The sequence below is a fragment of the Salegentibacter sp. Hel_I_6 genome, assembly GCF_000745315.1.
Classification (GTDB): Bacteria; Bacteroidota; Bacteroidia; order Flavobacteriales; family Flavobacteriaceae; genus Salegentibacter.
On sequence record NZ_JQNQ01000001.1, the window covers coordinates 2,537,000 to 2,998,372 of the forward strand.

At 36.5% G+C, this 461,373-nt stretch carries 395 protein-coding genes, 3 tRNA genes, 1 other RNA gene and 1 CRISPR repeat array (1 of these 400 running past the window's edge); of the genes, 238 read left to right on the top strand and 161 right to left on the bottom strand.

Features of this window, described 5'->3' with window-relative positions; genetic code table 11:
- The first annotated feature begins 190 nt into the window (after positions 1 to 190).
- From trxA to FG27_RS11185, 6 genes are all read left to right on the top strand, one after another.
- Positions 191 to 508 carry a thioredoxin gene (gene trxA, locus FG27_RS11160; protein ID WP_037319056.1) on the top strand — a complete coding sequence of 106 codons (318 nt, stop codon included), beginning with the start codon at positions 191 to 193 and terminating at the stop codon, positions 506 to 508.
- A gap of 103 nt (positions 509 to 611) precedes the next feature.
- Entirely contained in the window at positions 612 to 1,544 is a 933-nt protein-coding gene (locus tag FG27_RS11165; RefSeq protein WP_037319057.1) for a DUF58 domain-containing protein, read from the top strand.
- An 87-nt stretch (positions 1,545 to 1,631) separates the two neighbouring features.
- Positions 1,632 to 1,705 (top strand) — tRNA-Asp (locus FG27_RS11170).
- Positions 1,706 to 1,991: 286 nt separating this feature from the next.
- The gene (locus FG27_RS11175) at positions 1,992 to 2,744 is read left to right on the top strand and encodes a LytTR family DNA-binding domain-containing protein (RefSeq protein ID WP_037319058.1); all 753 of its coding nucleotides are present in this window, start codon (positions 1,992 to 1,994) and stop codon (positions 2,742 to 2,744) included.
- Positions 2,722 to 5,706, top strand: a complete 2,985-nt coding sequence (locus tag FG27_RS11180; RefSeq protein WP_037319060.1) for a histidine kinase — start codon at positions 2,722 to 2,724, stop codon at positions 5,704 to 5,706. Before FG27_RS11175 ends, FG27_RS11180 begins: the two co-directional genes overlap by 23 nt.
- Positions 5,707 to 5,948: 242 nt before the next feature.
- Positions 5,949 to 6,668 (top strand): class I SAM-dependent methyltransferase, encoded by a 720-nt coding sequence (locus FG27_RS11185; protein ID WP_037319062.1) that lies wholly within the window; start codon positions 5,949 to 5,951, stop codon positions 6,666 to 6,668.
- A gap of 184 nt (positions 6,669 to 6,852) precedes the next feature.
- Here the strand turns inward: FG27_RS11185 and FG27_RS11190 are convergent, their stop codons facing one another.
- The 3 genes from FG27_RS11190 to FG27_RS11200 form a co-directional block, all read right to left on the bottom strand.
- Positions 6,853 to 7,470, bottom strand: coding sequence for a class I SAM-dependent methyltransferase (locus FG27_RS11190; RefSeq protein WP_369794116.1), 618 nt, complete (start codon positions 7,468 to 7,470; stop codon positions 6,853 to 6,855).
- Positions 7,471 to 7,638: 168 nt separating this feature from the next.
- Entirely contained in the window at positions 7,639 to 8,307 is a 669-nt protein-coding gene (locus FG27_RS11195; protein ID WP_037319067.1) for a response regulator transcription factor, read from the bottom strand.
- A complete protein-coding gene (locus FG27_RS11200; RefSeq protein WP_037319069.1) occupies positions 8,300 to 11,341 on the bottom strand; it encodes a sensor histidine kinase in 3,042 nt (1,013 codons plus the stop codon). The genes FG27_RS11195 and FG27_RS11200 overlap by 8 nt, the downstream gene beginning before the upstream one ends.
- Before the next feature lie 1,081 nt (positions 11,342 to 12,422).
- On the opposite strand from FG27_RS11200, the gene FG27_RS11205 reads away from it, so the two are divergent.
- From FG27_RS11205 to FG27_RS11225, 5 genes are read left to right on the top strand one after another with little or no spacing between them, the layout of a single operon-like run.
- Positions 12,423 to 12,848 (top strand): DoxX family membrane protein, encoded by a 426-nt coding sequence (locus tag FG27_RS11205; RefSeq protein ID WP_037322185.1) that lies wholly within the window; start codon positions 12,423 to 12,425, stop codon positions 12,846 to 12,848.
- Between the two features lie 5 nt (positions 12,849 to 12,853).
- The gene (locus FG27_RS11210) at positions 12,854 to 13,309 is read left to right on the top strand and encodes a MarR family winged helix-turn-helix transcriptional regulator (RefSeq protein WP_037322186.1); all 456 of its coding nucleotides are present in this window, start codon (positions 12,854 to 12,856) and stop codon (positions 13,307 to 13,309) included.
- A 48-nt stretch (positions 13,310 to 13,357) separates the two neighbouring features.
- Positions 13,358 to 14,341 carry an NADP-dependent oxidoreductase gene (locus tag FG27_RS11215; protein ID WP_037319072.1) on the top strand — a complete coding sequence of 328 codons (984 nt, stop codon included), beginning with the start codon at positions 13,358 to 13,360 and terminating at the stop codon, positions 14,339 to 14,341.
- A gap of 53 nt (positions 14,342 to 14,394) precedes the next feature.
- On the top strand, positions 14,395 to 15,024 hold the full coding sequence (locus tag FG27_RS11220) for an SDR family oxidoreductase (RefSeq protein ID WP_037322188.1): 630 nt from the start codon (positions 14,395 to 14,397) through the stop codon (positions 15,022 to 15,024).
- Positions 15,025 to 15,062: 38 nt separating this feature from the next.
- On the top strand, positions 15,063 to 15,740 hold the full coding sequence (locus FG27_RS11225; RefSeq protein ID WP_037322190.1) for a type 1 glutamine amidotransferase domain-containing protein: 678 nt from the start codon (positions 15,063 to 15,065) through the stop codon (positions 15,738 to 15,740).
- An 85-nt stretch (positions 15,741 to 15,825) separates the two neighbouring features.
- Here FG27_RS11225 and FG27_RS11230 read toward each other — a convergent pair whose 3' ends face one another.
- The 5 genes from FG27_RS11230 to galK form a co-directional block, all read right to left on the bottom strand.
- Positions 15,826 to 16,989: a hypothetical protein gene (locus tag FG27_RS11230; RefSeq protein ID WP_231563310.1), complete on the bottom strand. Its 1,164-nt coding sequence runs from the start codon at positions 16,987 to 16,989 to the stop codon at positions 15,826 to 15,828.
- On the bottom strand, positions 16,949 to 17,284 hold the full coding sequence (locus tag FG27_RS19395; protein WP_037319079.1) for a hypothetical protein: 336 nt from the start codon (positions 17,282 to 17,284) through the stop codon (positions 16,949 to 16,951). The genes FG27_RS11230 and FG27_RS19395 overlap by 41 nt, the downstream gene beginning before the upstream one ends.
- Positions 17,285 to 17,356: 72 nt before the next feature.
- A complete protein-coding gene (locus tag FG27_RS11240) occupies positions 17,357 to 17,896 on the bottom strand; it encodes a helix-turn-helix transcriptional regulator (RefSeq protein ID WP_156101224.1) in 540 nt (179 codons plus the stop codon).
- 136 nt (positions 17,897 to 18,032) lie between these two features.
- Positions 18,033 to 19,073, bottom strand: coding sequence for a UDP-glucose--hexose-1-phosphate uridylyltransferase (locus tag FG27_RS11245; RefSeq protein ID WP_037319084.1), 1,041 nt, complete (start codon positions 19,071 to 19,073; stop codon positions 18,033 to 18,035).
- A 59-nt stretch (positions 19,074 to 19,132) separates the two neighbouring features.
- Positions 19,133 to 20,296 (bottom strand): galactokinase, encoded by a 1,164-nt coding sequence (gene galK / locus FG27_RS11250; RefSeq protein ID WP_051935959.1) that lies wholly within the window; start codon positions 20,294 to 20,296, stop codon positions 19,133 to 19,135.
- 181 nt (positions 20,297 to 20,477) lie between these two features.
- Here galK and FG27_RS11255 point away from each other — a divergent pair, with 181 nt between their 5' ends.
- From FG27_RS11255 to FG27_RS11305, 11 genes are all read left to right on the top strand, one after another.
- A complete protein-coding gene (locus FG27_RS11255) occupies positions 20,478 to 23,204 on the top strand; it encodes a substrate-binding domain-containing protein (protein WP_037322194.1) in 2,727 nt (908 codons plus the stop codon).
- A 242-nt stretch (positions 23,205 to 23,446) separates the two neighbouring features.
- Positions 23,447 to 24,784 (top strand): sugar porter family MFS transporter, encoded by a 1,338-nt coding sequence (locus FG27_RS11260; RefSeq protein ID WP_037319085.1) that lies wholly within the window; start codon positions 23,447 to 23,449, stop codon positions 24,782 to 24,784.
- A gap of 14 nt (positions 24,785 to 24,798) precedes the next feature.
- A complete protein-coding gene (locus tag FG27_RS11265) occupies positions 24,799 to 26,391 on the top strand; it encodes a glycoside hydrolase family 32 protein (protein WP_037319087.1) in 1,593 nt (530 codons plus the stop codon).
- Positions 26,392 to 26,466: 75 nt separating this feature from the next.
- Positions 26,467 to 28,653 carry a GH32 C-terminal domain-containing protein gene (locus FG27_RS11270; protein WP_197051685.1) on the top strand — a complete coding sequence of 729 codons (2,187 nt, stop codon included), beginning with the start codon at positions 26,467 to 26,469 and terminating at the stop codon, positions 28,651 to 28,653.
- Between the two features lie 24 nt (positions 28,654 to 28,677).
- Entirely contained in the window at positions 28,678 to 31,722 is a 3,045-nt protein-coding gene (locus FG27_RS11275) for a TonB-dependent receptor (RefSeq protein WP_037319092.1), read from the top strand.
- Positions 31,723 to 31,732: 10 nt separating this feature from the next.
- Complete coding sequence (locus FG27_RS11280; protein ID WP_156101225.1) at positions 31,733 to 33,445, top strand: RagB/SusD family nutrient uptake outer membrane protein; 1,713 nt, start codon at positions 31,733 to 31,735, stop codon at positions 33,443 to 33,445.
- A 30-nt stretch (positions 33,446 to 33,475) separates the two neighbouring features.
- The gene (locus FG27_RS11285) at positions 33,476 to 35,302 is read left to right on the top strand and encodes a DUF4960 domain-containing protein (RefSeq protein ID WP_037319094.1); all 1,827 of its coding nucleotides are present in this window, start codon (positions 33,476 to 33,478) and stop codon (positions 35,300 to 35,302) included.
- A gap of 12 nt (positions 35,303 to 35,314) precedes the next feature.
- Positions 35,315 to 36,472 (top strand): DUF4960 domain-containing protein, encoded by a 1,158-nt coding sequence (locus FG27_RS11290; RefSeq protein ID WP_037319097.1) that lies wholly within the window; start codon positions 35,315 to 35,317, stop codon positions 36,470 to 36,472.
- A gap of 118 nt (positions 36,473 to 36,590) precedes the next feature.
- Complete coding sequence (locus FG27_RS11295; RefSeq protein WP_037322199.1) at positions 36,591 to 37,481, top strand: carbohydrate kinase; 891 nt, start codon at positions 36,591 to 36,593, stop codon at positions 37,479 to 37,481.
- An 86-nt stretch (positions 37,482 to 37,567) separates the two neighbouring features.
- A complete protein-coding gene (locus FG27_RS11300) occupies positions 37,568 to 38,446 on the top strand; it encodes a bile acid:sodium symporter family protein (protein WP_037319100.1) in 879 nt (292 codons plus the stop codon).
- Between the two features lie 424 nt (positions 38,447 to 38,870).
- The gene (locus FG27_RS11305) at positions 38,871 to 39,491 is read left to right on the top strand and encodes a DUF4403 family protein (protein WP_037319103.1); all 621 of its coding nucleotides are present in this window, start codon (positions 38,871 to 38,873) and stop codon (positions 39,489 to 39,491) included.
- Here the strand turns inward: FG27_RS11305 and murF are convergent.
- Positions 39,488 to 40,780: a UDP-N-acetylmuramoyl-tripeptide--D-alanyl-D-alanine ligase gene (gene murF / locus FG27_RS11310; RefSeq protein ID WP_037319106.1), complete on the bottom strand. Its 1,293-nt coding sequence runs from the start codon at positions 40,778 to 40,780 to the stop codon at positions 39,488 to 39,490. The two genes, FG27_RS11305 and murF, sit on opposite strands and share 4 nt — an antisense overlap.
- A gap of 113 nt (positions 40,781 to 40,893) precedes the next feature.
- The gene (gene gldJ / locus FG27_RS11315) at positions 40,894 to 42,582 is read right to left on the bottom strand and encodes a gliding motility lipoprotein GldJ (RefSeq protein WP_037322200.1); all 1,689 of its coding nucleotides are present in this window, start codon (positions 42,580 to 42,582) and stop codon (positions 40,894 to 40,896) included.
- Between the two features lie 431 nt (positions 42,583 to 43,013).
- Between gldJ and porV the strand changes: the two genes are divergently transcribed.
- The 9 genes from porV to FG27_RS11360 all read left to right on the top strand — a co-directional run bounded on the left by porV (position 43,014) and on the right by FG27_RS11360 (position 52,486).
- The gene (gene porV, locus FG27_RS11320) at positions 43,014 to 44,168 is read left to right on the top strand and encodes a type IX secretion system outer membrane channel protein PorV (protein ID WP_037319109.1); all 1,155 of its coding nucleotides are present in this window, start codon (positions 43,014 to 43,016) and stop codon (positions 44,166 to 44,168) included.
- A gap of 78 nt (positions 44,169 to 44,246) precedes the next feature.
- A complete protein-coding gene (gene cdd / locus FG27_RS11325) occupies positions 44,247 to 44,729 on the top strand; it encodes a cytidine deaminase (protein WP_037319112.1) in 483 nt (160 codons plus the stop codon).
- A gap of 108 nt (positions 44,730 to 44,837) precedes the next feature.
- Entirely contained in the window at positions 44,838 to 45,839 is a 1,002-nt protein-coding gene (gene pdhA, locus FG27_RS11330; RefSeq protein WP_037319114.1) for a pyruvate dehydrogenase (acetyl-transferring) E1 component subunit alpha, read from the top strand.
- 3 nt (positions 45,840 to 45,842) lie between these two features.
- Positions 45,843 to 47,534, top strand: coding sequence for a pyruvate dehydrogenase complex dihydrolipoamide acetyltransferase (locus FG27_RS11335; RefSeq protein ID WP_037319116.1), 1,692 nt, complete (start codon positions 45,843 to 45,845; stop codon positions 47,532 to 47,534).
- 68 nt (positions 47,535 to 47,602) lie between these two features.
- A complete protein-coding gene (locus tag FG27_RS11340) occupies positions 47,603 to 48,595 on the top strand; it encodes a M20/M25/M40 family metallo-hydrolase (RefSeq protein ID WP_037319118.1) in 993 nt (330 codons plus the stop codon).
- A gap of 67 nt (positions 48,596 to 48,662) precedes the next feature.
- Entirely contained in the window at positions 48,663 to 49,343 is a 681-nt protein-coding gene (locus FG27_RS11345; protein WP_037319119.1) for an SDR family oxidoreductase, read from the top strand.
- A 3-nt stretch (positions 49,344 to 49,346) separates the two neighbouring features.
- Positions 49,347 to 49,946 carry a SprT-like domain-containing protein gene (locus FG27_RS11350; protein ID WP_037319121.1) on the top strand — a complete coding sequence of 200 codons (600 nt, stop codon included), beginning with the start codon at positions 49,347 to 49,349 and terminating at the stop codon, positions 49,944 to 49,946.
- A gap of 9 nt (positions 49,947 to 49,955) precedes the next feature.
- The gene (locus FG27_RS11355) at positions 49,956 to 51,038 is read left to right on the top strand and encodes a mannose-1-phosphate guanylyltransferase (RefSeq protein ID WP_037319124.1); all 1,083 of its coding nucleotides are present in this window, start codon (positions 49,956 to 49,958) and stop codon (positions 51,036 to 51,038) included.
- Between the two features lie 5 nt (positions 51,039 to 51,043).
- Positions 51,044 to 52,486: a DUF389 domain-containing protein gene (locus FG27_RS11360; protein ID WP_037319126.1), complete on the top strand. Its 1,443-nt coding sequence runs from the start codon at positions 51,044 to 51,046 to the stop codon at positions 52,484 to 52,486.
- Here FG27_RS11360 and FG27_RS11365 read toward each other — a convergent pair.
- Together FG27_RS11365 and FG27_RS11370 are read right to left on the bottom strand one after the other, a co-directional pair.
- Complete coding sequence (locus tag FG27_RS11365; protein WP_037319128.1) at positions 52,483 to 53,250, bottom strand: ABC transporter ATP-binding protein; 768 nt, start codon at positions 53,248 to 53,250, stop codon at positions 52,483 to 52,485. The genes FG27_RS11360 and FG27_RS11365 overlap by 4 nt on opposite strands.
- Complete coding sequence (locus tag FG27_RS11370) at positions 53,250 to 53,987, bottom strand: ABC transporter permease (protein WP_037319130.1); 738 nt, start codon at positions 53,985 to 53,987, stop codon at positions 53,250 to 53,252. The genes FG27_RS11365 and FG27_RS11370 overlap by 1 nt, the downstream gene beginning before the upstream one ends.
- Before the next feature lie 118 nt (positions 53,988 to 54,105).
- Here FG27_RS11370 and pafA point away from each other — a divergent pair, with 118 nt between their 5' ends.
- Positions 54,106 to 55,752: an alkaline phosphatase PafA gene (gene pafA, locus FG27_RS11375; protein ID WP_037319133.1), complete on the top strand. Its 1,647-nt coding sequence runs from the start codon at positions 54,106 to 54,108 to the stop codon at positions 55,750 to 55,752.
- On the opposite strand, the gene FG27_RS11380 is transcribed toward pafA, so the two are convergent.
- The 4 genes from FG27_RS11380 to gcvP all read right to left on the bottom strand — a co-directional run bounded on the left by FG27_RS11380 (position 55,744) and on the right by gcvP (position 61,230).
- Positions 55,744 to 56,592, bottom strand: a complete 849-nt coding sequence (locus FG27_RS11380; protein ID WP_037319136.1) for a glycosyltransferase family 2 protein — start codon at positions 56,590 to 56,592, stop codon at positions 55,744 to 55,746. The genes pafA and FG27_RS11380 overlap by 9 nt on opposite strands.
- Positions 56,593 to 56,633: 41 nt before the next feature.
- Complete coding sequence (locus FG27_RS11385; protein ID WP_037319139.1) at positions 56,634 to 57,155, bottom strand: methyltransferase; 522 nt, start codon at positions 57,153 to 57,155, stop codon at positions 56,634 to 56,636.
- A gap of 1 nt (position 57,156) precedes the next feature.
- Positions 57,157 to 58,215: a 3-oxoacyl-ACP synthase III family protein gene (locus FG27_RS11390; RefSeq protein WP_037319142.1), complete on the bottom strand. Its 1,059-nt coding sequence runs from the start codon at positions 58,213 to 58,215 to the stop codon at positions 57,157 to 57,159.
- 168 nt (positions 58,216 to 58,383) lie between these two features.
- Complete coding sequence (gcvP, locus tag FG27_RS11395; protein ID WP_037319144.1) at positions 58,384 to 61,230, bottom strand: aminomethyl-transferring glycine dehydrogenase; 2,847 nt, start codon at positions 61,228 to 61,230, stop codon at positions 58,384 to 58,386.
- A 130-nt stretch (positions 61,231 to 61,360) separates the two neighbouring features.
- Here gcvP and FG27_RS11400 point away from each other — a divergent pair, with 130 nt between their 5' ends.
- Positions 61,361 to 62,179, top strand: a complete 819-nt coding sequence (locus FG27_RS11400; RefSeq protein ID WP_037319147.1) for a membrane protein — start codon at positions 61,361 to 61,363, stop codon at positions 62,177 to 62,179.
- A gap of 250 nt (positions 62,180 to 62,429) precedes the next feature.
- Here FG27_RS11400 and FG27_RS11410 read toward each other — a convergent pair whose 3' ends face one another.
- From FG27_RS11410 to FG27_RS11425, 4 genes are all read right to left on the bottom strand, one after another.
- On the bottom strand, positions 62,430 to 62,981 hold the full coding sequence (locus FG27_RS11410) for a sigma-70 family RNA polymerase sigma factor (RefSeq protein ID WP_037319151.1): 552 nt from the start codon (positions 62,979 to 62,981) through the stop codon (positions 62,430 to 62,432).
- A gap of 232 nt (positions 62,982 to 63,213) precedes the next feature.
- Complete coding sequence (locus tag FG27_RS11415; protein ID WP_037319153.1) at positions 63,214 to 65,247, bottom strand: M3 family metallopeptidase; 2,034 nt, start codon at positions 65,245 to 65,247, stop codon at positions 63,214 to 63,216.
- Positions 65,248 to 65,518: 271 nt separating this feature from the next.
- On the bottom strand, positions 65,519 to 66,004 hold the full coding sequence (purE, locus tag FG27_RS11420; protein ID WP_037319155.1) for a 5-(carboxyamino)imidazole ribonucleotide mutase: 486 nt from the start codon (positions 66,002 to 66,004) through the stop codon (positions 65,519 to 65,521).
- Positions 66,005 to 66,036: 32 nt separating this feature from the next.
- Complete coding sequence (locus FG27_RS11425) at positions 66,037 to 67,194, bottom strand: 5-(carboxyamino)imidazole ribonucleotide synthase (RefSeq protein WP_081912617.1); 1,158 nt, start codon at positions 67,192 to 67,194, stop codon at positions 66,037 to 66,039.
- Positions 67,195 to 67,312: 118 nt separating this feature from the next.
- On the opposite strand from FG27_RS11425, the gene FG27_RS18975 reads away from it, so the two are divergent.
- From FG27_RS18975 to FG27_RS11440, 3 genes are all read left to right on the top strand, one after another.
- Positions 67,313 to 68,422 carry an adenylate kinase gene (locus tag FG27_RS18975; protein WP_081912618.1) on the top strand — a complete coding sequence of 370 codons (1,110 nt, stop codon included), beginning with the start codon at positions 67,313 to 67,315 and terminating at the stop codon, positions 68,420 to 68,422.
- Positions 68,423 to 68,494: 72 nt separating this feature from the next.
- Positions 68,495 to 69,502: a GTPase ObgE gene (obgE, locus tag FG27_RS11435; protein ID WP_037319158.1), complete on the top strand. Its 1,008-nt coding sequence runs from the start codon at positions 68,495 to 68,497 to the stop codon at positions 69,500 to 69,502.
- Positions 69,503 to 69,641: 139 nt separating this feature from the next.
- A complete protein-coding gene (locus tag FG27_RS11440) occupies positions 69,642 to 70,163 on the top strand; it encodes a DUF4136 domain-containing protein (protein ID WP_037319160.1) in 522 nt (173 codons plus the stop codon).
- Between the two features lie 295 nt (positions 70,164 to 70,458).
- Here FG27_RS11440 and FG27_RS11445 read toward each other — a convergent pair whose 3' ends face one another.
- Genes FG27_RS11445 through FG27_RS11455 form a run of 3 tightly spaced genes read right to left on the bottom strand, consistent with a single transcriptional unit; the run spans position 70,459 to position 78,665 of the window.
- Positions 70,459 to 72,120, bottom strand: a complete 1,662-nt coding sequence (locus tag FG27_RS11445; protein ID WP_051935825.1) for an OmpA family protein — start codon at positions 72,118 to 72,120, stop codon at positions 70,459 to 70,461.
- A 12-nt stretch (positions 72,121 to 72,132) separates the two neighbouring features.
- On the bottom strand, positions 72,133 to 73,074 hold the full coding sequence (locus FG27_RS11450; RefSeq protein ID WP_037319163.1) for a type IX secretion system membrane protein PorP/SprF: 942 nt from the start codon (positions 73,072 to 73,074) through the stop codon (positions 72,133 to 72,135).
- A 26-nt stretch (positions 73,075 to 73,100) separates the two neighbouring features.
- Positions 73,101 to 78,665, bottom strand: coding sequence for a gliding motility-associated C-terminal domain-containing protein (locus FG27_RS11455; protein WP_037319165.1), 5,565 nt, complete (start codon positions 78,663 to 78,665; stop codon positions 73,101 to 73,103).
- 206 nt (positions 78,666 to 78,871) lie between these two features.
- Between FG27_RS11455 and FG27_RS11460 the strand changes: the two genes are divergently transcribed.
- The 8 genes from FG27_RS11460 to FG27_RS11495 all read left to right on the top strand — a co-directional run bounded on the left by FG27_RS11460 (position 78,872) and on the right by FG27_RS11495 (position 86,932).
- Positions 78,872 to 79,750: a lipopolysaccharide assembly protein LapB gene (locus FG27_RS11460; protein WP_037319168.1), complete on the top strand. Its 879-nt coding sequence runs from the start codon at positions 78,872 to 78,874 to the stop codon at positions 79,748 to 79,750.
- A 91-nt stretch (positions 79,751 to 79,841) separates the two neighbouring features.
- Positions 79,842 to 81,194, top strand: coding sequence for a UDP-N-acetylmuramate--L-alanine ligase (gene murC / locus FG27_RS11465; protein ID WP_037319171.1), 1,353 nt, complete (start codon positions 79,842 to 79,844; stop codon positions 81,192 to 81,194).
- Between the two features lie 65 nt (positions 81,195 to 81,259).
- Entirely contained in the window at positions 81,260 to 81,961 is a 702-nt protein-coding gene (gene radC, locus FG27_RS11470; protein ID WP_037319174.1) for a DNA repair protein RadC, read from the top strand.
- Positions 81,962 to 81,970: 9 nt separating this feature from the next.
- Entirely contained in the window at positions 81,971 to 83,260 is a 1,290-nt protein-coding gene (locus FG27_RS11475) for a polysaccharide deacetylase family protein (protein WP_037319176.1), read from the top strand.
- Positions 83,247 to 83,936: a YjjG family noncanonical pyrimidine nucleotidase gene (locus tag FG27_RS11480; RefSeq protein WP_037319177.1), complete on the top strand. Its 690-nt coding sequence runs from the start codon at positions 83,247 to 83,249 to the stop codon at positions 83,934 to 83,936. Before FG27_RS11475 ends, FG27_RS11480 begins: the two co-directional genes overlap by 14 nt.
- 47 nt (positions 83,937 to 83,983) lie before the next feature.
- A complete protein-coding gene (locus FG27_RS11485; protein WP_037319179.1) occupies positions 83,984 to 84,538 on the top strand; it encodes a hypothetical protein in 555 nt (184 codons plus the stop codon).
- 2 nt (positions 84,539 to 84,540) lie between these two features.
- Positions 84,541 to 85,944, top strand: a complete 1,404-nt coding sequence (locus FG27_RS11490; RefSeq protein ID WP_051935826.1) for a DUF5723 family protein — start codon at positions 84,541 to 84,543, stop codon at positions 85,942 to 85,944.
- A gap of 121 nt (positions 85,945 to 86,065) precedes the next feature.
- Positions 86,066 to 86,932 carry a hypothetical protein gene (locus FG27_RS11495; RefSeq protein WP_051935827.1) on the top strand — a complete coding sequence of 289 codons (867 nt, stop codon included), beginning with the start codon at positions 86,066 to 86,068 and terminating at the stop codon, positions 86,930 to 86,932.
- Here FG27_RS11495 and FG27_RS11500 read toward each other — a convergent pair.
- Positions 86,929 to 88,203: a replication-associated recombination protein A gene (locus FG27_RS11500; protein ID WP_037319181.1), complete on the bottom strand. Its 1,275-nt coding sequence runs from the start codon at positions 88,201 to 88,203 to the stop codon at positions 86,929 to 86,931. The genes FG27_RS11495 and FG27_RS11500 overlap by 4 nt on opposite strands.
- A gap of 85 nt (positions 88,204 to 88,288) precedes the next feature.
- On the opposite strand from FG27_RS11500, the gene FG27_RS11505 reads away from it, so the two are divergent.
- Entirely contained in the window at positions 88,289 to 89,041 is a 753-nt protein-coding gene (locus FG27_RS11505; RefSeq protein ID WP_037319184.1) for a rhomboid family intramembrane serine protease, read from the top strand.
- A gap of 40 nt (positions 89,042 to 89,081) precedes the next feature.
- On the opposite strand, the gene rlmB is transcribed toward FG27_RS11505, so the two are convergent.
- The 6 genes from rlmB to FG27_RS11540 all read right to left on the bottom strand — a co-directional run bounded on the left by rlmB (position 89,082) and on the right by FG27_RS11540 (position 100,401).
- Entirely contained in the window at positions 89,082 to 89,822 is a 741-nt protein-coding gene (gene rlmB / locus FG27_RS11510) for a 23S rRNA (guanosine(2251)-2'-O)-methyltransferase RlmB (protein WP_037319186.1), read from the bottom strand.
- A gap of 97 nt (positions 89,823 to 89,919) precedes the next feature.
- The gene (locus FG27_RS18685; RefSeq protein ID WP_051935828.1) at positions 89,920 to 90,843 is read right to left on the bottom strand and encodes a hypothetical protein; all 924 of its coding nucleotides are present in this window, start codon (positions 90,841 to 90,843) and stop codon (positions 89,920 to 89,922) included.
- A gap of 35 nt (positions 90,844 to 90,878) precedes the next feature.
- Positions 90,879 to 92,306, bottom strand: coding sequence for a SusD/RagB family nutrient-binding outer membrane lipoprotein (locus FG27_RS11525; RefSeq protein WP_037319191.1), 1,428 nt, complete (start codon positions 92,304 to 92,306; stop codon positions 90,879 to 90,881).
- Between the two features lie 11 nt (positions 92,307 to 92,317).
- On the bottom strand, positions 92,318 to 95,539 hold the full coding sequence (locus FG27_RS11530; protein ID WP_037319194.1) for a SusC/RagA family TonB-linked outer membrane protein: 3,222 nt from the start codon (positions 95,537 to 95,539) through the stop codon (positions 92,318 to 92,320).
- Between the two features lie 306 nt (positions 95,540 to 95,845).
- Positions 95,846 to 97,222 carry a SusD/RagB family nutrient-binding outer membrane lipoprotein gene (locus tag FG27_RS11535; protein ID WP_037319197.1) on the bottom strand — a complete coding sequence of 459 codons (1,377 nt, stop codon included), beginning with the start codon at positions 97,220 to 97,222 and terminating at the stop codon, positions 95,846 to 95,848.
- 11 nt (positions 97,223 to 97,233) lie between these two features.
- Positions 97,234 to 100,401, bottom strand: coding sequence for a SusC/RagA family TonB-linked outer membrane protein (locus FG27_RS11540; protein WP_231563311.1), 3,168 nt, complete (start codon positions 100,399 to 100,401; stop codon positions 97,234 to 97,236).
- Positions 100,402 to 100,800: 399 nt separating this feature from the next.
- Here FG27_RS11540 and rpsL point away from each other — a divergent pair, with 399 nt between their 5' ends.
- The 40 genes from rpsL to ctlX all read left to right on the top strand — a co-directional run bounded on the left by rpsL (position 100,801) and on the right by ctlX (position 126,123).
- The gene (rpsL, locus tag FG27_RS11545) at positions 100,801 to 101,175 is read left to right on the top strand and encodes a 30S ribosomal protein S12 (RefSeq protein ID WP_037319203.1); all 375 of its coding nucleotides are present in this window, start codon (positions 100,801 to 100,803) and stop codon (positions 101,173 to 101,175) included.
- Positions 101,176 to 101,198: 23 nt separating this feature from the next.
- Positions 101,199 to 101,675, top strand: a complete 477-nt coding sequence (gene rpsG, locus FG27_RS11550) for a 30S ribosomal protein S7 (protein ID WP_037319205.1) — start codon at positions 101,199 to 101,201, stop codon at positions 101,673 to 101,675.
- Between the two features lie 6 nt (positions 101,676 to 101,681).
- The gene (gene fusA / locus FG27_RS11555) at positions 101,682 to 103,790 is read left to right on the top strand and encodes an elongation factor G (protein ID WP_037319208.1); all 2,109 of its coding nucleotides are present in this window, start codon (positions 101,682 to 101,684) and stop codon (positions 103,788 to 103,790) included.
- A 10-nt stretch (positions 103,791 to 103,800) separates the two neighbouring features.
- Entirely contained in the window at positions 103,801 to 104,106 is a 306-nt protein-coding gene (gene rpsJ, locus FG27_RS11560) for a 30S ribosomal protein S10 (RefSeq protein ID WP_037319211.1), read from the top strand.
- Between the two features lie 175 nt (positions 104,107 to 104,281).
- Positions 104,282 to 104,893 carry a 50S ribosomal protein L3 gene (gene rplC / locus FG27_RS11565; RefSeq protein ID WP_037319213.1) on the top strand — a complete coding sequence of 204 codons (612 nt, stop codon included), beginning with the start codon at positions 104,282 to 104,284 and terminating at the stop codon, positions 104,891 to 104,893.
- On the top strand, positions 104,893 to 105,522 hold the full coding sequence (rplD, locus tag FG27_RS11570; protein ID WP_037319215.1) for a 50S ribosomal protein L4: 630 nt from the start codon (positions 104,893 to 104,895) through the stop codon (positions 105,520 to 105,522). The genes rplC and rplD overlap by 1 nt, the downstream gene beginning before the upstream one ends.
- Before the next feature lie 5 nt (positions 105,523 to 105,527).
- Complete coding sequence (gene rplW / locus FG27_RS11575; protein WP_037319219.1) at positions 105,528 to 105,818, top strand: 50S ribosomal protein L23; 291 nt, start codon at positions 105,528 to 105,530, stop codon at positions 105,816 to 105,818.
- Between the two features lie 9 nt (positions 105,819 to 105,827).
- Entirely contained in the window at positions 105,828 to 106,655 is an 828-nt protein-coding gene (rplB, locus tag FG27_RS11580; protein ID WP_037319221.1) for a 50S ribosomal protein L2, read from the top strand.
- Positions 106,656 to 106,661: 6 nt separating this feature from the next.
- Positions 106,662 to 106,940 (top strand): 30S ribosomal protein S19, encoded by a 279-nt coding sequence (gene rpsS / locus FG27_RS11585; RefSeq protein WP_037319223.1) that lies wholly within the window; start codon positions 106,662 to 106,664, stop codon positions 106,938 to 106,940.
- An 8-nt stretch (positions 106,941 to 106,948) separates the two neighbouring features.
- Positions 106,949 to 107,356, top strand: coding sequence for a 50S ribosomal protein L22 (rplV, locus tag FG27_RS11590; protein ID WP_037319226.1), 408 nt, complete (start codon positions 106,949 to 106,951; stop codon positions 107,354 to 107,356).
- A gap of 7 nt (positions 107,357 to 107,363) precedes the next feature.
- On the top strand, positions 107,364 to 108,083 hold the full coding sequence (gene rpsC, locus FG27_RS11595; protein ID WP_037319228.1) for a 30S ribosomal protein S3: 720 nt from the start codon (positions 107,364 to 107,366) through the stop codon (positions 108,081 to 108,083).
- A 19-nt stretch (positions 108,084 to 108,102) separates the two neighbouring features.
- Positions 108,103 to 108,522 (top strand): 50S ribosomal protein L16, encoded by a 420-nt coding sequence (gene rplP, locus FG27_RS11600; RefSeq protein WP_037319231.1) that lies wholly within the window; start codon positions 108,103 to 108,105, stop codon positions 108,520 to 108,522.
- A gap of 12 nt (positions 108,523 to 108,534) precedes the next feature.
- On the top strand, positions 108,535 to 108,726 hold the full coding sequence (gene rpmC, locus FG27_RS11605) for a 50S ribosomal protein L29 (RefSeq protein ID WP_037319233.1): 192 nt from the start codon (positions 108,535 to 108,537) through the stop codon (positions 108,724 to 108,726).
- Between the two features lie 18 nt (positions 108,727 to 108,744).
- Positions 108,745 to 109,002, top strand: a complete 258-nt coding sequence (gene rpsQ, locus FG27_RS11610; RefSeq protein WP_037319236.1) for a 30S ribosomal protein S17 — start codon at positions 108,745 to 108,747, stop codon at positions 109,000 to 109,002.
- Complete coding sequence (rplN, locus tag FG27_RS11615) at positions 109,002 to 109,370, top strand: 50S ribosomal protein L14 (protein WP_037319239.1); 369 nt, start codon at positions 109,002 to 109,004, stop codon at positions 109,368 to 109,370. The genes rpsQ and rplN overlap by 1 nt, the downstream gene beginning before the upstream one ends.
- A gap of 12 nt (positions 109,371 to 109,382) precedes the next feature.
- Positions 109,383 to 109,694 (top strand): 50S ribosomal protein L24, encoded by a 312-nt coding sequence (gene rplX / locus FG27_RS11620; protein ID WP_037319242.1) that lies wholly within the window; start codon positions 109,383 to 109,385, stop codon positions 109,692 to 109,694.
- A 2-nt stretch (positions 109,695 to 109,696) separates the two neighbouring features.
- A complete protein-coding gene (rplE, locus tag FG27_RS11625) occupies positions 109,697 to 110,248 on the top strand; it encodes a 50S ribosomal protein L5 (RefSeq protein ID WP_037319245.1) in 552 nt (183 codons plus the stop codon).
- A 2-nt stretch (positions 110,249 to 110,250) separates the two neighbouring features.
- Positions 110,251 to 110,520, top strand: a complete 270-nt coding sequence (gene rpsN / locus FG27_RS11630) for a 30S ribosomal protein S14 (protein WP_037319248.1) — start codon at positions 110,251 to 110,253, stop codon at positions 110,518 to 110,520.
- Positions 110,521 to 110,586: 66 nt separating this feature from the next.
- On the top strand, positions 110,587 to 110,988 hold the full coding sequence (rpsH, locus tag FG27_RS11635) for a 30S ribosomal protein S8 (protein ID WP_037319250.1): 402 nt from the start codon (positions 110,587 to 110,589) through the stop codon (positions 110,986 to 110,988).
- Positions 110,989 to 111,007: 19 nt separating this feature from the next.
- On the top strand, positions 111,008 to 111,550 hold the full coding sequence (gene rplF, locus FG27_RS11640) for a 50S ribosomal protein L6 (RefSeq protein ID WP_037319252.1): 543 nt from the start codon (positions 111,008 to 111,010) through the stop codon (positions 111,548 to 111,550).
- 12 nt (positions 111,551 to 111,562) lie between these two features.
- A complete protein-coding gene (rplR, locus tag FG27_RS11645) occupies positions 111,563 to 111,916 on the top strand; it encodes a 50S ribosomal protein L18 (protein ID WP_037319254.1) in 354 nt (117 codons plus the stop codon).
- A 6-nt stretch (positions 111,917 to 111,922) separates the two neighbouring features.
- A complete protein-coding gene (rpsE, locus tag FG27_RS11650; protein WP_037319256.1) occupies positions 111,923 to 112,447 on the top strand; it encodes a 30S ribosomal protein S5 in 525 nt (174 codons plus the stop codon).
- Between the two features lie 13 nt (positions 112,448 to 112,460).
- On the top strand, positions 112,461 to 112,643 hold the full coding sequence (gene rpmD / locus FG27_RS11655; protein WP_037319259.1) for a 50S ribosomal protein L30: 183 nt from the start codon (positions 112,461 to 112,463) through the stop codon (positions 112,641 to 112,643).
- A 9-nt stretch (positions 112,644 to 112,652) separates the two neighbouring features.
- Complete coding sequence (gene rplO / locus FG27_RS11660; protein ID WP_037319260.1) at positions 112,653 to 113,105, top strand: 50S ribosomal protein L15; 453 nt, start codon at positions 112,653 to 112,655, stop codon at positions 113,103 to 113,105.
- Positions 113,106 to 113,116: 11 nt separating this feature from the next.
- Positions 113,117 to 114,454 carry a preprotein translocase subunit SecY gene (secY, locus tag FG27_RS11665; protein ID WP_037319263.1) on the top strand — a complete coding sequence of 446 codons (1,338 nt, stop codon included), beginning with the start codon at positions 113,117 to 113,119 and terminating at the stop codon, positions 114,452 to 114,454.
- Between the two features lie 2 nt (positions 114,455 to 114,456).
- On the top strand, positions 114,457 to 114,672 hold the full coding sequence (gene infA, locus FG27_RS11670) for a translation initiation factor IF-1 (protein ID WP_013073244.1): 216 nt from the start codon (positions 114,457 to 114,459) through the stop codon (positions 114,670 to 114,672).
- Positions 114,673 to 114,791: 119 nt separating this feature from the next.
- A complete protein-coding gene (gene ykgO / locus FG27_RS18980) occupies positions 114,792 to 114,908 on the top strand; it encodes a type B 50S ribosomal protein L36 (RefSeq protein ID WP_013305171.1) in 117 nt (38 codons plus the stop codon).
- A 2-nt stretch (positions 114,909 to 114,910) separates the two neighbouring features.
- Complete coding sequence (rpsM, locus tag FG27_RS11675) at positions 114,911 to 115,285, top strand: 30S ribosomal protein S13 (RefSeq protein WP_037319267.1); 375 nt, start codon at positions 114,911 to 114,913, stop codon at positions 115,283 to 115,285.
- A gap of 8 nt (positions 115,286 to 115,293) precedes the next feature.
- A complete protein-coding gene (gene rpsK, locus FG27_RS11680; protein ID WP_037319270.1) occupies positions 115,294 to 115,680 on the top strand; it encodes a 30S ribosomal protein S11 in 387 nt (128 codons plus the stop codon).
- A gap of 88 nt (positions 115,681 to 115,768) precedes the next feature.
- The gene (gene rpsD, locus FG27_RS11685; protein ID WP_037319273.1) at positions 115,769 to 116,374 is read left to right on the top strand and encodes a 30S ribosomal protein S4; all 606 of its coding nucleotides are present in this window, start codon (positions 115,769 to 115,771) and stop codon (positions 116,372 to 116,374) included.
- A gap of 20 nt (positions 116,375 to 116,394) precedes the next feature.
- Complete coding sequence (locus tag FG27_RS11690) at positions 116,395 to 117,387, top strand: DNA-directed RNA polymerase subunit alpha (RefSeq protein WP_037319276.1); 993 nt, start codon at positions 116,395 to 116,397, stop codon at positions 117,385 to 117,387.
- Between the two features lie 69 nt (positions 117,388 to 117,456).
- Positions 117,457 to 117,966: a 50S ribosomal protein L17 gene (gene rplQ / locus FG27_RS11695; RefSeq protein WP_037319278.1), complete on the top strand. Its 510-nt coding sequence runs from the start codon at positions 117,457 to 117,459 to the stop codon at positions 117,964 to 117,966.
- Between the two features lie 203 nt (positions 117,967 to 118,169).
- The gene (carA, locus tag FG27_RS11700; RefSeq protein WP_037319280.1) at positions 118,170 to 119,282 is read left to right on the top strand and encodes a glutamine-hydrolyzing carbamoyl-phosphate synthase small subunit; all 1,113 of its coding nucleotides are present in this window, start codon (positions 118,170 to 118,172) and stop codon (positions 119,280 to 119,282) included.
- Between the two features lie 122 nt (positions 119,283 to 119,404).
- Entirely contained in the window at positions 119,405 to 119,953 is a 549-nt protein-coding gene (locus FG27_RS11705; RefSeq protein WP_037319281.1) for a hypothetical protein, read from the top strand.
- A gap of 33 nt (positions 119,954 to 119,986) precedes the next feature.
- Complete coding sequence (locus FG27_RS11710; RefSeq protein ID WP_051935829.1) at positions 119,987 to 120,523, top strand: DUF3575 domain-containing protein; 537 nt, start codon at positions 119,987 to 119,989, stop codon at positions 120,521 to 120,523.
- Positions 120,505 to 121,188 carry a hypothetical protein gene (locus FG27_RS11715; protein WP_037319283.1) on the top strand — a complete coding sequence of 228 codons (684 nt, stop codon included), beginning with the start codon at positions 120,505 to 120,507 and terminating at the stop codon, positions 121,186 to 121,188. Before FG27_RS11710 ends, FG27_RS11715 begins: the two co-directional genes overlap by 19 nt.
- A 242-nt stretch (positions 121,189 to 121,430) precedes the next feature.
- Positions 121,431 to 122,717: a phosphopyruvate hydratase gene (eno, locus tag FG27_RS11720; RefSeq protein WP_037319286.1), complete on the top strand. Its 1,287-nt coding sequence runs from the start codon at positions 121,431 to 121,433 to the stop codon at positions 122,715 to 122,717.
- Between the two features lie 199 nt (positions 122,718 to 122,916).
- Entirely contained in the window at positions 122,917 to 124,197 is a 1,281-nt protein-coding gene (locus FG27_RS11725) for a citrate synthase (RefSeq protein WP_037319288.1), read from the top strand.
- Positions 124,198 to 124,280: 83 nt separating this feature from the next.
- The gene (locus FG27_RS11730) at positions 124,281 to 125,192 is read left to right on the top strand and encodes a dimethylarginine dimethylaminohydrolase family protein (protein WP_037319290.1); all 912 of its coding nucleotides are present in this window, start codon (positions 124,281 to 124,283) and stop codon (positions 125,190 to 125,192) included.
- Between the two features lie 4 nt (positions 125,193 to 125,196).
- Positions 125,197 to 126,123, top strand: coding sequence for a citrulline utilization hydrolase CtlX (ctlX, locus tag FG27_RS11735; RefSeq protein ID WP_037319292.1), 927 nt, complete (start codon positions 125,197 to 125,199; stop codon positions 126,121 to 126,123).
- Between the two features lie 121 nt (positions 126,124 to 126,244).
- Here the strand turns inward: ctlX and FG27_RS11740 are convergent, their stop codons facing one another.
- Positions 126,245 to 127,735, bottom strand: coding sequence for a BCCT family transporter (locus tag FG27_RS11740; protein WP_037319294.1), 1,491 nt, complete (start codon positions 127,733 to 127,735; stop codon positions 126,245 to 126,247).
- 68 nt (positions 127,736 to 127,803) lie between these two features.
- Entirely contained in the window at positions 127,804 to 129,249 is a 1,446-nt protein-coding gene (locus FG27_RS11745; protein ID WP_037319297.1) for an SDR family oxidoreductase, read from the bottom strand.
- Between the two features lie 69 nt (positions 129,250 to 129,318).
- Here FG27_RS11745 and FG27_RS11750 point away from each other — a divergent pair, with 69 nt between their 5' ends.
- A complete protein-coding gene (locus tag FG27_RS11750) occupies positions 129,319 to 129,522 on the top strand; it encodes a hypothetical protein (protein ID WP_037319299.1) in 204 nt (67 codons plus the stop codon).
- Between the two features lie 6 nt (positions 129,523 to 129,528).
- Here the strand turns inward: FG27_RS11750 and FG27_RS11755 are convergent, their stop codons facing one another.
- Complete coding sequence (locus FG27_RS11755) at positions 129,529 to 129,954, bottom strand: hypothetical protein (RefSeq protein ID WP_037322217.1); 426 nt, start codon at positions 129,952 to 129,954, stop codon at positions 129,529 to 129,531.
- Between the two features lie 179 nt (positions 129,955 to 130,133).
- On the opposite strand from FG27_RS11755, the gene argS reads away from it, so the two are divergent.
- The 4 genes from argS (at position 130,134) to FG27_RS11775 (ending at position 134,826) form a co-directional block, all read left to right on the top strand.
- Positions 130,134 to 131,912, top strand: a complete 1,779-nt coding sequence (argS, locus tag FG27_RS11760) for an arginine--tRNA ligase (RefSeq protein ID WP_037319302.1) — start codon at positions 130,134 to 130,136, stop codon at positions 131,910 to 131,912.
- Between the two features lie 242 nt (positions 131,913 to 132,154).
- Entirely contained in the window at positions 132,155 to 133,483 is a 1,329-nt protein-coding gene (ffh, locus tag FG27_RS11765; protein ID WP_037319305.1) for a signal recognition particle protein, read from the top strand.
- Positions 133,484 to 133,516: 33 nt separating this feature from the next.
- The gene (locus FG27_RS11770; protein WP_037319308.1) at positions 133,517 to 133,891 is read left to right on the top strand and encodes a four helix bundle protein; all 375 of its coding nucleotides are present in this window, start codon (positions 133,517 to 133,519) and stop codon (positions 133,889 to 133,891) included.
- Between the two features lie 26 nt (positions 133,892 to 133,917).
- Positions 133,918 to 134,826, top strand: a complete 909-nt coding sequence (locus FG27_RS11775) for a bifunctional 5,10-methylenetetrahydrofolate dehydrogenase/5,10-methenyltetrahydrofolate cyclohydrolase (protein WP_037319310.1) — start codon at positions 133,918 to 133,920, stop codon at positions 134,824 to 134,826.
- 96 nt (positions 134,827 to 134,922) lie between these two features.
- On the opposite strand, the gene FG27_RS11780 is transcribed toward FG27_RS11775, so the two are convergent.
- From FG27_RS11780 to rluF, 4 genes are all read right to left on the bottom strand, one after another.
- Positions 134,923 to 135,324 carry a YkvA family protein gene (locus tag FG27_RS11780; RefSeq protein ID WP_369794117.1) on the bottom strand — a complete coding sequence of 134 codons (402 nt, stop codon included), beginning with the start codon at positions 135,322 to 135,324 and terminating at the stop codon, positions 134,923 to 134,925.
- 30 nt (positions 135,325 to 135,354) lie between these two features.
- Positions 135,355 to 136,374 carry an AI-2E family transporter gene (locus FG27_RS11785; protein WP_037319312.1) on the bottom strand — a complete coding sequence of 340 codons (1,020 nt, stop codon included), beginning with the start codon at positions 136,372 to 136,374 and terminating at the stop codon, positions 135,355 to 135,357.
- Positions 136,375 to 136,392: 18 nt separating this feature from the next.
- On the bottom strand, positions 136,393 to 136,815 hold the full coding sequence (locus FG27_RS11790) for a VOC family protein (RefSeq protein ID WP_037319314.1): 423 nt from the start codon (positions 136,813 to 136,815) through the stop codon (positions 136,393 to 136,395).
- Between the two features lie 86 nt (positions 136,816 to 136,901).
- Positions 136,902 to 137,717: a 23S rRNA pseudouridine(2604) synthase RluF gene (gene rluF, locus FG27_RS11795; RefSeq protein ID WP_037319318.1), complete on the bottom strand. Its 816-nt coding sequence runs from the start codon at positions 137,715 to 137,717 to the stop codon at positions 136,902 to 136,904.
- 134 nt (positions 137,718 to 137,851) lie between these two features.
- Between rluF and FG27_RS11800 the strand changes: the two genes are divergently transcribed.
- The 4 genes from FG27_RS11800 to dnaG all read left to right on the top strand — a co-directional run bounded on the left by FG27_RS11800 (position 137,852) and on the right by dnaG (position 142,439).
- Entirely contained in the window at positions 137,852 to 138,412 is a 561-nt protein-coding gene (locus tag FG27_RS11800) for an RNA polymerase sigma factor (protein WP_037319321.1), read from the top strand.
- Positions 138,399 to 139,166, top strand: coding sequence for a hypothetical protein (locus FG27_RS11805; protein WP_037319323.1), 768 nt, complete (start codon positions 138,399 to 138,401; stop codon positions 139,164 to 139,166). Before FG27_RS11800 ends, FG27_RS11805 begins: the two co-directional genes overlap by 14 nt.
- A 56-nt stretch (positions 139,167 to 139,222) precedes the next feature.
- Entirely contained in the window at positions 139,223 to 140,275 is a 1,053-nt protein-coding gene (locus FG27_RS11810; protein ID WP_037319325.1) for a hypothetical protein, read from the top strand.
- A 199-nt stretch (positions 140,276 to 140,474) separates the two neighbouring features.
- Positions 140,475 to 142,439: a DNA primase gene (gene dnaG, locus FG27_RS11815; protein ID WP_037319328.1), complete on the top strand. Its 1,965-nt coding sequence runs from the start codon at positions 140,475 to 140,477 to the stop codon at positions 142,437 to 142,439.
- On the opposite strand, the gene FG27_RS11820 is transcribed toward dnaG, so the two are convergent.
- Positions 142,432 to 143,070: a response regulator transcription factor gene (locus FG27_RS11820; RefSeq protein WP_037319331.1), complete on the bottom strand. Its 639-nt coding sequence runs from the start codon at positions 143,068 to 143,070 to the stop codon at positions 142,432 to 142,434. The two genes, dnaG and FG27_RS11820, sit on opposite strands and share 8 nt — an antisense overlap.
- 113 nt (positions 143,071 to 143,183) lie before the next feature.
- Complete coding sequence (gene nadE / locus FG27_RS11825; RefSeq protein WP_037319334.1) at positions 143,184 to 143,975, bottom strand: NAD(+) synthase; 792 nt, start codon at positions 143,973 to 143,975, stop codon at positions 143,184 to 143,186.
- Positions 143,976 to 144,080: 105 nt separating this feature from the next.
- Between nadE and gldB the strand changes: the two genes are divergently transcribed.
- The 3 genes from gldB (at position 144,081) to FG27_RS11840 (ending at position 145,821) form a co-directional block, all read left to right on the top strand.
- Positions 144,081 to 145,040: a gliding motility lipoprotein GldB gene (gldB, locus tag FG27_RS11830; RefSeq protein ID WP_037322222.1), complete on the top strand. Its 960-nt coding sequence runs from the start codon at positions 144,081 to 144,083 to the stop codon at positions 145,038 to 145,040.
- Positions 145,040 to 145,378 carry a gliding motility protein GldC gene (gene gldC, locus FG27_RS11835; RefSeq protein ID WP_037319336.1) on the top strand — a complete coding sequence of 113 codons (339 nt, stop codon included), beginning with the start codon at positions 145,040 to 145,042 and terminating at the stop codon, positions 145,376 to 145,378. The genes gldB and gldC overlap by 1 nt, the downstream gene beginning before the upstream one ends.
- Before the next feature lie 77 nt (positions 145,379 to 145,455).
- Complete coding sequence (locus FG27_RS11840) at positions 145,456 to 145,821, top strand: hypothetical protein (RefSeq protein WP_037319338.1); 366 nt, start codon at positions 145,456 to 145,458, stop codon at positions 145,819 to 145,821.
- On the opposite strand, the gene yihA is transcribed toward FG27_RS11840, so the two are convergent.
- The gene (gene yihA / locus FG27_RS11845) at positions 145,818 to 146,435 is read right to left on the bottom strand and encodes a ribosome biogenesis GTP-binding protein YihA/YsxC (protein WP_037319340.1); all 618 of its coding nucleotides are present in this window, start codon (positions 146,433 to 146,435) and stop codon (positions 145,818 to 145,820) included. The two genes, FG27_RS11840 and yihA, sit on opposite strands and share 4 nt — an antisense overlap.
- 66 nt (positions 146,436 to 146,501) lie before the next feature.
- Positions 146,502 to 147,269, bottom strand: coding sequence for an alpha/beta fold hydrolase (locus FG27_RS11850; protein WP_037319342.1), 768 nt, complete (start codon positions 147,267 to 147,269; stop codon positions 146,502 to 146,504).
- Between the two features lie 280 nt (positions 147,270 to 147,549).
- Between FG27_RS11850 and mraZ the strand changes: the two genes are divergently transcribed.
- The 13 genes from mraZ to ftsZ all read left to right on the top strand — a co-directional run bounded on the left by mraZ (position 147,550) and on the right by ftsZ (position 163,401).
- Entirely contained in the window at positions 147,550 to 148,017 is a 468-nt protein-coding gene (gene mraZ / locus FG27_RS11855) for a division/cell wall cluster transcriptional repressor MraZ (protein ID WP_037319344.1), read from the top strand.
- Positions 148,004 to 148,900: a 16S rRNA (cytosine(1402)-N(4))-methyltransferase RsmH gene (gene rsmH / locus FG27_RS11860; protein ID WP_037319346.1), complete on the top strand. Its 897-nt coding sequence runs from the start codon at positions 148,004 to 148,006 to the stop codon at positions 148,898 to 148,900. Before mraZ ends, rsmH begins: the two co-directional genes overlap by 14 nt.
- Positions 148,901 to 148,914: 14 nt before the next feature.
- Positions 148,915 to 149,232, top strand: coding sequence for an FtsL-like putative cell division protein (locus tag FG27_RS11865; protein ID WP_037319349.1), 318 nt, complete (start codon positions 148,915 to 148,917; stop codon positions 149,230 to 149,232).
- Positions 149,233 to 151,218, top strand: coding sequence for a penicillin-binding protein (locus FG27_RS11870; protein WP_037319351.1), 1,986 nt, complete (start codon positions 149,233 to 149,235; stop codon positions 151,216 to 151,218).
- A gap of 1 nt (position 151,219) precedes the next feature.
- The gene (locus FG27_RS11875; RefSeq protein WP_037319354.1) at positions 151,220 to 152,686 is read left to right on the top strand and encodes a UDP-N-acetylmuramoyl-L-alanyl-D-glutamate--2,6-diaminopimelate ligase; all 1,467 of its coding nucleotides are present in this window, start codon (positions 151,220 to 151,222) and stop codon (positions 152,684 to 152,686) included.
- 37 nt (positions 152,687 to 152,723) lie between these two features.
- Positions 152,724 to 153,962 carry a phospho-N-acetylmuramoyl-pentapeptide-transferase gene (mraY, locus tag FG27_RS11880; RefSeq protein WP_037319357.1) on the top strand — a complete coding sequence of 413 codons (1,239 nt, stop codon included), beginning with the start codon at positions 152,724 to 152,726 and terminating at the stop codon, positions 153,960 to 153,962.
- A gap of 6 nt (positions 153,963 to 153,968) precedes the next feature.
- Positions 153,969 to 155,336, top strand: coding sequence for a UDP-N-acetylmuramoyl-L-alanine--D-glutamate ligase (gene murD / locus FG27_RS11885; protein ID WP_051935831.1), 1,368 nt, complete (start codon positions 153,969 to 153,971; stop codon positions 155,334 to 155,336).
- A 133-nt stretch (positions 155,337 to 155,469) separates the two neighbouring features.
- A complete protein-coding gene (locus FG27_RS11890) occupies positions 155,470 to 156,678 on the top strand; it encodes an FtsW/RodA/SpoVE family cell cycle protein (RefSeq protein WP_037319359.1) in 1,209 nt (402 codons plus the stop codon).
- 80 nt (positions 156,679 to 156,758) lie between these two features.
- On the top strand, positions 156,759 to 157,850 hold the full coding sequence (gene murG, locus FG27_RS11895; RefSeq protein WP_037319361.1) for an undecaprenyldiphospho-muramoylpentapeptide beta-N-acetylglucosaminyltransferase: 1,092 nt from the start codon (positions 156,759 to 156,761) through the stop codon (positions 157,848 to 157,850).
- A gap of 55 nt (positions 157,851 to 157,905) precedes the next feature.
- The gene (gene murC / locus FG27_RS11900) at positions 157,906 to 159,261 is read left to right on the top strand and encodes a UDP-N-acetylmuramate--L-alanine ligase (RefSeq protein WP_037319363.1); all 1,356 of its coding nucleotides are present in this window, start codon (positions 157,906 to 157,908) and stop codon (positions 159,259 to 159,261) included.
- The gene (locus tag FG27_RS11905) at positions 159,251 to 159,967 is read left to right on the top strand and encodes a cell division protein FtsQ/DivIB (protein ID WP_037319366.1); all 717 of its coding nucleotides are present in this window, start codon (positions 159,251 to 159,253) and stop codon (positions 159,965 to 159,967) included. The genes murC (FG27_RS11900) and FG27_RS11905 overlap by 11 nt, the downstream gene beginning before the upstream one ends.
- Positions 159,968 to 159,970: 3 nt before the next feature.
- Positions 159,971 to 161,338, top strand: coding sequence for a cell division protein FtsA (gene ftsA / locus FG27_RS11910; RefSeq protein ID WP_037319368.1), 1,368 nt, complete (start codon positions 159,971 to 159,973; stop codon positions 161,336 to 161,338).
- Positions 161,339 to 161,364: 26 nt separating this feature from the next.
- Positions 161,365 to 163,401 (top strand): cell division protein FtsZ, encoded by a 2,037-nt coding sequence (gene ftsZ, locus FG27_RS11915; RefSeq protein WP_037319370.1) that lies wholly within the window; start codon positions 161,365 to 161,367, stop codon positions 163,399 to 163,401.
- An 85-nt stretch (positions 163,402 to 163,486) separates the two neighbouring features.
- On the opposite strand, the gene FG27_RS11920 is transcribed toward ftsZ, so the two are convergent.
- From FG27_RS11920 to dacB, 6 genes are all read right to left on the bottom strand, one after another.
- On the bottom strand, positions 163,487 to 163,687 hold the full coding sequence (locus FG27_RS11920; RefSeq protein ID WP_037319372.1) for a hypothetical protein: 201 nt from the start codon (positions 163,685 to 163,687) through the stop codon (positions 163,487 to 163,489).
- A 90-nt stretch (positions 163,688 to 163,777) separates the two neighbouring features.
- The gene (locus FG27_RS11925) at positions 163,778 to 164,386 is read right to left on the bottom strand and encodes an inorganic diphosphatase (RefSeq protein WP_231563312.1); all 609 of its coding nucleotides are present in this window, start codon (positions 164,384 to 164,386) and stop codon (positions 163,778 to 163,780) included.
- A gap of 5 nt (positions 164,387 to 164,391) precedes the next feature.
- Positions 164,392 to 164,949 carry a hypothetical protein gene (locus tag FG27_RS11930; RefSeq protein ID WP_037319377.1) on the bottom strand — a complete coding sequence of 186 codons (558 nt, stop codon included), beginning with the start codon at positions 164,947 to 164,949 and terminating at the stop codon, positions 164,392 to 164,394.
- 25 nt (positions 164,950 to 164,974) lie between these two features.
- A complete protein-coding gene (locus FG27_RS11935) occupies positions 164,975 to 166,504 on the bottom strand; it encodes a helicase HerA-like domain-containing protein (protein WP_037319379.1) in 1,530 nt (509 codons plus the stop codon).
- Between the two features lie 76 nt (positions 166,505 to 166,580).
- Positions 166,581 to 167,633, bottom strand: coding sequence for an LD-carboxypeptidase (locus tag FG27_RS11940; RefSeq protein ID WP_037319382.1), 1,053 nt, complete (start codon positions 167,631 to 167,633; stop codon positions 166,581 to 166,583).
- A gap of 25 nt (positions 167,634 to 167,658) precedes the next feature.
- On the bottom strand, positions 167,659 to 168,978 hold the full coding sequence (dacB, locus tag FG27_RS11945) for a D-alanyl-D-alanine carboxypeptidase/D-alanyl-D-alanine-endopeptidase (RefSeq protein WP_231563313.1): 1,320 nt from the start codon (positions 168,976 to 168,978) through the stop codon (positions 167,659 to 167,661).
- Positions 168,979 to 169,146: 168 nt separating this feature from the next.
- On the opposite strand from dacB, the gene FG27_RS11950 reads away from it, so the two are divergent.
- The 4 genes from FG27_RS11950 (at position 169,147) to FG27_RS11965 (ending at position 175,941) form a co-directional block, all read left to right on the top strand.
- The gene (locus FG27_RS11950) at positions 169,147 to 172,239 is read left to right on the top strand and encodes a SusC/RagA family TonB-linked outer membrane protein (RefSeq protein ID WP_037322228.1); all 3,093 of its coding nucleotides are present in this window, start codon (positions 169,147 to 169,149) and stop codon (positions 172,237 to 172,239) included.
- Between the two features lie 12 nt (positions 172,240 to 172,251).
- Positions 172,252 to 173,667, top strand: a complete 1,416-nt coding sequence (locus FG27_RS11955) for a SusD/RagB family nutrient-binding outer membrane lipoprotein (protein ID WP_037319385.1) — start codon at positions 172,252 to 172,254, stop codon at positions 173,665 to 173,667.
- 87 nt (positions 173,668 to 173,754) lie between these two features.
- Positions 173,755 to 175,251 carry a M14 metallopeptidase family protein gene (locus tag FG27_RS11960; protein ID WP_231563314.1) on the top strand — a complete coding sequence of 499 codons (1,497 nt, stop codon included), beginning with the start codon at positions 173,755 to 173,757 and terminating at the stop codon, positions 175,249 to 175,251.
- A gap of 57 nt (positions 175,252 to 175,308) precedes the next feature.
- The gene (locus FG27_RS11965) at positions 175,309 to 175,941 is read left to right on the top strand and encodes a 7-carboxy-7-deazaguanine synthase QueE (protein ID WP_037319388.1); all 633 of its coding nucleotides are present in this window, start codon (positions 175,309 to 175,311) and stop codon (positions 175,939 to 175,941) included.
- A 56-nt stretch (positions 175,942 to 175,997) separates the two neighbouring features.
- Here FG27_RS11965 and FG27_RS11970 read toward each other — a convergent pair whose 3' ends face one another.
- Positions 175,998 to 176,570 (bottom strand): DUF2911 domain-containing protein, encoded by a 573-nt coding sequence (locus FG27_RS11970; protein WP_037319391.1) that lies wholly within the window; start codon positions 176,568 to 176,570, stop codon positions 175,998 to 176,000.
- Between the two features lie 246 nt (positions 176,571 to 176,816).
- Here FG27_RS11970 and asnB point away from each other — a divergent pair, with 246 nt between their 5' ends.
- The 8 genes from asnB (at position 176,817) to FG27_RS12010 (ending at position 187,731) form a co-directional block, all read left to right on the top strand.
- Positions 176,817 to 178,436: an asparagine synthase B gene (gene asnB / locus FG27_RS11975; RefSeq protein WP_037319393.1), complete on the top strand. Its 1,620-nt coding sequence runs from the start codon at positions 176,817 to 176,819 to the stop codon at positions 178,434 to 178,436.
- Positions 178,437 to 178,618: 182 nt separating this feature from the next.
- A complete protein-coding gene (gene gyrB, locus FG27_RS11980; RefSeq protein ID WP_037319395.1) occupies positions 178,619 to 180,559 on the top strand; it encodes a DNA topoisomerase (ATP-hydrolyzing) subunit B in 1,941 nt (646 codons plus the stop codon).
- Positions 180,560 to 180,691: 132 nt separating this feature from the next.
- A complete protein-coding gene (locus FG27_RS11985; protein ID WP_051935833.1) occupies positions 180,692 to 181,684 on the top strand; it encodes a DUF6588 family protein in 993 nt (330 codons plus the stop codon).
- Between the two features lie 91 nt (positions 181,685 to 181,775).
- Positions 181,776 to 182,702, top strand: a complete 927-nt coding sequence (gene mdh, locus FG27_RS11990; protein ID WP_037319398.1) for a malate dehydrogenase — start codon at positions 181,776 to 181,778, stop codon at positions 182,700 to 182,702.
- A 166-nt stretch (positions 182,703 to 182,868) separates the two neighbouring features.
- Positions 182,869 to 185,874 carry a protein translocase subunit SecDF gene (gene secDF / locus FG27_RS11995; protein WP_037319400.1) on the top strand — a complete coding sequence of 1,002 codons (3,006 nt, stop codon included), beginning with the start codon at positions 182,869 to 182,871 and terminating at the stop codon, positions 185,872 to 185,874.
- Positions 185,875 to 186,065: 191 nt separating this feature from the next.
- On the top strand, positions 186,066 to 186,926 hold the full coding sequence (locus FG27_RS12000) for a hypothetical protein (protein WP_037319402.1): 861 nt from the start codon (positions 186,066 to 186,068) through the stop codon (positions 186,924 to 186,926).
- Between the two features lie 288 nt (positions 186,927 to 187,214).
- On the top strand, positions 187,215 to 187,454 hold the full coding sequence (locus FG27_RS12005; RefSeq protein ID WP_037319404.1) for a type II toxin-antitoxin system ParD family antitoxin: 240 nt from the start codon (positions 187,215 to 187,217) through the stop codon (positions 187,452 to 187,454).
- Complete coding sequence (locus tag FG27_RS12010) at positions 187,447 to 187,731, top strand: type II toxin-antitoxin system RelE/ParE family toxin (protein ID WP_037319405.1); 285 nt, start codon at positions 187,447 to 187,449, stop codon at positions 187,729 to 187,731. Before FG27_RS12005 ends, FG27_RS12010 begins: the two co-directional genes overlap by 8 nt.
- Positions 187,732 to 187,831: 100 nt before the next feature.
- On the opposite strand, the gene FG27_RS12015 is transcribed toward FG27_RS12010, so the two are convergent.
- Genes FG27_RS12015 through folE form a run of 5 tightly spaced genes read right to left on the bottom strand, consistent with a single transcriptional unit; the run spans position 187,832 to position 191,658 of the window.
- The gene (locus FG27_RS12015; protein WP_037319406.1) at positions 187,832 to 188,326 is read right to left on the bottom strand and encodes a DUF192 domain-containing protein; all 495 of its coding nucleotides are present in this window, start codon (positions 188,324 to 188,326) and stop codon (positions 187,832 to 187,834) included.
- Entirely contained in the window at positions 188,323 to 189,144 is an 822-nt protein-coding gene (lgt, locus tag FG27_RS12020) for a prolipoprotein diacylglyceryl transferase (protein ID WP_037319407.1), read from the bottom strand. The genes FG27_RS12015 and lgt overlap by 4 nt, the downstream gene beginning before the upstream one ends.
- Positions 189,145 to 189,194: 50 nt before the next feature.
- Positions 189,195 to 189,440 (bottom strand): membrane protein insertion efficiency factor YidD, encoded by a 246-nt coding sequence (gene yidD, locus FG27_RS12025; protein WP_037319408.1) that lies wholly within the window; start codon positions 189,438 to 189,440, stop codon positions 189,195 to 189,197.
- 17 nt (positions 189,441 to 189,457) lie between these two features.
- Positions 189,458 to 190,942, bottom strand: coding sequence for a cysteine--tRNA ligase (gene cysS / locus FG27_RS12030; RefSeq protein WP_037319409.1), 1,485 nt, complete (start codon positions 190,940 to 190,942; stop codon positions 189,458 to 189,460).
- A 38-nt stretch (positions 190,943 to 190,980) separates the two neighbouring features.
- Positions 190,981 to 191,658: a GTP cyclohydrolase I FolE gene (gene folE / locus FG27_RS12035; RefSeq protein WP_037319410.1), complete on the bottom strand. Its 678-nt coding sequence runs from the start codon at positions 191,656 to 191,658 to the stop codon at positions 190,981 to 190,983.
- Between the two features lie 131 nt (positions 191,659 to 191,789).
- Between folE and FG27_RS12040 the strand changes: the two genes are divergently transcribed.
- Positions 191,790 to 193,634 carry a T9SS type B sorting domain-containing protein gene (locus FG27_RS12040; RefSeq protein ID WP_051935834.1) on the top strand — a complete coding sequence of 615 codons (1,845 nt, stop codon included), beginning with the start codon at positions 191,790 to 191,792 and terminating at the stop codon, positions 193,632 to 193,634.
- A 77-nt stretch (positions 193,635 to 193,711) separates the two neighbouring features.
- Here FG27_RS12040 and FG27_RS12045 read toward each other — a convergent pair whose 3' ends face one another.
- On the bottom strand, positions 193,712 to 195,226 hold the full coding sequence (locus FG27_RS12045) for a GH3 auxin-responsive promoter family protein (RefSeq protein ID WP_037319412.1): 1,515 nt from the start codon (positions 195,224 to 195,226) through the stop codon (positions 193,712 to 193,714).
- Between the two features lie 109 nt (positions 195,227 to 195,335).
- Between FG27_RS12045 and FG27_RS12050 the strand changes: the two genes are divergently transcribed.
- Entirely contained in the window at positions 195,336 to 196,130 is a 795-nt protein-coding gene (locus FG27_RS12050; RefSeq protein WP_037322233.1) for a DUF2797 domain-containing protein, read from the top strand.
- A gap of 366 nt (positions 196,131 to 196,496) precedes the next feature.
- On the opposite strand, the gene FG27_RS12055 is transcribed toward FG27_RS12050, so the two are convergent.
- Positions 196,497 to 199,175 carry an AsmA-like C-terminal region-containing protein gene (locus FG27_RS12055; protein ID WP_037319414.1) on the bottom strand — a complete coding sequence of 893 codons (2,679 nt, stop codon included), beginning with the start codon at positions 199,173 to 199,175 and terminating at the stop codon, positions 196,497 to 196,499.
- A 143-nt stretch (positions 199,176 to 199,318) separates the two neighbouring features.
- Positions 199,319 to 200,017, bottom strand: coding sequence for a queuosine precursor transporter (locus FG27_RS12060; protein ID WP_037319416.1), 699 nt, complete (start codon positions 200,015 to 200,017; stop codon positions 199,319 to 199,321).
- 106 nt (positions 200,018 to 200,123) lie between these two features.
- On the opposite strand from FG27_RS12060, the gene folK reads away from it, so the two are divergent.
- Positions 200,124 to 201,251, top strand: coding sequence for a 2-amino-4-hydroxy-6-hydroxymethyldihydropteridine diphosphokinase (folK, locus tag FG27_RS12065; RefSeq protein ID WP_037322235.1), 1,128 nt, complete (start codon positions 200,124 to 200,126; stop codon positions 201,249 to 201,251).
- A 12-nt stretch (positions 201,252 to 201,263) separates the two neighbouring features.
- Here folK and FG27_RS12070 read toward each other — a convergent pair whose 3' ends face one another.
- Positions 201,264 to 201,830, bottom strand: a complete 567-nt coding sequence (locus FG27_RS12070) for an RNA methyltransferase (RefSeq protein WP_037319418.1) — start codon at positions 201,828 to 201,830, stop codon at positions 201,264 to 201,266.
- A gap of 165 nt (positions 201,831 to 201,995) precedes the next feature.
- Here FG27_RS12070 and FG27_RS12075 point away from each other — a divergent pair, with 165 nt between their 5' ends.
- The 10 genes from FG27_RS12075 (at position 201,996) to FG27_RS12120 (ending at position 213,939) form a co-directional block, all read left to right on the top strand.
- Positions 201,996 to 205,256 carry a S41 family peptidase gene (locus tag FG27_RS12075; protein ID WP_037319420.1) on the top strand — a complete coding sequence of 1,087 codons (3,261 nt, stop codon included), beginning with the start codon at positions 201,996 to 201,998 and terminating at the stop codon, positions 205,254 to 205,256.
- A gap of 77 nt (positions 205,257 to 205,333) precedes the next feature.
- A complete protein-coding gene (locus tag FG27_RS12080; RefSeq protein ID WP_037319423.1) occupies positions 205,334 to 206,728 on the top strand; it encodes an amidohydrolase family protein in 1,395 nt (464 codons plus the stop codon).
- 56 nt (positions 206,729 to 206,784) lie between these two features.
- Positions 206,785 to 208,617 (top strand): ABC transporter ATP-binding protein, encoded by a 1,833-nt coding sequence (locus FG27_RS12085; protein WP_037319425.1) that lies wholly within the window; start codon positions 206,785 to 206,787, stop codon positions 208,615 to 208,617.
- A 32-nt stretch (positions 208,618 to 208,649) separates the two neighbouring features.
- Entirely contained in the window at positions 208,650 to 209,075 is a 426-nt protein-coding gene (locus FG27_RS12090; RefSeq protein WP_037319429.1) for a hypothetical protein, read from the top strand.
- Positions 209,076 to 209,157: 82 nt separating this feature from the next.
- Positions 209,158 to 211,749, top strand: coding sequence for a DNA mismatch repair protein MutS (mutS, locus tag FG27_RS12095; RefSeq protein WP_081912660.1), 2,592 nt, complete (start codon positions 209,158 to 209,160; stop codon positions 211,747 to 211,749).
- A gap of 237 nt (positions 211,750 to 211,986) precedes the next feature.
- Positions 211,987 to 212,059 (top strand) — tRNA-Gly (locus FG27_RS12100).
- Positions 212,060 to 212,077: 18 nt separating this feature from the next.
- Positions 212,078 to 212,162, top strand: a tRNA-Leu gene (locus tag FG27_RS12105).
- Positions 212,163 to 212,348: 186 nt separating this feature from the next.
- Positions 212,349 to 212,777: a lipocalin family protein gene (locus FG27_RS12110; RefSeq protein ID WP_037319435.1), complete on the top strand. Its 429-nt coding sequence runs from the start codon at positions 212,349 to 212,351 to the stop codon at positions 212,775 to 212,777.
- Between the two features lies 1 nt (position 212,778).
- Positions 212,779 to 213,150 carry a lipocalin family protein gene (locus FG27_RS12115; RefSeq protein WP_037319437.1) on the top strand — a complete coding sequence of 124 codons (372 nt, stop codon included), beginning with the start codon at positions 212,779 to 212,781 and terminating at the stop codon, positions 213,148 to 213,150.
- 216 nt (positions 213,151 to 213,366) lie between these two features.
- Entirely contained in the window at positions 213,367 to 213,939 is a 573-nt protein-coding gene (locus tag FG27_RS12120; protein ID WP_037319439.1) for a hypothetical protein, read from the top strand.
- Between the two features lie 169 nt (positions 213,940 to 214,108).
- Here the strand turns inward: FG27_RS12120 and FG27_RS12125 are convergent, their stop codons facing one another.
- From FG27_RS12125 to FG27_RS12170, 11 genes are all read right to left on the bottom strand, one after another.
- Complete coding sequence (locus tag FG27_RS12125) at positions 214,109 to 215,551, bottom strand: hypothetical protein (protein WP_037319442.1); 1,443 nt, start codon at positions 215,549 to 215,551, stop codon at positions 214,109 to 214,111.
- Positions 215,552 to 215,599: 48 nt separating this feature from the next.
- Positions 215,600 to 216,001 carry a hypothetical protein gene (locus FG27_RS12130; protein ID WP_037319446.1) on the bottom strand — a complete coding sequence of 134 codons (402 nt, stop codon included), beginning with the start codon at positions 215,999 to 216,001 and terminating at the stop codon, positions 215,600 to 215,602.
- 32 nt (positions 216,002 to 216,033) lie between these two features.
- A complete protein-coding gene (locus FG27_RS12135) occupies positions 216,034 to 220,656 on the bottom strand; it encodes a hypothetical protein (protein ID WP_037319449.1) in 4,623 nt (1,540 codons plus the stop codon).
- Positions 220,657 to 220,684: 28 nt separating this feature from the next.
- Positions 220,685 to 221,083, bottom strand: a complete 399-nt coding sequence (locus tag FG27_RS12140) for a hypothetical protein (protein WP_037319452.1) — start codon at positions 221,081 to 221,083, stop codon at positions 220,685 to 220,687.
- Positions 221,084 to 221,089: 6 nt separating this feature from the next.
- Positions 221,090 to 221,368 (bottom strand): helix-turn-helix domain-containing protein, encoded by a 279-nt coding sequence (locus FG27_RS12145; RefSeq protein WP_037319454.1) that lies wholly within the window; start codon positions 221,366 to 221,368, stop codon positions 221,090 to 221,092.
- Positions 221,369 to 221,449: 81 nt separating this feature from the next.
- Positions 221,450 to 222,325: a hypothetical protein gene (locus tag FG27_RS12150; protein WP_156101227.1), complete on the bottom strand. Its 876-nt coding sequence runs from the start codon at positions 222,323 to 222,325 to the stop codon at positions 221,450 to 221,452.
- Between the two features lie 8 nt (positions 222,326 to 222,333).
- Complete coding sequence (locus FG27_RS12155) at positions 222,334 to 222,654, bottom strand: hypothetical protein (protein ID WP_037319458.1); 321 nt, start codon at positions 222,652 to 222,654, stop codon at positions 222,334 to 222,336.
- Positions 222,655 to 222,671: 17 nt separating this feature from the next.
- The gene (locus FG27_RS12160) at positions 222,672 to 223,985 is read right to left on the bottom strand and encodes a tyrosine-type recombinase/integrase (RefSeq protein ID WP_037319461.1); all 1,314 of its coding nucleotides are present in this window, start codon (positions 223,983 to 223,985) and stop codon (positions 222,672 to 222,674) included.
- Positions 223,986 to 224,578: 593 nt separating this feature from the next.
- Complete coding sequence (locus FG27_RS19530; protein ID WP_255351501.1) at positions 224,579 to 224,701, bottom strand: hypothetical protein; 123 nt, start codon at positions 224,699 to 224,701, stop codon at positions 224,579 to 224,581.
- Between the two features lie 2 nt (positions 224,702 to 224,703).
- On the bottom strand, positions 224,704 to 225,828 hold the full coding sequence (locus FG27_RS12165) for an IS91 family transposase (protein ID WP_037319464.1): 1,125 nt from the start codon (positions 225,826 to 225,828) through the stop codon (positions 224,704 to 224,706).
- A 45-nt stretch (positions 225,829 to 225,873) separates the two neighbouring features.
- Complete coding sequence (locus tag FG27_RS12170) at positions 225,874 to 226,587, bottom strand: tyrosine-type recombinase/integrase (RefSeq protein ID WP_369794118.1); 714 nt, start codon at positions 226,585 to 226,587, stop codon at positions 225,874 to 225,876.
- Positions 226,588 to 227,029: 442 nt separating this feature from the next.
- On the opposite strand from FG27_RS12170, the gene FG27_RS12175 reads away from it, so the two are divergent.
- On the top strand, positions 227,030 to 227,500 hold the full coding sequence (locus tag FG27_RS12175) for a hypothetical protein (RefSeq protein WP_037322237.1): 471 nt from the start codon (positions 227,030 to 227,032) through the stop codon (positions 227,498 to 227,500).
- Positions 227,501 to 227,606: 106 nt separating this feature from the next.
- Positions 227,607 to 230,460: direct repeats of the CRISPR family, unit length 46 nt; unit sequence GTTGTGAATTGCTTTCAGAATTGTATTTTTAATCAGGATTCACAGG.
- A gap of 108 nt (positions 230,461 to 230,568) precedes the next feature.
- Here the strand turns inward: FG27_RS12175 and cas2 are convergent.
- From cas2 to FG27_RS12240, 13 genes are all read right to left on the bottom strand, one after another.
- Positions 230,569 to 230,913 carry a CRISPR-associated endonuclease Cas2 gene (gene cas2, locus FG27_RS12180; RefSeq protein WP_037319466.1) on the bottom strand — a complete coding sequence of 115 codons (345 nt, stop codon included), beginning with the start codon at positions 230,911 to 230,913 and terminating at the stop codon, positions 230,569 to 230,571.
- A gap of 43 nt (positions 230,914 to 230,956) precedes the next feature.
- Entirely contained in the window at positions 230,957 to 231,853 is an 897-nt protein-coding gene (gene cas1 / locus FG27_RS12185; RefSeq protein WP_037319469.1) for a type II CRISPR-associated endonuclease Cas1, read from the bottom strand.
- On the bottom strand, positions 231,850 to 236,217 hold the full coding sequence (gene cas9 / locus FG27_RS12190; RefSeq protein WP_037319472.1) for a type II CRISPR RNA-guided endonuclease Cas9: 4,368 nt from the start codon (positions 236,215 to 236,217) through the stop codon (positions 231,850 to 231,852). Before cas9 ends, cas1 begins: the two co-directional genes overlap by 4 nt.
- A gap of 260 nt (positions 236,218 to 236,477) precedes the next feature.
- Complete coding sequence (locus FG27_RS12195) at positions 236,478 to 237,740, bottom strand: type II toxin-antitoxin system HipA family toxin (RefSeq protein WP_037319474.1); 1,263 nt, start codon at positions 237,738 to 237,740, stop codon at positions 236,478 to 236,480.
- Positions 237,741 to 237,746: 6 nt separating this feature from the next.
- Complete coding sequence (locus tag FG27_RS12200; protein WP_037319476.1) at positions 237,747 to 238,010, bottom strand: helix-turn-helix domain-containing protein; 264 nt, start codon at positions 238,008 to 238,010, stop codon at positions 237,747 to 237,749.
- Between the two features lie 244 nt (positions 238,011 to 238,254).
- Positions 238,255 to 238,608 (bottom strand): BfmA/BtgA family mobilization protein, encoded by a 354-nt coding sequence (locus FG27_RS12205; RefSeq protein ID WP_037319478.1) that lies wholly within the window; start codon positions 238,606 to 238,608, stop codon positions 238,255 to 238,257.
- A 522-nt stretch (positions 238,609 to 239,130) separates the two neighbouring features.
- The gene (locus FG27_RS18690; protein ID WP_051935835.1) at positions 239,131 to 239,796 is read right to left on the bottom strand and encodes an ATP-binding protein; all 666 of its coding nucleotides are present in this window, start codon (positions 239,794 to 239,796) and stop codon (positions 239,131 to 239,133) included.
- Positions 239,789 to 240,595, bottom strand: coding sequence for a hypothetical protein (locus tag FG27_RS12215; RefSeq protein ID WP_037319483.1), 807 nt, complete (start codon positions 240,593 to 240,595; stop codon positions 239,789 to 239,791). Before FG27_RS12215 ends, FG27_RS18690 begins: the two co-directional genes overlap by 8 nt.
- 36 nt (positions 240,596 to 240,631) lie before the next feature.
- A complete protein-coding gene (locus FG27_RS12220; RefSeq protein ID WP_037319485.1) occupies positions 240,632 to 240,919 on the bottom strand; it encodes a helix-turn-helix domain-containing protein in 288 nt (95 codons plus the stop codon).
- 103 nt (positions 240,920 to 241,022) lie between these two features.
- Positions 241,023 to 241,886 (bottom strand): RteC domain-containing protein, encoded by an 864-nt coding sequence (locus FG27_RS12225; RefSeq protein ID WP_037319487.1) that lies wholly within the window; start codon positions 241,884 to 241,886, stop codon positions 241,023 to 241,025.
- Positions 241,887 to 241,931: 45 nt separating this feature from the next.
- Positions 241,932 to 243,272, bottom strand: coding sequence for a phage integrase SAM-like domain-containing protein (locus FG27_RS12230; RefSeq protein ID WP_051935836.1), 1,341 nt, complete (start codon positions 243,270 to 243,272; stop codon positions 241,932 to 241,934).
- Between the two features lie 359 nt (positions 243,273 to 243,631).
- Complete coding sequence (locus FG27_RS12235; protein WP_037319488.1) at positions 243,632 to 246,880, bottom strand: VCBS repeat-containing protein; 3,249 nt, start codon at positions 246,878 to 246,880, stop codon at positions 243,632 to 243,634.
- 160 nt (positions 246,881 to 247,040) lie between these two features.
- Complete coding sequence (locus tag FG27_RS12240; RefSeq protein WP_037319490.1) at positions 247,041 to 248,810, bottom strand: mechanosensitive ion channel family protein; 1,770 nt, start codon at positions 248,808 to 248,810, stop codon at positions 247,041 to 247,043.
- Between the two features lie 200 nt (positions 248,811 to 249,010).
- Here FG27_RS12240 and FG27_RS12245 point away from each other — a divergent pair, with 200 nt between their 5' ends.
- The 3 genes from FG27_RS12245 to FG27_RS12255 all read left to right on the top strand — a co-directional run bounded on the left by FG27_RS12245 (position 249,011) and on the right by FG27_RS12255 (position 253,193).
- Positions 249,011 to 249,679, top strand: a complete 669-nt coding sequence (locus FG27_RS12245; RefSeq protein WP_037319493.1) for an FAD-binding oxidoreductase — start codon at positions 249,011 to 249,013, stop codon at positions 249,677 to 249,679.
- A gap of 110 nt (positions 249,680 to 249,789) precedes the next feature.
- Positions 249,790 to 250,551 carry a sterol desaturase family protein gene (locus FG27_RS12250; RefSeq protein WP_037319495.1) on the top strand — a complete coding sequence of 254 codons (762 nt, stop codon included), beginning with the start codon at positions 249,790 to 249,792 and terminating at the stop codon, positions 250,549 to 250,551.
- Between the two features lie 188 nt (positions 250,552 to 250,739).
- Positions 250,740 to 253,193 (top strand): zinc-dependent metalloprotease, encoded by a 2,454-nt coding sequence (locus FG27_RS12255; protein WP_037319498.1) that lies wholly within the window; start codon positions 250,740 to 250,742, stop codon positions 253,191 to 253,193.
- Positions 253,194 to 253,293: 100 nt separating this feature from the next.
- Here the strand turns inward: FG27_RS12255 and FG27_RS12260 are convergent, their stop codons facing one another.
- Complete coding sequence (locus FG27_RS12260) at positions 253,294 to 253,692, bottom strand: hypothetical protein (RefSeq protein ID WP_037319501.1); 399 nt, start codon at positions 253,690 to 253,692, stop codon at positions 253,294 to 253,296.
- Positions 253,693 to 253,869: 177 nt separating this feature from the next.
- On the opposite strand from FG27_RS12260, the gene FG27_RS12265 reads away from it, so the two are divergent.
- Positions 253,870 to 254,346 (top strand): response regulator, encoded by a 477-nt coding sequence (locus FG27_RS12265; protein WP_037319504.1) that lies wholly within the window; start codon positions 253,870 to 253,872, stop codon positions 254,344 to 254,346.
- Positions 254,347 to 254,431: 85 nt separating this feature from the next.
- Here FG27_RS12265 and FG27_RS12270 read toward each other — a convergent pair whose 3' ends face one another.
- Positions 254,432 to 255,109 carry a M15 family metallopeptidase gene (locus FG27_RS12270; RefSeq protein ID WP_037319507.1) on the bottom strand — a complete coding sequence of 226 codons (678 nt, stop codon included), beginning with the start codon at positions 255,107 to 255,109 and terminating at the stop codon, positions 254,432 to 254,434.
- Positions 255,110 to 255,221: 112 nt separating this feature from the next.
- On the opposite strand from FG27_RS12270, the gene FG27_RS12275 reads away from it, so the two are divergent.
- The 4 genes from FG27_RS12275 (at position 255,222) to FG27_RS12290 (ending at position 260,059) form a co-directional block, all read left to right on the top strand.
- Positions 255,222 to 255,968 (top strand): SDR family NAD(P)-dependent oxidoreductase, encoded by a 747-nt coding sequence (locus FG27_RS12275; protein ID WP_037319509.1) that lies wholly within the window; start codon positions 255,222 to 255,224, stop codon positions 255,966 to 255,968.
- A 196-nt stretch (positions 255,969 to 256,164) separates the two neighbouring features.
- A complete protein-coding gene (locus FG27_RS18695; RefSeq protein WP_051935837.1) occupies positions 256,165 to 258,822 on the top strand; it encodes a PAS domain S-box protein in 2,658 nt (885 codons plus the stop codon).
- Between the two features lie 9 nt (positions 258,823 to 258,831).
- Positions 258,832 to 259,206, top strand: coding sequence for a PleD family two-component system response regulator (locus FG27_RS12285; protein WP_037319511.1), 375 nt, complete (start codon positions 258,832 to 258,834; stop codon positions 259,204 to 259,206).
- A 79-nt stretch (positions 259,207 to 259,285) separates the two neighbouring features.
- Positions 259,286 to 260,059: a LexA family transcriptional regulator gene (locus FG27_RS12290; protein WP_037319514.1), complete on the top strand. Its 774-nt coding sequence runs from the start codon at positions 259,286 to 259,288 to the stop codon at positions 260,057 to 260,059.
- A gap of 67 nt (positions 260,060 to 260,126) precedes the next feature.
- Here the strand turns inward: FG27_RS12290 and FG27_RS19270 are convergent, their stop codons facing one another.
- The 4 genes from FG27_RS19270 to FG27_RS12305 form a co-directional block, all read right to left on the bottom strand.
- Positions 260,127 to 260,288 carry a Vmc-like lipoprotein signal peptide domain-containing protein gene (locus tag FG27_RS19270; RefSeq protein ID WP_197051686.1) on the bottom strand — a complete coding sequence of 54 codons (162 nt, stop codon included), beginning with the start codon at positions 260,286 to 260,288 and terminating at the stop codon, positions 260,127 to 260,129.
- A gap of 27 nt (positions 260,289 to 260,315) precedes the next feature.
- Positions 260,316 to 260,594 (bottom strand): hypothetical protein, encoded by a 279-nt coding sequence (locus tag FG27_RS12295; RefSeq protein ID WP_037319516.1) that lies wholly within the window; start codon positions 260,592 to 260,594, stop codon positions 260,316 to 260,318.
- Between the two features lie 131 nt (positions 260,595 to 260,725).
- Complete coding sequence (locus tag FG27_RS12300) at positions 260,726 to 260,962, bottom strand: hypothetical protein (RefSeq protein ID WP_037319518.1); 237 nt, start codon at positions 260,960 to 260,962, stop codon at positions 260,726 to 260,728.
- 76 nt (positions 260,963 to 261,038) lie between these two features.
- Positions 261,039 to 262,289: a 3-deoxy-D-manno-octulosonic acid transferase gene (locus tag FG27_RS12305; protein WP_037319519.1), complete on the bottom strand. Its 1,251-nt coding sequence runs from the start codon at positions 262,287 to 262,289 to the stop codon at positions 261,039 to 261,041.
- A gap of 184 nt (positions 262,290 to 262,473) precedes the next feature.
- Between FG27_RS12305 and FG27_RS12310 the strand changes: the two genes are divergently transcribed.
- Both FG27_RS12310 and FG27_RS12315 read left to right on the top strand, forming a co-directional pair.
- Positions 262,474 to 263,607 (top strand): DegT/DnrJ/EryC1/StrS aminotransferase family protein, encoded by a 1,134-nt coding sequence (locus FG27_RS12310; protein ID WP_037319521.1) that lies wholly within the window; start codon positions 262,474 to 262,476, stop codon positions 263,605 to 263,607.
- A 9-nt stretch (positions 263,608 to 263,616) separates the two neighbouring features.
- The gene (locus tag FG27_RS12315; RefSeq protein ID WP_037319524.1) at positions 263,617 to 264,897 is read left to right on the top strand and encodes an amidohydrolase family protein; all 1,281 of its coding nucleotides are present in this window, start codon (positions 263,617 to 263,619) and stop codon (positions 264,895 to 264,897) included.
- Between the two features lie 75 nt (positions 264,898 to 264,972).
- On the opposite strand, the gene FG27_RS12320 is transcribed toward FG27_RS12315, so the two are convergent.
- Complete coding sequence (locus FG27_RS12320; RefSeq protein WP_037319528.1) at positions 264,973 to 267,432, bottom strand: prolyl oligopeptidase family serine peptidase; 2,460 nt, start codon at positions 267,430 to 267,432, stop codon at positions 264,973 to 264,975.
- A 137-nt stretch (positions 267,433 to 267,569) separates the two neighbouring features.
- On the opposite strand from FG27_RS12320, the gene FG27_RS12325 reads away from it, so the two are divergent.
- Positions 267,570 to 268,580, top strand: a complete 1,011-nt coding sequence (locus FG27_RS12325) for a 3-oxoacyl-ACP synthase III family protein (RefSeq protein WP_037319531.1) — start codon at positions 267,570 to 267,572, stop codon at positions 268,578 to 268,580.
- Between the two features lie 78 nt (positions 268,581 to 268,658).
- On the opposite strand, the gene FG27_RS12330 is transcribed toward FG27_RS12325, so the two are convergent.
- The 3 genes from FG27_RS12330 to FG27_RS12340 all read right to left on the bottom strand — a co-directional run bounded on the left by FG27_RS12330 (position 268,659) and on the right by FG27_RS12340 (position 269,912).
- Positions 268,659 to 268,850 (bottom strand): hypothetical protein, encoded by a 192-nt coding sequence (locus tag FG27_RS12330; protein WP_037319534.1) that lies wholly within the window; start codon positions 268,848 to 268,850, stop codon positions 268,659 to 268,661.
- Positions 268,843 to 269,088, bottom strand: coding sequence for a putative signal transducing protein (locus FG27_RS12335; protein WP_037319537.1), 246 nt, complete (start codon positions 269,086 to 269,088; stop codon positions 268,843 to 268,845). Before FG27_RS12335 ends, FG27_RS12330 begins: the two co-directional genes overlap by 8 nt.
- A gap of 77 nt (positions 269,089 to 269,165) precedes the next feature.
- Positions 269,166 to 269,912 carry a hypothetical protein gene (locus FG27_RS12340; protein ID WP_051935838.1) on the bottom strand — a complete coding sequence of 249 codons (747 nt, stop codon included), beginning with the start codon at positions 269,910 to 269,912 and terminating at the stop codon, positions 269,166 to 269,168.
- 228 nt (positions 269,913 to 270,140) lie between these two features.
- On the opposite strand from FG27_RS12340, the gene FG27_RS12345 reads away from it, so the two are divergent.
- Positions 270,141 to 270,695: a fasciclin domain-containing protein gene (locus FG27_RS12345; RefSeq protein ID WP_037319540.1), complete on the top strand. Its 555-nt coding sequence runs from the start codon at positions 270,141 to 270,143 to the stop codon at positions 270,693 to 270,695.
- Positions 270,696 to 270,824: 129 nt separating this feature from the next.
- Positions 270,825 to 271,412: a DUF4136 domain-containing protein gene (locus FG27_RS12350; protein WP_037319542.1), complete on the top strand. Its 588-nt coding sequence runs from the start codon at positions 270,825 to 270,827 to the stop codon at positions 271,410 to 271,412.
- A 164-nt stretch (positions 271,413 to 271,576) separates the two neighbouring features.
- Here the strand turns inward: FG27_RS12350 and pheT are convergent, their stop codons facing one another.
- From pheT to recG, 3 genes are all read right to left on the bottom strand, one after another.
- Positions 271,577 to 274,003, bottom strand: coding sequence for a phenylalanine--tRNA ligase subunit beta (gene pheT, locus FG27_RS12355; protein WP_037319544.1), 2,427 nt, complete (start codon positions 274,001 to 274,003; stop codon positions 271,577 to 271,579).
- A 251-nt stretch (positions 274,004 to 274,254) separates the two neighbouring features.
- On the bottom strand, positions 274,255 to 275,169 hold the full coding sequence (locus tag FG27_RS12360) for a M48 family metallopeptidase (protein WP_037319546.1): 915 nt from the start codon (positions 275,167 to 275,169) through the stop codon (positions 274,255 to 274,257).
- 237 nt (positions 275,170 to 275,406) lie between these two features.
- Positions 275,407 to 277,506, bottom strand: coding sequence for an ATP-dependent DNA helicase RecG (recG, locus tag FG27_RS12365; RefSeq protein ID WP_037319549.1), 2,100 nt, complete (start codon positions 277,504 to 277,506; stop codon positions 275,407 to 275,409).
- Positions 277,507 to 277,625: 119 nt separating this feature from the next.
- Between recG and FG27_RS12370 the strand changes: the two genes are divergently transcribed.
- From FG27_RS12370 to FG27_RS12380, 3 genes are read left to right on the top strand one after another with little or no spacing between them, the layout of a single operon-like run.
- Entirely contained in the window at positions 277,626 to 279,740 is a 2,115-nt protein-coding gene (locus tag FG27_RS12370) for a M1 family metallopeptidase (RefSeq protein ID WP_037319551.1), read from the top strand.
- 3 nt (positions 279,741 to 279,743) lie between these two features.
- Positions 279,744 to 280,646, top strand: a complete 903-nt coding sequence (locus FG27_RS12375) for a patatin family protein (RefSeq protein ID WP_037319553.1) — start codon at positions 279,744 to 279,746, stop codon at positions 280,644 to 280,646.
- On the top strand, positions 280,646 to 281,569 hold the full coding sequence (locus FG27_RS12380) for a patatin family protein (RefSeq protein ID WP_037319556.1): 924 nt from the start codon (positions 280,646 to 280,648) through the stop codon (positions 281,567 to 281,569). Before FG27_RS12375 ends, FG27_RS12380 begins: the two co-directional genes overlap by 1 nt.
- On the opposite strand, the gene FG27_RS12385 is transcribed toward FG27_RS12380, so the two are convergent.
- From FG27_RS12385 to FG27_RS12395, 3 genes are read right to left on the bottom strand one after another with little or no spacing between them, the layout of a single operon-like run.
- Entirely contained in the window at positions 281,566 to 282,087 is a 522-nt protein-coding gene (locus FG27_RS12385; RefSeq protein ID WP_037319558.1) for a hypothetical protein, read from the bottom strand. The genes FG27_RS12380 and FG27_RS12385 overlap by 4 nt on opposite strands.
- Complete coding sequence (locus FG27_RS12390) at positions 282,084 to 283,706, bottom strand: FMN-binding glutamate synthase family protein (protein ID WP_037319562.1); 1,623 nt, start codon at positions 283,704 to 283,706, stop codon at positions 282,084 to 282,086. The genes FG27_RS12385 and FG27_RS12390 overlap by 4 nt, the downstream gene beginning before the upstream one ends.
- A 2-nt stretch (positions 283,707 to 283,708) precedes the next feature.
- Positions 283,709 to 284,989 carry an amidohydrolase gene (locus FG27_RS12395; RefSeq protein ID WP_037319565.1) on the bottom strand — a complete coding sequence of 427 codons (1,281 nt, stop codon included), beginning with the start codon at positions 284,987 to 284,989 and terminating at the stop codon, positions 283,709 to 283,711.
- A 164-nt stretch (positions 284,990 to 285,153) separates the two neighbouring features.
- Between FG27_RS12395 and FG27_RS12400 the strand changes: the two genes are divergently transcribed.
- The 4 genes from FG27_RS12400 (at position 285,154) to FG27_RS12415 (ending at position 289,379) form a co-directional block, all read left to right on the top strand.
- Complete coding sequence (locus FG27_RS12400) at positions 285,154 to 287,475, top strand: ATP-dependent helicase (protein WP_037319567.1); 2,322 nt, start codon at positions 285,154 to 285,156, stop codon at positions 287,473 to 287,475.
- A gap of 68 nt (positions 287,476 to 287,543) precedes the next feature.
- Positions 287,544 to 287,756: a DUF2945 domain-containing protein gene (locus FG27_RS12405; protein ID WP_037319569.1), complete on the top strand. Its 213-nt coding sequence runs from the start codon at positions 287,544 to 287,546 to the stop codon at positions 287,754 to 287,756.
- Positions 287,757 to 287,821: 65 nt separating this feature from the next.
- The gene (locus tag FG27_RS12410) at positions 287,822 to 288,442 is read left to right on the top strand and encodes an L-threonylcarbamoyladenylate synthase (protein WP_037319570.1); all 621 of its coding nucleotides are present in this window, start codon (positions 287,822 to 287,824) and stop codon (positions 288,440 to 288,442) included.
- Between the two features lie 100 nt (positions 288,443 to 288,542).
- A complete protein-coding gene (locus tag FG27_RS12415) occupies positions 288,543 to 289,379 on the top strand; it encodes an alpha/beta fold hydrolase (RefSeq protein WP_037319573.1) in 837 nt (278 codons plus the stop codon).
- 77 nt (positions 289,380 to 289,456) lie between these two features.
- Here FG27_RS12415 and FG27_RS12420 read toward each other — a convergent pair whose 3' ends face one another.
- From FG27_RS12420 to FG27_RS12430, 3 genes are all read right to left on the bottom strand, one after another.
- Positions 289,457 to 290,290: an OmpA family protein gene (locus FG27_RS12420; RefSeq protein ID WP_037319575.1), complete on the bottom strand. Its 834-nt coding sequence runs from the start codon at positions 290,288 to 290,290 to the stop codon at positions 289,457 to 289,459.
- 91 nt (positions 290,291 to 290,381) lie between these two features.
- Positions 290,382 to 291,377, bottom strand: coding sequence for a glycosyltransferase family 2 protein (locus FG27_RS12425; protein WP_037319577.1), 996 nt, complete (start codon positions 291,375 to 291,377; stop codon positions 290,382 to 290,384).
- Positions 291,374 to 291,838, bottom strand: a complete 465-nt coding sequence (locus FG27_RS12430) for a type I restriction enzyme HsdR N-terminal domain-containing protein (RefSeq protein ID WP_037319581.1) — start codon at positions 291,836 to 291,838, stop codon at positions 291,374 to 291,376. Before FG27_RS12430 ends, FG27_RS12425 begins: the two co-directional genes overlap by 4 nt.
- Positions 291,839 to 291,920: 82 nt before the next feature.
- Here FG27_RS12430 and holA point away from each other — a divergent pair, with 82 nt between their 5' ends.
- From holA to FG27_RS12465, 7 genes are all read left to right on the top strand, one after another.
- Positions 291,921 to 292,925, top strand: a complete 1,005-nt coding sequence (gene holA, locus FG27_RS12435) for a DNA polymerase III subunit delta (RefSeq protein ID WP_037319584.1) — start codon at positions 291,921 to 291,923, stop codon at positions 292,923 to 292,925.
- 1 nt (position 292,926) lies between these two features.
- Positions 292,927 to 293,829, top strand: coding sequence for a 1,4-dihydroxy-2-naphthoate octaprenyltransferase (gene menA, locus FG27_RS12440; RefSeq protein ID WP_037319585.1), 903 nt, complete (start codon positions 292,927 to 292,929; stop codon positions 293,827 to 293,829).
- Positions 293,830 to 293,913: 84 nt separating this feature from the next.
- A complete protein-coding gene (locus FG27_RS12445; RefSeq protein WP_037319589.1) occupies positions 293,914 to 294,594 on the top strand; it encodes a metal-dependent hydrolase in 681 nt (226 codons plus the stop codon).
- Between the two features lie 26 nt (positions 294,595 to 294,620).
- Positions 294,621 to 295,655, top strand: coding sequence for an o-succinylbenzoate synthase (locus FG27_RS12450; protein WP_037319591.1), 1,035 nt, complete (start codon positions 294,621 to 294,623; stop codon positions 295,653 to 295,655).
- 3 nt (positions 295,656 to 295,658) lie between these two features.
- On the top strand, positions 295,659 to 296,600 hold the full coding sequence (locus FG27_RS12455; RefSeq protein ID WP_037319592.1) for a CPBP family intramembrane glutamic endopeptidase: 942 nt from the start codon (positions 295,659 to 295,661) through the stop codon (positions 296,598 to 296,600).
- Positions 296,601 to 296,661: 61 nt separating this feature from the next.
- Positions 296,662 to 297,759 (top strand): AMP-binding protein, encoded by a 1,098-nt coding sequence (locus tag FG27_RS12460; RefSeq protein ID WP_037319594.1) that lies wholly within the window; start codon positions 296,662 to 296,664, stop codon positions 297,757 to 297,759.
- A gap of 11 nt (positions 297,760 to 297,770) precedes the next feature.
- A complete protein-coding gene (locus FG27_RS12465; RefSeq protein WP_051935839.1) occupies positions 297,771 to 299,123 on the top strand; it encodes a M24 family metallopeptidase in 1,353 nt (450 codons plus the stop codon).
- Positions 299,124 to 299,180: 57 nt separating this feature from the next.
- Here the strand turns inward: FG27_RS12465 and FG27_RS12470 are convergent, their stop codons facing one another.
- From FG27_RS12470 to FG27_RS12485, 4 genes are all read right to left on the bottom strand, one after another.
- Positions 299,181 to 299,603 carry a DoxX family protein gene (locus tag FG27_RS12470; protein ID WP_037319595.1) on the bottom strand — a complete coding sequence of 141 codons (423 nt, stop codon included), beginning with the start codon at positions 299,601 to 299,603 and terminating at the stop codon, positions 299,181 to 299,183.
- 238 nt (positions 299,604 to 299,841) lie between these two features.
- Positions 299,842 to 301,479 (bottom strand): M1 family metallopeptidase, encoded by a 1,638-nt coding sequence (locus FG27_RS12475; RefSeq protein WP_037319598.1) that lies wholly within the window; start codon positions 301,477 to 301,479, stop codon positions 299,842 to 299,844.
- Positions 301,480 to 301,499: 20 nt separating this feature from the next.
- The gene (locus tag FG27_RS12480) at positions 301,500 to 302,381 is read right to left on the bottom strand and encodes a hypothetical protein (RefSeq protein ID WP_037319599.1); all 882 of its coding nucleotides are present in this window, start codon (positions 302,379 to 302,381) and stop codon (positions 301,500 to 301,502) included.
- On the bottom strand, positions 302,378 to 304,021 hold the full coding sequence (locus FG27_RS12485) for an acyl-CoA carboxylase subunit beta (RefSeq protein ID WP_037319601.1): 1,644 nt from the start codon (positions 304,019 to 304,021) through the stop codon (positions 302,378 to 302,380). Before FG27_RS12485 ends, FG27_RS12480 begins: the two co-directional genes overlap by 4 nt.
- Positions 304,022 to 304,241: 220 nt before the next feature.
- Here FG27_RS12485 and FG27_RS12490 point away from each other — a divergent pair, with 220 nt between their 5' ends.
- The 9 genes from FG27_RS12490 (at position 304,242) to FG27_RS12530 (ending at position 313,124) form a co-directional block, all read left to right on the top strand.
- Positions 304,242 to 304,964 (top strand): SAM-dependent methyltransferase, encoded by a 723-nt coding sequence (locus tag FG27_RS12490; protein ID WP_051935840.1) that lies wholly within the window; start codon positions 304,242 to 304,244, stop codon positions 304,962 to 304,964.
- Positions 304,965 to 305,128: 164 nt separating this feature from the next.
- Positions 305,129 to 305,614 (top strand): hypothetical protein, encoded by a 486-nt coding sequence (locus FG27_RS12495; RefSeq protein ID WP_156101228.1) that lies wholly within the window; start codon positions 305,129 to 305,131, stop codon positions 305,612 to 305,614.
- On the top strand, positions 305,595 to 306,713 hold the full coding sequence (locus FG27_RS12500; RefSeq protein WP_037319605.1) for a hypothetical protein: 1,119 nt from the start codon (positions 305,595 to 305,597) through the stop codon (positions 306,711 to 306,713). The genes FG27_RS12495 and FG27_RS12500 overlap by 20 nt, the downstream gene beginning before the upstream one ends.
- Complete coding sequence (locus FG27_RS12505) at positions 306,710 to 307,963, top strand: glycosyltransferase family 4 protein (protein WP_037319608.1); 1,254 nt, start codon at positions 306,710 to 306,712, stop codon at positions 307,961 to 307,963. The genes FG27_RS12500 and FG27_RS12505 overlap by 4 nt, the downstream gene beginning before the upstream one ends.
- A gap of 5 nt (positions 307,964 to 307,968) precedes the next feature.
- On the top strand, positions 307,969 to 308,988 hold the full coding sequence (locus tag FG27_RS12510) for a Gfo/Idh/MocA family protein (RefSeq protein ID WP_037319609.1): 1,020 nt from the start codon (positions 307,969 to 307,971) through the stop codon (positions 308,986 to 308,988).
- On the top strand, positions 308,985 to 310,016 hold the full coding sequence (locus FG27_RS12515) for a GNAT family N-acetyltransferase (RefSeq protein WP_037319610.1): 1,032 nt from the start codon (positions 308,985 to 308,987) through the stop codon (positions 310,014 to 310,016). The genes FG27_RS12510 and FG27_RS12515 overlap by 4 nt, the downstream gene beginning before the upstream one ends.
- Positions 310,013 to 310,870, top strand: coding sequence for a formyltransferase family protein (locus tag FG27_RS12520; protein ID WP_037319612.1), 858 nt, complete (start codon positions 310,013 to 310,015; stop codon positions 310,868 to 310,870). The genes FG27_RS12515 and FG27_RS12520 overlap by 4 nt, the downstream gene beginning before the upstream one ends.
- Positions 310,870 to 311,973 (top strand): DegT/DnrJ/EryC1/StrS aminotransferase family protein, encoded by a 1,104-nt coding sequence (locus FG27_RS12525; protein ID WP_037319614.1) that lies wholly within the window; start codon positions 310,870 to 310,872, stop codon positions 311,971 to 311,973. The genes FG27_RS12520 and FG27_RS12525 overlap by 1 nt, the downstream gene beginning before the upstream one ends.
- Positions 311,970 to 313,124: a glycosyltransferase gene (locus FG27_RS12530; protein WP_037319617.1), complete on the top strand. Its 1,155-nt coding sequence runs from the start codon at positions 311,970 to 311,972 to the stop codon at positions 313,122 to 313,124. The genes FG27_RS12525 and FG27_RS12530 overlap by 4 nt, the downstream gene beginning before the upstream one ends.
- Positions 313,125 to 313,137: 13 nt before the next feature.
- Here the strand turns inward: FG27_RS12530 and FG27_RS12535 are convergent, their stop codons facing one another.
- Genes FG27_RS12535 through FG27_RS12560 form a run of 6 tightly spaced genes read right to left on the bottom strand, consistent with a single transcriptional unit; the run spans position 313,138 to position 318,172 of the window.
- Positions 313,138 to 314,073 (bottom strand): glycosyltransferase, encoded by a 936-nt coding sequence (locus tag FG27_RS12535; protein ID WP_051935841.1) that lies wholly within the window; start codon positions 314,071 to 314,073, stop codon positions 313,138 to 313,140.
- On the bottom strand, positions 314,070 to 314,744 hold the full coding sequence (locus FG27_RS18700) for a hypothetical protein (protein ID WP_051935842.1): 675 nt from the start codon (positions 314,742 to 314,744) through the stop codon (positions 314,070 to 314,072). The genes FG27_RS12535 and FG27_RS18700 overlap by 4 nt, the downstream gene beginning before the upstream one ends.
- Positions 314,744 to 315,679 (bottom strand): hypothetical protein, encoded by a 936-nt coding sequence (locus FG27_RS12545; RefSeq protein ID WP_037319619.1) that lies wholly within the window; start codon positions 315,677 to 315,679, stop codon positions 314,744 to 314,746. Before FG27_RS12545 ends, FG27_RS18700 begins: the two co-directional genes overlap by 1 nt.
- A complete protein-coding gene (locus FG27_RS12550) occupies positions 315,679 to 316,371 on the bottom strand; it encodes an acetyltransferase (RefSeq protein ID WP_037319622.1) in 693 nt (230 codons plus the stop codon). Before FG27_RS12550 ends, FG27_RS12545 begins: the two co-directional genes overlap by 1 nt.
- Positions 316,368 to 317,072 (bottom strand): WbqC family protein, encoded by a 705-nt coding sequence (locus FG27_RS12555; RefSeq protein ID WP_037319624.1) that lies wholly within the window; start codon positions 317,070 to 317,072, stop codon positions 316,368 to 316,370. Before FG27_RS12555 ends, FG27_RS12550 begins: the two co-directional genes overlap by 4 nt.
- On the bottom strand, positions 317,069 to 318,172 hold the full coding sequence (locus FG27_RS12560; RefSeq protein WP_081912619.1) for a DegT/DnrJ/EryC1/StrS aminotransferase family protein: 1,104 nt from the start codon (positions 318,170 to 318,172) through the stop codon (positions 317,069 to 317,071). The genes FG27_RS12555 and FG27_RS12560 overlap by 4 nt, the downstream gene beginning before the upstream one ends.
- Before the next feature lie 145 nt (positions 318,173 to 318,317).
- Between FG27_RS12560 and FG27_RS19275 the strand changes: the two genes are divergently transcribed.
- The 3 genes from FG27_RS19275 to ettA all read left to right on the top strand — a co-directional run bounded on the left by FG27_RS19275 (position 318,318) and on the right by ettA (position 320,749).
- Positions 318,318 to 318,497 carry a CAL67264 family membrane protein gene (locus FG27_RS19275; RefSeq protein WP_070053359.1) on the top strand — a complete coding sequence of 60 codons (180 nt, stop codon included), beginning with the start codon at positions 318,318 to 318,320 and terminating at the stop codon, positions 318,495 to 318,497.
- Between the two features lie 20 nt (positions 318,498 to 318,517).
- On the top strand, positions 318,518 to 318,991 hold the full coding sequence (locus FG27_RS12570; protein ID WP_037319628.1) for a DinB family protein: 474 nt from the start codon (positions 318,518 to 318,520) through the stop codon (positions 318,989 to 318,991).
- 66 nt (positions 318,992 to 319,057) lie between these two features.
- Positions 319,058 to 320,749 (top strand): energy-dependent translational throttle protein EttA, encoded by a 1,692-nt coding sequence (ettA, locus tag FG27_RS12575; protein ID WP_037319630.1) that lies wholly within the window; start codon positions 319,058 to 319,060, stop codon positions 320,747 to 320,749.
- Between the two features lie 148 nt (positions 320,750 to 320,897).
- On the opposite strand, the gene FG27_RS12580 is transcribed toward ettA, so the two are convergent.
- Together FG27_RS12580 and FG27_RS12585 are read right to left on the bottom strand one after the other, a co-directional pair.
- Positions 320,898 to 321,155: a DUF1456 family protein gene (locus FG27_RS12580; protein WP_037319632.1), complete on the bottom strand. Its 258-nt coding sequence runs from the start codon at positions 321,153 to 321,155 to the stop codon at positions 320,898 to 320,900.
- Positions 321,156 to 321,283: 128 nt separating this feature from the next.
- On the bottom strand, positions 321,284 to 322,573 hold the full coding sequence (locus FG27_RS12585; protein WP_037319635.1) for a DUF2254 domain-containing protein: 1,290 nt from the start codon (positions 322,571 to 322,573) through the stop codon (positions 321,284 to 321,286).
- A 183-nt stretch (positions 322,574 to 322,756) separates the two neighbouring features.
- On the opposite strand from FG27_RS12585, the gene FG27_RS12590 reads away from it, so the two are divergent.
- The 22 genes from FG27_RS12590 to FG27_RS18705 all read left to right on the top strand — a co-directional run bounded on the left by FG27_RS12590 (position 322,757) and on the right by FG27_RS18705 (position 356,333).
- A complete protein-coding gene (locus tag FG27_RS12590; protein WP_037319638.1) occupies positions 322,757 to 323,200 on the top strand; it encodes an Hsp20/alpha crystallin family protein in 444 nt (147 codons plus the stop codon).
- Positions 323,201 to 323,404: 204 nt separating this feature from the next.
- Positions 323,405 to 324,097, top strand: a complete 693-nt coding sequence (locus FG27_RS12595; protein ID WP_037319640.1) for an outer membrane beta-barrel protein — start codon at positions 323,405 to 323,407, stop codon at positions 324,095 to 324,097.
- Between the two features lie 138 nt (positions 324,098 to 324,235).
- Entirely contained in the window at positions 324,236 to 324,919 is a 684-nt protein-coding gene (locus FG27_RS12600) for an MCP four helix bundle domain-containing protein (protein WP_037319642.1), read from the top strand.
- A 568-nt stretch (positions 324,920 to 325,487) separates the two neighbouring features.
- Positions 325,488 to 326,600 (top strand): GDP-mannose 4,6-dehydratase, encoded by a 1,113-nt coding sequence (gene gmd / locus FG27_RS12605; RefSeq protein WP_037319644.1) that lies wholly within the window; start codon positions 325,488 to 325,490, stop codon positions 326,598 to 326,600.
- A 24-nt stretch (positions 326,601 to 326,624) separates the two neighbouring features.
- Positions 326,625 to 327,788 (top strand): GDP-L-fucose synthase, encoded by a 1,164-nt coding sequence (locus FG27_RS12610; protein ID WP_037319647.1) that lies wholly within the window; start codon positions 326,625 to 326,627, stop codon positions 327,786 to 327,788.
- 225 nt (positions 327,789 to 328,013) lie between these two features.
- Positions 328,014 to 329,186, top strand: coding sequence for a hypothetical protein (locus FG27_RS12615; RefSeq protein WP_156101229.1), 1,173 nt, complete (start codon positions 328,014 to 328,016; stop codon positions 329,184 to 329,186).
- A complete protein-coding gene (locus FG27_RS12620; protein ID WP_051935844.1) occupies positions 329,155 to 330,057 on the top strand; it encodes a polysaccharide pyruvyl transferase family protein in 903 nt (300 codons plus the stop codon). Before FG27_RS12615 ends, FG27_RS12620 begins: the two co-directional genes overlap by 32 nt.
- 55 nt (positions 330,058 to 330,112) lie before the next feature.
- Entirely contained in the window at positions 330,113 to 330,991 is an 879-nt protein-coding gene (locus FG27_RS12625; RefSeq protein WP_051935845.1) for a glycosyltransferase family 2 protein, read from the top strand.
- A gap of 80 nt (positions 330,992 to 331,071) precedes the next feature.
- The gene (locus FG27_RS12630) at positions 331,072 to 332,040 is read left to right on the top strand and encodes an exostosin family protein (protein WP_037319652.1); all 969 of its coding nucleotides are present in this window, start codon (positions 331,072 to 331,074) and stop codon (positions 332,038 to 332,040) included.
- The gene (locus FG27_RS12635) at positions 332,037 to 333,197 is read left to right on the top strand and encodes a glycosyltransferase family 1 protein (protein WP_037319654.1); all 1,161 of its coding nucleotides are present in this window, start codon (positions 332,037 to 332,039) and stop codon (positions 333,195 to 333,197) included. Before FG27_RS12630 ends, FG27_RS12635 begins: the two co-directional genes overlap by 4 nt.
- Before the next feature lie 4 nt (positions 333,198 to 333,201).
- Complete coding sequence (locus tag FG27_RS12640; RefSeq protein ID WP_037319656.1) at positions 333,202 to 334,227, top strand: glycosyltransferase; 1,026 nt, start codon at positions 333,202 to 333,204, stop codon at positions 334,225 to 334,227.
- 91 nt (positions 334,228 to 334,318) lie between these two features.
- Entirely contained in the window at positions 334,319 to 335,575 is a 1,257-nt protein-coding gene (locus FG27_RS12645) for a glycosyltransferase family 4 protein (RefSeq protein ID WP_037319659.1), read from the top strand.
- 17 nt (positions 335,576 to 335,592) lie between these two features.
- Positions 335,593 to 336,918, top strand: a complete 1,326-nt coding sequence (locus FG27_RS12650) for a hypothetical protein (RefSeq protein ID WP_051935846.1) — start codon at positions 335,593 to 335,595, stop codon at positions 336,916 to 336,918.
- A 17-nt stretch (positions 336,919 to 336,935) separates the two neighbouring features.
- Complete coding sequence (locus FG27_RS12655; RefSeq protein ID WP_051935847.1) at positions 336,936 to 338,132, top strand: glycosyltransferase; 1,197 nt, start codon at positions 336,936 to 336,938, stop codon at positions 338,130 to 338,132.
- The gene (locus FG27_RS12660) at positions 338,107 to 339,348 is read left to right on the top strand and encodes a glycosyltransferase (protein WP_037319662.1); all 1,242 of its coding nucleotides are present in this window, start codon (positions 338,107 to 338,109) and stop codon (positions 339,346 to 339,348) included. Before FG27_RS12655 ends, FG27_RS12660 begins: the two co-directional genes overlap by 26 nt.
- 10 nt (positions 339,349 to 339,358) lie before the next feature.
- Entirely contained in the window at positions 339,359 to 339,952 is a 594-nt protein-coding gene (locus tag FG27_RS12665; protein WP_037322260.1) for a WcaF family extracellular polysaccharide biosynthesis acetyltransferase, read from the top strand.
- 31 nt (positions 339,953 to 339,983) lie between these two features.
- On the top strand, positions 339,984 to 340,967 hold the full coding sequence (locus FG27_RS12670) for a UDP-glucuronic acid decarboxylase family protein (RefSeq protein ID WP_051935848.1): 984 nt from the start codon (positions 339,984 to 339,986) through the stop codon (positions 340,965 to 340,967).
- A 501-nt stretch (positions 340,968 to 341,468) separates the two neighbouring features.
- Positions 341,469 to 342,242 (top strand): glycosyltransferase family 2 protein, encoded by a 774-nt coding sequence (locus tag FG27_RS12675; RefSeq protein ID WP_231563315.1) that lies wholly within the window; start codon positions 341,469 to 341,471, stop codon positions 342,240 to 342,242.
- 45 nt (positions 342,243 to 342,287) lie between these two features.
- The gene (locus tag FG27_RS12680; protein WP_231563316.1) at positions 342,288 to 343,640 is read left to right on the top strand and encodes an exopolysaccharide biosynthesis polyprenyl glycosylphosphotransferase; all 1,353 of its coding nucleotides are present in this window, start codon (positions 342,288 to 342,290) and stop codon (positions 343,638 to 343,640) included.
- 43 nt (positions 343,641 to 343,683) lie between these two features.
- A complete protein-coding gene (locus FG27_RS12685) occupies positions 343,684 to 344,463 on the top strand; it encodes a polysaccharide biosynthesis/export family protein (protein WP_037319668.1) in 780 nt (259 codons plus the stop codon).
- Between the two features lie 8 nt (positions 344,464 to 344,471).
- Positions 344,472 to 346,841, top strand: a complete 2,370-nt coding sequence (locus FG27_RS12690) for a polysaccharide biosynthesis tyrosine autokinase (protein ID WP_037319669.1) — start codon at positions 344,472 to 344,474, stop codon at positions 346,839 to 346,841.
- A 174-nt stretch (positions 346,842 to 347,015) separates the two neighbouring features.
- Complete coding sequence (locus FG27_RS18705; RefSeq protein ID WP_051935849.1) at positions 347,016 to 356,333, top strand: malectin domain-containing carbohydrate-binding protein; 9,318 nt, start codon at positions 347,016 to 347,018, stop codon at positions 356,331 to 356,333.
- A gap of 146 nt (positions 356,334 to 356,479) precedes the next feature.
- Here FG27_RS18705 and katG (FG27_RS12705) read toward each other — a convergent pair whose 3' ends face one another.
- On the bottom strand, positions 356,480 to 358,738 hold the full coding sequence (gene katG, locus FG27_RS12705) for a catalase/peroxidase HPI (RefSeq protein ID WP_037319672.1): 2,259 nt from the start codon (positions 358,736 to 358,738) through the stop codon (positions 356,480 to 356,482).
- 242 nt (positions 358,739 to 358,980) lie between these two features.
- On the opposite strand from katG (FG27_RS12705), the gene FG27_RS12710 reads away from it, so the two are divergent.
- The 5 genes from FG27_RS12710 (at position 358,981) to FG27_RS12730 (ending at position 365,706) form a co-directional block, all read left to right on the top strand.
- Complete coding sequence (locus FG27_RS12710) at positions 358,981 to 359,640, top strand: PIG-L deacetylase family protein (RefSeq protein ID WP_037319675.1); 660 nt, start codon at positions 358,981 to 358,983, stop codon at positions 359,638 to 359,640.
- Between the two features lie 7 nt (positions 359,641 to 359,647).
- A complete protein-coding gene (locus FG27_RS12715; protein ID WP_037319677.1) occupies positions 359,648 to 360,790 on the top strand; it encodes a glycosyltransferase family 4 protein in 1,143 nt (380 codons plus the stop codon).
- 8 nt (positions 360,791 to 360,798) lie between these two features.
- Positions 360,799 to 361,992, top strand: coding sequence for a glycoside hydrolase 100 family protein (locus FG27_RS12720; RefSeq protein ID WP_231563317.1), 1,194 nt, complete (start codon positions 360,799 to 360,801; stop codon positions 361,990 to 361,992).
- 412 nt (positions 361,993 to 362,404) lie between these two features.
- Complete coding sequence (locus FG27_RS12725) at positions 362,405 to 364,684, top strand: glycosyltransferase family 4 protein (RefSeq protein ID WP_051935850.1); 2,280 nt, start codon at positions 362,405 to 362,407, stop codon at positions 364,682 to 364,684.
- A complete protein-coding gene (locus FG27_RS12730) occupies positions 364,684 to 365,706 on the top strand; it encodes a glycosyltransferase family 4 protein (RefSeq protein ID WP_037319681.1) in 1,023 nt (340 codons plus the stop codon). The genes FG27_RS12725 and FG27_RS12730 overlap by 1 nt, the downstream gene beginning before the upstream one ends.
- Positions 365,707 to 365,713: 7 nt before the next feature.
- Here the strand turns inward: FG27_RS12730 and FG27_RS12735 are convergent, their stop codons facing one another.
- The 4 genes from FG27_RS12735 to FG27_RS19140 form a co-directional block, all read right to left on the bottom strand.
- Positions 365,714 to 367,177, bottom strand: a complete 1,464-nt coding sequence (locus FG27_RS12735) for a glycoside hydrolase family 130 protein (RefSeq protein WP_037319684.1) — start codon at positions 367,175 to 367,177, stop codon at positions 365,714 to 365,716.
- A 217-nt stretch (positions 367,178 to 367,394) separates the two neighbouring features.
- Positions 367,395 to 367,844, bottom strand: coding sequence for a pyridoxamine 5'-phosphate oxidase family protein (locus FG27_RS12740; protein ID WP_037319687.1), 450 nt, complete (start codon positions 367,842 to 367,844; stop codon positions 367,395 to 367,397).
- Positions 367,845 to 367,973: 129 nt separating this feature from the next.
- Entirely contained in the window at positions 367,974 to 369,158 is a 1,185-nt protein-coding gene (locus FG27_RS12745) for a PepSY domain-containing protein (RefSeq protein WP_037319689.1), read from the bottom strand.
- Positions 369,159 to 369,384: 226 nt separating this feature from the next.
- Positions 369,385 to 369,558 carry a Lacal_2735 family protein gene (locus tag FG27_RS19140; protein ID WP_037319691.1) on the bottom strand — a complete coding sequence of 58 codons (174 nt, stop codon included), beginning with the start codon at positions 369,556 to 369,558 and terminating at the stop codon, positions 369,385 to 369,387.
- Between the two features lie 197 nt (positions 369,559 to 369,755).
- Between FG27_RS19140 and FG27_RS12755 the strand changes: the two genes are divergently transcribed.
- Positions 369,756 to 371,717, top strand: a complete 1,962-nt coding sequence (locus FG27_RS12755; protein ID WP_231563318.1) for a histidine kinase dimerization/phosphoacceptor domain -containing protein — start codon at positions 369,756 to 369,758, stop codon at positions 371,715 to 371,717.
- Between the two features lie 167 nt (positions 371,718 to 371,884).
- On the opposite strand, the gene FG27_RS19400 is transcribed toward FG27_RS12755, so the two are convergent.
- The 7 genes from FG27_RS19400 to FG27_RS12790 all read right to left on the bottom strand — a co-directional run bounded on the left by FG27_RS19400 (position 371,885) and on the right by FG27_RS12790 (position 377,306).
- Complete coding sequence (locus tag FG27_RS19400; RefSeq protein WP_231563319.1) at positions 371,885 to 372,742, bottom strand: nuclear transport factor 2 family protein; 858 nt, start codon at positions 372,740 to 372,742, stop codon at positions 371,885 to 371,887.
- Positions 372,743 to 372,771: 29 nt separating this feature from the next.
- The gene (locus FG27_RS12765) at positions 372,772 to 373,716 is read right to left on the bottom strand and encodes an NAD-dependent epimerase/dehydratase family protein (RefSeq protein ID WP_369794119.1); all 945 of its coding nucleotides are present in this window, start codon (positions 373,714 to 373,716) and stop codon (positions 372,772 to 372,774) included.
- 32 nt (positions 373,717 to 373,748) lie between these two features.
- On the bottom strand, positions 373,749 to 374,267 hold the full coding sequence (locus FG27_RS12770; RefSeq protein WP_037319697.1) for a nuclear transport factor 2 family protein: 519 nt from the start codon (positions 374,265 to 374,267) through the stop codon (positions 373,749 to 373,751).
- A gap of 15 nt (positions 374,268 to 374,282) precedes the next feature.
- Positions 374,283 to 374,693: a hypothetical protein gene (locus FG27_RS12775; RefSeq protein WP_156101230.1), complete on the bottom strand. Its 411-nt coding sequence runs from the start codon at positions 374,691 to 374,693 to the stop codon at positions 374,283 to 374,285.
- A 14-nt stretch (positions 374,694 to 374,707) separates the two neighbouring features.
- On the bottom strand, positions 374,708 to 375,472 hold the full coding sequence (locus tag FG27_RS12780) for a hypothetical protein (RefSeq protein ID WP_037319701.1): 765 nt from the start codon (positions 375,470 to 375,472) through the stop codon (positions 374,708 to 374,710).
- Positions 375,473 to 375,592: 120 nt separating this feature from the next.
- A complete protein-coding gene (locus FG27_RS12785) occupies positions 375,593 to 376,339 on the bottom strand; it encodes a LytTR family DNA-binding domain-containing protein (protein ID WP_037319704.1) in 747 nt (248 codons plus the stop codon).
- A gap of 208 nt (positions 376,340 to 376,547) precedes the next feature.
- Positions 376,548 to 377,306, bottom strand: a complete 759-nt coding sequence (locus FG27_RS12790; protein ID WP_081912620.1) for an MATE family efflux transporter — start codon at positions 377,304 to 377,306, stop codon at positions 376,548 to 376,550.
- Positions 377,307 to 377,630: 324 nt separating this feature from the next.
- Between FG27_RS12790 and katG (FG27_RS12795) the strand changes: the two genes are divergently transcribed.
- Entirely contained in the window at positions 377,631 to 379,928 is a 2,298-nt protein-coding gene (gene katG / locus FG27_RS12795; protein ID WP_037319707.1) for a catalase/peroxidase HPI, read from the top strand.
- 825 nt (positions 379,929 to 380,753) lie between these two features.
- On the opposite strand, the gene FG27_RS12800 is transcribed toward katG (FG27_RS12795), so the two are convergent.
- Positions 380,754 to 381,419: a response regulator transcription factor gene (locus FG27_RS12800; protein WP_037319709.1), complete on the bottom strand. Its 666-nt coding sequence runs from the start codon at positions 381,417 to 381,419 to the stop codon at positions 380,754 to 380,756.
- A gap of 9 nt (positions 381,420 to 381,428) precedes the next feature.
- The gene (locus tag FG27_RS12805; RefSeq protein ID WP_231563320.1) at positions 381,429 to 383,282 is read right to left on the bottom strand and encodes a sensor histidine kinase; all 1,854 of its coding nucleotides are present in this window, start codon (positions 383,280 to 383,282) and stop codon (positions 381,429 to 381,431) included.
- A gap of 402 nt (positions 383,283 to 383,684) precedes the next feature.
- On the opposite strand from FG27_RS12805, the gene FG27_RS12810 reads away from it, so the two are divergent.
- The 3 genes from FG27_RS12810 to FG27_RS12820 all read left to right on the top strand — a co-directional run bounded on the left by FG27_RS12810 (position 383,685) and on the right by FG27_RS12820 (position 385,296).
- Positions 383,685 to 384,020: a cyclic-phosphate processing receiver domain-containing protein gene (locus tag FG27_RS12810; RefSeq protein WP_037319715.1), complete on the top strand. Its 336-nt coding sequence runs from the start codon at positions 383,685 to 383,687 to the stop codon at positions 384,018 to 384,020.
- A 151-nt stretch (positions 384,021 to 384,171) separates the two neighbouring features.
- A complete protein-coding gene (locus FG27_RS12815) occupies positions 384,172 to 384,816 on the top strand; it encodes an EcsC family protein (RefSeq protein WP_051935851.1) in 645 nt (214 codons plus the stop codon).
- 39 nt (positions 384,817 to 384,855) lie between these two features.
- A complete protein-coding gene (locus tag FG27_RS12820; protein WP_037319717.1) occupies positions 384,856 to 385,296 on the top strand; it encodes a hypothetical protein in 441 nt (146 codons plus the stop codon).
- A gap of 8 nt (positions 385,297 to 385,304) precedes the next feature.
- Here the strand turns inward: FG27_RS12820 and FG27_RS12825 are convergent, their stop codons facing one another.
- The 17 genes from FG27_RS12825 to FG27_RS12905 all read right to left on the bottom strand — a co-directional run bounded on the left by FG27_RS12825 (position 385,305) and on the right by FG27_RS12905 (position 407,562).
- Entirely contained in the window at positions 385,305 to 387,161 is a 1,857-nt protein-coding gene (locus FG27_RS12825) for a DUF2779 domain-containing protein (protein ID WP_231563321.1), read from the bottom strand.
- Between the two features lie 147 nt (positions 387,162 to 387,308).
- Positions 387,309 to 388,046: an IS21-like element helper ATPase IstB gene (istB, locus tag FG27_RS12830; RefSeq protein WP_037322278.1), complete on the bottom strand. Its 738-nt coding sequence runs from the start codon at positions 388,044 to 388,046 to the stop codon at positions 387,309 to 387,311.
- A 23-nt stretch (positions 388,047 to 388,069) separates the two neighbouring features.
- Positions 388,070 to 389,623, bottom strand: a complete 1,554-nt coding sequence (gene istA, locus FG27_RS12835; RefSeq protein ID WP_037319719.1) for an IS21 family transposase — start codon at positions 389,621 to 389,623, stop codon at positions 388,070 to 388,072.
- Between the two features lie 231 nt (positions 389,624 to 389,854).
- Positions 389,855 to 390,565 carry a hypothetical protein gene (locus FG27_RS12840; RefSeq protein WP_037319722.1) on the bottom strand — a complete coding sequence of 237 codons (711 nt, stop codon included), beginning with the start codon at positions 390,563 to 390,565 and terminating at the stop codon, positions 389,855 to 389,857.
- Positions 390,566 to 390,940: 375 nt separating this feature from the next.
- Positions 390,941 to 392,254, bottom strand: a complete 1,314-nt coding sequence (locus FG27_RS12845; protein ID WP_051935852.1) for a hypothetical protein — start codon at positions 392,252 to 392,254, stop codon at positions 390,941 to 390,943.
- Positions 392,251 to 394,617, bottom strand: a complete 2,367-nt coding sequence (locus FG27_RS12850) for an AAA family ATPase (protein ID WP_051935853.1) — start codon at positions 394,615 to 394,617, stop codon at positions 392,251 to 392,253. Before FG27_RS12850 ends, FG27_RS12845 begins: the two co-directional genes overlap by 4 nt.
- A 173-nt stretch (positions 394,618 to 394,790) precedes the next feature.
- Complete coding sequence (locus tag FG27_RS12855; RefSeq protein WP_156101232.1) at positions 394,791 to 395,366, bottom strand: hypothetical protein; 576 nt, start codon at positions 395,364 to 395,366, stop codon at positions 394,791 to 394,793.
- Positions 395,367 to 395,386: 20 nt separating this feature from the next.
- Positions 395,387 to 396,130: a hypothetical protein gene (locus FG27_RS12860; protein ID WP_037319728.1), complete on the bottom strand. Its 744-nt coding sequence runs from the start codon at positions 396,128 to 396,130 to the stop codon at positions 395,387 to 395,389.
- Between the two features lie 16 nt (positions 396,131 to 396,146).
- On the bottom strand, positions 396,147 to 397,043 hold the full coding sequence (locus tag FG27_RS18710) for a phospholipase D family protein (protein ID WP_197051687.1): 897 nt from the start codon (positions 397,041 to 397,043) through the stop codon (positions 396,147 to 396,149).
- 202 nt (positions 397,044 to 397,245) lie between these two features.
- Positions 397,246 to 398,307, bottom strand: a complete 1,062-nt coding sequence (locus tag FG27_RS12870) for an HNH endonuclease (protein ID WP_231563322.1) — start codon at positions 398,305 to 398,307, stop codon at positions 397,246 to 397,248.
- Positions 398,308 to 398,363: 56 nt separating this feature from the next.
- Complete coding sequence (locus tag FG27_RS12875; RefSeq protein ID WP_037319732.1) at positions 398,364 to 400,100, bottom strand: restriction system-associated AAA family ATPase; 1,737 nt, start codon at positions 400,098 to 400,100, stop codon at positions 398,364 to 398,366.
- Entirely contained in the window at positions 400,081 to 401,601 is a 1,521-nt protein-coding gene (locus FG27_RS12880; protein WP_037319735.1) for a restriction endonuclease subunit S, read from the bottom strand. The genes FG27_RS12875 and FG27_RS12880 overlap by 20 nt, the downstream gene beginning before the upstream one ends.
- Positions 401,601 to 403,256 carry a type I restriction-modification system subunit M gene (locus FG27_RS12885; RefSeq protein WP_037319737.1) on the bottom strand — a complete coding sequence of 552 codons (1,656 nt, stop codon included), beginning with the start codon at positions 403,254 to 403,256 and terminating at the stop codon, positions 401,601 to 401,603. The genes FG27_RS12880 and FG27_RS12885 overlap by 1 nt, the downstream gene beginning before the upstream one ends.
- The gene (locus FG27_RS12890) at positions 403,256 to 406,051 is read right to left on the bottom strand and encodes a DEAD/DEAH box helicase family protein (RefSeq protein WP_037319739.1); all 2,796 of its coding nucleotides are present in this window, start codon (positions 406,049 to 406,051) and stop codon (positions 403,256 to 403,258) included. The genes FG27_RS12885 and FG27_RS12890 overlap by 1 nt, the downstream gene beginning before the upstream one ends.
- Before the next feature lie 222 nt (positions 406,052 to 406,273).
- Positions 406,274 to 406,936: a hypothetical protein gene (locus FG27_RS12895; RefSeq protein ID WP_037319742.1), complete on the bottom strand. Its 663-nt coding sequence runs from the start codon at positions 406,934 to 406,936 to the stop codon at positions 406,274 to 406,276.
- A 92-nt stretch (positions 406,937 to 407,028) separates the two neighbouring features.
- The gene (locus tag FG27_RS12900; RefSeq protein WP_037319745.1) at positions 407,029 to 407,319 is read right to left on the bottom strand and encodes a hypothetical protein; all 291 of its coding nucleotides are present in this window, start codon (positions 407,317 to 407,319) and stop codon (positions 407,029 to 407,031) included.
- A gap of 27 nt (positions 407,320 to 407,346) precedes the next feature.
- The gene (locus FG27_RS12905; RefSeq protein WP_037319748.1) at positions 407,347 to 407,562 is read right to left on the bottom strand and encodes a hypothetical protein; all 216 of its coding nucleotides are present in this window, start codon (positions 407,560 to 407,562) and stop codon (positions 407,347 to 407,349) included.
- A 518-nt stretch (positions 407,563 to 408,080) separates the two neighbouring features.
- On the opposite strand from FG27_RS12905, the gene FG27_RS12910 reads away from it, so the two are divergent.
- Genes FG27_RS12910 through FG27_RS12920 form a run of 3 tightly spaced genes read left to right on the top strand, consistent with a single transcriptional unit; the run spans position 408,081 to position 409,708 of the window.
- Positions 408,081 to 408,359 (top strand): helix-turn-helix domain-containing protein, encoded by a 279-nt coding sequence (locus tag FG27_RS12910; protein ID WP_037319751.1) that lies wholly within the window; start codon positions 408,081 to 408,083, stop codon positions 408,357 to 408,359.
- Between the two features lies 1 nt (position 408,360).
- Positions 408,361 to 409,068: a hypothetical protein gene (locus tag FG27_RS12915; protein ID WP_037319754.1), complete on the top strand. Its 708-nt coding sequence runs from the start codon at positions 408,361 to 408,363 to the stop codon at positions 409,066 to 409,068.
- Entirely contained in the window at positions 409,052 to 409,708 is a 657-nt protein-coding gene (locus tag FG27_RS12920; protein WP_037319756.1) for an ATPase, read from the top strand. The genes FG27_RS12915 and FG27_RS12920 overlap by 17 nt, the downstream gene beginning before the upstream one ends.
- 401 nt (positions 409,709 to 410,109) lie before the next feature.
- Here FG27_RS12920 and FG27_RS18715 read toward each other — a convergent pair whose 3' ends face one another.
- Positions 410,110 to 410,466, bottom strand: a complete 357-nt coding sequence (locus FG27_RS18715; protein WP_051935855.1) for a BfmA/BtgA family mobilization protein — start codon at positions 410,464 to 410,466, stop codon at positions 410,110 to 410,112.
- Between the two features lie 1,308 nt (positions 410,467 to 411,774).
- Between FG27_RS18715 and FG27_RS12935 the strand changes: the two genes are divergently transcribed.
- The 4 genes from FG27_RS12935 to FG27_RS12950 all read left to right on the top strand — a co-directional run bounded on the left by FG27_RS12935 (position 411,775) and on the right by FG27_RS12950 (position 415,115).
- Positions 411,775 to 412,071: a type II toxin-antitoxin system HigB family toxin gene (locus FG27_RS12935; protein ID WP_037319760.1), complete on the top strand. Its 297-nt coding sequence runs from the start codon at positions 411,775 to 411,777 to the stop codon at positions 412,069 to 412,071.
- Positions 412,072 to 412,082: 11 nt separating this feature from the next.
- Positions 412,083 to 412,451 carry a type II toxin-antitoxin system HigA family antitoxin gene (locus FG27_RS12940; RefSeq protein ID WP_037319764.1) on the top strand — a complete coding sequence of 123 codons (369 nt, stop codon included), beginning with the start codon at positions 412,083 to 412,085 and terminating at the stop codon, positions 412,449 to 412,451.
- 119 nt (positions 412,452 to 412,570) lie between these two features.
- Positions 412,571 to 414,610: a hypothetical protein gene (locus FG27_RS12945; protein ID WP_156101233.1), complete on the top strand. Its 2,040-nt coding sequence runs from the start codon at positions 412,571 to 412,573 to the stop codon at positions 414,608 to 414,610.
- Positions 414,611 to 414,773: 163 nt separating this feature from the next.
- Positions 414,774 to 415,115 carry a hypothetical protein gene (locus tag FG27_RS12950; RefSeq protein WP_037319768.1) on the top strand — a complete coding sequence of 114 codons (342 nt, stop codon included), beginning with the start codon at positions 414,774 to 414,776 and terminating at the stop codon, positions 415,113 to 415,115.
- A 51-nt stretch (positions 415,116 to 415,166) separates the two neighbouring features.
- Here FG27_RS12950 and FG27_RS12955 read toward each other — a convergent pair whose 3' ends face one another.
- Both FG27_RS12955 and ssrA read right to left on the bottom strand, forming a co-directional pair.
- Positions 415,167 to 416,429, bottom strand: a complete 1,263-nt coding sequence (locus FG27_RS12955) for a site-specific integrase (RefSeq protein ID WP_037319770.1) — start codon at positions 416,427 to 416,429, stop codon at positions 415,167 to 415,169.
- Between the two features lie 257 nt (positions 416,430 to 416,686).
- Positions 416,687 to 417,089, bottom strand: a transfer-messenger RNA (tmRNA) gene (gene ssrA / locus FG27_RS18985).
- Between the two features lie 109 nt (positions 417,090 to 417,198).
- Here ssrA and FG27_RS12960 point away from each other — a divergent pair.
- Positions 417,199 to 418,416 (top strand): NAD(P)-dependent oxidoreductase, encoded by a 1,218-nt coding sequence (locus tag FG27_RS12960; protein ID WP_037319773.1) that lies wholly within the window; start codon positions 417,199 to 417,201, stop codon positions 418,414 to 418,416.
- Here FG27_RS12960 and FG27_RS12965 read toward each other — a convergent pair.
- Positions 418,386 to 419,165: an oxygenase MpaB family protein gene (locus FG27_RS12965; protein ID WP_037319775.1), complete on the bottom strand. Its 780-nt coding sequence runs from the start codon at positions 419,163 to 419,165 to the stop codon at positions 418,386 to 418,388. The genes FG27_RS12960 and FG27_RS12965 overlap by 31 nt on opposite strands.
- A 255-nt stretch (positions 419,166 to 419,420) precedes the next feature.
- Here FG27_RS12965 and FG27_RS12975 point away from each other — a divergent pair, with 255 nt between their 5' ends.
- The gene (locus FG27_RS12975) at positions 419,421 to 420,416 is read left to right on the top strand and encodes an endonuclease/exonuclease/phosphatase family protein (RefSeq protein ID WP_369794120.1); all 996 of its coding nucleotides are present in this window, start codon (positions 419,421 to 419,423) and stop codon (positions 420,414 to 420,416) included.
- A gap of 126 nt (positions 420,417 to 420,542) precedes the next feature.
- Here FG27_RS12975 and FG27_RS12980 read toward each other — a convergent pair whose 3' ends face one another.
- The 5 genes from FG27_RS12980 to kdsA all read right to left on the bottom strand — a co-directional run bounded on the left by FG27_RS12980 (position 420,543) and on the right by kdsA (position 426,484).
- Entirely contained in the window at positions 420,543 to 421,400 is an 858-nt protein-coding gene (locus tag FG27_RS12980) for a universal stress protein (protein ID WP_037319778.1), read from the bottom strand.
- Positions 421,401 to 421,412: 12 nt separating this feature from the next.
- Positions 421,413 to 423,038 carry a BCCT family transporter gene (locus FG27_RS12985; RefSeq protein WP_037319781.1) on the bottom strand — a complete coding sequence of 542 codons (1,626 nt, stop codon included), beginning with the start codon at positions 423,036 to 423,038 and terminating at the stop codon, positions 421,413 to 421,415.
- 23 nt (positions 423,039 to 423,061) lie between these two features.
- Positions 423,062 to 424,216 carry a hypothetical protein gene (locus FG27_RS12990; RefSeq protein ID WP_231563323.1) on the bottom strand — a complete coding sequence of 385 codons (1,155 nt, stop codon included), beginning with the start codon at positions 424,214 to 424,216 and terminating at the stop codon, positions 423,062 to 423,064.
- A gap of 225 nt (positions 424,217 to 424,441) precedes the next feature.
- A complete protein-coding gene (locus FG27_RS12995) occupies positions 424,442 to 425,584 on the bottom strand; it encodes a hypothetical protein (RefSeq protein ID WP_037319783.1) in 1,143 nt (380 codons plus the stop codon).
- 81 nt (positions 425,585 to 425,665) lie between these two features.
- Positions 425,666 to 426,484, bottom strand: coding sequence for a 3-deoxy-8-phosphooctulonate synthase (gene kdsA, locus FG27_RS13000; RefSeq protein ID WP_037319785.1), 819 nt, complete (start codon positions 426,482 to 426,484; stop codon positions 425,666 to 425,668).
- Positions 426,485 to 426,765: 281 nt separating this feature from the next.
- Between kdsA and FG27_RS13005 the strand changes: the two genes are divergently transcribed.
- The 10 genes from FG27_RS13005 to FG27_RS13050 all read left to right on the top strand — a co-directional run bounded on the left by FG27_RS13005 (position 426,766) and on the right by FG27_RS13050 (position 437,502).
- Complete coding sequence (locus FG27_RS13005) at positions 426,766 to 429,567, top strand: TonB-dependent receptor (RefSeq protein WP_037319786.1); 2,802 nt, start codon at positions 426,766 to 426,768, stop codon at positions 429,565 to 429,567.
- Between the two features lie 34 nt (positions 429,568 to 429,601).
- Entirely contained in the window at positions 429,602 to 431,038 is a 1,437-nt protein-coding gene (locus FG27_RS13010) for a hypothetical protein (protein WP_051935856.1), read from the top strand.
- A 47-nt stretch (positions 431,039 to 431,085) separates the two neighbouring features.
- Complete coding sequence (locus FG27_RS13015) at positions 431,086 to 432,063, top strand: hypothetical protein (protein WP_051935857.1); 978 nt, start codon at positions 431,086 to 431,088, stop codon at positions 432,061 to 432,063.
- Positions 432,064 to 432,073: 10 nt separating this feature from the next.
- On the top strand, positions 432,074 to 432,979 hold the full coding sequence (locus FG27_RS13020; RefSeq protein WP_037319787.1) for a leucine-rich repeat domain-containing protein: 906 nt from the start codon (positions 432,074 to 432,076) through the stop codon (positions 432,977 to 432,979).
- Positions 432,980 to 433,002: 23 nt separating this feature from the next.
- A complete protein-coding gene (locus FG27_RS13025; RefSeq protein ID WP_369794140.1) occupies positions 433,003 to 433,524 on the top strand; it encodes a leucine-rich repeat domain-containing protein in 522 nt (173 codons plus the stop codon).
- Positions 433,525 to 433,581: 57 nt separating this feature from the next.
- On the top strand, positions 433,582 to 434,277 hold the full coding sequence (locus tag FG27_RS13030) for an inorganic diphosphatase (protein ID WP_081912621.1): 696 nt from the start codon (positions 433,582 to 433,584) through the stop codon (positions 434,275 to 434,277).
- Positions 434,278 to 434,434: 157 nt separating this feature from the next.
- Positions 434,435 to 434,920, top strand: a complete 486-nt coding sequence (locus FG27_RS13035) for a DinB family protein (protein WP_037319791.1) — start codon at positions 434,435 to 434,437, stop codon at positions 434,918 to 434,920.
- Between the two features lie 38 nt (positions 434,921 to 434,958).
- Positions 434,959 to 435,156 carry a hypothetical protein gene (locus FG27_RS13040; RefSeq protein WP_037319794.1) on the top strand — a complete coding sequence of 66 codons (198 nt, stop codon included), beginning with the start codon at positions 434,959 to 434,961 and terminating at the stop codon, positions 435,154 to 435,156.
- A 143-nt stretch (positions 435,157 to 435,299) separates the two neighbouring features.
- Entirely contained in the window at positions 435,300 to 437,099 is a 1,800-nt protein-coding gene (gene typA, locus FG27_RS13045) for a translational GTPase TypA (protein ID WP_037319796.1), read from the top strand.
- Between the two features lie 142 nt (positions 437,100 to 437,241).
- Positions 437,242 to 437,502, top strand: coding sequence for a YgjV family protein (locus tag FG27_RS13050; protein WP_051935858.1), 261 nt, complete (start codon positions 437,242 to 437,244; stop codon positions 437,500 to 437,502).
- Here FG27_RS13050 and FG27_RS13055 read toward each other — a convergent pair.
- The gene (locus FG27_RS13055; protein WP_037319798.1) at positions 437,499 to 438,182 is read right to left on the bottom strand and encodes a cell division ATP-binding protein FtsE; all 684 of its coding nucleotides are present in this window, start codon (positions 438,180 to 438,182) and stop codon (positions 437,499 to 437,501) included. The two genes, FG27_RS13050 and FG27_RS13055, sit on opposite strands and share 4 nt — an antisense overlap.
- A 161-nt stretch (positions 438,183 to 438,343) precedes the next feature.
- Here FG27_RS13055 and FG27_RS13060 point away from each other — a divergent pair, with 161 nt between their 5' ends.
- The 5 genes from FG27_RS13060 (at position 438,344) to FG27_RS13080 (ending at position 447,202) form a co-directional block, all read left to right on the top strand.
- A complete protein-coding gene (locus tag FG27_RS13060; RefSeq protein ID WP_037319800.1) occupies positions 438,344 to 441,361 on the top strand; it encodes a tetratricopeptide repeat protein in 3,018 nt (1,005 codons plus the stop codon).
- A 40-nt stretch (positions 441,362 to 441,401) separates the two neighbouring features.
- A complete protein-coding gene (locus tag FG27_RS13065; protein WP_231563324.1) occupies positions 441,402 to 443,120 on the top strand; it encodes a TonB-dependent receptor in 1,719 nt (572 codons plus the stop codon).
- Positions 443,121 to 443,383: 263 nt separating this feature from the next.
- Positions 443,384 to 444,514 carry a hypothetical protein gene (locus tag FG27_RS13070; RefSeq protein WP_037319805.1) on the top strand — a complete coding sequence of 377 codons (1,131 nt, stop codon included), beginning with the start codon at positions 443,384 to 443,386 and terminating at the stop codon, positions 444,512 to 444,514.
- A gap of 76 nt (positions 444,515 to 444,590) precedes the next feature.
- Entirely contained in the window at positions 444,591 to 446,219 is a 1,629-nt protein-coding gene (locus FG27_RS13075; RefSeq protein WP_037319807.1) for an amidohydrolase, read from the top strand.
- A gap of 50 nt (positions 446,220 to 446,269) precedes the next feature.
- Positions 446,270 to 447,202 carry a peptidylprolyl isomerase gene (locus FG27_RS13080; RefSeq protein ID WP_037319809.1) on the top strand — a complete coding sequence of 311 codons (933 nt, stop codon included), beginning with the start codon at positions 446,270 to 446,272 and terminating at the stop codon, positions 447,200 to 447,202.
- A gap of 221 nt (positions 447,203 to 447,423) precedes the next feature.
- Here the strand turns inward: FG27_RS13080 and FG27_RS13085 are convergent, their stop codons facing one another.
- On the bottom strand, positions 447,424 to 448,065 hold the full coding sequence (locus FG27_RS13085; protein WP_037319811.1) for a peroxiredoxin: 642 nt from the start codon (positions 448,063 to 448,065) through the stop codon (positions 447,424 to 447,426).
- A gap of 141 nt (positions 448,066 to 448,206) precedes the next feature.
- On the bottom strand, positions 448,207 to 448,776 hold the full coding sequence (locus FG27_RS13090) for a thioredoxin family protein (RefSeq protein WP_037319813.1): 570 nt from the start codon (positions 448,774 to 448,776) through the stop codon (positions 448,207 to 448,209).
- A gap of 172 nt (positions 448,777 to 448,948) precedes the next feature.
- On the opposite strand from FG27_RS13090, the gene FG27_RS13095 reads away from it, so the two are divergent.
- The gene (locus tag FG27_RS13095; protein ID WP_037319815.1) at positions 448,949 to 449,284 is read left to right on the top strand and encodes a tRNA-binding protein; all 336 of its coding nucleotides are present in this window, start codon (positions 448,949 to 448,951) and stop codon (positions 449,282 to 449,284) included.
- 3 nt (positions 449,285 to 449,287) lie between these two features.
- On the opposite strand, the gene FG27_RS13100 is transcribed toward FG27_RS13095, so the two are convergent.
- The 4 genes from FG27_RS13100 to FG27_RS13115 form a co-directional block, all read right to left on the bottom strand.
- Entirely contained in the window at positions 449,288 to 449,692 is a 405-nt protein-coding gene (locus FG27_RS13100; protein ID WP_037319817.1) for a hypothetical protein, read from the bottom strand.
- A 69-nt stretch (positions 449,693 to 449,761) separates the two neighbouring features.
- The gene (locus tag FG27_RS13105) at positions 449,762 to 452,278 is read right to left on the bottom strand and encodes a M14 family metallopeptidase (RefSeq protein ID WP_037319820.1); all 2,517 of its coding nucleotides are present in this window, start codon (positions 452,276 to 452,278) and stop codon (positions 449,762 to 449,764) included.
- Positions 452,279 to 452,455: 177 nt separating this feature from the next.
- Complete coding sequence (locus FG27_RS13110) at positions 452,456 to 452,836, bottom strand: PUR family DNA/RNA-binding protein (RefSeq protein ID WP_037319823.1); 381 nt, start codon at positions 452,834 to 452,836, stop codon at positions 452,456 to 452,458.
- 74 nt (positions 452,837 to 452,910) lie between these two features.
- On the bottom strand, positions 452,911 to 454,668 hold the full coding sequence (locus FG27_RS13115) for an ABC transporter ATP-binding protein (RefSeq protein ID WP_037319827.1): 1,758 nt from the start codon (positions 454,666 to 454,668) through the stop codon (positions 452,911 to 452,913).
- A 137-nt stretch (positions 454,669 to 454,805) separates the two neighbouring features.
- On the opposite strand from FG27_RS13115, the gene FG27_RS13120 reads away from it, so the two are divergent.
- The 4 genes from FG27_RS13120 (at position 454,806) to yajC (ending at position 457,779) form a co-directional block, all read left to right on the top strand.
- Positions 454,806 to 455,909 carry a Glu/Leu/Phe/Val dehydrogenase gene (locus FG27_RS13120; protein ID WP_037319829.1) on the top strand — a complete coding sequence of 368 codons (1,104 nt, stop codon included), beginning with the start codon at positions 454,806 to 454,808 and terminating at the stop codon, positions 455,907 to 455,909.
- Between the two features lie 82 nt (positions 455,910 to 455,991).
- The gene (gene nusB, locus FG27_RS13125) at positions 455,992 to 456,936 is read left to right on the top strand and encodes a transcription antitermination factor NusB (protein ID WP_037319831.1); all 945 of its coding nucleotides are present in this window, start codon (positions 455,992 to 455,994) and stop codon (positions 456,934 to 456,936) included.
- A 48-nt stretch (positions 456,937 to 456,984) separates the two neighbouring features.
- On the top strand, positions 456,985 to 457,449 hold the full coding sequence (locus FG27_RS13130; protein ID WP_037319833.1) for a DUF1573 domain-containing protein: 465 nt from the start codon (positions 456,985 to 456,987) through the stop codon (positions 457,447 to 457,449).
- A 3-nt stretch (positions 457,450 to 457,452) separates the two neighbouring features.
- Complete coding sequence (yajC, locus tag FG27_RS13135) at positions 457,453 to 457,779, top strand: preprotein translocase subunit YajC (RefSeq protein ID WP_037319835.1); 327 nt, start codon at positions 457,453 to 457,455, stop codon at positions 457,777 to 457,779.
- Positions 457,780 to 457,927: 148 nt separating this feature from the next.
- Here yajC and FG27_RS13140 read toward each other — a convergent pair whose 3' ends face one another.
- Both FG27_RS13140 and pepT read right to left on the bottom strand, forming a co-directional pair.
- A complete protein-coding gene (locus FG27_RS13140; protein ID WP_037319837.1) occupies positions 457,928 to 458,521 on the bottom strand; it encodes a YdeI family protein in 594 nt (197 codons plus the stop codon).
- A gap of 24 nt (positions 458,522 to 458,545) precedes the next feature.
- Positions 458,546 to 459,787 carry a peptidase T gene (gene pepT, locus FG27_RS13145; RefSeq protein ID WP_037319839.1) on the bottom strand — a complete coding sequence of 414 codons (1,242 nt, stop codon included), beginning with the start codon at positions 459,785 to 459,787 and terminating at the stop codon, positions 458,546 to 458,548.
- Positions 459,788 to 459,896: 109 nt separating this feature from the next.
- On the opposite strand from pepT, the gene FG27_RS13150 reads away from it, so the two are divergent.
- Positions 459,897 to 460,928, top strand: coding sequence for a quinone-dependent dihydroorotate dehydrogenase (locus FG27_RS13150; protein WP_037319842.1), 1,032 nt, complete (start codon positions 459,897 to 459,899; stop codon positions 460,926 to 460,928).
- Between the two features lie 22 nt (positions 460,929 to 460,950).
- A protein-coding gene (locus tag FG27_RS13155; RefSeq protein ID WP_037319843.1) for a LysE family translocator crosses the window boundary here: on the top strand, positions 460,951 to 461,373 show its 5' portion. It continues 192 nt past the right edge of the window; the window shows 423 of its 615 coding nt (coding positions 1–423); the start codon lies at positions 460,951 to 460,953; the stop codon falls past the right edge of the window.

Sequence of the window (461,373 nt, forward strand, 5' to 3'; positions counted from 1 at the left end):
TTTTTCCGGTTAGGGATTGAAGCCAGCTACCGTGTAGCGCTGAAAGCCCGACCCCGCGCTACGAGCGTGGGGAAACCGCCAAATAAACGACCTGAATAAGCGTATAATCAAATACAATATCGCTTGTGTAAGGAAAGCAAAAATATTTGACTAATTTTACACTTTAAGTATAATAGAAAAACAGACAATTATGGCTATTGAAATAACTGATGCAAATTTTGAAGAGCAGGTGCTAAAAAGCGACAAGCCTGTAATGGTAGATTTTTGGGCTGCATGGTGCGGACCTTGTAGAATGGTAGGACCAATTATTGACGAAATTAGTACTGAATATGACGGGAAAGCCGTGGTAGGAAAACTAGATGTTGATGCTAACCAGGAATTTGCTGCCAAGTATGGGGTGAGAAATATCCCAACTGTACTTATTTTTCAAAATGGAGAAGTAGTAGGCCGCCAGGTAGGCGTTGCGCCAAAAAATACTTACGCTGAAGCTTTAGACGAATTGCTATAAATTTAGCATTTATATAATTATCAAAAACCCGGTCTTGTACCGGGTTTTTTATTTGACTGCTATTGCAATGCGGTAACTCGCGCTTTTCTTATATTAGTGGAGTATGAATTTAAAAGAAGAAATATATAGTTCGGCTGCGGGGTTTACCCAGTTAGAACTTTTGGCGAGACAGGTTGTAGAAGGTTATATTTCGGGAATTCATAAGAGTCCGTTTCACGGGTTTTCTGCAGAATTTGCCGAACATAAGATTTACAATAACGGCGAAAGTACCAAGCATATAGATTGGAAACTTTTTGCTAAAACCGATAAGCTCTACACAAAACGCTACGAAGAGGAAACGAATTTACGTTGCCATTTTATTATGGATAATTCGGCTTCGATGCATTATCCTGAAGTGAAGAAATTTTCGGTAAACTCTCTTAATAAGATTGGTTTTTCGGTATTATCCATAGCCAGTATCATGCAGATTTTAAAGCGCCAACGCGATGCAGTGGGGCTTAGCATATATAGCGATGAATTTGAGTTCTACGCGCCTGAAAAAGGCAGCGATCGGCATCAGCATATGTTACTGGATGCATTAAATAAAAGCCTGGGGAAGAAAACAACTCATAAAGCAACTAAAACTTACACTTTTCTGCATCAAATTGCCGAAAAGTTAAAAAGACGTTCCCTGGTGTTTTTGTTTACCGATATGTTTCAGGCCGATACCGAAGAAGCAGCGCTTTTTGAAGCTTTACGGCATTTAAAATACAATCGGCACGAAGTTGTTTTGTTTCACGTAATGGATAAAAAGCGGGAATTCGATTTTGACTTTGAAAATATCCCGAAACGATTTACCGATGTGGAAACCGGGGCTGAAATAGATCTTTATTCTGAAAATATTCGAGAAAGTTACCAAAAGGCGGTTCAAAAATATGTGGCTGACCTGAAATTGGAATGCGCTAAATATAAGATTAATTATGTGGAAGCCGATATTAATAAAAACTTCGATAAAATTTTGACGACCTATTTTATTGAAAGACAAAAGTTTGCCTGAAGCAAAGAAAAAAAGCTGAAAAAAACTTTAAAAAAAGGTTTGTGTAATTATAAAACAGGTGTATATTTGCACTCGCAATAACGCAACGGTCTGGTAGTTCAGTTGGTTAGAATACCTGCCTGTCACGCAGGGGGTCGCGAGTTCGAGTCTCGTCCAGACCGCTTTTAAAGCACCAAAATATCCTAAAAAGCCTCAAAATCAATGATTTAGAGGCTTTTTTTATTCCCCAATATATCAAAATATCACAAAAAATGGAGGATCAAGCCTAATTGTTAATAATAGATTTTTAGAAATCTGCGACTTTTCTTAATCTAGTGACCTCAAAAAATAACTCTATATGGGGCTCATATAAAAGATGATTATAACTGGTTAAATAACTTATATAATTGTTCTTTGTCGTCTAATTCAGCTTCTAAACAACTCACAATTTAATTGTAATTTTGGTTTATGATAAAAGCAGTAATTATTGATGATGAAATAAATGCTCAGGATTTATTAGAGAAAACCCTGTTGAGGTATTTCCCGAATAAATTCAATATTGCTGAAAAATGCAACTCGGTAGATTCAGGGGTGAAGGCTATCGAGAAATTCGAACCTGACCTGGTATTTTTAGATATTCAAATGCCAGGAAAAAATGGTTTTGAACTCTTTAAGTATTTTGAGGTTATAAATTTTGAAGTGATCTTTACCACAGCCTACAACCAATTTGCCATTGAGGCAATTAAGCGAAGTGCCCTGGATTATTTATTAAAACCAATTAATCACGTGGAACTTTCCAAGGCTATAAAAAAGTTTGAAAAGAAAAATGAAGGGAATTCCGCCCAAAAAAAATTGTCTTTACTACTAGAGAACTTAAATGTAAATGACCAGAACGTAAGTAAAATTGCTTTTCCCACTATTGAAGGGTTTGAATTAATACATGCCAATCAAATACTATATTGCAAGGCAGAAAGTAATTATTGCGGCATCAAAAAAATTGACGGTTCTACAAAAACAGCTTCAAAAACATTAAAGTTTGTAGAAGAAATACTTCCTGTTCACTCTTTCAAAAGAATTCATAAAAGCTACGTTATTAACTTAAATTACGTGGTTAGATATCATAAAGCGAATAAGGAAGTTGAACTAACCAATGGAGAGAAACTACCTGTTTCCTTTCGAAAAGAAGAAGAGTTTATAAATGCCATTCTACAAAATCACTAGACTATTTCTCTTAGCATTCCTTTGGTTTAATTTCGCTTTTGCTCAAAATTATCCTACTAAAAATTATACTGCAATAAATCAATTGCCCAATAATTCAGTCAGGTCCGTATTGGTCGACAGCAAAAATAGACTGTGGGTTGGTACTGAAAACGGGGTAGTGAAAAAAGAGAATGGCGAGTTTCAATATTTCTTTGAAGAGGATGGTTTGGCTCAAAATAGCTGTTGGGCCATTGCTGAAGATGAAAGTAAAAGCCTATGGTTTGGTAGCTACGGGGAAGGGATTAGTATTTATGATGGCTTTGAATTTAAAATTATTTCAGAGAGAGATGGATTAGTTCATAACCAAATCACTAAACTCTTTTCTTCAGGAAACGATATGTACGTGGGCACCAGTAATGGCGTTTCGATAATCGATATAAATACCTTTGAAATAAATGCTTTAAATACTCCTCCCGGGCGAGAGCTTTTCAGGGTTCAGGATTTCTTAGAATATGAAAACCAAATTTACGTAGTCACTTACAGATCAGGAATCTTTAAAATTTTAAATAAGGATGATCAAACAGAATTGGTTAAAGTAAATGATCATAAATTCATCTATTCAGTTTTAGTGAATAATGATAGTATTTACAGCAGTAACAATGGTTTTTTTACTAAAAGCCCGATAAGCGATTATTTAACGGAAAGCGATTCTGTTCCCTTAGAAAAACACGGAGCTTCTATTATTTGGGACTACGCTAAAACCAGGGATCATAAAATTTTTGCTGCTGCCTGGGGTATATACGATACCAACGGGGGAATATATGAATTGGTAGATGATAAAATGGTTTCCAGGGCTGCTGAATTCAAATTGCCGAGCAAAGAAGTAATCTCCCTGGCCTATGATCCAAAATTTGAAAAACTATATGTCGGTACCAAAGATGCAGGATTATTCGAAATCGCTTTAAATCCGCAGATCAAATTTCACGAAGTTCCGGGTAAGAATATTCTTGGATTTGCGAAAACTGAAAACACTTCCGCAGTTTTACAAAATGATGCTATTGTTATAAAAAGTGGCGACGAGGAAAAGAGAATTACTTTACCGCAACTTAAAAATTGGCAGGAGGCCTATGTATTAAATACTAAAATGCCCTTGCCAGAACACAAGGACGATTTTTATGAACTGGATCATTCTACAAAAGCTGAAGAAATTAGTTTTTACGATATAAAAGCAAACCAAAATACTTATTGGATAAATACCAATATAGGAGTGTTTGCTATAAAAGATTCCGGAAAATTGAATAGGTATTTACCATTGCATTCAGAGGAGATTAATTTTACGAAAACGGGAAATCTTATAGAAACCAATCCTTACGGTGGGGTTAGAGTGTATAGTGACCTGGACCTTTTTAATTATACCCATTTTCCAAAGGAAAATTCCCAAACCCCTACTATGGTGGTAAGTAGTTTGCAGCGGGGAAATAAAACTTATTTTCTGTCTGTTTTTTCCGGGCTTTATACCTGTGAGAACAATGAATTTAAATCCTATCTCGATAATGGAGTCTGGAGCGAAAAAAAATTAAAGCATATCACAGTATTAGGAAAAGATCTCGCTATTTCAAATGAATTTGGGGATGTGTTTATTATTAAAGATGATGAATCATTTAGAATAGAAAATAAGATACCCCGGGCCAAAATACAGGGGAATTCTATTTCTTTTTTAGAGAATTACAAGGAAACTTTAATCATTGGAACCGAAAAGGGATTAACGCTTTATAAAAACGGGCGTTTTATATTTTTAGATGAGGAACAGGGCCTGGAGCAAGCTTTATTAAGCGCTGAAGTAACTCAAAGCAGCATATCTATAGGAAGTAAAAATGGTTACTACGATGTAGACCTTAATGCCGTTTTGGATACAAATACTTTGGTAGATCAAATAGAACTCAAAGAGGTTTTTATCAATAACAAAAAATTTGCTTTAGGCTCTTATAACGTGCAGGACAATCTAAAATTGGCGTATAACCAAAATACCATATTGCTAAATTTCAGCACGAATGCACATCCTTATCCGAATAAATTAAAATATCAATACCGATTAAATGAAGATGACCCCTGGAGTATTATATCTTCCAAACCTGAAATATTCCTAGCCTCTCTACCCACAGAAAATTATAATATAGATGTAAAAGTATCAGACGAAAGTACCGGTTTGAGTTATACTCAGCCCTTGCTTAACTTGACAGTGCTTCCACCATTTTGGAAAACCTGGTGGTTTATTAGTCTTATTGTAGGCCTTGGAATTTTGGGAATTTACAGTATTTATAGATTTCAAATTAAGCAGCATCAGAAATTTGAAGCACAAAAAAGATTGATCAAAAAGCGTTTTGAAGAAACTAAAATGGAAGCTTTATTGGCGCAAATGAATCCACATTTTATCTTTAATGCGATGAATTCCATCCAATACTATATTATGGACAGTGATATAGACAAAGCCACGGTATTTTTGGGTGATTTTTCAAAATTGATCAGGCTAAACCTGGACCATTGTACCAAACCCACTATTTTATTGATTGAAGAAATAGAATATCTACAGTCCTATATCCGGGTGGAAAATACACGATTCAATAATAAGATCAAGGTGGAATTTGAAATAGATCCTTCAATCGATCCTTACGAAATAGAAATTCCCACAATGTTATTACAAACCTTTGTAGAGAATGTATTCGTACACGCTTTTCCGCCTGATGTAACCAATCCCACTTTAAAAGTTTCTTTTAAGTTGCTTTCTGAAGATATTCTGCAATGCAAAATCGAAGACAACGGGATAGGTTTCTCGAACAACTCAACGAATAAACTGCACGAATCCAAAGGAGTTTCCCTGGTAAAGGAGCGATTAGCATTGCTGGGTTACGATATTAAAGAAGCAGTTAAGATAAATTCGATTAAAAATAAAGGCACTTCCGTTACTCTTAAACTAAAGGTCTAACGATAACTTTAAGATTCCATACGTTTACTAAACAAACATTCTTTGCTTTAACATAATATTTAGTTTTACAACAAATTGGAGCAAGTGTCAGCTACACCTTAATTGGTATTGCTTTCAAGAAAATATTATGAGTAGGGTCGTTTTATTTTCTGAAGCTACTGTAGAGGTCACTTCTCTAATCTTTTCTAAACACTCCTCCTAAGTACAGATTTCCTTAACTTTATGGTATTCAAATAAATATCATGAAAAATTATACTTCCGCTATTTTAATTACAATGTTGTCCTTATGCTTCCTTCAATGTAAGGGACAAACCAATAATACCAATTCAAATTATACCTTTCAGGGAGGTAGTCTTGATGGCATCGGGAAATTTTATAAAGGCCGGGAGATCTCCCATGTGATGGGGTACCAGGGAATAAATTGGCTGGAACGCCCCGAGCGGGAACAAGAAGAAAATACCAGCAAACTTATTCAAAATATGAAAATTGAGTCCGGCGATACTATCGCCGATATAGGCGCCGGCTCTGGATACCACGTGTTCAAAATGGCACCAAAGGCAGGACAGGGATTGATCTTTGCTGTAGATATTCAGTCTGAAATGTTGCAAGCCATTCGGGATCGAAAAAAGAAAGAAGATATTAACCAAATTAAAGTAGTAAAAGGAACAGAAAAATCGGTGAACCTTCCGGAAAATTCGGTAGATAAGATATTGATGGTAGACGTATACCACGAATTCAGCTTCCCGGTAGAAATGCTCACTTCAATGCATAAAGCTTTGCGGGCCGACGGAAAGATATTCCTAATTGAATACCGCGGCGAAGATGCTTCTATCCCTATTAAAAAACTTCATAAAATGACAGAAGCCCAGGCCGTAAAGGAATTCAAAGCAAACGGGTTCTTACTTGAAGAAAATATCGATAATCTACCCTGGCAGCACTGTATGGTCTTCATAAAAGAATAAAGTTTACTTAAGACCACCTTCTGTGGGGTAAAGCACATTAACACTAATAGATTACGATATTGGAAAAGCCGGCTAAATAATTTCCGAATTAATTAAAGGTACTACAGTAATTCTAAAGCTATAGTAGAAGTTACAGCGCTAATCTTTTTAATGAGATCTAAAATTACTAGATAGCAAAGATTGGTTAATTTACTTTGTAAAGTGTGGTTACTACAACTCCTTTAAATCCCGGCGACTTAATAGATAGTAATTGTTTTTCTTCTTTTACCTTAAAGTTAAACGGTGACGCTAAAAGGTTTACACCACTTTGTTTTTTTAATCTGATTCCCTGTCCAGAGATAATATCTTTATTGGGTTCAAAATTTCCTTCCGGTAAATGCTCGGTTAGGATAACATATTTATAATTATATAACTTTTCTATTACACATTTTATTTCCGTATTCGATAAATGTTGCAAAACCTGCCTTAAAATCACGCAATCTCCCAGGGGCAAATTTTCTTTTGCGATATCTAAAGAATGGAATTCTAAATTTTCTGTTTTAAATGTTTTCTTGTTATGCGCTATAAGCTCTGGAACTATGTCTACGGCAATATATTTTTGGGAGTGCTCCACCAATTCCTTACCAATATTAAAATCGCCGCACCCCAGATCACAAACCACCGGTGGCGTTTCAAATTCTTTTAAAAAACTGGATACTAAAGCTATGTAGGAGTTTACTAAATCAGGATGATGGGAGCCTAAACCAGAGTAATATTCATATTTATCACCACCCCACAGGTTGTGTTCATATATCTGAGCCATAGTATCTTTAGTTGGCCAGGGCTTTTTTACTTTTCTATTTTTTGTCATTTAAATAATAAATCAAAATGTTACCGGATCTTAGATAAGGTATAATGAGTATGCCCCTAGAAAGCAAAATCCTGCTCCGAATTCTGGGGAAAATCCCCGTTTATTTAAGAAGAAAAAAGATCAGGAAATCTCTTCTAATATTTCCTTAGCATAGGTTTTTGATATTGGGATGCTGCTGTTATTTATAATAATTTCTTTAGTATTAAAAGCAGTAACACAATTTTTATTTATAACAAATGAACGGTGTACTTGTATAAATGATGAAGAATTCATTTGTTCTAAAAAGTCTTTGATGCTGGAACGAATTAATTTTTCAGAATCTTTTAGATGAAGTATTAAATACTGATCTTCCTTTTTTGCAAATAAAATTTGCTCTTCAGAAAGGATTATTTTTCGGTTTTTGTCCCTTACAATAATTTGCGCCTTGTTATTTATTTTACTTACTGCCAATTCCACAGCAATATATAAATCCTTATTGTTAAAGGGTTTTACTAAATAGCTGGTTGGTTTTGTAGCAATTGCCTTTTTAATAGTCTCTTCATCATTAAAGGCAGTAAGATAAATGATAGGTATATCTAATTGATTTCCTAACCAAACCCCTGTTTTTAAACCTTCTACTCTTATGTCTAAAATGGCAATATCTGGTTTTAGTTGGTGGATCTCTATTAGCGCAGTTTCTGCGTTGGTTGCCATCCCGCAAATTTTAAAATCTAAATCTTCTAGGGTCTGTTTTAAAAGCTCCTGGGTTATAATTTCGTCTTCTAAAATATAGATTTTTATGCTACTCATTTGTTGAAAAAAGTAAGGTTAATTTAAAATTAGTGGTGTTTTCAATCTTTAAATCTCCTTTTAATTGCTTGTTCATCATTTCTATAATTTTCATACCCATAGACTCTTTTTGATTCGCTTGCTTTTTAAAACTACCATTGTCAAAATATTCAAATACATACTTTTTATCTCGCTTTTTAAAATGTATAAAAATTTCTGGGTTTTCGGTATCGGGAAAAGCGTGTTTGTTGGAATTATTTATTAATTCATTTAGTAAAAGTGAAAATGGAGTAGCCTGCTTGATGCTTAAAAGGGAAGTATCTATGTCTAGATGATATTTTACATTTTTTGGAAAAAGCTTTTGATAATAGGCTACACTATTTTCTATATTTTCTTTAATAGAAATGAAATCCTGATTACTTGTATTATACAACAGGTTATGAATACCGGCGATAGATTCGATCCTGCTTTGGCTATCCTGTAATTTTGTTTTTAGTTCCTTATTAGTACTTTTTGCCATTTGCAATCCCAGTAATCCAGAAACAATTTGTAGGTTATTTTTAATCCTATGATGGATTTCCAACATCATAGTATGTTTAGTTTTTGCATCGTTTAAAGCAATTTCATTTTTTGCAAATAAGTCCTGTTTTATTTTATACTGATAAAACAAATACAGAATAGTGAGCGAAACAGAAAGAAAGAGTAATAGAGCAAACCACCATGTTTTATAAAAAACTTCTTCAGAAATTATCTTAAGAGCAATTCTTTCTCCTAATTTTTGTTTAGAAATATTGTAAGCTTCAACTTGTAAGATATAAGTTCCTGCTGCCAGATTTGCAAACAGCAGTTCCCTTCCAGAAAAGGTGGTAAACCATTGTAAATCACTTTCGGAATTCAATAAGCGAAACCGGTACTTGATATCCTGAGGGTTTGTTTGCCCTAAAACAGATATTGTTGCCGAAAACCTTCTATATTCTGAAGGCAATACAATCTCGCTGGTGTTGTTTAGAAAGTCAGGGGAGGTATTAATTTTCCAGCGATCGTTCTCTGAATTAAAAAATGAAATTGAGGTAAATTGAGGCTGAATTCTGAGATCTTTTTCAACCAATCCATCAGGCTTAAAATAGCTTAGACCTCTAAAATTCCCCATAAAAATACTGCCATCCTGCTCATCTTTATAAGTGCTGAATCTATTGCCTTTAAGCTCATAAACTCCATCTTTGTTAGTATATCTAATTATTTGTTTAGAAGACGGTTCTAAAGAAACAATTCCCGCATACGTATTTAACCATAAAGTACCAGTATTGTCTGCAACCATACCAACTATGGAAGCATTTAATTCATCTTCGTAAAACAGATTTAATTTTTTAGTTGCTGTATCAAACGTATAAATTTCACCAAATTTTGTAGAAACCAGAATACCGTAATCTTCCAGGTAGTTTATAGATAGCAAATGATCTGTTTCCACATTTTCAAATTCGTAGGTTTCAAAAGTGCCATTTTCGTATTCAAAAATCCCCTGGGAAGAAGTTGCATAGAGTTTTGCGCCATCTGTAGTAAATTCTTTTACTTGTATAGCATCTGTATTTAAAATTTTCGAATAGCTATTTTCTTTAATGCTGTATTTATAAATGCCACCTCCTGTATTTGCCGTAAACAAAGTGTCTTTTAGTTTTATAATTTCTTCGCCTTGTATTTTTATCGTTTGATCCTGAATCACCTTATAATTTGAATCCAGGGTGTATAGACTGTCAGAATCTGCAATTATAAGATTGTTGTCTTTTCCATCGAAAATATCCCTGGAGTAATTAATATTTAGTTCGTTAGTATCTGATAGAATTTTAATTCGTTCCTCTGTATTTTCTTTTACGTCTATCTTGTAAAATCCCTCTGTATCTGTTGCTACGATATACTTGTTTTCTTTCAGTTTTTTAATTGACCGGACGCTTTTTCCTTTTAAATAAGTTTTGATTTTACTTTTTATAAAAGAATAGGATTCTAAGGTGTTTCCGTGGAGAACCACCAGGTCTTTCCCAAAATCGTTGTATGTAATCTTTGAAAAATTCTTTACCTCAATGCTATGGAGTAACTCCTTCTTAAATTTCTTTAAACCATAAAGCTCAATGGCCGTATAATCACTATAAACCTCAGTTGAAAAAGCATAGTTAAAATCTGGTGTAAATTCCATTGCTTTCTTTTTACTAAGAAAGTCATTGGTATTAGGTTCTTCTACGAATTTTTTAATGTTACTATTGAATTTAAAAGCATTCTTATTGTTATCCACATAGGTATAAAAATCGTCATTTACTTTAAAAGGTGTATGGATGACCTGCGGAAAAAAATTAATCCCGTTACTAGCTTTAAAATCACTTTCGCTTATTTCTTTTGTGAATTTTCCCGCTTTATTCAAAAAAACTCCCTCTTTTTCAGTTTGTAACTTAATCAGTGTAAAGTCATCCATTGTGATTGCATCAGCCAAAAGCGGTTTAGCAACCGATCTTTCAAAGGGTATAGAATCAATAAATCTTACAGTTAATTCATCAAGGCTAGCACTATAAAATTTATCGTTTGAAGTGAGTACAATATGGGTTAAATCTCCCGCAGCGTAGGCTTTAGAAATTAAAAATTTTTCGTTTAAGTCGTTATACTCTTTAACAGCTTTAATTTCTAAAGTTTGTGTGTTGATGTAAAATAATTCAGCGCCTGCTGCCTGGTAATATAATTTTAGATAAAGCCCGTTGGCCTTATGTTTAAAGAAATGCCCTTCTCTAATTTTCTTATTTGAGGTATCAGGTAATTGTAGCGTAAAAAATTGAGCCCCATCAAAACGCTGTATTATAATTTCTTGCTCTCCTAAAATATATTCGTTAGAAAGTTTGTTTTCACCTAAAATCCATAGCCAACCGGTTGTATCATATATAGAATGATAAGGGGTGGAGATTAAATAACCATCTCTAAATGAAAAGCTGTTTTTACTAATTAATTGAGAACTTTCTTCCTGGCACCAAAGTGATATTGAATAAAGTAAAATGAATAAAGGAATTAATTTTTTCAATTTATGGTTTAAAACATATTAGACAATCAAATGTAGAAAAGGAGTACAGGTTTTTGCGCAAAAAAAATAATTATTTGGAAATAAATTATTCACTACAAAAAACGGTTTTTATAATGGGTTACTTAATATTTTCCAGTTGTAAGGTCTATTTAAACTGAACAAAATCAAAGCCTGAACCCTTTATTCATATTAAAACAACCGTTCACGACAAAAAAGTGGTAATTCACGACAATTTTTTTTAACCCACCTTCTTCTTTTCTACTTTTGAGTGAACAGCTTTATTATTTAATTATAAAGAAGCATTGATAAGACAATTATCACCTAAGATATTTGACAGGTTGCCCGGGTTATTTAGAACATTTCCTGGGGTATGTTTGAAGATTTTTACAATGAGGTGTTGTGAACAGAACTTCAAATTTATTTAAGGGTATAGAGAAGATATTTTTTGATTATGGGTAAATCTTGATGGCATGGGGCGAACTAACGAATTACCGAATTCTCTCACGTGGAGAGAGAAAGCTCTTCTAGAGGAGCAAGTAAATATGATTAATTATAATAACCACGAAAAATCGCTAAATGATAATTTTAGTAGTAGAGTGAACAATAGAGAAGAATAGATTTTTATAGGATATAGTTTGGGGATTAATTCGATAATAAATATTGTTTAAGTATTTTTATTTGGGGATAAAAATACATAGGTGTTAGACATATAATATGTTATCGGATTAATTTTAAAACCTTTCAGTTCGCTGGAAGGTTTTTTTATGTTCTAAAAGTTTTAATTATGGTTGTTGTGAGAGGGCGGGTTTTTACTTAATCTAATAATTACAAAGTCTCATCCTAACTACAGGGATCATTTCCTGGAAAATGCTTTGATATTTGCGCTACTGAATTCCTGCATACGTAAGTATCGACTTTTTTTGCTTATTCTTAAGGGGAATATTCTTCCGAAGTTATCTTTGAAGTTAGCGACCTCTATTGCTAAAAAGTTAATACTATCCTAATCAGGACGGTTATATTTCTATAATTACATACTTTTGTATCGTGCGCGATTTAATTTTGCACGATGCAAATTAAAGTTATGAAAAGAGCAGTCGAAACCACATTAACACAAAAAATCTTTAGAGTTCTACTAGCCCTGTTTATGATTTATGCAGGCTTTAGCCATTTAACCTTTAATAGGATTGAATTCCAGGCTCAGGTGCCAGACTGGGTTCCGTTAAGCAAAGATCTAGTTGTGATCTTATCTGGGATAGTTGAAATGGCACTAGGTCTGGCTTTGCTATTCTGGAAAAAGCAACGTGCTGTAACTGGTTGGGCATTAGCAATTTTCTTTGTACTGATTTTTCCAGGTAATGTAGCCCAGTATTTAGATGGAAAAGATGCTTTTGGAGCTTTAGATTCCGATAGGGCAAGATTAATACGACTTTTCTTTCAGCCGGTTCTTATAGCCTGGGCCCTCTGGTCTTCTGGCGCGTGGAAAGCGTGGAGAAATTCCAAAAAATAATTACTATGGATGATCAACAATTAAAATTGAACAATCAGATCTGCTTTCCAATTTATTCGGTTTCCAGATTAATAACGAAAGCTTATAAACCCTTTCTGGAAGAAATGGGTTTAACTTATCCTCAGTACCTGGTATTATTGGTACTCTGGGAAAATGATAAATTATCGATCAATCAAATTGGCGAAAAATTATTGCTAAACACCAATACCCTTTCTCCGCTTATTAAACGAATGGAGAAAATGGAGCTGCTGCAGCGTAAACGCTCTGATAAAGATGAGAGAAGTGTATTAATTCAGCTTACAGAAAAAGGAAAAGAATTAAAAAATACGGCGATCCCAATTCCTGAAAAGCTTCTAAATACTCTATTGACAGAAGATGTAACGCTAACAGAAATAATGCTTTTGAAAGATACGCTGAATAAATGGTCGGATATTCTTTCAGAAAAGCAGAGTAATAAATAGTAACTTACTGATAAATAAATTATTAAAATATAAAACCATAGAATAGATATGAAATCACTTCAGATAAAAAAATACGGAGAAATTAAAGATAGTTTATCCATCAATGAAATCGAAAAACCCTCGGTAAAATCAAACCAAATTTTAGTGGAGGTTAAGGCTGCTTCGCTAAACCCTATCGATTATAAAATGGCTCAGGGACATCTAAAAGAATTGCTGACTTTAGACTTACCGGTTACCATAGGTTTTGATGTTAGTGGTGTGGTTGTGGAAAAAGGAGCTGATGTTAGTGATTTTAAAATTGGTGACGAAATATATTCCAGGGTGCCACAGGAAGAAATGGGTACCGTAGCAGAATTTGTTGCGATTAGTGCCGATAAGGTGGCTAAAAAACCGGAAAATATATCTTTTGAAGAAGCTTCAGGATTACCATTAACGGGAATAACCGCGATCCAGGCTTTAGAAAAAGCAGGTATAAAAGAAGACGACAGAATTCTTATTCACGCCGGCTCGGGTGGTGTAGGTAGTTTCGCTATTCAATATGCCAAGGCAAAAGGAGCTATCGTTTATACAACTACCAGTAGCAAAAATGTTGATTGGGTAAAAGCCCTGGGAGCTGACCGGGTGATCGATTACAAAGAAGAAGATTACAAAGAAGTTGCGAATAACCTAGATATAGTTTTTGACACTTTAGGAGATGATTATACGTTTGACGCCTTCGAAATTGTTAAAGAAGGCGGAGTTGTAACTTCAATCGTAGGCCCGCCGGACGAAGAATCGGCCAAAATTATGGGGATTAAAGATTATAAGTTGCCTGAAGAATTATCAAAACTGGCTAAAGAGAAATCGGTAGCTTATAAACACACCTGGATGCAGCCAAATGCTGCTCAGTTGAAGGGTATTAAAACAATGGTAGAAGAGGGAGATATCAAGCCAACAGTAGACCTTATTTACGATTTCAAAGATGGCATTGATGCTTATGAATACCTAGCGACCGGAAGAGCAGAAGGGAAAGTAATTATTAGCTTATCCTAATATTCTTAGAATTCGTCAATAGATTATAAATATTATATAAAATGAAAATAACTATGAAAAAGAAAAATGTATTAGTTGCCGGCGCGAACGGTACCACAGGAAGAATTATTATTGATTTATTAAAAAAATCAGATAAATATCAGCCAATCGCAATGGTTAGAAAGCAGGAACAAAAAGAGCATTTTGAAAACGAAAATGTAACAGCCGTCCTGGGAGATTTAGAGAAAGATTTAAATGAAACTGTAAAAGGTGCCGATAAAGTAATTTTTGCTGCCGGATCCGGTGGAAAGAAAGTGGTTGAAGTAGATCAGGAAGGAGCAAAAAGATTCACCGATGCGGCTAAGAATGCAGGAGTTGAAAAATTCGTAATGCTTAGCTCTATAGGCGCAGACAATCCTAGTATTGGCGGAGAGCTTGAAGATTATCTAAAAGCAAAAGTGAATGCTGACGATTATCTGCAAAAAAGCGGTTTAGCCTATACAATTGTTAGACCTGGCGCACTTACAGATGAGGATGCCTCAGGTAAAATTCAACTAAAGGAAAAGTTAGAAAAACAAGAAAGTATTTCCAGAGCAAATGTTGCTCACACGCTAGTTGAAGTTCTGGACGATGATGTAAAGCAAAATCAGGTTTTTGAAATTCTTGACGGCGAGACTCCAATTGAAAAAGCAGTACGTAGTTAAGAAATTTCAAATCCTAAATGAATAAAAAAATAAAAGATATGAAAGTACTATTTGTATTAACATCTCACGATAAATTGGGAGATACAGGAGAAAAAACAGGATTTTGGATTGAAGAGTTTGCAGCGCCATATTACAACTTAGTGGACAAGGGAGTACATATAACAGTAGCAACACCCAAAGGAGGGAAAGCTCCTATTGATCCTAACAGTGAAGGATATGATGCTCAAACCGAAGATACAAAGCGTTATTATAAAGATGCTGAAACTCAAAAAGTGATCGAAAACACCATAAAGTTAGATACAATTAAAGCCGAAGAATTTGACGCTGTATTCTATCCTGGCGGTCACGGTCCCCTTTGGGATCTTGCAGAAGATAAAACTTCTATTGCTTTAATAGAAGCTTTTAATAAGCAGAAAAAACCAATAGGTTTGGTATGTCACGCACCTGCAGCTCTTAAAAATGTAAAAAATGAAAACGGTGAACCCTTAGTAAAAGGGAAAAAAGTAACCGGCTTCACCAATACTGAAGAAGAAGCTGTACAGTTAACCGAAGTTGTTCCATTTTTAGTGGAAGATATGCTGAAAGAAAACGGAGGCATTTATTCCAAATCTGGAGACTGGGAAGTTCACGTGCTTGAAGATGGGAATTTAATTACAGGACAAAATCCTGCATCTTCCAATAAGGCATCTGAAAAATTATATGAGATGCTTAAGTAATAAAAGCGAACCAAATTTAAAGCCTGTAATCCTAAAAATTACAGGCTTTTTTTATAAAATAATTTTAGGTTCTAATTGGGGATTTCTAGAATTCTGTTTCGATAATAATTTCTTTATATTCTTTCTTCAATTCGAGGATGTTTACCGGCTTATTTAAAAGATGTTTATCAAAAAACTGAATTACCAATGCATTGGTAGTTTTATAAGCCTGGAACGGATCAATATTTCCTGCCTCGTTTACTGCCGAAAAATTAACCATAAGCGGAATATCCATAAAATTTGAATGACCGGTATTTTGAATTGTAATGTTATAGAAATCAGCTTTGCTTTTATTTCTAAAAGCGTGTTTGTTGAAATTTGGTTGCTCTGCCGGCCACTCAGAAGAAATATATACAAAAGGTTTGTCTAAAGTGCTTTCTACCATAGAGCCCCACTGGGTACCGTCTATATTAATTGCAGCTTTAACCCGTTCATCTTCAATTAAAACCTGTCCTGCAGCGGCTCCTCCATGGGAATGACCGAAAACGCCAATATTTGAATTTAGAATATGATTATTCAGGAATGAAAATTCATTTTCTAAATGATCTATTACCGAAGAAATATCTTTACTCCATCTTTTAATACCTTCCGCTGCAATATAATCCTGCAATAAGTTTTCTACGGCCTTAAATTCTTCTTCAGCATTTTCTGCCTGATTAAATTCCTGGGTTGCATTCCAGGCCATCTCAGCCATTTGCTGGTTATTATTTAAACTATCATAGGTGGTATTATATAGCTTTATTTCATCATTTGGAAATAGCGACCCTGTACTTTCATACGTATGATTTATATTTAAAACAATATAACCCTGGCTTACAATTTCTTCAATAAGCGCATAATAGCCATAAGCCTTGGAATTATAGCCGTGCGAAAAAATCAATACCGGGAATTTTCCTTTAGCGATTGCGGGGGTTTTATAGGTATTGGTTTTAATAAGGTCTAAATAATTCATAGTCCAGCCGGGGAGGCCATATTTAGCTGCAAAACCAAGCCTGTTTCCTTTATCCAGGTATTTTTCTAAATCTTCATTTTCAATCTGGGCCGGGTACCAGGCTTTAATCATTAATTCCCTTTTATCTCCTTCTTCTATAGTTATAGTTTCTGGACGATCAGTTTTTAGGTAGATATCTTTTGATCCTATATTCAGGTTTCCGGTTGGGGTGGGCAATTTAAAGACAGGTAATACGATAGGTAATAACCAACCTGGCATCAAAATAATTCCGAAGCTGATTATAATAAAAGTCCTTTTTAAGAAACTCCATTTTCTCCATTCCGATTGTTTTAGAAGAAGAAATATTAAAATAAACGTCAATAGGTACCCCGGAGTCATTTGCCATCTGGCTCCTTCCAATACCAAGTGCAGAAGTAGAATAATTCCTAAGAGTATTGCAAAAGTTTTCTTCTTTGGGATTTTTAGTTTTAGTAAAACTAAAATGGGGAAAACACTTACAATTAATAGCAAAATAATTTCGAAAAGTCTCATCGGTTATGTTTTCAGCAAACATAGCAGAGAGTTCTTATAAGTTCACTTAAATGACAGTGGACAAATAATGGACAGTATTTTAATATGCTGAAATTTAAGCGTTTAAAATAAAGAGGTCTAAATCATCTTTAGCCGTTAAACCTATCTTTTTCCGTAATCTATAACGTGCTTTATTCACGCTTTCCGGGGTAATATTTAAGATTATACCGACTTCTTTTGCGCTCAAATTCATTCTTAACAATGCGCATAGCTTTATTTCATTAGCTGTAATATTTGGAATTTTCTCCTGAAGTGAGTTGGTGAAATTCGGGTATATTTTTTCAAAATCTGAAAAGAAAGTAAGCGTTTCCAATTCTTGCCGGTTACTTCTCAATATTTCTCGCAGAGAAACCTTTAAATCTGATTTTAACCGTTGGTTATTGATTTCCAATTGAGTCTTCCCGCGGTTTGAAATTTTCTTTTCTAATTCTTCATATCGATTGGTTTTTCTATCAAATTTAAATTGAAGACGTTTCATTTGTTTTTTCCTAAGGATAAAAGGAATTGCTATGAAACCCACTATGAATAAGCCCAATCCGCTAATAAACAAGATGCTGAAAACAAACCAAGTATCGGGATCAACTCTAAATTCCATTAATAATTTTAAATGTAGATTTTTGCTATTGAATAAGCCGGAAGCAATATTCACTAAAATGTAGCAAAGCAATCAAGTTCAATTTAAATATATAGAAATTAAAATAATTCCCGCTTTCAATTATTTATAGATGGAGTTACCTTTTCAAATAATGAACCTTAGAAAGTTCCTTCAAATTATCTGCAGCCTGTTCTGCGGTGATGTCTCGCTGTGGGCCGGCAAACATTTCGTAACCTACCATAAATTTCTTCACCGTTGCCGATCTTAAAAGCGGAGGATAAAAACTCATATGAAAATGCCATTCCGGGTAATCTTCGCCATCGGTAGGAATTTGATGAATTCCGGAAGAATAGGGGAAAGAGGTTTCAAAGAGGTTATCGTATTTTATGGTTAGTTTTTTAATAATCTCAGCAAAGCATTTTTCTTCTTCAGCATTTAATTGCCCAATATGTTGATAGTGCTTTTTGGGAACGATCATCGCCTCATAAGGCCAAACCGCCCAATAAGGAATGAGGGCCACAAAATGTTCGTTTTCTGCTAAAATGCGTTCATTTAATTCCAATTCCTGCTTTAAATAATCGCCTAATAAACTGCTTTTATTTTTCTCCCAATAGTCCTTAAAATGAGCTGATTTCTTTAGAATTTCTGTAGGAATAGATTTTTGCGACCAAATTTGTCCATGTGGATGCGGATTGCTACAACCCATCATCGCGCCCTTATTTTCAAAGATTTGAACGTAATTTATATTTTCCTTGCTACCCAGTTCTTGATGTTCCTTTTTCCAAAGTCCTATAACTTTAGTGATATCTTCTATTTCCATTAATGGAAGGGTTAGCGAATGATCTGGCGAAAAACAAACAACTTTACAAATTCCCGTTTCACTTTCAGCTTTTAGAAGTCCGTTTTTAAAATCTTCAGTCCGGCCATCGGGCAATAGCGCCGGGAAATCATTTTCAAAAGAATGCACACCTTTATAATCTGGATTGGTTTCACCGCCCATTCTAGAATTTCCGGGACATAAATAACAGGAAGGATCGTAAGTTTCTTTTTTCTCCTGGCTATTTTTTTCAGTCTTTCCCTGCCAGGGTCTTTTTGTTCGGTGTGGCGAAACTAAGATCCATTCCCCGGTTAGAATATTATATCTTCTATGTGGCTGTTTGTTCAATTCGGTATTCATAATATTTCTTTTAGCTTGATAAATTCCTGCGAAGCAAACTTACAAGGCATTAATAAAATTTAATTTCGAATAATTTGAGTTCCTTCATCAGGATCCACAGTTATTGAGCTTAGTTTAATATCGAATTTTTCCCGATAAGCATTTTTTACCTCTTCAAAATAGGTGTCAATTTTATCGGCTTCCATTAGATTAATAGTACAACCACCAAAACCACCGCCCATCATTCGGGAGCCGTAGATAAAAGTTTTGTTTTCAGAAAAATCTACAAGAAAATCCAGTTCAGGACAACTTACTTCATATTGATCCTGCAAACCTCTGTGTGAAGCATACATTAATTTGCCTAGTGTTTTTAGGTCTCCGCTTCGTAGCGCTTTTTCGGTTTCCTGAACACGATTGTTTTCTTCTAAAACATACCGGCAGCGCTTTAAGCTAATTGCGTCAATTTCATTCTCGAATTCTTTTAGCATTTCAAAAGTTACCTGCCTTAGCGATCTTACTTCAGCATATTTTTGTTGAATAATAGCTACCGCATCTTCACATTCCCGCCTTCTGGTATTATATTCACTATCAGCCAGGTTATGAGAAACATTGGTGTTTAAGAGTAATAATTTACAATTCTGAAGTTCAGCAGGAACAAATGCTGCTTCCAAAGTATCGCAATCCAGTTTTATAAAATGATCTTTTTTGCTCATCACTGAAGCAAATTGATCCATAATTCCGCAGTTATTGCCTACAAAATTATTCTCTGCCCGCTGTGAAAGTTTTATGATTTCCATTTGCGACAGGTTTAAACCGAATAAGGCATTTAAACCCCCGGCAAAACCACATTCCAGCGCTGCCGAAGAGCTAATCCCGGCGCCAATAGGTAGTTCACTTCTTATAATACAGTCAAAACCACTAAGTTTCTTGCCGTATTTCTGAATTTCATCCAGCACACCCAATAAATAGTTCTCCCAGGAGTTTTTACTTTTTGAAATATTATTCAGGTCAAATTCAGTATAAACTTCAAAGGTTTCGCTATAAATTCGGATTAAATTATTGTTTTGATTCTTTCTGAATTTGAAATAAATTTTCTTGTCTATAGCCGATGGCATGACAAAACCCCGGTTATAATCGGTATGTTCGCCAATAAGATTGATTCTTCCGGGAGAGGCAACTTTCACTTCAGCCTTAAAATCTTTAAAATCGTCTGGGATACTGCTATTATTTTCTACGGGTTTCAAATGCAATTTCTTTTTAAAGGTTTTCAAATATAATAAATGTAAACATTACGTTCATAACCTTTCAAATGAAATATTCAAAAGCAGCTAGCCTGATTTTTATTTATCCAAATGCATTCTCTATCTTTCCTTATTGATTTATTCAAAAGCTACAGAACAAATCAATTTATTCAATCTTTTGTTTATGAAGTACCTAGGTTTAATATTGCTATTTGGAAGCTTTTTGCTTTTTGGTTCCTGTACCGATACCCCGGAGCAAAATGATTTCAAAATTGGTTTCTCCCAGGCAATGACCACCGATAACTGGCGTAAAGAAATGAACCGGGCAATGAATGTGGAAACTTCCATGCATCCCGGACTTAAGCTTGAGATCAAGGACGCTCAAAATGATGTTTCCAGGCAGATTACGCAAATAGAAGAATTTATTGAAAAAGGGGTAGATGTTTTAATTGTTTCTCCCATACAATCTGTTCCTATTACGCCGGTAATTGAAAAAGCTATGAATGCGGGTATTCCCACTATAGTTATAGATCGAAAAATTGAAGGCAGTAATTACACGGCCTACGTAGGCGCAAATAATATTGAAATTGGTAAAAATGCAGCTAATTATATTAGCTCCACTTCAGAATCTAATGAAGCGCTAAAAATAATTGAAATAACAGGTTTGCAAACTTCTTCTCCCGCTTTTGAACGCAGCCAGGGTTTTCGTGAAGTATTGGCAACTAAGGATAATATTGATGTTATAGCCACCATAGCCGGAGATTGGGAAAAAACCTCAGTAAATAGTAATCTTAAATCTATTTTAGATTCACTAGGCAGTCCCGACTTTATTTTTGCGCATAACGACCGTATGGCATTGGGTGCCTGGGAAGTAGTGAGAAGTAAAAACCTTGAAGATAGTATTCAAATTATTGGTGTTGACGGTCTTTTTGGGCCAAGTGGCGGTATACAACTTGTAAAAGAAAATATCCTATCTGCCACCGTGCTTTACCCAACCGGTGGGGCAGAGGCCATTAAACTTGCCACCCAATTATTAGACGGAGATCATATAGATAAAAACAATATTCTGAATACGGTAGTTATTGATAAGGTGAATGTAGATATCATGCAAAACCAGTTCAATAAAATGAACCAGCAGCAGAATGATATTGAAAAACAACAAGCCGCTATAGAAGAGCAGTTAGTGACATATAATTCACAGACCAATCTTTTAAAAATCATGGTCGGGCTTATTGTTTTGTTACTACTGCTCGGTTTTTGGGCAGTTTACCTGGTTTTTAAACTGAAAAGACGCAAGCGTAGACTGGAACTAAATAATAAAAAGATAATTACCCAGCGAAACCAAATTGAAAAGTTTGCGGAACAGTTAAAAGTTTCCAATGAAGTTAAGATCAATTTTTTTACCGCCTTGTCTCACGAATTTAAAACTCCGCTCACATTAATTACCAGCGCAATAGAAAGCTTAGCTCAAAATCCGCATAAACAGCTTAAGGATTTTGCTTATGAAACCAGCCTTATTAGCAAAAACTCAGGTAGATTATTGCGACTTATTAATGAGCTTTTGGATTTTAGAAAATTGGAAAGTGGAAGTTTTAGGTTGAAACCTCTAAAAACCAATTTGTATGAATTTATAGAAAATATTTATGAAGATTTTAAAACCGAAGCGATAAGAAAATCTATTGACCTCCATCTGGAAGCGGAAGATAAAAATTTGCTGGTTTATATGGACAGGGATATGATGGATAAGGTGTTTTTTAATATGCTTTCTAATGCTTTTAAGTTTACACCAAAAAACGGACAAATTAATATTAGCATAGAAGAAACCGGTGAGGATAAAGTTGAGGTGCGTTTTAAAGATTCTGGAATAGGGATCCCGAAGGAAGATTTTAAGAAGATATTTGATCCTTTTAGACAGGCCGGGAATAATACCAAGCCCAGTTCAGGCCTGGGGCTTTATATTACCAGGCAATTTATTGAACTTCATAAGGGGGGTATTTCGGTTTCTTCCCACCAGGGAGCGGAGTTTAAAATTGAATTGCTGAAGGGTAAAGATCATCTTTCTGAGTATGAATTTTCAGAGAATACGGCAGAAATTCAGCGGGAAGAATCAGTAAAAATGTTAGACAATAATTTTATTCCTGAAAAACTTCCGCAGTCTCTGGATGAAAATGCCGAGACTATTTTGATTATTGAAGACAATACAGATCTTTCTTATCTTTTGAAGAAGAAATTACTGGGAGATTATAAGGTAGAACTTTCAGACGGTACAGATGCTATAGAAAAAGCACTGGAAATAATTCCCGATGTTATTATTTGTGATATCAACCTTCCCGAAAAAAGTGGTTTTGAAATCTGTAAAGAACTTAAAACCGATTTACGAACCTCTCATATTCCCACTTTAATCCTCACGGCTTTAAGTGATGAAGAGTCCTGTATTAAAGCGCTAAAAGCTGGCGCCGATTCTTATATTACCAAGCCTTTTAATTTTGAAATTTTAAAAGAGTCTTTACGAACTGCCTTATTTAATCGGGAGAAGTTACGCTATTATTATACCAATAAGATAGATCAGGTGAAAGACAATAAGTTTGAAGATTCAGAACAAAATTTCCTGAAAGAACTTAATTTACTTATTGAAAAGAATTTAAAGCAAACCGGGTTCAATGTGGAAGATCTGGCGCAACAATTAGGAATTTCCAGGGTACAACTTTACCGTAAAGTTAAAGCGATTATGGGTATAAGTATTAGCGATTATATCAATTCCCAGAGACTAAATAAGGCTAAAAGCCTTTTACAGGAAACCGACCTGAATATCTCTGAAATTGCCTATGAAGTTGGTTATGCATCTCCTGGCTATTTTTCTACTTCTTTTAAGAATAAATATGGCGCTACTCCAAAACAGTTTCGAAGTTAGAGTAACTACACTAAAACGATTTCGAATCTCATCTTTATTCAGGTAACATAATTCAACTTTTTGTATCATATCTTGAACTATAACGGTTTCGTAAATTTAGGCTAAATGCTCTAAAAGCCTATTTATCAGTTGTTTTTAGATATATTTTAATTTAATTAACAATTTTATAATCATTTTAAGGATTCCTAAAATAGGATAGGGAATTTTAAACATAGCTTAGTTTCTCACTTAGAAATTACGATATGAGTAAAATTTTCGCGTGGTCAATTAGTGCTGCATTAGCAGGTTTCCTTTTCGGATTCGATACCGTGGTTATTTCCGGAGCCGATAAACAACTTCAGGAATTATGGGGAACCTCAGATGCTTTTCATGGATCTGTAGTTATGGCTATGGCACTTTGGGGAACTGTAGTAGGCGCTATTTTTGGAGGAATTCCCACCAATAAATTCGGAAGAAAAAATACCTTGATAATAATAGGTGTTCTTTACCTTCTTTCGGCACTAGGTTCAGCCTTTGCTAACGATCCCATCACCTTTGCTATTTTCCGGTTTTTGGGAGGCCTTGGTGTAGGTGCATCAACTATTGCGGCTCCAACCTATGTTTCAGAAATTGCACCTCCTAAAGATAGGGGTAGATTGGTTTCCCTTTACCAGTTCAATATTGTCTTAGGAATTTTAATCGCTTATCTGTCAAACTATTTACTTCGCGATACCGGGGCGCAACCCTGGCGTTGGATGGTTGGAGTAGAAGCTATTCCCGCATTTATCTATATTATTTTTGTGGTATTTATTCCGCGAAGTCCAAGATGGTTGATTTCTAAATCCAGAAACGATGAAGCGGCTAAAATACTTCAGGACATTAATCCGGAAGCCAATTTGGAAGAACGAATGCTGGAAATTAAAAAGCAGTCTGAAAGCCAGATTACTGGTGATAATATCTTCATGAAAAAATATCGTTTTCCGCTTATTCTCGCATTTTTAGTAGCATTTTTTAATCAACTTTCAGGAATCAATGCCTTTTTATACTATGCCCCCAGGATTTTTGAATCTGCTGGTTTAGAAGCGAATACTGCGCTTTTGAGTAGTATTGGGATTGGAGTGGTGAACCTGCTTTTTACACTTTTAGGAGTTTTCCTAATTGATAAAGTAGGAAGAAAAAAACTGATGTTTGTTGGGTCAATAGGTTATATCATCTCTTTATCCCTGGTAGCCGCAGCATTCTTCCTGAATTGGGGCGGACTTTGGGTTCCTATATTCCTTTTCTTATTTATTGCGGCACACGCTATTGGGCAGGGCGCGGTAATTTGGGTATTTATTTCAGAGATTTTCCCGAACCATTTAAGAGCTTCAGGGCAGGCATTTGGTTCTTCAACACATTGGGTCTTAGCGGCAATTGTTCCATCCTTAGTGCCTGTACTTTTTACTACTATCGGCCCGGGTTACGTATTTGCGTTTTTCGCCTTTATGATGGTACTACAACTATTCTTCGTGATTTTTATGATGCCCGAAACAAAAGGCAAAACCCTGGAGGAGCTTAGTGAAGAATTATCTCCCGGAAAACAAAAAGAAGCATTTCAATAATAAAACAAGAAATAATGAAAAATAAATTAATAATCCTTTCCAGCTGCTTTCTGAGCTTAATGCTAATGTTTTCCTGTAAAGAGAATAATAAAGAATCTGATGAGGAAACACTAGAAGTTACTGCACAAAGTGACACCGATTTTCGACCGGCTTTTCATTTTACCCCAGAAGAAAACTGGATGAATGATCCTAACGGAATGTTCTTTTTGAACGGAACTTACCATTTATTCTTTCAATATTATCCTGAAGGAAATACCTGGGGTCCTATGCATTGGGGACATGCTACCAGCAAGGATATGATTAAATGGGAAGAACAGCCTATTGCTCTTGAACCCGATGAGCAAGGATATATTTTCTCAGGAAGTGCGGTTGTAGATACTGAAAATACTTCTGGTTTTGGCGATGGTGAAACGCCACCGGTAATTGCCATGTTTACTTATCACGATCCTAAAGGTGAAGAAGAAGGGCGTGAAGATTACCAAACCCAGGCAATTGCTTATAGTCTGGATGAAGGTAAAACCTTTACAAAATATGAAGGGAACCCTGTTATTGAAAACCCGGGAATTCGTGACTTTAGAGATCCAAAAATAACTCGAGATAACGTTCACGATCAATGGATCATGGTACTTTCTGCCGATGATCAAACTATGTTTTATACTTCTCAAAATTTAAAAGATTGGGAATTAGCTTCTGAATTCGGCCGTGGGATAGGTGCTCACGGCGGGGTTTGGGAATGTCCCGATTTTATTCAGATGAAAGTTGAAGATTCTGACGAGAAAAAATGGGTGCTAATCCAGAGTTTGAATCCAGGAGGATATAATGGAGGCTCCGGAACCCAATATTTTGTGGGTGATTTTGATGGAAAGACTTTCACCTTAGACGAATCTATGCAGGATTTGGATGAAGATCACCCTTACTGGTTAGATTTTGGAAAAGATAATTATGCCGGTGTAACCTGGGCCAATATTCCTGAGGAAGATGGAAGGCATTTGTTTATTGGCTGGATGTCTAACTGGCAATATGCAAACGAAGTTCCTACAGAAACCTGGAGAAGTGCGATGACTATTGCCAGGGAACTAAAACTTACCAAAACCGAAGATACTTACCGTGTAATTTCTTCCCCTGTTTCAGAACTGGAAGATTATAAGGGAGAAGAATTTACCAAAAATAATATTGAAGTTGAAGGGGAAACGCAAATAGTGGCTTCCGAAGAAATTGACCTGGCTAATGCTGTGCTTTCTTTTGAGATCGAAAATTTAAAGCAGCAGGAATATCACTTTAGTCTTTCAAATGATGGAGGCGATATTTTGAAATTTGGCTACGATCATAAAGCGGAGGAATTTTATATAGACAGAAGCAATTCCGGCCTTACCGATTTCAATGAGAATTTTGGAGATAAAGTATCTAAAGCACCCCGACTGTCAAAAACTTCAAATCTAAAAGTAAAGGCGATTATAGATAATATGTCTATAGAATTATTCTTTGACAATGGAGAGACGGTGATGACTGAAATTTTCTTTCCAGAGCAACCATTGAGTACGTTTAGTGCTGAAGGGAAAAATTTTAGTATTAATAATCTAAAAATTAATCAGGTAAAACTCAACTAGACAGTAAAATCTAATAAGAGAAGTGTAGTTTCAAATAGAACCAGCTTTAAAGTAATAATTAATACCATGAAAAAAATGATGTTTCTTTTAAAAGTAATTTTAGCAGGCAGCTTATTTACATCTTGCTACGATGATGATGTAGTTTTTATAGATGAGGTTGACAGCCTTAGTATAGATAAAATACTGGAGTTTAATTTTGATGAAGACTCGGGTAGTACCATTTCAGAATCCTCGAGTGGTAATACTTTTGAAATTCAGGGTAAGGCGGTAAATCGTATGCCAGGTGTTTCTGGGAATGCGCTTTTCTTTGATGGTCTTAGCAACGAAATTGATGGAGAGGTCTCCAGTTCTGTATTACCGGGGGGTGATGTAACTGTCTCATTATGGGCATCACCAAGATCTTATCCCGTTGGTACAGCGGCTATGTTGGCAATGACTACCGAAGGTTCAGAGACAGGTGTAATGGTTGGTCTTAATACTTACGGACAGGTAGTTGTTCAGTATTTTATTGATGGTTCTTTTGCAGAAACAATAAGTACACAGAGTATACCCAGAAATCGTTGGAGTCATATCATTGTAGGGATTAGTCCTGCATCCCAATCTATAGATATTTATTTAAATGAGCAATCTATAGCATCTAATACCGTGCCCTCAGGTTCTATTACCTGGCCTTCTGGTTCTACACCTTTCAGTATAGGGAAAAACACTATGGGAGAAAGCCTGGGACAATTTGATATTGATTTTTACTCTGGAGCACTTGATGAAATTACGGTTTACTCTGGTCACGCCACTCCTGCCGTTGCTGAATTTATCGGAGATCAATATGGTACTCCAGGAGGGGTAGAATACAATTTAGGTATTGATTATTCAGGAGATAATAACCGACCTATTTATCACCCTATTCCAGATTATGGATGGGCCAATGAATCTTATGGCTTGATAGGTCTTGATGGTACTTACCATATGTTTTATCAGAAGAATGAAGTTTTTCTTGGAATAGCTCAGCAAAACTGGGGTCATTTTACTAGTACTGATTTAGTTGACTGGGAAGAGCAGGAAGCAGTTCTTTGGCCAACTCAGGGTTGGGATCAGGCTGGAATATGGTCTGGTGACGCCATTATTTTAGAGGATGGTACACCTGCTGTAATTTATACAGGAGTTGATGGCTCTAAAGCCGCAATGGGTTCAGCTTTTTCTTCAGATAATTACCAAACATTAGATAAAAACCCGAATAATCCTTTAATAGCAGCGGCTCCTGCAGAGGTAGATTTAGATTTTCGTGATCCGTATGTTTTCTTCAAAGACGGTCTTTACCATATGATTATTGGTAGTGGTATCGCTGCCGAAGGAGGAAATGTGGTGTATTATACCAGTGAAGATTTTGAAGATTGGAATTATGAGGGAATTTTATTCCAGGGAGATATCAACCAGGGGCAGGGTGAGTTCTGGGAAATGCCCGTATTACACGAATTTCCTGATGGAAGATTTATCCTGCTTGTTCAAAAAACGCCCGATAATACATCTCCTGCTATAACTTTTTACTGGACAGGTAGCTTTGAAAATGGAGAATTTATCCCCGAATTTGAAACGCCTAAAAATCTTGAAGTAGTAAATGGCTTCCTTTCTCCTGCAGTAACCCTGGAAGATAATGGAAGAACTACAGCAATTGGGATTATTCCTGATGAGGTAACTCCTGAATTTCAGCAACAACAGGGCTATGCTAATTTATTTAGTATGCCACAGGTTTGGACCTTAAGCGAAGATGGAACTATCATAATAAATGCGCACCCCAATATAAATGACTATCGTGGAACACAAACCTCATTTGGAACTATAAGTCTCGAGCCAGGTGCTGAAAATAACCTGGATTTTAACGGAAGGCATTTTGAAATGCAGACTTCAATAAATACAGGTAACGCAAATAGATTCGGGTTTATCCTGGGTGAATCAGAAACCAGTGGTGAGAAATATAAAGTTTATTACGACTTTAATTCCCAGGAGTGGGTGGTAGATGCTTCAGATTCTTCAACCTCAGACCTGGTAAGAAGAGATGTGCGAAGAGGCGCATTTAATCTTAGCCCTGGAGCAACAGTAGATATAAGAGTATTCGTAGATGGATCTGTACTGGAAGTTTTTATAGATGGAGAATCCCATTTTACCGGGAGGTTCTTTCCTGAGAGTGCCGATGCCGATGGTGTAGACCTTTTTGTAGAAGGAGGTTCAGCATCTGCCGAGGTTACTATTTATGAAATCGAGAATTAATATAAATCAACCAAGAAACCAAATATGAAAAATTTTATAGTGATATCACTCTTTTTATGGTCTCTATGTTCCTTTGCGCAGCAAAAAACACTCACCGGTACTATTACCGATGAGGCTGGAATGCCTATTCCGGGAGCAAGTGTACTTATTAAAGACACCAATAGGGGCGCTATGAGTGATTTTGATGGTAATTTTCAGCTGGAAGCCAGCCAGGGAGAAGTATTAGAGATTTCTTTTATGGGTTATCTAACAAAAGAGGTTACGGTAGGCGATAGAGCTAATTACAATATCGTACTGGAAGAGGATGTTTCTCAACTAGACGAAGTCCTGGTTACAGGTTATACCAGTGAAAGGAAGTCAGACATCGCAGGAGCAATTACAGTAGTAGATATTTCTGAAATGTCTCAGGAGTTTAGTCCTAATATCCTTACCTCTTTACAGGGTAGGGTGCCAGGAATCCAAATTAATTCTGGCGGTACACCGGGTGGTAACGATTCCCAGATTCTTATTCGTGGTCTAACTACGGTAAATTCTGGTTCAAGTCCACTATGGGTTATCGATGGTGTCCAAACTTTTAACCCTTCTTCACTTAACCCAGATGAAATTGAGAGCATTCAAGTCTTAAAAGATGGAGCTTCAGCAGCTTTATATGGTACATCTGCAGCTAACGGAGTAATCGTAGTGACCACTAAAAAAGGAAAAGAAGGTACTTCTGAATTCACGATTAAGTCTGAAACTACCTTGAACATGCTAAGAGATGATATAGATATTTTAAATGCAAGACAATGGGCAGATACCTATTATCGTGCAAGACGAAATGATGGGATTTCAGGAAATTTTAATATGTTAAATGATAATGGTAGTGGTTTTGACATTCCAGAGTTTTTAGATCCAGAGCAACTTATACGCTCATCAGACACAGACTGGGTTGATGCTATAATAGATAATTCAATCTCTTATAATACCGATCTAAATTATCGTTATGGAGATGAAAACATGACGCTTTTTACCGGTTTAAATTATACTAAAGATAATGGTATACAGAAACACACTTATTATGACAGATTAAATGCGAGATTAAACTCCACTTTTAATCTTTGGGACGACCGAATTACCGTAGGGGAGAATTTTCTCTATTCCAATTATAATGAAGTGCAGGCTAATGAATTTGAAAATGCCATCCTGCAAAATCCATTGATCCCAGTTTTTACCGAAACTGGAACCTATACGGCACCTGTTATTCAGGATAAAGCAAATTCGGTTGCCAACTTGTGGTCTAACCGAAAGAATGAACAAAGGAATAACCGGCTTTTAGGAAATGTGTTTGCGAATATTGAAATTATAGAAGGTTTAAACTTTAATACTTCATTGAATTTTGATTATGTGCGTTACAATTTCGATACGCGCACACAGCCCTTTGTTCAAATGAATCAAATTCCCAGTGTTTTTAGTAATATAGACGTAGATAAGGTAGAAAATGATTTTTTCAAAACCATTTTCACAAACTTATTGTCTTACGAGTTTGAACTTGATAAACACCGATTTAATGTTCTGGGAGGATTGGAATTTACCCGTCAGAATGAAGATTTTCTAACCGAGAGAATTAGAGGGGTAGATATTACAAACTATCCCAACTATATCGTGAGAACTGATGCTGAATTTCAAACTATTGAGAATACGGTAGAATATCGAAAACAATCTCAATTTGGTTCTTTAAAGTATATTTTTGATGACCGCTACATTGTTTCCGGTAGTATTCGCCGTGATGGTTCTTCCAGGTTTGGATCCAATAATAGATTTGGGATTTTTCCCGCAGCTTCTGTAGCCTGGAATATGGTAAACGAAGATTTTCTGATAGATTCAGAAACTATTTCAAATCTTAAATTACGCGCTTCCTGGGGTGTAAATGGGAATGATATCATTGGGAATTTTCTCTATCTAAGTTCTTTCCTGGATAATACTGTGGGCAACGTTATTGAATTTTCAGATTATAATATTAGCGGTAGCGGATTTGGCACCCAGAGGGGAATTCTACAATCCAGACAGGCAAATCCAGATATTAAATGGGAAGAAACCACGCAGTATAATGCAGGGTTTGATCTTGGTTTTCTACGAAATAGATTAACACTAACCGCCGATTTCTTTGATAAGAGTACCAATAATCTAATCCTGCAGCCTATTTCACAGGCTATTACAGGAGAATCAGACCCACCCACAATCAATGCGGGTGAAGTTTCAAATATTGGATTTGAGGCAGTAGTAAGTTACCAAAACGATTCTAGAAATGAATTTAAATATGGTGTAGATGTAAATGTATCGCATTATAAAAATAATGTAGAGTCTCTGGATACTGATAATAACTTCCTGCTTAATAGTGGAGTTGCAATTACCCAGGAAGGCTCTCCAATTGCATCGTTTTACGGTTTAGTTGCTGATGGACTTTTTAGAACTCCAGAGGAAGTTGCAGTGCACGCCGCTCAACCAGGGAAAGATCTGGGTAGAATTAGATACCGCGACCTTAACAACGACGGGGTAATTGATAATAATGATAGAACTATAATTGGGAACCCTCATCCAGATTTTATTTATGGTATTAGTTTGAATGCAGCTTATAAAGGTTTTGATCTAAGTGCATTTTTTGACGGTAAACACGGTCATGATTTATACAATACCCAAAGAAATCTTGGAGATTTTTCTTATTTCAGTTTCAATTTTGGACGTAACACGCTAGATGACTGGAATTCAGAGAATGCGAATTCTAATATTCCTGCTTTGAGTACCAACAATTCTAACAACGAGCTTCAACCTTCAAGTTATTTTGTTGAAGATGGCTCATATTTCAGGTTAAAGAATATCACAGTAGGTTATACTTTACCAGATGATTTTATTGACCAGATGGATTTAAATAATCTAAGATTCTATTTATCGGGTCAAAACCTATTTGATATTACATCATTCACAGGCTTTGATTATGAAGTTGGCGGTTTGAGTGCCGGTGGGATTGGAATTGCAGGTTATGGAATTCCCCATATCAAATCAGTAACCTTTGGAGTATCAACAAATTTTTAAAAAGCATCTTATGAAAACCATTTTAAACAAATCACTTCTCATTTTTTCCTTTTTAGGTATACTGTTGAATTTTGGATGTGTAACAGAAGATGATCTCTTTGTTCAGGAACAAAATACAATCTCAGAAGAGAATCTTGAACCTGAAGCCCTGGTGATTGCTGCCTACAGCGCTTTAGATTATAGGTATAACACTGGAGACTTTAGAGATCTATATCCTTTTGATCACGCACCCTCTAACTGGCCAACCTCAGATATTCGCTCTGGCGATGCCTATAAAGGCGGCGGTGGAACCGGAGATAATCCCGGGGGAGGTATGCATCAACTCGAAACCCATAACCTTTTTCCTTCAAGCGAAAATGTTTATAACCTTTGGAGGGCCATATACTTTGGTGTAAAAAGAGTAGATACAGCACTTCGTTTTCTAACTGCTATAGAAGACGGTGAATTTGATGAACGTGAGACGCGTATTGGAGAATTATATGTTCTAAGAGCTCATTTCTATTTTGAAGCAATGAAGAATTTTGGTTCTATTGTGTGGTATGATGAAAATACCCCGGTAACTGAATTAAAATCTATCTCAAATACATTTGATGAGGAATTTATATGGGGAAAAATAGAAGAAGACCTTAACAGGGCCATAGACATTTTACCTAATAGCCAGGAAGATCTGGGTAGAGCAAATGCTATGGTGGCCAGAGCTTATTTAGCTAAGGCACATTTGTTCCAGGAAGATTGGCAGGAAGTGATTTCCAATACTAATATGGTAATCAATTCTGGACAATATAGATTGGTGGAAGATATCGAACGATTATACTCTGAGCCCGGCTATGGAAATGATGAAAATATCTTTGCTATTCAATTTTCTATTGAAGATGGATCGCAATACGGGAACCTTAATTTTGGAGACTTAATAAATTCACCAGATAGCCCTAGTGATAACCCAAACCATCCTTATCTAAATGGAGACGATTTTCATAAACCTTCTCAAAATTTAGCTAATGCTTTTAAGGTGAATTCTAATGGTTTGCCAATGTTCAATACTTTTAATTCTGCAAGTCTTAATGAAGATGATTTTGTAGATCCAAGGCTTGATCACACTATTGGAAGACCGGGAATAACCTGGAAAGATTGGACTGCAATGCCTCAACAACCAGACTGGAGCAGGGATCCAGGAACTTATGGCTTTTTGGTAAGAAAAAAGAATATGATTTACCCAACTTCAGATGGTATGGCATCCAATCCAAATGGTTTTCCCTGGGCTTTAGGGAACCTTGATTTTCCGCTTATAAAATATTCAGATTTATTATTGTGGAAAGCAGAAGCTTCTATAGAGTTAGGAAATATTGCTGATGGTATGGAGATAATTAACCAAATTCGTCTTCGTGCAAAAAATACTTCTTATGTACCAGATTTCGAAAATCCTTCACAAGATGCAGCTAATTATCTTATAGAAACTTATCCTACTTCTATTTCTGAAGATCAGGCTATTCAAGCACTAAGATTTGAACGACGACTGGAACTTGCTAATGAAGGACATAGGTTCTTTGATCTGGTTAGATGGGGAATTGCCGATAGTTACATTGGTGAATATATAGCTGGTGAACAAGCCAGAAGACCTTATTTATCAGGTGCTAGCTTAGAACCGCACGAATATTATCTTCCTATTCCGCAAATTGAAATAGATGCCAGTGGTGGTGTTTATACACAAAGAACAGGCTATTAATAACTACAACTAAAACTTAAAATAGATCCAATGAATTCATTTAAAAAACTAACGAAAATTGCAATTGGTTTTGTGTTTCTTTTACCCCTTGTAATATTGTATTCCTGTAGTGATGATGATAATTTCGCCGATGTAGTGCCAGATTTTTCAGAAGCTATAATCAGGTCTTTTGAGGTAGATGGGGAATTTGCAGAAATTAACCATACTACGGCAAGCATATCCATGACACTTCCTGCCGGGACAGATCTTAGCTCAATACAAGTAGATCTAGTAACGCCCGAAGGCACTAGTGTGAGTCCTGAATCTGGAAGTACCGTAGATTTTTCAGACGGTCCTGTTATTTTTACTACACAGGCTCAAAATGGAGCAAACCGGGAATATACTGCAATGCTCGCAGCTTATGGAGATCCTAAGATTCTTGAATTTTCAATAGGAGAGAATTCGGGTGATGTAGATCATGCAAATAATACAATAACTATAGATATTGGAAGTCAGGATGGAGATATAACCAACCTTACTCCAAATTTTATAATACCGGAGGGAACAAGTGTTGATATAGCATCTGGAGTATCTAGAGATTTCAGTAGACCGGTGGTTTATACAGTGCTTTCTAATGATGGTTTTACTGCAAATGAGTACACAGTTAATGTAAATCAAATTGAAGCACCTAAAATTACTTCTTTTGCTATTGGAGAGTCAGAGGCAGTAATTGATAATGAAGAAAATACTATATATCTGGCCTTATCTGCCGGAACAGATATTACAGGTCTTAGTCCTGAAATCCAAGTTCCTGAAGGTCAAAGCCTGTCTCCTGAATCTGGTGAAGAATTTGATTTTACAGAACCGGTAGAATATACCGTTACCAATTCTGAAGGGATCACTAAAACCTATACAGTAACTATTGAAGCTCAGGATGTAGATCCAATATTTTACGCATTCCTTGGAGAGCAGGAAGACATAGCTTCTTTGATTGATGACGATGCCAAAGCGGCTGCTACCTGGATGCAGAATACTTATGGAGAAGATTTTAAGTATATTTCTTTTGCAGAGATAACAGCTCAAAACATGGCAGAGATTAAGGTAGCGATGCTTTATTACCTGACTCCTGCTGAAGATGTTGGTTACAGCGCTACACCTAATAATGTCTCAACTTTGTTGCCATCGGGATTAAGAAGTGGAGCTACCAGGGCACAGGTTTTAAAAAATTGGGTAAAAGCAGGTGGCGATATGCTAATTGCTGGAGATGCCACTCCATTTATTTTCTCACTAGATAGAGTGCCTGCAGATTTTTCAGCGCCAAGGGAACCTGGGAATTATGTATATTCTGAATTTGGCTGTGCCGAGTCTTCGGGATGCGTAGATGGAGGAAAACCGGCTGATGATATTTGGGGACTTGGAATGCGACCAGAGAATAATTCTGAAGATCGCAGAAACCATCCAGTTTTTGATGGATTAAGCTTTCAAAATGATGAATTTCTTGCGCTTCAAAATTCAGCGACAAGAGAAGTACGTTTAATTTGGTGGCAACATTTTGATGGCATATTAGAGCCAAGTTGTTGTGGGCAGGATGCTGCATTAAATTTTGAGCAAACCATGGCCGCAACTAAATTTGGAACCCTTGCCACTGTTGGAGATGCCTTTGGTTATGGCGCTATTCTTTGGAATAGAACAGATCAAGGTAACCACGTTAGATTTGAGAATCAAATCGCAACCGATTTTAAAGGTTCAATTTTCAGTATAGAGAATACTATTGTAGGTTACGAATGGGATTCTAATGGAACAACCAACGACTACCAGTCAAATATTGAAGATTTTACAAAGAATATTCTTGCCTACTTATATAATCTGGAAGATTAAAAAACGAAACTTATGTTATATAAATTTAAATGTTTTATTTTCTGCTTTCTTTCCATTGCAGCGTTTTTTGGATGTGAGGAAAGAGAAAATTATGATAAGGATCTAAACCCTGTTCTAACTACCATTTCCTCTCTAGAGGGGAATGGTACCCGGGCAAATATTGATCATTTGAGAGGAACCATAAACCTGGTGCTTCCCCCAAGAACTGATATTACCAATGTGGAATTGGTAATAGATGCTCCGGAAGGGGTAGAAGTAAGCCCCTCAAGCGGCACCACCTTAGATTTATCAGATCGTGTAGATGTATCGGCTATTTTCGCAAATTCTGTTCGAAATTACCAGTTAATTACACGTGTTTTGCCTAGTAAAATCGCATTCTTAGGGGAAGCTGCAACTTTTGAAGAGCTTATAGAAACTGCAGATGATGACGTGGCGGAAGCGGCCCGGTGGGTACAGGAAACTTACGCGGAAGATTTTGAATATCTTAATGCAGAAGATGTTACTTATGAACAGCTTCAGGAAATAAACGTTGTTGTATTTTATTATGACCAGGTAGGAAGTTCTGATTTACCTGAAATTTTTACCGAAGGTAGACCAAAATCAGCCTTTATTCAATACTTAGTAGAAGGAGGAAAGATGTTACTTGGAGGGATGGCCACTAGCTTTGCAGAAACCGTAGGTAGAGATCAAAGTGGTTTGTTAACCATACAAAGTAATGGGGAGGCATTTGATTCTCCCGATACCTGGGCTATAGATGGTGGTGTTAATTTTATGAACTCCAAAAAATCTCATCCCATTTATACTTTTAATGAAGGTTTGGTAGAGGAAGATGAAAATGGCTATTTTCCTATTATAGATGCAGGATTAAGAGAAGACCATAATAACCTTTGGGATGCCTCTTCTTTATTGGGTCCGGGAAACCAACAGGGCCAGTTTGGAGAATTTGAACGTCTTTACAATGGTGTTGTGCTTGCTGTTTGGAGTGGCGTAGCTGATGAATGTTGCCCCGGCATTATTGAATTCGAACCCATGACACCATATAGCGGAACCATTATCGCGATTGGAGTTGGAGGTATAGAATGGAATATGAACGATGGCCGTACAAATGCTTATAGAGGAAACGTTGAAGGAATTTATAAAAATGCTATTGATTACCTGGGAACTCTATAAATATTTTAGTTTTTAAATTAGTAGGTGTAGGTTAGTTAAGTAAAACATGGGGGCAACCTCATGTTTTACTATTTTAATTAAGTTAGCGATAGATAAAGTAATTTTAAATTTTCAATTGATGAGAAAAGACCCAACAGCCGTTTGCTTCGGCGAAATATTATACGATGTTTTTCCGGAGAGTGAAAGAATTGGAGGTGCACCGCTTAATGTTGCTTCAAGACTTTCGGGATTAGGAATTTCAACAGAAATGATTAGCAAGGTAGGGGATGATGAAAAAGGAGAGAAGCTAATTTCTTATCTCAAATCCAAAAATATTAAAACTGAAAATATAGCTAAGGATACTAATCATGCTACCGGGGTGGTAAATGTAACTTTATCTGCAGGTGGTTCTGCTACTTATGAGATTGCACATCCGGTGGCCTGGGATAAGATTGAAATTTCAGAAGCGATGAAAACTGCCGTAAAGAAAGCTGATGCTTTTATCTTCGGGAGTTTAATTTGTCGCGATGAGGTAAGCCGAAGCACTCTTTTAAAGTTGCTGCCTGAAGCAAAATACCGGATTTTCGATATAAATTTGCGTCCGCCGTATTATGAAAAGGAAGTTTTAATTAATCTTATGAATCAGGCAGATTTTATAAAATTCAATGACGACGAATTATTTGAAATAGGGGAAATGCTTGGTTCTCCCTATAATTCTTTAGAACAAAACCTTGAATATCTTTCAGAAAAAACAAATACCGCAACTATTTGTGTAACCAAGGGGCGTCATGGTGCCGTTCTACTAAAAGAAGGGAAACATTATTATAATAGTGGTTTTAAAGTTAAAGTAAAAGATACCGTAGGTGCCGGAGATTCATTTTTGGCCAGTTTAATCGCCGGGTTATTGAAGAAGGAAGATGCCCAAAGCAGTCTGGATTTTGCTTGCGCAGTAGGAGCTTTAGTAGCTGGAAGGGAAGGCGCTAATCCCGAAATTTCAACCCAGAAAATCAATAAATTTATATTTCCATAATAAAAGTGGAAAGTACTTTTTCTGCAATTTCCTGGCAGTTTTTCTTTTTGTAAAAAATCTTATCTTGGATTTTTTTTAGAAATAATATGCAGCAATTTGCCAATATTTTTATGCCTTTCTCTATTGCCCTAATTATGTTTGGGATTGGGATAGAGTTATGTTTTAACGACTTTAGAAGGGTTTTTACTAATCCCAGGGCTATAATAACTGGATTGGCATGTCAGTTATTTTTATTACCACTTATCGCCTTTCTATTGATATTTTTCTGGCCAATAGATCCCGTATACAAAATTGGAATCATGCTTCTTGCTTCCTGTCCCGGGGGTACGGCTTCTAACCTTGTTGCTAAAATGCTAAAAGGAAGGGTAGCGCTTTCAGTATCGCTAACAGCTTTTAATAGTTTTATTGTCCTCTTTAGTATTCCGCTAATTGTTCAGTTTAGCTTTATAGTTTTTGGCCAAAATGGAGAATCAATAAGCTTGAGTTTTGGAGAAACAATGAGCGATGTATTATTCACCGTTATTCTACCGGTAATTGCAGGAATATTATTAAACGAATATTGGGGTCATAAATTTGGTAAAAAGCTGCACAAAGCCTTGCGCTTTATATTGCCTGGTATTATGTTACTCGCCTTTATTGTTGTTATTTTTTTTGATGAATCTCAACAAGACATTCAATACCTGAAACATTTGAATCTTTTAGTACCATTAATTATTTTAAACTTTACCACAATAGCTGTGGGATATTTTGTGGCTAATCGTAGTAAACTGAAGCATAGCTCGGCTTATACCATTGCAATTGAAATGGGTTTGCAAAATAGTGTACTCGCTTTATTTATTGCTAATCAGGTTTTAGATGATAAAGATATTAGCCTGGTAGCCATTCTATACGGTAGTTTTTCCCTTATTACAACATTTTTGGGAGGATGGATCTTGAAAAAATACTTTGGAAGAAAAAAGGTATAATAAAAATGCCGGTACCTTGAAAATCAAATTGACCCTACTCAACTTAATCTTCTGCACCGGCATTATTAATTGCCAAATTAAATAAGTATAAATACAGATCTATTTTCACTTATCTGAAGCTAATTTAATGCTTTTGTTACGCTAAGTTTTACGGTTTTCCGTAATCGAAAACTTACTTTTTTGAATTCCAGTAGGTTAGTATTTTAAATTATTCAAAAAATTATTAGTTACTTTAATACTTATCCTATGAATAGTCGGGAAGTTTCTGTTTTGCCTTTCAATTGCATTTTGTCATCCATCTTCGTTAAAAAGAATTTCTAATATTGATCATTTTTGCTTTTCAATTTATTTAACTGCGTTTTCAGAAATTTTCAAAAGAAATAACTTAAGTTGTTATAAAACTAACCAACTGATAATTTCAATTATGAATGAACTTTTAGATGAAGATAATATTAAACTCAATTTACCGGTTAAAATTAGTTATCGGGTTCTTGAAGGTGTGCTTCAGAAAAAAATAGTAGGGGAACAGATTGGCATGGAAGACTCGAGGGGTACGGTAAAGAATTATGCCGAGGTCCTTGGTGCCAATCTTGGCAAAAGCCAAAAACCAAACTTCGATCTCACCCTCAATTTAAAATTAAGAACACTTACTACACTGTTTAAGAATAAAGAAGTTACTTTATTAATACATATAGCGATAGGTTTTGATGAGGTGAACCAGGTGCTTGATGTGAAGGAATATGATTTGGAAGGGCAGAGTAAAAGTTGGCTTATGGATAATTCTTTGGAAACCATCGCAAATTCTTTAATCTATAATAAGATTAAGAAGAAAATGAAACTGGATCTTAAACCGCATATTGAGGAGCAGTTAAGCAATGTTAATCAAAAGCTTGGTGATGAGATGGAAACGGCACCTGGGGTGTTTCTTTCAGGAAATGTAAATATTCTAAAAGTAGCTGAGATTATTCCCGGTGATTCCTTGCTGCTAATTCTTTTAGAAATTAGCGCCTATGGATTTTTAGATGTTAAGGAAATTAAGTTCTAGACAAAAACTTCTAATATATTTTCCAGTGCCATTGCCCGTGAACCTTTAATTAGAATGCTGGAATTTTGAATTTCAGCCAGTTTCAAATGTTTTTTGATGTTTTCAGTATTCTCAAACTTGATGATATTTGGTCTTGAGGTGGTGGTTTTTTTGAATTTTTTACCTACCAGGTAGATCTCAGAAATGTTAGTGTTTTCAAGGAAATTCACAATTACCTGGTGCTCAGTTTCTGAAGCAGCTCCCAATTCTCCCATATCACCTACAATTGCAATTTTGGTTGTATTAGTCTTTAAATTTTCAAAATAACCCAGGGCTGCCATCATACTTGTAGGATTAGCATTATAGGCATCTAAATAGATTTTATTGGAATTTTTGCCTTCAACTATTTGTGAGCGATTGTTAGAAGACTTATAATTTTCTATGGCGTTTTTTATATCCTCAAATGGAACTTTAAAATACAAACCTATACACAGCGCAGCAGCCATGTTTTTAGCATTGTATGTGCCGTTTAACTGACTTGTGAATCTTGTATCATTAAAGATCAATTCTGCGGAATCTACGTTCTCAGGATAAGTTAGCTTTACCTGGGCTTTTCTATTGCTTCCAAAGGTGAAAGTGTGATTATAATTAACTTCCAATCTTTGAACTTCATCATCCAGGTTTAGAAAAATTAGTTTCTTATTTTCTTTTAAATGCCGGTATAATTCGGTTTTTGCCTGAATTACTCCTTCTAAACTTCCAAAACCTTCCAGGTGAGCCTTTCCGAAATTAGTTATAAAGCCATAATCTGGCATAGCTATATTAGATAAAAATTCAATTTCACCAGGGTGGTTTGCGCCCATTTCAATTAATCCCAATTCAGTTTCCTCATCCATAGCTAATAAGCTTAGTGGTACTCCAATATGGTTGTTGAGGTTGCCCTGGGTTGCAGTTACCTGGTATTTTTTAGAGAGTACATTATAAATTAGTTCCTTGGTAGTGGTTTTTCCATTACTACCGGTAATTCCTATAATTGGGATTCCAAGAAATTTTCTATGGAATTTGGCCAATTTCTGAAGTGCTTCTAAGGTATCGTTTACTACAATATATTCCTTATCATTTAATGCGAAAGCTTTATCGTCTACTATAGCGCAAATAGCTCCATTCGCAATAGCCTGGGAAGCAAACTCGTTTCCATTAAAATTTTTTCCCTTTAAAGCGAAGAATACGCTTCCCGGTTTAATGTTTCGAGTATCTGTAGAGATTCCTGAACTAACTAGAAATCTTTGGTGAATAATTGCTGTTGTCATATTAGGCTTTTTGTAGGCTTTAGTAAAGTTGTTATAGCGCTTCTAAAATAAAGCTATAAAAAAAGCCCTAAATGAATAGGGCTTTTATCATAATTTTTAGAAGATTAGAATTTCTAATTTCTAGCTTTCTTATTATTATCTAAAGATTTAGATCCAACTCTAGACATTGCATTTCTAAATCCAATATAGTCTGTTGCCATATCTTGTGGGAAATATCTACGCTGCGCAGGGTCTAACCAGTATGCGCGATCTCTCCAGGAACCACCTTTATAAACTCTAACTTCATCGCTAATAAGCGTAGTTCTATCTTCAGAGTCATAGCCTCGTTGAGCAACTCCGGTACTGTCCTGGGTAGCTGCAACATTGTAAGTTGGGGAGTTGTACATGCGTTGCCCATCTTCATCAGCATCCTGAAATGCCTGATAATAGCGAGAAGAGCTCTTGTCTCCATCTCTATAATTACGTTGATCGCTATCTGTATAGTTAGTTCTCATGTAAGTATCTTCCTCAGTCACCGGTATTTGTGCTATATCTCCAGGATAAGCTCTGGCAACTAATCTTCCAGTAGCCAAAGTATCAAATTCAATTTCATCAACTCCAACTACTTTTACCGATCCGTCTTCGTTAATAGCATTTTTTGTATAAACATTACCTCTGTAATAGTTGAAGTCGTTAAATTCATCATCAACTATAGGACGATATACGTCGGCCACCCATTCTGAAACATTTCCGGCCATATCATAAAGGCCAAAATCGTTTGGTTCGTAAGATTTAACTTCTGCAGTAATATCGGCGCCATCATCACTCCAACCTGCAATCCCACCGTAATCTCCGGCACCTTGTTTAAAGTTGGCTAACTGGTCTCCCTGTCTTTTTACATCTCCAGAGCGGGTATATTGCCCATCCCAAGGATATTTTTTTCTTCCTCTATATACATTGTAATCTCTAATTCCTACTAAAGAAGATGCTGCATATTCCCATTCAGCTTCCGTTGGTAAACGATATTCTGGTAGTAAAACTCCATCTTTACGTTGCACATAAGTTTGCCCGCCAAGAGCATTTCCTTCTGCATCGGTATTTTGATTGCTAATCCTATCCTGAGTTTCGTCACCTCCCTGGCTAATTTCAGTATTACCTCCATAGGCCTGACTTGGAGCATTTAGATAGGTTTCGGTATTAAAAGTAGTACCAGCCTGCACATCTGTATATCTAGCACCTTCTTTTGTATAACCACCTTCTTCTAAAAGAAGCTCGTTTACTCTGTCTGTTCTCCATTTACTAAATTCCACAGCCTGTATCCAGCTCACACCAACTACTGGATAATTTCCATAAGCAGGGTGACGTAAATAATTATTTACCATAGTTTCGTTGTAACCAAGACGGTTTCTCCAAACAAGAGTATCTGGCACGGCACCATTATAAATATTTCTAAAATTTTCCTGCGTTGGAGGGAAAACTTTCTTTAACCAATCAAGGTATTCCATATACATCATATTGGTTACCTCGGTTTCGTCCATATAGAAAGACTGAACATGCTGCTGAGTAGGCGTATTGTTCCAGTCATGCATAACATCGTCCTGCACCTGTCCCATAGTAAAAGTTCCGCCTTCTACAAAAACAAGTCCTGGTCCGGTTTCCTGTTCTTTATAATCTGTGTTGTATTGAAATCCACCTTCGTCTGAATTAATGTCCCAACCAGTTGCCCTGGAGTTCTTGTCGTAGTTCTGGGAATTATTACAGCTTAGTAAACCAACGCCAAAAACGAGGGTTAAAAAGGCTCTAAAAGCAATATTGATTCTCATATTCATCATCTCTTTTGGTAGAAATATTAGGCTTTGCAATATAGTAATTAACGCTAAAAGTACAAGTTTATTTTATGTTCTGTCAAAGCTACTAGTTTACCTTAAAACCCTGATCACCTTAGGGCTTAGGATAAGGAAGGCTCTTTTGAAACTCTTATTTACTGTTTGTGCTCACTTCTGGTTAGCCAATAAAGCAGCAAAATTAAATGTTTTTTATTTAATTGTAGGTTGCTAAGCTTAAAAAAGTATTGAAAATACGAAACATACAATATTTTAGCCTTTCTGGAGTTGTAATAAATCTACTCTTATTAAATTTATTTTATTTTAAAAAACTGGAAAGGAGTTTCTAACAGTTCTTTATATGAAATTAAACTTAAGGTTTTTTCTTAACAAGATTATTAGTATATATTTGTTAATCATTAACTAATATGATGAAAAAAATTACAATATTTTTTCTTGGGCTTGCTTTGGTCTCTCAACTTAAAGTGAATGCCCAGGAGGAAAGGGATAGAGTTATTACTACTGCTGTTCCTTTTTTACTAGTAGCTGCCGATGCCAGAGCGGCTGGGATGGGTGACCAGGGAGTTGCAACTTCTCCAGACGCTTTTTCCCAACAATGGAACCCTGCAAAATACGCTTTCGCTACTAGTGAGCACGGCATAGGAGTCTCTTATACACCTTATTTAAGTGATATTGTAAATGATATTTTCCTTGGAAATATAAATTACTACCAACGCATTGATGATAGAAGTGCATTTGCATCCAGTTTAAGATATTTCAGTTTAGGCAGTATACAGCGAAGAGATAGTTTTGAGCAGGAGCCTTTGTTGGTTAATCCCAATGAGTTAACCTTTGATCTATCCTATTCATTGCAATTAAGCGATAATATAGCAATGGCTGTTGCCGGGCGTTATTTGCGTTCAGATCTTGGTTTGCAAGATGAAGAAGATTTGGGGGCGGCCAATAGTTTTGGTGTTGATATCGCAGCATTCTATAGGAGCAACCAAATGGTTTTTTCAGGTTTTGACGGAGTATGGAAAGCGGGGGCTAATATTTCCAATATTGGGCCTAAGATGAAATATGATGATGCTGGACAGGAAAATTTTATACCAACTAATTTAAAAGTAGGTACAGGTTTCGATTTTATATTTGATATAGAAAATCGGTTAGGAGCATATGTTGAATTTAATAAACTTCTGGTTCCAACGCCAAGAGATTTTAATGATGATGGCGTTATAGATTCTGAAGATGATGCTGAATATAATGATATAGGTGCCATTGAAGGAATTTTCACTTCCTGGGGCGATGCGCCAGGTGGTTTGGCAGAAGAACTAAGGGAAGTTACCTGGGCTCTTGGAGCAGAATATTTGTACCGTAATGCTTTTGCTTTTCGTGCAGGTTATTTTAGTGAGAGTTTAACTAAAGGCTCAAGAAGGTTTGCTTCTTTTGGAGCAGGCTTTAAATATGAACAGGTGAACATAGATATATCTTATTTATTTTCTACCTCGCCGGTTCCGAGTCCATTAGAGGGAACTTTGCGCTTTGGACTTACTTTTAACTTTGGAGATCAATACCCAACTTACTAAATAGCATTATTATATCAGTTTATTAATAATTGGTTGCTTTAAAGGTTTCCATTATCTTTCCGCTTCAATAATTTTTATATGAAACCATTAAAAGTCACCTCCAACTTTGAGGTATATGATTCTATAGAAGAACTTCCTCAGGATATTCAGACCTTGATGCGTAAAGCGATAAGTACTCGTGATGATGCTTATGCTCCCTATTCTCAATTTAAAGTTGGCGCCGCGCTAGCTTTAGACAATAATGAAATTGTAATAGGAAGCAACCAGGAAAATGCATCTTATCCCTCTGGATTGTGTGCAGAACGTACTGCAATTTATTACGCCGGTGCCGCCTATCCTGAAGCTAAAATTCAAAATATCGCGATTTCCGCAAAATCCATGAAACATAAAGTTGAGGCTGCTGTACCGCCATGTGGCGCTTGTAGACAGGCTTTGGTGGAATATGAGGTGAAGCAGGAAGCTAATATTGCGGTGTATTTTATGGGGGAGAGTGGCCAGGTAATGAAGGCGAATTCTATAAAAGATTTATTACCTTTAATTTTTGATAATTCAGTCTTATAACGTTTTCGTTATTTTTGCTTGAAAACTGTTTTCCATTCTTATTGAAAATAGTATTTTTGTTATCCGCCTGGCAAAACCTATCTGTCTGGCCTAAAATTAATAAGTTAAATGAAGAAAGTAACAAAAGCCACGTATTTAAAGTGGTACGAGGATATGCTGTTTTGGCGTAAATTTGAAGATAAACTTGCGCAAGTTTACATTCAGCAGAAAGTGAGAGGTTTTTTGCATTTGTATAATGGGCAGGAAGCTATTTTGGCGGGAGCCCTTCATGTAATGGACCTGGAGAAGGATAAAATGATCACCGCTTATCGTAACCACGTGCAGCCAATTGGTTTAGGAGTAGATCCTAAGCGTGTTATGGCAGAACTTTACGGGAAAGCAACGGGAACTTCACAGGGACTTGGTGGCTCTATGCATATTTTTTCTAAAGAACATAACTTTTATGGAGGTCACGGGATTGTAGGAGGACAAATTCCTCTTGGTGCCGGCCTTGCATTTGCAGACAAGTACTTTAAAAGAGATGCGGTAACCCTTACCTTTCTTGGAGATGGTGCTGCTAGACAGGGATCGCTGCATGAAACCTTAAATATGGCCGTAAAATGGAATTTACCGGTTGTATTTTGTGTGGAAAATAACGGTTACGCGATGGGAACATCTGTGGCCAGAACCTCTAAAGGGACAGATATCTGGAAACTTGGTAATGGTTACGAAATGCCTTGTGGACCTGTAGATGCTATGGATCCTACCAAAGTTGCAGAAGCTTTAGACGAAGCGATTAAAAGAGCAAGAAAAGGTGACGGTCCTACATTTTTAGAAATGAAAACTTACCGTTACAGAGGTCACTCCATGAGTGATGCTCAGAAATATAGAACAAAAGATGAAGTTGCAGAATATCAGGAATTAGATCCAATCACTAAGGTGTTGAATATAATTAAGGATAAGAAGTACGCTTCAGAAGATGAAATAAAAGAGATCAACAAACGCGTTAAGGATAAAGTATCTGAATGTGAGAAATTTGCTGAAGAGTCAGATTTCCCTGAAAAGAACGTAATGTATGATGTTGTTTACGAACAGGAAGATTATCCGTTTTTAGCACATAAACCTCAATAAATTATGGCAGAAGTAATCAATATGCCGCGTTTGAGCGACACCATGGAAGAAGGTGTTGTAGCGAAGTGGCTAAAACAAAAAGGTGATAAAGTAGAAGAAGGAGATATCCTTGCTGAAATAGAAACCGATAAAGCTACGATGGAGTTTGAATCTTTCTACGATGGAACACTATTGCATATTGGTATCGAGGAGGGGGAAACCGCACCGGTAGATACTTTGCTTGCCATTATTGGAGAAGAGGGCGAAGATATTTCTGAATTGATCAAAGGCGGTGGAGATGCCGACGATGATGAAAAAGACGAAAAAAAGGATAAAAAAGAAGAGGAGTCAGATTCTGATAAAGACGAAGACGATACCGATGGTGAAGACGAAGCTGATAGCGATGGAGACGGTGAAGATGGAATCCCTGAAGGGGTAGAGATCATTACCATGCCTCGCCTAAGTGATACTATGGAAGAAGGTACCGTGGCATCCTGGCTTAAAAAGGAAGGTGATAAAGTAGAAGAAGGAGATATTCTTGCCGAGATCGAAACCGATAAGGCAACTATGGAATTCGAATCTTTCTACGAAGGGACTTTGCTTAAAATTGGTCTTGAAGAAGGTGAAACTGCCAAGGTAGATAGCCTTTTAGCAATTATTGGTCCTGAAGGAACTGATGTTTCTAATGTTTCAGTAGACGGGAAATCAAAAAAGAAATCTTCTGAAAAATCTGATAAGAAAGACGATAAAAAGGAGGATAAGTCTGAAGAAAAAGAAGAAAGTAAATCTTCAGAAGATAAATCTTCTAAAACTACAAAAGACGGCGGAAGAATTTTTGCCTCGCCACTTGCCAAGAAAATGGCAGAAGATAAAGGTATAGATCTATCAGATGTTGAAGGTAGCGGCGGCAATGGTCGTATCGTGAAAAAAGATATCGAAGATTATAAGCCTTCAGAAAAACCAGCTGAAGCAAAATCGGCCGGAAAAGAAGAAGCTGCTTCGGCTGCGCCACAACCTTATGTGCCTGCAGGAGAAGAAAGTTTTGAAGAGATTAAAAACTCTCAAATGCGTAAAACCATTGCGAAAAGACTTGGGGAATCTAAGTTTAACGCACCGCATTACTACCTAACTATAGAAGTTGATATGAGTAATGCAATGGCTTCACGAAAGCAAATTAATGAAATGCCAGACGTTAAAGTTTCTTTTAACGATATGGTGATTAAAGCAAGTGCAATGGCGCTTCGTAAGCACCCACAAGTAAATAGCCAATGGACAGGTGAGAGCATGAAAATTGCCAAACACATTCATATGGGAGTCGCTGTGGCGGTAGAAGAAGGTCTTGTAGTTCCTGTTTTAAAATTTGCCGATCAAATGTCTATGACCCAAATTGGGAATAATGTAAAAGACGTTGCCGGTAAAGCCAGAAACAAGAAATTGCAGCCAAAAGATATGGAAGGTAGTACTTTTACTGTATCTAACCTTGGAATGTTTGGTATTGTTGAGTTTACAAGTATCATTAATCAACCAAACTCCGCAATTCTTTCTGTAGGAACTATTGTTGAAAAACCAGTAGTGAAGAATGGAGAGATTGTAGTAGGGAATACTATGAAATTGACTCTTGCCTGCGACCATAGAACGGTAGACGGTGCTACCGGAGCTGCATTCTTAAAAACTTTAAAAACCTACATGGAGAATCCGGTAACGATGTTAGCGTAAATCCATACAAATAGAATATCTAATTATTAAATCCCGCACTCTTGCGGGATTTTTTTATCTTTAGCAGTATGAGAAAAATCAATTATATTTTTACCCTGTTAGCCGCTTTTTTCCTTATTTCCTCCTGCGGAAATTCACAAGCGGTTCAAGCCACACAAGAAGTACAAACCACTTTAAACGCCAATGTTAAGCACGCTGAAGTTGAAGATTTACTCTATTATTTATCTTCAGACGAATTAAAGGGAAGAGAAACCGGTACCGAAGGAATTGAATTGGCAGCCCAAAGAATAGAGAACATTTTTAAAGAAAATGGTATTCAGGAATATTTTGAAACCTATAGGCATAATTTTGAAATTGATGGTGTAGAAGGTTTTAATGTAGTTGGAATGCTGGAGGGGAATGATCCTAAGCTTAAAGATGAATTTATTATTCTTGGTGCCCATTATGATCATATTGGTATTCAAGAGCCGGTAGATGGTGATTCTATCGCCAATGGTGCTAACGATAATGCTGCGGGAACTGTAGCGGTGGTAGAATTGGCGAAAAAATTTGCTGAGATAGATGATAACAAGCGAAGCATAATGTTTGTATTATTTTCTGCGGAAGAAATGGGTCTCGTAGGAGCAAGAGAAATAGCACAACAACTCAAAGAAGATAAGCTTGATCTTTACACGCTGTTCAATTTTGAAATGATTGGTGTGCCTATGAATGATAAAGATTATATAGGTTATCTCACCGGTTACGAAAATTCTAATTTTGCTGAAAAATTCAATGAATATTCAGGGGAGAAAGTACTGGGATTTCTACCACAGGCTAAAGAATACAATTTGTTTAAGCGAAGTGATAATTACCCGTTTTTCGAAGAATTTAATGTGCCGGCGCAAACAATTTCGACCTTCGATTTTACCAATTACGATTATTACCACCACGTAGCCGATGAAGCCGAAAAACTTGATGTGGCGCATATGACCAATGTTATAGAGAGCGTTATTCCTGGAATACTAAAAATGGCAAATACCGCAGAAAAAGAAATAAAACTAAATCAGCAGGATTCCAAATAATAGTAATAAAGTTGAAATAGGAGTCCGTTAGAAATTTACTTAATTGAGATCAAAAGACTATTAAAAAATGAAACATATTGTCATTACAGGAACCAGCCGTGGAATTGGCTTTGAGATGGTTAAAATTTTTGCCGAAAAAGGACATAAAGTACTGGCGCTTTCCCGAAATGATAAACCGGTTTCTGAACTTAATTTGGAGCATGTAACTACTTTTTCCTGTGATATATCAAAGCCTGAAGATCTTGAAAAAGTTTCAGCATTTATAGATTCGAAATGGCAACAGGTAGATGTTTTAATAAACAATGCCGGTGCACTTATCAATAAACCTTTTGAAGAAATTTCAGCAGAAGAATTTCAGAAGATCTACAGCACCAATATTTTTGCGGTAATTGGTCTTACTCAAAAGTTACTGCCTTATATGGAAAAAAGCTCACACGTTGTAAATATTAGTACCATGGGTGGTGTACAGGGAAGTGTGAAATTTCCCGGGCTTTCAGCTTATAGTTCGAGCAAAGCAGCGGTAATTACTTTAACTGAACTTTTAGCAGAAGAATATAAAGAAAATGGGCCTTCATTTAATGTGCTGGCTCTTGGAGCTGTACAAACCGAAATGTTAGAAGAAGCATTTCCTGGCCTGGAAGTTCCACTTTCGGCAAAGGATATGGCTGAATATATTGCGAATTTTAGTCTAACCGGGCATAAATTTTATAATGGTAAATTACTTCAGGTTTCTAACAGTACGCCTTAGCCAATGAGAGAAATCCTTGAAAGATATATTCCTGAAAGAGCAGTTCCTCCCGTTTTCGAAATGATTAAGAACAATAATGTTCATTTAAAAATCGTAAACGAGCGTAAAACGAGGCACGGCGATTATCGCAGAATGCCGAACGGGGCTCAGCAAATCACGGTTAATGCAAATTTGAATAAATATCGTTTTTTGATAACCCTGGTTCATGAGATTGCTCATTTACTTGCTTTTGAAAAATTTGGAAGGCAAATTAAACCGCACGGGCAGGAATGGAAGTTTACTTTTAGGGAGTTAATGTTGCCTTTTATAAGACCTGAAATTTTCCCATCGGGATTGCTTCCGGTAATTGCGCAGCATTTTAGAAACCCGAAAGCCAGTAGCGATACCGATGCGAAATTATCGGTAGCTTTAAAAAGTTTTGATCCTGAAAACGATAAAAATTATATTTTTGAAATTCCGTTTGGAGGAATTTTCAGAATCTATAATGGGAAAACGTTTAAAAAAGGGGAGAGAAGAATAAAACGCTACGAATGTCTGGAAGTAGACACAGGTAAAATTTATTTGTTTCAGCCCAATGCAGAAGTAGAGTTGCTTAAAAATTAATTCCTTTTTATGAAGAACAAAAATCATTATGCGATCTTAATGGCCGGCGGAATAGGTTCCAGATTTTGGCCTGTAAGCACCACCAAAGATCCCAAGCAATTTCAGGATATTTTAGGGGTGGGTTCAACCCTTATTCAAACAACTTTTCATCGCTTGGCCAAAATAATGCCAACAGAGAATATTATAATTCTTACGCATAAAGATTATAAAGAAAGTGTAAAAGAACAAATTCCGCAGGTTAAAGACGCGCAAATTGTATTGGAGCCCGAGATGCGAAATACTGCTCCCAGTATTTTGTTGGGAGCTCTAAAAATCATCAAGAAAAATAAAGAGGCGTTAATACTTGTGGCGCCAAGTGATCATTGGATCCAGGGGAATGTTGAATTTCAGCAAAATATAGAAGAAGCTTTTACTATTGTTTCTAGTGAAGATAAATTGATTACGCTTGGTATTGAACCAAATTTCCCTAATACCGGTTACGGATATATTCAATATAAAAAGGAAGTAACTGAAGAAGCTAAGCCTGTGCTAAAATTTACCGAGAAGCCATCTTTTAAAAAAGCGGAATCTTTTCTTGAGCAGGGTAATTATCTCTGGAATGCAGGTATTTTTATTTGGAGTGCCAAATTCATCCTGGAAAGCTTTAAAGAGTATCATCCGGAAACCTTTAGGCTTTTTGAAAGAGGTAAAGATTTTTATAATACCGATAAGGAGCAGGAGTTTTTAGACGAGAATTATCATAAGGCACAAAACGTTTCAATTGATTATGCTATTATGGAAAAGTCTGATAGCGTGTATGTGATTCCGGCAAACTTTAAGTGGAATGATCTTGGTACCTGGAAATCTATAGAAGATGAATTGCCGCAAGATGAGTATGATAATACAATGGTAAACGGGCGTTTGCTGCCTTTGAACTCTACAGGAAATATTATAAATACTCAAAATAGTAAGTTAGTGGTCCTAGATGGTCTTAAAGACTTTATAGTAGTGGAAAGCGATAAAGTACTTTTAATTGCACCCAAGAAAAAAATACAGGAGATAAAGTTACTTCGTGAGAAGACGATAGAAAAGTTTGGAGAAGATTTAGGTTAAACTATATGGAGAATAATCAAGAACCTGAAAACAAGCAAACTCTCGATTCGGCAGGGAGATCTGAAGATTTGGGGGCGAGCGCAAAAGGAATTTGGGAAAATATAAAAGCTTTGATCAAAGAGCTTTTGGAGATTCGTCATGACACCGATAGGGAATCTACTATAGAGGCGGTAAAGAAAGATATTTCTTTTAAAGGGCACAATGCCTGGATTCTTATATTTTCCATTTTTGTGGCTTCTATTGGCCTTAACGTGAGCAGTACAGCAGTTGTTATTGGAGCGATGCTTATCTCTCCATTAATGGGTCCAATAGTGGGTGTAGGTATGTCTGTAGCTATAAACGATGTACTTACTTTAAGAAAATCATTTGTTAATCTTGGCCTTATGGTGGGCTTAAGTGTGTTGACCGCTTATATTTATTTTCTTATCTCTCCGGTTAAAGAAGAAACTCCGGAACTTATAGCGCGAACCTATCCCACAATCCTCGATGTGCTAGTTGCTATTTTTGGTGGTTTAGCTCTGATAGTTGCAAAGACTAAAAAGGGAACTATCGCAAGTGTGATCCTTGGGGTAGCAATTGCTACAGCCCTTATGCCACCGCTTTGTACCGTGGGTTATGGATTAGCCATAGGAAACTGGTCTTATGCTGGAGGTGCTTTGTATCTTTTTTCAATTAATGCAGTATTTATAGCACTATCTACTTTTGTAGTTACCAAGGTGCTCGGGTTTCCTCTGGTGAAATATGTAAACAGTAAAAAACGTAGAAGAACTGCCCAAATAGCTTCTACTATTGCAGTAATTGTGATGATTCCCAGTGTGATTTTATTTGTGTTCTTACTTCAGGAGCAGTTATTTGAATCTAAAGCTAAAGAGTTTATTTCAAATGTGATGCGATATGAGGGTACTGAAACTATAAAGTCCTCTTATGATTATAATGAAAAAAGCATTGAAGTTTATTTAATAGGAAACCGCGTGCCGCAGGCTACAATTTCTACCTGGCAGAAGCAATTAGGGGATATTGAGGCTTTAAAGGAGACTGAATTAATTATTCACCAGGGAGCTAATCCTACTGGGGATATAGATCAATTATCTTCCCAGGTTAGAAGTGGTATTTTGGAAGATCTTTATATGAGGAATCAACAACTTATTGAAGATAAGGATGAAAAAATAGCGATTTTAGAAAATGAAATTTCTAAATATCGGGGAGATGGTTTTTCGTTTGGAGATCTAAGTCAGGAAGCGAAAATAAACTATGATGGGATAGATGAGTTAGGCTATTCGAACTTAATAAAAACTAATTTTACAACAACCGATACTATTCCAACGTTTACAGTAGGCTGGAAAGAGAATTTAAATGCAGGGCAAATTTCAGAACAAAAACATCGTTTTGAGAAGTGGTTAAAAGTTCGGTTAAAATTGGATACTCTACAGGTGAGATCGGTGAACTAAAGTCCTTTTTGTTGGGCTTCCCTAACCTTTTGGAATAGGTTTGAAGAATAAACAAAGTCGGTAACAGTTTTATCTTCAGTTTTAAAGATTTGCGATTTATCTCCTTTCCAGGCTAAAACGCCATCTTTTAAAAACGCGATTTTTTCCCCAATTTCTAGAACCGAATTCATATCGTGGGTAATAATAATAGTGGTTATATCATATTCATGGGTAATTTCCTGAATAAGATTATCTATAACTGTAGCCGTTTTTGGATCCAGGCCAGAGTTGGGTTCATCACAAAATAAATATTTAGGACGGTTTACGATTGCTCGTGCAATGGAAACTCTTTTTTGCATCCCACCGCTAATTTCTGAAGGTAGTTTTTTCTCAGAGCCTTCCAGATTTACTCGTTTTAAAACTTCTTTTACTCGTTCTAGGTTTTCTTTCTTCTTTTTTCTGTGAGTAAACATTCTTAAAGGAAACATAACGTTCTCTTCCACCGTCATAGAATCAAATAGCGCCCCACCCTGGAATACCATTCCTATTTGTTTACTTAAGTCTTTTTTTTCATCTTCAGTAAATTCAGAATACGGTTTACCATCGTATTTGATAGTGCCTTTTTCAGGAGTAAATAATCCTAGCATGCATTTTAAAAGGACACTTTTTCCAGAACCAGATCCTCCAATAATGAGGTTGGTTTTACCCTTAGCGAATTCAAAATCGATACCTTTTAAGATTTCCTCTCCATCAAATCCTTTATGTAAATTCTTTACTTCTATCATTAACTTAATAATAATTGGGTTACTGCGTAATTTGTAATAATAATTACCACACTGGTCCATACAAAAGATGTGGTACTGGCTTCTCCCACCTCTAAAGCCCCACCCTTCATATAATAACCGTGATAAGCGGGAACGGTAGCCAGGATAAAGGCAAATAAAAATGTTTTTATAAATGCATAAACAAGATGGAATGGAATAAAGTCTTCCTGAAGGCCCTGTACAAACTGATCTGGTGGAACAAAACCTCCTAATACTGCCGCCGTGTATGCTCCAAAAACGCCGAGGAACATAGCAATAGCAATTACAAACGGATAAAATAGCATGGCAACAATCTTGGGGAAGATAAGATAGTTCAGAGAATTTATCCCCATTACTTCTAAGGCATCAATTTGTTCGGTTACATTCATAGAACCAATACTGGATGTGATATAAGAGCCTACTTTACCCGCCATGATAATGGAGATAAAGGTAGGTGCAAATTCCAGAATTATAGATTGCCTCGCTGCATAAGCGATAAGTGTTTTGGGTATTAATGGGTTATTTAAGTTTAAGGCGGTTTGTAAAGCTACAACAGCACCAATAAAGAAAGATAAGAAAGCCACAATTCCCATTGAGCCAATTATGAGGTCATCTAATTCTTTAATGATTAAACCTTTCAAAACCGATGTTTTTGTCATTCGGTGGAAAGTTCCTTTTAGCATTAAAAAATATTCCCCAATGGAGTGTAGATAGTTCATTAAGCAATTTTTGTAAAGCTAAAATACTAAAAAATTACTCCAAAGTATTTAACGTAGAATTAATCTTTAGCATCATAAGTTTAGTATTTTTGAAGCTCTTCAATAAAAAAAATACAAGATGAAGCGATTTACATTTTTATTAGTGGCATTTATATTTTCTTTCCAAAGTTTTGCGCAGGAAAAAACTGAAGATAATCCAAAACTTGTGGTAGGAATTGTGGTAGATCAAATGCGCTACGACTATCTTACTCGTTTTTGGGATAGATTTGGGGAAGACGGCTTTAAAAAATTGGTAAATGAAGGTTATAATTTTAAAAATAATCATTTTAATTACGTGCCTACCTATACCGGCCCTGGTCATGCTTCGGTTTATACAGGGACGAGCCCAATGAACCACGGTATTATAGGAAATGGGTGGTATGATAAATTTATACACGAATCTGTTTACTGTGCAGGAGACGATTCAGTAACCTCGGTAGGAACACAAAGTGACGCAGGGAAAATGTCTCCACACCGAATGAAATCAACAAGTTTTGCCGATGAAAATAGATTGCATACACAAATGCGCGGTAAAACTATAGGCGTGGCTTTAAAAGATAGGGGTTCTATACTTCCCGCTGGTCATACTGCAAATGCAGCTTATTGGTTCCATGGAGCTGATGAAGGCAATTGGATCTCCAGTTCATTCTATATGGACGATTTACCACAATGGGTAAAAGATTTTAATGCTTCAGATAGAGTAGAAGCATATTTAAAGCCCTGGAATACTCTTTACGACATTGAGACTTATAAGGAGAGTGGTAGTGATAGAAATGAATTTGAAGGGGGTTATAGAGGTCAGGAAACGGCTACATTTCCATACGATCTAACCAAATTAGGAGATACCGATAATAAATATGAAATACTTAAGGCATCAGCTTACGGTAACGATATCACTACAGATTTTGCACTTGCTGCTATTGATGCCGAGGAGTTGGGCCAGGACGATGATACCGATGTACTTACTCTAAGCTATTCAAGTCCCGATTATATCGGTCATAATTTTGGAGTGAATTCCAAGGAAATTCAGGATACTTATTTAAGATTAGATCAAAATATCGCTCAATTGCTACAACATTTAGATGAGAAGGTAGGTGAAGGAAATTATACAATTTTCTTAACTGCAGATCATGGTGGGGTAGATGTGCCGGCCTATCTTGAATCTGTAAAGATTCCAGCAGGTTATTTTGATTCTAATGAATTTACAGAGCGTGTAAAAGAATTCGCTGAAGAAGAATTTGAAGAAAAAGAGCTAATTGAAAGTGTTTATAATAGTCAAATATTTTTTAACTATAAGGTAATGGAAGAAGCCGAAATTAGTTCTTCAGAGTTACAATCTAAATTGGCACATTATATTCTTCAATTAGATCAAATAGACAAAGTATACACAAGAGACCAGCTTAGTGGTGGAAGTTTTACCACCGGGGCAGGAGCAGCCATTCAAAATGGATACAATCAGAAAAGAAGTGGAGATGTAGTATATGTTTTAGATCCCGCAACTATTGTATATTCAAAAACCGGATCTACTCACGGTAGCGGATTGATGTACGATACCCATGCTCCTTTAATTTTCTACGGAAACGGAGTGAAGAAAGGCAGCACAACCCAAAGAACAGAAATTGTAGATATCGCACCAACAGTTTCAGCTATTTTAGGTATTTCTTTTCCAAATGCAACCACAGGGAAACCATTATTTATGATGTTGGATCCTGAAGAATCAGAATAATTTTTCCTGCATTTTCTTCCAACGTAAATTTCTTATAAAACGGCCTTCATCTTTATTCACAAGATAAGGTCGTTTTTCATTTTTAGCCCTTAGAAAACCTACAATACAATCCCAAAAAACACTAATATCTCTTTTGTTGAACGCGAGTTTAGCTGAGGCGATCACAGTAATAGTAAAACCATAGCGTAGCCTGTAAAATGCTGCTCCCTGCTTATATTTTGAAGTTTTGCTGTAATTGTTGCCGGTAGGTTTTAGATGTTTTACCCTAAGTCTATCATCGGTTTTTATTTCCCAGCCGTGGTATTGTGCAAGAAGTTCGTCTACGGTGTCCCAGCCCATTGCGCGTTTTAGGCCGCCAATGTCTTTAAAACAGGCTTTTCGGTATGCTTTTAGTGCTCCACGAATATGATCTTTTCCGGTTAGCCTTTCCAATATCCATTCATGATTTTTCTGAATTTCACAAAATCCGCCGACCATACCGATTTTGTCGTTTTCCTTAAAATGAAGCTTAATTTTCTCTAAATAATCCTTCGGAAAAATTAGATCGGCATCAAACTTACAAATGATATCAAAATCGTCGTCAAGTGTTTTAAAACCTAAATTAAAAGCGTTTACAACTTTGCTGCCGGGTAAATGAACTCCTTCGGAAGTGTTCTTTACAAGTGAAATTTCAGGATGTTTTTTAGCAAATTCTGAGACTATCTCCGGGGTGCTATCACTAGAGCCATCATCTATTACTACAATTTTATCAGCCGGGAAGCTTTGATTTAGTAATGATTGAAGCGTTTCGCCAATAAATTCAGCTTCATTATATGCCGGAATAATAATATAGGTCTTCAAGTGGCGAAATTTAAAGGTTCTGCAATTCAAAAATTCTAAGCTTAAATCCTTTCGGCATAAACTGCATAATATCTGGGTGTAAAATACCTCAAAACAGGTCTAATTCCCAGTTTATTCACCGGATTCGTCCATTTTTTTCTATTGATGATTTTCCACCCCGCTTTTTCCAAAAGCCAATCGAATTGCCAATCTTCAAATTCGTGGTAATGCCGGTCACGTCTATCGGTCTTACTTCTGTAGGCACTGGAAAACCAGAGTCTAAGAGGCACTGTAGCCACTAATTTTTTAGCTTTAATATTTGATAAAACATTAAAAGGAGAAACCAGGTGCTCAAAAATTTCGAATGCCGTTACCACATTATAATCGGTATTTTCTACGGCTTTTGTGTTTAGGTCTAGATCTTCCCCTTGGGTATTTTGCACCCTGTAATTATGTTTTTCCATAATTTCCGAAAAGGGATTTTTTACTCCCAAATCTAGGATTTTGGCAGGCGCCGGTACATTGGATTCTAAAAATTCTAAAGTTTCTTTATAACGTTTGTTAGGAAAAGTGTTTTCGTACATCTTAATATTGGTAAACAATCGCATTCACATTCATCCCGGCCCCAACGCTGGCGAACATGATTACATCTCCTTTCTCAAGATGCTGATCGGCAATTTTATTTCTTACCACAAGATCGTAAAGAGTGGGTACTGTAGCCACACTGCTATTTCCTAATTCCTGGATGGTCATTGGCATTACCCTGTCTGGCACTTCCTCTTTATGAAGTTTGTAAAAGCGTTTTATAATCGCTTCGTCCATCTTCTCGTTGGCCTGGTGAATAAAGATCTTTTTGAGGTCTTTTATATCCTTTCCGCTATTTTCCAGGCAGATTTTCATCGCCCCGGGAACGTGCATTAGGGCAAATTCATAGATCTTGCGTCCGTTCATTTTAATATAGCGTAAATCGTCTGGAGCTTCAGTCCGGTTAGATTTTCCAAAATAAATATAATTGGCTTCATTAAAAGCATAAGTACCAGATTCGTGAGCGAGAATTCCCCCTTCTTCTTCTGTTTCTTCTAAAACCACGGCACCGGCGCCATCAGAAAAAATCATAGAATCACGGTCGTGTTTATCTACCACTCGAGATAAAGCTTCAGCTCCAATTACCAAACATTTTTTTGCCATTCCAGCTTTAATAAATGCCTGTGCCTGTATCATACCTTCAATCCAGCCGGGACATCCAAAAAGCACATCATAACCCACACATTTTGGGTTTTTAATGCGTAAATGATATTTAACTCTGGTGGCTATACTTGGTACAGTATCGCTCTGAATACTTTCGTGTTTAACATCTCCATAATTGTGAGCTACAATAATATAATCTAAAGTTTCAGGATCTGTTCCTGCATCTTCCAAAGCTTTTTGGGCAGCAATTACAGCCATATCTGAAGTATTTAAATTTTCCTCCAAATAGCGCCTTTCTTCAATTCCTGTAATAGCTTTAAACTTAGCAATTGTTGTCTTATTATCCTGCGGAAAACCTGTTCCGTCAAGATTGTAGAATTCATGATTGTCAAAGTCAGCATTTGCGGTTATAACTTTGGGGATATAACTACCTGTGCCGGTAATTTTAATATTCATCTGACTTTTAAATTAAGATTAAACTCCGAATGTACTAATTACAAATATAGTGAGCTTTAAACAAAATGGAAAAATAAACTGAAAGGTGACGAAAGTCACAAAATGAAAGATGCCTGAAAATAGTGTCGGAATTATTTCCGAATAAAACTTTCAGGCATCTTTAAAAACTTATGCATCCATATACTCCTCAATAGGAGGGCAGGTGCACATTAGGTTTCTGTCTCCAAATGCTTCGTCTACACGTCTTACGCTTGGCCAGAATTTGTTTTCTGATACATAATTTAACGGGTAAGCTGCTTTTTCTCTTGTGTAAGAGAATTTCCATTCATCTGAAGTTAGCATGGTAATAGTATGCGGTGCATTTTTAAGCACGTTATCTTCTTCGCTATCCAGTTCTTCAATTTCCTGTCTAATGGAAATTAATGCATCACAGAATCTATCCAGTTCAGCTTTGCTTTCACTTTCGGTAGGTTCTATCATCATGGTTCCAGCCACAGGGAAAGAAACAGTAGGGGCATGGAAGCCGTAATCTATCAATCGCTTGGCGATATCTACCACTTCAATTCCATTTTCTTTAAATGGACGACAATCTAAGATCATCTCGTGAGCGGCGCGGCCACGTTCTCCAGAATATAATGTTTTATAATGCTCGTTTAAACGCTCTTTTATGTAATTGGCGTTAAGAATTGCATATTCCGTTGCTTTTTGAAGTCCTTTGCTGCCCAACATGGTTATGTATCCATAAGAAATAAGGCAAACCAAAGAAGAACCCCATGGTGCTGAAGAAATTGCGCCAATAGCATTTTCTCCGCCAGTTTTTATTACCGGGTTTCCTGGTAAAAATGGTTTTAATTGTTCTGCAACACAAATTGGTCCAACTCCAGGACCACCGCCTCCATGAGGAATTGCAAAGGTTTTATGTAGGTTTAAGTGACAAACATCGGCGCCAATTACTCCAGGGTTAGTTAAACCAACCTGGGCATTCATATTTGCACCATCCATATAAACCTGCCCACCATTATTGTGAATAATTTGCGTGATTTCTTTAATAGCCGATTCAAAAACCCCGTGGGTAGATGGATAGGTTACCATTAATGCGGCAAGGTTATCTTTATGTTTTATCGCTTTTTCGCGAAGATCGTCTACATCTATATTTCCGTTTTCTGAAGCTTTAGTTACCACAACTTTCATTCCCGCCATTACTGCGGAAGCTGGGTTAGTACCGTGAGCCGAAGAAGGAATTAAACATATATTTCTATGACCTTCCCCTTTAGATTCGTGGTAAGCTCTAATAGTCATTAAGCCGGCATATTCCCCCTGCGCACCAGAATTTGGCTGAAGCGAAGTTGCAGAAAATCCAGTGATCTCGGTTAATTGATCTTCCAGTCTTTTTAATACGATCTGGTAACCTTCTGCCTGTTCTACCGGTACAAATGGGTGAATATTTCCCCATTGCGGATTGCTTAATGGAAGCATTTCTGAAGCTGCGTTTAATTTCATGGTACAGCTTCCAAGCGAAATCATAGACTGGTTCAAAGAAAGATCTTTGCGTTCCAGTTTCTTGATATAACGCATCAATTCAGTTTCTGAATGGTAAAGGTTGAATACTTTATGCGTTAAAAATTCGGTTTTTCTCTGTAATGCTGAAGGAATTGCAGATTCCTCTTTTAAGCTTTCAATTTCATTAGATTTTTCACCTGAAACTGCAGCGAAAACTTTCAAAATATTATTGATGTCTTCCTGGGTTGTAGTTTCATTTAAAGAAATACAAACCGTTTCGGCATCAGGATAATAGAAATTGATTTCGTTCTTTTCGGCTTCAGCTTTAATTTTTTGAGCATCAGCTTTAACCTGAAGCGTATCAAAGTAAGCTGAATTAAGCTGCTTCACACCCATTTTCTCAAGTTCTTCAGCTAAAGTAACTGTAGAAAAATGAACGGTATTAGCAATATATTTTAGACCATCGGGTCCGTGGTAAACTGCATACATTCCCGCCATCACAGCCAGTAAAACCTGCGCGGTACAAATGTTAGAAGTAGCGCGGTCACGTTTAATATGCTGCTCGCGGGTTTGGAGCGCCATTCTTAGAGCGTGGTTCCCGTCAAGATCTTTGGTTACCCCAATAATTCTTCCGGGAAGATTTCTTTTATATTCTTCTTTAGTAGCAAAATAAGCAGCGTGAGGCCCACCATAACCTAATGGAATTCCAAAACGCTGAGTGGTTCCCACAACTACATCTACACCAAGTTCTCCCGGTGCCTGTAGTTTAACTAAACTCAAAATATCGGCAGCAACAGCTACTTTTATATCAGCATCTTTACATTTTGATACAAAATCGGCATAGTCAAAAACCTGTCCGAATTTCCCTGGATATTGTACTAAAGCTCCAAAGAATTTATCATTAAAATCAAATTCTTCATGATTACCAACCACTAGCTCGATGCCCATAAAATCGGCACGAGTTTTAATAAGATCTATGGTTTGTGGTAACGCCTGTTCAGAAACAAAGAATTTATTTACTTCATCTTTCTTTTGCTTACGATCGCGAACAGCAAATAAAAGTCCCATAGCTTCTGCCGCTGCAGTAGATTCATCTAAAAGCGAGGCATTGGCAATTTCCATTCCGGTAAGATCGCTTACCATAGTTTGAAAATTTAATAAAGCTTCCAGTCTTCCCTGGGCAATTTCTGCCTGGTAAGGCGTATAAGCTGTATACCAACCCGGATTTTCCAAAATATTTCGTTGTATCACCGCTGGTAATATTCCCTGGTGGTAACCAAGACCTATATAAGTCTTAAAAACCTTGTTTTTTGCAGCTAGTTTACCAATATGCTCGGCATATTGATTTTCGCTAAGTGCAGCAGGTAAATTTAGGGGTGATTTTAAACGAATATCGTCGGGGATGGTTTCGTATATTAACTGTTCTAACGAATCTACACCAATGGTGTCCAACATTGCCTGGAGATTGCTTTCTCTGGGGCCAATATGGCGTAGGGCAAAAGAATCTGTTCTCATTAAAATAAAGTTGTGTTTTGTGCTGCAAAAGTACATATTTTAAACGTAAATTTTTAGTGATTAGACATATACACTTGTTAAGATTTATAACGTCAGTTTTGGTTGCAGGAAGAATGATTAATTTAGCAGGATGCAGCGTTTTAAAAATATATTGGATTTCTATATAAATAGCAGTCTGCACGTGGCTTTGGCCGTGGTTTCATTAAGCTTAATAAGCTTCCTGGAATTCAATATTGAAATTGATAAAAACCTGCTGTTTTTTATTTTCTTCGGAAGCATTACCGGCTATAATTTTGTGAAGTATGCCGGCATCGCTAAACTGCATCACGCCAGCCTTGCCCGAAACCTAAAACTTATACAGATTTTCTCCTTTTTTTGCTTCGTGGCTTTGCTGTATTTTGCTTTTCAGCAGGAATTAAAAATACTTTTAGCTTCTGCTATTTTGGGCGTTTTTACTTTACTGTATGCTATTCCTCTAGGTAAAAACAGGCAAAATCTTAGAAATATTGGTGGGATTAAAATTTTTATTATTGCCGTGGTTTGGGCCGGAGTGACTGTTATTTTACCCTTGATGGATCAGGTTAATTTAAAGGAAATCGGTCTCACTTTTTTTCAGCGTTTTTTCTTTGTGATCGCTATAACGCTTCCGTTTGAGATAAGGGATTTAAAGTTTGATTCTGGGAATTTAAATACAATTCCGCAGCAAATTGGAATAACGAATACTAAAAAAATCGGTTATATATTATTAGGGATTATACTATTCCTGGAATTACTGAAATCTTATTTTTCTGTAACCAACGTAATTGCTTTAAGTCTTACCTTATTGGTTTCAGCGTATTTTATTAAAGCAGCACGGATAGATCAGGGAGGATATTATTCAGCCTTTTGGGTAGAGGGAATTCCGGTCTTCTGGTTGTTAAGTTGGGTGGTGATTAATGCTTCTTTTTAGTCATTTCTTGTTCCATCTTTATTTTCCAGGCCTTTTTTTCTTCTTCCGTACAGGTTTTAAGCTTAGATTTTTTTATTAAATGGGTGAGCTTAGTGTTTTTGGAAGTGTACCTGCGGCAGGGTTTGCATAAAAGCAAGTGCATTAACATTGAGATTTTTTCGCGTGTTCCAGCCTCCTTATATTGGCTTTTGTCGCAGCAATTTTCTGCTTTTGAACAGTCAAAAATGAAAAATTTTCTTTTCGGCATAACTTAGAACCAGTTTTTTTCAAGGCATGCGGCCAATGCGGTGCGCGCCCTGTGAATGATTACCCAAAGGTTAGACGGACTAATATTAAATTCTTTACATACAGCCTCAGTATCAGCCTCGTCAATGGTTTTCATCTTAAAGATGGCGGCGTGTTTTTCGTTTATTTGATCGAGACATTCTAAAATAGCCATTCCCAACTCGGTGTTTTCCATCTCATCCTCGGCAGTACGATCAAAAGCATCGGCTACCTGTTCCTCCATCCAATCGCCATTATTTTCAGAATCTGAATAATTAATGCGAACTTCAGCCTGACCTTTTATAGAGTTTATCTTTCGGTAATAATCTATGATTTTTCGCTTCAAAATAGAAATAAGCCATGTGCGCTCTGTAGCCCTTCCTTCAAAATTATCTTTAGAATTGAGGCCTGCTAGAAAAGTTTCAGAAATTAAATCGTTTGCCACCTCGCGATCGTTAACCCTAACAATAGCGTAATTAAATAGGTAATCGGAATATTTATCCACCCATTTTGTAGGATCGAGTTTATGAGTTGGCATAGGCTTACTTCAAGGTCAAATCAAAATTAACAAAAGTTATTGACATTATAAGTTATAGATCTTATAAGGTTTTTAAGGCTGAAATTGGATAAAAAAAGAAAAGGTTGTCTGAAATAATCGTCATCCTGAATTTATTTCAGGATCTAAAATATTATTAATTAAAACATGTTAGAAGCTAAAACAAGTTCAGCTTAACAACACGAAGGTTTATCAGACAACCTTCTTATTAATTTTACTTCTCAATTAATCCGGCGCGTTTTAATAAGGCATCGGGTTTTGGTTCTTTTCCGCGGAACTTCTTATAAAGCGTCATCGGGTGATCTGTACCGCCTTGCGAAAGAATATTTGTCTTGAATTTATTCGCAACTTCCCTGCTAAAGATTCCGTTTTGCTGAAAATACTCAAAGGTATCGGCATCTAATACTTCTGCCCATTTATAGGAATAATAACCTGCAGAATATCCGCCCTGGAAAATATGTGAGAACGCCGTGCTCATACAGTTTTCAGCAACATTTGGGAATAATTTTGTACGCTCGAAAGCTTTGTCTTCGTTTGTCTTAACATCTTTAATTGTTGAAGGATCTACTCCGTGCCAGCTGAGGTCTAACATTCCGAAGCTCAACTGTCTTACCGTGGCCATTCCTTCCTGAAAATTAGCCGATTCTTTAATTTTCTGAACCAATTCCATAGGAATTATTTCGCCGGTTTCGTAATGTTTGGCAAATAACTGAAGCGCTTCCTTCTCATAACACCAGTTTTCTAATAACTGACTTGGAAGTTCTACAAAATCCCAATAGACATTCGCACCCGATAAACTTGGATATTCAGTATCACCCAACATCCCGTGAAGCGCGTGACCAAATTCGTGGAATAGCGTGGTAACCTCGTTAAAAGTTAATAATGAAGGTTGTTTTTTAGAAGGTTTGGTAAAGTTGCAAACAATAGAAATATGCGGGCGTTCTTCCTCGCCATTTTTCTTGTATTGCGATTTGTAACCCGTCATCCAGGCGCCATCTCTTTTTCCCGGTCTTGGGTGGAAATCGGCATAAAACAGGGCCATTTCTTTATTATTCTCGTCAAGTACCTGATAGGTTTTTACATCTTCATGATATTTATCTACATCAAAAACTTCTTTAAAACTAAGGCCGTAAAGTTTTTGAGCTACCGTGAAAACTCCGTCTATTACATTCTCAAGTTTGAAATATGGCTTTAGTTTTTCGTCATCGAGATTGAATAATTTCTGCTTTAATTTTTCGCTGTAAAAAGCGGCATCCCATTTTTGTAACTGGTCAATTCCATCCAGATCTTTTGCGAAATTTTCTAACTCTTTAAATTCGCGCTCGGCAGCAGGTTTTGCTTTTTCAAGAATTTCGTCTAAAAAGCTGTTTACTTTTTCCGGGGTTTCAGCCATACGCTCTTCCAATACGAAATGTGCGTGTGTTTTATAACCTAAAAGTTGAGCGCGCTGGTATCTTAACTTAGCAATTTGCAGCACATTTTCCTGGTTGTCTAATTCGTCGCCGTGAAATCCTTTAGATCCAAAAGCAAGTGCCATTTTCTTGCGCAGTTCCCTGTTTTCAGCATATTTCATAAAAGGAAGGTAGCTGGGGTATTCAAGGGTAAAGATCCAGCCTTCTTTTTCTTTGGAAGCTGCTACTTGTGCAGCTTCTTCTTTAAAACTTTCCGGTAGGCCTTTTAGATCATTTTCATCGGTAAGATGTAATTCGAATTTGTTGGTTTCGGCAAGTACATTTTGGCCAAAATCAAGGCTTAATTTTGAAAGTTTTTTATCTATATCCCTAAGTTCGTTTTGCTTTTCGATAGGGAGGTTGGCTCCGTTTCGCGAGAATGCCTTGTATTTTCGGTCTAAAAGCGTTTTTTGCTCGGTATTCAGGTCAAGCTGATCTTTCTTATTGTAAACAGATTTCACTTTTTCAAAAAGTGCTTTATTCAGAATAATATCATTTCTGAATTCTGATAAAAGCGGGGAAACTTCCTGGGCAATTTGCTGAATTTCCTCATTGGTTTCCGCAGAATTAAGATTGAAAAATATACTGGTTACTCTATCTAATTTTTCTCCTGAAAATTCTAAAGTTTCAATGGTATTTGGGAAAGTAGCTTCGTCGGCATTTGATGCAATCGCATTGATTTCTTCCCTCGCCATTTCAATGGCCTTTATTATAGCTGGTTTAAAATGCTCGTTCTCAATTTTGGAAAATGGAGCGTGATCAAATTCTTGTAATAGTGGATTATTTTGAGTAGTCATTATATCTTCTTTGTTTTAATGGTCTAATTTATTTATTAATCACGGGCTAACCGAGAGGACAGATGTACTTAACCTAAATTTGACGTTTTTAATAACTTTTTTTAACACAAAACAGTATTTTTCTTTAAAAAAATGTATATTCGACGCTTAAATTATTGTAGTAGCTTTAAAGTTTTTCTGGTTTAAATATTTAGAATGGTTAATAAATAATTTTTTACAGATTTAGGTAAGTTTACTACAAAGAAAGCCACGTCGCAAGACGTGGCTTTTGTTATTTTTTCACCTTTTTGGCGCCTTCAATCACTTTCTCTTTTAGTCCTTCTTTATAGACTAATATCTTATCTAAAGTACATTTATCTGAGGTTCCTATAATTTGAGCGGCAAGGATTCCTGCGTTTTTTGCTCCATTTAATGCTACCGTGGCAACCGGAACTCCGCCGGGCATTTGTAAAATTGATAAAACCGAATCCCAACCATCTATAGAGTTGCTGGATTTTACCGGCACACCAATTACTGGAAGCGGGGAAAGCGATGCAATCATTCCCGGCAGGTGAGCTGCGCCTCCGGCACCGGCTATAATTACTTTAATCCCACGCTCGTGTGCGGTTTTTCCGTATTCAAATAATTTTTCCGGGGTGCGATGAGCAGAAACGATATCTACTTCTACTTCCAGGTCAAAACCTTCCAGGATGTCTATTGCATCCTGCATTACCGGTAAATCGCTGGTGCTTCCCATTATTACTGCTACTTTGCTCATAATTTTATGTTCAAAAAACTTCGAAAAGTTTATTATTTAGAAATAACTTTAATTGAATTCTTAACCTCTTCGGCTATTTTTCTTGCTTCAGCCAGGTCTTTGTTGACAATGGTTACGTGACCCATTTTTCTAAAAGGGCGCGTGATTTTCTTGCCATAAATATGAGGAGTAACGCCCGGCATCTTCATTATTTTTTCAATATTCTCATAAACCACTTCCCCTTCGTGTGCTGCATCGCCCACTAAATTTACCATAATTCCGCCCACTTTACTATCGGTTATTCCTAGCGGAAGATCTAGAATAGCGCGAATATGTTGTTCAAACTGGTTAGTGTAACTTGCTTCAATACTGTAATGCCCACTGTTGTGAGGTCTTGGTGCAACTTCGTTTACCAGGATTTCATCATTTTCTGTCTGAAACATTTCTACCGCCAGTAAGCCTACATGTTCAAATGCTTCGGAAACCTTAACCGCCAGTTCCCTGGCTTTTTGTGCTACGGAATCTTCAATTCTTGCAGGGCAGATCACATATTCTACCTGGTTTGCCGTAGGATGAAATTCCATTTCTACCACGGGATAGGTTTTTACTTCCCCTGAAGCCGATCTTGCAACGATCACGGCCAGTTCATTTTTAAAGGGAACAAGGTTTTCCGCAATACACTCGGCATTTGGAAGATCGTTTAATGCTTCTTGATTTTTTATCACAGAAACGCCTTTGCCGTCATAACCTCCGGTGGTGCTTTTCCAAACAAATGGAAAACTAATTTTTCTGTTTTCAAGTGCAGAAATTAATTCTTTTTTACTTGAAAAAACTTCAAAATCAGCCGTTGGGATTTGATGTTTTTTATAGAAATTCTTTTGAATTCCTTTATTCTGTATTTTCTCTAAAGTTTCAGCCGAGGGATAGGTTTTAATGCCTTCCCGGGCTAATTGCTTTAAGGCTTCAATATTTACGCCTTCAATTTCAAAAGTGAGGACGTCAACTTTTCTTCCGAAGTTAACTACGGTATCAAAATCCATAAGATCACCGGTTTCAAAGTAATCACAAGCAATTTTACAGGGTGCTTCAGGATTTGGCTCCAAAACATTAGTTTGAATATCGTATTTACGAGTTTCGTAGAGCATCATTTTGCCTAACTGCCCGCCGCCTAGAATTCCTAATTTAAAGTTTGAAGAAAAATAATTGATCATACCGTAAAAGTTTCAGCAAAAATAAATTTTTAGGTCAAGTTGTGCTATTATTCTTATGGAAATCTGGCAGTTTGGGTTGTTAAGAATCCTTATCTTTGCTCTTTAAAATTTTTCAGATTTGATAAAACTACACGATTTAGAGTTTGAGCCTTATATTTCAGAAAAAGAGATCAATGCCGCTATAGAAAAAGTGGCCGATAAGTTGAATGAAGATTATAGCGATGCTAATCCTATATTTTTAGGAGTGCTTAACGGTTCCTTTATGTTTGCGAGTGAAGTCATAAAGAGATTTAATGCAGATTGCGAAGTTAGTTTTGTGAAACTAGGTTCTTACGAGGGTACCAAAACAACCGGAAATGTAAAAACGCTCCTGGGGTTAAATCAATCTTTAAAAGACCGGCATGTAATTTTACTGGAAGATATTGTGGATACCGGTAATACTTTAGAAGAAATAAACAAAATTCTTCTAAAAGAAGAAGTGGCCAACTATGAAGTGGCAACCTTATTTTACAAACCTGAAGCTTATAAAAAAGAGTTCAATATTAAATATAAGGGAATTGAAATCCCTAATAAATTTATTGTAGGTTATGGTCTTGACTATGATGGTTTAGGGCGCAACTTAACGCAAATCTATAAACGTAAAGAAAACATGACAAATTTGGTTTTGTTCGGCCCTCCCGGCGCCGGCAAAGGAACTCAGGCAGACATCTTAAAAGAAAAATATCAACTTATACATATTTCTACCGGAGATGTTTTTAGGTTTAATATTAAGAATGAAACCGAATTAGGGCTGCACGCCAAATCTTTTATGGATAAAGGCCAGTTAGTTCCCGATGAAGTAACGATAAAAATGTTGAATGCCGAAGTTGATAAAAATGAAGGCGCTAACGGATTTATTTTTGATGGTTTCCCTAGAACTGCAGCCCAGGCTGATGCTTTAGCTGAATTGCTAAAGTTGAAGAATACCGAAGTGACCGCAATGATCGCTTTAGAAGTGGATGATGAGGTTCTAGTTAATAGGCTATTGGAAAGAGGAAAAACTTCTGGAAGAAAAGATGATGCAGATGAATCTGTGATAAGAAATAGGATTAAGGTTTACTATGATGAAACTGCGATCCTGAAAGAATACTATAAGAAACAAGACAAATATTACGGTGTGGACGGGGTTGGTTCTATAGAGGAAATCACCCAACGCCTAAGTGCTGTAATTGATAAGCTACAGGCTTAATATCTCATTGAGATTTATTACAATTTAAACCTGCTGGGTTTTCCAGAGGTTTCTGAATTAATTTTTAAGAATATGACTGAAGGTAATTTTGTTGACTATGTAAAGATTCATGTGGCTTCCGGAAAGGGAGGAAGTGGATCTTCACATTTACACCGTGAAAAGTATATCGCAAAGGGCGGTCCCGATGGTGGTGATGGTGGTCGTGGTGGCCATGTAATTGTAAAAGGTAACAAAAACCTCTGGACACTTTATCATTTAAAATTTAAAAGGCACATACGAGCCGAACACGGTAGTAACGGAAGCAAACAGCGTAGCACGGGAGCAGAGGGTTCTGATGAATTTATTGAAGTGCCTTTGGGAACCGTAATTCGCGACACCGAAACTCAAAAAGTTATTCACGAAATTACCGAAGACGGAAAGGAATATCTCGTTGCTGAAGGAGGAATGGGAGGTCGTGGAAACTGGCATTTTAAAAGTTCTACAAATCAGACGCCAAGATATTCTCAACCGGGAATTGATGGGGCAGAAGTAGATATCACCCTGGAATTAAAAGTTCTGGCAGACGTTGGATTGGTTGGTTTCCCTAATGCCGGAAAATCTACTTTATTGTCGGTAATTACGGCTGCAAAACCTAAGATTGCTGATTATGAGTTTACTACTTTAAAACCTAATTTGGGAATTGTAGAGTATCGTGATTTTAAAACCTTTGTAGTTGCTGATATTCCGGGAATTATTGAAGGTGCTGCCGAAGGTAGAGGAATTGGACATCGCTTTTTAAGACATATAGAGCGAAACTCAACGCTTTTATTTTTAATTCCTGCTGATGCTCCCAATATTTCAGAACAATACGAAATTCTCCTAGACGAATTAAGACGATATAATCCTGAAATGCTAGATAAAGACAGACTTATTGCTATTTCTAAAAGCGATATGTTAGATGCTGAATTAAAGTTGGAAATGAAACATGAATTAGATAAAAATTTAGGAGCTCCATATATTTTTATTTCTTCTGTAGCGCAACAGGGGCTAACCGAACTTAAAGATAGGTTGTGGGAAATGCTAAATAAAGAAACTTCTTAAATTATAGGTTTTAAACGCTTAGAGAGATCTTGGATTTGTGTTAATCTTTAGATTTCCTGAATGGTTTTTGATTAAATTTATGCAGCGTTGATGTATTTCAACGCTGTATTTTTTTGTAAAAAAGTGAAAATTAGATCTTATGAAGTTTATAAAACTATTTATTGTTTGTGTAATAATAGCCTCTTGTAACACCCCAAAAGCAGTGTATGATTATGATGATACTGTCAACTTCAATCAATATAATACTTACGAATTTTTTCCCGATTTTCAATCGGGACTTTCGCAGTTAGATGAAACCCGACTTATAGCCAGTTTAAAAAATGGTATGGAAAGTAAAGGCTTTTCGATTTCAAAAGAACCTGATATTTATGTAAATGCTTACTCCAGGGAGTTTATGGATCAAAACCGTAGTAGTATAGGTGTTGGTATTGGCGGAGGAGGCCGCGGTGGTGGAGTAGGTGTTTCGGGGGGTATTCCTATAGAGAACAATTCAGTGATTCTTGAAGTGACTGTAGATTTTATTAATGCAGAAGAGGATTCTTTAATTTGGCAGGCTGTTGTTGAGACTAAGTTTAATCCTAATGCATCTCCTGAAGAGCGCAGGGCTATGTTTGATAAGATGATTCAGAAAGCCTTAGAAGGTTATCCACCCAGTAAGTAAATCTTTCTCTTTAAATTCAGAATTATATTCTTATATATTGTTTGATGATTATTTCAGAGTCAAAAAAGTGCTTAAGATATGTCAAAGTGAATTATTTTCTAAACTCAAATTTCCTCTAAAATTTTGATTAAAGTGAGTGTGATTAGAGTGAAAAGACTATTAGAACTTTTCGGATTCTAAATTATTAATAATTACGACTTTCTTCTTAGTTGAATATTAGCAATAAAAAAGCCCCGGAAATTTCCGGGGCTTTTCACATTTTGGTTGGTTAGTTAGTAGCTAACCTATGGAAGAGTTATTCTTGTTCTTCCATTTCTTCAGAATCCGTAGTGTCTTCATCATTCATAATGGTGAATTCACTACGTCTGTTCTTAGCATATTGGGCTGAAGAACAACCTGTAGGTTGTGTACAATCATTAAGTGGCATGCTTTCTCCATATCCTTTAGAAGTTAACCTGCTGCGGTCTATACCGTTTTCAACAAGATACTCTAAAGTAGAAGCTGCACGTCTATCAGAAAGTCCTAAATTATATTGATCTGAACCTCTTGCATCAGCGTGAGAACCGATTTCAATCTTAAGTTCAGGATACTTGTTCATGATGTTTACCACTTTATCAAGAGTAGGTTTAGACTCATCTTTAATAGTAGCTTTATCAAAGTCGAAGTAGATATTACCAACATCTCTTAGCTGTTGTCTACCTGTTTCAAGGTTTGTTTCTCTATCATCGTAATCAACTACAGGAGGAACATAATCTTCTCTTGTGAATACATAAAGATTATCTGAACCTCTTCTGTTAGAAGCAAGGTATCCTTTTTCATTCTCTTCATCAATAACGAAAGCGAAATCATCGTGACCACTATTAACAGTGTTACCAAGATTTTGAGCTTCAGCGAAATCTCCTTCAGATCTATAAACATCAAGATTACCAAATCCCTGGTGACCATCTGATGAGAAGTAAAGTACTCCTTCTTCGCTAATGAAAGGAAATTGCTCCCGGTGTGGAGTATTCACTCCGGCACCAAGATTTTGTGGTTCACCATAAGTACCGTCTTCATTTACATCTACAACATAGATATCAAAAGACCCCTCAGATCCAGGCATATCGCTGGCAAAATAAAGTTTGCTTCCATCTGCACTTAAGCTAGGGTGTTCTGTTGAATATTCATCACTTGTAAAAGGAAGTGCTTCGATATTGTCCCATTCACCATCTACCATTTCTGCACGGAAGATTTTAATATGAGCAACACGAATTCCTTCATCATTCTTTACTCTGTTTTCACTGTTACGGTCAAAGAACATTACCTGGCCATCCTGGCTAAAAGTAGCCGAACTTTCGTGCTCATCGGTATTTATTTTATCTGAAAATAGAACGATATCACTAAGTTCGCCTTCATCAGATATTTCAGCAGTGTAAAGATCTAAAGTTGGCTTTTTGTTCCAGGGATAAACCGGACGTTCCTGATTTCTAGTTGAAGCGAAAACAATACGGTCTTCATAAAAAGCGATACCAAAATCAGCTGAAGCGCTGTTGTTCATAATTTGCTCGGTTGTATAAACGTGAGGAGCAACTGTATCTAATTCACGTGCAAAATCCTCGAAGTTTACTTCTTCTCCGGTGAAAGCACTCATATATTTATCAGCATCATCCTGATCTCCGGTAGCGCGTAAAGAATGTGCAAATCGAAACTGATATTCGGGAGCTGCATTTTCTTCGTGTCTAAGGAAAAGTGTGCGGTAAACTTCCGCAGCACTTTCCATTTGATTAGTGTAGAAATAAGCATCTCCAAGGTTTTGTAAAACCTGTTGATTTTTATCTACAACTTTTTCATAAGCTTCTGCAGCGTCCATGTATGCCCTTTGAGCAAACAGTTTATCTGCTTTCTTTATTTCAGCACTTTGCCCAAAAGCGGCAAGGCCTATAAAAAGAATAAAAAGTGTACTATATAAATTTTTCATGTTTTTCGGTTTTTAGAAGAATCTAGGTGATTTGTCATATCCTTTAGTAAGGCCAAACAGGTCAAGATCAAATAACAACATGATTTCGTGAGTTCCACCTAAATTGTAGTTAGCGAAATCTGATGTGAAATGGTCATAAGCGTAGCCTACTCGTAATGCTGGAGTGATTTTAAAGTTTACCAAACCTGTAATGGTTTCGTTAAACCTATAACCAACTCCGGCCTCAAGCCTTTCGTATAACAAAACGTTGGCAGTAACGTCTACTGCTAACGGAGCACCTTGAACCCCTCTAGCCATAAAGGCGGGCTTCAATTTAAGATCTGGGTTAAGTTGAAAGACATATCCACCGGTTAAATAGTAGTGAATTGCTTCTTCTCCTAAAGCTGCGATCTCCTGTTCGTTCTCAATGTATTTTGAAGTAAACACGTTAGGAGCAGAAGCACCTAAGTAGTAGTTATCTCCAAACCAAAAAGCACCAAGTCCAAATACCGGGAAAACTTCGTTTACGTTTTCCAAAGCAGGATCTCCCGGTTGATTTACTCGCAATCCTGAAAGGCTTGCATCAAAAGTGGTAAGACCACCTTTAAGACCGAAAGAGATTTTACTGTTTTCTCCAGCAGGAAGTACATAGGCGAAATCTGCAGTGATATTGTTTTCTTTTACAATTCCACCAATTTCGTCATGAACTACAGTTAAACCAAGTTCTACCCTTTCACTTACTGGAGTATGGGCAAAGAAGTTGGCGGTGCTTGGAGCACCGTCAACATTTTGCCATTGAGATCTATAAATACCCCCCAGGTTTAGCATACCAGGATCGTCGGTAGCATAGGCCGGGTTAATAACACTCATATTATACATATACTGAGTGAACAGCGGGTCTTGCTGAGCCATACCCTTTACTGAGAAAAGGATAACGACTGCGAATATTAAATATTTTGTGATTGTTTTTTTCATTTCTTTCTAATGTTTATCCTTTTATATTATCTGTTCAAGTATACTTTACCCTGACGTGGCTCTGTGCTTCCGTCGTTAAAGTCTACCACATAGAAATATACACCTACAGGTAGTACATCGTCTCCCAGACTACCAGATTGGTTTGAAGTTCCATCCCAGGTAGGAGTAGAGGCATTACCTTTATACACTGTATTACCCCATCTGTTAAACACAGTAATGTTGTAGTTTGGATATTCTCTTTCAATATTTTCAATTACTAACCTGTCGTTTCTACCGTCTCCGTTTGGCGTAATCGCTTCCGGGAATAGTAGTGCACATTCTTCAAGAGTAACTGTAACAGCTAATCTTTCTGAACTTTCACAACCGTTATCTGAAATAAGTGTTGCGTAGTAAGTAGTTCCATCAGATAGCATTGCGTTGTTGCTTAATGGATCCATACTTTCTGCCGAGTTATACCAGGTAACTTCACCGCTTTCATTAATTTCAGCAGTAAGGTCAGAAATTGTTGGATTGTCAAATTCACATAGTTCATAATCTGAACTAATCGTTGGAGCAGGAGAATCTACAATATTTACCATAATCATAGCAGCTTCAGATTCACATCCTTCGTCTGATGATTGAGTTACATAGTATTCACCATTTACTAATAGATCTTCGTCGCTAACCATCATGGTTAAAGCAGCATCAGAATACCAGATTAAATTAGTTCCATCAGCTTCAAGACGAGCTGCAGTTTCACCATCTATTGCACAGAATGCAACAGCTTCACCAGTGGTTGGAGCTTCTGGAGCTTCACCAAGAGTGATCGTGATTGTAACAGTGTCATCTCCTCCACATTCATCATCTTCTCCGGCAGTAACAGTATAAATAACCTCATAGGTCCCAGCTTCGAAAGCTGAAGGATCCATGATTCCATCAGTAATAACATCACCATCTAAAGTGAACTCACCATCCATATCTGCATCTGCAGAAATCAATGAGAAAAGATCCTGAAGATCGTCGTTACTACAAACAGTTACATTCATATCTTCTCCAGCGTTAGCACCTTGAAGAACTTCGATAGTGAAAGTAGTAGTGTCTTCTCCTTCTACACAAGCAGTGGTTGAATCTACGATATAGGTTAATTCATAAGCTCCACCTTCCATCATCGAAGGATTAAAAGTACCATCTTCATAGCCTTCAAAATATCCATTTTCATTTGCATCATCTGAAAGAAGAGAAAATAGGTCTATACTTTCTTCTGTAGAACAAATGCTTAGATCTTCAATTTCTCCAGCATTAGCCTCTTCTGTGGCTACTACGTTTACAGAAAGCTCTGCTGAGTCTGAACATTCACCATCACCAAGTGTGTAAATTGTGGTAAAGGTGTTTATTGGATTTTCCTGAAAAGAAGCTCTTATCTCTTCAATAGAAGGTTCAAAAGTTCCTTCAGAAGAGAAGTTTCCTTGCAGTAAATTGCGGAAATAATTCCTTATATCTGCTACTGTTGGATCTTCTACTATTTCATTTATACAAACTTCAACACTTCTATCATCACCTACATTAAAACCTTGAGATAATGCGATTTCAAAAGTAGTTGAATCCTCTCCTTCTACACAGTCTACACTTTCGTTAACAGTATAAGTAATTGTGTAAGATCCAGCTTCAAAATCTGAAGGACTAAAAATCCCATTTTCAATTAACTCACCATCAACTGTGAATAAGCCACCTTGAGTTCCCGTAACTTCATTATTAAGATTTACATCTTCATCTGTGGTACAGAAAGTATAGTTATCAAATTCTCCAGCATCTGCTACTTCTACTTCGTTTATTGTAATTGAGATTTCTGAGCTATCTTCACAGTTTTCGTTAGAAACAGTGTATGTAGTAACAAAGGGTTCTGTGAACTCTCCAGCGTTATAGTAGGCGAAAAGTTCTTCTATGCTCGAATCAAATTCCCCGCTCAAGTCTACATCATCCTGCTGACTTTCAAGTAAATCAATTAAAAAGTTTTGAGCTTCTTCAGGATTTGCAAGAAGAGATTCGATTTCGGTTTCGCAATATGCTAGTGTTAAATCATTTCCTGCATTAGGACCTTCAAAAACAGTAATTATAAATGAAGTAGAATCTTCACCTTCTACACAGTCAGTCTCTTCATTAATTGTGTAAGTAATTTCATATTCTCCTTCTTCCATCATTGTAGGATTAAAAATTCCTCCTTCAATAACTTCACCGTCTATTGTAAAGAAGCCACCTTCAACGCCGCCAGTTTGTCCTAGTGATAATTGTACTTCATCATCTGTAGTACATAGTTCAAGATCGCTAAAATCTCCAGCATCAGCTTGCTGCGCAGGAGTGATCTCTACCATTAACATTACTGATAGTATTCCACAATCACCAGTATCTACAGTATATTCTGTTTCGAATATACCAAGACCATTTTGGTCTTCAAATTGTGTCAAAATTTCGGCTGGAGTTGGATTAAAACTTCCTCCTGCCTCAAGACTAGTATTGTTAGAAACAAGGTTTGTAAAGAATGTTCTAATTTGAGCCTCCGTTGGGTTTTCGGCAACTTCATCTTCGCATATTGTAATAGAGACAGGGTTTAACTCCTCTAAATCTTCAGATACGATAATATCGAAGCTTGTAGAGTCAGAAGTTCCTTCTAATACGCAATCAGCAGAATCATCTACGGTATAAGTGATGGTGTAAGTTCCTGCGCCTATTGATGGATCAAAATTACCATCTTCATTAAGAACTCCTTCCTCTGCGGAAAATGTTCCACTGGTGTTCGCGCTGCTATCTAAAATTGAGTCATCTAGAACTATTATTCCAGTATTAAAACAGTCTAAATTGATGTCATCAATTTCACCTGCTTCAGCTGGCTGCAATTGTTGAACTACCGTAGTAATAGCTACAGTAGCATCTCCACAGTCTTCGGTGGAAACAGTGTAGTTTGTTTCAAAAGTTCCAATTCCATCTGCCGCAATATATTGCTGACGAATTTCCGCCGGAGTAGGATTAAATGTGCCGTTTAAAGCCAAATCAGTAATCTGAGCTATTTGAGCTAATAAAAATTCTCTTATTTCACCAGCTGATGGGTTGTCATCCACTTCATCTTCACATAAAGTAACAACTATAGGATCAAATTCTTCAACTTCGGTTTCAACGTTTATAACGAAGCTTGTTTCATCAGAAGTATTTTCTATAACGCAATCTGCAGAATCATCTACAGTATAAGTAATAGTGTAAGGTCCAGCTGCAAGTCCACTTGCATCAAATTGATTGTTCTCAACACCCACTCCTGAAAACTCACCACCTGTATTGGCTTCTGGGTTTAAGTTTGTGAGGGTAGTGAGGTCAATTGTTTGTTCATCATTGCAGAAAATAGTAATATCCTCAAACTCTCCGGCCTCGGCTTCGCGATCATTCTCTATAGTTAAAGATATTTCTATAGCAGACTGGCAATCGTCATCTCCATAAGTGTATGTAGTGCTGAAGGTTTCTTCACCCGCTGGATTGTCTAAATATGTTGAAATATCTCCAATTAATGTTGACAACCCGGGTGTGAATTCCCCGTCAGAAGGAATATCGCCTTCCTGTTCCTCTAATAGATCGTTAAATAAAGCGATAGCTTCTAGAGGATTTTGAATTAATTCGGTAGCATCCGAAACGCATAAAGTTCTAGCAACTTCACTAGTGGACGATGCTTCAACGATAATATCAAAAGTTGTAGAATCACTAGTTCCTGGTTCCACACAGAATGCGGAATCATCTACAGCGTAGGTGATAGTATAAGTGCCTGGGCCAACTTCTGATGGGTTGAATTGGTTGTTTTCTACTCCTTCTCCAGAGAATGTTCCTCCTAAATTGGCATCTTCATTATTGTTTGTAAGAGTAGTAAGGTCGATAAGTTGTTCGTCATTACATTCAACTAATTGGTCGTCAAAATCTCCCGCATTCGCCGGTTGAAGTTCTTGCACTTCGGTAGTGATTACTATACTGGCTTCACCGCATTCCTGTGTTTGAACCGTATAAGTAGTTTCAAAAGTTCCAATTCCGTTTGCAGCTAAATATTGTTGGCGGATCTCAGAAGATGTTGGTTCGAAAGTTCCATTTAATCGTAGATTTGTTCTCTGAGCAACCTGGGCTAAGAAAAATTCTCTTATTTGCCCTGCCGAAGGATTATCATTCACTTCATCTTCACAGAGAGTAACTGAAATAGGATCAAATTGCTGTATTTCTCCGGTAAGAGTTATTGTAAACTGAGTTGATTCTTCGCCTGCTATACATCCTGTAGATTCGTCTACAGTATAAGTAATAGTATATTCACCAGGGGATTGGGATGTATTGAACTGATTGTTTTCAACTCCTTCACCAGAAAAGGTTCCACCTTCAATAAAGGTATCATCATTATTTTCTAATTGAGTGAGATCGAATAAGGTTGCTGAGGCACACCCTAAAGTTAAATCGTCATAACTACCGGCATTGGCTTCTTCTGTGTCCGCTACTACTACTGATGCTGTTATTGCTTCACATTCATCATCAATTGTATACGTTGTCTCAAAAGTGCCGATGGGGTCATTTTCGTACTGAGCGACCAATTCTTCTGGGGTAGGATCAAAAGTCCCAGGTCCAGGGTTGCCAATTAAGGTTAAGAAAAAGCCTCTAAAATCATTAGCATCTGGATTATCCATTATTTCGTCAACACAAACTTCTGCACTAACCGTGCTCAAAAGCGGCTCCCCTAAAGTCACCGTTACCGCAACTCTATCTTCAGCAGGAGTCTCACATGGAGGAAGCGGGCTTCCTCTTTCATTAACTACCTGGCCTGCATAGTATGTTTGGCCGTCAATTAGTTGTGTAGAGGGTGCCAATGGAGAATTTCCATTTTGAGAACGGTACCATCTAATGGCTTGGGTGTTATCATATGTTCCTTCTGCTTCTAAATCCGCAACTGTCGAATCTTCACAAAAAGTTTGTGCTGTTTCAGCTTCAGGAGCTTCAATTTGATTGGGATTAAACCCAACTGAAACTCTTTGTGATGGACAGGTATTGCTGCCCGGATCTTGAGAACCATCAGGTACTTGGGCAACAAAGTAACTGTTTCCAGATACCAATGGCCCTGTTAATGGTGTGGTAGACTCCTCACTGTCATAAACTTCTATTGAGTAATCATCTAAAGCAACAAAAATATTCGCTAAATTTTCAGCGGAATAGTTAGCTGGTGTACAGGTAGTAAATTCAAAACCTGCTACAATACTATTAGTAATAGTATTTTGAGGTCGTTGTTGACTATTAACTGTAACTTCAATAGCAATACGCTCACATTGTCCAGATTCTCCACCTACAAAATAGGTTTCTCCATCCGCAAGAAGTTCATCTTGCGGGATGGCTTGAGTATCATTTGCGTTATCATCTGTCTGGTAAACCGGGAAACCATCGGTATCTAGTTCGCTAACAGTTTGTGTAAAACAAAAAGTTTGTGAAGCAGGAAAATCTCCTGCTTCAGGGCAGTCTTCTTGCCCAAATGAGGGCAGAGTTCCAATTAACAATACAAAGGCGAAAAGGAACCAATTCGTTCCCTTCCTCCCAAAAGTAAAATTTTGCATAGGCTAGGTGTTAAAATTCAATTATTAGTATTAGGTTTAAAAAATTTTAGCAGCACAAATATTAAAATAATTTTTAACATTGTGAGTTAAACTATGTACTACTTTAACAAAATTTATCATTTGATGTTTATAACCTCACATTTTGTTAAACGATACTTGGAGCTTTAGTACGATAATCGCAATAAATTTATGAAAAAATTAGTAGGATGAAGAATAAATTATTAATAATTACAATATTAGCTCTTATAGGAGTAACGCCGGTTACGGCTCAATCTTCTCTTAAAATTGGAGAAGAATATCTTAAAAAAAACCAAATAAGTCAGGCTAAAAGGTTTTTTCAAGAGCATCCAGAGAATATAAAGGCTATAGAATACCTCGGCGATATTGCCAGTTTTGAGAAAAAATGGGATTTGGCCATTAAACATTATGAAAAATTGGTGGAAAACCAGCCTAACTCTTCCGCATATAACTTCAAGCTTGGTGGTGCTATGGGTATGAAAGCTATAGAGATCTCTAAGTTTAGAGCTGCGTTAATGTTAGGTGATATTAAATCATATCTCAATAAAGCAGCTGAGCTGGATAAAAATCATGCAGAAGTCCGTCGTGCGTTAGTTGAGCTTTATATGCAATTACCATCTATAGTTGGAGGTAGTAAAGATGTGGCCCAGCAATATGTAAAAGAGCTCGAATCTATAAATAAAGTAGATGCCTATTTAGCCAAGGCATATATTTCTAAAGTAGAAGAGGATGAAGAGGCGACAAAAATAGCGGTGAAAAATGCAGTAAGTGAAGCAATTAGCGATAAGAGTTTAATTGAGCGCAATTACCAAAATTATGAGCTTGGCGAAAGGGCTGCAGCATTTGGTATCATGCCAGATTCTGCTATTTATTTTCTTGAAAACTATGTAGAAAATTACAACTATAAAGATCTAAAATCCCCTGCCTGGGCACATTTTCATATTGCTAAAATTCAGGCTTCTCGAGATAATAAAGATAAAGCTCTGGTTCACGTAAATAAGGCTCTCGCTAATAAATTCGATTTTCCCGAAGCAGAAAAGCTGAAACAACAAATATTAGAGATGTAAGCGAAGGGCTTTTTCCCTATTGCTTACTTATATTTGCAGCCAGAAAAAGAGTAGGAAATTGCCAGGTTAATGGCAGATCAAATTGAATTTCATGAAACTTCATTTTATAGCAATAGGTGGCAGCGCTATGCATAGCCTTGCCCTGGCACTTCATTACAAAGGAAATAAGATTACCGGAAGCGACGACGCAATTTATGAGCCTTCCAAATCGGCTTTGGAAAAAGAGGGTTTGTTGCCTGAAAATTTCGGCTGGTTTCCCGAAAAGCTAACAAAAGATCTGGACGCGGTGGTGCTGGGAATGCACGCAAAAAAAGACAATCCTGAACTAAAAAAAGCTGAGGAGTTAGGATTAAAAATATATTCTTATCCTGAGTTCCTTTTTGAACTTTCCAAAGAAAAAACCCGTGTAGTAATTGGTGGGTCTCACGGTAAAACTACGATTACGGCTATGATAATTCACGTAATGCATTATCACGGAAAAGAAATAGATTATATGCTTGGCGCCCCGGTTAGAGGAATTGAGAAAACCATTAATTTAAGTGATGAAAATGATTTTATGCTAATTGAAGGAGATGAATATCCTGCTTCAGCTATAGATCTTCGCCCTAAATTTCATTTATATCAACCTAATATTGCTTTGCTTAGTGGGATAGCCTGGGACCATATTAATGTTTTTCCAACTTTTGAAAATTATGTAGAGCAGTTTCAGCTTTTTATAAATTCAATAGTAAAAGGAGGGATCCTTGTTTATAATGAAGAAGATGAAACTTTAAAAAAACTTGCTGAAAATACTGAAAATCAAATTAGGAAACACCCTTATACTACCCCAGAATATCACATTGATGATGGAGAAACCATTTTAGAAACTTCAGAAGGTGATATGCCTTTGGAAATTTTTGGAAAGCATAATATGAATAATCTCGCCGGTGCAAAATGGATTTGCCAGCATATGGGAATTGACGAAGACGATTTCTATGAAGCGATGACGGAGTTTGAAGGTGCGAGCAGAAGGTTAGAGAAGATTTTTGAGGGAAATAACGGGATAATTTTCAAAGATTTTGCGCACAGCCCTTCTAAAGTTAAAGCCAGCACCCAGGCTGTTAAGGAACAATATCCTGATAAAAAATTAGTAGCTTGTTTAGAATTACATACTTTTAGTAGCTTAAATTCCGAATTTATTGAGCAATATAAAGATACGTTAGTAAAAGCTGATGAAGCTATTGTTTTTTATTCTCCTGAGGCAATTGCACAAAAACAAATGCAAGCTATTTCTCCTGAAGACATAAAAACGGCTTTTAATAAAACCGACCTGGAGGTAATTTCTGAAACTACCGCTTTACAAGCTATTCTAAAATCAAAAGATCTTAATAATTCTGTTTTGCTTTTAATGACAAGTGGGACTTTTGGTCATTTAGATATGGAGGAATTAAAAGCTCTTTATTAATCTAAAAGCTTCATTTTGAGTAGTTTTTATAAAGATAAAGAATCATTTTTTATCTTTATAAAACTATGGGGCATGAAAATCAAATTGGTTTTGGTATTAAATCCTGGGCAGAAGACGACAGGCCCAGGGAAAAGTTACTTCAAAAAGGGAAAGTTAGTCTAAGTGATGCTGAACTTATCGCTATATTAATCGGGTCGGGAAGTCGCAATGAATCAGCGGTACAATTAAGTAAACGCATTTTGGCTTCCACCGGAAATCAACTTAGCGATCTCGGCAAGCTTTCAGTAAAAAAACTTTGTGAATTTAAAGGCATAGGCCCTGCTAAAGCAGTGAGTATTGTAGCTGCTATGGAACTTGGTCGCAGGCGAAGAGCAGAAGAAGCACTTGAGAAAAAGAAAATAACTTCCAGTGCTTCGGTTTTTGAGTTGATGCAACCTATAATTGGTGAGCTATATCACGAAGAGTTCTGGATTATCTATCTTAATAATTCAAATAAAGTTATAGAACAATTACAACTAAGTAAAGGCGGAATTACCGGTACTTTGGTAGATGTGCGTATTACTTTGAGGAAAGCGCTGGAAGTTGGCGCCACTTCTATAATTTTGGCTCATAACCATCCCTCAGGAACCTTAAAGCCCAGTGAAGCCGATAAACAGCTAACCCAAAAGCTTAAAACCGCCGCGCAAAGTTTAGATATAAAGGTGTTAGACCATCTTATTGTTACCGAAAAATCATACTTTAGCTTTGCAGATGAAGGCGTACTCTAAATTGTTTAAATGCTATTAATTTATACCCAGAAAATCACCCCGCGAATAGTTTATACTTTTAAACATATTTGCACTAATATTCTGGGAATTTCCATAAAATTCACTACTAAAATAGAAGAGTTTATTGCCCACGAGGGAATGAAGCTTTCTTATGGAAAGCAAGCCCTTGGGAACGAATTATTCGTGCAAAAAGTTGGTCTTTTGCTCGAGCAGGGCTTAAGCGAGGTAGAAATAAAAGTGCAGCCCTGGGGCGATAATTACTGCTTTTTTCCTGTTTCAGAAAATAGCGCTTTGCCCTTTGATATTTTTGCCGCTTCTTTCTTTTTATTAAGTAGGTATGAGGAATATTTGCCTCATGTAAAGGATAATTCGGGTAGATTTCCGGCTTCAGAAAGTGTGGGATACCAGGAGGGGTTTTTACAATCTCCAGTGGTAGATATTTGGGCTTATAAATTTAAAGAAATTTTGCTTGAGAGATTTCCCGATATCACGATCGCTAATAGAGAATTTCATACCCGGGCAATTATTGCCGTAGAACATGTTTTTAATTTCCAGAATAAAGGATTTTTAAGAAGTTTGGCAGGGATGCATCTGGATTTAATAAAACTTCAGTTCAATAAAGTCATAGACCGTATTCAGGTACTTTTAAGGATAAAAAAAGACCCGTTAAACATTTTTGAGGAGCTAATTGCTTTTATAAAAGAGTATAAAGTCTCTTTACTCTTTATGTTTCAAATAAGCGATTTTTCAATTTATGATCGTAATATTAACTACAATCGAAACCCATACCGATCCATTATTAAATATGTAGGTGATTATGCAAAAGTTGGCCTAATTCCCGGGTATTTTGCTTATGAAGATTTCAAAACCCTGCGTAAAGAAAAGCTTCGTATGGAGAATACGGTTCACACACCGCTGGAAAGGGTGATTAATGTAAAATACAATTTAAACATTCCGGAATTTTATACTTTTTTAACCGAACTTGAAATTCCCCAGGATTATTCTATGGGATATCCTGAAACTGCCGGTTTTAGAGCTGGCACCTGCAGCCCCTTTTTATTTTATGATATCAATACTGAATCTACTCTTGCCCTAAAAATACACCCTTATATTTTTAATTCAAATATTGTAGAAAGTAATGATTTTGCCCAAATAACGAGTGATGTGGGCAAAATGTTGAGCGAAGTGAAAAAAGTAGGAGGTAGCTTTAAGGCTATTTTCAAGAATCAGGATTTTTCACAATATTCCAACCATCAGTCTTATAACACATTATTAAAACAGATTTATGAAATTAGATAATATCAATCATATTTTTTTTGATCTAGATCATACGCTTTGGGATTTCGATAAAAACTCAGCTTTAGCTTTTGAAAAGGTTTTTAAATTCAGAAATATTCCTTTGGAAGTGAATAGTTTTCTAGAGGTATATATGCCAGTAAATTTTAAATACTGGGAACGTTATAGCAATGATAAAGTATCTAAAGAAGCGCTTCGCTACGGGAGGTTAAAAGATAGTTTTGATATTTTAAAATTTGAAGCCGATAAAGACCTGATAGATAATATTGCTATAGACTATATAGAATACCTTCCCGATCATAATCACCTTTTAGAGGGTAGTAAAGAGGTGCTGGAATACCTGCATAAAACTTATGAGTTGCATATTATTACCAATGGTTTTGAAGAAGTACAGCATAAAAAACTTAAAAATTCAGGAATAAGTAAGTATTTTACTACAATCACTACTTCTGAGGAAGCCGGTGTAAAAAAGCCGCATAAACAAATCTTTGAAATTGCGCTTAAGAAATCTTCGGCTACCCCTCAAAACAGTATTATGATTGGGGATAATTTTAAAGCTGACTGCACAGGTGCAGAAAATTGTGGTATAAAACCTATCTTTTTCGATTACTACGGAAACAAGGAAAACATCGATATAATACATATTAAAACGTTAAATGAACTGAAGGTTTATTTGTAGTGATAATCTTTTGTTAAATTCGTTGGCGCAAACTTAGCTAACGAATAATGAAATTTTTATATTTTTACCTAAAAAACTTCCTCAAAGCAACCGCTTTGAGTTTTTTGCTTGTTGGCTGTGCTAAAGATATAGACCTGAATCAGCGTGAGGACATTACCCTGGGTCCCGATATTCAAATAGATCTTCTTATTTATAATATAAACCAAACCCAATTTGTAGATACAATAACGGGAGCTCTTAAAACACGAATTAGTGATACGGTGCGGTTAGAATTTTTGGATGATGATTATATACAAAATGATCTTTCTTCTGTAGAATTCTATTTTAGACATATCAATACTTTTCCCCGTGAAATTGAAAGTGAAATAAGGTTTCTTTCTGAAACCAATAGCGAACAATTTTCAATAAATTATACCATAAAACCTGGAGCATCTGCTAATCCAGTAATGACAGATCAATATGAATTAATTGAAGAAGATCGAATAAATTTAGTGCGTAGAAGTATTAAAATGGTGGTAGAATTAGAGGTGCCACCTGGTTCAGAAACTTTTAAAGGAGAATTGGATTTCGCTTCAAAAGGTCTTTTTTCATTTGATTTTTAGAGATGTGGAAACTTATTTATTTTTTTCTAATTTATTCCTGTGTGCTTTCCGCGCAAAATAAACCGCTGCTCTTTAATGTAGACGATCTTCCTCAAACCTTAATGAGCAATCCCGGGGCTCAAATAAATTTTACCGGCCATATTGGTATTCCGCTTTTTTCACAAATTCACTTATCAGCAGGTTCAACCGGCGCCGATCTCTTCGATATTTTTGCTGATGATGGTACAAATATTAATGCTCGCGTTCAGGAAACTATGCGAAGTTTGGATTCTAGAGATTATTTTTCGGTAAACCAGCAATTAGAAATTATTTCTATGGGCTGGAAGTTAGATAGAAAGAATTACCTCTCTGCCGGGATTTACCAGGAAATGGACTTATTTTCATATTTCCCCAAAGATCCGGCAATACTAGCCAATGAAGGAAATAATAATTATCTGAACGAACCATTTTATTTTGATGATGTTTCATTTACCGGTGAAATTATGACGGTTTATCATTTGGGCATTAATCATAAGTTCAGCAGGCGACTTACGGTAGGAGCTAGGGCTAAGTTTTATTCCAGCATCTTTAATGCTGAAAGTACAGGAAATACTGGCAGGTTTACAACTTACACCACGCCAGATGGAAGAAATGTCTACAATCACGAAGTTGTAGATATGGATGTGTTAATTAATACAGCTGGTTTTGCGCCGCTCAAAGAAGAGGAAGGTATGACCGTAGATCAGGCATCTGCCGAATTACTAAGTAGATCTTTTTTTGGAGGAAATGCTGGTTTTGGTCTAGATTTGGGACTTTCCTACATTCTAGACGAACAATTTATACTTTCCGGGTCTGTGCAGGATCTTGGGGCGGTTTTTCAACGCAAAGAGGTAGAGAATTATAGATATTTTGGCGCTTATGAAACCAGCGGCCTGGAACCTCTTTTTCCGGAACTGGATGCTAATGATGAGGCACTACCTTATTGGGATGATTTTGAAGACGAAGTAGACAGAAATTTAAGAGATGAAACTACTAATGAGTCTTATACCACCTGGCGCCCAATAAAAGTCAACTTTGCCATGGAATACGGTTTTGGACCTGCATTTTTACCATGTCATTATTTAACTGCTAAAAAAGTTAGGTATATGAGTTTATTGGGAATGCAACTTAGTGGAGTGAAGAGACCAAAGGGCTTTGTTTATACGTTTACTACTTATTATGACCGGAAAATTAACGAAAATCAACGTTTTAAAGTTTCTTATTCTTTAGATGATTATTCTTTAACTAATATTGGCTTGATGTATACCAGAACTTTTAATAAATTTAATGTTTATCTGGCTGCCAATAATTTGTTGGCTTTTCCTAATTTGGCAAAAGCTCATAGTGCTTCGCTGCAATTAGGAATGCAACTTATTTTCAATAATTAGAGTTTAAAAATGAAACCAGAATCATCCTGATATCTATAATCCGTTTCTCTAAATTATTTTCAGATTGGGACACTAAAGGCGTGGCATTTGGATTTTCAATAGTGCTTAAATTTAAAAATACATGAAAAAAACAGCTTTTATACTTTTAATGATTCTTGGAACGTTTAATATTTCTGCACAGGAATTAAATCAATATAAATATGTGATTGTACCTGAAGAATTTGAACTTTCTAAGGAAGTAAATCAATTTCAGTTAAACGCACTTACTAAATTTCTTTTTGAAAAATTCGGTTTTGAAGCAATTATGAAGCGTGATGAAAAACCGCTTGATCTTCAGGAAAATTATTGTCTTGGACTTAGTGCTAAAGTAAAAGATAATTCAGGGTTGTTTGTGACCAAACTCGTGGTTCAACTGGAAGATTGTCGTGGCAATATTGTTTTTGAAACCAAAGAGGGGAGAAGTAGGGAGAAAGATTATAAAAAAGCACATCACGAAGCATTACGTGATGCTTTTAGCGATATTGAAGATTTAAATTATCAGTATGATCCTGCTGAAGTTTCCACATTAAGTACTACCAATAATAAGTCAAAAACGGAAGAAGTTGAGCAAGCTGAAATTGCAGAAGCTGTACCGGCGACAGAGCAACGAGAAACTTCAAATGAAGCAAAAACACCAACATCTGCTCCGCCAGAGTTAGTGGTTGAAAATCCTATGATAAGTAGTGCTTCAGCAAAAGAACTAAGTTTCGAAAAAGATGCTAAGTCTTATTTTCTTGAAAAATCAGAAACAGGCTATTCTTTTTTTCAGAAAGGTTCAGAAGAACCCTTCGCGGTTTTAGCAAAGTCTGGAGATGAAAATAGTTTTATTTATAAAAGCCTTACTCGCCAGGGTGTAGCTTATTTCGAGGAGAATGGTAATTTAGTCGTAGAATATCTAAATTCAGAAAACAAATCGGTTAAGCAAGTTTATAAAGCTTCTTCTAATTAATAATTATACTTGGATTTCCATCTTTTTTTCAGGAATTCCCTTTGCGCATTTTCCCGGGGATTATTTCCTGGATCATAGAATTTAGTGCTTTTTAATTCTTCGGGTAAAAATTCTGCTTCCACAAAATTATTTTCGTGGTTGTGAGCATATTTATAGTCTTTTCCGTATCCAATATCTTTCATTAGTTTGGTGGGTGCATTTCTAATAGAGAGAGGCACCGAGAGATTTCCTGTTTTCTTTACTGTGCTTTGTGCATGGTTTATCGCCATGTATGCCGCATTGCTTTTTGGGGAAGTTGCCAGGTAGGTGACACACTGGCTCAATACTATTCTAGCTTCGGGGAAACCAATAGTGGTAACTGCCTGAAAAGTATTGTTTGCAATTACCAAAGCGGTTGGATTGGCGTTTCCAATATCTTCGCTGGCTAAAATTAATAACCGTCGGGCAATAAATTTCACATCTTCACCACCTTCAATCATCCTCGCAAGCCAGTAAACAGCAGCGTTTGGATCGCTGCCACGAATAGATTTAATAAATGCCGAAATAATATCATAATGTTGCTCCCCGGCTTTATCATATAATACGGTATTCTGCTGAACACGTTCAAAAACTAGCTCATTGGTTATTTCAATATTTCCTTCAGAAGAAGTTACTAAAAGTTCAAAAATATTCAGCAGTTTTCGCGCATCGCCACCACTTAGCCTAAGAAGGGCTTCGGTTTCTTTTAATTTTATATTTTTTGAAGCGATGATTTTATCTTCGCGCATTGCTCTCTCCAAAAGTGCAACCAGTTCTTCCTTGCTGAAGGGTTTAAGAATATAAACCTGGCAACGGGAAAGCAAAGCCGAAATTACTTCGAAACTTGGATTTTCAGTAGTTGCGCCAATTAAAGTAACCCAGCCTTTTTCTACAGCACCTAAAAGTGAATCTTGCTGTGATTTGCTAAACCTATGAATTTCATCTATAAATAGAATAGGATTTTTAGTAGTGAATAAACCATCACTCTTTTTAGCCTTTTCTATAACTTCACGTACATCTTTTACGCCACTGCTAATAGCGCTAAGCGTAAAAAATGGTCTATCTGAGGTACTGGCGATAATATTGGCCAGGGTAGTTTTACCAACACCTGGTGGCCCCCAGAATATAATGGAAGGAATAATTCCCTGTTTAATTTGTTGCCGCAAGGCTCCCTTAGGACCAATTAAATGCTGCTGACTTAAATAGTCCTCTAAAGTTTGTGGTCGTAATCGTTCTGCTAATGGTTTACTCATCTGACAAAATTAGTAATTTGAATAACACTTTGTCATCTATTAACAAATGGATTCTTTTTTGTAATATTAATAGAAACTAATTCTTTTGAAACAGGCTAATCCATTTGTGTTTACTACTGGTGTTTTGGGGTATCCCATTCTCTTTGTGCTGCTTATTTGGATAGTTTTCTGGTTTGAGATTCGCTTCGGAATTAGTTTTAATGAATTTGGGGTGCGCCCCAGAGATGTTAAAGGTTTACGTGGTATTCTATTTTCGCCTTTTATTCATGGTGACCTTAAGCATTTATTTAACAATACGATTCCGCTTTTTGTACTTTCCATGTCACTTTTTTATTTCTATAGGAAAATAAGTTGGCAGGTGCTACTCATTGGTCTTTTGCTTACCGGGGTTCTCACCTGGAGCATCGGAAGACCCGCAAATCATATTGGAGCTAGTGGGATTATCTATATGCTGGCTGCTTTTCTTTTTTTTAAAGGAATTTTTTCAAAATACTATCGCTTAGTAGCGCTTTCTTTAATCGTGGTTTTTTTATATGGAGGGATGCTATGGTACGTCACACCTGTAAATCCCGAAATTTCCTGGGAGGGCCACCTTTCAGGTTTGGTATCGGGTTTTTTACTCTCTTTAATTTATAGGAAGAATATAGCTAAAAGTCCTAAATACGAATGGGAGAAACCTGATTATAATGTAGAAGAAGATTTGTTTATGAAGCATTTTGATGAAAACGGAAATTTCATAGAAAGGCGTTTTGAGATTGAAGAAGATGAAGAAGAACCTGAAGATACTTCTGGAATAACTTATCGCTATTTCTATAAAAAATCAGAGGATAAAACTTAATAAATTGGTTTCCCAAATTTCAATAAGGTAAACGCTCCAATTAGGATATTTGACGTTGTCTAATTGCTTCGTATAAAAATACTCCACAGGCTACCGATACATTTAACGATTCAATTTTGCCAAACATAGGAAGCTTAGCTTTTTTGTCTACACTTTTCAAAATTGAATTTGAAACTCCTTTAGCTTCGTTACCCATAACAATCGCTGAAGGCTGTTTAAAATCTACATCATAAACAGTATCATCTGTTTTTTCTGTAGCGGCTACTATTTGTACTCCTGAAGATTGTAGATAGAAAACCGCATCTTTTATATGATTCACTTTTACAATTGGCAAGTTGAAAACTCCGCCGGCAGAGGTTTTAACGGTATCAGCATTTAGTGGTGCGCCTCCTTTTTCCGGAATTATTATCGCATCTAAACCGGTACATTCTGCAGTTCTTATAATCGCACCAAAATTACGAACATCGGTAATCTGGTCTAACAGAAGGAAAAGGGGAGTAGTTTTTTTTGTAAGAATTCTTTCTATAGTTTCTTCCAGATTTCCAAATTTAATTGGTGAAATGGTGGCTACCACACCCTGATGATTCCCCTTAGAAAGCTTATAAAGCTTTTCTTCGGGAACAAAAGAGATATTATAACTTCCTTTTTGAATAAGATGGTTCAATTCCTGATATAAAGGTCCTGAGAGTCCTTTTTGTATATATACCTTATCAATACTCTTTCCACCCTGGATAGCTTCAATAACCGCTCTAATTCCAAAAATACGTGTAGTTTCTTCCATATTACAAAGGTATGCTTTGTGATTAAATTTGTATAAAGTTAATGCATAAAAAAAGCCACCCAGTTAGGGTGGCTTTTTAAATATTTAAGAATGAAATTTATTCTTCCTCGTCAGAATCATCTCCGTCAGAATCATCTCCGTCAGAATCATCTCCGTCAGAATCATCTCCTTCAGAATCATCTCCTTCAGAATCATCTCCTTCAGAATCATCTCCTTCAGAATCATCTCCTTCGGAATCATCTCCTTCAGAATCATCTCCTTCAGAATCGTCTCCTTCTTCTTCAGACTCTTCTTCTTCTTCTTCTTCTTCTTCTTCCTGGAATTCAAGTACCTCTATTTCACCTTCAGCACCTTCAGTTAATTCACCTCTGGTAGCTGCAAATTGATAGAAAATAACATCTCCCACTTCAAGATCAAGTCCACTGTAATCAAAATCACTCATGCTTACAGAGCCTTCATCCGTAGGAAGATCCAAATCTTCAATCATCATATATTCAGCCTCTTCGCCATTTTTCACCCATAGGTTAACTTCATCTATAGGGGCAGAAGTAGTACTAACAGTATATTCTAATTCAACATCGTCTAGCATATTGATAGCAGCTTCTTCCGGGTTGTCATCACCAAGTTCTACAGCTTCAACAACACTTATGGTCGCTGGTTCTTCAGAAATTTCACCATTAGAAAGGTTAGAACGTACTTTTACTGAAAAAGTAGAGTCTACTGCGAAAGCTCCTAGATCGGCTGCGTTAAAAGTTGCCATATCGCCAGAAATATCAGCAGTTGTTAATGTGCTGCCATTCTCGATTATTTCTACTGATTCTATAGTAACACCTTCCGCTGTAAATAATTCGATGTTCAAGTCCTGATCAAAATCAAAGACAGTTAAGCTGCGGGTTTGTAAGTAGGCATAACCACCAACTTCGCGATTTTCATCTCTATATCCATTATCATCTGGTTCGCAGGATGATAATCCAACTACTGCAATTAGGCAGAAGCTTATATATTTAAAAATATTTTTCATTTTATTCTTTTTAAAGTTCTTGTTCAAATTACCAATTACTCAACGTCCCAGAAAATGTTAGTTCCCTGTTCGTCTCCTCCAATAGCATCTGAAGCAGCACTCCAGTTAGCTTCGTTTAGGTTTTGCTCGTTAATTGGGTAAGTGTAACGTACCGGTACATCATTTCCTGTACTCGCAGGTAGATTGAATTCCGGAGCGTCAAACCTTCTCCATACATTCCATCCCTGGAAAGGATTGTCATACATCGCTAACCAGAACTGAGTTGCCAATTGGTCTTCTGAACCATCGTAGGCTACATCACCATCTGATAGGTAATCTTCAATTTCTCCTTCAGCAACATTCCAGTATTCCATAGAAGCAGTAATGGCAGCCTCATAATGCTCTTCGGCAGAACCGCCTACAGCGAATCCGTTTTGAGCAGCATCGGCAAGTAAGAATCTTACCTCGGCATAGTCCATTAAGATTCCAGGATTGGTAGGATCCCTAAATGGATCTCCAACATGTGTGAAATTTTGGAACGAATTACTTGCTCCATAAACTCCACCTACATAGGTGTCTTCACCTAAGTTAGTATCAAGGTAAGCTGATCTTCTTGGATCATCAAGCTCATTTAATACATCTACTACAGTGTTAGCTGAAACGTAATCTGAACGTCCACTCTGTACTAGGTCTTCCCATAATGGGTTGGTATTTGGTGGTGCAGACTGGAAAGGTAATAAAGCATTGTCGGCATTGCTTTCAAAAACTCCGTTAGAATATGCTTCTTCAGCATTTGTTTGGGCTAATGATGGGTTTACATCAGAAACTTGCATAGCCAATCTTAATTGTAGAGAGTTTGCAAATTTTTCCCATTTCCCCATATCTCCGTTATAAAGAAGATCTGTTGCGCCTGCAAAACCCTGTCCTGCACTTAGGTTAGCACTAGCAGTGCTTATTCTTGAGATTAAATCATTGTAAATAGTTTCAGCGTCATCATAGGCTGGAGAAATATTATCCGCACCTCCTAATGCTTCAGTATAAGGAATATCACCAAAAGTATCTACAAGAACCTGCCAGGTGTAAATTTCTAAAACTTCAATTTGAGCAATTCTTGTTGTTTTTTCTGCATCGCTAAGAAGGGCTTCTTCCTGAACCTTCTCCTTGGCATCCATAAGGTTGAAAATGCTCCATCTGTATAACCTATTCCAGTGATTTTGTGGGATGTTTCTATTGTTTATATTGTAGTTTGGCTCATCTAAATAAGTTGTAGTTGTCCAGTACTGCGATATAAATCTAAAAATGTTAATGTTAACGTTAGGACTTGCCATTTGTCTGGCCAAATCTTTAGTTGCACTGGTAAACAAGAAGTCTGCAGCTACGTCCGTCGGATTCTTAGGATCTCTATTGAGATCTTCATATTGCTCATCAGTTTGGCAAGACCAAAGCGTTGCTAGAGCAATAAAAGTTAATATATATTTTTTCATTTTAATATTTATTAAAAGTTAAGTTTAAGGCTTGCACCTATTTCTCTAAACATTGGATAAGCACCAGATTGGTATCCCTGAGTATTACCGGCACTAAGTCCTGATTCAGGATCAGAGTATGGCATATTCTTATGAATAATCCAAAGGTTCCTACCAATTACAGAAAAAGAAGCTCTTGTAAATGGTAACCTATCAGTTATTTTTTCGCTTAATGCATAAGTTAGGTTAACCTCTCTAAGTTTTACGAAAGAAGCATCGTAAACATGTCCTTTGTTTGCATCTCTTGCATATCCATAAGGATTAATGTGAGAATCAAAAGGAGCTCTTTTATTGTTAGGCTGACCATCTTGTGTAACTCCAGGAAGAATGATGCCACCACCTTCAGCTAAAGAATTTCTCATTGGATTTCCTAGATCATTAGTTCCAACTGTTTGGTCAAACATACCGGTTGCAAAACCATACCAGGTATCAAGAGAGAAAATATCTCCACCTTTTTGAACATCGATTAAGAAACTCAAGCTAAGGTTTTTATATTGAAAAGTGTTTTGAAGACCACCGGTCCAGTCTGGTTGTATGTTACCAATGATTTCATTATTATTTGCACTTCTTAAATAGAAACCATCTGCTCCAACAACTTTATTGCCACTGTCATCGTAGATGTAATCTGTACCTCTTATGGCTCCATAAGGCTCACCAGGTGCGGCATTAATAGTTACACCACCTTGAAGAGAAGGGCCTATTTGAAGGTTGTCTATTCCCTGTGCTAAGCTTAAAACTTCACTTCGGTTTCTTGCCCAGTTAATATTCATGTTCCAGTTAAAGTCTTCAGTTCTTACAGGATTTAAACGTATAGAAGCTTCAATACCTTTGTTTTCAACTGTACCTGCATTGAAAAATACCGAAGTAAAACCAGAAGCCATAGATACTGGTACCGGGGTGATTTGATCTTCAGTCTGGCTGTTGTAATATGATACATCAAAACCTATTCTCCTATCAAAGAAATTTGCCTCAAGACCAACTTCATAAGACTTTGTTCTTTCAGGGCTAAGATTAGCATTGTTTAAGACTGCTTGATTACCGGCAATACCTGCTCCTGCAAAAGGAGTGCTAAGAACATAAGTGTTAAGTACACTAAAAGGTAGAGCATCGTTACCAACCTCAGCATAGTTAGCCCTTACTTTTGCAAAGTTCAACCAATCTGCCTCTACGATATTAGAAAGTAATAAACTTGTTGAAATAGATGGATAGTAAAAAGTATTGTTTTCAGCAGGTAGTGTAGAAGAACGGTCTCTTCTTATTGTACCTTCAACAAAATAGGTATCTAAATAACCTAAACTAGCTCTTGCATAAATACCATCAATCATTCTTGTGGCATCGTATTCGTTAGGAGGTAAAATTGGATCAACACTATTGCTTAATGCATAAAAACTTGGAGCATTAAGGCCACCGTTAGTAGAAGCTCTAATAGAACTGTTCTCATTTCTTCTTAAGTTCCATCCTAAGTTCCCGTCAAAATTTAATCCTTCAGCAATATCAGTATTTGCGTTCAAAATAAGATCGTAGTTGTATTCAGCGCCTCTTCCGTTGTATCTAGAGTATCCTGATACACCAACACTACCTACATTTCTTCTTTCTTCCTGTAATTCATCGTACGTATCAAATGAGAAACGTCCTAAAACACTAAAAATATCATTGATCTCATAGTTCAGGTTAATGTTACCAAAATACCTGTTACGAGTATCAGTCTGGAAGTTTTCATAACGCGTCCAATATGGGTTGTCCATATAGATTGGTGTGCGGTTTGTTGGACTATTTGGATTCCATGTGATGTTTTGCCCTGTAGCTAGATAAGCATCTCTTTGTTCATAAACATCTACGTTAGTTTGCCACCACTGGCGAAACTGTTGCATTGGGTTCTCTGAGTCGTAACCCGTACCGTATCTACCTTTACCGTCTGTTTTGGTATAAGTAATGTTAGCGCTTGCGCTAAAATCATCCGTAAATTCGTGATTACCGCTAAATTTAATAGTATTTCTTTTAATTCTACTATTAGGTAGGTTTCCTTGATTATTTAGGTTAGTTACACTAAGTCTAAAAGTACTTGTTTCGTTACCACCATCTAAAGCCACAGAGTTTATAGCTGTATAACCTCTTTCCCAAAAATCGTTAGGTGTGTTTTGTGCTGCTTCCCAAGGGGTTGCTTGTTGGTAGGTGTCTAATTGTGGGTAAATAGAATTCCATTGGTAAATTGGCTGTCCTTCAAAACGACCCCCCATTGATACATCTTCCGTGAAAGGAACAAATGGGATATTAGGATCAAAACCATCAGGAAGATCTAAATTATTATACCTGTTAAAGAATGGGGTGTCATAGAATGCACCATATCCAGCTCCATATTGATCCTGGTAAACAGGAAGCGTATTATCATCCACAGAAGAGGTCATAAATGTTGAATTGATAGAAATACCAATCCCTTTTTGTTTAGATCCTTTTTTAGTTTCGATGATAATTACACCGTTAGCAGCTCTTGCTCCATAAAGTGCTGTCGCAGCTGCCCCCTTTAATACGTTGATCGATTCAATGTCGTTTGGGTTAATGTCTGATGCGGCATTACCATAATCATAACCACCACGACCACCTTGCTGATCAGCAGTGTTAGGAGTTTCGTTACTAATAGGAGTACCATCAATTACGAAAAGTGCCTGGTTGTTACCAGTTAAAGAAGCGTTACCACGAATTACAATATTCGTAGAACCTCCCATAGTACCAGAACTCTTAATGTTAAGTCCAGCTACTTTACCGGAAAGTGAGTTCATGAAGTTGGTTGTTGGTACATCAGAAACTTCAGCGCCTTCAACCTCCTGAGTTGCATAACCTAAAGATTTCTTTTCTCGTTGAATACCTAAAGCGGTAACAACAACTTCATCTAGTTGGGCAGAATCTGTACTTAATGTCACATCTATAGTGTCATTATTTGCAACAGTGTATTCTGCAGTTTCCATTCCAACGAAAGAGTAAACCAATACATCGCCTTCAGTGGCTGCAATGGAATAATTTCCGTCAAAATCGGTTTGGGTACCTGTACTGGTTCCCTCAATTAAAACGGTTACACCCGGAAGGGGTAACCCGTCTTCATCGACTACCGTACCGGTAATCGTTCGTTCTTGTGCAAAGGTAATTTGCACCACTAACACCAATAAAAGTGTTAGAATACTACTAAACTTTGTTCTCATTTTTAAATTTGTTTGAATTAGCCAACGCCAAAAGTGCTAATAAATGGTTAACTAAACAAAATTTAAACTTTAAAATAAAATACAAGTGTTAAACAAAAGTCACCGAATTTGTTTATTGCTCTAAAAATCAGAGGGTAAGAGTGATTGTTAAATTTGTTAAAAAAATATTTTGAATTAAGTAAAACCAAAAATATTCTAAAATTCCTGATTTTAATGATGTTTTTAAGAACTTCTCAAGAAGAAATGAACAGGAATAAAAAAGGGATTCACTATTGAATCCCTTTTTCATTATTAGTTTATGTTAATTTAATTGCTTGGAAAAACCCAAATATCGTCATCTAATAAATGCCCTCCCTGAGCTTGAATTGCAGCTTCGTAAGCATCTGGGTTGGATTGTCTTTCAGAAATTGGGTATAACAATCTTCTTGGTATTATTCCTGAAGGGTTATTTCCGTTTTCTCCATCTGGGTTTGGTGTTATACTAGGGAATCCTGTACGTCTATATCCGTTCCAAATTTGCATTGGGGATTGACCATACAACGCTTTATATTTTTCAGTAATTATAGTTTCTATACTAGCGCTTCCAATACTTGAAAGGTATGCATTAGCATTTGCTGTTGTTACTCCTAAGTAGCTCATATTTGCTAAGATAGCTTCTTCCATTGCTTCGGTGCCATCTCCACCTGTTCTTTCCAATGCTTCCGCTTCTATAAACTTCACTTCAGCATAGCTAATTACCGGAGAAGGGCTATCTAGTTTGCTCCAAAATAGGTTAGGATCATTAGCGTCAAAATAACGAAAAGTTCCACCCGCGCTCTCATTCATATATAATGGCATTCTAGGGTCACCCATCATAAGATTCGAAAAATAATCTCCTATAACCATTGTGTTTGGTCTTTGGAATCCGAAGAGTGCTAAAGGATGACCACCATTTTGCGTATTCTCAAAAAAGAAGTCTAATTGATCAGTATTACTGCTCGTAGCCATATCTAATTCGTCTAATGCCATTTGTGCGGCATTAGGATTTACAATAGTTTGCTGAATATAAAAGCGCGCCTTAAGACCGTGGGCGGCACTTATCCATTGTTCATTGCTGCCTCCAACTAAATCACCTTGAATCCCTGCAGGATCTTCAGCATTTAAATCGGTTATGGCTTCTGATAGAAGTGTTTGGAGAACTCCATACAATTCTTCCTGATCATCATATTTAGGGGATAAATTGTCTTCCCCTTGAAAAGCTTCAGAGTATGGTACGTCTCCCCAGGCGTTCGTTGCCAACCCTAAATTAATGGCCATGTATATTTTAGCCAAACCTCTTGTATTAGGGGCCTCTAAGTTCGTGGCTCTTTCAATAATATCGGCAGCATCTCTCATTGAACCTGTGTATAAACCAAAGTCCCAAGGATTGTTGGTGTCGTTTTCGCCTATTACATAAGTGGTGTATTGAAGTTGCTGAGCATCAACTCCTTCCCATTGTTGGGTTATTATACCCGCATATCTACCTAGGACAGCACCAATATTTCTATGGGTTTGGGTTTGCATCGCTGGCACAATCGCTACCAATTCCACATTTTCACCTCCAGGACGTGTAGGATCCTGATTGGTAGAATCATAATCACACGAGCTCAAAAATGCAACACAAATTATTGCTAATTTTGATATATTGTTTTTTATATATTTCATGATGAAGCTTATTAAAAGTTAAGTTTTACGGTTAGCGCATAGCTGCGAGTATTTGGTTGGTTAAAATAATCTAAACCGATACCATTTGATGCGCCAGTTAAATTGGTTTCAGGATCAATGCCAGGATAATCTGTTATGAGGAATAAGTTTCTTCCCGCCAGGGTAAAAGAACCGCCAGACAAGAATGTGTTATCTATAAGGCTGGAAGGAAGTGAGTAAGTAATTGAAGCTTCTCTTAATCTTACCCAAGATGAGTCAAAAATATAGTCCTCAGAGACTCCTCCAAACGCATATCTTGTCCAATAATTTCCTCCTAAACCGTTGGCTGGATCAGCAAGGGCTACTTCAGTAGTATTTGTTTCTCCTGTATTTGCGTTAACACCATCAAAAACAAAGTCTGTAATATCCCTTTGTTCTGCGGTAGTTTGTGAAGTTCCGAAATAATCGACAATTCCGCAAGTTCCACACCATACATCACCACCCTGTCTAATATCTAATAAAGCAGAGATGCTAAAGTTTTTGTAGGAAAGTGTGTTTCTTATTCCCGCGGTCCAGTCCGGAATTGGATCTCCAACCACTCCATCAATTGGATTCACAATAGGGAAACCGTTGTCTCCAATTAATAATTCACCTGCATCATTTCTTTGAAATCTTGAACCAAAGATGGCTCCATAAGGTTGACCGGCAATAACTCTACTTGATGTAGAGGTGAAACCAGCTAATAGAATAGACTCAACATCTGGTGCTAGTTCTACAACATCGTTCTCAAAAGTGGTCCAGTTAACATCTATGTTCCAATTAAAATTCTCTGTTCTTACAGGTTGTAAACCGGCAGTAACTTCCCATCCTTTATTTTCAATTATACCTGCGTTTAGAACCCTTGCCGTGTAACCTGTCACTGCTGGTTGATCTACTTGAATAATTTGATCTTCTGTAGTTTTGTTGTAGTAGGCTACATCAAATTTTAATCTGGAGTTGAAGAAATTGAATTCTGCTCCCACTTCATATTCTGTGGTGACCTCGGGTCTTATATTAGCGTTTCCAAGCAAGGCAGATCTTTCAAAAGCTACGGTTGAAAATATTGGAAATTGATTAGCGTCTATAAAGCCATCTCCTCCGGCGGCGGCTGCTCCATAATAGGTGAGAGTGGAAAACGTTGGAGCGTCATTACCAGTTTTACCGTATGATCCCCTTAATTTACCGTAGTTCATAATTCCACTGTCCCATAACTCTGTAAAAACAAAACTTGATCCAAAGCTGTAAGATTGGAAAGAGTTGTTGTCTTCAGGTAGGGTAGATGACCAGTCGTTTCTAAAGGTTCCGTTTATGAAAAAAGTATCGTCGTAAGCAAAACGAGCATCTGCAAGCACTGCATCAAGCTCTCTTCTATCTATTGATTCTGATACCGCCTGACTTGCTGTATTAGAAATAACGAAAAAGCTTGGTATTGTCATTCCTAGCCCGGTAACCTGATCAAATTGAGTTTCAGTTTTGTAGCCATCATAACCAACCACGCCATTAAATAGCAATTTATCACTAATTTCCTTCTCTGTTAAAAAGAGTAATTGTGTGTTAATATCTTCATTAAAAATAGTTTGGTTAAAAACTTGCCCTTGTGGGTTTCCTGCAGAATTCACATCAATCCCTTGTTTTCTCTTATCAGCATACTGGTCATATCCAAAGGTTCCCTGAACAGTAGCCCATTCAAACGGCTTGTACTCAAAAGATAATCTACCAATAAAACGTTTTACATCGTCAAAAGCTGGGTTTTTTGATACTGTCCAATATGGGTTATCATAAATTCCGGCGCGGTAACTTCTTTGTGTTCCGTCGGGCAATTGATAAGTAGAAAGTGTGTTGGCTGCATCTCTTCCAGATGAACCATTACCATTGTCAAAAGTTGGGGTGGAGCGAACTAAGCCAAGCATTACACCTGATACGTTTGATCCTCTTTGAACTCTACGGCCACCGGAATTAATAAAGTTTGCGCTACCTGATATTTCAAAGTTATCGGTTAAAGCTGCGGTTATATCACTTCTAAAAGACGTTCTATTAAATTGTTCCTGAGGAGCGACACCAGTTTGGTCTAGATGAGATCCTGAAATATAATATTTAACATCTTCGGTTCCTCCTCTCACAGAAACATTATTGTCCTGAAGAACTCCTGTAGTAAAGAAATCATATTGATCATAGGCATTAGCTGGTTGGCCATTACCCTGGCCTGCAGGCACTAATCTACCGTTGCGATCGTAAGGGTATGAGGTGTCTCCATCAAATTCTAGGGAAGAAATTCTAGGTCCCCAACTAAACCCTTCTTGAGTTTCAGGGCCACGATATGTAGCTACACCACCAACAGGTTGTCCCTGTGCGAATTCACTTTGTAATTTTGGTAATTTATTTACTTCGCTAAATTGAAGCGTGGATGTTACTGACACTACCGGTGCACCGGTTTTACCTTTTTTAGTTGTAATGAGTACAACTCCGTTAGCGGCTCTAAGACCGTAAAGAGTTTGTGCTGCAGTTCCTTTTAAAATCTCTATAGATTCGATATCTGCCTGTGCAATATCTACCGCCCTGTTGGAAGCATCTACTCCACCTACACCATTTCCAGACGATGAGTTGTCAATTGGAACTCCGTCTATTACAAATAAGGGGGCATTAGATCTATTAATTGAAGTATTACCTCTAATTCGAATATTAGAAGAGGCACCTACGGATCCAGAAGAACTAACTACGCTAACACCAGCAGCCTTAGAAGATAGGGAGTTAACGAGGTTTGTTTCTCCGGTATTTTCAATATCATCAGCGGTTACTGTTTCGGCGGCGTAAGTAAGAGATCGTGGATTCGATTTGATACCTAATGCAGTAACAACCACTTCATCTAATTGTGCGGCATCACCTCCCATGGTAATTTGAACCTCTGTGGTCTCGTTGGTGATAGGGAATTCTGTAGTTTCCATTCCTACGAACGAGAAAACCAGAATTTCTCCAGTTTGTGCATTGATAGAAAATTCACCATCGAAATTGGTTTGGACACCTGTACTTGTTCCTTTAATTAATACGTTTACCCCAGGTAACGGTAAACCATCTTCATCCTGAACGCTACCCGTAATGGTACGTTCCTGTGCAAAACTTACTTGCACGACTAACGCTAAGAAAAGCGTTAAAAAAATGTTCATTTTGATTTTCATGTTGAGTTTTATTTGAATTAGCCAAACCAAAAATGCTAATAAATAGTTAATAAAGCAAGCTTTTGTGAAATATTTTAATGTTTTGTTAAGACTCATTATTCTGTCGATACCTAAGATTTAATTTAGGGTATGTTGAGTGTAAAGAAACTAATCGCGTGTAGTATTTGAAGTTTCGAGTTTTTGAGGTTTTTTTTGTAAGTATTAATATGTAGAATTAAATGAGATCTAGGTTGTTTAGATTGATGTTTATTTTAGGTTTTTACCTTTTGTTATATCATCCTTCTGAAAATTAATTAATTATAGTTTGATAAATTTGTTTTTATTTCTACATTTGCAAACCCTAAAAAACAGGGGATTAAATTTATTAATAATTAGGTAAAAGAAATTATGCCAACAATTTCACAATTAGTACGAAAAGGAAGAGCCCAGATAACCAAGAAGAGTAAATCGGCTGCTTTGGATTCGTGTCCTCAAAGAAGAGGAGTGTGCACACGTGTGTATACTACTACACCTAAGAAGCCAAACTCGGCTATGCGTAAAGTAGCTAGGGTTAGGTTGACTAACGGAAAAGAAGTTAACGCTTATATTCCAGGTGAGGGTCACAATCTACAAGAGCACTCGATAGTATTGGTTAGAGGTGGAAGGGTAAAAGATTTGCCAGGTGTGAGATACCACATTGTTCGCGGTGCATTAGATACTGCGGGTGTTGAAGGTAGAAGCCAGCGTAGGTCTAAATACGGAGCCAAACGCCCTAAAAAGTAATTAAAAACTTTTAATGTAAAGAAATGAGAAGAAGACAGGCCAAAAAAAGACCGCTTTTACCAGATCCAAAATTTAACGATCAACTTGTTACGCGTTTTGTGAACATGATGATGTGGGATGGTAAAAAATCGGTAGCCTTTAAAATTTTCTATGATACAATAGCAATTATAGAAGAGAAGAAACAAGACGAAGAAAAAACAGGTTTGGAAATTTGGAAAGATGCTCTTTCTAATGTTATGCCTCACGTTGAAGTTAGAAGTAGACGAGTTGGAGGTGCAACCTTTCAAATCCCGATGCAAATAAGACCAGATAGAAAAGTAGCAACTGCTATGAAGTGGTTAATTTCATTTGCACGTAAGAGAAACGAAAAATCTATGGCGCAGAAATTAGCTTCTGAAGTTCTTGCTGCTGCTAAAGAAGAAGGTGCTGCAGTTAAGAAAAGAGTTGATACTCATAAAATGGCTGAAGCTAATAAAGCATTCTCTCACTTTAGATTCTAAAATAAAATGGCACAAAGAGATTTAAAATTTACTAGAAATATTGGAATTGCAGCTCATATTGATGCAGGTAAAACTACAACAACAGAGCGTATCCTTTATTATACAGGAATAAGCCACAAAATAGGTGAGGTGCATGATGGTGCTGCTACTATGGACTGGATGGAACAGGAGCAGGAAAGAGGTATTACAATTACTTCTGCTGCTACGCATTGTAAGTGGATGTATAGAGATCAGGAATTTACGGTAAATATTATCGATACTCCTGGTCACGTTGATTTTACCGTAGAGGTAGAGCGTTCTTTACGTGTTCTTGATGGTGTAGTTGCATTGTTCAGTGCTGTAGATGGTGTTGAGCCACAATCTGAAACCGTTTGGAGACAGGCTGATAAATATAAAGTACCACGTTTAGGGTTTGTAAATAAAATGGATCGTCAGGGAGCTGACTTCTTTAATGTGTGTAAGCAGGTTAGAGAAATGCTAGGTGGAAACCCGGTGCCATTGCAAGTTCCAATTGGTGACGAAATTGACTTTAAAGGAGTTGTTGATCTTATTTCCAAAAAAGCGATTATTTGGAATGATGAGGATCACGGGATGACCTATGAGACTATAGATATTCCTGAAGAACTTATGGATGATGTGAATAAATACCGAACTGAGCTTGTAGAAGCTGTAGCCGAGTATGATGAAGCATTGATGGAAAAGTTCTTTGAAGATGAAAATTCAATTACTGAAGATGAGATTATTGCTGCGCTTAGAGCTGCAACCATAGATATGTCTATTATACCTATGATGTGTGGTTCTGCCTTTAAAAACAAAGGTGTGCAAGCAATGCTTGATGCAGTAATGAGATATATGCCTTCTCCAGTAGATGTAGAAGCTATTGTTGGAACAAACCCTGAGACTAATGAAGACGAAAGCAGAAAGCCACACGTTGACTCTCCTTTCTCTGCATTAGCATTTAAAATTGCTACTGATCCTTTTGTTGGTCGTTTGGCATTCTTCCGTGTTTACTCGGGAGCTTTAGATGCAGGATCTTATGTGTTGAATAATAGATCAGGTAAAAAAGAGCGTATTTCTCGTATTTACCAGATGCACTCTAATAAGCAGGAGCCTATTAATAGAATTGAAGCTGGGGATATTGGTGCAGCTGTTGGTTTTAAAGACATTAAAACCGGTGATACGCTAACTGATGAGAAACACCCAATCGTTCTTGAGTCTATGACTTTCCCAGAGCCAGTAATTGGTATCGCGGTAGAGCCTAAGACGAAAGCTGATGTTGACAAAATGGGTATGGCTTTAGCTAAATTAGCTGAAGAAGATCCAACTTTCCAGGTTAAGACTGATGAGATTTCAGGACAAACTATTATCTCTGGAATGGGAGAGCTTCATATTGAAATTCTTGTAGATCGTTTAAAGAGAGAATTTAAAGTTGAAGTTAACGAAGGTCAGCCTCAAGTTGAGTATAAAGAAACAGTAACTAAAACTGCAGAGCATAGAGAGGTTTATAAAAAGCAATCTGGTGGTCGTGGTAAATTTGCTGATATTGTTTTTGAAATGGGACCTGTAGACGAAGACTTTGAAGGAAAAGGACTTCAGTTTGTAGACCAAATTAAAGGTGGGCGTATTCCTAAAGAATTTGTTCCTTCGGTAGAAAAAGGATTTAAGGAAGCCATGAAAAACGGGCCAATGGCCGGGTTCCAAATGGATACTTTGAAGGTAATCCTTAAAGATGGATCTTTTCACCCTGTAGATTCCGATCAACTTTCTTTCGAATTGGCTGCAAAAATGGGTTACAAAGCCGCTGCTAAAAAAGCCGGCGCTGTAGTTCTTGAGCCAATTATGAAAATTGAAGTAGTAACTCCAGAAGAAAACATGGGAGATATTGTTGGTGACCTTAATAGAAGAAGAGGTCAGGTTAGCAGTATGTCTGATAGATCTGGAGCTAAGATTATTAAAGCAGAAGTGCCTTTGTCTGAAATGTTTGGATATGTAACAACATTAAGAACATTGTCTTCTGGTAGAGCAACTTCAACTATGGAATTCTCTCACTATGCTGAAACTCCTTCTAATATTTCAGAAGAAGTAATTAAGGCAGCAAAAGGTACAAACGAATAATATTAGGAAAATGAGTCAAAAAATAAGAATAAAACTAAAATCCTACGATCATAACCTGGTAGATAAGTCTGCAGAGAAGATCGTGAAAACTGTAAAAACTACAGGTGCGGTGGTAACAGGGCCGATTCCTTTGCCTACTCACAAAAAACTTTTTACTGTTTTACGTTCTCCTCACGTAAACAAGAAAGCTAGAGAGCAATTTCAATTGAGCTCTTACAAAAGGCTTTTAGATATCTACAGTTCTTCTTCAAAAACCATTGATGCGTTGATGAAGTTAGAATTACCTAGTGGTGTTGAAGTAGAGATCAAGGTGTGATAAAACCGGGTTTTCCTTTTTTAGAAGACCCTAGTTTAATACGCTTGAGTTAAACTCAAGTATACATGTCCCGAGCAGTTGGCGAGGGAAAAACGGAAGAAAGATACATTCAGGGCGAAAGTATTTTTCTGCCCTGAATTTTTTTAAATAAATAAGTAATAATCAATAATTAATTATGTCTGGGTTAATAGGAAAAAAAATAGGCATGACTAGCATTTTTGACGAGAACGGGAAAAATGTCCCTTGTACTGTTATAGAAGCAGGTCCATGCGTAGTTACCCAAGTCAGAACCAAAGAGGTTGACGGGTATGAGGCACTTCAAGTTGGTTTCGATGACAAAAAGACTGCAAACAAAGCGTCCGAAGGGCACGCTAAAAAAGCAGGAAGCGTTGCAAAACGTAAAGTCGTTGAATTCAAAGGATTTGAAGCAGATTATAAACTAGGTGACGCTATCACGGTAGAGCACTTTAATGAGGGAGAATTTGTAGATATTGCAGGTACTTCTAAAGGTAAAGGCTTTCAAGGGGTTGTGAAAAGACACAACTTTGGTGGTGTGGGTCAGGCGACTCACGGTCAGCATAACCGATTAAGAGCTCCAGGTTCTATTGGTGCAGCGTCTTACCCTGCACGGGTTTTCAAAGGAATGAAAATGGCCGGTAGAATGGGTGGAGAAAGAGTAAAAGTAGAAAACCTGAGAGTTTTAAAAGTCGTGGCAGATAAAAACCTTTTAGTAGTAAAAGGATGTGTGCCAGGTCATAAAAACTCATACGTAATCATTAGCAAGTAATGGAAGTAGCAGTTTTAGATATAAAAGGAAAAGAAACAGGCAGAAAAGCAAAGCTTTCTGATTCTGTTTTCGCTATAGAGCCAAACGATCACGCTGTTTATCTTGATGTTAAGCAATATTTAGCTAATCAGCGCCAGGGAACCCACAAAGCTAAAGAAAGAGCTGAGATTGTTGGGAGTACCCGTAAGATCAAGAAACAAAAAGGTACTGGTACAGCACGTGCTGGTAGTATTAAGTCTCCAATCTTTAGAGGTGGTGGACGTATTTTTGGACCTAGACCAAGAAATTACGGTTTTAAATTGAATAAAAATTTAAAACGTTTGGCTAGAAGATCGGCTTTGTCGATTAAAGCAAAAGGAGAATCAATATTCGTAGTTGAAGACTTTTCTTTTGATGCGCCAAAGACAAAAAGTATGATAGATGTTTTGAAAGCCCTTGGTATTCAGGACAAAAAATCACTTATAGTGTTGGGTGACTCAAATAAAAATGTATATTTGTCGTCACGTAATTTAAAAGGACTTGAGGTTGTAAATTCCTCAGAATTAAGCACTTACGGAATTCTTAATGCTAAGAATATTGTGCTGCTTGAAGGTTCTTTAGAAGGAATTGAGTCGAATTTAAGTAAATAAGCCTTATGAGTATCTTGATAAAACCAATTATTACAGAAAAAGCCACAGGAGATAGCGAGCTAAATAATCGTTATTCTTTCGTGGTAGACAATAAGGCGAATAAGATTGAAATTAAGAACGCAGTAGAAGCTGCTTACGGGGTTTCAGTTGAAAAAGTTCGTACTATTAATGTCCGTCCAGATCGCAAAACCAGATATACAAAGTCTGGTATGATCACTGGTAAAACCAAAGCTTTTAAAAAGGCATTGGTACAGGTGACGGAAGGTGAAACTATTGATTTATACAGTAATCTTTAAGATTAAAAAATGTCAGTTAGAAAATTAAAACCAATCACCCCTGGTCAGCGTTTTAGAGTAGTAAATGGGTATGACGCCATTACTACTGATAAGCCGGAAAAAAGCCTTTTGGCTCCGATAAAAAAATCAGGTGGGAGAAACGGTCAGGGAAAAATGACTATCCGCTATAAAGGTGGGGGTCACAAAAGACGTTACAGAATTGTAGACTTTAAACGTGACAAGCATGGAATTCCTGCTACTGTTGCTAGTATAGAATACGATCCTAACAGAACTGCCTTTATCGCATTGTTAAATTACCAGGATGGTGAGAAACGATATGTTATTGCTCAAAATGGGCTACAGGTAGGTCAAAACATTGTGTCAAGTACAGATTCTGCAGCTCCGGAAATTGGAAATGCAATGCCGTTAGCAAGTATTCCACTGGGTACGGTTGTTTCTTGTATAGAGCTTAGAGCTGGGCAAGGCGCTGTAATGGCAAGAAGTGCTGGAGCTTTTGCTCAATTATTGGCAAGAGAAGGGAAATATGCAACCGTGAAACTACCTTCAGGAGAAATTAGAAGAGTGTTATCTACTTGTATGGCTACAATTGGAGCTGTTTCAAATAGTGATCACCAACTTCAGGTTTCTGGTAAAGCTGGTAGAAGTCGTTGGTTGGGTATTAGACCAAGAACCAGACCAGTTGCAATGAACCCTGTGGATCACCCAATGGGTGGTGGTGAAGGTAGAGCTTCAGGTGGTCACCCACGTTCAAGAAAAGGTTTACCTGCTAAAGGTTTCAAAACCCGTTCTAGAACGAAAGCGAGTAATAAATATATTGTAGAACGTAGAAAGAAATAATAAGATATGGCACGTTCATTAAAAAAAGGACCTTACGTTCACTATAAGTTAGATAAAAAGGTTGCTCAAAACATTGAGTCTGGTAAAAAAGCCGTGATCAAAACCTGGTCAAGAGCTTCAATGATAACTCCAGATTTTGTAGGGCAAACTATCGCTGTTCACAACGGGAAACAATTTGTACCTGTATATGTAACAGAGAACATGGTAGGACATAAATTAGGAGAATTTTCACCAACACGTTCCTTTAGAGGGCACGCTGGTGCGAAAAATAAAGGTAAAAGATAATTGAAGCTATGGGAGTTCGTAAAAGAGAAAGAGCAGAGCAGATAAAAGAGGCCAAAAAACAGGTAGCTTTTGCAAAGTTGAATAACTGCCCTACTTCACCTAGAAAAATGCGCCTTGTTGCGGATTTAGTAAGAGGTGAGAAAGTAGAAAAAGCGCTTCAAATATTGAAATTCAGTCAGAAAGAAGCTTCTGGACGTTTAGAGAAATTGTTGCTTTCAGCAATTGCCAACTGGCAGTCTAAAAACGAAGAAGCTAGTATTGAAGAGGCTGAATTGTTTGTAAAAGAAATCCGTGTAGATGGAGGAGCGATGCTTAAAAGGCTACGTCCTGCACCACAGGGTCGCGCACATAGAATTAGAAAGAGATCCAATCACGTTACTTTGGTGCTTGGAGAAAACAATAATACACAAAGCTAAGTAGAGTATGGGACAGAAAACAAATCCAATCGGGAATCGCCTTGGTATCGTAAGAGGATGGGAATCCAACTGGTACGGAGGAAATGACTACGGCGATAAATTAGCCGAAGACGATAAGATTAGAAAGTACATCCATGCTCGTCTTTCTAAAGCGAGTGTATCCAGGGTAATTATTGAGCGTACGCTTAAGCTTGTAACCGTTACTATCACCACTGCCAGACCAGGTATTATTATCGGTAAAGGTGGCCAGGAGGTAGACAAGCTTAAAGAAGAGCTTAAAAAAATTACCGACAAGGAAGTTCAAATTAACATCTTTGAGATCAAGAGGCCAGAATTAGATGCGCATTTAGTAGCATCTAGTGTTGCAAGACAAATTGAAAATCGTATTTCTTACCGTCGTGCAATTAAAATGGCTATCGCGGCTGCTATGAGAATGAATGCTGAAGGAATCAAAATACAGATTTCCGGACGTTTAAATGGTGCTGAAATGGCACGTTCAGAAGGATACAAAGATGGTCGAATTCCTTTGTCTACTTTTAGGGCCGATATTGACTATGCTTTAGTTGAAGCTCACACTACTTATGGTAGATTGGGTGTTAAAGTATGGATCATGAAAGGCGAAGTGTATGGTAAAAGAGATCTTTCACCGCTTGTTGGCATGTCTAAGAAGCAAGGAGGAAAACCTGGAGCCGGACGAGGTGGTAACAAATCACGTCGTAGAAAGTAATTTTTTAAAGTAAACAAAAATGTTACAACCTAAAAGAACAAAATACCGTAAACAGCAGAAGGGCCGTATGAAGGGTAATGCCGAAAGAGGTCATAGACTTTCTAATGGAACCTTTGGAATAAAATCTATGGATTCCAGTTTCATTACTGCTCGTCAAATTGAAGCTGCACGTATTGCTGCTACCCGTTATATGAAAAGGGAAGGTTCTATCTGGATTAAAATATTTCCAGACAAGCCTATCACTAAGAAACCTCTAGAGGTTCGTATGGGTAAAGGTAAAGGTGCTGTAGAATATTGGGCTGCTGTTGTAAAACCAGGGAGAATTATGTTTGAAATTGGTGGAGTGCCAATGGATGTTGCTAAAGAAGCTTTAAGGCTTGCGGCGCAGAAACTTCCGGTAAGAACCAAATTTATTGTAGCTAGAGATTATCAAGCTTAATATTATAAAGTTATGAAACAATCAGAAGTAAAAGAACTGTCTGTGGCAGAATTACAAGAAGAGCTTGGGAAATCTAGAAAAGCATATTCAGATTTAAAAATGGCTCACGCTGTTTCGCCATTAGAGAACCCAATACAGCTTAGAGCTGTACGAAGAACTATAGCGAGACTTGCTACAGAGTTAACTAAAAGAGAACAACAATAAGTGTTATTCTGCTGAAAGATGGAAAAAAGAAACTTAAGAAAAGAGCGTATAGGTGTTGTTACCAGTAATAAAATGCAGAAATCAATCGTGGTTTCTGAAGTTAAAAAGGTAAAACACCCTATGTATGGAAAATTCGTTTTAAAAACGAAAAAATACGTAGCGCACGACGAAACAAACGACTGCAACGAAGGAGATACAGTAAGGATCATGGAAACACGACCTTTAAGTAAATCTAAATGTTGGAGATTAGTAGAAATAATTGAAAGAGCGAAGTAATGGTACAACAAGAGTCTAGACTAAGAGTAGCAGACAATACCGGGGCAAAAGAAGTTTTGACCATTCGTGTATTGGGCGGTACAAAGAAAAGATACGCTTCTGTTGGGGACAAAATAGTTGTCAGCGTAAAAGAGGCTACACCAAACGGTAATATCAAGAAAGGTGCAGTTTCAACAGCAGTTGTAGTTCGTACCAAGAAAGAAGTACGCAGGCAGGATGGATCTTATATCCGTTTTGATGATAATGCTTGTGTATTACTAAACCCTACCGGGGAAATGCGCGGAACTCGTGTATTTGGACCTGTGGCAAGAGAACTTCGTGATAAGCAATTCATGAAAATTGTATCATTGGCACCAGAGGTGCTTTAATACATTAACAAGATGAGAAAGCTTAAAATAAAATCTGGAGATACTGTAAGAGTGATTGCCGGTGACCATAAAGGTCAGGAAGGTAAAGTTCAAAAGGTACTCATAGAAAAGAATAAAGCCATCGTGGAAGGTGTGAACACTATCTCTAAACATGAGAAGCCAAGTGCATCTAACCCACAGGGTGGAATTGTAAAGAAAGAAGCTCCTATTCATATTTCCAACCTATCTCTTTTAGATAAAGATGGTAACACTACCAGAGTTGGATATAAAGAAGAGGATGGTAAGAAAGTAAGATTTTCCAAAAAATCTAATGAAGTAATTTAGTTATGGCATACGTACCAAGACTTAGAGCAGAATATGCAGAGCGAGTAAAGCCTGCATTAAAAGAAGAATTTAGCTACGCTAGCGTAATGGAGATCCCAAAACTTGAAAAAATAGTTTTGAGCCGTGGCGTTGGTGCAGCTGTAGCAGATAAAAAGCTAATTGACCATGCTGTAGAAGAACTTTCTACAATTACAGGTCAAAAAGCGGTGCAAACCATTTCTAAAAAGGATGTTGCTTCATTCAAACTTCGTAAAGGGATGCCAATTGGGGCAAAAGTTACTTTGCGAGGATATAGAATGTACGAATTCTTAGATCGTTTAATAACATCGGCACTTCCACGTGTTCGTGACTTTAACGGGATTAAAGCTAATGGTTTTGATGGTAGAGGAAACTATAATTTAGGTGTTACTGAACAAATCATCTTTCCGGAGATTGATATTGATAAGGTGAACCGAATTAATGGTATGGATATCACATTTGTAACCACGGCTAAAACCGATAAGGAAGCAAAATCATTGTTAACCGAACTAGGATTACCTTTTAAAAAGAATTAATTATGGCTAAAGAATCAATGAAAGCCCGTGAGGTGAAGAGACAAAAAATGGTAAAAAAGTATGCTGAAAAACGCGAAGCTTTGAAAGAAGCTGGTGATTGGGAAGCATTACAAAAGTTACCAAAAAATTCTTCACCTGTGCGTTTACACAACCGTTGTAAGCTAACTGGTAGGCCAAAAGGTTATATGAGACAATTTGGACTTTCTCGTGTAATGTTTAGAGAAATGGCTAATCAGGGTTTAATTCCTGGTGTAAGAAAAGCTAGTTGGTAAAATTATAAATTGGTAGCAGGTTCTCTCGAGTGTCGGGACGAAAACCACTTCCGCAAATTATTATAGATGAATACAGATCCTATTGCAGATTATTTGACAAGAGTTAGGAACGCTGTGGCCGCAAACCATAGGGTGGTAGAGATACCAGCTTCTAACCTTAAAAAGGAAATTACAAAAATATTATTCGATCAGGGATATATTCTTAGTTACAAGTTTGATGATGATGCTAGTGCTCAAGGGACAATTAAAATTGCTCTTAAGTATGACAAAATCACAAAAGAGCCTGTAATTAAAGATATCCAAAGAATAAGTAAACCTGGTTTACGTAAGTATGCTGGCGCTGATGAATTACCACGTATCCTTAACGGTCTTGGTATCGCTATAGTTTCTACTTCTCACGGTGTAATGACCGGGAAGCAAGCTAAAGCTGAAAAAGTTGGTGGTGAAGTATTGTGTTACGTTTACTAATACTTAAAAGACTAAAGAAATGTCAAGAATAGGTAAAAACCCAATTACAATCCCTGAAGGTGTGAATGTAGACCTTAAAGATGGTATTGTAACGGTAAAAGGAAAATTAGGAGAACTTAAACAAGAGATTAACGACATTGATGTGAAAATTGAAGATGGTGTTATTTCTTTTGAACGTTCTTCAGAGAAAAGTGATCAAAAAGCAAAACACGGTTTGTACCGTGCTTTGGTTAACAATATGATAGAAGGAGTTTCTAGCGGGTATACGAAATCATTGGAATTGGTAGGAGTTGGATATAGAGCTACTAACCAGGGACAAAAATTAGATTTAGCCGTTGGGTTTTCCCATAATATTGTAATAGATTTGGCGCCAGAAGTTCAGGTAGAAACAATTTCAGAAAAAGGTAAAAACCCAATTGTGAAATTGACTTCTTACGATAAACAACTTGTGGGTCAGGTAGCTGCTAAAATACGTTCTTTCAGAGCGCCAGAGCCTTATAAAGGAAAGGGTATTAAATATGTTGGAGAACAATTACGTAGAAAAGCAGGTAAATCAGCTTAATAAAGTTTAGATATGGCAGTTTCAAAACAAGATAGACGAAATAAGATAAGAAAGCGTGTTCGTAAGTCAATTACAGGCACCGCTAGCCGTCCAAGATTATCTGTATTTAGAAGTAATAAAGAAATTTATGCTCAAATTATAGATGATGTAGAAGGAAAAACCCTGGCTGCAGCCTCTTCGAGAGATAAAGGTGTAACAGCAGAAGGTGATAAATCCAAACAAGCAGAATTGGTTGGTAAAGCCCTTGCTGAAAAAGCTTTAAAGGCCGGTGTAGAAACCATTTCTTTTGACAGAGGTGGTTACCTGTATCACGGAAGAGTTAAATCATTAGCAGAAGGTGCTCGCGAAGGAGGACTAAAATTCTAGAAAATTATGTATCAAGATTATAAAAACGTAGAACATGTAAAACCGGGCGGACTTGAATTAAAAGATCGTTTGGTAGGAGTACAACGTGTGACCAAAGTAACCAAAGGTGGTAGAGCTTTTGGATTTTCTGCTATCGTAGTAGTAGGAGATGAGAATGGTGTTGTAGGGCAAGGTTTAGGTAAATCTAAAGAAGTTGCTGATGCTATCTCTAAAGCTGTGGAAGATGCAAAGAAGAATTTAGTGCGTATTCCTTTACATAAAGGAAGCCTTCCGCACGAACAGAAAGGTAAGTATGGTGGTGCAAGAGTTCTTTTGCTACCGGCTGCAACTGGTACCGGGATTATTGCCGGTGGTGCAATTCGTGCCGTACTGGAATCTGTTGGTGTACACGACGTACTTTCTAAAAACCAGGGGTCTTCAAACCCTCACAACGTAGTAAAAGCTACATTCGATGCGCTACTTCAATTAAGAAGTGCTGATACTGTTGCTAAACAACGTGGTATTTCACTAGAAAAGGTTTTTAAAGGATAAATCAAGGAGAACGATGGGAAAGATAAAAGTTACAAAAGTAAAAAGTGCTATTAACCGATCTAAAAATCAGAAATTGGTTTTAGAGTCTCTTGGTCTTAAGAAAATTGGCCAGACGGTAGAGCATAACGATACGCCAAACATCCTTGGTATGGTAAATAAAGTTAAACATTTAGTTTCTGTAGAAGAAACAAAATAATAAATTCACATGGAATTAAATAACTTAAAACCTGCAAAAGGTTCAGTTAAGAGTAACAACAAACGTGTTGGCCGTGGAGAAGGATCAGGTAAAGGTGGTACTGCCACCCGTGGTCACAAAGGGGCTAAGTCTCGTTCTGGTTACTCCAAGAAGATAGGTTTTGAAGGTGGGCAAATGCCACTTCAACGCCGTGTTCCAAAATTTGGTTTTACTAACAGAAATCGTGTTGCTTATCAAGGTGTAAATCTTGATACTCTTCAACGTTTGGTTGATGAAGGTAAAATTAAAGATACTGTAGAGGTTAGTACTTTGATCGATAACGGTCTTGTAAGTAAAAACGAACCAGTAAAGATATTAGGTAGAGGTGAATTAAAGACAAAGTTGAAAATATCTGTTCATAAATTTACTGCCTCAGCAAAAGAAGCTATAGAAGCTGCTGGAGGTGAAGTTGTTACTTTATAATAGATAGCCAAATGAAATTCATCAATACTATTCAAAATATTTGGAAGATCGAGGAACTAAAAAACAGAATTTTAGTAACCCTCGGTCTATTGTTAGTTTATCGTTTTGGGGCACAAGTTGTGCTTCCCGGGATAGATGCTTCACAGTTGTCCAATCTGGCATCCCAAACAGATGGAGGTCTTTTAGGCCTCTTAAATGCGTTTACAGGTGGTGCGTTTTCTAATGCCTCTGTTTTTGCACTGGGAATTATGCCTTATATCTCAGCTTCCATTGTAGTTCAGCTTATGGGTATTGCGATACCTTATTTGCAGAAACTGCAGAAGGAAGGAGAGAGCGGTAGACGTAAGATCAATCAAATCACTCGTTGGCTAACTATTGCGATTACTTTAGTACAGGGACCTGGTTATATTTATAACCTTTTTGCTACACTACCGCAACAAGCCTTTTTATTAGGTGATACAGTTACATTTGTAGCTTCTGCTGTGGTAATTCTTACTACAGGGACTATTTTTGCAATGTGGCTGGGTGAAAAGATAACCGACAAAGGTATTGGTAATGGTATTTCGCTATTAATTATGGTAGGTATTATTGCTACTTTACCTCAGGCATTTATCCAGGAATTTGCTTCCAGGGTATTTGAATCTAATGGAGGTCTTATTATGATTCTTATTGAATTGGTAATTTGGTTTGCTATTATTCTTGCTTCGGTAATGTTGGTAATGGCCGTACGCCAAATTCCTGTACAGTATGCCAGAAGAACTGCTTCTGGTGGTTACGAGAAAAATGTTTTTGGATCAAGACAGTACATTCCTCTTAAGCTTAATGCTTCAGGAGTAATGCCTATTATATTTGCTCAGGCTATTATGTTTATCCCGGCTGCTGTTGCAGGACTTTCTGAGTCTGATGCAGCGCAGGGTGTTACCGCTGCCTTTAGTGATATATTTGGGTTCTGGTATAATGTAGTATTTGCATTATTAATTATTGTATTTACTTACTTCTATACCGCGATTACTGTACCTACTAATAAAATGGCTGATGATCTTAAACGAAGTGGAGGATTTATTCCGGGCATTCGTCCAGGAACTGAAACCGCGGAGTTTTTAGACAGAATTATGTCTCAAATTACCTTGCCAGGATCTATTTTCCTTGCGCTTATTGCTGTGTTCCCAGCGATTGTGGTGCAACTCTTAGGTGTGCAACAAGGATGGGCATTATTTTTTGGAGGAACCTCGCTTTTAATTATGGTTGGAGTTGCAATAGATACTATGCAACAAGTAAATTCTTACTTGCTGAATAGACATTACGACGGATTAATGAAAACAGGTAAAAACAGAAAAGCAGTAGCTTAATTATGGCAAAACAACCGGCAATAGAACAAGACGGAACAATTATAGAAGCATTATCTAATGCAATGTTTCGTGTAGAATTGGAAAATGGTCACGTTGTGACAGCACATATCTCAGGAAAGATGCGTATGCACTACATTAAGTTGTTACCTGGAGATAAAGTAAAACTGGAAATGAGTCCTTACGATTTGAGTAAAGCTCGTATTACATACAGATACTAAAAGTAAATTGAGCTATTTGTAAAATTTTCAGTACTTTTGCAACCTGAAAAATTTATGAATGCTGAAATCCTGATTTTGAGCTTATTTCAAAATTCAGTGAAATGTAAAAAACTAAAGAGATGAAAGTTAGAGCATCAGTAAAGAAAAGAAGTGCCGACTGCAAAATAGTACGCAGAAAAGGGCGCCTTTACGTAATTAACAAAAAGAATCCTAGATTTAAACAAAGACAAGGCTAATTATGGCAAGAATTGCAGGGGTAGATATACCTAAACAAAAGCGAGGAGTTATAGCATTGACCTATATCTTCGGAATTGGTAGAAGCAGGGCTGAAAAGATCCTTAGCCAGGCCAAAGTAGATGAAAGCACAAAAGTTTCAGACTGGAACGATGATGAAATTGGTCGTATTCGTGAAGCTGTGGGTGAATTTACAATCGAAGGAGAATTACGTACAGAAGTGCAGTTGAGTATTAAACGTCTAATGGATATTGGATGTTATAGAGGTATTCGTCACAGAAGTGGTTTACCACTTAGAGGACAGAGAACCAAAAATAACTCAAGAACCAGAAAAGGTAGAAGAAAAACAGTTGCTAACAAGAAGAAAGCGACTAAATAGTAATTAATATGGCAAAGAAGACAGTTCAAAAAAAGCGTAAAGTAACCGTTGAGTCCGTAGGGCAAGCGCACGTTACGGCTTCTTTCAATAACATTATTGTTTCCCTTACCAATAAGAAGGGTGACGTTATTGCTTGGTCATCTGCAGGAAAAATGGGTTTTAGAGGTTCTAAAAAGAATACTCCTTATGCTGCCCAGTTAGCTGCAGAAGACGCGTCTAAAGTAGCTCACGAGGCTGGTTTGCGCAAAGTTAAAGTTTACGTTAAGGGGCCGGGGAATGGTAGAGAATCTGCTATTCGTTCGCTTCATAACAACGGGATTGAAGTAACTGAAATTATTGATGTTACTCCATTACCACACAATGGATGTCGTCCTCCTAAGAGACGTAGAGTTTAATAATAAGTATAAATAATAAGAGAGGAGTTAAGATTATCGAAGGACAGAGACCTTAATTCATAATCCCTTTCTACTAAATTAAAAGTTAATGGCAAGATATACTGGTCCAAAGACTAAAATAGCCCGAAAGTTCGGTGAAGCTATTTTCGGAGACGATAAGTCTTTTGAAAAAAGAAATTATCCTCCGGGACAACACGGTAATAACCGTCGTCGCGGTAAAAAATCTGAATATGCTATCCAGTTAATGGAAAAGCAAAAAGCAAAGTATACCTACGGTATTCTTGAGCGTCAATTTAGTAATATGTTTAAAAAAGCTACTAGAGCGCAAGGAATTACTGGTGAAGTACTACTTCAACTTTGTGAATCTCGTCTTGATAATGTAGTGTTTAGAATGGGCATTGCTCCAACTAGAAGCGCCGCAAGACAATTCGTATCTCACAGACACATTACGGTTAATGGCGAGTTGGTAAATATACCATCTTACCAATTGAAAGCGGGTGATGTTGTAAGTGTTCGTGAAAAATCAAAATCTTTACAGGCTATCCAGGATTCACTAGCTAACTCTAGCAATGTTTACGAATGGATTACCTGGAATAACGAAACTAAAGAAGGAACTTTTGTTTCAGTACCCGGACGTATTCAGATTCCGGAAAACATAAATGAACAATTCATCGTCGAATTATATTCGAAATAATAATTCACAGAAGTCGTAATATGGCAATACTAAATTTTCAGAAGCCCGATAAAGTTATAATGATTGATTCAACAGATTTCGAAGGGAAATTTGAATTTCGCCCTTTGGAACCTGGCTATGGATTAACCGTTGGTAACGCTTTAAGAAGAGTGCTTTTATCTTCATTAGAAGGTTATGCAATCACTTCCATTCGTATAGAAGGCGTAGATCACGAATTCTCCGCTATTCCAGGAGTTGTTGAAGACGTAACAGAAATTATCCTGAATCTTAAGCAAATTAGGTTCAAAAGGCAAATTGATGAAATAGATAACGAAGCCGTTACCATTTCTGTATCTGGAGAAGAACAAATTACTGCCGGTCACTTTCAAAAATTCATTTCAGGCTTTCAAGTGCTAAACCCAGATCAAGTGGTTTGTACTGCAGATAAGAAAGTAAACCTGAATATGGAAATGACCATAGAAAAAGGTAGAGGTTATGTTCCGGCCGAAGAAAACAAAAAAGCCAACGCACCTCTTGGAACTATATTTACAGATTCTATTTATACACCAATAAAGAACGTAAAGTATAGCATTGAAAACTATCGTGTAGAACAAAAAACCGATTATGAAAAATTGGTTTTTGAAATCGTAAGCGATGGTTCTATTCATCCAAAAGATGCACTTACTGAAGCTGCAAAAACACTTATCCACCACTTTATGTTATTCTCTGACGAGCGTATTACGCTAGAAGCTGATGAGATAGCACAAACTGAAACTTATGATGAGGAATCCCTTCACATGAGACAGTTGCTAAAAACTAAGTTGGTAGATATGGATCTTTCAGTAAGAGCTTTAAATTGCTTAAAAGCGGCTGAAGTTGATACCCTAGGAGACCTTGTTTCTTACAATAAAAATGACTTGATGAAGTTTAGAAACTTCGGAAAGAAATCTTTGACAGAGCTTGAAGAACTGGTAAGTAACAAAGGACTTAACTTTGGTATGGACCTTTCAAAATACAAATTAGATAAGGACTAATATATAAGTAGTTTTCCATAAAAGCCGGCAAAAGATCGCGCTTTGGGAAAATGAATTAAGAACAAAACAATGAGACACGGAAAGAAAACAAACCATTTAGGTAGAAAGACCGCTCACAGGAAGTCTATGCTAGCTAATATGGCCTGCTCTCTTATAGAGCACAAGAGAATCAATACCACCGTAGCTAAAGCAAAAGCTTTAAAAGTTTTTGTAGAGCCTTTGGTAACTAAGTCTAAAGAAGATACTACTCACAATCGTAGATTGGTATTTAGTAAACTTCGTCAAAAAGAAGCTGTAGCCGAATTGTTTCGTGAGGTAGCTCCTAAAGTTGGTGATCGCCCGGGTGGATACACAAGGGTAATTAAATTAGGTAACCGTCTTGGAGATAATGCCGATATGGCCCTTATCGAGTTAGTTGACTACAACGAAACTTACAACCTAAGTAAAACAGAGAAGAAGAAATCTACACGTAGAGCGGGTAGAAAGAAATCTACTGAAGCTACTCCAGATGCTCCTAAGGCAGAAGGAAAGACAGAAGATAAATCTTCAGAAAATAAAGAAGACAAAAAAGAGGAATAGAAATGAATCTTTTAAAGTTCTAATTTTTAAAAAGGATAAACTCTCTGGGTTTATCCTTTTTTTATATATTAAAATGAAATAGTCATTTTCGCGAAGGCGGAAATCTCAAAAGTAGGAGTCTATTTCCGTGCAGACGGAAATCTAAATACTAAAGTTCATTTCTGCTCAGGCGGAAACACCAGCAACACAACAAATTAATAAGAATGAAATATCAAACCCGAAAAAAAGCGATTATCTTACTGGAAGATGGCACTATCTTTCACGGTAAGGCTGTAGGAGACAAAGACGGTAAAGCCGTTGGTGAAGTTTGTTTTAATACCGGAATGACTGGTTACCAGGAGATCTTTACAGATCCTTCTTATTACGGTCAGCTTATGGTTACAACTAATGCCCATATTGGGAATTACGGAACTTTAGCCGAGGAAAGCGAAGCCGATAAAGCTAAGATCTCCGGACTTATTTGTAAAAATTTCAGTTACACTCATTCCCGCCCAGCTGCCGATTCTTCACTCCAGGAGTTTTTAGATGAAAGTAATCTTTTCGCAATTTCTGATGTAGATACGCGGGCGTTGGTAACTTACATTAGAGAAAATGGGGCGATGAACGCTATTATCTCGACAGATGTAGATAATATAGAAGGGCTTAAAAAAGAGCTTGCCGAAGTACCAGATATGAATGGTTTGGAACTTGCTTCCAAGGTTTCTACCAAAGAGCCTTATTACTTTGGGAACGAAAATGCCACTTATAAAATAGCTGCATTAGACGTTGGAATTAAAAAGAACATTCTTCGCAATTTTGAGAAGCGTGATGTGTACGTAAAGGTTTTTCCTTACAATGCTACTTACGAGGAGATGAAGGAATGGAATCCTGACGGCTACTTTCTCTCAAACGGACCTGGAGATCCGCAGCCATTAGAAAGTGCGATCACTCTTACTAAAGCTATTTTAGAGAAAGATCATCCGCTCTTTGGAATTTGCCTGGGACATCAAATTATTGCAATTGCAAATGGCATTAAAACATATAAGATGCACCACGGTCACCGCGGAATAAACCATCCCGTGAAAAATCTTAAAACCGGAAAAGGGGAAATCACCTCTCAAAATCACGGTTTCTCGGTGGATAAGGCCGAAACTGAAGCAAATGCTGAAGTAGAGATCACCCATATTTGTTTAAATGACGATACTGTTGGGGGGATTGCCATGAAAAACAAAAACTGTTTCTCTGTACAATATCACCCTGAGGCAAGTCCGGGTCCTCACGATGCCAGTTATTTATTTGATGAATTTATGGATAGAATTAAAAGAGTAAAAGCTTAAAGTATTTTCATTAAAACTAATTAAAAAGCCCAAAATTTAAAGATTTTGGGCTTTTCTTTTATGAAAACTAGATTTATTCTAAATTGCGACCTCATTCATCAAAAACTCATCAAAACTCCTCAATGAAAAAACTATTACTATTATCCATTTTATTATTTTTTACTTTTCATATTTCTGCACAAGAGACTCCCCAAATTTCCACTGAAAAAGTATGGAGAATTAATTTTTTAAATCCCGCTGTGGAGCTTGAGCATCCAACCGGTGAGTATTCTACTTTTTCTAGCGGTCTGGGAATTGGTTATGGTGGAGGTCATCCAGACCTTACTTATGGTGCACCTGGATTCATTTATATAATTGCCCCATTTCTGGATTTACAGCAAAAATGGTTTTATAATCTAAACAAGCGTGTACAAAAAGATCGGACCGTGGATAACAATTCTGGAAATTTTGTTTCACTCAGATTAATAACTCGTGGGCCTTCAGTTGCAGAAAATGTTTATAGAACTTCTGATTATGATTTTGCATTTGGCCCTACATGGGGAATTCAGAGAAAATATGGCAAGAATTTTCACCTACTGTTCGATGTAGGTCCACATTATTATTTGGATACACATGGAAACGGGAATATTTTTCCGATTATGTTTCAGCTTAATCTAGGTTTTGACTTGTAAGACAAAATCAATTAATTCATCAAAAACGCATCAATGAAAAAATTACTACTATTCAGCTTCTGCCTTTTCTCTTTTCTATCCATCAACGCACAAGATCAGGCTTCGGTAGAAGATGGTTTGTTGTCAATAAACATCTTAACTCCTGGTTTAGAGTACGAATTTGGACTTGCAAATTCTACAACTCTTGATTTAAGGGCAGGTTCAGGTATCGCTTTTGGTACCGGTTCATCAGGAGATTTTTTCGGAATTTTTCCGGTCTTTTCTGCTCAGTATCGTTATTATTATAATTTCAGGAATAGAATTGAAAAAAATAAAACAGTAAAAAATAATAGCGCAAATTATATTGCACTTAGCGGTAGTCTCCAATCTGGAAAACCCATTATTGGGAATATTGAATATACCGCAGATTATTTTGGAACTATAGGACCGGTATGGGGTTTACAACGTTACTATGGCAGTGGTTTTAAATTAGACCTTAATTTAGGAGCTGGATATGGTTTTGATGAATTGGGGGATTCATATTTTTCGCCAATCATAGGAATTAGACTTGGATGGCTTCTTTCAAATTAATTTTCTTCAGTCTTTTATTTTTATGTATTTCTGAAATGCAGGCGCAGAAACACCCTGTATTTTATGGAGGTATAGAAATGTACCGGCATACCGCTTTTGAAGATAATAGCTTTGGGAAATTTTCGGTGGGTTCTCAGGTTTATCAGATAAAATTCTTCGCTCCCGAGATAGGTTTTGACTTTGGGGGAGGCACGCTTCCGGAAAGAAGCGTCTTTGGAGAAAATTTTAATATTCAAGATCCAAGAAAAGGGCTTTTGAGGCAACGCTTTAAATTTTCAGTAATCACTTTAAATCCGAAACTTAAATTTGGTGAAGAAGACGCCTATATTACCTTTTCTCCAAAATATCATATAGGGAGATTAAGAGGAGAAACGGCTTATCTGGAATACAGTGGGGATAATAACCGGTACATAGGTTTGAAAGAAAGTGAAGAATCCAGAATCAATACCTCATTTTGGAGTTTCGCTATTGGTTTTGAAGGTTTGCAGATTACTGCAAAATATTGGTTTGCTCTTTCGCTTCATTATACACTGCTTAATGCGAATGATGTTTGGGACACGATGCAGTTTTCAACAGAAGATGCATTTATACAGTCAGCTTCAACTTCAACCATAGGACTGGGTCTTCGTTTCTATTACAATCCTTTCGGTTCAGAAAATGATTAAAAAACTACCTGAATAATTTTCAAATGAAACTTTTAAATTATACAAATACTTTTCTGTTTTGGAATTAGCGAAATTCATAACAAATAAAACCTTTTCCTGAGATTCTTTTAAATACTTTGTTTTAGAAAACCATTTCGTGTTTTCATAATGTTATAAATGCTTTAAAACTACCTGTTTCACTCGCTATTTTGAGCTTCAATTTGTATCTTGCAGTTGAATCAATTAACTAATTAAAGAAGATTATGAGTGTAATAATAAATATTCACGCCCGTCAGATTTTTGACTCAAGAGGAAATCCAACCGTAGAAGTAGATGTTTTAACTGAAAATGGAATTTTAGGAAGAGCAGCAGTGCCTTCTGGAGCTTCTACCGGGGAACATGAAGCAGTAGAACTTCGTGATGGCGGCGATGATTATATGGGTAAAGGAGTTACAAAAGCCGTAGAAAATGTAAATGATATAATTGCTGAAGAATTATTAGGTTATTCTGTTTTTGAACAAAACCTGATTGATAAAGCAATGATTGAAATAGATGGAACGCCAAATAAAGCAAAGTTAGGAGCAAACGCCATTTTAGGTGTTTCTCTTGCCGTAGCTAAAGCAGCTGCAAACGAACTTGGTTTGCCATTATACCGCTATATAGGTGGGGTTAGTGCTAATACGCTTCCTGTGCCAATGATGAATATTATAAATGGTGGTTCACATAGTGATGCGCCAATCGCATTTCAGGAATTTATGGTAATGCCGGTAAAAGCCGAAAGCTTTTCTCACGCCTTAAAAATGGGAACTGAAATTTTTCATCATCTAAAAAAAGTACTTCACGATCGTGGTTTAAGCACAGCTGTTGGAGATGAAGGTGGTTTCGCGCCAAAGTTGGATGGAACTGAAGATGCTTTAGAAACAATTCTTAAAGCTATAAAGAATGCCGGTTATAAAGGTGGTGACGATGTGATGATCGCTTTAGACTGTGCTGCTGCAGAATTCTATGAGAATGGGAAATACGACTATAAGAAATTTGAAGGTGAAGGCGGGAAAATAAGATCTAGCGAGGAACAAGCTGAGTATCTTGCTGAACTTTCTTCTAAATACCCAATCATTTCTATTGAAGATGGAATGGATGAGAACGACTGGGATGGTTGGAAGGCCTTAACCGATAAAATTGGAGATAAAGTTCAGTTGGTTGGAGACGACCTTTTTGTAACTAATGTTGAAAGACTTTCAAGAGGAATTGAAGAAGGAATTGCAAATTCAATTCTTATTAAAGTAAATCAAATTGGTACGCTAACTGAAACTATTGCAGCTGTAAATATGGCGCATAATGCCGGCTTTACTTCAGTAATGTCCCACCGTTCTGGAGAGACTGAAGATAATACTATTGCCGATCTTGCTGTAGCTTTAAACACCGGGCAGATTAAAACCGGTTCAGCTTCAAGAAGTGACCGTATGGCAAAATACAATCAGTTAATTAGAATCGAAGAAGAATTGGGTGAAGTTGCTTATTTTCCAAAGCGAAAAGCATTCAAAATCTAATTATTGATTTTATCTAAAAACAGAATCCCTTTTGAAGAAATATCAAAAGGGATTTTTTTTGGAGATAATTCAGTAAAAAAGCCCTCAAAATCGCCTGTTTCAATGAAAATCTTATCAACGCTTAACGCAAAATTAACAGTAGATTTCTTAAATTAGCAACTCTCGAAAATAAGTTGAATCAAGTATATAAAATTAAGATATGTCAAAAGCGACGATTGAAATAAATGGGAAAAAATACGAATTTCCCGTTGTAGAAGGAACCGAAAATGAATTAGGAATAGATATTAAAAAATTACGTGCAGAGGCAGGGGTTATTACCCTGGATCGTGGGTATAAAAATACAGGTAGTTGTGAGAGCGCTATTACTTTTCTTAATGGGGAAGAAGGAGTGCTTCGTTACCGAGGATATTCTATTGAAGCCCTTGCCGAAAAGGCAGATTTTCTTGAAGTAGCATACCTGCTTATTTTTGGGGAATTACCAACAAAAACTCAGTTAGACAAATTTTATGCAGATATCAAGGAAGAGTCTACGGTAGATGAAGAGATGAAGAAGATCCTTGATGGTTTTCCAAAGTCTGCTCACCCAATGGGCGTACTTTCTTCTTTAACCAGTGCACTTATTGCCTTTAATCCATCTTCAGTAAATGTAGAATCTGAAGAAGATATGTACAAGGCTATTGTTAAAATTCTTGGTAAGTTCCCGGTTCTTGCAGCCTGGACACTTAGAAAGAAAAATAGCCTTCCGCTTAATTATGGGGATGATTCTCTTGGTTATGTAGAGAACCTCCATAAAATGATGTTTGAAAAACCGGGTAAAAGTTATAAGGTAGATAAAGAAGTTATTGAAGCTTTAGATAAATTATTAATCCTTCACGCAGATCACGAGCAAAACTGTTCTACTTCTACGGTGAGAATGGTAGGTTCTTCGCACGCTGGGCTTTTTGCCTCAATTTCTGCAGGAATTTCTGCACTTTGGGGACCACTTCATGGTGGTGCTAACCAAGCGGTGATAGAAATGTTGGAAAGAATTAAAGAAGATGGTGGTGATACCAAAAAATTTATGGCAAAAGCTAAAGACAAGGAAGATCCTTTCCGTCTAATGGGCTTTGGTCACCGCGTTTATAAAAACTTTGATCCGCGAGCTAAGATTATCAAAAAATCTGCAGATGAAGTTCTAGCGCAACTAGGTGTAGATGATCCAGTTTTGGATATCGCAAAAGGTCTTGAAAAAGAAGCTTTAGAAGATCAGTACTTTGTAGATAGAAAACTATATCCAAACGTAGATTTCTATTCAGGAATTATTTATCGCGCCCTAGGAATTCCGGTAGAAATGTTTACTGTAATGTTCGCTCTTGGTAGACTTCCTGGGTGGATTGCTCAGTGGAGAGAAATGAGATTGATGAAAGAACCAATTGGTCGACCACGTCAAATTTATACCGGTGAAAACCTACGTGAATTCAAAGAAGTTGAAAAAAGATAAGAATATCTTTTACATATTAATAAATCAGAAAAAAGCTTCATCATCGTATGAAGCTTTTTCTATATTTGGTGAAAATTTGACTTGTGAAATTAAATGTGAATAATGAAACTTCCCGTCTTAAGGCGGTGGTTTTAGGTACAGCAGAAAGCAATGGACCGGTACCTTCTTTAGAAGAAGCATACGATCCAAAATCAGCCGAATTCATCAAAATGGGCGCATATCCTAAAGAAGAAGATATGATCGCTGAAATGGATGCCGTGGCTAAAGTGCTGGAAAAGTATAATGTACAGGTTTTTAGACCAAAAGTTATAAAAGATTATAACCAGATTTTTACCCGGGATATTGCATTTGTAATAGAAGATAAATTTATAAAATCAAATATTTTACCAGATCGCGAACAGGAAATTGAAGCTATTAGTCATGTAATAAGGCATATAGATCCTTCAAAAGTATTGCAGTTACCAGAAGACGCGCATATAGAGGGTGGAGATGTAATGCCTTTTGGGGACTATATTTTAGTTGGGACGTATCGCGGTGCAGATTATAAAGATTATATCACGGCGCGTACTAACGTGCAGGCGGTAGAAGCACTTCAGGAATTGTTTCCGAATAAAAAAGTGGTTTCTTTCAATTTAAGAAAATCGAATACCGAGCCTCGCGATAATGCTTTGCATTTAGATTGTTGTTTTCAGCCTGTTGGAAAAGGCAAAGCAATTATTCATAGAAATGGCTTTTTGGAAGAAGAAGAATATAACTGGTTGGTGAACCTCTTCGGGAAAGAGAATGTTTTTGAAATCACTCGTGATGAGATGTATTATATGAATTCCAATATTTTCTCTATTGCTGAAGATGTGGTGATTTCAGAAAAGAATTTTACAAGATTAAATGCCTGGTTAAGGGAACAGGGCATTACTGTGGAAGAAGTGCCTTATGCTGAAATTTCTAAGCAGGAAGGGCTTTTGCGTTGTTCAACTTTACCGTTAATTAGAGAATAGAATTATGAGACAGATTACAGATACAATTTTGATGGTACGCCCGGTGGCGTTTAGAATGAATGAGCAAACCGCGGTGAATAACTATTTTCAAAAAGATCTTACCGCAAATAATGTAAATGAACGTGCCCAGGCAGAATTTGATGAATTTGCTTCAAAGCTTAGAAAAGTTGGAGTGAATGTGATTGTAGTTGATGATAAGAAAGAGGATGATACGCCAGATTCTATTTTTCCTAACAATTGGGTTTCTTTTCACGAAAATGGACATATAGCCTTATATCCAATGTTTGCTGAAAACAGGAGAAAAGAACGCCGAATGGAATATTTCGCGAAATTAGAAGAAAGCGGTTTTAAGATTACTCAAGTTGTAGATTATACTTCGGCTGAAGAGCACGACTTATTTCTGGAAGGAACCGGTAGTATTTTGTTAGATAGGCAAAATCAAAAAGCTTATTGTGCTTTATCTCCCCGCGCTGAAGAAGATCTTTTAATCGAATTTTGCGAAGATTTTGAATTCACTCCTGTTATTTTCAATGCTAATCAAAGTGTTGGAGGAAAAAGAAAAGCTATTTACCACACCAATGTGATGATGTGTTTGGCTGAAAAATTCGCTGTTATCTGTTTAGATACTATTGATGAAGCCAAGGAACGCAAAAATGTGCTGAAACATTTAAAAGATGATGGCAAGGAAATAATTGCAATTACCGAATCTCAAATGCACGAATTTGCCGGAAATATGCTGCAGGTTCAGGGAGCATTCGATAAGAAATATTTGGTGATGAGTGCCCGTGCTCATAAAAGTTTGACAAAAGATCAAATATCAAAAATCGAAAATCATTGTGAGATTTTAAGCAGTGACCTTGATGTAATAGAAACCTGTGGAGGTGGAAGCGCCCGCTGCATGATGGCTGAAGTTTTTTTACCAAAAGCTTAGTTTTAAATCGTCATCCTAAATTTGTTTCAGAGCCTGCTCCGAAATTTATTCGGAGATCTAAGATGTTAAAATATAAACATGTTAGAAGCTGAATCAAGTTCAGCTTGACGAAGCTAAAAACCTAATGCTTATTAAATAACTCCCTTAAAAACAAGATCATAATTCCTGCTGTAAAAACCGCAAAAGGTAAGGAGCTTATTATCAAAAACTTTTGCATTGCAGTAAGCACATCACTATCGGGTTTTATGTTGCCAAGAATTATTATTGCTTCGGAAAAAATGAGGATTACCGCCGCCCAGATAAGCCTGAATTTTCTTCTGGGATGTTCTTTTCCTTTATCGCTAAACATACTCAGTACATATATTGCTGAATCAACCGAAGTCACCAAAAAACTAATCAAAAGAAGTATGGTAACGATATTAGTGAAATTTGAAAAAGGGAAAGCTTCAAAAAATCGAAACATAGAGGTGAAAACATTATCAAATTCGCCGTTATAGCTTTCCATACCTCCAATAAGATCGAAAGAAGCAGAACCAAAAACGCTGAACCAAAAGAAACTCCCCAGTGAGGGGATTAGTAAAACTCCCAAAATCATTTCTCGAATACTTCTACCTTTAGAAATCCTGGCGATAAAAATTCCTGTGAATGGAGCCCAGGCTAACCAAAAAGCCCAGTAATAATATGTCCAGTCTGTTAGAAATTCTTTTCCGGGATTGTATTTCCCAAGTGCTAAACTAAGCGGAACAAAATCTATAATATAGCGGTAAAAAGATTCAAAAAAATGGCTGAAGACATTCAGAATATCCACTTGTAGAAACACGAAGAGCATCAGGAAAAAGGTTATATAGATGTTCCAGTTAGAAATACGTTTAATGCCTTTTTTTATTCCGGCGAAAGCCGAGATGAATGCCAGGGAGCAAATTAATAAAACTAAAAAGAGGGTGATCCAAAGAGTTCCGGGTGGCTTTGAAGTAAGATGACTAATTCCTCCTTCAATTTGTGTGGTGCCCAATCCAATTGCTGCAACCAAACCAAAAACTGTAGTGAGAATAGTAAGTAAATTTACTCCTTGTGGTAGGTATTTTATTTTTTTAAGTTGAGGTAAACTGGTTCCTAAAAGGATATCAGATTTTCTCACAAATAGGGAGTAGGCGATAAGTAATGCGAAGATCCCGTAGAACGCCCAGGCGGTAAAACCCCATTGATAAAATGTATATTCTAATGAGATTACATCAGGAGAAGAGCCGGTTTCAATTGGCGGATTTAAAAACATAAAAACCGGTTCCTGCACGGCCCTTAATAAAATACCGGCTCCCATTCCCGCACTGTAAAGCATAGCAATCCATGAAAGTCGGTCGAATTCTGGTGGAGAATTTCCCAGCTTTATTTTTCCGAATCTTGAGAAAGCGATAAAAATGAGAAAAAACACGCATAATAAGCCGAGCCATAAATAAAATCCACCAAAAAATTCACGCACCCAAATGGAACCAATTTCAATTATTTCATAAAATAAACCAGTAAAGATAAAGATGAAAAGTGCAAGTAAAAACAAGCTCCCTGAAGCGATATAGAGTAAAGGATTTCTCAAAAAAGCGCGTGTAAGTTGCTTCAAAGTTTACTGCATTTCAGTTTATATTACCAAGCTAAATGGGCTTTTAAATTTAGACCTATCAAAAAGAATCAGGCAACTTGTTTTTTGGACTCACCTTTAATAATTTTATTCAGCATTCCTTCAAAAATAAAATAGTGAAAAGGGTACATAGCATACCAGTATAATCTTCCCCAAATACCTTTTGGTCTAAAAGTAGCGGTTTGGTGCAGCACGTTTTCCTTGTCTATACAAAATTCTAACCAGGCCTCGCCGGGAACTTTCATTTCGGCAAATAGTAGTAATCTTCTTTCCTCTTTATCGGCTAAAAGTACACGCCAAAAATCTAAAGAATCACCAGAAGCTATTTTGTTGGGATGTGTTCTTCCGCGTCGCAATCCAACACCTCCAAAAAACTTATCTATATACCCACGAAATTTCCATAACCAGTTTCCGTAATACCATCCATTTAATCCGCCAATCGCCCAAATGCGTTCCAACACTTCCTCGGGGTTCTCTACCTTAGCCGATTGCTTGTCGAGAAGACAACCATATTTTGGAACCTGTATATATTTATTTAATTCTTTGCCAAAACGACCGCTGCTTAATGAATCTTTCCAACTTGAAATTACCTGATTTTGTTCAATTTTGTAAAAAGCGAGTTCTATGGCTTCGGTATAAGATATGGGTACAATATTTAAAATTTCCTGTAATCGGGTGTCATTGGTAATCACTTCAACACTCATACTGTCTACAAGGTTTTGCGCAAGTTTATATGAAGTTGAGGTTACAAAATAAAGCCAGTATGAAGAAAGTTTTGGAGACATTACCGGCACGCTCAAAATCCATAATTTTAGTTTTCGAATTTCAGCATATTTCAACATCATTTCTTTATAAGTGAGCACATCTGGACCACCTACATCAAAAGATTCATTATAACATTGCTCCTTTCCAATTACTCCGGTTAAAAATTTAATAATGTCACGAATAGAAATGGGCTGGCATTTGGTTTCCACCCATTTTGGTGTGATCATTACCGGGAGTTTCTCACAGAGATCTCTAATAATCTCAAAGGATGAGCTGCCAGAACCTACAATAATAGCAGCCCTTAGCACGGTAAGTTTAAAACTTCCGCTGTATAAGATTTCTTCTACTTTTTTTCGAGATTTAAGATGTTTAGAAAGTTCCTCTGTATTGATTATTCCGCTTAAATAAATAACCTGGTTTACCGAAGTTCCGGCCATTATTTTATTGAAATTCTTTGCGGCCTGTGCTTCCTGGCTATCAAAATCTTTTGTAGAACCACTCATGGAATGGATGAGGTAATAGGCTACATCAATATTCTTAATTTTCTCAGGTGTTTTTTCATCCTCTAAGAAATCAAGTTCTACGATTTCAATTTTACTGAGTAACTCTTCGTTAGAGGTAAATCGATTTTTGTTTCGCACCGCGCAAACCACCTCGTGGCCTTGTTCAATAAGTTCGGGGAGTAGTCGCATTCCTATATAACCATTGGCGCCAGTAAGAAGAATTCTCATAGAAAGATTTTAAGCTTAAAATACCATTTAAATTAGTACTTTTCAGCCAGATTAGTAAAACTTTATAAAATGAATAACGTCCTTAAAATTGTTCTTTTAGTAATTGGGGTAGGAATGATTACCTACGGATTGTACAGGCTAATCACCCCGGAGTTCTCTATAGATGCGGGGCCTTTGCAAGTTGAAGCTCATGGAGATAATACCCAGTCTTATGCAATGATAGGTTTTGGTGTTTTAGCCCTGATAGGTGGGCTTGCTTTTGGAAAACGCTAAGCTGATTTAAAGATCCTCTACTTTGGTTAATGCGTTGTCAGATTTATAATCCAAAATCTTTTTAAAATATTTATGAATAGCAGGCGTATCGGCCTTTACCTTAATTTTGGAATGGTCTTTATAAATTGAATATTCTTCGGCCTTGCCTTTGTAAAGATGCAATTTGTAATAGGGGATAACCAGAGCGTAAGTTTCTAATAAAGAGCGGAACATTACAATTATCCCTCTGGGACGCATTTCAGCATTACAGGTATTGGCATTGTTATCTAGAACAAGCAAATTATGGATGTCTATGCTGGTGTCAGTAATATGCAATTTGGGAGAGCCGGTGCCATTCAATTTCATTCGGTGCAGTAGCGTAAAAGGTTTGCCCACTTCCTTCTCAATTTTCTGTTTAATTTTTGGTCTGTTATAGGAGATATTTAATAACATAGCTTTTTGTTTAAAGATAAGTAAATTACTTCGGGACATACTCATGAAGTATTCAGAAAAATAATTTACAATTCGAGATAGGTCTCGGTGCATTTAATCTCGATTATCGAGTAAATTATAGGCAAAAGCCTATTTTCTGTTATCTTTGCAGGGCTTAAAACCATAAACAGAAGTAAGAAATGAATATTCAAAATTCCCTGGCTGCACACGTTAAAGATGCTGTTAAGAAAATCTATGAAATTGAAATTGAAAACCTTGAATTTCAACCTACGCGTAAGGATTTTGAAGGCGATATTACTTTGGTGACTTTTCCAATGTTGAAAGCACTAAAAACCAATCCCGTTAAACTGGGAGGAGAAATTGGAAATTATTTGTCAGAAAATGTTGCTGAAGTTTCCGGTTTTAACGTGGTTAAAGGATTTTTGAACATTGTTTTAAGCGATACCTATTTCCTTGATTTTTTCAATCAGATGAAAAGCAGAGAGGATTATGGTGTTCTTCCCGCGGCGGAAGATGCGCAGGGGATTATGGTAGAATATTCATCACCAAACACAAATAAACCCCTGCACCTAGGGCATATCAGGAATATACTATTAGGCTTTTCTGTAGCTGAAATTTTAAGTGCCGCAGGGAATAAATCCTACAAAACCCAGATCATAAACGATCGCGGGATTCATATTTGTAAATCTATGCTGGCTTGGGAACGTTTCGGAAACGGTGAAACCCCGGAATCTACCGGATTAAAAGGTGATAAACTGGTTGGGAATTACTACGTAAAGTTTGACCAGGAATACAAAAAGGAGATCTCCGAGTTAATGGAAACCAAAGGTATTTCTGAAGATGCAGCCAAGGCAGAAGCGCCAATTTTGGTTGATGCCAAGCAAATGTTGCTAAAATGGGAAGCCGGAGATCCAGAGGTGGTTGCCCTTTGGGAAAAAATGAACCAATGGGTCTATAATGGCTTTGAAAAAACCTATGATGCTCTAGGAGTGGATTTCGATAAGAATTATTACGAAAGCCAAACTTATTTATTGGGAAAAGATGTAGTAAATCAGGGGCTTGAAAAAGGTGTTTTTTATAAAAAAGAAGATGGTAGTGTTTGGATAGACCTTACTGACGAAGGTCTGGACGAAAAAATCGTTTTACGAAGTGATGGTACTGCGGTTTATATGACCCAGGATATTGGAACCGCCATTCAAAGGGTAAGGGATTTCGATATTAACGGGATGGTTTACACCGTAGGTAACGAGCAGGATTACCATTTTAAAGTTTTGTTTTTGATTCTGAAAAAACTCGGATTTGACTGGGCGGATTACCTGTATCACTTAAGCTACGGAATGGTAGACCTGCCCAGCGGAAAAATGAAAAGCCGGGAAGGTACCGTTGTTGATGCCGATGATCTTATATCTGAAATGACCGAAACCGCCAGAAATATTTCTGAAGAATTAGGAAAGTTAGACGGTTATACCGAAGTTGAAAAAGAAGAGCTCTACCGAATGATTGGGTTGGGAGCTTTGAAATATTATATTTTAAAAGTAGATCCTAAAAAACGAATCCTATTCAATCCCGAAGAATCGGTAGATTTTCAGGGAAATACCGGGCCGTTTATTCAATACACTTACGCCAGGATTCAGTCCATAATTAGAAAAGCCGATTTCGATTTTAAGAAATCCATAGAGGATTATCAGTTCCATGAAAAAGAGCGTTCATTAATCAAACAGCTTCAGTTATATCCGGAAACAATCCAGATGGCGGCCGAGAACCATAGTCCGGCGCTAATCGCAAATTATACTTACGAGTTGGTAAAAGAATTCAATTCGTTTTATCAAAATGTCACAATTTTGGGCACTGAAGATCTTTCCGAGAAAATATTAAGAGTACAGTTAGCAAATAGCGTAGGGAATGTTATAAAATCTTCATTTGGCCTGTTAGGAATCCAGGTTCCGGAAAGAATGTAAGCCCCCGAGAGAAATAAAAGATTGGTAGGGTACCTAAAATTAGAAACAGAGAACTGAGAACTGAGAACTGAAATAAAAGTTTTCACTTCAGGCTCAAATCATTAAATTTGCAATTCGTTGAAAAACGAGAATAAAACCTCGGGATAAATCTTGAAGGTTTAAATTGAAAAAAGTTTTCAAAATATCGGGGCTAGCCTCGACAGAATTATACCCTTTATGGGAAATTAAACCATAGGAAGATTATGTTTGATAGTTTAAGTGATAAGTTAGATAATGCCTTACACGTTTTAAAAGGCCACGGCCAGATTACCGAGGTAAACGTTGCCGAAACTTTAAAAGAAGTGAGACGTGCTTTGGTGGATGCCGATGTGAACTATAAAATAGCCAAAGACTTTACCAATGTTGTAAAGGAAAAGGCCTTGGGACAGGACGTTTTAACCGCCCTGAAACCAGGCCAGATGATGGTGAAATTGGTGAAGGATGAACTTACCCAGTTAATGGGTGGCGAGGCCGAAGGGATTAACCTTTCAGGAGATCCTTCTGTTATTCTTATGTCTGGATTACAGGGTAGTGGTAAAACAACTTTTTCCGGAAAACTTGCTAATTTCCTAAAAACTAAAAAGACTAAGAAACCACTTTTGGTTGCTTGTGATGTGTATCGTCCTGCGGCAATCAACCAGTTGCACGTAGTTGGTGAGCAGGTTGGTGTTGAGGTGTTTTCAGATGAAGGTAACCAGGATCCGGTGGCTATTTCTAAAGCTGCAATTGCATACGCCAAGCAAAATGGCCATAATGTGGTGATTATAGATACCGCCGGTCGTTTAGCTGTAGATGAGGCGATGATGACCGAGATATCGAATATCCACGAAGCAATCCAACCGCACGAGACTTTATTCGTGGTAGATTCTATGACAGGTCAGGATGCGGTGAATACAGCAAAAACTTTTAATGAACGGTTGAATTTTGACGGTGTAATCCTTACAAAATTAGATGGTGATACTCGTGGTGGTGCGGCGATTTCCATTAAATCGGTAGTTAATAAACCTATTAAATTTATTGGTACCGGGGAGAAAATGGATGCACTAGATGTGTTCTATCCAGACCGTATGGCCGATAGGATTCTTGGGATGGGAGATGTGGTGTCTCTTGTAGAACGTGCCCAGGAACAATATGATGAAGAAGAAGCAAGAAAACTTCAGAAGAAAATTGCTAAGAACCAGTTTGGGTTTGATGATTTCCTGAAGCAATTACAGCAAATTAAGAAAATGGGGTCTATGAAAGACCTTATGGGAATGATTCCGGGAGCCGGAAAAATGCTGAAAGATGTGGATATTGATGATGATGCCTTTAAAGGAATTGAAGCGATAATCCACTCGATGACACCTGAAGAAAGAAGCAACCCAAAAGTTATAAATTCAAGCCGTAAGAAACGAATTAGTAAAGGTTCGGGAACATCGGTACAGGAAGTTAACCAATTGTTGAAGCAATTCAACCAGATGGGTAAAATGATGAAGATGATGCAAGGTGGCGGTGGCCAGAAGATGATGCAGATGATGAAGGGAATGAAATAGTTTGCAGTATTTAAGTATGCAGTTAGCAGTAAAATGAGTTTCAAAACCTTATACGCTTATCAAAAAGCTTTTGATCTAGCAATGGAAGTTTTTAAGTTTTCCAAAACTTTTCCTACGGAAGAAAGATTTGCTTTGAGCAATCAAATCATACGGTCCTCAAAGAGTGTATGTTCTGCAATAGCTGAAGCTTATCGAAAAAGAGAATATCCTAAATATTTTACAAATAAACTCACAGATGCTGACTCTGAGAATGCTGAAACACAATTATGGCTTGACTTTGCTCAAGCTTGTAATTACTTACCAGAAAAGCATAAGATAGTTTTGCAATCCCAAAGCGAGGGGGTTTGGAAACTTATAAATTACATGAAAAATAATCCCGGTAAATTTGGAGTCAAAACTGACTGCTAACTGCCAACTAATTACTGCTAACTGAGATGACTATTTTAGACGGAAAAAAAACCAGCAACGATATTAAAGACGAGATTGCTGCTGAGGTTGAAAAGATTAAAAAGAGAGGTGAAAAAGTGCCTCATTTAGCTGCAATTATCGTTGGGAACGACGGTGCCAGCTTAACCTATGTAAATGCAAAAGTAAAATCCTGCAAACGCGTTGGTTTTGAATCTTCTCTTTATAGATTACCAAATACGGTAAGTGAATTGGAACTTCTTGATAAGATTGAAGAACTAAATCAGAATGACGATATAGACGGATTTATTGTTCAGCTTCCTTTGCCTCCGCAAATTGATACTCAAAAAGTACTAAACGCTGTAGACCCCGATAAAGATGTAGACGGTTTTCACCCTACCAACTTTGGAAAAATGGCTTTGGATATGACGTCTTTTATTCCGGCGACTCCGTTTGGAATTTTAGAATTATTGGAGCGTTATGATATTCCGACTAAAGGAAAACATACGGTAGTAATTGGTAGAAGTTATATAGTTGGAAGACCAATGAGTATCTTGATGGGAAGAAGTGGTTTCCCCGGAAACTCAACTGTAACCTTAACTCACGAATTCACTAAAAATATTACCCAAATCACCTCGCAGGCTGATATTATAATTATTGCGGTAGGAATTCCAGATTTTCTAAAAGCTGAAATGATCAAGGATGACGCCGTAATTATTGACGTTGGAATTACCAGGGTGCCAAATGATGAAGCGGAAAAAGGCTACGTAATTAAAGGTGATGTGGACTTTGATAATGTAAGCAAACGTGCTTCATATATAACACCTGTGCCAGGTGGAGTAGGACCAATGACGGTTTCTATGTTGCTTAAAAATACATTGTTGGCTACAGAGCGCCACAAAAAAAGAGCAAAGGAAAGAAGTAAGGCTAATAAATAGCTTTTAGAAGTTTAGTTATAAAAAAAATCCTATCAATCTAAATGTTATTTTAGGGACTGATAGGATTTTTTTATGGTTTTAATTCAAGTGATGGAATTATTCTTCCTCCAACTTCCAATCTAAATATTTATGAAGATCGGTTTCAATAAACCTTATGGTTATTGTTAGTAGTGCGAAATCATCTATATAACCAATCCCCGGAAGAAAATCTGGAACTATATCTAAAGGGTTTAAAACATATAGAAGTACAAACGCAATCGCGGCTATAGAAAACCACGGGATATCTTTATAAACACCTTTTCGGTAATCTTTTAGCATCCCGAACATCACTTTTCCCAGTTCGGTATATTTTCTTAAGGCACCTGAATTATTAATTTTGTCATCAATTTCTTTTTGATTTTCTACGGCAATATCAACATCACCATCTTTAATCTGAGTAGCTCCTTTTTTTAGATATTTTTCATCAAATTCTTCTTTCTTTTTGCTAAACATATTCATAATTCTTTATTTTTTGATTAGAGTTATTTTTTAAAGTCGGTCATGGGCATTACCGTATTCTTTTTTGTAGATCTTCAGAATTAATAAAAACAGAGAAATAAGTAATGGCCCGAAAATTAATCCTATAAATCCAAAAAGCTGTACTCCCACAATTACACCAAATAACGTAATAAGGGGATGCACGGCTGCAAGTCGATCTAATATATAAAGTCGAATCAAATTATCTGTAGATCCAACTACTACAAAGCCATAAATCAACATTGCAATAGCCTGCCAATTATCGCCCTGCGCAATTAAAAGTATTACTACCGGAATAATCCCTATCGCAGTACCAATAAAAGGAATCATAGATCCTATAGCGGTAATCACAAACCAGAAGAAAGGATCTGGAACTCCAAAAATTAAATATCCAATCAAAGCAACAACTCCCTGAAAAATTGCTACAAGTGGTATTCCCAGGGCGTTAGATTTTACGAGTTGATCGCTTTCCTTTCCTATTATTTTTAAATTATCATTGCCCAGGGGGATGTAAGAAATAAGGGAATTTTTCATTGAATCCCGCTTTATGAGCATATAGTAAAGCATAAAATACATAATACCGATAGCGATAAATGCATTAAAAGTTCCTCCTGCCAAACTTTGCAGATTTCCAGACATCCAATTAGTAACTGATGAGGTGTCAATAGAATCACTTAAGCTATAACCAATGTACGTTTCAGCTTCCGCTAATTGTTCTTTCACAGCTTTTATCACTCGCTCAGAGTTGGCTACTGCCTTACTTATTTTAGAGGAAAGCATGATCACAATCAGGCTAATTGGCACCAATATTCCTACAAAAGAACCTGCCATAAGTACGGTGGCTGCTACCGGTGGTCTCCAGCCCCTGTCCACTAATTTCTTCATCCAATTACGTAAAAGAACGTACAGGGTAATTGCACCTAAAACTCCAGAGAGATAAGGTACAATTTCTTTAAAAATTAAAACCGTTAGAAACAGGATAAGCATTAGTACGAAAATTTGGCGTACCAATGCCGGTTTTAATCTATCCATATTTTTAAGATTGGTTGGTTATTTTGCAAATAGTTGTTCTTTATTTTTAAAGGCTTTGAATTCAAGGGCATTTCCACAGGGGTCTTTAAAAAACATGGTGGCTTGTTCACCAACCTGTCCTTCAAAACGAATGTAAGGTTCGATTTCAAAATCAATATTCTTGGACCTTAATAAATTGGCAAATTCCTGAAATACATCCCATTCCAGTACTACGCCAAAATGTGGTACTGGCACATCTTTACCATCTACCGGATTACTATGCGCTTTTTCTGTTTCCTCAGCGGGTTTATAATGAATCACCAACTGATGACCAAAAAAATTAAAATCTACCCACTGATCGCTGCTACGGCCTTCACCGCAACCGAGGATCTCTCTATAGAATTTTCTTGCTTTTTGTAAATCTGATACCGGGATAGCTAAATGAAACGGTTGTACCTTCATAAATCTTAACTCATTTAAAATATTAGACGCTATTAAAATTAACAAGTAATCTCAACATGCCTGCAAGGAATACCGCTAATAATGTGTTAAGATTTGTCTTTGCGAGGTCTTTGTCCAGAGCGTGGCTTTGGTTTAGGTTTTAAAGCGGTAGCTTTAAGACGGGAAGCTTCTTCGGTTTTGCTCGATTCATCAACCATCTTATTTATGGTATCTAATTCTTCTTGAGTAAGATCACGCCATTGCCCCACGGGGATATCCAGGCTTACATTCATAATCCTAATACGTTTAAGTGCACTAACTTCATAACCTAGGAATTCACACATTCTACGAATTTGTCGGTTTAGTCCCTGGGTAAGCACAATTCTGAAGTCATTTTTCCCTAATTTCTCTACTTCGCACTTTTTAGTAGTAGTTCCTAAAATAGGAACGCCGTTTCCCATTCTGCGAATAAAATCTGAGGTAATTGGTTTATTTACCGAAACAATATATTCTTTCTCGTGATTATTCCGGGCGCGTAAGATCTTATTTACAATGTCCCCATCGTTGGTAAGAAAAATAAGCCCTTCACTGGGTTTATCGAGCCGGCCAATAGGGAAAATTCGTTTCGGATAATTTATATAATCAATTATATTATCCTTTTCAACGCGGGTATCTGTAGTGCAAACTATGCCTACCGGTTTGTTGAAAGCCAGGTAAACATTGGGTTCTTTTTTTTCTTCTTCAGAAACTGCTTTCCCATCAACTTTTACCACATCACCGGGAGCAATTTTAGTTCCCATTTCGGGGACACTTCCATTAATGGTTACCCTGCCCTGATCTATGAGTTTATCGGCGGCACGGCGGGAGCAGTAACCTATTTCACTTAAGTATTTATTTATTCGGGTAAGCTTCTGTTCAGACATAAAAAAGATTGTGCTGCAAAGATACAAGAATTCGCTGCGAAACTAATTTTTTAAAAAATAATCAAGGTACAGGCAACCTTTTGTAACTTTCCTGCGTCTATGTAAATAGAAGGTCTTTTTAATTAAGAAACCGGGTGAAAGTAATTCAACTTTTTAAAAACGAATCTAAGCTTATAAAGCGTGCCGCCAAAAACGATCGAGCGGCGCAACGCGAACTATATGAGCTGCATTCAGGAAAAATGCTTAGCGTTTGTAGGCAGTATATAAAAGATATGCACCACGCTGAAGAAGTAATGCTTAACGGATTTCTAAAAGTGTTTACGCACCTTAAAGATTTTGAATCTAAAGGAAGTTTTGAAGGCTGGATAAGAAAAATTATGGTAAGGGAATCAATTTCTTTTTTAAGATCACAAAAGAAGATTGTTTTTAGTGAAGAAGAAATTGCAGACCCTGGTTTTTCTGCGGAAATGAATACAGAGCTAAATGTAGCGCATATTCAAAACCTCATAGACAATTTGCCGGAAGGCTATAGGATGGTTTTTGTTATGTATGCAGTAGAAGGATATAAACACGCCGAGATTGCGAAAATGCTGAAGATTACCGAAGGGACTTCAAAATCGCAATTATCTAAAGCGAGAAAAATGTTGCAGGAGCAGTTAAAAACACAAAATACATCGGATTATGGAATTAAATAAATTCGAAGAAAATACAAGGGGAATATTAGGGAAAAGGGAAATTAAGCCTTCTGCCCAAAGTTGGGAAAAGTTGGAGGCTAAATTAGATGCGGAAGAACACAAAATTTCTCAAAAACCCTGGAAATATATTGCCGCTGCAGTGGCAGTACTAATAATTGCAGGAACTTTTATGTGGAATAATGATTTTTCCGAAAGCCCGCAGGTTGTTGAAGAACCGGTTAACGAGATCATAAAAAAACCGGAAGTAAAACAAGATTTTACACCAGAAGATAAGACACTAATAGCTGCTGAAGAAATTGAAAAAGAGAAAGAAATTTCAGCTGAAAAAAAGATAAAAAATAAAGTTGCCAGTAAGTCTAAACCTGCAGTACTAGCAGAAAAAACTTCAGAAGCACCGGTTTTAGAAGAAGTTAGAATTGAAGAAGCCGTTGTGCTGGAAACAATTAGCCTGGATCCTCCAATTTTAGAAGAAAAATTAATTCAATCTAAACTTGAAGAAATTATTGCTTCTACCGCTAATGATGATGAAATTTCTGAGGATGAAGTAAACGCATTGCTAGCCCAGGCGGCTTCAGAAATTAGTAGGGATAGAGACAGGTCACAATTTTACAATTCAAATACCGAAATAAGTGCAAATGCACTGCTAGCCGAAGTAGAAGATGAGATTTATCAATCTTTTAAAGCCAAAGTTTTTGAAGTTTTAAAGGAGGGGTACCTAAAAGCTAAAACAGCGGTTGCTAACCGTAATTATTAATAATCATCAAAAATCCCACAAACAGGGTCATTCATCAATTTTTAAAATCAATTATCATGAAAACACTTACTTTTTACGTCACACTATTAGTATTCAGTTTTGCGCAGCAGGAGGTTTTGGCGCAGGAAGTAGCTTCTGTAGAAACAGAAATATCTTCAGAAGAAAAAGCCAGAGAATTTTTTGAAAAGCAAAAAGCAGAAATTGTTTCCAAAGAAAAAGAAAAACTCAAATACCAGATAGAACGCATCAATGGCGAACTGGAAAGAGGGGAAATAACCAAAGAAGAAGGCGAAAAGCAAAAGAAGGAATTAGCTGAAAAACACGCAAAAAATATTGAGAATAAAATAGCAATCCTGGAAAATGAAATGGAACTCAGAGACAGGAATGCAGATACTTCAGGGAATTATATAGCTATTGGCGGTAAGGGAAAAGCTTTGGATATCAATATAAATAAAAAGGATAGATACGATAAACGTACTACCAGCGATTTAGTAATTGCCGCCGGTTTCAATAATGCGCTGGAAGAGGGGCAATCCTTAAATGATTCAGATTTTAAATTGGCGGGAAGCCGCTTCTTCGAAATTGGTTGGGCCTGGAAAACACGAGTTTTTAAAGAAACAAACTGGTTGCGTTTGCGCTATGGGGTTTCCTTTCAGTTTAATGGACTAAAACCTACCGATAACCGTATTTTTGTAGAAGATGGAAATGAAACTTACCTACAGGAATTCGCACTAGATCTTGATAAATCTAAATTTAGAATGGATAACCTGGTAGTTCCTGTGCATTTTGAAATTGGACCATCAAACAAAACCGAAACCGAAAATCGTTTACATTTTTCTACTTATAAAATGCTGAAAATTGGTTTTGGAGGTTATGCCGGATTTAACATAGGAGAACGTCAAAAACTAAAATATAAGGATGATGGCGATAAGGTAAAGGAGAAATTAAAGAATGATTACAACACCAACGATTTGGTTTATGGGGTTAGTGCTTATCTGGGTTGGGGCGGTGCCACACTCTATGGAAAATACGATCTAAACCCAATATTTCAAGACCCAAACAGGGAATTACACAACTTTTCTTTAGGACTTAGGTTTGACGTTGATTAAATGAAACACGGTATTTTATAGCCTTTGGCGCATAATATATGCTTGGTTTAATTCTCCCGTTGAAGTGCGGAATCAAATCTAGTCTTACTTACTAACATATTAGAATTAGCCACTTTTTATTTAGTAATTTTGTTTTCCGTAAAACAGACCCCACAGGTTTTTCAAAACTGTGGGGTCTAACCGCTTAAATAACGTCAATTTGATCTCAAAATCCACTATAGACAATGTGTTTGAAACCGCCCGGGTAGAGGAGGTAATTGGTGATTTTGTTCAGCTTAAAAAATCAGGATCTAATTTTAAAGGTTTAAGTCCCTTTAGTGATGAAAGAACGCCAAGTTTTATGGTTTCTCCCGTAAAACAAATCTGGAAGGATTTCTCTAGTGGAAAAGGAGGAAACGTCGTTGCCTTCCTTATGGAGCACGAACATTTCACATACCCTGAAGCCATTAAATATCTCGCTAAAAAATATGGGATTGAGATTGAAGAAACCCAGCAAAGCGACGAACAAAAACAGCAAGCCGACGAACGGGAAAGTATGTATTTGGTTTCAGAATTTGCCAATAAACATTTTCAGAAAAACCTGCATAAAACCGATTTTGGAAAAGCTATTGGTTTAAGTTATTTCAAGGAGCGCGGTTTCACTTTAGAAACCATCAAGAAATTTGAACTGGGTTATTCTTTAGATGAATGGGACGATTTTACAAAAGAAGCGCTCGCTGAAGCTTACAAATTGGAATACCTGGAGAAAACCGGACTTACCATTGTAAAAGGCGAAAAGCAGTTTGATCGCTTTAAAGGAAGAGTCATGTTTCCTATTCATTCTATGTCTGGCAGGGTATTAGGATTTGGAGGCAGAATTCTTACCAACGAAAAAAAGGCGGCAAAATACCTGAATTCACCCGAAAGTGACATTTACCATAAGAGTAAGGTTTTATACGGGATAAATTTTGCGAAACAAGCCATTGCCAAAGAAGATAATTGTTTTTTGGTTGAGGGTTATACCGATGTGATTCAGTTTCATCAAAGTGGGATTGAAAATGTGGTTTCTTCTTCAGGAACGGCATTAACGCCGGAACAGATTAGGTTGATCAATCGCTTAACTAAAAATATTACTGTACTTTTTGACGGTGATGCCGCTGGAATAAGAGCTTCGCTTCGCGGAATAGATTTGATCCTGGAACAAGGAATGAATGTTCGCGTGTGTACTTTTCCTGAGGGAGAAGATCCCGATAGTTTTGCTAAGAATAATTCAGATGAAGCTTTAGCTGAATATTTGCAGGAGAATGCACAGGATTTTATTAGTTATAAAGCTTCTTTACTAATGGAGGAAGCGAAGAAAGATCCGGTTAAAAAGGCAGAATTAATTCGGGATATTGTGAACAGTATTTCGAAGATTCCAGATACAATACAGCAGGAAGTTTACTTGCAGGAATGTTCCAGGATTATGGATATTTCTGAAAATGTACTATTTTCCAGCCTCGCACAGCTAAATGCGAAAAGTGGAAGAACTTCTCCTCAACAACAGCAGAAAAAAAAATCTTTTGATGTAGTTAAAGAAGAACCGCAACCAAAGGCAGCTAAAGTAGACGAGCAATACGAGCTTGAGAAAAAAATTATTAGTCTGCTGCTTCAGTATGGTACTGTAGAGGAAGATTTTGAAGACCTGGTGCTTAAAGAAAAAGAAGACGGGGAGCTTGGTTTGGAAAAAGAAATACAACGAACAAGAGTTTTTGAGAAAATATTTCTAGATCTTCAGGAAGATGAAATTGCTTTTACCAATCCTAAATTCCGAGATATTTATACTGAATTAATGGCTCGGCTAAATAGTGAAGAAAAATTTGAAGTCAAGAATTTTATTAATGATATAGATCCAGAACAGGCTTCTGAGATCACTTCAATTTTAATGGAAGAGGAGCAATATAAATTGCATGAATGGGACAGGCAGAATATTTTCGTGAAAGCAAAAACTGAGACTATTTCGCGACACGTTAGTGAAACCATTCTTTCTTTACGCAGGTTTTTAATTAATCAGAAAATTAATGAGCTTTCTGAGCAAGTAAAAACTCCTGTAGAAGCGCAGCAAACTCAGCATATATTGGAAGATGTGAAAGACTATTTAAGCTTGAAAAAAGTGCTTTCAGAAAAATTGAATCGTGTTATGTAGTACTTATTTGTAATAAGCGAGAACGCGTAATTAAATCGGCTACATTATCTACCTGTAATTTTTTTAGCAACCTGGTTTTATAAGTGCTTACCGTTTTTTCATTTATATGCAAGGCTTCAGCAATATCTTTATTACGTTTTCCTGTAGAGATGAGGTTTAAAACTTCAGACTCCCTGGTAGATAATTTCTTGAATTTAGCGATTAGATTTCTTCCGGGGGACATACCCTCGTTTAGCTTATCGGTGATTTTTTTGTTTAGATAAATCCCTCCTCTGGCTACCTGGTAAATTGCTTTTTCAAGTTCTTCTGGTTTTGCCATTTTTGAAACATAGCCTGAAGCTCCAGATTTTATGGCACTTAAAGCATAAACTTCTTCAGGATGGCTCGTGCAAACAAGCATTTTTACTTTAGAATAATCTTTTTTAATGGTACGAAGCGCGTTGATTCCGTTTATCTCAGGAAGGTCTATTTCAATGATTAAAACATCTGGCTGGCGATCGCTTAAGAACCCGTAAAGTTCCATTCCACTATGTACGCTTCCCACTACCTCAAGCGCCGGGTTGTTTTTGAGAATACATCGAATACCCTCATGCACCACAGGGTGATGATCTGCAATTAATACTGTACTCATAACATTAGGTTGGTTGAAAAATACGCCGGGGTAGGTCAAGCGCATTTATACTACTAAATTTAGCAGAATTTCTCTATCAATCCTTTTTTTGAGTAGTTTATTCGATAAAAGTATTAATTTTTAAGACTAACGGGAATATCGCATACAGGTATAGGTTTCATTTTGTGTGAGTTAGCTCGGTGACGACTCTTGTAGATTTTAAAAACTTCTTTTTGGCGTCCCTCAAAATCTTCAGCCGATTTTCCGTTTTCAGCTTCTTTCATCGCCCATTCTAATTCGGGATAAGATGCCCCAATTTGATCTTCATCGGTACGTGTATCGCCATAAAGTCCGTCAGTGGGTTCTGCATTTACTATGTCGGGATCAATTCCTAAAAACTTCCCGATTTCATAAACTTCAGTTTTCATAAGATCGGCAATTGGGCTAAGATCTACACCACCATCACCATATTTAGTATAAAAACCTACGCCAAAATCTTCTACTTTGTTTCCGGTACCTGCTACAAGATAGCTGTGTAATCCCGCAAAATAGTATAACGTAGACATTCTTAATCTAGCCCTGGTATTGGCTAAACTTAGCTCTAATGTTTCTGAATTTTCAACTTTTGGAACTGCATTTGTAAAATTATCAAAAACAGGAGTTAAATTCACTTCCAGGTTACTCACGTTGGCATAATGTTGCTTCAGCCAACCAATATGTTTTTGCGCCCTGGTCACCTGATCTGTATGCTGGTGAATTGGCATTTCAAGACATAGGGTACGTAAACCGGTTTTTGCACAAAGTGCTGAGGTTACTGCAGAGTCAATTCCGCCACTAATTCCCAGGACAAACCCATTCATTCCCGCATTTGTAGCGTATTCTTTTAGCCAGTTAACTATGTGATCTACCACTTTTTCAGTTTGCATAATTTTGGGTGATTAAGTTTGTAAATAATACCTTTGTACACAAATCTACTATTTAAACATAATTATTAAAAGGGCAGGGCGTTAAAGCCTTCATAAAGAATGCCTATGTATAAAAAGATAATTTTACTGCTTTGCACAATTGTTTTTATATCGTGTAACGAAGATGCTAAAATTGAGAAAGAGATCGCAGAAGTGCCGGTAGATTTTGAAGTGGTTCGCTTTGATAGGGAATTTGCCGAAGCAAATCCAGAAAAGCTAATGGATTTAAAACAGGAATATCCTTTTTTGTTTCCGCAGCAATTTTCAGATAGGGTATGGATTCAAAAGCTTAATGATACCATTCAACAGGAAATAAATGTTGAAGTAGGTAAGGCTTTCCCTTCATTTGAAAACAAGGAAGCAGAACTTCATAGCCTTTTTCAGCATATAAAATATTATTTTCCGCAATTCGAAGTACCAAAAGTATTTACGGTAACATCAGAAGTTGATTATAAAAATAAAGTTATCCTTCAGGATGAATATCTTTTTATCTCTCTTGATACCTACTTGGGAGAAGAGCATCATTTCTATATCGGAATTCAGGAATATTTAAAAAAGAATTTTAAGGAGGAACAAATAATTCCTGATGTTGCAAATGCCTATGCAGAAAAATATGTCCCGCGACCAAATTCAAGAACTTTCCTGGCGCATATGCTTTATTATGGGAAGTTATTGGTTTTAAAAGATAAGTTTACTCCTGAAATCACTGATGCTGAAAAAATAGGTTATACCGAAGAAGAACGCATCTGGGCGCAAAAAAACGAAGCGCAAATATGGCGCTACTTTGTAGAAAATGAACTATTGTTTGATACCGATACCGAACTTTACTCCCGGTTTCTATACCCTGCACCCTTTTCCAAATTCTACCTGGAACTTGATGCTGAATCTCCCGCAAGACTGGGCCAGTATATAGGCTGGCAAATTGTGCGTAGTTATATGGAAAAAACCAATGCATCTTTGGAGGAAATGATAGCAACAGATGCCGAAACAATATTTAATAAAGCGAATTTTAAACCAAGAAAGTAATGTCAGAATTTAAAAAATCAGAAATAAATATAGAAGTAGTTACCGATGAAAATAAGGTCCCAGAAGGAATAACCTGGAGTGCCGAAGACGGTAATGTTTATAAAGAAGATGCCAAGGCTTTGATGCTTTCGGTTTGGGATAGTAAAACCCAGGAAACTTTAAGAATAGATCTTTGGACAAAAGATATGCCGGTAGATGAGATGAAGAAATTCTTTCATCAAACCCTGGTTTCTATGAGCGATACTTTTAACCGTGCCACGCAAGACGAAAAAATGACCGCGACAATGAAGGATTTTTGCGATTATTTTGCTGAAAAATTAGAGATCACTCAAAAGTAATTACCTTAGGGCAAGTTTACAAAGCATAAATTAATGATATTTTAATTTAGGAACAGAGTATAAAACTTGATTATCGATTGGAGAAACTAATTTTTGTATATAACGCGTATTCCGGAACTCAACATGCGGTTCTGGATGCGCTGCATAAATTAATTAAGCCAAATTCTTACGCTTGTAGTCTTTGTAAAGTGACTTATGGCATCTTTTCTGAAAATACCGACTGGAAAAAATTCAGGAGAAATTCAGACACTGAAATGGAGTTTCTGCATATTGATGAGTTTCAGAAAAAGTATGCGTCAAAATTCGGTTTTAAATACACGTTTCCCATAGTCTTGTGGGAAGATGAAGGGGAAATGGGGATTTTTATTACCACTGAAGAATTAGACCGAACTCAAACTGCTGAAGATCTAATAGCTTTTATAAAAGAGAGGTTTGAAGTTTAAGCCCGTAAATTTGAAGAATTTAATTCTTCATTAATTGTTTCAATATATTCCAATATCTCATCCTGTCCTAATTTTGTGTTCGCAGAGCTTATAAAATATTGAGGCATTTCTTCCCAACTTTCCAGCATTTTTTCCCTGTAAAAATTAATATTTCGTTCCAGGGGTTTGGGCTTCAGTTTATCAGCCTTAGTGAAAATAATACAGAAAGGAACATTGTTTTCTCCCAGCCACTGCATAAATTCCATATCTATAGGTTGTGGTTCGTGCCGGCTGTCAATAAGCACAAAAGCACATATCATTTGCGCTCGCAGCTCAAAATATTTAGTGATGAATTTCTGAAATGTTCTTTTTGTGGTTTTTGAAACTTTCGCATAGCCATAACCCGGTAGATCTACCAGGTGCCAGTTCTTGTTGATCAAAAAATGATTAATAAGCTGGGTTTTTCCCGGTTTAGCTGAGGTTTTTGCCAAAGTTTTTCTGTCGGTAAGCATATTTATTAAAGAAGACTTCCCTACATTACTGCGACCAATAAAAGCATATTCAGGCAATTTACTATCGGGGCAAAGATCTACCCTGGTATTGCTTACCACAAATTCAGCCGACTTGATTTTCATTTTAAAAATGTTTAAAAATAGTATTTGAAATAGCCAGAAATGAAGTTCTTTTAAAGCTTTAAAACTTTATTTAAAATTTCGTTGCTGTAACCAGGCGTGAAGCAGCTCATTAAAAATAATGGGATGTTCCATCATTGCAGCATGGCCGCATTTGTCTACCCAGTAAAGATCGGCATCGGGAAGTAAACGTTGAAAATCTTCAGCTACTTCGGGTGGAGTAACATTATCATCTTTTCCCCAAATAATACAAGTAGGAGTTTCCATTTTTGGTAGATCCTTAGCCATGTTATGCCTAATAGCGCTTTTTGCAATAGCAAGTGTTTTTACCAACTTATTCCTATCACTAACCGTTTCGTAAACTTCATCTACCACTTCTTTAGTAGCCACTTCGGGATCATAAAAAACATCCTGGGCTTTTTTCTTTATAAAGTCGTAATCACCTCTACGCGGATAACTCTCACCCATAGAATTTTCATAAAGACCCGAGCTGCCGGTAATTACCAGCGCCTGAACAATGTCTGGGTATAATTTAGTGGCCAATAAAGCGATATGGCCACCTAGCGAATTACCTAGCAGGATTACTTTGTCGTAACCTTTGTAGTCTACAAATTCTTTTAAATATTTAGCAAAAGTCTGTACACTGGTTTTAAGCAGCGACATGGAATATAGAGGCAATTCTGGAATTACAACTTTATAACCATGCTTCGGAAAATATTCGGTAACCCCATCAAAATTACTTAAACCGCCCATAAGTCCGTGTAAAATAACTATCGGGGTTCCTTCTCCTTGCTCCAGGTACGTAAACTTTCCCTCTTGCCTTAAATTATTTTTCATTGATTGGCTTTGCGGTTAGCAATCGCAAATATAGCGATTTCATTACAAGTATAATCATTTTTAAGAAATAGCAAAGGCATTTAAGAAATGCTTTTCACCGCTATTTTGTAAAATTTTTAACAACAAAAGTGCAATAAAAACCAAGCCTCTGAAACCTAAACAAATAGCGCTATTTGATAGTCTTTCAGCTAAATACAGTGGAGAAACTTATCAACAAAGTGGTATAAAGTGGTAAAATGTGGTAATTTTTTCAATATATTTGACTCTATAAAGTATTCAAGTGGTAAACCTCATTGGGACATACGAATGTAAAGCAGATGCCAAGGGCCGGCTAATGGTCCCTTCGGCATTAAAAAAGCAGCTTGCGCCTATGTTGCAAGATGGTTTTGTGCTTAAGCGTTCGGTTTTTCAACCTTGTTTGGAGTTGTATCCTATGCAGGAATGGAATGTTTTAATGCAAAAAATTAATGGGTTGAACCGCTTTAAAAAGAAGAATAACGATTTTATTAGAAAATTTCAGGCTGGTGTAAAGATGGTAGAAGTAGATTCTAATGGAAGACTTTTAATTCCGAAGGATCTTGTTGGGTTTGCCGGAATTAGTAAAGAAATCGTGCTTTCTTCTGCAGTGAATATTATAGAGATCTGGGATAAAGATAAATACGAAAACACCATTGATGAGACTTCAGATGATTTTGCTGAATTGGCTGAAGAAGTAATGGGAAACGATGATTTAGATGCAATATCATAATCCGGTTTTATTAAAAGATTCAGTAGACGGCCTTAATATTAAGGAAGATGGCGTGTATGTAGATGTTACGTTTGGTGGAGGTGGCCATTCCAGAGAAATTCTAAACAGGCTTGGGCCTAAAGGGAAGCTCTTTGCTTTTGATCAGGATGAAGATGCGTTAGCAAATAAAATTGATGATCCTCGATTTACGCTAATTCACGAGAACTTTAGATTCCTGAAAAGGTTTTTAAGGTTTTACGGTATTAAAAAAGTAGATGGAATTTTAGGTGATTTCGGTGTTTCCTCTCATCAGTTTAATGAAGCAGAAAGAGGTTTTTCTACACGTTTTGATGCGCGTCTTGATATGAGAATGAACCAGGGAAGCAGTTTGAGTGCTTTTGAGGTGATCAATGAATATACAGAAGAGCAACTTAAAATGTTGTTTTATGACTATGCCGATTTGAAAAACGCGCCGAAGCTCGCGAATTTGATTGTTGAAGCAAGAAAAGAAAAGTCTATAGAAAGCAGTGAGCAATTAAATGATTTACTGAAACCACATCTTTTTAAAGGTAAGGAAAATAAAATTCTGGCGCAGATTTATCAGGCAATTAGAATAGAGGTAAACCAGGAAATTGAAGCTTTAAAGGAATTTTTAAAGCAAACTGAAGAGATGGTGGTAAAAAATGGGAGAATTAGTCTTATTTCTTATCACTCTTTAGAAGATAGGTTGGTGAAACGATATATAAGGAGCGGTTTGTTTCAGGGTGAGCCTGAAAAAGATTTCTACGGAAATATTTCAGTTCCTTTCAAAAAAGTAGGCGGACTTATAGTGCCTTCTTCAGAAGAAATTAAAGAGAATAATAGAGCGAGAAGTGCCAAATTAAGAGTGGCAAAGAAATTATAGGTTTTTGAAGTTTTATGAAAAAAGGTTTTTACAACATACTACGAGCTAATTTTCTTATTAGCAGGGATGCGGTAAACAACTGGCGTTTTATAGTTTTTTGCACACTACTGGCTATTGTTATGATTGCCAGCTCCCATAGTGCAGAGAGCAAAGTGCATAAAATAGCAAAACTTCATACTGAAGTAAGAGAGTTAAAAAGTGAATTTGTAGATCGGCGTTCAGCGCTTATGCGAATAAAGATGGAATCTACAATTACCAATAAAATGAGAGGAAGGGGAATACTGCCTTCTGAGAATCCGCCGTATAAAATAAAAGTGAATATAAAAGAGTAAATGGCTACAACTGAAAAAGGCATATTGAATAGATTATACGTGGTTGCGGCCTGTATGTTCGTGTTCGCTGTTGGGGTAGGCGTGAAGCTGCTCGATATTCAGTTTGTGGAGGGAGATTATTACAGAAACCTGGCGGAAGAACGCACAGTGCGAAGTTTTAAAATCCCTGCCAGCCGTGGGAATTTATACGATGCTAAAGGTAATCTTTTAGCGACTTCAGTTCCTAAGTATGATGTACGCTTTGACGCAGTTACCGTTTCAGATAAAAATTTTCAGGAAAATATAGTACCACTTTCCAATAATCTAACCGAAATGTTTGGGAAGTCTTCTGCGTATTGGTCTCAATATTTGAGGCAGGCGCGAGCTAACCGGCAACGTTATTTACCCATTGCTAAAAATCTTGGTTATTCTGAATATATGAAGGTAAAAAGCTTTCCTATGTTCAGCCTTGGCACTTATAAAGGTGGGATTATTGTAGAGCAAAGAACAGTACGTGAGCATCCTTTAGGGAAAATGGGAGAACGAACGGTGGGTTACGAGCGGCAGGATGAAAACGGATATTTTACACGTGTTGGCCTGGAAGGCGCTTTTAGTTCTTATTTAAGAGGAACCGACGGACGTAGATTAAAACAAAAAATTGCTAAAGGCCAGTGGAAACCAATAAGTGATAATAACGAAGTAGAGCCTAAAGATGGCTATGATGTTATTTCTACAATAGATGTGAATATTCAGGATATCGCACATCACGCTTTATTAAAGCAACTGGAACATTTTGAAGCCGACCACGGTACCGTAGTGGTTATGGAAACCAAAACCGGTGAGATTAAAGCAATGTCTAATCTTGGGCGCACCGAGGGAGGAAGTTATTTTGAAAAGAGAAATTATGCGGTTTATGAATCTAGCGAGCCGGGTTCTACATTTAAATTAATGGCGATGACCGCCGCATTAGAGGATAACATTATAGACACCAGCTCGGTTATAGATACTGAAAATGGCGTAGTGAGATATTACGGGAGACCGGTTAGAGATTCCCGTCGGGGAGGCTATGGTAAAATTTCTGCAGGAAAAGCTTTTGAGGTTTCTTCAAACACTGCATTTACAAAAATTATTACTGAAGGTTATAAAGATAATCCAGCCAGGTTTGTAGACAAGCTTTACGAGATGGGACTAAACAGTAAAATTGGGTTGGATATAAAAGGAGAAGGCTCTCCTAGAATTCCACATCCAAAAGATAAGAGTTGGAATGGTTTAAGCCTTCCCTGGATGGCTTTTGGCTATGGAGTTTCTTTAACACCGTTGCAAACTTTAAACTTTTATAACGCTATTGCTAACAATGGCGAAATGGTGAAGCCAAGATTTATAAAAGAAGTAAAAGAATGGGATAAAAGTATTTTAAAAGTTGAACGAGAGGTAATGAATCCAAGAATTTGCTCTCCTGAAACAGCTAAAAAACTTCAAAAAATGATGCAGAATACCGTAGAGCAAGGTACTGCTGCAAATATTTATACCCCTAACTTTTCTATGGCCGGGAAAACAGGTACCTGCCAGGTAGAATACTGGATAGAGCCGGGAAGATATATTTCCTCCTTTGCAGGATATTTTCCAGCCAAGGATCCTAAATATTCCTGCATTGTAATTATTCACAAGCCTAATAAAAGCAAAGGTTATTACGGGAATATTGTGGCGGCACCGGTTTTTAAACAAATCGCACAAAAAATTTATACCGATACTCCTGTGATGGATACGCTGCCATCACTTGATATAAAAAACGAAAAAGTTGAAAATGATTTTGAAGCTTATTTCGCGAAAATAGATAATGAAAAAATAGTGATGCCAGATGTAACCGGTATGCCGGCAATGGACGCTGTTTCATTATTAGAAAACCTGGGGCTTAAAGTGATTTTCCAGGGAACCGGGAGGGTTAACAGCCAATCAATATCGGCGGGACAGAAAATAGAAACTAATCAGCAAGTAAATTTAATATAGGTTGAGAGTCTTAAAAGACATATTGTATAAAGTGGAGATCGATGCCGTAGTAGGAAATACTTCGGTAACTATAAACAAGCTCCAGTTTGACTCTAGAAAGGTTGAACTTAATGATGCATTTGTGGCTATTCGCGGAAGTCTTTCAGATGGTCACGAGTATATAGGTCAGGCTATAAATAACGGGGCTTTAGCCGTGGTATGCGAGGAATTTCCGAAGGAAATTGTAAACGGAGTTACCTATGTGAAAGTTGGGAACGCACAAAAAGCTTTGGCTTTTATGGCAGCGAATTATTATGATAACCCTTCAGAAAAATTAAAACTTGTAGGTGTTACCGGTACCAACGGTAAAACCACGATCGTTACACTTTTATATAATTTATTTACAAAAGCCGGTTTTAAAGTTGGACTTCTTTCAACGGTTAAAGTAATGGTTGCTGAACATGCTTTTGACGCGGTTAGAACTACACCAGATTCTATTACCATCAACGATTATTTGAAACAAATGAACGACGAAGGTGTGGAGTTTTGCTTTATGGAAGTAAGTTCTCATGGGATAGATCAGCATAGAACTACAGCCCTGGACTTTGCCGGTGGAATTTTCACTAACCTAAGCCACGATCATTTAGATTATCATAGCAATTTCGCGGAATACCGTGATGTTAAGAAACGCTTTTTTGATGAATTACCGGCTTCGGCATTTGCACTTACAAATACCGATGATAAAAATGGCCAGGTAATGCTTCAAAATACCAAAGCGCAAAAATATACTTACGCCTTAAAATCTTACGCCGATTATAAAGCGCAAATCCTTGAAAATTCTTTCACAGGTTTATTGTTAAAAGTAAACGACCAGGAATTATGGACGCGCCTAATTGGGAATTTCAACGCTTATAATGTTTTAGCGATTTATGCTACAGCAGAACTTTTAGGCCTGGAGTCTCTGGAAAGTTTAAAGATAATTAGTGAATTGAATTCTGTAAGCGGAAGATTCCAGTATATCATTTCAGAAAAAGAGAAAATTACCGCAATTGTAGATTACGCACACACGCCTGATGCTTTAAAAAATGTGTTGGAAACTATAAATAGCATCCGTACAAAAAATGAAGAACTTATTACAGTGGTAGGCTGCGGTGGCGATCGTGATACAACAAAAAGGCCAAAAATGGGGCATATCGCTTCGGCATTGAGTACCAAAGTGATTTTTACCAGTGATAACCCAAGAACTGAAGATCCGGAAAAGATTATAGAAGATGTGGAAGCCGGAGTTGAACCGCAGAATTTTAAGAAGATCATGTCAGTAACCAATAGAAAACAGGCCATAAAAAGCGCTGTTCAAATTGCGGGACCAAACGATATAATTCTTATCGCCGGGAAAGGTCACGAGACCTATCAGGAAGTAAATGGCGAGCGTAAAGATTTTGATGATCTTAAGATTGTAACCGAATTTTTGAAACACTTAGATAAGTAACCCCAAAACTTTTCTGTAGGAAAAGCAACAAGAAATTATGTTATACTATTTATTCGAATATTTAGATGCAGAATACCAGGTGCCTGGGGCGCGCTTGTTTGGGTATATCTCATTTAGATCGGCGATGGCCATTATTCTTTCTTTAGCGATTTCTACGATTTACGGGAAAAGAATAATCAATTATTTACAGGCGAAACAAATAGGGGAGAGTGTTCGTAATCTTGGTTTAAGAGGGCAGAGTGAAAAAGCCGGTACTCCAACAATGGGTGGGGTTATTATAATTATTGCTACCCTTATTCCGGTTTTACTTCTTGCTAAACTTGAAAATATTTATGTTATACTTTTAATAGTAACCACTCTTTGGATGGGAGCTATAGGATTTATAGACGATTATATTAAAACCTTTAAAAAGGATAAAGAAGGCCTTCAGGGCAAATTCAAAATCTTAGGTCAGGTTGGTCTGGGAATAATTGTAGGGGGAACCTTGTTTTTTCATCCGGGAGTGACTGTAAAAGAAGAAACCAACGAACCCGCACCAGAGCAGCAGGAGTTAGTAGATAGTTTTCAGAATATGCGGGAAATGGGGCCGGAACTTAAAACGACCACCACTACCATTCCTTTTGTGAAAAATAACGAATTCGATTATTCGAGTTTGATAAGTTGGATAGATCCAGCTTTGGCAAATTATGCCTGGCTAATATTTATTCCTATTGTGATTTTTATTGTGACCGCGGTTTCCAATGGCGCAAATTTAACCGATGGAATAGACGGTCTTGCCGCAGGCTCTTCAGCAATAATTGTGCTTACCCTGGGGATTTTTGCCTGGGTCTCGGGTAACATTATTTTTTCAGATTATCTGAACATTATGTACATCCCCCGCTCTGGTGAGATGACGATTTTTATAAGTGCTTTTGCTGGTGCTTTGGTGGGATTCTTATGGTACAATACTTACCCGGCGCAAGTTTTTATGGGAGATACGGGAAGTTTAACCATTGGCGGAATTATAGCCGTACTCGCAATAGCCACAAGAAAGGAATTATTGATCCCCATTTTATGCGGAATCTTCCTAATGGAAAACCTCTCGGTAGTTTTACAGGTGGCTTGGTTTAAGATTACAAAACGAAAATATGGCGAAGGCCGAAGGGTTTTTTTAATGGCGCCATTGCATCATCATTATCAAAAAAGAGGCTATCACGAAAGTAAAATAGTAGTGCGGTTCTGGATTATTGGAATTTTCCTGGCCATTGTAACTATAATCACTTTAAAAGTTAGATAAGAAATATTGAAAACTGAAACTCAACATACTAACAATTCCGGTAAAAAACTGGTGATCCTTGGCGGCGGCGAAAGCGGTGCAGGGACTGCTATTCTTGGAGTTAAAGAAGGTTTTGAAGTTTTTGTTTCAGATAAAGGAAAAATAAAAGAAAAGTATAAGTCGGTTTTTGAAGGATTAAAGATCGACTGGGAAGAAGAGCAACATACTGAAGCTAAAATATTGGATGCTGACGTGGTGATGAAAAGCCCGGGTATTCCAGATTCAGTAGCTATTGTAAAGCAATTGCAGGAAAAAGCTATTCCGGTGATTTCAGAAATAGAATTTGCAGCCGCTTTCACTTCAGCCAAAATTATTGGGATCACAGGAAGTAATGGGAAAACCACCACAACAAAATTTGTGCATCACATTTTGAAAAATGCAGGAATTAAAGTAGGAATGGCGGGGAACGTAGGAGATAGTTTTGCTAAACAAGTTGCCGAAACAAATCCCGACTGGTTTGTATTAGAATTAAGCAGTTTTCAGTTGGATGGAATCAAAAATTTCAGACCTGATATTGCGGTTTTAACCAATATCACACCAGATCATTTAGATCGTTATGAGCATAAACTTGAGAACTATGTGTTTTCAAAATTTAGAATTGCCGAAAACCAAAGCCCGGAAGATTATTTCATCTATGATTTAGATGATGAAATTATTACGAAATGGTTAGCGAAAAATCCGGTGAAAGCACAAAAACTTCCGTTTTCACTTCAACAAAAAGTGGAAGACGGATCTTATATAGAGAATGAAAATATTATTGTCAACATAAAAAACAACCAATTTAATATGCCAACAACAGAGTTAGGTTTACAGGGAAAACATAATACCAAAAATGCTATGGCTGCGGCCACTGTTTCCCAATTATTAAGAATTAGAAAGGAAACTATTCGGGAGAGTATGGAGAGTTTTCAGGGCGTAGAACACCGACTTGAAAAAGTGCTGAAAATTAATAATGTGCAATACATTAATGACTCTAAGGCAACCAATGTGAACGCTACTTTTTATGCTTTGGAAAGTATGGAGAGCGAAACCGTTTGGATTGTTGGAGGCGTGGACAAAGGGAATATTTACGACGACCTTTTACCGCTGGTAAATGAAAAAGTAAAAGCAATTATTTGCCTCGGAATAGACAACCAGAAGCTGATGCAAAACTTCGGGAATTGTGTAGATACAATGTTAGAAACGCAATCTATGAATGAAGCTGTAAAAATGGCTTATAGCCTGGCAGAAAAAGGAAATACGGTCTTACTTTCTCCAGCCTGTGCCAGTTTTGATCTTTTTGAAAATTATGAAGATAGGGGACGCCAGTTTAAAGAGGCAGTTAGAAATCTATAATGGTAATTGTGGCCAAAATTGTTGATATTTCGTCATCCTGAACTTGTTTCAGGATCTAGACTGTTCGATAATCAAAACATATTAGAAGCTGAAACAAGTTCAGCTTGACGATAAAAGGAAATTAAAGATTTAAATGAGTAACATTTTTTCAAATCTTAAAGGCGATAAGGTTATCTGGGCTACGGCCGGGCTGTTGGCGATATTTTCATTTTTGCCGGTCTACAGTTCCAGTAGTAATCTTGCGTATTTATATGGAGACGGAAGCACCTTTCAGTATGTGGTGGTGCATTTCTTCCATTTGCTTTTAGGTTTTTGTTTGCTCTTTGCCGTTCATAAAATTCCATATCATTATTTCAGGGGGCTTTCCATTCTCTTTTTACCGGTGGTGATCGTATTATTGATCTATACAGTAGCACAGGGAACTATGATTGATGGGGCTTATGCGAGCCGTTGGATTCAAATTCCGGGTATTGGAGTTTCATTTCAATCTTCAACCCTGGCATCGGTAGTTTTAATGATTTATGTGGCGCGTTACCTATCAAAAAAAACCAATGAAAATCTAACCTTTAAAGAGTCAATTTTACCGCTTTGGGTGCCTGTGGGTGTGGTATTATTACTAATTTTGCCGGCCAATTTCTCCACAACTGCCATTATTTTTTCTATGGTGCTGGTACTTATGTTTTTAGGTGGATATCCCATAAAATACCTTGGAATTATTGTAGCTGCAGGCCTGCTTTTGCTAACGATGTTCATTTTAACAGCGAAAGCATTTCCGGGACTTTTACCAAACAGGGTAGATACCTGGGCGAGCAGGATTGAGAGTTTTTCTAACGATGAAGATACCGAAGCCGATTATCAAATTGAAAAGGCGAAAATCGCTATTGCAAGTGGTGGGGTTGCAGGAACGGGAATTGGTAAAAGCGTGCAAAGAAATTTTTTACCGCAATCTTCATCAGATTTTATCTACGCGATAATTGTTGAAGAAATGGGATTAATAGGCGCTTTTGGAGTGATGCTGGCTTATTTAATGTTGCTTTTTAGAATTGTGATTGTAGCCACAAAAGCCAATACTGTATTCGGGAAATTACTGGTTATGGGCGTTGGTTTGCCAATAATCTTTCAGGCTTTAATTAATATGGGCGTTGCGGTAGAGCTGTTTCCGGTTACGGGACAAACTTTGCCTTTAATTAGTAGTGGAGGAACTTCAATTTGGATGACCTGTATGGCACTTGGTATTATTTTGAGCGTAAGCGCCAAACGCGAGGAAATGAAGCAACGCGAAGAAGCTGAAAAAGAATTGGATGATGAAAATCCGTTAGATATTTTAAGTGAAGCGATATAACCAGCATTATGCGGAACGCAAGAAATTGCATTGAAGTTTATGATTAAGTTCCAAAAATTGGAATTAAAAAATATAAAAGGATGAAAAAGGATTTACGTGTAATATTATCTGGAGGCGGCACCGGCGGGCATATTTACCCGGCCATTGCTATTGCCAACGAGATAAAAGCGCGTTATCCTGAAGCAGAAATATTGTTTGTTGGTGCCAGTGACAGGATGGAGATGGAGAAAGTACCACAAGCAGGTTACAAAATAGAAGGTCTTTGGATTAGTGGAATTCAGCGAAAATTGACTGTGGGCAATCTAATGTTTCCATTTAAGCTACTAAGTAGTTTGGCGAAATCCAGAAGAATAATAAGGGAGTTTAAACCAGATGTGGTAATAGGTACGGGAGGCTTTGCCAGCGGACCTTTACTAAAAGTGGCAAACTCGAAGGGCATTCCAACTCTTATTCAGGAGCAGAATTCTTTTCCGGGAATTACCAATAAACTTTTGGCAAAAGAGTCCGATAAGATTTGCGCCGCTTATGAGGAAGTTAAACGATTTTTTCCTTCCGAAAAAACTATAATTACCGGCAACCCGGTGAGACAGGATTTGCTGAAGATTGACGAAAACAGGGAAAAAGCTCTTGCGCATTTTGGTCTTGAAAAAGACAAAAAAGTATTGCTGGTTTTAGGTGGAAGCCTTGGCGCAAGAAGAATTAATCAGTTGGTGGAAACCAATTTAGAAAGATTTAAAAAGGAAAATATTCAGCTTATCTGGCAAACCGGAAAGCTGTATTTCGAAGAATATAAAAAGTACAATTCAGGCTTGGTGCAAACGCATTTATTCTTGAATGAAATGAATTTTGCTTACGGCGCTGCAGATGTTATTATTTCACGAGCCGGAGCGGGCACGGTTTCAGAATTAAGTATTGTGGGAAAACCGGTACTTTTCGTTCCATCTCCAAATGTAGCTGAAGATCACCAGGCTAAGAATGCACTGGCCGTAGTGAAGAAAAATGCGGCGATGATGTTGAAAGAAAATGAGCTGGATGAAAAATTTGAAACCGAGTTTTTCGCATTAATGGCTTCCGAAGAGAAGCAAAAAGAACTGGGAGAAAATATAAAGAAACTGGCTTTGCCAAATGCAACCGCAAGGATTGTAGACGAAGTTGAGAAATTGATTAAATAAATTATATAAAGATCTCACAGGTTTTCAAAACCTGTGAGGTCTCAAGAAAAATAGAATGCAGGATTTAAACCACATACAAAACATTTATTTTATCGGCATTGGCGGTATTGGGATGAGTGCGTTAGCGCGCTACTTTAAATTCCAGGGAAAAAAAGTAGCCGGTTACGATAAAACTTCAACTTCGCTTACCAGAACGCTGGAAGCCGAAGATATTGTTGTGGTTTATGATGAAAAAATGAATTTGGTTCCAACCGAATTCACAGATAAAGAAAATACATTGGTTGTTTATACACCCGCAGTTCCTGCCGCTCACGAACAACTTACGTATTTCCAAAAAAACGGCTTTAACTTGAAAAAAAGAGCTGCTGTGCTTGGGTTGATCTCTAAGGGAAAAACCACACTGGCGGTAGCTGGAACTCACGGAAAAACTACAACCACGGCAATTTTAGGTCATCTACTTAAAGAAACCGATGCAAAAGTCACCGGATTTCTAGGAGGAATAAGTGAAGATATTCAAAGCAATTTAATCCTAAAAGGCGACGAAGTTATTGTGGTGGAAGCTGATGAATTTGACAGGTCTTTTCTTCATCTTTCCCCAAATATTGCGGCAGTAACCTCTATGGATGCCGATCATTTAGATATTTATGGTAAAAAAGAGGAGCTGGAAGACACCTTTAGGCAATTTGCTGCTCTCGTGCCAGAGGACGGAACGCTATTTGTGAAAAATGGCTTGCCTCTAGATGGAATTACTTTTGGAATTGAAGACAACGCCGATTATTCGGCACAAAGTATAAAGATTAAAAATGGAACATATCATTTTGATCTAAAAACTCCTAACGGAGTTATTGAAGATTTTAAGTTTAATCTACCCGGCAAACACAATTTGCTAAATGCTATAACCGCCCTGGCGATGGCTATCCAATTTGGATCCCCAATCCCCAAGCTAGCCAGGGCGTTATATAGTTTTAAAGGTGTGAAACGTAGATTTTCTTATAAAATTAAGTCAGATAAGCTGGTGCTTATAGATGATTATGCACATCATCCGGCAGAGATTGCTGCGGTGAATCAGGCGGTTAGAGAAATGCATCCCGGGAAGAAGGTTTTGGCAGTTTTTCAACCTCATTTATTTAGCAGAACTAAAGATTTTATAGATGATTTTGCTGAAAGTTTGGCTTTGTTTGATGAGTTGTTTTTATTGGATATCTATCCCGCAAGAGAGCTTCCTATTGAGGGAGTAACTTCAGCCTGGCTTTTGGGAAAAATTCAAAATTCTAATAAGAAACTAATTCAGAAAGAAAATATAGCTGAAGAGATAAAAAAATCCAATCCTGAAGTTGTGGTGCTTATGGGTGCCGGCAGTATTGGGGAAGAAGTGGAAAACGTGAAAAAAGCATTGGAAAATGAAGTTTAAACTAGCATACATAAAACTGCCGGTTTTGCTCATTTTAGTGGGTTTTTTATTCGGTTTTGCTGAAAAAAGGAATAATGCTCGAAAAATAAGCGATGTAGAGGTGAAATTTATAGCGGGTGAAAACCTGTATGTTACTGAGGAAGCGGTTAATAAGTTGTTGATACAAAATGATGTGGCCGCGGCGGGCATAGACAAAGAAATTTTAGATTTGAATAGGGTAGAAAGCCTTTTGAATAATCACGATATGATAGAAAATGCTGAAGTGTTTTTAAGTCTGGACGGGAAGCTCCAGACTAAAATAAGTCAGCGTAAACCCATTGGTAGAATAGTGGGTAATTCTTCTTTTTACTTAGATAAAAATGGGCTTGTAATGCCGCTTTCACCATATTATGCTGCCCGAGTGCCTCTGGTATCAGGAGTGGATTCGAGCAATGTAAAAATAGCATACCCGTTGGTAGACTATATTCAGAAAGATGAATTTTTAACCCGGCATATTACCGGTGTTAAACGTTTGCCCGGAGATAAATTTGAATTAGAAATGAGAAAACTGGACTTTACGGTGTATTTCGGTAAAGCCGAAAGCATAAACCTAAAGTTCAATAATTTTAAAGCTTTTTATAAAAAAGCATTGAGAGACGAGAAATTAGAGACCTACAAAAAAGTGAATTTACAATTTGGAGATCAGGTTGTTTGCACTAAAAAGTAAATTATGGAACACAACGACATAGCCGTAGGATTAGATATTGGAACCACAAAGATTGTGGCCATGATTGGGCGTAAGAACGAGTATGGAAAGGTGGAAATCGTAGGTATTGGAAAATCCAAAAGCCTTGGTGTTCACCGCGGAGTGGTAAATAATATTACTCAAACCATTCAATCAATTCAACAGGCTATACAGGAAGCAGAAGCAGATTCTGGATTAAAAATAAGTGATGTAGTGGTTGGAATTGCAGGTCAGCATATTAGAAGCCTGCAGCATAGTGATTATATAACCAGGACGAATCCTGAAGAGGTTATAGATGCCGATGATATTCACAGCCTTTGCAACCAGGTTCACAAATTAGTGATGTTGCCGGGTGAAGAAATTATTCACGTTTTACCTCAGGAATTTAAGGTAGACGGCCAGGCAGAAATTAAGGAGCCTATTGGAATGTACGGTGGAAGATTAGAAGCCAATTTCCACGTAGTGGTTGGGCAGGTTTCTTCCATTAGAAATATTGGAAGATGTGTAAAAAGCGCCGGTTTAGAACTTTCAGCAGTGACTTTAGAGCCATTGGCTTCAGCTAATGCAGTTTTAAGTCAGGAAGAAAAAGAAGCAGGTGTAGCGCTTATTGATATAGGTGGTGGTACAACCGATCTGGCAATTTTTAAAGACGGGATAATCAGGCATACCGCAGTAATTCCTTTCGGTGGAAATGTAATTACTGAAGATATTAAAGAAGGATGTTCAATTATAGAAAAGCAGGCCGAGTTACTAAAAATCAAATTTGGATCTGCCTGGCCGGGAGAAAATAAGGATAATGAAATTGTTTCCATCCCAGGATTACGTGGAAGGGAACCTAAGGAAATAACCTTAAAAAACCTTTCAAAAATAATTCACGCCCGTGTGGTGGAAATTATAGAGCAGGTTTACCTGGAAATTAAAAATTACGGCCACGAAGAGCAAAAGAAAAAATTAATTGCCGGAATGGTTTTAACCGGAGGTGGCGCACAGTTGAAGCATTTAAAACAACTGGCAGAGTATATCACCGGAATGGATACCAGAATAGGTTATCCTAACGAGCATTTAGCTGGTAATAATGATACTGAAACCACCAGCCCCGTTTATGCTACAGCAGTTGGTTTGGTCATGAACAGCCTTGAACATGGTGAGAAGAAGTTTCAGGAAGAGGTAGTGCTGAAAAGCAAAGAAGATAGAGAGAAAGAAGAATTGGAGTTGCAGGAGGATTTTGAGCAAAATACACCAGAAGGTGATGAGTTGAAGAAGGATCCAGTGGCTCCACAGAGACCACCCAAAAAGAGCATTTTTGATAAGTGGGCAGAGAAGTTTAAAGATTTTTTAGATAACGCAGAGTAAAAGATAGAACCAGTAAAAAAGAATTTATGAGCAGTACAGAATTCGACAACATTGCATTCGATTTACCAAAGAATCAATCGAACGTCATTAAGGTTATTGGTGTAGGTGGAGGAGGCAGCAATGCCATAAACCACATGTTCCAGTTAGGGATAAAAGGAGTAGATTTCGTGGTTTGCAACACAGATGCGCAAGCCCTGGATAATAGTTCAGTTCCCAATAAAATACAGTTAGGGGTAAGCTTAACCGAAGGTTTAGGGGCCGGGGCGAATCCACTTATAGGGGAGCAGGCAGCCGTAGAGAGTTTTGATGAAATTAAACAAATGCTTGATGTAAATACCAAAATGGTATTTATCACTGCAGGTATGGGTGGGGGTACCGGTACAGGTGCCGCGCCTGTTATTGCCAAGCAGGCAAAAGATATGGATATCCTTACCGTTGGGATCGTGACCATTCCTTTTCAATTTGAAGGGAAAATGAGAAACGAACAAGCTCAGCTTGGTGTGGAAAAACTTAGAAGTCACGTTGATTCCTTAATTGTGATCAACAATAATAAGCTTCGTGAAGTTTATGGAAACCTTGGTTTTAAAGCCGGTTTCTCTAAAGCCGATGAGGTTTTGGCAACCGCTTCGAGAGGTATTGCTGAAGTTATTACCCATCACTACACACAAAATATTGACCTTAGGGATGCTAAAACCGTTTTAAGTAATAGCGGAACAGCAATTATGGGATCTGCACAGGCAACTGGTGCCACCAGAGCTCAGGATGCGATTAGCAAAGCCCTGGATTCTCCGTTATTAAATGACAATAAGATTACCGGTGCCCAAAACGTATTACTGCTAATTGTTTCGGGTTCTGAAGAAATCACTATTGACGAAATTGGAGAAATCAACGATCACATCCAGGCAGAAGCTGGTCACAGTGCCAATATTATTATGGGTGTTGGTGAAGATGAAGCTTTGGATGAAGCAATTTCCGTTACAATTATCGCTACGGGTTTTAATGTAGAACAACAGAACGAAATTGTAAATACAGAAACTAAAAAGATAATCCACACCTTAGAAGACGAGCAAAAAGCGGAACAAAAATTAAATCCGAAAAAAAGGGGTTTCTATCCTGAATTGAATAGAAAAACTGAAGAGCAGCCTATTTCTAAAGAAGATGAAAGTCCTCAAGAGCCAGACAATACTATTGTACATACTTTAGACGACAGCGTGGAGGAAGTTGATGAAGTAGGGAATATTCAGGTTAAGGAAGACGAATTATATCATACGCCAAGATCGGCGAGAGATATGGAGGTTTCTTACGAGGAAATAAACCCTAATGATTTCATTATAAATGATACTTCAGAAGAAATGAAGTCTATGGAGTTGAACGAGCCAGAAGAGGTTCAGAATACTAATGAAGATCAAATAATGTTTACTTTCGATTTTCCTATAAATCAGGAAAAGAAAGAGGAACCTAAACAAGAGCAACCAAAACAGGAACAGCCAAGACCGCAACAACCAAAACAGGAAAAAAAGCAAGAAATTAGACATCAACTTGAAGAAGATGAATCTAAAAATATTGAAGTAAACGAACCTGTTGAGATCGTTCCCGTAACTGAAAGTTCTGCCAGGGGTGTAAAAAGATATAGTCTTGATGATTATATGGAGTTTGAGCAATCTTTAGATAGATCTAAACCTCAGGCTAAAAAGAAGGAAGAGCCAAAAGATGAAGCTATTGCTTTTGAAAAGAAAACCTTAAAACCAGAACCTCAAAACCCTGAAAAAAATCAGGAAGAGCACGGGGAGGAGGATCCGTTTAATAACCCTATTTCTGAAGTTCTAATAGAACGGGCAGCTGAGCGTAGGGCGAAAATGAAAGAATTCAATTACAAATTTAGAAGCAACGCTGCTCAAATTGATGAGATTGAAAAACAACCTGCTTACAAAAGACAGGGAGTAGATTTGGATAAAAGTGAAAAAGGAGAGGGGAAATTATCGCGCACTACTTTAGGAAAAGACGATAATGATGATCTTCATTTTAGAAGAAACAATTCCTTTCTACACGATAATGTAGACTAATACCAATCTTTATTATATATTACTGTTCATAAAAAAGGTGCCTCACAATGGGCACCTTTTTAATTTTAATAAAATTGCTTCAGGTTTATTTATTTTCAGCCTGAATATCTTCGGTATCTTTTCTTCTTTTAATTAGGGAAATTCCTGAAATAAAGAAAATAAATCCAATAATTGCAAGCGCCCAGGGGCTTAACATAAGCGCAATACTTCCAAAAATTCCTAGAATTCCCATGACAAGAGCTATCGCCCCACCAATGGTTAAGATAATTCCTAAGATTTTAATCATAACTAAAGTGTTTTGGTTAGGGAAATAAAGGTAGCCAAAGATTTGAAATTGTATGCGTGATTAACATTTATTAAAGAAATGGCGCGGTTTTCAAGGTTTTTTGAGCCACTTTTCTATTTCTTCAATTGCTTCGGTTTCATTTCCCCAGCCATCAATTTCTATTACCTGAGACTTATCGTAGAAGCTAAACCAGCTTTCCAGAATTTTGATTACTTCAGGATAATTTGAAGTAAAGCCCTGATAATTTTCTGTTTTTATAATTTGTGCTTTCAAGTCTGCAGGTATAGCAATGATCTTGTAATCCAGTTCCCCTTCATCTATTAGTTTAAAAACTGCGATAGGAATTATTCCAATAATGCTTCCGGTATTTTTACTTTCTCCAAGTATCAGGACATCTACGGCATCCCCATCACCACCTTGCTCAGGATCTGAGAATGTTGATGGAATAAAACCATAATTGCCGGGATAAGGCAGGAAATCTATAATACGATCTTTACCTTCCCGTTGATCTACTAAAAACTTCTTTTTTGTTTTGTGGTATTCTATCTTTTTATTGGTACCGGCGGGAATTTCAATTACCGCCTGGAAATTTCCATTTTTAGATTTAGATGGAATGTTCGCGAGGTCTTGAGAACTCTTGCAGCCTGCCAGCAGCAGTAAACCAATTATTAAGAAGTTATACGTGGGAAATTTCATCATTTAATTTAATCCCAATAGATCATAAAATATTTGATTTTCGCATCATCCGGAATTTGTGAAGCTCTTATTTTTGAATCGGTATCGTATCTTAGGTCTGATGGTAATTCTTTTTTATCTATGGTGATATAAGTATTGATTTCATCTAGAAAAACTACTGCAGCGTTAAGAGTGTTTTCAATTCTTGAAATATTATAATCTTCTAGAATATCTTTAAAAGTACTCGCTGTACTTAAACCGCTTTTGGTTTCGTAGCGAGAATCCAGAACCCTTATATAACCAATTGTACTTGTAGAATCAAATTCCTGAAGGGGTTCTAGAACCATTAATGGTTTACCGCCTTTTTCAAACACTTTTATTTCGCTTGTTGCACGAAATTCTTCAACACCGCTTTTTTGCTTTATAAGAGAATCTTCAGCAAAAATAGAGTCTAATTGGTTAATCTTAATATGGCGGTGCACAGGACCCACCTGGTTAGCAGTAATTAAAAAAGGATTGTCTTCGTCTTTTTGGCATGAGGTTAGACCTAAAGTTAAGCCTAGAATAAGTAGCAATGATTTTTTCATTTCTTAGATTGAATATTGATGATATTTATTTTAATAATTTATTTAAAACTCCCATAACACCTCTTATAAATGTGGCACTGGTAAGCACTTTAATTACTGCTCCCTGGGTTTTATTAGTTGTCTTTCGGGACGTCTTACTGCTTGCTTTTTCGCGTTCTAAAGCTTCAGCTTCGGCTTTTTCTTTGGCTTCTTTAGCTTCAGCTTCATCTATTTTTTTATTTAATAATTCGTAAGCGCTTTCGCGATCTATTTCTTCATTATATTTTGCTCGTAATTTAGATTGTAGAACAAGTTCTTCGAGTTCGGTATCGGTTAAAATATCCATTCTACTCATTGGTGCTCTAAGCATTGTAGCTGCCAGGGCAGAAGGTCTTCCTTTTTCATCTAAAGCAGATACCAGGGCTTCTCCAATACCTAACGAAGTAAGCTCATTTTTGGTATCGTAATATTTTGAAATCGGATAATTTTCAGCCGATAATTTTATCGCTTTTCGGTCTTTTACAGTAAACGCCCGCAAGGCATGTTGAATTTTTAACCCCAACTGTCCCAATACTTCCGAAGGAACATCTGTTGGATTTTGAGTTACAAAATAAAGGCCCACACCTTTAGACCGAATTAACTTTACAATACTTTCAATTTGATCCATTAATGCACCCGAAGCTTCTTTGAAGATAAGATGAGCCTCGTCTATAAATAATATCAATTTAGGTTTATCGCTATCCCCTTCTTCAGGAAATGTAGTGTAAATTTCAGCTAATAAGCTTAGCATAAATGTTGAAAACAACTTTGGCTTATCCTGGATATCGGTTAGCCTCATGATATTTACGTACCCGTGGCCTTTTTCGTCTTTCCGGGTAAGATCGGTAACTTCAAAAGATTTTTCACCAAAAAAGCGTTCAGCGCCTTGCTGCTCGAGTGCAACAATTTTTCTTAGGATAGCACCGGTAGAAGCACTGGAAATTCTTCCGTATTCATTTTCTATAGTTTCCTTTCCTTCCTTAGTTACATACTGAAGCATCTTTTTTAAATCCTTAAGATCCAGTAACGGTAAATGATGATCGTCGCAGTATTTAAAAATAATAGCTAAAATCCCTTCCTGAGTGGGTGTGACATCTAAAATGCGAGATAAGAGAATGGGACCAAATTCGCTAACCGTAGCTCTTAATCTTACGCCATCCTGTTCTGAAATTGTGAGAAATTCTACCGGGGATTTTGAACTTTCAAATGGAAATCCAAGTTTTTTATGACGTTCGTGTAAAAATTCTTCTCCAGCTGATTCCTTTGCGATTCCGCTAAGGTCACCTTTTACATCCATCAATAAAACAGGCACTCCTTTTTGAGAAAGGTTTTCAGCAAGAATTTGTAGGGTTTTAGATTTTCCTGTTCCGGTAGCCCCGGCTATAAGCCCGTGGCGGTTCATTGTTTTCAACGGAATTTTAACCGCAGCATCGGCAAAAGTTTCACCGTTAAGCATTGCGGCACCCAAATGGATATAATCGCCTTTAGGATTGTAGGCCTGGCTGATATGTTCTACAAACTCTTGTGTTTTATCCACGCTTCAAATTTTCTTAAAAATAAGAATTGTTGGGAATAATCGACAGTTTTAAGCCAATTTACTTTTTATGAAATAATTATTTGACGGGGTTTTCCAGAAGTTCTATGCTTCCTTTTGTTGCGTTTATCTTCGCTTTCAGTCCATTAGGGATAGTAACATTATCGTCTATATGGCCAATCATCGCGCCTGAAAAGGCAGGGATATGCAATGGTTTTAGGTAATGGTCCAAAACTTCTTCCATCGTTAAAGAGCCATAACCGGAGCCGCCGGGATTACAGTTGGTGCATTTCCCGAAGACAAAGCCGCTAATTTTGCCAAGTACGCCACCTAACTGTAACTGACTCATCATGCGGTCTACGGCATAAATTTGTTCGCCAACATCTTCTAAATAGAGGATATTGTTTTCCCAATCTGTAGGGAAATATTCAGATCCCATAATACCGGTAAGCACCGAGAGATTTCCGCCAATTAGTCTACCTGTAGCCTCGCCGGGTTGAATGGTTCTAATGCGGTTTTTAGTTTGCACGAGGTTATCCCCTTTATCGGTAGGATTAGAAAAAGTGATTTTTTCCTTATCGAATAATAAACGTTTAAAATGATCAAAACTGAAAGAGTTCCAAGTTGAAACCGCTAATGGACCGTGATAAGTAACCAGGCCGGTTTTTTCATAAATCGCCAAATGTATCGCAGTAATATCGCTATAACCTATAAAAATCTTGGGATTGTTTTTAATTGCTTTGTAATCTAATTTATCCAGAATTCTCGCCGCGCCAGATCCCCCACGGAGGGCCATAATCGCCTGAATAGTATCATCACGGAACATATTGTTTAATTCCTGCGCTCGTTCTTCATCGGTTCCTGCAAGATGGCCATAACGCCCTTTTACAAAAGCTCCAAATTTCACCTTCAAACCCATTGCTTCCAGGTTTTCTTTGGCGATTTCGAAGGGTGCGGTTTCAAAAATTGCGCTGGAGGGACTAATAATTCCCACGGTATCTCCTTTTTTTAATCCTTTTGGAATTAAAACCGAATTGCTTGAAGGTGAAATTTTATCAATTCCTGTAAAATTTGCCAACGGGAAAGCTAAACTCCCCATTCCTAGATTTTGAATAAATTTTCTTCGTTGCATTTGCAGTGTTTTAGGAGATTTAAAGTTAATAATTATCACGAATTTGGAGCAGTACCTTTTCCATTTCGGCTTTTAGTACTGAGGTTGGAATCGTGTAATTACTATTCATAAAACTGAAAATTAGAAGTTTGCCACTGTTCGTTTTCAGATATCCGCTAAGACTGTGATTGTTCTTTAAAGTTCCGGTTTTAGCGAAAATATAAGGTTCATCAGCTTTATAATAATTTTTTATAGTACCCGAGTGACCTCCGGTTGGTAGCATATCTAGTAATTGCTCCTCGGGAACTTCAACTTTGATTTTTTGAAGCAATTTTACAATACTTCGTGGGGTAAAAAGATTATACCTTGAAAGCCCAGAACCATCATACCACATAGGTTCGTCTGGTAAATCATTTAAATGATTATCCTTCATATACTCTATAGCGATATCAGATTTTAAGGTATCTGAAATTTTTCCGGCTGCCATAATCAGGATTTGTTCAGCGATAAAATTATCACTTACCTTCAGCATTTCCTTATATATACTATCGCTGGGAATGCTATACATAGTTTTAGTAAGTTTTTTGTTTAATTCTGAATTTTGAACCAGGCTAACCGGTTTTTGAAGGGTATCTACTAGTAGTTTGATAAGAATTTTGGATGAATATTTAAAGGGTACAGATTGCGAAAAATCTGATTCTTTATTTTGATTGTTGAACTCAAACCGGTTACTAACCATATTCCGTCTAAGTCGGGAAGAACTAAGACTGTCTTTTACGCTTACCAAAGAGTCTGTAAAGATTTTTGGCCAAACCACGGGAAACTCCTTATTTTTTTCGAAATCAAATCCTATCATATTGCCATAAATAGGAAAGGCGGTGCGTTCTGCGGAATAGTATGCATTGTAATCGTCCCAGGCCCAACCGGGACCCTGATGTTTTTCGGTGTAAGTTGGAGTTACATAGGCGAGGTGATTTCCCCTATTTTTCAAAAACTCAAGGACTTTGGAATTGGGTAAATTTTCATTTAAAAAAGATGGATCTCCTGTAGCTTTAAAATAAAGGGTATCGTTTTGGATTTCATACTTAAGCGCGGGGACAGAATCTCCCAGGATTTTTAATCCGGCATAGAAAGTAAAAAGTTTAGTGTTAGAGGCCGGCGTGAAATATTTATTTGCGTTATGGCTATAAAGAGTGTCATTTTTTTCTGGATCAATAACTATAAAACCTACGAAGCCTTTTTGGAAAACAGGAGATTCCTTGAATATTTTGTCTAAGGGCTTGCGTATTTGTTGATGAGTAGCACAAGAACCAAAAATAATAATGGTTGAAAAAAACAGAATTTTAAAAATTAAGCGACTTCTCACAATTGTAAAATTTAGAATAGGTTTACATATTTTTAAAAAATTAGTACAAAGTTAAATTAATAATCAAGAAGTTAATAAAAGTTTAATTTTTAAGTGAACAAATTTGTTTAGGTATTGCGCTTTTCGGTATATTTAAGTTATAATTCAGAAAACTTTAACACAAAAGGAATGAGAAACAAATTTACAATTATGGCTTTGCTGGCTTTTTTTCAAGTTACAGGGATGTTTGCCCAGCAGCAAGAAGTGACCGGAACGGTTACCGTGGCCAGTGATGGAATGCCTTTACCGGGGGTAAATGTTCTGGTAAAGGGGACAAATGACGGGACTGTAACAGATATGGATGGTAATTACGCTATCGAAGTGCCAGAAGATGCAGTTTTAGTATTTTCTTCTTTAGGTTTTGAGAGGCAGGAACAATCGGTTAATGGGCGTAGTGTGATCAACGTACAATTAAGTGAAGATCTAGAGGGTCTTGATGAAGTTGTGGTGACTTCTTTTGGAATTGAAAGAGAGAAAAAAGCACTTGGTTACGCGGTACAGGAAGTAAAAGGCGAAGATATTGTTAAGACGAATCAGCCTAATATTGTAAATGCACTTCAGGGACAAACTGCCGGTGTTCAAATTACAAATTCTGGGGGTGCACCGGGACAGAGCGCACGGATAATTATTCGAGGAGTGAACTCTCTCGATCCTAATGCAGATAACCAACCTCTATTTGTTATTGATGGGGTGCCAGTAGATAACTCTACTACAGAAAGTGGTAATACACCCCGTGGCTTATCTAACCGGGCCGCCGATATTAACCCTAACGATATTGAATCTATGAACGTACTAAAAGGTGCGGCTGCAACAGCACTTTACGGGGTTAGAGCAGCAAATGGTGCGGTAATTATTACTACAAAGAAAGGTAAAGAAGGTGCTGTTCGTATTAATGTGAACAGTACCGTGGGTTTTGAAGAAGTAAATCGATACCCTAAAATTCAGGATGTCTATGGTCAGGGTTTTGGAGGAGTTTACGATCCTAATTCATTTTGGCCAAACTGGGGTCCTTCTATAGATGAGATTAGGGAAATAGATCCTGATGCCGAGATTAATGATATTTGGAGAGATGCTATGAGAACTGGAGTGCAAATTGATAATTCTTTCAGTATTTCTGGTGGTAATGAGAAAGCCAATTTTTATGCTTCTTTAAATAACCTGGATCAGGAAGGTATTATCCCTTTTAGTAATTGGGGGAGAACTTCGGCAAGATTAAATGGGCAGTTGAAGTTTAACGATAAATTTAAGGTGGCCGGAAATATGAATTATACTATTTCTGGAGGTAATCGGGTACCACATGATCGTTTTATGGAGCGTATGGTTTATAATTCTCCTATGCAGGATATTAATGATTATATAAATGAAGACGGTACAATGAAAACTGTTGGGGGTAATACGAACCCTATTTACGATGCCCGCTTTAGTACCTTTGAGGATGAGGTGAACCGAATAATTGGAAACCTTCAATTTACCTATAGCCCTTTTGAATGGATGGATGTTAATTATTTAATAGGTACCGATTTTTATACTGATTCCCGAACAGAAATTACTCCGGGTCCTTTAGGTATTGATGGTGAAGTTGCTTTAAGTTCACAGGGTTTTATTACCGAAACAAGAATAGAAAGTAGGGATATTAACTCTAACTTATTTGTGACACTAAAAAAGCAATGGGACGATAAATGGAACACCACTTTACGATTTGGGAACGATGTTTTTGAGCGCGATTACAGCAGGGTAGAAGCCACTGGAGAGAATTTTGTAATTCCGCAATTTTATGATTTAAGCTATGCAAGTCAAATATCAAACTCACAGGATAAACGCAAGAAAAGACTGGTAGGTTTGTATGGGGATCTTATGGTAGATTATGACGATATGTTGTTTCTTAATATTACAGGAAGAAACGACTGGACTTCTACTTTGCCACAAGGGAATAATTCATTCTTTTATCCCTCTATAAACTTAGGTTTTGTCTTTACAGAAGCTTTTGAAATTCCTGAAGCGCTTTCTTATGGTAAATTTAGAGCTTCTTATGCCGAAGTGGGTAAGGATACCGATCCTTATAGAATAGGCCAGACCTATACCTCACCAGATATTTTCCCATTAGGAGGCGAAGTTGGCTTTACACGATTTAGCCAATTTGGAGATTTAGCGCTAAAACCGGAAAGAACTACATCTATAGAATTTGGTACAGATCTTAGATTCTTCGGAAATAGACTGGGAATAGATTTTACCTGGTACAAATCTAATAGTAAAGATCAAATTATTCCTGTTCCGGTTTCTGAGTCTTCTGGTTTTTCAACCTTTATTACCAATGCCGGGGAAATTGAAAACCAGGGTGTAGAATTTATCATTTCTGGTAATCCTATTAGAACTGAAGATTTTACCTGGAATATTGCCTTAAATGCTGCCTATAATCAAAACGAAGTAGTAAGTATTAGGGAAGGAATAGAACAAATTCAGGTGGGAAGCCAATTTGGTTATGTAGGAAGTACAGTGACAATGCAGCTTATTGAAGGGGAAGCTTATGGTAATATTTTTGGAAGTAGTTATGAACGTTTTGGAGCCGACGAAAATAGTATTTTTCTAAATGAGGATCTGCCCGTTGTTATAGGTGAAAATGGATTCCCGGTAAGAAATGGATCTCAATTAGTTCTAGGGAATTCTACCCCAAAATGGATTGGTGGTTTGAAAAACGATTTTACATATAAGAACTTTGATTTTTCATTCTTAATTGATTTTAGAACAGGTCTGCAACAATACAGTCAATATGATAACTTTTTCTCTGCCTTTGGTATTTCTGAATATACCTTAGATAGAAACGATACTCGTGTTTTTAATGGAGTACTTGCAAATGGCTCTCCAAATACTCAGGAAGTTTGGCTTGGGCAGGGAGTTGGCCCTGATGGAAGGGATTATGGAGCAGGTTTCTATAGAAATAGTTATCGTGGGGTGAGTGAAAATTTTGTTCACGATGCTTCTTTCATAAAACTTAGAAACATTTCTTTAGGCTATAATTTTGGTGATAATGTTTTAAACTCGATTGGCTTCCTTCAAAGCGCTAGATTTTCAGTAGCGGCCAATAACATTATACTATATACGCCCTGGGACGGTTTTGATCCGGAATCATTTAGTGCCGGTGCCGGTGGAAATGCTACAGGCTTTACAGGACTGGGATACCCTGGAGTGCATAGCTTGTTTTTTACTCTTAACTTAGGTTTATAAAAAATACTGAATATGAAAATTTTAAGAAAAACATATAATTATATAGTAATTGCAGGGCTATTTCTCACGTTCACAGCCTGTGACGATTACCTGGATATAAATGAGAATCCAAATAATCCTACCACTGCTCCTTTAGCAGGTTTAATGGTGAATTCTACATTTGAAACAGCTCAAAATACGTTTAGAATAGGAAATACTACCTCTAATTATGTTCAACATTTAGCATCTCCAAACCAGGGAAGTGCGTCAGATGTTATGGATGAGCTCAGTTTTAACGCAACCTGGTCTTCTTTGTACAATGTGATGACAGATCTTAACGATATGATTCTTGAGGCAAATGAAACGGGAGCGAATCATTATGAAGGGGTCGGCCAGGTGCTAATGGCTTTAAATTTGGCAATGACCGTTGACGCTTTTGGAGATGTGCCATTTAGTCAAAGTTTTAATTTTGAGACGATCACCCCGGCATATGATGATGACGCCGAATTATACAACAGGGTTTTTACGTTGCTTGATAGTGGTATAGCTAATCTTTCCCAGGAAACAGAATTGCCGATAGGTTCAGATGACTTTATTTATAATGGGGATGCAGATCAATGGATTAAATTTGCAAATATGCTTAAAGCACGTTATTTAAACCACTTAAGTAAAACAGATCAGTATAATCCTACGGAAATCCTGGCTGCAATTGAAGCAGGTTTTGAAAGTAATGCGGACGATGCACAAGTAGAATATTTTGAAGAAGAATTTAATCCTTGGGCGAATGTTGCTATTAATAACGAGAACCTGCTTCTTGGGGGTTGGATTTCTGAACAATTTGTAGAAGCCACCGACGGAACAACTTTTGGAGTTGAAGATCCACGTTTGCCATTCATGATTGGTACCACTGATGATGGGGATTATATTGGTGTTCCAAATGGAGCCGGCCGTGGTAGTGCAGCCGAATCTGGTGAGCGTTCCACTCTTGTTCCGGGCGATTTTTATACTTCAGAACAATCTCCGGTTTTGATTGCTACCTATGCTGAGCAAAAATTTATTGAGGCTGAAGCAGCGTTTGAAGTTGATAAATCCCGTTCTTATAATGCATATCTGGAAGGAATTAGAGCGCACATGAGAATGCTGGGAGTTGAACAGGCTGAGATTGATGAATATGTTAGTAGTGCAGCAGTGAGTGTTGGAGAAGGAGACTTTAGTCTGGATCATATTTTTAAAGAAAAATGGATCGCTATGTTCCTGCATCCTGAAGCCTGGGTAGATGCAAGAAGGTATGATTATGATTATGAAAATTTTGATCTTCCTGAAAATTTAAATCCAGATCTTAATGGGCAGTTTATTAGAAGGTTGCGCTATCCAGATTCTGAACTAGGTAGAAACGGTAGCAATGTGCCAGAAGTGACTTTGCTTGACCGTATTTTTTGGGACGAATAATCCTTAACAACTAAAACAATTTGAAATCTCCCGGTATTGCCGGGAGATTTTAGTTTTAAATGGTTTAAGTATAATTATTATTGCTAAATGCCTAATTTTAAAGCTTACCTAAAAACCGGTAAAATGATGAATTTTGATTATAAAAATATATGCTTATCTCTGATTATTCTCTTAACGGCATATGTAGGTTCTTCACAGGAAAAGGAGCTTTATAAAGAGCTTTACAATTCCTATGAAAAGTTTAAAGAACAGTCCATTGAAAAACGCCGATTCACCCAGGCTAAAATTCAACCTTTAATACAGGAATTTAAACAAAACAATAAGTTTGAAGTAACGAAAGTAGGGGAGTCAATAGAAGGTAGACCTCTCCAATTAATTTCTATTGGTGAGGGCAATGTAGATATTTTCCTCTGGTCGCAGATGCACGGCGATGAATCTACCGCAACCATGGCTATTTTCGATATTCTTAATTTTCTCGATTCCGAAGCATATTTAGAAGAAAAAAAAGCAATGTTGAGGGAGGTAAAGCTTCATTTTTTGCCTATGCTAAATCCCGATGGTGCAGAGCGTTTTCAGCGTAGAAACTTATTAGGAATAGATATTAATCGGGATGCGCTACGTTTGCAATCCCCGGAAAGTAGAACTTTAAAACGTGTTCGGGATAGCCTGGAAGCCGATTTTGGATTTAACCTGCACGATCAAAGCACCTATTATAATGCCGAAAGAACGCCGAAACCTGCAACCATCTCCTACCTGGCTCCAGCTTATAATTATGAAAAGTCTATAAATGAGGTCCGTGGTGCAGCAATGCAGGTAATTGTGCAAATGAATACTATATTGCAGGAATATGCCCCCGGCCAGGTTGGTAGGTATAACGACGATTTTGAGCCGCGTGCCTTTGGAGATAATATTCAGAAATGGGGAACGAGCACCATTTTAATTGAGTCTGGCGGTTATCCTAACGATCCGGAAAAACAGGAAATAAGAAAGTTGAATTATGTATCAATTCTTGCTGCTGTATTTTCTATTGCGAATAAAGATTATAAGCAAATCGATATTTCTGAATATGAAGATATTCCCAATAACGATAGAAAGCTATTTGATTTAAAACTAACTGGCCTTAATTATGAATTGTTAGGGGAAAACTATGTTTTAGATTTAGGAATCAACCAAAGGGAAATTCAGGATGAAAACCTGGATTATTACTATGATGCCTATATTTCAGATAGGGGCGATCTTTCTACCTTTTATGCTTATAAAGAACTTGAAGCTTCCGCGTATAAGTTGGTTGAAGGGAAAGTTTATCCTAAAACCTTTAAAAATATAGCGAGACTTCAGGAAAAAGATATTTTAAAAATTTTGAAAGCTGGATATGCTTATGTTGCATTAAAAGAACTTCCGCAGGAAGATTTCATAGAAATACCAATTAATCTTGTAGCTGAAGGTTTTAATAAGCCTGATAGTCTTCAGCCAAACTTCTTTCTGGAAAAAGATGGGAAATTAGAGTATGCAGTAATCAATGGCTTTTTAGTAGATCTTTCCGCGGAAAAATATGAAGTTAAAAATGCCCTTATTTTAGACTAGGAGGAAATCAAGGTAAAGAGCGAATTAAAAATATGAGATTACGTATCTTTGCAGGCTATGATTACAGAAGAGACAAAGGCATTGGTAGACGATGGGATAATGCTTCCTTTAATGGAAGAATTTTACACCATTCAGGGGGAAGGATTTCATAAAGGAACGGCTGCGTATTTTATTAGAATTGGAGGTTGCGATGTAGGATGCCATTGGTGTGATGTAAAAGAAAGCTGGGATCCATCAATTCATCCACCAACTCATATTGGGGAGATTGTAGAGAAAGCAGTAGCGAACAGTAAGACTATTGTGATTACAGGCGGAGAACCTTTAACATGGGATATGACACGCCTTACCGGCGCTTTAAAAGCAAAAGGATGTGATATTCATATAGAAACTTCTGGAGCTTATAAACTTACCGGGCATTGGGATTGGATTTGTTTATCGCCTAAAAAGATAAAATTACCAACCGAAGAAATTTATCCGCTGGCACACGAGTTAAAAGTGATTGTTTTTAATAAGCACGACTTTCTATTTGCCGAAGAACAGGCAGCTAAGGTTAGTGAGAACTGCATATTATACCTTCAGCCAGAATGGAGTAATCGTGATAAAATGATGCCGCTTATAGTAGATTATGTAATGAAAAAACCAAAGTGGAAAGTTTCTTTACAAACTCACAAGTATCTCAATATCCCATAAAATAAAACGGCTGTTTGTAAATCAAACAGCCGTTTTTTAATTCTTTCAATCTAAAATTATCCTGCAGGCGAGAAAGGTACTTTTACATATTTATCAGCCCATCCCATTAATAAATTGGCACCGGCTTGATCTTCCTCCTGTTCAATAGACATAGAGAAATTCTCAATTTTACTGCTTGAATTTCTAACCGGAACTGTAATCCTTACGTAGTCTTCTTTATCTGTATACTCATAAGCTCCCCAGGTATGTATTGATTTATTTAAAATAATAGTCCATTCTTTTTCATCTGGAATAGTGAAAATTGTGTAAGTACCTGCTTTTACAACTTCATTACCAATTTTCATATCCTTGTATAGTGTTATTTCAGTAGCTTCATTCGCTCCTGTTCTCCATACTTCTCCATAAGGAACAAGTTTTCCAAAAATTTCCCGATCCCTGGTTTGAGGTCTACTATAAATTACTCGCATAACAACTTCATCAGATTGATCTCGGTGGACAATCATATCCAGCGGACTTGCATCTAATTTTGGAAAGTTGGGACCGTTTGTTTTTTCTGTTTCTTGGGCCAGTACGTCCTGGAATCCAAGAAATCCTATTAAACATAGTGTAGTTAAAAGTATTCTTTTCATTGTGTTTGATTTTTAAGGTTAAAGATAGTTTACTGTTGGTTCTTAACGTGTTAAAGAACTATTTAGTTGCTGTTAAAATATTAAATTTTTACAGATGTAAAGTTTGTAAGCATTTGATGCATTTTTTGCTTATAAATGAATTCTAATTTAATGAATATTATTTTCATTTTATATGAATAGACTATCATCTGTTTATTAAATGTAATCTCTTCTGCATATTTGTATGGAATTAATAAAGCAAATGTTATGTGTGGAATTTTAGCAGTAATCGGGAAACGATTATCAGAAGAAAAGATTAGCGGGCTATCAAAAAGAATGTTGCATCGCGGTCCAGACGAAAGTGATGTGCACGTAACCGAAGAAGGTTATGTATTAAGTCACGAAAGATTGTCTATTGTAGATCTTGAAACCGGAAAACAACCTATCCAGGGTACTTCAACTGCCTGGATGGTTCACAACGGAGAGATCTATAACCACCAGGCTTTGCGAATTAATGAATTAAAAGATCATTCCTTTAGAACTACAGGAGATTCAGAAGTAATCGTTCATTTATATGAAGAATATGGGGTTGATTTCCTTGATAAATTAGACGGAGTATTCTCTTTTGTGGTGGTAGATGGGAAAGATTTTATCGCAGCAAGAGATCCAATTGGGGTGAAACCACTTTATTATGGAACCGATGATGAAGGTTCTATTTGGTTTGCCAGTGAAATGAAAGCTTTAGTAGATCAGTGTAGTAGTTTAGCAGCATTTCCTCCGGGGCACTATTACACCCCGGAAACTGGTTTTGTAGAATATTACACTCCAGATTGGTTTGATTATAGAAAAGCAACAGAAAAATTAGACCTTACTAAATTAAGAGAAAGTCTTATTGAAGCAACCCGAAAAAGACTGATGGCAGATGTGCCTCTTGGAGTTTTGTTAAGTGGAGGTTTAGATTCTTCTTTAACTTCTTCTATTGCCGCTAGATTGATGAAAGACAGTGGTCAAAAATTACATTCGTTCTCAATTGGTCTAGACGAAAGTGCACCAGATCTTATTGCCGCCAGAAAAGTTGCTGAGTTTCTTGGAACCGAACATTCTGAAATACATTTTACCGTTGAAGAAGGAATTGATATTCTTAAGAAACTGGTATGGCATTTAGAAACTTACGATGTAACATCAATAAGAGCAAGTACGCCTATGTATTTCCTTTCAAAAGCAATTGCTGAAAAAGGCGTAAAAGTAGTTTTAAGCGGGGAAGGAGCCGATGAGATCTTTGGAGGCTACTTATACTTTAAAAACGCACCTTCGGCTGATGATTTCCAAAAAGAAACCATTAGAAGAGTACAAAGACTTGCTACTGCGGATTGCCTTAGAGCAGATAAATCTACAATGGCTCACGGTCTTGAGGCAAGGGTACCATTCTTAGATAAAGCATTCTTAAAAACTGCCATGGAAACTGAGGCAGTTCATAAACTACCAAAAACTTATGATGGAGTTGAAAAATATATTCTAAGAAAAGCCTTTGATACTCCACAGCAGCCATTTCTGCCGGAAGAGGTTTTATGGAGACAAAAAGAGCAATTTAGTGATGGGGTAGGTTATAGCTGGATAGATGAGTTAATTGCTTATGCATCAGCCAGGGTTAGTGATGAGCAAATGGCATCAGCTTCAGAGAAGTATCCATACAACACACCGGCTACCAAAGAAGCATATTTTTATAGAGAGATATTCCACAGTCATTTCCCACAGGAAAACGCTGCGAAAACCGTAAAAAGATGGATTCCGAAATGGCAGGAAGACCTTGATCCAAGTGGAAGAGCAAATACTTCTCACGTTGCTACAAACGCCAAAAAAGAACTTGAAGAATTAGTAGGAATTTAGGTTAAACAATCGTGTGGTTTGTTATGCCCGGAATACAGCGAATTTTTGCTGTATTTTGGGCTTTTTTTTGCACAAATTGTTAATAACTTAAAGCTGGTAGAGAGCTTGTAAGCACATTAAAAATGTGCGTTTTGTTATATTTGTTCGTTATTCAAAATAGACGAATTTAATTAGCGAAATATATGAGCGAAGAACCCAAAAAACAAAGTTATTCCGCCGATAGTATTCAGGCTTTAGAAGGAATGGAGCACGTGCGCCTTAGGCCTTCAATGTATATTGGGGATACCGGCGTTAGAGGTTTGCACCATTTGGTGTATGAGGTGGTAGATAACTCTATAGATGAGGCTATGGCCGGCCATTGTGATACTATTAAAGTTACCATAAATGAAGATGGGTCGGTAACTACCGAAGATAACGGAAGAGGAATTCCCGTAGATCTTCACAAAAAAGAAGGTGTTTCTGCCCTGGAGGTGGTAATGACCAAAATTGGTGCCGGTGGTAAATTCGATAAAGATTCTTATAAAGTTTCTGGTGGACTTCACGGGGTTGGGGTAAGTTGTGTGAATGCACTTTCTTCTACGCTTAAAGCCACGGTTTACAGAGATAACAAGATTTGGGAGCAGGAATATGAAAAAGGAAAACCGATGTATCCGGTTAAACCTGCTGGTGAAACCGAACTAAATGGTACCGTGATTACCTTTAAACCAGATCCGAGTATTTTTCAGCAAAGTGTAGATTACAGCTACGAAACTTTGTCTAGCAGAATGCGTGAGTTGGCTTATTTGAACAAAGGAATTCAAATTACACTTACCGATAAGCGTGAGGTTAATAAAGAAGGTGAATATCTTTCAGAAAGATTTCATTCTGAAGAAGGCTTAAAAGAATTTATAAAATTCCTTGATGGAAATCGTGAGCCAATTATCGCTGATGTAATCGCGATGGAAGGCGAAAAGAATGATATTCCGGTTGAGGTAGCGATGGTTTATAATACCTCGTTTAGTGAGAACCTGCATTCTTATGTTAATAATATAAACACCCACGAAGGAGGAACACACTTATCTGGTTTTAGACGTGGTTTAACTACCACGCTTAAAAAATATGCCGATGCTTCGGGTATGCTGGATAAATTGAAATTTGAGATCGTTGGAGATGATTTCCGTGAAGGATTAACCGCGATTATTTCAGTAAAAGTTGCAGAACCTCAATTTGAAGGTCAAACAAAAACAAAATTAGGTAACAGGGAAGTGACTTCGGCTGTTTCTCAGGCAGTTTCAGAAATGCTTGAAAATTACCTGGAAGAAAACCCGAATGATGCAAAAACCATTATTCAAAAGGTAATTCTTGCAGCCCAGGCCAGGAATGCGGCTAAGAAGGCCCGTGACATGGTTCAGCGTAAAACGGCAATGAGTATTGGCGGTTTGCCCGGGAAATTATCTGACTGTTCCGAGCAGGATCCTACCCAAAGTGAAGTGTTTCTTGTAGAGGGTGACTCTGCAGGTGGTACTGCCAAACAAGGGCGGGATCGAAAGTTTCAGGCTATTCTTCCGTTAAGAGGTAAAATTCTGAATGTTGAAAAAGCGATGACGCATCGTGTTTTCGATAATGAAGAAATAAAAAATATTTATACCGCGCTTGGGGTTACCATAGGGACTGAAGAAGACAGTAAAGCTTTAAATACCGATAAATTAAGATATCATAAAGTAGTGATTATGTGTGATGCCGATGTAGATGGTAGTCACATTGAAACACTTATTTTAACCTTTTTCTATAGGTATATGAAGGAATTGATTGAAGGAGGGCACATTTATATCGCCACTCCTCCTTTGTATTTAGTGAAAAAAGGTAGCAGAAAGCGTTATGCCTGGAGCGAGGAAGAGCGCGATGAAATTGCCGATAGTTATAGCGGTGGAGTTCAGATTCAACGATACAAAGGTTTGGGGGAGATGAATGCCGAGCAACTTTGGGATACCACAATGGATCCTGAAAGGCGTAAGTTAAGACAGGTGAAAATTGATAATAGTGGTGAAGCCGATAGAATTTTCTCTATGTTAATGGGAGATGAGGTGCCACCAAGACGTGAATTTATTGAGAAAAATGCTAAGTATGCTAATATTGATGCTTAAGTAATTATAATCCCCGTAAAATCTGAAACCCCGTAAGCCTTTGCTTACGGGGTTTTTTATTGCCTTTAATTAACATTATTTTTGGAATATATTTTTTGCTATTTTTACCCTCTAACTTAACACCTACTTATTTTGAAAATTCAATACTTAGTTTTGATACTTTGTGTATCATTTGTTTCTAAATCTTTTGCACAAGATGATCTCCAGAAATTTGCAAACGAAATGCTTTACATCGCCGATGAATTCGCTGGCCCTGCAGCAGAAGGCGCAGCATACCAGGCCGGTGCCGGTTGGTTTACTTCGGCCACGGCATTAAAACCATGGAAAGTAGAAGTTTCATTTCATGGAAATGCATTATTCGTGCCTTCCAATAAACAAACTTATACTATTTCGAATAATGATCTTGCCGGGGTACACGCTAACGGTGGTCCTATTTTAAGTCTTAGAGGAGAAGGAAGTAACGCCGTGGTTCCTACTGCTTTTGGTGGGGAAACAGATGTTTTCTTTGAGGGTAGTCTTTTAGGACAATCTTTTGAATTCCAGGCCCTGGAAGGAGTTGATAAAGGTGTAGTAGCTTATCCTTTTGTTCAGGCTACTGTGGGTTTACCTTATGAAACTGAATTTGCTGCCAGGTTTTTGCCTCAATTCACCGTAGATGGTGTAGCGGTAACTACATACGGAGCAGGATTAAAGCATAATTTCTCACAATATTTTAAATTTAATAACGAAGATGATTTTCAGGCCGCTGCAATAATTGCATTTAGTAAATTTAATGTAGAGTACGAATTTTCGCCAGTGACTATTCCTAATATTGTAAATTTAAACCTGGTAGATGTGAATGCCAATCTTTGGATGGCCTCTGTAATGGGTTCTAAGAAATATGGAGATAGTTTTGAAGTATTTGGAGCTTTAGGAGCTACAAATTCTAGTTTTAACTATGCTATGGGAGGTAATGGTGTGGCTCTATCGCCAATTAATACAGCTCTTAGAGGACTGGATCAAACTCAGGCGCAGATAAAAGCCGATCTTGGTTTTAATATTTATTTCAATAGATTTAAAATTAGTACCATGGCGACTGCAGGCAAGTTTTTTCATCTAAACTTGGGCTTACACTTTAGAATTTAAATCTCATAGTTTTAACCATATCTTATAGTAATACTATATCAATATTTGTATTTTTGGGTTCAAATATTAATCGATTTAAATAAAATATAAGATGAAAGTTACTATAGTAGGAGCAGGTGCCGTTGGGGCCAGTTGTGCTGAATATGTTGCCATTAAAGATTTTGCTTCAGAAGTTGTTCTTCTCGATATTAAAGAAGGAGTAGCCGAAGGGAAAGCAATGGACTTAATGCAAACTGCAACCCTGAACAGTTTTGATACTAAAATTACAGGAACAACAAACGATTATTCTAAAACTGCAGGCAGTGATGTAGCAGTTATAACCAGTGGTATTCCTCGTAAACCGGGAATGACACGTGAAGAGTTAATTGGGATAAACGCCGGGATTGTAAAAGAAGTTTCTTCAAACCTAATTAAGCATTCTCCAAATGTAACCTTGATCGTAGTAAGTAATCCTATGGATACTATGACTTACCTTGTGCATAAAACTACCGGTCTTCCAAAGAATAAGATTATTGGAATGGGTGGAGCTTTAGATAGCGCTCGTTTTAAGTTTAGATTGAGTGAGGCTTTAGAATGTCCGCCATCAGATGTTGATGGGATGGTAATTGGAGGCCATAGTGATACCGGGATGGTGCCGTTAACAAGATTGGCTACAAGAAACTCAGTTCCTGTTTCAGCATTTTTATCTGAAGATCGTTTAAACCAAGTGTCAGAAGATACTAAAGTTGGGGGAGCAACACTTACTAAGTTGTTAGGAACCAGTGCCTGGTATGCGCCTGGTGCAGCAGTATCTGCTTTAGTTCAGGCAATTGCTTGCGATCAGAAAAAAATGTTCCCTTGTTCAGCAATGCTGGAAGGTGAGTATGGATTAAATGATATTTGTATTGGAGTACCTGCGATTTTAGGCAAAGATGGATTGGAAAAAATTGTAGAAATAGAACTTGATGATAAAGAGTCTAATAAGATTAAAGAAAGTGCTGAAGGAGTTAAGAAAACCAACGCTCTTTTAGAACTATAAGTAATTATAGATTCACTAAATTATAATAAAAAGACCGCATTATTTGCGGTCTTTTTTTATGTTTAAAAGTTAAATTATTCAAAAAAAAATTGTTGGCATTTCATTTTTGAAACCCTATATTTGTCCGTTTTTAAAATCGACCTAATTAATTATAATTTAAGGAATAATGCAGAACAAAGGACTGATTAAGGTTTTTGCAATTTTATTTGGACTGGTATGTATATATCAGTTGTCTTTTACTTTTATTACGAATAGTGTAGAAAGTGAAGCTGAAGATTTTGCCACGCAAAGAATTAGCGAAAATGTAGAGAATTATTCAGCATTGAGAGATGTTGAGGAGCAAAGATATCTTGATTCGGTAGCGAACAATGAGATTATTGCCGGGATTACTTACAGTGACGCCAAAGACAAGGAACTAAATAAAGGGCTTGACCTTAAAGGAGGAATTAACGTAATCCTTCAAATTTCGGTTAAAGATATTCTAGCCGGTCTTGCTAATAATACAGATGATCCTGCTTTTAATCAGGCTTTAGCTGAAGCCAGTGAAGCTTCAAAAGATAGCCAGGATGATTATATTGATCTTTTCTTTGCTGCTTATAACGACATCCCAGACGCAAAACTTGCCTCGCCAGATGTTTTTGCCAATAAGACTTTGAGCGACGAGATTACTTTTGATATGTCTAATGGTGACGTTGAAACCGTAATTAGAAGAAAGGTTGATGAGTCTATTACTTCAGCTTTTGAAGTACTAAGAAAACGTATTGATAAATTCGGGGTAACCCAACCAAATATTCAGCGATTAGGGAATTCAGGGAGAATACTTGTAGAATTACCCGGTGCTAAAGATATTAATCGTGTACAAGGTTTACTGCAAAGTACTGCACAGCTTGAATTCTGGCACGTATATAAAAACACTGAATTAGGTAATTTCCTTGCTCAGGCTAATAATGTTCTTAAGAATGTTGTAGATAAAGAAAGCGAGCAAGCAGAAACTCAAACCGATACTACCGCTACAGAATCTAGTAGCGATATAGATGACTTACTTGCCGAAAGTGAAGATACCACAGATGTAGCTACAGGAAACAACCCTTTATTTGAATTAATTGAAGGTCCTGGATTCCAGGGAGGTCCTGTTATTGCTTATTTCTCTGTTCAGGATACGGCAAAAGTGAACAATTATCTTGAAATGTCTCAGGTGAGATCTTTACTTCCTGCAGATCAACGTTACGCTAAATTTGCCTGGGGAATTCCAGAGGATGAAGAAGGAATTGTTGGTTTATATGCAATAAAAGGTAACCGTAATATGGAACCACCACTTAGTGGTGATGTAATTACAGATGCCCAGCAAACTTACGATCAAATGGGTCGTGTTGCAGTTTCTATGCAAATGGATGGAAGAGGAGCTAAAGCCTGGGAAGAAATGACAGGGCAGGCTTCTGCACAACAAACTAACATAGCTATTGTTTTAGACAATACAGTATATTCTGCCCCAGGTGTTTCGACCGGCGCTATTTCAGGTGGAAGAAGTGAAATTAGTGGTGATTTTAGTATTACCGAAGGTCAGGATTTAGCAAACGTTCTTAGAGCGGGTAAACTTCCTGCTTCCGCAGATATTATTCAGAGTGAAATTGTTGGGCCAAGCTTAGGTCAGGAAGCTATAGATAGTGGAATTTGGTCTTTCGGGATTGCGCTTATTTTTGTATTAATCTGGATGATTTTTTATTATGGTAAGGCCGGTCTTTTTGCCGATGTTGCCCTTGCAGTAAACATTCTATTTATCTTCGGAATTCTAGCCGGTTTAGGGGCTGTGTTAACTTTGCCTGGTATTGCCGGTATTGTATTAACAATTGGTATCTCGGTAGATGCGAACGTACTTATCTTTGAAAGAATTCGAGAGGAACTTGCTAAAGGGAAAGTACAGAAAGATGCCATAAAAGACGGATTTAGTAACGCACTTTCTTCAATTTTAGATGCGAATATTACAACCGGTTTAACTGGTTTTATCTTATTAATTTTAGGTACAGGACCAATTAAAGGTTTTGCCACTACATTATTAATAGGTATCGCAACTTCGTTATTTACTGCGATTTTTATTACCAGATTGTTTATTGATGGTTATGGTAAAAATGGAAAATCTCTTGATTTCTCCACAGGTGCAACTAAAAACCTTTTCAGAAATGTGAAAATTGACTGGCTAGGAAAACGTAAAGTAGCTTATGTGATTTCCGGGATATTGATCATTCTTAGTGTGGGATCTTTATTAGTACAGGGATTAAACGAAGGAGTTGATTTTCTAGGAGGAAGAACTTATACAGTGCGTTTTGATAAAGACGTAAACCCAACAGATGTTGAACAGGATCTTATTGCTGAATTTGGTAGTGCCGAAGCGAAAACTTTTGGGCCAAATAATCAGCTTAAAATAACTACCAAATATAAAGTTGACGAAGAAAGCACTGAGGTAGATAACGAGATCCAGGAGTCTATGTTTGAAGCTTTACAATCTTATCTCCCTGCAGATCTTTCTTATGATGAGTTTACCGCAGGTGGTGCCGGACAGGATATCGGAATTATGTCATCTATGAAAGTAGGTCCAACTATTGCTGATGATATTAAAAATGATTCCTTCTGGGCGATATTAGGATCTCTCATAGTTATCTTCCTATACATCTTATTACGATTTAGAAAATGGCAGTTTAGTATTGGTGCCGTTGCTGCAGTAGCTCACGATGTTATTATTGTATTGGGTATTTTCTCACTACTTTACAAAGTGATGCCATTTAGTATGGAAATTAACCAGGCTTTTATCGCCGCAATTCTTACGGTAATTGGTTACTCATTAAACGATACCGTGGTTGTATTTGATAGGATTAGGGAATTTGTAAACGAGCATACTACCTGGCCATTAGGCAGAACGGTAAATAGCGCTTTAGATAGTACTATTAGCCGTACGTTGAATACCTCGCTTACTACTTTGATCGTTTTACTTGCCATCTTTATTTTTGGTGGAGAAAGCATTAGAGGTTTTATGTTTGCCTTGATCATTGGTGTGATTGTAGGTACTTATTCGTCCTTGTTTATCGCGACTCCCGTTATGTTTGACAGTGTGACCGATAAATCTAAGATCGAAAAGAAAAAGAAACTTGAAGAAGATTCTGAAGCAACTACTGCTTAAGATTTCTTCAGGAAATATATAATGTAAAAGCGCTCCAATTAGGAGCGTTTTTTTTATGGGTTGCTTTTGTTGAAAATAGGTTTTAGAGTGCGATAGTCCTAATTGGGCAATTTTGGAAATATCAGATTATCCGACTTGATTTTAGGTTAAACTTGTATATTTGGTTGACTGTAATGAGTTAGCGGTAATTTATGGATTATATTGAATATCAACTTTCAGTTATTAATGGAGAAAATCAATATAAGAAGATTGATACAATTAGGTACTTTTCTAAAGGTGAATTTGAGTTCTACACTAGCTCCATCAAAAAATTAAATTTATATCAAAAACAGAATTCACTGTTCGATATAGTAAAGCTTAATTACGAAGACTTTAAAAGAAAAATCAAATTCTACATAGCGAAAGAAGATTTCAAAACAGATGATAATGTAGATATATACATTGATTTAAATAGACATATTCTTAATTGCTTATTCGCTATTAGAACTTATCAAGATCATGTGGAAACTCGATTAAAAAGAGAATTTGGAGATGAATCTGATGAATATAGCTTGTTTAAAAATTTAACATCTAGATGTTATGATGAAAATTTTTCCTATCGGTTCTTAACCAAACTAAGAAACTATTCACAGCATTGTGGTTTACCAACTGGATCAATTATTTTTTCAGAAAACAAAAATGGAAAAAGAATAGAAATTAGTCTTTCACGAAATGATCTTTTAGAAAAATATGATTCCTGGAGTCAAAAAGTAAAACCAGATTTAGTTAATCAAGCTGAATACTTTGATATAATTCCATTATTAAATGATGTGATACATAACCAGGAAAATATTAATAATGATATAGATAAAGTTTTAATTCAAAATTTTAAAAATGAAGGTTTCAGATTATTGCAACTTATCCACGAAACTCAAATTAAAGGAAATGGAATTCCGACTATACTAATGGCTAGCGGCCCGGAAAAAAATCCTAATGTTCAAATGTATTGGTTTCCATATAAAACGATATCAAGGATTACGGGGGTTGAAATCACATTCGATAAAAACAAATAAAAAACTAACGCTGAAAACGGTTCATTGCAAATAACAGCCTCCACTTTTCCCATACTTTTCCATAACAGTAATCCTTGAGTCAGAGATCAGAACTACTAAAAATTATAAAGACTTTTTCAGGGATTATATAAATAAGTAAATCAAGATTTCAAGCCTAATTGATCCTTTCAAAATCTATTTTATCACAAACTTCAATATTCCAGTCATCAGCAATGCTAGTTCACTAATTAAATAAAAAATTGCTTTTGATGTAAAAATGATGCAAATTTACATCAAATATAAAATATTATGCCCAGACAAAGTATTTCATTTACAAAACCAAATGACGAGTGGCTGAAATCTCAAATTGAGAGCCTAGAATATTCAAGTAAAAGTGAATTGATTAATGACCTAATAAGACAGGCCAGGAATCAGCAGGTTCAAATTGATTGGATAAAAAGTAAATTAGAAAAAGCAGAAGAAAGCGGATTTACAAATGATAGTAAGGAACAGATTTTAGCACAATCCAAGTCTTTACGTAATGAGTAAATACAGATTAAGTAATGTTGCTAAAGAAGATTTAATTAGAATTCATCAATTTGGAGTAAAAAGGTTTGGAGTTACTCAGGCAGATAGCTATTTCGAAAGATTTTTTGAGTATTTTGAATTAATCGCAGAACAACCTTTCTCCTTCGAAGCAGTTGATTTCATAAAACCTGGATATAGAAGATGTGTATGTGGCGTTGATAGTATCTATTATCGTGTAGAAAACGATTTTGTAGAAATTATGGCAATAATCGGAAAACAAGATTTAAGCAATATCTAATCTAAAAATCATTAAGAACTACACTTTTCTAGAAAACTACAACACAAAATTTAGGTTCGATATAAAATGAGCTGAGTTCATAAAATATAGATTTCAAAACCTAATCTACCCGCTCAAAATCTATTTTATCGCCAACTTCAATATTCCAGTCGTCAGCAAGGCCGGCATTTATTTCAAGTATAAATTGAGCCGGTGCTTCAGAGGGTAAAGAAGTTTCATCTTGCGGCTGAGCGTTCTTCTGAAAGCTCACTGCGGTGCTGTCTGCAGCGAAATAAATAATGTCTAAGGGAATATAAGTATTTTTCATATAGAAAGCCCTGGGCGCTTCGTTTTCATAAATAAAAAGCATTCCCTGGTCGTCTTCCATACTATTGCGGTACATAAGTCCGGTTTGCCGTTCATAAGCATTATCGGCAATTTCAATATCAATTTGCTGTATGGTATCTCCATTAGGTTTTAACAAGATCGCTTCTCCTTCTTTGGTAAAAGCAATTTCTTCAGTCTCTATAGGGTCTTCGGTAGTATTATCATCTTTACAGGAAGATAAGAGAGAAGCCGCTAAAACAGCCGATAAAATAATGGATCTACGTATCATACAGTTCTTGGTTTGGTAGGACGATACATAAAGTAAAATCCTGCAATTATAAACGGAATACTAAGCCATTGCCCGGTATTTAATAACCAGGTGGTGCGTTCTTCTACCTGGGCTTCTTTTACAAATTCTACAAAGAATCTTACCGTCCAGAGTAAGACCAGGAATAGACCAAATAAATATCCTACTTTATGGCGTTTTTCGGTTTTCCAGTATAAGAACCAAAGCAATATAAAGATAAGTAAATAACAGAAAGATTCATATAATTGGGCTGGATGCCTCGGAAAAGTTTCCCCTAAATTTTCGAAAATCACTCCATAATCTGAATTGGTTGGTTTTCCTATAATTTCAGAATTCATAAAATTTCCTATTCTTACAAAAATGGCACCACTAGCTACCGGAATAACAATGCGGTCTAAAACCCAAAGTACAGGTTTGTCTAAAACACGTTTACGGTAAAGGTACATAGCGATAATAATACCTATCGCTGCACCGTGACTGGCTAAGCCTCTAAAACCGGTAAATTCAAATTCTGGCTCAAAACGAACCGGTAAGAATATCTCTAATAAATTATTTTGAAAGTAATCCCAGTCATAGAAAATAACGTGGCCCAATCTTGCACCAATCAATGTAGCTAGCACCGTATATATAAAAAGGGAATCCAGTTTTTCTATAGATACTTTCTCTCTCACATAAATGCTTTTTATAATATACCAGCCCAGTCCAAAGGCTATCAAAAACATTAAACTGTAGTAGTGAAGGGTGAAAAAACCTAAGTCTAAACCTTCTGAAGGGCTCCAGGTGATCGCGTTAAAAAGCATAAATTAAAATTGATTAGTAGGGTAAAGATACATATTTGGAAGTAGTTGCCCTATATTTTGGTTTTTGTTTTTTCGGGAACAGGGTCGTAGCCTTTTCCGCCCCAGGGGTTGCAACTAAAAATGCGTTTTAAGCTAAGCCACCCACCTTTAAAAATGCCAAAACGTTGCAATGCGATTAGGCTATATTGTGAACAGGTTGGGGTATAACGGCAGGTTGCCGGGGTAAGCGGGGAAATGAAATTCTGATAAAATCTCACCAACAGGATAAACGGATATGCTAACCATTTCTTAAGCATCGTTTTTCCTGTTTTAATTACTTGATACTAAAAGTAGTGCCTTCTTTCCCGTCTTTAAGCTGAATACCCATTTCCTGTAATTGATCTCTTATCTGGTCACTTAAAGCAAAATCTTTATTGTTTCTTGCTTCAGCTCGCAGTTTTATGAGCAATTCTACTGTTGAAGAAAGCTTATCTGAAGTATCATTATTTTCAGAAACTTTGTCTACAAGGCCTAAGACGTCAAACATAAAAGCTGACATTGTTTTTTGCAGTTCCTCTTTATCTTCTGAAGTAATTGTAGCAGCTTCTTCCTTGATGTTATTGATCATTTTAACCGCATCAAAAAGTTTAGCGATTAAAATAGGGCTGTTAAAATCATCGTTCATCGCATCGTAGCAAGATTGTTTCCAGCTTTTAATATCTACGCTGGATTTATCTGAAACCGGAAGCTCACCTATCGCATGGTAAGCATCCATTAATCTATTAAAACCTTTTTCGCTTGCTTTTAGTGCCTCATCTGAAAAATCCAGAATGCTTCTGTAATTCGCCTGAAGCATAAAAAAACGGGTCACATTTGGTGAAAAGGGCTTATCTAAAATGTCATTATTCCCCGAGAAAATTTCTTCGGGAAGAATATTATTGCCGGTACTTTTTGCCATTTTCTTACCGTTTAAAGTAAGCATATTGGCGTGCAACCAGTAATGAACCGGGTTTTTTCCGGTAGCGGCTTCACCCTGGGCAATTTCGCATTCGTGGTGTGGAAATTTTAGATCCATTCCGCCGCCATGAATATCAAATTCTTCGCCTAAATATTTTGTGCTCATCACGGTGCACTCTAAATGCCAGCCGGGAAAACCATCGCTCCAGGGCGAAGGCCAGCGCATAATATGCTGGGGTTCGGCTTTTTTCCAAAGCGCAAAATCCTGTGGATTTTTCTTATCGCTCTGTGCAGCCAGCTCGCGGGTGTTAGCGATCATATTATCAATATCCCTTCCGCTTAGCTTACCATAATGGTTGGTTTCATTGAATTTCTTTACATCAAAATAAACCGATCCGTTTACCTCGTAGGCAAATCCTTTTTCGATGATGGTTTTAATGATCTCAATTTGCTCAACAATATGACCGGTAGCCGTTGGTTCTATACTCGGCGGCAGGTTATTGAATTTCTGCAGAATATTATGAAAATCTATGGTGTAGCGTTGCACCACTTCCATAGGTTCTATTTGTTCTAAACGTGCTTTTTTTGCAATTCTATCTTCACCGCTATCGGCATCATTTTCAAGGTGACCGGCATCGGTAATATTTCTAACATATCTTACTTTATATCCCAAATGTTTCAGGTAACGAAAAACAAGATCGAAAGAGATAAAAGTTCGGCAATTACCTAAATGAACATTACTGTAAACAGTAGGGCCGCAAACATACATTCCAACGTTTCCTTCGTTTATGGGTTTAAAGATTTCCTTTTCCCCCGTCATAGAATTGTACATTTTCAAGCTTTGTTCCTGGTATAGCGCCATAGATAGTTAGTTGTTGGTTATTAAGAAATAGAAAATTTTTAAAAAGTAGTGTCTAATTTTATATAGTCAAGGAATTCTCTTTTTATAGATTTTTCTTTGAAAGCTCCGCCAAATTCACTGGTTACGGTGCTACTGTCTATATCTCTAATTCCGCGGCTGTTCACGCAAAGGTGCTTGGCATCAACAACGCAGGCAACATCTGGTGTACCCAAAGCTTTTTGTAGTTCCTGAACAATTTGCATCGTCATTCGCTCCTGTACCTGTGGTCTTTTTGCGAAATAATCTACAATTCGGTTCATTTTTGAAAGCCCGATAACACGGCCTTTAGAAATATAGGCTACGTGAGCTTTTCCAACTATAGGAAGCAAGTGGTGTTCGCAGGTAGAATAAACGGTAATATTCTTTTCTACCAGCATTTCGCCATATTTATACTTGTTTTCAAAAGTAGATGCAATAGGTTTTTTTTCAGGATCCAGGCCTGCAAAAATCTCATTTACAAACATTTTTGCCACCCGTTGTGGGGTTCCTTTTAGGCTGTCATCAGTAAGATCCAGGCCTAGAGTTTCCATAATGTGTTTTACATCTTTATTGATGAGCGCTACTTTTTCAATATTGCTCAAATCAAAAGCATCTTCGCGAATAGGGGTCTCTGCACTGCTGCCAGCGTGAGCATCTCCCTGCTCATCAATTTCATTCAAAATTTTGTCTATTTTCATACCGTTTTTACAATAATAGTCGTAAACCGATTGTTTGGCTTGCAAAGATACATATTTAATAGGTTTTTATGTAATCATAAAAGCCGGGGTTTAAATAGATATTCGTTATTTTGTAACTTCTTAAACCTATTATGAAAAAAGGATCCCTACTTCTCTTTTGTATTTTTCTTCTTTACGGAAGTATGCAGGTGGTTTTTGCCCAGGGAAGTTCTTGCGAAAGTTTAGATCCATTTTGCGCCGGTAATGAGGAATTGGTTTTTCCTAATTCTAATGCCAATAACAGCAGTGTTGTAAATGGGGAGCCCGGGCCAGATTATGGCTGTTTATTGTCGCAACCTTACCCTGCCTGGTTTTATCTACAAGTGGAAGAATCTGGAAACCTGAATTTTAATATTTCTCAATTTCAAAATGAAGACGGGAGTGGCGCTCAATATGATGTAGATTTTATTGTATGGGGACCTTTTGAACGAACAGATGATTATTGTTCCAACGAATCTTTAAGTACCAGTAATATAATTGACTGTAGTTACGATCCTGATGCCGTGGAACAAATGAGTATTCCTAATGCTGAAAGTGGCCAGGTATATGTAGTTTTAATTACCAATTATGATGAACTACCTGGTTTTATAAGTCTGCGGCAAACCAATGCCGATCAGGCTAATTCCGGTTCTACAGATTGTGGGATTTTAGATGAAGTATTGGGCCCAGACAGGTTTCTTTGTGATGAAAATGAAACTATTTTAGATGCCACTACAGATGGAGTTGGGCGTTACGAATGGTATAAGCTTGATGAGGCAACAAACAATTTTGAGATTCTTCCAAATGAAGAAAACCCCACTTTAAGCGTAACAGATTCAGGTCGCTATAAAGTAATTGTGTACGAAAATATTACCGAACAGGCCGATGAAGACGAGATCGAGGTCACTTTTTATGATGAACCAGTAGCTAATACTCCGGAAGATTTGTATATCTGTGATCCTAACCAAAATACTATAAATTTAACCGATGCTTCAGAGGAAATTCTTGTCGGAAATACTTCCGAAGAAGATTATACTGTTAATTTTTACGAATCTACCCAGGATTTAGAAGATGAAAATCCAATTACCAACACTACGGCATTTCCAATTGAGGCAACACGCCAATTATTTGTGCAAGTAGAAGGTGTGGAAAGTGGTTGTCTCTCAGAAGTGGTTTCATTTAATGTAGTCTTAGAATTTCTTCCTGAAAATTTCCTACCGGAAGAAACCGTAAGATGTGTAAACTTAGATGGTTCTGTAATCGAACAATCGGGAATTGGTGAAGATTTGGGCGAAGATTATGATTATGAATGGATAGCTGAAGGAAATACTCTTAGCACTGAAGCAATTTTAAATTTCTCTCAAACCCCAGAATTCAGTGAACTATCACTTATTGTCACCGATACTCGTTCTAATTGTAGTGAAGAATTTGAAACTACACTTTTAACCTATTCAAGACCCGAAGCAGTTTCTGTAGAAATTGAAGGAAGCGATTTTACCGGCGGTTATATAATTACCGCTGAAGCAACCGGAGGGGTGGGAAGCCAAACGACTTCTTACGAATACCGGGCTGATGATGGCCTTTGGCAGGAAAGCCCTGTGTTTAGAAACTTAAGCCCCGGAAATCATAGTATAAGTGCTCGCGAGATTAATGGCTGCGGAATTACCTTTTCTGAAGAATTTTTCCTGGTGGGCTATCCGCGTTTCTTCACACCAAATGGGGATGGATATAATGATTCCTGGAATATTGAAAATACCGATGAGATCCAAATTCTAAAACTTTATATTTTTGATCGCTACGGGAAATTAATTAAAGAATTAACCCCCGGTGGCGAAGGTTGGGACGGTACCTATAACGGAAGGTCTTTACCCTCCAACGATTACTGGTTTAGGGTAGAGTTCAAGACGAACAATGGCACCCGTGATCATTTTGGAGCTAATTTCACATTGAAAAGGTAAATGTCTTTTCTCGTCAAGCTGAACTTGTTTCAGCTTCTAATCTTCTTAGATCCTGAAACAAGTTCAGGATGACGCAACTACCTGTTCATCCCCAACAATTCCTCTACATAATTCCTGGAGTTAGAAAGTCTCGGGATTTTATGTTGGCCGCCCAGTTTATCGTTTTTCTTTAACCAATCATAAAAAAGTTTCTCGCGTGCCTGGTGAATTTTCGGCATATTTAGCGTCATGTTATTGTATCGCTTAGCTTCATAATCGCTATTAACCTGTTGTAAAGCCAAATCTAGTTCATACCTGAATTTCTCAAAATCTTTCGGCGGATTTTTAAATTCTATAATCCACTCGTGTGCCCCTTTTTCTTTTCCTTCCATAAAAATAGGAGCAACGGTATAATCTATGATTTCGCAATTAGTAACCAGGGAAGTCTTTTTCAAAGCCGCTTCCGCATTTTCAATAATTAATTCTTCCCCAAAAACATTAATATGATGTTTGGTTCTACCGGTTACTTTTATACGATAAGGGCTGGTAGAAGTGAACTTAACGGTATCGCCTATCTTATAGCGCCATAAACCTGCATTTGTGGTTATTACCACCGCATAATTTTTTCCGGTTTCAACTTCAGCCAGTGGAATTGCTTTTTCATTTTCGCTTCCGTAGCTATCCATAGGAATAAACTCGTAGTAAATTCCGTAATCCAGCATCAGAAGAAGTTCTTTAGAATCGTTTTGATCCTGGCAGGCAAAAAATCCTTCTGAAGCATTATAGATCTCATAAAACCTGAAATCTTCCTTGGGCAAAATCTTTTGGTATTGCGGTGCATAAGGGTCAAAACTTACCCCGCCGTGAAAATAAACTTCTAAGTGAGGCCAAACCTCAAATAGGTTTTCTTTTCCTGTGGTTTCTAAAATATTATTCAGTAAAACCAACATCCAACTGGGAACTCCGGCCAGGCTGGTCACATTTTCTTTAATGGTTTCATTTACAATAGCCTGCATTTTTACTTCCCAATCGTTCATAAGGGAAACTTCGTTGCTGGGCGTGCTGCTAAATTCTGCCCAAAATGGCATATTAGCAATTAAAATAGCCGAAAGATCACCGTAAGCCGTACCATTATTCTTATAAATTTCTTTACTGCCACCTAATCTCAAACTTTTTCCGGTGAAAAGTTGGGACTGCGGATTGTTATTTAAATACATGCAAAGTAGATCTTTGCCTGCGTTATAATGGCAATGCTCCAGGGAGTCTTCACTTACCGGGATAAATTTACTTTTTGCGCTGGTAGTTCCGCTGGATTTTGCAAACCATTTAATAGGAGTTGGCCAAAAAATATTAGTTTCTCCCTGGCGACTACGTTCAATACAAGACTCGTAATCTTCATATTTTTGGATGGGAACTCTATTGGCAAATTGGTTATGGTTTTTTATTTCTGCGAAGTTATATTTTTTGCCAATTTCAGTGTGTTTTGCTTTTGAAATTAGATTTTTAAGCAACTCATGCTGAACCTCGTGCGGGTATTTTATAAATAACTCCATCTGGTGAATTCGCTTCTTGAGGAACCACGAAGCAATGGAGTTTACTAATGGAATTGGCATTATTCTTTATATCTTTATCGCTGACAATGCTTCAGCTGGTTGGCTGGCTAAAATTAATTTAAACTTCGAAGCTTACAAATCAACTTCGGATAAAAATAGGGAAAAAAAGATGAGATACGAAGGGGTGTTTAGAAAAATGAGAACTGAGATCACCGATAAGGTGCAGTATTACCTCATTTTTGAAGACGATTTTATAAATATGAACCAGATTCTCGGGAAGAAAATAAGTCTTAATTTTCTTCGTTTTCAGTGTTTAAATTGTGGATTGCAAAAAAAAATATTTCGCCAGGGCTATTGTTACGATTGTTTTACTTCTATCCCACAAGCGGGCGACTGGATTATGAGTCCCGAACTTAGTAAAGCCCATTTAGATGAAGAAGATCGTGACCTGGATTTTGAAAAGCAGGCGCAATTGCAACCGCACGTAGTGTATTTAGCAAATTCCAGCAATGTAAAAGTTGGCGTAACCCGAAAAACGCAAATTCCCACCCGTTGGATAGACCAGGGTGCGCATGAAGCTATTGAGATTGTTGAAGTGCCCAATAGGTATCTCGCAGGGATCACCGAAGTTGCACTAAAAAGTCACGTTTCAGATAAAACCAATTGGCGAAAAATGTTGACCAACGATGTTTTAGATCTTAACCTTGCCGAAGAACGCGATAAACTAAAAGATTTTATTCCCGACGAAGCTAAAGAGTATTACCTGGCTGATAGAAAGGAACTTGAAATTGACTTTCCTGTTTTGGAATTTCCCAAGAAAATAAAAACGCTTAATCTTGGCAAAAACCCATTTTACGAAGGCGTTTTAAAAGGAATAAAAGGACAGTATCTAATTTTTGAAGACGGCACCGTTTTTAACGTCCGCGCCCACGAAGGTTTTGTGGTGGAGTTAGGTGTGCTTTAATTGAATATATCTGATAGAAGCACGTTATGCTGAATTTATTTCAGCATCTAACATGAGGATAATTAAAACACGTTAGCATCCTACGAAAACGTGATAAGTACTCATTGGATTTCCAGATAGCTCCAGTTGTTCCTTCTTCGCAATGACGATTTTTTAAACATTTTTACTGAAAGAGAAATCTTAATATTTCCTTTCAAGATTATAGTCGTCATTACGATCCCGATTTTTATCGGGAGAAGTAATCTCTATATTATTGAATAACTATTAGTTGAAAGATTGCCACGTAGACTGCGTCTCCTCGCAATGACAGTAATAATAAACCCTCACAATTTCCAAAAAATACTGGAAAGCGTGAGGGTTCTATTTTTATTTGCCTGTAGTATCTTTTTTCTTCTGATTTTTCTTTAAAATCCCGCCTAAAATATTTCTAGCGGCATCTTTAACCTGTTCCTCCTGATTTTTAGGTTTTTGTTCAGTTTGAGGAGTTTGGGTTTGTGTTGAGTCCTGTACTGCGGTTGTATCGCTTTTTGGTTTCTGATTTCGGTTTCCGGTTTGCTTATTAATTATATCCCTTATCGCATCCTGCCCACGTTCCTGCAGGTTTTCTTTTTGCTTTGCAACAATGCGTTGACTAAGGTTGGTTACCGCTTGCTGCATATTCACATTAATCTGAGGGTTTTGAAAAGTTCCTTTTAAACCAATTGGCAGTGCAACGGTCATATTTCGTATTTCATCTCCACTTAACTTGCTAAGTGCATTCCCTACCTGGCTACCTAACAACCTTGCAGGTACATCCAAATTAAGATTGTAATTCATATTCATATCAAATCCGTGACTACCGGAAACTTCCACATTCACTCCTTCTACATTAAAGTTGAAAGGTTCAATTTGCACCATACCATCGTTAAAGGTCAAACGCGTTTTAAGTTTATCCAGGTCAATATCTTTTAAATTTATAAAGTCTAATTGCTGATCTAAACGGGAAAGCAAAGCTAGTTTTTCAGGATTCACCTCAGCAGTTAGTATTTCTGCAAGTGCATTCCCGGCAAGGGTAGATAGCTGCGGAGTAAGATCGTTATTTAAATTTCCATTTAATTTAAGGTTGGTCTGCAATTTACCCTGTAATGCCTGGGCTACCGGAGCAAGTCCCTGTAACATCTCCAATCCGTTGAAGGATTCAGCGATATTTAGCGCATTTAGCGCGAGGTCCATATCAAAAGTTGGTGTTGCTCCTTTGGTAGAAACATTTCCTGCCAGGGCGATATTTCCGCCAAAAATATTAGTGGTTATGTTTTGTAAAGTGGCAGTTTCGTCACGCAGGATTATAGTTCCTTTTGCATCCTTCAGTTCAAGGTCATCATAAATTACCGTGTTTACAATAAAGGCAAGTTCGGTATCCAGAAAAGAAGGGATTTTTACTGCTTCATTAGTGGTTTCAGTAGCACTCTGGTTTGATGTTTCTTCGGTTGCGGTTTCTGTTTCAGCAATCATGAAATCGTTGATGGCAAAAACATCAGAATCTACTTTGAATTTTCCTTTTAGGTTTTGTTCGGTAAATAGAAAGCCCATTAGGTTTTCAATATTTCCCGAAGCTGTAATATCTGTTTGCCCCGTGGTAAGTTTTAATTCGGGAACACGCACGTTACCCTGGTTAAAATTCATTGTCGCGTTGGCGATCTTCACCTCATTGGGAATTTCAGGCGATTTATAACTAAAATTTTTAATACTGGCTGTACCGCTACTTTTTACATTTTGATATTGTTCTTTTTCTATAGAATTCATATCAAATTGGGTGGTGACATCGGCGGTTAGAATTCCGTTGAGATCTTGTTTCAGTTCCAGCGGATAGGCCTGCTCCAGGTTGGCTAAATTAAGCGTGCCCTTAAGAGCCATATCTACAAGCATATTTCCCATCAGATTTTTTACGCTGCCATTTGTGGCAAATCTGTCCTGATCTATTCTAAAAGTTACATTATCAAAAGTAAGGTAAGTGTCTTCTAAAAGTCCGGTTTCATTTAAAACCTGGAGATCAAGGTTAATATCCTCAACACTTTTAGGAAGATCGGGGTATTTAAAAGAGGCGTTATTAGAACTCACTTTAATATCCATTTTAGGAATATAAGTATCGTCTATAATTCCCTGTATTTTTCCATTTACGATGAAATCGCCATTGGTTTCAACGTTCTCTATATTCTTTGCATAGGTTTCAGGAATAACAGCAAGGAAGTTTTTAAAGTCTGAAGAAGGCGTTTGGAAGCTTAGATCTATCTCATTATTGTCTTCATTTACCTGCACAAATCCTTCAAAAGTTAGGGGTAATTGATTAATCGTGGCTTCATTTTCAAGAAATGTATAGCGCATATTTTCTAAATCCATTTGGATTACCGCGTCAAGAGAAACCTTGTTTCGATTTAAATAATTTACGCCGTCAAAATCTAATGAAACCAGCGCTGTAGATTCGGTATCCAGTTCGCTTTCAGCTAAAGAAAAATCCCCGGTTCCCTGGTGATTTAATTCTTCTACATCCAGTAAAAGTTTTTGGCCTTCATCTAAATATTTTACCCGGGAGTTATTAATTTCATAATGTTTAAGATCGAAGCTAAATCCGGTAGAAGCCGAATCTGCAGCTGCACCGGTGGTATCTTCAATTGCAATATCGTAGTTGGCGTTTCCTAAAGAATCTACTTTAATATTTAAAAAAGTATTATTGATCTTAATATCATCCAGCACTTTTGGCTCGTCGGCACCTTTGAATAATTCTTTAATAGACATTTCCAGCTGTAATTCTTCCCCAATGGCAAGGGTATCGCCTTTAAATGGTTCGTTATTTATTACGCTAAAATTCTCAATTACCACCGTAGCCTGTGGAAAACTCCTAAAAAAACTGAGGCTAATGTCGCTAAATTCTACTTGTGCATCCACACTTTCGTTGGCGGTTTTTCTCACATAATCTTTTATTTGTGATTCAAACAAAAACGGCGCTGCAATCAGTATTACTACAATTACCAGCAATACAATACCAATTATTTTAAATACTTTCTTCATCACTTAAAAATTTTTATCCCAGTCCTGGAATTAGACACAGGCTTTTATTTTTATCCTGTGAATTACCAATCTTTGGGACCAGCAGCATGCTGGTTTTATTTCTATATTATTTAATTCAAACCAATTAAACTGGTTTATTTAAATTAATCATATTTTAATTCTTCTCCCTGCTTCAGTTTAAATCGCTTTCTAAAAGCAAATACCGAAGCGTAGAGCAGGGGCGTATCCAGTGCGGCAACAATTACTTTAAATAAAAATCCGCTAAGTAAAAGTGCGCCAAATAACTCCCATTCAATTTTATTAAAACTACAGAGCAAAAACAAGACCGAAAACGTATCTACAAACTGCGAGAGAAAGGTAGAAAAGTTATTCCGGAGCCATAAATGTTTTCCTTTGGTCAATCTTTTCCAAAAATGGAATAAGTGAATATCTATATACTGTGCCAATAAATAGGCAACCATTGAGGCAAAAACGGCAATAGTGGTAGCGCCAAAAACCTGTGTAAACAAATCGTCGCCTATGGGAGACCATTCGGTAGCTGGCACTGCATCTGCAGTGTAAATTATCAATAAAGAAAAGAACGAAGCAAAAATTCCTGTGGTTACTACCTGGTTGGCTTTTTTCTTACCGTAAATCTCGCTAATAATATCGGTGATCAAAAAAGTAACCGGATATGGTAAAATTCCCACAGAAATTTCAAACGTATAGAGTCCAAAAAAATCCCAGCTAAAGAATTTCTGAAATATTAGGTTCGAAACAACCAGGGAGGCGATAAAAAGCCCGGCCAATATTAAATATACGCGCTGTGCCGCGAGTTTGTCTTTCAGTAAAAGTTTAGCCAAATTTATTTTTTAAGTCTTCCTACAAAATTAGGGGTATGTGATTTTGTTTTACTTAATTTGCTGTGAAATTTACAGGATAAGCTTTAATAATTTTTCTTCAGTTAGTTTGAATTCCCCAAAAATAGTACATATCGCCCTGGGAAGCAATGTGGGCAACCGCTTTGAGCTTCTACAAAATGCACTGCATAAAATATATTTAGAAATTGGCGAGGTGCAACAGGTATCGCAGGTTTATGAAACACCTGCCTGGGGTTTTGAGGGCAATGCTTTTTTAAACGCCTGTATTGCAGTTTCTACAAGGTTTTCTGCGGAAGAAATTCTTCGGAAATTATTAAAGATTGAAGCTGATGCCGGGCGAGTTCGCTCTGATGCGAAAAATTACCAAAACCGAAGCCTGGACCTGGATATTCTTCTTTTTGAGGATGAAATTTTAGAAACCTCAGATTTGATAGTGCCGCATCCTGCAATGCAAAACCGAAAATTTGTGTTGTTACCCTTAGCCGATATCGCTGCTAAGGAAAACCATCCCATTTTTAAAGTTTCTATTGAAAAATTACTGAAACGGGTGGAGGACAATTCAGAAATAAAAGTGATTTCTGAAAAGCTTGAAGTTCCTAAAAAAGCCTTCAATTTAAACAAACTGAATTATATCGCGGTTGAAGGAAATATTGGAGCGGGGAAAACCAGTTTTTCTACAATGGTTTCAGAAGATTTTAATGCGAAACTCATTTTAGAAAGGTTTAAAGACAATCCGTTTTTACCAAAATTCTACGAGAACAAAGAGCGGTATGCTTTTCCATTGGAAATGTCTTTTCTGGCCGATCGTTACCAACAGCTATCAGATGATCTGGCGCAGTATGATCTTTTTAAAGATTTTGTGATCTCAGATTATGATGTTTTTAAGTCATTGATTTTTGCTAAAATCACGCTGCACGAAGACGAATATGCTTTATATCACAAGCTTTTTCATTTAATGTACAAGGAATTGGTAAAACCAGATTTATACATTTATCTCTATCAAAATACAGATCGACTATTGGAGAATATCAAGGCTCGCGGTCGTGATTACGAGCAGAATATTCAGCCAGATTATTTAGTGGAAATCAATAAAAGTTACCTGAATTTTATAAAGACCCAAACCAATATGAAGGTGCAAATTATAGATATTTCAGGGAAAGACTTTGTAAACAACCGTGCCGATTATCTTTCTATTTTGGAAGAAATCAAAGCTTAATCAGAGAAGCTTTTAGTGAGCCATATAAGATTGCTCGCGATTATTGGTGGTTATTTTAGAAAATAGATCCCATAGAACCACGCCCACACTAACTGCAATATTTAGCGAATGTTTACTTCCCAATTGTGGGATTTCAATAATCCCATCACTCGCCGAAACCACTTCTTGTTGTACGCCTTTTACTTCGTTTCCAAAAACCACGGCGATTTTTTCACCCGGTTGAGCTTTAAAATCATTTAGCATCACCGAGCCTTCAGCTTGTTCAATTGAAAATACCTTTGTTTTCTCTTTTTGAAGTTTTTCAACTACCTCCAGCGTATTTTCAAAATATTCCCAGGCTACGGTTTCTGTGGCACCCAGAGCAGTTTTTTGAATGTCTTTATGTGGTGGTTGAGCGGTAATACCACACAGGTAAATATTTTCAATTAAAAAAGCATCGGCACTTCGAAAAACCGATCCAATATTATTTAAGCTTCTAATATTGTCTAAAATCACAATAATAGGTGTTTTTTCAGCTTCCTTAAATTCTTGTACTGATTTACGATCTAATTCGCTGTTTTTTAATTTTCGGTTTTCCATAGCGGCAAAATTAATAGGAATGTAAAGAAATAAATTAATTTAAGTTTAAAAAGACTGGGGTTGATAAGCCAGGGATTGCTAATTTCAACATTTTACCATTACCGGGCGTCATAGGTTATTTACATTTTAGTTTTATATTAGTAAACGATAAAATATTTCTCTAATATGATAAATAAAACTTCTTCCCTGCTACTTTTTTTCTTCCTGTCCTTCTCTCTTGCAGCCCAGGATATTAATAAAGATGATACCCGATTACTTTCAAAACCGGCGATGAGTGATTCTCAAATCGCTTTTATTTATGCTGAAGATCTCTGGGTGGCTAACAAGGATGGCTCTTCGCCAAAACGTCTCACGGTAGACGATGGCATTGAGTCTAATCCTGTTTTTTCCCCAGACGGAAGTTTGATAGCGTTTAACGCTGAATATGACGGCAATACCGATGTGTATGTGGTTTCTGCTAATGGGGGAGTACCGGAGCGACTCAGCTGGCACCCCGGCAACGACCTGGTTCGTGGTTTTACCCCAGATGGTTCTGCTATACTATTTGGTTCTCAGCGTAGTGTTTTTACAAATAGATATATGAAACTTTTTGAGGTTTCAGTAAATGGTGGCCAGGTTAAGGAATTGGAAATCCCAAATGCTTTTTGGGCAGATTATTCTGATGATGGAAAGTATATTGCCTATACCCCCCTTTACGAGCCTTTTAACCAATGGAAGTATTATCGCGGTGGTACTGCTTCCCGAATTTGGATTTATGATACCAATGACCATTCTGTTACCGAGGTCCCAAAACCGGAAGGTGGAAGCAACGATACAAGACCGCAATGGCTGGATGAGAAAGTTTATTTTAGGAGTGACAGGAATGGGGAATTTAATTTGTACAGTTATGATATGAATTCCCAGGAGGTTATTCAACTTACCAATTATGAAGATTTCCCGGTTTTAGATCTTTCCGCAGGAAATGATGAAATCATTTTTGAGCAAGCCGGATATCTGCATACCTATAATCCGGAAAGTAATACTACTGAAAAAATCGAGGTTGGGATTGCGACAGATCTTCTGGAACTGCGCCCACGCTTTGTAAAGGGTGATGAATACATCCGTAGCGCTTCTGTTTCGCCTACCGGGGCAAGAGTAGTTATGGATTTTAGAGGAGAAATAGTAACGGTGCCCGCTGAAAAAGGGGATGTGGTTAATATAACCGAAACTTCTGGAGTACATGAACAAGACCCTGTGTGGTCTCCAAATGGAAAATTCATCGCGTATTTTAGCGATGAAAGCGGAGAATATGCGCTGCACGTTCAGGATCAAAGCGAACAAAAAGAGGCTAAAAAATTTAAACTTGATGGTGCAGGTTTTTATGCTTATCCGAAGTGGTCTCCAGATAGTAAGAAAATAAGTTTCGTAGATAATGGTCGTAATCTTTATGTACTCAATACAGGCTCAGGAAAAGTGACAAAAGTTTCGCAAGATGAGCGTTATATGCCCGGTGTTTTCCGAGATCTTTTTGGTAGTTGGTCTCACGATTCTAATTGGATAAGTTATACCGTAGTAACAGGAACCAGTTTTGAGCAGGCCTTTGTGTATTCGCTTTCAGAGAATAAATCTTATCCAATTTCTGACGGATTCTCCAGTGTTTCCAGTCCGGTTTTTGATCCCAGCGGAAAATATCTTTATATACTAGCTTCTACAGATGCCGGGCCGGTGGTAAATTGGTTTGATCAGTCTAACCAGGATATGGAAATGACCAGTTCTATTTACCTGGTGACTTTGCAGAAAGATGTAGAATCTCCCTTTGCAAGAGAAAATGATGTTGAAAAAATAGAGCAAGCCGAAAAGGAAGAAGAAAAAAAGAAAAAAGCTGAAGAAGAAAATAAGGAAGTAAAAGTTCCCGATTTAAAAATCGATTTCAAGGGAATAGAAAGCAGGATCGTAGATGTACCGCTTCCCGCCGGTAAATATGCTAACCTAAGTTCACCAAAGGAAGGAAATCTCTATTATTTAGCTTATCCTCCTCACGAGCAGAATAAAGGAGCTTTAAATATGTATGATCTTAAAGAAAGGGAGAATAAGGAGATAATGCCTGCCACTTCTTACGAGATCTCAGCCAATGGAAAAAAGATACTTTATAAGGCAGAAGAAAAATGGGGTGTCGCTGAAGTTGATAAAATTGAAGAAAAGCGAACGCTTAATACCGGCGATATTCAGGTTAAAATTGATCCTGTAGCCGAATGGCCAAATATTTTTGATGAAGCCTGGAGGGTTAATCGAGACTACTTTTATGATCCGGGAATGCACGGCGTAGACTGGGATAAAATGAAAGAAAAATACGAGCCTTTTATAGGAGATGTTACTTCCCGAAGCGACCTCTACCGTGTGATGGAATGGATGTTTAGTGAACTTGGAGTTGGGCATCACCGGTTTTCCGGTAGAGGTGACAGGCTTCATTCTAAAGAATCTGTCAAAGGAGGTCTCCTTGGTGCAGATTTCAGCATAGAAAATGACAAATATAGATTCGAGAAAATCTATGGCGGACTTAATTGGAATCCTAATTTGCGTTCTCCCCTTACCGAGCCGGGAGTAGATGTGCAAGAAGGCGATTATCTTTTAGCAGTAAATGGAGAAGAATTAAATGCAGATGATAATCTTTATAAATACTTTGAAAATACCGCAGGTAAAATAGTGATGCTTACCGTAGGTCCAAATCCTAATATGAAAAATTCACGGAAGGTTAAAGTTACTCCGGTAGAAAATGAAATGGCTTTAAGAAACCGCGACTGGATAGAAGGTAATATTCAAAAAGTACAGGAAGCAACTAACGGTAAAGTAGCTTATGTTTATGTCCCAAATACTGCGACGGCAGGGCACGAATACTTCAAGCGATACTTCTTTCCACAGGCAAACAAGCAGGCCATTATAGTAGATGAACGTTTTAATGGCGGTGGCCAGTTGGCAGACTATGTTATAGATATTCTTAAAAAACCAGAGCAGGCGCACTGGAGATTCCGTTATGGGAAGGACCTAAAATCGCCGAGTGCTTCCATACAAGGACCAAAAGTGATGATTACCGATGAAACTGCCGGTTCAGGAGGTGATTACCTGCCGTGGATGTTTAGAAAATTTGATTTGGGTACTATCGTCGGGAAAACTACCTGGGGCGGCCTGGTAGGAGTTTTGGGTTATCCTGAATTTATAGATGGAGGCTCTGTTACCGCACCAAATGTTGCTTTTTATACCGAAGAAGGTTTTAGGGTGGAAAACGAAGGAGTGGCACCCGATGTTGAGGTGGAACAATGGCCGGAAGAAGTTATAGAAGGGAGAGATCCTCAACTGGAAAAAGCCATTGAGATTGTGCTGAAACAGCTGGAGGAAAACCCGCCGAAAGAAGTGCCTTCCCCGGTATATCCTGATAAAACAGATAACTAATATTCTTTTGCGAATAATCTAAAATTTAGAAAGCGGGAATTTGGATTACCAGTTTTCTGTCTAAAAGTCTTATAAAAATGAATAAACTCACTTATTTCTTATTGCTGGCGATTACCCTGTCATCTTGTAAGAATAAAGAAAGCAAAGTATACGACCTTGTTATTCTTAATGCTCGAATTATAAATGTAGAGAATGAAAGTGTAAGCGAAGGCCAATCAATTTTTATTTCTGACGGAGAAATTGTGGCGGTTCGTAAAAGTATTGATAAAGAACAATTTGTTGCTGATCGCCTCATTGATGCTAATGGGAAATTTGTGATGCCGGGACTTTGGGATAATCACGTTCATTTTAGAGGTGGTGATACTTTGGTAGAAGAAAACAAAGATCTATTGCCACTTTTTCTAGCCTACGGAATTACCACGGTAAGAGATGCCGGTGGCGATATCACTCCGAGTGTTTTGAAATGGAAAGATCAAATTGAAAAGGGTGAGTTAGATGGTCCCAGGATTTTTAGTTCCGGTCCCAAGCTGGATGGTGACAAACCGGCCTGGCCGGGTTCTATAGAAGTTACCAGCGAAGCTGAGGTTGTTACTGCACTGGATTCGCTGGAAAGCCTTGAGGTAGATTATGTAAAGACTTATGATGGAAATCTTTCCGCAGAAAATTATTACAATATCATTGAAGAAACCGAAAAACGTGGCCTAAAAGTCACTGGGCATATGCCAATGAGTGCCGATTTTATGAAAGCCGTATCCCTGGGCCTTGATGGTGCCGAGCATATGTATTATCCGTTAAAAGCCTGTTCACCTGCCGCCGGTAGCCTTACTGAACTCGATCTTGGCTACGGAATGATAGAACCGCTAATTGACAGCTATGATCCTGAACTTGCCGATGATGTTTTTGTTAAAATGGGTGAAGAAAATGTATATGTTACCCCTACACTTTATATCGGGAAAACCCTGGCGGAAATTTTGGAAGTAAATCACCAACAAGATTCATTGTTAAACTATATTGGTCCCGGAATTCAACAAACTTACCAGGGCAGGATAGAAGGAGCAAAACGGGCCAAAGCTTCCGGCAGTAAGATGCGTGAGAAAATGGAAGAAATAAGTGCCCGAATGATCGAGCCAATGCAAAATGCAGGAGTTAGCCTTTTAGCAGGTTCAGATTGCGGAGCATTTAATTCTTATGTTTATCCCGGCGAATCTTTGCACGGGGAACTAAATGCCCTTTCTAAAGCAGGCTTAAGCAACACCCAGACCATAAGAACCTCTATAATTAATGGTCCCGAATTTCTTGATCTGGGCAATGAATACGGAAGCATCGCTTCAGGAAAAGTGGCTGATATTTTAATTTTAGATAAAAATCCGCTGGAAAATATAGATAATTTGAAAAAGATAAATACTGTGATCAAGAGCGGGAGAGTCTATGATAGGAAAAGCCTGGATACTATGTTAGAGAACTTACGATAATATTTCCTAATAAATTTTCAGTTTTTCATCCGTAACTTGCAAAGAAAAAATCCTCCTTGCCAAGACCGAAAAAATCATTAGAAGCCAATAAAGTATCCTTCAAGGGAAGCTTTGATTCCCTAAAATTTGTACCGCGATTTTTTAAAGAGATCAGGAAGGTTAATCCCATGCTGTTTTATGCTAATTTATTGGCCAGAACGGTAAATGCTGTGTTGCCGGTAATTATTCTGGTCGTAGGGAAATTGATTATTGATGAGGTGGTTTTACAAATTTCTGCTGAAACCAAAGACCTGGAAAGACTCTGGTGGCTTGTGGGTGCTGAATTCGGACTCGCGATCTTATCAGATCTTATGAGCAGGGCCATTAGTTTAACCGATGGGTTGTTGGGAGACCAATATAGCATAGACACTTCAGTTCGAATCATTAAAAAAACTTCAGAACTCAACCTGGATCAGCTGGAAGACGCCGAGTTCTATGATAAACTGGAACGTGCCCGTCAGCAAACTACAGGTAGGGTAGGGCTAATGTCTAATATTCTTACCCAGGCCGAAGATTTGGTGGTGATCTTTACCTTACTCGCCGGAGTTGTGGCTTTTGAACCCTGGCTAATAATTTTATTGGTCGTTTCGGTAGTTCCTACAATAATTAATGAAATTAAGTTTAGCGGTACCAGTTATTCTTTAGCTCGAAGTTGGACCCAGGAGCGCCGCGAACTGGATTATTTGCGCTATGCCGGTGCCAGCGATGTCACCGCGAAAGAGGTGAAACTATTTGGACTTTCAAATTACCTGGCAGATCGTTTTAAAAACCTTTCTGATACCTATTATTTAATGAGTAAAAAACTGGCAAAACAACGTGCCGGCTGGGGCTCGCTCTTTAACGTAATAGGAACGGGAGCTTATTATGGCGCATATCTTTTGATAGTTTTTAGAACCGTAGCAGGAATCTTTAGCCTTGGCGATCTTACTTTTCTTTCCGGGTCTTTTAATAGGTTACGATCTAAATTACAGGGATTTTTTACCCGGTTTACTGCTATTACTGAAAGCGCGCTTTATCTCCAGGACTATTTTGAGTTCCTGGATCTTAAATACTCTGATGATCTAGATAAAGAAAAATTACCGCTTCCGAAGAAAATTAAAAAAGGATTTGAGTTTAAAAACGTAGGCTTTAAATATCCTAAATCTGAAGCCTGGGTGGTGCGCAATATCAATTTTGAGCTAAAAGCAGGAGAAAAACTCGCTTTTGTAGGTGAAAATGGCGCCGGGAAAACTACGCTTATCAAATTACTGCTTCGGTTTTATGAACCTACTGAAGGAGAAATTCTATTGGACGATATTCCGGTTAAAGAGTATAATCAAACTCAATATCAACAATACTTCGGAGTGATTTTTCAGGATTTTGTGAAATTTGAACTTACGCTTCGGGAGAACATTGCGATGGGTGAAATTGAAGAAATTAAAAACCAGGAAAGAATAGACAGTGCTGCCGAGAAAAGTTTGGCAAATGAAGTGGTTACCGGTTTGCCACGCGGTTACGACCAGCAACTTGGTAAACGTTTTAAGCAGGGAAAAGATCTTTCTGGCGGCCAGTGGCAAAAAATAGCAATCGCTCGAGCTTATATGAAAGATGCCGAAATTTTGATTTTAGATGAACCCACTTCGGCCTTAGATGCACGCGCCGAAACCGAAGCTTTTGACCGGTTTATTAAATTAACTGAAGGAAAAACAGCGGTTATTATTTCCCATCGCTTTAGCACGGTAAGAATAGCCGATAGAATTATGGTTTTAAAAAATGGTGCTGTTCTGGAAATTGGAACCCATCAGGAATTGATGAAAAACGATAAACTATATGCTGAATTGTTCAACCTACAGGCGCAGGGGTACCAATAAAAGGTTTCGCTTACTCTAGAAGATAAAAAAACATGAATATTGAATTAATACGCCTTTTACTCGATTTCGGTTTAGTGGTCTTAATTTGGGTAGTGCAACTGGTGATTTATCCGAGCTTGTGTTATTATAAAAATGAAGACCTGGGGAAATGGCATAAAATTTATACCGGGCGTATAGGCATAATCGTTGGGCCATTAATGATTGCGCAATTGTTGGTGGCCTCCTGGCAATTATGGCAACAACCGAATTTTTATACCTGGGGCAGCATGCTTATTATCGCTATTATCTGGGCGATGACTTTTCTAGTTTTTGTGCCTTTGCATAATTCTATTTCTCCTAAGCAGTCTTGCGAAAAAATAACCCGCACTTTAGAAGTAAAGAATTGGTGGCGAACTTTCTTATGGTCACTTTTGTTTTTTGGTAGTTTAATCCTTAAAATTTCAGGTTATAATTTTTAAGCAAACTGCCTAATCCGTATTTTAGCAAACCTAAAACTCCAGAATTTTGGCAGCAAAAGAACCTCAAAAAGTTACTCCGTTAATGAAACAATACAATGCCATCAAGGCAAAGTATCCTGATGCCTTATTGTTGTTTCGGGTGGGCGATTTCTACGAGACCTTTGGGGAAGACGCGGTAAAAACTGCCAGGATTCTAAATATTATTTGCACCAACAGGAATAACGGAAGCGAGCGCACCGAGCTGGCAGGATTTCCGCATCATTCTTTAAATACCTATTTGCCAAAGTTGGTAAAAGCCGGGGAACGGGTTGCAATTTGCGACCAGTTGGAAGATCCTAAAATGACTAAAAATATCGTAAAGCGTGGTGTAACTGAATTGGTGACTCCGGGTGTAGCTTTAAGCGATGAGGTTCTTCAAAGTAAATCGAATAATTTCTTGTGTGCTATTCACTTCGGAAAGAAAATTTTTGGAGTTTCGTTTTTAGATGTCTCTACCGGTGAGTTTCTCACGGCACAGGGTAATTCAGAATATATAGATAAACTGCTTCAGAATTTTAGTCCGAGTGAGGTCTTAATTCCGAAGAAGAATAAGAAGGATTTTAGGCAGATTTTTGGCGAAAATTTCCATACGTTTTACCAGGAAGATTGGGTGTTTAAACAGGATTTTGCCTACGGAACCTTAAATGAACATTTTCAGACCAAATCTTTAAAAGGCTTTGGGGTGGAGCATTTGGAAGAAGGAATTATTGCTTCCGGGGCTATTTTACATTACCTCGCGGAAACCCAGCATCGAAAACTGCAGCATATAACTGCAATAAACAGAATAGCAGAAGAGGAATATGTATGGATGGACCGGTTTACGATTAGGAACCTGGAGTTATATCATTCTAACGCCGCAAACGCGGTGACCTTATTGGATGTAATTGATAAAACAATTTCGCCAATGGGCGGAAGGCTTTTAAAACGTTGGCTTGCTTTACCTTTAAAGAATGCCGAGAAAGTAAAAAAACGTCACAAAGTCGTTGGTTTTTTACTAGAGAATCCATCAGTTTTAGTTGAAATTCAGCAAAACATCAAAAAGATAAGTGACCTGGAACGGCTCATTTCTAAAGTCGCTACAGGAAAGGTAACTCCGCGGGAAGTACTTCAGCTTAACCATTCTTTAAAAGCGATAATTCCTATTAAAGAGCTCGCGCTGAAAAGTAAAAATGAGGCCATTAAAGTGATTGGCGATAATTTGCATTCTTGCGAGGTTTTGCGAGGTAAGATTACCGAAAGTCTGCACGAAGATGCGCCGGTAAATATTTTAAAAGGAAATTGTATTGCCGAAGGATTTTCGGAAGAACTGGATGAGCTTAGAAAAATAGCGTTTTCAGGAAAAGATTACCTTGATAATATGCTGAAACGGGAAACCGAAATCACCGGTATTTCCTCACTTAAAATAGGCAGTAACAATGTTTACGGTTATTATATTGAAGTGCGCAATACGCATAAAGATAAAGTTCCCGATAGCTGGATTAGAAAGCAAACTCTGGTAAATGCCGAGCGTTATATTACAGAGGAATTAAAGGAATATGAAGCGAAGATCTTAGGGGCTGAAGAAAAAATTTTGCACCTGGAACAGCAACTTTTTGGTAAGCTGGTAATTTGGATGAACGATTATATTCAGCCTGTACAACAAAACGCGCAACTTATTGCTCAGCTAGATTGCTTGTGTTCTTTCGCTGCACAGGCCAAAGCCGAAAACTATTGTAAGCCTGAAATTGAAGAAAATCACGATCTAAATATTGAAGAAGGGCGGCACCCGGTTATTGAAAAGCAATTGCCTATTGGCGAATCTTATGTAACCAATAATGTTACTTTAGATCGCGAAAATCAGCAGGTAATTATGATCACCGGGCCTAATATGAGTGGTAAGTCTGCTATTTTGAGGCAAACCGCACTTATTGTGCTAATGGCACAAATGGGAAGTTTTGTCCCGGCAAAAGCGGCAAATATTGGTTTGGTAGATAAGATTTTTACCCGGGTAGGCGCGAGCGATAATATTTCTATGGGCGAATCAACTTTCATGGTAGAGATGAACGAAACTGCCAGTATCCTGAATAATATTTCTGATAGAAGTTTGGTGCTTTTAGACGAAATTGGCCGCGGAACCAGTACCTACGATGGGATTTCTATTGCCTGGGCGATAAGCGAATATTTACACGAACATCCCGCCAAACCTAAAACACTTTTCGCTACGCATTACCACGAGCTCAATGAAATGTGCGATACTTTTGAACGGATCAAGAATTTTAATGTTTCTGTAAAGGAATTAAAAGATAATGTACTTTTTCTTCGGAAACTGGTGCCGGGAGGTAGCGAGCATAGCTTTGGGATTCACGTGGCCAAAATGGCCGGAATGCCACAGCAGGTTTTACACCGCGCAAATAAAATTCTGAAGAAGCTGGAGAAATCCCACAAAATGGAAGACTCCAGTGAGCTTTTAAAGAAGTCGGCTGAAGAAGAGATGCAGCTTAGTTTCTTCAATCTGGATGATCCTATTCTTCAGGAATTAAAAGAAGAGGTGTTGCATTTAGATATCGATACGCTTACGCCTGTAGAAGCTTTAATGAAGCTAAACGAGATTAAAAGAACCTTAGTTGGAAAGGAAAAAGCGAAAACGAAAGCTTAAACAGTTTGCAGTTCTCGGTTATGAATTTTCAGTAAAAGATAGGTAAATAGATTGGTAAGTATTGGTAAACAACGAGTTGTGTTTTTCAACATTTGGACAAGAATTAATGAGCTAATTTTTTATTTCAGATTTTCTTTATTTTTTTGAAAAAGCCTTTGACATTATAAGATTTATATTAAATTTGCATCCGCAATACGCTATTGCAGCCACGTTAAACGTGGAAGTTCTTTTAAACACGCGAAAATAGCTCAGTTGGTAGAGCGCCACCTTGCCAAGGTGGAGGTCGCGGGTTCGAATCCCGTTTTTCGCTCATACATAAAATTACCACGCTCGGGTGGTGGAATTGGTAGACACGTTGGACTTAAAATCCAATGGACAATGTGTCCGTACGGGTTCAAGTCCCGTCCCGAGTACTTAAGAAACCTGTAATTTAGCTGTTAATCAGTTAGTTACGGGTTTTTTTATTTCTGTTTTCCAAACATCTTCCAAATAATTTCAATTTATACCGGTTTTAGGTGGAATTCTTCCAGTTATTTTAAAACTGTATTGCACCTCAACAAAATTTATATCTTTAATCCCTTAATCTTAACCAGAAAACTATGAAAAAAATTACTTGTTTTTTTACACTCTTCATTTTATTATTCACTTCTTGCTCAACTTCCGATGATGATAATATAGAAGAATCAGAAAATGAAATTTTAGGAAAATGGTTCTATGTTGCCGAGTCCTACGATGAACAGCAAATAACGCATCCAGAAAATTGTTTTACTCAACAGTATTACGAATTCTTTTCTAACGGGTCCGTAAGTGTAAAACTTTATAGTGAGCCGTGTGAGGATGGTGAGAATTATACGGGTGATTATGCGATCAGTGGGAATACTTTAGAGATAACAGGTTTACAAGGTAGCGACGATCTTAATTACTCTTTTTCAATTGTCACTCTTAATAATACTACGCTCATTATAGAGGATGAGGTTTCCATAGACGGAGTTAATGAAACATACAGACTAGAACTTAATAAAGAATAGAATGAAGAAAATATACACGTTAATTCTTGCGACCTTTTTAATTACTGCCTGTACAAAAGATGATAACAAGGAGGATGAAAGTAGTATTGTTGGCAGCTGGACGATGCAGGAAAGTAAATTAAATGGGGACCCGGTATCCTCCCAGAATATTGTAAAATTTACCTCCGACAGTAAAACAGAATTTATATATAATGATCTAACGGAAACCGGAACCTGGAATAAAAGTAATAATACTCTAACTATTTCCTGGGATGATGCCGATGAAGGTTTAGGAACCTATGTTTTAGAAATTCAGGAACTCACGGATACTACTTTAAAGTGGGAAACTGAAATTGAAGGGGAAGGAACGTTAAGAGAGACTTTTACTCGGTAATAATTTAGTTTCCCTATGTATACGTCTCCGTGTTAGTAACACAGTCTGAAAACCTCGCGTACAAACAAAAACTTAACTCTTTTATTAAATTCTGTTGTTTCTAAAAAATTTGAATAATTTTGACTATCCCTACATAGTAATTCATTCTCAATATAAATCTAACCCAATCACTAGAATACAAGTAGTATAAAGTATTCTATTTTATATTAATGACCTATGAAGGAATTTAAACTAACACCAGGGCAACGATCAGCACTTAAACTTAAAATTATCAGAAAGGCAAATGAAGATCCGGAATTTGCAAAGAGGGTTCAGAAAAGACTTGATGAAATAGCAATTGAGAGAGAGATTGCTATCCAACCAGAACCAAATAAATCACAAACTACAAACGGTTATAAACAAACAGCAATTTACTTTTTAAGGTGGTTAGGTGTATTGCCAGGTTCGATAATAGGATTTCTCTTGGCTACTATGATAACCTGGGGATTGTTTAATATTATCATTTTTACTACTGGCGACTATGCTATACTAAAATTGATATGTTATGATATTATAGGCTCGGGTTATACCGGAATAGCTTTTGTAGCAACCGGTTTTTTTATAGCCCCTTCATTCAAAAAGGAGGTTTCAATTATTCTAACTTTACTATTCGCAATAGCTATGAGTTTAAGTGTGTTTTTAGCAACCTATGTTACCTACGATAACTTATCAATAATAATGGCTATATCCGCAATAGTTGGTGCTGTCTATGCCTGCTTTAAATGCATCCGGTTAAAAAATCCGCTATAGGTAGTAGGGAAATAAAAAAATCCTGTGCATTTGGTGCCGTGACCATATAGTATATATGGGGTCAAATCCTCAATGGGAAAACGTAAATTTTTGAGGGGGTGGGGTCGAAGTTTTCAGGCAATCTAAAAAGTTTTCACTTTTTCTTATTCGTGTAGTGCCTTATCAAATCTCAACAACTAATTAACTCCCGCGTTCTATATCCCATTCTCTTTTTACTCTGCCCTTTCTTGCTGAGGTAAAATGAATCTTGAAACCTAATTAGTAAATCCTGCATTTCCCAACCTACAACACTACCTCCTAATGGACTCCTAAAGTAATTCTTATCTCTGCAACCTGGTTGAAAGTCAAACTTATTAAAGTAAGGTTTAAATAACTCTCTCACCTCAACAAAGGTTTCCTTTATAACATTTTCTACGTGTTGCCCGTAATAGTGTTTTACTTTACCTCTGCCATCTGGAATAATATATTCAGGATCTTCTAAGTGTTCTTTGAATAATGCTACTGTGTAATTCTCAATAAATATTTTAATCTTGATTTCTTCCTGGGATTTACCTTTAATTTCCTCCGAGGGAATGGTTAATTCTCTGCCTGTGAAAATACACTCACGTTTCAGTTCGTTTATTGTGCAGTTACGCATTATATATATATCCGTATTTGCACAACTTTTTATAATTCTGGGGGTCTCCGTATTTGCACAATATTTTAAATCATCTAATTTAGAAATAAGTATTTTTCTTAAATCGTGGTGAATATTGTAACCGGTCTTATCCAGAAGTTTAAAATAAGTTTTCTTAGAGTTGTTGAATGTGTTACGGGTCTTTTGCTGCTGTTTATACCAGTAATGGGAATTTAACCTCTCTATTAGCTTAATTCGGCTCTTATGGTCTAATTTCGATAGGTCTACGCTGCTATCAAGTATTAGAACCTCATCAAATCTGCCTATTAAATCATCCTCTAATGTTTTAAACGTTTCTGGGTTCAATAAATCCTTAATTGAGTAAATACCTAATGATTTTATTTTGCGGCTCTCCTGGCTCTTGATTTCAAACCTCAACGTATTATGCGGTGCGTGTGTGGGGAATTGAATTCCCTTAGCGTATGCTTTAATTATTTGATACCTGCTAGCCTTTCCATTGCTGCTAATACTTTGGCTTTTTTTACTGTAAATTAGTCCTGCATCGGTTCTAAATTCATTCTTCTTGTGGTAGGCAATAAAGGTTATTAAGTCCTCAATTTTTATAGGGCTCAATACATTTACTCCATACTCTATATTTATAATAAATAACCTGTCTGTTAGATCCTCAAGTTGTAAATCTTCCAAAACTTCACTTAGTACCATAAGGAAATTATTAACTGAAAAATCATTTGCATTATGCAGGTTGTCATTAAAATAATAATGTGGTTTAAAGTATATCAAAAGGTTATCTTCTTTAAAACAGAAAACAATTCCTTTATAAGTTTTATTAGTTTCGGCCTTTATTATTCCTTCCTCTGCTTCCTTCTCTATGTGAGATAATTTCTCCCTATCTCCCGACCAAGTTAGTAAGGGGTTATTGTTTAACCGGCTAATTAATTCTTTATCCTTGCTGTAAATTTTCAGGTAATCAATCATTAAATAATGTGTCTTTGCGTTATGGATTCTTGCCGTATTCTTGAACGATTATAAGTAGTATGGATGCATTCCTATGGCTTCTATAGATAACCCTGGGTTGTCTGGGTAAAACCCGTTAAAAACGTCTATAAAGAGCAGTTTTGTATTTATGTCAACCTTTAATACTAATAGGCTCTTTTTTCCATTTATCACCCGCGAAGTATGGTAAATATTAGGTTTACTGGCTGAAGGGTTTACTGCCAATTCTTTACCCCATCCGGTTTTATCTTTGAATATTAATGTAAATTCTGGCCTTTGGTTCTTGGCATTGCAAACCTTAGAATTTAATTTTAATACCTCTGGTAGAATTTTATCCGGGGAGTTCTCAATAATTTTAAAATGCATAACAGCATCAAGAACCTCTGTTAATTCGTATGCGTGCCTGGTGAATTCAGTTTTATTATTTTTCATCTTATTTTATTTTTAAATATTATTTCTCTCGTTTATAAATTGAAACCCATATTGCGTAGGGTTGTTACTATTAAGTCTTTGTAGTATGCAGTACCGGCTCCTGGTGTAACATCGTAATTAAATGCCACTTCGTTACGGTCTGATAATCCGTTTACTCCCGAATATTGACCGTCACCGTTTTCTACTGCTTGCATTAGCGGTTTAAAGTTAGTGTGTTGGCCTCCTGCATCCGGCGTGGCTACCTGGAACAAAACACCTCTGTAATAGTTAGAAGGGAAGGAATTTAACCTTGACCTGAATTGCGATAAATCTGTATTATAATTATTGGTTCTGGGGTCGTTAATAGTCCATTGCCCACCTAATCCGTGATAATTACCCTGGTTATGTGCTTCGTCTTGAAACACTAATGAAATCACATTACCCTCTGGGGGTTGATTATTAGTGAAGTTTAAATATTGAAAAGTCCTTTCTGAACTATTTGAAATAACAGTTACTTTTTCGTTATAGGCTGCTTCATCATTCTCATAAAGTGGTAATAAAGCATCTTTTAAAATTGTATCTCGCATTTCCTGAAGTGGTGCAAGAGTTGTATTCATACTTCCGGAACTATCAAAGTAGATATAAATATGCGTGTTGATATTTATACTTAATGAAGAATAATCCCATATTAAATACAAGTATTGCTCTGAATTAGGGCGTAGGAAATCAAAAGTAACTTTATTGATCACCTCACCGCCTCCTGTATTTTCTGGCTCGGGTGAGCTCATTTCTGCGGCTGCTACCAATTCATCTATATCGTTCTCCGTATACAAAGTATCACTTACCAAATATCCTAAAACATCATCGGCCCCAAAACTTCCGGTGTCACCGTAACCTTTAAAGGATTCTAATAATATTTTACTTCCAGTTTTTGGGATATACCCTACTCCTTCATCACCTTGCTCAATATTATAAACTGCTAGGCCGCCATCCTCCGGGAATGGTTCTCTGTAATATTTATATGGTCCTGGGTAATCATCAAGCAACCATTTGTATCTGTTAGTTAAAATATCACCGGCATCCTGCACGTTGCTACGAATAACACTTATTACGGTGATTTCATCCAGGATTGCACAATTACCACCTATCTCAAAATTGGCGGGCTCTACAGCTTCCACAACCAATTCAGCGGTACGGGGTAGGAGGGTGGTTTTATCGAAAAACAAACTGTCTATGCCATCGGTAGTAACTTCAAATACTTGATTTCCCCAGATGAGGTTTACAGTTATTTCACTATCGGTAACAATGTTTACTCCGACTTCCCCTGTAGATATTCCGAAGTCTATTTCTGCTCTAAAGGTTCCGCTGAAGTTTTGCTTTCTTATAGATTGCTCGCAAGTGATTCCAACGAACGGATTATAAATAGTTTGGGTATTACTTCCTAAAGTATATTTTCCGTTGTATGGATCGTAGGCGCCTATCTTGGCTTTATTCATAGATTCAGAAAACATATTGCGGAAGTGGGAAGTAAGGCCATAACTTGAAATTACTGTTATGCCATCAGTTGCTAATCTGCATACTTGATTCCTTTTAGCATCGGTAAAGTAAACGCGAGTACCTTCCATTGCAATACTTTCGGGGTTACGACTTACACCGTGTTCCCCTGCATACATTACCTGCGTGCCTAACACCTGTTCAATGTTTGCAAGGTTTGAATTTCCATCCGGACTTACAACAAGTTCTTTACCGTATAGCACACGGGAAATTTTATCTTCTTGAAATAATAATAGGTCTGTATCGCGCGCGATCAAATGCTGAATAGCACCATATTTTTTAACTACATCATCTTTATAGTTGGCCTTGGCTAAATTGAAATTATTCAATCCGTTTACTCCTAAACTCTCAACATAAGGTTCACTGTAAGTTATATCCGCATACCTCCTAATCTCGCGATATTCGCTTTCACTTTTAGCGGTTGGCCGGGTATTAATGTCGAGGTACTTTGAGTTTAAAGCATCTTTATAGCGGTAGCTTTCTACACCATTACCCAGCGCATAGCAGTTGAAGAAATCTAATTCTATTATTGCCGGTTGTTCCGTGGTTTGCTCCTGAATATTTCCGGTGTGGGAACTTTGATTTAATATTTCAAAGGTTTGGTTTCCTTCATAATAAATATCACTTAGTGCATCTTCCGGCTCTGTTTCAAAAACGGTAATGCCTTCAGTAAATCTAAAATTAATATAACCTCTTATTTTCGTCCTGTTTATAAATGTGCCGTGTTGAAAACTTACCAGATTTAAATATAACTCACCGTTTGAATTTCTAAAGAATTCATAAGAGTTTACCTTATTATCAAAACTGCCTACTTCGGCTTCAAACCATAATTGAAAGTTATCATAACTCTCTGTTGCTGTATAAGATTTTTCAAATAGTTGTTCCGGATCACGTCCGTAGGATCTTACCCATATATCTATTTGACTACCTGAAACTACCGGGTAATCTTCATAAATACCATCCGCATTAGTTTTTCCGAATGGTCCTAAGTTAATCCTAGCGCGGCTGTCTGATCTATCGTATTGCTCTGGGATATTTACGAAAGTGTCACCTACATAATTCATATCAAACCCCGAAGGTTTTATTTTCATATAAATACCGGCTTCCTCTTTTATTTCCTGTTCATTTTCATCAAGGTTATCTGAAAGAAAATTAGTTTCCTGGCTTTTAATCTCCAGCACACGAACTTTAACCACTTCCTCAACGGGGCCTCCTAAATCAGATTTTACTAATAATGTTGCGCCTTCAGAAACTTTATCTTTATTGGCTCCATCTAGTTTAACCCAACGAAACAAACCATCTTCATAAAATATAGTGGCATAGATTATTTGATATTCCCGTTTATTCTGCTTTAATGCAAACCTGAAATATTTAGCCCAGTCCGGGGGGGTATGGTTTACGTTTACCCGTATTTTATTCTGGTAAATGGAATTTTCCTGCGGAATATATAATGTGTTGTATGGTGAACTCATAGCAGTAGAGGCGCGCCCGTATTGATCTAAATATATCATTACAGCCTCATAACTTCGGTTAGTTTTGCAACTGGAATCTGTCGCACTTTGTTTGTAATAAATCTGGCTTTCCTCTATAAAACTCCAGCGTATATTTTGAGTTGAAAAATCATCATCCTCACTATTCCCTGGGGTATTATCTACATCATAAATTAGTGTAGGCGCTAATAATGTTACGCTGGTGGGAGTGAAACTATCTATTAAAAACGGACTGCTTCCGGTTAGTTCGCTGTTAGCCGGTGGGGTATTGGTATACGTAGCTAAAAAACTTTGTGTTAATACTTCCTCTATGAATTGTATAAAATCTGGATTTACTCCTAAGTCTGTAGCATCATCGAAATCATTATTTAAGATAAAATCGAAATCTCCCTCATAAGTTCCATTACCTCCGTTTTCCTCAATCAGTTCAAACCTAAACCTCAACCGGGTATTTTGAGCTAATGTAATTCCCGATAAATCTATAGTGATGAGGTCGTTTTCTGCATTTAAAGTCAAAAGTTCATAACCTAAAAGTTTACCTTCTAAGTTCCGGGTGTATAAAGAAAGGTTGTAATCTATCTTTAAACGCTGCCCGAATTTATCAAGCATATTATATCCTTCCAGGTAATTCCCGTAGGCAAGTCGGTTGCCTATAATATCCATTGCCTTGGCTTTCCTTGGCACGTTATCGTATAATCGGAATAATTCATTTTCATCCAGTACCCGGTAAATCTTGGAGTTGGAAAACTTATAGCTCTGGGTTTCAAAATCTCCCCAAAGTTGATCTTTCTTATTGAAAGTTTCTACTACATAGCATACATTGGAATTCGTTTCTTTAAAAACCAACATTATATCTGTAACGCGTTTGCTCCCGGTATTAAACCTTAAATCTACTGCGCTGAAAATGTTTTGCATTCCTTTATTCTCAAAGGTCTGTTGATCTAATTGAAACTTATTGGGGGAAAATGCCGCAGTAGTAAACGGACTTAATGCGCTCATTTCACCATCTAAATAACGATAAGCATAAGCAAAACATAAAAACTTGTCATTCAAATTACTATCATCACCCTGACTGGCATAGGTTAAATTTATTCCCGGTGCCTGTAATGGTGGTTTCTTGATCACCGAAATATCATCTTCCTCAAACCCATCTAAACCATATCGTTTAGCACGTTCAATATTAATTATTCTTGGTTGCTCATTATCATCGGTCCATCCTAATAAATCTTCTCCAGGCTGGCCGCTAATCATTTTAACTACACCGGTAATTAATTTATCTGTTTTGAAATTAAGTAAGGTTTTCCCGTCTACCCGGGAAGCTTCTAATAGCATTGTAGAACTCTGACTTTTATCATCATACTCCGCAACAAAATCTACTTCATCTGCAGTAACGAAATAATAAATAAGTTGGTTTGAGTTATCGGAAAATGTTCCGATACACTTTGCATTGGTAAAAGAGTGGTTTGTTTTTTGCTCGTTACCCAAAGTGTTTTCTATGGCTCCTACGTCGCTACCTTCAGATTTTGAAACCTGGATATTAAGTGCATCTACAAACTGGCCGTCCGGAATAATCCTTTCATCCAGATCCATATTCATCTTTCCCTGAAGGAATGTTCTTTTAATCTCGCTCATTTCATTAATAAATTTTGCACTTCTTTTTTTATTTAAAGTAGTACGGGTGCGTTTCTAATATTTTATTGAGTATTCCTTTGTGGGTAGGATAAAAACCCCGGAAAACGTCTACAATTAAGTTTCCTTTGTCTTTATCAAACTGAAAAACTAATAGGCTTTTTTTGCCTTTAAGTTTAATATCTCCGTAGAAAACATTATCCTTAACCGGTCGTAAACCCGTTAGCTGTCTGCCCCATTTTGTTTTTTCTCTAAGGTGTAACCAGTAAAGAATTCCCGATGCCTGGGAATAGCCCCTGTCTTTAGAGAATTTAATCTTTTCGGTAAGTAGGTTATTAAGGTTTTCGGGGTGTTGTTCGTAGTGTAGAACAGTTTCTAATACTTTGGAAACTGTAAATAAGTGCCGTTTAAATTCTGCGTTGCCGTCCATACCGAGTTACTTTAGAGGGGTTAATACATTCTCTATTTCACTGCGTTTAAAGTATACACGGCCATTAATACCGAAGGGTGTAATTGTGCCTTTATTCGCCCAGGCGTGTAAAGTGCTGAGGTTGACTTTTAGGAGAGCTGCGGTTTCTTTCCTGGATAAATATTCTTCTGGTGTCTTCGGTTGAAAATCTTTCTTAAGTTCTTCAAGTTGAATTTTGACCCCTGCTAATATTTGTTCCTGAAGTTGTTGAGGGGTAATTTGGATAAACTGTATATTTCCTTCCATTGTAAATTGATTTTAATTACAATGGCTAAATAACTTATATAGTTGAACGCGAATGGGGTACTACCTTTCTGCTACCCTGATTTACTTTCGTTGCGAGTTGTTTAAATTCCTCTCTTCTCTATTTTCGTTGTAGGTTTCTAACGCATCCTTTAGACAAATCAAGAATTTCGCTACCTCTCCTCCGTTTTCTGCTCTAGTAGTGATATTCTGTAGGCCTTTAGTTTCTTTTAATGGGAAATTAAAGAAGGCCGCAAACCTTTGAAAAATAATCTTCTGATTTAATCCTTCTAATTTTCCGGACTCTATAAGTGCTTTAATAAGTTCGGCAAGTTCAACGTTATTGCCTTTCCATCTTACCGGCTGAATATCGCCAATGGTATTAATTTGATTTCCGGTAAATTCGTTGAGGAAATATTTGTTTTCCTGCTCCGTTATTTCTTTACCTCTTTTCCTGAAATACTTTTGTATATAATCTTTTTTCTTATGTCGACTATTCTCAAACTTGGTTCTTATTTTCGAAAAAACAAATTCCCCACTTGTTGAGTCTATACTATTCAGTATTTCAAAATAATTGTAACTAACAAAGTCGGTTAAATCTTCATTATCTGCAATTAATACTCTTTCCTTGGTCCTTGGTATCCGATCGTAAAACATATAGTCCTGCTTCAATAAATCATCTAAATCTAAATCCGGGTTTCTGTCTTTCTTTCGTAAATACCTCAACCTTTCCTCTAAGGTTTCCTTATAGACATTTAGAGGGCAATCAGTCCAGTATAAATTATCCTCATTACTTTGAATAAAAAGATTATCAAGGCTCTTAATAATTTTATGTGCTAAGTCCTTAAAATTTCCTGAAGGATCTTCTTTGCTCTTAAAACCATCCATAGGGGAAAGGCTAATGTATTCCTGCAAAAGACTAGCTGTGTGTAAATAAATTGCTTGTGATGATTCAGCCATATTAAATGTTATTTCTCTAAACTTTTAATTATAGAATTAATCTTAGTCTGGTTTATAATTTCACAGGTCCATTCAGAATAAATTAATTTAGTTGCTTTCAATAATTCAAGGTTTAAATCTGAAACGGCTGTAAAAATTTCTGTTAGATCCTCTTTCAATGGTTCCGAGGTTATACCTAAAATTTTAAAGGCTATTTCTATTCCTTGACAATTTTCCTTAATAGATATGCTATGATCTGAATTATCATTCTGTAATCTTTCTAAAATTAGAGCATCGTTTATAGAATTTAGAATGCTTCTTTCTGTGGTAGTGAGGTTGTTAAAATTCATTGGGGGATGTTTTAAATTTATTGATTAGCCGCGTTTTTAATAACTTTCATTTCCGGCTCTTTATCCTGGTTAATGGTCTCATAGAATTTCATAAACATATCTGCGTTTTCATCTTTATCCTCTCTCTGGTTTATATATTCCAGAAACATACTTTCTTTTGAATGTCCGGTAATATTTATAAGTACTGCAGTTGGTATTTTTTTATAATAATTGGTTGCAAATGATCTTCTGAAAGTGTGTGAAATGATTAGTTCGTGTTTAGGGTAAAAGTCAAGTTTCTTCCTTTTGGTTTTTTTATCAAACTTTTTCCCCTCAATTAACTCATCTATTTCAGCAAGTTCGCACACTTTTTTTATGTGAATATTTAGTTTTTGAGTGCTAATAGGATATGGGAAATTATTTTCTAAAATATCAACTACATGAGGGTTTATAACCCCAACTGTAACGAACTTTCCTGTTTTCTGCTGCTCAATATCTATATAAATCCGGCCTTTTTTAAATCTCAAATGGTCAGGGGTGATCTTTAATAAATCTCCGGCTCTCTGTCCTATTTCACAACCAATTAAAAGCCATTTACGTGCGTTTTCCTGTGCTTTCGTTTCAAGGGTGGCCGTTCGTATTTGTTCTAATTCTTTAAAAGAAAGAGTAACTATAAACCTATCTTCATTACGTTCTTTGAACCCTTCTATTTTATGGCAATAGGGATTTATTTTAATTTCCTGTTCCTCGGCATCCAAACAAACTGTTTTTAGATTATCTAGCTGTTTACCGGAATAGTTCACAGAATAGTTTTCGGTATTCATTAACCAGGTAGTAAACTTATTTACGAAAGGTTTATTAATATCCTGGAAGTGAATTTTTTTCTTAATCTTCTTTTCGTAAGTCTGCATTAGGCTTTTAAATGATTTATAACCTAATACCCTGCGGTTTGATAGTCCTACTTTATCTTTACCTTTTATTTTCCGAGTGTTAGCATTATCAATAATATATTGAATGTGATTTACTAAAAGGCTGTTGTCTGTTTTTTTTACCCGGTCAAAACATTGGTTAATTTTTTCCTTCACCCAGTTTATGTCAATCAGCTGTCCTTTTGAATTAGCTTTATTTACCTCATCATAAATATAACTCTCCAACTTGTTTAACTGAATGAAAGTAACTTTGTTTTCTGTAGTATTCTGTTTGGGTTTATTGGTGGTCTTGCTCCAGTCTTTAGGTTTAATTGTAAATCCGCTGGAGGTCTCTATGAAGTTACCGCGGCCAGTAGATAGGTAAATGTAAATTGTTACGTTGTTATTTCCTTTTCCGCGTATACGGTACTTAATTGTTGCCATAATTTGAAGTTGAACATTTGAACAGTACTAAAGTAATTTAAAAAAATCAGTTTCCAAACATCTTCCAAACATTTTCCATACCGTATACGATTTTATACAATTAAAGGCATTTATCGAAACCCTTTATAAACCCTTATTAATAGTTGGTTTATGGGTATGAGTTGAGATTTTATAGGTGTTGTGAAAATGATAAGATATGAGGGTTTCTATTCCCGTCCCGAGTACTTAAAGCCTTGTTAATCATCTGATTTTCAAGGCTTTTTTGTTTTTGAACATTGTATTTGTACGCTAAATTGTACGCAAAATGTTAAAAAATACCAGATTCACTATTTTAACTTTCTCCTGTAAGATTTTTCTGATATTATTATTAAATCAGTCCAACATAATTTGTTTTAATTTTTCTACTCACAAAAACTCATAAATAACATTAAATAATAACTAAGCGTTCGTGTGGCCGGAACGGCCGAACATGAACGCCCTGTTGACTAAACCGGTTCTTTGCCGGTCAGCCATATATGGGGATTAGTCTGTTTTTAGGAGGTAGTATTTGTCGGATAGTAAACCTAGCCTCTATGCAAGATATCGGCTTTTGGCTATTGACCTAAGGTCAAGCTGCTTTTTACTATGGTTTTTCCCTGGTACTTATAGGATTTAATACAATTTTGATCGTTTTGAGCCATAGGTTTCCTGTTACGCCCGGAAGGATCGTTTTTCATACTTATTTATTTGATTGTTTTCTTAGTTTTTCCATCCAGTATCCTGGTGGGCCTCGCGGGGTAAAGGTAGTAAGGGTCACCAATTTTCCTTTCTTGCATACCGGGCACAGGCGGTGTTGAAGTGGTTTACGCTCTGTGAGTTGTACTCGTCCCAGGCTTTTCTGTAGCTGGGTAAGGGTGATTTTTTTATGATAGGAACTCAAGATTCCATAATGCCGTATGCGAACAAATCCTTTGGGAAGTATGTGAAGCGCGAACCGCCTGATGAATTCTGCATCGGATAAACGCAACAAGGATTTTCTTCCCCCGTGGCGGTAGTCCTTTACAGCAAATATAACGCTTTCATTATCCAGGTTTTTAATTCTGTGGTTACTGATGGCGATCTTGTGGGTATAGCGGCCGAGGTATTCCACCACCTGGGCGGCACCTAAAAATGGGCGTTTGCAATAAACTACCCAATCATTTTTAAAAAGGCTTTCGTAGAAGTCTTTGGATTGCGGTTCCAGTTCCTTGCGAAGGGAAGCCACAAAACGAGCCCTAAAAACGGTGCTCATAGCCTTAACCGGGAACAGGTATTTACCTTTGCTTTTTGCAGATTTCCATTGACCGCTTTGAGCAATACCACCCCCGGGAACAATACAGTGCAGGTGTGGGTGTAAAGAAAGGTTTTGCCCCCAGGTGTGCAGGATGGCGATCATCCCCGGTTTGGCACCCAGGAATTTATGGTTCGATGAAAAACCCTGAACCACCTGCCAGGCTAATTTGAAGAGTAGGCCATACATTTTTTTAGGTTCGTACAGGCATAGGCGGTTGAGCGCTGATGGCAATGTGAAGACCACGTGGAAGTAAGGCACGTTTAGGAGTTCTTCTTCCCGTGCCCGGATCCATTCCTCCTTTTTATGTCCCTGGCACTTGGGACAATGGCGGTTCCGGCAACTATTATAACTAAGATGGAGCCTATGGCAGGAAGGGTTGTTACAGCGGTCGATATGGCCACCCAGGGCAGCAGTGCGGCATTTACGCAAGGCGTGCAGGGTTCTTGCCTGCCAGCTGTTGTAACAGTATTTGGATAAAGATTCCGTGTTCCTTTCCAGTACCTGGGCCACCTCGTGAGCAGCAGGTTTCACGACTACTCCTTGTAGAGCCGATCAAGCGGACTGAACGGCTTCTGCCTACCGAGTTGTGCCACGTGAAGGTAGGGTGAGCGTGGTTTGGATATCTGCGTGTCCCAGTAAATCTTTGACACTGATAATATCCAATCCCATCTCCAAAAGGTGGGTGGCATAACTGTGCCGAAGGCTATGGGTAGTGATATCTTTCTGGATCCCGCTGTGTTTACGGGCTTCCCGAACGATCCATTGCACCCCCATGGCAGATAACTGGGCTGGATCACCTTTCCTGTCGTTGCCATTAAAACACCAGGTGGTAGGATGGTCTGCAGCGATATATTTTTTTAGGCCACGGATTTGCATCTGGGATAAAGGAACATAGCGGTCTTTTCTGCCTTTGCCCTGGCGGATGTGAAGCATCTTACGATCAAAATCCAGATCTTTGAGTTGCAAGCCACGAAGTTCGAAGCAGCGAAGGCCGCAGCCATAAAGCATTGCCAGTACCAACCGGTGTTTGAGAAGTTTGGGAGTTTTAAGCAGTTGTTTAATCTCGCTACGGCTTAACACCACCGGGAGTTTGTGGGGCCGTTCAATGGAAGGTAGCATGACCCGCATCGCTTTCATCCCGGAGATTCGATAGGCATAGCGAAGACCATAGACCGTATGCTTAAAGAAACTGTCCGATGGTGTTTTGTGCTGGGATTTTAGAAGGTGCAAGTAGTCCAAAACCTGTTCTTCATCGAGGTCCAGGGGACTACATTTAAAATGGAGGGACATATGCGCAAGGCAGCGGGCATAGTTGGTAAGGGTACTTTGGCTTTTGCCGGCGAGTGCTACGGAACGCTTTAATTTACGGTACAGCTGATCAAACTCGGGTACAGAATTACAGGCCCTTTCAATGAGGGTACTACTTTTTTTTCATAACTTTCAATGAATTAATTACACAATACCTAAAGGTAGTGAATAGTGATTTAGCGATCTCTTGAAGCTACCTTTAGGTTTAGTTCAACATCGTATTACCACAAATAGTGAAGAATAACATCAAATAATATAATTTCTCGGGAATCTATTTTATAAAGGCTAAATTTTAAAATACTTATATTTTTTCGAGTATTGCGATCGATAATAGCAATTTTAAAATGATGATATTATTACTTTTTAATCTTTATATTGCATATCGCAATATACAATATGCGTTATGAAAGGATTAAATATTCATATGAAACCTCAAGATATACTATTGCTGCTAAAGCTTATTAGTCTTGATGATGTCACCTGGAAACAAAAATATGTAGCCGAAGCTTTAGGGATGAGTCAATCTGAAGTGAGTGAATCGGTAGCCCGTTCTAAATATTCAGGTCTATTAGATCCTAAAGGAAAAAAAGTAATGAAACTAGCTTTCATTGATTTTTTGCAATTCGGATTAAAATATGTTTTTCCACAAAAACCGGGGCCGGTAGTACGTGGTATTCCAACTTCTCATTCAGCCGCCCCTTTAAAGGATCAAATAAAAAGTAGTGAAAATTATGTTTGGCCTTCTGGTAAAGGAATGTTGAGAGGGCAAAGTATAATACCTTTATATTCTTCAGCTCCGGATGCTGCTTTAAAAGATAGTATTCTGCACGAATTATTAGCATTAGTAGACGCAATTCGTGTAGGAAGAGCGAGAGCGAGAAAGAGCTATATCTGAGCTTAGAAGACGTATATAAGGGAAATAGAACTATAAATATCGCTATGATTCTGTATTTTTTAATTAGATTCACAGAAATTTTTACAATCAAATCTATGAAGTTCGTGTTGTGAATTGCTTTCAGAATTGTATTTTTAATCAGGATTCACAGGACGTGTTTATGGAAGCATTTACCACAATCCGTTGTGAATTGCTTTCAGAATTGTATTTTTAATCAGGATTCACAGGTCTTACCGCCTGATTTTCTTACGGCTGCAGTTGTGAATTGCTTTCAGAATTGTATTTTTAATCAGGATTCACAGGCCCGCCTTCGTTTTTTAGATGTTTTACCGTGTTGTGAATTGCTTTCAGAATTGTATTTTTAATCAGGATTCACAGGTTTTTTAAGTTGTTGTTTTTCGACACCCATGTTGTGAATTGCTTTCAGAATTGTATTTTTAATCAGGATTCACAGGCTACAACCGCAAAGTAGCTTCCCACCGGCAGTTGTGAATTGCTTTCAGAATTGTATTTTTAATCAGGATTCACAGGACAACCAATTTTGCTACGTTGTAAAGCGTAGTTGTGAATTGCTTTCAGAATTGTATTTTTAATCAGGATTCACAGGTTCCAGTTCCTTTTTTTAATTCTCCATTTTGTTGTGAATTGCTTTCAGAATTGTATTTTTAATCAGGATTCACAGGCTGCGTAATGACTTATAGCAAGAACATTTTGTTGTGAATTGCTTTCAGAATTGTATTTTTAATCAGGATTCACAGGGGAAGATCTGAAAGCTCTTTACAGTCAAATGTTGTGAATTGCTTTCAGAATTGTATTTTTAATCAGGATTCACAGGACCTGGTAGTTTGTATCTGGAGCTGCACCGGTTGTGAATTGCTTTCAGAATTGTATTTTTAATCAGGATTCACAGGTATAAAACCAAACTTTGTTACCGTCTAATGGTTGTGAATTGCTTTCAGAATTGTATTTTTAATCAGGATTCACAGGTCATTGCATCGCGATTAACCGATACATAGCGTTGTGAATTGCTTTCAGAATTGTATTTTTAATCAGGATTCACAGGGGTACTTACCGATCGCTTATCAATGACCTTGTTGTGAATTGCTTTCAGAATTGTATTTTTAATCAGGATTCACAGGTTTTCAATAATGACTTTGTACCAGGCGGTAGTTGTGAATTGCTTTCAGAATTGTATTTTTAATCAGGATTCACAGGTTTGAACTTTGATATGTATCGAATGGTACGGTTGTGAATTGCTTTCAGAATTGTATTTTTAATCAGGATTCACAGGTAAAGTCCATACACCATCTTGTAAGCCAACGTTGTGAATTGCTTTCAGAATTGTATTTTTAATCAGGATTCACAGGATTAAGAAGAAGACGAAGGCGTAGCCTTTTGTTGTGAATTGCTTTCAGAATTGTATTTTTAATCAGGATTCACAGGGGAAGTCATTCAGCTGCTTATTAATATTCTGTTGTGAATTGCTTTCAGAATTGTATTTTTAATCAGGATTCACAGGACCATTACTCGGTCGCCCGCTATAAATGGAGTTGTGAATTGCTTTCAGAATTGTATTTTTAATCAGGATTCACAGGTATTTAAATGAATGGGACTGCCCAGAAGTTGTTGTGAATTGCTTTCAGAATTGTATTTTTAATCAGGATTCACAGGGGAAACGCCGATAGATCTATAGCGATGCCGTTGTGAATTGCTTTCAGAATTGTATTTTTAATCAGGATTCACAGGAAGCAATTCTTGCATTTTCAAGTCGAACTCGTTGTGAATTGCTTTCAGAATTGTATTTTTAATCAGGATTCACAGGTGCAACGCTCTGGATAATAACGATAACTCCGTTGTGAATTGCTTTCAGAATTGTATTTTTAATCAGGATTCACAGGCAGAGCTGGCATTTTGAACGCCTTTAATAGGTTGTGAATTGCTTTCAGAATTGTATTTTTAATCAGGATTCACAGGAGACCTTCTTAGATCATCGTGCAGCGGTAGTTGTGAATTGCTTTCAGAATTGTATTTTTAATCAGGATTCACAGGCTAAGTGCTGAAATTTTACTTTCAAAGTCCGTTGTGAATTGCTTTCAGAATTGTATTTTTAATCAGGATTCACAGGCTAACACAGTAGACAATGCACAAGCAAATCGTTGTGAATTGCTTTCAGAATTGTATTTTTAATCAGGATTCACAGGAAAAGTAGAGAAAACAGATTTTAAACGTGTGTTGTGAATTGCTTTCAGAATTGTATTTTTAATCAGGATTCACAGGTTGTTTAGTGGTATTAAACAAATGTATACAGTTGTGAATTGCTTTCAGAATTGTATTTTTAATCAGGATTCACAGGAATACACCGCGAGTAATACCCGTTTTCTGAGTTGTGAATTGCTTTCAGAATTGTATTTTTAATCAGGATTCACAGGAGAATACGAGTTACCAAAGCAGTTGGCACAGTTGTGAATTGCTTTCAGAATTGTATTTTTAATCAGGATTCACAGGTTTGGGTAAAGACGGTGTCGCCTGTCATTTGTTGTGAATTGCTTTCAGAATTGTATTTTTAATCAGGATTCACAGGTTTCGTGAGGCTGTCCCCCACCAGCGGTATGTTGTGAATTGCTTTCAGAATTGTATTTTTAATCAGGATTCACAGGTCTATAATCATATTTGATTCCACCTGGTTAGTTGTGAATTGCTTTCAGAATTGTATTTTTAATCAGGATTCACAGGAAGGAATAGAGAATTTCACCAATGAACTTTGTTGTGAATTGCTTTCAGAATTGTATTTTTAATCAGGATTCACAGGAAAACCCGTTTGAATAGCTCAAACGGGTTGTTGTGAATTGCTTTCAGAATTGTATTTTTAATCAGGATTCACAGGAAAAGCTTATAAAACGTCAAAGAGCTATGCGTTGTGAATTGCTTTCAGAATTGTATTTTTAATCAGGATTCACAGGATACCCGCTATAAAATGCTGGTATCCTGTTTTTTAAGGTGTCTCTTAGAATTAAAAAACAAGAAGCTTTTGAGATGTCTTGACTACATTCAATGGGAGATTTGTAATCCTAGAAAAGTTCAAGTTGTTGGGTAGGAGCCTCTGGGGCGGTTTCCTTTCTTCCGTGAAAAAGTTCAATCATCCCAAACTGCTTATCGGTTATTTGCATAATACATACTTTCCCTTTTTTTGGAAGGTTTTTCTTGGTCCGTTTGGTGTGTACATCTGCATTTTCTCTGCTGGCGCAAAACCTGGTATAAATTGAAAACTGGAACATTCCAAAACCGTCATCAAGAAGGTCTTTTCTAAAACGGTTCGCTGCTTTTCGTTCTACCCTGGTTTCCGTTGGAAGATCAAAAAATACTAATACCCACATACTTCGATACTGGTTTAAACGTGAAAATTTTTCATCCATATAGTTACTATTGAATTTTCAATTTTATCCAAACCGCATATCATTATTGGTAAACTGGATAAAGAATCCTTCGGCTTAGATTAGCAAAACACTCGTAAAGTGAATTAGTCGTCCTACTAAGTGCTACCATTAGCGGACTCCATTTTCCATCAATAAAAACATCTAAAGCAGGAATTTTTAGAAGTTGGGATTTCAAGTCTGTAGTCAATTCGTCAATATTCTTTTCCGTAACCACCATTTCATAAACCAGGTCATCTACATAAATGCGATAAGGTTCCATAATATCATCGGCCAGGGCAAAGGCATTGTATTTATTATGATGAAAGATTCCCACACCTGGCAATAATCCGGAACTAATTAGCGCTCTTGCAGTAATTGCTCGTAGAATCGCATACCCATAGTTAAGTAAATTGTTAGGAGGGTCTCCGTGCCGATATCTGGTAAATCCTTCTATATCAAAAAGATTTTGCCAATAATGAGCAGCTGCAACGGCTTCATGATTTTCGGTATCGCCGCTTTTTACTTCTCCAGCCCAACGCACCAGTTTTTTATGGTTTTTATTTCTTTTAAAAAGGTGTTGCCCCTGGTTATTAATTTTAGCACTAATGGTTTGCTGCCATAGATTTTTCTTTAAAGGTAAACTAGCACTGAGTTGCGCCGAAAAGCGTTCTGTTTGTTCCGTATGCCCCACGAGGGGTTGCAAAATAGAGCAGGGTAAGTGCTGTTTATCGCAATTTACTACCGCAGCCTTGTTCTGAATAAGTTTGGTTATTAGTCCGTTGGTTAGAGTAATCTGCGGGTTTTCTAAAATCACCATCCCAATATCTTCAATAGGTACTGTTTTATCTTCTTTTCCTTCTTCAGGGAAAGAAACCACTAACTGTTCATTTTTTGTGCTTAAGTAAGCTGGATTGGCGAAAAAGAGGCTGCGTTTGATCATTTGACGATCTTTTTAATATTCCCCAAACGATCAATTTCGAGTTTCCAGCAGATATTTTTAATCATATTATCTTCAATATCTTTTTCCATCTTGTTTAATGCGGAATACTCCACTTTATTTTGAATTACAGTAGAAACTTGATGTTTAATAAAAAAACATTGAATTCCAGTACTGCTTACCATTTTATAGATTTTCTCTTTTTTTAGATTCTCAGGGATGACGTCTGAATCTATATCCTCTCTATCAGGAATATAAACCAGATCATTCGGCGATAGGAAGAATAAAAATTTGCCTTTTGTATGATCTATAGGTATTGGTTCTTTGTCCTTCATCGGGATGTGAGCCATTTGTTTTTGATGCTCTAAAACCTCGTTTAAAGGGATGGTTTCAAAGTTTCGCTTTTTCTTCTTATCGTCCCAATAAACCGCAAAGAAAAGATTTGTTCCTTTTGCAGCTTCTACATACTTATCTGTTTTATTACCTCGTTCCCCTACACTAAATTTATTACCTACTTCATATTGTCTTACCTTATAAATGGGCTGGTGATTTTTACCGCTGTTTAATTCTTTTATATTTTGATTCAAATCAGTAATTCCTTTAGGACTGAATGCTTCTGCGAAATCTTCCTTCCCATTTTGATCTAGATAGTTTTTGACATGGTTCCTTAGAATTTTTTGTATGCTCTTATCAGTAATTTTATCTATATGTTTGTGGTTTTTTATATCTGAAATATTCGTCCGTGTGGCAGTAGCCACTTTTCCTTTGGGAGTGGGGATATCAATTAATCCGGAAACAGTTTCTTTGTGAAGTGGTTTTCTAATAGCAAAATTATTTCCCTTTTGAAATTTTAAAGCTTTTTTCCACTGTCCATTTTTCTTTTCCCAATGCCAGGTTTTGTTGTTGGTTCGATTTATTACCCGGATATTCTTTTTAAAGCTTATGACAATTTCTTCCAGAGCATTTTTGGCATCTATTGTAAAGCCTTCCCAGGGCTGTTTGTAAGATTTTGCAACGGTCCGTTTTTTACCACCTAATTCTATATCTTTAGTTTTGCGTAATTTTTTCACTAAACTGTGGTTTTTACGTTCGGTGTTAATTGAGGTGATATAATTAATATGATCTTTCGTTGTGCAGGCAATTACTAAAGCATCTAAGGCGTGGTGACGGTGATCTATGCGTTTTTTGCTGAAGCCTGTTTCAATATCCTTAGGAACTTGTGTTCTAAAAGCATTAATTTTATTATCCCAATAGCCGTAGTCGTTAGATTTTGTAATTTCGTTCATACGTTTAAAGCGCGGAGCGATAATTTCATTCCATTTATCGTTTAGCCCCCAATCTTGTTTAAGTTGACTGGTTATAGCTCCATTTACCGGTACTAGGTTCTTTACTGTAGCTTCTCTTTCGTTGGGTTCTCTTAGAATATTGCTTAATAAACCTTTTATAAATTTGCTTATATATCGGCTATCATTTAGTTGCCGATTAATAAAACCTTCTGGAATATCCTCGCTCAACAGGTACTTTAACTTTGTTCGATTTTTGCTATAATAGCTTTTACAATGGGCTTCATATTCTTCTACTGTGAAAATTGTACATTCTTTGCCGTTTATTCCTAATTCCGGCACAACACATCCTCGGCTGTTATTTATAAACTCATATGCGGTCTGATTATCTTTATAAGGATAGGGGTTAATAGCACTTTCACAAATAACTTTATTATTAAAAGAATCATCAAAGAAACGTGATTGCGGAATTATATGTTCAATTTGATAATCTGTAGTGAATAGTTTACTCATTGGAATTATATTTCCCGTATATGGTGAACGATACCCCTGTTCTAACCATAATTTATAGCGTAAAATATCTTTCTTGGTTGGCGAGTTCTTTTTCCTTATCGCTTCAATTTCATCTTCACTTACCTGATCGTATTTGGCGTTAAAATAAACACCTTCTTCATATAATTTTAGAATTTCTTGTTGGTTGGGGGAATAAGGTTTTACTTCTTCAACACCTTCATCTTGTAGTTCTTCTAGAACCGCTTTTATACGCAGGTTTGTATTCTCCCGTTCGTTATTTTGATTGCTTAATCGTTGCCTTTTTTCAGCTGAATTTTTCATTTCTCGACCTAATTCGACATGGATTTCAGAGAAAAAATCAGCTTTACTATTACCGTAATATTTCCAAATATCCCTAACAACCCTTAAAGTTTCAGTAACAACTTGCTCAACAATTGGATTTTTAAGTTGATGTTGCTTAAAGGTTTCGTTTAAATAAAATTCGATGTCTGATGGTGATTGCCAATTGATTATTTCAGAAACTTCTGAATGCCGCTCGTAAACAGCATAACAGGCTTGATAAGTATTTAAACCTTCAAAAGGATTTTTTTTATTTTCAGACTTGAGAAAGCTTTTTAGTACTTGTTTTTTATAGGCATCATCTGCAACTGTCTCAATTTCATCTTTATTAAAATTAATAGCTCTCAATCGCTCCTGAATATCCTCTATCCGATTTTTAATTTCAGGTTTTAGAGATTCCTCATTCCAATATTTTCCCATCCGCATTAGCGGTAAAAGTTTTTTAATAGCTTTTTCTGAATAAGCTCCGTAATCATTTGAATAAGGAGCTATTTTCTTGAAATTTTCGACAAATTTCGATTCTGAAATTCGCTTTTTTCTAGCAAAAGTGCCTAAAGCTTTTTCGAAATCTTTTTTGTCTTTTACCGAGTAAACAATATGCCATAAATCATTTTCAGTTTTTTTATCAAAGAAGTTTTCTTGTATGCCTTTAAGTTTTTTTAATCTTGTCAAAAATTCGGCTCGCGTCGTATTGCAGGGATATTTTTTGTCCTCCACATAATTCCATCGGTAGGAGGGGGCATCTTTCTTTTGTTTAGGGATTAACTTTAAATCTGAAAAATATTTCAGTAATTGGTTTTGGTCTATTTCTTTTCTATTGTTCAAAAAATCAAATAACTCAACTATAGATTTGGTATCGGGTAATAAGTGGTTTGTGATGTCTTCGTCAATCTTTGCCTTTTGCTTATCTAAAGCAATTTTCTTATAAATTCTGAGGTTTTGAATAAACTGCCATAATCGAAATTCTTGATAAAATGGATTAGATTTAGGAATTCCCTTTAATGGTTGTTCTTGAATTTCTCCGTCTTTTTGGAAATACCTTTTCTCATAGGCGCAATTTGAAATGGTAGATTTTTTGGTTTTTAAGGGGCGTTGATAGAAAATAATATCCTCTACGAATAAATAGGTGAAATCCTTTTCCTTAATATTTGATTGATGTGCTTCATTTCGCGGATATAACTCGTTCAGGCATTTCTTATATAAATCTTTATTTTCTAATTCAGGATGAAATTCCTTTTGAACTTCTAAGATTTTTATAAGTTCATTTTTATAGTATTTTCGGTCAATGGTTTTTACCAAATTACCTCGTATTTTCTGACTGGGTTTTTTGAGCAGAGTCTCATAAATGAATTCACCTACGGTTTTGTTAGTTTCATCTATGTTTTGTTCTGTTTTCTTTTTGATGGCAATCCAGTCTTGTTCAGAATCTACTTTTTTAAATGTACGCTTAAGACTACCATCTTTATTAGTTTTAGTAGTAACAATAAATTCCCGCTCCTGCTTCTCCCAGTCTTCTATTTTGGTAATTTCGCGATCATACTCCCACCCGTTTTTAAAAATAACTTTGTAAAGTGGCTTTCCTTTTACAGCTTCACCAGTATTAATTAATTCTTTCACCGTTAAAGAAACATATTCCTGGTTTTTTTCAATTTCTTCTTCCTCTCCACGCAACTGATAATAGCCACGTTTTTGATTAAAATTTAAAATTAACCAAGCAAGCTCTTCTTTTGATATTTTATCTTTTAATGCTTTTTTGCGCAAATAATATAGAGTCCAATCATAAGGAATTTTCAGGTCAGGATGTTTTATTTTAAAATCCTTTGCCATCTCATCAAAAGAATTCTGAAATATAAAATGATGTTTTGAACCGCCATTTAATATATAATTAAGCTTCACTTCTTTTCCAGGAAGGAACTGACCTAATTTGTTATGAAAATCAATGGATGCTGCATAGTGATCTGGAAGGAAGCCTAAAATATTTAAAACACGATGTAATCGTTGCCGACGTAATAAATATCGTTCATTTAGTCTTCGCATTCCACGATAACTAGTTCTCTCCGCTGTTTGTGAAATAGAGTTACCACTATCAAATTTACCAAGAATATCCTGACTCATAGGAATTATTCGAGTCCCCATGCCCAGAATTTGCCCTTCTTTTTTATTAAAATCCTGCTCTATAAGTGACCATCCAATCGAATTTGTTCCCAAATCCAGTCCTAATATTCGTTTCATATACTATGATTTTCGGTAAGTTAAGTAATACAAGTTTTATCCCTTTACGGAAATCCACATTGTACAATTCAAATATTTGTTTTATACTTGTTCTACAATTTTGAAGCAATTCACAATAAGGATTATTCCGTTGTGAAAACATTTAAAGCGGCCTTAACGGGTCGCTTTCACTTTTTGGAACGGTAGGGTAAGTCATTTATATTAACATAATTACTAAAAATAATTATGATTTCCTACAAAAAATAAGGGAAAACCCGTAGTTAAATAAAATTTTTGAATTCTTTTGAAATTTTCTCCACGACGTATGCAGGAATATTAAGCTCTTCTGATATTTGCTGCCATTCAGAAATCTGCTCCTGGACTTTCTCTATAATACCTTTCGGATTTTTAATCGAAAATTCTTCTGCCAACCCAAGTAGATCCTTTAGCTGGATATTATCACGTTTATTATTAATAGACAACGCACGGCTGATTTTATGATAATTGAAATCTACGTTTAAGGGGTAAGTGAGATCATAAGCTGGAGCCAGGTTCCATTTGTCAGAATTTTTATCATAAATAAAAGAATGATTTTTTAAGTGATCATCAATATTAGCAAAGACCAAATTGAAAACCAATCGCTTATAAAGTTCCTGAATCTCATTGTATGGTACTTTTAAGTCCAGTGCTAATTTGAAAAGATTTTCATAAGATGAGTTGTCTGGTTTTTGAAAGTCCCATCCGGTCAAACCGCTTGCGGTTAAAACGTGTTGTTTTGTTCCATTTTGCCTATCATATCTCAGCGTGGTGAAATGTTTATCGTTGATAAGTTTAGAAGGCATCATTGTTATTCCTGCAGCGCTAGCCATCTTGTAGTAAGCATATTCTATAACTTCTTTATTATAATTACCTTCGTTTAAAGAAAGCTTTACCAGGTAATGCTTGTAATCTTTAGAGGAAACAATATCCCCCGGACTTATCTCTCCTGTTTCAATGTTTTCTGAAATTAAAAGTTTCGGTCTGGCTCCACCGGCAGAGGTGCCCATTTTAAAAATATTGAGCAACGCGAGATTATCAAACTTCCTTTCTGAAGTTTGCTCTTTTTGATCAATTACCTGTTTGAGTACATTAACTATTTCTTCAAGGTCAATTGCTGAAGTTTTGGGAATATCTTGGGCAGGTTCATATTCCAGAGCACCCATTCCACGATTGGCTACATAGGTTAACTGCTCCAGTGGGGTGAGTTTTGCCTTATCTTTGTTATTAGCTTCAAACCATTCCTTGAAAATAATATTTCCAAACATATCTGGAAGGGAATCTGCTATGGCCGGAGGTAATCCTTTAAAAGTATTTCCTTCATATTCGGAGAATACCTGAACAGGTTTTATTCGTTTAATGATATACGGGAAAATGTTTTGTAATTGATTTGTTTCTAAAAACTCTGGATTATACTGAAAGAAACTTTTCCGCTGATCCAAATCGTAACCTAACTTTCCAATCTCCCTATCAAAAAGCTTTACATTTAGAATAGTATTTTTAGCCATAATTAGTTAGTATAAAGACCGACTGGTATTTTGATCATTGTAGGATTTCAAACTATTATAAAACTTATCAAGATCATCGAAATGATTGGCAATTTTTAAAACGGTGTCAATTGTTGAATTTTTCCCACTTTCAAACTTTTGAATGGTATAGCGTGATATTCCTAATGCCACAGCTAATTCCTCCTGGGTTAATTCAAAACGATCCCGTTGAAATTTGCACCATTTTCCAAGTTCTTCTTTAGTTTGTTTTATAGTAACTAGCTTTAGCATGATGTATGTTATAATAAACAAATATAGCTAAAAATGCTAATATGTGTATTATAATAAATACAGTAATTAAGTTTAATCTGTCCTTTGCCCCCATATCTACCATAACCTTGCGCCGGATCCTATGCTGTTTTTATAGTGTCCGGGAAGTTAAGCGTTAAGTAAAAACAGCATAGGGCGCATAGTATTGTGGTTCTTTTATTTAATCTATTTAACAGCATTAGCCGCAAACTAAGAATCATTGTTCTTATTTATAAAAATCAGGATGTGTATCGTCTTCCTCGTAATCCCTTTTCCGATTCTCGTAATTATTTTTGGGATCTGCAGCTTCTATTAGGGATTGTAAAATGGCTAAAGTTGGGTTTATTTTATTCTTTTCCATATCCTTCAAAAGGGCGATTACTGCATTTATTCTTTTTTTAATAAGTTGTTCAAGGCTCACTTTTGAAGGAACTAAGGTCTCAAAAGGGGAGAGATTATTTTTCTCAAAAAAGTCGAGAATCAAGTCTAAAGTTTCGGACTGGTTACAATTATTCTTTTTGGAAAACTCCCGAAATCTTTTTGCTGTACTTGCTTTTACTTGAAGCCTTGATTTTGTCATAATGGATACTATTTCAATACTTACTGGCTACAGCCATCTCGATTTTAAAGAGCCTTCCAGAGGGGTATATCCACTGGGGTGGATATTTTTGTGTCTTTTTAATTTTTAAACAATTGAATAACAGGAATTTGAAAAATATAACCTTGCGCTAGCAGGTTACCCTCTTGCTATTCAAATTCCTTTCGCTACGCTACTAGAATTTAAACAGCTTTTTATGAGTTGTCTTAATTTTAAAAATCAAACTTTTATTGAACACTATAAGCCACATAAAAAATCCCTGTATCATTAAAATGATTTACTTTATTTGAAAATTTAAGTTCAAAAGATGTAGAGGAGGTAAGCCAAAATATTCTTTTAGGGTTGGTTTTAGAATTCATTTTTGATTACTATTTCTGAATTCCAATCGATCATATTTTCTATTTTTGGCTTACTTCCGAATCCTATTTCTGGACGAACCTCTTTTTCCTAAGCTGTAGCTTTTACGAAGGCGTGGAAAATGTGGTGAGGACTTCTTAATACTAATCATTCTCGCCAACTTCTACCTTCCCATTTAATGATATTGAACATTTCCGGCAACCGGTCTCCAATATGATGTCCATACCGGGCGGATATAGCTGATGGATTTTCATTGGTGGTCACAAAAGTTTTTAATCTTCGCCGGTGTCTTTCATAAAGCAATTTTCCGATGATCTCTTCCCGGTTATAAGCCTTGTTTTCTTTACCTACATCATCCAGGTAAAGTTTTCCGCGATAATAATCTTCCAGTTTAAAATTGCTGTTTTTATTCTGTTGCGATTCGTAATAACGGGTCAGTAAATGAACTGTCGAAATCTGGGGGAACCAAAGTTGTGTACTTCGGGTTTGCTCTAGAATTATTCTTCCAATATGATGAAGGGCATCAAAAAGCGTGGATTTTCCTACGCCGTAACCTCCGTACACCAACAATCCTTTGTCAAGTCCTGGTTTATTTTTTATGATACCAAACTCATTAAAATCTTGCTGTTGTAAGAAATACCGGAAAATGCTGAAAATTACGTGTTGGTTTTCCTCCGTTATTTGGAATTCGGGATACTGAGTACGAAATAAATTCCAAAACACTTGTTTGCTAACCAGAGTTCGTTTAAAGTCAGGTTGCCTATTTTTTACAACTGACTTTGATATTATATCTGGAAACTGGGTGCTAGTCATAACTCTGAATTTTATGCTGAACCTGTAAGTCCATTGTTTTAAGTCTCATCGGCTTATTTCCTTGAGCAATTAACTGCCCAATTTTCTCCCTGAGTTTGTGGGTGCTTAGGATTATTCCTTTCCAGAATTCTTCAGAACCATTTAGCAACTCATAAGCAACCTGAAGTTGTTCTTCTGAAACACCATCTTTTTCCAGCATCAACCGAATTGGTTTCAAACAATCCTCGAATCCCGCCTGATCTAATTTTTTTGTTGGGGCGCCTTTATTTTTTAAATTTTTTAAAAAGAGTTGCTGAAATTTAAATGCCCAGTTGAAATAGCCCAGATAGTTTTCTGGAATTTCAGATTTATCAACTTTTAGAAATTCTTTTTTATTTAAAGCTTTAAGGTTTTTTAGTTTAAGGTTTAATTGTTTATCTATACTCGCAATGCTTCGGACTTGCTTTGAGCATTGCTCAGACACTGCTGTGTGCAATGCTCTGTCCAATGCTTTAGGCGGTGCATTGGTATTTTTTACCAAAGCAATAATGTTGGAGGTATATTGGTTTTTGCTTTTCTGGACCCATTTAATAAATTCCCAGTCAACCAGGTCTTCAAGCGCGCGGATATAAGTTTTATAATTCCTAATTCCCAAAGCTTCCATTGCCAGGTCGGTTGGAAAACCAAAGTTTTCTTTCCAACCTAACCTATTGCAGCGTTCTATAGCAAAAAAGTAAATAGCGGTATGTAAGGGTTTAACTTTGTTGGGATGATTAAAACTGAAATCAAACCACGCCCTTGAAAATTCGTATCCGTTCATAGGAATAAAATTTATGAGTGGATTGAAAAATCCATTTTAATGGATCGGGCTTAAATCTATAAGTGCCTGTTCAATTTCGCTTCGCTTATAATACACACGTCGTCCCAATCCATATGGTTTCAGTTTGCCCCGTTTGGTCCAGTGGTGTACAGTTGAAAGGTCAATTTTAAGCATTTTAGAAACTTCAGTTCTTGTGAGGTATTCTTCCGGTTCCTTTGGGCGAAATTCTTTTTTAAGGATTTCAATTTCTTTCTTCACTCCAAGTAGAATAACGTTTACTAATTCTTCAGGAGTAGTCTGGTGAAGTTGGATAACTTTTTTCATTACATTGTGTTTTTTTGGTTTACAATGCAAATCAATAAAATCTAATGGCATACCATTGGCATACTATGTCGTTAGTACGTTGTAACTTTAACTTTTTCTTAACTTAAGATCGGTTGATCCATTGTTTCAAATGGAATTCCAGCTCGTGAATTAGGGGTGTTAAATCTGTGGAACGTTTTCTTATAGATTGAAGTTTTTCACGCTTGTCAAAAGGTAAATCTAATAGTTGCTGGAAAAAGTCAAACACTTCCTTTTCAGATCCACCATTAATTTTTTTAGCCTGGATAAGTGCTTTAATCAACTCGGCCAGTTCGAGAGGAGTACCCAGCCACTTAATATGATTTTCCTGTTGGATTCCTTTCAATTCCCGGTCATGTAGAATACTATTTACTTTAGAATGTTTATCAAGGCTAAGAATAGATTTTTTGAAATCTGATGTCTCTTGTTGGGAATATTGTGGTAACGAATTATGGAAGGTGAAAAAGTCGGTGATAATATTATCCTTCTCCGGAATATGAAATTCAGCCAGTTTATTATGAAAAGCTTGAATAAAATCATATTCAGGAAGAAGGTTAGGTTGACTTTGTATTGGTAAGCTAGGTAAATTTTTATCTACAGCTAAAACTCCTGTTATTTGCTGAACAATAGCTTCAAATAATAGGAAGTGGTATTTTTCTTTTGTTTGTAATGGTACTCCTTTATAGAAAAGAGGTCTTTTATAAGTAGTATTAAAATAGGCCTTGACCTGGTAGGGTAGAACTTTATAATTATTGATGAAAATTAGAATATCGTAATACAGATCCCTCATAAAGATTTCCATATCAACCTTAAAATATCTTCCGTGGGCTTTCTTAAAATAAAAATCATAAAATGCGGAATTGATATCGATTTCCAGAAATTCCTTTAAGGAGCATAACTTTAAAATTGGTAGCTGTAACTGATTATATTCAATATTTTTCGGCTTCATATTTTTAGATTGATATGATCCACATTAATTTCCATTTAATTAAAATCAACTTTTAGCCGCCAGTTTTTCGTATAAATCTGCTATTTGCTGGGCACTATCCATAGCAGATTTTCCTATATATCCTAAGAACATTTTTTCCGTACTATGTGCGGTGATTCTCATTAATAATGGTGTGGGAATTATACCGTATTGGTTAGTTGCAAAAGTCCTTCGACATACGTGAGAAGTAATCAATTCGTGTTTGGGAAAAGTGCCGGTTATTTTCCTTTTAGTGCCTTTCTTTTTATACCTGCCTTTTTCATCTTTTTCAAGTATTTCACCATTTTCATCAAGCATAACTATTTTAGCTCCTTCTGTAAGTGAATTTATTCCAACCGTTTTACATAGAATTTTTAAATCGTTATTAAAATTTTGAAGGGCTAATGGATAGGGTAGTCCTTCTTTTAAAATTTCTTTGGTAGTAGGAAGCACAGGTATAGTAACATTTTTGCCTGTCTTCTGTTGTTTCAGTTCAATTAGGTCCAAGCTGTTTCTTGTAATAAAATTATCTTTCGATAGGCGGAGGAGATCACCTCCCCTTTGACCAATATTGCAACCCAATAAAAGCCATTTTCTAACATTCTTAAGGCTATCAGATTCTAATTCTGCCTTTTCAATTCTATGAAGTTCATCCGGAGTTAAATAAATGATGAAGTCATTTTTTGTTTTCCCTCCTTTAACCTTCTTAAGTTGATGACTAACTTCTAAACCATTTATTTCAGCATCTGCACAGACTGACTTGAGATCATCAATTTTTTTTCTGGCATAACCTTCAGAATAATTCTGTGAACTGAGCAGCCAATCCAAAAATTTTCTACCAAATTTGATATTTACATCTTTAACTCGATACTTTTTACTCCCTTGGTACTTTTTGAAAACGTTCAAAAGGTTCTTATAGGATTTAACCCTACTTAAAGAGATTCCCAGGCCTCCTCTAGCGTTTTCTCGGGTATGAGCGTTGTCTATTAATTCTTGAATACAATCTGTTATTAAATCACTTTTAATTTCATCATCTTCGTGTTCATCTTCCTCTGGATTGTAAAAATTAATAAGAATTTCTTTAAGCCAACTTTTCTGTTCAGGTTTGGGTTTTTGCTTCTTATACTTAGAAAGAACAAAGTCTTCTAATTCGGACAGTTTTGAATTAACTTCGGCTATTTTTCTTTTGTCAACTGCATCTAAACCCCGCCTTTTATGCCTTGTAGTTTTCCAATATTCTTGTGGAACCTCCAACTCTGTTTTAGCTTCAAATTGAAACTTTTTGTGATTTTTATCCTTATCTTGTAGGCGCACTGTAAGTGGAGCATATTGCCTCTTGGAACGGTAAAGAAAATATATTGTAGCCATAAGGATAAATTGAATAAATATAAAGATAAGACATATTCATTTTTGTTGTACGCAAAATGTACGCACGAGCAAGAATATAAAAGAGTTTAACGCAATCCATATCTAATTATCCAGGGACAACATATTGCCGGAAGCTGTTGATTTTACTAAGCTTATACTGGTTTTTGTAGATATAGGAAATGAACTTAAAATTTTAAGGAAACACTACCGTCCCGAGTACTTAAAGCCTTGTTAATCATTTGATTTAAACGTTAGGTTTTTTCGACTTTTCTTAAGTAATACTCGTTTTCGAAAAAAAATCTATTGAAAATCAATATAATTATAAATTCGAACTGAAAAAAATATCCCAATATTGGAGATTACTTTCCGTAAGAATAAGTAGTGATGCTGTCATTGTTAGGAACAACAAGAAGTAGGTTTTCGTTAGCCATTGGGATCGAGACTGTTCTTTTTATTTGTTGATCGAAGGCTTTGATTCCTAAGTTGGAGACTTCTTTGTAATCTGAGATGCTTTTCACGAGCAAACCTTTTAGAGAAGAATAGCCTCCGTGATAAGTGTTTACCTTGTAAGAATTCCCACTTACCAATAATTGTTCTTCTCCATCTATATTGAGCACCTGAAATGAGTTGATGGGTGCGGTTTGAAATGCTTTTGGGAATTCAATAAATTCAGTGAATTCACCATTATTGTTTTTGAGATAACCAGAAGCTAGCGTATTAACCTCATAAATTTTTGCTGAGGACAATGCTTCAGCAGTAAAGATTTCCTCCATGGTTTTTAAAGAAAACTCCTGATGTGTGGGGAATTTTTTGCTTATAGAACTCATTTGGGAAGCCAATTCATTCCTGGAGTTTAATGGGTAATATTTTCCATCTTTATTGTACGCAGTAATCGTTTCAAATTTTCCATCCTTATTAAAATCAGCGTAATACATTCTTATGGGAGCACCTTCTTTTGCTTCAAACCTGGTATTTAATCCCCAATTTCCCAGGAGGATGTCTTTATTTCCATCCTTATTAATATCATAGAAAGCAATGCTTTGCCATAATCCTGAGAGATTTTCCGGTAATTTTGCGGCTTTAAAACTCCCCTTTTCATTTAAATAAATTTTAGGGGTGTCCCACTCGGCGGTTATTATTAAGTCTGGGTATCCATTATTATTTATATCTTCTGATTTAACAGCGGTTACCATAGCATTTAATGAAAAATCTGGATCTTTTAGGAAGTTGCCTTTTTGGTCGTTTTTAAGCAGATAAGAAGACACTTGTTTTCCAAAATTGCCTGGTTCAGACAGATTCCCTATAAAAAGATCATCAAATCCATCCTGATTGTAATCCAGGCTTACTACTGAAGAGGTGTTCAGGTTATTATTCGGTATAGTGGCAGTAGATTCTTTAAATTCCCCATTGATATTTGTGTAAAGTCTGTCTTTCTCAAAAAACTGTATTCGGTTGGAATTTATTCCGGAAGCGACATACAAATCGAGGTCTCCATCATTATCAGCATCAAAAAATACCGCGTCATTATCCTCAAATTCTGCGTGTCTTGTAAACACATCATTACTGCTTTCTTCCAGGCTTTGTCCATTATTAAGGTAGAGTTTAGCAGGTTGGCCGGAAGCCCCACCAATATAGATGTCATCAAATCCATTATTGTCTATGTCGCCAATACTAACTGCAGGCCCCTGCATAGAAACAATATAAGGTATCAATTTTTCCTGATGAAAGTCATCATATTCATCTTCTTTATGAGCGTGGCTTAATGCTTTTGTAGGTTTAAAATATTTTTTTTGCTGTTTATCTTTATCATAATCATAATTCTTAGCCTCTTCTAAATAAACTATTTTTAAATGTTGATTTTTTTCTGGCTGCTGAATTTTTTGATAGGTATTATTTGGCCAAATAATATAAATTGAATCGATTTTCTCTTCGGTTTTAAGCCCAAAATGGAGTTTGTTTTCTACTGAAGATAGAAATCCTCTTGAATTAAATAATTGCTTAAGTTGCTTTTTTTCTTTTGAAAAGAGTATGGCTTTTGTTCCTAAACCATTTATGTTTTTGGGATATTCAAATTCCAGAGAAATATAGTTTCCTGAAGCATTGGTAGTGTTCTCATAAATTCCGGCTTTTTCATTTAAATTATTAACCACAAGATCCAGGTCCCCATCCAGATCTAAATCTACATAAATGGCGCCATTAGAAAAGCTGGCTTTATCTTCTAACCATTCACCAGTCTTGCTTTCAAATTTATTTGAATTGCCCATAAAGATTTCATTAGAAACCTTTCCTTCGGGCATCTCATCTTTAGAGTTGTAAAGCCATTTCATTCCTTCATTTGGGCTTCTGTTTTTAAATGCAGTAGAGACAATATTTTTAAAATCGAGGTCATTTGGTCTACGAAGAATTCCATTGGAGATAAAGAGATCCTGATGCCCGTCGTTATTGAAATCGGCTAATAATGGTGCCCAACTCCAATCTGTTGCAGCAATTTCATTGTAAAGGGCCATTTCCTGAAAATTAGAACCTCCATTATTAATTTGAAGCATATTTCGGGCATATTGATCGCGGTAGCCTAATTTTTTTAGCCGTTTCTGCATATTATACATCGCATCATCGCCTTCACTTTCTTTAATTACTTTTTCTTCTTTTGGAAGCATATCCAAAGTAATTAGATCCTGATACCCGTTGCCAGTAATATCGGCGGCATCACTCCCCATAGAAAATCTGCTTATTGCCGAAAATGCAGAATTTAAGGTTTCGGTAAAAGTGCCATCCTGGTTGTTTATATAATAATAGTCATCTTCGTGAAAATCGTTACAAACATAGATATCTGTCCAACCATCATTGTTGAAGTCTGCTAAACTTGCACTTAATCCATAACCATTTATACCTCCATAAATGCCTGCTTTTTCACTTACATCGGTAAATTTTCCGTTGTTATTTTCGAGAAGGACGTCCCCAACCAACGCTACCCTTCTGTTTCTTACCTCTGCAGGACCATGAGAAAGCGTGGTATGTATTGCGTGATTAACAAGGTATACATCGAGGTCTCCATCATTATTATAATCGAAAAAGTAGGCCTGGGTTGTGTAACCCTTAAAGTCTAATCCATATTCTGCCGATTTTTCACTGAATGTGCCATCGCCATTATTGATAAAAAGCTCATTATGTCCTTCAAAATCAAGCAGGCCAGATACGGCTGAAACATAGATGTCTAGCAATCCATCGTTATTAATATCTACCATGGTGACTCCGGTATTCCAACTGGATTTTCCTCCTACATTTGCTTCTTCAGTAATGTCCTCAAACTGTAAATTACCTTTATTAAGAAATAGCTTGTTTTTACCCATATTAGAAACAAAATAGAGGTCTGGAAGGCCATCATTATTTATATCTCCTGCAGCTACACCTGCGCCATTATAGTAATAAATATAATTAATTATACTATGCTCTGGATCTTCTATAATTTGATTAGTGAAATCAATTTTAGTAGATTCTGGAGAAAGTTTGTTTAATAAATAATCATTATTTTCACTGAGCTCAGATGATTTTTTACATGAACAACATAGAAGAAAAATTGTAACTAATCCTGATGTTAAGAGTTTCATATATGTTTAACTTTAGAAGGGCTGCTAATATATTAATTTAAGATAAAATTAACTATTTACCTAGGCCTTTTGTTAAAAAAAATGAATTATTGAATCAGAAGTAGTTTTTCCCTAATAGTTAGAATCGGAACCACTAATTTAATTATTAGTCTTAAGTCTTTTAATCTCCATTTTTCTGAATTGATGTACTTGAACCTTCAGGAGGATAGCTGGATTTATTTTTGAGTGCATCAATTTGTTCTCTGGTAAATTGTGGAAGCGGCATTTCCCGTTCTTTTTTCCAGTTTTGAACTTCAGCTTCGGCTTCAGCCGATTTTTCTTTGGATAATCCCTGATCTTTCCCGAAATAAATAGTTTGAGAAGGGAAAGCAAATTCGGTACCGCTGCGATCTACAACGTCCATCATTCTTAGCATTAGGTCTTCTCTTATTTCCAAAAATTCATTAAAATCACGAGCCTCCAAATATGCGAAAATCTCAATATCTAAAGAATGTGCAGCAAATCCTGTAAAACGAATTCTAGCGGGATCCTCATAAACCTTTGGATGCGCGTAGAGAACTTTTCTTAATTCTGTAAGTAAAAATCGCAATTGGTCTGGCGAAGTTTCGTATCTAAAATTTAAAGTAGTTATAAATCTGAATTTATCCCTATGGGCATAGTTCTCAATAGTATCAGATGAAAATGCACCGTTGGGAATACTAACTATAGTGCGGTCTAATGTGCGAATTTGGGTAGACCGAATTCCAATTTTTTCAATATTGCCAGTAATTTGCCCAACCCGGCAAAAATCCCCAACCCTTATAGGCCTATCGGCAATTAAAGTTACGCTTCCTACGAAATTCTCTATGGTTTTTTGAGCACCAAGTGCAAGAGCAATACCACCAATACCTAATGCGGCAAGTCCCGTGGTAACATCAATTCCCACCGCTCCCAAAATTGCAATTATTCCGAAAACAACAATGGCTATTTTAGCTGCACGCTGAAGGAATAAAACTATAGATACCCCAGCAGGATTACCTCTTAAAAGCATTTTTTCCTGGCTAAATTTTCCTATAAAATCTGATAGGCGCCATAGAAGAAGAAGTATGGCCGCAATTCCAACTATAATAGTAATAACGCTAAATTTCTGACGCAAAATAATTGAAAGTTCAAGATTTCTCGACAGGGCTACAAAAATCCATACAGCTATATATAGTTTTAGCGGAAGTTTGAGTGCAACGAGAATCCCGGCAACTGGTGCTTCCCTGGCTTTTTTCCATAATTTCTTTAATAGAAATATTATGATAGAAATTATTAAATAGGCAAGAATATAGCTTAGTGCTATTAGTAAAAGAGCAATAAACCATTGCCCGGCCGGGACGCCACCCCAAAGATACTTTTTGAAAAAATCTGGCATTATTTGGTCTATTAAAGCAGTGTTTTTAAGACTAAGTGAGCTTACTGAACTCACGGTTTCTGAAGAAAATAGCCAAATTGGATTTCCCGCCTCGTCCTCATACTGTTTTAGAAAAATTTCTATTAACTCATCATCGGCTTCTATGCTTCCTATTTTTTCCAGGTTTTCGTCTATTCCATCATCCAGTTTTCCTGCGGGCTCATCGCTAATCAAATAATAGGGCTGAATATTTCCTTTTTGATCAAATAATCGTTGTAAAACCTGGACAACTTGCTCTTTATCCTCATCCGAAGAAATTTCTGGCGGAAAACTTAGAAATCTGGCAGCACGATTAAAATCTTGCCCGGCCATAGCATTTATAAACCCGTTAACACTGCCTCGGGGTGTTCTTCGTTTTAAAGGGTCTTCCGGAATTTTCTCTGTTTCCTGATCTTTTTGATTGGTAGATAAAGGAAATTGAGCTTGAATACTTGTGCTTGATAGCAAAAGTAGTATAGTAATTAGAACCAGATAAATTGGGTTAGATGGCTTCATAAATTCAGGGTTTCAAAACTTAATTCGAATATAAGAAATAGTTTTTACGGCTTGAACTATTTGCATTTCCTCAAATAAGCTTTTGATATTAATAAAGCTTCCTTAAAACTAAGGCTTAAAGTCTTTAAAGAAGGTTAAATAACTTTAAGCCAAATTTTTAAACTGGTAAATTCAGATAAAAGTTTTCAAAAAATATAAAAATGGAAAAGACAGTAAAAATTAAAGAAGTTAAGTCGGTTACTCATGATGTTAAACAATTTCTAGTAGAAAAACCAAATGGCTATAAATTTACACCGGGTCACGCTACCGAAGTTTCTATAAATATGGATAAATGGAAAGATGAAAAAAGGCCATTCACTTTTACTAGCCTGAATGAAGATGATTATCTAGAATTTACCATTAAAATTTATCCAGATCACGATGGTGTAACTGAACAATTGGATGAATTAAAACCGGGAGACGAATTGATCGTTCGTGACACCTGGGGCGCCATAGAATATAAGGGTCCCGGATATATTATCGCTGGAGGCGCAGGAATCACACCTTATATTGCGATGCTTCGAGAATTTAAGAAGAAGAACAAATTAGATGGTATTAAATTGATTTACTCTAATAAGGCTGATAAGGATATTATTCTAAAAGAAGAATTAGATGCCTTGTTGGGTAACAATGCTACTTATGTAATTACCGATCAAAATGATACTCAATTTACCAAGGCTTATATTGATGAAGATTTCCTGAAGAAACATATTGCTAATTTTGAGGAGAGATTTTATGTATGTGGTCCTCCTAAAATGACCGAAGAGATAGGTGATATTTTAGAAAAATTAGGTGCACATACAGATGCTATAACTCTGGACGATCAATAAGTGTTCAGCTTAAGACCTAAAACCGTAGACCAATGCTGGCTGTTTAATTTTATAAAACTGCCAGCAAATTTAAACTTACGTATATCGTATTTTAATTAATTTAGTGTTCTATGATTTTTTTCGAAATTAATAATCCGGGGCTTTTCCTTATTTGTGTGCTTATCTTTTTTGCTGCCGTTTTTCTTAGATATTTGATTTCTGCAGGCATATTTTACTGGTACTATTACCGGCTAAAAAGCGAGAAATTTAGAAATAAGAGATTAAGTAAGCGAGGTTTTAGAAAGGGGCAGTTAAAAAAGGAAATCTACTGGAGTATGTGGTCTTCGGTTATTTTTGGTTTTTTTGGTGCGCTTACTTATTTCCTATGGCAAAAAGATCTTACCGCAATTTATCTTGAACCAGATAAATTTGGATATTGGTACTTGCCATTAAGTTTTATCCTGCTTTTACTGCTTCACGAAACATATTATTACTGGGTGCACCGTTGGATGCACAAACCTGGAATCTTTAAAAAAATTCATAAAGTACATCACGATAGTTTGGTGCCCAGCCCATGGACGGCTTTTTCTTTTCATCCATGGGAATCTTTATTGGAAGCACTTATTGTTCCGGTGATTTTACTCGTTTTACCAGTTCATCCATTTATAATTGGTGTTTATTTACTTTTTATGACGCTTAGTAGTGTAATTAATCATTTAGATATTGAAATTTATCCTGATGCGTTTGTAAAAAGTCGCTTTGGAAAATTATTTATTGGGGCAACACATCATCATTTCCATCACGCTGAATTCAAAACCAATTTCGGTTTGTATTTTACTTTTTGGGATCAATGGATGCGTACCGAAAGCAATTCGAAGATTTCTTCTGAGTAAGGAAGGCTGATTTGAGAAGCTATTATATGTCATCCTGAACTTGTTTCAGGATCTAAGATGTGAACATTTTAATTATGTTAGAAGCTGAAACAAGTTCAGCTTGATGGTATTGCCAATTTAGATTCTTCCAGTGGGATTGTTTCAACCTTTTATCAGGTTTGCTTATCTTGAAGCCAAAATAAAATTCTATGATCAAAAAATTACCAATTCTGGGGCTGGCGGCTTTACTTGCAGCGGGCTGTGGAAGTGAAAAATCTATTTTTGAAGGGAAAGATAAGTCTGCAGAAAATGCTCCTGAAAAATCAAGGAAAACCTCAAAATCTTACAATCAAATAATCACTTCAGATGCTGAAACTGATGAAGGTCTTTTCACCACTCATTTTGTAGATGATAAACTCTACTTTGAGATCCCCATAGATTTGTTGGAAAAAGATATGCTTTTGGTAAGTCGTATTGCAGGTGTGCCAGATGGTTATGGTGGCGGTTATGTTAATGCCGGTTCTAAAATTAATGAGCAGGTAGTGCGCTGGACCAAGCGCAAAGGCAATATAGATGTAAAGGTGATTAGTTTCGAAAATATGAGTGATGAAGAATCGCCTATTTACAAATCGGTGCAGGCTAATAACTATTTTCCAATTCTTTTTAGTTCAAAAATTGAAACCTATAACCAGGATTCTACTAGCGTAGTGATTGATGCCAGTGCTTTGTTTGAAAATGAAGTGCAGGCCATTAATGGGCTTTCTTCATCACTTCGTAAACGCTATAAAGTGAAAAAATTGGACCAGAGCAGGTCTTATATTGAATCTGCAAATTCTTACCCTGAAAATGTAGAGGTTAAGCACGTGATGACTTATGAAGCCGAAGAGCCACCATCCCGGGGCCAGGCGGGAACGATTTCAATGATGATGAATCAATCTATGATTTTGCTACCAGATGATAAAATGCAGCCTAGAATTGCAGACCATCGTGTGGGTTGGTTTACGATAGATAAATACGATTATAACTCAGAAGAATTAAAAGCCGATGATTATGAGCTGATTCGCCGGTGGAAATTGGTGCCAAAAGATATTGAAGCTTATAAGCGCTGGGAGCTGGTAGAGCCTGAAGAACCAATAGTTTATTATTTAGATCCTGCCACTCCTGAAAAATGGAGACCTTATTTTAAGCAGGGAATTGAGGACTGGAATGTGGCTTTTGAAGAAGCAGGATTTAAAAATGCGATAATTGCTAAAGATCCACCAACTAAAGAAGAGGATCCTGAATTTAGTCCTGAAGATGTGCGTTACTCGGTGGTTCGTTATGTAGCCAGCACTACCAGGAATGCGGTGGGGCCTTCGGTAACCGATCCCAGAACCGGGGAGATTATCGAAAGTGATATTATTTGGTACCACAATCATTTGCGTTCTTATAGAAATCGTTATATGATTGAAGCCGGAGCGCAGACCGAAGATGCCAGGACTTTAAATACCCCAGAATCTGAAATTGGTGAAATGATGCGTATGGTAATTGCACACGAGGTTGGCCACGCTTTAGGCTTACCTCATAATATGAAAGCGAGCGCTGCTTATCCCACAGATTCACTAAGATCGGCTGAGTTTACCCAAAAATACGGCTTAACACCATCGATTATGGATTATGCACGTGTGAATTATGTAGCACAGCCAGAAGATGAAGGTGTTCGATATATTAGAATGATGGGACCTTATGATTTGTATGCCATAAACTGGGGTTACAGATATTTACCTGAAGCCGAATCAGCTGAAGCAGAGAAAGAAAAATTAGATGAATGGATCCTGGAAAAAGCAGGAAATCCATGGTATGAATTCGGTAGTGGTTACGGTGGTGTAGATCCACAATCACAGCGTGAAAGCCTTGGAGATGACCAGGTGAAAGCCAGTGAATATGGATTAGCGAATCTTAAAAAAGTAGTTCCAAATTTAATTGAGTGGACTTCTAAAGACGGTTATGGTTATGACGATCTTAAAGAAGTGTACAGAGAGTTAACTTATATGTGGCGCGGCTATACTTCTCATGTTGTCGCAAATGTTGGCGGTGTTTATGAAACCCGAAAAACTTCAGATCAGGATGGTGTGGTTTACGAAAACGTACCAAAAGAAAAGCAACAGGAAGCCGTAGATTTTTTAAATGCGGAAGCTTTTACAACACCAGATTGGTTGCTTAATCAGGAAATATTAAACCGAATTGAAGCTTCTGGAGCTATAGAACGAGTACAGGGTTTACAAACCCGGGCCCTAACTAGCTTGCTAGATGAAGATCGTTTAAACCGAATAATCGCCAACGAAGAAGTAAATGGTGATAAAGCCTATACTGCGGTAAATTTGATGAGCGATCTTAGAAAAGGGATTTTCAGTGAACTTTATAGTAGAAATAAAGTTGATGCTTATAGGCGTAATCTCCAGCGTTCTTATGTAGATATTGCTTCAGAATATCTTAGAAAATTAAATGCTGAAAATAACGAGGACTTGTTGAAGTCTGATATTTTGCCATTAATGCGAGGCGAAATGCAAACTTTAAAGCGAGAGATAAATCGTAGAAAATCTGGGATAAATAATTCCTTAACCCAATATCACTGGGAGGATCTAATTGCCAGAATAGATGCTGCGCTCGATATAGAGTCTTAATGTTAGCATAATACCACTAGAAACCCCGAAAAGCATTCGTGTTTTCGGGGTTTTATTTTTTACTCGTTTCTGTTTAAACGCTTCAGGATCATTTCAGGATCTAAGTTGCTACTTTCTGTGGGGAGCTTATGAAATTCTTTATGTGCTCCATTTCCTTAATTGAATTGGTTGGGAGATGTCTTGTTTTGCCATTTTTAAGTTTAAGGCTCAGGCGTTTTCTTCCGAAGAAATTTTTAAGAACAGGATGTTGAATTTCTTCTAAAGGAACTACTTCTGCAGTGCTAAGTTTAGTAAAATAATACAATATAAAAAGTGATGTGAGACCTATGGGAATCCAAAACCAGGTTAGGACATCCCAGTTAGCTACCGGAGTGTTGAAAACCTGGAGTAGCATTTGAAATATATTTGAAATCATTACGAATTTGAGCATCCAATAGGTGATTTTAATATTATCATCAATCCTAATTTCCCTGTTTTCGTCATCTAATTTTATCTTCATTGATTTCTAAGATGTTGTGTAAAAATACGCCATTCTCACTCGCTATGATTTACGCCTATGATTGTTATCATCAATATAATAATTAAATCTCTTTTATAATAGAATCAAGTAAATTGTAGCTTAGCTTTGTCTCGTTAAAGTTATAAGTAATAAACTTTAGCCCCAAATTTTGAGATTATGAAGAATCCCCCCAAATATGAAATTTTAGTAGCTGAAGATGATTCGCTAATTCTAAAATTAGAATTAAGAAATTTAAAAAAATTAGTGATTTGTCCTGTTAAAAGTTTTTGGCACGGTGGCGAGTTAATTACGTATTTAAAGGAAATTGCTAATGCAGAGGAGCCCAAACTTATATTCCTGGATATTAATATGCCTAGAGTAGATGGTTGGGAGGTGCTTGATTTTATTGAAGATTTTGAATTCAAAGATTCACTTTACGTAATAATATTAAGCGCATCTATACAATCGCCAGATGAAGAGCGGGCATTAAGGTATAGCCGGGTTGTTGGGTACTACGATAAGTTCCTGGACACCCATGAACTTTCGGAAATCTTAAAACAGGAAGTTCTTATGAAACGATTTAATTTTGTCCTTCAGAACTTAAAAGAAGATACCCACGAATCTCACAATCAAACTATAGATTTAATTTCCTGAATCTAAAAGTTGAGATTGAAATGTTATGGGGTTGACTCTAAACATGTTTTCTAAGAAATACTTCGAGGTTTTGCCTTGAGGTATTTTACTTTACAGGGAAATCGAAGTATGTGGTGGGGTGTGGTTCATTTCTTAAAGTATAATGCCACCATTCTTCAGGATAAGGTCTAAACCCGTTCTTTATCATTATTCTTTTTAATAAAGAGCGCCTAGCTTTTTGTTCCTTATTGATCTTTGTGGTATTATGATGAGAAATATCTCCAAAGAAATCATAGCTACTTCCCATGTCTAACTCTTTACCTGTTTCTCCATCTATAATAGTGAGATCTATGGTACTCCCACGGGAATGTCCAGATTTGGTTGCTATATATCCCAATTGAAACAAATCTTTCTTATCTATATCAGGATAAAATTGTTGCTTAGTGAGTGTGTCTTCCGGTTTTCTTGCCCACTCGATAAAATGATTTACAGCGGTTTGGGGACGATAAGCATCAAAAACTTTAAGACAGTAACCCTCTGCCATTAAATCCTTTTGCACTTTTTTTAAAGCTTCGGCAGCAGGTTTGGAGATAATCGCTACCGGTTTTATATAAGAATTTACCTTTTTGCCTATAAAATTATTGCTTCCGGCATAGCGAATTTCCAGTTCAATATCGGAGATTTCATCTTTAAGATATATAAATCCTTCAGGAAGATTTTTTTCCTGAGCCAGGCCTATATTTAGAGTAATTATAAAGATTAAAAGGGAGCTTAAGCTTTTCATTTTTGATGAATTTATAGCCAAGTTACTTAAAATATAATTCCCTGATCTTTCTCATATTTTACCAGGATATAAAAGGCTAATTTTAAATAGTTAAATCTTAAATAAACAGGCCATGGAATTAAAAGGAAAAGTAGCGCTTATCACAGGGGCAGCATCGGGAATAGGAGAAAGTACAGCAATACTTTTTGCTGCGGAAGGTGCCCGGGTTTTTCTAACCGATATCGATGTCGAAAAAGGAGAAAAGTTAGCAAAGAGAATTGAGGAAAATGGAGGGGAAGCGGTATTTTTTAAAGCCGATACAGCAAAACCAGAAGATTCTGAAAAAAGTGTATCTGAAATTTTGAGGCAATTTGGTAAACTGGATATCGCAGTAAACAATGCCGGAATTGGCGGCGCACAGCAACCGGTTGGGGAATATCCTATTGAAGCCTGGGATAAAGTTATTGCGATAAACCTTTCAGGTGTTTTTTACGGGATGCGGTACCAAATTCCTGCCATGCTTAAAAATGGTGCAGGAAGTATTATAAACGTAGCTTCAATTTTAGGTAGTGTGGGATTCGCAAATTCTGCAGCTTATGTTGCTGCAAAACACGGCGTAGTAGGTTTAACTAAATCGGCTGCATTAGAATATTCTGCAAAAGGAATAAGGGTGAATTCTGTTGGGCCTGCGTTTATAAAAACGCCTTTGTTAAAAGGTTTAGATAAAGATTTATTAAATCAGTTAATAAAAGTGCATCCTATTGGTCGCCTGGGAATGGCAGATGAGGTAGCTCAAATGTTTTTATGGCTGGCTAGTGATAAAGCTTCGTTTGCTACAGGTGCTTATTACCCCATAGATGGTGGGTATTTAGCGCAATAATTTTCTTTGATTTAATCCCTTAAAACCGATAAATCCTGCTTTTATCGGTTTTGTTGTTTCCAATTTTAAGCTGGCTTTTTTTGTATGATAACTTTATGATTTTCATAAGATAATGAAAATGAAATTTGCAACTAAAAATAGTATTTTAGTCCCCATCAAATTAGGGGGGATATCTCCGGGAATTTAGTACACATTTATGTTAGAATTTGGCACCTCAAAACTTTCCAAAGAGGATTTAAGTATTATAAAAAATCACACACAACGTTTGCTCAAAACTTTTCGTGAACCTTTAATGGTATTAGACACGAATAAGAATGTTGTGGGGTTAAATACAAGTTTTAAAAAGAAATTCAACATTAATGAAGAGGTTGAAGATGATGTTTCTGTTTTTAATTTTCATCAGAATCAATTTGATACGTCAGAATTCAGGGCGATTTTAAAGGATCTTCAAACCCGGGGCGAAACTATAGAAGAGAGAGAAATTCAGGTTGAGATTCCGCAGAAAGGAAAAAAGGAATTTAAATTAAATGCTTCTATACTTCCTATTCCTAACGACAATTCATTAATTCTTTTAAGTTTTAAAAAGCTAAAAAAGATTGGAGAATTATCCAGGCAGGAAAAAGTTTATAATAAATTGGTAGAAGATATACTCTCTAATGCTCCCGCAGCAATTTGTATTTTGAGAGGTCCGAAGCATATTTTTGAAGTAGCCAATGAGAATTATATTAAATTAATTGGGCATAGAAATATTATTGGCAAGTCGGTAAAAGAAGCCCTTCCGGAAATCGGAAGTCAGGGATTTATAGAACTTTTAGATAGTGTTTATTCTACCGGTAAACCTTACGTAGGGAACGAAATTTCAGTAAAACTCCAGGTAGGAAATGAAGAATTTAAAAACTCTCATTTAAATTTTGTTTATCAGCCAACCAGAAATAAGAAAGGTGAGATAGATGGTATTTTTGTTCACGCTGTAGATGTAACCGAAGAGTTAGCGGCGCGCAAAATTGTGGAAGATAGTGAAGCAGGGCTACAGGCCGTGATCAATACTGTACCGGCTATTATTTGGATTACTAATACCGAAGGGCAAAGTGTTTTTTTGAATAAAAACTGGTATAGCTATACTGGCCAGAGCAATGAAGATGCAAAGGGAATGGGGTGGCTAAATGCTATACATGCTGAAGATAGGAAAAGGGCAGAATTTGATTTTTTGGAAGCTCATGATCAAAAGAAATCATTTAGTGTAAGCTATAGGTTACGGAAGAAAAATGGGGAATATAGATGGGCCTTGGATAAAGCCAGTCCTAAATTTGATGCCGATGGCAATTATGAAGGAATGATTGGCACAGTGATCGATGTGCATGAAGAAAAAATAAAAGAAAGCTTAGTGCGGGAGCAAGAACACCGTATGCAGGGAATTGTAAAGGAAGCCACCGTAGCAACTGCGATCTATACAGGTCTGAAGATGAATATTGAGTTGGCCAATGATGCAATGATTAAACTGTGGGGAAAAGATCAATCGGTTTTAGGAAAGCCGCTACACGAGGCTTTACCCGAACTGGATGGTCAACCATTTCTAGATTTGCTTAGAAACGTTTATGAAACGGGTGAGACATACTGGGGTAAAGAAGATCCTGTAGATCTTGTGATAGATGGGGAAATGAAGACCGGATATTACAACTTTACTTACAAGCCATTAAGGGATAAAAGCGGGAATATCTATGGGATTTTAAATATGGCCATAGATGTTACAGAATCGGTTACCTCTAAAATGCTGCTGAAAGAAAGTGAATTTCATTTTAGACAAATGGCAGATTTAATGCCTGGGATGGTTTCCAAAACTGATGGGGATGGTGAAGATATCTATTTCAATAAAAACTGGCTCGATTTTACAGGTAAAGGAAGTGAATACTTGAAGAATGTTGGCTGGGTAGCCTATATACACCCCGAAGAAAAACAAGATTTTATTGAATCATGGCAAAATTGCCTAGATACAGGCTGCAATCTGGAAATGCAACTTCGCTTAAAGAATAAAGAAGGAAAGTATATTTGGCATTTAAGTAGATGTGAAGCAGTTAAGGAAGATGATGGTACGGTAAAAATGTGGATTGCAGCCAATACAGAAATCGATAAAATTAAGGAAGAGGAAAAGCGCAAAGAAGAATTTTTAAAGATGGTAAGTCATGAGCTAAAAACTCCGGTTACTTCCATCAAAGGTTACGTGCAGCTCTTATTAAGCTTACTTAAAAAGCAGCAGCAGGAAGTAGAAACCTCAAAACTTCCTTTACAGCCTTCTTTAGAGCGAATAAATCATCAGGTTTCTCGATTAACGCGTTTAATTTCAGAAATACTGGACCTTTCCAGAATACGGGAGAATCAGTTAGAATTAAAAGATGAAAAATTCAATTTAAACGAGTTGGTGGCTGAGACTATTCAGGATATAAATTATACCAATACCCAACATAAAATTTCCCTGGAAAATGAGGTAAATTGTGATATAATTGCAGACAGAGATCGAATAGGGCAGGTTATTATAAACTTTGTAATGAATGCAATAAAGTACTCACCGGGTAGCCAGGAGATTAACGTTAAAATTGAGCAAGTCTCTACAGATAAGGTGAAGGTTAGCGTAAAAGATTTTGGAATTGGAATAGGAGAAGAGAATCATAAGAAAATTTTTAAACGCTTCTATCGCGTAGGGGTAAAAAGTGAGGAAACCTATTCAGGTTTTGGAATTGGCCTTTATTTGGCAAACGAAATTATAGAAAGACATAACGGAGAAATACAATTAAAAAGTAAGTTAGGCGAAGGTTCAGAATTTTCATTTATTCTGAATGCTCAACAAATTACTTCCTAAAAGAAATATATGGAGAAAACTACAAAAATTCTAGTGGTAGATGATGATTCGGGAATTGGTGAAATGTTAAAAACATTACTGGAGTTTTACGGCTACGAAGTAACGGTTACCGAAAAGCCACTTTTGGCGGAAGAATTAATTCAACAAGAAAATATTGATATTGTACTTTTAGATATGCTTATTTCTGGTGTTGATGGAACTGATGTTTGCGCCGGAATTAGAGAAAATCCTGAGACTACGAAAACCCCGGTATTAATGATGTCGGCACTACACGATGCTGGTCCAAAATGTAAAAAGGCGGGCGCTAATGATTTTATCGCGAAGCCTTTTGAAGTAGAAGACCTTACCGAAAGAATAGAAAAAATTCTCGCTTCAAAAGAATAGCTGCATTTTTATCTTGTAAGTATGGAAATAATCCAATAAATTTGATTATTATTGGATAAATTCCTAAACTAGAGAAATTATGGGCCAACCGCCATCTATTGAAATTAAGCATTTTAAAGAAGTAAGGGAAGAGAATAACTTTACTCAATCTGAATTTGCCGATCTACTGGGAATAAAAAATTCTACTGCAGATATTGAGCGCGGTCGTACCAAGCTTTCGGGAAAAGTGGTTGCTGAACTTTTAGGTCAATTTGGAATTAATCCTTTGTGGCTTTTTGGTCAGAGTGGACAGAAATATTTACAGCTAAGTAAAGGTGATGTTAGTCCAAAAGTTGTTACCGTAGATTCCTCTGACAATGAGAACATGGTAATGGTAAATCAAAAGGCAGCCGCCGGATATCCTCATAATGTGCAGGACGTAGAGTGGTACCAGCAATTACCTGCTTTTGATATTCCGCTGCCAGAATTTAGGAATGCAACCTATCGCGGTTTTCAAATTGAAGGTGATAGTATGTTACCCAACTATTATCCCAATGAATGGGTTTTAGCTAAGGCAGTGCCAGATCTTGATGAAGCCAATAATAATAAAATTTATGTGGTAGTTTTACAGGATTCAGTCCTGGTAAAGAAGCTTCAAAAGCTGCCAGATTCTTCTAAGGTCTTATTAATTTCACTTAATGAGGAATATCTACCTATTGAAGTAAATATTAATGAAATACAGGAGATTTGGCAGGTAAATTCCAAACTTACTTTTAATCTTGATAACCCTTCAGAAAGCGGACTTTTTAGAGAATTAAAACAATCTATGGAAGATCTTAAGCGAGAATTAAGATCTTTTAAAAAACAGGCTTAACATAAAAAAATCCTTTTTGAAATTAATCAAAAAGGATTTTTTCTTTGGTTGGTTAAGACTTTAAATACTACATATCATCAGTAGCGTCCTCAATTTCGTCACCTACATCATCTGCAGCATCTTCAATATCATCTGCAGCTTGTTCCACACCAGATTTTTCCTCTCTACAGGAAGTAAAAACCGCAGCGGTACTAAAAGTAATAGCGAGCATTAAAATTAATTTTTTCATAGTTTTAAATTTAAATTATTAAATGGATTAGTAGTCGTCGTTACCATCAACCTCATCCTCAACTTCATTGGCAGCATCTTCAATCGCCTCACCTGTTTCGTTGGCTGCGTTTTCTACCGCATCACCGGCATCATTGGCTGCATTTTCAATGTCGTCTCCAACATCGTCCATATCATTATCCATCTCACGCTCCATTTCTTCGCTTTCCATTTCCATTTCATTTTCTTCTTCATTAACCTCGCGGCAAGAAACTAAAGCTGTACTTAGGGTGAAAAACATTGCGAGCATCAAAATTGATCTTTTCATAAATTTGGTTGTTTCTGGTTTGTAGAAGCAAAATTAGAGATGTTAAAGAGTAATTTAACAGAAATAATATTAAAATTTTCTTAAAACATCAATAAAAATTAGGTGTTTGTGGTCTTTTTATTCCATTAAATTTAATTGTCATCACCTATTTTATCAATTTCTTCGTCTATTTCTTTGTTAACTTTACCGTCAACCTTTTCACCGGCGCGTTCCAGTATGCCTTTTCTTTCTTCTTCAACCTCTTCTGGTTGCTCTCTTTCTACTTCAACTTCCTTCACTACGGTTTCTTTTTCTTCGGTATCCCGGCAAGAAGTAAAGCTTAACCCGGTAAAAAACAAAATTACTCCAGCAATAAATACTCGTTTCATAAAATTTAATTTATTGGTTTAGTAATCGAAATTACGATTTTAATACGGCGTGGATTCTATTTTTAGGAAATTTTAGCTAAATAGATAATCTGTTATCTGTCTTTAGGTAAGTCATTATACTTTGAGTAGCACCGGTGTTACTGTTTATGAAATGTTCTGAAATCATCCCTGTTTTTATTCTAAAATCTTTATTTGAAATCAGTTTTTCTGCAACCTCAGTAAATTCTGTTGAATCTTCTACTGAAAATAGACCAGCAAGTTGTCTTAAACGTATGGCTTCAGGAAATTTCTCGTAATTTTTACCAATAATTATTGGAATTCCAAAAGTAGCAGGTTCTAAAATATTATGAAGCCCGGTGGTGCCTGCTGCCCCTCCCACATATGCGATATCTGAATAGCTGTAAACCTTACCCAGTAAACCAATAGTATCTAATATTAAAACATCAGAACTTGCTAAATCCTGATTTTCCCTTTTAGAATATCTGATAGATTTCTTTTTAATCTTTTGTTCTAAAACCTTTATTTTCTCTTCTTTAATTTCGTGAGGAGCGATTATGGTTTTCACCGCTTCAGAAGTATTATTGATAAATGGAAGTAAAATTTCTTCATCTTCTTGCCAGGTGCTTCCCGCCACAAGGCAGGTTTTTTTGTCTATAAATTCTTCAGCGAAATCAAGCTTGTTATTATATTGAATTTGCCGGGAAACTCGGTCAAAACGTGTATCTCCACTTATTGTTATATTATTAAAACCTCTATTTTCCAGTAACAGCTTAGATTCTTCATTTTGAACAAAGAAATGATCAAAAGTGTGTAAAGCATTTCGCATAAAGCCTCCGTAGGGCTTAAAATAGATTTGGCTTTCCCTAAAAGCTCCAGATATCAATAAAGCTGGAATACTTCTCTTCTTTAATTCAACAAGGAAATTGGGCCAGATTTCATATTTAATGAAAAAAGCCATTTCTGGATTAACCAGGTCAAGAAATCGCTTAGCGTTTGTTTGAGTATCCAAAGGCATATAAGTAATTAAATCGGCCAGCGGATGATGTTTTTTATTTTCATAGCCGGAGGGGGAAAAGAAACTCACTAAGATTTTATATTTGGGAAATTCCTTTTTCACCTCTTCTATTATAGGTAAAGCCTGTTCAAATTCACCCAGGGAAGCCGCGTGAAACCATAAATATTCTGCGGTAGGATCTATTTCTCGTTTTAATTTGCTAAAAACTGTTTTTCGGCCTTCAGTAAATAATTTTAATTTATGGCTAAACCTGCCAGCCAGAGGAAGTGTATTCTCTGCAATTTTTATCGCGATGTTGTAGAGTGCATTCAAAATAACTGATTTCTAATGCGAAAATAGCCCTTTAATTAAAATTGATTGGCAATAGGGAGCTTATTTCGTATTTTCGTTGCACTCAAAAAAATACTTGAAACCAGCTTGATGCTGAACCTGAAAATTGGCATAGACTTGAACTTTATTATTTGTCAATTTAAAAGTGGAAGAAAATTTATAGTAGATGAAAAAGATACAAATGGTTGACCTTAAGGGGCAATATGAGGGAATAAAAGATCAGGTGAATACTTCATTTCAGGAAGTGATAGAAAATGCGGCATTTATTAATGGTCCTGAAGTTCAGCAATTTCAGAAAGATTTAGAAGATTATCTGCAGGTAAAAAATGTGATACCCTGCGCTAACGGAACTGATGCTTTGCAAATAGCAATGATGGGTTTAGGGCTAAAACCTGGTGATGAGGTTATCACCGCAGATTTTACGTTTGCGGCAACTGTAGAGGTAATCGCACTTTTGCAACTTACCCCGGTTTTGGTAGATGTAGAACCAGATACCTTTAATATAGATCCCGAAGCCATCAAAAAAGCCATAACCCCAAAAACTAAAGCGATTGTTCCTGTTCATCTTTTTGGACAGGTAGCCAATATGGATGCCATTATGGAGATTGCAGAAGAGCATAATCTCTATGTGATTGAAGATAATGCCCAGGCTATTGGCGGTAATTATCATAATAAAGAAGGGGAAACTTACAAAACTGGAGCCATAGGGCATATAGGTGCCACCTCGTTTTTTCCTTCTAAAAATTTAGGCTGTTATGGTGATGGCGGCGCTATTTTTACTAATGATGATAAATTGGCGCACACTATTCGCGGTATCGTAAATCACGGTATGTATGAGCGATATCACCACGATGTGGTTGGAGTTAATTCCAGGTTAGATAGTTTGCAGGCCGCTGTTTTACGTGCAAAACTTCCAAAATTGGATTTGTACAATGAATCGCGCAAAGAAGCAGCTAATCTTTACAACAGTGCATTTGCAAATGAGCCTAACATAGAAATACCTTATAGGGTGGGAGATTGTGATACTCATGTTTACCATCAATATACCCTTAAGATCCAGGAAGGAAAGCGAGATGCTCTTGCAAAACATTTGCAGGAAAAAGGGATTCCCTTCGGGATTTATTATCCTATTCCACTACATAGGCAAAAGGCCTATACAGATTCAAGGTATAACGAGGCCGATTTCCCTGTTACTAATCAATTAGTACAGGAAGTGCTTTCATTACCAATGCATACCGAATTGGATAAAGAGCAAATTCAGTATATTACGAATACAATCAAGGATTTTTTAAACGCTTAATTTTTTAATATGAAAAAACTTTTAATTTTTTGCTTTGCAATTTTGTTATCTGTAGGTCTTCAGGCGCAGGATTTATATATCCAGGCCGGGAAATTAGTAGATACGAAGTCAGGAAAAATTTTAACTGAAAAAACAATTATTGTTTCCGAAGAAAGGATTAAAAGTGTGGAAAACGGATTTGTAAATCCGGAGAGTGAAAAAGATTCTGTAATCGATCTTCGTAATAAAACAGTACTTCCGGGATTAACAGATATGCATGTTCACCTGGAAAGCGAGACCAATCCGCAGAAATATATGGAACGTTTTATTAACGATCCTGCAGATGCCGCTTTTAATGCTGTAGGCTTTGCAAAAACAACTTTAATGGCCGGCTTTACTACCGTGAGGGAATTAGGCGGAAGCGGAGTGAATATTGCCCTTCGCGATGCAATAAATAAAGGCAAAGTTGATGGTCCAAGAATCTTTACCGCCGGGAAATCCCTTGCTACAACCGGGGGGCACGCCGACCCCAGCAACGGAATGAATAGCGAATTAACCGGAGACCCGGGACCAAAAGAAGGTGTGGTAAACGGGCCCGAAGATGCAGCCAAAGCTGTACGCCAACGTTATAAAAATGGAGCCGACCTAATAAAAATCACTGCTACCGGAGGCGTATTAAGTGTAGCTAAAAGTAGCTCTAATCCGCAATTTACCGAAGAGGAAATTAGAGCTATAGTAGAAACGGCTAAAGATTATGATTTTCATGTAGCGGCTCACGCTCACGGAGATGAAGGAATGCAAAGAGCTATTCGAGCCGGTGTAAAAACTATTGAACACGGTACGAAAATGAGCGAAGAAACGATGGATTTAATGAAGGAATATGATGCTTATTTGGTACCTACAATTACAGCCGGAAAGGAAGTAACCCAAAATGCTGAAATTGAAAATTATTACCCAGAACTCGTTGTTCCTAAAGCAAGGGAAATAGGTCCGCAGATTCAGGATATGTTTGGTAGGGCTTATAAAAGGGGAGTAGGAATAGTATTTGGTACCGATGCCGGTGTTTTTAAACATGGGGAAAACGCCCGAGAGTTTGTATATATGACTGAAGCCGGAATGCCTGCCATTGAAGCAATTCAAAGCGCTACAGTAACTGCGGCTAAAATTCTGAAAATGGAAAATGAACTCGGCCAGATCGCTGAAGGTTTTTATGCCGATATTATTGCCGTAGATGAGGATCCCACTGAAAATATAGAAACGCTAAAAGAAGTGAGGTTTGTAATGAAACAAGGGAAGGTCTATAAGAAATAGATTCTTTATACTGTATAAAAAAAGGCTGTTTGAATTATTTCAAACAGCCTTTTTAAGTTTTATAATGTTTAAAGTTTAATCTTTCAATTCAGCTGAAGCTTCAATGTTTCCAGATTCTTCTCTGTTTTTCACGTATTTTTCCAACCATTGGTCTTGTTCCCAAAGTACGTGTAAAACAGATTCCTTGGCGCTATATCCGTGGCTTTCTTTTGGTAACATCACCAAACGGGCCGTTGCTCCAAGGCCTTTTAAGGCATTAAAATAACGTTCACTCTGCATGGGGTAAGTTCCCGAGTTATTATCGGCTTCCCCGTGAATTAATAAAAGTGGTGTTTTCATTTTTTCAGCGTGCATAAAAGGGGACATATTGTAATATACTTCTGGCGCTTCCCAGTAGTTTCTTTCTTCACTCTGGAAACCAAAAGGAGTTAGCGTTCTGTTATAAGCACCACTTCTGGCAATTCCAGCAGCAAATAGGTTAGAATGCGAAAGTAAATTTGCAGTCATAAATGCACCATAACTATGGCCGCCTACCGCAACCCGGTCACGATCTACATAACCCTTTTCGGCTACAGCATCTATCGCCGCCTTTCCGTTGGCCACAAGTTGTTCTCTAAAACTGTCATTTGGTTGTTCCTCACCTTCGCCAATAATAGGAAAAGAAGCGTTGTCTAAGACCACGTATCCTCTGTTTACCCAATATATTGGTGATCCATAATAGGGATAGGTGAAATCGTTTGCATTTGAGGTATTTTGAGAAGCTGAATTTTTATCCTTGTATTCTCTTGGGTAAGCCCAAACGATCATAGGATGCTCTTCAGGGTTTTCTTTATCAAAACCTTCAGGGAGGTAAAGCGTTCCGTTTAATTCCAGGCCGTCTTCACGCTCGTATGTAATGACTTCTTTACTAACATTTTCAAGACTCTTAAAAGGATTTTCAAAAGAAGTGATTTGTGTTAGGTCTTCATTAGCATTTATATCGCGAATGTAATAGTTAGGATATTCGGTAGCCGATTCTATTCGTACCAAAATTTTCCCGTCTTCAATATCTAAAGCCTCCATAAGGCTTTCTTTCTTATCGTTATATTCCGATTGGTATAAGCGTTCGGTTTCTCCATCTTCCAAATCTATTTTATCGGCAAAAGGAAATTGACCTTCTTTGGTATAACCTGCTCCAAGAAGAAAAGCCTCTTCGCCATCTAATTTTAAAATATTTTGACCGAATTCATTTTTGGTAGTTACAAAACGGCCGGGATCGCTGTAACGATCCTGATAGTTTCTATCAAAAATAACCTCAGGTTCTTCTGATGCATCAGAAGGGTTGAAAACATAGGTTCTCGTGTTACGCGTATTCCACCAGTAATCATCTACTAAAGCGATTTCATCGTTTCCCCAGGTAATTCCTGAAAAACGATCTTTGGTTTTTAGCATCGATTTTCCTTCGCCTTTAAAAGGAGCTTCTAACATAAAAACTTCATCTCTAAAATCTACTTCAACTTCTGGATCGCCTTCATCCAAAGCTTCTACATAAACTAAAGTAGCTGGTTTGTCATTACGCCACTGTACGTTTCTTCTTCCGGTTTGAGTAGACATAAAACCTTGCGGTAAATCTTCTAAAAGCGGCTCATCATTAACCTGATTAACTAAATCCCCACTTTTTGTATAAATGTTAGTTTCAGAAGGAAACCTGTAATAAGGAACCAGGTAGGAAAATGGTTTTTTAATATGATTAAGCATTACGTATTCTCCATCGGGAGAGAATGAAACACTACTATACATTTTAGCATCCATCCATTTTTCTGAAGTGCCGTCTAAATTTACTTTTACCAATTCTGAACGTGCTAATTGTTCAAAATTATATTCATCGTTGGGATTTTTAAGCAAATCCTGGTAGGTACGGTTTTGTGCCTCTTTTCCATCACTTACAGAAACTGTGGGGCCTTCGGGAACAGCAGTTTCTGTATTAATTAAATCTTCCCTATCTTCAGGTAACATTTTAACCAAAACCGAAGAATTATCTTTATACCAGTTGATCACGTCACGCATATTCGCATTAAGATTAGCATCGGTTAATCTTTTAGCCTGCCCGTTTTCAATATTTAAAACCCAAAGTTCAACCCCGGTATTGGTGGTATTTGTAAATGCAATTTTAGATTCATCTGGAGACCAGCTGAAATTTGCTAAACGCGGATTTTCTGGAAGACCTTGAACCTGTTTTGGCATTTCAGCGTCAATAGGTTTTACTTCCAGGTTATTGTAATATGTAGCGCGGCTGCTAATATTAGTTACCGGGTTTATTCTTAAACCACCAAGTCGTAGCTCCTCTTCGCTTAATTCAGCAATGGTTTTATATTGATCGCGGTATAAAAAGATCATCATTTCACCATCACTATCTAAAATGGTGGAGGGAGCGAGGGGAACATCCACCAAATCCAGGATTTCCTGAGGTGGTTTTTGGTAGGTCAAATTTTCCTGTGACAATAGTGCGGGAAAACTCAGTAATAAACTGAAAATACTTAAAATAATTTTTTTCATAAAATGTGGTTTTGGAAATTGAAATAAAAATGAGCTATAATCGCAGTAATGTTAATGTTCACTATATTGCGGACCCATTTTTTATTAAATGCTTAAATTGAAATTGAATAAGATCTAAATATACTAAACAATAGAATATGTATCAATCTAAAATAGCCGGAGTTGGTAGTTACGTACCAGAAAATGTTGTTACTAATGATGATTTGGCAAAAATTATGGATACCAATGATGAATGGATTCAGGAAAGAACCGGCATCAAAGAACGTAGACATATCAAGAAGGGTGATGGTAATTCTACCGCAATAATGGGTGTGAAAGCTGCAAAAATTGCAATTGAACGTGCTAAAATTGATAAAGATGATATAGATCTGATTGTTTTTGCAACTTTAAGTCCCGATTATTATTTTCCAGGTTGTGGCGTGCAGGTTCAGGAAATGTTAGCTATAAATACCTGCCCGGCTTTAGATGTGAGAAATCAATGTAGCGGATTTATTTACGGACTTTCTACCGCCGATCAATTTATTAAAACCGGGATGTATAAGAATGTACTGGTAATTGGCAGCGAAAACCATAGTGGCGGGCTTGATTTTACCAGTCGTGGGCGTTCGGTTTCTGTGATTTTTGGAGATGGGGCAGGAGCCGTTGTTTTAACAAGAAGCGACCACAATGGAGAAGGAATACTTTCTACACATTTACATTCTGAAGGGAAACACGCTTTAGAACTTTCTTTGAAGGGCCCAAGTACTGAACATTGGGTGCCCGAGATTATTGGGGAAAATCCGCAGGGAGACGATATTCCATATTATCCTTATATGAATGGTCAATTTGTTTTTAAAAATGCCATTCAGCGTTTTTCTGAAGTGATTATGGAAGGCTTAAAAGCAAACGGACTTGAAGTGAAAGATATAGACATGCTTATTCCGCATCAGGCGAATTTGCGAATTTCACAATATGTTCAGCAAAAATTTAAATTAAGCGACGATCAGATATATAACAATATTCAGAAATACGGAAATACTACAGCGGCGTCTATTCCAATAGCTTTATGTGAGGCCTGGGAAAAAGGAAAAATAAAAAATGAAGATGTTATTGTACTTGCAGCTTTTGGTAGCGGATTTACCTGGGCAAGTGCGGTGATAAGCTGGTAGATTAATTAATATATAAAAAAGCTGTTTGATGATCTTGGTAATTTCAAACAGCTTTTTGTTCTCAATGAATTTTAATATTCATATTTTTTTAAAATATTTAAAGAGATCGTATATCCCAAAAATAATAAACCCAACCGCCAAGATTAATCCGAAATTATCGGTCACTTCCGCTGTTAAGTGGGTGTAGAGCCTGTATGCACCGTAAACCAGGAATAAAATACCCAAAATTAAGTGCCATTTGTTGCGTTTTCCTCCCTGGAGGTTACTCATCTTTATAATCTTTTGGAAAGGTTGTTTTTGCAATATTTAAAGCTTCATCATAATGATTTTTAACGACAAAAAGCTGAACCTGTCCTGGTAAACCTCCGCCAAATCCGGCTCTTAATCCCGAATCAAAATCATTTCTAACCCGGGAAGAAATTCCGGCTTTATCAAATAATTCCTGCAGGTATTGTACATTGGTGTCTGAACCGGTATAAACTCTTTCGTAAGATTCGTCTGAACTCATAATTAGTAGTTTTTAGTACTATCTAAAATACAAATAACAAAATAGCTCTATGCTTATTTTATACTGAGTTTAACGTTCTAGGCATTATAATATTTACTACGCCAAATCGCGGAACTAAAATTCTTTCCTTTCTTAAACCCGTAGAAAATAGAAAGCCCGGCTACCCATTTAAATGCGAAAAAAAATACCATAAAAAATTGAGCAGTTGTTTGCTGTGGGGAGAAGAGTCCGTCAGGAATGAGTAGTGCGATTAAAAAACTTAGTAGCAATAGGAAACCAATAAAATTTTCAAGATTTTTAAAAGGCCACATCATTAACTTTCTCAATGGCTGCAAATCGTTCCCCCATTTGTGTATTAAATAGTAATAATCGTTACCCATGGGAGCAAATAGCAAAGGATCATCGGCATTTTCAAGCTTAAAAAGCTTGGAAGGAGCTACAATTTTAAAGCCTTTCAAGGTGAGCTGTTGTTCTTTTTCTAAAGCTTTAATTTTGCTAACCGCTTCATAAGGGATTTCTCCTTTAAAATAAGTGCTATCTAAAAAACGCAGGCGGTATTCTATACAAAGCTTTTCAATGTCTGAGAGGTGAAATATTCTATCGCTTTCCAGTAGATCCAGATTAAAATTATTAATTCCAGCATCTCCATTATGAATTTCTTTTAGAATTTCATCTTCTTTTTTTGTTTCATTATCAAAGATATCCTGTACCTGTTGTAGAATATTTTCAGAAGAGATTCTTTTTTCTCGGTATTTATGCAGCTGCACTTCTAGATTAGTGCGAGGCAAACTTAAATTCAACTTCATTTTCTTTTTCTTTAGCATCTGTCACTAAATTAAGTAATTAAGATGATTCCTGCAATCCTATTTTTTCAAAATGATATTGATGTTAAAACTATCCTAATTGGATATTTTTAAATACTGTTTAACGTTAATAAGTTTAAATTAGACAAAAATTAAAACAAACGAATTCTGAATAAAAAATTTTAGCGCTTTAAAAAACCGAAGCACTTTGAATCTCGTTTATTTAATAAACCATTTAAAATTATTGTTATGAGAAATTTAAAACTATTAGGAATTTTTTGTTTCCTATTTATTGGAGGGACTTTAATGGCCCAAAACGGATCTACTATGGTAGGTGGTGCAGAAATGTACCCAAGTAAAAACATTGTGGAGAACGCTTCGCAATCTAATGATCACACAACTTTGGTTGCCGCTGTAAAAGCTGCAGGACTGGTTGAAACTTTGCAGGGAGACGGCCCATTTACTGTGTTTGCTCCTACTAATGCTGCTTTTGAGAAACTACCTTCAGGAACAGTAGAAACTTTGTTGAAGCCAGAAAACAAAGAAAAACTTCAGGCTGTACTTACCTACCACGTTGTGGCTGGTAACTTTAGTGCAGATGATGTTGTAGCTGCTATCAAAGATGGAAACGGAAAAGCTACTTTCGAAACTGTTAATGGAGGAAAACTTTATGCAATGATGGAAGATGATAAGGTTAAACTTAAAGATGCTTCAGGAAATGTTGCTACAGTTACTATTCCTAATGTAAATCAATCTAACGGAGTGATTCACGTTATTGATACAGTTGTATTGCCAGGGAAATAAATTGCTATTGAAAAAGAAGAATTTGGAGCGGCTCAAAAGGCCGCTCTTATTTGTTAATTAAATATCAAATGGAGTTTATATTTTTTTTAATCCTACAAGAAAACTTAATTTGAATTAAAATTGAAAACTATGAAGAAATTAAAACTATTTATTACACTAATTATGGCAGGTGCTTTTATGATGTCTTGTGGCTATGGAAGCAATATTTCTAAAGAATCTGCGAAAAAATTAAAAAGCTATAATACTTATTCCTACTTACCCAATAAGGATACAATTAAGGATAGGGGTTATGATAATGATCGTGTTCACGAAGTTATTATTTCTACCATAAACAATAATATGTCTAGTGAGAATTTTGCGATTGATAATAGCAGGCCAGATGTGTTAGTTTATATTCACGCTATGTTTGATGAAAGGGTAGTAGATGTAAATGCCGATCCTGTTTATACTAATTTTTCCTATTACCGCCCCGGGCTTTATATTGGGCCGTATTACGAAGATTATACTTATGAAAATTATTTCACCGTACAACGTATTGATGCAGATAATGCCATAAAGCAGTTGCCTTATAAAGAAAAATCTATAGTTATTGATCTAATAGATAGAAGGACAAATCAAATTTTATGGCGCGGTACAGCCGATGAGGAAATTGGCTCTAAAAGATTGGAAAGAGATCTAAGAAATTATGTAGATGAAATATTTAAAAAATTTCCATAATCTTTCTTAGCTGGAAATAAAAATTGGCTGTTTAGATAATCCTGGCGTCACTCTGAACTTGTTTCAGAGTCTAAGCTGAATCGAATTTTAGCTCAAGTTAGAACCTGAAACAAGTTCAGGTTGACGAAAATTTGAAGTTTCTAAACAGCCAATCTTATATCTAATTACCTCAATTCAGCCTGAAGATCTTCTTCAAATCTTTGCTGAAGTTTTTTCATCATTTTATCCACCTGTTTGTCGGTAAGGGTTTTATTTTCGTCCTGAAACTTAAAACTTACCGCGTAACTTTTCTTCCCTTCCGGAAGATTTTGTCCCTGATAAACATCAAAAAGAGCTACTTCTTTCAGTAATTTCTTCTCCGTTTTTAATGCGATCTCTTCAATTTTTTCATACGTCACACTATTATTAAGTAATAAAGCGAAATCACGTCTAACTGCAGGATATTTTGGAATTGCATTAAAACTGGTTTTTCTTGCTTTTGTAACTTCCAGTAACGCATCCCAATTAAAATCGGCATAAAGCACTTCCTGCTCAATGTCAAAATGTTTCAGGACTTTCTTACGAATCACGCCAAATGCTACCAGATTATTTTTAGCTGAAGAAAATATAAGTCCTTCAGAAAACACATCAGATTTTACTGCGGAAGGTTTTAGATTTTCAATCCCGAGTCTTTGAAAAATAGATTGAATTACTCCTTTTAGCAAAAAGAAATCGGTCCTACCTGATGCAGCGTTCCAGCGTTCTGCATTTCGGTTTCCGCTAATAAATATAGAAAGGTGTTTGTTTTCAATACGGCTGCCATTATAGTCGTGATAAGTCTTTCCAAATTCGAATAACTTAAGATCACTACGTTTTCTATTGATGTTATAACTCACAGATTCTAAACCTGAGTATAACATAGACTGTCTTAAAACCGATAAATCCTGGCTCAAAGGATTCAGCATTTTTACGTTATGAGACTCCTTTAATTGCTCACTTAATTCGGTATAAGTTGGGGTAGTTAGCGAATTGGCCATAGTTTCATAAAAACCCTGCCCCACTAACTGATTTGCGATTAAATTCTGAAGTTTGTAATCTTCAAATTTAGAGGAATTAGCTACGGATGCATTTAGCTTTTCACCAAATTCAATATTATTATAACCGTAAACCCTTAGTATTTCTTCTATAACATCAGCTTCACGCTGTACATCTACACGATAAGCCGGAATAGTAAGACCCATACCGGTTTCGGTAACATTATTCACCCTAATTTCAAGAGAAGCAAGAATAGATTTAATCGTTTCTTCCTGTAGATTTTCACCAATTAGTTTATTTACTTTATCAAAAGTTAGGAAAACCTGGAAATCTTCAATTTTCTTGGGGTAAAGATCATCAATATCACTAGTAACTTCGCCCCCGGCTATTTCGGTAATTAAAAGAGCCGCACGCTTTAGAGCATATTCAGTAATGTTTGGGTCAATTCCGCGCTCAAATCTAAAAGAAGCATCGGTATTTAATCCATGTCTCTTGGCTGTTTTTCTAACACTTACAGGGTTAAAATAAGCGCTTTCCAGAAAAATTTGTGTAGTAGCCTGGCTTACCCCACTAAACGCCCCTCCAAAAACACCTGCGATACAAAGTGGTTTTTCCGCATCGCAAATCATAAGATCTTCTTCATGCAATTCCCTTTCAATTTCATCAAGGGTTGTGAATTTTGTGCCTTTTTCCAGGGTTTTTACGTTAATCTCATTGCCTGCAATTTTTGCAGCATCAAAAGCGTGTAGTGGCTGCCCTAGCTCATGCATCACATAATTGGTAGCATCTACAATATTATTTTTTGGTCCCAGGCCAATAGCTTTTAACCTGTTTTGAAGCCATTTTGGAGATTCTTCAACTTTAAGGCCAGAGATAGTAACGCCACAATAGCGCGGTGCTAGCGCTGAATCTTCTACCTGGATTTGTATTTTAAGACTTCTATTATCTACGTGAAAACTACTAACCGATGGAGTAATAAGTTCTAAATTCTTGCCTTGTTGCGTATAGCCAGCTTTCAGGTCTCTGGCTACACCCCAGTGGCTCATAGCATCGGCACGGTTTGGTGTTAGACCAATTTCAAAAACCTGGTCGTTTTCAACTTCAAAAATCTCTGCAACCGGTTTTCCGGGAACAAGGTCATCTTGCATCACCATAATCCCTTCGTGACTTTGGCCAAGCCCGAGTTCTTTTTCAGAACAAATCATTCCAAAACTGGCTTCACCTCTAATCTTCCCTTTTTTAATTGGCCAGGCATCACCTTTTTCATCATAAAGCGTTGTTCCAATAGTTGCTACAGGAACTTTTTGTCCAGCAGCAATATTTGGAGCGCCGCAAACAATTTGTACATTTTCCCCGTTGCCTAGGTCTATATTGGTAAGTTGTAACTTATCTGCGTTAGGATGACTTTTGCATTCCAGTACGTGGCCTACCACAATCCCTTCAAGACCACCTTTAACACTTTGGAAACTTTGCAGGCCTTCTACTTCTAGACCTAAATCGGTGAGTAATTCTCCAGTTTTCTCTGAATCTTCCGGAAGTTTAATAAATTGCTTAAGCCAGTTGTATGAAATTTTCATCTCTTAATATTTTCAGTTCGCAAAGATAGTATTACGAATAGTTTTGGCATAATTTCAAATTTTAATTTTACGCGATAATCGAGATTTAAATATAGAGTGGCTTGCTTGGGTTCAAAAAATAAATTTTCGATCTATATTTCGGAGATTTACCTTGAGGTTTTGATGGAATTTTTCGGCAAAATTGATATTAAAAAGAAAGGAGCAACTTAAGTTGCTCCTTTCAAAACGCTAATTTAAACCTAAACTAATAATTAAGCCTTTCTTTTAAATTTCATATTATTTACAAGTTCCCAATTCTCACTGCTTTCTTCTGGTAAAAAGACACTCCATTCAATATTATCATTATCAGTCTTAGAGATCTCATGTTTTGCTTGTTTCTTCACATTATTTTCGGTGTAATCTTCTAAAAACTCAAATTTACCATTTCCAATGTCTCTAATATCTACGTCAGAAACTTCAATCCCATTGGGATTTACAGCATTGATGTAAGCCATTTGATAAGTATCCTTTAAGGCATTATAAGCCACAATTCTCTCACAGCAGGCGGCATTTCCTTCTTTAGAATGTTCAATTCTTAAAACCGATTCTCCTGGTAAATAGCTAATAGTTTGGCTGCTTGACGGTATATTTATTGCTTCGCCATTTCTGTAGCCGGTTTGTGTAATTTCCCAATTACCCGAAAGGAAATCTAATTGGCGGTGTTTATTTTCTAAACGTGCTAATTTTGAAAGCGAAGCTTGTTTCATTTCGGTTTTTTCTGCTTCGTCCTCTATATTTTCCGCTAATTTTGCCGCTTTCTTAAAATTCTCTTTGGCCTTCTCATTTTCTCCTTTTTCTAATAATAGATCGCCATAAGAATCATAAGGATTGGCTTCTTCTGGATATTCTTCAATTTGTGCTTTAAAAACCTGCTCTGCAGTTTCCAGGTCATTATCATCCATCATCAACTTGTAACCGAGGAGATTTAAGGGTTCTTGCAAACCTTCGTATTCTGCAGTTTTATGCTTTTCATACATTTTCATGGCTTTATCAAGCCCATTACTTTTATATTCCTGATATAATTTCTCATCCAATACTGTTTCACTTTCCTCCTGAGCAAACAGCAAGCCCCCGCATAAAATAAGCACCAGACTTATCATCTTTCTTAAAACTATTCCCTCTTTCATAATTCTTGATGTTTTGGTTATTTTCTTAAATTTAAGAATTTCAAGCTTAAGTTGATTATGCGTAAATCTTGTTTTGTGTTGATATGCAGTAATTTAACCTGCTTTGTTTTCTTTTGAATCCCTTATGAATAAAAAGAAAGCGTGGATATTTGTGTAATGAGAGATGTAGAAAGTATGGCTGCAATTTTGGTGAAAATCAGGGGAAAATTGGTATATTTTTTCTGGCTGAAGTACAGCTTAACTAATATAATTCCAGATATTTTTATGCTTAGCTAACTGCCCGTAAGTAAAACGGAGTACCTTATTTTTATCCAGAGATAGATTAGGGTCCTCTTTTAAAATTCTCATAGCGTGATGTCGCGCCAGTTTTAGGATGTCATTATCCTTAACAATATCGGCAATTTTTAAATTTAAAACACCGCTTTGCTGGGTGCCCATAATATCGCCGGGGCCTCGTAATTTTAAATCAACTTCGGCAATTTCGAAACCATCGTTAGTGGCGGTCATGGTTTCCAACCTGGTTTTACTGTCGTTAGATAATTTGTGACCCGTCATTAAAATACAAAAACTCTGTTCGGCACCACGGCCTACTCGGCCTCTAAGCTGGTGTAGTTGGGAAAGCCCAAATCGCTCGGCACTTTCAATAATCATGACACTGGCGTTTGGTACATTCACGCCAACTTCAATTACAGTGGTGGCGACCATAATTTGAGTTTCTCCGCGTACAAAACGATCCATTTCATAATCTTTAGCGTCAGATTTCATCTGGCCATGAACTATAGAAATTTGTTGATCTGGAAACTCACGAGCAATACTTTCATAACCATCCATTAAATCTTTATAGTCCATTTTTTCCGATTCCTGGATCAATGGATAGACTACATAAACCTGCCGACCTTTTTTTATTTCATCCCTAATAAAAGCAAAAACTTTAAGCCTATTGCTATCATAGCGGTGTACGGTTTTAATTGGTTTTCTGCCAGGCGGTAATTCATCTATTACCGAAATATCTAAATCGCCATAAAGACTCATCGCTAAAGTTCTGGGAATTGGCGTTGCCGTCATCACTAAAATATGTGGGGGCACTTTATTCTTTCGCCATAATTTTGCCCGTTGCGCTACACCAAAACGGTGTTGTTCATCTATAACGGCCAGTCCTAAGTTCTTGAATTTCACCTTGTCTTCCAGCAAAGCGTGGGTCCCAATTAGAATATCTATTTCGCCGTTTTCCAGCTTTTCGTGAATTTCACGGCGGGCTTTAGTTTTTGAAGAACCGGTAAGTAAATAAATACTGGTGTCCAGATCACTGCAAAGTTCTACAAGACCATTATAGTGCTGAATTGCGAGAATTTCTGTAGGTGCCATAAGGCAGGCCTGGAAGCCGTTATCTAAGGCAATAAACATAGACATTAGTGCGACAATGGTTTTTCCTGAACCTACATCGCCCTGCAGCAATCGGTTCATTTGTGCGCCACTGCCAAGATCGGCGCGTATTTCTTTAATTACCCGCTTTTGCGCGCCGGTAAGTTCAAATGGGAGGTGATTGCTATAAAATTCACTAAAATTTTGACCAATTTCTTCAAAAACAAAACCTTTTATCTTTTGCTTCTGAAGCATATTTTTAATCAGCAATTGCAGCTGAATATAAAAGAGTTCCTCAAATTTTAATCGAAACTGAGCTTTAGCCAACAATTCCTGGCTCTGCGGAAAATGAATATTAAATACGGCTTCTGCCTTTGGGATCAGTTTTAATTCTGAAGTAATTTCTTCAGAAAGCGTGTCGTAGAATTTCCCTTTGGTTTCAATAAAAAGCTGTTGCATCAATTTATTGATAACCCGGTTGGTAATGCCCGATTTTGCTAATTTTTCGGTAGAAGGATAAATTGGCTGCATCGCGGTACGCAATTGCTTTTTATATTCCTCTACCGGTTCCATTTCCGGATGCGGCATACTAAAAAGGCCGTTGAACCAATTGGTTTTCCCAAAGATCACATAAGGCGTATTGATCTTTAAATTCTCACGAATCCACTTTTGGCCGCGAAACCAAACCAGTTCCATTTTCCCGGTGTCGTCAATAAAATCAGCTACCAGGCGCTTGCCGCGTTTTTGATCTACACTTCTTATATGTGTGATTTTTCCAACGATTTGCACTTCGGCTGAATTTCGCTGTAATTCATTTATTTTATAAAACCGGGTTTTGTCCAGGTAACGATTAGGAAAAAAGTTCACCAAATCCTGATAGGTATGAATGCCGAGTTCTTTCCGCAGTAAATCGGCGCGATTTGGGCCGACCCCTTTTAAGTAATCTATGGGTGTTTGCAGAATATTGGCGTTCATGAAAACGAAGATATTAAAATCAGGTTTTTTAGGTTGAATTTCATTTAAAAATAAATCTCAAATTTTCTAAGACCGAGATTTTATTAAGTTTTCGTAATTTGCGATTGTAGTTTATTAATATGAAATATCCCCTCATCGCCTTCTTTTTTTGTTTCTGTTGGAACACCTATAGCCAGGCGCCATTAGCAGATTCTCTAGATCAAATAAATAATATAAATTTTAAAAAAGCTGAAGCTGAAATCCTGGTTTCACCGAAGGAAAAGAGTGTTTCTGGTACTATAAAATATGATTTTTATGTTCTAAAAAGTATCGATTCGTTTTATGTAGATGCCAGGAATATGCAATTTGATGAGGTTTTGCTGAATGGAGAATCCACTAAATTTAGAAACACGGGGCAACGTATTTGGATAAAAAATGAATTAAAACTCTCGGAAAACAATTCGTTGCAACTAAAATATCAAGCAAAACCAAAGGATGCAGTTTATTTTATTAACTGGGAACTTCCTGATGCTATAGATGCTCCAAAACAGATCTGGACACAGGGGCAGGGAAAATATACTTCCAATTGGTTGCCTTCATTCGATGATCAGCGCGAAAAAGTAGAATTTGATATTTCGTATCATTTCCCCAAGGATTTAGAGGTGATAGCCAATGGAAGACTTTCAGGTACTTCGGTAAATGATTCTTTAAAAATTTGGGATTTTGATATGCAAAGCCCAATGAGCAGTTATTTACTGGCTTTTGCTGCGGGAAATTATGTTGTAGAAGAAACAGAATCTGCTTCAGGAGTTGGTTTGCAATTTTATATGCCAGTTTCTGAAGAAGATAAGCTAGAGCCCACTTATCGTCATACCAAGCTAATTTTTGATTTTATGGAAAATGAAATCGGCGTGGCTTATCCATGGCAAAACTATAAACAGGCACCGGTTAGAGATTTTCTATATTCTGGTATGGAAAATACTTCCGCCACTATTTTTGACCACGCTTTTATAACCGATTCTATAGCTTTTAAAGATCGAAATTATGTGAGTGTAAATGCGCATGAGATGGCTCACCAATGGTTTGGAAATTTAGTAACTGCAGAAACTGCAAACGATCACTGGTTACACGAGGGGTTTGCAACATTTTACGCCCTCCTGGCAGAAAGAGAGATTTTTGGAGATGATTATTACTATTGGCAACTATACGAAGCTGGAGAAAGACTTAAAGAATTAAGCGACAGAGGGAAAGGAGAGCCGGTTACAAAAGCTAACGCCAGTTCTCTTACCTACTATCAAAAAGGAGCCTGGGCCTTGCATATTTTGCGAGAAAAAGTGGGCGATGTTGCTTTTACTAAAGCAGTGAAGAATTACCTGGCACTTTATAAATTCAAAACCGCAACTACTGAAAATTTTATTGCTGAGGTTGAGGCTGTTTCAAATGAAGATCTTTCAGATTTTATGAGCAAATGGCTAAACCAGACTGCTTTCCAGGGATTTGCTGCCTTGAATTCACTAAAGAATTCTGAATTTATAAAAAAACATTTGGAGATTTTGGCCCTTCGCGAAACTCCGCTCGAAAAAAAAGAAGAATTTTTAAGTGCTGCGCTTAATTTTCCAGTGAGCGACTACACCGGGCAGGAGGTTGTGTATCAATTAGAAGGAGAAACTTCAGAAACAGCATTAAAGCTATACAAGAAAGCTTTTGCAACCAATAATATCTACGTTCGGCAGGCGATCGCGACCAGTATGGAGAGAATTCCGCAGCAACTAAAAGCGAGTTTTGAGTCGTTACTTAACGATGAATCCTATATAACCCAGCAAACAGCATTACTTAAATTATGGATGAATTTCCCCCAGGAAATTTCTGTATATCTAGATAAAACCAGGGAAGTTGAAGGTTTCACCAATAAAAATGTGCGAATGCTTTGGCTCACTTTAAATCTGGTGACACCAGGTTACGATGCGCAAAACCGGGAGAAAACTTACAATGAGCTTTCCGGGTATACGGCCACTCACTATCCAATAGAAGTTAGGGAAAATGCTTTTGGTTATTTATACCAAATAAATAGTTTTACCAATCAAAACCTGTTGGATCTTATGCAGGGAACCCAACACCATACCTATAGGTTTAGAAATTATTGCCGTCAATTACTTACAGAGCTGCTTAAAAACGAGGAGTATCGTGAAAAATTCTTAGCTTTAGATAATGGTCTTTCTCAGAAGGAACAGGACTTTCTTAAATCTAAACTATAATTTATGCGGGCACTGGTGATATCTGGAGGAGGCAGTAAAGGCGCTTTCGCCGGGGGAGTAGGCCAGTATTTGATTGAAGAGTTAAAACGAGATTACGATCTCTATTTGGGAACTTCAACAGGCAGTTTGCTTATCTCTCATCTTGCACTTAATAAATGTGAAAAGATAAAGGAAATTTACACCTCGGTCAATCAATCCAGTATTTTTAGCAATCGGCCATTTTTAATTAAACGTCGCCACGGTTACGATCAAATAAGCATTAATCACTTTAATGTAATTCTCAACTTTTTAAAAGGAAAAAAGACTTTTGGGGAAAGTAAAAACCTTAGAAAATTAATAGGAGAAACTTTAACTAAAGAAGAATTCTTAAGCTTGCAGGCCGGAAAAAAAGATATTGTGGTTACGGTTTCCAATATTTCGCTCAATACCGTAGAATATAAATCGATTAAGGATTTTGATTACGAAGATTTCTGTGAATGGATTTGGATCTCTTGCAATTACACGCCGTTTATGAGTTTAGTGCAAAAGGAAGGCTGCGAATATGCCGATGGTGGCCTGGGGACTATGGTGCCTATTGAAGAAGCGATAAAACGAGGAGCTACCCATGTTGATGCGGTAATTTTGCAAACTGAAGCTACTTTTTATAATAGAATGCCTTCTAGAAATGTCTTTGGATTAATCACCAATTTGTTCCGGTTTATGCTGGATAGAATAGAAAAACAGAATATTAAAATAGGTAAGTTTGCCGCCGCTAATAAAAATGTAACGATAAATTTTTACTACACGCCTTCCGTATTAACTACCAATTCCCTTATTTTTGATGAAAAACAAATGAAGTCCTGGTGGAGAACTGGCTACACTTACGCCAAAGAAAAAAGCGAGGAAATTAATCAAATTGAACCTTAATGCGCGCACTGGTAATATCTGGCGGTGGAAGTAAAGGAGCCTTTGCAGGAGGCGTTGCCCAATATTTAATTCAGGAAGAAGGCAAGAAATACGATTTATTTCTTGGTACCTCTACCGGAAGTTTATTAATTCCGCATCTCGCGATGGGAAATATAGACAAGGTTTACGAGATCTACACCAACGTAAATCAGCGTAAGATTTTTAGTATAAATCCGTTTGTAGTGAAGCGCAAAGAAGGTCGCGAATATGTGACTATCAATTATTTTAATATGTTTTGGCAATTCGTGCGTAAAAAAAGAACTTTTGGGGAAAGCCAGAATCTTAGGAAACATATTAAACGAAATTTTTCTGAAGAGAATTTTGCCCAGCTTAAAAATCAGGTAGAAGACGTGGTAGTAACCGTTTCTAATTTATCTAAAAATCGGGTAGAATATAAGTCGATTAACGATTTTACTTACGAAGATTTTTGCGACTGGATCTGGATAAGTTGTAATTATATTCCGTTTATGAGTTTGGCAAAAAAAGACGGATTTGAATATGCCGATGGTGGACTTGGCTGTGTAGTGCCAATTAGGGAAGCTATAAAAAGAGGAGCTACAGAAGTTGATGCGATAATTCTTGAAGCCGAAAATATGGAATACAATAAGGTGTTGGGGAAAAATCCATTTTCGTTAATGATCAATCTTTTTGGGTTTTTGCTGGACCAGGTAGAATATCACGATATCGTTGAAGGGAAACTCGCCGCACTAAATAAAAAAGTAAAATTAACTACCTATTACACCCCTACAAAACTGACTGAGAATTCACTGGTTTTCAATAAAGAATTAATGACAGAATGGTGGCAGCAAGGTTATGATCATGCTAAAGAAAAACACTTGCAATACCTGGCTACTAAAAGAAAAAATTTCTTCGGCTTGTTTTAAATAAAGCGTTTTACTTCGTTTTTTAAATACGCAATTGCAGCTTCGGTAGGAGATTGTTTTTCCATTAAATTCTTCAGGATTATTTCTCTTAATTTATCGGCATTGGTTACACTTTCCTGTTGGTTTGCTTTTCTTATAATTCCGATAGTAGCGTTTTTAGCAGTTTTTATATAATCCCAGCTTTCGGTAGAAAGATAGATTTGCTGCGCAAGATTATGGTCAAACTCCTGCTCTATAGTATTGATTAAAAGACGTTCGTAGGCTTCTTTATCATCAGAATTCGGCTTTATTCTGAATAATATTTTCCCCGGGGAAATACGTTCTAAAAAAAGTGTCATTCTTTCATAGGCTTGCAATTTTAAGGGAAGAGCCGTTTTTTGATTTTCCCTGTGTAATAAAAATCGCCTCCTATTTTCTTCATTTTTGTTATAGGAACTGAAAAAGTAAAATGCTACCACGCCCACAATCAAGGCCGGTAAAATAGCTAATAATATTTGGGAAAGTTCTATTTGATTCATTCGTTCTTATTATGTGCCGAAGTTTCCTCGGTTTCTGCTTCTTTGGTTTTAACTTCTTTTTGCTTATAACTTCCTCCTAGATGCTGGCAATCCATATGGCCGTAAATATCGGTGAAAGGTACTTTTTCTTTGTGATATGCAAAAGTAGTCGCCAGGGTTTTTGCCAGGTTCTTATCGCTTAAATTGATCTCTACATCGTCCATAGTGAACTGGGAAGGATGTTCGTAACCGCAGGCATGTGTGATTTCCAAAAGTTCTTTTCTAAATTTTGTAAAGTAATAATTAACCCGGCGTGCCTTATCTTTTACATTTATCCCAGATTGTAACCATTTGTTTTGTGTAGCAACGCCGGTAGGGCAGGTATTATTGTGGCAGGCCTGCGCCTGGATACACCCAATACTCATCATCGCTTCTCTGGCCACATTTATACAGTCAACACCAAGCGCAAATGCCATAGCGGCCTGTGCCGGGAAACCGAGTTTTCCACTGCCAATAAATACGATTCTATCGGTAATTCCTTCATTTAAGAATATCTTATAAACATCGGTGAACGCATAGATCCAGGGAAGCGAAACATGATCGGCAAAACTTGGTGGGGCAGCACCGGTACCACCTTCACCACCATCTATGGTAATAAAATCGGGGCCACGTTTGGTTTTTGCCATTAATGAAGCGAGCTCTTCCCATTGATCCAATTTCCCGACGGCCGATTTTATTCCCACCGGAAGCCCGGTTGCTTCAGCAATTTCTTCAATGAAATTTACCATTTCCGGAATTGTGCTGAAGGCTGAATGATTGGGCGGTGATAGTACGTCTTTGCCTAAAGGGACATTCCTTATTTCCGAGATTTCCTTTGTGATTTTGGAAGCGGGTAAAACGCCACCTTTTCCGGGTTTTGCTCCCTGGGAAAGTTTAACTTCAATAGCTCTTATTTGCGGATTGTTTTTTACCAGTTCCACCATTTTTTCCATAGAAAAATTACCGGCTTTATCCCGAACTCCGAAATAACCGGTTCCAAAATGAAAAACAACATCGGCTCCTTTTTGGTGATATTGCGAAAGCCCGCCTTCACCGGTATTATGATAAGCACCGGCTTCTTTACAACCTTCGTTGAAAGATGCAACAGCTTTTGCTGAAAGAGAACCAAAACTCATCGCCGAAACATTGATAATTGAAGCAGGCCTGTAGGGGCGCTTTCTTTGGTTAGATTCTCCCATAACCTTTGCGCAGGCTATAAAATTTGGATCTATCCTATTGGGATGATTTTCTCCAAGTTTAAATGGAAGCATTGCATTATTGATGAATATATAATGCGTAGAAAATATATCCTGATCGGTTCCAAAACCTTCGTAGTTATTCTCATTTTTGGCAGAAGCATAGATCCAACCCCGCTCTACACGGTTAAAAGGCAATTCATCCCTGTTACTGGCTACTATATATTGCCTTAGTTCAGGACCAATACCTTCTAAAAAGTATCTAATATGACCTACCACTGGGAAATTATGTTTTATAGTGTGCCTTCTATTAAAAAAGATGTCTTTTATAGCGATTAAAATGATAACAATAAGAAGCCAGCCCCACCATTCGATTGAAGCTATAAAACTAAAAAAGCAATCCATAATTATTGGTTTAGGTAATCTATTGCCAGTTGAGACATTGTTTTCACTCCCAATAACATTCCGCTTTCATCAATAAAAAAGTCAGGAGTGTGATGTGGAGCGGGTTCGTTAGAATCTAAAGGTTTTCCACCAAGAAAATAATAGAAACCCGGAACCTCTTCCTGGAAAAATGAAAAATCTTCACCACCTGTAGTTGCTTTTGCTAAAACCACGTTTTCTTCTCCAGCTACATGCTGTAGTGTAGGTAACATTTTGCTGGTAAGTTCAGGATCGTTATAAGTAATAGCAGTATTATTTTGAATTTCAACCGTAGCTTCCCCACCATAGGCTTTAGCAATTGCAGGGACCATTTCGTTCATCCTTTTCAGAATTAATTTTTTCATATCTGGATCCAGAGTTCTTATTGTTCCAATCATTTCGGCGGTTTCCGGAATAATATTAAAGCGAACGCCACTGGTGATTTTTCCTACGGAAATTACCGCGGCGGCATCTACCAATTTAGATTCCCTACTGATTATTGTTTGCAAACCATCGATAATTTTTGCTGAAATTAGAATAGGATCGGTGCCACTCCAGGGAGCAGATCCGTGGGTTTGTTTTCCGGTAACATTTATTACAAAACGTTCTACCGCTGCCATAGTGCCTTCTGGTTTATAACGAATTGTACCCACTGGGGTTTCCGAATTTATATGAAGTCCGAAGATGGCATCTACATCGGGATTTTTTAATACACCTTCCTTAATCATGAGCGAAGCACCGCCTTCTTCGCCCGGCGGCGGACCTTCCTCAGCGGGTTGAAATATAAACTTTACTGTACCATTTATTTTATCTTTATTCTTTGAAAGAATTTCTGCGACGCCCATCATAATTGCGATATGAGTATCATGCCCGCAGGCGTGCATAACCCCGGTTTCTGAACCTAAAAATTCTGTTCTTACTTCAGATTTAAAGGGGAGATCATTTCTTTCGGTTACCGGGAGCGCATCAATATCTGCTCTTAAGGCTACGGTTTTGCCTTCATTATCGCCTTTTAGAATTCCTACCACGCCGGTTTTTGCAATTCCGGTAGTAGTTTCAATTCCCAAACTTTGTAAATGGGCTGCAATTTTCTTAGCGGTTTCGGTTTCCCGGTTGGAAAGTTCAGGGTGCTGATGAAAATCCCTTCGCCACTCAATCACCTGTTCTTCTATTTCTTCGGCAGCTGAGTTGATTTTAGGATCAATTTCCTGGGCTGCCAAAGAAAAGCTAAAAAGCCCAAGCAGACTGAATATAATTTTTTTCATAGTAAATTTTATTTCGCGCTCAATTTTGTTTGTAGAATTTTAAAGATATTAAAAAGATAACCAATTGCTTAAAGCAGGTTGTAGTTAATTTAAAACAAAGTAGGTTTCAGGTTTATATTTTGTCTCATTTTGGTTAATTTCACGCATTTAAAAAACTGAAAAGATTGGAAGCTTATTTAGCCGAATTAAATGACGCACAACGCGCGCCTGTACTGCAAAAGGAAGGCGCAATGATTGTGATTGCAGGAGCAGGATCTGGAAAAACAAGGGTGCTTACTTACCGTATTGCTTACCTAATGAGCCTGGGGGTAGATCCTTTTAATATTTTATCGCTCACCTTTACCAATAAAGCGGCTCGGGAAATGAAAACCCGTATCGCTAAAATTGTAGGGAATAGTGAAGCGAAAAATCTTTGGATGGGAACTTTTCATTCCATTTTTGCTAAGATTCTACGTTTTGAAGCCGATAAATTGGGCTATCCTTCAAATTTCACGATTTACGATACACAGGATTCGCAAAGTGTAATTAGGGCGATTATAAAAGATATGCGTCTGGATAAAGACGTTTACAAATACAAACAGGTTTATAGCCGAATTTCTTCCTATAAAAACAGTTTAATCACGGTAAAAGCCTATTTCCAAAACCCGGAATTGAAGGAAGCCGATGCGATGTCTAAAAAACCGCGTTTAGGGGAAATTTACCAGGAATATGTAGAGCGTTGCTTTAAAGCCGGCGCGATGGATTTTGATGATCTTTTGCTGAAAACCAACGAACTGTTAAATAGGTTTCCGGAAGTGCTTCATAAATACCAAAACCGTTTCAGGTATATTTTGGTAGATGAGTACCAGGATACTAACCATTCGCAGTATTTAATTGTAAAAGCACTTTCCGATAAATTTCAGAATATATGCGTGGTGGGAGATGATGCGCAGAGTATTTATGCTTTCCGCGGGGCGAATATTAATAACATTCTGAATTTTCAGAAAGATTATGATAATGTACAAATGTACCGCCTGGAGCAAAATTACCGTTCTACCAAAAACATTGTAAACGCCGCCAACTCCATTATTGAAAAGAATAAAACCAAGCTTGAAAAAGTAGTGTGGACGGCTAATGATGAAGGGCCAAAAATTGTTGTAAATCGTTTGCTTACCGATGGTGAAGAAGGCCGTTTTGTTGCGGGTTCTATTTTTGAGAATAGAATGCAAAACCAGATGAATAACGGCGATTTCGCTATTCTTTATCGAACCAATGCCCAGAGTAGGGCGATGGAAGACGCACTTAGGAAAAAAGAAATTCCATATAGAATTTACGGTGGGCTTTCATTTTACCAGCGAAAGGAAATTAAAGATGTACTGTCTTATTTACGTTTGCTGATAAACCCGAAAGATGAGGAAGCGCTTAAGCGTGTGATTAATTATCCTGCCCGAGGAATTGGGCAAACTACCATGGATAAATTGAGCATTGCCGGAAATCAATATGGCAAGACCATTTTTGAAATTATTGAAAATATAGATCATCTTGATTTAAAGATCAATAGAAGTACCCAGACCAAGCTTAATAATTTCGTGAATATGATTAAGAGTTTCACGATTTTAGCCGAAAATGCCGATGCATTTACCGTAGCCGATACAGTGACCAAAAAAACCGGTTTGGTTCAGGAATTAAAGAAAGATGGTACTCCGGAAGGAATTGCCCGAATTGAAAATATCGAGGAATTATTAAACGGTATCAAGGATTTTGTAGAAGGCCAAAAAGAACTCGCAGATGCCAACGGTTCTTTAGCTGAATTTCTTGAAGATGTAGCACTCGCTACAGATATGGATAAAGATACCGGCGATGATGACCGTGTAGCCTTAATGACCATTCACCTGGCAAAAGGTTTGGAGTTTCCGTATGTATATATTGTTGGGTTAGAAGAAGATCTATTCCCTTCAGGAATGAGTATGAATACCCGAAGCGAGCTGGAAGAAGAACGCCGATTATTCTATGTGGCCCTTACCCGCGCCGAAAAACAGGCTTATTTAACTTATACGCAGTCCCGTTACCGTTGGGGAAAATTGGTAGATGCTGAACCCAGTAGGTTTATTGAAGAAGTAGATGAGCAGTATATGGATTATATGATTCCGCAGGATGATTATAAATACAAGCCACTTATAGATACCGATATTTTTGGTGATGATATTGATAAAAGTAAATTACGCCAAAACAAACCCAAAAAAGGAACTCCGCCGCCGGCACATAAGCCAAGCGAATCTCAATTAAGAAAACTTCGGAAATTAAAACCAGCCAGCCCCGAACCTGAAAAAGCTACGAATGCTATAAAACTGGAAGCCGGGAACGTAGTAGAACATATGCGTTTTGGAAAAGGAAAAGTTTTAGCTATAGATGGCGTGGGACAGGATAAAAAAGCCGAAATAGATTTTGAGAATGGTGGAATTAAAAAGTTACTGCTAAGGTTTGCAAAACTTAAATTAATCTCCTAACCGTCGTTAAACTTCTGTTATATAAAGCCGCTTCACGCGGCTTTCTTTTTATCTTCAAATTAAAAACTATGATAAAAGAAGGAAGTAAAGTGAGTTGGAAATGGGGAAATGGGGAAGCTGAAGGTAAAGTAACCAAAACTTATGCTAAAGAAGTTACCAAAACTATAGATGGCAGTGAAATTACCCGAAAAGGAGAAGAAGGAAATAAAGCTCTTTTTATAGAACAGGAAGATGGGAGTAAAGTACTAAAGCTGGAAAGTGAAGTTTCTAAAGTAGATTAATGAAACCATTTCAAAAATATCTGCTCGAAAATTTGTAAATTCTCGGGTATTAAAATTTATAACTTATGGCTGAATTACTTAAAATTTACGACGAAAACCCAAGTCAAAAACATATTAATAAAGTAGTAGAAACTTTAAGAAACGGGGGGCTTATTATTTATCCTACCGATACCGTTTATGGTTTAGGCTGCGATATTACTAATACCTCGGCACTAGAAAAGATTGCCCAGATAAAAGGGGTGAAACTGGAAAAAGCGAATTTCTCTTTTATCTGTGAAGATTTAAGCAACCTTTCAGATTATGTAAAGCAAATAGATTCGGCTACTTTTAAAATCCTTAAAAGAAATCTTCCGGGACCTTATACTTTTATCTTACCCGGAAACAACAACCTGCCAAATGTCTTTAAGAAGAAGAAAACTGTTGGAATTAGAGTCCCAGATAATGCGATATGCAAAAGCATTGTCGCTACTTTAGGAAATCCAATTGTTTCTACTTCTATTTATGATGAAGATGAGGTAATAGAATACACCACAGATCCTGAATTAATAAAAGAGAAATGGGATCATCTGGTAGATCTGGTTATTGATGGAGGCTATGGAGATAATATTCCTTCAACCGTAATTGATCTTACCACCTCACAACCTGAAATAATAAGGGAGGGTAAAGGAAGCGTAGACATTATGTAGTTTTAAATTAATTTTTAGATAACGAGTTAAAAGCCTGCTAAATGCAGGTTTTACTTTTTTTTCGACGCGTATTGTCCATAACTTAAAAAAAAGATAAGTAATGAATTATATTAAAACTAAAAACGAAGAAAACGGAAATACCATAAAGCTTGCCTATGAAGATTATGGAGAGGGACAACCGGTTATTTTGATACACGGATGGCCTTTAAGTCATAAAATGTGGGAATACCAGGTAGAGAAAATTGTTGAGGCTGGATTTAGGTGTATAAGCTATGATCGTCGTGGATTTGGAGATAGTGATAAGCCCTGGGAAGGTTATGATTACGATACCCTGGCTTCAGATTTAAATGATGTGATTACCGCTTTAGGACTTTCTGACGTTATTATTGTAGGTTTCTCTATGGGCGGAGGCGAAGTAGCTCGTTTCATCGGGAAATACGGAACCGCAAACATTGCAAAAGCAGCACTAATCTCTGCAGTACCTCCTTTTATGCTTAAAACTGATGATAACCCAGATGGATTGGAAAAAGAAGTATTTGAAGGATTTAAAGAAGAAATTAGAAAAGACCGTGCTGGTTTCTTAGCTGGTTTTGGAGATAAGTTTTACAACTTCAGTAAAAATAAAGAGAGGATAAGTGAGGAGCAAAAGCATTTTGATTGGAGTATTGCTTGTAGCGCTTCTGCCAAAGCAACTTTAGATTGCGTAGATGCTTTCGGCTTAACTGATTTTAGAGAAGATCTAAAAGAATTTGATGTGCCCACATTAATTGTACACGGGGATGATGATGAAATTGTGCCAATGGATATTGCCGGTAAGAAAAGTAAAGATTTTATTAAAAACAATACTTTTGAAGTGATAAAGGGTGCACCTCACGGATTAATAATGACCCATAAAAAGGAGTTTAACGAAGTTTTACTTCGGTTTTTAAAAGCCTAATAGTACAAACAACATAGATTGAAATAAAAAACCCCGCTCTTGCGGGGTTTTTCTATAATTATAAGTTTGAAAAATGCTTATTCAGCTGATTTCATTCCTTCTTCGATCATTCCGTAGAATTGGTCTAATTTTGGAAGAACAACAATTCTAGTTCTTCTATTCTTAGCACGTCCTTCTTCAGTTGCATTACTTGAAACTGGAACATAATAACTTCTACCTGCGGCGGTCATTCTAGCTGGCTCAACACCAAACTCGTCCTGAAGAATTCTTACTACTGAAGTAGCTCTTTTTACACTAAGATCCCAGTTATCTTCAAACATTGAAGTTTTAATAGACTTGTCATCAGTATGCCCTTCAACCATAAACTCGATGTTTGGCTTGTTTTTAACAACAGTAGCAACTTTACCTAGTACTTCTTTAGCACGGTTGGTTACATTATATCTACCACTGTCAAATAATAATTTATCAGAAATAGAAACGTAAACCACACCTTTTTCAACATTAATTTCTATGTCTTCATCAGCCATATTACCCAAAGCTCCTTTTAAGCTGGTTACTAAAGCAAGTGTTACAGAATCTTTCTTATTAATGGCGTCACGCATTTTGGTAATAGCCATGTCTTTTTCTTTAATGCTTTCAAGAGAACGCTCAAGGTTCTCAGCTTCCTTTTTAGAAAGGGTAGCAAGGTCACCAACGTTGTTCAACAGGGCCGCATTAGTATTGTTTAGCCTTGTGATTTGTTGATTAAGGTTTTGTTTGTCCTCTAAACACGCATTTAACTTAATAGTAGCGGTGTTTAATTCATCCTGAGTTGTTTTTTGTTTTTCTTCCAGCTCAGCGTATTTTTTATTAGACACGCAAGAGGAAAACAAAAGAACGGCGGTAGCCGATAAAAGCATAATTCGTTTCATAATCTTGTAATTGTTATTAATGTTAGATGTTTCAAAAGTATCAAAAAAATGTAAAGCGGAAAAAGAAGCTATAGCATAAGTTTGAATCCTTTTATTTTAATTTAGAAAATTCTTTTTTGCTCAAACAAAAATAAGACCAAATAATAGATTTTATCTGAAAATATTTTTCAGTTTTTGAATTTCTTTTTCGTTTAGAATTAATTTTTTTGAAGTTACGGTAAAATGCAGAATGCGCCTGAAGAATAGCGTATAAATGTGCAAATTTTCCTTCTGCTAAAAATTTGATTCCAGCAATGCCATCCAGCACCATTCTCATTAATAAAATAGTATAGACATTTGCACTAGGAACGTTCTTTAATAGCATATAAAGGCTATTTCTAAAATTGAAGTAAGTTTTTCTGGGGTTCATACTATCAAGTGTAGCCCCTCCAACGTGATAAACCATAGCGGCACCGCAAGATTTAATTTGATAACCCAAATTATGAATTCTCCAGCATAGATCTATTTCTTCCTGGTGGGCAAAAAAATCTTCATCCAGCCCTCCGGCTTCCTGATACACGTTCTTTCTAATTACAAAGCAGGCACCACTGGCCCAAAAAATAGGAACATCATCATTATATTGCCCATAATCTTTCTCTAAAGTTTTAAAAATTCTTCCCCGGCAAAACGGATATCCATATTTATCGATAAAACCTCCAGCAGCCCCGGCGTATTCAAAATGATCTTTTTTCTTGTAATCCAAAATTTTTGGCTGAACTACTGCAGTTTTAGGTTCATTTTTAAGAATTTCAAGAACGGGTTTTTGCCAGTTTTCGGTAACTTCTACGTCGCTATTTAACAATACAAAAATATCTTCGGTTAAACCGGAAAGCGAGTCGTTGTATCCTTTAGCAAATCCGCCGTTTTCTCTATTCTGAATAATAGTGACCTGTGGAAAATTTTGCTTGACAAAACTTACTGAATCATCAGTAGATGCATTATCGGCTACGTAAATATTGGCTCCTTCAGAGAAACGAATTACCGACGGCAAAAACTGTTTTAGTAAATCACGCCCATTCCAATTTAAGATCACTACTGCTGTGGTCATGAGTTTTTAGATTTGGAAGAAGTATAATCAGGAATTTCAGCTAGAAAATCATATTTCTCCTGTTCATAATCCAGCTTGCAGTAATAGTGTTGTAAGCCATTAGTAAGCATAAGGAAGTCGGCTTTTAGAATCATATTATAACGTGCAATTTGATCAAAGACATCTTGTGTTATTTTTATATGTGGAGCTTTGCATTCTACAACTACTTTTATTTTTCCGTTTGGGTGGTAAACCACAGCATCATAGCGTTTGGTAAGTTTTCCCAGTTTGAGTTGTTTTTCAACATTTATATGATTCTTTGGGTAATTTTTATCTAAAATTAAAAATTTCACCACGTGTTGTCGTACCCATTCTTCTGGAGTTAAGATCACAAACTTTTTACGGAGATCATCAAAAACGGCGATTTTATTTTCACTATTTTTGAACCGAAACGAATATTTTGGAAAGTTTAGCGCTAACATAGTCCAAAAGTAAAAAACAAAAGCAAAGCACGGCAAGCTTGGGTTTAAATAAAAACAAAGTTTCAAAAAATCCTGCAAATTAATGGAAGAAGCAAAAGAGATTGTAAATAATATTCACAAGGGTAGTATTTCACCCCTCTATTTTTTAATGGGCGAAGAGCCTTATTATATAGATAGGATATCAGATTTTATAGCGCAAAATTTACTGGCAGAAGAAGAAAAAGGCTTTAACCAAATTATTATGTATGGCCGCGACACCAGTGTAGACGAGATTATAAGCAATGCCAAGCGCTACCCAATGATGGCCGAAAGGCAGGTGATAATTGTAAAAGAAGCCCAGGATCTTTCGCGAAGCATTGAAAAACTGGTAGATTATGCTGAAAATCCACAGCCTACTACCACTTTGGTTTTTTGCTACAAATACAAAAGCCTTGATAAAAGGAAGAAGCTTTCTAAAGTTTTAAAGAAAAACGGAATTCTATTTGAAAGTAAACGCCTTTATGAAAACCAGGTGGCCGATTGGATTATGAAAACCCTGAAAGCCAGGAATTATAGTATTTCTCCTAAGGCAGCGCAAATGCTGGTAGAATTTTTAGGGATTGATCTAGGCAAGATTGATAACGAATTAAATAAACTTCAGCTAATAACTCCGGAAGGAACTCAAATCACCCCGGAGCTTATTGAGCAAAATATAGGGATAAGTAAAGATTTTAATAATTTTGAATTGCGAAAAGCCATTGGGATGAGAGATTCTTTAAAGGCACACCGCATTGTAAATTACTTTGCGCAAAATCCTAAGGACAATCCTATGGTGGTGACCATTTCGCTTTTGTTTTCTTATTTCTCTCAAATAATGCAGTATCACGGCCTGCCCGATAAATCTAAGGCTAATGTTGCGAAGCAGCTAAAAGTGCATCCCTATTTTGTAGGCGATTATATAGCCGCTGCAAAAAATTACCCGATGAAAAAAGTGAGCCAGGTAATTGGTCTATTGCACGAGAGCGATGTAAAAGGCAAAGGTGTGGGTGCCGTAAATGTTTCCCACGGCGATTTATTAAAAGAATTAATGGTTAAAATCTTAAACTAGAATGGGTAAAATTAATTCGTGGATTAGTGCTGCCAGGTTAAGAACCCTGCCATTATCGGTTTCAGGAATTATTGTTGGGACTACCATTGCGGTAAAACAAGGCATTTTTAGCATTAGTATTTTTAGTTTGGCGCTGGCCACCACTTTAGGCTTACAGGTTTTATCAAATTTTGCTAATGACTATGGCGATGGGGTTAAAGGAACAGATAATGAAGATAGAGTAGGACCAAAACGAGCTATCCAAAGCGGACTAATTACTCAGAAGGAAATGCTTCAGGGAATTATCATCACTGGTATTGTTACCCTACTTTTTGCTATACTACTTATTTATGTTGCTTTTGGAAAAGAAAATTTAGGTTACGCTTTGTTTTTCTTTCTTTTAGGAATTGGCGCTATTGCTGCAGCGATAAAATATACGGTAGGAAAGTCAGCTTATGGATATCGCGGCCTTGGCGACGTTTTTGTTTTTATTTTTTTTGGCCTGGTAGCAGTTTATGGTTCTTATTTTTTGTATGCACTTGAATGGAACTGGTTGGTTCTATTACCTGCTTTTAGTATTGGTTTTCTCAGTATGGGGGTTTTAAACCTTAATAATATGAGGGACAGGGCATCTGATGAAAAAGCTGGGAAGAATACTTTAGTGGTGAAACTTGGGGCTAAAAATGCTAAAAATTATCATTATTCGCTTATTCTTGGCGCTATACTTTGCCTGGTGATTTTTACTGTGCTTACCTTAGAGAGCGTAAACGACTTTCTTTATATCCCGGCGTTAATTCCATTAATTCTTCATCTTAAAAGAGTTGTAGAAAATGAGAATGCTACCCTTTTGGATCCAGAACTTAAGGTTTTAGCTCTTTCTACTTTTGCCACCGCAGTACTTTTTGGTTTGGGTCAAATCTGGTAATAAGTTTAACAAAATTATATATTTGGTCCTTTCAAACTTATTTAAGTGAATCCTTAAATTAGAGCGAACCATAAAAATTAAGTTATGAAAATCACATTTTACGGACAAAGTTGCTTCGGAATAAAAATAGCAGATATCCATGTTTTGGTAGATCCATTTATTACTGGAAATGATCTGGCAAAAGATAAAATCAATATAAAAGATATTAAGGCCGATTATATTTTACTCACACACGCCCATCAGGATCATACTCTAGATGCTGAAGAAATCGCTAAAAATACCGGCGCTGTTATTGTTAGTAATTTTGAGATCGCTAATCATTATGAAGAAAAAGGTATTGAAGTTCACCCAATGAACCACGGCGGAAGCTGGGATTTTGAATTCGGAAAAGTAAAATATGTAAATGCAATTCATACCAGCTCTTTTCCAGATGGAAAGTACGGTGGGCAACCCGGCGGATTTGTAATTGAAGGAGAACATAAAAACATCTATATTGCCGGCGATACCGCACTAACGATGGATATGAAATTAATTCCGCAGCGTACAACGCTGGATCTGGCAATTCTTCCTATTGGTGATAATTTTACAATGGGCGTTGGAGACGCTATCGTAGCCAGTGATTTTGTAGAATGTGATAAGGTTTTAGGCTGCCATTATGATACCTTTGGTTATATAGAAATAGATCATGAAGAGGCAAAACGCAAATTTTACGAAGAGGGAAAAGACCTCTTGTTACTTGAAATTGGAGAGAGTCTTGAATTATAATTTTAGCTTTTTCAGAATAAAAATTTATGCAGGCAGATTATAAAAAGTATATCTTAAATTTTAAACGCCCCAGCGGAACTTCGCGGGGCGTTCTTACTACTAAAGAGACCTGGTTCTTAAAAATCACCGATGGCGATAAGGTTGGTTACGGTGAATGTGGAATTCTTAGAAGCCTTAGCGTAGACGATAGACCAGATTACGAGGAAAAATTGCAATGGGTTTGCAATAATATTAATATGGGAGAAACTATGCTCTGGGAAGAATTGGAAGAATTCCCAAGTATTCAAATTGGAGTAGAAATGGCCTTTAGATCTTTAAAAGCCGATAATCCATTTGAAATCTTTCCTTCTAAATTTACTAACGCAAAAGCTTCAATTCCTATAAACGGATTGATATGGATGGGAGAAAAGTCTTTTATGAAATCTCAAATTCAGGAGAAAATTGAAGCGGGATTCGATTGTATTAAAATGAAAATTGGGGCGATAGATTTTGAAACCGAACTGGAGCTTTTAAAGTATATCAGAACCGAATTTTCTTCCGGAGAAATAGAGTTACGTGTAGATGCCAACGGTGCTTTTAAACCAAAAGAGGCCCTGGAAAAACTGCAGCGTTTAAGTGAATTTCAATTGCATAGTATAGAACAACCTATAAAACAGGGGCAGTGGAAAGAAATGGCAGATTTATGCAGGGAAACACCGCTTCCGATAGCTTTAGACGAAGAATTGATAGGGATTTTTGATGTAACGAAGAAAGAAGAATTGTTACAAACAATAAAGCCTCAATATATTATTTTAAAGCCGAGTTTGATTGGTGGTTTTATAGGTACACAGGAGTGGATTGATCTCGCAGAAAAACATAATATTGGCTGGTGGATTACCAGCGCACTGGAAAGTAATGTGGGCTTAAGTGCGATTTCGCAATTCACCTACACCAAAAACAGTAAAATGCCCCAGGGTCTTGGTACTGGTAGCCTCTATACCAATAATATAGAAAGTCCTTTAGAAGTGGAAAAGGGTAACATTCAATATAATCCGGCGAAAAGTTGGGAATTTAATTTTTAGTAAATGTATATAGCTGAAGCGTTTAAATATCGTCACGAATTCTGGCGATATATTATTGGAACTTTATTAGTTGTTGTGGGAGTTATCTTAGGGCAAATTCCATTAGGCATTGCCGTATTTCTTGAACGCGGAATGGAAATCGCTGAGATGGATGAAGCTGAACTAATGCAGGTTCTGGATTCTAATTTTACTTTATTTTTAATTCTGCTCACTTTTGCTGTGGGCCTTGTGGCTTTATTACTTGTAGTGAAATTTTTACACAATCAACCCATAAAATCCCTTACCACCAGTCGCAAGAAAGTAGATTGGGGTCGCGTTTGGTTTGGTTTTAGTCTTGTGGCTGCATTCACTATTATCGTGACACTTATAGAATACACGGTAAACCCTGAGGATTTTCTGGTTAATTTTCAACCGGTTCCCTTTGCTATACTCGTAGTTGTTGCTGTAATTATGATTCCGCTGCAAACCAGTTTTGAAGAATATTTGTTCCGAGGTTATTTTATGCAGGCACTTGGAACCCTGGTTAAAAATCGCTGGCTACCTTTAATTGTAACATCAGTATGTTTTGGAGGTTTACATTTTTTCAATCCTGAAGTTACTCAAATGGGTAATATTATTATGGTTTATTATATAGGTACAGGGTTTTTATTAGGCATGATGACTTTGATGGATGAGGGAATGGAATTAGCCCTGGGGTTTCATGCGGGTAACAATCTTGTAGCAGCATTATTAATCACAGCCGATTGGACGGCTTTCCAAACGGAATCTATTTTTAAAGATATTTCAGATCCAACCGCCGGTCTGGATGTTTTAGTTCCTGTACTTATAATTTATCCCCTTTTTCTCTATATAATGGCGAAGAAATATGGTTGGAATGATTGGAAAAATAAACTTTTCGGGAAGGTAGAAAAGCCAGAAACCTTAAAAGTTTCAGAAGAAAGTTAAATTTATCATTACAATTTGCTAACTTTCATTATAGAGAAATGTAACATATTTGATTTTAAATATGGCAGATAAGTATAAAGTACCGGAAACCCACCCCGATTTTAGGCTGAATAAACGACATTTCACCAATGCCGAACTACACTTAATTGCTTATAATTTTATAAAAGAAGGAGAGGCTTTTGAAGAAAAAGTAGGAAGCTTTTTGTTAGAATGGATAAAGCCTTCAAAATACGTTGAGGTAAAAACTTCCGGATCTACAGGTTCACCAAAAGTTATCAGGATCAAAAAAGAGCATATGATCAACTCGGCCATTGCTACTTCTCGTTTCTTTGAAATACCCGAAAAAACTACTGCTTTATTGTGTTTGCCAGCTACTTATATTGCCGGGAAAATGATGCTGGTTCGTGCTATGGTTTTAGGCTGGCAATTAGATATGGTGCCACCATCTTCAAACCCTCTTGATCAGGTTTTTAAACGTTACGATTTTTGTGCAATGACTCCGTTTCAATTAGATAATTCGGTTGGGCGCCTGCATCTCATACAAAAACTTATTGTTGGTGGCGGGGCAGTTTCTCCACGTCTTCAAAAAATGGTAAGGGAGGTAGGCACTAAAGTCTATGAAACTTATGGAATGACCGAAACCGTTACCCATATCGCGGCCAAAAGATTAAATCCTTCAAAGAACAAGAAAAAATCACGGCCTTTCAAGGTCTTGCCAAATATTAATATTTCTCAGGACGATCGAGGCTGTTTGGTAATTAAGGCACCTAAACTTTCAGATGAAATTATTACCACAAACGATGTGGTGGAAATTCTTACCTATAAAAAGTTTATATGGAAAGGCAGGTTAGATAACGTAATCAATTCCGGAGGAATAAAGCTTCATCCTGAACAAATTGAAAAAAAACTTTCCAAAATTATAGATCAACGATTATTCGTAATGGCAATGCCAGATGATGCTTTGGGCGAGAAACTGGTGCTTTTTGTTGAAAATTCATTTTCAGAAGATCTGCTTCAGCAATTGGAGAAAGAAATTAGTGAGTTGAAGAGTCTGGAGAAATACGAGCGGCCTAAAAAAATCTATTTTATCGAAAAATTTGAAGAAACCCATACCGGAAAAATTCACAGGGAAAATACTTTTAAAAGTAAAGTAAACTAAGCTTCTATTTTATGAGAAAATTATTTGTATCTAAAGGTGGAGTATGCTACCCGCTCTTAATAGTATTTTTATTCGCATTTTGTTTTCCGGCTGTAGCTCAAATATTACCAGAGCGCGAACGCGCAAAGCTTTTAGAAGAAATACAGGGAGATAAATTTGAAAACCTTCTACCTAATTTAATGGATCGAGCCGAAATTGATATGTGGCTGGTAATCGCAAGGGAGTATAATGAGGATCCTGTTTTAAAAACTATGCTGCCGCCTACCTGGTTAAATGCCCGCCGGCGAACCATTCTCGTATTCTATAGAAATAAGGAGCAAGATAGTATTGAGCGACTTGCAGTTGCGCGATATGATGTGGGTAAAAATATTAGTTCTGCCTGGAACCCTGAAAAGCAACCCGATCAATGGGAAGCGCTTATTGAAATCATAAATGATCGTAATCCTAAAAAAATTGGATTGAATTATTCTGAAATGGATGGAATTGCTGATGGCCTGGTAAGAACCGATTATGATGAATTTATTGACGCTCTTCCGCAGAAATTTCATTCAAAAATTGTTTCCGCAGAAAACCTTGCGATAAGCTGGATTGAAACCCGTAGTGAAAAGGAAATGGAGATCTATCCGGAATTAGTACAAATCACAAAAGATATTATTCGGGAAGCATTTAGTAATAAGGTGATTATAGCGGGCGAAACCAGTACAGAGGATGTTGTTTGGTGGATGCGCCAAAAAGTAACTGAACTGGGGCTGGAAACCTGGTTTCATCCTACCGTATCAATTCAACGCGATGAAGAAGCACTTGAAGATCATATAAGTGCTTTTTCTTCGGCAAAAGAAAGAAAGGTGATCATGCCGGGCGACCTTATTCATTGCGACTTTGGTATTACTTATCTTGGGCTTAATACCGATTGCCAGCAAATGGCTTATATCTTAAAACCTGGTGAAAGTAAAGCTCCTGAATTTATTTCCGAAGCATTTAAAAAGGGAAATCAATTACAGGATATTCTTACAGGAAATTTTGAAACGGGGAAAACTGGAAATAAAATCCTTCTTGAAAGCTTAGAGCAGGCAAAAAGTAAAGGCTTAAAACCTATGATCTATACTCATCCTTTGGGGCTTTATGGGCATTCTTCAGGCACTACGATAGGCATGTGGGATTCTCAGGAAGGCGTTCCTGGAAGTGGTGATTACCCATTAAAAGAGAATACAGCATACGCGATCGAACTCAACACGAGTGTTTTCCTACCGGAATGGGATCAGGAAGTAAGAATAATGCTAGAGGAGGCAGGTTTTTGGGGAGAAGAAGGTTTTAGATACATCAACGGAAGACAAGAGGAGCTTCTGTTAATTTCAGACAATTAGAAATTAACTCAATTGAAAAACTGAGTTTTACAGCTTGACAGAAAACGTACTGCCTTATTATTGCTCCATTTTCATTGTATAATCCATAGAATGTTTACCGGAACCATATATCAAGAAAAATAGCGTTAAAATAAGTACAATACTGGCTTCAAGTAATCTACCTGGTTGCATAACTCCTATAAAATTTATCAGGATGGCCCCAATAATTATTGGGATTTGAACCAGTATTGCCCAACGGGTAAGTAGACCGACAGCTATAAGCACCCCGCCAATTAAATGAGCGAAAGCAACGTAGTGAACAGTAAGCATCGTTCCTCCATAACCTTGCAGCGGTTTAATGAGGTCTATTAGCGTTTCGGTTTGAGCAATAAAATTGATTCCCTTTATAAATAGGAAAACACCCAGTGCAATCCTTAAAACATCAATAAAATAATAAGTGTGCGCGTTTGCCCACTTATTGAGGGATTTTACACTTATCATAACTTTGGTTTTTTGGTTAAAAAAGCATTATAAGTTACTGAAAATAAACGAATTGAAATTTTAATTAAGTATTATTATTTTAGATTTTGCATATAAAAAAAGTGGCTATCTGGAATAGCCACTTTATAATTTTAAATAAAAATTATATTCAATAATCAAGCTGAGATGCTTAAAGGCTTATTTCAAAATCAATTTAAATTTTCCTTGATCATATCTCGTGGACATCCCCCGAGCTTATTTAATTTTTATAACTGGCTTCAATGTAGAATTCCAACTCGTTAACTTTTATTTCATCAAGCTGTGCAGTTTCAATTAGATTTTCCCAGTTTTGCGTTGGGTTAATCCTCATTTCTTTGTCACCAATAATGATATCTACAGGCATTTTAAAATCTTCAACATCGGCTACCCATCTGCTTTGCACCTGATCATCTTTTTGTCTGAATTGAAGTTTTGGAATAGCAGCATTTCTTAAATATTGATCAAATACAGGTTTAAGATCTACCTCAGTGGCTTCATCAAAGAAATTTTCAGTAGTTTCTGTATCTATAATCTGATGTTTGTAAGTTTCGGTGTAATCTTTTAGGGTTTTCCACCATAATTCATCGTCATTATAAATACTGCGAATGGTATTTAGCAAATTTGCTCCTTTAGAGTACATATCACCGGAACCTTCACTATTCACTCCATAATCTCCAATTACTTTGCTAGAATTCCCTATTCCGCGGCGAAGACCTTTTAAATATTCCAGGGCTTCTTCTTTTCCCCAGCGGCATTCTATATAAACGGCTTCGGTATATGAAGTAAAACCTTCATGGATCCACATATCGGCAATATCTTTTGCGGTTATACTATTGCCATACCATTCGTGCCCGGACTCGTGAATGATGATATAATCAAACTTTAAACCAATTCCAGTACCAGAAAGATCATTGCCCAAATACCCCATTTTGTATTCGTTTCCGTAAGCTACAGCGCTCTGGTGTTCCATTCCGAGGTAAGGAGTTTCAACTAGTTTAAATCCGTCTTCCACAAAGGGATATTCCCCGAATTTTTCATAAAAACAATCCATCATTGGTTTAACTTCTTTGAATTGCTCTTTAGCTTTTTCCAGGTTGTAAGGCAAAACATAATAATCAAGATCTAGATCACCATACGAATCAGAGAAATGCTCATAATTCGCGATGTTGATCATCACATTATAATTATTGATAGGATTCACGGTTTTCCAACTCCATTCGGTAAAACCGTTTCCAAGATCTTTTTCTCCTAAAAACTGTCCGTTAGAAACATTCATTAATCCGTTAGGAATGGCGATATCCAACTGAACTTCTTCCGGCTCATCGCTTTGGTGGTCTTTGTTTGGATACCAAAGGCTGGCACCGGTTCCCTGAACGGCAACACCAATCCAATGATCTCCATTATCATCTTTATCCCAAACAAAACCGCCATCCCAGGGTGCATTTTTTGCTACGATAGGTTTTCCGGAATAATAAAATTGAATTTCTCCTTGCTCATCAGCTTTTACCGCATTTTTCAATTCGATAAAAACTGCATTGTGTTTGCGTTCAAAAGCTAAAACTTCATTATTCTGAAGAATAGAATCCACTTTCATATTTTCAAAAAGATCTATTTGAATGGTTGAAAGATCATTTTCAGCAATAAAACTAATAGTATTTGAACCAGAAATAAACTGCTTTTCGGGTTCTACCTTAAGTTTTAAGTGATACTTCTGAACATCGAAAGCACGCTCAGGTCTTAGCGAGCCTCTTAGTGAATCAGCTTCGGTATAATTGCCTTCTTTGTTGCTTAAAACCTGGGCGCAGGAAATATTAGATGCGGCAAGCAAGACGGCCAGCATTAAAATTAAGTTTTTCATTCTTTTACAATTAATATTTATTATTCTCTATGCATAACGTATAACGGAACGTTGGGATTTTGTTCTTTTGATTTTTTCATATGGGCGTGAAGTTCTTCGAAATCTTCAAGATTTACGCCTTTACAAACTCCGTATGAATAATGATATTTCAGTAGTTCAAGATCGGGTTTAGATAATTGCCTCAAATTATTACAACCAGAAAGATAACTTTCACATGATAGGTTTTTAGAACCTTTAAAATAACCTAAAGAACGAAAAAAATGAAATTTTAATAGTTCAACAGATAGACCTTTTTCAACAAGATCAGTATTAATTTTTAAGTCAGCCTTATAAATTTGATTCTTAGCGTTCCAATTAACGTAATAACCACTATTACCCTTGATTCTTGGTTCGAAGTTCATTTTGTATTCTGAATTAAGATAATAGACTCTATAGTTAGCATCTTCAGCCAGGAAAACTCTTTTGATATTTAACGAATCTATATCTTTAGAAATTTTATAAGCAAATTGCATCAGTTCTTTAGCATCCTGATCTGAAACCCCGGCTTCAAAAAATACTTTTATAGAATCTTTCCAGTAGCGCATATACAGTTTTTCGTTTTGGGATTTGCCTGTATTGTAGACTACGTTCTTATAAAGATTCAGGAAGATACTATCTTTTGGTTCATAGGCTACTATCACCTTGTTTTTATCCATTGGAGATTTGTAATCGGGAGAAATCGCTACCAGTGTATCTCCATTGTAAAACCGGAAATTGGCAGTATCCTTTTTTGTCAATTTATTACCGTCTTCTTTATAATGAGATATTGAAATATAGTGATTAACTATAGTGTCTTGAGAATATAAAGCGCCAATTATAAAGAAGAAAAGCAGGCTTAAGTATTGTTTAAAAGATTTTTTCATGTTTGGATCACTCCTAAATTAAAATCTTTTTCAATAGGCGCGTGGTTGGCGGCTTCAATGCCCATGGAAATCCATTTCCTGGTGTCTAAAGGGTCTATTACAGCGTCTGTCCATAAACGTGCAGCAGCGTAATAAGGCGAGGTTTGCTCATCATAACGTGATTTTATCGCTTCAAAAACTTCTTTTTCTTTTTCCTCATCAACCTTTTCGCCTTTTTTCTCCATTGCGGCCGTTTCTATTTGCGCTAAAACTTTTGCCGCTTGTGTTCCTCCCATTACTGCAAGTTCCGCACTTGGCCAGGCAGCGATAAGTCTTGGATCGTAAGCTTTTCCGCACATCGCGTAATTTCCTGCACCATAAGAATTCCCCATAATAATGGTGAATTTAGGCACTACAGAATTACTAACCGCACTCACCATTTTAGCGCCGTCTTTAATAATGCCGCCGTGTTCGCTTTTACTGCCTACCATAAACCCGGTAACATCCTGAAGAAAAACCAACGGAATTTTTTTCTGGTTGCAATTTGCAATAAAACGAGTGGCTTTATCGGCTGAATCTGAATAGATCACCCCGCCAAACTGCATTTCCGTAGGTTTTGTTTTCGAAGCCGTAGTTTTTACAATTTTACGCTGATTAGCCACAATACCCACGGCCCAACCATCTATCCTGGCGTAGCCGGTAATAATGGTCTGCCCATATCCTTCTTTATACTCTTCAAACTCTGAACCATCTACAAGACGGGAAATTATCTCCCTAACATCGTATTGATCGCTACGTTTTTTAGGAAGAATCCCGTAAATATCTTCCTGCTTCTCCTTAGGCTTTACGGCTTTTTTATGGCTAAATCCGGCTTTATCAAAATCGCCCATTTTATCCATGATATTTTTTATACGGCTAAGCGCGTCTTTATCGTCTTTTGCTTTATAATCGGTCACCCCGCTAATTTCAGAATGTGTGGTTGCGCCACCTAGAGTTTCATTATCTATAGATTCTCCAATTGCAGCTTTTACGAGATAACTTCCGGCCAGGAAGATACTTCCGGTTTTTTCTACGATAAGTGCTTCATCGCTCATAATAGGGAGGTAAGCACCTCCGGCTACACAGCTACCCATAACGGCTGCAATTTGGGTAATTCCCATACTGCTCATCACGGCATTATTTCTAAAAATTCTTCCGAAGTGTTCCTTATCAGGGAAAATTTCATCCTGCATTGGTAAATAAACCCCGGCACTATCCACAAGGTAGATAATTGGCAACCTGTTTTCAATCGCTATTTCCTGAGCTCTTAAGTTTTTCTTACCGGTTATAGGAAACCAGGCACCTGCTTTTACGGTAGCATCATTAGCAACAACAATACATTGTTTCCCAGAGACATAGCCCATCTTCACTATTACGCCACCAGAAGGGCAGCCACCGTGTTCTTCATACATACCTTCACCGGCAAAAACACCAATTTCTATGGAATTTGACTTGTCGTCAAGAAGAAAATCAATACGTTCGCGGGCGGTCATTTTTCCTTTGGCGTGGTGCTTTTCGATGCGCTTTTCACCACCACCCAGTTTTACGCGTTTTAATTTATGATTTAGTGAAGAAACCAGTAATTTATTATGGTCTTCATTTTTATTGAATTTCATATTCATATATTGTAATTTTTAAATTTTGAAATTGAAAATATCCTTTATTAATGGATTATTTTTATCAAAATTTCAGTAATTATTGAAATTAAAGCTGTCTTCTGGCTAAAATACAAAATAGGCTCTATTCTTAAAGTGAATGTGAGAGTAAAAATGGTAGAATTAGATATAAAATTGGTTTTGTAAACTTAATTAGGAATCCATTGAGAATTAAGAGTAAATAGTTATGATAAAAAGATTTTTAAAAAAGATTAGTTTTGGAATAATCTTTAAAATTATCTCAAAACCAAAGCTTAAGCAACAGCTTCTTAATAAGGAAGAAAAGGTGTTAATTAAGCTTCAGGATGAAATTTTTCTAAAAAACAATAGCTTTTACAAAAGTTATCTTCAAGAAAAAGGTTGGATACAAAGTGTCTTAAAGCAAGAGATAATTGAAGAAGATGGATCTCCAGTTCCCTGGATGACTTATCCATTTATAAGTTTTCTCAAACCAAGAATAAAAAATACTTTTGAAATATTTGAATATGGCAGCGGTAATTCTACAATTTTCTTTGCTGAAAGAGCTAAAAATGTCTACGCTATAGAACACGATATTGATTGGTATGATAGAATGAAAAATATCGTTGCCAAAAATGTAACTTTAATTTTTGAAGAGCTTCATTATGGAGGTAAATATTGTAATAAGGTGATGGAATTTGATAGGCTCTACGACCTAATAGTCATAGATGGACGTGATCGCGTAAATTGCTGTTTAAAGGCGCCTAAAGCCCTAAGAAAAGGTGGCGCGATAATTTTAGATAATTCCAACCGCAAATACTACAATAAAGGAATTGAATTTTTATTAGAAAGTGGCTTTAAGAAATTAGATTTTGAAGGAATGTCTCCCAAAAGTCCGCAATTAAGCTGTACAAGTGTTTTTTACAAAACTGATAATTGTCTTGGTATTTAATGAAGCAACTTTTTACTAAACACATAAGTTAACGGAATAATTTAGTGATAAAAAGCCTTTATAAATTCTATATAGCTTAAATTTAAAAGTAGATGAATAAAATATTCTTAAGATTTTTGCCAATTACTTTTTTAATGGTATTATTTTCCGGACTAATTTTATTGGTGAAAATTGATGAACCCTATCCTGCAGTAATTCTTCCACCTTTTCAAAATACATCAGTGAAGGATTCATTAAGTGCTTCTAATTTTATCATGGTTGGTTATGGGGGGGATTCAGAAATTTCAAAAATAGAAATTGATAAACTAATAGAATTTGCTCCAAAATGGACAGTTTTCACTATGCTTCTTGCTATTCCTGAAGAAAAAGAAAACATACAACTGGAAAAAGAACGAGAACTTCATTCTTTAAAAGATAATATAAAAGAGATTATATTAAGAAGGCGGGAGAAAGCTTTGACAAAAAGCAATGAATCTTATCCAGAGATGAAAATTTGGTTGCAAAAAAAGCTTGGGAATTTGACAGGTACGGAGGTAGACAGTCTTATTATATTCAAGGAAAAGTTGCTTTTTTCAAATTCAGGTATAGATAAGAGCATTTCGAAAGTAAAAGTGATAAAATTTAAATTAGATGATCCTGAAAAAAAATAAGAATAAATACGATTATCTAATTTTTGAAACTTATAAAATTCCAAATGAAGCTTTGGCAATTTATAGAATGCTTTTTGCAGTAATTTCCATTTTTATAATTGGTTATCCAAACGCAACCTGGCTTTCTAATATACCCACTTACTTTTACAGACCGCAACTATTAAATATTTCTCATTTTATAGCGGAAAGTATGCCTTCTTTTGAAATTCTATTTTTGATTAGCTGGTTGCCGATAATATTTTTAGTATGTATTTTTTTTGGCTATAGAACTCGTTGGGCTTCTTTGGGTCTTGGACTTCTTTTAATTGTTCAGGGAGCCTTTGAATCCAGTCTAGGTAAAATTGATCACGGAATTCTTTACCCTTTATGCGTACTCATAATGGGATTTTCTGGCTGGGAAAAATGTTATTCTTTAGATAGTAAAGCTAATAAGAGTCCAAAAAAGTCCTCTGGTCTCGCCCCATTTTTATTGGCTTTAAGTCTTGGATTTGCATTTTTCACCGCAGGATATGCAAAGTTAACTGGAGGGTGGTTAAATTGGGAACAAGTTGGCGTGCAGCATCATTTTTTTAGTAATTATGAGGTTTGGGGAAGAAGAAGTTTTTTGGCGCCTGTTTTCAATGAAATTAAGAGTCATATATTCTGGAAACTTCAGGACTATTTTGTAGTGGTTTTTGAGTGCTTGTTTTTGATAGCAGTAATCTTTAAAAGATTTTTTCAATATTTTATCGTTTTAGCACTTATCTTTCACACAAGTGTTTTATTGATGCTGAATATCACTATAACTTCTATATTCGTAGTTTATGCTGTATTTCTTCCCTGGAAACAAATACTTCAGTATTTAAAATCGAAACGATTTACTGGCTACCAGTCCATTATTTTTAGGCCTGTTAACTTTTGGATTTCGGTTATATTAATATCAGGAATTTATTTTTATTTTATTCTCACAACGCCAGAAGATGTATTACTTTCTATATTCAATTTTGCATTTTATTCTTTGGAAATTAATTACCGCATTTTGCAGGCAATTATAATTTATATACTATCCTGGAGTCTCCTTATTTGGATATATAAAAACAAGAAAATTTCAAAAAAATGAAAATCTTAGTTTTAACTCCTTTATATCCAGATGAAATAATAAAAACATACGGTAAACAAACACCGGCTATTCACGATTTTCTTAAATTTTGGGATAGAAAGAAGGATGTGGATGTCTTGGCTGTTAAGCTAAGGTATTTCCCGATTGATGAGAAAGATTATAAACCTCGAAAAGCATACGTTCGGGATGGAGTTACCGTAGAAAACCTTTATATTTTTGATAGAGGAATAGTCGGCAAGAGAACTGAATCTACTTTATTTTTTTTCTTATGGATATTGAATAGAATTTCACATTTAGGTATTGAGAAATTTAATTTATATAGGTTGAAGAAGATTCTAGCTAATAATGGTTTTAAACCTGATATAATTTTAGCTCATAGTATGCTAAGCTTTAAGGAGGCTAATTTAACCGCGAAATACTTTAATGTTCCCTATATTTTGGCCTTTCACGGTGCAGATGTTAAAAATTTCAATGAAAATAAACGTTGGGCCGATTATATTTCAATCAATTTAAATAAAGCTTCTGCTTGGGTAGCAAGATCTCCGTCTATATATTCAAATTTAAAAAATCATTCACAGTTTCAAAAACAACCTTCGTACATTGCTTTATCTGGAATCGAAGAAAATGAAATATTACCTTTCCAGTTTAAAGAAAAGAAGCTTGTAAATTGGAAAATAGAAGGGAAGTTAATAAAACTCATAAGTGTTTGTGCTCTTATTAAATTAAAGAATATTGATACTAATCTTCGTGCTCTTGCAAAGCTACCTTCTAAATTAAATTTCATTTATCACATAATTGGTGAGGGAGAAGAGATGCAAAATTTGAAAAATCTTTGTGTTAAGTTAAACCTTTCCGAAAAAGTTATATTTCACGGAAATTTGAATAGGACAAAAGTTCTGAAGAAACTGGAGAAATCACATATTTTTTTAATGGTTAGTGCTCCTGAAACATTTGGGATGGCTTTTTTAGAAGCCTTTGCAAAGGGGAATTTAGTGATTGGCGCCAAAGAAAATGGTATTGATGGTGTTGCCAAAGATGGAGTAGAAGCGATTTTTGTTTATCCGGAAAATATAGATGAACTTGCTACTAAATTATCGTCAATAATTTACGAGAGCACATATATTGAATTAAAGGATATGCTGTTTAACGCAAATAAATTAATCTCAAATATGAGTAAAGAAAAAATGGCAAAAGATTATCTTGAGTATGTTAGAGAAATAGGACAGACAGGAAAAGAACAAAAGCTTTAAAAGGGATGATAGAAAAATTAAAATTTGCTGTAGTGGGCTGCGGACATATTGGGAAACGCCATATTAAAGTTATTACCAACAATGAAAATGCAGAATTAATAGCTGTGTGTGATATTGAGAGAAATCAGCTTTCCGGTATTGAAGAATTTTTAAAGGATATTGATTATTTCCAGGATTATGAAGAAATGCTGAAGAATTCCGAAGCAGATATTATTTGCATCTGTACCCCTCACGGTCTACATGCTGAGATGAGTATTCTCGCTGCAGATTATAAAAAGCACGTTTTGGTAGAGAAGCCTATGTCTTTAGATAGCAAAAAAGGCGCATTAATGATTGAAGCTGCTAAAAAGAATGAGGTAAAGCTTTATGTCGTAAAACAGAATAGATATAACACACCTATATTTTTAACTAATAAAGCACTAAATGAAGGTAAGCTTGGGAAAGTTTTTATGGTACAATGCAATGTGATGTGGAATAGAAATGATGCTTATTATGAGCAATCTTCCTGGAGAGGAAGTTTAAAGACCGAAGGAGGAGCATTATATACTCAGGTAAGTCACTTTTTAGATCTATTAATTTGGTGGTTCGGTGATATCGAAGAAGCAAAAACTATTTTAGATACCCTAAATCATCAAATCGAAATTGAAGATTGTGGAGTTTCAGCTTTAAAATTTAATTCAGGAGTTATAGGCTCACTTAATTGGACGAATTGCGTTTATAATTCGAATTACGAAGGTAGTATTACCATAATTGCAGAAAAAGGCACTATAAAAATCGGAGGAAGATATCTAAATGAGATTGAACATTGGGATGTAAATTCCTATCCATTACCCCTGGACGTTGAATTTGAAGATAAACCTAATTCCTATGGTAGTTATCAGGGATCAAGTTCTAACCATGATGTGCTTATGAATGATTTGGTGCTGCAAATTATAAATGATCGAAAAGGAGTGGTAGAAGGGGAAGAAGGTTTAAAGAGTATTGAAGCGATTGAAAAGATTTATAAAGAAACCAAGATGAAATGAGAACTTCTTCAACGCTTATAATATCAGAAATCAAAGATGATTTTTCCAATTCTGATTCTTCATTGCTCTTTAGTTCGGCTGAATGGCTTAAAGTTCTAAAACTAAGCTATAACTTCAAGTTTCTTCAGGTAAAAAACCAGGAAACCGGTCATTTTTTGGTTTTCGCTTTAATAGAAAATGCTTTCGAAACTAAATTATTAAGTATTCCTTTTTCCGACTATTCTGGAGAGAAAGACCTAAGGGAAAATGAAGCTTTAGAACTTATTGAACAATTAAGAAAAAAGTATCCGGGATATCCTGTTTATTTTAAAAGTAGGTTGAAGGATAAAGAAGCCCTAAGTCAGTCGACCGAATTATTGAAAAGTGGAGTATACCACAGAGTAGAAATTATGGGAAGGTCTTATAGCGAATTGAAAAATTTACAATCTTCTTCCTTTAAAAGAGGAGTGAAAAAAGCTAAAAAAGAAGATATTGAAGTAGGTGTAAGTCACAAAAAACAAGATTTAGAAATCTTTTATGAATTATATTTCAAATTAAGAACAGATAAATTTAATATCATTCCGCAACCTTTTAGTTTCTTTCATAATATTTTTGATCAGTTTATAGCTAAAGATAAAGGTTTTATGCTTACAGCTTCTTATTTTAAGGAAACAGTAGCGGTTATCCTTATTTTGGAATATAAAAATTGTTGGTATTACAAATTTGGAGCTTCTTCTAAAGATTATCTAAACCATAGACCTAACAATTTAATATTTAGTAAGCTAATTGAGATGGCCTTTAATAAAGGAATTGAAGAAATAGATCTTGGTTTTAGTGGAGCCGGAGAATCATACAAAGGTTTGAGAAGATTTAAGCGGGATATGGCAGGAGTAGAGTATCCCATAAACATATTTAAATGGGCTGGAGATAAAAGTATGGAAAGAGATAAAGGAGTCCTGGAGAAATTAACTAATGAGCTTATTGAACAAGATTTGAATATAAAATCTATAGATAGGTTTAGCGAAATTTTATATCCCTATTTTGCATGAAATTAGCTATTTTAGGAAATAATGATGGCCCATTAAGATTAATAAAATCTTTAAAAAAACAAGGTCTAAAACCGGTATGTGTAGGATTGCAAAAAGTAATTTCTGACGAGTTATACAGAGAATACACTCAATATATATCTGAAACAGAAATTTTCACCGACTTTAAAGAGGAAAAGGCCCTAAAATATTTGGAGTCTTTTAAGATTGATTTGCTTATAAACTGTTTCTGCAATTTTAAATTCATAAAACTGCTGGAGATTTATAAAATTCTCAATATTCATTTATCGGAATTACCTAAGTATCGCGGCAGGCATCCACTTCATTGGGCACTAATTAATGGAGAGGAATATTTAGGTGTTAGTATTCATAAAATGACTCCAAAATTTGATGGCGGTGATATTTACTGGCAATATTTACTGAAAACAAAAGAAGGAATGTCTGTTAAAGAAGCAAGAGAAGAATTGCTTCAACAGTTGGAAAAAGAATTTGGAGCTTTTATTAAAAATCTTGAACAGAACAAGGTAGAGATAAAATCTAATCCAGATAAAGAAGCAACTTATATTTCGAGACGTTTCCCAGAAGATAGTCAACTTACCGAATGGTATGATATAGATCTTATATTTCGAAAAGTGATGGCTTTAAGTTCTGAAAGTAATCCCGCTTATATTTTAAAAAATGGAAAGAAAATAAATATTGTAAATGCTGAAAAGATAACTTCGAGTTTGAAAGGGAAGCCAGGTAAGATTGTAAATTTATTCGATGATGGTATTGAAATTTGTGGAAAAAATCAGAATATTATTTTGAAAAGTTTCGCTCCATCTAAATTCAATTTTAAAATAAATAATCAGCTTTAATGAAAGTAGATTTTATAGATTTAAGGTTACAACACGATCCAATAAGAAAGGAGTTGGATAAAGCTATTTCTGAAGTCATAAATAATTCAGCCTTTATCAAAAGCCAGGCTGTAACGAAATTTGAGGAAGATTTTGCTAAATATTTGAATGTAGACCAAGTGGTAAGTTGCGGAAATGGAACTGATGCTATGGAGATTATTTTAAAAGCTTTTGATATTGGAATTGGAGATGAGGTTATTGTTCCGGCCATATCCTGGATATCTACTTCAGAAGTCGTGGCAACAGCTGGAGCAAAACCTATATTTGTAGATGTTTCCCCAGAAACTTTCTGCATTGATGAAGATAAAATTGAGACCAAGATAGGTTCAAAGACCAAAGCAATAATTCCAGTACATCTTTATGGACATCCGGCCGCAATGAAAAGCATAATGGACGTTGCAAAAAAACACAAACTTAAAGTTATAGAGGATTGCGCCCAGGCTCACGGCGCCGAAATTGGAGGTAAAAAAATAGGTTCTTTTGGAGATGCCGCAAGTTTTAGTTTTTTTCCGACAAAAAATCTCGGTGCTTTTGGGGATGCCGGAGCTATAGTTTTAAACAATACTGACTTAAAAACTAAAGTCAGAGCTATCGCAAATCACGGTCAGATTGAGCGGCATAAACATGTACTGCATGGTAGAAATAGTAGGATGGATGGCTTACAGGCTGCAGTTTTAGGGGTTAAATTAAAGTATTTAGATAATTGGCTTCAGAAAAGGAAGGAATTAGCCTCACTATACCATGAAGAATTACAAAACCTTAAAAAAATAACGCTTCCGACAGAAGTTAAATTAACTTCACACGCCTATCATTTATACGTAATCAAGGCTGAAAATAGGGAGGGACTTAAGAAGTTTTTGTCAGAAAGAGGGGTTTCTTCGATGATTCATTACCCGAAAGCTTTACCGTTTCAGGATTGTTATAAAGCCGAAAAATATTCTTCTAAAGATTATCCAATTGCTTCAGAACTCCAGGAAAAAATTTTGTCGCTACCATTTTATCCCGGAATGAGTAAGGAAAAAGCGCTTTACGTTTGTGAACAAATAAAAAACTTCTACTCTTGAATAAACGAAAATTAATAAAATTCGATATTATCCACCCTACCGAATACCTTGAGCAAAAGCAGAAGGAATGGACAGATATAAATGAAATTAGTCTTGAGGAATATAGGCAGCGATTAATTAAATTGAGAAGTAATTATTCAGATTTTTATACCTATCACTTGAATAAAACCGGTAGATGGGAAGCTGAGGAATTTTTTCTTTTAGATAATGTTTTCTTAGAAAAAGTGGCTAAAGAACTCTTCGGTAAAGAATATACGTTGCAAAGATTTTTAAATGGAAGAAATAGAACTAAAAGAAAATTTATTCCAAAAAAGTGGCGAGACTATGTTTTACATAAATATATTGAAGCTAAGGAGCCGGATGTTATTTTTGCTCGATCACAGCCAATACCCAGTCAATTTTGGCAAAAATATAGGAAAAATAGCCTTTTAGTGGCTAGGCTTTCGGCGAGATTACCATTTAACTGGCATCCCAATCATTGGGATATAATTTATACAGATCAACCAGATTTTAAAAAGTTTTTTGATCTTCACGGTGTAACAACTATTATCAATAATCAGGGTTTTGATAGGAGGATTCCGAAGGAACTAAAAAGTAATCCTATTAAAAAAGATATTGTTTTTATTGGTGGTCTGGGCACGGAAAATTTTAGAAAGAGAACATTATTCCTAAATAATATTGTGAAAAAAATAGAAGGCTTTAAATGGTGGGGCTATTGGTGGAAGTTTGGCGGAGACGGCAGGAATTTGGCAGATTTCCCCAATTTGAAGAAAACCTTCCAGGGCTCTACTTCAGGCTTAGAAATGTTCCAAATTTATCGGGACAGTTTTGTTATAATAAATGATTATGTAGATACGGCCAACGGGATTGGGTTTAACCAGCGGATGTTTGAAGTTATGGGATCTGGCGGATTTATGTTGACCCGTGAAGCTCCTAATTTTAAAGAACAATTTCCAGATAATATTTTTGCCACCTATAAAGATGAAAAAGAATTATTTGAAAAGATTAATTATTATTTAGATAACAGAACTGAGAGGGATAAAATTGCCCAAAAAGGACAGGAGTTTGTATTAGAAAAATTTGATTATAAAGAAATAGTTCAAGATTTTGAAAATGATTTATTAAAAGCTTTAAATGTAAAGGAAAAATAGCTTTTGCGCCGAACTATTTTAATAAATTTTTGCCAATCAATTTAAAATACACCTTTAGATATTTTTTATCAGCCGAAATTGCTTTTAAGCAATATTTAAGCATTTTTGCAAAAGATTTTTTCTTTTGTAAATAAATCGAATGTCGGAAGAAAACATAGGATAACATATTGTTGGAATTCGAATTTTTTACGGCTTTGAAATTTTCCCTGTAAATTTTCAACTCATTTACTCTAAGGGGTATATAATTTTCTGAATGGTTTGAAAATGAAGTAAAACTATCAGTAATAATCCTTCTCGAACTCAACAGTGCTTTAAAGTATTTTATTTTGCCGTGTTGGGTAACTAAAAGTTGTAGGGCATAATCTGCTGTATATACTTTTCTAAACCACTCTGGGAATTCTTCTTTAAAGTTATTCCTATATAATAGCGTGGAAGTGGGCATAAAAGATTTCTTTGCTATATCCTCGTGCTCAAAAGTGTTATCCTCGTCTAAAAACTCCCTATTTTCAGAATGTAGATAGCGTTTAAAGCCTATTTCTTTGGATATAAAAAGTGCATCATGAAAACTAAGCACGTAATCTTGATTTTTATCCAAGAAATCTACCTGAGTTTGTAATTTATATTTAGAGATCCAGTAGTCATCGCCGTCAAGCATCGCAATATATTCACCTCTACATGCATAAAGATTGGTCATATTATTTGTCCTGCCGGGTATTTCATCATATCTCCTGGGGTGCAATATTAATTGAATAATCTCAGGATACTTCTGCTTATATTCTTTTAATATTTCCTGGGTAAAATCTGAGGAACAATCGTCTCCAATAATAATTTCATAATTAAAATCAACTTCCTGCATTAGAATACTCTCTAAAGCTTCCACAATAAATTCTTTGTGGTTATAAGTGATTAATGATATGCTTACCTTAACAGGAGGATTGGGGTGCATCATTCGGCTAAAACAAAATTATGGGCATTGTTAAACAGAAAATTTTTCTTGTCTTCTTCTTTCCAGGAGGTGGTGTCAACAATTTGCTCGGGTTTTTGGGAAATGGGTATAACTCTGAAATCAAAAGAAACCCTGGTTTTGTGTGTTTGATTATTTTTTGCACCGTGCTTTAAGGAAACTCCTTTAAACCTAGCAAACTGTCCAGGCTTTAAATCGATAGGCATAAAATCTTCTTTGCCAATTTCTGATTCTATCCAAAGCGTATTGGTATCAAAGGCAGGTGTTTGTGGTAGAAAATAATTTATTTCTGCCTGTTTATGGCCATAGTCACTGTCCCGATGAAACCTTGAAACTCCTTCTCCATTTTTAAAAAGAATTCTATGCGTAGGTTTTTCCTGATATAAGATAGGTTCATTATACTGTGGTCTAATAACTTCCTGAATAAATTGCTTGTAGGATTTATAAAAAATAGCACCTTTATCAGAATTCAAGGCTTCATACAAATTTTTGTAATGTTCAGTTTGCTCCATGTTCTTATAGAGTGAATTTCCTTCTTCCATTACCTTTTTCTTATCTATAGCAATTTCAGAGAGGTCTTCTACTTCTAAAAAGTCTTGGATAATTTTAGTGAAATTATATTTTTCCAGATTATAATTGAATATTTCAGTTTTCATTATTTAAAATCTTTATCTACTGCGTAACCTATTCCTGTTTTGCCAAATCCGTTGCCATTATAAAAGAGGAATTTTCTGCCTTTATGTTCAATAATATTTGGATAAGTCTGCATTTTAGAGTCCCAACCAGATTCTGAAAATGTTATTCCGGCTTCACTATCTTTACGAGTCCAATCGCGGGCATTGGTTGATTCGGCATAGCCAATGCGATAGCTATCTGCACCGTCGCGAAAATCTAAACTTCCACGATACGCGAACCACATTTTATAAATGTTATTTTCCTTTATTACACTGGCCCGTGCATTTGCTTCGAGTTCAGTTTTTGGTTCTATGCAGGTGTGGTTGTTTCTCTCCCAATCTATTCCGTTTTTTGAAGACGCGTATTTAATAATATAGAGTGGCTCTGGTTTATTGTTAACCAAAGTATATCCAGTGCTGGAAGCATACCACATATGCCAAATATCATCTTCTTTTAGAACATATGGTGAAGCGGTAAAAAAAGGTTCATGTCTATTTCTGTCCACTATGGGGCCTTTAAACATACGCTGAAAGCTTTCCCCATTATCTTTACTTACCGCGAGCCCCACAGAATTTCTATATGGAACCGAGCCGCTAGGATTCCAGCCTACGTAATAAAGATAAATCTCATCAGCATTAGTTATAATCGAACAGGGCATAATCCCTCCGTCATCAAAAGTCCCTAGCTCACCTAAAGGCATTAATGGTTTTTCTGAAATTTGAATGATGTTTTTTGGATTATCGGCTTCCACATCTATATAACCCAGCATACTTTGCCCATTAGCATTCCGAGGGGAAAAGAAAATGCGAAAAGTATCCTCATTTAAAATATGCACGGTAGGTACACAGGCATGGGAGCTCATCCAGTCGAAATCATTATCGGTTTTAAAAATCACTCCTTTTTTAATCCAATTCATTATCCTTCGCTTTTGTGGGAAATACTATCTAAATCTATACTTTGTTTGTCTATTACTTTCGATTTTTGTCCCAAGTGAATTTCCCTTGGTTTTGTATCTGCTATGATGTTGGCGCCCATTGCCACTAAAGTAGCCTCTGCAACCGTGGTCTCGTCTCTCACAGTAGCATTTACTCCAAAAAAGCAATGGTCTTCTATAACGCAAGCTCCAGATATTACCACGTGAGAAGTTATAAATACGTGATCCTTAATTGTAGTGTGATGGCCAATATGATTTCCACTCCACAGTACGCAGTTATTTCCAATTTTCACATAAGGCTGAATGGTGTTATCTTCAAAAATAAAGCAATTATCGCCTATATCAAGATCTGGCCATGTGGTGGCCTTCGAGCTTACATAGCTTACCAAATTGTAGCCTTTTGCTTTTGCAATTTCATATTTTTCCCTTCTTAAATGACTCATGCGTTTAAAGCTAATTGGTAAAAACATACTGAATTCTGAAGGGGGATATTCTTTTTCAACATCTTCAAAGGCTACGAGGGGAAGATTCTCAAAAGAATTGTTCTTTAAATATTTTTTATCAACCGTAAAAGCAACTACTTCGTGCGCACTGTCATGTTTGAAATAAAAATGGGCAAGACTGGCCAATTGGCTTTCTCCAAAAATCACAATTTTTTTTCTTTCCTGTTTCATAAAACTCTATAGTTGTTTAGCATAGCCCTTATTTCTGAAACGCTATTATACATTAACACATCTATTATCGATAAATTTGGTAAGAAATTTTCAGTCTGCTGGGAATAACTTATTTCTTTACTTTCTATAAATTTCAATTCCATATTCTTCTTTCTGAAATTTTCCTCATTATATAGATTTTTACCTCCTGAAAGGTTATAATACTTTGAAGTTTTCAATATAGAATTAATGTTTAGAATTTTTTCTTCCGCAGATTTTTCTTTTTTATATTCTATATAAGAAGAATATAAGAAGTTAGTATTAATGTTTAAATGCTTGCTAACTGTTTTAACACTTTCAGCGCTAAGCTCAGAAATTAGATCGAAATCTTTACTGAAAAAATTTTGCAATAATTCCCAGGTAGCATCGAAATGTGGACTGTCCTTGTAGTTTTGATAAATGCTTTTGAAAAACTTCTCTTTCCAAACCTTAAAATTCTCTTGATGGATAAAAGTTTCATTTATTTTTTTATTCTGACTCGCTTTTTTTAGAGGAACACTTAAAAGAGAAGTCTCTTTGTTAATTAGGAAATTATTTCGGTGAATCCAACCTTTTTTTTTAAAATTCACATCATCATAAAATACAAATTTATCGGTAGTATTTACTAATTGGAAATAACCGATATAAGGGAAAAAATAGGGTTGCATAATTGCTGTCTTCATCTAAAAACCCTTTTTATAAGGTTGATTATTCTAATTGCATCTTCTTTTTTCAAATCGTGATAAAAGGGAAGACATAAAACTTTTTCACTTACAGATTCCGATACCGGGCAGGATTGTGAATTTTTAAGATAATTTAATTGATTCAAAGAAGGATAGAAATATCTTCTTGGAAAAATATTATCATCATTAAGAGTTTCTATCGTTTTTAGCATTATCTTTTTAGATTTAAAAACTATAGGAAAGTAGCCATAATTATAAGAAACTTCATCGGGGATTTTAAGAAATTGAAGAGGTAATTCTTTAAGATTTTCCTTATAAAAATTGAAAAGATGCTCCCGCTTATCAATAATTCCCTCAATCATTTTTAAATTACATAAGCCTATGGCTGCATGAAACTCTGAGTTTTTAGCATTGATTCCAATGGTTTCATAGTTGTCTCCACGGTGGCCAAATGCTTTTTGCAAGGAAATTTTTTGAAATAATATTTTGTCGGAAGTAAACAAAGCTCCGCCTTCAATAGTATGGAATATTTTAGTAGCATGAAAACTTAAAGTTGCAATGTCACCATAATTAAAAATCGAAGTATTATTTATTTTTACATTAAATGCATGGGCACCATCGTAGATTACTTTTAAGTCGTGTTTTTTAGCAATTTTCTCGATTTTTAAAACATTACAGGGAATCCCATAAACATGAGTGGCTAAAATTGCGGTAGTTTTACCGGTAATTTTTTCTTCGATTAAATCTGGATTAATACAGAAATCGTCTTCATTAATATCCACAAAAACCGGACTGCAATTTTCCCATAAAATAGAGGTAGTAGTTGCTACATAAGAATAGGGTGTGGTGATTATTTCGCCTTTTAATTTTAAAGCTTTAATCGCGAGTTGGAGTGCAATTGTGCCATTGGCAACGAAATGCATAGCTTGACTCTGGAGAAAATTTTGAATTTTCTCTTCAAACTCAACTACTAGCTGGCCATTGTTGGTGACAATACCCGATTCCCATATTCTATCTAAATAACGACTATACTCTACCCTTTCAGGAAGGTAAGTTTTAGTAACATAAATAGACTCGAAATTAGGTAGATTTTTGGACAAGAAGTTGTTACGTGTTAGATTAAAATTGCAATATAGAATTTTTTTTTTGTAAAAATTTGAAGATTATATTCTTGTGTTTTTTCTAACATTATTTCAGGGAAATAAAAGTCTTAGAAATACCCGATATTTGTTTAAAATCTTAATTATGGGAATGAATAAAAATACAATTTTCGCCTGGGCTTCATTTGCCTTGTTTATAATTGGAGCGGCTATTATTTTATTGGGAGTTCTTAAATATAGGGAATATGCAATAGGATTCTCGGTTACAGGAATTGGTTTTTTTGCAATTTCCTGGGCTTTTAATGCCTTAAAAGGTAGAATTTAAATCAAAAATTATATTTTATTATGAGCGGAAAAGATCAAAAGGAACAACTGGTAAAACATTTAAATGGAGGAGAGGCTTTTGTTCCTGTAGACCATCTTTTAGATAAAATACCTTTTGAAAAATTAGGGGAGAAGCCACATAATTTGCCATATTCCTTTTACCAACTTTTTTATCATATAGTATTCGCTCAAAAAGATATTCTGGAATTTTCGATTTCCGGAAGTTATAAAACTTCAAAATGGCCAGATGATTATTGGCCTAAGGATTCTGCTCCTGCAGATCCTGAATCCTGGGAAGCGCTCAAAAAAGATTATTTTGACGATAGGGAGATTTTTGAGAAATTTATTTTAGATCCTAAAAATGATTTAGATCAGCTGGTTAAAAATTCTAAAGAACATACGGTACATCGAGAAATTCTTCTGGTTATAGAGCATACAGCTTATCATACCGGGCAAATGATCATCATCTTACGTTTACTGGGGCTTTATAAATAATTGAGTCTGATTCTGACTTTATTTTCAGATATTTGTATTCCTAAAATAGCATAAAATTTTCAATATATGGCAGACGATAAAAAAGTAATATTTTCAATGTCTGGGGTTACCAAAACTTATAAAAATGCGAATACCCCGGTTTTAAAAAACATATACCTAAGCTTCTTTTACGGGGCTAAAATTGGTATCCTTGGTTTAAACGGTTCTGGTAAATCCACCTTGCTTAGAATTATTGCTGGAGAAGATAAAAACTACCAGGGAGATGTTGTTTTTTCTCCAGGATATTCTATTGGTTATCTAGAGCAGGAACCAAAACTTGATGAAGAGAAAACTGTACTGGAAGTAGTAAAAGAAGGTGTGGCTGAAACAGTTTCAATTCTTGATGAATACAATAAAATAAACGATCAGTTTGGTTTGCCAGAGGTTTATGAAGATGCCGATAAGATGCAGAAGCTTATGGATAAGCAGGCTGCGCTTCAGGATAAAATAGATGCTTCAAACGCCTGGGAGCTGGATACCAAACTTGAAATTGCTATGGATGCTCTAAGAACTCCAGATGCCGATAAAAAGATTTCGGTACTTTCTGGAGGGGAAAGAAGACGTGTAGCGCTTTGCCGTTTGTTACTTCAGGAACCTGATATTCTTTTATTAGATGAACCTACTAACCACCTTGATGCCGAATCGGTACATTGGTTAGAACATCATTTAGCGCAATATAAAGGAACAGTAATTGCGGTAACGCACGACCGTTATTTTCTTGATAATGTTGCCGGCTGGATTTTGGAATTAGACAGGGGAGAAGGTATCCCATGGAAAGGAAATTATTCTTCCTGGTTAGATCAAAAATCGAAACGTTTGGCACAGGAACAAAAACAAGCAAGCAAGCGACAAAAGACTTTAGAACGAGAGCTTGAATGGTCTAAAATGAATCCGAAGGGACGCCAGGCCAAACAAAAAGCGCGTTTAAATAATTATGACAAGTTATTGAGCCAGGATCAAAAGCAAATGGACGAGAAGCTGGAGATATATATTCCTAACGGCCCAAGGCTTGGAACAAACGTGATTGAAGCAAAAGGTGTGAGTAAAGCTTTTGATGATAAATTGCTATACGAAGATTTGAATTTTAATCTTCCACAAGCAGGAATTGTTGGGATTATTGGGCCTAACGGTGCCGGTAAAACAACCATTTTCAAAATGATTATGGATGAAATAGAGCCCGATAAAGGAAGTTTTGAAGTGGGAGAGACCGCGAAGATTGCTTATGTAGATCAGGCACATTCTAATATTGATCCTGAAAAAACTATTTGGCAGAACTTTAGCGACGAGCAGGAATTAATTATGATGGGCGGTCGCCAGGTGAATTCCCGAGCTTATTTAAGTCGATTTAACTTTAGCGGAAGCGAACAGAATAAGAAAGTAAATATGCTCTCTGGTGGAGAAAGAAACCGACTTCATTTAGCGATGACCTTAAAAGAAGAAGGAAACGTGTTGTTACTCGATGAGCCTACCAACGATTTGGATGTGAATACGCTTCGAGCCCTGGAAGAAGGTTTGGAAAACTTTGCCGGTTGTGCCGTGGTGATTTCCCACGACAGGTGGTTCCTTGATAGAGTTTGTACTCATATACTTGCTTTTGAAGGAGATTCACAAGTGTATTTCTTTGAAGGAAGTTTCTCTGATTATGAGGAAAACAAGAAGAAACGTTTGGGTGGCGATATTATGCCGAAACGTATTAAGTATAAAAAGTTAGTGAGATAAGCTCGCGTCACCCTGAATTTATTTCAGGGTCTAAAATCTTTAATTATCAAGAACTTAGATTCTGAAACAAGTTCAGAATGACGTAAGTTTGAAAATGGGTTTAAAATAAAAAACCTCACAGATTTAAAACCTGTGAGGTTTTTTTATGCTATTCTTTCTCTGGTTTCTTTTCCTTTTTCGGCGGCATTGGGCCGCGGAGGTGTATTATAAGTCCGTTGAGGAAGTTCCTTAGAAATTGATCGCCACATTCTACATATTTTGGATGATCTTCGGCTCTAAAAATAGCTCCAAGTTCGCTTTTGGTTACTTTAAAATCTACCAATGCACAAATCTTCACAATATCATCATCGCGCAGTTTGTGTGCTACTCTTAATTTTTTAAAAATATCGTTGTTTGTTAGTCCCATAGCGCAAATTTATACTTTTCTAAACTTCTTTAATTCCTCATTGAGGGTTTAATTGTTTGAGGGGTCTATAAAATGTAAAAATATGATCTAAATTTATCAGCGCTGGATGTAACCTAAGACTTTTTCTTTTATTTTTTCAAATTTAATCGTAGCTCAATTTCTTCAAGCTTTTCCAGGTCGGCTTTATTTTTTATGGCGTTTCGAGCGTCAGCAAGTAAATTTTTAGCTTCGGTTTCTATAGAGGTATAATAGGATTCTTTTACCGTTTTTTGGGTTTTCAGGTAAAAAAATATCATTCCTAATTTTTGAACAATAATTATATCGTGTTTGCAATAGGCTCTTATAGGAGCCAAAACCTGATAAAGTAGTTCTTCAAAATCAATACTGCGCATTTTTATTAGAACTTTATCATCAGACTTTAAAAACTGCTTGTCCTGCTTTTGCATTCGTAAAGCCAGCAATTCAGTCAAATAATCGAGTGCGTTTAAAGCAGTGCCGGGGTCGTTAATTCCAGGTGACATCGCTTTTACAATTACTTCGGTAATTTGTTTAAAAGCTAATACATAATTTGTGCTAACCAATTCGCCGCGAGCCAGGCTAAAGTTGGAAATTACCTTTTTGACGGTTGCTTCATCTAATTCTTTTTTCGATTTAAATAGCGGAATTCCATTCAAAATGAAAATTCCTTTGACTGGTAATATTTCAATTTGTGTTTCTTTTTCCCGGCATATATCCAAAAGATTATCTGAAGATAGATTCTGAAAATAGCCACTTTTCGCTGATTTGTATTCATACCAGTCTGTAGTTTCAGGAAAATCCTGATCTTCGTTTTCTTCGGTTTTTAGCAGAAAATTTAGACGTTTTTTTGCCTGTTTAAAAATTTTGTCAAGAATATTATTTATCTGAATACTTTGGGAAATATTGTGTATAAAATAGATAAATGCCCAAATACAAATTACGGTTAGAAAAATCCCCAGTAAAACTGAAAATCCCGGCACCTGATAGTTGTCACCGTCGGGTTGTATAGAAACCGCTATAAAGATTGCATAAAGAATGGTAGCCAGATAGATTCCTAAAATAATCTGATGATTTTTATCTGAAATTAATCCCGGTAGTAATCGGGGGGAATAATTACTGGAAGCCTGATTTAATAATACCATAACCATGGAAAAGCTAAAAACCATCATCGAGATTAGTCCGGTAATACAGGCGGTTAGAATACTTAGTGCAGTATTGCCGCTATCTACAACTAATGAGGGAAAATGATCGTTCAAATATTTTGAAGCTCCCATATTCTCCACATAAATCATTAAAAAAGCCAGTACAAATCCGAAAATGGCGAATACCGTGGGGTAAAATGCAATTTTGCTTTGTAGGTTAGAAAGTAGGATGTAGGTGCGGTTAAAAAGATATTTCATTCAAAATTTAATTTCCTGGGAAGGTACTCATTTCTTAATATATACAGTATTCTTTAAGCGAATAGACAAAATGGCACTAATAATATTATAAAATCAGTCATAAAGTCATAATTTTTAAATTGGAATTTAAATTGCTTAATGATTTTAAAAAAATTAATTATAAACCTTTAAAAAAATAAAGTTATGAGTTTAATTAAAAGAAATGAGGCCAATTGGCTGCCTTCGGTTTTCGACGATATGTTTAAAACCGATTGGTTAGGTGGAACTACTAATGTAAATAGTATTGGAACCAGTATTCCTGCGGTAAATATCCAGGAAACCGAAGATGGTTTTAATGTTGAAGTTGCTGCACCGGGTAAAACCAAAGAAGATTTTAATATTGAGTTAGACAATGATGTACTAACAATTTCTTCTGAAGATAAAAAAGAAAAAGAAACTACAGAGAAAAACGGAAGATACACCCGTAAAGAATTTAGTTACAGCACTTTCAAAAGAGCATTTAGTCTGCCAGATTCTGTAGATAGTGAAAAGATCTCTGCCGTTTATAATAATGGAGTGTTGGAGATTACGCTTCCAAAACGAGAAGAAGCTAAAGTGCAGGCTAAACGAATGATAGCTATTTCGTAAGCTGAAGATTGAGTTTGGTTAGTTAAAGGCGCCTGGCAATGGGCGCTTTTTTTTATGCAAAAAATATCCAGCAAATAGGTATTTCTTAGAGACATATATACGCATTCATATTTTTATGCGTTAAAAAGAAACGGGGAACTATATGATTATTTTAGATTATTGATATATTTACCCGCGAAGAACAGACCTACTAAATCTATTTTTATGAACAGATATTTTCTACTAATTTTTATTAGCATTTTTTGCGTGACTTTTTCCCGGGCTCAGGAATATAGTTTTGGAATAAAAGGAGGAGCTAATTATGCAACAACAGCGGGAACCATAACTGGCGAAAGCTCTGGAGCAGGTTTTTTTAATGGAACTGTAGAAGCCGAATCTAAGGTTGGTTTCCATGCAGGGGCGTTTTTTGAATTGCGTTTCGGTAAGTTCTTTGTTAGACCTGAGGTAATGTATAACTCTATTGAAACAGAATTCGATTTTCCTTCCAGACCATCTATCTATGCGGTTGAGAAGTTAAGTATTCCATTACTTTTTGGGTATAATGTATGGGGTCCCATAGATGTTTATGCTGGTCCTGCATATCAAAGTATTCTTAATGCAAGTATGGATGGAACACAACCTCAAACTAAAACAATTATAGTTCAAAATACCCCTTTGGCTGCACAGGCCGGTGTAAAAGCAAGATTAGGTAGGTTTGAGCTCGGAGTACGATATGATCGCTCTTTAGCTTCTGAGGAGACAGATTCCTCATTGGATTTCGATAATGGTCAATTTGGCATTAACAGAGCTCCATTTAATGATATGAGATTACATCAGGTTTTGGTAAGCCTTAGCTTTAAGATAGGCGATAGCGAATCAAACACAGGTCGCAGACGAGGCGGCGGTTGTTATTTTTAAGACATAAGAATTCAAAAATCAATCTAAAGCCTTAATTGTTAATTTTTCAATTAAGGCTTTTTTATATGCATTATTCTAAATTAAACGACTTAAAATCATTAAATTGATAGGTATATTTACACGGTTAAATCTATCGCGATGAAAGACCTTTATTCCATAAAACCCAAAAAACGCAAACGTCTTATATTAGTTCTTAGTGTTTTTTTTGCATTATTACTACTTACAGAATTTATTGAAAAAAGAAGCTTAAAGAGTATAGATGAAGATTTTTCTTCCCTATATCAGGATAGACTTTTGCCAGCTTCCCAGATGTATGAGCTTTCTGAATTGCTTCATGAAAAAAGAATGCTTTTTGAAAATGTAAATGACAATTCTGGGGTTGTAAAATTCAACTTAGCAGAAATAACAGCTTATAATAATCAGATTGATCAAGTATTACATGATTATGGGAAAACCTATCTAGTAAATAAAGAAGAGGTTTATTTTAAAGATTTTAAAAAGCATTATCAGGAATACTTAATACTGGAAAATACAATTATTAACAATTTACAGGAAGGAGCCTATAATAAAGCTGATTATCTTATCAATAAAAATGCGGAAGATTTTTTTAAAATTTTAAATCTCGATTTGCATAATATTGCCAGTGTTCAGCCAGAGGTAGGCAAACAACTTATGGCTCACTACAAAACCAGCTCTGGAATCACTTCACTTCTTTATTACTTTAAAATTGCTCTTACTATTCTTATAGGTTTGTTTGTGTTACGTCTTTTAGGTTTGGAGCAATTACTCCGCCATCCCAGGCAAAAGTTTGAACTTAACTGAATATGTATTCTATAAAGTGAAAATATGTAAGAAATTTCTCTAATCTCATATGTTATAGGAATCAACTTTAATTCCTTACTATATATTTTCCCCAACCAAGCCACTTTTCGTTTTTAATTAAAATTATTCTTATTAAAATAGATGATTTCCCCTATACTTTGATATGATAATGTTAAATAATTTTGGTTTATGGTAAAAAATCTTTTGCAGATTAACAAAATATTTGGTATTATGTCGAAAATTAGTTTTCTCTAAAACTATTATGCTTAGTTTTACTTCAAGATTAGATGCCTCTACCTTCTAATTAAAGCCCCCACCGTTGCTTTTATTTATTGTTTACCCTGCTACGAATTAATCTCCCAAAGATTGTTTCGTAATAATACTATTATATAAAAATGATAATTCCAAAACTGAAGCCCCATCTTCTTTTTCATATAAGTCCCCAACTTATTCTTTCTCAACTTAGGTGATATTCCCTTTATAAGCAAAAATTGGGACTCACGGAGGCGAAGCCATGTAATAGATTTTATTAGCCACCGCCGTTATTATAAATTTTAAAAAAATCAGAATGAAAGTAGCTTTAATTACAGGTGTTACCGGCCAGGATGGCTCATATTTAAGCGAATTTTTGCTCGATAAGGGTTATATGGTGCACGGTATTAAAAGGAGGACCTCTCAATTCAATACAGATCGAATTGACCATCTTTATCAGGATCCGCACGAAACACACCGTAATTTTATATTGCATTATGGTGATATGACAGATAGTACTAATTTAATTCGGCTTATTCAATTAATACAACCAGATGAAATCTATAATCTGGCGGCAATGAGTCACGTTCAGGTTTCTTTCGAAATTCCAGAATATACGGGAAATACAGATGGATTAGGAACTCTTAGAATACTGGACGCCGTTAGATTATTAGGTTTGGAAAAGAAGACACGGATTTATCAGGCGTCAACTTCAGAATTATACGGGAAAGTACAGGAAGTCCCTCAGTCTGAAACCACCCCCTTCTATCCAAGAAGTCCTTATGCGGTAGCTAAGTTATATGCCTACTGGATAACGGTTAATTACCGGGAGGCTTATAAAATGTTTGCCTGTAATGGAATATTATTCAATCATGAATCACCGGTAAGGGGAGAAACTTTTGTTACGCGAAAAATTACAAGGGCAGTTGCTAGAATCGCCCTTGGCTTACAGGAAAAAATATTCCTTGGTAACCTGGATGCTCGACGTGACTGGGGTCATGCTAAAGACTATGTTAGAATGATGTGGATGATTTTACAAGCAGATGAGCCCGAAGATTGGGTGATCGCTACAGGAAAAACCACAAGCGTTAGAGATTTTGTCAGGATGGCCTTTGCTGAGGTAGGCATAGAGTTGAAATTTGAAGGAAAGGGTATAAATGAAAAAGCTATAGTAACTCAGTGTGAGAAACCTGACTTTAAAATTCCAATTGGAACTGAAGTTCTTTCTGTCAATCCTAGGTATTTTAGACCGACAGAAGTAGAATTACTGATTGGAGATGCTTCAAAAGCAAAAAACAAATTAGGTTGGGTTCCGGAATTTGAATTGCAAGACTTAATTAAGGAAATGGTAGAAAGTGATCTCAATCTAATGAGGAAAGAGCAATGTTTAAAGGATGTTGGTTTTACAGTTATGAATTATTATGAATGATAAGTATTGAGAAATAAAAACTAAATGGAAAAAAACGCCAAAATTTACGTAGCAGGACATACTGGTCTGGTCGGGAGTGCTATTCTAAAGCAACTAAGGTTGAAAGGCTATACTCAAATAATAACAAGAACTCATAAGGAGCTTGAATTGATGGATTGTATTGCTGTTGAAGATTTCTTTAGAGAAGAGAAACCTGAATACGTTTTCCTGGCGGCTGCAAAAGTAGGTGGAATTATAGCAAACAATAGTTATCGCGCAGAATTTCTTTATGAAAATAGTATGATACAAAATAACATAATTCATCACTCATACCTTAATAATGTTAAGAAGTTGATGTTTTTAGGCAGCACCTGTATCTATCCGAAAAATTGTAAACAGCCTATTAAAGAAGAATATTTGTTAACCGGGCCTTTAGAATACACCAATGAACCTTATGCAATTGCTAAAATAGCGGGAATTAAGTTGTGCGAAAGTTATAATCTTCAGTATGGAACAAATTTTATAAGCGTAATGCCAACGAATTTATATGGTCCTGCAGATAACTTTAACCTAGAAACAGCCCATGTTTTACCAGCATTAATAAGAAAGATTTATTTAGGAAAAGCACTGGAAGAAAATGAGTGGGAAAAGATTAAGGATGATCTCAATTACCGGCCCATAGAAGGAATTACTGGAAAGGCTGAAAAAACCGAGATTTTAAGTGTTTTAGAAAAATTTGGTGTAAGAATGAAAAGAGCAAGTTACCAGACAGTTGACACTAAGAAAATGGTTTCTATTGAAATATGGGGAACAGGGAAACCCTATCGGGAGTTTATGTGGAGCGAAGAGATGGCAGATGCCTGTATCTTTTTAATGGAGAAAAGGAATTTTCAGGATATTGTATCACTTCAAGATAATAACGGGAGTACAATTCAGGAGGTACGTAATACTCATATCAACATTGGAACAGGTAAGGAAATATCCGTCGCTCAATTAGCAGAAATGACTAAAAGAATAATTGGTTTTGAAGGAGAATTATTTTTTAATACCGAAATGCCGGATGGGACCTATCGCAAACTAACGGATATTTCCAAGCTAAGGGCTTTAGGCTGGAAAGCTCAGGTGGAATTAGATGAGGGCATAGAAAGGTTATATAATTGGTATAAGAATAGCATTTATAAAAAAATCAAATTTAACTTGAAAACTTAGGTCTCTGCAAGTGAGGGAATCAGCTATTAAAAACTTAAAAGGGGTGAAGTTTAAAATTGCTTAAAGATTATGAAGGATCTGCTTCAAAGTATAAGTATTAAGATTGAAAGCGGATCTTTTATAACCAAAGGTCAAATAAGGCTAATTAGTTCGTTCCTGGTCGGTCAGGGGGTCGTACAATTTGTACAGTTACTTACCGGGTTTCTTCTTATAAGATGGTTAACAGTGGAGCAATATGCCCAATATAGTGTAGCCTTTGCCTTTCAATCTACCGCGCAGATTTTAGTGGAGTTGGGTTTTTCTGGTTCTGTAATTGCACTAGTTGGATCAAGGGTTTATAATAAAGAGGTTTTAGGGGGCTATATAAAAGCTGGTAAATTTTTTAGAAATAGGCTTTTTGCTGTTGTGGGAGTAATATGCTTAGTAGGTTTTCCAATCATAACTTCTCATCATCAATGGCCCTATTATATTACGATCTTATTATTGGTTGCCATTTTAAGCAATTTATATCTTTCAGGAAACAGTGCCTTTTATGCAAGCCCTTTAATAATACACGCAAGACTTAAAGATTTTTATAGAATCCAATTAAAAAGCGGTTTATTCCGTTTGAGTTTCCTGGGGATTCTTAGCATTTTTTCTATCATTAATGCCTGGTTGGCTGCATTGGCAACAAGTTTTTTGATATGGTATAATGGAAAACACTATAAAGACAGGTCTCAGGAATATATAATAGAACCAGCGAGCAGCTCTTCTGAAACTAAAAAAGAAATGCTGCAGTACGTAAAACCGGTTATGCCTGGAATTATCTACTCAGCTTTTAGCGCGCAAATAGCACTTTTTCTCATAAGCATTTTTGGAAATACTCAAAATATAGCGGAAGTAGGTGCTTTAGGAAGAGTTGGACAAATTTTTTTTATTTTGAATGCAGCAAGCTCAACCTTAATCGTTCCCTTTCTAGCAAGGCAGCCTGGAGAGGGTCTTAGTAAAAAATATTTTTCAATTATTTCAGGGGCTTTAGCAATTGCGGCATTACTATCAATCATCGCTTTTTTATTTCCTCAACCATTTTTATGGATAATGGGTAGTAAATATGATCATTTAGATCGAGAAGTCGGTTTGCTTGTTCTCAATTCAGCAATCATTTTTCTCAATGTAGTGATGTGGGATATGAATTGTTCAAGGAAATGGTTGTGGTATTGGATACCAATAGTAAGTATCTCTTCGAATATCCTGTTACAGATATTTTTAATTTTTAAAATGGACCTTAATACAACTTATAACGTACTTATTTACGCAATAATTTTAAGTGTATTTAATCTTTCAAATAAAGTCCTTGTTGCATTCATAGGATTAAAAAAGACAAAAGATGAAGTTAATTTACTTTCAGAAGGTTCCTAATTTTGGAGATGCACTAAATCCATTAATCTTTGATAGGTTCTTTCCCGGTTTTTTTGATGAAAAGGAGGATGAGGTGTTTTTGGGTATTGGATCTATTTTACATTTAAAATTTCCGCCCGAAACCAGAAAAATTGTATTTAGCACAGGCTATGCGTATTACGGCGATTTGCCTGTAATTGATAAAACCTATAATATTTCCTGCGTAAGGGGGCCTTTGACGGCAAAAGCACTTGGCCTGGATTCAAAACTAGGAATAACTGATGGAGCTGCATTATTGAGAAAAATGTATTTCCCGAATGAAACAAAGATTTTTGATTATTCTTTTATGCCTCATCATGCGAGTCTTCATTTTAATGATTGGGAAAAAATATGCAACGAAATCGGATACAATTATATAGATCCTGCTGATGACATTCAAAAGGTCTTGCAGCAAATTTCACAATCTAAGGTCGTAATTGCCGAGGCTATGCACGGGGCTATTGTAGCAGATACATTAAGAGTTCCTTGGATACCGGTAAAACTTTATCCTACAATCAACGAATTCAAATGGAAAGACTGGACTGAATCATTGGCCTTGGAATATATACCAAACACGCTCCCTTCCATTTATTCCAGCCAGATGGTAAATCAAAAAATTGCCGCAAAATTTAGAGCAAAAGAAAGGGATTTATACGTGAGGGGAATTAGTAAAGTATATGAAACTTACCAGGACAATTTCCTAAATAGGAGCCTGATTAAGCAATTTGCCGCATTAAAGTCAAAGCAACAGTTCTTAAGTAACGAGAAGTTACTAGATCAAAAGATAGAACAGCTTCTTGATAAAATAGAAATGATAAAATCTACCTATGGTTTTCTTCAAAAATCTAAATGAATTATAGGTATGCAATGCGCTAATACTCTTTAGTGAATTAGTGACGAAAATAACTATGAAGAATCTGAAATTTAGTGTAATAATCCCCACTTGCCATAGAAATGAATTACTGGCAGAATGTTTAGAGAAGCTTTCTAAACAGGATTATTCATTAGATCAAATCGAAATAATCGTGACCGATGATGGGAAAGTAAGCACAGCAAAACCTATGCTCGATTCATATTTTCCCTTTGTAAAATGGACTAAAGGTGCTGGTAGTGGGCCTGCTGCCAATAGGAATAATGGGGCCAGAATAGCAAAAGGGCAATGGTTGATATTTACAGATGATGATTGCCAGCCAGATCCATGCTGGATTGAAGAATATGAAAAAGCTGTGGAAAGCAATCCTGGGACCAAGGTTTTTGAAGGGCGTACTTATCCTGACAAATCGAAAATGGCCTTTAATGAAGTAGCTCCGATCAATGAGACCGGAGGGCATATGCCTTCATGCAATTTTATGATTTCCCGGGAATTATATTGGGATCTGGGAGGCTTTGATGAAAATTTTAAGTTCTATTTTGAAGATATGGATTTTAGCTATCGAATAAAATCGCTGGGTTTCTCCACTTTATTTCTCCCAAAAGCAGCAGTTTGCCATCCCTGGCGAAAAGTAGATGCCATCAGCTTTTGGAAGAACCGAAAATTTTACAAAGAGTCTTATTGGAAGTTTATAATCAAAGATGAAGAACTATTTAGATCGCATAATTCTTTATTCTTTCTCAAGCAGTTTACAAAGGATCTGGTTTTTGACACCTTTAAAAACTTATTCCGATATAGAGCAAAGGGACTTATATACAACTTAAGTCACAGAATGATACATCTTGAACTTTTCTTCCGAACTCTTTTAAATTCTACCCCGTATAAGGATTTAAAAAAAGGTCTCCTTTTAGAGTAGCTATTTAGAGCAAATCAGTGGTCCAAATGGTGATCAAATATTCAATTCATTGATTATCTGTAATTAATAAATTTTTACTTATGCAAGTTTACATTACGTCAGCCTATCCCTTTCACCCAAAAGATAATTTTGCCGCTTCCTGGTTGAAGGAATCAGCAGCGATGAATTCGGATGGGAAACATTCCGTTACTGAATATTCTGATAGGGCAGATGTAATTTTGTTTGCAGAACATCACTCTAATGAGGATCCGTATTTTTTTCAGGTACTGAATAATGATTTATATAAGAAATATCCTCATAAATCGATTCTTTATAATGATGTAGATAAACCGATATCATTAATACCCAGTATCCTACCATCAATAGAAAAAAAATATTACAAAAATGATTTTACCAGATCAGGTCCTTATATAGCCAGGCATTGTGAAAATGAATCGGTTTCCGCTATAAAGGGAAAATTTAACAAGGAATTTTTATTTTCATTTATAGGGGCAGCAAGAACACACCCGATAAGAAAAGAAATTCTATTATTAGAATCAGCCGCTGGGTTTTTAAAGGATACAAGTGATAAGAACCTGTGGGAACTTACTCCAGAATCAAAAAAGGAATATGAGAAAGAATATGTGGATATAAGTTCTAGAAGTTATTTTGTTTTATGTCCCCGGGGAGAAGGGGTTAATTCTTATCGTTTATATGAAACCATGCAAATGGGGTTAACACCAGTAATTATTTCAGATGACTGGGTTCCAATGCAAGGACCTAATTGGGATAAATTCTCCATACGAATTGCCGAAAAAGATGTTACTCAAATTCCTAGTATACTTAAAGAGAGACAGGATGAAGCAGCTAAAATGGGAGAATTAGCCCGTAGAAATTGGGAGCGTTGGTTTTCTAAAGAAGCTGGCTTTCAGGTGATAGCTTCTATGTGTGAAGAACTTATTAATGCTAATAATAGGAAAAAAAAGAGAATAGTTTACTCATATGGTCAGTTTTTTAGACCATTCCATTTCAGAAATCTATTAAGGTTTTATAAAAATAGCTTGATATGAAGATTTTGTTTTTGTGCAGTTGTTTAGAACCCGGTAAAGACGGGGTTGGAGATTATATTCAGATCCTGGCAAATGAATTATTGGTACACCAGCAGGAAGTTTCAATTCTTGCAATTAATGATCCTTTTCTTTCGGTGAATGAAAAGGAAAAGACTCAACCAATCCCTTCATTAAGACTAAGCAATAAAGAATCCTGGAGTTCAAGAATAATAAAATCAAGAAATTGGATAGATGAAATAAAACCTGACCATATAATGTGGCATTTCGTTATTTACGGATACCACCACCGGGGTTTTAGTTTTAGGCCTCTTCATCTTATTAGTAGGCTATTGAAGAATTATTCCCAGGTAAGTATTATGTTTCATGAGTTATGGATAGGGGCTGCAAAGGAGGATAGTGTAAAAGATAAAGCAATAGGTGAAATCCATAAACTACTTATTAAGTACCTGGTTTGGGATTTAAAACCAGTAAAGGTATTTACCAGTAATTCCACCTACGTGCGTTTATTGAATAAGGAAGAAATTGATAGTTTCTTATTACCAATTTTTAGCAATATTCCATATATCCCTGGCGCGGAGATATTATTTAAAGATCTACTAAATGCCAAAGGTGTAATAAATAGCGGTGAAACTTTAAAGCTAGGAATCTTTGGTACCATTCCCTTTATATGGCAAAAGGAAAAGTTTATAGCAAAGTTGAGAAAAAGCAAATCTTCAGTTATTTTATTCATTGCCGGAAGGTCAAATCAGTGTACAGCAGCTACGCTTAAGAAGGAGCTAAAAAAGGAAATACCTTCTTTGAATATTGTAATAATTGAAGAACAACCGGTTGCCATCATCTCTGGCTTTCTACAATATATAGATTTGGGTATAACCTTAACCGCACCCCAACTTTTAGAAAAAAGTGGAGTTTACGCTGCTTATATGGAACATGGATTGCCAATGCTTCTTGCCGGGCTCGATAAGAATTTTAATTGTGAGGAAAACGATTTGGTTGATAAGAATCAACATTCAAGATGGGAATTAGATGGTTTTCCTGATAAGGGAGAAATCGAGAAATCTACACCGAAAAATATAAAGGAAAAAATTACACGTAATATTCTAGAATTGATAGAAAAAGCTGAAAACAAAGTTTCTATCCCTTTGGTAAAAATGTAAAACGATGAAAAAATTGACAGTAGCTATTTGCATTCCCACGTATAACCAGGCAGAGTATTTACAAAAAAGTATCCAGTCTGCTTTAGACCAAACATACCCGGAAATCTCAGTCTATATCTGTGACGATAGGAGTACAGACGACACCAAATTAATTTGCGAGAAATTTAGTACGGAATATGCTAATTTTCATTATCAACAAAATGATGAAAATCTAGGGATTGCTAAAAATGTAAACAAGCTTTTGAGATGGCCCAAAACAGATTTTATCGTTCGCGTAGATTCCGATGATCTCCTACATCCAGATTATGTAAAAACCCTTGTTTCATTATTTGAGAAATACCCCGAGGCAGGTGTTGGACATGTTAATGTTCAGCAAATAGACGAGCAAGATAATTTTACTAGAAAACGATTACTCGCTCGTAATAAAGAATTTTATGCTGCTGAAAGATCATTAAGGGAAAGCATTTACGGTTATAAAGTGGCTGCCAACATTTGTATGTTTAAGAGAAGTGTTTTAGAAGAACTAAACTTTACCAACGGTCGTCCGGAATATACAGAGGATTATGATTTGTGGGTTCGAATTGCGGATGCCAATTGGGGTAATGTATTTTCATCAAAAATCCTGGCCTATTATCGTGTATGGGTAGATAAGAATAATTACAGGATCTCTTTGCATCGCAAAGAAGCTGAACTTATAGGTTATCAAAGGCTATTTGATGAATGTATAGAACCCGCTTACAAAAGAAGAAAATGGTCCAAGAATATTATTGAAACACAACGAGAAAAATTTGCCCTTGAACATGCAGTGGCATTAAAAAACAACTATTTCACCAAACCTGAGAAGGAGATTATTACCCAGAGAGTATTAAATATCTACGATAGTAAAAAGGTAAGATCCCGTATTGCCAGTTATTTAAATCCAGGCTCTTTGGGAGCAAAATATTATTCATATAAAAGAAAACTGATTGTAAAAATCAAGGATTTGATAAAAAGCACGCAATTCTTATTGCGTAAATCAAAAGCGGCCTAATAGAGAAGCCTGTTTATTATCTAAAGATCAAAATCTGAAAGCAGATTCTTATCTGCCTTTGCGGAATCACTTATTTGAAAACCATTTCATTATGAAAGTAGTAGTATCCCATCCAAATAGTAATCAGTTTAATCGTTCTGCCTTACAGGGGTTTTTAGAAAAAGATATGCTTTCTGAATTTCATACTGGAATAGCATTATTTCCAAATGGCTTATTGGATCGACTGGCTTCGTTACCAACTTTTTCTGAAATAAGACGAAGAAGCTTTTCTCCCGATTTGAAAAATTATACTCACTATTGGCCGGTATTAGAAACAGGGAGGCTTATAGCTGGAAAAATTGGTGCAACTTTTCTCACAAGGCACGAAAAGGGTGTTTTTTGTATTGATTCGGTGTATAATAATCTGGACCAAAAGACTAGTTTACGGTTAAAAGACGCAAAGAAAAGAGGAACAAACGGTGTCTATGCTTATGAAGATGGTGCCTTAAAAACTTTTCGAGAGGCCAAAATTTTGGGTTTAAACTGCTTTTATGATTTACCTATTGGCTACTGGCGCACCGCAAGGGAATTGCTGGAAAAAGAAAAAGACAGGTGGCCCGAATGGACTGCCACCCTAACAGGACTTAAAGATTCAGAAGAAAAACTGCTTCGCAAGGATGAGGAATTAGCCCTTGCTGATAGAATTTTTGTGGCCAGTAGTTTTACTGCGAGTACTCTTAAGAATTACCCTGGAAATTTAGCTCCAATAGAAATAATACCGTACGGATTTCCATCACCAATTAGCACGAGGAAATATGAAGGAGGCAATAGTATAAAACCCCTTAAATTACTATTTGTAGGTGGTCTTTCACAACGTAAGGGGATTGCAGATGTATTTGCAGTTGTAGATAAATTGCAAACACACGTAACATTAACGGTGGTAGGCTATAAAGCTTCGGATAATTGCCGGGTACTGGATGAAAATCTTTCCAGACATAGATGGATTCCCAGTTTACCACATTCAGAAATATTAGAACTAATGAGAAATCACGATGTATTATTATTTCCTTCCCTGTTTGAGGGGTTTGGAATGGTTATAACCGAAGCTATGTCTCAAGGTACACCGGTGATTACGACAGAAAGGACTGCCGGACCAGATTTGATTATTCATAATGAGAATGGTTGGCTTATAGAAGCTGGTTCTACCATCGCCCTAGAGGAATGTTTAGATTATTTACTGCAAAACCCGCAAATTATATCTAAAGTAGGGAAAGCTGCCAGGGAAACTGCAAAACAACGCCCTTGGAAAGTATATGGGGAAGAGTTAGCAACTGCTATAAGCGAACATGTAGGAAAAATAAATTCTTAGAAATTGGAAATTTAAAGATGAGGATCATTCTAAACAGGCTTGTAGATGAAAATGACCCATACCGGTTGATTAAACTGGGTATTTGGGGGTGTTTTTTTCTCCTTCTATTTGAAGGTGCCCTGCGTAAATGGTTTTTACCGGGTCTTGCAGCCCCACTTTTAATTGTTAGGGATCCTGTAGCTATTTTTCTTCTTTTTCATGCCTGGAGAAGAAATCTTCTTCCCCCTTCAATTTATTTAGTGGGCATGTTAGGAATAGGGACGCTGGCATTAATTACGACCCTAATTTTTGGGCATGGCAATCTTGCTATTGGAATTTTTGGAGCAAGAATTCTTATGCTTCAATTTCCTGTGATCTTCGTCATAGGTAAAGTTTTTTCCCGGGAGGATGTGATTAAGGTTGGAAAGATTATGTTATGGATAGCTATACCCATGATCATATTAATATCGCTTCAGTTTTACAGTCCCCAATCGGCCTGGGTTAATCGTGGAGTTGGAGGGGATATGGAAGGATCCGGATTTAGTGGCGCAATGGGATATTTTAGGCCCTCAGGTACCTTCTCATTTACCACAGGTAATACTATGTTCTTTAGCCTCCTTACCTGTTTTGTGTTCTATTTTTGGATAGGAGGAATAAAAGTCAATCGCTTATTACTTATTGCTGCAACTATTGCTTTGTTTATAGCTATCCCACTTTCTATTAGTAGATCATTGTTATTTCAGGTTATCATAGGAGTAGCATTTGCAGTCCTTGCCAGTATTAGAAATCCCAAATATGCTGGCCGTTTCATTGGAGCGGGCATTGCAGGCTTTATTATTTTAGGACTTTTAAATAATGTGGAAATTTTTCAAACAAGTACCGAAGTATTTACCAGTCGGTTTGAAACAGCAAGCAAAGTAGAAGGTGGCTTGCAAGGTACCCTGGTAGACAGGTATTTTGGAAATTTAATTTCTGCGGTTAGTGGTTCTTCCGCAGAGCGAATTCCATTTTGGGGATACGGAATTGGGTTAGGTACAAATGTGGCTAGTTTCCTGCTAACTGGAGGTAGGAATTTCCTAGTAGCAGAAGATGAATGGTTAAGACTGATGGGCGAGATGGGATTTCTAATGGGATTTGGAGTTATTTTAATTCGTTTAGGAATTTGTTTGCAGATGGCCTTGGCTAGTTATCAGAGCCTAAAAACTGGTGATTTTTTACCCTGGATGCTATTGAGTTTCTGCCTTTTAATAGTTCCCCAGGGGCAATGGGCTCAACCTACAGCTTTAGGATTTGCAATATTAATAGGTGGATTATTGCTCGCTTCATTAAACCATGAAGATGAAAAAGCTACGCCACATTCTTAGATCAATATTTAGTTAGGATGAACATTGTCTTTTTCTCACATCCCAGTTTTATCGCCCATAAAAGTATGCCGAGATTTACTCGCTTACTGGATGAAGGAATGCGGGAGCGGGGACATACCACCAGGGTATGGTCACCCCAAGGGCGATTTTATAAACTGCCTATGATTGAAAAATTTAAAAAATGGCTTGGTTATTTAGATCAATATTTATTGTTCCCAGTGGAAGTATATTTCAAAGTAAAAAAGGAGAATTCGGATACCCTTTTTGTATTTACAGATCAAGCACTGGGACCTTGGGTGCCTTTGGTGTCCGAAAGGCCACATGCTATTCATTGTCATGATTTCCTGGCCCAGCGAGCTGCGCTGAATGAAATTTCTGAAAATAATACTGGTTGGACCGGCAAGAAATATCAGGCTATGATTCGTAGAGGCTATTCCAGGGGCAGAAATTACATCTCTGTATCTAAAAATACCAAACGAGATCTTCACAGGTTTACCTCTTCCTCTGGCGGAGTATCTGAAGTAGTCTATAACGGGCTCAATAATAACTTCAAACCAATGAATGTTTGTAATGTGCGAATTGATTTAAAGGAAGAAACTGGAATTGATGTGTTCCATGGTTATATACTTCACGTCGGAGGCAACCAGTGGTATAAGAACAGGATGGGAGTCATTGCGATTTATAATGCATGGCGAATAAAGTTCAAAAAAGACCTACCCCTCCTGCTTGTTGGAGAAAAACCAGATGAACTTATTAAGAATGAATGGCAAACTTCTTCATTTAAAAAAGATATCCATATGCTGGATTCTTTTTCAGACGAATGGGTTAAAAAAGTTTACGCAGGTGCTTCAGTTTTTCTTTTCCCATCGTTGGCCGAAGGATTTGGTTGGCCAATAGCGGAAGCAATGGCTTCGGGATGCCCGGTAATCACTACGAAGGAGGCACCAATGACTGAGGTTGCAAAGAAAGCGGCCTATTATATTCCCAGAAAACCTTCTAATTCATCGGAAGTTATGAAATGGAGTGAAAATGCTGCCGAGGTTTTGCAAAAAGTAATAAGTGCCTCTAGTTCTGAACTCGAAATAATAAAAGAAAGTGGGATTCAAAACGCAAAGAGATTCAATGCTAAAGATGCGCTTGATAAGATAGAAAAGATTTACCTGGATATTCTAAAATCTGAAAATACTGATGAGGCTTTTACACGCAATAGATAAGATGAATCCTGAACGCGGTGGTGTTTGCCAGGCAGTGCGAACCATTATTTCGGGGCTTTCAAAATATGGGGTGACCAGTGAAGTGGTTTGCGTTGATTCACCCGAAGAAGATTTTATAATAAAAAGTGATTTTAAAATTCATGCACTTGGCCCTTCAGATAAATACTGGTCTTATAGCTCTAAGCTTATACCCTGGCTAAGAAACAATTTCTTTGAGTATGATGCTATCATTGTCCATGGGCTTTGGCAGTATCCTTCCTATGCTTTTGAGAAGATCAGGAAAGAATTAGAGGAAAGTGATGATTTCAAAGAAAACCTACCGAAAATTCATGTTATGCCTCATGGTATGTTAGACCCCTATTTTCAAACTGCACCGGATCGAAAATTAAAGGCAATCAGGAATAAATTATACTGGGAATTAATCGAAAGAAAGCTTATCAACAATGCAGATGCCATACTTTTTACTTGTGAAACAGAATGTTTATTGGCGCGTGTCCCTTTCAAACCATACCATCCAAAAGAGGAAATTGTGGTGGGTTTGGGAGTAGAAGCTCCGCCTGAGTTTATCCCTGAGATGAAAATTTCCTTTAAAGAACAATGTAATGGAATTACGAATTATGAATATATACTCTTTCTAAGCAGAATCCATGAGAAAAAGGGGGTAGATATTCTGGTGGAAGCTTATGCAGATTTACTGAATAATTGGGAAAAGGCTAAAAATTCAGCTACGGAAATTCCAAAATTAGTCATAGCCGGACCCGGATTGGAATCTGAGTATGGTAAAAAAGTTCAAAATATTATTAATAAAAATCCTTCTTTAAAAGAAAATGTTTTTTTACCAGGTATGCTTTCCGGAGATGCTAAATGGGGTGCCTTTTATGGCTGTCAGGCCTTTATTTTACCTAGTCATCAGGAAAATTTTGGAATTGCAATCGTTGAAGCTATGGCTTGTGGGAAACCGGTATTAATTACAAATAAAGTTAATATTTGGCGAGAAATTTTAAATTCTGATTCAGGGTTTGTTGAAGATGATAACTTAATTGGGACTTCAAATCTTCTTGGAAATTGGTGGGTTTTGGATAAGGAAAAAAAAGATGAAATGGCTAAAAAAGCAAAAATAAGCTTTCAGGAAAAATTTGAGATTCATAAAGCTTCCAGGCATTTGTTGGAAGTCGTAAGTAGAGCTTCTGCTAAAATACAAGGTGTAGATTTCTAGATTAATGGCTATGGATGCAAAAACTATTTCAAAAGTAAAGCTAAACGAGTTTGACGCTTCAATAGGACTGAACAGAGGCGCAAGCAGGATAAAAGAGATGACCTGGTATTTATTTAAGATGTTTTTTTTCTTAACTGCTTTTCCTTTTCCAAGTTCTATAAAAGTTTCTTTATTAAGATTGTTCGGCGCAAAGGTGGGAAAGAATGTAATTCTTAAGCCAAGGGTGAATATCCATTTTCCGTGGAAACTGGAGATTGGAAACAACGTGTGGATTGGGGAAGAAGTGTTCATCTTGAATTTTGAGAAAGTCCACATCGGTGATAATGTATGTATTTCCCAAAGGGCTTTTCTATGTGGAGGCAATCATGACTATCGTAAACCATCCATGCCATTTAGAAATGGCCCAATAAACCTTGCAGATGGTTGTTGGATTGGAGCCTGTTGTTTTATAGGGCCAAATGTTAGCATTGGAATTGATAGCGTAATTACCGTCGGTTCAGTGATAACATCAGATGTGAAGAATAACCTTATATGCAAAAGAACCGGGAGTGATTTTGAAAAAGAAAGATGGAAAAATACAGAAGAGGTCGTAAACCTATGGTAATTATTATTATTAACTACTTAAATATAAAACTATGAAAAGAATTTTAGTTACAGGAGGGGCAGGATTTATCGGGTCTCATCTATGTGAAAGACTCTTGAAAGATGGAAATGAAGTTATATGTTTAGATAACTATTTTACCGGTAGTAAGAAAAATATAATTCACTTAATGAAGAATCCTTTGTTTGAGGTTATTAGGCACGATATTACGACGCCATTTTTTATAGAGGTAGATGAAATTTATAATCTGGCATGTCCGGCTAGTCCGGTTCATTACCAGTATAACCCTATAAAAACCACCAAAACTTCAGTAATTGGCGCTATAAATATGCTTGGCCTGGCAAAAAGGATAAAAGCAAAAATTTTACAGGCCAGTACAAGCGAAGTGTATGGCGATCCACAAATACACCCCCAACCAGAAAGTTATTGGGGAAATGTAAACCCAATTGGACCGAGGTCTTGTTATGATGAAGGTAAACGTTGTGCTGAAACGCTGTTTATGGATTACCATCAACAAAATGATGTTTGTATAAAAATCATTAGAATCTTTAATACTTATGGTCCCAACATGAATCCCAATGACGGTAGGGTAGTTTCCAATTTTATTATGCAAGCTTTAAATGGTGAGGACATTACTATTTTTGGGGATGGTAGTCAAACCAGATCATTTCAATATGTTGATGATTTAGTAGAGGGCATGATAAGAATGATGAATACTGAAGACGCTTTTACGGGTCCTGTTAACATTGGTAACCAGAAGGAATATACTATGATGGAACTAGCAGAGAATATTTTAGAACTCACAGGATCTGATTCAAAATTAATTTTCAAATCACTTCCCCAGGACGATCCTCAAAGGAGACAACCAGACATTCATTTGGCTACAGCCAAACTTAAGGGTTGGAAACCAGAAATCCAGTTAAAAGAAGGTTTGTCTAAAACAATTCAATATTTTGAATCTATATATCACGGAACTCCGCTGAAGGATAGAAATTTAACCCTTCACCTGGTAAAATAGCACTTTCTAAAAGTGTTTGTTTAATATTCAAATAGCATAAAATATTAATAATATTACCTGAAAAATAAAAAACCGCCCATCCCAAAAATTTTACTTTCTAGTATATTTTAGACATATCCCGATATCCTACCTACGTTAAATGAGCCTTTTGTGAAGTAAGGCCCCAACTTCAATGTAGCTTCTATCCAATAGCAAAGCGCCTTTATGGCGGTTAATTTATTCTTTTAGAGATAGAAATTCACCTATATGAATGTATAAAATATAAATTATGAAAACTTCATCTTTAACACTATCGTTCGCAGCATTTATGCACTTAATAGTAATTGATAGCATATGCTTTTTTTTAAGCTCTGAAATACCAATGAATTTAAATATAATTGCAGGCTACAATATTTTATGGGTTGTACTTATTATTCTAATAGGAGCCCAGGCCTATAACCATGAAAGGGCCTAATTCTTTTCACTTCTTTTATTTAATTAAATAATTTTTCAAATATGAGAATGTCAATAATAACCATTGTTTACAACAGGCGGTACTGCATTGCCGAATGTATAGAGTCTGTATTAGCTCAAACCTATGATGATATAGAGCACCTTGTAATAGATGGAGGTTCTACAGATGGAACACAACTGGAAATCGAAAAATATCGTGACAAATTGGGATATTATATATCGGAAAAAGATGAAGGTATTTTTGATGCTTTAAACAAGGGGATTAAAAATGCCACTGGAGATATAATAGGGATCCTAAATTCAGACGATTTTTTCTACAAACCTGATACGATTAAAAAAGTGGTTGCAGCTTTTAAAATCTCAAATGCAGATCTTGTATATGCGAAAGGGCTATTTGTAGATCAAAAAAATCCTGAAAAAGTCAAACGGATGTATTCTTCTAAGCCATTCAATAAAAGATTTCTGTTTTTTGGTTGGATACCATTACATACCACAATTTTCGTTCGTAAGGAGGTTTTTCAAAAATATGGAATGTATAATTCTGGGTATACTATAGCAAGTGATTACGAAATTTCTCTAAGGTGGTTTCAAAATGATGATATAAAAAAGTATTTCTTAAATGAATGGGTAGTTAAAATGCGTCTGGGCGGCCTAAGCACTTCAATGGAATTACAGATAAAGAAATCTAAAGAAGATTTAAGGATTATTAGGCTCAATAAGTTAAGTGGTTTTTTCACCCTATTTTGCAAAATTGGGCGCAAAGTTCCCCAGTATTTAATTCCTCAATTCCGTAGTTTAACAAGTATTTCTCCTAAAACCTGAAAAGCTTTTTTTGGATTTCTCAAGTTTAAAATTTTCAATATAAATATGAATAAAATGAAATGGTCTCCTTTTATAATGCCCTTTTCATTATTGGCACATTTAGTTATAATAAATGTTTTTTTACATTTATTAAATCCTGAATTCTATGCTAATATTCTGGCTATTGTTGGTTTCAATTTAGCCTGGATATTATCTGCCTTATGTCTTAATTTTTACGTGGTAGAAAGGAAAGAACGCTTTAGAACCAAATTCAACAAATTTCTTCGGCATTATCTATTATTCTGTTTAGCATACTTTTCCGTTTTTGCATTTTTAAAATTGGACCTGGTAATAAAGTACCAGGTATTTACCCTGGTATTTCTCCTATTAATACTAACATTTTATCGCTGGTTCTTCTTTTCCGTAAGGCGACTTTATCGTTTAGAAGGAGGAAATTATCAAAACGTGGTAATAGTGGGAAATGATAAGAATATGGGGATTATTAGAAAAGTTTTTGATGAACCCGATTTTGGTTACAGGTATAAAGGTTTTTTCCATAATAATAGTTCTGATAAAAAAGATTATCTGGGAAATGTGGACTCTTGTTATGATTTTATTTTGGAGAATAACATTGATGAAATTTATTGTATAGTTTCACAGCTTTCTAATGAACAGCTAAACCGCTTAATATCTTTTGCCGATAATAATCTTAAGCACCTCAAATTAATACCTGACAATAAAGAGATTTTTACAAGGTCAATGAATGTAGAGCTGTTTGGCACTGTTCCGGTTTTAAATCTGAGGAAATCTCCCTTGGAAAAAAATTATGCTAAATACGGAAAACGGATTTTTGATGTCTTATTTTCTATTTTAGTAATAGTTTTTATACTATCCTGGCTTATACCACTGGTTTTCATCTTAATGAAGATCGAATCGAAAGGGCCACTATTTTTCAAACAGCTTAGGCACGGTTATAACAAAAAACCATTCTGGTGCTATAAGTTTAGATCTATGACGGTGAATAAACTGGCAGATGAAAGGATGTGTAGCCGAAATGATCCACGTGTGACCAAACTTGGAAGGATATTAAGAAGAACAAGTGTTGATGAGTTACCTCAATTTATAAATGTGCTAAAAGGGGAAATGAGTGTTGTAGGACCTCGGCCACATATGGAAACTCATACTCTGGAATATGCGGGAACAGTAGATAAATATCTGGTTAGACATTTTACAAAACCTGGAATTACTGGTCTGGCACAAATTAAAGGTTATAGGGGTGAAATATCCTGTAAATCAGATATTATTAACAGAACAAGGTTTGATATTTTTTATCTCGAAAAATGGAATCCTTTGATGGATTTCAAAATCATTTACCAAACCATTTACAATGCGATGGTGGGTGACGAAAAGGCCTTCTAAAAGAAATTGAAACATTACCCAATTCTCTAATCAAAATTATTAAATGAAACTAAATTCTACTTTCAAACGGCTTTTGCTGTCCGGTATTTTATGCATCTTACTTTATTCCTGCGTTTCTAGAAAAGAGATGGTTTATTTTCAGGAGATAGAGCAATTAAGAAAAAATGAAGCTAAACGATCCGGTAATAATCTGGAGATACAGCCTGATGATGTGCTTACTATTCGAGTTTCGGCACCGGAACAGGAAGCAGCTTTACCATTTAACCTTACTAAATCTATTACCTCTCAAGATAGGATAATGGGAGAAGTAGAGCTTGAAACCTATCTTGTTTCGGATGAAGGTACCATAGTTTTTCCTGTTATAGGAGAAGTGAAGGTTGAAGGTTATACAAACATTCAACTGGCGAAGAAAATTCAAGATTTGATTGCCGAGTACGTAAAGGATCCAATAGTGAATGTAAGGATTTTAAATTTTCAAATCACGGTTTTAGGCGAAGTGAAAAATCCCGGGACATTTTTTATTGAAGATGATCACATCAGCATAACCAAAGCTTTAGGTATGGCCGGGGATCTCACCATTTTTGGGCAAAGAACAAATATCCTTGTAATGGGTGAAGATGGAGATCATAAAACGTATGCATATCTTGATCTCACCGATGCTGGAGTGGTCACTAACCCCCATTATTATTTACGACAAAATGATGTTATTTATGTTGAACCACGAGGAACAAGAAGGCAGTCTGCGGGTTCTACCGGTTTAGCTTCGACTTACCTATCTATTATATCTGTAATTGCCTCACTCATTATCTTAATCACCAAATAACTCAGGTTATGGAAAACAATATCAATAAAGCTCATATGGATAGGATCAATATGAGAAAGGAGATAACTAAATACTTAAAAAAATGGCCCTGGTTTATACTATGCATTATTATATGTTGTGCGGCAGGGTATATATATTTAAGATATACTACCCCTCAATATATTGCCAAAACTCAAATTATTCTCAAAGATGATTCCTCAAAAAATTCTGAATCTGTAATTTTTAAAGATCTGGGTATTATGAGTACAGCTGGGACTAAAAGTATAGAGAACGACCTGGGTATTTTGCGTTCGAGACGTCTAATGAATGAGGTGGTTAGATCTTTGAATTTGTATATTCAGTATTATATTGAGGGCGAGTTCAATGATATTGAACTTTATGAGAATGTTCCTTTTTCAATCCACGTTATGGGGTTTGATGAAAATCTTCTTAAACAAAATGGTGGTGGCAGGTTTGAAATTTGGAGATCTTCCAATAAAATATACAAGATTAAAAACCTACAAACAGGAACGATTAAGGAAGAGGAGCCTGGTAACACCATAGATTTAGGCTTTGCACAGATAATAATTCGTCCCATGGAAAGTAATAGGGGTTATGAGGGTAAAACCATAGTCCAATTCTCAGAAATTAATAAAATAGCTGCCAATTATCGAAACAAAATAAATTTTACCCAGGCAGACGAAAATTCCCTCTTGATTGGAATTGAACTTAGTGATCCTGTAAAAGAAAAAGCACGGGATATTCTGGATCAATTAATTATGGAGTTCAATAGATCGGCGATAGAAGATAAAAACCTAATAGCCGGGAATACATTTGATTTTATAAATGAGCGCCTGGCCATTATCAATGAAGAACTGGATTCAGTTGAAACCGGAAAGAAAATTTTCAAACAACAGAATCAACTCACCGATATACACGCTGAATCTCAAATGTTTATACAGAATGCGAGTGATTATAATAAAAAGCGACAGGAGATTGGTACGCAACTGGAACTTTCTAACGCGATGCTGGAGTATATTTCTTCAAAATCGGATAGGAACCTTTTACCATCTAATTTAGGCCTATCAGAAGGTGGAGTCAACGATCAAATTGATGAATACAATTCGCTTATATTAGATCGCAACAGGCTCCTGGCAGGATCCAGTGAAAAAAACCCAATGGTAGTGAAATATAATAGTCAAATAGATCAAATCAAAGCCAATGTGGTACAAAGTTTAAACCAAGCCAGGTCCAATCTTTTAATTTCACAAGAAGATATTCAACGACAGGCCTCCAGTATTGGTTCTAAAATTTATTCAGTTCCAACAAAAGAACTCCAATACAGGGGGATTGAAAGACAACAGAGTATTAAAGAAACTTTGTATTTGTTTTTATTGCAAAAAAGAGAAGAAAATTCGTTGGCCATGGCTATAACTGAACCTAAAGCTAAAATAGTAGACCGTGCATATTTCAGCGATTATCCAATTTCTCCTAATTCCAGAAGTGTATATATGGGAACATTTATTTTAGGTTTATTTATACCTTTTTCATTAATCTATATAAATGGTCTTCTTGATAATAAAATAAGAAAGCGAGTAGATATAGAAAGTTTGGCTTCTAATATTCCATTGGTGGGTGAAATTCCAAAAATGACGCAAAAATTAAGACTTATTAAATCGAATGACCGATCTGTCCTTGCAGAGGCCTTCAGAATTCTGACAACTAATTTACAGTACCTACTAATAACTCAAAAAAATAAGACCTCGGGTATTACTTTTTTAGTAACCTCTACTATAAAAGGAGAAGGAAAGACATTTACTTCAGTTAATCTTTCCATTACCCTAGCAAATACCTCAAAGAAAGTTTTACTGATTGGCGGGGATTTAAGAAACTCTAAACTTCAACCGTTTGTAATAAACAAAAGTCAAAAATTAGGATTGTGCGATTACCTGGCAGATGATTCCTTAGATCTGGACTGTCTAATTCAAAAATCGAACTTGAACGCTCATTTAGATATTCTTTTAAGTGGGAACTATCCACCCAATCCTTACGAGCTGCTTAAAACTTCGAAAATGGGGGTTTTGATTGAAAGTATGCAAAAAGAATATGATTATATTGTTATAGATACAGCTCCTTCATTGCTGGTAGCAGATACATTTTTACTTACCAAGTTTGCTGATATAGTTTTATATATAGTAAAAGCGGGATTTACAGATAAGGAATTACTTGAATTTCCGCAGCGAGCAAAAGAACAGGAAAAATTTTCAAAGATTGCATTTATCCTCAACCACGTATCCAAAGCCCATTTAGGTTATGGTAATAGTTATGGCTATGGTTATGGTGATGCCAAAGAGCGCTCCTGGAGCAAAAAATATAAATCTACTGTTTTCGATATTTAATTTTAACCATTTCTTCCATTTTCAGAATTGAACAACCCACTAAATCCTTAGCTGGGAATCTATAATCTTTATCACCCTAAATAAATAAAAGATTTTTGTGCTAGAGCTCTTCTGGCGTGTATTAATCTACCCCATTTTCAAAATTATCAGGTCATAATTCTAATTAATTAAAAGATGAAAACTTTATTCTATTCGGTTTTAAAATCCATTCTTTTCATTTCCATTTATCTTATTTTCTACTCCAGTTCTCAACTGAATGCTCAGAGTTTTTCACAGAATAATATTGACCTTAACGGGAAGGGAACCATCAATAATGGAACTTCCCTAACCTTTGGTCCTGATGGGAGATTATATGTGGCAGAATATGTAGGGGTGATAAAGGCCTTAACCCTGGAAAGAACTGACGGGGGTTCCTATGTTGTTACTGAAATGGAACAAATTAATGGAATCCAGTCTATACAAGGTCACAATGATGATGGTTCGCTTCATCAAAGTACAATGCGCCAAACAATAGGCTTGGAAGTAGTTGGTACTGCAGCCAATCCTGTACTATATGTATCTACCAGTGATTTTAGAATTGGCGGCGGTGGAGGTGGTGGCAGTGGAGATGTGGGATTAGACACGAATTCCGGTATTATTACCAGGTTTAGTTGGAACGGTACCGGATGGGATGTAGTAGATATCATAAGAGGTTTACCACGTTCTGAGGAGAATCACTCTACCAATAACATGGAATTCACTACTATTAATGGGGATGATTATTTAATAGTTGCTTCTGGAGGGCATACTAATGCAGGGGGACCCTCAACAAACTTTGCATATACAACAGAGTATGCCCTTTCAGCAGCAATCCTCTCAGTTAATCTCACGATGCTTGAGAACATGCCTATACAGAATGACAATGGCAGAAAATATATCTACGATCTTCCAACATTAGACGACCCATCCAGACCTAACGTGAATGGAATAACAGATCCCGATGCACCTGGGTATGACGGGATTGATGTTAATGATCCTTTTGGAGGCAATGATGGGCTTAACCAGGCTATAATCGTACCTGGGGGGCCTGTTCAAATATTTTCTCCCGGCTACCGTAATGCTTATGACCTCGTAGTTACCGAAAGTGGAGCAGTCTATGTTACAGATAATGGAGCTAATGGGGGATGGGGAGGCTTTCCTGTAAATGAAGGAGGTGGAGATGCCAATAATGATTATGACCTTGGTGAGCCAGGAAGTTCGTATACCTCAGGAGGTGAAAAAATCAATAACAAAGATCATCTAAGTCTGGTAACTTTGGATATAAAGTCTTATCAATTTGGTAGTTTTTATGGTGGGCATCCTACTCCCGTAAGGGCAAATCCATATGGGGCAGGTTTATATACAAACCCGGCGGTAACAGGTACTGAAGGAGCTATATTTCGTACTTTAATTTATCACCCAAATAAAGATACAGATGGATTTACCTCTGATCCTGAATTGGGACTCCCAGCCAATTGGCCTCCCGTTCAGGTTGCAAATCCCGTAGAGGGAGATTATCGAGGCCCCGGAGATCCAAATCCCGATGGTCCAGAAGATGAATTAGTAACCATTTGGGGTACCAATACAAATGCTATAGATGAATATACTGCTTCCAACTTTAATGGGGCTATGAAAGGAGATCTTATCGCAGGAGTGAACACTGGAGTTTTAAGACGCGTTCAACTCAATGAAGACGGAAGTCTCAAAGAACTTACCCCATCATTTGCCTCTGGTATTGGTGGAGACGCCCTGGGTGTAGCCTGTAATGGGGATAATGATATTTTTCCAGGAACAATTTGGGTGGTAACCTTAAATGGAAAACTAGTTGTTTTTGAACCTCAGGACTTTGGTATATGCTTACAGCCTGAAGATGAAGGTTATGATCCCCTGGCAGATTATGATGGCGATGGTTATACCAATCAGGATGAAATAGACAATGATACAGATCATTGTAATGGAGGGTCCCAGCCTAATGACCATAATAAAACAGCAGGTGCCCCTTTAATTTCAGACCTTAATGATCTTGATGATGATAGTGATGGAATTCCAGATGCTCAAGATCCCTTCCAATTAGGAAATCCATTGGAAAGTAGTAGTGATGCTTTCAGTCTACCGGTAATTAATGAACTTTTTTCCAGCAATCCAGATCTCCAGGGGTATATGGGGCTTGGATTAACAGGCCTAATGAATAACGGTGATCCGAATCCCAACTGGCTGAACTGGATGGACAGGCGGGATGACGCGAGTGAACCAAATCCAAATGATATTTTAGGAGGAGCCATTGGTGCAATGACTATGCAAATGACGGCCGGAACAGCACTGGGTACCAATAACAATCAGGAAAAAGGCTTTCAGTATGGAGTTAGGGTTGACCAGTCTAAAGGAGTTTTTACAGTGACTGGCGGACTATTTAATTTTAATGATCCGTTGCAGTTATATGGTCATTCGAGCACTCCGAACGGGGAATTAGGAATATTTATAGGAACAGGTTTTCAGGACAATTATATAAAATTTGTTTTAACAAAGAGTGGGCTGACCATACAGCAGGAAATCAATGATGTGCCATTGGATCCATTATTAATAACTGTCCCTGAGCAAAATAGGCCGGATTCCGGAGCAGCTCTTTTTTACGTGATTGATCCTGTCTCAGGAAATATTGACTTCGAGTATACATTTGATAATGGGCCTCGCATTTCAGCTGGTTCCCTTGTGGCCCAGGGAGCTATTCTGGAGGCTATTCAAAGCTCCGCAAAGGATTTGGCAGTCGGTTTAATAGGAACTTCCAATGCACCAGGAGTAGAATTAGAGGGGACATGGGATTATCTTCACGTAACAGGAAGTGCTCCATATATAATAGAAGAACTCCCGGAAATCACCGAAATTATCGGAGCAGTAAACGAAACTATAGATTTGAATAATTATTTTAATGATGATTATGGAACTAACAACCTTCAGTTTTCCATAGTTAATAATTCAAACCCTGCAATTGAAGCTTTTATTGTGGAAAACATTTTAGAAATACGCTTTCCACCTACACCTACAGTTTCTGATATTACCATACGTGCTACAGATTCCGATAACCTATTTGTTGAGCAAACATTTAAGGTTACGGTAAATGAAGCTCCTATTTCAAATATTTTGTACCGTATCAATGCCGGTGGGCCAACTATTATATCTCTTGATGGAGAGGTAGATTGGGAAGCAGATACTTCCGGGGAGAATTCTCCATACCTTACTGAAGCCGGAGGGAATAATACCAGTGGTTTCAGTATCAACAATTATTCTGAAGAAATAGATCTTAGCACTACACCAACAAGTATCTTTAATACAGAACGTTCTGATAATGTGTCAGGTCCGCCCAATGTAACCTATTCCTTTCCTGTAGAGCAGGGAAATTATGAAGTTCGATTATATATGGGTAATGGGTATCATGGTACCTCAGATCCTGATGAGAGAATATTCGATGTTGAAATTGAAGGCATTACGCATCCGGAAATTAAAGATATTGACCTTTCTGGCACTTTCGGGCATCGCACCGGTACTGTTATAACTAAAATAGTAGAGGTGAATGATGGTTTTTTGGACATAGCTTTATTGCACGGACAAATTGAAAATCCACTGATTAACGGAATAGAGATCTTAGGTTCTTCAAGAAGGGAAACGCCTATTGTGGTTTCCCAAATACCGGATCAATTTAATATTGTTGGGGAGGAACTTGATGGAAGTCTTGCCGTGGAGGCAAGTGGAGGTGATGGTAATCTTTCATATAGTATTTCTGGGGCACCTTTAGGGATTTTTATTGAACCTACAAATGGACAAATAGGAGGTGCAATTGATATTAATGCAAATGATCAAAGCCCATATACCATTACCATTACAATAGATGACGGGGATGACCATTCCAATGATGCAGTAAGCATTTCCTTTATTTGGACCATAACAGCTGGTGAGCCATACATTGTTCAGGATATACCAGATCTCAATAGATATGTGGATTCTGAAGATGAAACTATTAATTTGAACAATTTTTTTGATGATAATGCTGGAAGGGAAAATCTATTATATTCTATCGAAGACAATAGTAATACTGCCGTTAATACGGCCATATTAGATAGCCTTTTAAGCATAAGTTTTCCCGCAGTAGCTGCAATTGCTAATATTACGGTTCGTGCTACAGATGCTGATAATTATTATGTGGAACAGACTTTTAGAGTTACCGTAAATCCACAAACCTCAGATCCTACGCCCTCTATTGTGCTATATCGGGTGAATTCTGGTGGTCCTGCAATAACTTCCATAGATAATGAAATAGACTGGGGGGCAGATACTTCTTCGGAAAATTCTTCGTACTTAATTGAAGCTGCAGGAAATAGTACGGCTAGCTTTAATATGAGTAATTATACAGATGAGGTTAATCTGGAAACTACTCCCACGGGTATTTTTAACTCTGAAAGGTCAGATCATTCACCGGGTATACCAAATATTACTTATTCCTTTCCGGTAGCTCCCGGTAATTATGAAGTACGCCTTTATATGGGTAATGGTTACCACGGAACTTCAAAAACAGGTCAGCGAATTTTTAATGTTGAGGTTGAAGGTATATTGTATCCTGAACTGGAAGGGATCGATATCTCCGATACATTTGGTCATAAAGTAGGTGGGGTGATAAGTAAAACAGTGGAAATAATTGACGGTTCCCTGGAGATTTCCTTTCTTCACGGTAGTATTGAAAATCCCTTAATTAGTGGAATTGAAATTTTAGGATCCAGCATAATGGGAAATCCAATTTCAATAACAGAAATAGCAGATCAAACAAATGTAATCGGCGATGTTTTGGATGGGACTCTTTCAGTTAGTGCCACCGGTGGAGATGACGCTTTGGTGTATTCCATCTCTGGAGCCCCAGCGGGAGTGGTTATCGATGCCTCAACGGGTGTGATTAGTGGCAGCATAGCCCCTGACGCTGCCAGGGAAACGCCTTATTTGGTAAGCGTAAGCGTAGATGATAGTGATGATGTAACCTCGGATGTGGTAAGCACCAGCTTTAACTGGACAGTGAGCTCGGGGGCTCCCGTCATCACCACAGCACTTCCAGACCTTGAACGGCTTGTTTCTTCTGCAGATGACAGTATCGATTTAAACAATTATTTCGATGATAACGATGGCGTGGAAAATTTGGAATATAGTGTTGAACTTAACAGCGATCCTTCTATAGGGGCTGTGATTATTAATAATGTGCTGACCTTGAGCTACCCCGGGGTTCCAGCTTTATCAGAACTAAGCATCAGGGCTACAGATACCTATAGTAATTTTGTAGAACAAAGCTTCCAGGTGAATGTGATCGAGGATATTGGAGGAATTGATATACTAGTAGAATCCATAGCCGATCAAACAAACGTAATCGGCGATGTTTTGGATGGGACTCTTTCAGTTAGTGCCACCGGTGGAGATGGCGCTTTGGTGTATACCATCTCGGGAGCCCCAGCTGGAGTGGTTATCGATGCCTCAACGGGTGTGATTAGTGGCAGCATTGCCCCTGACGCTGCCAGGGAAACGCCTTATGTGGTAAGCGTAAGCGTAGATGATAGTGATGATATAACCACAGATTCGGTAACCTCTAGTTTTAACTGGACGGTTAGCTCGGGAGCTCCTGTAATTGTACAAAACCTTCCAGGTCTCCAAAAGTATACTGGGGATGTGGATGATACTTTTGATCTGAACCTTTATTTTGATGATAACCAGGGTGTCGAGAACTTGGTATACACGGTGGAACTTAATAGCGAACCCTCTATAGGTGCTTCAATATTAGATAATATTCTAAGCTTAAGCTATCCTACGGTAACGGCGGTATCTGAGATCACTATTAGAGCTACAGATTCCAATAGTAATTTCGTGGAACAAAGTTTTAATGTCACAGTGATTGAGGAGCCCACAGAATCCGGAGTATTATACCGTGTAAACTCTGGTGGTCCTGCAATAGCTTCCATAGATGGTGAACTAGACTGGGGCGGAGATACTTCCTCTGAAAATTCTCCTTATTTAGCAGTATCAGCTGGGAATAACACCGGTAACTTTAGTATGAAGAACTATACAACTGAAGTGGATTTGGAAACGACCCCGACCAGTATTTTTAATACCGAAAGGTCAGACCATTACCCCGGCGCACCGAATATTACCTATTCATTCCCAGTAGACCCCGGCACTTATGAGGTACGTCTTTATCTGGGTAATGGTTACCACGGAACTTCAAAAACGGATCAACGAATCTTTAATGTGGAGTTGGAAGGGATCGTGCACCCAGAACTGAATGGAATCGATATCTCTGGGACTTTTGGTCATAGGGTAGGTGCGGTAATTAGTAAAATGGTGGAGGTAACCGATGGATCTTTGGATATTTCCTTTCTACACGCTGTGGAGAATCCTATAGTTAATGGAATTGAAATACTTGGTTCCGGAGATAATGGAAATCCTATTTCAATAACAGAGATAGCAGATCAAAGCAACATAACCGGCGATGAGCTCGATGGTAGTCTCGCAGTATCGGCAACCGGGGGAGATGGATCTTTGGTCTATTCGATATCCGGTGCTCCTGCGGGTGTAGTAATAGATCCCGTTACCGGTGTAATTAGTGGTACGATTGCACTGGATGCAGATATTTTAAGTCCTTACAATGTTATAATAACTGTTAATGATAGTAACCAAGAAATTGTTGAGGAAAGTAGCATAAGTTTTACCTGGGTAGTTTCCTCACCTGTATTTTCCGGATTGTGGAATGAGAAGTTTGAGAATCAAAATTACACAGCGAGGCATGAATGCTCTTTCGTTCAGGCCGGGGATAAGTTTTACCTAATGGGAGGAAGGGAAAGTGCTAAAACTGTAGAGGTATATGATTACAACACAAACTCCTGGTCTCCTATTGTTAATTCGGCACCATTTGAATTTAACCACTTTCAGGCTTCAGAATACCAGGGCTTAATTTGGGTAATAGGGGCTTTTAGCACCAATAATTTCCCTTCAGAAATTCCAACCGAGCATGTTTGGATTTTTAATCCAGATACACAGGAATGGATTCAAGGTCCTTCTATTCCTGAAAACAGGAGAAGAGGCTCTACAGGAGTGGTAGTTTATAATGATAAATTTTACATCTCTGGAGGTAATACGAATGGGCATAATGGAGGGTATGTCCCCTGGTTTGATCAATATGATCCTGCCACAGGAATATGGACGCCACTAGCGGATGCTCCAACACCTCGTGATCATTTTCACTCTACAGTAATAGGAGATAAATTATACCTTGCAGGAGGCAGGCTTTCAGGAGGGACGGGAGGTACTTTTAAACCGCTTATCCCTCAGGTTGACGTGTACGATTTTAGCACTTCAACCTGGAGCACTTTACCAGATCATTTACCCACTCCAAGGGCTGCTGCAGCAGCAGTAAATTTTGAAGATAAATTAGTTGTTATTGGAGGAGAAGTTTCAAATGAAGAAGTTGATGGGTCAGTTATAAGTGATGCACTCAATATTACGGAAGAATATGATCCAACTTTAGGTGAATGGAAAAGAATTGCTTCCTTGAACCATAAAAGACACGGGACCCAGGCTATAGTCTCTGGAAGTGGAATATATATCACTGCAGGCTCCCCTTCTTTAGGAGGAGGTAACCAAAAGAAGATGGAGTTTCTGGGAAATGATACTCCAGTTGGAACATCTCTTATAGCCAGTTCAATTTCAATCCCGGATTCCCTGAAAATCGATAAAAATTTCACAATGGAAATGCCTTTGGAAATAACTGGTGGAAATACGGGGATATTTATTACTTCAATTGAACTTGAAGGTTTATATGCTCAAAACTTTCAAATTATAGCGGGAAATCTTACTAATGCCCTGCTAAAACCAAACGATCTTCATCTCATCGAACTTGAATATATTGGTAATAGCAACGAAGAGAACGCCAATTTAATTATCAACTATGGATTAACAGGTCAGAGAACTATAGCTTTAAGCCTTGCTGAAAATAATATTATTGTTAATTCAATTTCAGATCAAACAAATGTAATCGGCGATGTTTTGGATGGGACTCTTTCAGTTAGTGCCACCGGTGGAGATGGCGCTTTGGTGTATTCCATCTCGGGAGCCCCAGCTGGAGTGGTTATCGATGCCTCAACGGGTGTGATTAGTGGCAGCATTGCCCCTGACGCTGCCAGGGAAACGCCTTATGTGGTAAGCGTAAGCGTAGATGATAGTGATGATATAACCACAGATTCGGTAACCTCTAGTTTTAACTGGACGGTTAGCTCGGGAGCTCCTGTAATTGTACAAAACCTTCCAGATCTCCAAAAGTATACTGGGGATGTGGATGATACTTTTGATCTGAACCTTTATTTTGATGATAACCAGGGTGTCGAGAACTTGGTATACACGGTGGAACTTAATAGCGAACCCTCTATAGGTGCTTCAATATTAGATAATATTCTAAGCTTAAGCTATCCTACGGTAACGGCGGTATCTGAGATCACTATTAGAGCTACAGATTCCAATAGTAATTTCGTGGAACAAAGTTTTAATGTCACAGTGATTGAGGAGCCCACAGAATCCGGAGTATTATACCGTGTAAACTCTGGTGGTCCTGCAATAGCTTCCATAGATGGTGAACTAGACTGGGGCGGAGATACTTCCTCTGAAAATTCTCCTTATTTAGCAGTATCAGCTGGGAATAACACCGGTAACTTTAGTATGAAGAACTATACAACTGAAGTGGATTTGGAAACGACCCCGACCAGTATTTTTAATACCGAAAGGTCAGACCATTACCCCGGCGCACCGAATATTACCTATTCATTCCCAGTAGACCCCGGCACTTATGAGGTACGTCTTTACCTGGGTAATGGTTACCACGGAACTTCAAAAACAGGCCAACGAATATTTAATGTGGAGTTAGAAGGGATCGTGCATCCTGAACTGAATGGAATCGATATCTCTGGAACTTTTGGTCATAGAGTAGGCGCGGTAATTAGTAAAATAGTGGAGGTAGCAGATGGATCTTTAGATATATCTTTTCTACACGCTGTAGAGAATCCTTTAGTTAATGGCATTGAAATACTTGGTTCCAGTATGGCAAAACAGGTGGTAGTTTCTGGGAATTTGAATGAGATAATCTCAAAAGAAAATTATACCAGTATTGAAAATGCTCATGAGTTACTAAACTCAGATGAACAATTATCGGCCTATTTATATCCTAATCCTTCCATTAATGATGTTTATTTGAAACTATCGGATCCATCATATAATCTTAAGGAACTTTTGGTATATTCTTCCAATGGAAGGTTATTGAAAATTCTGGATGCCAAACGAATCCAGGTAGACAAAGGTTCATATAATATAGATGTTACAGGGTTTCCTGATGGAACCTACATTATGAAATTAAATTTTATGGACACTAAAAGTTTGAATTTAAGACTGGTTAAGCGAAAATAAACCTTCAGCTTAAAAGAAAATGATCCCTCTCAATAAATTTTGTGAGGGATGATTTATTTTTAATATAAAGTGATATTTTCTATAAAAAACCTTGACAAGGTTCATGTTGAAAGGTCAATTCACTTTAACACTTCTTAGATCACTAGCTAAACCAAATCAAAACGATCCAGGTTCATTACCTTATCCCAGGCTTTTACAAAGTCCTTTACAAACTTTTCTTCTGAATCTACACAGCCATAAACTTCGGCCAAGGCTCTAAGCTCTGAATTAGATCCAAAAATAAGGTCTACTCTGCTTCCTGTCCATTTAACCTCTTTTGTAGAGCGATTGCTACCTTCAAATTCGTTTTGAGCGTCTGAAGTTGCTTTCCAGGTTGTTCGCATATCAAGAATATTTTTGAAGAAATCGTTGGTTAATTGCCCTTGACGATCTGTAAACACACCATGTTTCGAACCATCAAAATTAGTGTCAAGGACACGCATCCCACCAACTAATACAGTCATTTCTGGTGGTGTTAATGTTAGTAACTGTGCTTTATCTACAAGCATTTCTTCAGCCGAAGCCGAGATGTTATCTCTATTTCTTGCATAATTTCGGAAACCATCTGCATTTGGTTCCAGGGGTTCAAATGCTTCCACATCAGTTTGCTCTGCCGTCGCATCTGTTCGGCCAGGAGTAAATGGAACACCAATATCATAACCTGCATCTGCAGCAGCTTTTTTAATTGCTACGCATCCTCCAAGGACAATAAGATCTGCAACGGAAACTTTTTTGTTTCCAGATTGTGCATCATTGAATTCTTTTTTAATTTCTTCAAGCTTTGTTATTACTTTCTGTAATTGTGGAGGATTATTAACTTCCCAATGTCTTTGTGGTTCAAGTCGAATACGTGCTCCATTAGCACCACCACGTTTATCTGATCCTCTAAATGTAGATGCAGAAGCCCACGCAGTAGAAACCAGTTGCGAAACCGATAATCCTGAATCAAGGATTTTTTTCTTAAGTCCTGCAACATCTTTATCGTTAATTAATTCATGATCAACCTTTGGTACAGGATCCTGCCAGATAAGTTCTTCTGAAGGTACCTCTGGACCTAAATAGCGTGATAAAGGTCCCATATCACGATGCGTTAATTTATACCAGGCTTTTGAAAAAGCTTCAGCAAACTCCTCAGGATTTTCGTGAAAATGTTTGGATACTTTCAAATATTCTGGATCTTCTTTTAAGGCAAGATCGGTAGTAAGCATAAAAGGAGCGTGTTTCTTATCCGGGTCGTGAGCGTCGGGAACAGTTCCTGCACCAGCGCCATCTTTAGGCTTCCATTGGAAAGCTCCACCTGGACCTTTATGGCATTCCCAGTCAAAACCGAATAAGTTGTCAAAAAAGCTATTGCTCCACCTGGTAGGTGTTTGAGTCCAGGCTCCCTCAATTCCACTTGTTATGGTATTTTCTGCCTTTCCATTTCCGAAGCTGTTTTTCCAGCCAAGTCCCATTTCTTCAATAGAACCACCTGCAGGTTCTGCTCCAACATATTCGTTAGCATCAGCTGCACCGTGGGTCTTTCCAAAGGTATGTCCACCGGCTATAAGCGCTACTGTCTCGTAATCGTTCATCGCCATACGGCCGAAGGTTTCACGAATATCTTTTGCAGCTCCAATGGGATCTGGATTTCCATTAGGTCCTTCAGGATTTACATAAATAAGTCCCATGTGAGAAGCTCCCAGCGGACTTTCAAGTTCCTTATCTTCTGAATATCGTTCTTCATTTCCCAGCCATTCGCCTTCAGACCCCCAGTAGATATCTTCCTCCGGTTCCCAAATATCTTCACGGCCACCGCCAAATCCGAAGGTTTCTAATCCCATAGATTCTAAAGCGCAATTTCCGGTCAAAATCATCAAATCTGCCCAGGAAATTTTTCTTCCATACTTCTGTTTGATAGGCCAAAGTAATAAGCGGGCTTTATCAAGGTTGGCATTATCCGGCCAGCTGTTTAGGGGTGCAAATCGTTGAGAACCCGAACTGGCTCCCCCACGACCATCACCTATACGGTAGGTTCCGGCACTGTGCCAGGCCATACGAATAAAGAAAGGTCCGTAATGACCATAATCCGCAGGCCACCATTCCTGGGAATCTTCCATTAGATCAAAGATATCCTTCTTAACAGCGGCAAGATCAAGGCTTTTAAATTCTTCAGCATAATTAAAATCTTCCCCCATAGGGTTAGATATATTAGAGTGTTGTCTTAAAATTGATAAGTTCAATTGATTAGGCCACCAATCTCGATTTGAAGTTCCGCTACCGGCAGTCTTATTAAGAGAGCCACCCATAAAGGGACAGCGACTAGATTCATTTACATCCCATACTTTGTGATTATCGGAATTGTTTGATTGATTGTGTTTTTCCATAATTAAGGAGAGTTTTAAAAGATTAACAATCTAAAAATACTATAATTTTTACTTATAGCTTTTTAATTTTTATACTAAATAACTATAGTGATTAGGCAAAAACTATAGCGCGAAAGTGCAGCGAAACCATAAATTTCTAAATATGTGATTTGTATGGGTTTTTAAGTACGTTTTATTAGTCAGTAATAGACTAACTTTAGGCTATTCCGAAAAGGTAAGAATTTGATGCCAATAACTTTTAAGTGGGGACTAAAACTAATTTATCTAATAAAAACGCACTGGTTATCGTTGCACATCCAGATGATGAAACTTTATGGTGCGGCGGTACTATATTAACACATCCTTATTTCAACTGGTATGTGATCTCTCTTTCTCGTGGAGACGATATAGAAAGAGCTCCAAAATTTCACAAATGCCTAAAAATTTTACAAGCTAATGGAGCAATGGGCGAGTTAGATGACAGCCCTAAACAAAAACCTTTAGATAATGAAATAGTTAAAAAGACAATATTAAGTTTACTGCCCAACCAGGATTTTGATCTAATTATCACGCATAATCCTTCAGGAGAATATACCCGGCACTTAAGACACGAAGAAGTAAGCCGGGCTGTACTTGAATTATGGTACGAAAAGAAGATTTCAACAACCGAACTCTGGACTTTTGCTTATGAAGACGGAAATAAAGAATATTTCTCAAGAGCGGAAGAAAAGGCTTTTCAGTTTCCGTTACCGGAAAAAATATGGAAGCAAAAATATGCACTTATTACCGAAACTTATGGATTTCCCATTGCAGGTTTTGAAGCCGAAACCACACCTAAAATAGAAGCTTTTTGGAAATTTAAGAATCCAGAAAAGGCTTATGAGTGGTTGCAGCAAGTTGGGAGACTGAAAAAAATACAATAATACGGAAATGAAAATATTGGTGCTTTACGATTATCCTCCTTCTCCCGGAGGTTTGGCTACGCAAGGAGATTTATTATATAAAGGTCTTCTTGAGTTGGGAATAGACGCACACGCTGTTCATTTTGAATCTGCCCAGGAGAAGGAATGGTATTATCGTTGGTTTAAACCCGATGTCGTGGTTGGAGTGGGGTATTGGGGCCATACCCCGCAACTCGTTCTTCATCCGCAAAGCCACGGGGTCGTGCCCGTTCCCTGGTTGGTAGCAGATGGATATATTGCCAATTATCAGGATGTGTTGAATAAGCTACCCCTTATTTTGGTAACTTCAAATTGGGTGAAAGAAATGTATGTGCGAGATGGAATAAATCCCGAAAATATTGAAGTCTTACCCGTGGGTTGTAATACCGATACTTTTATTCCTTTTAATAATAATGATCCTAAAATTGTGGCGGTTCGGGAAGCTTTGGGGATTACGCCCAATCAACTCTTGATCCTTACCATAGGAGGCGATGCCGCTTCCAAAGGTGCCAGGGAAGTGATGGAGGCTCTCGCATTAATAGACGATAATTCGCTTAACTGGAAATATGTATGTAAAGTATGGCCTCAACCCCGCACTAAAGCTCAAAACATATTAGATCTTGAATTAGCCAAAAAACTGGGTCTTGAAAAAAAGATTTTTTACGCTACAAATACTATTTCCCGCAATTTTGTTCCTTACCTGATAGGTGCCTGTGATATTTATGCGGCTCCTTCAAGGCTTGAAGGGTTTGGAATGCCACAAGTGGAAGCCGGAGCTTGTGGGAAACCGGTTTTAGGAATAAATGCTATGGGAATGTTAGATACCCTTATCCACGAAAAGACCGCTTTACTGGCCGAAGTTTCAGAAAGAATTATTGCTAAAGAGGTGATTTTAGGGAAGGAGTCCGGATTTCAAAAGAACCATAAAATCGTTTTTGATACCCCGCGTACTGTAGATTACCGTGCCGATGTTCAGGATATAGCGGAGTACTTATTAAGGCTGATGAAGGACAAATCTTTAAGGGGTAATCTGGGAGCAGAAGGAAGAAAGCGGGTTGTCGCGAACTTCGATTACAGGGTTGTGGCAAGAAGGTTTTTGCAAATCCTGGAGAATAAATTAGGGTTAGTTTAAAATTTAAAATGATGACATCAGAAAATTCAGAATTAATTGCTTTAGCGAAAGAGGCAGCATTAAATGTGCTTCTTCATAATGCTGAAGGACCCTTTCAGCATCTGCCCAGAACTGCTGGCTGGGGTTATCCCGAACCTTATACCAGGGATTTAATGTTTTCTATATTCGGAATAGCGGTTTCCGGTAATTCGGTGCTTTTAGCGAGCATCCGAAAAGTTTTGGAGACCTTAGCTGAAAATCAGTCAGAAAAAGGACATGTTCCCTCATTAGTTCACGATAGTGAAGATAGGGGAGCCAGTGATACGACACCATTGTTTTTATTGGGTACCGGAATGTTTAGAAAAGTAGTGAATGAACCTGAATTTTTAAAAACCGCTGTAGAAAAATCTTTATTGTGGATGGAATATCAAAGCCCTACAGATCAATATCTAATTGCGCAGCAGCCCACCAGTGACTGGCGCGACGAACAGTGGGTTTTAGGTTATGGACTTTTTGTGAATACCGTGGTTTATAGTTATTTGCAGTTAATGGGATTTCATAATCGGGCTAAAAAGATGCACGCTGAAATGGAAAATTTCACGATTATTAGAGACAGGCTCAAAAAACAAGTTCAGCAAGGTTTGTTAGTAAGGGATAAACCTTATTATGCGTTTTGGTCTTATAAAATTTATAATAGTGATAGGTTTGATCTGCTTGGAAATAGTCTTGCTATACTTTCTGGTATTGCTTCTCCAAAAATAGCAGATTTTATTATTGAATGGATTGAAAAAGAGTGCACAGCAATGAAATCCAGCGGAGACCTAGCAGTAAATTTACCTCCTAATTTTTATCCTTTTATAAAACCGGAAGATTCAGACTGGCACAAACGCTATGCAGATTATAATTTACCGGGAAATTATCATAACGGCGGAATATGGCCATTTATTTGTGGGATTTACATAGCAGCCCTTGTGGGTGCAAAGCATTTTGACCTTGCCGAAATAAAACTCATTGAGCTTACCAAACTTATAAAACGCTCCAGAACCGCTGGTCTTGATTTTGGATTTAATGAATGGTTTAGATCACAAAATGGCGAACCCATGGGCCAGGACTGGCAAACCTGGAGTGCCGCGCTCTATCTTTATGCTGTAAAATGTGTAGAAGAAAAAAACACCCCGTTTTTTGATGAAATAAGAGAAGCCTCCTTCAGTCAGAACCGCTAAGCTTTGCTCTAAAATCACGTTAGATTTTTAGTTTTATTTGGTTAAACTTAATACCTATAATATGAGGGTTTTAGGTTTAATAATCTTATCTTTAAGACACCCTCCAACGCAATGCCCGAAATATTCTTTTGAAAGTTATTAAAGTCTCCAATCAAAAAGATAAAGAATGATTTCTGGTAAAAGCGCCCCAAAAAAATACTGAAGAAACAAGTCTTCCCGCTTGTAAAACGCGATGAAGTAGAATTTATTCATTAGCGGTTTAATTGTGATTTGGGATAAGGATAGGAAACTACCTCGGGGCAAGCCCAAGAGGCATTTCAAAAGAAAAATATTTTGATTCGAGGCATCCTGATGCTACGGGACGGAGCATTTAAATCTCGATTATCGAGTAAACTAGAAAAAATACTTCAAAATGAAGATTGCTTATATAGGAACATATCCGCCGAGAGAATGCGGGATTGGGACTTTTACCCAAAACCTTGCGTTTGCCATGACCGCAAAAAACCATCAGGGTGAAAAAAATCATAAACGTATCATTATCGCCATGAACGATTATGATGAAACTTACACTTACCCACCCGAAGTTAAACTCACTATACGCCAGGAGCAACAAGCCGATTATTTAAAAGCAGCTAATTTTATAAATTCTAATGGCGTAGATGTTTGTATTCTTGAACACGAATTTGGAATTTTTGGAGGATCTGGCGGAGTATATGTGTTACCGCTGCTGCATCACGTTAAAGTCCCAATTATAGTAACTTTACACACAATACTTGAAAATCCTACCTATATAGAAAAGGCAATTCTGAAGGAAATATGTAAGATGGCCGATAGTATCGTGGTAATGAACCAAATGGCTATTACTTTTCTCACTTCTATTTACGATGTTCCGGGTAAAAAGATAAATCTTATAGAACACGGTGTTCCTGATATTCATTTTGACAAAAAACAATCAAAGACCGAATTTAAACTCAAGAAGAAAAAAGTAATAATGACCTTCGGTTTTATTGGTAGAAATAAAGGAATTGAAAACGTTATAAAAGCTTTGCCTCAAATAATTAAAACCCATCCAGAAATTCTATATATGGTTTTGGGAAAAACCCACCCCAATGTGGTGCGCCATTCCGGAGAAGAATACCGAAACTACCTACAACTGCTTATAAAAAATCTGAAACTTCAGGATCACGTTTTATTATTGAATGAGTTTATTGATGAAACTGAATTATTTAAGTATTTAGCTGCCTGCGATATCTATATAACCCCATACATTAATGAAGCCCAAATCACCAGCGGTACGCTTACCTATGCTATGGGCGCTGGCTGTGCGGTTGTTTCCACTCCTTACTGGCACGCGGCAGAATTATTACAGAATGGTAAAGGCCGCCTTTTTAATTTTAATGATCCAGACGACCTTGCTTATACGCTTAAAGAATTATTAGATAATCCAGATAAACTTAAGGAAATTCAAAGCAAGGCTTTTAAATATGGCAAAGAGATTAAATGGCCCAAAATAGGGGAGAAGTATATAGATCTTGCTCAGGAAATTTTGAAATCCCCTAAAAAGGAAATTTTAAATGAAGAGGGAACTTTAATAGATCCTTTAATTTTGCCACCATTTTCACTGGCGCATATAAAAAGATTAACTGATGATACAGGAATTATCCAACACGCAAAATTTGGAATTCCTAATCTTAAAGAGGGTTATTGCCTGGATGATAACGCCAGGGCATTACTCATGTCTTTGATGGCTTTTAATCAAAAAAAAAATTCTTTAGCGCTGGAGTTAATGCCAGTTTACCTGAGTTATATCCACTATATGCAAAATGAAGATGGGACATTTAGAAACTTTCTAAGCTTTAATCGAAATTTTTTAGACACAACTGGTTCCGAAGATTCCTTTGGAAGAACTATTTGGGCCCTGGGATATTTAATTGGAAACGCTCCTAATGATGCCTATTATCAAAATGGAAAATTGGTGTTTTTTAACGCAGTACCAAATTTTGGGAAATTAAAATCTATTCGAAGCATCGCTAATACGATCATTGGGATTTGTTACTATCTTAAAAGTAACCCGGCAGATGAAGAAATGATTACTCAGCTAAAAAACCTAAGTTCGAAACTAATTACGCATTATGAGCAAAATAATACTGAAGACTGGAAATGGTTTGAAAATTTACTTGCCTACGATAATGGAATTTTACCTTTAGCGCTACTTCACGCTACCCAAATTTTGAACGATGATTATATACAATCTGTGGCTCTGGAAGCGATGAATTTCCTTACCGAACAAAATTTTAACAACGGATATCTTTCAATTATAGGCAATAAGAAGTGGTATGTAAAGGACCAGGAAAGATCAATGTTCGCACAGCAACCGGTAGATGCTTTAGCTATGGTACTTATGTATTATCAAGCTTTTTTACTGAAAAAAGATAAAGAATATCTAAATAAATTATTCCTTTCTTTTATGTGGTTTTTAGGCGAGAATGATTTGCGAATGAGCCTTTATGACTTTGATACAAAAGGATGCTGTGACGGTATAGAAAATTATGGAGTAAATAGAAACCAGGGCGCAGAGAGTTCTTTGGCTTATTTAATCTCGCACCTTACCGTGCTTAAAGCTTATGAAGAACTTTATCAAACCAAGGAATTTAAAGCTGCCAATCCTTCAAAAATAATGGTTAATTCCTGATGAAGATTGCGATTTTAGCTCCAATAGCCTGGCGTACACCACCTGAAAAATATGGTCCCTGGGAACAGGTAGCTTCAAACATTACTGAAGGGTTAGTGGAAAAAGGTTATGATGTCACACTTTTTGCCACAGCAAATTCCATTACCAAAGCAAAACTGGAATGGGCCTGCAAATTACCTTACGAAGAAGATAAGGAGAACGATCCAAAAGTGGTGGAATGTTTACATATAAGTCATTTAATGGAGCAAGCCGGGCGATTCGATATTATTCACAACCATTTTGATTTTCTTCCTTTAAGTTATTCCGGGTTAATTAAAACGCCAATTATTACTACAATTCACGGCTTTTCCTCACCCAAAATGATTCCGGTTTATAAGAAATATAATAATTCAACTTCCTACGTCTCTATTTCAGATTCAGATAGAAGCGATGAGCTGGATTACCTTGCTACTATTTATCACGGTTTGGATCCTAACAATTTTACTTTTAGAAAAGAAAAAGAGAACTATTTGCTTTACTTCGGAAGAATTCATCCGCATAAGGGAGCTCACGCAGCCATTGAAATCGCGAAACGGGCTGGGTTTCGTTTAAAAATAGCCGGACTAATTCAGGATGAAGGATATTTTAATTCAAAAATAAAACCATTTATAGATAATAAGAATGTAGAATACCTGGGTAATGTGGGTCCTGAAACAAGAGATGAATTACTCGGCGGTGCAAAAGCATTATTACACCCAATATTTTTTGAAGAACCTTTTGGGCTAAGCGTACTGGAAGCAATGATGTGCGGTACACCGGTAATCGCGTTTAAAAGAGGGAGTATGCCGGAACTTATTACCGAAGGAATAAGTGGTTTTCTACCCATAAATATTTCAGAAGCGATCTTGGCGATAAAGACATTAGATAAAATTGATCCTAAAATCTGCAGAGACTATGCGGTGAAAAAATTTAGTCTGGAAACGATGATCAATAATTATATTGAAGCTTATAGAACCGTAATACAAAATAGGTCAATTAAATAATAAGAATCTAATTTTCTTTAAGGGCGGTGAATAATTCGGCTAAATTCACCACTGCATAGGTTGAAGAGTAGTCTGATAGCGCGTAGGGTAAAATAAGGCTCTGGTTATGAATTAACGCACCGCAAGAATACACCACATTAGGAACATAACCTTCCCTTTCATGCTCAAGCGGCGTAATTAGAGGTTCTTTTAGTCTGCCAATTTCTTTGGTAGGATCTTCCAGGTCAAAAAGTGAAGCGCCAATACAATAACGTCGCATTGGGCCTACGCCATGAGTGATAATTAACCAACCTTCAGCCGTCCATAATGGAGAGCCACAGTTTCCAATTTGAGTAAATTCCCAGGGATATTTTGGTTTTTGAAGAAGTATTGGGTTTTTCCATAATGTTGTTCTATCGGAAAACATGATATAGTTATTTACCCCATCAATTCTGGCCAGCATAGCATATTTTCCTTTTATTTTTGAAGGAAATAATGCTAGATTTTTATTTTGAGCCCCATCGCCGTGCAAGGGCATTACCCTGAAGGTATAAAAGTCATTGGTAGAAATAAGTTTAGGTAAAATCGTATGCCCATTGTAGGCGGTATAGGTAGCATAAACCTTTATTTCTCCATCTTCATCCATAAATTTAACAAAACGAGCATCTTCTATTCCTCTGCTTTCAGATTCTGAAATAGGAAAAATTACACGTGCCGAGAGATCAGCATCATGTTTAAATTGAATGTCATAAAAAGAATCTACCAGCCAGGTCATTTCTTCCAGTGCCATTCTTCTTTCCGCGATCATACTAGTGTCTTCTAATATTCTACGTACTTCCTGTTTTAAGGCATAATATTCAAATCTATCGGGCAGCCTATTCATAATAGCGTCAGAGAATTTTGTAGGAATATCCATTTCTGAAAGACGCTCTATAAACCGACTTTTATCATATAATTTTTTATGTGAGATCTCTGCTTTATCTATATGATTGCCAATTTTCAATAAATGCAGATCATTGTTTTTATCAAGAATACCTCTTCTGAAAACTAACGAAGAAATATGCCCTTCTCCAGTTGCTCTAAAGGAAATAATCACTCTTTTTTCACCTTCTTCTAAATAGGTTTGATCAAAATCTTCTACGATGGAAGGGTTGAAAAATGCCGCCGATTCCAACGCAAACTCCATGGTACAGTAAGAACCAATTAGCAATTTTCTATCTTCAGAAAGATCATTATAGTTCACCTGCATCCCCTCGATAATATGGCGAATATTGGAACAATGTTTAAAAAACACCTTAGAAATATTACGATGGCGCCTGGAGAATTCCCTTAGCGTTTGCTCTAAGGTTTGATTTACCTGGAAATCACTCATTGCCATTATCCTGGCGATAAGGTTTTGAGTTCTTTGATCACCATTCATAAAAAAACGTACCACAACCCGGCTGCAATCAGGCATGAACTTAACATTTTTACGCTCTACAGGAACTCTCATAATTTAAGTATAACTCCTTTAAAGATAGCTTATAACCACTTAAGAATTGTAGTTTTATATTTTTATTTTTTGCAATAAAAATTGGAAATTATCAGTTGTAGATGAAAAAGATATTTAGAAATTCTTAGGAGAATAATCACTCTTCAATTAATAGTAGCCTATTAAATTCTGAAAAATAAACCTAAAAATCTATTCTTGCCGAAAACTTTTAGTTAACCTATTCTCTTTGCCGCCCAGTAATCTCATCAATATTAATGCGGTATACTATGGGAGTAATGGAATTGGTAATTTTACTGGAAAAATCACGTATAAATCCTGGGCTTGATTTTTCTTTAGCTTTGATCACTTTTTTCACTCCTTCAGAAAAAATACGAAGCATATATTTAGCATCGATTCCTGTTAATTCTTCAAACTTGCCATGTAATAAAACAGATTTCCATTTTTCTAAATTAGTGATTTCATCTACCTGAAAGGAAACCAAGGGATTTTTGCGCATGGCATCAATCTTATTTCCCTGTCCCGAATAACTCAAAATACTATGGTGATCGGTATCAAAACAATAAGTTATAGGAATAATTTCTACTCTTTCTTTAGAGATATATCCAAGTCTGCCAATATAATTTTCGGCAAGAAATTGAGTACTTTCGGTGGAGGTAATGGTTTTCATATTAGCTAAACTTATAATGACCCTGTAAGTTAGCTCTCTATCTCTAAATAAAATATGACAAGTAACATTACAAGCTAGATTTTAGGGAACTTAACTTGAAAGATAAAAGTTATAAAAACCGAATTCTTTTTAATTAGAAGTAGCGAGTACTCTTCTTCCTTTACTTTTGGAAGTCTTGGCTTTTACCTTTTTTCCATACCAAACCAGGAAACCGGTAACAGGAAGTGAACTACAAAGTAGGCTAATTAAGAAAGCAAGAATTTTACCCGGTAATCCCGCGATGGCACCAACGTGTATATCATAATTCATTCTTAGTATTTTATCGGCTACCCCGGCTTTTTCGTAAACACCGTAAATAGTTTCAGAGGGAACTTCAGCAAGATCGTTTTGATCGTAAAATCTGTAATCTGAATCGTAGTAAATTCCGTCACTATTACTTACTTCTACGTAAATACTATGCTTTTCATCGTAGGGATAGTGAATTTCATAATTTTTCGCATCAGGAAATTTTTCTTTAAGAAAAGGCATTAATTGCCTGATAGGTTCATTTCCATCCCCGGTGCTTTTAAAACTTCCAGCCGGGTTTTCTGGAACAGAAAATACTACTTCTTTTTCTCCGCCAATGGTTTTGTAAAATCCTCCGGCAAAACTTTCAAAAGTCATTATAAGTCCAGTGAAAATAAATATCACCGCGATAAAACTGGTGTAAAAACCTATAATTTGATGAAGATCATAATTTTTTCGTTTCCATTTAGTACCTCGTTTCCATTGGAACCACGTTCGTTGCTTCCTGACTTTTTTGTTTTTTGGCCACCATAAAATAATGCCCGAAACTAACATTAGAAAGAATATAAATGTGCTCCATGCTACAATCTCACTACCTATTTCTGCAGGCAACCACAAATGCATATGCCCATCTAAAACAAAATGGAAAAATCCTGAAAGATGATCTTCTATATGTAAAATTTCGCCACTCCAGGGATGTACAAAAACCGATTTGTAAAACTCTGGTTTTTCTTCATAAAAGATTACTTCTATTGGGCTCGTGCCTCCCTGGTATAAAGTTCCATGAACATGTTTTCCGGGAAAAACATTTTGGGCTATATTTTTTACTTCCAGAGGATCTATCTCCGGATTATTTTGTGGGACAACTTCTGGAATATTAGATGTTAGGGCTTTAATTTCTTCCTGAAACGCCCACAGGCAACCGGTAATAGAAACAATAAATACAACTAAGCCCGTAGCCAGTCCTAAATATAAATGTACAGTGCGTATATATTTCCTGAACTTCTTAGTTGGATTATTCTTTCCCATCGCCACTATTTAATTTCGGCAATGCGCCGAATACTTAATTTTGGTTAGACCTTGCAAATAATATAGAATAGGTCTAAATAAATATAGAGCGAAAATAAAATCTTCTACTTAAAAGCGCAAATATTATTTAGAATTTATTTAAATAATATCTGGTTTATGGTTCTTTGGAAAATGAGTTTAAGATTTTAATTATTTTAAAATATTCGAATCAATGTATTAATCCAGATTATTTTGTTTCTTTTAATTTTTCCAGTTGTTTCATAACTTCTTCAGCTTCATAAGCTTTTTGATCACTAAGCTTTCGATTTGTGGTAGAGAGATCGAAACATTCTTTTTGTAGCTTTTGGTATTTCTCCTGTAACTTTTCTTTTTCTGTTTTCTTTTTAAACATTCCAAACATCAATCTTCTTTTTTAATATTAATTGATAATTTTTTCTTTTTGAGAAAGGTAAATAATGTTTAACTTAAATACTAATAAGTTAAACATTATATTTGATGCTAATAATGAATACTATTAGGTAAATTACTGAAATTCAGTAATATGTTGTGAGATAGTTATTTAATGGTATTTTTATAAAACTGTACTAATTACGATCCTTGATTTTAAATAATAAAAATATTCTGGTGCTTTTTGCATTTATGTTTTTTAGCTCATTGGCCTATGGGCAAATCTTCGATTTTAGTAAACCCGATCCATACAAAAAGGTTTTTGTAGAAACCGATGATTTTGGCCTTTCTTACTTGAAAGAGCTGGAAGAATCCTTGGCGAAAATTGAATTAGATACTCTTAAGTTTGAAGTTTTAAACGATCTGGCTTATTACTGGCATACCAGGAACCTCAGCACTGCACTGGAGTTTACCGAAAAAGGATTGGCACTTACTTTAGAAAAAAATAATTCGCTTTGGAATGGAAGATTCCAAATCACCCAGGCTGCTATTCTATTGCGCCAGGAAAAACTAGATGAAGCGGAGGCAGTTCTCAAAGAAGCTGAAGCCAAAGTAACAGAAAGTGACCTTGCATTTCTTAATACACAATTAGGCTATGTTTACGAACGCCGGGGCAAATTAGCAAGAGCAGCAGATTTTGCACTGGAATCTTTACGTTTAGGAGAAAAATTAAATGACAAAACAGCGATTGGAGTTGCTTACAGTGATCTAAGCAACCTGTTCTGGAAACAGGAAAAATATGAGGACGGTTTGGAATATGGTCTAAAATCACTTTCCTTTTTTGAAGAACGAAATCTAGTAGATCTTGATTATGATTTTACGCTTTACGTGGTAGGAAATAATTATTTAAGCCTAAAACAATATGATAAGGCTATGGAATATTATGAGCGTTCTATAGAAATTGGGGAGCGTTACGGTTTTTATAATAATCTAAGCGATGTTTATATTTCTCTTGTAGATTTATATGCTTTTTTAAATGAATTTGAGAAAGCTGAAGCGGCCGGCGAAAATGCTGTAAAATACGCTTATCTTTTAGATAATGCATTTATGCTAATGCGTTCTTACCTTTCGGTTGGAGAGTTACAAATTCAGAACCAAAATTATCCTGCCGCAATAACTAATATTAAAAAATCTATCGAGGTGGCTACACCAAGCTTTGGAGATGGTTTCTTCTTAAGCAAAGCCTATAACAGTCTTGGGGAAGCTTATGCGAAAAATGAACAGTATCAGGAAGCGTATAAAGCATTTTCTGAATATGATTCCCTTAATAAAATTGTATTTACCGCAGAAGCAGATCAACGTATCTCTCAGTTAGAAACCGAGTTTAATGTGGCTCAAAAAGAGAATACCATTAAGCTTCAGGAAACAAGACTCCTGCAGCAACAAACGAGTCAAAACTTTATTAGTCTTATCGCTGGCTTATTGTTCCTAATCTTATTGGTGCTATTTGTTAGTTTTAGCAATAACCGAAAGAAAAATAAACTATTAAGAAAACAGAATAAGGAGAAAGAATTTTTACTTAAAGAAATTCATCACAGGGTTAAAAATAATCTAGAAGTGGTTTCCAGTCTTTTGGCCTTGCAAACGGCTCAAATTAAAGATCCAAATGTTCAAAACGCAATGAAGGAGAGTCAGAATAGGGTATATTCTATGAGTATTATTCATCAGCGTTTATATCAAAACGATCATCTTTCTTCCATAGAAATGAAAGATTATTTCTTCAATCTTGGTAATCATATTTTGGATTCTTTTGGGGAAGAAGAACGTATTAAGATCAACTATAAAATGAAGGAATTGCACCTGGACGTAGATACGGCGGTACCTTTAGGATTAATAGTGAATGAATTATTGACGAACAGTCTTAAATATGCTTTTCCAAATAAACAAGCTGGAGAAATAACTATAGATCTGGATAAAAGATCGAATAATGAGGTACAACTCCTTGTGAAAGACAATGGAATAGGGCAAACCGAAGGTGAACCAGTAAAAGGAACCGGTTTCGGGAAAAAACTCATCAACTTGCTTACCCGGCAGTTGGATGGCACAATGCAGGTGATTTACACCTCGGGTACCCAATATTTATTTAATTTTAAAGTAAACCGACTTCCCTAATTTTTTTTAATGATAGTCAATATTTAAATGCTTCGAGCTAGTTCAATTAGAAATATATTGTGCCAAATTTTACTCGATAATCGAGATTAAATGCTCCAAGGCTTACCTCGAAATCAAATTGTATTTTCCAATTCTAAAACTTCGTGAGCTTGCTCCGAAGTAGTTTACTATTTGCTCGTAGCATCATTTAATTTTTTAGTATCTACATATTGCTGAAATGCACTAACTTTTCCATCTTTTAAAGTCCAAAGGTGAGCGACTTGTGCATTATAAGTTTTCCCTGTTTCTTTAACTTTAGCATTATAGCGAAGGGTGGCTAATACTTGATTGTTGCTCATTTCATGCAGTTCGATGCCTTCAAGCTTGAAGTAATCGTGTTCCGCTCCAACTCTTGCAAAGACTCCGTTTAAAATAGCTTCCGGACCTATATATGGGTTGCCATCGGCATAAGCATTACCTTCGGCTTCGTTCCATGTAATTTCTTTATCCATTGCTTCCAGAACGGAAGGAATATCACCCTCGGCAAAAGATTTATAGAGGCCATCAATAATTCCCGTATTTTGATTTGTACTTTCAGGTTTCATCTCCACCCGAATGAGACGTATTGGCTTTGTCTTGCTAAGATTCACGACAGAATGCGGTGCTTCCGATTCCTTGGTCATGGTTAGCGGAAAGCTTAATGGTTCCGGAAGTTTTTGAGTATCAAAAATAACCTTATCGTCATTATCATAGTCAATAAAGTCGCCGGCTTCCTGAATATATAAAACACTTGGCCATTTGTGATGGTGAAGCGGCTCTTTTTCTTCCGGCGCCAAATGAACTTCAAGTACCCTTACCTGGTCATTCTCTAATAATATTTTATGATTATTTGGAGCAGCTATCACAGCATCCAGTTCAGCTGGCCAATTAGCTGGATTGCCTGTTTTATAATCTATTTTTTGACTTTCCTCGTATTCCTGCCCAAAAGTGGCAATGGTCACTAAAAATACGGCCAGGAAAATAGCCTGGTTTTTAAGTGTTTTCATAATTAATATGTTTTAAATTCGGTGATTTTTCATTTAGAATAACTCCTTAGAGTTTCTTTTACCGGCCTGAACTGAATACCTAAATCTGTTTTTGCGAGATCGTTTTTATAAACGATTTCTGCTTTTTCTTTGGGTTCTTTATGGTTCAGCATTTGGTGAATATCCCATACTTTATAGGTTTCACTCGATAAAAGATAATCTTTGCAGTGTAACCCTTTTTTTGCGGCCACCTGGTATGTGGCATTAGCCACATCTTCAACATCTACCACGGCAAAAGGAACATTATTATCGTACAGCCTTTGAATAAAATCATCTGGCGCCAATTTATTTTTTATAAGAAATTGCAGGCCGGTAGAGGTGGAGTCCTCTCTATTAGACAAAGATTTGCCCATAACCATTACGGGGGAAACAGAACAAATTTCAAATGGAAGATCCGGGTTATCTGCAATGAATTTCTCAACGACCTGGTTTGCAATAAATTTGGCTTGAGAGTATGGATGGCTATCTTCACTGGTGTACCTGTCCTCTTTTTCATCAAAAGTATCGGAAAAGCTCTTGCCACCCGCAGGCATAGGGAAATTGGTATTCCAGGCTGCAGCAGAGGCAATAAAAACTACTTTTTCAGTATTTGAAGTTTCTCTTATTGCTTCAATAAAATTTTGGGTTCCTTTTATAGTAGGATCAAAAAGTTCAGTTTGCGGGTCTTTTACATCCAGTTGAAACGGGGTACCACTGTGAATTACGATCTCGCAATCTTTTATAAAATCTTTTAACGGATCCAGGTCTTCCAATTTAAGAGCTCTGATGTTGAGGTTTTCTGAATTTTGAAGATCAAAAAGATGCTGATATTTTTCGCTCTTATGGATATTGGTTACCGAGACTTTTACCTCGTAGCCTTCTTCCAAAAATTTCCTGGTTATATAGCTTCCAATAAAGCCTGAACCACCTATAATTCCTACCGTTTTCATCATCATAGCATTTTAGTAAGTCGTAACTGTTTTCACAGTTAATTCCCTGTTCTTTCTTCTGAAGAACTTAATTCATCTGCCTGCTGGATATCTTTTATTATTTTTGAAACATCCCAGTAACCAAACTCTTTTACAATTTTCCCGTTAACAAACTGTGCAGTAATATGGGTGGGAATTTGATACACTTGATTATTTGTTTTAAAAGTGCCCTCCCAAAGGCCCCAAAAGTTCACCCAGGTTTCACCTTTATCGTTCACGATCATTTCATATTCTGACGCATCATCTACAAAATCCCAGCTAGAAAATTGAGACGCATCTTTTTTGTTTTCAGCTAAGAATTGCGTCAGGTTTTTTCCTTCTTCTTCCGTTACATTGTTCATTATTTTAGCTGTATCGCTATAATGTGCTACCATAGATTCCCAATCCCTATCTTCATAATCTTCCAGTACTTGTTTGTAAGTTTCTATTTCTGGTGACTGCTGGGTGTAGCGTGTGCGTTGTTGGCTACAAGCTATAAATATGACTATTGCAACTCCTAATGACATTAACTCTTTCATGACTTTTCGTTTTAATTATTCTAAGAAACCTATTATTTTACCATTCTTTAAAGACCAGGAATGTTTAAAACTCGTATAGATGTATTCACATTCTGATGCTTTGCGCTCCTTCACTATTCCGGTTACCAAAACCTTATTTTTATCTGATAACTCAAAATTTAGATTCTTAAATAGAATGCTTTGCCATTCATTTTTTAAAATTCCGCCAAGCGTAATATTGTAATTGGTTTTCTTTACACTTTCTATTTCATCCCAATCTATACTGTTCGTTATAGCTTTAATTTCATTTGACGTAGCATTCTTATTTTGTAAAACTTCGTATAGCTGTTTTACCAAATTCTGATCAATTTTCTCTTGTCCCTGCAAATAGTTTGAAGTAAACAAGCCAATAAGTAATGAGATGAAATAGAGGTGTAAGACTTTCATAGCTGTGTATTTAATTAATTGGAGCTGTTATAAGCTAGATCTGGACGCATACGGCCTGTTTTAGATTCATATTTATGAACATATTGCATGAGATCATCAAATAATTTCTCACCCTCTTCTCCAAGCAGTTTATCTGTTTCTTCAGAAGTTTTAGCATAGGATTGCGCATCTTTGGCTGAAATCACCACGAGGTAATAATCTCCAGTACTTCCAAAACCATTGCGATAAATTCTGAAATGTTGTTTAGCACCTTTTGTTTCATAAAGGGATTTAACTTCCTTCATCTTGTCTCTAAGGTTTGCAATATTTTGTGGTGTCACGTGAAAGAAATGCCACTTCCGGTAATCTTCTCCCTCGGTATTTGTGGTAAGACCATTGGGCATATAAGACATATCGTCTATTAAATGTACCATATAATTTCGATGGGTATCATAGCATTTATCAAATCGACTAAAAATAGCCCTGAAGTTTTCTTCTCCCATTTTTTCGGCTAAAGGAGCCATAGGATTTTTGTCAAAATCGGCCATGCTATTTATGGGAGCTATAGTTAAATAGGTTCCGCCATCAATACGCGCTGTAGCCCAGTCTGCCTCTTTAAGATCGTGTTCCTTACAGGCTTTAATAAAATCTTTGGTAACGGCTTCATATTCTTTCAACATAGAAGGTTTTACCTGATCTTCATGTACCCAGTAGGCCTGATTCCCATTTTGCGAAAATAGATTTGGAGTTTGCAATAGTACGATTGCAAAAAGCACGGCAATAAAATTTAGATTTTTCATAATTTCCTGATTTAAAATTAATTGTTAAGTCAATTTAGTTTAGGAAATATCTGAAAACAAGTGAGTTAGGATGAATAGGGTAGAATACTGTCCTAAAAGACATTATATTTATCCGGGGGGTTAAATAGTTTGCAGTCTTTTTAAAAGTTCCGGTCGCATGCCTTTAGCCATAGGGATTGCTTTTTTTGCAATTACAACGTGGGTACCGGCTATCTCGTCTATCCTGGATAAGTTGATAATGTAAGATCTATGAATTCTGAAAAAATGTTTTTCAGGAAGTTTTTTATCCATATCCTTAAGTGTAGTCACCAGCAAGTATTCTCGTTCTGTAGAGTAAATTCTGCAATAATTCCGTTCGGCTTCAATATATCTAATGGCTTTAATATCAACTTTAACCATAGAATCCTGGTGTCTTATAAAAAGACATTCTTTTAAAACGAAAGTAGCGTTTTCGGTTTTAGCTTTGTGTGCGGGAGTAGCAATATTGCATTTTAACTGATTAACAGTGAGTTCTATACTTCTCTGCAAATCCAGCTTCTTAAATGGTTTTGAAATGAAAGCATAGGGATTAGTAGTTTTAGCTCGATTAAAGTGGGCTTCATCGGCATTGGCGGTAAGGTATATAATAGCCAAATTTGGATAAAATTCCTGCATTTTTCGAGTAGTTTCTATTCCATCTAATTTGCCTTTAAGTTGAATATCTACTAATACAATATCTGGGACATTATCTTTCAGGTGATTTAAAGCATCTTCTCCTCTAGGAACAACTCCTGAAACTTCGTAACCCATTTCTGTAAGTTGAAGAGAAATATTTGCGGCAATAATCATTTCGTCCTCAACAATTAATATTTGCACCGGTTGAATCATCGAGTACTTTTATTGTTCTCATATGAGTTTTATTTTTTCCAAAATAGGACTAAGCAGTTTCTCTGATCTAAAATTCAGAAAAATCTGCAGTGCAGGTTAGTATAATTTGGGGTGGAGCTTTCTGAAATCTTGTATAGCAGGCTTTTTCAGGACTTATAATCTAATTTAACGATTTTTCTCAAACTTTAACTCGCAGATTATCAATAAATTATTTTTCTTCAATTCGTTTTACCGAATAGGAGAATATTATATTTGTACAAGTACCCCCGAAGCTGCGGCCAATATTAGTTGCGATGGCTGCACCTTCCAGGCCCATAGCCGGAAAAGGACCCCAGCCAAAGATCAGCAAGGGATCTAAAACAATATTGATTCCATTGGCGATTCCCAATACCCACATTACTATAGCTGCATCTCCCGCCCCGCGAAACACCGCATTAATAACAAACAATAACAAGATCACCACATTTCCTCCAAGCATCCATTGCAAATAAGAAGTGCCATAAGTAAGTGTCCAGGAGTCTGCTCCCATAAGGGCTAAAAGTTCCTCAGCATAGAAAATACCTGCTATGGAAAATGGTATCGCAGATAAGATGGCAAGGATGATAGATTGCACTGCAGATTCAGATGCATTTTCTCCTTTCTTCTCACCGATTCGCCTGGCGATGATGGCAGTTACTGCCATAGAGAGTCCCATTCCAATGGAATACAACAAAAATAAATAGGTTTCAGTAAGACCTACGGTGGCTACAGCTGAGGCTCCCAGTTTACCAACAAAATAAATGTCAACCAGGGCAAAGGTTGATTCCATTACCAGTTCAAGAATCATAGGAACAGCCAGAAGAAAAATAGCTCGTTTCAGGCTGATCGTAGTATAATCTGCCTCGGTGCCTTTAATTGCCTCTAAAAGTGCTTTCCAAAGATTTCTTTTAGGAGACTTTACAGGTATGGAGTGAGTACTTTTTTCCATATCCCAAAGGATTAAATAAAAACCTGGTTTTATAGGAAAGGTAATTCAAAATATCATTGGTGTAATTATATGTTTAAAAAAAGTTTAACGATTGTAGATCCCGTATTTACTTAGCATCTGCCTACATTCTACTTTTAAAATCAAACAGTAATATTTGACTACATTTTTCTTCCTTTTTCCATATCTACTCAAAAGATCATTATAGCTCTTCGGTATTGGATCATTAGGCCAGATTACAAGACATAGTTCTAAAAATTTGTTGCCAGGAAAAATACTAGCCATTCAACATTAAAATTATTTTTTAAACCAACAATACTTATTATTATGAAAAACATGGACAATCCAGATAATCTGTCTAAGTGCCCATTTAGAGGCACCAGGATTGGTGGGGCTATTGGAACTTCACCACAACTAGATGACTGGTGGCCTAACAGATTACAGGTAGAATTGCTTCACCAGGAACAACCCGTTGCAAACCCTTTAAGCGATGAAAATTATAAGGAGGCTTTCAATAAAATTAACCTTCAGCAACTCAAGAAAGAAATAAAAGCAATGCTGGTCGATTCCAAAGACTGGTGGCCGGCCGATTATAATAATTACGGCCCTCAAATGATTCGTATGGCCTGGCATTCTGCCGGGACTTATCGTATTGCAGATGGTCGTGGAGGAGCTGGGCAGGCGCTGCAACGTTTCGGTCCAATTAATTCCTGGTGGGACAATGGAAATATCGATAAATCCCGAAGACTCCTTTGGCCAATTAAACAAAAATACGGAGCTTCTCTGTCCTGGGCAGATCTTATTGTACTCACCGGAAACTGTGCTTTGGAGATCATGAATTTCCCAACATACGGTTTTGGAGGTGGGCGTCGCGATGCCTGGGAACCTGATCGCAGTACTTATTGGGGACCTGAATTCTGGAACGGTAAACCCTTTAAAGAATCTAAAGTTGGTGAATATTACGACGGGCACCCTGAGGAGATGGTAACCCAGAATTTACGTTGGAAAGGAGAGCCATCAGATCCAAACCGTGACCTAGAGAATCCGTTAGCGGCAACACACCAGGCTTTGATCTATGTAAATCCGGAAGGTCCCGGCGGAAATGGCGAACCTAAGGATTCCGCAATGGCCATTCGTGAATCTTTTAAGCGTATGGCGATGAACGATGAGGAAACCGTTGCTTTGATTGCAGGTGGACATGCCTTCGGAAAAAGCCACGGAATGGCAAGCGCAGATAAAATTGGTCCTGCTCCAGAAGCCGCACCATTGCAGGCTATGGGAATGGGCTGGCAAAATTCTGAAGGAACCGGTTTTGGAAAGTATACCATGACCAACGGAATTGAAGGTTCCTGGACTCCAGACCCTACAACCTGGGATAATAATTACCTGATCAACCTTTTCAAATTTGAATGGAAGAAGACTGAAAGTCCTGCCGGAGCAGTTCAATGGACTCCTGAAGACGCAAATGCGCCAAAAACGCCAGATGCTCACGAGGAAGGAAAGATGAACGATTTGATGATGATGACCTCGGATATCGCTCTCAAAGTAGATCCAGCTTATAATGAAATCTGTCAAAAATTCCTGAATGACTTTGAGTATTTCACCAATGCATTTTCAAAAGCCTGGTATAAATTGACCCATAGAGACATGGGACCAAAAGATCGTTACCTGGGGCCGGAAGTTCCAGAAGAAGATTTAATATGGCAGGATCCAGTACCAAAAAGAGATTATAACATTATTGAAGAAGTCGATATTTCAGGCCTAAAACAACAAATCCTAGACAGCGACCTGTCGGTTTCGGCATTGGTTTCAGCAGCCTGGTCTTCTGCGGCTATTTACCGTGATTCAGATAAACGTGGCGGGGCCAATGGTGCTCGTATCGCTTTGGAACCACAAAATAGCTGGGATCTAAACAGACCTGATGAACTCAATAAAGTTTTGTCAACTCTAAAATCTATCAAAGAGGATTTCAATGGGAATCAGTCTGAAAATAAAAAGGTTTCCCTGGCAGACCTTGTAGTGCTTGGAGGTTGCGCAGCTATTGAAAAAGCGGCCAATGAAGGTGGTTTCAGTGTAAATGTACCTTTTACTCCAGGCCGTACAGATGCCACTTCAGAGCAGACCGACGTGGAAAGTTTTGACTGGCTGAAACCGGTTTCAGATGGTTTTAAAAATTATCACAATGATAAAGTGGGTTACAACGTACCTGCTGAAAGAATCTTCCTGGATCGCGCACAGCTACTTACGCTAAATGCACCGGAATGGACTGTTCTAACTGCCGGCCTTAGAGTTTTGGATCAAAATTTTGATCACTCCAAACACGGAGTTTTTACTGATCGTCCTGGAACTTTAAGCAATGATTTCTTTCAGGTTCTTTTAAGTATGGACTATGAATGGGTTCCGCAGAACGACAAGGAAATGCTTTTTGACATTAAAGATCGGGAGACTGGAAATATTAAATATACAGCGACCCGTTGTGACCTGATTTTTGGATCTAATGCCCAGTTGCGAAATATCGCTGAAGTATATGGTGCTGAAGATGGAAGAGAGCGATTTGTAAAAGATTTTGTGAAAGCCTGGGATAAAGTAATGATGCTGGATAGGTATGACGTTAAAGACGACTAAACTTCATTCTCCTTAATTTTAAAACCCGGTATTATCAGTGATAGTATCGGGTTCTATAGAAAAGAACTAAATTAGTTTCCATAAAAAGCAAAATCGTTAAGATGATTTTGAGATGGAGGAGATAATATTCTCGTAATCATTACATCATTCTTGAGATAAAAATTTTTACCTTTTCTAGCTAAAAGTAGTTTAGATATGGAATTATGTTGTTTTTGAAATAAACTTCATTATAGTTTTTAAGAGCAAAAAAGGTAACAAATTGAAAAAAAAGTCCCATAAAGCCTTCCAGAATTTTCCCAATGCCACGTTTCTGCGGCTGGTTTAAAAAGTCATTTAATAAATCTTCGCTTCTTTTAATTCAAATATTCCACATAAAGCTTCTGGCGTTCTCAGCGATATTGTTCGAAGTTGTAATATAACCGCTGCGGACTCTATAACCGCTAGTTATATATTTCTTAATAGTTTCTTTAATATAATTTTAGATTATAGCTTCAGAGGTTTTCATTTCACCGTAAAGGCATTGAAATCTCATTCGTAAAAGTATAGAGGCAGTTTACCATCTTAAAACAAAAAAACCCGTAAATCCTGGGATTTTGGGGTTTTTGATTGTTTTGTACTCAAAAAGTGGAGTCGGAGGGAACGACCGTTTTTTCTAGTTACCAGTGTTTACAAGTCTTTTCAGAGGCCACAGAAATTTGGTCACCGGATTGGTCTCGCTTTAACAAAATTTAACGTTTGGCTGAAATTTTAATACACTTCTTCACCCTAAAATAAACCATTCTCCTCTAAAATAATTTCAACTCAATATTTACCTAATTTTAAATATTATATCAGTTGTAGATCTTTCATTATGGAGACCAAATGAGGATTAGTGTTGGCGTTGAACTCATCTCTCAAATCTTTTAGCCTTTTTTCAATCGCACTTTTACTTCTGGGTTTTATATTCAGGATTTTTAATTCCTCTTGGATTTGGTCTTGCGTAAGTCCGTTGGAAAGAAATTTTACAATATTGATTTCAAAATCGTTTAGAACCAGTAAATTATTTTGGTTTAAAGCCTTCTCTATTGTTGGGGAATTATAAGTTTTCCCTTTCCATAGTTTTTCAATTGCTATTTTTAGTTCTTTTAATCCTCTACGGTCTTTACAAACATAGCCGTCTATATTACCAGATTCCCATAATTCTTTTACCGTTTGGGGATGATCCTCTATAGAATTTACAAGAATTTTGAGATCGGGATATTCAGATTTTAAAAGGGCGATAAGTTCTTTTCCGGATTTGATCTTTTCATCCCGATGATCTTCTTTAAAGGAGAGATCACAAATAAGTAAATCGAAAGGTTTGTCATCTTGTAAAGCTTTTTTAGCCAAAAGCCAGGCCTTGTCACAGTATTGCGCGTGAGTTATTTCCGGAATATTCAATTCATTTAAAATAGATGCTACAGCGTGATTAATGCTGTCCATATCTTCTGCAACTAATACCTTTTTAAACATACCCTTAATCTATATTGGAATTTGGATGAGTATTTTTAATCCTCTTTCCTGTGCGGTATCAAATTTAAGTTTTCCATTTATAGAAAAAATACGGTTTTCCATATTTTGAACCCCATTTCCTGATGTTAGGCTTTCTTTTTTAACACCAATCCCGTTATCGGAATATTGAATTTTTAATAGATTTTTTTCAGAAGAAAATATAATTGCCACCAAACTTGCTTTGCTGTGTTTATTCATATTGATCATGATCTCCTGTAACACCCTATAAATCACAAGCTTTTTCTCGATATTTAAATCATTCCAGGCAATGCTTTTTTCACCGCTTAAAATAAGCCTGGCATCTTTAGGACAAATTGAAGAGAGTAATGCTACGAGTTGATCGAGGTATCCCTCACCGGTATTAATTTCATTGTTTTCCCTGGAAATATTTCGGGTAAGCTTGTAAATGTGTTCAATTCTGTCCATCGTTGCTGCAGGTGCAATTGCTTCCAAACTACTCATCACATTATAAACGTCATTGGCCAACTCATCGTGAATTTTTTTGGAAATTCTGGTTTCCGTTTTATGGGTTTCGCGAATCTTTTCTTTCAAGTGCTTTTGTCTCAGGTAGAAAAATCCGAATCCACCAGATACTATAAGCAATAATCCTCCAAGGGAGAGAATGATGATTTGACTCTTAAGTTCTTCTGTTTCCAGTAGTTGTTTTATTTTTTCAGCCTCAAGATTATTAATTTCTTTTTGCTTTTGTTCCTCATCGAACCTAATCTTAGCGAAGAGATTTTTTGACTGAATATTTTCAGCTTTTATACTGTCATTAAGCTGTATATAACGATTAGATAAATCCCTGGCTTTTTCTAAAGAAGAAAGTTGAATTAATTTTTCTATAGCGGTAAGCTCGGCATTCTTACTATTAATATCCTTAGCGGCTAATAATAAGCTATCGGCATACAGTTTTGAAATTTGGGAATCCTTATTTCGGTAATAATCTCCAAGATGATCATAACTGGCTAGAAGACCATTCTTATCATTCTGTTCCCGCCTAATATTCGTAGCTTCCAGTAGCTCGTCCCTGACTTTGGCCGAAGAATCCTGTAACCATTTTGTATAGGCAAGATTATCCACAAACCTGGCTTTAGAAAGAATACTTATTGAATTGGATCTTTCGATAATCCTTTCAAAAATTTTTATAGCCTCGTCGTATTTTTTTTGATCCTGAAGAGCAAGCGCAATATTATTCAGGTTGCTCAGGCTATCTCTAGTTGTAACAGCATAGTTAAGGGCATTTTGCCATTCGGTTATGGCATCCTGATAAAATCCCTGGTTACGGTAGGCAGTAGCAATGGTATTAAAAGCGCTGCTTACAAAGGTAGAATCTTCATCGGCAAGATACCCTAAAGCCTCGGTGGCAGTTTGCTGAGCCCCGGTATGATCGGTCAATTGGCTTTGTGCAATGGCCATTTCAGTAGTTCTTCGTCCGGCATTGGCAGTGTCCCCAATTTTTAAATAGAGTTGCCGCGCTTTATAAGCATTTTCAAAAACTTCCTCATCGCTATTTAAGTAATCAAAAATTGCAGATTTCCTGTAGTATCCTTTTGCAATATAACTTGAATCATTTTGTGCCTTAGCGGTATTTATAAGAGAATCTGAAAAATAAAGCGAGCTATCATATTCCTTTAATTTTATATGATAATAAATTTTATAGTCCAGGAGATCGGGAATTAGGGTATCATTTTTATCCGTGTTGCTTTGAAGTGCATTATTGAAATTAGCGATCTTATCCCTGATTTCTTTAGAATTTTTTCCCTTTTCAAAATAGGTAAATGAAGAATCTGTCCTGGTTTGTTCCGAAGGCTCAGAAGACATCTTTTCGTTGCTGCAAGAGGATAAAAGCAGGAAACATAAAATACAATAAATATGAAGAAGGGGGCGTGGGTTCATAAAGCGAAAATAAATAAAAAAAGCCGCTAAAAAATAGCGGCCTGGCTGATTATATTAATTAGCGTTGTCTGATGTTTTGTAGATGGATAATTGTATTTTTTTTCAACATTCATTCTCTCGCGTCATAGTTTGACGTCCTTTCCTTTCATCTTTGAAAATATAAGTAGCGAAGTTAATTGCTTCGTGTTGTTTAATGTTAAGAATAGATCCGCTTCAGTCTGTGACTTTTCCAATAAGTAGGGGTAAAGGAAAATTAAAGGACGAAGCGGAATCTTATTCTGATTTCAGAACCGAAAGTAAGATTACTATGAACTATATGAAGTAAGTATGAAAAAGTTATTTCTAGATGATATTCGTACCCCGGAGATGGTATATGATACAATTGAAGCAAAAGATTTTATTGTGGTAAGGAATTATGCTGATTTCGTAAAGTACATAAAACAAAACGGTCTCCCGGATTTTATCAGCTTTGATAATGATCTGGGTTTAGACGAAAATGGAGAAATAGCACCAGATGGATATGACGCAGCAAAATGGTTGGTGTACGAATCGGGTTTTGACCTTCGGGAGCTGCAATTTAAAGTTCACTCAGCCAACCCTGTTGCGGCGGAGCAGATTAGGGGATTGTTGAGCAACTATATTCAGTTTTTGAAAAAGAGTTGAAATTTTCTACGGTTACTTATAAGATCCACACGTTTACTAAACGCTCTTCTTTCGCTTTAACATAAAATTTAGATTTATAAAAAATTAAAAATAGCTACCGTTTTATAGTGTACGGTAATACAGAACTTTATTAAAACTTAATCCCAAATTAATGCAAAAAGAAACTAAACCAAAAAAAATGGATCAAGGTATGATCATGAAAGCCTTGGACTACTCCTATGATAAAGCGATAAATGGAATAACAGGCTTCGATTCTGCCCAAGAAATGGCTGATAGCTATAGAGGAAATGGAAAGACCAATATCCAAAATTGTAATTCTTTGATAAGATGGCAAAACACTAAAGCAACCACAAGTGGATTTCTTACAGGTTTAGGAGGACTATTGACAATGCCCGTAGCTATTCCTGCTAATTTAGCCAGCGTTATGTATGTTCAAATTAGAATGATTGCTGCCATAGCTCATATGGGGGGACATGATTTAAGAGATGACAGAGTTAAATCCTTGGTTTATGTTTGTATGGCTGGAAATGGAGCAAAGGATATTTTAAAAGATATAGGAATCGTGGTTGGTCAAAAAGTAACTCAAAAAATGATTGCGAATATTTCTGGTAAAACGGTCACAGCAATCAATCAAAAAATAGGCTTTAGACTCTTAACTAAATTCGGGCAAAAAGGTGCAATCAATATGGGTAAAGCTGTGCCACTTATCGGAGGTTTGATAGGTGGAACATTTGATGGGGTAACAACCAACTTAATAGGGAATACTGCGCGAAGAACTTTTATTCAGGCTAATTAACGCAATATTTTAATCAGAAGTTTTTTTCTGCTAGAACTAATGAATTTCGATCCAAACCGCCCGTATCACCGATATGAAATAGATTTACTCTTTACAAAAACAAAAACTCAAATGCATCAAAAATCTTTGGAGAGTGGAGGAGATGGTAGAGCACTTTTTAAAGATTGTTATACAGGGAAAATCTTACGTGGCGGTGATTGCTATGACTATGAACACATTCGATCTTCAGAAGCTGTTTTTATGGAGTATCGTGAACGCTTAACCAATTCTGAAATTGCAGAGGTGGTAAATTGCCCTGAAAATGTGGCTGTTACTTTGCGCAGTATTAATCAATCCAAAGGGAAAATGAAACTAGAAGATTGGTTGTCTAATGCTAATATTGTCTCTAGTCACAGAATAGATGTTGCATTATCTAAAAATGCTGCGGCTAGAGCAGATAGAGGGATTCAGCAAAAAGTAAAAGAAATACTATCAAGGTAGATGGGAGATTAGACTGTTAAAGTAATCTCTCTAAAATACTCCCAGATCATAACCATCGCCAGGGTATCAAGTTCGCAGTATTTAAGTAAAGATAGCTTAATTTCCAGGCGCTCGTTCTCAGGCATGTCTGTGTACTGGAGTTTGCCGTAGGCAGTAAGTGCAGCGCCGCCATCAGCGATCCCGGTGAGGCCGGAGACGGTTTTTTCTGTTTGTTCCTCTTTCCAGTCGGCAAAGAGGGGAGGAAGCATTTTGTACGGATTCACAACCTTGTTATCTTCAACTTGTAGCCAAACATGCGCATGATTAAAGTTTTTTGAGGTTAGTCCGATGTCGCCAATAGATTGGGAGTATTTCTGTTTTAGCAGTTCTGAAGAATTGAGAACCGCAGGAAGGACGGCTTTAATGGAGTTAGAGCCACCCATGAGCGGACTGTAATAATAATCCTTGACTACCTGAAACAGGTCGATCATGTTGCGGTCGCCACTCCATTTTTTCGTAGCCTTTTTCTTGGATTGGGTGATGTGTTTGATAAATTCTTGTAATTCTTTTTTGTCAGTTTCGTCAGACTCTTCCAGTTGCCGATAAATAGCATTCAGGATGGTATTTTCGTGGGGTGCGTACCTGAAGATACTGCCGGAATTTTTTGAAAGTGCTTTTTTAAGCTCGCGTACGAATTCAAAATTTGGGAATTTCCCGGGTTCAAAATTGATGTATTCACTCTCGTGTTTCACGTTACCCGCCGCATCCACGCTATGATGAGAAAATTGAAAGGCAACCTGCTCGTAAGGTCTGCGGCCTTTGTTGAAGGGGAGGGCAGTGGCGCTGGTTTCAAAGTCAATGAAATTAAGCGGAAATTTCCAGCTTTTCATCTCCTGTTTCAGTTCTTCTTTTAAAATATGCGGCCCCGGTTCATCACTCCGGGTCTTTTCTACTTGTATCCATTGTCTTTCAGAAGAGGAGATCTTTCCGGCTTCAGGTTTTACTCCAAGATCATCCTCATTTAAATCCCTGAAAAAGAATTTATCATTTTCAAAAAGCTTAGGTCCCCTTAAATAGTGCAGGTTCCAGATATCCCAGATAACCGGTTGGTTGAACTCGTTCTCGCTCCAGCCCAACTGTCCGGCCCAGCATTCCCTGAAACCCGATTTCTTTCCTTCGGCCAGCTCCTCTTTCGTAGCTCTGAATTCACAGCTCTTGCAGTTGGAGTAGGATACAGGGGCATTAAAGAATTTGTCAGTTGCATAATGTTTTGAAAATAGGTTAATGCTTTGTTCCAGACCCAGATTTTCATAGCAAAGATGTTTTCCTGTCTCAATTTCATCCAGGATAATATCTATGTTTATTTTATCCAATACGCTATCTCCAATTTCTTCCAGCCTGTCCACCTTCCTGGTAATTCCCGTGCGGTTATTGGCGGTTTTATTGATCCTGAATAGTTGATTAAGGCCTTCAACGGTCGCCTTCTTGCTTTTATCGGCTAGCATCAAATAAGACTTGATCTTCCACCCAGGATGACATTTTTGGATCACATACTTCTGAAAAGCCACATCGAATAAATAAGGTTTCCAACCGCTAACGAGTCCACCACGCTTCCCTATCAACAGGTTTTCATCTGCTGGATCAAAGGATTTCGCTTTAACCTCTATGAGCTGGATATTATTTCCACGCTTCACCAGAATATCGGTTCGGATAAAGAGATTTTCAAATTTAAAAGCCGCCTCAAAGATCACTACGTTCTCCCGTTGGAGCAGTTCCTCTGTTTGTTTTGCCAGCAAGTCATAGTTCCAGTCGTTGTTTTCAATTAAAATTCCATCGGGATAATGAAGCCGTGCCAGTTCTTCTACCTGAAAGCCACCTTGAGCCAAAGCTTCTAAAAATGGATCTTCCAGCTTCCGGTTCGCGTACTCTTTCTTTTTGGTGTAGAAGAGTGGCTATTTCGGAGTGATGGTGCCACCTGTTTCGGTCAAACAGTGCCACTTTAAAAGATACTGCAATTATATAAAAAATTAATGTTACTCGTTCTTTAAAGCTCCTTTTCTTAATGATTCTCCTTTGAGGTCAATCCGATGTGAGGAGTTTACGATCCTGTCCAGAATAGCGTCTGCTATAGTTCCTTCCCCAATAATATCATACCAGGCCGATACGGGTATTTGTGATGATATAATTGTGGATGCTTTGTGGTACCGGTCATCGATGATATCCATAAGGGTTTCCCTGGCGTGGTTATCAAAACTCTGCAGTCCAAAGTCATCCAGGATTAATAAATCTGCTTTGAAGAGTTTCCCAAGTTCCTTAAGATAAGTGCCATCCACTTTACTAAGTTTTAATTTCTTAAAAAGGCGGGCAGTATTGGTGTAAATGGTTTTGTATTCCATCATACAGCTCTGATGCCCTAAAGCCTGGGCCAAGTAACTTTTGCCAACCCCAGACGCCCCGGTAAGGATTATATTTTCTTTTCTGGTGATAAAATCCAGTGTCCCCAGCCGGGTAAACATGTTCTTGTCAAGGTTTCGTTGCTGGGTGTAATTCACATCGGCCAGGTTCGCCTCTTGTTTAAAGCCGGCCTGTTTTAAGAGCCGCTCTATCTTCCGGTTCTGCCGGTCTTCCCATTGGTGATCGATCAGCAGAGCGAGGTATTCATCAGCAGTGATGTTCTCTATACGGTTGTCCTTTATGTGCTGTTGGTGCAACTGGGCCATAGCCCCCAAGCGCATTTGTTTTAGTTTTTCAATAGTCTGATTGTTATTCATATTCATTGGATTTAAAGGGTTTATTATTGATATGCAGAAGCACCCCGCAAGTTATCGTGCTTGGGGATGTGTGGTTTATCTTCTTCGAGGTCCTGGTAAAACAGGGAGCTTTTGTCCAGATTGTTTTTCAGGATATTTTTGATGCGCAGGTAAGTAACCGCATCTGCCTGCAAAGCTCTTTTACAGGCATCATCCAATCGCTGGGAGCCATAGGATTTATGGAGCTGGATGACCCCCATAGCTCGTTTGTATCCTATTTCAGGATAGTCCACCGCGGTGATTATTTTCTCGATACAGCCCAGCACATGCTTGCCATGTATGGCCGCTTTCTTTTTAAAAAATTCCGGGCTCCAATCGCTATAGTATTTATGGGTACTGCTTAAATGTTCTTTGTTGGTATTATAACTTCCTTTTGATGGGTTGCGCTGGTGCAGGGCGATCCGCTGATGATAATAATATACTTCTACCACGGAACTGGTATAATGGATGGTGGTTTCTTTTCCTATGTAACGATAGGGTGCGCTGTAATAGCTTTTATCCGGGGAGAAGTATACATAGCCTATTTTCTGAACCTTTGCCCTTCGGTAGCCTTTCAGTTCATAGACTGTCTCCGGCAGGGGTTTTAGGTATTCCCGTTCCACGGATTGGAAGAGTTCTCTGCGACTGGCTTCCTTGCGGGAGAACAATAGGTTATTGTACCGTTCTAGCAAGCGTTTTATCTCCCGGTTAAGGTCTTCCAATGAGAAGAAGCTCATCTCACGCAAGGGGTAATAGATCCGCTGGTAGGCAAGGTTTACGGCATTCTCCACCAAAGCTTTGTCCTGCGGGGCATAGCCCCGGGCAGGATTGATCACACAGTTGTAATGCCGTGCGAAGTCTTTAAAGCTCCGATTGATATCGGCCTCATACCTGCTGGCACGGGTAACTGCTGATTTTAGGTTGTCGGAGACAATGGCTTTGGGAACGCCTCCATAATAGCGCAGGGCATTGCAGCAACAGGTAATCAGGTCCTCTCGTTTCTGGCTTTTACAGGCTTCCACGTAGGTGTATTGGCTGTTGGGCAGGATGGCCACAAATACTTCTACCGGGATCAATTCTCCAGTTTCCTTATCAATAATGTGGAGTTTTTTGCCGGCATAATCTATAAACATTTCCTTTCCAGGATCGTGTTCAAGTTTCATCGAACCTTTGACCTTGGCATATTTGCGTCGGTAGTGTTCCATAAACTGGGTATAGCCATAAGGATCTTTGGCCTGCGCTACATATTCCTGATAATGGTATAAAAAGGTAAATCCTGGATGATTCCGGGCTTTATTGACCCCCTCAAAGTATAACATCAGCTCCTCATAGCGAGGGTTGTCAATAGTAGTGTGGGAAGGAAAAAGCTTTTCTAAGCCAGCATTATCAAGGGCCAATAATTCCTTAAGGGAAGAACCGCTGGCCTTGAACAGCCGCATATAAGTGTTTACCGTATTGCGGGAGATCCCAAGGGTGGCACCTATTTTACGGTTGCTAAATCCATCGAGATGTAAGGAAATAATTTGTTTTAAGTCCATTGGATCAAGTGTATTGGCCATATCGCTTGTTTTTAAGCGACAAGGTATTATTTACTTGATCTTTCAAAGTGGCACAAATCGAACCGATATAGGCTTAACTTAAAACCAAAAGTGGCACAATTTGAACCGAAATCACTGGCACTAACCGACCGAAATCACTGGCACAAATCGATCCGAAATATCCAAAGAGCTTGTTCGGGCATTCCAAAGCTTGTTTAAAACGGGATTTGGTAAGAAGGCGTTGGGACATAATTATGAGGCAATTGTTTTAATAAAAACTTCCTGCCTCACGCTATCAGCTATACAGTAGCAGTCCAGATAGTCCCCTTTGAAAAACCCGGGTTCAATAAGTATTTCTTCCTTCCATCTACTAATTACTAAAATGCCAACCTTATTTTTTTTAGCAATTCGTAAAAAGTTATCATAGTTGTTCCGTCTCTGGAAATCAGTTTTTTTGTTTGTGGCCAGGTTCAAACTATCCTTGGATACGGCTATCCATTTTTCATTGGCAGGATATTGATGTACCTGATCCACGACGGACATAGATTTAAAATGATCCGGCTCTACTATAGCTAAAATAACAAACGAAAGAAATACACCTATTATGAAAGCTAAAATTGAAATAAGGATTATCCAATACCATGGCAATGCATAAGAGGAATAAACTGAGAGGAATGCAGTCATTATACCAATAATCAAAACAAAAGTGAGATCTTTATTATTCCAGGCAGGTATTAAAGCTCCCAAAGTTTTATGGGATTTTGCCTCTAATGAAATGGTATGTTCCCTTTGCATTGGAGATTCAAAACAAAGCAGGCCATCTGCCCTTTTCTTTTTGTATCTCTTTACAGTTCTAACTTCTGGACGGGAGAAGATTGCGGAAGGTTCAAATTTTTGCCTATAGTGGTTTTCAAGAAAAATTATTGCCTTCTTCTGGATATGTTTTTCAGTTAGTCGGGACATATATTTTGTTTTTATTTCAGTTTAAGAAGTAGTACGTTAAATTAGGTCTTCCTCAATCTCTCATTTCTGAAATCATAAATTCTGGTTCAATCCAGACTGAAAAAGAACCATCACTTTTTACTTTTCTGAATTTACACTTGAGGCTGGCAAAACTGTACTCATATAGCATTTTACCTTTACTTTTCAGAACACCCTCCTGTGGGGTTTGTTTAATTCTTATCGTCCAGTTCCTGCGGGTGCCAGGTAGGTTGAAAAGAAGATACTCTGGGTAAATCCCAGTTCTTTCGAATTCGCTCCTGCCGCCTGGGATTTGGACTATTTTTAGTTTTATGTTAATGGGCCTTTGAGTATTCGTAGCTCATTAATTAATCTTTTTTAATTGATAACCGGTAACTTTATTCCCAATTTAAATATGTCGATATATGGTTTGATAGGTATTGACTTAAGTTTTCCCACATCAATTTTAACTATTCCTTTATTTTGATCGGGATATATGATTAGACCTGAAATAATCTTATCGAAATCTTCATTTCCATAAAGTTCTTTATACACTTTTTTCAATCTTGCATAACCACTAACCTGTCTAATATCAGTTTCTTCTTTTCCTTGAGTATTGATATATTTTGGTTTATACTTAGCATCAATAACGAATTTTTCATCTTTTGAGTTAAGCAAATAATCCAAATGATTATTCCTATCTGCTTCGAACTGGAACTCAACATCGCTTCCATAAACGTCCTTAAGTAATGCCAGAACATAGATTTCAAACAATCTGCTCATATCAATCCAAAAAGGTGGAGTTTCTATTTCCTTTTTTGCGATGGAAGAAATATTATAACCGAATCTTTCGAATATCATTTTGGCTAAACGCAAAGCTTCATCATATTCCTTAAAAAACCTGTTAGATTTATAATCCTTAATCTTCCGTATATCAACTTCCGTAGATACTTTTTCAAAAGCAGGATTAATAAAATTATATAAATCCAGTAAACCTTTAGTATCAATCAATTGATTATAGCTAGATAAATAAAATTTGGCAAACTGCAGGGCTTTCTTTAGCAGCTTATTTTCAAGATTATCAACTCCAAATTCCTGAAAAGAACAATACGTATGAAGCATCTTATTTTTATAAGCATTGTGCTTAATAGTTTTACCTACTAATATTTTCCCCTTTACTCGTGAATACAAATTCTTTTCAACCCTAAAATATGATTTACGAAGGCCTTTTTTAACTATTTGCCTAAGTAAACCCAGAAATTCGAGTAACAAAAACGGGGTAAGGAAATCATTTTTCTGACTGATTGTTATTTTTGGTTCATCCCAATAAACTTCGAACAAATTATCAAGATGATCCATCGTCTCAGGATGGCGAACTGAATCGAGAAGCATTTTCAAATAGTCAACCTCTTGTCCGTTATTATTTATTTTAGGTTGAATATTTACTACTAACTTTCCTTCAAGAATCCAATCTATGCCAATAAAATAATTAGACTCTATTTGATAAAAATCTTCCTCGGGACGAACTTTAGCTACTTTAAAACAAGTTAGATCCTGTTTCTTACCTTTATGAAATTTTTGAAATTTTCGTGTATAGAGATTTTTCTTCAAAATTTCTGAATGAAGAGAATCTATAATCTCTATTTCATTAAACCCAACATGTTCACCGTATGTTAAAACCGGTATTATCATACTGATAATTTTTCGATGGTAGCTTCAGCATCCTTCAATAAAATTCCATCATTCACATATTCTTTTAGAATTGGTTTAATCTCATAATTTAACTTTAACCTAAGTTCTTCCAATTGTTCGCCTTCTGCTTTACTTGGATCAACTAGAAAATAACTATGGCCAACCTGGATATCTCTGTAATTGAAATCCGAAGCTAAGTACCTGGAATTTGTTAATTCTCCATCTTTCTCTGTTATGAATAGATTGGATACTTCATCAAATAACTTCTTAGCATTTTGATTTTGGATAATAGTTGAATCAGCCAATATTTCTACAAAAGAAAAACGTCTTCGTATTGCATAATCTATATGCCCTACACTCCGATCGGCAGTATTCATAGTACCTATGATGTATAAATTTTCTGGTATTACCAACTGAGATTTCCCATTTACTTCATACATGCTATTTACTATTTCACCACGATATTCCAGAGCATAGATTAATTCACCCAATACACTTGGAAGATTGGCTCGATTTATTTCATCAATTATTAAAACATACTTCTTTAAATTTTCATTTTTCTCTTCAGGCTTTACTTCTATATCACCCTCTCCATCTTCGATGAATTGCTGAAAAGCATTTAAAACTCTGACGTAATAACTTGCATGCCAATTAGCCAAACCTGACAATGTTTTATTTTTCTTGATTTCCTGCCTGGTAGTATTATTATCTAAGTATGCTTTTTTTATATCGCTAAAATGCATCTTATTCCCATTGCTATTCCAACTATTTTCCCCCTTATATCTAAAAGCATCTTCCTCCACTCCAGTAATAGAAACACTTGGCGTTAAGGGAAATTTCCCTTCTTCATCAATTTTATCATATATCATCTCTATAAATGACTCAAATCGTTCCTCTAGTAAAATCTTTTCATTAAGCTCTTCCTCGCTCTTCTGACTATTTTCTAGGTTCTCAGAAGCCTTTAAGGAAAGTTTTGCAATCTTCTTATTTCTTGTTTTATATTCAATTTTTTCTCCATTACTAGTAGCCTCTATTCCCCTAACAAAATCTTCATAAGTATATGAAGGATGAAACTGGATTAATTCATAATCTCCTTTTTCATTCGTATCCACATTACTAAATAAATATTGGGCTATAGCTATTTCGTATGGATCTGCCCCGTTCTTATTAGAAGGCTTTTTACCATTCAGAAAATCCTCGTATTTCGAAATAACTCTATCGTACGTTGCAGTCCACGGTCTACTATTATCCGACCGCATAGATATTCCTTTATCCGATATCTCGGTTATGGTATAAAAATCTTTTTTTCCACTAGCATTTTCAATTTTCTGACCAGCCTCAAAATTTTCCTTTATAAATGATTCTGAAATTTTCAATTCACGGATTCCTGTAAGTTTCTCTGCCATTTTCTTAGCTGTGTAGGTCTTACCGGTTCCTGGAGGGCCTTGAAGTATAATTTGTTTTTTGTACTCTAAAACTCTCAGATAATTATCAATACGTGAATCTTCCATCGTTTTTAAAATTGATTTTTTTTCAAATTTTTTCTTTTGCTTCATTACATCTACATAGGTCTTAAAAAGTACACCTTGTAGTTCCCCAATCATTTCTTCAAATTGGATTTTTGGAAGTTTATAAAAGTCTTGGTCTTGTTTTATAGAGAATTGTTTACCTATAAGGACATAATTATCGTGTTCTAGGTTTTCTAATTGTTCTAAATTTCCGATTACAAAATCGAATCCTTCTTCTTTTAATTTTTTCAATAACATTGGTTGTTGCAAAAAACTATGAACATATGGCTGAATATAATCTACAGTACTTTTATCATTTGCAAATGGAACGTATTGGGTATTGAATCCAATACCATAACTCAAATTCCCATTTCTTAAAAAGAGATGGTATTGCACCTCCGTACCTCCTCCAGGGTTAATTACCCAATCCCTATTTCTATCCTTGTCTGATACAATAAAAAGTTTATCCCTATTCGTAGCACTTTTCTTATTTAATAGTTTCTTTCTCGTATATTGAAATTTCGAGCAAAATTCTCCAAGTTCTTTATTAATAATCTCAACAATATTCTCAAGATTTTTAAACGAAATCATCTCTCCTATATCAACAATTTTATAACCCGAAAGTTTCTCAAAGCCAAGTCTATTATTTGCATTACTATTGAAATCATCCGATGTTAATTCAACTTCAGCCAGCTTTGCAGCCTCAGTTACAATTAGTTTATATGGATAAAGTTTCTTTTCAATTTTGACTGCATAGCCGGTTCCATTTCTCTTCGAAGGAATTCCATTATTATTAATTTTAGTTACTGCTTGATCTATTAAATCTTTTGTTAGGAAATCAAGTTTACGATCCATTAAGCTTTTTGTATTTAATTCTAAATTTTATTTTATATCAGAAACTTTATCTAACACCTGCTGCTGCAGATAAAAAAACAAAGTAAATTATTTCACTCTTAAACTGATTAAAGAAATTATTAATTATAATATCTAACTGGTTTTTTCTTTTAGGAGGGTATCCGCAGAATCAATTAATCTATTCTTCTTTCAAATCTCCTCTTTGTTCTATTAAAAGCTGTGGATTCCCATTCCGCATCAAATCCGTTCCAAAAGACTCTAATTTTTGTTCCCACGTCTCGATAAATAAGAAAAGTCATATCATTAAATTCAAATGATAGGTTATTAGTATCTGAATCGGAACTTAGGTATCTTGAATGTTCATCTATAAGCTTTTCTATTTTGGATAAGATTTCAAAAGCATTTTCTTTGGTTAAGTTTTTAAAAGCGTAAGCTTGATAGTTGACTCCACTTTCATTCCATCTATTCCCGAAGAATCCTAAAACTAAACCACTAAGATTTTGGTCTTCGCATGTATACATTAAGGATGTTAATTGACCGGAATTTGCTGCAGCTAAAGGATCTATTGAAAATTTAGTCGGATTTGACGAAACTTTAATTAAATCGTTCATAACAAATTCTTTAGCCTTATATAGGGCTTGGTCTTTGCTAAATTCTTTTGCAAAATAGACACCGGAAGAACCAGAAATTTGTGAATGTAAAAATGTTGAAATCAATAAAAATATGACGAGTAAATAGTTTATTTTCATTTGAGGAAATTTAAAAATCATTATTGAATTCTTGACAGATACCATTTATCTAATCTTCTGACTAGGTTTACTTTTTCTAATTTATCAGAATTTGGACCTGTAGCTATTTCAATTGTTGCTTTATCATCTTGAATATTTGGTTCTCCTATAATTCTTGGATTTGCATACTTTTCAAAAAGTTTGTCTTTCGCAAATCCTGGCAGTGCCTCGATATTACATAGCCAAACGTATTCGCCTTTAGCTTCAAAATACGGATCACATAGGGAACTAAATTTTTCAAAATCTTTATTTTTAAATCCTAAAAATAGATGTTCCACAACGCCTTTTGGAGAATTTTGAAAATCAAAAGTTTCATGTAAAGGGATCTTCACATATTCCATTTTTAGATTATTTAGTGCTTTTCGAAGCATATCTTTTTCTTCATATTTATTCGAAAGCTGATTGTCTTTTGTACTTTGACTTCTCCCAATCTCAAATTCTTTGATTTCTTCAAGTTCTTCGTTTGTCTTTTTTAACTCTTCTTCAATACTTTCAATTTGCCCATTAAAAGCCATTTTTAATTTTTCTTCACCAACTTTAATTTTCTCATTGTGAATTTTTATTTCTTCTTCTTTCCACTTGGGTTGCTCTTCTATTTTTTCTGAAGATTTACTTTGAAGTTCTGTTGAAGATATATCTTCCTCATTTTCATTTGAACTTTTGTTTTTTTCCTGGCAGGATGTTAGAATAGCTGTAAGAATTAATAATAAGTAGATTTTTTTCATATTGATTAGTTTAAATTTATCTTCCGGTTAGTATTCGATATTTAGATATAATTTGTCCAATTGCTTCAGCTAATTTGTTGTGATAATTTTCACCTCTCCCAACATTATCCCAATCATAACTTACTGAATCTCTATATATAAGAAGGTTAGAAGAATGATAATTCCAATAGTATTTAATTGCTGGGAATTCATATTCCTGATACGTTAATTTCCATTTTTGATAAAGGCTTTTTAATTCGTTTTCTGGAAGATTAAATTGGATTGCAATTCTATTGTTCTCTATAAGCACATCCACCTTGTTAAAATAATTTTCACACTTTGAAACCCAATTATTTTCAGTTTCCTCAAAAGCTTTGAATTTCTTGTTCAAGAAGTACTTATTGAGTCGATTAGATTTTTCAATCTCGTATTCCTCATCCGTCTTAATAATTTCAATCTTGAAATTTTTGGATTTTCCTTTTTCGCTTAGCTTTTCAACTTGTGCTCCATTTATAATCTCTTTTATTTCAAAAATGGCATCATCAAAAATAGCTTTACTATCAGAGTCCCAGCCCTGCATATTTAAATCAAGATCTTTCATCATCTCTTTATGAAGAAGAATACCCATTTCTCGGTTATTCTTTTCTGAATACTCGTAAAGATTCATTGAACCGAGAATTAAAAGATCTCCATTGTAGTAACATTTGCAATGAATGTTTGGATGATGCAAAAGGTTAAGATGACTAAATGAATTGAGCTTGTTTTTCTCACCAGCAGATAGCTTGTTCTCCCTATAGACTAGTGTAATATCAATTCCTTTATCGTCTACTTTTTTTAATGCTTTAAATATGTTTGGTGAGACTTTTATATAGGGTACTATTAATATAAGCTCACTTTTAGCTTCTGAGATTAACTTGGGAATCCAATAATTCAATTTATTGGTGTTAAGAAATAGGGCCATTAAATAATAAAGTTAGTTTTACTAAAATCACTTCTCATACTTGAGCATTTAGAGGCATACAAAATTCAACTTTTTATAAGGTATAAAATAATCAAACTATAAATTCAGATATATCAATTGGTATTTATTCATATTTAGATTTGATTCGACAATAATAAAATAAACAGCTATACTCTTAAAACAATCCCATAGATTCACATTCTTCCAAAAATGGATTTTTTATAAAACCATAACCTGATAATGGAGTGTGATTAGTGTCAAATAATTTCATATTTAAAAAATCTTTTTTCGTTCCAGTATATCCTTGCGCAACAGCATTATCATATCCATCTACAACCATATTAAACCAAGCAATCCCTTCACTTTTGTTACACAACAGTGCTTTGTATCTTTCATCTATCTCAAAAACTCTTTTCCAAGCTTCAATCTCTTCATCAAAACCATTTAATTTTATTTCTAATTCTATATCATCTGGTTGAATTTCTAAAATATCGGGGTTGTTTAGTTTCAGACTTATTTGGAAGTCCTTTATATCAGGTTGCGATGTTTTATATGGATAAAATGCTTTATTCCTATTACTTATTTCTCCTATGACTAAATCTTCACCTTTGTAACTTGAATTACAATCATTACACATTGGAGCAAGATTCTTGAAATTTATACTATTAAATGGAAATTTTCCCTTCGGAATATAATGATCATAGGCTTCTTTTTTCGTGTGATGAATGCCTTTTAAATCTTTTATACCGCAAAAAGGACATTTTCCTTCGGTATTATGAGTAAAAAACTCTTGGTAATGTGAAGGGAGTGATTTGGTTTTTAATGAACCAAAATCTTTTAAATTAAAAGGTGATTCTTTTCCATATAATTTACTATAAAACGATTTTATTTCTCTAGCAAGTATTTTTTGTTCAACTTCTAAATCTTGATATGTAAGTATTTTGAGTTTGGGATTAGTACATATTTCCTGAATATTATTGTTATTAGAATAATAGTCTATAAGATCTAGTTTGAAATCATCATCGTCTATTTCTGCAAACGCTTTAAATATCTTTTCAATTGAACTATTAAAAAAGGTAGCTGTCTTGCCTATTTTCTTTTTTTGTTCATCTTTAGAATCATCATCTAAATAATGATTATTTATATAGAAATTATAAAGTTTTTTATTCCCTTTTAACTTTTCTGCTACAAAATCACCTTCGGCTGGAAGCCAAACATCTTCAAATAAAAAATCCAAATATTCCTGAAGTTCCTCTACTTCGTGCGGTATGTATTTATAATTAAATAACAAGACTATTCAATTTTTTTATAAGCATCATTCAATAGTAATAAGCGTTCCACAGATTCTCCCATTTCTGTTTTTACTTTTAAAATAAACGTTTCTACATTTTCTGAAGATTCTATTTCTTTTAATTCTTCTTTGTAATCGGTAATTCGCTTTTGTGCGACCTTTCCAATCGTATTAGGCATATTAAATATTTTGATTCCTATGCTATTTACTGAAGTTCCAAAAGTTTGAAAGTCTGGATGAAAAGGAGCTTCTCCTTTTTTGAAAATTTGAACATATTGAGAATCACTATCAGAAAGTAAATAAGGAGAATGTGTTGTGATTAACATTTCTCTCATAGTCTCACTACTATCATTTTCTTGTTGTTCAAAACAGTATCGTAAACTGGACAAAAATTTAGCTTTCCAACTTGGGTTGAAGTGTGTTTCAGGTTCGTCTAGTAAAAATAAACTACGTGTATCTTTAAATAGTAAACACAAACCTAGAGAGTGCAAAAATTGATGTTCTCCATCTGATAGGACCTTGGTGTAAATATTCTTTTCTATTCCTTTTTTCTTGATTTCAAAATTTTTGATATTCAATACTCTTTTAGATTCAATAGGTCTAAAGTTTATAGACTCACTTAAGAATATATTCTCCGTAGCATATGTATTATTCTTGCTTTCTTGATTAACGGAATGTATTTCCAAAATTAAAAGCAACTGAAACAATTCAAAGAGCTTTAAAGGATTGTTTTCAAAATGAAATTGAAAAGCTATTATAGTAGCAGGGTTTACTTTGTAATCTAGAATGAGAAAACTACTATTATTAAATTCATTTTCATAAAAATCATAATTATCTTCTTCATACCAAGAAGTAGCGCACTTTTTTAATTTTTCTATATAGGAACTTGTATTTTTTCCTTCTCTTTTTACATCAAAATCTAAGTTTTTTAATAATGGATACTTCTTACCTTCAAATTCTTTTAGAATATCTGTTTTAATTATTAATCGAAAAGAATCTATTTCTTCAATACCTACATATTCTTTGAATGGAGATAGAATATCTTTGTCTAAATCGTCATTGGTATTCATTAGTAAATTGGCTAACAGAATAAACTGACTATATGATTTATCTACATAGATTAAAGAACTTTCCGGACTTGGATCTATGATTGATTCAGTAATCAAATTACTATAGTAAGAATCATATTGAATAAAACGGCTTTTAAAAAAAGGGAAACTTAGGGTTTCATTTTCTCCAGATGCATAACCCACTACATATTCTGGCAAGAGAAACTTTATTTGGTGACTTAGTAATTCATCAACTCCAAACTCATCCTTGTTTTTCCATTCTATTTTTGGTCGTTCTCCAATTTTTTTAGAAATGAAAATATGGGCTTTTTTAATCTCTTCTTTTTTATTGGACAGTTGTGGAAATCCTTCTGTAATAAATGTTAAGTATTCGAGTTCATAGGCATCCACTCGAGATATTTTGGAATCAAATGACTTAGAATTGTTTTCACCATCTTCGTCAAAATAAGTGGGTTTATTACTCAAATATATACAATCTAAGTGATAAAATATCTCTGATAAAGCTTCCAGGACATTTGATTTCCCACTACCATTTTTTCCTGCTAACACATAAGGGTTAAATACTGTAGCCTCTTCTTTTTTTTCTGCTGGAAGAAAGTTCATTTCAAAACCATTAAACAAAGAATTAAAACCTTCTTCTTTATTTATTTTAAGCCTTAAAAGTTTCATCTGTCAGTTTTAGTTTTACAGTTGCAGTTTCTTCTTCAAATATTTGTTCTAATAAAGGAGGTGTTGCTTCCAGAAATTTGAAAATAATTTGCTGCCAACTTGCATTTGGGAAGTCCATATCACCTCCGTGATAAAAGAAATTATGGAGCTTTTCCTCAATATCTCCTAAAGTGAAAGTTTCTTCTTTTTTAAACGTGTCTTTTAGTAAAAATTGATAAAACTCATCCAAACTAATTAAATCAAACATCCATTTTTCTTGTGTAGAAGTAATTTCATCTGGAATACCTAAATAAGTAGCCAAATCAAGTTTGGTTATATCTACTTTTTCACCGTCTTTCTTTTTTATTTCAGACATAAGCGAGTCTTTTTTTTTTGGTTCTTCTTTTGAAACTTCTATTTCTTCCTTAAAAGCTTCTTGCAACAAACTGTTATATAAGTGTTCTAGCTCGGTTTTAGATTGAATTAAGGATTCTTTCTGTGCTTGGACATAATGGTAAATTGTTTCGAATTGGTTTTGTATTTCAATAGGTGGAATAGGCAATTTCATTTTTTTTAGATTCACTCCAGTAAGATGAGAAATTGTAGCTCCACCTTTGTACATATCTAATCCTCCACCATTACTTAATAACCAAAAATTATAGACAAAATAATTAGGTAACATAACTTCATTGTCTAGTGTTATTCTATGTAAGGCTTTTTGAAAGAAACAATTTTCCATTTCATTTTTCCAAATGGCACATCTTCCAATGTCTCCACCTTCACACATCAAAATATCACCTTCATTTAGTTTGAATGTTACTTGGTCTTTTTCATCAAAATCCATTTCCTTTAAGTCAGAGAAGTCGAACTTGAACCATTGAACATTTGTATTTCCAAGATACTTTTTCAGATTGTTGCCTAACATTTTCTTCTTATCAAGCATTTTACCTAATCTAGATTCACTAAAGTTTGATATTTCTTTCATTTTCCACCCCTTTGGATTTAAAACAGGATCGCCAAACATTTCCAAAAACTGGGCTCTTAATAACTCATCTAACAAAGCAATAGTTTTTTCTCTTTTCTGTACTAAAGCATTTACTTTGTCTAAAATGGCTACTATTTCGTTTTGGGTTTCTATAGGAAGAATTGGAATATCAAGATTCTGAATATATTTCTTTGAAATATGCTTTAAACCAGCACCTTTAAATCCTCTTTCAAGAATGTTAATGTTTTTAGATAAATAATAATAAACAAATTTTTCATTTAAATTTTCATCTTCCTTCTTATTAGCAACAATGCAATCTGTTGAAGTCGAAAATTTCTCATCTACATAATGTACGCTAGCTTGTCCGCCTGTGCCAAAAATTAGAGAAATTCTATCTTCTTGAAAAACATTTATGCGTTTGGACAAAGTGGCACTGGAAGTATAAAAAGGATACAAACCTTCCTTTAAACCATCACCAGCTTTAATTTTTGACTTTTTAGCAAAATCAAACAGGTCATTGAATTTTTCTGTTATCACTATATTAAGTCATTAAGTTCTTTCATATCTGCTAAAATACCTTCTTCCATTTCTAGAAGTTTGGCTAGAATTTCTTTTGGTGGCTCGTAGCTTTGCTCGGTGTATGCGTAATCTTTATAATGATTGTGGCTTAGGTCTAATCCTTCTTTCTGAATTTCAGCCAAGTCTACAAAAAAATGATTCTCACGATTAGAATATTCAGCGGTTTTTCTAGCATTATATTCATCCTTTACGGTAGGTAGCGGGTTCTCTTTTAGTTTTTTACGGTTGTCATCTAAAGTATAACCATCATTTTCTAGGGCATAAAACCAAACCTTATCCGTATGCCAGGTTTTACTGTCTTCTTCTACCTTGGTAAATACTAAAATAGCCGTTTTCACACCTGTATAGGGTTTAAAAGCACCCGCAGGTAATGAAATAACAGCTTCTAATTGATTGTCTTTTAACAGTAATTCTCTAGTAGCTTTTTGAGCTTTATTGCTCCCAAACAAAACACCTTCAGGTATAATTACAGCAGCTTTACCACCAGAGCGTAGCATCTTAGAAATACGAGCTAAAAATAAGAGCTCAGTAGAGCCTGTATCTATACCCAAATCTGGGTTTACATCTCCTTTGTCTAACTTCCCGGTAAAGGGTGGGTTTGCTAATACAATATCGTAATCTCCTGTTTCATTATAGTTTTTACTTAACGAATCTTTGTATTCAATATGGGGGTTATCTATCCCGTGCATCATTAGGTTCATTAAACCCAAACGCACCATAGTGGTGTCTATATCAAAGCCATAAAAACTATCGTTTAGTATTTGTTTGTTTTTATCATCTAATACAGAAGATATAGTTGCTCGTTCAAAACCATCTTCATCTGATTGTAACAATTCTGGCTCTTTTTTACGAACTAAATCACTCAAAATATATTGGTATGCTCCTAATAAAAAGCCACCTGTTCCACAAGCTGGGTCTGCTATTTTATGTCCTAGTTTAGGTTCGATCAATTCAGCCAATAATTTTATTAAATGTCTCGGTGTACGGAACTGTCCGTTTTTCCCAGCAGTAGCAATTTCCTTTAAAAGCATTTCATACACATCCCCTTGTATGTCTTGGAATGATTGTTTACCGTCTTTGGCATCTTCTTCTATTTCAATAAAAATTTCATCTACTTTTTTTACAGCTTCTACCAATAATGCTGGTTTTTCAATAATAAAAACAGCATTTTTCATATACTTGGTAAATGAAGAAGTTTCCTCATTTAAATCTTTAATATGCGGAAAAACATTATTTCTAAAGTGTACTAACATCTCATCCGCTGGCATGGACTTAAAGTAACTCCATTTCAATTCTTTTTTTGGTCGAGGTGCTAATGCTTCTTCACGTTTTTTATTTAAAGCTGCTTTTTCCTCTGCTGTGGCATCAGGTTTTGGTCGGTATAAACTTTCATCTATCCAAGGAGTATATTCACCATCAAATTTAGAATCGTATGCTTCTCCATTCCATTCAGCATCACGTTCTCTTTTACTCTCTAACTCATCTAGTCTTTTTATAAAAAGCAAATAGGTGATTTGCTCGATAGCTGTAATAGGATTGGCAATTCCACCACTCCAGAAGGTATTCCAAAGACTTATGATTAAAGCTTTTAGTTTAGGATTGTTTTGTAACATTAAGCTGCTAATATTTTATTCGATAATTGTAATATTTCGTTTATTTCTTTTGGCGAAAAAACACCTCTAATTCCTTCTGGGTGTATCATTGTAAAAGGAGATTCTATCAAGTTTCTTTTTTCTAAGTTTCCTTTTTCGAGAATGTATTTTTTTACAATATCTAAAAACTGTAGTTGCCTGCTTGATAAATAGTTATGTTCTTCAATAAAAGCATCAAAAGCATTGGCCACATTTTCATTAAATGTTTCTAATACTTCAAGACCTAAAATATGTTTTATAAATTGTAAAAACTTTGCTTTTCGGTTTTGATATACCCTGCGTAACAGACCAATGGTAATATGTGGGTTTTCCTCGTGCAGTTCATTGGCTAATTCAATTATTTCTTCTTGTGAAATGGTTTTGCCCTCGACTATTTTTTGAAGAATAGGATTTGATCCCATTAACTGCTTAATCTTTTCTTCTACCATTTCTTTGTAGCGAGTAATACTTACGGCTTCATTTTGAGGTCCAAATTCTACCATTTCTTTGGCTACCAGTTCATCTTCAAAATTAAATTTAGAAGGTCCAGAAATATTTTCTCTGGTATCAATATATCTAGCTAAGGGAGAAAGTCTATCTATTAAACTATTGAAGTTGTTTTCTTTGATATTGTTCCAAAAATGAATTCGTTGAGCGTCTTTTATAAGCTCTTGTTCTTTGGCTACTATGTTTATGGATAATGGTAAATCTGATATACGTTCAATTAGTGCGTCTTTAAGCATATTATACTTTTCATCTTCGGATTGCATTTTAGCGAAAGAAACTTCCAGTATATTTTTTTCAAAACGCATTGCTTTGAAATCTACACCTGAAACGGTTCGCATTAACGGAAGTATTTCTGTTCTTAGAAAGTCAATTTTATCATTGCTTATATTTTCCCAAAATTCAGGAGTATTAACTTTTACTACTGAATTGCTATTATCTTTTATCACTACAGAATTAGCGGGTAATAAAGCAATTTGTTTTTGTAATCTTTTACATTCCTCTAGGATTGTTGGCTCTAAATTAGACTCAAAAGCTATTTTTAATTTTTCTAATCGTAAACCGAAAAGTTTTACTGGGATGGGAATTGCTTGTTTGAGTTCTTTCCCTTTTGGTTCCAGTTTGAAATATTCAAAATTATCCCAACAATCTAAGATTAGAAACACATCTTTCTCAGTACACCAGGACTTCATTTTGGTAGGTTCTAACAAACGAGTTCCTCTACCAATCATTTGCCAAAATTTGGTATAAGAATATACAGGTTTTGCAAAAACTAAATTCACCAATTCTCTTACATCTATTCCCGTGTCAAGCATATCTACGCTAATAGCAATTCTAGGAAAGTCTTTGTTTTTAAATTGGTCTAATAAACCTCCTTTCCCGTGAACACGTGAATCTTCCGAAACCATTACTTTGGCTAATTCTCCATTGTATTGCGGATACAATTGATTGAAAATTTCTTCAATCCGTCTAGCGTGCGCAATGTTTGCACAGAAGAATATGGTTTTACCTGGCAATACACCATTAATGTCTTTTATAGATTCCTCCATAAACTCCTTTACAATAAGTGTATTTGTCCCTTTATTGATTACCTTTTTTTCTAACTCAACACCTTCAAAATTGATTTCTGCAATTTCTTTTCCTTCCAGAATTAACTTCTTTTGGTCTTCAAGAGAAACTGTTCTTTTGCTAATTCCTTCGGTTTGAAATTTGGTTTTAATTTTCATTACCTGAAAATTGCATAAATAGGGAGGAATATTATTAACAGCTTCTTCGTAGGTATATGCAAATGATGGCAAACCATCTTCACAATTAAATATCTTAAATGTATTATGGTCAATTACGTCTGTGGGAGTAGCGGTTAAACCAATTGTAATTGTATTGAAATAGTCAAGTACTTCTTTGTATGTATTGTAAATACTTCTGTGACTTTCATCCACAACAATTAAATCAAAAAAGTGAGGTGATAAAGTTTCTTTTTCTTCACGAACAATATTGAGCATTGTAGGGTAAGTAGAAACATAAACTCGTCTATCTTTCGCAATGCTTTTCTCCCCTTGTTTTGGCCATCTAGGCTCGTTTGGTAGATGTTCTTTAAAAGCTTCTAACGCTTGGTCTCTTAAAGCAATTCTATCCACTAAAAACAAAGCTTTTTCTGCCCAACCTGCTCGCATAAGTGCTTCAACCAGTGCAATAGTGGTTCTTGTCTTACCTGTACCAGTAGCCATTACGATTAAGAACATTCTTCTCTTTTGTTCTAAACCATCCATAACGGCACGAATAGCTCTTAATTGATAATCTCTACCTGCAATGTTTGTATTTATAAACGCATCAGAAAAAGGCTTTTTTGCTTGTCTAATGTAATGATATCTCTCTAGATCTTCTCTTGTCGGAAAACCAACAACTTTTCTTGGAGGAGCATTTTCTATATCCCAAAAGAATATATCATGACCATTTGTATAAAAACAAAATGGCAAAATGTCTTTTGTTTGCTTTTGAATATTATAGCAATATTGTTTTGCTTGTTCACGACCAGTATTAGCATCTTTAGATGCTCTTTTAGCTTCTACCACTGCTAGGGGCCTGCCGTCTTTACCTAATAGAAGATAATCGCTAAACTCGTGTTTATTATAATTACTACCGGGCTCAGAAACTCCGCGAGGATTTGTGATGTGGAACTCCTCAACAACTTGCGTTCTATCATTCACATCCCATCCCGCTTCTTTAAGCTGATGATCAATTAATAATTTTCGAGTCTGATTTTCACTGCTCAATGCAATAAACTTTTTTAAAATAGAATTTTGCGGTTCTATTTGTAGTAGGGTAAGAACCGAAATTGTTAATTATTCCCAAATATAGCTTTTTTTAAGGGAGAGTTAGTAAGTGAATTCAAAAAACCGGAACGAGGTAATCGATGTATAAATCTAATATAAGAACAGGACAATTAGTTTGCATTCAACTTTTATAATACTTTATAGGCAAATTAGCTCATGGAGTTAAAGCTTTTTATTATTATTCTGCTTTTTAAATTTTAGAAATTCCTTCTTTACAAAATCCCTAACTGGTTCCCAGATGGTAATTCGCTCTCCGGCTTCTTCAAAAACTTTGGCGTGATTGCGTTCACCAAACGATTTCATTTGATTATAGTTGTTCTGAAATGTTTTAATGGATCGGCAGGCAGCTTCCAGTTTATAAATCGGCACAGATTTTTTATCGCCCAGGAGATCCATATAGGCGATTAAAATTTGAGAGTTAATCTGGTGTGTGTTCTTAAACCATTTTGGTACACGGTTTTGCACTTTCCAGACTTCCTGTTTCTTCTCATCAGTGAGAATTTCAAGGGATTTAACTATCGTTTTCGGATGCTCTTCTAGTGTTACAGGTTCCTCGTCTTTTACCGGATGAGAATCAGTAAATACCTTATTGGCGATTTTAACCTCGAGATCTTTCAGGACTTCTTCTACGGTTTTCGGTTCATACCTAACAAGCAAATCTTGTTTAATTAAGTACTTCACTTTTTCTAAATAGTTTGGAGTTCTGATCTCTTCCCTAAGATTTTCAATAGAATTAGATTTTTTTTTAAGCTGGGCACGGTTAAAGAACTGGGTGAAGATGCCTAATCCAAAATTATTTCTATTAAAAAAGTCGGTTGCTTTCATTGTGGCAAATTGGTTAATTGTGAGAATCTTAGCAAGGTTTTGCCTCCTAATTTAAAATAATTTATCGATAAATTCTTTGGCTCAATTCAGGGTTATAAATCCTCATCCTCAAGTTCCTCTTCGGTAATTCCGTTAATATTTGCCAGGGAGTTCATTAGGTTCTCCAGTTCATCGAAGAAGTTCAATAATTTATTCAGGTTTAAATCTTCCGTTCCACGAAATTGTTCAAGATCAAATTGATAGGTATCGCCGGGCTTGAAAACTGTATTTACTTCAGAGTATTCTCCGGTCATTCCAACATTGATAATCCTGGTTTGCAGTTCCTCGTGCATTTCGAGTAAATGTCTATAGGTAAGAACTATTTTTTCCCTGTAGTCTGACATCGGTTTTTATTTAGAGGTTTAAGATGATTAATTTTCACGGAAACTCCATTCCACTTCTCCCAGGTCGATCTTATTAATATAATTCAACTCGAGATAAGTATAGATATTCGGTACTCCAACGTGAAGCCTGATGTCAAATCCGCCCATGGTTTCTTCCTTGAGCAATGTTCTGCCACCATATTTGATCTCTTCTTGAATATGCTGGTATTGTTCTTCCGAAAGTGTTATTTCTAATTTTCTCATCGCATTTATTTTGTACTGCAATAATATACCTAGATAACGTCAAAATATGACGTCTTTTTATTTATTTTTATCCTAATGACCTATAAAATATGGTATTTTAAATATCGTTTCCCTGTTTGAATAGTCTTTAATCAAGCTGGGTAATTGCAATAAGAAGCTTTCAGAAATTAAGGCTAAGAAAGCTAGTATCACCAAATGCCTGGACGGAATTACCTGGAATTTCGAACAAAAATTGAATCATGAAAATGAGCTATAATTTCCGGTAGGTGAACGTAACTCCGAAAAAGCCATTTCTATTCCTTTTTGAAAATTTTTTCTCCTCAAAATTGCGCAAACTCCTCAATTTTATCCTCGTTTATATCTATTTAGAGAAGGTGTTAAATTTTCTCGTAGTCCGGTGGACATAGTGAAATTAATTTCCTAAAGCTGCTCAAATTTGTCTAGAAGTCAAATCAACAAAATCCCGCCGTGTAAAAAGTATAACCATCTGTGGGATTTTAAACTAAAACTTTTTAAAAATGCCAAAAGAAATAATTACTACAGATGATCTAATGAATTTTAAGCTTGAGTTATTTGAGGAGCTTAAGAAATTGCTTAGAGAGCATTCAACCGGAATCCATAAAAAGTATTTGAAATCTTCTGAGGTGAGAAAACTACTGGATATAAGTTGGGGAACTTTACAGAATATACGGATAAATGGTAATCTTCCTTACACAAAAATAGGAGGTACCGTCTTTTATGATTGGGAAGATGTACAACGATTAATGGAGAAGTATAAGATAGATAATAGTGATTAATATGAATTACATCAAGCACCTTACCGAGGTTTTTTATCGATTTAATGAAGATAAGCGGTTAAATCCCTCACACGTGAGTATTTACTATGCTTTATTCCATTACTGGAATGTATTCAGGTTTTGTAAGCAATTCTATATCCAAAGGCAGGAAATTATGGAAGCTTCGAAGGTTGGTTCGCTTTCAACCTACCATAGATGCATTCGAGAATTAAGTGATTGGAATTACATTTTGTACCTGCCTTCTAAAAATCCGTTAAAGGGGAGCCAGGTTAAGATGTCCATTTTTTGGACTAGTGATAAACAAGCAGAAGATGAGCATTCAACTTGTAGTGTAAATGACTCGGATAAGTTTGAGACTTTTTTAGAACAGGTTGCAGACGAGTCCGGTAAGAGTAACGAAATAGCACCGGTATATGAAACAAACAATATTAAACATATTAAACAGAATAAAACTTATTGGCCAAAAAGTGAATTTGAAGTTTTAAAATATTTTAAAGAAAAAGGCTGGCCGGATAATGAAGCTTCTAAGTTTTATCACCACTACGAAGCTGTAGGTTGGAAAATTAATCGTGATATCCCTGTAGTAAACTGGCAGGCTTTAGCACACCGATGGATGAAAAAGGCCAAGGAGATTCAGCAAGATTTAAAAATGAAAAATCCTGATTATTTAAAAATTAAAAAAGAAAAAAACTATGGAAAACCCTTGTGAAATAATAGAAGGCGGAGTAGTTTACAAGATTGGAAAATTTAGAGGAAAAGAAGTATTTTATGATTTTCCATTAATGCTTGAATATCTCCAGGTGAAAGGAAAGATGCTTTTTGGAAAAGAGTTTCAGCTATACAAAAAAGATGAAAAATTACTTTTCAAACTCTGCAATTACATCATTGCGGATAAGGAAAAATGCCAGAAATTCGATCTTGACCCTGCAAAAGGAATTTTACTAACCGGGCCTGTGGGTTGTGGAAAAACTAGCTTTCTTAAGCTTTTGCGTTATCTGGTGCCCCACCAAAAAGAATATCAGGTTATTCCTTGCAGAAATATTGCTTTTGCTTTTCACCATTTGGGGTTTAAAACAATTGAAGATTACGGGAATAGCAGTTATTTATGCTTTGATGATCTTGGTGTTGAACCGTCAGGAAGGTTCTATGGTCAGGATTGCAATGTGATGGGAGAAATTCTGCTTTCCCGCTATGAATTGTTTCTTAATCATAAAATAAGAACTCACGCTACAACAAATTTAGATTCCGATGAACTTGAAGAGCGCTATGGATCCAGGGTAAAAAGTAGAATGCGCCAGCTTTTTAATTTGGTCACTTTTGATGAAAAAACTGCCGATAAAAGAAAATAGCCGAAATTTTAATTTCAATAAGGATTGGATAACAAAAACCTCATTTTAACCACTGCAAATTACCAATCTTACGTTTTAACTTCTATAATTTCACCTGACTTTATGGTTATTAAAAAACCGAATTTTCATTTTCATAAAATTTTATCTCATTTGAGATCTAAATACCTCACATAGGAGTAAAACTTCGGTTTCTTCGTTTACAATTTAGTGATATTGGTATCTACTTCTTTTACAACATCTTCCAAAAAAAAATATCTTCTTTCTAATTAAAGAAAAGCTCCTCATTATTTTCTTCTATACCCGGAATAACATTTTCTTTTTCCAGGTAATCAAGATACTCTGCGGTACTTTGAGAATACTCTTCTTAATTTCTTTGGGGTGGTTGTAATATACATAGTGAATTATTTATAAAAGTCGGGATGAGTGTCATCTTGCTCATAATCTCTTAGTCGATTGGAGTAATTGTTTTTTGGATCAGCAGCCTCCAATAGTGACTGCAAAATAGCTAAAGTTGGGTTAACTTTATTCTTCTCCATATCCCTTGTTATTGCGATCACTGCATTTATTCTTTTCTTGATAATATTTTCAATTCGCCTGCCGGTAGGTCCAAAATTTTCTTTCGGAGAAATCTCATTGTAGAAGAAAAAATCCAGCATTCCGGCCAAAGCTTCAGAGTGTGTTTTGTAATGTATTCTGGAAAATTGCTGAAAGCGTTCAGCCGTTTTCTTTTCAATAGTAATGTTTTTAACTGCTTTCATAATTCAGTACTTTTTAAGATTTACTGGTTTTTTTAACCATTTTATTGGGTGTTCAAGCCCAAAACCAGTAAATCAATATTTTTATAGCATTAATCATATTATTTAAATAATTGATAGTCAATTATTTAAAATGTAAAAGGTAGTTTTTAACGGGCTCTGCCCGTTACCCTCTTGCTCTACCTTTTCGTCCCGCAGGGACAAAAAAGTTGACTATTAAAATGAATTTAATAGCCTTTTAAATGTTTAAAAACTGAATCCTATTTTTTATGATTTGAAAAGAAAATCTTTGAAGTTTACTATAGAGAAATGATCAATTGATTGAGAATTTCGTAAAATGAAAAACAGATCATAAACATCATAATCAGTTTTTAAAATCTTATTATTTTTTTTATAAAACCCCATCATCGGGAAAACTGAAATAGTCGGGCAGAATTTAAAGCTATATATCTGATTTTAATTGATTTACTTATTGTATCCTGAGCGTTTTCCTTTTTTGATTTTTTAATTCCGCTTCCTTTTTGTGGATTTTTGCATGATTTCATTTTTCCGTTATTCGATTTACTTCCCGTAGAGCCTTCAATGTTACCTTTTTCTGATGCTGATCCATTTTCAAGATTTAGAATTAGGGAGAACTTATAAAAAGGGAGCACGGCGACCGGCTTTATGCAGTATGGACTAACTTCTAAATCTTGGTATTTTGCATTACAGAAAAAGGTAGTGGCAGTGAAGGCCGGGAATACTTCAAATAGGGAAATGGAAGAGTAGGGAAGGAGCAGGAAGCGGAATTAAATTAAATATGAAATCCAATCTGGCGGACTTCATCGAAAAATTTCGAGTGGAATGAAGCGATCCGATTTTTCATCGGGTTAACGTAATGGAAGTCGCAATTTCTTCGATGGTGTCCAGGACCTTTGTAGAGAAGCGCTTTTCCCGGAATGAAGCTTTTGCGAAATGTAGTGGAAATGGGCTGAACGGGTATTAAATTATGCGCTAAGGATTCCCCTCCTTAAAATCCAACATCTATTTTTTTTTCTGCAATTAAAACGGGATTTGATAGAGAGGTGCTTTTTAATCAGTGCTGGGAAAAGAGTGTTTTATGGTTTTGCAAAAACTACATAATATCCTATCAGGAGTTTAAAAATATCTATAGAATATCAAATTCCTCTTTAAAGTCTACCATAATATTTCTTATTAAAAGAAAATTAAATGTGATATAACGACTTACCCTTTATTTTCACAAAAGAAAGACCGACAACAAATGTTCTAAAATAGAGAACTTTTATTTATATTTGTCGTAGAAATTAATCGATGAAAAGAATAATTGCAAAAAGAACTTTACGTGAATTTTGGGATAAGCATTCCGATGCCGAGCAATATTTGAAAACCTGGTATGAAACGGCAAAATCTTCAAATTGGAAGTCGCCAAACGATATTAAGAAAACGTACATAAACGCAAGCATTCTAAAAGATAGCAGAGTGGTTTTCAACATAAAAGGAAATTCCTATCGATTGATTGTAAAATTCAACTATGACAGACAATGGGCGTTTATACGATTTGTGGGAACTCACGCCGAGTATGATAAAGTAAATGCGGACACGATTTAAAACAAAAGACTATGAAAATAAAACCTATAAAAACAGAAAAAGATTACGAACAAGCTTTAGAAAGATTGGAAGTAATTTTTGATGCTGACTCCAATTCAAAAGAAGGAGACGAAGCGGAAATCCTATCACTTTTAGTCGAGAATTACGAAAATCAACATTATCCAATAGAAGCTCCAGATCCAATAGAGGCAATTAAAATAAGAATGGAAGAAATGAATCTCAAACAAAAAGATTTAGTTGGAATAATTGGAGGAAAAAGCAGGGTTTCAGAGATTCTCAATAAAAAGAAAAGATTGACGGTAGATATGATTCGAGAATTAGAACGGATTTTACATATTTCTGCTTCAGTACTTGTGAATAATTATAAGCTGTCGAAGTAAAAAACAAAGGGTAGCATCGGTTAATAAACAATTGGTAATTGAAAAGGTAAATTAATTCAAAACCTGAATACCAATTGTTGTTAACCCTGACCAATGCCATAAATACACAAAACATACGAATGAGGAATTTATTTTTACTACTTCTATTATTAATTTCAAGTCAAGAGAGTTTTTCTCAAAATGAAATTATAGCTGAAGAAGACATTCCAGTATTGGATATTATTATAGATTCATTGGAAACCGAGTATCAGAACAGTCCCAGATCCAATATAGAATCACTGCCTCAAGGAACCGGAGATTATTTTGAAGTAAAAACGAATAAACCTGAAGAATTTATTCTTGCTTTGACCAATAAAGTAGAACTAGACTCTTTGTTGAAAAATTTCCCAAATCTTCAAATTGATCGAGATCTGCTGGTTTTAAAAAACAGGGTAGAATATTCCAATGGCGAACAAAAACTACAAATTAAATCTTTTCAAATAAAAAATAACAGTGAGCATCGCATTACAATTGATTATACAGATTCATTGTCTAGGGAAAATATTAAGTTTTATTATACTTCCTACACAAATAAGAAATTAAATTCAACAAATATTAGAGGTTTTAAGATTAAGGAGCATTTTTCAAAGGTCATCTTACCCGAAAAATATGCTGACTGGGTTTCATATACAGACTTTCTTGTTTTACCCAATCAAAATTTATTTTTCAATACTGATAGTAACCACAACTCACTATATAATCGGCAGGAAAATATTATCGATTCCTTAGTTAATTATTATGCAGTAAAAACAAATAAACCAAAGCGCTCTAAAGATCAGGAATTTATTTCTTTCCAAAAAAGCTTAAATGATTGGGAGAAAAAAAGATCATTTTTTGCTGATAGTTTGTTTAATGAAGATTCAAAATTTAAGGAATTACTTAATCTATCTTTAGAATATGCCGAAAACGAAGAAAAATCTAACGGTGAATTGGAATTTTTCACTGCGGAGTTAATTTCTAAAGAAAAAGCATTGAAATTAATGCGTTTCAACCAGCACGTTGGTTCGTGTAGTTTTGATAATGGTCCTATTATTCAACAAAAAAGGATGGCTAGTTTGGCAGCCCAAATACCAAATTGGGGTGTCTTTATAAAATCATTTTTGAATGTGATGAACGATCAGGTTTCAAGAGTAGCTAATAGTAATATTGCTTCTAACGCGAGAAAAACATATATAGAAGAATTGAGTAAGCTAAATCTTAATATTCCAAAATTATTATTAGGGTCAAATTTGAGAATCGATAATGAGAACCAGCAACATTACTTTTCGGATGGATCAAAAATAGGTAAAGCTTTTTCCGCATTGGATGAAAAAAATCAGGCGTTTTTTGAACAAACTATTTCAGAATTAATTCAGGATGAGCATGTTGATGCTTTCAATAAATTACATTTTTATAATACTTTAAAACATTATCAATATTTCATAAAAGATACTATTAAAAAGAATGAAATAGAACAAAGAATTACAAAACTAGAAGAGTATATGCCGCCAGTTCTACAATCAAGATTTAAGAACCCAAATAAAGAACTTAAAGATCTTCTACGTGAAGAAATAAATGAACTTGAAAAATTTGAAATTTTAGATACCTCTATCGGTAATATATATTCTTATAGTTATGGCGGAGATTGTTGGATGGCGGAAATTCGAGATAAAGAGAAAAATAGCAAAATAATATATGATCTTACAATGCCAATTGAGGACAGTATTACTCCTCTAGAAAACTTTCTACTTAGAAAAGAATCTTTAACCAATAGAATTAAAGAACATGATTTTATAAATAAACTCTTTAGTACAAATTCAGAGAATCAGTTATATCTTAAATTTACTGGAGATAGGTCATTTTCGAATTTTAGGAATAGAGTTCTAAAAGAAATGCCTAAAAAACTTCAGAAATTAAATTACAATAATGCAATATCCTTCTATATCTCTTATCCCAATAGAAAATATGTTCGATACATTCTACTAGAAAATAGTAATGTAATTATGCTAAGTATACCGAAAGATTTTAAAATCCCAGGATATGATTTTGAAGAATTACTCACAGAAACTGAAGAGAATTTCTTTTCTAAATCCTATAAAAGTTTCAAGATATTTGATGAAAATGGGGAAATGCTGAATTAATAAAGATAAGAAAGTGTCTTATTGCCAGCAAAGAAGAGGTGATTATACTCTAGATGTGATACTATTTTAGGTAAAATGATTTATTGTAAGCTTCTCTTAAAAGCGAACTTTTTAAAAGTAAAAAATATTATTTTTAAGTAATTACCCTGTAAATTGAATTCTAATGTTAGAACTGGGAAAAGTTTATTTACCAACGTGGCTTTCTTATGACCCGGAAACAAATATGATTTCCCTGGATTTACCTGAAGTTCATACTCCGGATTATTTTAAGAACGTTTTTTATTCTCTACAATTAGCTTTTAGTGGGACTCGTGTTTCTATTATGTATTATGGTGAAGATGATACTTATCTCTCTCAGGTTCTTTACTTTGAAGATTGGGATATTGCCGGGGGAGATTTAGAATTAGAAAGTTTCGGTAAAATTCAGGAAAGAGCCTTGAGGGCCCTGGGTAAATATATTCCAGACCTTAATAGGGAGGTATACGATCTTTTTAACGAAGAGTAGACTCAATTAAATAGTGAAAGTTTTTCACTTGGAATTATAAAAAACGACCTACTATTTTTTCTTCTTAGAATTGGTTTTTTTTGAGTCTTTAGCGGCTTTTTCTTCTAGCTTCTTCCTTAACGCTTTCATATCCTCACTAATTTTTCTATCCACAATTTTTGCGTAATGTTGGGTCGTTCTCAGATCCTTATGGCCTAGCATTTTACTTACAGACTCTATAGGCACTCCATTGGAAAGTGTTACAGTAGTCGCGAATGTATGGCGGGCAAGGTGCGTGGTAAGTGTCTTTTTTATTCCACAAAGCACAGCAATCTCTTTTAAAAAAGCATTATAGTTTTGATTTTTGGGGACGGGAAGAACTAAGTCCGCCTCTTTTACTCTTGGATAATCTTTATAGCGTTCAATAATCTCTTCAGCTATTGGAAGTAAGGGGACGCTGGTTATAGATTTAGTTTTCTTTCTTTTTGTTCTTATCCATCTTCCACCATCAATACCTTTAATAATATCCTTTTCAGAGAGTTTCTCTAAATCACCATAAGCTAAACCGGTATGACAACTGAAAACGAACATATCCCTAGCAATTTTTAAACGGTCAAAATGAAGTTCCTTCTCTATCAGGGCTTTCACTTCATCTTCATTTAGGAATTCCCGATCTACGCTTTCATATTGAACCTTATAATTATAAAAAGGATCCCTGTCCATCCATTGATTGGCTAGTGCTATACGAACTATTTTTTTAAAATTGTTGACGTATTTCAAGGCCGAGTTGTGATTACACTTTCTTGTAGTTTTTAAAAAATATTCAAATCTTGTAATAAACTGGTGGTCTATATCTTTCATTCGGAAATCCTCGGTTTTATAAACCTCCTTTAGAAACTGCTCAAGGTGGTTATAACAGGTCCAATAACGCTTAGCGGTGCTCTTAGAGATACTTTTTCCTGAAAGACGATCCATTTGTTCATTATGCTCCTTAAACACCTCTAAGGTCATTTTAGATTTATGTTTCGTTTCACCTTTTAGTTCTTTAATCATTCTGGAGGAAGTGATTTGTTCATCGTTATCAGATAGTACCTGATGAATCTTATTTAACCTGTGACGAATATTGTTGATATGGGTATTGATCTCTTGAGAAATGTGATTATTCCCCATCACTTTCTCTAGCTTTGAATTCCATTTTTCAGGTTCTATCCTTCGGGTGATGCTATATTCTTTTCTCTTACCATTTACGGTAATCCTAAGATATATAGGGGCTAAGCCTCTTTTATTGATTTTTGAATTTAGGAGGTGAAAATGTAAGTGAAAGTCAGTTCTCATAATAATGAATTTTTTAGGTCTCGATTCGTAATAAATGTACCTAAAAAAGGGTCTCGATAGAAAAACTTTAACTTTGCGTAAAGATTTGTAAAATAGGGGTTTAAGTGCTAATCGAGACCTATTTTTTAATTTTAAAATAGGTCACCGAATAGGTCTCGATTTATATGGTATAATTTGGGATATTTTGATATTCCTAAAAACAAAAAACCCCGTAAATCCTAGGATTTCGGGGTTTTTGAAACATTTTGAAATGTTAAAAGTGGAGTCGGAGGGGTTCGAACCCTCGTCCAAACAAGCAATTCAGATGCTTTCTACACGTTTAGTTTTCACTTAGATTGTCGGGAAAAAATCTGGCTGAAAACGACCTAACTTCTTCCGTATCCTCAATTAGATTTTAGAACTGCATCAAGGTCCTACAGTTCCTATATTTACTTTATCGGTGCCCCTAATGCGAATGCCGTAAATCAAGGCTTTCGCGGGACATCTTGGCTCCCTACCTTGTAGGGACTAAGCAATCCTACTGTGATTCGGATTATGCAGCCAAGGCGTAGTTATCTTCGCCGTTTAAAAAAGTGTGAAATATGAGATTTACGAGCTATATCCCAGCGCTCGACGTGCTTACAACTCAATTAGACTCGCTGTCAAAACCAAGTCGACCCCATAAATAAAGAACAAAACTTAAGCGAACTATGCTTAAGGCCTGCAAAGATACAATTTTAAATTCATATCTTTGAAGGACATATATAAGGCAACAAAACCCATACCAGAAATGATAAAATTTGCATTGATTAAGGAGCAAAAAACACCACCAGATAGAAGGGTGGTTTTCTCTCCAGGTAAACTAACAGAAATTATAGAAAAATTTCCTGAAGCAAGTTTTAAAATTCAAAGTTCTGAAATTAGAGTTTTTACCGATACAGAATACCGTGAAGCTGGTTTTGAGGTAGTCGAAGATATTGCAGACTGTGAGGTTTTACTCGGGGTTAAAGAAGTTCCTTTGCCGGCTTTAATTCCGAATAAAAAATATTTCTTTTTTTCTCATACCATAAAAAAGCAACCTTATAATCGCGATTTGCTAAGGGAAGTCCTTAAAAATAATATCGAGCTATACGATCATGAAGTCATTGTAAAAGAAAATGGAGCCAGGCTCATTGGCTTTGGACGCTATGCCGGGCTAGTGGGTGCTTACAACGGATTCCGCGGAATGGGATTAAAAGAAAATTTATTTAATTTGCCTAAAGTAGAATCCCTGCCAGATCTTAATGCCATGTTGGCAGAACTGAATAAAATTAAAATTCCATCAATCAAAATTGTGCTTACCGGTAACGGAAAAGTTGCACGAGGAGCAAAAGAGATTTTAGATCATTTGGGAATTAAAAAATTGAATGTCACAGAATATCTTGATTTTAGAGGGGATGAAGCCGTTTATTGCAACATAGACGTGCTGGCTTATAATAAAAGGAAAGATGGTTCAAAAGGCAGCCAGAAAGAATTTTTCAAAGAACCAGAAAAGTACGATTCTAATTTTATGCGTTTTGCAGAAAACAGCGACTTCTTTATTTCGGGGCATTTTTATGGTGATGGGGCGCCTGTATTCTTTACCGCTAAAGACGCTAAATCTCCAGTTTTCCGCATAAAGTATATAGCCGATATTTCCTGCGATATCAATGGACCGATAGCCAGTACAATTCGACCTTCAACCATTGCTGAACCTTTTTATGGTTATAAACCAGAAACAGAAGCTGAGGTAGATTTTAGAGAGAAAGAGAGCATTTTAGTAATGGCTGTAGATAATTTGCCTTGTGAGTTACCAAAAGATGCCAGCGAAGGTTTTGGTGAAATGTTTATGAAACATGTAATTCCTGCTTTTTTTAATGGTGATAAAGACGGCATTTTACAACGGGCTCGTATGACTCAAAACGGGAAATTAACCCCTGGATTTAGCTATTTGCAGAATTATGTAGACGGAGTGGAGGTGTTTAATTGATCCAGTGATTTAATTTCTGTCTTATATTCAGCGGGAAGTATTATTGATTTTAGAATTCCGTCTAACTTTATATCTCGGCTAAATTTATAAATAGGAATAAACACGCTCAAAAATGAAAATCTTCGCAAGTGCAATAATTTTTGAACCTTAGCCGGGCATATTAGCGTTTGTGTTTCTAATAAAAGTGAATAACGTGCAATTCCTAAATGTTTACGGTATTGGCGGTAAAGATCTTTAGTATATGAGGCATACTCGAGGTTTCGCTCGAGATGATTTTTCCGCATTATTTCAAATTCCTTAAAATTATTTGGTAAACCTTTTAAATTCATTCGTTTTCCCACGCGCCAGAAAACATCAAAAATTTCTTCTTTTTCAGAAAGCTCTAGTTTGCGTTCCAGAATTTCAAAAGACCTGATAGAATAATCAATAAGCATAAAAAGAACGTCACGATAAGCCCAGTCAGGAATGCTTTTTCCGCGTTCAGCTTCTACCGAACCGTGAATAGAATTGATGCGATCTATTGCCTTTACGGCAGCTTGTTTTTCAGCAAAAACTATTTCCCGGGCATAAGAAACCGTTGAAAATAGCCTTCCTAAAGGATCTTTGGGTAAACGGCCGGTATAATAAAGCCAGTCTACAGCTTTATTAAGCGCAAACTCTGCCGAGGCACCAGCGAAAATAGAAAGTATAGTGTCACTTTTCCCCCAAATTTCACGTACTATCGAATTTTTAGTTACAAAGTATTGCATCTTTTATTTTTCAGGATATTCTTTCTGGTAGCTTTTCAAGCTTCCGGCAAAAGGAGTTCCAAAAATACCTACAGCTAGTTCTGCCCAGACTACAAAAAATACTGCAAGAATAATTCCGCAAAAAATAAATCTTTTTTTCTGCTACGAATAGTTCTCAGGACTAATCTAATACCAAGACCGGTTATAAAAAGTAAAATTCCGGCGACTATAAAATCTGATAAAGTCCAAACTACTTCATTACTGAATTGCTTGGCGATGAGCCGAATTAAAAGCAAGGCTCCCACGATAAGAAAAATGATTAAAAAACTATTGCTTTTGATTACCATAATTTTTGATATTAATTTAGCGAATTATGTAATTGAAATTATAAAAAAATCGAATAAAAAATTCCGAACTTTATCAAAAATTAGAATGATGAGAAATCCCACTTTTTTACTGCTATTGCTTTTCTTTTTTGCAGAAAGTACTTTTTATGCTCAGGAATTGGAAGTAATGTCATACAATATCAAATTCGCTAACGAAACCGATGGTGATAATTCATGGTCTAAACGAAAAGATCATATTACCAATCAAATAAAATTCTATGAACCCGATATTTTTGGGGTGCAGGAAGCTTTGGTGAGCCAGTTAGAACATTTAAAGGCTGAAATGAAAAATTATAAATATGTTGGAGTAGGGCGAGATGACGGAAAGAAAGCGGGTGAATTCAGTGCGATTTTTTATAATAACAAGGAGTTTAAAGTCCTGGATGAAAAAACTTTCTGGCTATCGGAAACTCCTGATGAAATTTCGGTAGGATGGGATGCTGCAATGGAGAGGGTTTGTACTTATGCGAAATTTAGAGACAGAGCTTCAGGAAAAGAATTCTGGGTTTTTAATACGCATTTTGACCATGTTGGAGAAAAAGCCAGGGAAAATAGTGCAAAGCTTATTTGGGAAAAGATTTCAGCTTTAAATAATGAAAATTTGCCGGTATTGCTTATGGGCGATCTTAATTTGGAACCTGATACTAGCGGAATTCAATTCCTAATGGAAAAAATGAATGATGCTAAAACTGTAGCGAAATTAAGTTTTGGTCCCGAAGGCACTTTTAATGGTTATAATTTTGAAGAACCAGTAACCAGAAGAATTGATTATATATTCACATCAGATGCTATTCAAGTTATAAAATATGGGGTTTTAACCGATTCTAAAGATTTAAAATATCCTTCAGATCATCTAGCGGTTTTGGTGAAACTTAAGATGGATTAAAATTAAGAATAGACTATCTGAAAAAATATCTTCACGTGGTTGAAGTTTTCTAGAAGCTAGATCCTGAAACAAGTTCAGGATGACGTTAATTTTTCAGATAGTCTATTTCATATAAATTCTAAAGATTTATTTAGAGATCCATAGCGGTATTTCAGGCTTTTCTCCAAAGAGTTCTTCAGTAACACTCCCCACTAAAAGACTTGAAATATTATTAGCTCCTTTATCGGCTACGATCAATATGTCAACGCTATCTTTTTTTGCAAATTCAAGTAAATTGCTCGCTACACTGGAGTCTCTTCCTGGTATAATAAGCGGGGTTACTTCGCCCTTATAATCTAATTTATTTAAAAATTTATCAGCTTTCTCCCTTGCGTGTTTTTCAATCTTTGGCGCCATGGTTTCTTTCGGTACATAAGGAGAAAATTGAACGGGTACCGAATAAACGTGAGCAGCTGTAACCGGTGCCGAAGTGGCTTCCTGAAGCATTTGAGCTATATTAAAGATTTTTCGGGATTCACGAGAAAAGTCGGTACCTGCCCATATCGATTTAATTTCGGGTTTGAAATCACGTGGTATAGCTAAAATGTCACATTTTAAGATTCTAAGCAATTTGTTACTTACAACCCCGGTACCTTTTTTCTTGTTCTTGTTTCCAAGAATAACCAGGTCTATATAATATTTATTGGCGATATAACTTATTAAGGATTCAGTATAAGGATCTTCAGAAATTAAAACTTCCCACTCGGTATTGCTGGTGAAAAGGCTTTCTACTTTTTCATTAAGCTCGTCGCCAATAATCTCATCAAGATTAATATCTTTTAATTGCTCTTCGAAAAGTGCAGAGATCTCATATTTCTTAATATTGTGTACAAAATATACCTTCTTCACGTTCAATTTTTCCGCCAAATAAGAGGCGTAATTAATGAGCGAGTTGTCAATATCTGAAAGGTCTAAGGCAACTAATATATTATTGAATTTTTCCATAATGCCCGGTTTTTATTGTTGTTCTTTATTTTTACCTAAATTTCTCTTTTTAACGATGTCATTTACAATTTCCTCATAATTCTCCATCTCTTTTTGTTCTCTTTTATCCTGCAGTTCTACAAGATCTTCTTTTAAACCTTTGTAAAGAGAATAACACATAATGAGGAGAATAACAGCAAAGGGCAATCCCGTTACAATAGTGGCTGTTTGCAAAGCTTGCAAGCCCCCACCTATAAGTAGAACCGATGCTACTGTACCTTCGGTAACAGCCCAAAATACACGTTGTCCTTTTGGAGCATCAATTTTTCCTCCTGATGTTAAACTATCAATTACCAGTGATCCTGAATCTGATGAAGTGATAAAGAAACCTGCAATTAAAATCACAGCTACCACATTTATGACCATAGAAAGTGGGTAATCTTCAAAGAAAACGAATAGGGCGGTAGCAATATCATCATTTACTGCATCTATAATACTCATATCACCACCAAGAGCTTGTTGAATTGAAACACTACCAAAAGCTGAAAGCCAGAAGAAAGTTACTAATGATGGCACTAATAATACGCCTAAGATAAATTCTCTAATAGTTCTTCCTTTTGAAATACGCGCAATGAACATTCCTACGAATGGAGACCAGCCAATCCACCATCCCCAATAGAATACCGTCCAGTCGTTTTGCCACGAACTATTAGTAAAGGTTTCACTCCAGGTTGAGATTTCAAGAAAGTTAAACAAGTAGCTTCCTGTGTTTTCTACAAAAGATCTAAAAATAAATATTGTAGGGCCTAAAATTATAGCCAGCCCAAGCAAAACCAGAGCGACTCTCATATTCCATTCACTAAGGAACTTAACTCCCTTATCTACTCCAAGAACTACAGATATTGTAGCTACCAGGGTAATTCCCGCTATTAATAATACCTGGGTGGTTATTCCGCTGGGGACATTAAAAACATGATCTAAACCAGAAGCTATCTGTTGCACTCCAAAACCAAGTGAAGTTGCCAGTCCAAATAAAGTGGCTAAAACTGCGAAAATATCTATGGCATCCCCAATCCATCCATAAATCTTATCTCCCAAAAAGGGGTAAAAAATAGATCGTATAGTTAGCGGTAAACCTCTGGTGTACGTAAAGTAAGAAAGAGCAAGACCAACTAAAGCATAAACTCCCCAGGCATGGAAGCCCCAATGCAGGAAGGTGAAATTCATAGCCTCTTGAGCCGCAGCCGCAGTTTCAGCATCAGCGGTAGGTGGAGTGGTAAAATGCATTACCGGTTCTCCAACACTAAAGAATAATAAACCAATCCCCATCCCGGCGCTAAAGAGCATGGCAAACCAGGAAAGTGTTTTGAATTCTGGTTTTGCATTTGGGCCTCCAATTCGCATTTTTCCGAATTGACCTAAGGCCAAATAGATCAGGAAGACCAGGAAAATATTAACGCACATAATGAAAAACCAGTCGGCATTATCTGCCACGGCATTTTGAATATCAGAAAATGCTGATTCTGCCTGTTTCTCAAATATGAGGGTTAAAACGATACTTATGATGATAATAAAAGAGGAAATGAAGAAAACGGGTCCGTTTACTTCCAATCCAAAAATCGATTTTTTCTCATCGCTTCTAGTAACTTTCTTTGCCATATAATTTGTTTTCAGTAATTAAATTAAAAATAATAGCCAATATTAATGTTGAATCTTGCTTCCCATTTTGCATCTGGGTTACCCACTGCAAAATCGTCTACAAAATTCCCTCCTAACCAGGATTGATTGTAGCCGGCTGCATAATCTATATAGGTGTAAATTTGTCCTGCGGTAACCAATACTCCCGTAACGTTCATATAAGAATCGGTAAAATCGCTTTTATTTTTTTGCATGTAACCAAAATCATTATAGAATTCCAAATTTGAAACTGGGCCAAGATTTACAGGAATATTTCTTGAAATTGCCAGGGAATACATATTAAAATCGGCAGCTACTTCATAAGGAAATCCGTAGGCTCCAAAAGTAATCACATCTCTACTTTCTCCTTCAGCATTTATGGGATTATGTGTAGCGGTTAATGCCTGAGCTTTTAAATTCCAGCGGTTCTGGGTAATTTCGTAATGAGCGGCCAGCGCATAGTGGTTTCCGGTTTCTTCTGTATCCAGATTGTAAAGTCCACCATACTGCCCTGAAACCCCTAAACGATTAGCAGCTTTATCGCCAAATTTGTAAACGAATTTTCCGTTAAATTGATTCACTTCTTTGTTTCTGCCAATCACATCATATGAATATCGGCTGGCAGAAGATTCGGTATTGCTTCCAAAGCTTAATTCTTCAGCTCCTTTAAAAAAGGCCAGGTGATATTCAAATTTTTCACCGGCATGAATATATTTTACACCCATATCGTGATCATCTTCCAAACCTACATAATAGGTGAGGTTAAAAAACCAGTTATGGGAATTATATTGCTGAATACCAAATGGAACCTGGGTTAAACCAATTTGAATTTCTTCTATGTCGTTAAATTTATATCCCATCCAGCCCTGCTTCAAAACTCCACCTCCAAAGGCATCAGAGTAAAGTCTGTATTCCGCATTTAGGTATACTCCTTTAAATTTAGCATTGAAGTTTACTCTAAAGATATCATAACCAAAATCACCACCGCGATTTTTTTGTCCATCTTTCCAGGAAGAAAGGTTGTAATTATATCGTAATGCACCACCTATGTTAACTTCGGGTTCTTCCTGAGCGGTTAAAGGAGTAACTATAAAAATACAACAAATAGCCAGGAATAAGCTATAGGACGAGAAAACCCGCGAAATTTGTTGGTGAGTCATTAAGATTATTTTGGATAGTTAGTTTTCAAATTAACTTATTTTAAAATGAAATATAGTAAAACGTATTATAGCTTAACGTTTATTTAATTAAATAGAGCGGGAATTAAGAGAGCTATAGGTTTTGTTTACACCCTGTAAAAATGTAGAATATCCCTGAAATAGGGAATTAACATCTATTTGAAATACGCATTATTTAGTTTAGATGTATAAGAATTTTGAAAATTATTAAAAGTAATAACCAATATTGATATTAAACCTGGCTTCCCATTTGGCATCAGGCATACCGGCAGCAAACTCGTTGGTGAAATCTCCCCCGAGCCAGGAATGATTATATCCTGCCGCGTAATCTATATAAGTGAAAATCGGGCCGGTATTTATAAGTACGCCAAATACATTCATAAAAGTATTGGCGAATTCATCCTTTCTTTTGTTCATATAACCAAAGTCATTATATATTTCCAGGTATTTAATTACTTTGGTCTCAAGTGGAAGTTTTTTGGCTACTCCTAAAGTGTATAATTCAAAATCTGCAGCAACCTCGTAGGGAACGCCATAAGCTCCCATAGAAACTACATCTCGAGACTCTCCAGGTGCATTTTTAGGGTTTAATTTAGATTTTGTTGCCTGTGATTTTACAGACCAATCATTACTCTGGTATTCATAGTGTAGAGCCAGTGCATAATGATCTCCTGTCTCTTCGGTATCTATATTGTACAAACCACCATATTCTCCAGAGAAGCCAATTTTATGGGTGTTATCTGATAGAGGTTTCCAAATAAGCTTTCCGTTAAACTGATTTACTTCTTTGTTTCTGCCAACCACATCATAAGAATAGCGGTGGGGCGAGGACTCAGTATTACTTCCAAAAGCAAATTCTTCAGCATTTTTAAAAAAAGCAAGGTGATATTCAAACCGGTCATCATTATAAATATAATCTAAGCCCATATCATAATCATCTTCCAAACCTACATAGTATGGAAGATTTAAAAACCAGTTATGGGAGTTATATCGCTCTATTCCGAAAGGAACTTCAGCAAGTCCTATTTCAACTCTTCTTTTTTCATCTATATTATAACCAACGAATCCATATTTTAAAAATCCGCCACCAAAAGCATCAGAATATAATCGGTATTCCGCTTCCAGGTAAACGCCTTTGAATTTTGCGTCGGCGTTAATCATAAACACATCATATCCAAAATCGCCACCACGTGCCTGTTGGCCAGGTTTCCAGGAAGATAAATTGTAATTAAATCTAACGGCGCCTCCTATATTAACTTCGGGCTCATCCTGGGCATAAGAATGTTGCGGATTAAAAAGAGAAAAGGAAAAAGCTAATATTAAAAATAAGGAAAAGTAATTTCTTGGCATGGTTTAAATTGAATGGTTAGTGTTGCAAAATACTTTTAAATAATAGCAAACTAATTTTTCACTTTAAACTTTGGGAAATTTTTATAATTTATTTACAGTTTTCCTTATGGCAACGAGGTTGCTTAAAAGTTTTTCAAGATGTTTAATATCCAGCATATTGGCACCGTCGCTTTTCGCATTTGCAGGATCAAAATGGGTTTCAATGAATAAACCATCTACTTTATTTACAACTCCTGCACGGGCAATTGTTTCTATCATCTCTGGTCTACCACCGGTCACTCCGCTACTTTGGTTAGGCTGCTGTAGGGAATGTGTAACATCTAAGACGGTGGGAGCAAATTCGCGCATAGTGGGAATTCCTCGAAAGTCTACAATCATATCCTGGTAACCAAACATAGTTCCACGGTCTGTAACCATTACCTGCTCATTATTACAGTCGGTTACTTTGGTTACTGCGTGTCTCATACTTTCCGGACTCATAAATTGTCCTTTTTTAAGGTTTACTACCTTGCCGGTTTCAGCTGCGGCTACCACTAAATCGGTTTGGCGTACCAGAAAAGCCGGAATCTGTAAAATATCTACATATTCTGCAGCTAGTTTTGCATCACTTATTTCGTGAATATCTGTAATGGTTGGGATTTGAAAAGTTTCAGAAACTTTCCGAAGTATTTTTAGCGCTTTTTCATCTCCAATTCCGGTAAAACTGTCAATTCGGCTACGATTGGCTTTTTTGAAAGAGCCTTTAAAAACATACGGAATCTCCAGTTTGCTGGTAATTTCTACTACTTTTTCGGCGATTCTAAGTGCCATTTCTTCGCCTTCAATAGCACAGGGGCCGGCGAGTAAAAAGAAGTTATCAGAATTAGTATGCTTTAACTGCGGAATTTTATCAAGTTTCATCCTTATGGTTTTATGCCACAAAGATAGCAGATTATATTACTAGTAACAATCTGCTGGTTTACAAGTAGGCGCGCAAGCCTATAGAATTCTACTACAGCCTTTGAACCGGGTAATTTTTTAATGTTAAGTAAGTGTAATGAGATTTATAGCAATATTAAATTTTTAAGAATAAATACTTGATTTTAATTCCATTTTAATATGGATTTAAAGATTCAATAATTTTCTGTTTATACCCTTCCTGGCCTCCAGAGCTATATTGGCGAAGAAAAATATAATATCAAATGTCTTTTAAAAACTTTCTGAATTTTTTATTGTTTTTTATTATTTCAGGCTCTTTGTTTGCTTCAAATGTTTGGGGTGTAATAACCGATGCAGCCAGTGGGGAGTTAATGACTGGCGCCAATATCACCTATAAAAATGTCGCTACTGGAAACTTGTATCAAACGGTTTCTGGTTTAGATGGTTCTTATGTTTTAAGGCATATGCCGGCCGGAGAATATCAGGTAAGTGTTAGTTATGTAGGTTATTTGACTAAACAGGAAAGCCTGACTAAAACCCAGGAAGACCTAACTTATGATATTGCTCTTGAAGTTGATGACGAATCATTAGGTGAGGTGCTTATTGTAAGCGATAACAGGGGAACAGATGCGCAGGCACGAGCCCTGGAAAGACAATCTGCCAATGTGCTTAATATCATTTCTGCAAAGCAAATCGAACTTTCTCCAGATATTACTGTAGCCAATGTAATTCAGCGGGTATCAGGTTTGTCCATTGAGCGTAACTCGAGCGGAGATCCTCAATATGCCATTATAAGGGGAATGGACAAGCGTTACAACAACACGCTAATAAATGGTATAAAAATCCCCTCACCCGATAATGAGAACAGGTTTGTGCCGCTGGATATTTTTCCCGCAGTATTTTTGGAACGCCTTGAAGTATACAAGTCCTTAACCGCCAATATGGAGGCCGATGCCATTGGGGGAACGGTTAATATGGTGATGAAAGATGCGCCGGTAAAAGAATACCTGGATGCAGATATTCAACTTGGTGTTAATCATTTGAACTTTGAAAGAGGTTTTGATACCTACGATAGGTCTGGTTTAAATAAATTATCTCCCAGCGAAAGATTTGGCGAAGATTACCGGGCTACACCAGAGGATTTTCCAACGGAAAATATGATCCAGGAACGCCGTACTCCCATGCCAGACGTTTTTGCAAATATTTCTTATGGAAACAGGTATTTTGATAATAAACTTGGTGTAATGCTTGGCGGGAGTTTTCAAAATTCCTATCGCCCTACCAGTAATTATTTCTACGATCCATCGGTAGATTTTCGAGAAGGACTTGGCAATCCGCTAATTATGCAGGAATTAATTGAGAGGGAGACCAGTGCGCAATTTCAGCGTATCGCTTTTCACTCAAAACTCGATTACCAGTTTAATGACGATAATAAACTTGATCTCTATTTCGGAAAATATTATTTAAATGAATTTAGGGTAAGAGACCAGGAAAGAAGAGAAAGTTTTGTAGCGACCAATAATTATGCAGTTTATCCTATAACCAGGTTTAGTAATATCTATCAGGACATTACAACAATAGACCTGGGCGGGGAGCATAGACTGGCAGATTATTTTGACCTGGATTGGAATGCTATCTATTCTTTAGCCAATAATGACAGGCCGGATGATGGGGTGTTTGCGCGTGCTGGAAATTACAACGTGGAACAAGGGAGGTTGCTCAATGAAATTGTGTATTTCCAGGGAGCAAATAATTCAAGAGCCTGGGAGCGTAATAGAGATGATGATATCTCACTATACTTCAATGTTAGTTTTCAGCCTAATATTATAAATAAAGACACTGAGTTTCAATTCGGTGGTGTTTTGCGGAAGAAAGTACGGGATAATTATTACAACTATTATAATTATGCGCAAATATTCGGCCAATTTAGAGGGGAAGACTGGAATGATTTTGGCGATGTCAATTTTAATGCGATGGCCAATCCAAGAGGAAGTGGTGATGACAGCAATCTTGTTTACGATGCCACGGAAGATGTATATGCTACCTATTTTAATACCAAATGGGTATTGGGTGGAACAGAAATCCAGGCTGGGCTTAGAACTGAGCAAACCTACCAGGGTTATGAGATTAATGAGCTTTCAGCATCTTCCAACGATGTAGAGATAAGTCAACGACAAGACTATCTTGATTTCTTTCCTTCTTTAAGTTTAAAGCAAAGGCTAACCGAAAAAGCAAATCTAAAGGCTACCTATTTTAAGGGAATAAGTAGACCCGGGTTTTATGAAATCGTGCCCACAGTAAGAAGTGCAGGGGGTGGAGATTCATTTTATAGCGAAAGGGGAAATGCCGATCTAAGACCATCTTATGGACATAGTGCAGATTTACGCTATGAATTTTTCCCAAATTCTATAGATCAAATTTTACTGGGAGTGTTCTATAAAAGAATTACAGACCCCATAGAATACGGTTTTCCTTTGGTAAGCGGGGAGGGGGAACGCCCGGTTACCAATAGAATTCTTCCGCAGAATTATGATGATGCAACCAATTTTGGGGTGGAATTCGATTTCACCAAATACATCAATAAATTCGGACTTAGGTTAAATTACACTTATACCAACTCGCAAATTAGTACCAATAAGATTGTGATAAACGAGGACAGGTCAAGAAGCCTGGTAAACCAGACCAGGCCTTTGCAAGGGCAGTCAGATCATATTGGGAACGTAAGTTTATTATACAAAGACCTTGAAAAAAGATGGGATATTCAGTTGGTAGTGAATTATACCGGTGAGAGAATTGCTTTTGTATCTCCATTTTTTGATGCCGACCACTATATGCGACCAATGACCCAGATGGATTTTTCTTTAGAAAAAGGATTAAACAAAAATTTTGTGCTCTTTTTTAAAGGGAATAACCTGTTAAATACGCCTTATCAATTAGTAGTTAATAAACCCCTGGCACGACCAGAAGACCCTTACCCATACCAAACAGACCCAACAAATATGGGATTTATCAGAAGAGACCTTTACGGAGTTTCCTTTAGAGTTGGAGCACGGTATAAATTTTAGTAATCAATAATAATTAAATTAAAATCAATTCAAAATGAAAAAGTTAACAATGCTAATTTGGATATTCTCGATCGTATTTTCGGTGGTATCCTGCTCAAGTGATGATGATGCTGCAGTAATCGATCCAGACGATGATGTGGCTGTAGATCCAGATGACGATGACGACGATGATGTTTCAGAAGACGACGGAATTTCCGGTGATATGACTACAATAGTCTTTGAACCCAATGCAACCTATGAGGTTACCGGAGATTTAATGGTGCCGGAAGGAGAATCTGTAACGATCCCTGCTGGAGTAACCTTAGAATTTCAGGAAGGAGAAAATGGAGAAGCTTGGTTTGTTGAGGTTTTCGGTTCCCTTTATATCATGGGTCAGGAAAACTCACGAGTTACTTTAACCGCCTCAGAAGATTTGATGAATTCCTCAAAAAACCAGGGGATTGGTCAATTATGGGGAGGGGTTATAGGAACCGTTTCTACAGGAGACCTGGTAATCGAGTATGCAGATATTTTACACGCAGGTGGTACTACAAGACAGGAAAACGCAATGGCACAACCCGCTACAGGTAACGAAGGTGAATTAGATGCCGGTGATGCCAGTTATGCCCTTTATTTTGTTAGAGAAGATGGGATGCGCCAGGATGGTATTTTTGTTCTAAACCACTCAAGAATTGCCTTTACTCCAGATGATGCCATTAGGATTAATGGTGGCCAGACTTTAATAACTTACAATACTTTTGAAGTTACTGGAGGTACCGGTGGAGATGCCGTGAATATTAAGGCCGGTTCTTCAGGAGATTTTGCCTTTAACCTATTTTACAACCTGGCGACTAATGGTTTGAAAACAGCAGATACGGGCCCGGGAGAACGAGGAAAAGCGCAAACAAATTTCTATAACAACACAATTATTAATTCAGGGTATAGAAGAGCAGAATCAGGTAGGGGTGCTGGCTTGAACTATGAGTCTAATGCCTTTGGCGATGTTTACAATAATCTTTTGGTAAATAATAGATTTGGATTACGCCTTGTTTCTGGTGAAGATGAGCCCGATGTAAGCCGTATTAATTATGGATACAACTGGAATTATGGAGCGGTTCAAACTATTGTAGATGAGTTTTATCCTACCGCAAATACCTCATCTGTTGGTCTTATAGGTAACGATCCAAGAACACCAATTCCTGATACCGATATTGCTGGTGGACCGGGAGAAAACGATCCTATGTTTGTTAACTATGATCCTTCCGATTTTACATTCTCTGGAAGCGATAACATAAGCACAGATCCACTTAGAATGAATATAGACCCAATTCCATCGGGTGCAGATTTCAGATTACAGGCAGATTCTCCGGCATTAACTGGTGGATATACCGATTTTGATTTTGTTCACGAAGCCTATACTACTTTAGATGGTAGCATGACCTTTACTCCTCCTTCTCCAGAGGAATTCTTTGGAGCCTATGGAGCTAACTAATTAACTAATTAAAAATTCAAATTGGGGCTATATGCCCCAATTTTTTTATGAAAAAAATATACCTTTTACCTATAATTCTTTTTGTTTTTCTTGCTTGTGAAAAGGAAAACGCTTCTTCAGAAGAAGAAGATAAAGAGCTTTCCAGTTGGGAAAATCACCAGTCTTTTACTACTTCTTATCCAACCTTTAGCATGCCTTTTAGCGAAGATTTCATAGCAAATCCTGAAGCTATAGGTGAGGTAAATCTATCCGAAACTTCTGGTTTGGCCTATTCGGTAAATAACCCGGGTATGATCTGGGCACATAATGATTCTGGTCATCCGAACATTATCTTTTTACTGGATGCAGAAAATGGTAACCTGGTGGCAAGGTATACTATTAACGGTTCCAACAGTATAGATTGGGAAGATATGGAAATTGCCATAGATCCTCAAAATGGGGAAGCCTATCTATATATCGGCGATATAGGAGATAATTCTGAGAGAAGGCCGAATTATTCAATTTATAGATTTAAAGAACCGGTATATCAGGAGTCACACAGCGCTGGCGGAGCGGTAAGTTGGGATCCTGAAGATTTCTCCAGGATAAGAATTAATTATCCTGATGGCAGCCATGATGCCGAAAGCTTATTTTTAGACCCTGAAACCCAGGATATATTTCTGGTAACTAAAAGAGATGTGAATTCTACAATTTACGTAGTGCCGTTTCCTTATGATGCCTCCGAAGAAAACCTGATGTATAAGGTGGGTGAATTTTCTTTTAGAAATGCATCGGCCGGAACGGTTTCTCTTGATGGTAGCAAGGTGCTAATTAAAAACCGCCAGGAAATATTTTACTGGACCAGGCAGGAAGGCGAAACCATGGCTGAATTATTACAACGCACACCTGTAAAAGCTCCTTATGTGGGAGAACCTCAGGGCGAAGCCGTATGTTTTGATCACCAGCACAATTATTATACGCTAAGTGAAGAGCTCAATAATTCCATTGCGCCTACACTTTATAAATACACTTATAAAACCAACTAATTTTTTTATAATGAAAACAACAATCAAAAATTTTTTAATGCTTTTTGCATTAGTAATATTGGCGTCCTGTTCCAGCGACGATGATCAAATTATTGACCCTGTAGATGATGATGTAGCCCAGGAGGAAGAGGTAGCAATACCAGATCCTTTGTTAAGTGCTGCAATAAAATCAGAACTGGGTCTGGATGAGAATGACGATATCAATGCCGAAGATATGCTGGATTTAAAGGAACTGGATGTTAGCGGATTGGCTTTTGCTGAATTATCGGATTTAACGGGATTGGAATATGCTATTAACCTTACCTATCTTCGTTTTGGTGAAACAGCCGTAACCGATCTGGACCCAATTTCAGACCTTGAAAATATTGAATATTTGCGTTTTAATAATACGGCAATTACCGACGTTAGTGCGTTATCAAATTATACCTCGCTTACTTATTTTAATGCAAATACAGTAACGGGATTAACAGATATTAGTCCGTTGGCAGGAATTACAGGGCTGCAGGAAATCATTTTAAGAGAGGTTCCATTTGGTAATGAAGGGATGGAAACCATTAGAAACTTTACTTCGCTTTATAGAATTAATATGCGAGATACTGGGGTGACAGATTTAAGCGTTTTAGGAGAACTAATGGCAGAAGGAGCTTTGCTTGATAGCACCCCAGGGGCTGCCGATGCCGGTGGAGCAGATTTAGACCTTCGTGGATTATCGATTGCAAATTATACTCCTGTAATTCCTTATTTAGATAATATAACAACAATAGATGGACTTCCTGAAAACGAAGCGGTAGCCGTTCCCGATGAGAGATTGGCAAGCCAAATACGTATAACATTGGGCGTGGATCAGGATATTGAACTTACTACCTTATATATGTTGAGCTTAAGCGAACTAAACCTTGATGGTGGAGATGATTAAGTGAAAGTGGGGATATTCGTGAAATTTCAGATCTTACGGGATTAGAATTTGCTGAAAATCTTACTTACTTACGTTTTGGAGGAACTGCGGTTACCGATTTAACTCCAATTTCAGGCTTGCAAAACCTGGAATATTTAAGGTTTAACAATACGGGTGTGACAGATTTAAGTCCGTTAGCAGGATATACTTCCTTAACTTATTTTAATGCCAATACAGTAACCGGAATTACTGATATTAGTCCGTTAGCGGGCAATACGGGTATTAAAGAAATTATATTGAGAGAAGTTCCCTTTGGAAATGAAGGAATGGCAACCATTGCCAATTTTACTAATATGTATAGAATCAACATGAGATCTACCGGAGTTACAGATATTACGGTGCTGGGAGAATTGATGGCTCAGGGTGCGCTTTTAGATACTACTGATGGTGCAGATGAAGCAGGAGGTGCTGATCTCGATTTAAGAGGTTTAAGTATAGAAGACTGGTCTCCAATTGAGCCCTATTTAGACCAAATTTCAAATTTGGAAGGATATTCAGAAGAATAATTTTTTTCACATAATAACATAGGCTACCTTTTTGGTAGCCTATTATTTTTTAGAACTATGAGTCACATGAAAAATGCAGTTTATTTTTTAATAATCACCCTTTTTACCCTGTCTTCCTGCAGAGAGAATAACAGCGAAACCGCAGAAAAAGATCCGGAAAATGAAACAACTTCAGAGAAGGAAGCCGAGTACAGGATCACCGGAGAGCGACATTTTATAGACGGGTATCCCCCACTGAACCAGGATTCATTAATGCATGTTATTGTTGAAATTCCAACCGGTTCTATAGAAAAATGGGAGGTTGAAAAAAAGTCTGGTCACCTGGCTCTTGAAAAAAGAGGAGGTGAACTACGAAGAGTCGATTACCTGGGTTATCCTGGCAATTACGGGATGGTGCCTCAAACCCTATTAAAAGTCGAGGATGGGGGAGATGGAGATCCTTTAGATGTGTTGATCCTGGGTGAACCACTGGAAAGGGGCTCCCTGGTTGCGGTAAAACTTATAGGGGTTTTAAAATTACTTGATAGAAATGAACAGGACGATAAATTGATTGCCGTGGTCGAAGGATCTCCTTTCTTTGAGCTTAACGACCTTGATGAACTCAATTTCGAATTTAAAGGAGTAACCTCAATTATCGAGACCTGGTTTAATAGCTATAAAGGTGGAAATAAGATTGAAATTATAGGGTTTGAAAATAAAAATAAAGCTGAAGAAATATTAAATGCCGGTATTAACGGTTATAAGAATAAGTAGCTTGTATTTTATAAAAATGAATTAACCCACCTAAAATAACAGAATTAAGCGGGTTTGGCAATTGCATAAATTGGGGGATTTCCCAAGGCAATTTAATTTCCTGTAATAAATTCTGAAATGCTTTTTGTTGTAATTTAACTTCCTAATTTTTAAGGAAATGGAGATTCAAAAATTACTTATTTCAGAATTACAGCACGAAGTAGTGCTTACTGAAGAATTCCTAAAGCGAATTCCTGCTGATAAAATGGATTGGCGACCGCATAAAAAATCAATGAGTATTAAACAACTGGCAAATCATCTTGCAGAAATCCCCAGTTGGATTACTGCTACCATGGAAATGGATGAGATGGATATGGCGGGATATAAATCTCCAGATTTTGAAACGGTAGGTGAAATTTTAGAAGTTTTACAAAATAATACCTCTGAGGCTGAAGCTGCTTTAAAAAAAACTGATGCAGAATATGAAAAGAACTGGAAGATGATTATTGATGGAAAAGCGGTTATGGATATGCCCAAGTTTAGTGTGCTTAGAATGATGGTGCTAAATCAATTGCCCCATCACAGAGCACAATTAGGTGTTTACTTTAGGTTGTTGGATATTCCTGTTCCTGCAACTTATGGTCCCTCTGCAGATGAGCGTTAGGTTGTTTTTAAATTCATAGCTTTGCACAAATTAAAGCTATGCAAGGATTAAAAGAACAGTTTAGCAATTATTATACGCCAAAGCGTTTGCTATTAAATGGGATTATTATGTTCGCTGCTACCATTTTCTTTATTTACCAAAGGCCAGAGGAACCATTGTTAGGAATAGGTTTTGGAACAATTGCCGCCATTTATTTCGGTTTTTTTGTCTATAAAAAGCTAAAACCTGCTACTTGATTTAAAGGATTATTTTTAATTAAATCAATCATTTGATTTACAGATGTTTTCCTCATTTATATTTTATTTTTAATAAGTAGCTTTAGATACTTGTTTCTTTAAAAATAGCCGTACATTTGCAGCCTTAAAAATGAGGCGCTTATATGACAGCTATTAAAAACATCGCGATTATCGCGCACGTAGACCACGGTAAGACTACCCTGGTAGACAAGATTATGTATCACTGCCGTTTGTTCAGGGATAATCAAAATACAGGAGATCTTATCCTGGATAATAATGACCAGGAACGTGAACGTGGTATTACAATTACTTCAAAAAACGTATCGGTAGTTTATAAAGACACCAAAATCAATATTATTGATACTCCTGGCCACGCCGACTTTGGTGGAGAGGTAGAGCGAGTATTGAATATGGCCGATGGGGTTCTTTTGTTGGTAGATGCCTTTGAAGGTCCAATGCCACAAACCCGTTTTGTATTGCAAAAAGCTATTGACCTTGGTTTAAAACCTTGCGTTGTAGTAAATAAGGTAGATAAACCAAACTGTACTCCAGATGAAGTGCACGAAAAGGTTTTTGATCTTATGTTTGAATTAGGTGCCGAAGAATGGCAACTTGATTTCCCAGCGGTTTACGGTTCTGCTCTAAACAACTGGATGAGCGACGATCCAAACGAAAAAACAGAAAATATTGAGCCACTTCTTGATATGGTTTTGGAACATATTCCATCTCCTAAAGTACAGGAAGGTTCGCCACAAATGCTTATTACTTCTTTAGACTTTTCATCTTTTACAGGGAGAATTGCTATTGGAAGAGTACAGCGTGGACATTTAAAAGAAAATATGCAGGTTTCTTTAGTGAAACGTGACGGTAGTATTAAAAAGACAAGAATTAAGGAACTTTTTATTTTTGAAGGTCTAGGCCGTAAAAAAGTAGAGGAAGTTCAACCAGGGGATATTTGTGCTATTGTAGGTCTTGAAGGTTTTGAGATTGGTGATACTGTTGCCGATGTTGAAAATCCTGAAGGTCTTAAAACTATCGCTATAGACGAGCCTACAATGAGTATGCTTTTCACTATTAACGATTCTCCTTTCTTCGGAAAAGATGGAAAGTTTGTGACCTCAAGGCATATTAAAGAAAGACTTACCAGAGAATTAGAGAAAAACCTTGCTCTTAGAGTTAAGGAAACCGATAGTGCCGATAAATTTTTGGTTTATGGGCGCGGAGTAATGCACCTTTCTGTTCTTATTGAAACAATGAGAAGAGAAGGTTATGAACTTCAAATTGGACAACCACAGGTAATCATTAAAGAAATTGATGGTGAAAAATGTGAGCCGGTAGAAGAACTAACTATAGATTTACCTGAAGAAGTTTCAGGAAAAGCTGTAGAAATGGTGACGATGCGAAAGGGAGAAATGTTAAGTATGGAAACCCGTGGCGAGCGAATGATCATTCAATTCTTAATTCCTTCTAGAGGAATTATAGGTTTGCGTAATCAGTTACTTACGGCTACTGCAGGTGAAGCTATTATGGCGCACCGTTTTAAAGAATACCAGCCGCTTAAAGGTGGAATTCCACAGCGTCAAAACGGTTCTTTGATTTCTATGGAACGCGGAAAAGCAATTCCTTATTCTATTGATAAATTACAGGATAGAGGGAAGTTTTTCGTAGATCCGGGAGAGGAAATTTATGAAGGTCAGGTAATTGGTGAGAATTCACGTCAGGATGATATGGCGGTAAATATTACCAAAACTAAAAAGCTTTCTAACGTACGTTCTTCTGGAGCCGATGATAAAGCGAAGATTGTTCCTGCACTTAAGTTTTCTTTGGAAGAAGCTCTAGAATATATTCAGAAAGATGAATATGTTGAAGTTACTCCAAGTCACTTAAGATTGCGTAAAATTTACCTTACCGAAAACGAACGTAAGAGAAATAAAATAGTTTAATTGTTCAAACTTTAAAGAGTTTGTTTGCTAATTTTCAAAAGGCGTCATGCTGAACTTGTTTCAGCATCTAATAACTTAGAACCTGAAACAAGTTCAGGTTGACGTTAAAAAGAGAATTTTCAAACAAACTCTTCTTTTTTATATGGAATTCCTGGGAATTAATCTTACCGAATGGATTGGGTATCTCGCCTCCTTCTTTGTAGCGATTTCTTTCTTTATGAAGAATATTATAAAGCTTAGAGTAGTAAATAGCCTGGGCTGTATTTTCTTTGTCATCTACGGAATTTTGATAGATTCCTGGCCGGTAAGTATTACTAATGGAATCATTGTAGCCGTAAATTGCTACTATCTTTTTATCAATAAAAAACCACACCGGGTAAAAGCTGATGAAGTTCAGCCTTAAACTGATTTCTGAACAACTTCAAAAACGCGTTGCCCGTCACATTTTAGAGTTTTAGAAGGATATTTCAGCAATAATGCATAATCATGCGTAGCCATAAGAATGGTGTTTCCGTTTTTGCTAATTTCCTGAAGTACTTCCATCACTTCTACTGAGGTTTGTGGGTCAAGATTTCCGGTAGGTTCATCGGCAAGAATAAGTTCTGGATCATTTAAAAGTGCGCGTGCAATAGCCACACGTTGCTGTTCCCCGCCAGAAAGCTGATAAGGATATTTAAATCCCTTAGATTTCATTCCCACCTTATCCAAAACTTCGTCAATCTTATGCTCCATGGCTTTTTGGTCTTTCCAGCCGGTAGCTTTCAACACAAAAAGGAGGTTGTCCTTAATATTTCTATCGGTTAAAAGTTTGAAATCCTGAAAAACCACGCCAAGTTTTCTTCTTAGAAAAGGAATGTCTTTTTCTTTAAGTGTCCTTAAATTATAATCTACAATAGTACCTTCTCCTTCGGTAAGCGGTAAATCGCCGTAAAGCGTTTTCATAAAACTACTTTTTCCGGTTCCGGTTTTACCAATTAGGTAAACAAAATCACCTTTTTTTACGTGTACATCTACTTCAGATAAAATTAGGCTTTCACGCTGATATATAGCAGCGTTCTTCAATTCCAGGACGGTATTAGACATAGAGATTAAGGCTTTTCTTCAGTGTAAAAGTATCGGTAAATATACATTTTTCAAAAAGCCCGCGTTTACTTTTTTTTACATTAACATAATTATCACTTTATATCGGCGTTAATAAAGCAAGGTTTAAATTATCTTTGAATCATCAACTTAAAAATCTATAAATGACACCTAACAAAATTATCCTGTTTGTTGTTTTAATCTTCTTTTCTTTTAACGGAATTTCACAGCGATCGGCTAACTATACGCACGATCTCGCTCAATTTAATAAAGCTCTTGAACTTTATAATAATCAGCAATTTCTGGCTGCCCAGAATTTGTTTGATGAAGTGAAAGAGCAAACCGAAGATGAAAAAATTGAAGGAGACTGTGCTTATTATATCGCCAACGCTGCGGTAAGATTAAACCAGCCCGGTGCCGATAGGCTAATGGAGCGCTTTGTAAGCCGTTATCCTACCAGCACTAAAACAAATTCGGCTTATCTTGATGTAGCCGATTATTATTTCCAAACCGGAAAATATTCCCTTGCCCGCAAATGGTATGATAAAGTTGATGAAAAAAGTATGAGCCGTGCAGATAGGGACCGCTATTATTTTAATAATGGCTATGCTTATTTTAGATCGAAGCAATACGACCAGGCGCGTACCTATTTAGAAAGGGTTCGTAATTCCCAGGAGTTTGGTTCGCAGGCTAAATATTATATAGGTTACATGGCCTATGAAGGTGATGATTATGAAGAGGCCAATGAGTATTTTGAAGAAGTAAGCACTAATGATCGTTACAGTGAAGACCTTTCCTATTTTCAAGCCGATATGAATTTTAAGCTTGGTAATTTTGAAGAGGCTATTAAACTGGCCAAAGCCCAATTACAAAATTCTAACCGCTTAGAGCAATCTCAGCTTAATAAGATAATTGGGGAAAGCTATTTTAACTTAGAGCAGTATGAAGAAGCTTTGCCATATTTAAAAGAGTATGAGGGGGAACGCGGCCGATGGAATAACACCGATTATTACCAGTTGGGTTATACCTATTACAAACAGGGAGAATATGAAAATGCGATCTCTGAATTTAATAAAATTATAGATGGGAAAAATGAAGTTGCGCAAAACGCTTATTATCATTTAGCGCAATCTTATTTAGAATCTGATCAAAAACAACAAGCCTTAAACGCATTTAAGAATGCCAGTGAAATGGATTTCAATCCAGAAATTCAGGAAGATGCGTATATGAATTATGCTAAACTGAGTTACGAGATTGGAAACAGCTACGAGAGCCCTTCCCAGGTTTTAATAAATTATATCGAAAAATATCCTGAATCTGAAAACCGTGAAGCAATGGAAAGTTTGCTCATAGACTCTTTCCTTACTTCTGGTAATTTTGAGGAAGCAATGCGTTTGTTGGAAAATAATAGAAATTTCAGCGATAAGCAGGCTTATCAAAAAGTAGCTTATTATTACGGGCTTCAGCTTTATGAAGAGAGTAATTATGGGGAAGCGATCAATAATTTTGAAAAGGCACTTTCTGAACCTCGCGATCAAAAAATAACCGCTAAAGCCACTTTTTGGAAAGCCGAAAGTGAATATAGTATTAACCGAATTGACGATGCAATAATAGGTTACCGCGAGTTTGCAGGGATGAATGCAGCCAGGGGAACAGACGAATTTGAAAACCTGGATTATAATCTTGGTTATGCCTATTTTAAAAAGAATGAATATTCAAGAGCCATAGAATATTTTAAAAGATATTCAGATAATAGTTCTAATGAAATTGCCCGAAGAAATGATGCCTTACTGCGTTTGGGAGATACTTACTTTGTTAGCAGTCAATACTGGCCGGCAATAGAAGCTTATGAGAAAGCACTTTTGCAAAGCGGAAATAACGATTATGCCGCATTCCAAAAAGCGATGAGCTACGGCTTTATTGATAGAAGAGATACCAAAATTTCTGAACTCAAAAGTTTTATAAATCAATATTCACGCTCCTCTTATAGAGACGATGCTATGTATGAATTAGGAAACACATTTGTTTCAGCAAATAATACAAATGAAGCTTTATCAGCTTACGACCGATTGATTAGAGAAGTGCCTCAAAGTGCATTTGTGCCAAAAGCAATGTTACGCCAGGGCTTAATTCATTACAACGCCGATAATGGAAATCGGGCGTTAGAGAGATTGAAGAAAATTGTAAACGACTATCCTAATACCCCCGAAGCTATGCAGGCGGTTTCTACCGCAAGAATGGTATATGTAGACCTTGGGCGTACCGATGAGTATGCAAGCTGGGTTCAAAATATAGATTTTGTAGAAGTTACCGATGCCGATTTGGATAACACTACCTACGAATCTGCTGAAAATCAGTATTTCAATAATGATTATGACCGTGCAATTAGCGGTTTTGAAAATTATTTACAGCGTTTCCCTAATGGAATTCATTCTATAAATGCGAATTTCTATTTAGGACAAATGTATTTTAGAAATGGAGATAAACAGAAAGCGGCTGATAATTACCGTTCTGTAGCCAATAAACCTAAAAACGAGTTTACCGAAGATGCTCTTTCAAGATTATCGGAGATCCTTTTAGAAAATGAAAATTACCGTGAAGCAGTAAGTTATTTGGAGAGATTAGAAAAAGAAGCCAGTGCTGAACAAAATGTGATTTTTGCACAATCTAATCTTATGAAATCCTACCTGGAGTTAAACCAGCCGGAAAAAGCTGCTAATTACGCCGATAAGGTATTGGCTAATTCAGAGTCAGATTCTGAAGCAAGGAATGATGCTCGAGTTATTGTAGCGAGAGCAGCGTTTGCTTCCGGAAATATGAGTAAAGCAAAAAGCGCTTATGCTGAAGTGCAAAAATCGGCAAAAGGAGAATTAGCTGCGGAGGCTTTATATTATGATGCTTACTTTAAAAATTCTGACAGGAATTTTGAAGCTTCTAATGCTGCGGTGCAAATTTTAGCAAAAGATTTTTCAGGCTACAAGCGCTGGGGCGCAAAAGGTTTGGTGCTTATGGCAGATAACTTTTACGAGTTAGGTGATGCCTACCAGGCAACATACATTCTGGAAAATGTAATCAAAAATTTCTCCAATTATCCAGAAATTGTACAGGAAGCTAAACAAGAACTTTCCAGAATAAAGACCGAGGAAGCAAAAACCAATTCTTCAGTAGAAGCAAACAACTAATTCAACTTTCAATTTAACATTTAAGAATTTCTATATGCAAATGTTTTCAATAAAAAGATGCCTGTTTTTAAGTTCATTTTTAATAAGTGGGGTTCTTTTTGCTCAGGATCCTATAGGCAGTGAAACGGTAACCGTGATAAAACCCTACACGCCAACTGTTGAAGATGCTAATAAAATAAAGCAAACCCCGGTAGAATCAGATTCTGTTAGAACCGAAAAAAAGCCGGTACAGTATCGTATATTTTCTGTACCCGTAGCTTCTACTTTTACACCTTCAAAAGGGCGTGCGACTACTGTAGAAAGAGAAAGGCCGATAAAGGTTTATGATAATTATGCGAGTCTTGGCTTTGGAAATTATGGCAACCTTCTCGCCGAGTTTTATAGCAATCTGGAAGTGAACCGAAGTGATAATTTCGGGATCTATTTAGATCATAATTCTTCACAAGGAGGAATTGATGGTATTGCCTTAGACGATAAATTTTATGATACCGAGCTCAATTTAAGTTACAATTCAAAAACCCGCAACCTTGGATGGAAAACCGAAGTTGGTGCGCAACACCAGCTTTTTAATTGGTATGGTTTGCCAGAGCAAGCTAATTTTAGCGACCAGCAAATAGCTGCTATAGATCCTTCCCAGAACTACTTTTCAGCTTATGCCGGAGGAGAAATAGAGCTGTATGATTCGTTTTTTGATAATGCAAGAGCGAAATTTAGACATACGGGCGATTCTTATTCAACTTCAGAAAATCATTTTGACGCCCGCGGAACTTTTGAGGTAAATATTGCCGATGAGCTTATTACCACCAATATTTATACTGATATCGTTCAGGGACAAATGGGAGAAGAATTTCTAGGATTTGGAAACTATGAGTATGCGTTTATGAACTTCGGGATTAATCCAAGTTTATTAATTTTAAGAGACGACCTAACCATTAATCTTGGTGCGGCATTTTTCTATAGCCAGGATGTGGAAAACAGTGATGGTAACTTTTATATCTATCCAAAAGTAACAGCAAGCTACAGGCTTGGCGGTGATTATTTCACACCTTATGCCGGTCTTGAAGGAGGTTTGCAACAAAATACTTACTATAGGTTTATTCAGGAGAATCCCTTTGTGTCTCCAAGTATAGAGATTAGACCCACAGATAATGAATACAATGCCTATGTTGGTGCTAAGGGTAAATTAAGCAATAGTATTTCCTATAACTTCAAAACAGGTTACGAGTCGCAATTCAATAAAGCGATGTTTAAGCGAAATCCACAGGCTAATAGTTTGACTAGTGAAAATTATGCCTACGGAAATTCCTTTGAAGTAGTTTATGATGATGTAAAAACACTTTCAGTTGCAGGAGAAGTAAACGTAGATGTAAACAGAAATTTTCGTCTTGGAGTAAATGCTGAATATTTTAATTACAGCACAACCGATGAGGTAGAGGCCTGGAACCTTCCAGATTTAAAAGCATCATTAAATGCTGATTATCAAATTAATGAAAAATGGTACACCGGTGCTAACTTATTTTATGTTGGAGAACGTTTTGACCAGGAGAGAATAGTTAATGCTACGCAACCCACTTTGGGAACAATTACAATTGATAGTTATTTTGATGTAAATGCTCATTTAGGCTACCGATTTAATGAAAGGCTTTCAATATTTGCAAAAGGAAGTAATTTACTTAATAACGATTATCAACGATGGACCAATTTTAGGGTACAGGGATTACAACTTCTTGCGGGAGCAACATATAAATTCGATTTTTAATAAATCAAGCTTCTTAAACTAATAAAAAGCACCATTTTTTGGTGCTTTTTTGCATTATTCTAATTATATTTTGCTTTTAAAAATATTGTAAAAGACTATTAAACAGTTGTTTGACCTGTTTTTTGTCCTAAAATTCCTTAACAATAAGACAACATTGAAAATTCAAAATTAACATTAGAACTAAGTAATATTGTACCCAATTTTATCTGGCGTTTTAGTACGTCAAATTCTTGATGAACCAAACTATGAAAATAGCTACTTAAATGGCAAAAAAAGGAAAAAAGTTTCAACGTAGTGACCGGTCCAGGCCGTATTTGAATATTCTGGACTTTATGGTTCAGGAAAAGGCTTTTCTTGCAATTGTAATTGTTGGTATTATTATGGCCGGGATCTTTACCGGTAATAAAACCGCAGCAATGTGGCTGGGTTTCTTTTTTGCAGCCTATGCTACAGTTGCTAATGATAGTATACAATCGCTTGGGACATTTATTGAAAGTAATAAAGCAAAGCGCTGGTGGATTTTATGGCTTTATGTAGGAGCTATTTTTCTGGGAGTAGTGAGTTTTAGCTGGTTCTATTTTGATGGGGATGTAACCTTTCAACGACTCCTTAAACCCGATGGGACATCACCTTATCCACACCCAGAAACCTTCAGTTTCTTTCAGATTATAGCACCATTAGTACTGCTAATTTTAACCAGGCTTAAAATGCCTGTGTCCACAACATTCCTTATTTTAAGTGTGTTTAGTGCTGATACCTCCGGGATTACCTCGGTGGTTTGGAAGAGTTGGTCTGGATATATCATGGCTTTCATTCTTTCATTCCTGGTATGGTATTTCTCCTATAATTTTATAAGGAAATACTTTAAAAGTAGGAAATTCAATAACAGTTGGACGGCAGTTCAATGGCTTGTAAGTGGTACACTTTGGGGCGTATGGGTAATGCAGGATGGTGCTAATATAGCCGTATTCCTGCCAAGAAGCCTGGATGCATTTCAATTCATAATATTTGCGCTTACTATTTTTGGAGGACTCGGATTGTTATTTTACCTAAGAGGAGATAAAATTCAGGAAGTGGTAAGCGAAAAGTCGAGAATTTCAGATATCCGAGCTGCAACTTTGGTAGATTTAACTTATGTGATCTTACTTATCTATAAACTATTTATAAGTACCGTGCCTATGAGTACCACCTGGGTTTTCCTCGGTATTATTGGAGGTAGAGAAATAGCGATTAGTTTGGCTAGAAATAAAAAAGGTAAAAAACATAGAAAGAAAGCCGGTAAGATGATCTTTAAAGATTTTGCTTACGCAATGATTGGCTTGTTCGTATCTGTAGGCCTTGCTGCCGCGGCAAATAAAAGTATACGCGATCAAATTTTCGATGCTATTTTTTAAGCATTAACTAAATAAAACCCCTAAAAATGCGCCTTTAACTGGCGCATTTTTTATTTTTATACAAAAATTTATCACTATGAAAAGAATTTTACTCGCCTGCCTTTTTATCAGCGGCCTTATTTCCTGTAATTCTGAAGAAAAAGAGGGAGCCGATCTCTTGGTTTATAATGCTGAAATTTACACGGTAGACGAAAATTTTAGTACCGCTGAAGCATTTGTAATAAAGGATGGAAAGTTTCTGGAAATAGGTACTGCTGAAACACTTCAGGAAAAATATAAAGTAGCCGAAAAACTGAATGCCGGCGGGAAAAGCGTTTTTCCCGGTTTTATAGATGGTCACGCCCATTTTTACCGGTTGGGTCTTCAACAGCAGCGAGTAGATCTCACGGGAACTAAAAGCTTTGATGAAGTAGTGCAGCGCATTGTAGATTTTCAGGAAGAACGCGATGTAGAATTTATAACCGGTAGAGGCTGGGATCAGAACGATTGGGAAAATAAAGAATTTCCTACTAAAGATACCTTAGATCAATTGTTTCCCGATACCCCAATTGCTATAACTCGAATAGACGGGCACGCCCTTTTGGTCAATCAGGCAGCTCTAGATAAAGCAGGAATTACCACAGAAACTCCCTTTGATGGCGGTGATATTGAACAAAAGGACGGTAAACTTACCGGAATCCTTATAGATAATCCAATGGGTCTTATTGCTGATGCTCAACCTGAAGCGTCTCTAGAAGAGCAGGTGAACGCGTTACTCGACGCTCAAAAAATTTCTTTTGAATACGGATTAACCACTGTGGTTGATGCGGGAATAGATAAAGAAACCATAGAACTTATGGATAGCCTTCATAAAGACGGCAGTCTTAAAGTGAAGCTTTATGCAATGATTAGCAATACTGAGAAAAATCTTGACTTTTATTTGGACAAAGACCCAATTAAAACCGATAGGTTGAATGTGAGGTCGGTGAAGTTTTATGGCGATGGCGCACTAGGTTCAAGAGGTGCGGCCTTAAAAGAAGAATACAGCGACCGTGCCGGGCATTTTGGAGCACTGCTTTCTCCTGTTGAAGATTTCAAAAAAACTGCAGAACGCGTGGCGGCTTCTAAATTTCAGTTGAACACACACGCCATTGGGGATTCTGCTAATTATGTGGTTTTAGAGACTTATAATGAACTTTTAAAGGATGATGAAGATCGTAGATGGCGAGTAGAACATGCACAGATAATAGATGAGGAAGATTTTAAATATTTCAGTAAGAATATTATTCCTTCGGTTCAGCCTACTCACGCTACCAGTGATATGTATTGGGCAGAAGATCGTTTGGGCGAAGAGCGTATGCAAGGCGCCTATGCATTTAAGAAATTACTGGACCAGGCGGGAATAGTTGCCCTGGGAACCGATTTTCCAGTGGAAGAGGTGAGCCCTTTTCTAACTTTTTATTCTGCTGTAGCTAGACAGGATACTGATAATTATCCTGAAAATGGTTTTATGATGGAGCAGGCGCTTTCTAGAGAGGAAACCTTAAAGGGAATGACCATTTGGGCGGCTTTTGCTAATTTTGAAGAAGAGGAAAAAGGAAGTATTGAAGCAGGTAAGTTTGCCGATTTCATCATCCTGGATCAGGATATTATGAAAATTGATGCTTCAGAAATTCCTGGAATAAAAGTTTTAGAAACCTATGTAAATGGTGAAAAGGTATATTAAACCTATTTTGTTGAAAAAGAATATCTTTGCACCTCAAAAAATATAAGAAAATGAACGACGGATTATATGCTAAATTTTATACCACTAAAGGTCAGATCTTAGTGGAACTGGAATTTGAAAAAGTACCCGGCACAGTAGGAAACTTTGTAGGTCTTGCTGAAGGGAAATTAGAGAACGATGCTTTCCCACAAGGAAAACCTTATTATAACGATCTTAAATTTCATCGGGTGATTCCTAACTTTATGGTTCAGGGGGGAGATCCCCAGGGAACAGGAGTTGGTGGCCCTGGATACAAATTTGAGGACGAAATTCACCCAGAATTAAAACATGATGCTCCTGGAAAACTTTCTATGGCCAATGCCGGTCCCGGAACTAATGGGAGTCAGTTTTTTATTACGCATACCGAAACTCCCTGGTTAGACGGTAAACATACTGTTTTTGGTAGTGTAATTGAAGGTCAGGATGTAGTTGATAGTATTAAGCAAGGAGATAAGATAGAAAAACTGGAGATTCTTAGAGCTGGTGAAAAAGCTGAAAGTTTTAATGCGGTAGAGTCTTTTAGACAATTTGATGGCGCCAAAGCTAAAAGAGAAGAAGCTGCTAAAAAAAGGGAAGACGAATTGCTTGGAAAACTATCAGAAGGATTTAAAACCACAGAAAGCGGACTTCGATATAAAATCGAGAAAAAAGGAGAAGGTGCGAAACCTGAAAAGGGACAAACCGTATCTGTACACTACAAAGGGATGTTAACCGATGGTAGCGTTTTTGATTCATCTTATAAAAGAAATCAACCGCTGGAATTTCCGGTGGGAGTAGGTCACGTAATAAGTGGCTGGGATGAAGGTATTTTATTGTTGAATGTTGGAGACCAGGCTCGTTTCGTAATTCCTTCGCATTTGGCTTATGGAGAACAAGGTGCGGGTGGAGTAATTCCTCCAAATGCAGCGCTGGTTTTTGATGTAGAATTGGTAGCGGTAAAATAAAAGCCCCCTAACCCCCGAAGGGGGAACTTAAATAATAAAAAAATACCTCACAAGTTTCAAAAACCTGTGAGGTATTTTTTTAAAAGAACAAGTCTAAAGTCTTGTTTTCGTCAAGCCGAACTTGTTTCAGCTTCTAACCTGAATAGATTATCAACATCTTAGATCCTGAAACAAGTTCAGGATTACGAGTTGAAGAACATTTCCAAGTTCTTTCATAATTTTTACTTAGAATCCGGCTGTGGCGTCATTCTAAGATATGGTTTTACCTCTTTAAAACCTTTTGGGAACATCTTCTTTGCATCTTCATTAGAAACCGATGGACTAATCACCACATCATCACCTTGTTTCCAATTAGCCGGTGTGGCTACTTTTTGGTAAGCGGTAAGTTGTAACGAGTCTATAACCCTTAATAATTCATCAAAATTTCTACCTGTACTCGCCGGGTAGGTAATCATTAATTTAATGCTTTTATCTGGCCCAATTACATAAACTGAACGTACAGTAAGTGTATTATCAGCTTTGGGGTGTATCATTCCGTAGAGGTTGGAAACTTTCTTATCTTCATCTGCGATAATTGGAAAATTAACCGTGGTATTTTGAGTTTCGTTTATATCGTCAATCCAGCCTTTATGCGATTCTACTCCATCTACACTTAAAGCCATCACTTTAGTGTTGCGAGCTTCAAATTTATCTTTATACTTAGCCACGGTACCAAGTTCGGTGGTACAAACCGGCGTATAATCGGCAGGATGCGAAAATAAAATTCCCCAGCTATCTCCTAAATAATCATAAAAATTAATTTTTCCTTCTGAAGTTTCAGCATCAAAATTTGGTGCTTTATCTCCTAATTTTAATTCGCTCATAATACTATATTTTAAAAATTCGAATTATAAAATTAAAGAATAATTCTCAGTAAAACCTACTAAACCAATAGGATTTATTTGCTTTGTGATAAGATTAACTGATTGCTACTTTTTGGTTTCAAAATGAGTAAAATTCTATGCTTAAGATTCCGGTGCATATTTCCATTTAATATTGCAGCCTAAACTTGGTTTTTGAAGTTCAGGAACTTTTTTATTGGAAAGTACGGCATCCATAGCATCCCGCAAATGTCTACCGTTTACCGGAATTCCATTTCCCGGGCGGGAATCGTCCAACTGTCCACGGTAAATTAGTTTCAATTCATCATCAAAAAGATAGAAATCTGGCGTACAGGAAGCTTTATAAGCTCGTGCCACTTCCTGGGATTCATCGTAGAGGTAAGGGAATGAATATTGGTGTTTCCTGGCTACCTCATTCATATTATCTGGATGATCTGCAGGATAATTTTCTACATCATTACTCATAATTGCCGCAAAGCCAAAACCCAGAACACGGTAATCCCCGGCCAGTCTTACTATTTCCTCGTTCACATGTTTTACAAAAGGGCAGTGGTTGCTTATAAACATAATTAAAGTGCCCTTTTTTCCCTTAATATTTTCAAGAGAATACCTGTTGTTGGTAATTACATCTACCAGATTAAAATCTGGAGCCTGGGTACCCAAAGCAATCATATTTGAGGCAGTTCTGGCCATAGTCTCTTTTCTTATAAATTCACTCGATAATCTAGAATTAAAATACTCCCGTGCTTCCCTCGAAATCAAAATATTTTTCCATATTTATTCCTTACTGGCTCGCCACAAGGTAATTTACGAATTCACTTCGGAATAACCGCTTTTTTTCTAAATTGGACCTAAAAATCACTTAATGGAAATTTCCTGGAAAGACTTTGAAAAAGTAGAAATGCGAATAGGAACTATTACTGAAGTTTCAGATTTTCCTGAAGCAAGAAATCCAGCCTATAAAATGATTATTGATTTTGGGGAAGACATTGGAGAAAGAAAAACTTCGGCACAAATCACTAAACGATATAAAAAGGAAGATTTGCTAAATCGGCAAATCGTCGCGGTGGTTAATTTTCCAAAGAAGCAAATCGCTAATTTTATGAGCGAATGTTTAGTTTTAGGGGCAGTAGGGAGTGAGAATGATATCGTGCTACTAAACCCCGATTTTAGAGTAGAAAACGGATTGCAAGTAGGGTAATGGTTAATCTTCTATTTTCCTGTATTTACTTCCACAAGCTTCAACACAACGTGGATTGTGAGGATAAATGAATAGGTCTCCTTCTTTTAATTCATATCTTAATTCAATAATTTTTTCGCCACAATCTGTACTTATCATTTTTTCAGCGTTATCGTAAGAGGTTTCATTTATTTCCTCTTCGTTGCAAAAGCTACCTGAAGTTTTCACTAAGCCATTAGGGCTAAATTCAAGGGTTCTTCCATTTTCGACAGTTTGCCAGGTTCCGCTTCCGTCACCGGGATCAGCGAGTGTTTCTATTAACTGCCATTTCCCGGTAATTTCTTTTGTATCCAAATCTGCAGGGCTGTTAGGTGCTGTAGAGCAGCTTGATATTGTTGCGCATAAAGCAAGGAATAGTAAAATTTTCATCTTTTGTTTTTTAGTTATATTAAATAGATGCACGCAACCACAAAAGGTTGCGTGCATCTATCCAGAAATTTACATTTCATCCCCAAAGAAGATGGCATTCATCAATAATTTATTGGTTCCAAACCAGAAAGCTCTAAAATTGGTATTATCGGTGAACAAAATCACATTTCCGCGTCCCATTCCTGTATGTTTAAAAGGAACCGTACCGGCAATAGAATCTAATCTAGGTTCACTAATATAACCGCTTAATAGTGGATTTTCTGTATACTGAATTGGGTTATTATAACTCTGTTTATCTGCTTCTACAAAAATTGTAGTGTTTCTGAATAAAGGAAGTTTCTCACTTGTATAACCAAAATTAACAGGATGAGAAAGGTCTATATTTGCTTCAAAGATAGCGCCACCAATTCCCTGAGCACCTCTAAAATCCCGTTGTTGCTCAAAACTTATATTTTCAGCAACAAGGCTGTCTTTTTTAATAGATAAGTCCATAAAATCTTCTCTTTCAAAAAATCGAGCGGCATTGCGATAGCCAATTAATGTTCCGCCATCTTTAACCCATTCTTTTAGTTTTTCTATATCTCCATTTCCTAAAGCACTACCCCAGGAATTAGGCAGAATTATATCGGTATATCTGCTTAGATCTGCTCTTGAAAATCTTCTGGTATCCAGTTTCGTGATTTTCATGTCGTAGCGCTGATCGAATAAATGCCATATTTCCCCGGCATCGTATGGCGTTATACCTTCTCCTACAATAAGTGCGACTTTTGCGGGTTCCAGCGCTCTAAATTGATTACTTCCTAAATTAATTCCCTTGGTTAATCCCGTACCAATAGCTTCTATTTGTACATTAGATTCTTGGGACACTTTTTGTAGAAATTGATACATTTCATCAGCATCTAATTCCTGATTTTGAACAGGGATCAAAATTGTTCCATAATCGTATTCTTTACTTTCTAGCGAAAATGGCTGCATTCCCACCTTTGTTCTCAAGCCCTTTTCCATAAGCATATTTAAAGCTTTTGGAGCATAAAAGTCATGCCACTCCATGATATAGGCGTAGCTGCTTTTCTCTAAAGGCTCAACTTCCGGTTTTTCCAGGCTTTCTATTTTTTCACCGGCATTTCGCATTCTTATGTCTTCAGAAAAATCTAAGTTGAATGCTAAAGGCAGTGTCCAGGCAGAAATATCGTAGAATAAGCTATCTTCAAATTCGGTTCTTCGCTCAAACATCGCTTTTACCAATCTATGTTGGCGCTGATTTTTAGGAACTAAATAGGCTGAATTCCTTTTAAAGTTTTTACCGTCTTTTTTAAGATCTTCTTCTAGTTTATGAATTTCGATCTTATGTTTTTCCAAAATTTTAGCCAGCTCGTAAGCTGATGAAGCATCTTTTTCACTTCCGAATACGTAAGCACCATTTTCAGCGGCATTTCGCGCATTCTTATAAAAATCACGTTGATAATTAAGAATTTTCTCTCGCATATTTTTTGCAGCTTCTAAAGTAGAAAGCGCCGCGGTAAATTGATTTCTAATCGTAAACGGGAAGGTAAGTATCCCATTATCGGTTTCCTGGGCGTGCCCTCGAGAACTTCCCTGTTCAAAGAGAATTCCAATACTTCCATTAATATCTGGGAAGGTAGATCCTTTTCCGTAGTAAAAATCGTCGTAGTCTTCTTCGGTGTAATAAAATGAACCTAATTCATCAAAAGCTGCAGCATGGTACGTACCTATTTCCCTGGTAAGTTCCTGGTTAATAGCTGGGGTAAGCGGGTGGGTTCTTGATGGTATACCTGGCTGAAAGAAAAAGCTGGAATTGGAACCCATTTCGTGATGATCGGTCAGGATATTCGGCATCCATTTGTGAAAAGTTTCCAGTCTGGCTTGTGATTCTGGTAGTTGTACCGGTAGCCAATCGCGGTTCATATCAAACCAATAATGATTGGTTCTTCCTCCTGGCCAAACTTCACTGTATTCGCGATCTTGGGGATCTGGATTTATATTTTTACTTTTATTAGTGTTTGCCCAATAAGCAAATCGTTGTAAACCATCAGGATTAAATGCGGGATCAAAAAGTATAATAGTATTCTGCAGTAATTCTTCAATTTCTTCGCCTTGGGCGGCAGCAAGATAATATGCGGCAAGAAGCGCGGCGTTAGAACCACTAGCTTCATTTCCGTGAATAGAAAAGCCCTGGTTTACTACAATAGGCATTTCTTCGGTATTAAACGAAGAAGCGTTTTCCTGTGTTAACGCAAGATGATTTTTACGAATTTCCTCTAAATTGTCGTGATTTTCTTCGGCAGTAATAGTGAGTAGAATAAGAGGGCGACCTTCATAAGTGCTTCCACGATTTTCTATACTAATTCTAGGGGAGACCCTGGCGAGTTCGCGCATATAATTTAAAAGTAAATCATGGGTAACGTGCCATTCTCCCGGGATGTATCCAATTATTTCTTGCGGTTTTGGAATATCGTCATTGTAACTTACATCTTGCGGTAAATAATATTCCAGACTGAGCTCCTCCTGTTGAGCAAAGGAATTAAAACAAAGACAAAAAATTAGTAGGGGTAGCAGTTTTTTCATTAGAAATGGATTTGGTAGGTAAATATAAAAAAAACCGTCCGGAAAATTTCAGGACGGTTTTTTATAATCTTCAAAGTAAATTAACTCGGGGCAAGCCCACGAGGCATTTTATAAGAAAAAGTATTCTGATTCGAGACAAGCGTCAGAGCATTTAAATCTCGATTATCGAGTAAAGTTTTAGATGTCGTCAAAACTTACATCTGTAAATTTCTCGGGAGAAACTCCTTCGGCAACCCCATTTTCAGCAGTTTCGTATTCTTTTTTGAAGTCTTTTTGATGACGTTCGCTAATTACTTCTTCTCCTTTTTCATTCAGGATGAAATCTGTCATTTCCTGAAGAATTTCGTTGAAACCTGCAAAATCTTCTTTATACAAGTAAATCTTGTGTTTCTTGTAGAAAAAAGAACCATCATCGTTGGTAAACTTTTTACTTTCGGTAATTGTGAGGTAATAATCGTCTGCACGAGTGGCTCTAACATCAAAGAAATAAGTTCTTCTTCCAGCCCTTAGCACTTTAGAGAATATTTCTTCTTTCTCCATCATTCCCTTGTCGCTCATAAAATAGATTCTTTAATAGTTTGTTTTAGTACTGTTCAAAAATCTAAAAATTTTTAACATCTAGCAAAAAATTTTCACATTTCTTTTTCATTTAGTTGTTTTGCGTATAATTCTTTATAATAACCCTGTTGGTTGAGTAATTGGGAATGAGTGCCTTGTTGAACAATAGCACCATCTTCAAGGATTATTATTTTATCGGCATTTTTTGCCGAAGAGATTCTATGACTTACAATGATGGTAGTTTTCTCTTTAGAAATTTTAAATAGATTACTAAGAATTTCTTCTTCAGTTTCGGTATCTACAGCTGAAAGACAATCATCAAACAAAAGTATCTTAGGATTATGAATTATTGCCCGTGCAATAGAGACTCTTTGTTTTTGCCCGCCTGAAAGGGTGATACCACGTTCTCCAAGCACAGTATCATAACCTTTGCTGAAACCTGCAATATTCTTATGAACGGAAGCATTTTTTGCAGCTTCATAAATTTCATCATCACTGGCGTTGGTTTTCCCGAATTTAATGTTGTTTTTTATAGAATCACTAAATAAAAATGCATCCTGCGGAACGTAGCCTATGCTGTTTCTTAGACTCTCCAGGTTTAGGTTTTCAATGTTTTTTCCATCTATGCTAATCTCCCCTATTTCTACATCATACAAGCGGCCAATAAGCTCGAGAATTGTAGATTTTCCTGCGCCGGTTTTTCCGATAATTGCTAGGGTTTCTCCACTTCCAACTTCAAAGGAAACATTTTTAAGGGCTGTAATATTGGTGTCATCATAAGTAAAACTCACATTTTTAAAAGCAATGCCTCCGTGTATTTCGTCTGGTGTTTCTTTTTTATTCGTGATCTCAGGATTTTCATCTAGAAATTCGTTAATACGTTCCTGGGAGGCATCAGCCTGCTGTACTAATGAAGTTACCCAGCCTATAGAAGCGATGGGCCAGGTAAGCATATTTACATATAGGAGAAATTCAACAATAACCCCAATATTTTCAATTTCACCATTTATATACTGGTTACCGCCAACATAAATTACTAACACATTACTAATACCTATCAACAATACCATGAGCGGAAAGAAAAAGGCCTGTACCTTAACCAGATCTATATTTTTATCGCGGCTGCCATTTGCAAGATCTACAAAACTATGATTGATTTTTGTTTCCATCCCGTAGGACTTGATAACGGCAATTCCGCTAAAACTCTCCTGGGTAAAAGTGTTTAGTTTAGAAAGGTATTGTTGCACCACGGTACTTCTTTTGTGAATGGCAACGCTAATTTTATAAATAGAAAATGCCAAAACCGGAAGCGGTGCTACCGTATATAAAGTAAGCTCGGGTGCTGCCTGTATCATAAAAATGAGTACCACCACTGTAGAGGTAAATGTAGTAACCGTGTACATAATGGCTGGACCAAGATACATTCTCACTTTGCTCACATCTTCACTAATTCTATTCATTAAATCGCCTGTACGGTTCTTTTTGTAGAAATTAAGAGATAGATCCTGGTAATGTTGGTAGATCTCATTTTTCAGGTCAAATTCTATATACCTGGAAACCACAATAAAGGTTTGGCGCATTAAAAAAGTAAGAAAAGCGGCTACGAGCGTGGCTCCAATAATAAGCGCAATATTTATAGCGAGTTCGGTTCTAAGTACTTCCAGAGTACTTATTTCACCATTTATATATTGCTCTATAGCATCGGTAGAATCACCTATTAGTGGGATATAATAAAGAGCGAAAATACGGGCAACTATGGTTATGACCAGGCCAATTATTAGTTTCCATTTGTATTTTAGAAAATATTTATTGAGATGCTTGAGGTTCTTCATCTAAAGGTAAAAAAGGATAAATTTTGAGGATATGTTATTTTAACACGTTTTAAAAACCTCTTTACTGAAATATTCTTTAATTTTGCACAGTGATTTTCAGAAAAATGAAAGCACTAAATTATAAAATGTAACAAGTTATGCAAGTTGATGTTCTAAATGCAAATGAACTAAAAAAGTCAGCGCCAGTATTCGGTCAGCTCTCTTTTGATAATCACGAACAAGTAGTTTTTTGCAACGACAAAGATACAGGTTTAAAGGCAATTATTGGTATTCATAACACGGTTTTAGGACCTGCTCTTGGTGGTACCAGAATGTGGAATTACAGTAGTGAATGGGAAGCATTAAACGATGTTTTAAGACTTTCACGAGGAATGACCTTTAAAAGTGCAATTACAGAATTAAATCTTGGTGGCGGAAAAGCCGTTATTATTGGGGATGCTAAAACGCAAAAAACGCCTGAACTTATGAAGAGTTTTGGACGTTTTGTAGATTCTCTTAGCGGAAAATATATTACTGCAGAAGATGTAGGGATGGAGACCGCCGATATGGATACGGTACGCGAGGTCACAAAATACGTAACCGGCATTTCTGAAGACAAAGGTGGAGCTGGTAATCCCTCTCCAATTACTGCTTACGGTGTTTTTATGGGCTTAAAAGCTGCTGCAAAGCATAAATTTGGAAGTGATGACCTTGAGGGCAAATCAGTATTGGTTCAGGGAATTGGCCACGTGGGTGAAACACTCGTGGAACATTTAACTCAGGACGGGGCTAAAGTTTTTATAAGTGATATTAACGAAGAACGTCTTGAAGAAGTAAAGAATAAATATGGAGCTATTATTTATGATAGTGCCGATGTATATGGAGCCGAAGTAGATATTTACGCACCCTGCGCACTTGGAGCTACCATTAATGATGAAACCGTGAACCGCATTAATGCTAAAGTTATTGCCGGTGCAGCAAACAATCAATTAGCTGATGAACTTACTCACGGAAAAATTCTTAGAGAAAGAGGTATCGTTTACGCTCCAGATTTCCTAATAAATGCAGGTGGAATTATTAATGTTTACGCTGAATTAGAAAATTACGACAGGAAAGAAATTATGCGTAAAACTGAAAATATTTACAATACTACATTAGAAATTCTTGCGAAAGCTGATAAGGATGATATGACCTCACACTTCGCTGCGCTTAAAATCGCACAGCAAAGAATTGATGATAGAAAAAAACAGAATTTGAAGTAGTCAATTTCAAAAGTTTGGTATTTTTGCAAGGCGAAAGAATATTCTTTCGCCTTTTCTAATTCTAAAAAGTTCTTTTACAATTATGTTGACAAGAAGACATATTCGGGTTAAAGTAATGCAATCACTTTACGCCTTTAACCAAAGCCAAAACGACAACCTGGGAACCGAGGAAAGATTCCTGCTTAAAAGTATGGAAGAGATGTACGATCTTTTTCTGGTACAATTAAGCTTGATTGCCGAACTAAAGGGCCAGGCCGAAAACTTTTTAGAAAAATCTCAACAAAAGCACCTTGCTACCAGCGAGGAAAAAGATCCCAACAAAAAATTTATTTCCAACGCTATTTTCGAAATCCTCGAAAACAATGAAAGCCTTCAGGATGCCCTGGAATCAAGAAAAATAACTCATTGGAAAAGAGATGATGATTATGTGCAAATTATCTGGGAGGAACTAAAGAAAAGCGATATCTATAATAATTATATGGAAACTCGCGATTCTACATTCAAAGAGGATAAAGAGTTTATAATTGCAATTTTTAAAGAAGTAATTGCCCCCAACGAAAAGCTTTACGATTACCTGGAAGACGCAAAACTCACCTGGGTAGACGATCTTCCGCTGGTAAATACCGCAGTAATGAAGTTTCTTCAAAAATTAAAGCCTAATTCTGCTGAAAATCTAAAGCTAGGGAAACTATATAAAAGTGATGATGATAAGGATTTTGCCAAGGAATTATTCAGAAAAACATATTTGAATGATGAAGATCTAGCTAAAGAAATGCTGGGCAAAACTCCTAATTGGGATAAAGACAGGATTGCTGAAATAGATATGATTCTTATTAAAATGGCTATCTGCGAATTTTTAAAATTCCCATCTATTCCGGTTAAAGTTACAATCAATGAATACCTGGAACTTGCCAAGGAATACAGCACTCCAAAAAGTAGCATTTTTATCAATGGAGTACTTGATAAACTTTCTAAAGAATACAAGGAAGATGATAAGTTAAATAAAATAGGGCGAGGCCTTATGTAATGAATAAAATTTCTTATTTTTAAACTTTAAATTATAAAGTTCACAATCATGAAAAATGGAATCTTAATGTTAGCTGCAGTAGGGGCACTGCTATTTACTTCTTGTAAAGACAACAATGATAATGCCTCTGAAAAAGTTAAAGCCGAGAATGTAGAAAGTGCGGCAGAACGTGATGCCCAGGCTACTGTTTATCCAAAAATGGAATTTGAAGAATCAGAACACGATTTTGGTAATATCCCCAAAGGTGAAAATGTAGAGCATAACTTTACCTTCACCAACACTGGCCAGGCACCATTAGTAATTACAGGCGCAAAAAGTACTTGTGGATGTACAGTACCATCTTATACTAAAGAGCCAATTCAACCGGGAGAAAGTGGCGAAATGTTGGTAAAATTTAACGGTTCTGGGAACGGTCAGGTAACAAAAACAGTTACGGTAACCGCTAATACAGAAGCCGGTACAGAGCGTCTTAGAATTAAAGCCTTTGTAGAAACCGAACAAAACGCTAGCTAGTAAATGGATCAATTAACCCAGTTTGCCCCAATAATATTAATGTTTGTGGTAGTGTATTTTTTTATGATACGCCCGCAAATGAAAAAGGCTAAACAAGAACGTAATTTTGCTTCAGAATTAAAACGTGGTGACCGCGTGGTAACCAAAAGTGGAATGCACGGCAAAATCGTTGACTTTAGCGAGAAAAATAACTCGGTTATTATAGAAACCGGAGCAGGAAAAATAACTTTTGATCGTTCTTCCATCTCGATGGAAATGAGTAAAAAACTCAACGAACCGGCAAAGCCAGAAAAAGAAACTAAGGCAAAAGCCATTAAAGAAAAGAAATAATCTTTCTGCTTACTTAATAGTATTTAAAATCCTTGAGGCAAAAGCCTTGGGGATTTTTGTTTTTAAAAGGTTCTGAAAGTCTTTTTTTACGTCATTCTGAACTTGTTTCAGAATATAAGTTGTTAGAACTCGAAACAAGTTCAGAATGTTAACAATTTTTATACTTATCGTGAAGTCCAACACCGTTTTTAATCATTGGAGTTATTTTCTCCAGGCGTGATTTTTTCGTAGTATCCCTTTTTGCATCAGCAATAAAATTGACGTATTCTCTCTGCTTTCCCTTAGTTAATCGCTGAAAATAATTTTCCAAATCTTTATCTTTTTTAAAAGCATTTTTCAATTCCTGAGGAAATACTAACTTTTTTGAAGTAACAGGTTTTAATTCTTTTCCTTCTTTCTGATTTTGGATAGCTTCAGCAACATATTTCTCAAGAATATCAGGATTTATTTCTTCATCTTTATCGAACCTTATTTGTCGCAAAGCTTTGGTTTTTCCTTCCTGGGCGTTATGAAGAAGCGCAGTATTTTCTTTTAATAAGGCACCATTAAAAAACCATAGTGCACAATGATTTTTAAAGGCTGCGATACCTACTACATTTTTACCATTTAAAGCGTAAACTGGAGCACCCCACTTTATACATTCTTCCAGCTCAGTATTTTGTAATATCTCCCTTAATAAAAGCAGCTCGTTTTCCCAGGTGGAATGAGTCTCAATATATTGATCTACCGATTTTACAGCCATTTCAGAATTTATAAAATCAACCGATTATTTATATTTTTCTGAAGTTAGCTCTGCAATTTTCACGATAACTTCTGTGGCTTTTTGCATACTTTCAACCGGCACATATTCATATTTCCCGTGAAAGTTGTGGCCACCGGCAAAAATATTAGGGCAGGGTAATCCCATATAACTCAGTTGAGCTCCATCAGTTCCACCGCGAATAGGTTTTAAAAGAGGCTCAACGTCTACTGCTTTCATTGCGTTTTCTGCAATGTCTATAATATGCATTACTGGCTCGATCTTTTCTCTCATATTAAAATATTGATCGGTAATTTCTACTGAAATGCAATCATTTTCATACTGCGAACAAATTTCTGATGCCAGATCCTGCATCATTTCTTTTCGTGCTTTGAAATGCCTCAAATCATGATCCCTAATAATATATTCCAGTATCGTCTGCTCAACATCACCTTTCATATCACTAAGATGAAAAAATCCCTGTCGGTCCTCGGTATGTTCCGGAGTTTCTAGTCTTGGTAGGGAATTAATAAAATCTACAGCTATATACTGGCTGTTTACCATTTTATCTTTTGCGTAGCCTGGATGCACCCCTCTTCCCTGAACTTTAACTATAGCTTTAGCAGCGTTAAAATTCTCGAATTCCAACTCTCCAATTTGGCTACCATCCATGGTATAAGCCCATTCGGCACCAAACTTCTCCACATCAAATTTATGCGCTCCACGGCCTATTTCTTCATCTGGAGTAAAGCCTACACGAATCTTGCCGTGAGGAATTTCGGGATTATCCAATAAATATTGCATTGCAGTCATGATTTCGGTGATCCCCGCTTTATCATCGGCACTTAAAAGGCTGGTGCCATCGGTTGTGATAATGGTTTGTCCTTTATACTGTTTTAAATCATCAAAATATTCCGAAGAGAGGATGATATTTTTTTCTTTATTCAGAATTATATCATTGCCGTCGTAATTGTCAATAATTTGTGGTTTTATGTTACTTGCATTAAAATCGGGAGAAGTATCAAAATGAGAAATAAATCCAATTACGGGTACTTTGTGAGACACATTTGCTGGTAGTGTAGCCATAACATAGGCGTGTTCGTCTATACTAACCTCGGCCATTCCCATTTCCTTAAGTTCTTCTGCTAATTTACGGGCCAGGTTCCATTGTTTTTCGGTGCTGGGTGTGGTCTGGCTTTCTGGATCACTTTGGGTATCTATAGTGATATAATTAATAAAACGGTCTATTATGCGCTGCTTGTTAATCATGGATAGTAGTTTAATTCAAAATTAACCATTCGCATTTCAGCTTCAAAACCTTTTAAGAATAAGAGCTGGTTTTTTATGATTTCTTCTATTTTTGCACAAACCAACGTTTATGTACAAATCTTCTATTAGGCCTTTGTTATTTCGATTTGATCCGGAATGGGTACATCACTTCACTTTTAGAACTCTTAAAAAATTCGGGAAAACCAGTACTTTTCGTAATATCGCAAAAAAGAAATTCCAGGTAGAAGATGCGCGATTAGAACGGGAAGTTTTCGGTTTAAAATTTAAAAATCCGGTAGGTCTTGCTGCTGGATTTGATAAGGATGCTAAGCTTTTTCAGGAATTATCGGCTCTTGGGTTCGGTTTTATTGAAATTGGAACAGTTACTCCAAAACCACAACCGGGAAATGAGAAAAAACGCCTTTTCAGATTAAAAGAAGATAACGCGATCATTAACCGAATGGGTTTTAATAATGATGGAGTGGAAGCTGCTGTTGAGCGTTTAAAAAAGAATAAAAACGTACTGATAGGTGGAAATATTGGCAAAAATAAAATCACACCAAATGAAAACGCGGTAGATGATTATAAGATTTGTTTTGAAGCGCTTTATGACTACGTAAATTATTTTGTGGTAAATGTGAGCTCACCAAATACGCCAAACTTACGAGAATTGCAGGATAAAGAACCACTCACGAATTTACTTAACACCCTGCAAAGCTTAAACACTAAAAAACCAAAACCAAAACCAATTTTACTAAAAATAGCACCAGATCTTACTGATGCGCAACTTTTAGACATTATTGATATTGTAAAGGAAACAAAGATTGCAGGGGTAATTGCCACTAATACTACGATTTCTAGAGAAGGTTTGGAGTCAGAAAACAAGAAAGAAATGGGCGGCCTAAGTGGGAAACCCTTAAAGAATAGATCTACAGGGGTAATTCGTTTTCTTTCAGAAAAAAGTAATAAGGCTTTTCCAATTATTGGTGTGGGCGGAATCCATTCTGCAGAAGATGCTTTAGAGAAACTCGATGCCGGTGCCAGTTTAGTACAACTTTATACAGGATTTATTTATGAAGGCCCAGAATTAATAAAAGCTATAAATAAAAAATTGCTTGAAAGTGAGAATAGAAATAAATAATAGGAATATTTAATAAATCAAATTGTTAGAGCAACTCATTCCCTTTTTAACGGCTTCTGTAATTCTTACGATCTCACCGGGTCCCGATATTATTTATGTAATGGTTCAGGGAATGGCCAATGGCAAAAAACACGGTTTTGTTACTGCTTTGGGCCTGGCTACGGGAATTATTATTCATACCAGCCTGGTTGCTTTTGGTGTTTCAGCAATCATAAAAAATTCTGACACACTCTTTTTTGTCATTAAACTATTTGGTGCTTTTTACCTACTGTATCTTGCGTGGCAGGTTTCTAAAAGCGATCCTGAAATCGCTTATTCTTCTGAAGGAATAAAAGATAAATCTTTGTTTTCCCTTTTTAAACAAGGTTTTATAATGAATGTGCTAAATCCAAAAGTCACCATATTCTTTCTTGCATTTCTTCCCGGTTTCCTCTGGGAACCTGAA

Coding starts and splice junctions, on each gene's coding strand:
- trxA (WP_037319056.1), top strand. CDS start 191: ATGGCTATTGAAATAACTGATGCAAATTTTGAAGAGCAGGTGCTAAAA.
- FG27_RS11165 (WP_037319057.1), top strand. CDS start 612: ATGAATTTAAAAGAAGAAATATATAGTTCGGCTGCGGGGTTTACCCAG.
- FG27_RS11175 (WP_037319058.1), top strand. CDS start 1,992: ATGATAAAAGCAGTAATTATTGATGATGAAATAAATGCTCAGGATTTA.
- FG27_RS11180 (WP_037319060.1), top strand. CDS start 2,722: ATGCCATTCTACAAAATCACTAGACTATTTCTCTTAGCATTCCTTTGG.
- FG27_RS11185 (WP_037319062.1), top strand. CDS start 5,949: ATGAAAAATTATACTTCCGCTATTTTAATTACAATGTTGTCCTTATGC.
- FG27_RS11190 (WP_369794116.1), bottom strand. CDS start 7,470: ATGGCTCAGATATATGAACACAACCTGTGGGGTGGTGATAAATATGAA.
- FG27_RS11195 (WP_037319067.1), bottom strand. CDS start 8,307: ATGAGTAGCATAAAAATCTATATTTTAGAAGACGAAATTATAACCCAG.
- FG27_RS11205 (WP_037322185.1), top strand. CDS start 12,423: ATGAAAAGAGCAGTCGAAACCACATTAACACAAAAAATCTTTAGAGTT.
- FG27_RS11210 (WP_037322186.1), top strand. CDS start 12,854: ATGGATGATCAACAATTAAAATTGAACAATCAGATCTGCTTTCCAATT.
- FG27_RS11215 (WP_037319072.1), top strand. CDS start 13,358: ATGAAATCACTTCAGATAAAAAAATACGGAGAAATTAAAGATAGTTTA.
- FG27_RS11220 (WP_037322188.1), top strand. CDS start 14,395: ATGAAAAAGAAAAATGTATTAGTTGCCGGCGCGAACGGTACCACAGGA.
- FG27_RS11225 (WP_037322190.1), top strand. CDS start 15,063: ATGAAAGTACTATTTGTATTAACATCTCACGATAAATTGGGAGATACA.
- FG27_RS11230 (WP_231563310.1), bottom strand. CDS start 16,989: ATGCCAGGTTGGTTATTACCTATCGTATTACCTGTCTTTAAATTGCCC.
- FG27_RS19395 (WP_037319079.1), bottom strand. CDS start 17,284: ATGTTTGCTGAAAACATAACCGATGAGACTTTTCGAAATTATTTTGCT.
- FG27_RS11240 (WP_156101224.1), bottom strand. CDS start 17,896: ATGGAATTTAGAGTTGATCCCGATACTTGGTTTGTTTTCAGCATCTTG.
- FG27_RS11245 (WP_037319084.1), bottom strand. CDS start 19,073: ATGAATACCGAATTGAACAAACAGCCACATAGAAGATATAATATTCTA.
- FG27_RS11255 (WP_037322194.1), top strand. CDS start 20,478: ATGAAGTACCTAGGTTTAATATTGCTATTTGGAAGCTTTTTGCTTTTT.
- FG27_RS11260 (WP_037319085.1), top strand. CDS start 23,447: ATGAGTAAAATTTTCGCGTGGTCAATTAGTGCTGCATTAGCAGGTTTC.
- FG27_RS11265 (WP_037319087.1), top strand. CDS start 24,799: ATGAAAAATAAATTAATAATCCTTTCCAGCTGCTTTCTGAGCTTAATG.
- FG27_RS11270 (WP_197051685.1), top strand. CDS start 26,467: ATGATGTTTCTTTTAAAAGTAATTTTAGCAGGCAGCTTATTTACATCT.
- FG27_RS11275 (WP_037319092.1), top strand. CDS start 28,678: ATGAAAAATTTTATAGTGATATCACTCTTTTTATGGTCTCTATGTTCC.
- FG27_RS11280 (WP_156101225.1), top strand. CDS start 31,733: ATGAAAACCATTTTAAACAAATCACTTCTCATTTTTTCCTTTTTAGGT.
- FG27_RS11285 (WP_037319094.1), top strand. CDS start 33,476: ATGAATTCATTTAAAAAACTAACGAAAATTGCAATTGGTTTTGTGTTT.
- FG27_RS11290 (WP_037319097.1), top strand. CDS start 35,315: ATGTTATATAAATTTAAATGTTTTATTTTCTGCTTTCTTTCCATTGCA.
- FG27_RS11295 (WP_037322199.1), top strand. CDS start 36,591: ATGAGAAAAGACCCAACAGCCGTTTGCTTCGGCGAAATATTATACGAT.
- FG27_RS11300 (WP_037319100.1), top strand. CDS start 37,568: ATGCAGCAATTTGCCAATATTTTTATGCCTTTCTCTATTGCCCTAATT.
- FG27_RS11305 (WP_037319103.1), top strand. CDS start 38,871: ATGAATGAACTTTTAGATGAAGATAATATTAAACTCAATTTACCGGTT.
- murF (WP_037319106.1), bottom strand. CDS start 40,780: ATGACAACAGCAATTATTCACCAAAGATTTCTAGTTAGTTCAGGAATC.
- gldJ (WP_037322200.1), bottom strand. CDS start 42,582: ATGAGAATCAATATTGCTTTTAGAGCCTTTTTAACCCTCGTTTTTGGC.
- porV (WP_037319109.1), top strand. CDS start 43,014: ATGAAAAAAATTACAATATTTTTTCTTGGGCTTGCTTTGGTCTCTCAA.
- cdd (WP_037319112.1), top strand. CDS start 44,247: ATGAAACCATTAAAAGTCACCTCCAACTTTGAGGTATATGATTCTATA.
- pdhA (WP_037319114.1), top strand. CDS start 44,838: ATGAAGAAAGTAACAAAAGCCACGTATTTAAAGTGGTACGAGGATATG.
- FG27_RS11335 (WP_037319116.1), top strand. CDS start 45,843: ATGGCAGAAGTAATCAATATGCCGCGTTTGAGCGACACCATGGAAGAA.
- FG27_RS11340 (WP_037319118.1), top strand. CDS start 47,603: ATGAGAAAAATCAATTATATTTTTACCCTGTTAGCCGCTTTTTTCCTT.
- FG27_RS11345 (WP_037319119.1), top strand. CDS start 48,663: ATGAAACATATTGTCATTACAGGAACCAGCCGTGGAATTGGCTTTGAG.
- FG27_RS11350 (WP_037319121.1), top strand. CDS start 49,347: ATGAGAGAAATCCTTGAAAGATATATTCCTGAAAGAGCAGTTCCTCCC.
- FG27_RS11355 (WP_037319124.1), top strand. CDS start 49,956: ATGAAGAACAAAAATCATTATGCGATCTTAATGGCCGGCGGAATAGGT.
- FG27_RS11360 (WP_037319126.1), top strand. CDS start 51,044: ATGGAGAATAATCAAGAACCTGAAAACAAGCAAACTCTCGATTCGGCA.
- FG27_RS11365 (WP_037319128.1), bottom strand. CDS start 53,250: ATGATAGAAGTAAAGAATTTACATAAAGGATTTGATGGAGAGGAAATC.
- FG27_RS11370 (WP_037319130.1), bottom strand. CDS start 53,987: ATGAACTATCTACACTCCATTGGGGAATATTTTTTAATGCTAAAAGGA.
- pafA (WP_037319133.1), top strand. CDS start 54,106: ATGAAGCGATTTACATTTTTATTAGTGGCATTTATATTTTCTTTCCAA.
- FG27_RS11385 (WP_037319139.1), bottom strand. CDS start 57,155: ATGTACGAAAACACTTTTCCTAACAAACGTTATAAAGAAACTTTAGAA.
- FG27_RS11390 (WP_037319142.1), bottom strand. CDS start 58,215: ATGAATATTAAAATTACCGGCACAGGTAGTTATATCCCCAAAGTTATA.
- gcvP (WP_037319144.1), bottom strand. CDS start 61,230: ATGAGAACAGATTCTTTTGCCCTACGCCATATTGGCCCCAGAGAAAGC.
- FG27_RS11400 (WP_037319147.1), top strand. CDS start 61,361: ATGCAGCGTTTTAAAAATATATTGGATTTCTATATAAATAGCAGTCTG.
- FG27_RS11410 (WP_037319151.1), bottom strand. CDS start 62,981: ATGCCAACTCATAAACTCGATCCTACAAAATGGGTGGATAAATATTCC.
- FG27_RS11415 (WP_037319153.1), bottom strand. CDS start 65,247: ATGACTACTCAAAATAATCCACTATTACAAGAATTTGATCACGCTCCA.
- purE (WP_037319155.1), bottom strand. CDS start 66,004: ATGAGCAAAGTAGCAGTAATAATGGGAAGCACCAGCGATTTACCGGTA.
- FG27_RS11425 (WP_081912617.1), bottom strand. CDS start 67,194: ATGATCAATTATTTTTCTTCAAACTTTAAATTAGGAATTCTAGGCGGC.
- obgE (WP_037319158.1), top strand. CDS start 68,495: ATGACTGAAGGTAATTTTGTTGACTATGTAAAGATTCATGTGGCTTCC.
- FG27_RS11440 (WP_037319160.1), top strand. CDS start 69,642: ATGAAGTTTATAAAACTATTTATTGTTTGTGTAATAATAGCCTCTTGT.
- FG27_RS11445 (WP_051935825.1), bottom strand. CDS start 72,120: ATGAAAAATTTATATAGTACACTTTTTATTCTTTTTATAGGCCTTGCC.
- FG27_RS11450 (WP_037319163.1), bottom strand. CDS start 73,074: ATGAAAAAAACAATCACAAAATATTTAATATTCGCAGTCGTTATCCTT.
- FG27_RS11455 (WP_037319165.1), bottom strand. CDS start 78,665: ATGCAAAATTTTACTTTTGGGAGGAAGGGAACGAATTGGTTCCTTTTC.
- FG27_RS11460 (WP_037319168.1), top strand. CDS start 78,872: ATGAAGAATAAATTATTAATAATTACAATATTAGCTCTTATAGGAGTA.
- murC (WP_037319171.1), top strand. CDS start 79,842: ATGAAACTTCATTTTATAGCAATAGGTGGCAGCGCTATGCATAGCCTT.
- radC (WP_037319174.1), top strand. CDS start 81,260: ATGGGGCATGAAAATCAAATTGGTTTTGGTATTAAATCCTGGGCAGAA.
- FG27_RS11475 (WP_037319176.1), top strand. CDS start 81,971: ATGCTATTAATTTATACCCAGAAAATCACCCCGCGAATAGTTTATACT.
- FG27_RS11480 (WP_037319177.1), top strand. CDS start 83,247: ATGAAATTAGATAATATCAATCATATTTTTTTTGATCTAGATCATACG.
- FG27_RS11485 (WP_037319179.1), top strand. CDS start 83,984: ATGAAATTTTTATATTTTTACCTAAAAAACTTCCTCAAAGCAACCGCT.
- FG27_RS11490 (WP_051935826.1), top strand. CDS start 84,541: ATGTGGAAACTTATTTATTTTTTTCTAATTTATTCCTGTGTGCTTTCC.
- FG27_RS11495 (WP_051935827.1), top strand. CDS start 86,066: ATGAAAAAAACAGCTTTTATACTTTTAATGATTCTTGGAACGTTTAAT.
- FG27_RS11500 (WP_037319181.1), bottom strand. CDS start 88,203: ATGAGTAAACCATTAGCAGAACGATTACGACCACAAACTTTAGAGGAC.
- rlmB (WP_037319186.1), bottom strand. CDS start 89,822: ATGGAAGAAACTACACGTATTTTTGGAATTAGAGCGGTTATTGAAGCT.
- FG27_RS18685 (WP_051935828.1), bottom strand. CDS start 90,843: ATGAAAAATATTTTTAAATATATAAGCTTCTGCCTAATTGCAGTAGTT.
- FG27_RS11525 (WP_037319191.1), bottom strand. CDS start 92,306: ATGAAAAAATATATATTAACTTTTATTGCTCTAGCAACGCTTTGGTCT.
- FG27_RS11530 (WP_037319194.1), bottom strand. CDS start 95,539: ATGAGAACAAAGTTTAGTAGTATTCTAACACTTTTATTGGTGTTAGTG.
- FG27_RS11535 (WP_037319197.1), bottom strand. CDS start 97,222: ATGAAATATATAAAAAACAATATATCAAAATTAGCAATAATTTGTGTT.
- FG27_RS11540 (WP_231563311.1), bottom strand. CDS start 100,401: ATGAACATTTTTTTAACGCTTTTCTTAGCGTTAGTCGTGCAAGTAAGT.
- rpsL (WP_037319203.1), top strand. CDS start 100,801: ATGCCAACAATTTCACAATTAGTACGAAAAGGAAGAGCCCAGATAACC.
- rpsG (WP_037319205.1), top strand. CDS start 101,199: ATGAGAAGAAGACAGGCCAAAAAAAGACCGCTTTTACCAGATCCAAAA.
- fusA (WP_037319208.1), top strand. CDS start 101,682: ATGGCACAAAGAGATTTAAAATTTACTAGAAATATTGGAATTGCAGCT.
- rpsJ (WP_037319211.1), top strand. CDS start 103,801: ATGAGTCAAAAAATAAGAATAAAACTAAAATCCTACGATCATAACCTG.
- rplC (WP_037319213.1), top strand. CDS start 104,282: ATGTCTGGGTTAATAGGAAAAAAAATAGGCATGACTAGCATTTTTGAC.
- rplD (WP_037319215.1), top strand. CDS start 104,893: ATGGAAGTAGCAGTTTTAGATATAAAAGGAAAAGAAACAGGCAGAAAA.
- rplW (WP_037319219.1), top strand. CDS start 105,528: ATGAGTATCTTGATAAAACCAATTATTACAGAAAAAGCCACAGGAGAT.
- rplB (WP_037319221.1), top strand. CDS start 105,828: ATGTCAGTTAGAAAATTAAAACCAATCACCCCTGGTCAGCGTTTTAGA.
- rpsS (WP_037319223.1), top strand. CDS start 106,662: ATGGCACGTTCATTAAAAAAAGGACCTTACGTTCACTATAAGTTAGAT.
- rplV (WP_037319226.1), top strand. CDS start 106,949: ATGGGAGTTCGTAAAAGAGAAAGAGCAGAGCAGATAAAAGAGGCCAAA.
- rpsC (WP_037319228.1), top strand. CDS start 107,364: ATGGGACAGAAAACAAATCCAATCGGGAATCGCCTTGGTATCGTAAGA.
- rplP (WP_037319231.1), top strand. CDS start 108,103: ATGTTACAACCTAAAAGAACAAAATACCGTAAACAGCAGAAGGGCCGT.
- rpmC (WP_037319233.1), top strand. CDS start 108,535: ATGAAACAATCAGAAGTAAAAGAACTGTCTGTGGCAGAATTACAAGAA.
- rpsQ (WP_037319236.1), top strand. CDS start 108,745: ATGGAAAAAAGAAACTTAAGAAAAGAGCGTATAGGTGTTGTTACCAGT.
- rplN (WP_037319239.1), top strand. CDS start 109,002: ATGGTACAACAAGAGTCTAGACTAAGAGTAGCAGACAATACCGGGGCA.
- rplX (WP_037319242.1), top strand. CDS start 109,383: ATGAGAAAGCTTAAAATAAAATCTGGAGATACTGTAAGAGTGATTGCC.
- rplE (WP_037319245.1), top strand. CDS start 109,697: ATGGCATACGTACCAAGACTTAGAGCAGAATATGCAGAGCGAGTAAAG.
- rpsN (WP_037319248.1), top strand. CDS start 110,251: ATGGCTAAAGAATCAATGAAAGCCCGTGAGGTGAAGAGACAAAAAATG.
- rpsH (WP_037319250.1), top strand. CDS start 110,587: ATGAATACAGATCCTATTGCAGATTATTTGACAAGAGTTAGGAACGCT.
- rplF (WP_037319252.1), top strand. CDS start 111,008: ATGTCAAGAATAGGTAAAAACCCAATTACAATCCCTGAAGGTGTGAAT.
- rplR (WP_037319254.1), top strand. CDS start 111,563: ATGGCAGTTTCAAAACAAGATAGACGAAATAAGATAAGAAAGCGTGTT.
- rpsE (WP_037319256.1), top strand. CDS start 111,923: ATGTATCAAGATTATAAAAACGTAGAACATGTAAAACCGGGCGGACTT.
- rpmD (WP_037319259.1), top strand. CDS start 112,461: ATGGGAAAGATAAAAGTTACAAAAGTAAAAAGTGCTATTAACCGATCT.
- rplO (WP_037319260.1), top strand. CDS start 112,653: ATGGAATTAAATAACTTAAAACCTGCAAAAGGTTCAGTTAAGAGTAAC.
- secY (WP_037319263.1), top strand. CDS start 113,117: ATGAAATTCATCAATACTATTCAAAATATTTGGAAGATCGAGGAACTA.
- infA (WP_013073244.1), top strand. CDS start 114,457: ATGGCAAAACAACCGGCAATAGAACAAGACGGAACAATTATAGAAGCA.
- ykgO (WP_013305171.1), top strand. CDS start 114,792: ATGAAAGTTAGAGCATCAGTAAAGAAAAGAAGTGCCGACTGCAAAATA.
- rpsM (WP_037319267.1), top strand. CDS start 114,911: ATGGCAAGAATTGCAGGGGTAGATATACCTAAACAAAAGCGAGGAGTT.
- rpsK (WP_037319270.1), top strand. CDS start 115,294: ATGGCAAAGAAGACAGTTCAAAAAAAGCGTAAAGTAACCGTTGAGTCC.
- rpsD (WP_037319273.1), top strand. CDS start 115,769: ATGGCAAGATATACTGGTCCAAAGACTAAAATAGCCCGAAAGTTCGGT.
- FG27_RS11690 (WP_037319276.1), top strand. CDS start 116,395: ATGGCAATACTAAATTTTCAGAAGCCCGATAAAGTTATAATGATTGAT.
- rplQ (WP_037319278.1), top strand. CDS start 117,457: ATGAGACACGGAAAGAAAACAAACCATTTAGGTAGAAAGACCGCTCAC.
- carA (WP_037319280.1), top strand. CDS start 118,170: ATGAAATATCAAACCCGAAAAAAAGCGATTATCTTACTGGAAGATGGC.
- FG27_RS11705 (WP_037319281.1), top strand. CDS start 119,405: ATGAAAAAACTATTACTATTATCCATTTTATTATTTTTTACTTTTCAT.
- FG27_RS11710 (WP_051935829.1), top strand. CDS start 119,987: ATGAAAAAATTACTACTATTCAGCTTCTGCCTTTTCTCTTTTCTATCC.
- FG27_RS11715 (WP_037319283.1), top strand. CDS start 120,505: ATGGCTTCTTTCAAATTAATTTTCTTCAGTCTTTTATTTTTATGTATT.
- eno (WP_037319286.1), top strand. CDS start 121,431: ATGAGTGTAATAATAAATATTCACGCCCGTCAGATTTTTGACTCAAGA.
- FG27_RS11725 (WP_037319288.1), top strand. CDS start 122,917: ATGTCAAAAGCGACGATTGAAATAAATGGGAAAAAATACGAATTTCCC.
- ctlX (WP_037319292.1), top strand. CDS start 125,197: ATGAGACAGATTACAGATACAATTTTGATGGTACGCCCGGTGGCGTTT.
- FG27_RS11745 (WP_037319297.1), bottom strand. CDS start 129,249: ATGAGAATTCTTCTTACTGGCGCCAATGGTTATATAGGAATGCGACTA.
- FG27_RS11750 (WP_037319299.1), top strand. CDS start 129,319: ATGAATAACGTCCTTAAAATTGTTCTTTTAGTAATTGGGGTAGGAATG.
- FG27_RS11755 (WP_037322217.1), bottom strand. CDS start 129,954: ATGTTATTAAATATCTCCTATAACAGACCAAAAATTAAACAGAAAATT.
- argS (WP_037319302.1), top strand. CDS start 130,134: ATGAATATTCAAAATTCCCTGGCTGCACACGTTAAAGATGCTGTTAAG.
- ffh (WP_037319305.1), top strand. CDS start 132,155: ATGTTTGATAGTTTAAGTGATAAGTTAGATAATGCCTTACACGTTTTA.
- FG27_RS11770 (WP_037319308.1), top strand. CDS start 133,517: ATGAGTTTCAAAACCTTATACGCTTATCAAAAAGCTTTTGATCTAGCA.
- FG27_RS11775 (WP_037319310.1), top strand. CDS start 133,918: ATGACTATTTTAGACGGAAAAAAAACCAGCAACGATATTAAAGACGAG.
- FG27_RS11780 (WP_369794117.1), bottom strand. CDS start 135,324: ATGAATATGTTTAGCAAAAAGAAAGAAGAATTTGATGAAAAATATCTA.
- FG27_RS11785 (WP_037319312.1), bottom strand. CDS start 136,374: ATGGATAGATTAAAACCGGCATTGGTACGCCAAATTTTCGTACTAATG.
- FG27_RS11790 (WP_037319314.1), bottom strand. CDS start 136,815: ATGAAGGTACAACCGTTTCATTTAGCTATCCCGGTATCAGATTTACAA.
- rluF (WP_037319318.1), bottom strand. CDS start 137,717: ATGTCTGAACAGAAGCTTACCCGAATAAATAAATACTTAAGTGAAATA.
- FG27_RS11805 (WP_037319323.1), top strand. CDS start 138,399: ATGGAATTAAATAAATTCGAAGAAAATACAAGGGGAATATTAGGGAAA.
- FG27_RS11810 (WP_037319325.1), top strand. CDS start 139,223: ATGAAAACACTTACTTTTTACGTCACACTATTAGTATTCAGTTTTGCG.
- FG27_RS11820 (WP_037319331.1), bottom strand. CDS start 143,070: ATGAGTACAGTATTAATTGCAGATCATCACCCTGTGGTGCATGAGGGT.
- nadE (WP_037319334.1), bottom strand. CDS start 143,975: ATGCAAACTGAAAAAGTGGTAGATCACATAGTTAACTGGCTAAAAGAA.
- gldB (WP_037322222.1), top strand. CDS start 144,081: ATGTATAAAAAGATAATTTTACTGCTTTGCACAATTGTTTTTATATCG.
- gldC (WP_037319336.1), top strand. CDS start 145,040: ATGTCAGAATTTAAAAAATCAGAAATAAATATAGAAGTAGTTACCGAT.
- yihA (WP_037319340.1), bottom strand. CDS start 146,435: ATGAAAATCAAGTCGGCTGAATTTGTGGTAAGCAATACCAGGGTAGAT.
- FG27_RS11850 (WP_037319342.1), bottom strand. CDS start 147,269: ATGAAAAATAATTTAAGGCAAGAGGGAAAGTTTACGTACCTGGAGCAA.
- rsmH (WP_037319346.1), top strand. CDS start 148,004: ATGCAATATCATAATCCGGTTTTATTAAAAGATTCAGTAGACGGCCTT.
- FG27_RS11865 (WP_037319349.1), top strand. CDS start 148,915: ATGAAAAAAGGTTTTTACAACATACTACGAGCTAATTTTCTTATTAGC.
- FG27_RS11870 (WP_037319351.1), top strand. CDS start 149,233: ATGGCTACAACTGAAAAAGGCATATTGAATAGATTATACGTGGTTGCG.
- mraY (WP_037319357.1), top strand. CDS start 152,724: ATGTTATACTATTTATTCGAATATTTAGATGCAGAATACCAGGTGCCT.
- FG27_RS11890 (WP_037319359.1), top strand. CDS start 155,470: ATGAGTAACATTTTTTCAAATCTTAAAGGCGATAAGGTTATCTGGGCT.
- murG (WP_037319361.1), top strand. CDS start 156,759: ATGAAAAAGGATTTACGTGTAATATTATCTGGAGGCGGCACCGGCGGG.
- murC (WP_037319363.1), top strand. CDS start 157,906: ATGCAGGATTTAAACCACATACAAAACATTTATTTTATCGGCATTGGC.
- FG27_RS11905 (WP_037319366.1), top strand. CDS start 159,251: ATGAAGTTTAAACTAGCATACATAAAACTGCCGGTTTTGCTCATTTTA.
- ftsA (WP_037319368.1), top strand. CDS start 159,971: ATGGAACACAACGACATAGCCGTAGGATTAGATATTGGAACCACAAAG.
- ftsZ (WP_037319370.1), top strand. CDS start 161,365: ATGAGCAGTACAGAATTCGACAACATTGCATTCGATTTACCAAAGAAT.
- FG27_RS11920 (WP_037319372.1), bottom strand. CDS start 163,687: ATGATTAAAATCTTAGGAATTATCTTAACCATTGGTGGGGCGATAGCT.
- FG27_RS11925 (WP_231563312.1), bottom strand. CDS start 164,386: ATGATGAAATTTCCCACGTATAACTTCTTAATAATTGGTTTACTGCTG.
- FG27_RS11930 (WP_037319377.1), bottom strand. CDS start 164,949: ATGAAAAAATCATTGCTACTTATTCTAGGCTTAACTTTAGGTCTAACC.
- FG27_RS11940 (WP_037319382.1), bottom strand. CDS start 167,633: ATGCAACGAAGAAAATTTATTCAAAATCTAGGAATGGGGAGTTTAGCT.
- FG27_RS11950 (WP_037322228.1), top strand. CDS start 169,147: ATGAGAAACAAATTTACAATTATGGCTTTGCTGGCTTTTTTTCAAGTT.
- FG27_RS11955 (WP_037319385.1), top strand. CDS start 172,252: ATGAAAATTTTAAGAAAAACATATAATTATATAGTAATTGCAGGGCTA.
- FG27_RS11960 (WP_231563314.1), top strand. CDS start 173,755: ATGCCTAATTTTAAAGCTTACCTAAAAACCGGTAAAATGATGAATTTT.
- FG27_RS11965 (WP_037319388.1), top strand. CDS start 175,309: ATGATTACAGAAGAGACAAAGGCATTGGTAGACGATGGGATAATGCTT.
- FG27_RS11970 (WP_037319391.1), bottom strand. CDS start 176,570: ATGAAAAGAATACTTTTAACTACACTATGTTTAATAGGATTTCTTGGA.
- asnB (WP_037319393.1), top strand. CDS start 176,817: ATGTGTGGAATTTTAGCAGTAATCGGGAAACGATTATCAGAAGAAAAG.
- gyrB (WP_037319395.1), top strand. CDS start 178,619: ATGAGCGAAGAACCCAAAAAACAAAGTTATTCCGCCGATAGTATTCAG.
- mdh (WP_037319398.1), top strand. CDS start 181,776: ATGAAAGTTACTATAGTAGGAGCAGGTGCCGTTGGGGCCAGTTGTGCT.
- secDF (WP_037319400.1), top strand. CDS start 182,869: ATGCAGAACAAAGGACTGATTAAGGTTTTTGCAATTTTATTTGGACTG.
- FG27_RS12000 (WP_037319402.1), top strand. CDS start 186,066: ATGGATTATATTGAATATCAACTTTCAGTTATTAATGGAGAAAATCAA.
- FG27_RS12005 (WP_037319404.1), top strand. CDS start 187,215: ATGCCCAGACAAAGTATTTCATTTACAAAACCAAATGACGAGTGGCTG.
- FG27_RS12010 (WP_037319405.1), top strand. CDS start 187,447: ATGAGTAAATACAGATTAAGTAATGTTGCTAAAGAAGATTTAATTAGA.
- FG27_RS12015 (WP_037319406.1), bottom strand. CDS start 188,326: ATGATACGTAGATCCATTATTTTATCGGCTGTTTTAGCGGCTTCTCTC.
- lgt (WP_037319407.1), bottom strand. CDS start 189,144: ATGCTTTTTAACGCGATCACCTGGAGCCCTTCAGAAGGTTTAGACTTA.
- yidD (WP_037319408.1), bottom strand. CDS start 189,440: ATGCTTAAGAAATGGTTAGCATATCCGTTTATCCTGTTGGTGAGATTT.
- cysS (WP_037319409.1), bottom strand. CDS start 190,942: ATGGCGCTATACCAGGAACAAAGCTTGAAAATGTACAATTCTATGACG.
- folE (WP_037319410.1), bottom strand. CDS start 191,658: ATGAAAATAGACAAAATTTTGAATGAAATTGATGAGCAGGGAGATGCT.
- FG27_RS12040 (WP_051935834.1), top strand. CDS start 191,790: ATGAAAAAAGGATCCCTACTTCTCTTTTGTATTTTTCTTCTTTACGGA.
- FG27_RS12045 (WP_037319412.1), bottom strand. CDS start 195,226: ATGCCAATTCCATTAGTAAACTCCATTGCTTCGTGGTTCCTCAAGAAG.
- FG27_RS12050 (WP_037322233.1), top strand. CDS start 195,336: ATGAGATACGAAGGGGTGTTTAGAAAAATGAGAACTGAGATCACCGAT.
- FG27_RS12055 (WP_037319414.1), bottom strand. CDS start 199,175: ATGAAGAAAGTATTTAAAATAATTGGTATTGTATTGCTGGTAATTGTA.
- FG27_RS12070 (WP_037319418.1), bottom strand. CDS start 201,830: ATGGAAAACCGAAAATTAAAAAACAGCGAATTAGATCGTAAATCAGTA.
- FG27_RS12075 (WP_037319420.1), top strand. CDS start 201,996: ATGATAAATAAAACTTCTTCCCTGCTACTTTTTTTCTTCCTGTCCTTC.
- FG27_RS12080 (WP_037319423.1), top strand. CDS start 205,334: ATGAATAAACTCACTTATTTCTTATTGCTGGCGATTACCCTGTCATCT.
- FG27_RS12090 (WP_037319429.1), top strand. CDS start 208,650: ATGAATATTGAATTAATACGCCTTTTACTCGATTTCGGTTTAGTGGTC.
- mutS (WP_081912660.1), top strand. CDS start 209,158: ATGAAACAATACAATGCCATCAAGGCAAAGTATCCTGATGCCTTATTG.
- FG27_RS12110 (WP_037319435.1), top strand. CDS start 212,349: ATGAAAAAAATTACTTGTTTTTTTACACTCTTCATTTTATTATTCACT.
- FG27_RS12115 (WP_037319437.1), top strand. CDS start 212,779: ATGAAGAAAATATACACGTTAATTCTTGCGACCTTTTTAATTACTGCC.
- FG27_RS12120 (WP_037319439.1), top strand. CDS start 213,367: ATGAAGGAATTTAAACTAACACCAGGGCAACGATCAGCACTTAAACTT.
- FG27_RS12125 (WP_037319442.1), bottom strand. CDS start 215,551: ATGATTGATTACCTGAAAATTTACAGCAAGGATAAAGAATTAATTAGC.
- FG27_RS12130 (WP_037319446.1), bottom strand. CDS start 216,001: ATGAAAAATAATAAAACTGAATTCACCAGGCACGCATACGAATTAACA.
- FG27_RS12135 (WP_037319449.1), bottom strand. CDS start 220,656: ATGAGCGAGATTAAAAGAACATTCCTTCAGGGAAAGATGAATATGGAT.
- FG27_RS12140 (WP_037319452.1), bottom strand. CDS start 221,083: ATGGACGGCAACGCAGAATTTAAACGGCACTTATTTACAGTTTCCAAA.
- FG27_RS12145 (WP_037319454.1), bottom strand. CDS start 221,368: ATGGAAGGAAATATACAGTTTATCCAAATTACCCCTCAACAACTTCAG.
- FG27_RS12150 (WP_156101227.1), bottom strand. CDS start 222,325: ATGGCTGAATCATCACAAGCAATTTATTTACACACAGCTAGTCTTTTG.
- FG27_RS12155 (WP_037319458.1), bottom strand. CDS start 222,654: ATGAATTTTAACAACCTCACTACCACAGAAAGAAGCATTCTAAATTCT.
- FG27_RS12160 (WP_037319461.1), bottom strand. CDS start 223,985: ATGGCAACAATTAAGTACCGTATACGCGGAAAAGGAAATAACAACGTA.
- FG27_RS19530 (WP_255351501.1), bottom strand. CDS start 224,701: ATGAAAAACGATCCTTCCGGGCGTAACAGGAAACCTATGGCTCAAAAC.
- FG27_RS12170 (WP_369794118.1), bottom strand. CDS start 226,587: ATGTCCCTCCATTTTAAATGTAGTCCCCTGGACCTCGATGAAGAACAG.
- FG27_RS12175 (WP_037322237.1), top strand. CDS start 227,030: ATGAAACCTCAAGATATACTATTGCTGCTAAAGCTTATTAGTCTTGAT.
- cas2 (WP_037319466.1), bottom strand. CDS start 230,913: ATGGATGAAAAATTTTCACGTTTAAACCAGTATCGAAGTATGTGGGTA.
- cas1 (WP_037319469.1), bottom strand. CDS start 231,853: ATGATCAAACGCAGCCTCTTTTTCGCCAATCCAGCTTACTTAAGCACA.
- cas9 (WP_037319472.1), bottom strand. CDS start 236,217: ATGAAACGAATATTAGGACTGGATTTGGGAACAAATTCGATTGGATGG.
- FG27_RS12195 (WP_037319474.1), bottom strand. CDS start 237,740: ATGGCTAAAAATACTATTCTAAATGTAAAGCTTTTTGATAGGGAGATT.
- FG27_RS12200 (WP_037319476.1), bottom strand. CDS start 238,010: ATGCTAAAGCTAGTTACTATAAAACAAACTAAAGAAGAACTTGGAAAA.
- FG27_RS12205 (WP_037319478.1), bottom strand. CDS start 238,608: ATGACAAAATCAAGGCTTCAAGTAAAAGCAAGTACAGCAAAAAGATTT.
- FG27_RS18690 (WP_051935835.1), bottom strand. CDS start 239,796: ATGACTAGCACCCAGTTTCCAGATATAATATCAAAGTCAGTTGTAAAA.
- FG27_RS12215 (WP_037319483.1), bottom strand. CDS start 240,595: ATGAACGGATACGAATTTTCAAGGGCGTGGTTTGATTTCAGTTTTAAT.
- FG27_RS12220 (WP_037319485.1), bottom strand. CDS start 240,919: ATGAAAAAAGTTATCCAACTTCACCAGACTACTCCTGAAGAATTAGTA.
- FG27_RS12225 (WP_037319487.1), bottom strand. CDS start 241,886: ATGAAGCCGAAAAATATTGAATATAATCAGTTACAGCTACCAATTTTA.
- FG27_RS12230 (WP_051935836.1), bottom strand. CDS start 243,272: ATGGCTACAATATATTTTCTTTACCGTTCCAAGAGGCAATATGCTCCA.
- FG27_RS12235 (WP_037319488.1), bottom strand. CDS start 246,880: ATGAAACTCTTAACATCAGGATTAGTTACAATTTTTCTTCTATGTTGT.
- FG27_RS12240 (WP_037319490.1), bottom strand. CDS start 248,810: ATGAAGCCATCTAACCCAATTTATCTGGTTCTAATTACTATACTACTT.
- FG27_RS12245 (WP_037319493.1), top strand. CDS start 249,011: ATGGAAAAGACAGTAAAAATTAAAGAAGTTAAGTCGGTTACTCATGAT.
- FG27_RS12250 (WP_037319495.1), top strand. CDS start 249,790: ATGATTTTTTTCGAAATTAATAATCCGGGGCTTTTCCTTATTTGTGTG.
- FG27_RS12255 (WP_037319498.1), top strand. CDS start 250,740: ATGATCAAAAAATTACCAATTCTGGGGCTGGCGGCTTTACTTGCAGCG.
- FG27_RS12260 (WP_037319501.1), bottom strand. CDS start 253,692: ATGAAGATAAAATTAGATGACGAAAACAGGGAAATTAGGATTGATGAT.
- FG27_RS12265 (WP_037319504.1), top strand. CDS start 253,870: ATGAAGAATCCCCCCAAATATGAAATTTTAGTAGCTGAAGATGATTCG.
- FG27_RS12270 (WP_037319507.1), bottom strand. CDS start 255,109: ATGAAAAGCTTAAGCTCCCTTTTAATCTTTATAATTACTCTAAATATA.
- FG27_RS12275 (WP_037319509.1), top strand. CDS start 255,222: ATGGAATTAAAAGGAAAAGTAGCGCTTATCACAGGGGCAGCATCGGGA.
- FG27_RS18695 (WP_051935837.1), top strand. CDS start 256,165: ATGTTAGAATTTGGCACCTCAAAACTTTCCAAAGAGGATTTAAGTATT.
- FG27_RS12285 (WP_037319511.1), top strand. CDS start 258,832: ATGGAGAAAACTACAAAAATTCTAGTGGTAGATGATGATTCGGGAATT.
- FG27_RS12290 (WP_037319514.1), top strand. CDS start 259,286: ATGGGCCAACCGCCATCTATTGAAATTAAGCATTTTAAAGAAGTAAGG.
- FG27_RS19270 (WP_197051686.1), bottom strand. CDS start 260,288: ATGAAAAAATTAATTTTAATGCTCGCTATTACTTTTAGTACCGCTGCG.
- FG27_RS12295 (WP_037319516.1), bottom strand. CDS start 260,594: ATGAAAAGATCAATTTTGATGCTCGCAATGTTTTTCACCCTAAGTACA.
- FG27_RS12300 (WP_037319518.1), bottom strand. CDS start 260,962: ATGAAACGAGTATTTATTGCTGGAGTAATTTTGTTTTTTACCGGGTTA.
- FG27_RS12310 (WP_037319521.1), top strand. CDS start 262,474: ATGAAAAAGATACAAATGGTTGACCTTAAGGGGCAATATGAGGGAATA.
- FG27_RS12315 (WP_037319524.1), top strand. CDS start 263,617: ATGAAAAAACTTTTAATTTTTTGCTTTGCAATTTTGTTATCTGTAGGT.
- FG27_RS12320 (WP_037319528.1), bottom strand. CDS start 267,432: ATGAAAAAAATTATTTTAAGTATTTTCAGTTTATTACTGAGTTTTCCC.
- FG27_RS12325 (WP_037319531.1), top strand. CDS start 267,570: ATGTATCAATCTAAAATAGCCGGAGTTGGTAGTTACGTACCAGAAAAT.
- FG27_RS12330 (WP_037319534.1), bottom strand. CDS start 268,850: ATGAGTAACCTCCAGGGAGGAAAACGCAACAAATGGCACTTAATTTTG.
- FG27_RS12335 (WP_037319537.1), bottom strand. CDS start 269,088: ATGAGTTCAGACGAATCTTACGAAAGAGTTTATACCGGTTCAGACACC.
- FG27_RS12340 (WP_051935838.1), bottom strand. CDS start 269,912: ATGCTAAAGAAAAAGAAAATGAAGTTGAATTTAAGTTTGCCTCGCACT.
- FG27_RS12345 (WP_037319540.1), top strand. CDS start 270,141: ATGAGAAATTTAAAACTATTAGGAATTTTTTGTTTCCTATTTATTGGA.
- FG27_RS12350 (WP_037319542.1), top strand. CDS start 270,825: ATGAAGAAATTAAAACTATTTATTACACTAATTATGGCAGGTGCTTTT.
- pheT (WP_037319544.1), bottom strand. CDS start 274,003: ATGAAAATTTCATACAACTGGCTTAAGCAATTTATTAAACTTCCGGAA.
- FG27_RS12360 (WP_037319546.1), bottom strand. CDS start 275,169: ATGAAAGAGGGAATAGTTTTAAGAAAGATGATAAGTCTGGTGCTTATT.
- recG (WP_037319549.1), bottom strand. CDS start 277,506: ATGAACGCCAATATTCTGCAAACACCCATAGATTACTTAAAAGGGGTC.
- FG27_RS12370 (WP_037319551.1), top strand. CDS start 277,626: ATGAAATATCCCCTCATCGCCTTCTTTTTTTGTTTCTGTTGGAACACC.
- FG27_RS12375 (WP_037319553.1), top strand. CDS start 279,744: ATGCGGGCACTGGTGATATCTGGAGGAGGCAGTAAAGGCGCTTTCGCC.
- FG27_RS12380 (WP_037319556.1), top strand. CDS start 280,646: ATGCGCGCACTGGTAATATCTGGCGGTGGAAGTAAAGGAGCCTTTGCA.
- FG27_RS12385 (WP_037319558.1), bottom strand. CDS start 282,087: ATGAATCAAATAGAACTTTCCCAAATATTATTAGCTATTTTACCGGCC.
- FG27_RS12390 (WP_037319562.1), bottom strand. CDS start 283,706: ATGGATTGCTTTTTTAGTTTTATAGCTTCAATCGAATGGTGGGGCTGG.
- FG27_RS12395 (WP_037319565.1), bottom strand. CDS start 284,989: ATGAAAAAAATTATATTCAGTCTGCTTGGGCTTTTTAGCTTTTCTTTG.
- FG27_RS12405 (WP_037319569.1), top strand. CDS start 287,544: ATGATAAAAGAAGGAAGTAAAGTGAGTTGGAAATGGGGAAATGGGGAA.
- FG27_RS12410 (WP_037319570.1), top strand. CDS start 287,822: ATGGCTGAATTACTTAAAATTTACGACGAAAACCCAAGTCAAAAACAT.
- FG27_RS12415 (WP_037319573.1), top strand. CDS start 288,543: ATGAATTATATTAAAACTAAAAACGAAGAAAACGGAAATACCATAAAG.
- FG27_RS12420 (WP_037319575.1), bottom strand. CDS start 290,290: ATGAAACGAATTATGCTTTTATCGGCTACCGCCGTTCTTTTGTTTTCC.
- FG27_RS12425 (WP_037319577.1), bottom strand. CDS start 291,377: ATGACCACAGCAGTAGTGATCTTAAATTGGAATGGGCGTGATTTACTA.
- FG27_RS12430 (WP_037319581.1), bottom strand. CDS start 291,838: ATGTTAGCGCTAAACTTTCCAAAATATTCGTTTCGGTTCAAAAATAGT.
- holA (WP_037319584.1), top strand. CDS start 291,921: ATGGAAGAAGCAAAAGAGATTGTAAATAATATTCACAAGGGTAGTATT.
- menA (WP_037319585.1), top strand. CDS start 292,927: ATGGGTAAAATTAATTCGTGGATTAGTGCTGCCAGGTTAAGAACCCTG.
- FG27_RS12445 (WP_037319589.1), top strand. CDS start 293,914: ATGAAAATCACATTTTACGGACAAAGTTGCTTCGGAATAAAAATAGCA.
- FG27_RS12450 (WP_037319591.1), top strand. CDS start 294,621: ATGCAGGCAGATTATAAAAAGTATATCTTAAATTTTAAACGCCCCAGC.
- FG27_RS12455 (WP_037319592.1), top strand. CDS start 295,659: ATGTATATAGCTGAAGCGTTTAAATATCGTCACGAATTCTGGCGATAT.
- FG27_RS12460 (WP_037319594.1), top strand. CDS start 296,662: ATGGCAGATAAGTATAAAGTACCGGAAACCCACCCCGATTTTAGGCTG.
- FG27_RS12465 (WP_051935839.1), top strand. CDS start 297,771: ATGAGAAAATTATTTGTATCTAAAGGTGGAGTATGCTACCCGCTCTTA.
- FG27_RS12470 (WP_037319595.1), bottom strand. CDS start 299,603: ATGATAAGTGTAAAATCCCTCAATAAGTGGGCAAACGCGCACACTTAT.
- FG27_RS12475 (WP_037319598.1), bottom strand. CDS start 301,479: ATGAAAAACTTAATTTTAATGCTGGCCGTCTTGCTTGCCGCATCTAAT.
- FG27_RS12480 (WP_037319599.1), bottom strand. CDS start 302,381: ATGAAAAAATCTTTTAAACAATACTTAAGCCTGCTTTTCTTCTTTATA.
- FG27_RS12485 (WP_037319601.1), bottom strand. CDS start 304,021: ATGAATATGAAATTCAATAAAAATGAAGACCATAATAAATTACTGGTT.
- FG27_RS12490 (WP_051935840.1), top strand. CDS start 304,242: ATGATAAAAAGATTTTTAAAAAAGATTAGTTTTGGAATAATCTTTAAA.
- FG27_RS12500 (WP_037319605.1), top strand. CDS start 305,595: ATGATCCTGAAAAAAAATAAGAATAAATACGATTATCTAATTTTTGAA.
- FG27_RS12505 (WP_037319608.1), top strand. CDS start 306,710: ATGAAAATCTTAGTTTTAACTCCTTTATATCCAGATGAAATAATAAAA.
- FG27_RS12510 (WP_037319609.1), top strand. CDS start 307,969: ATGATAGAAAAATTAAAATTTGCTGTAGTGGGCTGCGGACATATTGGG.
- FG27_RS12515 (WP_037319610.1), top strand. CDS start 308,985: ATGAGAACTTCTTCAACGCTTATAATATCAGAAATCAAAGATGATTTT.
- FG27_RS12520 (WP_037319612.1), top strand. CDS start 310,013: ATGAAATTAGCTATTTTAGGAAATAATGATGGCCCATTAAGATTAATA.
- FG27_RS12525 (WP_037319614.1), top strand. CDS start 310,870: ATGAAAGTAGATTTTATAGATTTAAGGTTACAACACGATCCAATAAGA.
- FG27_RS12535 (WP_051935841.1), bottom strand. CDS start 314,073: ATGATGCACCCCAATCCTCCTGTTAAGGTAAGCATATCATTAATCACT.
- FG27_RS18700 (WP_051935842.1), bottom strand. CDS start 314,744: ATGAAAACTGAAATATTCAATTATAATCTGGAAAAATATAATTTCACT.
- FG27_RS12545 (WP_037319619.1), bottom strand. CDS start 315,679: ATGAATTGGATTAAAAAAGGAGTGATTTTTAAAACCGATAATGATTTC.
- FG27_RS12550 (WP_037319622.1), bottom strand. CDS start 316,371: ATGAAACAGGAAAGAAAAAAAATTGTGATTTTTGGAGAAAGCCAATTG.
- FG27_RS12555 (WP_037319624.1), bottom strand. CDS start 317,072: ATGAAGACAGCAATTATGCAACCCTATTTTTTCCCTTATATCGGTTAT.
- FG27_RS19275 (WP_070053359.1), top strand. CDS start 318,318: ATGGGAATGAATAAAAATACAATTTTCGCCTGGGCTTCATTTGCCTTG.
- FG27_RS12570 (WP_037319628.1), top strand. CDS start 318,518: ATGAGCGGAAAAGATCAAAAGGAACAACTGGTAAAACATTTAAATGGA.
- ettA (WP_037319630.1), top strand. CDS start 319,058: ATGGCAGACGATAAAAAAGTAATATTTTCAATGTCTGGGGTTACCAAA.
- FG27_RS12580 (WP_037319632.1), bottom strand. CDS start 321,155: ATGGGACTAACAAACAACGATATTTTTAAAAAATTAAGAGTAGCACAC.
- FG27_RS12585 (WP_037319635.1), bottom strand. CDS start 322,573: ATGAAATATCTTTTTAACCGCACCTACATCCTACTTTCTAACCTACAA.
- FG27_RS12590 (WP_037319638.1), top strand. CDS start 322,757: ATGAGTTTAATTAAAAGAAATGAGGCCAATTGGCTGCCTTCGGTTTTC.
- FG27_RS12595 (WP_037319640.1), top strand. CDS start 323,405: ATGAACAGATATTTTCTACTAATTTTTATTAGCATTTTTTGCGTGACT.
- FG27_RS12600 (WP_037319642.1), top strand. CDS start 324,236: ATGAAAGACCTTTATTCCATAAAACCCAAAAAACGCAAACGTCTTATA.
- gmd (WP_037319644.1), top strand. CDS start 325,488: ATGAAAGTAGCTTTAATTACAGGTGTTACCGGCCAGGATGGCTCATAT.
- FG27_RS12610 (WP_037319647.1), top strand. CDS start 326,625: ATGGAAAAAAACGCCAAAATTTACGTAGCAGGACATACTGGTCTGGTC.
- FG27_RS12620 (WP_051935844.1), top strand. CDS start 329,155: ATGAAGTTAATTTACTTTCAGAAGGTTCCTAATTTTGGAGATGCACTA.
- FG27_RS12625 (WP_051935845.1), top strand. CDS start 330,113: ATGAAGAATCTGAAATTTAGTGTAATAATCCCCACTTGCCATAGAAAT.
- FG27_RS12630 (WP_037319652.1), top strand. CDS start 331,072: ATGCAAGTTTACATTACGTCAGCCTATCCCTTTCACCCAAAAGATAAT.
- FG27_RS12635 (WP_037319654.1), top strand. CDS start 332,037: ATGAAGATTTTGTTTTTGTGCAGTTGTTTAGAACCCGGTAAAGACGGG.
- FG27_RS12640 (WP_037319656.1), top strand. CDS start 333,202: ATGAAAAAATTGACAGTAGCTATTTGCATTCCCACGTATAACCAGGCA.
- FG27_RS12645 (WP_037319659.1), top strand. CDS start 334,319: ATGAAAGTAGTAGTATCCCATCCAAATAGTAATCAGTTTAATCGTTCT.
- FG27_RS12650 (WP_051935846.1), top strand. CDS start 335,593: ATGAGGATCATTCTAAACAGGCTTGTAGATGAAAATGACCCATACCGG.
- FG27_RS12655 (WP_051935847.1), top strand. CDS start 336,936: ATGAACATTGTCTTTTTCTCACATCCCAGTTTTATCGCCCATAAAAGT.
- FG27_RS12660 (WP_037319662.1), top strand. CDS start 338,107: ATGAGGCTTTTACACGCAATAGATAAGATGAATCCTGAACGCGGTGGT.
- FG27_RS12665 (WP_037322260.1), top strand. CDS start 339,359: ATGGATGCAAAAACTATTTCAAAAGTAAAGCTAAACGAGTTTGACGCT.
- FG27_RS12670 (WP_051935848.1), top strand. CDS start 339,984: ATGAAAAGAATTTTAGTTACAGGAGGGGCAGGATTTATCGGGTCTCAT.
- FG27_RS12675 (WP_231563315.1), top strand. CDS start 341,469: ATGTCAATAATAACCATTGTTTACAACAGGCGGTACTGCATTGCCGAA.
- FG27_RS12680 (WP_231563316.1), top strand. CDS start 342,288: ATGAATAAAATGAAATGGTCTCCTTTTATAATGCCCTTTTCATTATTG.
- FG27_RS12685 (WP_037319668.1), top strand. CDS start 343,684: ATGAAACTAAATTCTACTTTCAAACGGCTTTTGCTGTCCGGTATTTTA.
- FG27_RS12690 (WP_037319669.1), top strand. CDS start 344,472: ATGGAAAACAATATCAATAAAGCTCATATGGATAGGATCAATATGAGA.
- FG27_RS18705 (WP_051935849.1), top strand. CDS start 347,016: ATGAAAACTTTATTCTATTCGGTTTTAAAATCCATTCTTTTCATTTCC.
- katG (WP_037319672.1), bottom strand. CDS start 358,738: ATGGAAAAACACAATCAATCAAACAATTCCGATAATCACAAAGTATGG.
- FG27_RS12715 (WP_037319677.1), top strand. CDS start 359,648: ATGAAAATATTGGTGCTTTACGATTATCCTCCTTCTCCCGGAGGTTTG.
- FG27_RS12720 (WP_231563317.1), top strand. CDS start 360,799: ATGATGACATCAGAAAATTCAGAATTAATTGCTTTAGCGAAAGAGGCA.
- FG27_RS12725 (WP_051935850.1), top strand. CDS start 362,405: ATGAAGATTGCTTATATAGGAACATATCCGCCGAGAGAATGCGGGATT.
- FG27_RS12730 (WP_037319681.1), top strand. CDS start 364,684: ATGAAGATTGCGATTTTAGCTCCAATAGCCTGGCGTACACCACCTGAA.
- FG27_RS12735 (WP_037319684.1), bottom strand. CDS start 367,177: ATGAGAGTTCCTGTAGAGCGTAAAAATGTTAAGTTCATGCCTGATTGC.
- FG27_RS12740 (WP_037319687.1), bottom strand. CDS start 367,844: ATGAAAACCATTACCTCCACCGAAAGTACTCAATTTCTTGCCGAAAAT.
- FG27_RS12745 (WP_037319689.1), bottom strand. CDS start 369,158: ATGGGAAAGAATAATCCAACTAAGAAGTTCAGGAAATATATACGCACT.
- FG27_RS19140 (WP_037319691.1), bottom strand. CDS start 369,558: ATGTTTGGAATGTTTAAAAAGAAAACAGAAAAAGAAAAGTTACAGGAG.
- FG27_RS19400 (WP_231563319.1), bottom strand. CDS start 372,742: ATGAAAACACTTAAAAACCAGGCTATTTTCCTGGCCGTATTTTTAGTG.
- FG27_RS12765 (WP_369794119.1), bottom strand. CDS start 373,716: ATGATGATGAAAACGGTAGGAATTATAGGTGGTTCAGGCTTTATTGGA.
- FG27_RS12770 (WP_037319697.1), bottom strand. CDS start 374,267: ATGAAAGAGTTAATGTCATTAGGAGTTGCAATAGTCATATTTATAGCT.
- FG27_RS12775 (WP_156101230.1), bottom strand. CDS start 374,693: ATGAAAGTCTTACACCTCTATTTCATCTCATTACTTATTGGCTTGTTT.
- FG27_RS12780 (WP_037319701.1), bottom strand. CDS start 375,472: ATGAAAAATCTAAATTTTATTGCCGTGCTTTTTGCAATCGTACTATTG.
- FG27_RS12785 (WP_037319704.1), bottom strand. CDS start 376,339: ATGATTCAACCGGTGCAAATATTAATTGTTGAGGACGAAATGATTATT.
- FG27_RS12790 (WP_081912620.1), bottom strand. CDS start 377,306: ATGGAAAAAAGTACTCACTCCATACCTGTAAAGTCTCCTAAAAGAAAT.
- katG (WP_037319707.1), top strand. CDS start 377,631: ATGAAAAACATGGACAATCCAGATAATCTGTCTAAGTGCCCATTTAGA.
- FG27_RS12800 (WP_037319709.1), bottom strand. CDS start 381,419: ATGTTTAAAAAGGTATTAGTTGCAGAAGATATGGACAGCATTAATCAC.
- FG27_RS12805 (WP_231563320.1), bottom strand. CDS start 383,282: ATGTCTTCTGAGCCTTCGGAACAAACCAGGACAGATTCTTCATTTACC.
- FG27_RS12810 (WP_037319715.1), top strand. CDS start 383,685: ATGAAAAAGTTATTTCTAGATGATATTCGTACCCCGGAGATGGTATAT.
- FG27_RS12815 (WP_051935851.1), top strand. CDS start 384,172: ATGCAAAAAGAAACTAAACCAAAAAAAATGGATCAAGGTATGATCATG.
- FG27_RS12820 (WP_037319717.1), top strand. CDS start 384,856: ATGAATTTCGATCCAAACCGCCCGTATCACCGATATGAAATAGATTTA.
- istB (WP_037322278.1), bottom strand. CDS start 388,046: ATGAATAACAATCAGACTATTGAAAAACTAAAACAAATGCGCTTGGGG.
- istA (WP_037319719.1), bottom strand. CDS start 389,623: ATGGCCAATACACTTGATCCAATGGACTTAAAACAAATTATTTCCTTA.
- FG27_RS12840 (WP_037319722.1), bottom strand. CDS start 390,565: ATGTCCCGACTAACTGAAAAACATATCCAGAAGAAGGCAATAATTTTT.
- FG27_RS12845 (WP_051935852.1), bottom strand. CDS start 392,254: ATGATAATACCGGTTTTAACATACGGTGAACATGTTGGGTTTAATGAA.
- FG27_RS12850 (WP_051935853.1), bottom strand. CDS start 394,617: ATGGATCGTAAACTTGATTTCCTAACAAAAGATTTAATAGATCAAGCA.
- FG27_RS12855 (WP_156101232.1), bottom strand. CDS start 395,366: ATGAAAATAAACTATTTACTCGTCATATTTTTATTGATTTCAACATTT.
- FG27_RS12860 (WP_037319728.1), bottom strand. CDS start 396,130: ATGAAAAAAATCTACTTATTATTAATTCTTACAGCTATTCTAACATCC.
- FG27_RS12875 (WP_037319732.1), bottom strand. CDS start 400,100: ATGAAACTTTTAAGGCTTAAAATAAATAAAGAAGAAGGTTTTAATTCT.
- FG27_RS12885 (WP_037319737.1), bottom strand. CDS start 403,256: ATGTTACAAAACAATCCTAAACTAAAAGCTTTAATCATAAGTCTTTGG.
- FG27_RS12895 (WP_037319742.1), bottom strand. CDS start 406,936: ATGAAAGCAACCGACTTTTTTAATAGAAATAATTTTGGATTAGGCATC.
- FG27_RS12900 (WP_037319745.1), bottom strand. CDS start 407,319: ATGTCAGACTACAGGGAAAAAATAGTTCTTACCTATAGACATTTACTC.
- FG27_RS12905 (WP_037319748.1), bottom strand. CDS start 407,562: ATGAGAAAATTAGAAATAACACTTTCGGAAGAACAATACCAGCATATT.
- FG27_RS12910 (WP_037319751.1), top strand. CDS start 408,081: ATGCCAAAAGAAATAATTACTACAGATGATCTAATGAATTTTAAGCTT.
- FG27_RS12915 (WP_037319754.1), top strand. CDS start 408,361: ATGAATTACATCAAGCACCTTACCGAGGTTTTTTATCGATTTAATGAA.
- FG27_RS12920 (WP_037319756.1), top strand. CDS start 409,052: ATGGAAAACCCTTGTGAAATAATAGAAGGCGGAGTAGTTTACAAGATT.
- FG27_RS18715 (WP_051935855.1), bottom strand. CDS start 410,466: ATGAAAGCAGTTAAAAACATTACTATTGAAAAGAAAACGGCTGAACGC.
- FG27_RS12935 (WP_037319760.1), top strand. CDS start 411,775: ATGAAAAGAATAATTGCAAAAAGAACTTTACGTGAATTTTGGGATAAG.
- FG27_RS12940 (WP_037319764.1), top strand. CDS start 412,083: ATGAAAATAAAACCTATAAAAACAGAAAAAGATTACGAACAAGCTTTA.
- FG27_RS12945 (WP_156101233.1), top strand. CDS start 412,571: ATGAGGAATTTATTTTTACTACTTCTATTATTAATTTCAAGTCAAGAG.
- FG27_RS12950 (WP_037319768.1), top strand. CDS start 414,774: ATGTTAGAACTGGGAAAAGTTTATTTACCAACGTGGCTTTCTTATGAC.
- FG27_RS12955 (WP_037319770.1), bottom strand. CDS start 416,429: ATGAGAACTGACTTTCACTTACATTTTCACCTCCTAAATTCAAAAATC.
- FG27_RS12960 (WP_037319773.1), top strand. CDS start 417,199: ATGATAAAATTTGCATTGATTAAGGAGCAAAAAACACCACCAGATAGA.
- FG27_RS12965 (WP_037319775.1), bottom strand. CDS start 419,165: ATGCAATACTTTGTAACTAAAAATTCGATAGTACGTGAAATTTGGGGG.
- FG27_RS12975 (WP_369794120.1), top strand. CDS start 419,421: ATGAGCCGAATTAAAAGCAAGGCTCCCACGATAAGAAAAATGATTAAA.
- FG27_RS12980 (WP_037319778.1), bottom strand. CDS start 421,400: ATGGAAAAATTCAATAATATATTAGTTGCCTTAGACCTTTCAGATATT.
- FG27_RS12985 (WP_037319781.1), bottom strand. CDS start 423,038: ATGGCAAAGAAAGTTACTAGAAGCGATGAGAAAAAATCGATTTTTGGA.
- FG27_RS12990 (WP_231563323.1), bottom strand. CDS start 424,216: ATGACTCACCAACAAATTTCGCGGGTTTTCTCGTCCTATAGCTTATTC.
- FG27_RS12995 (WP_037319783.1), bottom strand. CDS start 425,584: ATGCCAAGAAATTACTTTTCCTTATTTTTAATATTAGCTTTTTCCTTT.
- kdsA (WP_037319785.1), bottom strand. CDS start 426,484: ATGAAACTTGATAAAATTCCGCAGTTAAAGCATACTAATTCTGATAAC.
- FG27_RS13005 (WP_037319786.1), top strand. CDS start 426,766: ATGTCTTTTAAAAACTTTCTGAATTTTTTATTGTTTTTTATTATTTCA.
- FG27_RS13010 (WP_051935856.1), top strand. CDS start 429,602: ATGAAAAAGTTAACAATGCTAATTTGGATATTCTCGATCGTATTTTCG.
- FG27_RS13015 (WP_051935857.1), top strand. CDS start 431,086: ATGAAAAAAATATACCTTTTACCTATAATTCTTTTTGTTTTTCTTGCT.
- FG27_RS13020 (WP_037319787.1), top strand. CDS start 432,074: ATGAAAACAACAATCAAAAATTTTTTAATGCTTTTTGCATTAGTAATA.
- FG27_RS13030 (WP_081912621.1), top strand. CDS start 433,582: ATGAGTCACATGAAAAATGCAGTTTATTTTTTAATAATCACCCTTTTT.
- FG27_RS13035 (WP_037319791.1), top strand. CDS start 434,435: ATGGAGATTCAAAAATTACTTATTTCAGAATTACAGCACGAAGTAGTG.
- FG27_RS13040 (WP_037319794.1), top strand. CDS start 434,959: ATGCAAGGATTAAAAGAACAGTTTAGCAATTATTATACGCCAAAGCGT.
- typA (WP_037319796.1), top strand. CDS start 435,300: ATGACAGCTATTAAAAACATCGCGATTATCGCGCACGTAGACCACGGT.
- FG27_RS13050 (WP_051935858.1), top strand. CDS start 437,242: ATGGAATTCCTGGGAATTAATCTTACCGAATGGATTGGGTATCTCGCC.
- FG27_RS13055 (WP_037319798.1), bottom strand. CDS start 438,182: ATGTCTAATACCGTCCTGGAATTGAAGAACGCTGCTATATATCAGCGT.
- FG27_RS13060 (WP_037319800.1), top strand. CDS start 438,344: ATGACACCTAACAAAATTATCCTGTTTGTTGTTTTAATCTTCTTTTCT.
- FG27_RS13065 (WP_231563324.1), top strand. CDS start 441,402: ATGTTTTCAATAAAAAGATGCCTGTTTTTAAGTTCATTTTTAATAAGT.
- FG27_RS13070 (WP_037319805.1), top strand. CDS start 443,384: ATGGCAAAAAAAGGAAAAAAGTTTCAACGTAGTGACCGGTCCAGGCCG.
- FG27_RS13075 (WP_037319807.1), top strand. CDS start 444,591: ATGAAAAGAATTTTACTCGCCTGCCTTTTTATCAGCGGCCTTATTTCC.
- FG27_RS13080 (WP_037319809.1), top strand. CDS start 446,270: ATGAACGACGGATTATATGCTAAATTTTATACCACTAAAGGTCAGATC.
- FG27_RS13085 (WP_037319811.1), bottom strand. CDS start 448,065: ATGAGCGAATTAAAATTAGGAGATAAAGCACCAAATTTTGATGCTGAA.
- FG27_RS13090 (WP_037319813.1), bottom strand. CDS start 448,776: ATGGCCAGAACTGCCTCAAATATGATTGCTTTGGGTACCCAGGCTCCA.
- FG27_RS13095 (WP_037319815.1), top strand. CDS start 448,949: ATGGAAATTTCCTGGAAAGACTTTGAAAAAGTAGAAATGCGAATAGGA.
- FG27_RS13100 (WP_037319817.1), bottom strand. CDS start 449,692: ATGAAAATTTTACTATTCCTTGCTTTATGCGCAACAATATCAAGCTGC.
- FG27_RS13105 (WP_037319820.1), bottom strand. CDS start 452,278: ATGAAAAAACTGCTACCCCTACTAATTTTTTGTCTTTGTTTTAATTCC.
- FG27_RS13110 (WP_037319823.1), bottom strand. CDS start 452,836: ATGAGCGACAAGGGAATGATGGAGAAAGAAGAAATATTCTCTAAAGTG.
- FG27_RS13115 (WP_037319827.1), bottom strand. CDS start 454,668: ATGAAGAACCTCAAGCATCTCAATAAATATTTTCTAAAATACAAATGG.
- FG27_RS13120 (WP_037319829.1), top strand. CDS start 454,806: ATGCAAGTTGATGTTCTAAATGCAAATGAACTAAAAAAGTCAGCGCCA.
- nusB (WP_037319831.1), top strand. CDS start 455,992: ATGTTGACAAGAAGACATATTCGGGTTAAAGTAATGCAATCACTTTAC.
- FG27_RS13130 (WP_037319833.1), top strand. CDS start 456,985: ATGAAAAATGGAATCTTAATGTTAGCTGCAGTAGGGGCACTGCTATTT.
- yajC (WP_037319835.1), top strand. CDS start 457,453: ATGGATCAATTAACCCAGTTTGCCCCAATAATATTAATGTTTGTGGTA.
- FG27_RS13140 (WP_037319837.1), bottom strand. CDS start 458,521: ATGGCTGTAAAATCGGTAGATCAATATATTGAGACTCATTCCACCTGG.
- pepT (WP_037319839.1), bottom strand. CDS start 459,787: ATGATTAACAAGCAGCGCATAATAGACCGTTTTATTAATTATATCACT.
- FG27_RS13150 (WP_037319842.1), top strand. CDS start 459,897: ATGTACAAATCTTCTATTAGGCCTTTGTTATTTCGATTTGATCCGGAA.